392 protein-coding genes and 14 pseudogenes (2 of these 406 running past the window's edge) are annotated in these 461,373 nt (G+C 69.9%); 209 read left to right on the top strand and 197 right to left on the bottom strand.

The window, feature by feature from the left end; translation table 11 throughout:
• Nucleotides 1-901, bottom strand: partial view of a DNA polymerase/3'-5' exonuclease PolX gene (polX, locus tag FBY35_RS20620; protein ID WP_142215483.1) — the 5' portion only. 833 nt of this gene lie to the left of the window's left edge; 901 of the gene's 1,734 nt are visible here — the first part of the coding sequence; its start codon is at nt 899-901; its stop codon lies off the left edge, out of view.
• Between the two features lie 220 nt (nt 902-1,121).
• Here polX and FBY35_RS20625 point away from each other — a divergent pair, with 220 nt between their 5' ends.
• From FBY35_RS20625 to FBY35_RS20645, 5 genes are all read left to right on the top strand, one after another.
• Nucleotides 1,122-3,146 (top strand): PQQ-binding-like beta-propeller repeat protein, encoded by a 2,025-nt coding sequence (locus FBY35_RS20625; RefSeq protein WP_222123159.1) that lies wholly within the window; start codon nt 1,122-1,124, stop codon nt 3,144-3,146.
• Nucleotides 3,147-3,244: 98 nt separating this feature from the next.
• Complete coding sequence (locus tag FBY35_RS20630; RefSeq protein ID WP_142215485.1) at nt 3,245-4,993, top strand: glycosyltransferase family 2 protein; 1,749 nt, start codon at nt 3,245-3,247, stop codon at nt 4,991-4,993.
• Nucleotides 4,990-6,111 (top strand): glycoside hydrolase family 26 protein, encoded by a 1,122-nt coding sequence (locus FBY35_RS20635; RefSeq protein ID WP_142215486.1) that lies wholly within the window; start codon nt 4,990-4,992, stop codon nt 6,109-6,111. Before FBY35_RS20630 ends, FBY35_RS20635 begins: the two co-directional genes overlap by 4 nt.
• 242 nt (nt 6,112-6,353) lie before the next feature.
• On the top strand, nt 6,354-6,716 hold the full coding sequence (locus FBY35_RS20640; RefSeq protein ID WP_142215487.1) for a hypothetical protein: 363 nt from the start codon (nt 6,354-6,356) through the stop codon (nt 6,714-6,716).
• 403 nt (nt 6,717-7,119) lie between these two features.
• Nucleotides 7,120-7,863, top strand: a complete 744-nt coding sequence (locus FBY35_RS20645) for a C40 family peptidase (protein ID WP_260848763.1) — start codon at nt 7,120-7,122, stop codon at nt 7,861-7,863.
• 66 nt (nt 7,864-7,929) lie between these two features.
• Here FBY35_RS20645 and FBY35_RS20650 read toward each other — a convergent pair whose 3' ends face one another.
• Nucleotides 7,930-8,109 carry a hypothetical protein gene (locus FBY35_RS20650; protein ID WP_142215489.1) on the bottom strand — a complete coding sequence of 60 codons (180 nt, stop codon included), beginning with the start codon at nt 8,107-8,109 and terminating at the stop codon, nt 7,930-7,932.
• A gap of 160 nt (nt 8,110-8,269) precedes the next feature.
• On the opposite strand from FBY35_RS20650, the gene FBY35_RS20655 reads away from it, so the two are divergent.
• Complete coding sequence (locus tag FBY35_RS20655) at nt 8,270-8,878, top strand: GPP34 family phosphoprotein (RefSeq protein ID WP_142215490.1); 609 nt, start codon at nt 8,270-8,272, stop codon at nt 8,876-8,878.
• Between the two features lie 35 nt (nt 8,879-8,913).
• Here the strand turns inward: FBY35_RS20655 and FBY35_RS20660 are convergent, their stop codons facing one another.
• Nucleotides 8,914-9,732, bottom strand: a complete 819-nt coding sequence (locus FBY35_RS20660; protein ID WP_142215491.1) for a DUF2785 domain-containing protein — start codon at nt 9,730-9,732, stop codon at nt 8,914-8,916.
• A 134-nt stretch (nt 9,733-9,866) separates the two neighbouring features.
• Here FBY35_RS20660 and FBY35_RS20665 point away from each other — a divergent pair, with 134 nt between their 5' ends.
• The gene (locus tag FBY35_RS20665; protein ID WP_142215492.1) at nt 9,867-10,790 is read left to right on the top strand and encodes a RimK family alpha-L-glutamate ligase; all 924 of its coding nucleotides are present in this window, start codon (nt 9,867-9,869) and stop codon (nt 10,788-10,790) included.
• A 33-nt stretch (nt 10,791-10,823) separates the two neighbouring features.
• On the opposite strand, the gene FBY35_RS20670 is transcribed toward FBY35_RS20665, so the two are convergent.
• Entirely contained in the window at nt 10,824-11,519 is a 696-nt protein-coding gene (locus FBY35_RS20670; RefSeq protein WP_142215493.1) for a L,D-transpeptidase, read from the bottom strand.
• Between the two features lie 384 nt (nt 11,520-11,903).
• Nucleotides 11,904-13,223, bottom strand: a pseudogene (locus FBY35_RS20675) (SpoIIE family protein phosphatase); the annotation flags it as partial.
• 107 nt (nt 13,224-13,330) lie between these two features.
• On the opposite strand from FBY35_RS20675, the gene FBY35_RS20680 reads away from it, so the two are divergent.
• The 4 genes from FBY35_RS20680 (at nt 13,331) to paaN (ending at nt 19,708) form a co-directional block, all read left to right on the top strand.
• A complete protein-coding gene (locus FBY35_RS20680) occupies nt 13,331-15,220 on the top strand; it encodes an ABC transporter ATP-binding protein (RefSeq protein ID WP_142215494.1) in 1,890 nt (629 codons plus the stop codon).
• A gap of 271 nt (nt 15,221-15,491) precedes the next feature.
• A complete protein-coding gene (locus FBY35_RS20685) occupies nt 15,492-16,985 on the top strand; it encodes an APC family permease (protein WP_142215495.1) in 1,494 nt (497 codons plus the stop codon).
• Between the two features lie 49 nt (nt 16,986-17,034).
• Nucleotides 17,035-18,009: a hypothetical protein gene (locus tag FBY35_RS20690; RefSeq protein ID WP_260848764.1), complete on the top strand. Its 975-nt coding sequence runs from the start codon at nt 17,035-17,037 to the stop codon at nt 18,007-18,009.
• Nucleotides 18,010-18,013: 4 nt separating this feature from the next.
• Nucleotides 18,014-19,708: a phenylacetic acid degradation protein PaaN gene (gene paaN / locus FBY35_RS20695; protein WP_142215496.1), complete on the top strand. Its 1,695-nt coding sequence runs from the start codon at nt 18,014-18,016 to the stop codon at nt 19,706-19,708.
• A 28-nt stretch (nt 19,709-19,736) separates the two neighbouring features.
• Here the strand turns inward: paaN and FBY35_RS20700 are convergent, their stop codons facing one another.
• Entirely contained in the window at nt 19,737-20,177 is a 441-nt protein-coding gene (locus FBY35_RS20700) for a GNAT family N-acetyltransferase (RefSeq protein WP_142215497.1), read from the bottom strand.
• Between the two features lie 61 nt (nt 20,178-20,238).
• Nucleotides 20,239-21,195, bottom strand: a complete 957-nt coding sequence (locus FBY35_RS20705; RefSeq protein WP_260848765.1) for an aldo/keto reductase family oxidoreductase — start codon at nt 21,193-21,195, stop codon at nt 20,239-20,241.
• Nucleotides 21,196-21,570: 375 nt separating this feature from the next.
• On the opposite strand from FBY35_RS20705, the gene FBY35_RS20710 reads away from it, so the two are divergent.
• Nucleotides 21,571-22,833 (top strand): sodium:proton antiporter, encoded by a 1,263-nt coding sequence (locus FBY35_RS20710; RefSeq protein ID WP_260848766.1) that lies wholly within the window; start codon nt 21,571-21,573, stop codon nt 22,831-22,833.
• 46 nt (nt 22,834-22,879) lie between these two features.
• Here FBY35_RS20710 and FBY35_RS20715 read toward each other — a convergent pair whose 3' ends face one another.
• Nucleotides 22,880-23,500: an HdeD family acid-resistance protein gene (locus FBY35_RS20715; RefSeq protein ID WP_142215498.1), complete on the bottom strand. Its 621-nt coding sequence runs from the start codon at nt 23,498-23,500 to the stop codon at nt 22,880-22,882.
• Between the two features lie 238 nt (nt 23,501-23,738).
• On the opposite strand from FBY35_RS20715, the gene FBY35_RS20720 reads away from it, so the two are divergent.
• Nucleotides 23,739-24,143, top strand: a complete 405-nt coding sequence (locus FBY35_RS20720) for an antibiotic biosynthesis monooxygenase (protein ID WP_142215499.1) — start codon at nt 23,739-23,741, stop codon at nt 24,141-24,143.
• A 62-nt stretch (nt 24,144-24,205) separates the two neighbouring features.
• On the opposite strand, the gene FBY35_RS20725 is transcribed toward FBY35_RS20720, so the two are convergent.
• The gene (locus tag FBY35_RS20725) at nt 24,206-25,141 is read right to left on the bottom strand and encodes a Ku protein (RefSeq protein ID WP_142215500.1); all 936 of its coding nucleotides are present in this window, start codon (nt 25,139-25,141) and stop codon (nt 24,206-24,208) included.
• A 182-nt stretch (nt 25,142-25,323) separates the two neighbouring features.
• Between FBY35_RS20725 and FBY35_RS20730 the strand changes: the two genes are divergently transcribed.
• Nucleotides 25,324-27,057: a phospholipid carrier-dependent glycosyltransferase gene (locus FBY35_RS20730; RefSeq protein WP_142215501.1), complete on the top strand. Its 1,734-nt coding sequence runs from the start codon at nt 25,324-25,326 to the stop codon at nt 27,055-27,057.
• A 99-nt stretch (nt 27,058-27,156) separates the two neighbouring features.
• Here the strand turns inward: FBY35_RS20730 and FBY35_RS20735 are convergent, their stop codons facing one another.
• From FBY35_RS20735 to hypA, 10 genes are all read right to left on the bottom strand, one after another.
• On the bottom strand, nt 27,157-29,520 hold the full coding sequence (locus FBY35_RS20735) for a collagenase (RefSeq protein ID WP_142215502.1): 2,364 nt from the start codon (nt 29,518-29,520) through the stop codon (nt 27,157-27,159).
• A gap of 396 nt (nt 29,521-29,916) precedes the next feature.
• Nucleotides 29,917-30,285, bottom strand: a complete 369-nt coding sequence (locus FBY35_RS37785; protein WP_313904693.1) for a PP2C family protein-serine/threonine phosphatase — start codon at nt 30,283-30,285, stop codon at nt 29,917-29,919.
• 1 nt (nt 30,286) lies between these two features.
• Nucleotides 30,287-30,646, bottom strand: coding sequence for a SpoIIE family protein phosphatase (locus tag FBY35_RS37790; protein ID WP_313904694.1), 360 nt, complete (start codon nt 30,644-30,646; stop codon nt 30,287-30,289).
• Nucleotides 30,647-30,768: 122 nt separating this feature from the next.
• The gene (locus FBY35_RS20745) at nt 30,769-31,263 is read right to left on the bottom strand and encodes a peptidylprolyl isomerase (protein WP_142215503.1); all 495 of its coding nucleotides are present in this window, start codon (nt 31,261-31,263) and stop codon (nt 30,769-30,771) included.
• A gap of 144 nt (nt 31,264-31,407) precedes the next feature.
• A complete protein-coding gene (gene hypE / locus FBY35_RS20750) occupies nt 31,408-32,484 on the bottom strand; it encodes a hydrogenase expression/formation protein HypE (RefSeq protein ID WP_313904726.1) in 1,077 nt (358 codons plus the stop codon).
• A gap of 31 nt (nt 32,485-32,515) precedes the next feature.
• On the bottom strand, nt 32,516-33,640 hold the full coding sequence (gene hypD / locus FBY35_RS20755; protein WP_142215504.1) for a hydrogenase formation protein HypD: 1,125 nt from the start codon (nt 33,638-33,640) through the stop codon (nt 32,516-32,518).
• A complete protein-coding gene (locus FBY35_RS20760; protein ID WP_142215505.1) occupies nt 33,637-33,960 on the bottom strand; it encodes a HypC/HybG/HupF family hydrogenase formation chaperone in 324 nt (107 codons plus the stop codon). Before FBY35_RS20760 ends, hypD begins: the two co-directional genes overlap by 4 nt.
• Before the next feature lie 52 nt (nt 33,961-34,012).
• Entirely contained in the window at nt 34,013-36,418 is a 2,406-nt protein-coding gene (gene hypF / locus FBY35_RS20765; protein ID WP_142215506.1) for a carbamoyltransferase HypF, read from the bottom strand.
• Nucleotides 36,415-37,179 (bottom strand): hydrogenase nickel incorporation protein HypB, encoded by a 765-nt coding sequence (gene hypB, locus FBY35_RS20770; protein ID WP_142215507.1) that lies wholly within the window; start codon nt 37,177-37,179, stop codon nt 36,415-36,417. The genes hypF and hypB overlap by 4 nt, the downstream gene beginning before the upstream one ends.
• Before the next feature lie 3 nt (nt 37,180-37,182).
• Entirely contained in the window at nt 37,183-37,578 is a 396-nt protein-coding gene (hypA, locus tag FBY35_RS20775) for a hydrogenase maturation nickel metallochaperone HypA (protein WP_142215508.1), read from the bottom strand.
• A gap of 289 nt (nt 37,579-37,867) precedes the next feature.
• On the opposite strand from hypA, the gene FBY35_RS20780 reads away from it, so the two are divergent.
• Nucleotides 37,868-38,284, top strand: coding sequence for a VOC family protein (locus FBY35_RS20780; protein ID WP_142215509.1), 417 nt, complete (start codon nt 37,868-37,870; stop codon nt 38,282-38,284).
• A gap of 107 nt (nt 38,285-38,391) precedes the next feature.
• Here the strand turns inward: FBY35_RS20780 and FBY35_RS20785 are convergent, their stop codons facing one another.
• Nucleotides 38,392-38,985, bottom strand: coding sequence for a TetR/AcrR family transcriptional regulator (locus FBY35_RS20785; RefSeq protein WP_142215510.1), 594 nt, complete (start codon nt 38,983-38,985; stop codon nt 38,392-38,394).
• 68 nt (nt 38,986-39,053) lie between these two features.
• Here FBY35_RS20785 and FBY35_RS20790 point away from each other — a divergent pair.
• The 3 genes and pseudogenes from FBY35_RS20790 (at nt 39,054) to FBY35_RS20805 (ending at nt 44,388) form a co-directional block, all read left to right on the top strand.
• Nucleotides 39,054-39,884 (top strand): annotated as a pseudogene (locus FBY35_RS20790) (class I SAM-dependent methyltransferase).
• A gap of 2,067 nt (nt 39,885-41,951) precedes the next feature.
• Entirely contained in the window at nt 41,952-42,524 is a 573-nt protein-coding gene (locus tag FBY35_RS20800; RefSeq protein WP_142215511.1) for an ATP-binding protein, read from the top strand.
• A 322-nt stretch (nt 42,525-42,846) separates the two neighbouring features.
• Nucleotides 42,847-44,388, top strand: coding sequence for a SpoIIE family protein phosphatase (locus FBY35_RS20805; RefSeq protein WP_142215512.1), 1,542 nt, complete (start codon nt 42,847-42,849; stop codon nt 44,386-44,388).
• A gap of 530 nt (nt 44,389-44,918) precedes the next feature.
• Here the strand turns inward: FBY35_RS20805 and FBY35_RS20810 are convergent.
• Nucleotides 44,919-45,128, bottom strand: coding sequence for a hypothetical protein (locus tag FBY35_RS20810; RefSeq protein WP_142215513.1), 210 nt, complete (start codon nt 45,126-45,128; stop codon nt 44,919-44,921).
• Between the two features lie 160 nt (nt 45,129-45,288).
• Between FBY35_RS20810 and FBY35_RS36165 the strand changes: the two genes are divergently transcribed.
• The gene (locus tag FBY35_RS36165; protein WP_160159307.1) at nt 45,289-45,441 is read left to right on the top strand and encodes a hypothetical protein; all 153 of its coding nucleotides are present in this window, start codon (nt 45,289-45,291) and stop codon (nt 45,439-45,441) included.
• On the opposite strand, the pseudogene FBY35_RS20815 reads toward FBY35_RS36165, so the two are convergent.
• The 5 genes and pseudogenes from FBY35_RS20815 to FBY35_RS20835 form a co-directional block, all read right to left on the bottom strand.
• Nucleotides 45,410-45,902, bottom strand: a pseudogene (locus FBY35_RS20815) (gluconokinase). The gene FBY35_RS36165 and the pseudogene FBY35_RS20815 overlap by 32 nt on opposite strands.
• A 43-nt stretch (nt 45,903-45,945) precedes the next feature.
• Entirely contained in the window at nt 45,946-47,337 is a 1,392-nt protein-coding gene (locus FBY35_RS20820) for an amidohydrolase family protein (protein ID WP_142215514.1), read from the bottom strand.
• A gap of 193 nt (nt 47,338-47,530) precedes the next feature.
• Nucleotides 47,531-48,406: a helix-turn-helix transcriptional regulator gene (locus tag FBY35_RS20825; RefSeq protein ID WP_142215515.1), complete on the bottom strand. Its 876-nt coding sequence runs from the start codon at nt 48,404-48,406 to the stop codon at nt 47,531-47,533.
• 184 nt (nt 48,407-48,590) lie between these two features.
• A complete protein-coding gene (locus tag FBY35_RS20830) occupies nt 48,591-50,234 on the bottom strand; it encodes a lysyl oxidase family protein (RefSeq protein ID WP_142215516.1) in 1,644 nt (547 codons plus the stop codon).
• A 254-nt stretch (nt 50,235-50,488) separates the two neighbouring features.
• Complete coding sequence (locus FBY35_RS20835) at nt 50,489-51,094, bottom strand: TetR/AcrR family transcriptional regulator (protein ID WP_142215517.1); 606 nt, start codon at nt 51,092-51,094, stop codon at nt 50,489-50,491.
• A 109-nt stretch (nt 51,095-51,203) separates the two neighbouring features.
• Here FBY35_RS20835 and FBY35_RS20845 point away from each other — a divergent pair, with 109 nt between their 5' ends.
• The 7 genes and pseudogenes from FBY35_RS20845 to FBY35_RS20875 all read left to right on the top strand — a co-directional run bounded on the left by FBY35_RS20845 (nt 51,204) and on the right by FBY35_RS20875 (nt 60,792).
• Nucleotides 51,204-53,174, top strand: coding sequence for an ABC transporter substrate-binding protein (locus FBY35_RS20845; protein WP_313904695.1), 1,971 nt, complete (start codon nt 51,204-51,206; stop codon nt 53,172-53,174).
• A gap of 74 nt (nt 53,175-53,248) precedes the next feature.
• Nucleotides 53,249-53,907 (top strand): annotated as a pseudogene (locus FBY35_RS37345) (serine/threonine-protein kinase); the annotation flags it as partial.
• 147 nt (nt 53,908-54,054) lie between these two features.
• Nucleotides 54,055-55,377: a branched-chain amino acid ABC transporter substrate-binding protein gene (locus FBY35_RS20855; protein WP_260848941.1), complete on the top strand. Its 1,323-nt coding sequence runs from the start codon at nt 54,055-54,057 to the stop codon at nt 55,375-55,377.
• A 287-nt stretch (nt 55,378-55,664) separates the two neighbouring features.
• A complete protein-coding gene (locus tag FBY35_RS20860) occupies nt 55,665-58,280 on the top strand; it encodes a glycosyltransferase (RefSeq protein WP_142215520.1) in 2,616 nt (871 codons plus the stop codon).
• A complete protein-coding gene (locus FBY35_RS20865; protein ID WP_142215521.1) occupies nt 58,280-59,731 on the top strand; it encodes a radical SAM protein in 1,452 nt (483 codons plus the stop codon). The genes FBY35_RS20860 and FBY35_RS20865 overlap by 1 nt, the downstream gene beginning before the upstream one ends.
• Nucleotides 59,732-59,911: 180 nt before the next feature.
• On the top strand, nt 59,912-60,334 hold the full coding sequence (locus tag FBY35_RS20870; protein ID WP_142215522.1) for a cupredoxin domain-containing protein: 423 nt from the start codon (nt 59,912-59,914) through the stop codon (nt 60,332-60,334).
• A 176-nt stretch (nt 60,335-60,510) separates the two neighbouring features.
• Nucleotides 60,511-60,792, top strand: coding sequence for a hypothetical protein (locus tag FBY35_RS20875; protein ID WP_142215523.1), 282 nt, complete (start codon nt 60,511-60,513; stop codon nt 60,790-60,792).
• A gap of 225 nt (nt 60,793-61,017) precedes the next feature.
• Here the strand turns inward: FBY35_RS20875 and FBY35_RS38095 are convergent, their stop codons facing one another.
• The 9 genes from FBY35_RS38095 to FBY35_RS20915 form a co-directional block, all read right to left on the bottom strand.
• Nucleotides 61,018-61,125, bottom strand: coding sequence for a DUF6893 family small protein (locus tag FBY35_RS38095; RefSeq protein ID WP_399208564.1), 108 nt, complete (start codon nt 61,123-61,125; stop codon nt 61,018-61,020).
• 10 nt (nt 61,126-61,135) lie between these two features.
• Complete coding sequence (locus FBY35_RS20880) at nt 61,136-61,684, bottom strand: hydrogenase maturation protease (RefSeq protein WP_142215524.1); 549 nt, start codon at nt 61,682-61,684, stop codon at nt 61,136-61,138.
• Entirely contained in the window at nt 61,681-63,105 is a 1,425-nt protein-coding gene (locus tag FBY35_RS20885; protein ID WP_142215525.1) for a hypothetical protein, read from the bottom strand. Before FBY35_RS20885 ends, FBY35_RS20880 begins: the two co-directional genes overlap by 4 nt.
• Nucleotides 63,102-63,800: a DUF6084 family protein gene (locus FBY35_RS20890; protein WP_142215526.1), complete on the bottom strand. Its 699-nt coding sequence runs from the start codon at nt 63,798-63,800 to the stop codon at nt 63,102-63,104. Before FBY35_RS20890 ends, FBY35_RS20885 begins: the two co-directional genes overlap by 4 nt.
• Nucleotides 63,797-64,387, bottom strand: a complete 591-nt coding sequence (locus FBY35_RS20895) for a DUF5947 family protein (RefSeq protein WP_260848767.1) — start codon at nt 64,385-64,387, stop codon at nt 63,797-63,799. Before FBY35_RS20895 ends, FBY35_RS20890 begins: the two co-directional genes overlap by 4 nt.
• 83 nt (nt 64,388-64,470) lie before the next feature.
• Nucleotides 64,471-65,067, bottom strand: coding sequence for a hypothetical protein (locus FBY35_RS20900; RefSeq protein ID WP_142215528.1), 597 nt, complete (start codon nt 65,065-65,067; stop codon nt 64,471-64,473).
• A complete protein-coding gene (locus FBY35_RS20905; RefSeq protein ID WP_142215529.1) occupies nt 65,064-66,848 on the bottom strand; it encodes a nickel-dependent hydrogenase large subunit in 1,785 nt (594 codons plus the stop codon). Before FBY35_RS20905 ends, FBY35_RS20900 begins: the two co-directional genes overlap by 4 nt.
• A gap of 98 nt (nt 66,849-66,946) precedes the next feature.
• Nucleotides 66,947-68,035 carry a hydrogenase expression protein HypE gene (locus FBY35_RS20910; RefSeq protein ID WP_142215530.1) on the bottom strand — a complete coding sequence of 363 codons (1,089 nt, stop codon included), beginning with the start codon at nt 68,033-68,035 and terminating at the stop codon, nt 66,947-66,949.
• Nucleotides 68,035-69,867 carry an enoyl-CoA hydratase-related protein gene (locus FBY35_RS20915; protein WP_142215531.1) on the bottom strand — a complete coding sequence of 611 codons (1,833 nt, stop codon included), beginning with the start codon at nt 69,865-69,867 and terminating at the stop codon, nt 68,035-68,037. The genes FBY35_RS20910 and FBY35_RS20915 overlap by 1 nt, the downstream gene beginning before the upstream one ends.
• A 365-nt stretch (nt 69,868-70,232) precedes the next feature.
• On the opposite strand from FBY35_RS20915, the gene FBY35_RS20920 reads away from it, so the two are divergent.
• The gene (locus FBY35_RS20920; protein ID WP_260848942.1) at nt 70,233-71,606 is read left to right on the top strand and encodes a M1 family metallopeptidase; all 1,374 of its coding nucleotides are present in this window, start codon (nt 70,233-70,235) and stop codon (nt 71,604-71,606) included.
• A 216-nt stretch (nt 71,607-71,822) separates the two neighbouring features.
• A complete protein-coding gene (locus tag FBY35_RS20925) occupies nt 71,823-72,272 on the top strand; it encodes an SRPBCC domain-containing protein (RefSeq protein WP_142215533.1) in 450 nt (149 codons plus the stop codon).
• Nucleotides 72,273-72,305: 33 nt separating this feature from the next.
• On the opposite strand, the gene FBY35_RS20930 is transcribed toward FBY35_RS20925, so the two are convergent.
• From FBY35_RS20930 to FBY35_RS20945, 4 genes are read right to left on the bottom strand one after another with little or no spacing between them, the layout of a single operon-like run.
• Nucleotides 72,306-73,001: an alpha/beta fold hydrolase gene (locus tag FBY35_RS20930; protein ID WP_142215534.1), complete on the bottom strand. Its 696-nt coding sequence runs from the start codon at nt 72,999-73,001 to the stop codon at nt 72,306-72,308.
• Between the two features lie 42 nt (nt 73,002-73,043).
• Nucleotides 73,044-73,358: a DUF1232 domain-containing protein gene (locus FBY35_RS20935; RefSeq protein WP_142215535.1), complete on the bottom strand. Its 315-nt coding sequence runs from the start codon at nt 73,356-73,358 to the stop codon at nt 73,044-73,046.
• A gap of 49 nt (nt 73,359-73,407) precedes the next feature.
• Nucleotides 73,408-73,683, bottom strand: coding sequence for an SHOCT domain-containing protein (locus FBY35_RS20940; RefSeq protein WP_142215536.1), 276 nt, complete (start codon nt 73,681-73,683; stop codon nt 73,408-73,410).
• Nucleotides 73,684-73,710: 27 nt separating this feature from the next.
• Nucleotides 73,711-74,148: a DUF6325 family protein gene (locus FBY35_RS20945; RefSeq protein ID WP_186357026.1), complete on the bottom strand. Its 438-nt coding sequence runs from the start codon at nt 74,146-74,148 to the stop codon at nt 73,711-73,713.
• Between the two features lie 225 nt (nt 74,149-74,373).
• On the opposite strand from FBY35_RS20945, the gene FBY35_RS36170 reads away from it, so the two are divergent.
• The 3 genes from FBY35_RS36170 (at nt 74,374) to FBY35_RS20960 (ending at nt 77,003) form a co-directional block, all read left to right on the top strand.
• Nucleotides 74,374-74,682 (top strand): hypothetical protein, encoded by a 309-nt coding sequence (locus FBY35_RS36170; RefSeq protein ID WP_160159308.1) that lies wholly within the window; start codon nt 74,374-74,376, stop codon nt 74,680-74,682.
• 111 nt (nt 74,683-74,793) lie between these two features.
• On the top strand, nt 74,794-76,125 hold the full coding sequence (locus FBY35_RS20955; protein WP_142215537.1) for a diacylglycerol kinase family protein: 1,332 nt from the start codon (nt 74,794-74,796) through the stop codon (nt 76,123-76,125).
• Nucleotides 76,126-76,193: 68 nt separating this feature from the next.
• Nucleotides 76,194-77,003, top strand: coding sequence for an HAD hydrolase family protein (locus FBY35_RS20960; RefSeq protein WP_186357027.1), 810 nt, complete (start codon nt 76,194-76,196; stop codon nt 77,001-77,003).
• Nucleotides 77,004-77,180: 177 nt separating this feature from the next.
• On the opposite strand, the gene FBY35_RS20965 is transcribed toward FBY35_RS20960, so the two are convergent.
• The 4 genes from FBY35_RS20965 to FBY35_RS37795 form a co-directional block, all read right to left on the bottom strand.
• A complete protein-coding gene (locus FBY35_RS20965) occupies nt 77,181-77,417 on the bottom strand; it encodes a three-helix bundle dimerization domain-containing protein (RefSeq protein WP_142215538.1) in 237 nt (78 codons plus the stop codon).
• A gap of 386 nt (nt 77,418-77,803) precedes the next feature.
• Nucleotides 77,804-78,163 carry a UBP-type zinc finger domain-containing protein gene (locus FBY35_RS20970; protein ID WP_142215539.1) on the bottom strand — a complete coding sequence of 120 codons (360 nt, stop codon included), beginning with the start codon at nt 78,161-78,163 and terminating at the stop codon, nt 77,804-77,806.
• Between the two features lie 15 nt (nt 78,164-78,178).
• Nucleotides 78,179-79,681 carry an ATP-binding protein gene (locus tag FBY35_RS20975; RefSeq protein WP_142215540.1) on the bottom strand — a complete coding sequence of 501 codons (1,503 nt, stop codon included), beginning with the start codon at nt 79,679-79,681 and terminating at the stop codon, nt 78,179-78,181.
• The gene (locus tag FBY35_RS37795) at nt 79,678-81,336 is read right to left on the bottom strand and encodes an FAD-dependent oxidoreductase (protein WP_142215541.1); all 1,659 of its coding nucleotides are present in this window, start codon (nt 81,334-81,336) and stop codon (nt 79,678-79,680) included. Before FBY35_RS37795 ends, FBY35_RS20975 begins: the two co-directional genes overlap by 4 nt.
• Before the next feature lie 127 nt (nt 81,337-81,463).
• On the opposite strand from FBY35_RS37795, the gene FBY35_RS37360 reads away from it, so the two are divergent.
• Nucleotides 81,464-81,598: a hypothetical protein gene (locus FBY35_RS37360; RefSeq protein ID WP_260848768.1), complete on the top strand. Its 135-nt coding sequence runs from the start codon at nt 81,464-81,466 to the stop codon at nt 81,596-81,598.
• A 69-nt stretch (nt 81,599-81,667) separates the two neighbouring features.
• Here FBY35_RS37360 and FBY35_RS20985 read toward each other — a convergent pair whose 3' ends face one another.
• Together FBY35_RS20985 and FBY35_RS38100 are read right to left on the bottom strand one after the other, a co-directional pair.
• Nucleotides 81,668-82,756 carry a sugar ABC transporter substrate-binding protein gene (locus FBY35_RS20985; protein WP_186357028.1) on the bottom strand — a complete coding sequence of 363 codons (1,089 nt, stop codon included), beginning with the start codon at nt 82,754-82,756 and terminating at the stop codon, nt 81,668-81,670.
• Nucleotides 82,757-82,951: 195 nt separating this feature from the next.
• Nucleotides 82,952-83,196 (bottom strand): annotated as a pseudogene (locus tag FBY35_RS38100) (serine hydrolase); the annotation flags it as partial.
• A gap of 95 nt (nt 83,197-83,291) precedes the next feature.
• Here FBY35_RS38100 and FBY35_RS20995 point away from each other — a divergent pair.
• Complete coding sequence (locus FBY35_RS20995; RefSeq protein ID WP_142215543.1) at nt 83,292-84,809, top strand: glutamate synthase subunit beta; 1,518 nt, start codon at nt 83,292-83,294, stop codon at nt 84,807-84,809.
• A 29-nt stretch (nt 84,810-84,838) separates the two neighbouring features.
• Here the strand turns inward: FBY35_RS20995 and FBY35_RS21000 are convergent, their stop codons facing one another.
• Together FBY35_RS21000 and FBY35_RS21005 are read right to left on the bottom strand one after the other, a co-directional pair.
• On the bottom strand, nt 84,839-86,674 hold the full coding sequence (locus FBY35_RS21000) for a sulfatase-like hydrolase/transferase (protein ID WP_260848769.1): 1,836 nt from the start codon (nt 86,672-86,674) through the stop codon (nt 84,839-84,841).
• 202 nt (nt 86,675-86,876) lie between these two features.
• Nucleotides 86,877-88,556 (bottom strand): RICIN domain-containing protein, encoded by a 1,680-nt coding sequence (locus tag FBY35_RS21005; RefSeq protein WP_142215544.1) that lies wholly within the window; start codon nt 88,554-88,556, stop codon nt 86,877-86,879.
• Between the two features lie 300 nt (nt 88,557-88,856).
• On the opposite strand from FBY35_RS21005, the gene FBY35_RS21010 reads away from it, so the two are divergent.
• The 11 genes from FBY35_RS21010 (at nt 88,857) to phzG (ending at nt 98,972) form a co-directional block, all read left to right on the top strand.
• The gene (locus FBY35_RS21010; RefSeq protein ID WP_142215545.1) at nt 88,857-89,519 is read left to right on the top strand and encodes a class I SAM-dependent methyltransferase; all 663 of its coding nucleotides are present in this window, start codon (nt 88,857-88,859) and stop codon (nt 89,517-89,519) included.
• Between the two features lie 370 nt (nt 89,520-89,889).
• Nucleotides 89,890-90,237 carry a MerR family transcriptional regulator gene (locus FBY35_RS21015; protein WP_142215546.1) on the top strand — a complete coding sequence of 116 codons (348 nt, stop codon included), beginning with the start codon at nt 89,890-89,892 and terminating at the stop codon, nt 90,235-90,237.
• A 319-nt stretch (nt 90,238-90,556) separates the two neighbouring features.
• The gene (locus tag FBY35_RS21020) at nt 90,557-90,760 is read left to right on the top strand and encodes a cold-shock protein (RefSeq protein ID WP_142215547.1); all 204 of its coding nucleotides are present in this window, start codon (nt 90,557-90,559) and stop codon (nt 90,758-90,760) included.
• Between the two features lie 359 nt (nt 90,761-91,119).
• The gene (locus FBY35_RS21025) at nt 91,120-92,664 is read left to right on the top strand and encodes a DEAD/DEAH box helicase (protein WP_142215548.1); all 1,545 of its coding nucleotides are present in this window, start codon (nt 91,120-91,122) and stop codon (nt 92,662-92,664) included.
• Between the two features lie 62 nt (nt 92,665-92,726).
• Nucleotides 92,727-93,125 carry a CBS domain-containing protein gene (locus tag FBY35_RS21030; RefSeq protein WP_142215549.1) on the top strand — a complete coding sequence of 133 codons (399 nt, stop codon included), beginning with the start codon at nt 92,727-92,729 and terminating at the stop codon, nt 93,123-93,125.
• Between the two features lie 55 nt (nt 93,126-93,180).
• Nucleotides 93,181-93,489, top strand: coding sequence for an SCO5918 family protein (locus FBY35_RS21035; protein ID WP_142215550.1), 309 nt, complete (start codon nt 93,181-93,183; stop codon nt 93,487-93,489).
• Nucleotides 93,490-93,737: 248 nt separating this feature from the next.
• Complete coding sequence (locus FBY35_RS21040; RefSeq protein ID WP_142215551.1) at nt 93,738-94,226, top strand: PhzA/PhzB family protein; 489 nt, start codon at nt 93,738-93,740, stop codon at nt 94,224-94,226.
• Nucleotides 94,227-94,254: 28 nt separating this feature from the next.
• A complete protein-coding gene (locus FBY35_RS21045) occupies nt 94,255-95,469 on the top strand; it encodes a 3-deoxy-7-phosphoheptulonate synthase (protein WP_142215552.1) in 1,215 nt (404 codons plus the stop codon).
• Between the two features lie 34 nt (nt 95,470-95,503).
• Entirely contained in the window at nt 95,504-97,435 is a 1,932-nt protein-coding gene (locus FBY35_RS21050) for an anthranilate synthase family protein (RefSeq protein ID WP_142215553.1), read from the top strand.
• A gap of 42 nt (nt 97,436-97,477) precedes the next feature.
• On the top strand, nt 97,478-98,314 hold the full coding sequence (locus FBY35_RS21055; protein ID WP_142215554.1) for a PhzF family phenazine biosynthesis protein: 837 nt from the start codon (nt 97,478-97,480) through the stop codon (nt 98,312-98,314).
• Nucleotides 98,307-98,972 carry a phenazine biosynthesis FMN-dependent oxidase PhzG gene (gene phzG, locus FBY35_RS21060; protein WP_142215555.1) on the top strand — a complete coding sequence of 222 codons (666 nt, stop codon included), beginning with the start codon at nt 98,307-98,309 and terminating at the stop codon, nt 98,970-98,972. The genes FBY35_RS21055 and phzG overlap by 8 nt, the downstream gene beginning before the upstream one ends.
• An 86-nt stretch (nt 98,973-99,058) precedes the next feature.
• Here phzG and FBY35_RS21065 read toward each other — a convergent pair whose 3' ends face one another.
• A complete protein-coding gene (locus FBY35_RS21065) occupies nt 99,059-99,607 on the bottom strand; it encodes a hypothetical protein (protein WP_260848770.1) in 549 nt (182 codons plus the stop codon).
• A 180-nt stretch (nt 99,608-99,787) separates the two neighbouring features.
• Nucleotides 99,788-101,266 carry a glutamate-cysteine ligase family protein gene (locus FBY35_RS21070; protein WP_142215556.1) on the bottom strand — a complete coding sequence of 493 codons (1,479 nt, stop codon included), beginning with the start codon at nt 101,264-101,266 and terminating at the stop codon, nt 99,788-99,790.
• Between the two features lie 116 nt (nt 101,267-101,382).
• Between FBY35_RS21070 and FBY35_RS21075 the strand changes: the two genes are divergently transcribed.
• Together FBY35_RS21075 and FBY35_RS37365 are read left to right on the top strand one after the other, a co-directional pair.
• Complete coding sequence (locus FBY35_RS21075; protein WP_142215557.1) at nt 101,383-102,219, top strand: hypothetical protein; 837 nt, start codon at nt 101,383-101,385, stop codon at nt 102,217-102,219.
• A 175-nt stretch (nt 102,220-102,394) separates the two neighbouring features.
• A pseudogene (locus FBY35_RS37365) lies at nt 102,395-102,577 on the top strand (DUF5996 family protein); the annotation flags it as partial.
• Nucleotides 102,578-102,599: 22 nt separating this feature from the next.
• Here FBY35_RS37365 and FBY35_RS21085 read toward each other — a convergent pair.
• Both FBY35_RS21085 and FBY35_RS21090 read right to left on the bottom strand, forming a co-directional pair.
• Nucleotides 102,600-104,024 carry a DUF1996 domain-containing protein gene (locus tag FBY35_RS21085; protein ID WP_142215559.1) on the bottom strand — a complete coding sequence of 475 codons (1,425 nt, stop codon included), beginning with the start codon at nt 104,022-104,024 and terminating at the stop codon, nt 102,600-102,602.
• Nucleotides 104,025-104,219: 195 nt separating this feature from the next.
• On the bottom strand, nt 104,220-105,443 hold the full coding sequence (locus FBY35_RS21090; protein ID WP_142215560.1) for a saccharopine dehydrogenase family protein: 1,224 nt from the start codon (nt 105,441-105,443) through the stop codon (nt 104,220-104,222).
• Nucleotides 105,444-105,621: 178 nt separating this feature from the next.
• On the opposite strand from FBY35_RS21090, the gene FBY35_RS21095 reads away from it, so the two are divergent.
• Nucleotides 105,622-106,353, top strand: a complete 732-nt coding sequence (locus FBY35_RS21095; RefSeq protein ID WP_142215561.1) for a TetR/AcrR family transcriptional regulator — start codon at nt 105,622-105,624, stop codon at nt 106,351-106,353.
• 58 nt (nt 106,354-106,411) lie between these two features.
• Here the strand turns inward: FBY35_RS21095 and FBY35_RS21100 are convergent, their stop codons facing one another.
• Nucleotides 106,412-108,631, bottom strand: a complete 2,220-nt coding sequence (locus FBY35_RS21100) for an NADP-dependent isocitrate dehydrogenase (protein ID WP_142215562.1) — start codon at nt 108,629-108,631, stop codon at nt 106,412-106,414.
• A 238-nt stretch (nt 108,632-108,869) separates the two neighbouring features.
• Here FBY35_RS21100 and FBY35_RS21105 point away from each other — a divergent pair, with 238 nt between their 5' ends.
• Nucleotides 108,870-110,084 carry an AI-2E family transporter gene (locus tag FBY35_RS21105; protein WP_399208579.1) on the top strand — a complete coding sequence of 405 codons (1,215 nt, stop codon included), beginning with the start codon at nt 108,870-108,872 and terminating at the stop codon, nt 110,082-110,084.
• 192 nt (nt 110,085-110,276) lie between these two features.
• Here the strand turns inward: FBY35_RS21105 and FBY35_RS21110 are convergent, their stop codons facing one another.
• The 6 genes from FBY35_RS21110 to FBY35_RS21135 form a co-directional block, all read right to left on the bottom strand.
• Nucleotides 110,277-110,786, bottom strand: coding sequence for a mycothiol transferase (locus FBY35_RS21110; RefSeq protein WP_142215564.1), 510 nt, complete (start codon nt 110,784-110,786; stop codon nt 110,277-110,279).
• A gap of 94 nt (nt 110,787-110,880) precedes the next feature.
• Nucleotides 110,881-111,087, bottom strand: a complete 207-nt coding sequence (locus FBY35_RS21115; protein ID WP_142215565.1) for a cold-shock protein — start codon at nt 111,085-111,087, stop codon at nt 110,881-110,883.
• A 136-nt stretch (nt 111,088-111,223) separates the two neighbouring features.
• Nucleotides 111,224-112,411, bottom strand: a complete 1,188-nt coding sequence (locus tag FBY35_RS21120; RefSeq protein ID WP_142215566.1) for an ABC transporter ATP-binding protein — start codon at nt 112,409-112,411, stop codon at nt 111,224-111,226.
• Nucleotides 112,412-112,449: 38 nt separating this feature from the next.
• The gene (locus FBY35_RS21125) at nt 112,450-113,283 is read right to left on the bottom strand and encodes a carbohydrate ABC transporter permease (protein WP_142215567.1); all 834 of its coding nucleotides are present in this window, start codon (nt 113,281-113,283) and stop codon (nt 112,450-112,452) included.
• A complete protein-coding gene (locus FBY35_RS21130; protein WP_142215568.1) occupies nt 113,283-114,221 on the bottom strand; it encodes a carbohydrate ABC transporter permease in 939 nt (312 codons plus the stop codon). The genes FBY35_RS21125 and FBY35_RS21130 overlap by 1 nt, the downstream gene beginning before the upstream one ends.
• Complete coding sequence (locus FBY35_RS21135) at nt 114,218-115,552, bottom strand: ABC transporter substrate-binding protein (RefSeq protein ID WP_186357029.1); 1,335 nt, start codon at nt 115,550-115,552, stop codon at nt 114,218-114,220. Before FBY35_RS21135 ends, FBY35_RS21130 begins: the two co-directional genes overlap by 4 nt.
• 226 nt (nt 115,553-115,778) lie before the next feature.
• Between FBY35_RS21135 and FBY35_RS21140 the strand changes: the two genes are divergently transcribed.
• Together FBY35_RS21140 and FBY35_RS21145 are read left to right on the top strand one after the other, a co-directional pair.
• The gene (locus tag FBY35_RS21140) at nt 115,779-116,084 is read left to right on the top strand and encodes a DUF1876 domain-containing protein (protein WP_142215569.1); all 306 of its coding nucleotides are present in this window, start codon (nt 115,779-115,781) and stop codon (nt 116,082-116,084) included.
• 54 nt (nt 116,085-116,138) lie between these two features.
• A complete protein-coding gene (locus FBY35_RS21145; RefSeq protein ID WP_142215570.1) occupies nt 116,139-117,008 on the top strand; it encodes an endonuclease/exonuclease/phosphatase family protein in 870 nt (289 codons plus the stop codon).
• 52 nt (nt 117,009-117,060) lie between these two features.
• Here FBY35_RS21145 and FBY35_RS21150 read toward each other — a convergent pair whose 3' ends face one another.
• The 3 genes from FBY35_RS21150 to FBY35_RS21160 all read right to left on the bottom strand — a co-directional run bounded on the left by FBY35_RS21150 (nt 117,061) and on the right by FBY35_RS21160 (nt 121,048).
• Nucleotides 117,061-119,475: a SpoIIE family protein phosphatase gene (locus FBY35_RS21150; protein ID WP_142215571.1), complete on the bottom strand. Its 2,415-nt coding sequence runs from the start codon at nt 119,473-119,475 to the stop codon at nt 117,061-117,063.
• 96 nt (nt 119,476-119,571) lie between these two features.
• Complete coding sequence (locus FBY35_RS21155) at nt 119,572-120,468, bottom strand: DMT family transporter (protein WP_142215572.1); 897 nt, start codon at nt 120,466-120,468, stop codon at nt 119,572-119,574.
• Nucleotides 120,469-120,487: 19 nt separating this feature from the next.
• Entirely contained in the window at nt 120,488-121,048 is a 561-nt protein-coding gene (locus FBY35_RS21160; RefSeq protein WP_142215573.1) for a hypothetical protein, read from the bottom strand.
• Nucleotides 121,049-121,463: 415 nt separating this feature from the next.
• Here FBY35_RS21160 and FBY35_RS21165 point away from each other — a divergent pair, with 415 nt between their 5' ends.
• Complete coding sequence (locus FBY35_RS21165) at nt 121,464-123,572, top strand: FUSC family protein (RefSeq protein WP_399209463.1); 2,109 nt, start codon at nt 121,464-121,466, stop codon at nt 123,570-123,572.
• Nucleotides 123,573-123,631: 59 nt separating this feature from the next.
• On the opposite strand, the gene FBY35_RS21170 is transcribed toward FBY35_RS21165, so the two are convergent.
• A complete protein-coding gene (locus FBY35_RS21170) occupies nt 123,632-124,291 on the bottom strand; it encodes a TetR/AcrR family transcriptional regulator (RefSeq protein WP_142215574.1) in 660 nt (219 codons plus the stop codon).
• A gap of 250 nt (nt 124,292-124,541) precedes the next feature.
• On the opposite strand from FBY35_RS21170, the gene FBY35_RS21175 reads away from it, so the two are divergent.
• Nucleotides 124,542-125,771 carry a YncE family protein gene (locus FBY35_RS21175; protein WP_260848946.1) on the top strand — a complete coding sequence of 410 codons (1,230 nt, stop codon included), beginning with the start codon at nt 124,542-124,544 and terminating at the stop codon, nt 125,769-125,771.
• A gap of 3 nt (nt 125,772-125,774) precedes the next feature.
• Here FBY35_RS21175 and FBY35_RS21180 read toward each other — a convergent pair whose 3' ends face one another.
• The 8 genes from FBY35_RS21180 to FBY35_RS21215 all read right to left on the bottom strand — a co-directional run bounded on the left by FBY35_RS21180 (nt 125,775) and on the right by FBY35_RS21215 (nt 135,502).
• A complete protein-coding gene (locus FBY35_RS21180) occupies nt 125,775-126,050 on the bottom strand; it encodes a DUF2087 domain-containing protein (RefSeq protein ID WP_142215576.1) in 276 nt (91 codons plus the stop codon).
• An 86-nt stretch (nt 126,051-126,136) separates the two neighbouring features.
• Nucleotides 126,137-127,168 carry an aldo/keto reductase gene (locus FBY35_RS21185; RefSeq protein WP_142215577.1) on the bottom strand — a complete coding sequence of 344 codons (1,032 nt, stop codon included), beginning with the start codon at nt 127,166-127,168 and terminating at the stop codon, nt 126,137-126,139.
• 39 nt (nt 127,169-127,207) lie between these two features.
• Nucleotides 127,208-127,702, bottom strand: coding sequence for a zinc-binding dehydrogenase (locus tag FBY35_RS21190; RefSeq protein ID WP_160159309.1), 495 nt, complete (start codon nt 127,700-127,702; stop codon nt 127,208-127,210).
• Nucleotides 127,699-128,142 carry an alcohol dehydrogenase catalytic domain-containing protein gene (locus tag FBY35_RS21195; protein WP_142215579.1) on the bottom strand — a complete coding sequence of 148 codons (444 nt, stop codon included), beginning with the start codon at nt 128,140-128,142 and terminating at the stop codon, nt 127,699-127,701. The genes FBY35_RS21190 and FBY35_RS21195 overlap by 4 nt, the downstream gene beginning before the upstream one ends.
• 138 nt (nt 128,143-128,280) lie before the next feature.
• Nucleotides 128,281-131,658, bottom strand: coding sequence for a pyruvate carboxylase (locus FBY35_RS21200; protein WP_142215580.1), 3,378 nt, complete (start codon nt 131,656-131,658; stop codon nt 128,281-128,283).
• 237 nt (nt 131,659-131,895) lie between these two features.
• A complete protein-coding gene (locus FBY35_RS21205; protein WP_142215581.1) occupies nt 131,896-134,205 on the bottom strand; it encodes an FtsX-like permease family protein in 2,310 nt (769 codons plus the stop codon).
• Nucleotides 134,206-134,207: 2 nt separating this feature from the next.
• Nucleotides 134,208-134,999, bottom strand: coding sequence for an ABC transporter ATP-binding protein (locus FBY35_RS21210; protein ID WP_142215582.1), 792 nt, complete (start codon nt 134,997-134,999; stop codon nt 134,208-134,210).
• A complete protein-coding gene (locus FBY35_RS21215) occupies nt 134,996-135,502 on the bottom strand; it encodes a PadR family transcriptional regulator (RefSeq protein WP_142215583.1) in 507 nt (168 codons plus the stop codon). The genes FBY35_RS21210 and FBY35_RS21215 overlap by 4 nt, the downstream gene beginning before the upstream one ends.
• Nucleotides 135,503-135,668: 166 nt before the next feature.
• Between FBY35_RS21215 and FBY35_RS21220 the strand changes: the two genes are divergently transcribed.
• The 5 genes from FBY35_RS21220 (at nt 135,669) to FBY35_RS21240 (ending at nt 142,460) form a co-directional block, all read left to right on the top strand.
• Nucleotides 135,669-136,940, top strand: coding sequence for an ABC transporter substrate-binding protein (locus FBY35_RS21220; RefSeq protein ID WP_142215584.1), 1,272 nt, complete (start codon nt 135,669-135,671; stop codon nt 136,938-136,940).
• Nucleotides 136,941-137,143: 203 nt separating this feature from the next.
• Nucleotides 137,144-138,817 (top strand): glycoside hydrolase family 13 protein, encoded by a 1,674-nt coding sequence (locus FBY35_RS21225; RefSeq protein WP_142215585.1) that lies wholly within the window; start codon nt 137,144-137,146, stop codon nt 138,815-138,817.
• A 32-nt stretch (nt 138,818-138,849) separates the two neighbouring features.
• Nucleotides 138,850-140,178 (top strand): ABC transporter substrate-binding protein, encoded by a 1,329-nt coding sequence (locus FBY35_RS21230; RefSeq protein ID WP_142215586.1) that lies wholly within the window; start codon nt 138,850-138,852, stop codon nt 140,176-140,178.
• Nucleotides 140,179-140,190: 12 nt separating this feature from the next.
• Nucleotides 140,191-141,531 (top strand): ABC transporter permease subunit, encoded by a 1,341-nt coding sequence (locus tag FBY35_RS21235; protein ID WP_142215587.1) that lies wholly within the window; start codon nt 140,191-140,193, stop codon nt 141,529-141,531.
• The gene (locus FBY35_RS21240) at nt 141,528-142,460 is read left to right on the top strand and encodes a carbohydrate ABC transporter permease (protein ID WP_142215588.1); all 933 of its coding nucleotides are present in this window, start codon (nt 141,528-141,530) and stop codon (nt 142,458-142,460) included. Before FBY35_RS21235 ends, FBY35_RS21240 begins: the two co-directional genes overlap by 4 nt.
• Nucleotides 142,461-142,496: 36 nt before the next feature.
• On the opposite strand, the gene FBY35_RS21245 is transcribed toward FBY35_RS21240, so the two are convergent.
• The 6 genes and pseudogenes from FBY35_RS21245 to FBY35_RS21270 form a co-directional block, all read right to left on the bottom strand.
• Complete coding sequence (locus FBY35_RS21245) at nt 142,497-142,730, bottom strand: hypothetical protein (protein ID WP_142215589.1); 234 nt, start codon at nt 142,728-142,730, stop codon at nt 142,497-142,499.
• Nucleotides 142,731-142,753: 23 nt separating this feature from the next.
• Nucleotides 142,754-143,725 (bottom strand): ATP-grasp ribosomal peptide maturase, encoded by a 972-nt coding sequence (gene tgmB / locus FBY35_RS21250; RefSeq protein ID WP_142215590.1) that lies wholly within the window; start codon nt 143,723-143,725, stop codon nt 142,754-142,756.
• Between the two features lie 17 nt (nt 143,726-143,742).
• Nucleotides 143,743-143,934 carry a putative ATP-grasp-modified RiPP gene (tgmA, locus tag FBY35_RS21255; protein WP_142215591.1) on the bottom strand — a complete coding sequence of 64 codons (192 nt, stop codon included), beginning with the start codon at nt 143,932-143,934 and terminating at the stop codon, nt 143,743-143,745.
• A 266-nt stretch (nt 143,935-144,200) separates the two neighbouring features.
• Nucleotides 144,201-144,308 (bottom strand): annotated as a pseudogene (locus tag FBY35_RS21260) (lamin tail domain-containing protein); the annotation flags it as partial.
• A gap of 75 nt (nt 144,309-144,383) precedes the next feature.
• Nucleotides 144,384-145,946 (bottom strand): adenosine deaminase, encoded by a 1,563-nt coding sequence (locus FBY35_RS21265; protein WP_260848771.1) that lies wholly within the window; start codon nt 145,944-145,946, stop codon nt 144,384-144,386.
• Nucleotides 145,947-146,118: 172 nt separating this feature from the next.
• A complete protein-coding gene (locus FBY35_RS21270; protein ID WP_142215593.1) occupies nt 146,119-146,736 on the bottom strand; it encodes a hypothetical protein in 618 nt (205 codons plus the stop codon).
• 226 nt (nt 146,737-146,962) lie between these two features.
• Between FBY35_RS21270 and FBY35_RS21275 the strand changes: the two genes are divergently transcribed.
• The 4 genes from FBY35_RS21275 to FBY35_RS21290 all read left to right on the top strand — a co-directional run bounded on the left by FBY35_RS21275 (nt 146,963) and on the right by FBY35_RS21290 (nt 150,269).
• Nucleotides 146,963-147,259: a DUF1876 domain-containing protein gene (locus FBY35_RS21275; protein WP_142215594.1), complete on the top strand. Its 297-nt coding sequence runs from the start codon at nt 146,963-146,965 to the stop codon at nt 147,257-147,259.
• 539 nt (nt 147,260-147,798) lie between these two features.
• Entirely contained in the window at nt 147,799-148,098 is a 300-nt protein-coding gene (locus FBY35_RS21280; protein ID WP_142215595.1) for a hypothetical protein, read from the top strand.
• A gap of 264 nt (nt 148,099-148,362) precedes the next feature.
• Nucleotides 148,363-149,373, top strand: coding sequence for an SPFH domain-containing protein (locus FBY35_RS21285; RefSeq protein WP_142215596.1), 1,011 nt, complete (start codon nt 148,363-148,365; stop codon nt 149,371-149,373).
• On the top strand, nt 149,370-150,269 hold the full coding sequence (locus FBY35_RS21290) for a hypothetical protein (protein ID WP_142215597.1): 900 nt from the start codon (nt 149,370-149,372) through the stop codon (nt 150,267-150,269). The genes FBY35_RS21285 and FBY35_RS21290 overlap by 4 nt, the downstream gene beginning before the upstream one ends.
• A 60-nt stretch (nt 150,270-150,329) precedes the next feature.
• On the opposite strand, the gene FBY35_RS21295 is transcribed toward FBY35_RS21290, so the two are convergent.
• The 6 genes from FBY35_RS21295 to FBY35_RS21320 all read right to left on the bottom strand — a co-directional run bounded on the left by FBY35_RS21295 (nt 150,330) and on the right by FBY35_RS21320 (nt 155,193).
• Entirely contained in the window at nt 150,330-151,112 is a 783-nt protein-coding gene (locus tag FBY35_RS21295) for a uracil-DNA glycosylase (RefSeq protein ID WP_142215598.1), read from the bottom strand.
• 92 nt (nt 151,113-151,204) lie between these two features.
• A complete protein-coding gene (locus FBY35_RS21300) occupies nt 151,205-152,053 on the bottom strand; it encodes an amino acid ABC transporter ATP-binding protein (protein ID WP_313904697.1) in 849 nt (282 codons plus the stop codon).
• An 8-nt stretch (nt 152,054-152,061) separates the two neighbouring features.
• Nucleotides 152,062-152,892, bottom strand: a complete 831-nt coding sequence (locus tag FBY35_RS21305) for an amino acid ABC transporter permease (RefSeq protein WP_186357030.1) — start codon at nt 152,890-152,892, stop codon at nt 152,062-152,064.
• Complete coding sequence (locus tag FBY35_RS21310; RefSeq protein ID WP_142218090.1) at nt 152,859-153,626, bottom strand: ABC transporter substrate-binding protein; 768 nt, start codon at nt 153,624-153,626, stop codon at nt 152,859-152,861. Before FBY35_RS21310 ends, FBY35_RS21305 begins: the two co-directional genes overlap by 34 nt.
• 248 nt (nt 153,627-153,874) lie before the next feature.
• A complete protein-coding gene (locus FBY35_RS21315) occupies nt 153,875-154,363 on the bottom strand; it encodes a GNAT family N-acetyltransferase (RefSeq protein ID WP_260848772.1) in 489 nt (162 codons plus the stop codon).
• 104 nt (nt 154,364-154,467) lie between these two features.
• Nucleotides 154,468-155,193 (bottom strand): siderophore-interacting protein, encoded by a 726-nt coding sequence (locus tag FBY35_RS21320; RefSeq protein ID WP_142215600.1) that lies wholly within the window; start codon nt 155,191-155,193, stop codon nt 154,468-154,470.
• 86 nt (nt 155,194-155,279) lie between these two features.
• Here FBY35_RS21320 and FBY35_RS21325 point away from each other — a divergent pair, with 86 nt between their 5' ends.
• Nucleotides 155,280-157,355, top strand: a complete 2,076-nt coding sequence (locus FBY35_RS21325; RefSeq protein WP_142215601.1) for a penicillin acylase family protein — start codon at nt 155,280-155,282, stop codon at nt 157,353-157,355.
• Nucleotides 157,345-157,956: a GNAT family N-acetyltransferase gene (locus tag FBY35_RS37370; protein WP_142215602.1), complete on the top strand. Its 612-nt coding sequence runs from the start codon at nt 157,345-157,347 to the stop codon at nt 157,954-157,956. Before FBY35_RS21325 ends, FBY35_RS37370 begins: the two co-directional genes overlap by 11 nt.
• 145 nt (nt 157,957-158,101) lie before the next feature.
• On the opposite strand, the gene FBY35_RS21340 is transcribed toward FBY35_RS37370, so the two are convergent.
• The gene (locus tag FBY35_RS21340) at nt 158,102-158,473 is read right to left on the bottom strand and encodes a DUF4440 domain-containing protein (protein ID WP_142215603.1); all 372 of its coding nucleotides are present in this window, start codon (nt 158,471-158,473) and stop codon (nt 158,102-158,104) included.
• Nucleotides 158,474-158,715: 242 nt separating this feature from the next.
• On the opposite strand from FBY35_RS21340, the gene FBY35_RS21345 reads away from it, so the two are divergent.
• On the top strand, nt 158,716-160,158 hold the full coding sequence (locus FBY35_RS21345; RefSeq protein WP_142215604.1) for a PP2C family protein-serine/threonine phosphatase: 1,443 nt from the start codon (nt 158,716-158,718) through the stop codon (nt 160,156-160,158).
• A gap of 83 nt (nt 160,159-160,241) precedes the next feature.
• Here the strand turns inward: FBY35_RS21345 and FBY35_RS21350 are convergent, their stop codons facing one another.
• Entirely contained in the window at nt 160,242-161,735 is a 1,494-nt protein-coding gene (locus tag FBY35_RS21350; RefSeq protein ID WP_142215605.1) for a hypothetical protein, read from the bottom strand.
• 232 nt (nt 161,736-161,967) lie between these two features.
• Between FBY35_RS21350 and FBY35_RS21355 the strand changes: the two genes are divergently transcribed.
• Nucleotides 161,968-163,092 carry an aminoglycoside phosphotransferase family protein gene (locus FBY35_RS21355; protein WP_142215606.1) on the top strand — a complete coding sequence of 375 codons (1,125 nt, stop codon included), beginning with the start codon at nt 161,968-161,970 and terminating at the stop codon, nt 163,090-163,092.
• A gap of 307 nt (nt 163,093-163,399) precedes the next feature.
• A complete protein-coding gene (locus FBY35_RS21360; RefSeq protein WP_142215607.1) occupies nt 163,400-165,373 on the top strand; it encodes an N-acetylmuramoyl-L-alanine amidase in 1,974 nt (657 codons plus the stop codon).
• 64 nt (nt 165,374-165,437) lie between these two features.
• On the opposite strand, the gene FBY35_RS21365 is transcribed toward FBY35_RS21360, so the two are convergent.
• From FBY35_RS21365 to FBY35_RS21375, 3 genes are all read right to left on the bottom strand, one after another.
• Nucleotides 165,438-165,938 carry a hypothetical protein gene (locus tag FBY35_RS21365; protein ID WP_142215608.1) on the bottom strand — a complete coding sequence of 167 codons (501 nt, stop codon included), beginning with the start codon at nt 165,936-165,938 and terminating at the stop codon, nt 165,438-165,440.
• Between the two features lie 67 nt (nt 165,939-166,005).
• On the bottom strand, nt 166,006-168,933 hold the full coding sequence (locus FBY35_RS21370) for an AAA family ATPase (protein WP_142215609.1): 2,928 nt from the start codon (nt 168,931-168,933) through the stop codon (nt 166,006-166,008).
• A gap of 146 nt (nt 168,934-169,079) precedes the next feature.
• Nucleotides 169,080-169,424: a hypothetical protein gene (locus tag FBY35_RS21375; protein ID WP_142215610.1), complete on the bottom strand. Its 345-nt coding sequence runs from the start codon at nt 169,422-169,424 to the stop codon at nt 169,080-169,082.
• Nucleotides 169,425-169,712: 288 nt separating this feature from the next.
• Between FBY35_RS21375 and FBY35_RS21380 the strand changes: the two genes are divergently transcribed.
• Nucleotides 169,713-170,954: an IS701 family transposase gene (locus FBY35_RS21380; protein WP_399208371.1), complete on the top strand. Its 1,242-nt coding sequence runs from the start codon at nt 169,713-169,715 to the stop codon at nt 170,952-170,954.
• Nucleotides 170,955-171,089: 135 nt separating this feature from the next.
• Here FBY35_RS21380 and FBY35_RS21390 read toward each other — a convergent pair whose 3' ends face one another.
• From FBY35_RS21390 to FBY35_RS21410, 5 genes are all read right to left on the bottom strand, one after another.
• Entirely contained in the window at nt 171,090-171,332 is a 243-nt protein-coding gene (locus FBY35_RS21390; RefSeq protein ID WP_142215611.1) for a DUF397 domain-containing protein, read from the bottom strand.
• 130 nt (nt 171,333-171,462) lie between these two features.
• A complete protein-coding gene (locus FBY35_RS21395) occupies nt 171,463-172,629 on the bottom strand; it encodes a thiolase domain-containing protein (RefSeq protein WP_142215612.1) in 1,167 nt (388 codons plus the stop codon).
• Nucleotides 172,622-173,683 (bottom strand): thiolase domain-containing protein, encoded by a 1,062-nt coding sequence (locus FBY35_RS21400; protein WP_142215613.1) that lies wholly within the window; start codon nt 173,681-173,683, stop codon nt 172,622-172,624. The genes FBY35_RS21395 and FBY35_RS21400 overlap by 8 nt, the downstream gene beginning before the upstream one ends.
• Nucleotides 173,683-174,645 (bottom strand): Zn-ribbon domain-containing OB-fold protein, encoded by a 963-nt coding sequence (locus FBY35_RS21405; RefSeq protein WP_142215614.1) that lies wholly within the window; start codon nt 174,643-174,645, stop codon nt 173,683-173,685. Before FBY35_RS21405 ends, FBY35_RS21400 begins: the two co-directional genes overlap by 1 nt.
• 115 nt (nt 174,646-174,760) lie before the next feature.
• Complete coding sequence (locus FBY35_RS21410; protein ID WP_142215615.1) at nt 174,761-175,570, bottom strand: crotonase/enoyl-CoA hydratase family protein; 810 nt, start codon at nt 175,568-175,570, stop codon at nt 174,761-174,763.
• Between the two features lie 166 nt (nt 175,571-175,736).
• On the opposite strand from FBY35_RS21410, the gene FBY35_RS21415 reads away from it, so the two are divergent.
• Nucleotides 175,737-177,359 (top strand): acyl-CoA synthetase, encoded by a 1,623-nt coding sequence (locus FBY35_RS21415; RefSeq protein WP_142215616.1) that lies wholly within the window; start codon nt 175,737-175,739, stop codon nt 177,357-177,359.
• Nucleotides 177,360-177,406: 47 nt separating this feature from the next.
• On the opposite strand, the gene FBY35_RS21420 is transcribed toward FBY35_RS21415, so the two are convergent.
• Nucleotides 177,407-177,943: a VOC family protein gene (locus tag FBY35_RS21420; RefSeq protein WP_142215617.1), complete on the bottom strand. Its 537-nt coding sequence runs from the start codon at nt 177,941-177,943 to the stop codon at nt 177,407-177,409.
• A 224-nt stretch (nt 177,944-178,167) separates the two neighbouring features.
• Between FBY35_RS21420 and paaK the strand changes: the two genes are divergently transcribed.
• Nucleotides 178,168-179,460: a phenylacetate--CoA ligase PaaK gene (gene paaK, locus FBY35_RS21425; protein ID WP_142215618.1), complete on the top strand. Its 1,293-nt coding sequence runs from the start codon at nt 178,168-178,170 to the stop codon at nt 179,458-179,460.
• A gap of 46 nt (nt 179,461-179,506) precedes the next feature.
• Here paaK and FBY35_RS21430 read toward each other — a convergent pair whose 3' ends face one another.
• Nucleotides 179,507-181,009 carry an acyl-CoA synthetase gene (locus FBY35_RS21430; RefSeq protein WP_142215619.1) on the bottom strand — a complete coding sequence of 501 codons (1,503 nt, stop codon included), beginning with the start codon at nt 181,007-181,009 and terminating at the stop codon, nt 179,507-179,509.
• An 85-nt stretch (nt 181,010-181,094) separates the two neighbouring features.
• Here FBY35_RS21430 and FBY35_RS21435 point away from each other — a divergent pair.
• A pseudogene (locus tag FBY35_RS21435) lies at nt 181,095-181,460 on the top strand (penicillin acylase family protein); the annotation flags it as partial.
• Nucleotides 181,461-181,503: 43 nt separating this feature from the next.
• Here FBY35_RS21435 and FBY35_RS21440 read toward each other — a convergent pair.
• Nucleotides 181,504-183,072: an acyl-CoA synthetase gene (locus tag FBY35_RS21440; RefSeq protein WP_142215620.1), complete on the bottom strand. Its 1,569-nt coding sequence runs from the start codon at nt 183,070-183,072 to the stop codon at nt 181,504-181,506.
• Entirely contained in the window at nt 183,069-184,178 is a 1,110-nt protein-coding gene (locus FBY35_RS21445) for a nitronate monooxygenase family protein (protein ID WP_142215621.1), read from the bottom strand. Before FBY35_RS21445 ends, FBY35_RS21440 begins: the two co-directional genes overlap by 4 nt.
• A gap of 149 nt (nt 184,179-184,327) precedes the next feature.
• Between FBY35_RS21445 and FBY35_RS21450 the strand changes: the two genes are divergently transcribed.
• A complete protein-coding gene (locus FBY35_RS21450; RefSeq protein ID WP_142215622.1) occupies nt 184,328-186,181 on the top strand; it encodes a serine hydrolase domain-containing protein in 1,854 nt (617 codons plus the stop codon).
• A 26-nt stretch (nt 186,182-186,207) separates the two neighbouring features.
• Here FBY35_RS21450 and FBY35_RS21455 read toward each other — a convergent pair whose 3' ends face one another.
• From FBY35_RS21455 to FBY35_RS21465, 3 genes are read right to left on the bottom strand one after another with little or no spacing between them, the layout of a single operon-like run.
• Nucleotides 186,208-187,749: an NAD(P)/FAD-dependent oxidoreductase gene (locus FBY35_RS21455; protein ID WP_142215623.1), complete on the bottom strand. Its 1,542-nt coding sequence runs from the start codon at nt 187,747-187,749 to the stop codon at nt 186,208-186,210.
• Between the two features lie 16 nt (nt 187,750-187,765).
• Nucleotides 187,766-190,006, bottom strand: a complete 2,241-nt coding sequence (locus FBY35_RS21460) for a serine/threonine-protein kinase (protein ID WP_142215624.1) — start codon at nt 190,004-190,006, stop codon at nt 187,766-187,768.
• Complete coding sequence (locus tag FBY35_RS21465) at nt 189,988-190,920, bottom strand: oxygenase MpaB family protein (protein WP_142215625.1); 933 nt, start codon at nt 190,918-190,920, stop codon at nt 189,988-189,990. The genes FBY35_RS21460 and FBY35_RS21465 overlap by 19 nt, the downstream gene beginning before the upstream one ends.
• A gap of 246 nt (nt 190,921-191,166) precedes the next feature.
• Between FBY35_RS21465 and FBY35_RS21470 the strand changes: the two genes are divergently transcribed.
• From FBY35_RS21470 to FBY35_RS21575, 22 genes are all read left to right on the top strand, one after another.
• On the top strand, nt 191,167-192,996 hold the full coding sequence (locus FBY35_RS21470) for a glycoside hydrolase family 15 protein (RefSeq protein WP_142215626.1): 1,830 nt from the start codon (nt 191,167-191,169) through the stop codon (nt 192,994-192,996).
• Nucleotides 192,997-193,570: 574 nt separating this feature from the next.
• Nucleotides 193,571-195,049 carry a sugar transferase gene (locus tag FBY35_RS21475; RefSeq protein WP_142215627.1) on the top strand — a complete coding sequence of 493 codons (1,479 nt, stop codon included), beginning with the start codon at nt 193,571-193,573 and terminating at the stop codon, nt 195,047-195,049.
• 82 nt (nt 195,050-195,131) lie between these two features.
• Nucleotides 195,132-196,448, top strand: coding sequence for a nucleotide sugar dehydrogenase (locus FBY35_RS21480; RefSeq protein ID WP_142215628.1), 1,317 nt, complete (start codon nt 195,132-195,134; stop codon nt 196,446-196,448).
• The gene (locus FBY35_RS21485) at nt 196,438-197,718 is read left to right on the top strand and encodes a glycosyltransferase family 4 protein (RefSeq protein WP_142215629.1); all 1,281 of its coding nucleotides are present in this window, start codon (nt 196,438-196,440) and stop codon (nt 197,716-197,718) included. The genes FBY35_RS21480 and FBY35_RS21485 overlap by 11 nt, the downstream gene beginning before the upstream one ends.
• Nucleotides 197,715-199,082, top strand: a complete 1,368-nt coding sequence (locus FBY35_RS21490; RefSeq protein WP_142215630.1) for a Wzz/FepE/Etk N-terminal domain-containing protein — start codon at nt 197,715-197,717, stop codon at nt 199,080-199,082. Before FBY35_RS21485 ends, FBY35_RS21490 begins: the two co-directional genes overlap by 4 nt.
• Nucleotides 199,079-200,602, top strand: a complete 1,524-nt coding sequence (locus FBY35_RS21495; protein WP_142215631.1) for a Wzz/FepE/Etk N-terminal domain-containing protein — start codon at nt 199,079-199,081, stop codon at nt 200,600-200,602. The genes FBY35_RS21490 and FBY35_RS21495 overlap by 4 nt, the downstream gene beginning before the upstream one ends.
• Before the next feature lie 3 nt (nt 200,603-200,605).
• Nucleotides 200,606-202,531, top strand: a complete 1,926-nt coding sequence (asnB, locus tag FBY35_RS21500; RefSeq protein WP_142215632.1) for an asparagine synthase (glutamine-hydrolyzing) — start codon at nt 200,606-200,608, stop codon at nt 202,529-202,531.
• A 26-nt stretch (nt 202,532-202,557) separates the two neighbouring features.
• Entirely contained in the window at nt 202,558-204,738 is a 2,181-nt protein-coding gene (locus tag FBY35_RS21505) for a bi-domain-containing oxidoreductase (RefSeq protein ID WP_142215633.1), read from the top strand.
• A 5-nt stretch (nt 204,739-204,743) separates the two neighbouring features.
• Nucleotides 204,744-206,705, top strand: a complete 1,962-nt coding sequence (locus FBY35_RS21510; protein WP_142218092.1) for an alginate lyase family protein — start codon at nt 204,744-204,746, stop codon at nt 206,703-206,705.
• An 8-nt stretch (nt 206,706-206,713) separates the two neighbouring features.
• Nucleotides 206,714-208,237, top strand: coding sequence for a right-handed parallel beta-helix repeat-containing protein (locus FBY35_RS21515; protein ID WP_142215634.1), 1,524 nt, complete (start codon nt 206,714-206,716; stop codon nt 208,235-208,237).
• 1 nt (nt 208,238) lies between these two features.
• Nucleotides 208,239-209,480, top strand: coding sequence for an O-antigen ligase domain-containing protein (locus FBY35_RS21520; protein WP_142215635.1), 1,242 nt, complete (start codon nt 208,239-208,241; stop codon nt 209,478-209,480).
• Nucleotides 209,481-209,482: 2 nt separating this feature from the next.
• Nucleotides 209,483-210,754: a glycosyltransferase gene (locus FBY35_RS21525; protein WP_142215636.1), complete on the top strand. Its 1,272-nt coding sequence runs from the start codon at nt 209,483-209,485 to the stop codon at nt 210,752-210,754.
• On the top strand, nt 210,755-211,990 hold the full coding sequence (locus FBY35_RS21530) for a class I SAM-dependent methyltransferase (protein WP_142215637.1): 1,236 nt from the start codon (nt 210,755-210,757) through the stop codon (nt 211,988-211,990). It begins immediately after the preceding gene.
• On the top strand, nt 211,987-212,796 hold the full coding sequence (locus FBY35_RS21535) for a glucose-1-phosphate cytidylyltransferase (protein WP_142215638.1): 810 nt from the start codon (nt 211,987-211,989) through the stop codon (nt 212,794-212,796). The genes FBY35_RS21530 and FBY35_RS21535 overlap by 4 nt, the downstream gene beginning before the upstream one ends.
• Complete coding sequence (locus tag FBY35_RS21540; RefSeq protein ID WP_142215639.1) at nt 212,793-213,440, top strand: PIG-L deacetylase family protein; 648 nt, start codon at nt 212,793-212,795, stop codon at nt 213,438-213,440. The genes FBY35_RS21535 and FBY35_RS21540 overlap by 4 nt, the downstream gene beginning before the upstream one ends.
• A gap of 3 nt (nt 213,441-213,443) precedes the next feature.
• Nucleotides 213,444-214,508, top strand: a complete 1,065-nt coding sequence (locus FBY35_RS21545) for an NAD(P)-dependent oxidoreductase (RefSeq protein WP_142215640.1) — start codon at nt 213,444-213,446, stop codon at nt 214,506-214,508.
• Entirely contained in the window at nt 214,496-215,779 is a 1,284-nt protein-coding gene (locus FBY35_RS21550) for a DUF4910 domain-containing protein (RefSeq protein ID WP_142215641.1), read from the top strand. Before FBY35_RS21545 ends, FBY35_RS21550 begins: the two co-directional genes overlap by 13 nt.
• A complete protein-coding gene (locus FBY35_RS21555; RefSeq protein WP_142215642.1) occupies nt 215,776-217,083 on the top strand; it encodes a hypothetical protein in 1,308 nt (435 codons plus the stop codon). The genes FBY35_RS21550 and FBY35_RS21555 overlap by 4 nt, the downstream gene beginning before the upstream one ends.
• Nucleotides 217,080-218,027 carry a glycosyltransferase family 2 protein gene (locus FBY35_RS21560; protein ID WP_142215643.1) on the top strand — a complete coding sequence of 316 codons (948 nt, stop codon included), beginning with the start codon at nt 217,080-217,082 and terminating at the stop codon, nt 218,025-218,027. The genes FBY35_RS21555 and FBY35_RS21560 overlap by 4 nt, the downstream gene beginning before the upstream one ends.
• On the top strand, nt 218,024-219,256 hold the full coding sequence (locus FBY35_RS21565) for a polysaccharide pyruvyl transferase family protein (RefSeq protein ID WP_142215644.1): 1,233 nt from the start codon (nt 218,024-218,026) through the stop codon (nt 219,254-219,256). Before FBY35_RS21560 ends, FBY35_RS21565 begins: the two co-directional genes overlap by 4 nt.
• Nucleotides 219,253-219,804: a dTDP-4-dehydrorhamnose 3,5-epimerase gene (gene rfbC / locus FBY35_RS21570; RefSeq protein WP_142215645.1), complete on the top strand. Its 552-nt coding sequence runs from the start codon at nt 219,253-219,255 to the stop codon at nt 219,802-219,804. The genes FBY35_RS21565 and rfbC overlap by 4 nt, the downstream gene beginning before the upstream one ends.
• Nucleotides 219,805-219,811: 7 nt before the next feature.
• Nucleotides 219,812-221,146: a glutamate-1-semialdehyde 2,1-aminomutase gene (locus FBY35_RS21575; protein ID WP_142215646.1), complete on the top strand. Its 1,335-nt coding sequence runs from the start codon at nt 219,812-219,814 to the stop codon at nt 221,144-221,146.
• Between the two features lie 12 nt (nt 221,147-221,158).
• Here the strand turns inward: FBY35_RS21575 and FBY35_RS21580 are convergent, their stop codons facing one another.
• From FBY35_RS21580 to FBY35_RS21595, 4 genes and pseudogenes are all read right to left on the bottom strand, one after another.
• Entirely contained in the window at nt 221,159-221,821 is a 663-nt protein-coding gene (locus tag FBY35_RS21580; protein WP_142215647.1) for a phosphatase PAP2 family protein, read from the bottom strand.
• A 313-nt stretch (nt 221,822-222,134) separates the two neighbouring features.
• Entirely contained in the window at nt 222,135-223,325 is a 1,191-nt protein-coding gene (locus FBY35_RS21585; protein WP_142215648.1) for an acyl-CoA dehydrogenase family protein, read from the bottom strand.
• Between the two features lie 98 nt (nt 223,326-223,423).
• Nucleotides 223,424-223,798, bottom strand: a pseudogene (locus FBY35_RS21590) (serine hydrolase); the annotation flags it as partial.
• A gap of 28 nt (nt 223,799-223,826) precedes the next feature.
• A complete protein-coding gene (locus FBY35_RS21595) occupies nt 223,827-227,240 on the bottom strand; it encodes a phosphodiester glycosidase family protein (protein WP_260848773.1) in 3,414 nt (1,137 codons plus the stop codon).
• A 230-nt stretch (nt 227,241-227,470) separates the two neighbouring features.
• Between FBY35_RS21595 and FBY35_RS21600 the strand changes: the two genes are divergently transcribed.
• Entirely contained in the window at nt 227,471-227,605 is a 135-nt protein-coding gene (locus tag FBY35_RS21600; protein ID WP_260848774.1) for a hypothetical protein, read from the top strand.
• Between the two features lie 105 nt (nt 227,606-227,710).
• Here the strand turns inward: FBY35_RS21600 and FBY35_RS21605 are convergent, their stop codons facing one another.
• Complete coding sequence (locus FBY35_RS21605) at nt 227,711-228,322, bottom strand: LAETG motif-containing sortase-dependent surface protein (RefSeq protein WP_142215650.1); 612 nt, start codon at nt 228,320-228,322, stop codon at nt 227,711-227,713.
• Nucleotides 228,323-228,502: 180 nt separating this feature from the next.
• Here FBY35_RS21605 and FBY35_RS21610 point away from each other — a divergent pair, with 180 nt between their 5' ends.
• The gene (locus FBY35_RS21610; RefSeq protein ID WP_142215651.1) at nt 228,503-229,405 is read left to right on the top strand and encodes a cation diffusion facilitator family transporter; all 903 of its coding nucleotides are present in this window, start codon (nt 228,503-228,505) and stop codon (nt 229,403-229,405) included.
• Nucleotides 229,406-229,436: 31 nt separating this feature from the next.
• On the opposite strand, the gene FBY35_RS21615 is transcribed toward FBY35_RS21610, so the two are convergent.
• Complete coding sequence (locus FBY35_RS21615) at nt 229,437-229,937, bottom strand: DUF6328 family protein (RefSeq protein ID WP_142215652.1); 501 nt, start codon at nt 229,935-229,937, stop codon at nt 229,437-229,439.
• A gap of 63 nt (nt 229,938-230,000) precedes the next feature.
• On the opposite strand from FBY35_RS21615, the gene FBY35_RS21620 reads away from it, so the two are divergent.
• Nucleotides 230,001-230,171, top strand: coding sequence for a hydrophobic protein (locus tag FBY35_RS21620; protein ID WP_142215653.1), 171 nt, complete (start codon nt 230,001-230,003; stop codon nt 230,169-230,171).
• 169 nt (nt 230,172-230,340) lie between these two features.
• Here FBY35_RS21620 and FBY35_RS21625 read toward each other — a convergent pair whose 3' ends face one another.
• The 3 genes from FBY35_RS21625 to FBY35_RS21635 all read right to left on the bottom strand — a co-directional run bounded on the left by FBY35_RS21625 (nt 230,341) and on the right by FBY35_RS21635 (nt 233,819).
• Nucleotides 230,341-232,185 carry a transketolase gene (locus FBY35_RS21625; protein WP_142215654.1) on the bottom strand — a complete coding sequence of 615 codons (1,845 nt, stop codon included), beginning with the start codon at nt 232,183-232,185 and terminating at the stop codon, nt 230,341-230,343.
• Nucleotide 232,186: 1 nt separating this feature from the next.
• Entirely contained in the window at nt 232,187-233,512 is a 1,326-nt protein-coding gene (locus FBY35_RS21630; protein ID WP_142215655.1) for an NAD(P)/FAD-dependent oxidoreductase, read from the bottom strand.
• Nucleotides 233,513-233,591: 79 nt separating this feature from the next.
• Nucleotides 233,592-233,819 (bottom strand): DUF6458 family protein, encoded by a 228-nt coding sequence (locus tag FBY35_RS21635; protein WP_142215656.1) that lies wholly within the window; start codon nt 233,817-233,819, stop codon nt 233,592-233,594.
• 273 nt (nt 233,820-234,092) lie between these two features.
• On the opposite strand from FBY35_RS21635, the gene FBY35_RS21640 reads away from it, so the two are divergent.
• Both FBY35_RS21640 and FBY35_RS21645 read left to right on the top strand, forming a co-directional pair.
• Complete coding sequence (locus FBY35_RS21640) at nt 234,093-234,902, top strand: VOC family protein (RefSeq protein ID WP_142215657.1); 810 nt, start codon at nt 234,093-234,095, stop codon at nt 234,900-234,902.
• Nucleotides 234,903-235,050: 148 nt separating this feature from the next.
• Complete coding sequence (locus FBY35_RS21645; protein ID WP_142215658.1) at nt 235,051-237,312, top strand: SpoIIE family protein phosphatase; 2,262 nt, start codon at nt 235,051-235,053, stop codon at nt 237,310-237,312.
• Nucleotides 237,313-237,335: 23 nt separating this feature from the next.
• Here FBY35_RS21645 and FBY35_RS21650 read toward each other — a convergent pair whose 3' ends face one another.
• Together FBY35_RS21650 and FBY35_RS21655 are read right to left on the bottom strand one after the other, a co-directional pair.
• Nucleotides 237,336-240,278 (bottom strand): HAMP domain-containing protein, encoded by a 2,943-nt coding sequence (locus tag FBY35_RS21650; RefSeq protein ID WP_142218093.1) that lies wholly within the window; start codon nt 240,276-240,278, stop codon nt 237,336-237,338.
• Nucleotides 240,279-240,407: 129 nt separating this feature from the next.
• The gene (locus FBY35_RS21655) at nt 240,408-240,899 is read right to left on the bottom strand and encodes an ATP-binding protein (RefSeq protein WP_260848775.1); all 492 of its coding nucleotides are present in this window, start codon (nt 240,897-240,899) and stop codon (nt 240,408-240,410) included.
• Nucleotides 240,900-241,003: 104 nt separating this feature from the next.
• Here FBY35_RS21655 and FBY35_RS21660 point away from each other — a divergent pair, with 104 nt between their 5' ends.
• Nucleotides 241,004-241,879 carry a SigB/SigF/SigG family RNA polymerase sigma factor gene (locus tag FBY35_RS21660; protein ID WP_142215660.1) on the top strand — a complete coding sequence of 292 codons (876 nt, stop codon included), beginning with the start codon at nt 241,004-241,006 and terminating at the stop codon, nt 241,877-241,879.
• Between the two features lie 12 nt (nt 241,880-241,891).
• Here the strand turns inward: FBY35_RS21660 and FBY35_RS21665 are convergent, their stop codons facing one another.
• From FBY35_RS21665 to FBY35_RS21675, 3 genes are all read right to left on the bottom strand, one after another.
• The gene (locus tag FBY35_RS21665; protein WP_142215661.1) at nt 241,892-242,344 is read right to left on the bottom strand and encodes an ATP-binding protein; all 453 of its coding nucleotides are present in this window, start codon (nt 242,342-242,344) and stop codon (nt 241,892-241,894) included.
• 11 nt (nt 242,345-242,355) lie between these two features.
• A complete protein-coding gene (locus FBY35_RS21670) occupies nt 242,356-242,769 on the bottom strand; it encodes an STAS domain-containing protein (protein WP_142215662.1) in 414 nt (137 codons plus the stop codon).
• Between the two features lie 162 nt (nt 242,770-242,931).
• On the bottom strand, nt 242,932-243,309 hold the full coding sequence (locus FBY35_RS21675; protein ID WP_142215663.1) for a DUF2795 domain-containing protein: 378 nt from the start codon (nt 243,307-243,309) through the stop codon (nt 242,932-242,934).
• Nucleotides 243,310-243,717: 408 nt separating this feature from the next.
• Between FBY35_RS21675 and FBY35_RS21680 the strand changes: the two genes are divergently transcribed.
• Nucleotides 243,718-244,509, top strand: coding sequence for a SigB/SigF/SigG family RNA polymerase sigma factor (locus FBY35_RS21680; RefSeq protein ID WP_142215664.1), 792 nt, complete (start codon nt 243,718-243,720; stop codon nt 244,507-244,509).
• A 5-nt stretch (nt 244,510-244,514) separates the two neighbouring features.
• On the opposite strand, the gene FBY35_RS21685 is transcribed toward FBY35_RS21680, so the two are convergent.
• Nucleotides 244,515-245,750 (bottom strand): aromatic acid exporter family protein, encoded by a 1,236-nt coding sequence (locus FBY35_RS21685; RefSeq protein WP_260848776.1) that lies wholly within the window; start codon nt 245,748-245,750, stop codon nt 244,515-244,517.
• A 60-nt stretch (nt 245,751-245,810) separates the two neighbouring features.
• Complete coding sequence (locus tag FBY35_RS21690) at nt 245,811-246,059, bottom strand: DUF5133 domain-containing protein (protein ID WP_142215665.1); 249 nt, start codon at nt 246,057-246,059, stop codon at nt 245,811-245,813.
• Between the two features lie 280 nt (nt 246,060-246,339).
• Between FBY35_RS21690 and FBY35_RS21695 the strand changes: the two genes are divergently transcribed.
• The 3 genes from FBY35_RS21695 (at nt 246,340) to FBY35_RS21705 (ending at nt 251,058) form a co-directional block, all read left to right on the top strand.
• Nucleotides 246,340-247,365, top strand: coding sequence for a PHP domain-containing protein (locus FBY35_RS21695; RefSeq protein ID WP_142215666.1), 1,026 nt, complete (start codon nt 246,340-246,342; stop codon nt 247,363-247,365).
• A gap of 174 nt (nt 247,366-247,539) precedes the next feature.
• Nucleotides 247,540-249,597: a phosphocholine-specific phospholipase C gene (locus tag FBY35_RS21700; protein ID WP_142215667.1), complete on the top strand. Its 2,058-nt coding sequence runs from the start codon at nt 247,540-247,542 to the stop codon at nt 249,595-249,597.
• 156 nt (nt 249,598-249,753) lie between these two features.
• Nucleotides 249,754-251,058, top strand: coding sequence for an LCP family protein (locus FBY35_RS21705; protein ID WP_260848777.1), 1,305 nt, complete (start codon nt 249,754-249,756; stop codon nt 251,056-251,058).
• 13 nt (nt 251,059-251,071) lie between these two features.
• Here FBY35_RS21705 and FBY35_RS21710 read toward each other — a convergent pair whose 3' ends face one another.
• A complete protein-coding gene (locus tag FBY35_RS21710) occupies nt 251,072-253,123 on the bottom strand; it encodes a SpoIIE family protein phosphatase (RefSeq protein WP_142215669.1) in 2,052 nt (683 codons plus the stop codon).
• Nucleotides 253,124-253,207: 84 nt separating this feature from the next.
• Nucleotides 253,208-254,383: a DUF2254 family protein gene (locus FBY35_RS21715; protein WP_160159310.1), complete on the bottom strand. Its 1,176-nt coding sequence runs from the start codon at nt 254,381-254,383 to the stop codon at nt 253,208-253,210.
• Nucleotides 254,384-254,735: 352 nt separating this feature from the next.
• On the opposite strand from FBY35_RS21715, the gene FBY35_RS36175 reads away from it, so the two are divergent.
• Complete coding sequence (locus FBY35_RS36175; RefSeq protein ID WP_160159311.1) at nt 254,736-254,972, top strand: hypothetical protein; 237 nt, start codon at nt 254,736-254,738, stop codon at nt 254,970-254,972.
• Between the two features lie 136 nt (nt 254,973-255,108).
• Here the strand turns inward: FBY35_RS36175 and FBY35_RS21720 are convergent, their stop codons facing one another.
• Nucleotides 255,109-257,493, bottom strand: a complete 2,385-nt coding sequence (locus FBY35_RS21720) for a phosphoketolase (protein WP_186357146.1) — start codon at nt 257,491-257,493, stop codon at nt 255,109-255,111.
• A gap of 23 nt (nt 257,494-257,516) precedes the next feature.
• On the opposite strand from FBY35_RS21720, the gene ppk2 reads away from it, so the two are divergent.
• On the top strand, nt 257,517-258,338 hold the full coding sequence (gene ppk2 / locus FBY35_RS21725; protein WP_142215671.1) for a polyphosphate kinase 2: 822 nt from the start codon (nt 257,517-257,519) through the stop codon (nt 258,336-258,338).
• A 245-nt stretch (nt 258,339-258,583) separates the two neighbouring features.
• Here ppk2 and FBY35_RS21730 read toward each other — a convergent pair whose 3' ends face one another.
• On the bottom strand, nt 258,584-259,048 hold the full coding sequence (locus FBY35_RS21730) for a cyclic nucleotide-binding domain-containing protein (RefSeq protein ID WP_142218096.1): 465 nt from the start codon (nt 259,046-259,048) through the stop codon (nt 258,584-258,586).
• Nucleotides 259,049-259,263: 215 nt separating this feature from the next.
• On the opposite strand from FBY35_RS21730, the gene FBY35_RS21735 reads away from it, so the two are divergent.
• The 34 genes from FBY35_RS21735 (at nt 259,264) to FBY35_RS21905 (ending at nt 301,597) form a co-directional block, all read left to right on the top strand.
• Entirely contained in the window at nt 259,264-260,331 is a 1,068-nt protein-coding gene (locus tag FBY35_RS21735; RefSeq protein WP_142215672.1) for a zinc-dependent alcohol dehydrogenase family protein, read from the top strand.
• Nucleotides 260,332-260,511: 180 nt separating this feature from the next.
• The gene (locus FBY35_RS21740; protein ID WP_142215673.1) at nt 260,512-261,165 is read left to right on the top strand and encodes a DUF4389 domain-containing protein; all 654 of its coding nucleotides are present in this window, start codon (nt 260,512-260,514) and stop codon (nt 261,163-261,165) included.
• Nucleotides 261,166-261,298: 133 nt separating this feature from the next.
• Entirely contained in the window at nt 261,299-261,967 is a 669-nt protein-coding gene (locus FBY35_RS21745) for a hypothetical protein (RefSeq protein WP_142215674.1), read from the top strand.
• The gene (locus tag FBY35_RS21750; RefSeq protein ID WP_142215675.1) at nt 261,957-262,139 is read left to right on the top strand and encodes a hypothetical protein; all 183 of its coding nucleotides are present in this window, start codon (nt 261,957-261,959) and stop codon (nt 262,137-262,139) included. Before FBY35_RS21745 ends, FBY35_RS21750 begins: the two co-directional genes overlap by 11 nt.
• A gap of 92 nt (nt 262,140-262,231) precedes the next feature.
• On the top strand, nt 262,232-263,224 hold the full coding sequence (gene dhaK, locus FBY35_RS21755) for a dihydroxyacetone kinase subunit DhaK (RefSeq protein WP_142215676.1): 993 nt from the start codon (nt 262,232-262,234) through the stop codon (nt 263,222-263,224).
• Nucleotides 263,225-263,262: 38 nt separating this feature from the next.
• Nucleotides 263,263-263,868: a dihydroxyacetone kinase subunit DhaL gene (gene dhaL, locus FBY35_RS21760; RefSeq protein WP_142215677.1), complete on the top strand. Its 606-nt coding sequence runs from the start codon at nt 263,263-263,265 to the stop codon at nt 263,866-263,868.
• Nucleotides 263,865-264,275 carry a PTS-dependent dihydroxyacetone kinase phosphotransferase subunit DhaM gene (locus FBY35_RS21765; RefSeq protein ID WP_142215678.1) on the top strand — a complete coding sequence of 137 codons (411 nt, stop codon included), beginning with the start codon at nt 263,865-263,867 and terminating at the stop codon, nt 264,273-264,275. The genes dhaL and FBY35_RS21765 overlap by 4 nt, the downstream gene beginning before the upstream one ends.
• A 395-nt stretch (nt 264,276-264,670) precedes the next feature.
• Entirely contained in the window at nt 264,671-265,219 is a 549-nt protein-coding gene (locus tag FBY35_RS36495) for a hypothetical protein (RefSeq protein WP_186357031.1), read from the top strand.
• Nucleotides 265,220-265,234: 15 nt separating this feature from the next.
• Nucleotides 265,235-265,867, top strand: a complete 633-nt coding sequence (locus tag FBY35_RS21780; protein ID WP_142215679.1) for a class F sortase — start codon at nt 265,235-265,237, stop codon at nt 265,865-265,867.
• Between the two features lie 83 nt (nt 265,868-265,950).
• Nucleotides 265,951-266,166, top strand: coding sequence for a hypothetical protein (locus FBY35_RS21785; RefSeq protein ID WP_142215680.1), 216 nt, complete (start codon nt 265,951-265,953; stop codon nt 266,164-266,166).
• Between the two features lie 208 nt (nt 266,167-266,374).
• Nucleotides 266,375-267,157 carry a glucosamine-6-phosphate deaminase gene (gene nagB / locus FBY35_RS21790; RefSeq protein WP_142215681.1) on the top strand — a complete coding sequence of 261 codons (783 nt, stop codon included), beginning with the start codon at nt 266,375-266,377 and terminating at the stop codon, nt 267,155-267,157.
• 199 nt (nt 267,158-267,356) lie between these two features.
• A complete protein-coding gene (locus FBY35_RS21795; protein WP_142215682.1) occupies nt 267,357-268,673 on the top strand; it encodes a globin domain-containing protein in 1,317 nt (438 codons plus the stop codon).
• A gap of 176 nt (nt 268,674-268,849) precedes the next feature.
• Nucleotides 268,850-270,412, top strand: coding sequence for an APC family permease (locus FBY35_RS21800; RefSeq protein ID WP_142215683.1), 1,563 nt, complete (start codon nt 268,850-268,852; stop codon nt 270,410-270,412).
• Nucleotides 270,413-270,831: 419 nt separating this feature from the next.
• Nucleotides 270,832-272,682, top strand: coding sequence for a phage tail sheath C-terminal domain-containing protein (locus FBY35_RS21805; protein WP_142215684.1), 1,851 nt, complete (start codon nt 270,832-270,834; stop codon nt 272,680-272,682).
• A 29-nt stretch (nt 272,683-272,711) separates the two neighbouring features.
• A complete protein-coding gene (locus FBY35_RS21810; RefSeq protein ID WP_030352235.1) occupies nt 272,712-273,236 on the top strand; it encodes a phage tail protein in 525 nt (174 codons plus the stop codon).
• Nucleotides 273,237-273,265: 29 nt separating this feature from the next.
• Complete coding sequence (locus FBY35_RS21815; protein WP_142215685.1) at nt 273,266-274,012, top strand: hypothetical protein; 747 nt, start codon at nt 273,266-273,268, stop codon at nt 274,010-274,012.
• Nucleotides 274,005-274,724, top strand: a complete 720-nt coding sequence (locus FBY35_RS21820) for a hypothetical protein (RefSeq protein ID WP_142215686.1) — start codon at nt 274,005-274,007, stop codon at nt 274,722-274,724. The genes FBY35_RS21815 and FBY35_RS21820 overlap by 8 nt, the downstream gene beginning before the upstream one ends.
• 4 nt (nt 274,725-274,728) lie before the next feature.
• Entirely contained in the window at nt 274,729-275,583 is an 855-nt protein-coding gene (locus tag FBY35_RS21825; protein WP_142215687.1) for a DUF4255 domain-containing protein, read from the top strand.
• Between the two features lie 6 nt (nt 275,584-275,589).
• A complete protein-coding gene (locus tag FBY35_RS21830) occupies nt 275,590-277,743 on the top strand; it encodes an ATP-binding protein (RefSeq protein WP_399208619.1) in 2,154 nt (717 codons plus the stop codon).
• Nucleotides 277,734-278,030, top strand: coding sequence for a hypothetical protein (locus FBY35_RS21835; protein WP_142215688.1), 297 nt, complete (start codon nt 277,734-277,736; stop codon nt 278,028-278,030). Before FBY35_RS21830 ends, FBY35_RS21835 begins: the two co-directional genes overlap by 10 nt.
• Nucleotides 278,027-284,524 carry a DUF4157 domain-containing protein gene (locus FBY35_RS21840; RefSeq protein WP_142215689.1) on the top strand — a complete coding sequence of 2,166 codons (6,498 nt, stop codon included), beginning with the start codon at nt 278,027-278,029 and terminating at the stop codon, nt 284,522-284,524. The genes FBY35_RS21835 and FBY35_RS21840 overlap by 4 nt, the downstream gene beginning before the upstream one ends.
• Nucleotides 284,525-284,536: 12 nt before the next feature.
• Nucleotides 284,537-285,310, top strand: a complete 774-nt coding sequence (locus tag FBY35_RS21845) for a hypothetical protein (protein ID WP_142215690.1) — start codon at nt 284,537-284,539, stop codon at nt 285,308-285,310.
• Between the two features lie 48 nt (nt 285,311-285,358).
• Nucleotides 285,359-286,024, top strand: coding sequence for a hypothetical protein (locus FBY35_RS21850; RefSeq protein ID WP_142215691.1), 666 nt, complete (start codon nt 285,359-285,361; stop codon nt 286,022-286,024).
• A 3-nt stretch (nt 286,025-286,027) separates the two neighbouring features.
• Nucleotides 286,028-286,378 carry a hypothetical protein gene (locus FBY35_RS21855; RefSeq protein ID WP_142215692.1) on the top strand — a complete coding sequence of 117 codons (351 nt, stop codon included), beginning with the start codon at nt 286,028-286,030 and terminating at the stop codon, nt 286,376-286,378.
• Nucleotides 286,371-287,510, top strand: coding sequence for a hypothetical protein (locus FBY35_RS21860; protein WP_142215693.1), 1,140 nt, complete (start codon nt 286,371-286,373; stop codon nt 287,508-287,510). Before FBY35_RS21855 ends, FBY35_RS21860 begins: the two co-directional genes overlap by 8 nt.
• 40 nt (nt 287,511-287,550) lie before the next feature.
• Nucleotides 287,551-288,078 (top strand): phage baseplate assembly protein V, encoded by a 528-nt coding sequence (locus FBY35_RS21865; protein ID WP_142215694.1) that lies wholly within the window; start codon nt 287,551-287,553, stop codon nt 288,076-288,078.
• Nucleotides 288,075-288,446, top strand: coding sequence for a hypothetical protein (locus tag FBY35_RS21870; RefSeq protein WP_260848779.1), 372 nt, complete (start codon nt 288,075-288,077; stop codon nt 288,444-288,446). The genes FBY35_RS21865 and FBY35_RS21870 overlap by 4 nt, the downstream gene beginning before the upstream one ends.
• Nucleotides 288,443-288,811: a GPW/gp25 family protein gene (locus tag FBY35_RS21875; RefSeq protein ID WP_142215695.1), complete on the top strand. Its 369-nt coding sequence runs from the start codon at nt 288,443-288,445 to the stop codon at nt 288,809-288,811. Before FBY35_RS21870 ends, FBY35_RS21875 begins: the two co-directional genes overlap by 4 nt.
• Nucleotides 288,808-291,975 carry a putative baseplate assembly protein gene (locus tag FBY35_RS21880; RefSeq protein WP_142215696.1) on the top strand — a complete coding sequence of 1,056 codons (3,168 nt, stop codon included), beginning with the start codon at nt 288,808-288,810 and terminating at the stop codon, nt 291,973-291,975. The genes FBY35_RS21875 and FBY35_RS21880 overlap by 4 nt, the downstream gene beginning before the upstream one ends.
• Nucleotides 291,972-295,724: a putative baseplate assembly protein gene (locus FBY35_RS21885; RefSeq protein WP_142215697.1), complete on the top strand. Its 3,753-nt coding sequence runs from the start codon at nt 291,972-291,974 to the stop codon at nt 295,722-295,724. The genes FBY35_RS21880 and FBY35_RS21885 overlap by 4 nt, the downstream gene beginning before the upstream one ends.
• Entirely contained in the window at nt 295,721-297,880 is a 2,160-nt protein-coding gene (locus FBY35_RS21890) for a hypothetical protein (RefSeq protein ID WP_142215698.1), read from the top strand. Before FBY35_RS21885 ends, FBY35_RS21890 begins: the two co-directional genes overlap by 4 nt.
• Before the next feature lie 41 nt (nt 297,881-297,921).
• Entirely contained in the window at nt 297,922-299,514 is a 1,593-nt protein-coding gene (locus tag FBY35_RS21895) for a DUF6519 domain-containing protein (RefSeq protein WP_142215699.1), read from the top strand.
• A gap of 26 nt (nt 299,515-299,540) precedes the next feature.
• Nucleotides 299,541-300,425 (top strand): peptidoglycan-binding protein, encoded by an 885-nt coding sequence (locus tag FBY35_RS21900; RefSeq protein ID WP_142215700.1) that lies wholly within the window; start codon nt 299,541-299,543, stop codon nt 300,423-300,425.
• A 239-nt stretch (nt 300,426-300,664) separates the two neighbouring features.
• Nucleotides 300,665-301,597: an ornithine cyclodeaminase family protein gene (locus tag FBY35_RS21905; protein ID WP_142215701.1), complete on the top strand. Its 933-nt coding sequence runs from the start codon at nt 300,665-300,667 to the stop codon at nt 301,595-301,597.
• A 31-nt stretch (nt 301,598-301,628) separates the two neighbouring features.
• Here the strand turns inward: FBY35_RS21905 and FBY35_RS21910 are convergent, their stop codons facing one another.
• The 5 genes and pseudogenes from FBY35_RS21910 to FBY35_RS21930 form a co-directional block, all read right to left on the bottom strand.
• Nucleotides 301,629-303,038 carry an NADP-dependent succinic semialdehyde dehydrogenase gene (locus tag FBY35_RS21910; protein ID WP_142215702.1) on the bottom strand — a complete coding sequence of 470 codons (1,410 nt, stop codon included), beginning with the start codon at nt 303,036-303,038 and terminating at the stop codon, nt 301,629-301,631.
• A gap of 17 nt (nt 303,039-303,055) precedes the next feature.
• Nucleotides 303,056-303,442, bottom strand: a complete 387-nt coding sequence (locus FBY35_RS21915; RefSeq protein ID WP_142215703.1) for a hypothetical protein — start codon at nt 303,440-303,442, stop codon at nt 303,056-303,058.
• Nucleotides 303,443-303,558: 116 nt separating this feature from the next.
• Nucleotides 303,559-303,810 (bottom strand): hypothetical protein, encoded by a 252-nt coding sequence (locus tag FBY35_RS21920; protein ID WP_142215704.1) that lies wholly within the window; start codon nt 303,808-303,810, stop codon nt 303,559-303,561.
• A 224-nt stretch (nt 303,811-304,034) separates the two neighbouring features.
• A complete protein-coding gene (locus FBY35_RS21925; protein ID WP_142215705.1) occupies nt 304,035-304,400 on the bottom strand; it encodes a VOC family protein in 366 nt (121 codons plus the stop codon).
• Nucleotides 304,401-304,500: 100 nt separating this feature from the next.
• Nucleotides 304,501-304,872, bottom strand: a pseudogene (locus tag FBY35_RS21930) (MerR family transcriptional regulator); the annotation flags it as partial.
• 52 nt (nt 304,873-304,924) lie between these two features.
• On the opposite strand from FBY35_RS21930, the gene FBY35_RS21935 reads away from it, so the two are divergent.
• The 4 genes from FBY35_RS21935 to meaB are packed head-to-tail and all read left to right on the top strand — an operon-like array spanning nt 304,925 to nt 311,291.
• Nucleotides 304,925-306,214, top strand: a complete 1,290-nt coding sequence (locus FBY35_RS21935) for an MFS transporter (protein ID WP_142215707.1) — start codon at nt 304,925-304,927, stop codon at nt 306,212-306,214.
• Entirely contained in the window at nt 306,195-308,087 is a 1,893-nt protein-coding gene (locus FBY35_RS21940) for a methylmalonyl-CoA mutase family protein (protein ID WP_142215708.1), read from the top strand. Before FBY35_RS21935 ends, FBY35_RS21940 begins: the two co-directional genes overlap by 20 nt.
• Nucleotides 308,087-310,288 (top strand): methylmalonyl-CoA mutase, encoded by a 2,202-nt coding sequence (gene scpA, locus FBY35_RS21945; protein ID WP_142215709.1) that lies wholly within the window; start codon nt 308,087-308,089, stop codon nt 310,286-310,288. Before FBY35_RS21940 ends, scpA begins: the two co-directional genes overlap by 1 nt.
• Nucleotides 310,289-310,301: 13 nt before the next feature.
• Nucleotides 310,302-311,291 carry a methylmalonyl Co-A mutase-associated GTPase MeaB gene (gene meaB, locus FBY35_RS21950; protein WP_142215710.1) on the top strand — a complete coding sequence of 330 codons (990 nt, stop codon included), beginning with the start codon at nt 310,302-310,304 and terminating at the stop codon, nt 311,289-311,291.
• Between the two features lie 142 nt (nt 311,292-311,433).
• Here meaB and FBY35_RS21960 read toward each other — a convergent pair.
• Nucleotides 311,434-311,658: pseudogene (locus FBY35_RS21960) on the bottom strand (hypothetical protein); the annotation flags it as partial.
• A gap of 158 nt (nt 311,659-311,816) precedes the next feature.
• On the opposite strand from FBY35_RS21960, the gene FBY35_RS21965 reads away from it, so the two are divergent.
• A complete protein-coding gene (locus FBY35_RS21965; protein WP_142215711.1) occupies nt 311,817-312,569 on the top strand; it encodes a metalloregulator ArsR/SmtB family transcription factor in 753 nt (250 codons plus the stop codon).
• 70 nt (nt 312,570-312,639) lie between these two features.
• Here the strand turns inward: FBY35_RS21965 and FBY35_RS21970 are convergent, their stop codons facing one another.
• On the bottom strand, nt 312,640-313,851 hold the full coding sequence (locus tag FBY35_RS21970; RefSeq protein ID WP_142215712.1) for a DUF2993 domain-containing protein: 1,212 nt from the start codon (nt 313,849-313,851) through the stop codon (nt 312,640-312,642).
• 149 nt (nt 313,852-314,000) lie between these two features.
• Between FBY35_RS21970 and FBY35_RS21975 the strand changes: the two genes are divergently transcribed.
• The 3 genes from FBY35_RS21975 to FBY35_RS21985 are packed head-to-tail and all read left to right on the top strand — an operon-like array spanning nt 314,001 to nt 319,024.
• Nucleotides 314,001-314,612 carry a putative glycolipid-binding domain-containing protein gene (locus FBY35_RS21975; RefSeq protein ID WP_142215713.1) on the top strand — a complete coding sequence of 204 codons (612 nt, stop codon included), beginning with the start codon at nt 314,001-314,003 and terminating at the stop codon, nt 314,610-314,612.
• Between the two features lie 13 nt (nt 314,613-314,625).
• A complete protein-coding gene (locus tag FBY35_RS21980) occupies nt 314,626-315,966 on the top strand; it encodes a 6-phospho-beta-glucosidase (protein WP_142215714.1) in 1,341 nt (446 codons plus the stop codon).
• Nucleotides 315,967-315,976: 10 nt separating this feature from the next.
• The gene (locus tag FBY35_RS21985; protein WP_142215715.1) at nt 315,977-319,024 is read left to right on the top strand and encodes a glycoside hydrolase family 38 C-terminal domain-containing protein; all 3,048 of its coding nucleotides are present in this window, start codon (nt 315,977-315,979) and stop codon (nt 319,022-319,024) included.
• On the opposite strand, the gene FBY35_RS21990 is transcribed toward FBY35_RS21985, so the two are convergent.
• Nucleotides 319,021-319,959 (bottom strand): lytic polysaccharide monooxygenase, encoded by a 939-nt coding sequence (locus FBY35_RS21990; protein WP_142215716.1) that lies wholly within the window; start codon nt 319,957-319,959, stop codon nt 319,021-319,023. The two genes, FBY35_RS21985 and FBY35_RS21990, sit on opposite strands and share 4 nt — an antisense overlap.
• A gap of 217 nt (nt 319,960-320,176) precedes the next feature.
• On the opposite strand from FBY35_RS21990, the gene FBY35_RS21995 reads away from it, so the two are divergent.
• From FBY35_RS21995 to FBY35_RS22010, 4 genes are all read left to right on the top strand, one after another.
• Nucleotides 320,177-321,004, top strand: coding sequence for a hypothetical protein (locus FBY35_RS21995; RefSeq protein ID WP_142215717.1), 828 nt, complete (start codon nt 320,177-320,179; stop codon nt 321,002-321,004).
• Nucleotides 321,005-321,072: 68 nt separating this feature from the next.
• Nucleotides 321,073-323,430, top strand: coding sequence for an FHA domain-containing protein (locus tag FBY35_RS22000; protein ID WP_142215718.1), 2,358 nt, complete (start codon nt 321,073-321,075; stop codon nt 323,428-323,430).
• A gap of 14 nt (nt 323,431-323,444) precedes the next feature.
• On the top strand, nt 323,445-324,077 hold the full coding sequence (locus FBY35_RS22005) for a hypothetical protein (protein WP_260848780.1): 633 nt from the start codon (nt 323,445-323,447) through the stop codon (nt 324,075-324,077).
• A complete protein-coding gene (locus FBY35_RS22010; RefSeq protein ID WP_142215719.1) occupies nt 324,077-325,096 on the top strand; it encodes a serine/threonine-protein kinase in 1,020 nt (339 codons plus the stop codon). The genes FBY35_RS22005 and FBY35_RS22010 overlap by 1 nt, the downstream gene beginning before the upstream one ends.
• A gap of 19 nt (nt 325,097-325,115) precedes the next feature.
• On the opposite strand, the gene FBY35_RS22015 is transcribed toward FBY35_RS22010, so the two are convergent.
• Nucleotides 325,116-326,384 carry a streptophobe family protein gene (locus FBY35_RS22015; protein ID WP_142215720.1) on the bottom strand — a complete coding sequence of 423 codons (1,269 nt, stop codon included), beginning with the start codon at nt 326,382-326,384 and terminating at the stop codon, nt 325,116-325,118.
• A 213-nt stretch (nt 326,385-326,597) separates the two neighbouring features.
• Between FBY35_RS22015 and FBY35_RS22025 the strand changes: the two genes are divergently transcribed.
• Complete coding sequence (locus FBY35_RS22025) at nt 326,598-327,806, top strand: DUF6777 domain-containing protein (RefSeq protein WP_186357032.1); 1,209 nt, start codon at nt 326,598-326,600, stop codon at nt 327,804-327,806.
• A gap of 99 nt (nt 327,807-327,905) precedes the next feature.
• Here FBY35_RS22025 and FBY35_RS22030 read toward each other — a convergent pair whose 3' ends face one another.
• The 6 genes from FBY35_RS22030 to FBY35_RS22055 all read right to left on the bottom strand — a co-directional run bounded on the left by FBY35_RS22030 (nt 327,906) and on the right by FBY35_RS22055 (nt 335,729).
• Nucleotides 327,906-328,823 (bottom strand): GNAT family N-acetyltransferase, encoded by a 918-nt coding sequence (locus tag FBY35_RS22030; RefSeq protein WP_160159312.1) that lies wholly within the window; start codon nt 328,821-328,823, stop codon nt 327,906-327,908.
• 74 nt (nt 328,824-328,897) lie between these two features.
• Nucleotides 328,898-330,436: an amino acid permease gene (locus FBY35_RS22035; protein WP_142215721.1), complete on the bottom strand. Its 1,539-nt coding sequence runs from the start codon at nt 330,434-330,436 to the stop codon at nt 328,898-328,900.
• Between the two features lie 71 nt (nt 330,437-330,507).
• Nucleotides 330,508-331,464, bottom strand: a complete 957-nt coding sequence (locus FBY35_RS22040) for a hypothetical protein (RefSeq protein ID WP_142215722.1) — start codon at nt 331,462-331,464, stop codon at nt 330,508-330,510.
• A 432-nt stretch (nt 331,465-331,896) separates the two neighbouring features.
• Nucleotides 331,897-333,264 carry a carboxyl transferase domain-containing protein gene (locus tag FBY35_RS22045; protein WP_142215723.1) on the bottom strand — a complete coding sequence of 456 codons (1,368 nt, stop codon included), beginning with the start codon at nt 333,262-333,264 and terminating at the stop codon, nt 331,897-331,899.
• Nucleotides 333,257-334,666 (bottom strand): acyl-CoA synthetase, encoded by a 1,410-nt coding sequence (locus FBY35_RS22050; RefSeq protein ID WP_142215724.1) that lies wholly within the window; start codon nt 334,664-334,666, stop codon nt 333,257-333,259. Before FBY35_RS22050 ends, FBY35_RS22045 begins: the two co-directional genes overlap by 8 nt.
• Before the next feature lie 91 nt (nt 334,667-334,757).
• A complete protein-coding gene (locus FBY35_RS22055) occupies nt 334,758-335,729 on the bottom strand; it encodes a LysR family transcriptional regulator (protein WP_142215725.1) in 972 nt (323 codons plus the stop codon).
• Nucleotides 335,730-335,809: 80 nt separating this feature from the next.
• Between FBY35_RS22055 and FBY35_RS22060 the strand changes: the two genes are divergently transcribed.
• Nucleotides 335,810-336,505 (top strand): type 1 glutamine amidotransferase domain-containing protein, encoded by a 696-nt coding sequence (locus tag FBY35_RS22060; protein ID WP_142215726.1) that lies wholly within the window; start codon nt 335,810-335,812, stop codon nt 336,503-336,505.
• A 294-nt stretch (nt 336,506-336,799) separates the two neighbouring features.
• Here FBY35_RS22060 and FBY35_RS22065 read toward each other — a convergent pair whose 3' ends face one another.
• Nucleotides 336,800-337,252, bottom strand: coding sequence for an SPW repeat protein (locus tag FBY35_RS22065; RefSeq protein ID WP_142215727.1), 453 nt, complete (start codon nt 337,250-337,252; stop codon nt 336,800-336,802).
• A gap of 161 nt (nt 337,253-337,413) precedes the next feature.
• Between FBY35_RS22065 and FBY35_RS22070 the strand changes: the two genes are divergently transcribed.
• Entirely contained in the window at nt 337,414-338,532 is a 1,119-nt protein-coding gene (locus FBY35_RS22070; protein WP_142215728.1) for a sulfite oxidase, read from the top strand.
• Between the two features lie 9 nt (nt 338,533-338,541).
• Here FBY35_RS22070 and FBY35_RS22075 read toward each other — a convergent pair whose 3' ends face one another.
• The 3 genes from FBY35_RS22075 to FBY35_RS22085 are packed head-to-tail and all read right to left on the bottom strand — an operon-like array spanning nt 338,542 to nt 344,399.
• Complete coding sequence (locus tag FBY35_RS22075; protein WP_142215729.1) at nt 338,542-340,959, bottom strand: SpoIIE family protein phosphatase; 2,418 nt, start codon at nt 340,957-340,959, stop codon at nt 338,542-338,544.
• Complete coding sequence (locus FBY35_RS22080) at nt 340,956-343,517, bottom strand: SpoIIE family protein phosphatase (protein ID WP_142215730.1); 2,562 nt, start codon at nt 343,515-343,517, stop codon at nt 340,956-340,958. Before FBY35_RS22080 ends, FBY35_RS22075 begins: the two co-directional genes overlap by 4 nt.
• Before the next feature lie 57 nt (nt 343,518-343,574).
• On the bottom strand, nt 343,575-344,399 hold the full coding sequence (locus FBY35_RS22085; protein ID WP_142215731.1) for a maleylpyruvate isomerase family mycothiol-dependent enzyme: 825 nt from the start codon (nt 344,397-344,399) through the stop codon (nt 343,575-343,577).
• 277 nt (nt 344,400-344,676) lie between these two features.
• Here FBY35_RS22085 and FBY35_RS22095 point away from each other — a divergent pair, with 277 nt between their 5' ends.
• The 5 genes from FBY35_RS22095 (at nt 344,677) to FBY35_RS22115 (ending at nt 347,779) form a co-directional block, all read left to right on the top strand.
• Nucleotides 344,677-344,964 carry a hypothetical protein gene (locus tag FBY35_RS22095; RefSeq protein ID WP_142215732.1) on the top strand — a complete coding sequence of 96 codons (288 nt, stop codon included), beginning with the start codon at nt 344,677-344,679 and terminating at the stop codon, nt 344,962-344,964.
• A gap of 203 nt (nt 344,965-345,167) precedes the next feature.
• Nucleotides 345,168-345,767, top strand: a complete 600-nt coding sequence (locus FBY35_RS38105; protein WP_399208636.1) for a hypothetical protein — start codon at nt 345,168-345,170, stop codon at nt 345,765-345,767.
• Entirely contained in the window at nt 345,767-345,946 is a 180-nt protein-coding gene (locus tag FBY35_RS38110; protein WP_399208638.1) for a hypothetical protein, read from the top strand. The genes FBY35_RS38105 and FBY35_RS38110 overlap by 1 nt, the downstream gene beginning before the upstream one ends.
• A 107-nt stretch (nt 345,947-346,053) precedes the next feature.
• The gene (locus tag FBY35_RS22110) at nt 346,054-346,977 is read left to right on the top strand and encodes a MurR/RpiR family transcriptional regulator (protein ID WP_260848781.1); all 924 of its coding nucleotides are present in this window, start codon (nt 346,054-346,056) and stop codon (nt 346,975-346,977) included.
• A gap of 409 nt (nt 346,978-347,386) precedes the next feature.
• A complete protein-coding gene (locus FBY35_RS22115; protein ID WP_142215734.1) occupies nt 347,387-347,779 on the top strand; it encodes a hypothetical protein in 393 nt (130 codons plus the stop codon).
• A gap of 43 nt (nt 347,780-347,822) precedes the next feature.
• Here the strand turns inward: FBY35_RS22115 and FBY35_RS22120 are convergent, their stop codons facing one another.
• The 3 genes from FBY35_RS22120 to FBY35_RS22130 all read right to left on the bottom strand — a co-directional run bounded on the left by FBY35_RS22120 (nt 347,823) and on the right by FBY35_RS22130 (nt 350,818).
• Nucleotides 347,823-349,208 (bottom strand): FAD-binding oxidoreductase, encoded by a 1,386-nt coding sequence (locus FBY35_RS22120; RefSeq protein ID WP_142215735.1) that lies wholly within the window; start codon nt 349,206-349,208, stop codon nt 347,823-347,825.
• Between the two features lie 384 nt (nt 349,209-349,592).
• Nucleotides 349,593-350,375 (bottom strand): amino acid ABC transporter ATP-binding protein, encoded by a 783-nt coding sequence (locus FBY35_RS22125; RefSeq protein WP_142215736.1) that lies wholly within the window; start codon nt 350,373-350,375, stop codon nt 349,593-349,595.
• A gap of 89 nt (nt 350,376-350,464) precedes the next feature.
• Nucleotides 350,465-350,818, bottom strand: coding sequence for a cupin domain-containing protein (locus FBY35_RS22130; RefSeq protein WP_142215737.1), 354 nt, complete (start codon nt 350,816-350,818; stop codon nt 350,465-350,467).
• A 191-nt stretch (nt 350,819-351,009) separates the two neighbouring features.
• On the opposite strand from FBY35_RS22130, the gene FBY35_RS22135 reads away from it, so the two are divergent.
• From FBY35_RS22135 to FBY35_RS22150, 4 genes are all read left to right on the top strand, one after another.
• Entirely contained in the window at nt 351,010-351,981 is a 972-nt protein-coding gene (locus tag FBY35_RS22135; protein WP_260848782.1) for a DUF3048 domain-containing protein, read from the top strand.
• Nucleotides 351,982-352,248: 267 nt separating this feature from the next.
• Nucleotides 352,249-353,172 (top strand): glutamate ABC transporter substrate-binding protein, encoded by a 924-nt coding sequence (locus FBY35_RS22140; protein WP_142215738.1) that lies wholly within the window; start codon nt 352,249-352,251, stop codon nt 353,170-353,172.
• Nucleotides 353,173-353,317: 145 nt separating this feature from the next.
• The gene (locus FBY35_RS22145) at nt 353,318-353,941 is read left to right on the top strand and encodes an NAD(P)-dependent oxidoreductase (protein WP_142215739.1); all 624 of its coding nucleotides are present in this window, start codon (nt 353,318-353,320) and stop codon (nt 353,939-353,941) included.
• 165 nt (nt 353,942-354,106) lie between these two features.
• Nucleotides 354,107-354,490: a hypothetical protein gene (locus FBY35_RS22150; protein WP_186357034.1), complete on the top strand. Its 384-nt coding sequence runs from the start codon at nt 354,107-354,109 to the stop codon at nt 354,488-354,490.
• Between the two features lie 363 nt (nt 354,491-354,853).
• On the opposite strand, the gene FBY35_RS22155 is transcribed toward FBY35_RS22150, so the two are convergent.
• Nucleotides 354,854-355,873, bottom strand: a complete 1,020-nt coding sequence (locus tag FBY35_RS22155) for a zinc-dependent alcohol dehydrogenase family protein (protein WP_142215740.1) — start codon at nt 355,871-355,873, stop codon at nt 354,854-354,856.
• A gap of 273 nt (nt 355,874-356,146) precedes the next feature.
• Here FBY35_RS22155 and FBY35_RS22160 point away from each other — a divergent pair, with 273 nt between their 5' ends.
• Both FBY35_RS22160 and FBY35_RS22165 read left to right on the top strand, forming a co-directional pair.
• Nucleotides 356,147-358,594: a SpoIIE family protein phosphatase gene (locus tag FBY35_RS22160; RefSeq protein ID WP_142215741.1), complete on the top strand. Its 2,448-nt coding sequence runs from the start codon at nt 356,147-356,149 to the stop codon at nt 358,592-358,594.
• 191 nt (nt 358,595-358,785) lie between these two features.
• Nucleotides 358,786-360,174: an MFS transporter gene (locus FBY35_RS22165; protein ID WP_142215742.1), complete on the top strand. Its 1,389-nt coding sequence runs from the start codon at nt 358,786-358,788 to the stop codon at nt 360,172-360,174.
• A gap of 75 nt (nt 360,175-360,249) precedes the next feature.
• Here FBY35_RS22165 and FBY35_RS22170 read toward each other — a convergent pair whose 3' ends face one another.
• The 4 genes from FBY35_RS22170 to lnt form a co-directional block, all read right to left on the bottom strand.
• Nucleotides 360,250-362,172, bottom strand: coding sequence for a GAF domain-containing protein (locus FBY35_RS22170; RefSeq protein ID WP_142215743.1), 1,923 nt, complete (start codon nt 362,170-362,172; stop codon nt 360,250-360,252).
• Between the two features lie 78 nt (nt 362,173-362,250).
• A complete protein-coding gene (locus tag FBY35_RS22175; protein ID WP_142215744.1) occupies nt 362,251-363,066 on the bottom strand; it encodes a 3-hydroxybutyrate dehydrogenase in 816 nt (271 codons plus the stop codon).
• A gap of 55 nt (nt 363,067-363,121) precedes the next feature.
• Complete coding sequence (locus FBY35_RS22180; protein WP_142215745.1) at nt 363,122-363,604, bottom strand: NUDIX domain-containing protein; 483 nt, start codon at nt 363,602-363,604, stop codon at nt 363,122-363,124.
• Between the two features lie 67 nt (nt 363,605-363,671).
• Nucleotides 363,672-365,291, bottom strand: a complete 1,620-nt coding sequence (lnt, locus tag FBY35_RS22185; protein ID WP_142215746.1) for an apolipoprotein N-acyltransferase — start codon at nt 365,289-365,291, stop codon at nt 363,672-363,674.
• Nucleotides 365,292-365,560: 269 nt separating this feature from the next.
• Here lnt and FBY35_RS22190 point away from each other — a divergent pair, with 269 nt between their 5' ends.
• Nucleotides 365,561-366,640 carry an O-antigen ligase gene (locus FBY35_RS22190; protein WP_142215747.1) on the top strand — a complete coding sequence of 360 codons (1,080 nt, stop codon included), beginning with the start codon at nt 365,561-365,563 and terminating at the stop codon, nt 366,638-366,640.
• A 44-nt stretch (nt 366,641-366,684) separates the two neighbouring features.
• Here the strand turns inward: FBY35_RS22190 and FBY35_RS22195 are convergent, their stop codons facing one another.
• Together FBY35_RS22195 and FBY35_RS22200 are read right to left on the bottom strand one after the other, a co-directional pair.
• Entirely contained in the window at nt 366,685-367,251 is a 567-nt protein-coding gene (locus FBY35_RS22195; RefSeq protein ID WP_142215748.1) for a hypothetical protein, read from the bottom strand.
• 88 nt (nt 367,252-367,339) lie between these two features.
• Nucleotides 367,340-368,113 (bottom strand): glutamate racemase, encoded by a 774-nt coding sequence (locus FBY35_RS22200; protein WP_142215749.1) that lies wholly within the window; start codon nt 368,111-368,113, stop codon nt 367,340-367,342.
• Nucleotides 368,114-368,171: 58 nt separating this feature from the next.
• Between FBY35_RS22200 and FBY35_RS22205 the strand changes: the two genes are divergently transcribed.
• Nucleotides 368,172-369,347 (top strand): glycosyltransferase, encoded by a 1,176-nt coding sequence (locus tag FBY35_RS22205; protein ID WP_142215750.1) that lies wholly within the window; start codon nt 368,172-368,174, stop codon nt 369,345-369,347.
• Between the two features lie 16 nt (nt 369,348-369,363).
• On the opposite strand, the gene FBY35_RS22210 is transcribed toward FBY35_RS22205, so the two are convergent.
• A complete protein-coding gene (locus FBY35_RS22210) occupies nt 369,364-370,623 on the bottom strand; it encodes a TerD family protein (protein ID WP_142215751.1) in 1,260 nt (419 codons plus the stop codon).
• A gap of 241 nt (nt 370,624-370,864) precedes the next feature.
• Between FBY35_RS22210 and FBY35_RS22215 the strand changes: the two genes are divergently transcribed.
• The 3 genes from FBY35_RS22215 (at nt 370,865) to FBY35_RS22225 (ending at nt 374,834) form a co-directional block, all read left to right on the top strand.
• The gene (locus tag FBY35_RS22215) at nt 370,865-371,320 is read left to right on the top strand and encodes a DUF6643 family protein (protein WP_142215752.1); all 456 of its coding nucleotides are present in this window, start codon (nt 370,865-370,867) and stop codon (nt 371,318-371,320) included.
• A gap of 386 nt (nt 371,321-371,706) precedes the next feature.
• Complete coding sequence (locus FBY35_RS22220; protein WP_260848783.1) at nt 371,707-372,315, top strand: hypothetical protein; 609 nt, start codon at nt 371,707-371,709, stop codon at nt 372,313-372,315.
• Between the two features lie 125 nt (nt 372,316-372,440).
• Complete coding sequence (locus FBY35_RS22225; protein WP_142215754.1) at nt 372,441-374,834, top strand: right-handed parallel beta-helix repeat-containing protein; 2,394 nt, start codon at nt 372,441-372,443, stop codon at nt 374,832-374,834.
• Here the strand turns inward: FBY35_RS22225 and FBY35_RS22230 are convergent.
• Entirely contained in the window at nt 374,804-377,167 is a 2,364-nt protein-coding gene (locus tag FBY35_RS22230; RefSeq protein ID WP_142215755.1) for a hypothetical protein, read from the bottom strand. The genes FBY35_RS22225 and FBY35_RS22230 overlap by 31 nt on opposite strands.
• 226 nt (nt 377,168-377,393) lie before the next feature.
• Here FBY35_RS22230 and FBY35_RS22235 point away from each other — a divergent pair, with 226 nt between their 5' ends.
• The 3 genes from FBY35_RS22235 to FBY35_RS22245 all read left to right on the top strand — a co-directional run bounded on the left by FBY35_RS22235 (nt 377,394) and on the right by FBY35_RS22245 (nt 379,293).
• A complete protein-coding gene (locus FBY35_RS22235) occupies nt 377,394-378,275 on the top strand; it encodes a DeoR/GlpR family DNA-binding transcription regulator (protein WP_142215756.1) in 882 nt (293 codons plus the stop codon).
• 7 nt (nt 378,276-378,282) lie between these two features.
• Nucleotides 378,283-378,732: an SRPBCC family protein gene (locus FBY35_RS22240; protein WP_142215757.1), complete on the top strand. Its 450-nt coding sequence runs from the start codon at nt 378,283-378,285 to the stop codon at nt 378,730-378,732.
• 78 nt (nt 378,733-378,810) lie between these two features.
• Entirely contained in the window at nt 378,811-379,293 is a 483-nt protein-coding gene (locus tag FBY35_RS22245) for an SRPBCC family protein (protein ID WP_142215758.1), read from the top strand.
• A 4-nt stretch (nt 379,294-379,297) separates the two neighbouring features.
• Here FBY35_RS22245 and FBY35_RS22250 read toward each other — a convergent pair whose 3' ends face one another.
• Entirely contained in the window at nt 379,298-380,431 is a 1,134-nt protein-coding gene (locus FBY35_RS22250; RefSeq protein WP_142215759.1) for a PLP-dependent cysteine synthase family protein, read from the bottom strand.
• Between the two features lie 199 nt (nt 380,432-380,630).
• On the opposite strand from FBY35_RS22250, the gene FBY35_RS22255 reads away from it, so the two are divergent.
• Complete coding sequence (locus FBY35_RS22255) at nt 380,631-380,954, top strand: hypothetical protein (protein WP_142215760.1); 324 nt, start codon at nt 380,631-380,633, stop codon at nt 380,952-380,954.
• 178 nt (nt 380,955-381,132) lie between these two features.
• Entirely contained in the window at nt 381,133-381,648 is a 516-nt protein-coding gene (locus tag FBY35_RS22260; RefSeq protein ID WP_142215761.1) for an ATP-binding protein, read from the top strand.
• A 65-nt stretch (nt 381,649-381,713) separates the two neighbouring features.
• Here the strand turns inward: FBY35_RS22260 and FBY35_RS22265 are convergent, their stop codons facing one another.
• The 5 genes from FBY35_RS22265 to FBY35_RS22285 all read right to left on the bottom strand — a co-directional run bounded on the left by FBY35_RS22265 (nt 381,714) and on the right by FBY35_RS22285 (nt 387,993).
• Nucleotides 381,714-384,284: an ABC transporter permease gene (locus tag FBY35_RS22265; protein ID WP_142215762.1), complete on the bottom strand. Its 2,571-nt coding sequence runs from the start codon at nt 384,282-384,284 to the stop codon at nt 381,714-381,716.
• Entirely contained in the window at nt 384,281-385,042 is a 762-nt protein-coding gene (locus FBY35_RS22270; RefSeq protein WP_142215763.1) for an ABC transporter ATP-binding protein, read from the bottom strand. The genes FBY35_RS22265 and FBY35_RS22270 overlap by 4 nt, the downstream gene beginning before the upstream one ends.
• Nucleotides 385,039-385,326 carry an SHOCT domain-containing protein gene (locus FBY35_RS22275; RefSeq protein ID WP_142215764.1) on the bottom strand — a complete coding sequence of 96 codons (288 nt, stop codon included), beginning with the start codon at nt 385,324-385,326 and terminating at the stop codon, nt 385,039-385,041. The genes FBY35_RS22270 and FBY35_RS22275 overlap by 4 nt, the downstream gene beginning before the upstream one ends.
• A gap of 239 nt (nt 385,327-385,565) precedes the next feature.
• Nucleotides 385,566-386,417 carry a YhjD/YihY/BrkB family envelope integrity protein gene (locus FBY35_RS22280; protein WP_399208651.1) on the bottom strand — a complete coding sequence of 284 codons (852 nt, stop codon included), beginning with the start codon at nt 386,415-386,417 and terminating at the stop codon, nt 385,566-385,568.
• 361 nt (nt 386,418-386,778) lie between these two features.
• Nucleotides 386,779-387,993 carry an ROK family protein gene (locus FBY35_RS22285; protein WP_142215765.1) on the bottom strand — a complete coding sequence of 405 codons (1,215 nt, stop codon included), beginning with the start codon at nt 387,991-387,993 and terminating at the stop codon, nt 386,779-386,781.
• Nucleotides 387,994-388,069: 76 nt separating this feature from the next.
• Between FBY35_RS22285 and FBY35_RS22290 the strand changes: the two genes are divergently transcribed.
• Both FBY35_RS22290 and FBY35_RS22295 read left to right on the top strand, forming a co-directional pair.
• Complete coding sequence (locus FBY35_RS22290) at nt 388,070-389,314, top strand: MFS transporter (protein ID WP_142215766.1); 1,245 nt, start codon at nt 388,070-388,072, stop codon at nt 389,312-389,314.
• A gap of 131 nt (nt 389,315-389,445) precedes the next feature.
• Entirely contained in the window at nt 389,446-390,183 is a 738-nt protein-coding gene (locus FBY35_RS22295; protein ID WP_142215767.1) for a maleylpyruvate isomerase family mycothiol-dependent enzyme, read from the top strand.
• 12 nt (nt 390,184-390,195) lie between these two features.
• Here FBY35_RS22295 and FBY35_RS22300 read toward each other — a convergent pair whose 3' ends face one another.
• Entirely contained in the window at nt 390,196-390,597 is a 402-nt protein-coding gene (locus FBY35_RS22300; RefSeq protein ID WP_142215768.1) for a MarR family winged helix-turn-helix transcriptional regulator, read from the bottom strand.
• A 207-nt stretch (nt 390,598-390,804) separates the two neighbouring features.
• Between FBY35_RS22300 and FBY35_RS22305 the strand changes: the two genes are divergently transcribed.
• Nucleotides 390,805-391,089: a DUF6332 family protein gene (locus FBY35_RS22305; RefSeq protein ID WP_142215769.1), complete on the top strand. Its 285-nt coding sequence runs from the start codon at nt 390,805-390,807 to the stop codon at nt 391,087-391,089.
• On the opposite strand, the gene FBY35_RS22310 is transcribed toward FBY35_RS22305, so the two are convergent.
• The 3 genes from FBY35_RS22310 to FBY35_RS22320 form a co-directional block, all read right to left on the bottom strand.
• On the bottom strand, nt 391,050-391,715 hold the full coding sequence (locus FBY35_RS22310; RefSeq protein ID WP_142215770.1) for a response regulator transcription factor: 666 nt from the start codon (nt 391,713-391,715) through the stop codon (nt 391,050-391,052). The two genes, FBY35_RS22305 and FBY35_RS22310, sit on opposite strands and share 40 nt — an antisense overlap.
• Complete coding sequence (locus tag FBY35_RS22315; RefSeq protein ID WP_142215771.1) at nt 391,712-392,944, bottom strand: sensor histidine kinase; 1,233 nt, start codon at nt 392,942-392,944, stop codon at nt 391,712-391,714. The genes FBY35_RS22310 and FBY35_RS22315 overlap by 4 nt, the downstream gene beginning before the upstream one ends.
• A 112-nt stretch (nt 392,945-393,056) precedes the next feature.
• On the bottom strand, nt 393,057-393,758 hold the full coding sequence (locus FBY35_RS22320) for a TetR/AcrR family transcriptional regulator (RefSeq protein WP_142215772.1): 702 nt from the start codon (nt 393,756-393,758) through the stop codon (nt 393,057-393,059).
• Nucleotides 393,759-393,885: 127 nt separating this feature from the next.
• Here FBY35_RS22320 and FBY35_RS22325 point away from each other — a divergent pair, with 127 nt between their 5' ends.
• Nucleotides 393,886-394,335, top strand: coding sequence for a nitroreductase family deazaflavin-dependent oxidoreductase (locus tag FBY35_RS22325; RefSeq protein WP_142215773.1), 450 nt, complete (start codon nt 393,886-393,888; stop codon nt 394,333-394,335).
• Between the two features lie 192 nt (nt 394,336-394,527).
• On the opposite strand, the gene FBY35_RS22330 is transcribed toward FBY35_RS22325, so the two are convergent.
• Entirely contained in the window at nt 394,528-395,781 is a 1,254-nt protein-coding gene (locus tag FBY35_RS22330) for a geranylgeranyl reductase family protein (protein ID WP_186357035.1), read from the bottom strand.
• Between the two features lie 143 nt (nt 395,782-395,924).
• On the opposite strand from FBY35_RS22330, the gene FBY35_RS22335 reads away from it, so the two are divergent.
• On the top strand, nt 395,925-397,280 hold the full coding sequence (locus FBY35_RS22335; RefSeq protein ID WP_142215775.1) for a dipeptidase: 1,356 nt from the start codon (nt 395,925-395,927) through the stop codon (nt 397,278-397,280).
• Nucleotides 397,281-397,445: 165 nt separating this feature from the next.
• Here FBY35_RS22335 and FBY35_RS22340 read toward each other — a convergent pair whose 3' ends face one another.
• A complete protein-coding gene (locus FBY35_RS22340) occupies nt 397,446-398,477 on the bottom strand; it encodes an NUDIX hydrolase (RefSeq protein WP_142215776.1) in 1,032 nt (343 codons plus the stop codon).
• A gap of 242 nt (nt 398,478-398,719) precedes the next feature.
• Between FBY35_RS22340 and FBY35_RS22345 the strand changes: the two genes are divergently transcribed.
• Nucleotides 398,720-398,890, top strand: coding sequence for a hypothetical protein (locus FBY35_RS22345; RefSeq protein WP_142215777.1), 171 nt, complete (start codon nt 398,720-398,722; stop codon nt 398,888-398,890).
• Between the two features lie 89 nt (nt 398,891-398,979).
• On the opposite strand, the gene FBY35_RS22350 is transcribed toward FBY35_RS22345, so the two are convergent.
• Genes FBY35_RS22350 through FBY35_RS22365 form a run of 4 tightly spaced genes read right to left on the bottom strand, consistent with a single transcriptional unit; the run spans nt 398,980 to nt 402,135 of the window.
• The gene (locus FBY35_RS22350) at nt 398,980-399,858 is read right to left on the bottom strand and encodes a biotin-dependent carboxyltransferase family protein (RefSeq protein WP_142215778.1); all 879 of its coding nucleotides are present in this window, start codon (nt 399,856-399,858) and stop codon (nt 398,980-398,982) included.
• Entirely contained in the window at nt 399,855-400,529 is a 675-nt protein-coding gene (locus FBY35_RS22355; protein WP_142215779.1) for an allophanate hydrolase subunit 1, read from the bottom strand. Before FBY35_RS22355 ends, FBY35_RS22350 begins: the two co-directional genes overlap by 4 nt.
• A complete protein-coding gene (locus tag FBY35_RS22360) occupies nt 400,526-401,290 on the bottom strand; it encodes a LamB/YcsF family protein (RefSeq protein WP_142215780.1) in 765 nt (254 codons plus the stop codon). Before FBY35_RS22360 ends, FBY35_RS22355 begins: the two co-directional genes overlap by 4 nt.
• 53 nt (nt 401,291-401,343) lie before the next feature.
• Complete coding sequence (locus tag FBY35_RS22365) at nt 401,344-402,135, bottom strand: putative hydro-lyase (RefSeq protein ID WP_142215781.1); 792 nt, start codon at nt 402,133-402,135, stop codon at nt 401,344-401,346.
• A 220-nt stretch (nt 402,136-402,355) separates the two neighbouring features.
• Here FBY35_RS22365 and FBY35_RS22370 point away from each other — a divergent pair, with 220 nt between their 5' ends.
• Complete coding sequence (locus FBY35_RS22370) at nt 402,356-403,051, top strand: GntR family transcriptional regulator (protein WP_142215782.1); 696 nt, start codon at nt 402,356-402,358, stop codon at nt 403,049-403,051.
• Nucleotides 403,052-403,087: 36 nt separating this feature from the next.
• Here the strand turns inward: FBY35_RS22370 and FBY35_RS22375 are convergent, their stop codons facing one another.
• The 4 genes from FBY35_RS22375 to FBY35_RS22390 form a co-directional block, all read right to left on the bottom strand.
• Nucleotides 403,088-404,359 carry an ABC transporter substrate-binding protein gene (locus FBY35_RS22375; RefSeq protein WP_160159313.1) on the bottom strand — a complete coding sequence of 424 codons (1,272 nt, stop codon included), beginning with the start codon at nt 404,357-404,359 and terminating at the stop codon, nt 403,088-403,090.
• Nucleotides 404,359-406,587: a sensor histidine kinase gene (locus FBY35_RS22380; protein ID WP_160159314.1), complete on the bottom strand. Its 2,229-nt coding sequence runs from the start codon at nt 406,585-406,587 to the stop codon at nt 404,359-404,361. The genes FBY35_RS22375 and FBY35_RS22380 overlap by 1 nt, the downstream gene beginning before the upstream one ends.
• A 172-nt stretch (nt 406,588-406,759) precedes the next feature.
• Nucleotides 406,760-408,076: an MFS transporter gene (locus FBY35_RS22385; RefSeq protein WP_142215785.1), complete on the bottom strand. Its 1,317-nt coding sequence runs from the start codon at nt 408,074-408,076 to the stop codon at nt 406,760-406,762.
• A 123-nt stretch (nt 408,077-408,199) separates the two neighbouring features.
• Nucleotides 408,200-408,733: an ATP-binding protein gene (locus FBY35_RS22390; RefSeq protein WP_142215786.1), complete on the bottom strand. Its 534-nt coding sequence runs from the start codon at nt 408,731-408,733 to the stop codon at nt 408,200-408,202.
• Between the two features lie 453 nt (nt 408,734-409,186).
• Here FBY35_RS22390 and FBY35_RS22395 point away from each other — a divergent pair, with 453 nt between their 5' ends.
• Together FBY35_RS22395 and FBY35_RS22400 are read left to right on the top strand one after the other, a co-directional pair.
• A complete protein-coding gene (locus FBY35_RS22395) occupies nt 409,187-410,776 on the top strand; it encodes an acyl-CoA carboxylase subunit beta (RefSeq protein ID WP_142215787.1) in 1,590 nt (529 codons plus the stop codon).
• Nucleotides 410,777-410,796: 20 nt separating this feature from the next.
• Nucleotides 410,797-411,024 carry an acyl-CoA carboxylase subunit epsilon gene (locus tag FBY35_RS22400; protein ID WP_260848785.1) on the top strand — a complete coding sequence of 76 codons (228 nt, stop codon included), beginning with the start codon at nt 410,797-410,799 and terminating at the stop codon, nt 411,022-411,024.
• Nucleotides 411,025-411,087: 63 nt separating this feature from the next.
• Here the strand turns inward: FBY35_RS22400 and FBY35_RS22405 are convergent, their stop codons facing one another.
• From FBY35_RS22405 to FBY35_RS22430, 6 genes are all read right to left on the bottom strand, one after another.
• The gene (locus FBY35_RS22405; RefSeq protein ID WP_260848786.1) at nt 411,088-412,209 is read right to left on the bottom strand and encodes a cytochrome P450; all 1,122 of its coding nucleotides are present in this window, start codon (nt 412,207-412,209) and stop codon (nt 411,088-411,090) included.
• 287 nt (nt 412,210-412,496) lie between these two features.
• A complete protein-coding gene (locus FBY35_RS22410; RefSeq protein ID WP_142215788.1) occupies nt 412,497-413,771 on the bottom strand; it encodes an MFS transporter in 1,275 nt (424 codons plus the stop codon).
• Between the two features lie 185 nt (nt 413,772-413,956).
• A complete protein-coding gene (locus FBY35_RS22415) occupies nt 413,957-414,874 on the bottom strand; it encodes a carbohydrate ABC transporter permease (protein WP_142215789.1) in 918 nt (305 codons plus the stop codon).
• The gene (locus tag FBY35_RS22420; protein WP_142218105.1) at nt 414,871-415,806 is read right to left on the bottom strand and encodes a carbohydrate ABC transporter permease; all 936 of its coding nucleotides are present in this window, start codon (nt 415,804-415,806) and stop codon (nt 414,871-414,873) included. The genes FBY35_RS22415 and FBY35_RS22420 overlap by 4 nt, the downstream gene beginning before the upstream one ends.
• Before the next feature lie 100 nt (nt 415,807-415,906).
• Nucleotides 415,907-417,202, bottom strand: a complete 1,296-nt coding sequence (locus tag FBY35_RS22425; RefSeq protein ID WP_142218106.1) for an ABC transporter substrate-binding protein — start codon at nt 417,200-417,202, stop codon at nt 415,907-415,909.
• A gap of 470 nt (nt 417,203-417,672) precedes the next feature.
• Nucleotides 417,673-418,638 carry an ROK family protein gene (locus FBY35_RS22430; RefSeq protein ID WP_142215790.1) on the bottom strand — a complete coding sequence of 322 codons (966 nt, stop codon included), beginning with the start codon at nt 418,636-418,638 and terminating at the stop codon, nt 417,673-417,675.
• A gap of 210 nt (nt 418,639-418,848) precedes the next feature.
• Here FBY35_RS22430 and FBY35_RS22435 point away from each other — a divergent pair, with 210 nt between their 5' ends.
• Entirely contained in the window at nt 418,849-419,823 is a 975-nt protein-coding gene (locus FBY35_RS22435; RefSeq protein WP_142218107.1) for a LacI family DNA-binding transcriptional regulator, read from the top strand.
• Here the strand turns inward: FBY35_RS22435 and FBY35_RS37380 are convergent.
• The 6 genes and pseudogenes from FBY35_RS37380 to FBY35_RS22470 all read right to left on the bottom strand — a co-directional run.
• Nucleotides 419,824-420,287: pseudogene (locus tag FBY35_RS37380) on the bottom strand (serine/threonine protein kinase); the annotation flags it as partial. It lies immediately after the preceding gene.
• A 288-nt stretch (nt 420,288-420,575) separates the two neighbouring features.
• A complete protein-coding gene (locus tag FBY35_RS22450; RefSeq protein WP_142215791.1) occupies nt 420,576-421,874 on the bottom strand; it encodes a DUF6986 family protein in 1,299 nt (432 codons plus the stop codon).
• Nucleotides 421,875-422,028: 154 nt separating this feature from the next.
• Complete coding sequence (locus FBY35_RS22455; protein ID WP_142215792.1) at nt 422,029-422,991, bottom strand: electron transfer flavoprotein subunit alpha/FixB family protein; 963 nt, start codon at nt 422,989-422,991, stop codon at nt 422,029-422,031.
• Between the two features lie 224 nt (nt 422,992-423,215).
• Entirely contained in the window at nt 423,216-424,001 is a 786-nt protein-coding gene (locus tag FBY35_RS22460) for an electron transfer flavoprotein subunit beta/FixA family protein (RefSeq protein WP_142215793.1), read from the bottom strand.
• Nucleotides 424,002-424,213: 212 nt separating this feature from the next.
• Nucleotides 424,214-424,720, bottom strand: coding sequence for a flavin reductase family protein (locus tag FBY35_RS22465; protein ID WP_142215794.1), 507 nt, complete (start codon nt 424,718-424,720; stop codon nt 424,214-424,216).
• Between the two features lie 197 nt (nt 424,721-424,917).
• Complete coding sequence (locus FBY35_RS22470; RefSeq protein ID WP_142215795.1) at nt 424,918-425,250, bottom strand: thioredoxin family protein; 333 nt, start codon at nt 425,248-425,250, stop codon at nt 424,918-424,920.
• 417 nt (nt 425,251-425,667) lie between these two features.
• On the opposite strand from FBY35_RS22470, the gene FBY35_RS22475 reads away from it, so the two are divergent.
• Nucleotides 425,668-426,390, top strand: a complete 723-nt coding sequence (locus FBY35_RS22475) for a 1-acyl-sn-glycerol-3-phosphate acyltransferase (RefSeq protein ID WP_142215796.1) — start codon at nt 425,668-425,670, stop codon at nt 426,388-426,390.
• Nucleotides 426,391-426,394: 4 nt separating this feature from the next.
• Here the strand turns inward: FBY35_RS22475 and FBY35_RS22480 are convergent, their stop codons facing one another.
• The 4 genes from FBY35_RS22480 to FBY35_RS22495 form a co-directional block, all read right to left on the bottom strand.
• Nucleotides 426,395-427,096, bottom strand: a complete 702-nt coding sequence (locus FBY35_RS22480) for a B3/4 domain-containing protein (protein WP_142215797.1) — start codon at nt 427,094-427,096, stop codon at nt 426,395-426,397.
• Between the two features lie 198 nt (nt 427,097-427,294).
• Complete coding sequence (locus FBY35_RS22485) at nt 427,295-428,365, bottom strand: low specificity L-threonine aldolase (RefSeq protein WP_142218108.1); 1,071 nt, start codon at nt 428,363-428,365, stop codon at nt 427,295-427,297.
• A complete protein-coding gene (locus FBY35_RS22490) occupies nt 428,362-429,117 on the bottom strand; it encodes an SDR family NAD(P)-dependent oxidoreductase (RefSeq protein WP_142215798.1) in 756 nt (251 codons plus the stop codon). The genes FBY35_RS22485 and FBY35_RS22490 overlap by 4 nt, the downstream gene beginning before the upstream one ends.
• Before the next feature lie 26 nt (nt 429,118-429,143).
• On the bottom strand, nt 429,144-430,541 hold the full coding sequence (locus FBY35_RS22495) for a DUF6421 family protein (RefSeq protein ID WP_142215799.1): 1,398 nt from the start codon (nt 430,539-430,541) through the stop codon (nt 429,144-429,146).
• A gap of 356 nt (nt 430,542-430,897) precedes the next feature.
• Between FBY35_RS22495 and FBY35_RS22500 the strand changes: the two genes are divergently transcribed.
• The gene (locus FBY35_RS22500; protein WP_142215800.1) at nt 430,898-431,581 is read left to right on the top strand and encodes a glycerophosphodiester phosphodiesterase family protein; all 684 of its coding nucleotides are present in this window, start codon (nt 430,898-430,900) and stop codon (nt 431,579-431,581) included.
• Nucleotides 431,582-431,606: 25 nt separating this feature from the next.
• Here the strand turns inward: FBY35_RS22500 and FBY35_RS22505 are convergent, their stop codons facing one another.
• On the bottom strand, nt 431,607-432,158 hold the full coding sequence (locus FBY35_RS22505) for a GNAT family N-acetyltransferase (RefSeq protein WP_142215801.1): 552 nt from the start codon (nt 432,156-432,158) through the stop codon (nt 431,607-431,609).
• A 170-nt stretch (nt 432,159-432,328) separates the two neighbouring features.
• Between FBY35_RS22505 and FBY35_RS22510 the strand changes: the two genes are divergently transcribed.
• The 6 genes and pseudogenes from FBY35_RS22510 to FBY35_RS22535 all read left to right on the top strand — a co-directional run bounded on the left by FBY35_RS22510 (nt 432,329) and on the right by FBY35_RS22535 (nt 436,261).
• Complete coding sequence (locus FBY35_RS22510; RefSeq protein ID WP_142215802.1) at nt 432,329-432,715, top strand: VOC family protein; 387 nt, start codon at nt 432,329-432,331, stop codon at nt 432,713-432,715.
• Between the two features lie 128 nt (nt 432,716-432,843).
• Nucleotides 432,844-433,389: a DUF5134 domain-containing protein gene (locus FBY35_RS22515; RefSeq protein ID WP_142215803.1), complete on the top strand. Its 546-nt coding sequence runs from the start codon at nt 432,844-432,846 to the stop codon at nt 433,387-433,389.
• 109 nt (nt 433,390-433,498) lie between these two features.
• A complete protein-coding gene (locus FBY35_RS22520) occupies nt 433,499-434,434 on the top strand; it encodes a M56 family metallopeptidase (RefSeq protein ID WP_142215804.1) in 936 nt (311 codons plus the stop codon).
• Between the two features lie 53 nt (nt 434,435-434,487).
• Nucleotides 434,488-435,174, top strand: a complete 687-nt coding sequence (locus FBY35_RS22525) for a phosphatase PAP2 family protein (protein ID WP_142215805.1) — start codon at nt 434,488-434,490, stop codon at nt 435,172-435,174.
• 18 nt (nt 435,175-435,192) lie between these two features.
• A pseudogene (locus tag FBY35_RS22530) lies at nt 435,193-435,399 on the top strand (HAD family hydrolase); the annotation flags it as partial.
• A gap of 193 nt (nt 435,400-435,592) precedes the next feature.
• Complete coding sequence (locus FBY35_RS22535) at nt 435,593-436,261, top strand: TetR/AcrR family transcriptional regulator (RefSeq protein WP_142215806.1); 669 nt, start codon at nt 435,593-435,595, stop codon at nt 436,259-436,261.
• Here FBY35_RS22535 and FBY35_RS22540 read toward each other — a convergent pair.
• Entirely contained in the window at nt 436,234-437,748 is a 1,515-nt protein-coding gene (locus FBY35_RS22540; protein ID WP_142215807.1) for an LVIVD repeat-containing protein, read from the bottom strand. The genes FBY35_RS22535 and FBY35_RS22540 overlap by 28 nt on opposite strands.
• Nucleotides 437,749-437,924: 176 nt before the next feature.
• Here FBY35_RS22540 and FBY35_RS22545 point away from each other — a divergent pair, with 176 nt between their 5' ends.
• Nucleotides 437,925-438,605: a DUF305 domain-containing protein gene (locus FBY35_RS22545; protein ID WP_260848787.1), complete on the top strand. Its 681-nt coding sequence runs from the start codon at nt 437,925-437,927 to the stop codon at nt 438,603-438,605.
• On the opposite strand, the gene FBY35_RS22550 is transcribed toward FBY35_RS22545, so the two are convergent.
• A complete protein-coding gene (locus FBY35_RS22550) occupies nt 438,583-439,095 on the bottom strand; it encodes a DUF6214 family protein (RefSeq protein ID WP_222123161.1) in 513 nt (170 codons plus the stop codon). The genes FBY35_RS22545 and FBY35_RS22550 overlap by 23 nt on opposite strands.
• A gap of 260 nt (nt 439,096-439,355) precedes the next feature.
• Here FBY35_RS22550 and FBY35_RS22555 point away from each other — a divergent pair, with 260 nt between their 5' ends.
• The 8 genes from FBY35_RS22555 to FBY35_RS22590 all read left to right on the top strand — a co-directional run bounded on the left by FBY35_RS22555 (nt 439,356) and on the right by FBY35_RS22590 (nt 447,248).
• A complete protein-coding gene (locus FBY35_RS22555; RefSeq protein ID WP_142215809.1) occupies nt 439,356-440,714 on the top strand; it encodes an FAD-dependent oxidoreductase in 1,359 nt (452 codons plus the stop codon).
• A 155-nt stretch (nt 440,715-440,869) separates the two neighbouring features.
• A complete protein-coding gene (locus FBY35_RS22560; protein ID WP_142215810.1) occupies nt 440,870-441,361 on the top strand; it encodes an Lrp/AsnC family transcriptional regulator in 492 nt (163 codons plus the stop codon).
• 127 nt (nt 441,362-441,488) lie between these two features.
• Nucleotides 441,489-442,301, top strand: coding sequence for a dimethylargininase (gene ddaH / locus FBY35_RS22565; RefSeq protein WP_142215811.1), 813 nt, complete (start codon nt 441,489-441,491; stop codon nt 442,299-442,301).
• A gap of 262 nt (nt 442,302-442,563) precedes the next feature.
• Nucleotides 442,564-443,319 carry an SDR family NAD(P)-dependent oxidoreductase gene (locus tag FBY35_RS22570; protein WP_142215812.1) on the top strand — a complete coding sequence of 252 codons (756 nt, stop codon included), beginning with the start codon at nt 442,564-442,566 and terminating at the stop codon, nt 443,317-443,319.
• Between the two features lie 123 nt (nt 443,320-443,442).
• On the top strand, nt 443,443-444,528 hold the full coding sequence (locus tag FBY35_RS22575) for an exo-alpha-sialidase (protein ID WP_142215813.1): 1,086 nt from the start codon (nt 443,443-443,445) through the stop codon (nt 444,526-444,528).
• A 46-nt stretch (nt 444,529-444,574) separates the two neighbouring features.
• Nucleotides 444,575-445,237 carry a uracil-DNA glycosylase gene (locus FBY35_RS22580; protein WP_142218109.1) on the top strand — a complete coding sequence of 221 codons (663 nt, stop codon included), beginning with the start codon at nt 444,575-444,577 and terminating at the stop codon, nt 445,235-445,237.
• Nucleotides 445,234-446,235: an N-acetylglucosamine kinase gene (locus tag FBY35_RS22585; protein WP_142215814.1), complete on the top strand. Its 1,002-nt coding sequence runs from the start codon at nt 445,234-445,236 to the stop codon at nt 446,233-446,235. Before FBY35_RS22580 ends, FBY35_RS22585 begins: the two co-directional genes overlap by 4 nt.
• 95 nt (nt 446,236-446,330) lie before the next feature.
• Nucleotides 446,331-447,248, top strand: coding sequence for a sirohydrochlorin chelatase (locus FBY35_RS22590; RefSeq protein WP_142215815.1), 918 nt, complete (start codon nt 446,331-446,333; stop codon nt 447,246-447,248).
• A gap of 103 nt (nt 447,249-447,351) precedes the next feature.
• On the opposite strand, the gene FBY35_RS22595 is transcribed toward FBY35_RS22590, so the two are convergent.
• The 3 genes from FBY35_RS22595 to FBY35_RS22605 all read right to left on the bottom strand — a co-directional run bounded on the left by FBY35_RS22595 (nt 447,352) and on the right by FBY35_RS22605 (nt 451,335).
• Nucleotides 447,352-448,401, bottom strand: coding sequence for a lactonase family protein (locus tag FBY35_RS22595; RefSeq protein WP_142215816.1), 1,050 nt, complete (start codon nt 448,399-448,401; stop codon nt 447,352-447,354).
• Between the two features lie 57 nt (nt 448,402-448,458).
• Nucleotides 448,459-449,613 (bottom strand): nitric oxide synthase oxygenase, encoded by a 1,155-nt coding sequence (locus FBY35_RS22600; RefSeq protein WP_142215817.1) that lies wholly within the window; start codon nt 449,611-449,613, stop codon nt 448,459-448,461.
• A gap of 219 nt (nt 449,614-449,832) precedes the next feature.
• A complete protein-coding gene (locus tag FBY35_RS22605; RefSeq protein ID WP_142218110.1) occupies nt 449,833-451,335 on the bottom strand; it encodes an FUSC family protein in 1,503 nt (500 codons plus the stop codon).
• Nucleotides 451,336-451,592: 257 nt separating this feature from the next.
• Here FBY35_RS22605 and FBY35_RS22610 point away from each other — a divergent pair, with 257 nt between their 5' ends.
• Nucleotides 451,593-452,075 carry an Lrp/AsnC family transcriptional regulator gene (locus FBY35_RS22610; protein ID WP_142215818.1) on the top strand — a complete coding sequence of 161 codons (483 nt, stop codon included), beginning with the start codon at nt 451,593-451,595 and terminating at the stop codon, nt 452,073-452,075.
• A gap of 26 nt (nt 452,076-452,101) precedes the next feature.
• Nucleotides 452,102-452,827 carry an HAD family phosphatase gene (locus FBY35_RS22615; protein WP_142215819.1) on the top strand — a complete coding sequence of 242 codons (726 nt, stop codon included), beginning with the start codon at nt 452,102-452,104 and terminating at the stop codon, nt 452,825-452,827.
• Here FBY35_RS22615 and FBY35_RS22620 read toward each other — a convergent pair.
• The gene (locus FBY35_RS22620; protein ID WP_142215820.1) at nt 452,805-453,644 is read right to left on the bottom strand and encodes an SDR family oxidoreductase; all 840 of its coding nucleotides are present in this window, start codon (nt 453,642-453,644) and stop codon (nt 452,805-452,807) included. The two genes, FBY35_RS22615 and FBY35_RS22620, sit on opposite strands and share 23 nt — an antisense overlap.
• A 96-nt stretch (nt 453,645-453,740) precedes the next feature.
• Between FBY35_RS22620 and FBY35_RS22625 the strand changes: the two genes are divergently transcribed.
• The gene (locus FBY35_RS22625) at nt 453,741-454,202 is read left to right on the top strand and encodes a MarR family winged helix-turn-helix transcriptional regulator (RefSeq protein ID WP_142215821.1); all 462 of its coding nucleotides are present in this window, start codon (nt 453,741-453,743) and stop codon (nt 454,200-454,202) included.
• A 27-nt stretch (nt 454,203-454,229) separates the two neighbouring features.
• Here the strand turns inward: FBY35_RS22625 and FBY35_RS22630 are convergent, their stop codons facing one another.
• Nucleotides 454,230-454,652, bottom strand: a complete 423-nt coding sequence (locus tag FBY35_RS22630; RefSeq protein ID WP_142215822.1) for a secondary thiamine-phosphate synthase enzyme YjbQ — start codon at nt 454,650-454,652, stop codon at nt 454,230-454,232.
• On the opposite strand from FBY35_RS22630, the gene FBY35_RS22635 reads away from it, so the two are divergent.
• The 4 genes and pseudogenes from FBY35_RS22635 to FBY35_RS22650 all read left to right on the top strand — a co-directional run bounded on the left by FBY35_RS22635 (nt 454,651) and on the right by FBY35_RS22650 (nt 459,238).
• Nucleotides 454,651-455,202, top strand: a complete 552-nt coding sequence (locus FBY35_RS22635; protein WP_142215823.1) for an FAD-binding oxidoreductase — start codon at nt 454,651-454,653, stop codon at nt 455,200-455,202. The two genes, FBY35_RS22630 and FBY35_RS22635, sit on opposite strands and share 2 nt — an antisense overlap.
• Before the next feature lie 37 nt (nt 455,203-455,239).
• The gene (locus FBY35_RS22640) at nt 455,240-456,580 is read left to right on the top strand and encodes a VOC family protein (protein ID WP_142215824.1); all 1,341 of its coding nucleotides are present in this window, start codon (nt 455,240-455,242) and stop codon (nt 456,578-456,580) included.
• Nucleotides 456,577-458,115, top strand: a complete 1,539-nt coding sequence (locus FBY35_RS22645; protein ID WP_142215825.1) for an aldehyde dehydrogenase family protein — start codon at nt 456,577-456,579, stop codon at nt 458,113-458,115. Before FBY35_RS22640 ends, FBY35_RS22645 begins: the two co-directional genes overlap by 4 nt.
• Nucleotides 458,116-458,168: 53 nt before the next feature.
• Nucleotides 458,169-459,238 (top strand): annotated as a pseudogene (locus FBY35_RS22650) (NAD(P)-binding domain-containing protein).
• Nucleotides 459,239-459,244: 6 nt separating this feature from the next.
• Here the strand turns inward: FBY35_RS22650 and mltG are convergent.
• The 3 genes from mltG to FBY35_RS22665 form a co-directional block, all read right to left on the bottom strand.
• Entirely contained in the window at nt 459,245-460,087 is an 843-nt protein-coding gene (gene mltG, locus FBY35_RS22655; RefSeq protein ID WP_142215826.1) for an endolytic transglycosylase MltG, read from the bottom strand.
• 74 nt (nt 460,088-460,161) lie between these two features.
• A complete protein-coding gene (locus tag FBY35_RS22660; RefSeq protein ID WP_142215827.1) occupies nt 460,162-460,755 on the bottom strand; it encodes a hypothetical protein in 594 nt (197 codons plus the stop codon).
• A 39-nt stretch (nt 460,756-460,794) separates the two neighbouring features.
• On the bottom strand, nt 460,795-461,373 hold the end of the coding sequence (locus FBY35_RS22665) for an ABC transporter ATP-binding protein (protein ID WP_142215828.1). The gene runs 1,233 nt beyond the window's last position; only the last 579 of its 1,812 coding nucleotides appear in the window; its start codon lies beyond the right edge, outside the window — the gene reads right to left on this strand; its stop codon occupies nt 460,795-460,797.

Genomic DNA, 461,373 nt, shown 5'->3' on the forward strand with positions numbered 1-461,373 from the left:
CCTCCTCCGTGTCCGAGGTGATCAGCTTGCCGCTCTTGGCGTGGAAGAGCCCGTACTCGGAGAGCTTGAGCTTGTGGCGCACGGCGATCTCGCGGGTGCGGATGTTGTGCGCCTTGGATCCGGTGAAGTACTGCAGTCCCGCTCCCCAGGACTCCGGTGGGAGGACCCGCAGATCCACCTGGAGGCCCTTGGTGGTACGGATGGACGTCTTCTTCTCGCCGTGCGCGATGACCTCGGCCGTGTGGGGAAGGCCGCTCAGAGCCTCCATGAAGGGTGCCGACCGCTCCGCGGCAACCAGGACGTCGATGTCACCGATCGTCTCCCTCATCCGGCGCAGTGATCCCGCGTACGTGCACCGTTCGCATCCGGGGATCCGTGACAGGTCGGAGACGATCTGCTCCGCAATGTCCATGGCGGCGCCGATGAGGATGCGGCCGCCGCCGGCCTTCTGCATCAGGGAGATGCCGTGGAGGATGTTCTCCTCGGTCTTCTCGCCGAAGCCCTTCAGGTCGCGCAGTTTCTCCGCATGGATGGCGTCCAGCAGCTGGTCCACGGAGGAGATGCCCAGCTCCTCGTAAAGGACCATGGCCTTCTTGGGCCCGAGCATGGGGATGGTGATCAGCTCGCGGACGCCGGCGGGAATCGACGTCCGGGTCTCCTCGATGGTGGCGACTTGGCCGGATTGCAGATACTCGGCGATCTTGTCGGCGATCGACTTGCCGACGCTGGGGATGTCCCGCAGGGCCTTGGCGTCGAGCTTCGAGACGTCCGCGTGGTAGCCGCCGACGGCGCGGGCGGCCTTTTCGTAGGCGCGTGCCTTGAAGGCGTCGCCGCCACTGATCGCGATGAGGTCGGCGTACTCCTGGAGGAGTGACTCGACCTCCTCGTTGGCTCGGACCATACCTTCATGGTGCTCCGGTACGGCCGGGGAGGCACTCCTGGGAGCGGCTGCATCGGCTCACCTGCCCGTACCCGAGGGATCGAACACAAGATCCGTTCATCTCATCTTACTTCTCGAGATGATCGCCTTGGATATCTGATGTCCATGAATACCCGATACACTGCCGCCGCAAGTGACACGGTTTTTCCAGGATGTGACCCGGGGGGGCGCCTTGGAGCCATTGGGACCTGACGACCCCGCCGTCGTGGGGCCGTACCGGCTGGTCGCCCAACTGGGCAGTGGCGGAATGGGCCGGGTGTACCTCGGGTACTCGCCGAGCGGTCGGCGGGTAGCGATCAAGGTCATCCGTCCGGACTACGTACAAGAGCCTGCCTTCCGCGAGCGCTTCGCCCGCGAGGTGATCGCCTCGCGCGCCGTGAGCGGGTTCTTCACGGCCGGTGTGGTCGACGCGGACCCCGAAGGAAGCCACCCGTGGCTCGCGACCGCGTATATTCCCGGCCCCTCGCTCCAACAAGCGGTGCAGAAAGGCGGCCCCTTCCCGGAGCGGCAGGTACGGGCGCTGGGTGCGGCGCTGGCGGAAGCTCTGACGGCGATTCACGGCGCGGCTCTGATCCACCGGGATCTCAAGCCGGCCAATGTGCTGCTGGCCGAGGACGGGCCGCGCGTGATCGACTTCGGGATCTCCCGGCTCGCCGAGCAGAGCGGACTGACGCTCACCGGCACCACGATCGGGTCTCCGGGCTACATGTCGCCCGAGCAGATCCAGGGGCTTCCGATCGGACCCTCGTCCGACGTGTTCTCGCTCGGCTCGGTTCTGGCTTTCGCCGCGACCGGTGCCGGTCCCTTCGGTGAGGCGTCCGTACCGGCCCTGCTGTTCCGCGTGGTGCACGAAGAGCCCAAACTCCAGGCGGTCCCGCCGGGGTTGCGCGAGCTGATCAGCTGGTGCCTGGCCAAACGGCCCTCAGACCGCCCGGCCCTGACCGACCTGGTGCCAGCTCTGACCGGCGGCAGCTCCCCGGTGGATCTGCTCGGCGCGGGCTGGCTTCCCAAGCCCTGGCAGGACGACGACACCTCGGGGACGCTCGCTTTCCCGGAGATGCCGACGTCGACGTCGGCGGGCCACTCCCCGGTGCCCGAGCAGCAGCAGGGCCTGCCGGAGCCTTCCCCCGAACATCCCCCGCAGCCGTCGCCGGAGCGGCCGGTCAGCCGTCGCCGACTGCTGTACGCCGCGGCCGGTGCGCTGGGGGCCGGCGGGCTGGCAGTGGCCACCTGGGGCATCACACGGGACCGCGAGCCGACCGCCGCGGGATCTCTGCGCTGGCGGTTCACCACCACCGGCACGGTGCTGTCCTACCCGAGGGTGGCCGGGGACCTGGTCTACGCGGCCAGCAACGACGGCACGCTGTACGCGCTGACCACCGCCGACGGGCGGCGACGATGGCAGCACACCACCGCCGCGGCCATCGGCTCCGCACCCACCGTGCTGGGCGGCAGTGTGTACCTCGGCAGCGACGACCGCACGCTGTACTCCTTCGACGCCCGTTCGGGCAAGGTCCGTTGGCGGTTCACCACCGGGGGCATTGTCCATACGCCGGTCGTGACCGGGGGCGTCGCCTACGTCGGCAGCGCGGACCACCGGCTGTACGCCGTCGATGCGGCCGGCGGAAAGCGCCGGTGGGCCTTCGCCACGGACAACGACACCCACTCCCCCGCCGTGTCCGGCGAGACGGTGTACGTGGGCAGCAGCGATACCAGCCTCTACGCGGTGAACGCGAACACCGGCGAGAAGCGGTGGGCCTTCACCACGCGCGGGGCGGTGTCCGGCATCCCGACGGTAGCGGGTGGGCTTGTCTACTTCGGCAGCACCGACGGCGCTCTCTACGCGGTCGACGCGGGCGCAGGCAAGCTCGTCTGGCGGTTCGAGGGCGCCTCGGTCGGATCGAACCCGGCGGTCGCCAAGGGAGTGGTGTACGTGGGAGGCGGCAGAACACTGCACGCGCTGCACGCCAACACCGGCAAACCCCTGTGGGAGTTCACAGCCGCAGGAGATGTCCATGCGCCGGCCACAGCGGGCGCAGTCGTCTACGTGGGCAGCGACGACACCAAGCTCTACGCGGTGAACGCCGCTACAGGAGAGCAGTTGTGGGCGTACTCCGCCTCCGCTCCGGTACACGCACCGGCCGTCACTCAGGACACGGTGTATTTCGGCAGCGACGACAACACGCTCTACGCCGTTCGCATCTGAGCCGGCCGGGAACCGGCCGGGCGACGCGAGCAGTCCTACTCAGCGCAGCTAGCGGCCTATTCACGTCTGAGTGATGCTGTTGGTCATCAAGGGGGGAAATGTCCAGATATTCACGCCGCTTGGACCGGCGTGCCGAGAACAGGAATCGCCGCAACGCCTCGGCCGTCGCAGCCTACGCCCGTGCCTCCCGCGCATGCGGCCCGCTCGCCAACCCGGGCCGCCAGGTGAGGTACTGCTCGTTGCTGCGACCGGGCCACCGGGTGTCGCTCACGGCTCTCACACTCGCCACAGCCCTGGCCGACATCGTCTTCATAGGCTGGCTGCTGCTGCCCGAACATGTGCCGGGCCCCGGGGTCACCGGCGTCGGCAACGGCTGGCTGTTCCTCGCCCGGACCGGGTTCTGCCTGGTCATCGTGGTCGAGACGATCAAAATCGTGCAGGCGGTGGCGATCTGGGTGTTCGCCTTCCGGGCGAAGGACCCCATCCCCATGGTGCCGCCGCAGGGGCTCCGGGTCGCCATGCTGACCACCATCGTGCCGTCCAAGGAGCCGATAGCCGTCGTACAGCGGACGCTGCGGGCCATGCTGGAGGTGGCGCGCTGGGACTGCACCGTGGACGTCTGGATCCTGGACGAGGGCAATGACCCGGCCGTACGTCAGATGGCGGCCCGCCTGGGCGTCCACCACTTCAGCCGCAAGGACCGGCCGGAGTACAACCAGCCGTCCGGCCCTTTCCGCGCACGTACCAAGTCCGGAAACCACAACGCCTGGCGCGCGGAGCACGAGAACGCCTACGACGTGGTCGCCCAGATGGACCCCGACCATGTGCCGCTGCCGTGCTTCCTGGAGCGGACCCTGGGCTACTTCCACGACCCGGACACCGCGTTCGTGGTGGCCCCCCAGGTGTACGGCAACGCCTACGACAACTGGGTCGCCCACGGCGCGTCGGTACAGCAGTACCTGTTCAGCAGCATCGTCGAGCGGGGCGGCAACGGTCTGGACGCTCCCTTGCTGATCGGCACCAATCACCTCTACCGGGTCGCCGCGTGGCAGCAGATCGGCGGCTACCAGGACTCGATCATCGAGGACCATCTGACCAGCATGAGGATCCACGGCACGGTCAATCCCTCGACCGGAAACGGCTGGAAGGGCGTGTACACCCCCGACGTCGTGGCCGTGGGCGAGGGCCCGACCACCTGGACCGATTACTTCAACCAGCAGCGGCGCTGGGCCTATGGCATCTGGGAGATCAAACTCAACCCCCGGCTGAGGCAGGGCATCCGGCTCCGCACCCGCCAGCGGCTGCTGTACGACCTGGTTCAGTTCTACTACCCGAGCGTCGCCATGAGCCTGACGCTCGGCACCCTCGCCACCGCCCTGTACATGCTGCTCGGAGTCTCCTCCATCCAACTGCCAGGGCTCCCCTGGTTCCTGCTGTGGTCCGCGGGCATGGGGGGCTCATTCGCCCTCTGGCTGTGGCTGCGCCGGTTCAACCTCGCCGAGCACGAGAGGCGGGAGATCGGTATGGCGGGCATCCTGCTGTCGCTCTTCGCCGGGCCTGTCTACATCGCCGCCGCGGCGAACGCCCTGCTGCGCCGGCCGCTGGCGTACGTGGTTACTGCCAAGGGCGAGCTGCGCAGCTCGGAGTCCCTGCGCACCTTCCGACTGCACCTGATGTGGGCTCTGCTGGCCGGGTGTCTGCTGATCGTCAGCTTCCGCAACCACCATGACTACACGGCCCTGCGGATCTGGACGCTGCTGGCTCTTGCGGCCGGCTCGGCCCCGCCGCTGCTCGCTCTGGCGGAGGACGTCTCCACCCGCTTGCGCACCGCGAGGGCAGAGCGGTGAGGATCACCACGCCACGGGTGCTCGCGGTGCTGTGTGCCGCTCTCCTGTCCTGGTACACCTTCCAGGTGGCACCGGGCCTGGCGGACCGCGAACGCCGAGCGGCAGCCGCACGCGCCGACGCCGTGCTGCCCCCGACGACCGTCCTGCCCGACGAGAAGCCTGCGCCGCACCGCCCCTCCCAGCGGCCCGCGGTCGCTTTCCCCGCCGTGGGAAAGGCGTTCATCGGCGTCTTCACGTCGGCGGGCGCCCATGACTTCACCGAAGGGGCCGGCTTCGCCCGGCAGACCGGGCATCGCCCGCAGGTGTACGAGTTCTCGGCCGACTGGGAGAGCGATCGGTTCGACGCCGAGGCCATCAACCGTGTCGCCAGGCGAGGCATGCTTCCCCTGGTCGCCTGGGAGCCCTGGGACCACAAGGCCGAGGCCGACGAACCCACGCTGCGTGGCGAGCAGTCCGAGTACCGGCTGTCGAGAATCATTCACGGCTCCTTCGACCGGTACATCAGGTCATGGGCGCGGGGCATCAAGTCGCTCCGCTACCCGGTGGCCATCCGCCTCGCCCACGAGATGAACGGCTACTGGTACCCCTGGTGCGAGCAGTCCAACGGCAACCGCCGCGGGGAGTACGTGCGGGCGTGGCGTCACGTCCACAAGATCTTTGACGCGGTGGGAGCACATAACGCCCTGTGGGTGTGGAGCCCCAACGTCAGCTACACCAACTCGACGCCGCTCAACCGGCTCTATCCGGGAGACGAGTACGTGGACTGGGTGGGCCTGTCCGGCTACTACGGCACGGTGGGCAAGGAGAACTACCAGTCGTTCGACCGCCTCTTCATGCCGACGAGGACCGAGATACGGCGCTTCACCCGCAGACCGCTCGTCATCACCGAACTCGGCGCCACGGACGCCGCCGGACGCAAAGCAGAGTGGATCACCGAGATGTTCCGTTCACTGCCTCGCCACGGCGACATCATCGGCATCATCTGGTACCAGGCGGTCAAGGAGATCGACTGGCGCGTGGGCACGAACCGCGCATCCTCGGCCGCCTTCACCGCCGGGGCGTCGGCGAGCCGGTACCAGCAGCCGTGGCAGCCGTATATGACGCCGCGCGTGCGATGAACCCTGGCGCGACGGTGGGTGGGGGCGTGAGCTCCCACCCGTTTCTCCCCCACCGGGCCCTCCCGTGGCACCCAGAGGTCCGGGCCGGACGACGGATGTTGACCTCGATCCGGTGACCGGCCTGGTCACCGGCGGTTTCCCGGCCGCTCCCCCGACAGGCAACAGGAAACCCGTCGACCTTGGTGCGCACCGACGACAGGCTGAAGTCGTCAGCACGTACCAAGACCTACCAAGGGGGAATCGTGCGCAAGATCAAGATGATGAGGACCGTCGCGGCGCTCGCGCTCGCTGTCGGCACGATGACGACCGTCACCGCAACCCAGGCCCAGGCGGCGAGCAGCCACGGGTGCCCGTCCGGGTACGTCTGCATGTACCCGGGTGCGGGCTGGAACAACGACCGTCCGACCCACACGTACTACACCTACGGGGCCCACAACCTCAGCAACATGTACGGGACATACCGCATCTACAACAACCAGACCGGCGGTGCGACCATGCGGACGTGCACCGGGTACAACGGCACGGGCTGTCAGGGCTACCTGCCGGCCGGCTGGTACATCGACAAGGACATGACGCCGATCAACTCGATCACGCTCCAGCCTTAGTTCTTCCCCGCGTGGACACCTTCCGGAGCTGCCCATGGCGGCTCCGGAAGTTCGCGCGTTCCCCCCCGGGACCGACTCGCGTGGCGAAGTGCCTGCTCGGCCAGGGTTTCCCAAGTGTTTCCCGTTGCCCATCCAGTTGGGGCGACGCCGAAGCCCTCGACGAGCGGGGCCGCGGCCCCGCAGGCTGCTTTCATCGACGTGCGGCTCATCGAGGAGTCGACGCCCATCGGTGCTTCACCCACGGCAACACAGAAACGAGGGTCCCTGCATGCTCCGCCGATCCGGTCTCATCGGCACACTCATCGGATTACTGGTCTTCCTCCTCTGGGCACCCACATCAGCGTTCGCCTCAACCGCGCCCGCAGCCACTGCCATTCGCAAAGCCGCAGCCGAGGAGTGTGCCGTGCTGGCGCCGGGAGCCTCCGCGGCGGCCGAGCGCGCCGTCGCCGCCGCGTGCGCGCAGGTCGCGGCGGATGTCTGGTACACGTGGGGCGGCGGCCACGGCCCGCACCCCGGCGCGACGTACGGGCAGGTGGATCCCACCGACCCGGCCAGCGAGCACGATCCCGAGCGGCTCGGCTTCGACTGCTCCGGTCTCGTGCGCTTCGCCTACGCCCAGGCCACCGGGTCCGACATCCTCAACGGCGTCGCCGGCGCCCAGTACTACACACATCGCGCGGCCGATCGCTTCACCGCCGCCCAGGGCCTCGCCCCGCTGCTCCCCGGCGACCTGCTGGCCTGGGGCAACTCCCGTCAACTGCACCACATCGCCATCTATCTCGGCGCGGGCAAGATGGTGGAGGCCAAGCAGTCCGGCACCAAACTCATGGTCAGCGACGTGCGGCTGAACGGCGACTACTACGGAGCGGTCCGCGTCAACACCGGACCGGTGAGCGGGCGCATCTTCCAGACCTGGGGCACCGGCGTCTGGACCAAGGCCCAGCCGTCGGTCAAGGCCGCGCGCGTCTACGCCTTCCCGCAGGCAACGACGATCCGCGTCGAGTGCCAGAAGCACGCCGAACTGGTCACCTCGGACGGCTACACCAACGACGCCTGGTCCTACCTGCCCGACTACAAGGCGTGGGTCACGAACATCTACATCCAAGGTCCCGCGTGGCTGGAGGGGGTCCCCACCTGTACCTTCTGACGCCGCGCGCCGTTCGCACCAGTGACCGCCAACGGGGGGCGGCCACTGGTGCGAATCACGTTGCGGCTACAGAGCGTAGCGGATGAGCCACTCGTTGGCGTCGTACGTGTCCTTCGCCGGGTCCGGTGCTGTGGCCGGGAGCTCCTGAATCGTGTCCTCAAGACGGGTTCGCTCCGGCAGACTGCCGAACCGAGCACGACGCGCCGTCTCCGCGGCATCCTGAACGTTCTTCTCCGACGCTGTCATCCTGCCCCTTCCCTCATTCCCCCAACGCCCGGCCGAGGGCGGGTGTTCCGCGTCGCCCGGAAGACAGGCACGTCCTGCTGTGCGACGTTGAGGGATAGACGGAAATATGGACGAACAGAGGCAGGCCGGTGGCTGATGCCCCTGACCTGGGGAGCCGTTCATGACCACACCACGGGACTTGTTGATCATTGCCATCGACAGGGCGTCCGGCCACCCTGTGGAGCAAGGCGACCTCTCGCTTGCGCTCGCAGGGGCCGAGGTGATCGATCTCCTGGGTGCCGAAGCCATCAGGCTGGACGACGATCGCATTGTGCCGGGCCTCCGGCCGGCCCTTCCCGATCGCCTGTTGGACGAGGCCGCCTCTTCCCTCGCCGTCGAAGCGCCGTACGAGTCGGTCGACGACTGGCTGTGGCGCCGAGGGCGCGGGCTGTCCGCGGCCTACCTGGCCGCCCTCGAGGCGGAAGGGCAGCTCTTTCGGCCACGCCGCCACCGCTGGTTGCCTTCCGGGAACAGCCGGACGGAGCTTGTCGATTCGCCCACCCGCCGCCGGGCTGCGGAACGCTGGACATCGGGTGAGCCCGTCCTCGGCGCGCTGGCAGCGGCCGTCGGGGTCCGCGACGAGCGGACCGCTGACGCCCCGGGCCTGTCCGACGACGCGGTGGCGAGAGTGCTCGGCGCCGTTCACGACGCGGTGAGCGAATTGGCAGGCGAACGGCAACGGCGAGCCATCGAGGACGCGGCTTTCGACAACGTCTGGCGAGGCGATTGACGACGGCGTCACCGGGTCGCGCCGCAGGTCGGATGTCAGGCCAGCCAGCTGTACGGCAGGCGGAGGATGGCGGCCACGCGTTCGGCAACGATCGGAGCGTGCGGTGGAACGCCTCCGTCGGCAAGGCCCCGGGTCAGGTGGAGATGAAGGGCCTGAAGCGTGGCGAAGGTGTTGAAGGCCCACGGTGGGACGGGACCGGGACCTCCACCGTCGAGGGCGTCGGCCACCACGCTCAGCCATCCGGTGGCCTGCTCGGCCGACAGGTCAGGGGCGAGCAGGATGAGGCTGAGCGCGCGGGCAAGACGCGCATCCTCCAACTGCTCGTAGCGGTAGTCGGTGTGCGGGGCCGTCATCCTCCGGGCACACAGCTCCAGCAGTTGGGTACGGCGGCCGGGCAGGGCTTCTGCGAACGCGGAAGCCGCGTCGGCGCCGTGGGCGACGGCGTGCAGCCACCCCAGGGATTCGTCCCAGCCGCGCGTGTCGCGCTCGGAGGGGTACCAGGCAGAGAATCCGGCGTACCAGCGTTCCGCGGCCGCCTCCGGCAGGGTGCCGGGGACGGCGTGTCCGCGCGTCAGTACGCACCGGAGAACGAGCGGAGCGAAGGTTCGGGCCTGTATCTCAGGGTGGGTGAAACGGTCCGCGGCAGTGTTCCCGAGGTCTTCCAGGACGTCGTCGAGGTGTCCTTCGCGGATCCAGCGTGCGGCGGCTGTGTAGGCATGCTCGTCGCGGACCTCGGGGTCGGGCGACACGAGCATGGCCGACAGCTCGTCGCCGAGCCGGGAAGCCGATACGTCGTCGGGGAAGGCAAATCCGTCGGCGGCGATCGACTCCCAGTGAACAAGATCCGTACTCACAGGGGAAGCCTTCCACGCGCCACGAAGTACCGGCACTCCGGGGTCTTGAGCGTGCGCCCATAAATGGGTGACCGGGCAGGAACCGCGTGTGGAAGAGTGCCTGCCCGGAGCCGGTGTATCGAGTGGAGAGTTGCATGAGCGCTGCCAGGATCGCGGTCGTGACGAGCGACGCAGGCGTCAAGTATGACGTCGATCTCCCGCTGATCGTGGACGCACTGCACACCCAGGGCCTGGCGGCACAAGCCGTGGCCTGGGATGCCGACGATGTGGCGTGGGACAGATTCGATCTGGCGGTCATCCGGTCCACCTGGGACTACGCGGAACGACTCGACGAGTTCCTGGCATGGGCCGACGCGACAGCACGCGTCACAGGGCTGTGGAATCCAGCACCAGTGGTGCGCTGGAACAGCGACAAGCACTATCTGCTCGAACTCGCTGAGCGTGATGTCTCCGTCGTGCCGACGCAATTCATCGAACCGGGCGGACGGTTCAGCGAGGGGGACTTCGACCAGGCGGACGGAGTGGTGGTCAAGCCCGCGGTTTCCGCGGGTGCCCGGGACACCGCACGCTACGAGCCCGGTCGGCACGCGGATGCCGCGCGGCATGCCCGAATACTGCTCGACCAGGGCCGCACCGTGATGATCCAGCCCTATCTGCGACTCGTGGAAGAGGGAGAACGCGCGCTGGTCTTCTTCGGCGATACCTTCAGCCACGCGATCCGCAAAGGGCCCGTGCTGACCACGCCAGGGGTGATCGACAACTTCAGGGACGCACACCCCGGTGCCGCCCCCTACCGGCCGACCGAGGCCGAGATCCAGACGGCGCTGGCGGCGCTGGACGCGGTTCCGTCAGCGGCGGCCCCGCTGTTCACCCGCGTGGATCTGGCGCTGAACGAGACGCGGGATCCGGTGGTCATGGAGCTGGAACTCATCGAGCCGAATCTGTTCCTCGCGAGCACCCCGCACGGGCTGGTGCGTTTCGTCGAAGCCGTGGCGGCCGAGAGCCGAACGACCCCGGCCCAGGGTCTGGCTCGACCATCGGATGACCGGTGGCGGTGACCGTCACACGGTCGCCGCCACCGGAAAGTCGGCTCAGGTTCCGGGCTTGCGGCCGTAGACGAAGACGTCGTCGCCGTTGCGGAGCATGCTCCAGTACTTGGCGGCGTCACTCTTGGTCATGTTCACGCAGCCGTGCGAGCCGGGCGGTGCCCAGACGCTGATGCCGACGGAGTGGAAGGCCTGGCCCCCGTCGAAGAACTGGCTGTACGGCATCGGCACGTTGTACAGGTTCGACACGTGGTCGATGTCCCGCAGGTAGATCTTCTTCACGCCGGTGCGGGTCTCGTAACCGTCGCGGCCGGTACGCACCGGCACCGGTCCGTACACCAGCTTGCTGCCGTCCTGGATCCAACTGAGCTGGAGCGTGAGGTCGACGCAGGCGATGCGCCCCTTGTTCACCGGGCACTTGCCTGCCTTGTTCGGCGTCTTCCCGACGGCCTTCTGCCGGTTCATCAGATCCATGACGCCCCAGGTGACGGGACCCGCGAAACCGGCGTTCGGACTGATCGAATGCTTCGTCTGGAAGGCCTGGATCGCCTTGCAGTCGGCGGCGGACTGCTTTCCGTCGACCGGGCGACCGAGGAACTTCTCGACCTGCTTCTGGTACGGCCCTGTCTGCGTCGTGCATGACGCCGCCTGAGCGGTCGTGCTCCCCAGGGCCAGAGTGAGCGGGGTCACCAGTGCGGTGATCCCGAGTGCGACGACTCCTCGTCGGCGTATGTCCCCCACGTCAGTCGGCTCCTTGTCCGTACGTAGTCCGAGTTCCGCCTGGTAGACGGTCGTGGGGACCCGGTAGTTGCACGCGACAGCAAGACGGTTTCGTAACGCCCGCCCAGACATGAGTCCGTGGGGGACGCGGCCGCCGACGGCTCCGGTCGGCCTCGGCTTGACGGCCCGAGGCCTCCGGCGTAGTCCGGGATTAGGGGGCGGATCGGGAGTTCGCTCGCCGGGACCGTAGGCGTGTTCGAGTTCGACACGACCGAGGACGGAAAGGTGACGGGCAGGGTCTTCCAGTGGAAGTAGCCCGCGGCTCCCGCCGTGGGCGCGGGTCACGACGGCGGCAAGCCTGCCCCAACCCCGCGGCGGCCGCGACGCGTGGCGGTCGTCGATGCGTCACCAGGGCACATCGTCCAGAAGCAGCCCCGTCTCGGGCCGCCGGCCGTCGACCAGCGACTGTTCGGTCCACATGACCTTCCCGGTGGGCGTGTATCTGGTGCCCCACCGTGCGGCGAACTGGGAGACAAGGAACAGGCCGCGCCCGCCCTCGTCCGTGGTGGCCGCCCGGCGCAGGTGCGGAGAGGTGCTGCTGCCGTCGGACACCTCGCAGATCAGACGGCGCTCGTGCAGCAGCCGCACATGGATCGGTTCGGACCCGTAGCGGATCGCGTTGGTGATCAGTTCGCTCAGCATCAGCTCGGTCGTGAAGCCGATCCCCGCCAGACCCCATGTCTCCAGCTGACGTCCGCACGCGGCACGGAGGGGAGCGACCGCCGCGGGGTCGAAGGGGACGTCCCAGTCGGCGACCCTGGCGGAGTCCAGCAGGCGGGTCCGGGCCACGAGCAGCGCGATGTCGTCCCTGCGGTGCGGGGGCTCCATGGCGGTGAACACGGCCTGGTACGTCTCCTCCGGCGTACGGTTCGCGTCCTGGGCCAGGGTCGCGCCGAGAAGGCTGAGTCCGGTTTCGATGTCGCGGCCGGGGTGTTCGATGAGTCCGTCGGTGTAGAGAACGAGCCGGCTGCCCTCGGTCAGCTGCAGTTCGGCGGTCTCGACGGGCAGTGCGCCGAGGCCAAGCGGTGGGCTGATGGGCACCTCGGGGAAGTCCACCGTGCCGTCGGGGTGGACCAGCGCGGGGGCCAGATGCCCCGCCGTGGCTACGCTGCACATGCCGGAAACCGGATCGTAGATGGCGTACAGGCAGGTGGCTCCGGTGATGCCTTCGCCGTCGCTGTCCTCGTCCTGGTCGATACGGGAGACGAGTTCGTCGATGTGTCCAAGGATCTCGTCCGGTGGCAGGTCGAGGGCGGAGAAGTTGTGGACCGCGGTACGCAGACGGCCCATGGTGGCCGCGGCGTGCAGACCATGGCCGACCACGTCACCGACGACCAGGGCGACCCGGGCTCCGGGCAGCGGGATGACGTCGAACCAGTCGCCCCCCACCCCGGCCTGCGCGGGCAGATAGCGGTAGGCGACCTCCAGGGCGTTCTGCTCGGGCAGGACGCGAGGCAGCAGGCTGCGCTGGAGGGTGACCGCCATGGCGTGTTCGCGCGTGAACCGGCGAGCGTTGTCGATGGCTACGGCGGCACGGGCGGCCAGCTCCTCGGCGAAGGAAAGATCCTCCTCCTCGAAGCGTTCCGGACGCTCCGCGCGCCAGAAGTTGGCCATGCCCAGGACGACGCCACGAGCCTGCAACGGCACTGTGACGAGCGAGTGGACGCATCCATTGACCTCAAGTCTGGTTCAGGTCATAGCGTTCTGGGTGCGCCCCGGGCCACGCCGGCCGACGGGTACCGCGTCGGCCCACCTGAATCCGGAGGCACCGCATGGACATGGAAGTCACCGCGTGGACATCGCTCCACAGTGCGATGAACGCGCAACAGGAGCGAAGGCCCTTCTCCCGGGCCACTCTGCGCCGCATCGCCTCCTTCGCCCGCCCGCACCGTCGGCAGCTCTACCGCTTTCTGCTGCTCAGCGTGGTCACCGCCCTGCTCGCCGTGGCCACACCCGTTCTTGCCGGCCGCGTCGTCGACGCGATCGTCGAAGGCCACGACACCGGAACGGTCACCCGGCTTGCGCTGCTGATCGCTGTCATCGCCGTCGCGGAGGCGGGGCTCGGCCTGCTCACCCGCTGGCTGTCGGCGAACCTCGGCGAGGGGCTGATCCTCGATCTGCGCACGGCGGTCTTCGACCACGTCCAGCGGATGCCGGTCGCCTTCTTCACCCGCACCCGCACCGGCGCCCTCGTCAGCCGGCTCAACAACGACGTCATAGGGGCCCAACGGGCGTTCAGCAACACCCTGTCCGGTGTTGTGTCCAACCTCGTCACCCTGCTGCTGACGCTTGCCGTCATGCTCAGCATCTCGTGGCAGATCACCCTGCTCGCCCTCGTCCTGCTACCGGTGTTCGTCGTCCCCGCCCGCCGGATGGGCTCCCGTATGGCCAAGTTGCAGCGCGAGGCCGCCAACCACAACGCCGCCATGGGCACCCAGATGACCGAGCGGTTCTCCGCGCCCGGCGCGACCCTCGTCAAACTCTTCGGACGCCCCGCCGACGAATCCGCCGAATTCGCCGCCCGCGCCCGCCGGGTGCGTGACATCGGCATCCGTACCGCCATGGCCCAGTCGGTCTTCATCACGGCGCTCACCCTGGTGTCCGCCCTGGCGCTCGCCCTGGTCTACGGACTCGGCGGCTACTACGCACTGCGCGGCAGCCTGGACCCGGGCGCCGTCGTCGCGCTCGCGCTGCTCCTCGCCCGCCTCTACGCCCCGCTGACCGCACTGGCCGGCGCCCGTGTCGAGGTGATGAGCGCCCTGGTCAGTTTCGAGCGGGTCTTTGAGATCCTCGACCTCAAGCCGCTGATCGCCGAGAAGCCGGACGCCCGCCGGGTGCCGGACGGGCCCGTGTCCGTGGAGTTCGACTCGGTCCGCTTCGGCTACCCTTCCGCCGACAAGGTCTCCCTCGCCTCCCTCGAAGAGGTCGCCACCCTCGACTCCCGCGGCGGCACGGAGGTCCTGCGCGACATCTCCTTCCGCGCCGAACCCGGCCGGATGGTCGCGCTGGTCGGCTCATCGGGCGCGGGCAAGTCCACGATCGCCCAGCTCATGCCGAGGCTGTACGACGCCGACGCCGGGTTCGTACGGCTGAACGGCATCGACGTGCGCGACCTGACATCCGACTCGATCCGCGAGACGATCGGCATGGTCACCCAGGACGGCCACCTCTTCCACGAATCCGTCCGGGCCAACCTGCTCCTCGCCCGGCCCGACGCCTCCGAGGACGACATCTGGGACGCTCTGCGCCGATCCCGGCTGGCGGACCTGGTGGCCTCGCTGCCCGATGGCCTGGACACCGTCGTCGGCGAGCGCGGCTACCGGCTCTCCGGCGGCGAGCGGCAACGGCTGACCATCGCCCGGCTGCTGCTGGCCCGCCAGCGGGTCGTCATTCTCGACGAGGCGACCGCCCATCTCGACTCCACCTCCGAGGCGGCCGTGCAGGAAGCCCTGGGCGAGGCGCTGGAGGGCCGGACCGCCGTGGTGATCGCCCACCGGCTCTCGACCGTGCAGGCCGCCGACCTGATCCTGGTCGTCGAGGACGGCCGGGTCGTCCAGCGCGGAACCCACGGCGAACTCATGGCGGCCGGCGGCCGCTACGAGGAGCTGTACCGCACCCAGTTCGAGCGGCCGGGTACCGAGGAGGCATTCCCCGTCCGCTGATCTCGGCCCCCCGTGCCGGTGCCGGCCCGGGTCCGCCCATGCCGCATGAATGTGGATATTCCTCTGCTCGAACTCTTGCAAATTCACATTCACTTCGGCAGGATCTGCCGAGTCCACGCCGGTCAGCCGCAGATTCTGGCAGTCCGTGGGCCCCGCGTCGTTGAATCGACACACTCTGGCCTCACCGTCAGCCCCTGTCGGGACTGCTCTCCCCTGGGGGCACCGTGGGCTGCGCCGTTGTGGTTTCTCTTGAAAGGCACGTCCGTTGAGCATGAGATCCGGCACCGGAGGCGGTCTGCGGGCGGACGCCCTCAGCACCTACGACATGGTGGTCATGGCCGTCGCGGGATGCGGCCCGGCGTACACGGTCGCCGGAACGATTCCCGCGCTCATCGTCGCCGTCGGTGTGGCGAGCCCCGCCGCCCTGCTCTACTGCGCGATACCCGTGATCGGCATCGCCCTGGCCTACCGGCAACTCGGCCGTGTGGACCCCAATGCGGGAGCCGCGTACAGCTGGGTCGCCCGGTCGCTGCACCCCTTCCTCGGGTTCCTGTGCGGCTGGTCGCTCGTGGTCGCCTGCACCGTCTTCATGGCATCCAGCACGGTGCCCGCCGGCAATGCGACGTTGTCCCTCTTCGCGCCGAGCCTGGTCGGTGACCCGGTCCTGGCCGCGCTCGTCGGCTCGAGCTGGTTCCTCCTGATGGCAGGGGTGGTGGCGTTCGGAGTCCGGATCGGAGCCCGCGCGCTGGCCGTCATCACAGCCGTGCAGGTGGTCCTGCTGATCGGCTTCGCGGTTTCGGCGCTGCTCTCCGACGGCGGCGGGAGCGAATTCTCCTTCTCGTGGTTCGGCTTCAGCCACTTCGAGGGACAGGAGTCCTTCGTGACCGGCGCGCTGATCGCCACCTTCGCGTTCTGGGGCTGGGACGTGACCAGCAATCTCGGCGAGGAGACCCGGCGCGGCTCGCGCGGCTCGGGCTTCGGCGGCGTCATCGGTGTGGTCCTGGCGTTCCTGCTGTTCGCGCTGATCACCGTCGCGGTCAATGTCCTCATGACGCCGGACGCCGTGTCCCACACCCCGGACGGCATTCTGAACGAGCTCGGCCAGCAGGTCTGGCCGGGTGTGGGCGGCACCCTGCTGGTGCTCGCGCTGCTGCTGTCGACGGTCGCCATGCTGGAGACCGCGCTCATCCAGGCCGGGCGCACCCTGTTCGCCATGGGCCGGGACAAAACGCTTCCCCCCGTCCTCGGCCGTATCCACGCCAAGCGGCACACGCCGTGGCTGGCCACCGTCGTCATCGCCGTGGCCTCGGGCACACTCGCCATCGTCGAGGCCGTGCGTCTCAAGCCGGGCGAGTCGATGCTCTCGGACGCCGTGAGCGGAGTCTGCCTGCTCGTCACCTTCTACTACGGCCTCGCCGGACTGGGCGCCGTCGTCGTCCACCGCAAACTGCTGCGGGCCTCCGTGGCCAACTTCCTCCTCATGGGGCTGTGGCCGCTGACCGGCGCGCTGTTCATGATGTGGATCATGATCGAGTCCGTGAAGTCCTTGACCACCTCCGCGCTGATCATCGGATTCGGCACGCTTGCCCTGGGGCTCGTGCCGATGCTCGTGGCGTGGATGAGGCAGCGGCCGTACTTCGAGCCGGGGCGTCTGGACGCCGACCGGGCCCGCGTCATGGACGACTCCTTCGGTGGCGCGGACTTCGGCGAGACCCAAGCCGTCAATCTGGCCCGGAATCAGGACGAGATCCTCACCGACTTCTGACCCCTGACTCCCGACACCAGTTCCGCCTTCTGATCAAAGGACGCCTGCCATGGCCATGGCCTGGACCCGAAGACGCTCCGCGGCACCTCATTACGACCAGACCTTCGGAGACAAGGCCCTGTCCGCCGCGTGCGAGGACATGGTCATGGGCCGCTGGGAAGGCGCACACGAGCTGCTGTCCACCGGCTCCCACAAGGACTGGGACCGCCGCAGTCACCGCATCCGGTTGCTCGCCCACACCGCGGCGGACAAGAGGGTCGCCGAGGCCTGGCAGACCGCGCAGCCATACAGCGCGGATGCCCTCGTTCTGCGGGCGGACACCGAGGTGATGCGGCACTTCGCGGCCGCCCGCACGGGCACCATCCCGGGCCCGGACATCCTGGACCGCACGGCCCACATGTGTCTCAACGCCTCCGAGGCCTTCCCTCAAGACCCTCATCCCTGGGTGTCACTGATCACGCTCGGCAGGCTGTACGAGAACGGCGCCCAGGCGATGAACCGGTGGTGGCCGGAACTGCTGGCCCGCGATCCGTACCACCGCGAGGCCCACCACCAGGCTCTGCGCTACATGACGGCACGCTGGCACGGCTCGCACGGCCAGGCCTACGCCTTCGCCCGGGACTGCGCGGTCTACGCTCCGGCCGGCTCCCCGCTGCTGGTCATGCCGCAGGTCGCCCGAGCGGAGGAGTTCCGTCACCGCACCCAGAACGAGGGCGTCAACCCGCACGCGATGGTCGGCTACTGGGCCGGGGAGCGCTGGGACCTCATGGAGACCATGGAGCGCTGGATAGCGGTCCGCTCCCCCGTCGAGGCGGCACAGGACGTCGCCGACCTCAACCATCTCGCTCATGCTCTCGCTCAGGCAGGACTGCTCGTCGAGGCCGCGACGGTCTTCGACCTGCTCAAGGGACGTGCCACCCGGGCGCCGTGGTCGTACACGGGCGAGGCGGTAACGGAGTACGTGCGCTGGCGCGAGCGGTCGTCCCGCGCGGCCGCGGAGCACACGGATCCCCGGAAAGGCTGACCTGATGCGTACCGGCTCCTTCGACGAGAGCAGCCTGCTGGAGCGGGCGGTCGAGGCCGCGGCGAGCGGTGCGGGTTTCGCACCGTTCACCGAGGGGCCCGGGGGTGTCGACCGTCGCAGGGGGGCGGCGCACAGCGGCGGAGCGGTGTTCCGGTCGATGCTCGGAAAGGACTTCGGCCTGGGGCAGCCCGGTCCTCGTGAACGGGTCGGGACCGAGTCGTCTCCGTACGGCCTCATCCTGGGCGTGCGCTATGTCCGTTCCGAGCCGGGCGAGTTGGTGGCCGCCGCGGTGCAGGCGACGGCCGGCTGGCGTGCGGCGGGACCGCGGCGCCGGGCCGGGCTGGCCGTGGAAGTGCTCTGCCGGCTCCACGACCGCAGCCATGAGATCGCGCACGCGCTGCACCACACCACGGGGCAGGCGTACACGACGGCCTACCGCTCGGGCGGTCCGCAGGCGCAGGACCGGGGACTCGAAGCCGTGGCCCGTGCGCTCACCGAGTCCGTACGCAATCCGGCCGAGCTGTCCTGGCAGCGTCCCGGCAAGCTGGGCGACCCGGTGGATGTGGACGGCACGTGCACCGTCGTCCCGCGCGGCGTCTCCCTGCTCATCGGCTGCCCCGACTTCCCCACCTGGAACGGCTACCCGGGCCTCTTCGCCAGCCTGGTGACCGGAAATCCGGTGATCGTCAAGCCGCACCCGCGCGCGGTCCTGCCGCTCGCGCTCACCGTCCAAGTCGCCAGGGACGTTCTGGCGGGGGCGGGGCACGATCCCAACGTGGTGACCCTCGCCGCGGAACAGCCCGGCGAGAAACTGGCGTCCCGTCTCGCGACCGACCCCGCGGTCCGGCTCATCGACTTCACGGGCTCGGCCCGCTTCGGCGACTGGCTGCGGCGCAACGCCCGCCAGGCCGACGTGTTCGCCACACCGATCGGAGCCAACAGCGTACTGGTGGACTCCACCGACGACTACCGCACCATGCTGCGGGAGCTCGCGCTGTCGCTGTCGCTGTGCAGCGGCCAGACCTGCACGGCGCCGCAGAACATCCTGGTCCCCTCCCGGGGAATTGCGACCAACGAAGGCCTCAAGCCCATAGGGCGGTTCAGCGTCGACCTGAGCCGCGCCGTGAAGCGCCTGTTGGCGGAACCGCGGCGTGCGGCGGGGATTCTCGGGGCGATCGGCAGCGACCGCATCCGCAGCTCCCTCGCGCACGCGGCCGGATGCGGGGTGGTGGTGCACGCATCCCTGCCGGTGACGCACCCCGACCATCCGGCGGCGGACATCCGTACACCGCTGATCGTCCGGCTGGAGGCACACGACGAGAGCGTGTACTCCCGCGAGTGGGCCGGTCCCGTCTCCTTCGTGATCGCGACCGAATCGACCTCGCAGAGCCTGGACATCTTCCGCCGCACGGCCCGCGCCCACGGCGGCCAGTACGCCTCCGTCCACTCGACGGACCCGCTGGTCCTGGCGGCCGCCGAGGCGGCAGCCCTCGACGCCGGAGTGCATCTGTCGGAGAACCTCGCCGGGAATGTCTACGTGGACCAGTCCGCTGTGTACGGCGACTTCTGCGAGGCGGGCGCACCGGCGGGTGCTCACACCGCCCTCGCGGACCCCTCGTTCATCACCGGCCGCTTCCGGCTCGTGCAGGCCCGGCGCCCTGCGGCCCGGGTACGGGACATGAGTTCCGTCGGGGCGTGAGCAGAGAAATGCCCCAGATGGGCACGGCTCAGACCAGCCGCAAATCGACCCACGGGATGGTGTCACCCGGCAGCAAGTACCGCTCCACTTCGATGAACCCGTGCTTCTGCGCGAACCGCAGTCCGTCCACGTTGGATGCCAGGACAACTGTCTCGATCACCTCGGCACCGAGCTCTCGCGCCCGCTTCAGCCCGCGCGCATAGAGCTCTTCGCCGAACCCCTGCCCACGGTGGGGGGCGAGGATTCGGGCGATCACCGTGGCCGTGGGTTCTTCGGTGGTCGGCGGACGCAGTGTCGAGCAGCCCACGAGCACATCCCCGAGATACGCAAGCTCCAGGTGGTTGCGCCGGACGCGCTCACGCACATCGTCGAGGGACAGGATGTGGGTGGGGATGATCGTGTTGTGGACGCGCTGCCAGTCCCTGAGCATGGCGTCGCTGTCCGGCTGCTCGATACGAAGATCAGTCACCGGCACAGAAAACCGGCTCGGACGGCGCGACGTCAACTGCAATCCGCGGCATCAACCGCCATCAGGGAAGAGGCGCGCCGCGGGCGGTGAGCCACAGTTCGTACCATTCCTCTCGGCTGAGGTCCGGTTCCCGCTGCGCGGCGTCACGGCAGGCGCGGATGCGTCTCGGACGCACGCTGCCGACCACCGGCGCGATCGCGGCCGGATGCCGCTGCAACCACCACAGCAGAATCGTCTCCGGCGTCGTGCCCTTCTTGTCGGCCAGAGACGAGACGAGCTGTGCGGTCGCGTGCTCCTCCGGCGTTTCCTGACGGCCCGTGAAGCGACCCTGCGCAAGTGCTCCCCACGCCTGCAGTGAAATCCCGTTCGCCTGGCAGAACTCGACCGTCCCGAACGGGAAGCCGTTGGCGGCTGCTTGCGGCGTGTTCACGAGGACACCGGCTTCGAGCCAGTCACGCCGTTGCAGGCTCATCTCCAGCTGATTGGCGACCAGCGGGACATCGAGACGTGCCTGAAGGGGAGCCATCTGCAGGGCGCTCATGTTCGACACACCGAACCGCCGCACAAGACCCTGCCGGTGCAGCGACGTCAGCGCCGAGGCGATGTCGTCGGGGTCCGCCAAGGGGTCCGGCCGGTGCAGGAGCAGCACATCGACGACGTCGGTCCGAAGACGAGCCAGGCTCTCCTCGACCCGCCGGGCGATGGTCTGCCCACTGAGGTCGTAGATACCGGGCCGCTCTCCGTCAGCGAGACGGATACCGCACTTGGTCTGTACGACGATGCGCTCGCGCAGCCCGGGGGTACGGTCGAGAACCTCGCCGAAGACGGCTTCGGCCTTCCCGTGCCGGTAGATGTCCGCATGGTCGAACGTGCTGATCCCACTGTCCAGCGCCGCCTCGATCGCCGCCTCGGCGTCCGCGATGTCGCGCACACCGTAGGGCTCGGTGTCCCAACTGCCACCGAGCCCCATACACCCGTAGAGCAACCACCCACCGCTCGACCCCGTCTTCGTCGTCACCGGGTCACCTTACGACGCGGCATCGACAGCACCGGCCGCGCGACGGCAAAGCAGCGCACCGCCGACGATTCTGGCCGGCAGGCACAGGGTCGGGCCGTGGACGGCGAAGAACTCGTCGCGCGAGGAGAAGCGCCCCTGCCGCGTTCTGCGCAGAAGGTCAGCGCGGCACGGCCGTCGCCGAACGGGCCTGGGGCGTTTGTGTCGATGCCGGCTACGGACATGGGGATGCCCGACCATGGGCGAACTGGCTTGCTTGAGAACTGATGGGCGGCACATGTCGGAAGCTGGATCACGCGCAGGGTGCTGCACTCGCTGCGTGCGGAACGACGCCGCGGCGAGGATGCGGTGAGTGGCGGCGCGTGGGCGGGAGCGGCCGTGGCCGCTGTTACGGCGGGCTACGCACTCGTGTCGAGGCGGCTTTCCTCGACCGCCCTGTCGGCCCCGATGGTGTTCGCCGGCTTCGGGGTTGCCATCGGACCGATCGGGCTCGACCTCATCGCCCTGGACCACGACTCGGGAGCGGTACTCACGCTGGTCGAGTCCACCTTGGCACTGGTCCTGGTCACAGACGCCGTAGCCGTACAACGACGAGATCTACGCAGCGGCGGATTCCTCCCCGGCCGTCTGCTGGCCGTCGGGCTGCCGTTGACCATCGGTGCCGGCTGGCTCCTGGCATGGCCCCTGTTACCCGGCCTGACCGCCTGGGAACTGGCGCTGGTGGGGGCGATTCTCGCGCCGACGGACGCCGCTCTGGGCAAGACCGCGGTGTCCAGCCCGCGTGTCCCGCCGCTCGTGCGGACGGGCGTCAAGGTCGAAAGCGGCCTCAACGACGGCATGGTGCTGCCCTTCTTCGTCCTCTTTCTCGCCGCTGTGCCCGGGACCATGGCCTCGGAAGAGGGGATCGCCGGGATCTTCTGGCGCGCACTGGTACTCAGCACCGCGCTGGGCCTCGCCGTCGGAGGGCTCGGTGGGTGGCTGTTGTACTGGTCTCGCAAGAGGGGCTGGATCGGCGACGACTGGCGGCAGACGTACGTCCTTGCGGTGGCCGCGGGCTCCTACACCCTGGCAGTCGTCACCGAGGGCAGCGGGTTCATCGCTGCCTGGGTGGCAGGCTTCGCCTTCGGCGTCTCGTTACGCCGCAGCACGCCGACGGGCGAACAGGACCCTCACCAGACCGTCCGCACCGCCGACAACACCACCGAACTCGCGGAGGACTTGGCGGGGCTTCTCGCGGCGTTGAGCTTCCTGGTCTTCGGCGCGGTCCTGCTCGGCCCGGCTCTGGAGCACCTCGACTGGCGGATCGTCACTTATGCGGTGCTGAGCCTCACCGTCGTGCGGATGCTGCCCGTGGCCGTCTCACTGGCCGGAAGCGGACTTGGGCTTCCCACGGTCGCCTATGTCGGGTGGTTCGGTCCGCGCGGACTGGCCTCCGTCGTCTTCGGGCTCCTTGTGGTCGAGGAACATGTCCCGGGCGTCCAGCTCCTTGGCCGGGTCGTCGCGGTGACAGTCGCGCTGAGCATCCTTCTGCACGGTGTGTCGGCCGACTTCCTCGCGCAGCGGTACGGCGCGTGGCACAGGAAGGCTGCTGCCCGGCAACCGCATCTGCGCGAGGGGATGCCCGACGGGGAAGACGCATGAACAACCATCCCGGCATGCGCAGCGGCTCGCACCGCGCGCCCCACGGTTATGCGGTCGTCCCGGTGCCGGAGGCGCTCTTGCCGCGGGTCGCCGCGCGGAGCGCGAAAGCCGAAGCCAGTTCCACGACGCCGAGCAGGACGAGCCACAGGCCGAGCAGCCGGGCCAGCGCGACTGCGGATTCCACCGGGAGGGCGAGGACCACGATCCCGGCGACGATCCCGAGAGCGCCGATCGCGAAGGCGAGACCCCGGCGCGAGAGCTCGCGGTCGGCTATCGCGATGAACATGGTCAGGAGCCCCGACACCAGCCAGAAGACCCCAACTATCAACGACAGCGCGGCAATCGTCTGGAGCGGATGCCGCAGCACCAGCACACCTGCCAGCACGGCCACCACCGCGATGAGTACGCCAGACAGCCGGCTTGCGTCCTGCGCCCGCCCCCCGGAGAACGTGGTCACAAAACGGAACACCCCGGTGGCCAGCAGTTGCAGACCGACGATGACCGCCAGGACATGCAATGTCTCGTCCGGCCACACGAGCACGATGATGCCCGGTATGAGCGTCGCCAGCGCAAGGCCCAGGGCCCAGCCCCAGGAGCCTCCGACGTCCCCGAGTACGTCCTGAGGATCGGTGGGGCGTCCCGGCTGGAAATCGGACGATGCCGTCATGGATCCTCCCTCATCGATCGCGAGTATCCGCCAGGCCGTAGGGCTGAGGGATCACCCGGACAGGGTGACTCGCGTGAACGACATCCGGAGCAGCCGCGATCCGACGAAGCGGGACTCCGGGGCGCGTGTGCCACCGGTTCGGCTCACACGCCAGGCGGTGGGTCCGGCGAAGAGTCACGCTGGAACGGCCGCGATCAGAAGAGGACAGCCGGACAACGGAATCCGAGGAGGAACCGGGATGCCGACGACCCCCTGGACCGCCACGGCGACCGCCTGCGGCGCAGCAGGTCCGCTGCCCGACGAGGTGCTGGTCATCGGATCCCGGTTGGTCCTGCGCAGGGCCCGGGAAATTCTCCGCTTCTTCGTGGCAGCCCGGCGCATTCGGCGGCAGGTCCTGGCGGCTCGCGGGTGTCTTGGCATGTCAATGAGGGCGCAGCCGTTTGCCAAGACCTTCTGGACGCTCTCCGCCTGGCGTGACCAGGATGCGCTGGACGCGTTCGTGGAAGCCCAGCCGCACGAAGGGGCCATGCGGGACTTCCACCCACGCCTGCGTGATCCGGTCATCATCGGCTGGACCGTGCCCCGCAGTGCACTGCCGGTCGACTGGTCCGACGCCGTCCACCGGATCGCGGGGCACACGTAGGGGGCGAGCTGCCGTACCAGACCCGTCGCTGCTGACGGCGTCCAGGACCGGCCACGCCGTGGCTATGCGCTCTTCGGCTTCCGGCCCGCGGCCTTCTTCGCCGGTTTCCGGGCCGCGGTCTTCTTGGCGGTCGCGGTGCTTTTCTTGGCGGTGGCCGCCGTCTTCTTCGCCGCGCCCTTCTTCGGCATTTCGTGCACGGTGGCGTGCTCGCCGCTCTCCCCGCGTGATTCCTTCGCCGCCTGTACCGAGGCGTTCAGCGCGGCCATCAGGTCCACGACCTGACCGGCCGGCTCCGGCTCGCCCTCCGGCTTGGGCGGCTGCTTCCCGGCCGCCTTGGCGGCGATGACTTCTTCGAGGGCTTCCCGGTAGTGGTCGGTGTACCCGGAGATGTCGTCGGTCGCCATCGTCTCCATCAGCTGGATCGCGGCGTCGATCTCGGAGTCCTCGAGGTCGACCGGTTTCGGCGTCAGCTCGGCCGGGTCGCGGATCTCGTCGGGCCACCGCATCGCGTGCAGGACGATCGCGCCCTCCTTGACCCGCAGCAGACCGAGGCGCTCCCGGTTGTGCCAGGCGAACTTGGCGATCGCGACCTTCGCGCTGCGCTCCAAGGCCTGGCGCAGCAGCACGTAGGGCTTGGCGGCGACGGCCCCGTCCGCGGCCAGGTAGTACGAGTCGCCGATGCGCACCGGGTCGATGCTGTCGGCGGGCACGAACGCGACGATCTCGATCGCCTTTGCCGTCGGCAGCGGCATGCTGTCCAGGTCCTCGTCGGTGACCTGGATGATGGTGTCCTTCGCGACCTCGTAACCCCGGCCGATCTCGTCGCCGCGCAGCTGCTTCCCGTCGATCTCGCACACCTTGCGGGTGCGGATCCGGCCGCCGTCCTCCAGGTGGAACTGGTGGAAGCTGATGGAGCGGTTCTCGGTGGCGGGCAGCACCTTGATAGGGATCGTGACCAGGCCAAACGAGATAGCGCCGCTCCATACGGGCCTCGGCATGAGCCACCTCCTCCACCACCGGAACACCAGCCTAAGACGCCCCAACAGCATCAGCACGCCCAAGAGCGCCGGGCGGATCGTCCGGCCCCGCGGGGCATGCGCCACTGGCCCGTTGCGTCACGGTGACGGACGTTGATGGGAGAAGGTATGGCCATGACATCGCTCTCCGGAATACACGGCCGATGACACAAGATCACCCATCGGCCCTCGATCTCGACGATGACCAGGCGCAGCCCGAAGCGGCTCACTCGCGAACGCCACCGGCCACGGGGAAACCGCCGCGCCGATTCGACGGGCTGCGCCGCCACCGGCGGTGGCTGAGGGCGCTCGTCGTGGTCGCGCTCCTCGGGCAGATGGCCCTCGCCATGGTCACGAGCGCGGTGGAGCAGACACCGACCATCGACGAGCCCGTGTATGTGGGCACGGCGGTGGTCTACGTTCAGCAGCACAGCCTGCGGTACAACCCTGAGCATCCGCCACTGGGGAAGCTGATCATCGCCACCGGGCCGGCGTTGGCCCACCCCCACCTCGACCCTGCCTTCGTCGGCAACCAAGGGGCGGTGGGGCGGCATCTCTTGTACGAATCGGGCAACGATCCGTGGCGCGTGATGCTGTGGGCACGTCTGCCGGTGATCGTGCTGACGCTGCTGTTCGGGCTGGTCGTCTTCGCGTTCGCCCGCGATCTCACGAGCTCCGTGGGCGGGTTGGCGGCGCTCGCGCTGTACGCGTTCTCGCCCGACATCATCGCGCACGGGTCGCTGGCCACGCTCGATGTACCGATGGCCGGCTTCCTTCTGACGTCGGTCTGGCTGCTGTGGCGGGCGCGGCTGCGGCCGCGCCTGTATCTCCCGCTCGCCGGGGTGGCACTCGGCGCGGCCGTGTCCACGAAGATGAGCGCGCTGCCCGCAGTCCCGGTACTGCTGCTCCTGGTCGTCCTGTCGGTCTGGTACTCCCGCCGCACGCGCGGCGCCGGCACGCGCGGGAGGTTGCGGCTGCTCGGGCTCGGCATGGCGGCGGCGGTCGTGGTGGCGCTGGTTGTGGTCGCGGTGGTGTGGGCGAGCTATGTGGCCGTCGATCCGCGGTTGCGCTGGGCGGCGCCGGAGGGCGTGCCGGCCGCCCACGGGCTGCGGGGGTTTGCCGCCGACTGGCTGCCGTTCCCCCAGCCCTACCGGGACGGGATGCGCGTCCAGTTCGCCTTCGAGGATACGAAGTGGAGCGGCTTCCTACTGGGCAGGCACTACCGCGGTTCGCTGTGGTATTACCTGCCGACCGCGCTGCTGATCAAGACACCGCTGGGCATGCTGGCGCTCTGGCTCGCCGGTGCCGTCACCGTTGTGACGGTTCCCCGGCTGCGGCCCGCGGCACCATATGTGCTCGTCCCCCCGGCCGTACTGCTGGTGGCGGCGCTCAGCGGGTCCCGTGACTTCGGTGTCCGGTACGCCATCTTCCTGCCGATGTTCCTGGCCGTCGCGGCGGCCTGCCTGGTCGTCTTCCGAAGGCGGTGGGCACACGCACTGACAGCTGCGCTCGTTCTGTTCGTCGCGGTCAGCTCACTGCTGACGTATCCGTACTACATGCCGTACTCCAACGAGGCGTTCGGCGGGCCCTCGAAGACCCACCTGCGCCTGCACGACTCCAATGTCGACTGGGGACAGGACCTGGGGAGACTCGCCGACCGCATCCGGCAGCGGTACCCGGGCGAGAAAGTCTGGCTCGTCTACAAGGGCAGCGGCGTACCTGCCTTCTACGGCATCGACGCCTCCGACCCGCGCACGGTGCCCCCGGACAGGGTTCACGGGCTGCTGGTCGTATCGGACTCCTCGATCGCCAAGGCGGACGCCCGACTCACGGCGCTGATCGAAGGCAGCAGGCCGATCGAGGAGATCGGCCACTCGATCACGATCTTCCGCCGGTGACAGCCGCGACCGCGTCATTGCCGGTCACAGGCTTCGCAGCGGCTGCTCGGGCGGTCCCGTCGTGCGCACCACGACGGGACCGCCCCTGAACTGAGCCCGTCAGCTGCGCAGCGGCCCCTCGCAGCTGTATGTCGCGGAGCCTGCCGTCCGGTTGCTCCAGATCTCGACGGGTCCGAACGAGCAGTTCATGTCGGCGAGGTTGTTGGACGCAGGCCGGGCGCGGTCGAGGATGAAGTAGTCGACCGTCTCGGACATGTCCTTGAAGACACTGTCAGCGCTGCTCGCGTCAGAGAGATTTGCGGTGATCCTCCCGGTGCACGTGAAGCGCCGTTTGCCGGGTTCGCCGCCCTCGGAGCACACCGGATCCGCGTACGTGGCGGTGGCGAAGGCCTGGCGTACGGCCTCCGAAGTGGCGTCCCTGAGCTGGTCGTTGGGCGTGAAGCTCGTCTGGGGCACGAACAGGTCGTCGAGCTTGGCGATCTGTGCGTCGAGGAAGCTGTCGTACGAGCGCTGCAGGGCCGCGTCGCCGCCGAGGCGGGTGCGCCAGGCATCGAATCCCGCTGGATCGTCCGCCCGCAGGTATCCGTACATCTCGCGGAGCAGGGCGGGGCGTTCGGTCCACAGGTACTCGAAGAAGGTGCCCGCGTAGTTGTAGAAGCGGAAGCCGTCCCCGTCGTACGTGGCGTGCAGCAGCTGGTTCACGGTCATCCGGGGGCCGCCGCCCGCGGTGTCGTTGATGATTCCGCGGACCAGGGACTTGCGCACCCTGATCCCGTCGTCGCGGGTGGCTCCGTCGAAGAACTCGGCCGTCCCCTCGTCCATCGCGGTGGTCCGGTCGCCGCTGTACCAGGGTCCTTCGCCGAAGTAACCGGGCACGGCCCAGCGGCCGTTGAGGTAGTGCACGTACTCGTGCCGGAAGAGCTCTTCGAGGGTGAGGGAGGAGTCCTGCGGCACCCGGCGCTGGTAGGTGTAGAAGGTGGCACCGCGCTCGATGTAGATGCCGCCGTTCTGGGTCCCCATCCCGGTCAGGATCGGGTGGTAGACCTCGTAGTCGGCGCGCGATCCGTAGAGCACGATCGTCAGCGAGGTGTTGGTGTCGCCGACCAGTGGCTGCTCGGTGCCGAGGACCCGGTGGAAGTGTGCCCTGACCTGCTTGCTCGCATAGTAGAGCTGGTCGACGGTGGCGCGGTCCAGCCCGGTGCGCACCTTGATGGCGCCGTTGTCGTAGGTGTACGTGTACGGGAAGATCTTCCGCTCGATGTCCTCCTTGCACACGGCGTAGGGCTTGCACGCCTCGTAGAAGTTGAGCCACGACACGAGTGAGGCCCAGGGGCGGCTGCCGTCGCCGAAGTTGGCGCGCGCGACGGGCAGCAGGGCCCCGAGGTCGGGAACGATCCGTGCCTTCAGGGCGTCGACCTGGCCGAAGCGGCCGTATTCGCCGAGGGCGTCGCGCACGACCCACTCGTTGACGGTGCCCTTGAGGTGCGTGTAGTCGGCGAAGGCCCGGAAGGACGCACGGTAGGAGGCGTTCTGGGTGACCACGTTGTGGAAGGCCGAGTCCCGGTTGCCCGGGTAGATGCCGAGGTAGTTCACGGAGAGGGCGGCAAGGGCAGCGCCGCCCCAGGAGGCGTTGTCGTACTGACCCTTGTGGAAGCGGTCCATCGTGGCGAGGACTTTTCTGATCAGGCCGAGCTGGCTGTGCCGCAGGCCGGGGGCGCTACCGGTGTACAGCGCCTCGCGCAGGGTCTCGGCGTTGGTCTGCGTTACCTGGAAGGTGCGGGCCGCGGTGCCGAAGTCGTAGATGGCACGACGCAGGATCTCGGTGGTCGGGGCATCGGTGATGTCTATCTCGGGGCGCGAGAAGTCGTGGTACACCACGGCGTGGAGATACGTGAACATCTCCAGCAGATGGGTGCCGTTGCGGCCGTTGTGGGCGGCGGCGAGCGAGGAGATCCGGCGGCCGACGGCCTGGACGTGGGCGTCGGACATCACCGGGACGAGCCGGGCGTCCCAGGTCCAGATGAGGCCTCTGAGGCAGCCGTCGGCGGTGACGGCAGGGTCGGCGAGGAAGTCGGCGAACTGCTCCGGCGTGAGGCGGGTGATGCCGTCGAGGGTGCACGGGACCCCTGCGGCGCTGACCCGGGCGATCGAGGAAGCCCTGCTCTTGCCCGGGCCCTGGCGGCCGGGTGTGCGGCCGCCTTGTGCCAGCCCTCCCGGCGCGGAGGCCGGCTCGGCGGCGGGCTTGGGTGCCTTGGCGAGGTGTTCGACCTCGTCGAAGGGGTTGCCCCCGGGTGCGGAGGCGGGCTTCGCGGCCGGGCCCGGCCGGGCGGCGAAGGTGGCAGGCGCCTTGAGGGCCGCAGACTCCCTGTCCACGGCTTGGGCGGTCTGGCCGAACGGTGCAAGCAGCGCGACGGATATGGCTCCGGCGAGCAGGGGCTTGCGCACGGATCTGAGCTGGGACACCGGTGACTCCTGATGTGGGAGGTGGGAGGTGGCAGTGGCGGCGTGACAGCGGTGCGTTCATCGCGAACGGACCGAGCACTCAAGGGAGTTGCTCCTCGGCTGGAAATCCACGATGTGCGACCCGTAACATAGTAATGTGAAATTGCACTGACAAGCCCTCAAAGCCTGTTCATCTTCGTGGAGTTCCTGTGAGCGCCGCCCAAAAGGTCACACATCCCGCCAAGCGCCCCGGGGCGGGGCAGCCATGACCTGCCCGTTTCACCGGAGTTGGCGTCGTTCATCCGCCGCTACACCCTGTGCAGCAGCGGCCGTGTGCTCGGCCTGGACCTCCACGACTGCGCGCGGCCGCGCACCCCGGAGTCGATCGAGGACTGGATGGGTACGCTCACCGCGGGCTTATGCCGGTCTGACCCGTGCGCGGCAGGCGCTCGATCGCCGCATCGTCGCATCGTCGCCCAGGCTTTCCCCGACGTGACCGAGGAGGTCCCTGCACAGGCGACGCAGCAGGGTCTCAGGATGTTCTCCGGTCCACCGCGCCACTCGCTCCCCGAGGGGGTAGAAGGCGCCGGACCGGTCCCGGGCCTCGATGACTCCGTCCGTGTAGAGCAGGATGATGTCGCCCGGCTCGAAGGCGAAGGTTTCGGGGGCGACGTCGAAGTCCACGATTTCGGTGAGGCCCAGGGGCGGTGCCGGGCGGCGCACGTCCAGGGCGGTGACCCGCCCACCGCGCAGCAGCAGAGGCGAGGGGTGCCCACAATTGATCACGTCAAGCGTCGACTCGTTGTCCGGGACGTCGAGGACCGCCGGGTGATGAATGCCTCGCCGTGGTCGTCGGAGTCGTCGGGATCATCCAGGGGTTGGAGGAGACGGTTCCCTCCAGATAGGCCACCAGCGCGGGCAGATCGGCCTGCCGGTGGGCAGCGGCCCTGAAGGCGCCGAGCCGGAGAGCGGCGTCCCCGATCGCCTCCAGCCCCTTGCCCCGGACATCCCCGATGATGAGCCGGGTCCCCTGCGCCGTGCGGGCGGCGGCGTACAGGTCGCCGCCGATCTGCGCCTCCGCTTCGGCTGCGAGATAGACGGAGGCGATACGCAGCGGGCCGATCCGCTGCGGCAGGGGCCGTAGCACGACCTGCTGTGCGGCCTCGGGAACGACAGGCCCTGGGAGTGGTTCGGTCGGGGCCGGGCGGCCACCGCGGAAGCGGCATGCCCGGCCCCGGACCTCACGCGGCTCACGCCGCGCGGACGGGATCAGCCCTCGACGACGCCCGACTTGGCGATCGTGATCTTCGCCTTGGGGGCGCCGCTGCGGGAGCCGAGGCCCTCGATGCGCTTCACGAGGTCCATGCCCTCGACGACCTCGCCGAAGACGACGTGCTTGTTGTCCAGCCAGTCGGTGACGATGGTCGTGATGAAGAACTGCGAGCCGTTGGTGTTGGGGCCCGCGTTGGCCATGGAGAGCTGACCCGGCTTGGTGTGCTTGAGCTGGAAGTTCTCGTCGGCGAACTTCTGACCGTAGATGCTCTTGCCGCCCGTGCCGTTACCGGCGGTGAAGTCACCGCCCTGGAGCATGAAGTCCGGGATGACACGGTGGAAGGAAGAGCCCTCGTAGCCGTAGCCGTGCTCGCCCGTGGCGAGTTCGCGGAAGTTCCTGGCGGTCTTGGGGACCACGTCGTCGAACAGCGCGAAGACGATCCGGCCGGCGGGCTCGTCGTTGATGGTGATGTCGAAAAAGACGTTACTCATGGCTTCATCCTGACACCCCCAGTCACCGGAGCGCACACCAGACCCGCCTTCCACGGACAAACACCTGTGTCTGCCGCCCCGCCGGGCCAGTCGCACGGGTTGTGAACCGCCGTGTGCACAGGGACCTGGGCAACGGCCGCGGCGTCAGCAGATTCGCGGCAGTTGCTCCCCGATCGGCAGGTCCACCACCCGTGTGCCGCCGAGTCCGGTGCGCGCCACCACCATGCCGGGGTGGGCCTCAACCGCCTCGCCGATCACCGCTGCCTCGGCGCCCAGGGGGTGCGTACGCATGGCTTCCAGGACCGGCTCGGCGTGCTCGCGCGGGACGAACGCCACGAGCTTGCCTTCGTTGGCGACGTACATCGGGTCCAGCCCCAGGACGGCACAGGCGCCCGCCACGGGTGGCGGGACAGGGATGCTGCGCTCCTGGATGACGACTCCGACACCGGAGGCCGCCGCGATCTCGTTCAGCGTGGCCGCCAGACCTCCGCGTGTGGGATCGCGCAGCACATGCAGGTCCGGGGTGACAGCGAGCATCTCGCCCACCAGGCCGCCGAGCGCCGCGCAGTCGCTCTCGATCTCGACGCCGAACTCAAGGCCCTCGCGGACGCTCATGATCGCGACGCCGTGGACGCCGATCGCACCGCTGACGATCACCACATCACCCGGGACGACGCGCTGCGGCCGCAGATCGACGCCCGCCGGGATGATGCCGATCCCCGCGGTGTTGATGTAGATCCCGTCGCCGTGGCCGGCCTCGACGACCTTGGTGTCGCCTGTCACCACGTCGACCCCCGCGATGCGGGCGGCCCTGCCCAGCGCGTCCGCCACGCGGGAGACCACCGAGAGCTCCACGCCCTCCTCCAGGATGAACCCGCAGGAGAGATAGGCGGCTTGGGCGCCGCTCATGGCAAGGTCGTTGACGGTGCCGTTGACTGCCAGGTCGCCGATACTGCCGCCGGGGAAGAACAGCGGCCGCACGACGAAGGAGTCCGTGGAGAAGGCCAGCCGGACTCCGCCGAGCGAGAGCGCCGCGGAATCGCCCAGTTGCCCGAGCACCTCTCCCCCGAAGGCGGGTGCGAAAATGTGCTGGACGAGCTCGGCGGACAGCGCGCCGCCACCGCCGTGGCCCATCACCACCCGGCTCTGGTCCCGCAGTGGTGCCGGGCAGGTCCACGCCGTCGGGTCCGGCAGCTCGGTGGTCCGCGGCGAGCCGTTCACCGGCGTGTCCGTCGAGGGCGCTTGTGTGATCTCAGACAACGGAGTTCGCCTCCAGCGATGCGGTCGTGATGTCCAGCCGCCGGTAGAGGTAGTACGCGGCACACGCGCCCTCACTGGAGACCATGGTGGCGCCGAGCGGGGTCCGGGGCGTGCACAGCGTGCCGAAGGCCTCGCACTCATGGGGTTTCAGCAGGCCCTGCAGGACCTCCCCGCTGCGGCACTCCGCCGGCTCCCTGGTCCGGATGCCGGTGACCGAGAAGCGGTACTCGGCGTCGTATTCCCGGTATCGCTGCGACAACCGCCAGCCGCTGCCCGGGATGGTTCCGATACCGCGCCAGGCGCGGTCGGTGACCTCGAAGACATCCGCCAGCATGGCCTGGGCGGCGGGGTTTCCCTCGGGGCGGACCGCACGGGGGTAGGCATTGTCGACGGTGTGCTCGCCGCGTTCCAGCTGCCGTACGGTTCTGCGCACCCCCTCAAGGATGTCCAGCGGCTCGAATCCGGTCACCACGATGGGGACTCCGAAGCGTTCGGCGAGCCCGGGATACTCCGACACTCCCATCACGCTGCACACATGCCCGGCCGCGAGAAAGGCCTGCACCCGACAGCTCGGGGACTGCATGATCGCCTCGATCGCGGGCGGCACCCTCACATGGGACACCAGGAGGCTGAAGTTCTGGATTCCGAGCCTGCGCGCCTGATACACCGTCATGGCATTGGGCGGCGCGGTCGTCTCGAATCCGATGCCGAAGAACACCACTTCCCGGTCCGGGTTCTGCTGAGCGATCCTCAGGGCGTCGAGCGGCGAGTAGACGACCCGTACATCGCCGCCTTCACTGCGGACCTGGAACAGGTCACGGCCGGTGCCCGGCACACGGAGCATGTCGCCGAAGGAGCAGAAGATCACCTCGGGGCGGGAGGCGATCTCCAGCGCCTTGTCGATCACCTCCAGCGGGGTGACACACACGGGACAGCCCGGCCCGTGGATCAACTCCACCTGGTCGGGGAGCAATTGGTCGATGCCGTGCCGGATGATCGTATGCGTCTGTCCCCCGCAGACCTCCATCAGCGCCCACGGTCTGGTCACCGTGGAGTGGATGTCGTCCAGCAGACGCCGCGCCAGATCCGGGTCCTGGAACTCGTCGATGTACTTCACTTCTGAGCCTCCTGCGCTGTGTCGATGCCGGCGGCAGGCAACGGGGATCCACCCGCCTGTGCCGCGAGCTCCCACGGATCGCCGAACTCCTCCTGGAGCATCCCGAGCGTGGAGAAGAGCTCGAGCGTCTGCTTGGCCGACTCCTCGTCCAGGCGTTGCAGGGCAAATCCGACGTGGACGATGGCGTACTCGCCGATCTGGAGGTCCGGCAGATACTCCAGGCACACCTCCTTGACGACGCCGCCGAAATCGACGCTGGCCATACGGGTGCCGTCGCGTTCCTCGATGTCCAGGACTCTCCCGGGTACCGCCAGGCACATGCGCTTCTCCTCGCTGTGGATGTTTCGTAGCCCGCTTTTCCCGGGCGCGTCGTCAGTCGCTGCCTGACCGCCCGGCCACGGCTGTGTGTGCGGCCACCATGAGCTGGCCGAGCGCCAGTCCCCCGTCGTTCGGAGGGACCTGGCGGTGGCGCAGGACCGTGAAGCCCTCCTCGCTGAGCAACCGTGTGCACGCCGAGGAGAGCAGAGTGTTGGCGAAGACACCGCCGGTCAGCGCCACGGTGTCCAGCCCGTGCTCCGCGCGCGCCATGACGCACATCGTGTGGACGAGACCGGCGACGGCCCGGTGGAAGCGCGCAGCGACGAGAGCCGGCGATGTGCCGGCCCGTACGTCGTCGACGACTGCTGCCAGAACGGGAGCGGGATCAGCGGCTGCCGCCCCCTGGCCCTCGCCCGGCCGCACGGCAAACCCATAGGTCGCGGTGTCCCCGGCCGTCGCCGTCAGTGCGGCCGCTTCCAGCTCGATGGCTGCCTGAGCTTCGTATCCGGACCGATGGCAGACGCCCGCGAGCGAGGACACGGCATCGAACAGCCGCCCCATGCTGGACGTGGGCACGCAGTTCAGACTTCGCTCCAACTGCTGTTTCAGCACCCGGAGTTCGTCGGGAGGACAGGCGGCGGTGCAGGGAAGGTCGTGGGACCAGGCGATGCCCGCCGCGCGCAGATGGGCGAGTGCCATGCGGTACGGCCGGTGCACGGCGGCGTCGCCACCGGGCTGGGGGACGTAGGCGAGGTGTCCCAGGCGGCTGAACCCGTCGTAGGCCGCCAGCAGGAACTCCCCGCCCCACACCGCGCCGTCGTCACCGTAGCCGGTGCCGTCGAACGCGACCCCGACGACCGGGCGGCTCCCGTCCAGGCCATGCTCCGCCATCGCGGAGGCAATGTGCGCGTGGTGGTGCTGGACCCGTACGACCGGTCGCCCGGCGGCATGCCGGGTGGCCCATTGTCCGGAGCGATAGCCGGGATGCCTGTCGGCCGCCAGCAGCTCAGGGCCCACTCCGGTAATCGACTCCAGCTGTGTTTCGGCGCGCTCGAAGGCCTGTTGTGTGGCGAGGTCGTCCATGTCCCCGATGTGCGCCGACAGCCAGCCCCGGCGCCCTTCCGCGAGGCAGAACGCGTTCTTGAGGTCGCCCCCGACAGCGAGAGCCGGGGGCACGGACACGGGCAGTGAGACCGGCAGCGGGGCGTAGCCGCGGGCGCGGCGTACGATCAGCGGCTCCCCGTCGCACACCCGCACCACGGAGTCGTCGCACGGCACATGGATCCCGCGGTCGTGCATGAGCCAGGCGTCTGCCAGGTGCCCCAGCCGGGTCAGCGCATCGGTGTCTTCGGTGACGATCGGCTCGCCCGCCACATTCCCGCTGGTCATCACCAGCAGGCGTGGCCCGTCGGCATCACCGGGCAGGCCCAGAAGGAGATGGTGCAAGGGTGTGTAGGGAAGCATCACGCCCAGGTCGGGACTACCCGGGGCGACCTCCTGCGAGGGCCTGGGCAATCCCGCGCCGGCGCGCCGCCGCAGCAGGACGACGGGCCTGACGCCGCCCGTGAGCAGGCTTCGCTCCTCGGGGCCCAGGTGCACAAGGTGCTCGATGTCGGCGATGCTCCCGGCCATCAGGGCGAACGGTTTGTTCCCGCGGGCCTTGCGGCGGCGCAGGGCGGCCACGGCCCGGGAGTCGGAGGCGTCGCATGCGAGGTGATAGCCGCCCAGGCCCTTCACTGCGAGGATCGCGCCCTGGGAAAGGAGCTTGCGGGCCTCGGCGACGGGGTCTGCGGCGGAAGCGGGCAGGGGTGGGCCTTCCCTGCCCGCCTGCGCCAGCAGCAGACGCAGGCGGGGGCCGCAGGCGTGGCAGGCGACCGGCTGCGCGTGAAAGCGGCGGTCGGCCGGATCGGCGTACTCCCGGGCGCAGTCGGGGCACATCGGGAAGTCGGCCATCGTCGTGTGGTCCCGGTCGTACGGGAGCCCGCGGACGATCGTGAAGCGGGGGCCGCAGTGCGTGCAGGTGATGAAGGGGTGGCGGTGACGCCGGTCGGCCGGATCGACCAGTTCCGCGAGACAGGCCACGCAGGTCGCCATGTCTGGCGAGACCAGGGTGCACGCGGGGCCCCCGGTCGTGGAGGGAGCGATGACGAACCCGTCACCTCCGGTGGCGGGGAGCTCCTGGTGGTCGACGGACTCCACCCGGGCGAGGGGCGGCGCCTGCGCACCGATGCGGTCGCAGAACAGAGCGACGTGAGCGGGCAGCCCCTCGACTTCCGCGACAACGCCCTCGCCGGTGTTGGTCACATGGCCGACCAGGTCGAGCCCGTTGGCGAGCGTGTACAGAAACGGCCGGAAGCCGACGCCTTGCACCACGCCCCGGACGGTGACCCGACGGCGCTCCACCGGCTCCCCGACGGCGACGACGGTGGCAGTGGCAGCGGACCGCTGCGGTCCGCTCACGAGCCGGACTGCGCCATGGCGCCGGGGGACGCCTCATGGGTATGCCTGCCGTGATCCTGGTGAGCATGCGGGCCCTGACGGGCCATCACGGGCGCGTGCACGAGGCCGCCGTCGGCCGCCGCCGTCGCCCGGTCCAGCAACGCGCCGACGCCCTCGCCCCGCCGCGCGGACGTCAGCAGGACGTCCACCCCCGGGTTGACCTGAGCGACGTTCGCCCGGAACGCCACCTCGTCGAACGCGACCGCCTCCGCGATGTCGGTCTTGGTCACCACGACAAGATGCGCCAGGCCGAAGGCGGTGGGGTACTTCAGCGGCTTGTCCTCCCCCTCCGTCACGGAGGCGAGCACGACCCGCAGGGTCTCTCCGAGGTCGTACGAGGCCGGACAGACCAGGTTGCCGACGTTCTCCACGAAGAGCAGCCGGACGTCGTCGGGCAGCCAGCCCTCCAGGTGCCGGCCCAGCATCCCGGCCTCCAGGTGGCACAGACCGTCCGTCAGCACCTGCTTGACCGGGACGCCTGAACGGGCCAGCCGCACGGCGTCGTTCTCGGTGGCGAGGTCGGCGGTCAGCGCCGCGACCCGTACGCCCCGCTCCCGCGCCAACAGCAGTTCGCCCTCCAGGAGGGCGGTCTTCCCGCTGCCGGGGCTGGACAGCAGATTGACAACCGTGGTGCCGCGGGCGGCCAGACCCGCGCGCAGCGCGTGCGCGGTCGCGTCGTTCTTGGCGAGGACCGCCTGTTGCAGATCGACCACACGGCACATGCTTCAGCACTCCTCGGAAATGGGTTCACGGGTGCGTTGGTGCCCCTCGCCGTCCTCCACGTGCACGCCGGCGATCTGCAGTTCCCGGCCCGAGAGCAGTTCGTCGGTCGCCTTTCCGCACAGCGGACAGCACAGCTGCGGCGGCATGCCGACCGCCCACTCGTCCGCGCAGGCCTCGCAGCGGGCACGACCCGGGACGGACTCCGTGACCAGCTCGGCACCTTCCAGCACGGTTCCGGCACAGGCCAGTTCGAAGCAGAAGGAGAGGGCGTCGGGGACCACTCCGGCCAGCTCGCCGACGAGGAGCCGTACGGACGTCACGGCGGCGACATCGCCTGCCTCGGCGGCCGCCCGCTCCACCTGGTCGACGACAGCCACCGCGATGGACATCTCGTGCATCGCTCTCCGTCCTGGCGCAGGCCGACCGCTGTGCTGAGGGCTGGGGCCGTTCGGCACCCATTACAGGCCGGGACCCGGCGGCCGGGAGCCCGGCACGCCGTCGCGGCCGGGCCGCGTACACCGTTCGGGGGCAGCGGCGGCACGACACTCGGGCCCCCGGACCGGCATGCGCACCCGGCCTCACTGATCACTTCAGGACGACGTTCACCTGCCGGGGAGTCGCCCCGATCACCCGTGACGCGCGGCCTACCCTGCCTGAACTGACGTCCCATCACGAAAGGACCATGTCGTGCCCTCTCGACTCAACCCGTACATCGCCTTCGACGGCACCGCCCGGCAAGCCATGGAGTTCTACAAGGGGATCTTCGGCGGCACCCTGACGATGAACACCTTCGGCGACTTCGGCCAGAAGGAAGCCGGAGAGGCCGCCGACAAGATCATGCACAGCATGCTCGAGACCGACAGTGGCTTCACGCTCATGGCCGCCGACACCCCGCCGGGGATGGAGTACCAGCACGGCAACAACATCTCCGTGAGCCTGAGCGGAGACGACGCCGCCGAACTGCGCGGCTACTGGGACAAGCTTTCCGGCGACGGCACGGTATCGGTCCCCATGGAGAAGCAGATGTGGGGCGACGTCTTCGGCATGTGTACGGATCGCTTCGGCATCACCTGGCTGGTCAACATCAGCGAGCAGCAGGCCTGAACGGCAGCGACGCACCGGCCCCTCCCCCGAGGCGGCCGGCGCGTCGGTCGCGGCGGAGCACACCCGGCGCGGGCGTGCGGGCGCTGCGGACTGGAGAGGTCCGCCGCTTACTTGTGGCCCTCGGCGCCGGCGATGACCGCGCTCACGACCTTGTGCACGGCTCCTGCTTCCGGCGGGGCACCCTTCCGGTCGGCGAAGACCATGTGCACCGCCCCGATCAGCGTGGGAGCGAGGGTGTCGACGTCGGCATCGGCCACGAGGCGCCCCTGTTCACGCTCAGTCGTCAAGTACGAGGCGATCACGGCCGCGGCTTCCGTCAGCACCGGAATGCCTGTCGGCGTGGTCCGGCGCAGACGCGCGCGCAGGTCATCCCGGGAGGTGACGAGGCCGACGATCGCCACAGCGACCGACCCGAACAGGTTCGTCAGGGCGCCGGCGAGGTTGCCGGCGACGGTGCCGGTCCCCGCCAAGGCGCCCAGGGCGGTGGCCTGCTCGCCGATCCGGGCGATGCGGTCGAGCACGAACTCGGCGAGGAAGGCGTCGAAGTCGGCGAAGTGCCGGTGCAGGACGCCCTTGGCGCAGCCTGCCTCAGTGGTGACCGACCGGCTGGTCAGCGCGCTCGGCCCGCCCCGGAGCAGGACACGCTCCGCGGCGTCGAACAGCTGATCCCGCACGTCGCGGATGACCACCCCTGTCGGCACGTGCATCCCTCCTCACTGACTGGGCCACCCCGTTGACGAGTGGGCATACGCCCACTACTAATGGGCACATGCCCACTTTACCTCCGGAGCGATCGCCTCTCTCGGAACACAAGCCTCATGAACACCGACAGGTGGCGCAGTCGTTCGGCTCGGATGCCGAACGCTACGACAGGACTCGGCCCCACTATCCCGAAGACATGGTGGACCGGATCGTCGCCGGCAGTCCCGGCCCCGATGTCCTCGACGTCGGCTGCGGTACCGGAATCGCCGCCCGGTAGTTTCAGGTGGCCGGTTGCAGGGTGCTCGGGGTCGAGCCCGACGCGCGGATGGCCGACCTGGCGCGGCGGCTCGGAGTCGATGTTGACGTAGCGGCGTTCGAAGCCTGGGACCCGGCAGGCCGGGATTTCGACGCGGTCGTCGCCGGTCAGGCCTGGCACTGGATCGACCCGATTGCGGAAGCGGCCAAGGCCGCGCAGGCACTGCGGCCCGGCGGCCGACTGGCAGCGTTCTGGAACGTGTTCCAGCTTCCGCCCGACGTGGCGGAGGCCTTCGCCACGGTCTACCGCCAGGTGAGGCCCGACGCCCCAATCAATCTCCAGACGATGACGAAGCAAGCCCTGGACGGGTACCAGGTGATGCTCACCAAGACGGCCGACGGGATCCGAGAGGCGGTCGGGTTCAGCGACCCGGAGCACTGGCGATTCAACTGGGAGTGGCCTTACACCCGGGACGCGTGGCTGGAACAGATGCCCACGCTTGGCGCCCTCACCCAACTCCCGTCGGAAAAGCAGGCGGAGATACTGACCGGCGTCGGGGCCGCCATCGACGCGATGGGTGGCAGCTTCACGATGCGATACGCGACGGTGGCGGTCACAGCGACCCGAACCGTCGCCGCCTGACTCGGCGAGCGCGTACCGCGTTGCTGGGGGACGGCGACCAGCACGCGGCCTCGGCCACCGGCGTCGACACGGTCGTGGGGTCTTGGCGATCTCGTCCAGCGGGTAGCGATCGCCGCTGTCCACTGTGAGAGCCCCCACGGCGGCTGCGGCGGTGAGGTCACGGGCGGCTTGCTGTTTCGCCCGCTTGGCCAACACAGCCTCGAGCCCGGTCATCCGGTGGTATCCGGAGACTGCCCGGAGACGGTCGACAAAGACCTCGCGGATGTCGTCGATGACGGCCAGCGCGGGACTGTGCGCGCTGATGTTGGGCGCTGTGCTGACGCACCTGCGGGCCGGTCGAACGGTCGGCCGGGCTTGCCGAGCCCGCCGAAGCCTACTGGGCGCACAGATCGCGGCTGGCCTGGGAGTGAGAGCTCCGGACCGGCAACCTGCCCCCGCACTCGCTCACATGCCAGAGCTGCCGTATCCCAGGGTGGACGCGCACACAGGGGCGCAGGTCTCGTCACACCCGACGGCAAGGGGCGGAGTACATCACAGGGGCGAAGAGAATCACCGCGCCGAACAGGACGCTCGGCCCCTGAAGCTGAACCCAGTTGACTCCCTGTGAGCCGTGGTTGTGGGCTCGGACGCCAAAGCGGGGGTGCTGATGTGACCAGCCACGACCTTCAACTGAGTTGCGTAGCCCACGTTTCAGCCGCTCGTTGAACACTGCCTCTCTTCGGCCCGTTGACCTCGGTAACCGGTGCCCGACCACAGACCGGCGAGTGAGTGAGGTTCGCACATGCCAAGGATCCTTCCGAAAGACACCGAACGGCGCCTTCCGACCGCCTGTTGCTGCCCAACCTGGTCGACGGGCCACCGCAGCTCCTTCCAGCGAATCACGCTCTGAGCGGTCGAACCATGGACTACTGCTCTCCTTGCCGCCGCCCCCTCAACGGCGCCGTGACGTGTCCGGAATGCGGTGCATACGACTCGGACATGGCAACACCGGGCGATCGGAGCGGCGATGGCCCGCCAGCCGGTCCGGCAGCCGGTCCGGCAGTGCCGGATGCCCTCCTCATCGAGGGACCGAACTCCCTTGGGTCTCATGATGTTTCCTGGTCCCCTGCTCCCTCGGCCGATGTGCCCGCGGCCCAACGCCGGTGTCCACCGCGACTGAAGAAGTACGGCGGCCGGACTCTTGCCGCGGCCACCTTTGCCATGCTTGGCGGCCTTGCCGCTGCATCGCTGCTGCCCCCGCAGTCCGTCGGCGACCCACGCGCAGCGGTCAGCCCGGACCAGGCGTCCCCCGATGAGCCCGATGTCGCTGTCACCGCATCACCTGGCGTGTCACGTTTGCCGGAACGTCCGGCCACACACCCAGCCAGAGGGAGCGTCCGGGACCGGAACAGTGGCACGACTCGGCGCCCTCGCGCGAGGGCCACTGACCGGGAATCACCGGCTTCTCGAACTCCCGCAGCCCCCACCAGTCCGCCGGCAAGAGCAACGCCGACGCCCCGCCCCTCACCTGGGCGCCCCAGCCACTCGGCGGCGCCGACAGCTACCCCTTCGGCAAGCCCCACCGGCAGTGCCAGCGCCCCGCCCACGAGCAGCCCTGCGCCGAGCACCACCGGTACACCAGAGACCGGTGTTCGGGGGTAATGACGGAGTCGTTGCTGCCGCCGCGGCACGCAGGTGCGTGACGCGGCGGCAGCACGCCTGGGCCCTGGCTGCCCTGCCCCTCCAGCATTTAGATCTCCAGGGGTACACGCACGCCCCGTCAGGGCCCGTCCCCGGTCAGCGGGTGAAAACAGGGGCAGGCCGTCGTTCGTGCCCGGTGCCTGGGCAGCCCATCGGAGACAAATGCCTTGAACCGACCCTTGTCCCATCACCGAAACCCGATTAGGGTTCGGCAATGTCGAACATCGGTCGGCAGGCACTTCCCTCCGCTTCCGCGGAACCGACCGTGCACAGCGGTCGACTCAGTGTTACCGGCCGCTGGTCAGAGAGTCAGAGAGAGCGCCCTTCAGGAGGGCGTACGTCAGCAGCCGCCGGTAACCCTGCCGGGCAAATCCACCGGGAATCGCCATGCTAACCACCGTCTCGAATCCGTACGCGGCACGGCGCGGCACGCATACCCACCGCGTCCCGGCCGCTCGCCCAGATCCGCGCAATGCGGTGCGCGTCTACGCCTTCACCGTGCGTGCGGTTCCCGCGGAGGTCTCGGTCGCCAGAAAAAGGGCGGCCCGCGTCCTATGGGACTGGGGGCTGCACGAGGACGGATTGCACACGGCCTCGCTCGTGATTTCCGAGCTGGTCGGCAATGCCGCACGGCACGCCGCCCCGCATTCTGTCAGGACCACGGTGGCCCTCACCAGAACCGGGACAATGCTGGCGCTGGCCGTGCACGACGACCACCCCTTCCTGCCGCTGCCACGGCTCCAGGCCGACCCCGGACAGGACTGCGGGCGAGGCTTGCTGATCGTCGAGAGCCTCGCCCGCGAGGCCGGCGGCGCATTGCAGGTGCGTCCGATGGCCGAGCGCGGCAAGGAAATCCAGGCGGTCTTCCCCGCCGCCGACTCCGCGGACAGCGCGGACCTCGCAGCATGTCTGGCCGCCGCCTGCCCGGTGATGCACTTTCAGCGGCAGAGAATCAGCTGACCCGGGCCACGCTGAGCTGCGCCACCTGCGTGCAGCGCAGCACCTCCCCGAAGAAAGCGGTCCCGCCCTCATAGCCCCAGAGTGGAGTCACGCGGCATCTTCCCAGGTCAGCCGCTGATGGCAGTGTATCCAGCCCGCGCCTCCACGGGCTCGGGACCCACCATCCGCTCGCCGTCGCGTAGCCGGCACAGCGGAGACTGGGGGGTGCGTGGTCGGCGGGTGGCAGGAGACGATGGAGTAGCTCGAAAGCGACGGGCGACGGGGCGCGGCCCCAGCCGTGGCAGGCAGCACCACGCGGCGGCGGGCGGAAGGAGTGCCGGGGATGGGTCCAACCGGGTCCTTCGGGGACGACCGAGGACAGACTGCGACTGCCTCCGCCTCGTCAGGTGGTCTGCTGGACGTGCTGGGCGTCGCCGCCGTCCTGCTCGACGCCGAGGGCAGAATCGTTCTCTGGAGCCCACAGGCCGAGGATCTCTTCGGCCACAGCGCCGAGGAGGCAGTCGGCCAGTACGCGGGCCGCTTGCTGGTCCGCAAGGATCAGGTGGAGGTCGTACTGGACACCTTCGCCCGGGTCATGGCCGGAGGCGGCAGCTGGGCCGGCGTCTTTCCCGTCCGGCACAAGGACGGCAGCACTCTTCTGGTGGAGTTCCGCAACATGCGGCTTCAGGACGACCAGGGGGACTACTACGCCCTCGGCCTGGCCACGGATCAGGCAACGGTACGGCAGGTCGAAAGGGATCTGGCGCTGTCCGCCCGTCTGGTCACCCAGACGCCGATCGGACTGGGCGTACTGGACACCGACCTGCGGTACGTCTCGGTCAACCCGGCGGAGGAGCGGATGAACGGCGTGCCTGCCGCCGAACATGTGGGCCGGCACGTCCACGAGGTACTGCCCTTCCTGGACCCGTCTTTCGAAGGGACGATGCGCAAGGTATTGGCTACCGGCACCCCGGTCTCGGATCAGTACACCGTCGGCCGCACCCCCGCTGACCCGGACAACGAGCACGCCTGGTCGATCTCTTTCCACCGGCTCGAAGCGCCCAACGGGGAAGTGCTGGGGGTGGTGACCTCCAGCGTGGACGTCACCGAGCGGCACCGTGCCGTCGAGGAACAACGCCGCACCGTTCTCACCCTCCAGCGCAGCCTGCTGCCCCACCCGCCACCACAACGGCCTGGGCTGGCTGTCGCGTCCCGCTACCAGCCCGCCCAGGCAGCCAGCGAGATCGGCGGCGACTGGTTCGACGTCATTGCGCTCGGCGGCGACAAGACCGCCCTCGTCGTGGGAGACGTCATGGGCAGCGGCGTCAGCGCGGCCGCCACCATGGGCCAGCTCCGCACCGCCACCCGCACCCTGGCCGGCCTCGACCTCGACCCCGCCCAGGTCTTCCAGCACCTCGACCACATCACCGAGGACCTGCAGCAGGAAACGATCGCCACCTGCGTCTACGCCGTCTACGACCCGCACAGCGCGCAGTGCCACGTCTCCCTCGCCGGGCACCTGCCTCCCGTACTCCTCCATCCCGACGGCAAGCGCGAACTTCTGGACCTGCCCACCGGCGCACCGCTCGGCGGCTGCGGCGTGGCCTTCGACACGACCCGCCTCGACTTCGCGCCGGGCGACCAACTCGTCCTCTACACCGATGGGCTGGTCGAGACCCGCGACCAGCCCATCGACGCTCGCCTGGACACCCTCCTCGAATTCCTCGACGACCCCACTCGCTCGCTGGACGACACCTGCGACCTGCTGCTGGACTCGCTGCGCCACCCGGGAGTCCACGACGATGTGGCCCTGCTCATCGCCCGGGCCGGGCCCTGGCCGGCGGGCGCACCCCGCGGCCCACGAGACTGGCCGGCTCGGCCTTGAGAAGGCGGGCCCTGGGCCCTGCTCCTCCCTCATGCCGCGATCAGGGTCCGACTGAAATGGGCCGACTTACTTACGATTTCGACTGAAGCTTGCCTTTCTGGCACAACTTGTTGTCAACCGCTGCGCTAGGCGAGTTCGGCCAGAATGATGCGTTCCAGGACAGAGCCGGATCCCGGCCCGGCGGTTGATGCTGACGCCGGACGCGCGGACTCCCGGAGTTCTGTGCTGGGCGACGAACCACGTGGACTGATCTCACGCCCCCTGCGGAACCTGTGTGATCTTGTGGACGCGCTGGGCTTATGCGTGCGGCGAGCAGGCCCCGAACTCGATTGAAGGAGTCCCTTTGGACACGGATCCCTTGGCGACCCTCGCGATGAGCGGCGCACACACCATCGTCGCTGCGATGGCCACGAGTGCGTGGGAGTCCGCCCAAGCCGCCACGGCCCGGCTGTTTCATCGCCGGCCACGCCTTGGAGACAGTCGAAGCGCAGTTGTGCGGTGATGCCGCCCTCGTGGAGGATGACGAAGACTCAGACGACGTCCGCCGGGACTTGGTCGGGCCCTGGAAGCGTCGGCTGGCGGCGCTCCTGCGCGAGCACCCCGAGGCCGCAGACGAGCTGCGAGCAATGGTGGAGAACGTGTGCCGTGAGCTCCCCCAGAGCGGGCAGAGTTGGGCGCAGCGCAATACCGCCCATGACGGCGGTCAGCTCTTCGCTGTCCAGGGCGGCGGCAGCATCCACGTGAGTCACCTGTCACCCTCGCCGGCGCGGGGACGTGCCCCCGGCGACGGAGCGGACCGCGGCGGTGACCGTTGAACCAAGAGGCAACTCCCGTTGAGGGGAACTACGTCACTGCGGACGCCGGCCGGCAGCCCTCCCGTCCTCGGTGCGGTGGTCTGCTGTGAACGCGTCCCCAGGGACGGCAAACGGCGGCCCGGATCCGAGCATCGTGCCCGGTTCGTACTACTCACAGACGAACAAGGCCGACACGTCGTTCCTCGTGCAGCACGGCGACCTGCATGTCAACTACTCCGTCGCCGAAACGCCCCGGTAAATGGGTCACTTCCAGAGCACGGAAGCTGCGGGCACCGACTCCCGGCACCTTGCGAGTCCAGGAGGGAGACCGGCATGAAGTGGTCGCTGCGCGCGGCAACCCGCTCGGCCACGAGAGCGCGCTCGACGCTCAGATGCAGGAACCACACCTGCGGCCCTGCCTCGCACAGCATGTCCCGGTAGCGGCGCTTCAGCGCCGAACACGAGACGACCCCACCCTCCCCTGCCCGGCTGCGGTCGCGGATCCAGCCCGCGATGGCCGTCAGCCAAGGGAGGCGGTCATCATCGTCGAGAGGCTGTTTCCGAGGCCATCTTCACGATGTTGGCGGGCGGATGGAAGTCGTCCGCCTCCGCGTAGGAGACACCCAGCTCCTCGGCCGGCAGCCGACCGATCGTGCTCTTCCCGCAACCGGCCACCCCCATGACCACCACGACGCCTCGCGAACGACCGTCGCTGCCCATGTACCACCCCTCGTAGCCGGTCGGGCACAAGGGTAGCCGGTGCTCAGGCGGCGGGGGTGTTCAGCACATACTCACGTGAGGCGTGCACCTCGCTGCGCAAGGCGGGCAGGTCGACGTCAAGCACCTGGCCGCACCACTTGCGCGGCTCGCCGTTCACGATCACGGCGCTGATGTTGCGGGCGTCTGAGCCCAGCACGACGGTGCCGATCGGGTCGTTGAGCGGCATGTTGTTCAGGTCCTCGGCCTGAATGACCAGCAGGTCGGCCTTCTTGCCCGGACTGAGTGAGCCGGTGACGCCGGCCAGGCCGTTGGTTTTTGCGCCCTGGAGGGTGGCGAAGTCCAGGACGTCGTACGTGGTGATGCGGGAGGGCTGCTGATCGGTGCCGTAGGCGGCGTTGACCGCCCGCATCCGCTGGATGGCGTGCAGGGCTCGCATCTGCGTGAACATGTCGCTGGCCAGGGCGACCTCGACGTCGATGCTCAGTCCGGGTCGGATACCGACGGACAGCGCCTCGTCGACGGCGGGGATCGCGGTCTCGAGGCCGATCTGGGAGTCGGAGGTGGGGGCGAGCGCCACGGTGGTGCCGGTCTCGCCCATCGCCTTCCATGCCTCGCACGTCAGTCCGGTGGAGTGGATGAGGGTGACGTCGGGGCTGAGGATGCCGGCCTCGGCCCAGCGCAGCACCGCCTTGGATGAGGACATGCCGAAGACTGCGTCCACACTTACTCCGATGCCCAGCTCGCGGGCCACCGCGGCAAGTTCGTTCCCGTACGCAAAATCAGGGCCTGAGATCTCGTCGGTGGCGAGCGCGGCGAGACGCAGTGTCAGCAGTTGGTCTTCGGTGCTGAAGTACTGGTCCTTGATGCGGGTCAGATCGCCGGGCCATTGCCGGTCCCACTCGCCGAAGTGCGGGCCCATGGAGGCGTGGACGCCTCGGATGCCGGTGTCGAGCAGAGCCTGGATGGCGGCGTGAGAGTGCTCGCGTGTGCGGGAGTTGTGGGAGAAGTCGAGCATGGTCGTGATGCCGCTGTCGATCGCTGTCAGGGCGGCCAGTCTGGTGCCGATGTACATGTCCTCGGGCCGGTAGACGGTGGCGTAGCCGGCCAGGGTGGCCGTGATGTAGCCGCCGAGGTCGTCGACGTCCGGCATGATCCGGCGAAGCTGAGCCTCCCAGGCGTGCCGGTGGGTGTCGACGAAGCCGGGGGTGAGGATCGCGCCGGTGGCGTCGACGACCACGGCGTCACCGGCACTCAGGTCGGGGCCGACCGCCGTGATCGTGTCGCCCTCGACGAGGAGGTCGCCGCGGTCGATGACGCCGAGGCCGGGGTCCATGGTGACGATGGTCGCGCCGGTGAACAGGATGCGCCGCCTGTCGGCGGGCTGACGCCGGAGCTGTTCGAGTACGGCATGGCTGGTGGTGTCGTTGGGACTCAAAGGGACTTCTTCCGTATGCCGGTGAAGGCTGGGATCATGGTCCGCCCGGGGGCCGACCGAGGCTGCTGGACCACAAGCCTTGTCCGCCCGCGCCTTGGCAACCAGGTCGCCGTTTCCCCAGGTATGGCGCACCCAGGATCGACATCACGCCATCACCCCCGGCCTGAGCTCTACGACACCCGAACCCCCGACGTCAGGTGTCGCTGAGAGCGCGGCCGGATCCCTCCCGCTCCGTCCGTGCAAATTCCCCTCGGTCGGCTCCGGAACGCAGTTCGACGAAGGCAGCCGCGGTGGCACTGGCGGGCTCGGCCTGGTAGACGACCAACTGCTGGTGCGGGGCACCGTTGACTGTGAAGGCCGAGACCTGGATCTCCAGAGCACCGACCTCGGGGTGTTTGAGGTACTTCGCCTGCTGGGTCTTGCGCTTCACCTCGTGCCGTGCCCACAATGCGGCGAATTCAGAGCTCTTCATACAGAGCGCGTCGACGACTTCGGTGATCCGCGGGGAGTCGGGGTCGCGTCCGTAGGCGGTGCGGATCTCAGCGACGCAGGAGTTCGCCACCTTCTCCCAGTCCCGGTAGAAGGTGCCCCCGGCGGGGTCGAGGAAAACCATGCAGGCCAGGTTCTCGAACCGCTGGAACCCGCTGTGCAGGGCCGCGGCGAGGGTGTTGTGCGCCAGGACGTCAAGGGCCGGCCCAAGGACGAAGGCGGGGGTGTCGGGCCAGCTGTCGAGCAGTTGGAGGAGCTGAGGGCTGATCCGGTCGTGCCCGGCGGGAAGGCGGCGGCGTTCCCGCGGCGCCCGGGTGAGTCTGCGCAAGTGGTCACGTGCCTCGTCCTCGAGGTGGAGCGCGGCGGCGACCGCGTCGATCACCTGGGGCGACGGGCTGGTCTCCCGGCCCTGTTCCAGGCGCATGTAGTAGTCGGAGCTCACGCCTGCGAGCATGGCAACTTCCTCGCGGCGCAGCCCGGGTACCCGCCTGCGGCCGTGTCCCGGAAGGCCTACGTCCTGCGGCTTGAGGGCTCCGCGTCGTGCTCTGAGGAACTCTCCCATAGGAGTGCTGTCGCTCATGACCCCAACCTAGTAGGCCTGGTCAGGTTCAGATGCCGCCCGAACCTGTCGCCGGACGCCCTCCCGGTCGGCTCGACGCGCGGGTCCCTCCTGGTCCAGTGGCAACACCGCAGGCCGGTCAGAAGCGAGTGCCTGGCCCCCGCGTCCACGGATGGCCAGACACTCGCTCTCACCTTGAGGTCACTCAGGGGGCGTTGACGAGGTCATGGGGAGGAACGGTCACCTTGCGGGCTCCGGGCGTGCCGCTCAGGATCACCTTGCGCAGCGCCACGTTGTTGTTCAGGTTGCTTTCGTGGAGCCGCTTCTCGGGATTGGCGATCACCTGGATGTAGTACGTGCCGTTCGGCAGGTTGGTGACGTCGAAGGACTGGCCGGGGCGGTACTGGGTGTACGTGTCGCCGGAGCCGACATCGAGCACTTCCCGTACGGAAATGGAGTTCTGCTGGCCACAGGCAGTGGACAGGTCGGTGTTGTACGGGTGCCAGTTGGCTCCCTTCACGGTGTAGTCGATCGCGTCCGTGTTGGCCAGGCAGAAGGCCTCCTTGCCGCTGCGCACGATCTCCCTCTGGTCGGCGCCGAGCAGGCGGTAGCTGGCGAAGTCGGTGAAGTGCCAGTGCTCGTGGCCCACCCGGGCATCCCACTCCATGGTGCCCGAAGGGGCGTAGCCGACCTGCTTGCCGTTGGTGTCGTAGAAGTACTGAAAGGCGTCCATCAGGCCCTTGCCCGGCTTGCGAAAGCCGTCCACGACCAGCGGAGCCGGGCCCGCGTTCCAGACGTTGGCGCTGAAGACCATGTAGTCCTTGCCCGGGACGTCTCCGTCCTCCCCGTCGGAGATACTGATGTCCCAGGCCGGCAGCGAGCGGAGGTCGGGCTTGGGCACATTGGGCACAGCGGCCTTGCCGACCGGGCGCTTCGCGTTGGGCCCGAGCGCTGGGGCGATCCGGGAACCGTCCGTCTGTCCGGGCCCGTCGCCCAAGTGCGCCGCAGCCTGGGCCGCCTTGAACGCATAGGGCAGTGCGGGCGGAGCGGGGGCGTCCGCGCCCCGGCCCTGGTGGAGAGCGTGTCCGGCACTCGGGGCCGAAATGGATCCGTGCGTGCTGTGCACGGCTGAGTGTGCTGCTCCGCCGGGTTCGGTTTCGCGGACCGTCACCTTCAGCGTCCGGGTCTCGTTCGGCAGGCCGAGCAGATCGCGATAGGGCTTCGTGACGGACAGTTTGGCGGTGTACTGACCAGCAGGCAGGTCCACCGGCTCGGAGTAGGAGCCGGCGTAGGTGTTGGAGGCCCAGCCGTTCTCCACGCCCCACACCGAGCCGAGAGTGAAGGGGTTCGTCGGACAGCTCTCCGGATATTTCGACTTGGGCGGAGCGTCGGGCCGGATCCGTCCGGACGCGTTGTTCGGGCAGAAGGTTTCCTTCCTGTTCGCGACCGTCCTTCCCTTCGCGTCGACGATGGTGACCTGCAGGAAGGCAGTCAGGCCGGAGAAGTCCTTCACAAGACCGTTCGGCAGCTTTCGGGTCCGGGTCTTGTTTCCTTCGCGGATGACCTGCTGGACGACGACAGGGTGTTTGTACGACGTGCGTGTCGCCTTGAATTCGAGGGGACCGCCCTCTGTGGTGACATACGTGCCGAGGTCCAGGTAGACGCCGCCGGGTTCGCCTTTCTCCCGGTCGAGCGTCACAGAAGTGGACGCGGCTATCAGACGGAGCTTCGGTGAGGACGCGGTCGTTCGGGTGTCGGGCGCGGCAGCGGCCACGGCCGCGATGACGGCGAACGCGGCGGTTGCGGCGAGTGCTGAACGCCAGAGGCGATTGCAGTGGTGTCTGATCATCGGTTCCTCGTCTGCGAGGGCCAGTGGAGCAGTGGGATGAACCGGGGCGCACGGACGTCGAGTTGTGGTCAAACCGTGGCCGACATGTGAGAACGGTGGAACGCGCCGCTGGTTGTCTGCCGATGCTCACATCACTGATCGTTGTCCGGAAATGGCTCTCGCACGGCGGATCAAGCCTCCCGGTACCGCCTTTTGAGTGGTGTGGTGGGGCGATGGCCATGTCCGCGCTGCGCCATGACGCGCCGGCCGCAGGCTCAAGGCGCCCGTCGTGCCCGCCGGTTCAGGCGAGGGATCCGGTCGAAGACCGCGGCGAGCCTGGCGGCCTGGTCGAAGTGGGTCGCCGGACGGGACCGGTCGCCGCCGAGATGGGTGAGGGTTTCCATGCCGAGGTAGAACGCCACGGCCGCGCTCGCCAGTACGGATACGCGTATGACGGAAGCGAGTGGCTTGCCGCGCAGCATCGCGGTCAGCAGTTCCTCGGCCAGCTCCTCCCAGTTCCGGGTTTCGAGGGCCAGCTGGGCGGCCAGCCCCGACCCGGGCCTGGCACCGGCGTACAGCTCCTGAACGGCGGCGATGTGCCCGGTCTCGGTGTCCTCGTCGTAGAGCTCGCGGAGCCGTGCGACCGCGGGCACGGCCCGGTCGGTCCCGGACAACTCGGCGCGGTAGCGCCGTATCCGGGACGCGCTGGTCCGTGCCAGCGCCGCCACCAGCAGATCGTCCAGGTCCGAGAAGTGGTAGTAGATGACGCCGGGCGCGAACCCGCCGGTCTGGGCGATCGCCCGCGCGGTGGTACCTCCGTGGCCGTTGCGCACCAGGCAGGCGAGGGTGGCGTCGAGAACGCGGTCACGAGTGTCAGACAACGCGCACCGGCCGAACCCCGTGAGCGGCGAAATGGCCTTCGAGCCGGCGCGCGAGCTCCGGCAGGTGATGGCTGGGCACGCGCGGGTAGAGATGGTGTCCAAGTGGTAGGTGAGCTCGACTGCGGATCCTCAGCGGCCGGCTGGCGCAGGCCCTGGGCGAGGTCCACCGGGCGGGGCTGGTCCACCGGGACCTCAAACCGGGCAACGTGCTGATTGCCTCGACGGGCCGCGGCTCATCGACTTCGGTATCGCGCGGGCTCCCGAGGACACGGCGCTCACCGCGACGGGGCTGGTGGTCGGCACACCCGGCTATCTGTCACCGGAGCAGGCCGAGGGGCGCGGCGGGCAGGCGATCGGTCCAGCCAGTGATGTGTTCTCCCTCGGTTGCGTCCTGGCGTTCGCGGCGACCGGTCGGCCGCCGTTCGGTACCGGGGCGCTCGACGCCCTGCTGTACCGGGCCGTGCACGACCCTGCCGACCTCGATGGTGTCCCGCCCGCGCTGGGCGAGGTGGTGTCGCGCTGCCTGGAGAAGGACCCGGCGCAGCGGCCCGGTGTCGAGGAACTGGTGCGGGAACTGCTTCCCGGTCACCCGGCCGGTGAACCGGCTGATGCGCCTGCCCGCGGCCTGACCCAGAACGGGCCCAACCGTGGCCCGGCGGACGGCGCTGCGAAGGCGGTCAGCGGCGCCGCCTCGTGGCTGCCGGAAGGAGTCACGAGGCTGATCGCCCGGCGCTCGGCCGCCGCACTCGCGCTGCCGGACATCGACAGCACCGAGATCTCGGCCGGCACCTCGCGAACGGAGAGCTCCCCGGGGAAAACTCCCGGGGCAGGAACGGACCTCAGGATGCCGACACCGAACCGGCATCGGAGCGCCCCGACAACGACGACGCGGTGCCGGCGGTCACGGACGGCACCCGGACTCCCGGACGGCGCCGCTTCCTTCTGCTCACCGGTGGGGGCGCGGTGCTCGCGGCGTCGGCGGGCGCGGGCTGGTGGAGCCTGGGCAGGGACGGCGGCCCTGGCGAAAGGAAGCCCGCCGCTTCCCGGCGCCCCGCCTACACCCTCGCGGTGCACGGCGACCTCAGCGGCACCCGGCGCGAGACGGGGCAGGCTCAGGAGCGCGGACTGGGGCTGGCATGTCGCGGAGTTCAACGCCCGAGGCGACGCGCCCTTCGACGTGAAGGTGCGGGCCGTCGACGACTCCGGCGACCCGGCCGTCGCGGCACGGCTGGCCAAGCAGCTCGCGGACGACCCGTCGGTGCTCGCCGCGTACGACGCCGGCCTCCTGCCGGTGGTCGCCGTGTCCCCTGTAGCCATCAACCTCAGCGTCCAGGGCTTCCGTTCGTTCCTGCACGCACGGCTCCCCGACTCCCTGCTCCCCTTCTTCATGAGCGCCTATCTGCGCGGGACCGCGCACTCGCGCAGGATCGGTGTCGTTGTCGACCGCGCGGCCGACAATTACGGCTGGGAGCTCAGCAGCAACCTGAGCAGGGTGCTGCGGGACGAGCGACAGCCGTACCTGCCCCGGGTGGTGGGCGCGATGCGGTCCGGCTTCGGTGACGCGGTGGACGATCTGCTGGCCGCCGATGCCGACTCCATCGCCTTCGCCGGACTGCACGACCGGGCCGCCTCGCTCGCCCGGACGCTGCGGCAGCGCGAGTTCTCCGGTGCCCGCGCCTCCGGCCCGGACCTGCTCGATTCTCGTTTCCTCAACTTGGCGAAGGAGGCCGCCGACGGATGGACGATCGTCGCACCGGTCGTCGACGCGACGCTCAAGCCCGAGGCCAAGGCGTTCGCCGATGTCTACCGGAAACGCTGGAACGAGGCGCCGCCTCGGTACGCGGCGGAGGCCTATGACGTGACGGGCATGGTGCTCAAGGCCCTGGCGAACCTGCCGGCGAAGAGCCGCACCCGCAAAGAACTGCTCGCCGCCGTGCGGGCCATCAAGTACCAGGGCGTCACAAAGCCGTTCGCGTTCGACAAGATCGGCCACATGGTCATCGACGGCACCGGGGTCTTCCTCTGGCGGGTCGAAAAGGGTCGCTTCGTGTACGGCGGCCCCGCGCCGCACACGGCCTGATGGAACCGCTCCGTACGGCCGATCCGTCCCGGCTCGGCCGCTACCGGATGCTTCGGCGGCTCGGCGCCGGCGGCATGGGCGTCGTCTTCCTGGCCCGCGCGCCGGGAGGGGCGTTCGCCGCGGTCAAGGTCGTGCGGGCGGTCCACGCCGACAGCGAGGATTTCCGGGTCCGGTTCCGCCGGGAGATCGCCGTGGCACGGCAGGTGGACAGCCCCTGGGTGGTTCCGCTGCTGGACGCGGACGCCGAAACGGAGGATCCGTGGCTGGCGACCGCGTTCGTACCGGGGCCTTCCCTCTCCGAGGTGTGGCGTCGCAAGGGCCGTTGTCCTCCGCCACGGTGTGTGTCCTGGGGCTGCGGCTCGCCGAGGCGCTGGAGGCGGTCCACCGGGCGGGGCTGGTGCACCGCGATGTGAAGCCGGGCAACGTGCTGCTGGCCCCGGACGGGCCCCGGCTGATCGACTTCGGCATCGCACGGACACCAGAGGGTACGGCGCTCACGTCCAGCGGCGTGATCGTCGGCTCCCCCGGATTCCTGTCGCCCGAGCAGGCGCGGGCACGCGCCGACGAGATCGGTCCGCCCAGCGATGTCTTCTCGCTGGGCTGTCTGCTGGCCTTCGCCGCCACGGGCGTACGGCCGTTCGGCGGCGGTGCGGCCGCCGGCATGCTGCTCCGCACGGTCTACGAGGAGCCGGACCTGCCCGGGCTGCCGGAGGCGCTGGAGCCGCTCGTACGAGCGTGCCTGGACAAGCATCCGGCACGGCGGCCGACCGCCGCCCAGGTCCGCGAGACGCTGGAAGAGATCGCGCCCGACGACCGGGAGCGGTGGCTGCCCGAGCCGGTCACGGGGCTGATTGCCGACCGGTCCGCGGCCGTGCTCGGCATGGAGGCGATCGAGCCGACCCGGGTGTCCGCACCTGCCGACACGGCGTCCTCGGAAGCCGCTACGGTGACGTCGCTGGTGGATCCGGAGTCCCGCACACCCGTCGTGGGCCGCCGTGGTTTCCTGCGCATCGGTGGGGCGGCCGGAGCACTGGTGGTCGGCGGCGGAGCCTGGTGGTGGAGCACCCGTGCCGGCCGGAAGACAGGCGGCGGCGCCTCGCCCGCCTCCGCCTCACGGCCCGAACTCGTCGTGGCCTTCCAGGGTGACCTGTCCGGCACTACGAAGGACACCGGGCACGCACAGCTCAACGGCGCCCAGCTGGCCGTCGAGCGTGTCAACGCCGAGAGCAGTCGCCCGTTGCGGCTGAAGCTGCGAGCGTACGACGACGGGGGCGAGCCCGAACGGGCCCGGGACCTGGCAGGGCGACTGACGGCGGACAAGGGTGTGCTCGCCGTGCTGGGCCCCACCACCGACAGATGCTTCGTCGCCGTGGAGGACACCTACACCAAGGCTGTGATGCCGGTCCTCTCGGTTTCAGTGGGGGTCGCGCCGCAGGTCAAAGGGGCCAACACGTCCACCCTCCGCTCGCATGCGGCGCTGCGGCCAGCCGATCAGCTGCTCGCGGCCCCCTGCTACGCCTATCTCACCGGCCCCGCCCACGCGCGCAAGGTGTTCCTCGTGGACGACCGGGCCGAGGGCGACTTCGCCTGGACCTTGTGCGACGACCTCCAACGGGTGCTGCGTCGGGAGGGGAGGGACGCGACCGTCACCAGCGTCGCTGCCGGGACGTTCGACTCCGCCGCGCTCGCAGGGAAGGTCATGGCGGATCGTGCGGACGCGGTTGTGTTCAGCGGAAGCCACGAACGTGCGGGCGCCTTCGCGTCGGCGCTGCGGAAGGCGCGGTTCACCGGGGCCCGGGTCGCGACCCAACGGGCCTTCGGCACACGGTTCCTGAAGTCCGCGGGTGCCGGCGCCGAGGGCTGGGTGTTCGCCACCACCTTCATCGATCCGACGTCCGCGCCGAGGACCCGCTCCTTCACGGCGGCCTACCGCGCACGGTTCGGCGAGCGCCCTGGCTGGTACGCGGCGGAGGCATACGACGCCGTGCTGTTCCTGGCCGAGGTCTGTGCGAGGAAGGGCTCTGCTCTGGGGGAACGGGGCGCGATCGTGCGTCACATGTCCGAGGTCGACCACCGCGGCATCAGCCGGACGATCGAGTACACCGCGGACAAGGGCTACACCAACGACGCGCTGTTGTTCCTGTTCCGTACCGTCGGCGGAGAGTTCGACTTTCTCGGGCAGTACAAGGAAGTGGTCTCGTGAGCCGGGCGCGGCAGCGGGCGAATCCGAGTTCCCGGAGGCCGACGCGGAGCGCCGCCGCGGTCGTCCTGGCTCGGCCAGAGCTACCCGGGGCAGAGCACGTCCGTGACTGTGCGAACTTTCCTGCTGCGCCTTAGAGTGAATTTGAAACGGCTCTCATGCCGCTTCCACTCTCCGGCGTCCATGGCCGGGTTCACGATCGCCGCTATAATCCGGGAAACGGCGCGGGCTGGGGGCCAATGGTTTTCGCAGATCACTGACGTGCTACAGCGGGCAGGGGAGCCGATTCCATGACCGTTCTGTGGGGAGTATCCTTCGACGCCACTCCGATTTCCGGCCTGGTGGTGGAATTCGTGAAGGCCGCGCGAGTGTTCCGGGACCAGGGCTGTCGCGTACATCTCGACCTCGGTTACGACATCAAGGCCGACAAGGGTCTCTTCTTCAAGCCCTACCGCGACGAAGCCGCACTGCTCCCCGACTGGGTCCGGCTCGGCCGGATCAACGGTATTGACGAGATCCCCGGCTACGACCAGTCGTTTGTTTCCACTGTCATGCGGGAGTACATCCAGGACGGAGCGGGCGAGCAACTGCTGCCCCGGATAGATGCTGTTGCCGAGGCTCTGGGCCGGCGGATCGAGGAGCACTGGCAGCGGCTCGACGTGTCCTTCGTGATAGTCGAAAACGGCACCCTTCCGGAGAACGTCGTGTACACGAAGGCGCTCTACCGGGCCATCGAGCGCTACGGGCGCCGAAACGGGCTGGGCCGATTCGTTCTGTGGCGCGACCACGACCTCATGTGGCAGAGCGAACCGGGCATCAAGAAGTACGGTGACTTTCCCTATTCACACACCGTGGCTCCAGTGAACTCACCCCACATCCACTACGTTGTGCTGCACGACCAGGCCCGGCGCAAGACTCTTGAGTGGGTGCCGGGTCTGGAGAACATCGGTGTCCTGCCCAACAGCTTCACGCACGTACCAGCGGTCATTGACCAGCACAACGCCGATTTCCGTCGTGAGCACCAAATCCCCGAGGATGCCCTGCTCATTGCCCGTTGTACCAGGATCATTCCGCAGAAACGGATCGACCGGGACATACACCTGGTGGCCGGCCTCGCGGACCGCGCGGAGGTGTATCTCTTCGTCGCCGGCGACCCCACGGAATCACCGGGTGAGCACGCGAGGCTCATATGTCTCGCCGAGTCGCTCGGCGTCCGTGACCGGGTGGTCTTCGGTGGTTGGCTCGCGCCGCACGAGGCCCAGGTCGGATGTCCGTCCGGGCGTGGATACTCGGTACAGGACGTGCTCGCCCATGCCGACGTAGCTTCCTTCCTCACCTCGTACGACTACGAAAGCTATGGGAATCCGATCGGGGAAGCGATTGCGTCGCGCGTCCCTTACATCGCCAGTCGCTACGCACTGTATGACACGGTGTATGGCGACAAGGGTTTCCGCGCCCCCGTCCTGGAGCTCGCCACCAGCGATCTGCCCACCCCATCGTTTGTCGACAGTGTGGCCGACCTGCTGCTGGACGAGCGGAAGCGCGACGAGACGGCGGAGTTCAACTACCGGCTGGGCATGGAGCACTTCGGTGTGGCCCATGTCGGCGAGGTGCTGGCCGAGCTGCTGTTGCCCCCGATGGGCGAGCGGACACGGCTGAGCGTCGTACTACCGGTGTACAACGAGGCGGACAACCTGCCTGCTGTGCTGAGCTCGCTCCACGAACAGCGTTGTGGAGATGGCCCCCTGGACAAGTCGCTGTACGAGGTTGTGCTGGTGGACAACAACTCCACCGACGACACGGTGAGGATCGCGCGCCGATTCGCCGTCGACCACCCCGATCTCGCGATTCATGTCGTTCCCGAACCCGAGCAGGGCGTCGCCTGCGCGCGGAAGAAGGGCATGGACTTCGCGTCAGTGCGCAGCAGGAGACGCGCGCGATCCGCCGCCGAGGAGAGGTTCTACCTCGTCTCGGCCGACGCCGACTGCACAGTGGACCAGGATTGGTTGTGGGAGCTGTACACCGCGATGGAGTCCAGTAAAGCCGCCATCGGTGTCTGCAACTACTACTACGCCAAGGAGCACTTCACCCGTCGACCGAGGTTGTGGACCGCCATCCAGCGCACGCTGCGCTGCCGAGCCGAAACGTTCGGACTGTTCGGCGGTTTCCCGGACGGCAAGGGATTCGCTGTCGACAGGGATGCCTACGAGAAGGTCGGTGGTATCGAGATCTTCTACCAGCTACGGGACGGTCATTTCGTCAGCCACCTCTCCGACGACTGGGATTTTGGAATTCGAGTCTCCAGTGCGGGAGAGGAGATCACGTACGTGCCCGGCTCCCGGGTGGAAATCAATCCGCGGCGGGTCAACCACGCCATCGATGAGGTGATCACCGGCCGCGCCTACGGATCCGACGGGATCATCGTCATGCGGGACATCCGGGTGCAGGATACGGCAGCGGACCGCGAAGGAGACCTCACTGCGGAGGAGGCTCAACAGGCATGGGAGTTCTCCATCAAGGACTTCGTGCCGAAAAACACTCTCCTACCGGTCCTGTTGACCCCCTCCCTGCTCGACGACGACGCAGTCGTGCAGTTCTTCGGATCCGCACTCGCGAAACAACTCGGGCGGCGCATAGCGGAGATCAGGGACGAAATGCGGGTACTTGACTTCACCGCCATCCACTCCTACAAGACCCCGTCCTACCGGTTGTACTTCGAATTCGCCGACGAGCTGTTCGCCAGACTGCGCGCCGCCGTGGGCGAGGACATCGGCTCTCCGCCACCGCTGCCGGCTTGCCTGCGAGACGTCCCGCCCGAGCGATTCCACGAGTTCGTCAAGTACTTCTGCGAGGACAGGGAATCCGGCGAGGCACACAACTACTTCGGGAATGGAGGGGTCTTCTGATGAATCTCAGCTATGAGCAGGCGGTGGCCTCTCTGCATCAGCTTGATCCCGGATACCCGGTTCCTTCAGTACTGGCTGCGCTGGACGACCCAGCGAACCGGCACCTGCTCGAATATGTGACCGCGGACCCGTTCGGCGCGCATGTGTTCCCCGGCGACATCACGGACTACCCGCCGTCCGAATTCCTCATCGATCTCAACCGGCAGCTTGCCTCGACTGCCCCGATACACCTGTGGTCCTACATCCCCACCTGCGCGTACCGGTGCCGCTTCTGCCAGTACCCGGTGGTCCTGGTCAAAGGACAACCGGAAGTCACCGACAGCAAAGCAACCCAGTGGGTCGACTGGAACATCCGCGAAGCCGAAATGTGGCTGCGCGAGGTGCCAAACCTGGCGTCAGCGCCGATCGGCGAGTTCAACGTCTTCGGCGGCACACCGTCGCTGCTTCCACCGGTCGCCATCCGCCGGTTGCTCCGCTTCTACCAAGAGAACTTCAACTTCACCCCGGACACAGCCATCCGCTTCGAAGGCGATCCCAGCACGTTCACCGTCGAGAAGCTGGAGCTGCTGGCCGAGCTGGGCTGCAGCAAACTGTCCAGCGGAGTGCAGTCGTTCGACGACTCGGTGCTCGAGCAGTGCGGCCGCGAGCACACCGCACAGATGTGTGTGGACTTCATCGGCAACGCACGGCGCGTCGGCTTCGAGTGGATCAGCATCGACCTGATGTACGGACTCCTTGACCAGAGCGTCGACAGCGTCCGCAGGGACCTCGACATGGTCGTCGAGCACGATCTGACGGCGGTGGTGTGCGCCAAGCTGCATCTGAAGTCCTTCAGCGACACCAGAACCGGAGTGTCCGGGGAGAAACCTGCGGCCTGGCAACTGCCCGCCTACAGAAACAAGCTGGTCGAAGACGGCCATCGCTGGCCGACGCTCGGCGAGCAGTACCAAATGCGTGAGATCCTCACCGAGGGTCTGACCCGCGCCGGTTTCCGTGAGCAGCCCACCATGTACTTCGCGCGCGAAGGCCTTGGCCCGGAGACGTGGAAGTCCATCATGGTCGACCAGGACAAGCAGGAAGCCGAGGTCGCAATCGGACTGGGTGGCAGTTCCAGTTGCCGCGCATCGGAGGCGATCGCCCATGTGGACTGGAGGACGTACTCCGCAGCCGTAGAGGCCGGCCGGCTTCCGCTCGGCTCAGCGACCCGTTTCTCCGAAGATGCTCAGGAGGCCAGGTCCATCAAGATGGCGCTGTCGACTCTGCAGCCGCTGCGCGACACGTTCCATCAGCAGCGTTTCGCCGGACGATCCCTGCTGGACGAGCCGTGGCGGCACATTTTTCAGTCACTGGAGAAACGCGGCCTGACCGTCGTGGACGACTGCGCCGAACAGATCAGTATGACGTCGGAGGGCAAAGTCCTGGTCGAGGCGATCATCAACAGCGAGTTCTGACGTTCTGGCCGACGTCATCGGCATCGAGCGGCGCCCCCGTGCTCGGCATTCAGGTGAGCCGGCGCCGCGGCTGGCGGTACCGCTCTGGCGAGCGCCACCGAGGACGGTGAATCTGGATGCGGCGACCGATCACCGGCCGCGCCCAGACCACAGCATCCATCGTCGGAAGGTCCGCCCGGCATGTCACTCACCTATCCCCACCGGGCCCACACCGCCCTCAGAGTGGGCGGAGTCTGCATCCTGCTCGCCCTGGCCGGCTGCTCGAACGGCGGCAACGGCAGCGGCAACAACACCACCACCCCAGCGACCACCACCAGCGCCGCGTCCGCCCCGAGCACCTCCAACACTGGCGCGGCGCACCTCTCGATCAAGAACTTCGCCTTCACGCCGGCGAGTCTTCAGGTGCGGCCCGGGACGAAGGTCATCGTCGAGAACCTGGACTCGGTCACGCACACCGTGACCGCCACCGGGGACAAGGCATTCGACACCGGCGACATCGATGCCGGCGAAACAGCCACCTTCATCGCTCCAGCCACATCCGGCAGCTTTCCCTACATCTGCACCATCCACCCGAACATGAAGGGCACCCTCACCGTGAGCTGATGCCCGAGCTCGGTGCCCACGCGTCGGCTCCCAGCCGTGCCGCCCGTTCCCTCACAGCTGCGGCCACCGCAGTGGCTGACCCGGCGACCGGCCATACGTACCGCCACTCGGGTTGTCCGGTGTCCTGATGCGCTGGTCGGGATGCGATGTGGTTCCCCCCATTGGATGGTGGAGACATGAACCATCCCCACCAGTCCCAGCGGACGATCGAGATCGACACCCGGCTCGTCACGGCCGGTGCTGTGCTCACCGCGGCCGGTGCCGCGGTGGCGTGCGTCGGCATGGCCACCGTGGCCTTCGCTGTGTTCAAAGAAGGTCGGCGCATGATCCGTGACATGGATGTGCCCCCGGCCCAGCAAGCGGCCATGAAGTGGCGCCAGGCCAAGGAGGCGTCCCGAGCGGGCATGGAGGCGTGGCAGTCCGCGTCCGGCGCCCAGAACGGGGCGCTCGCCCGCTAGGTCGGCCAGGCCACTCTCTCCACCGGAGCCCGTGCCGGTCCCGGTGGAACGATGCCGTGTGCCGCGACGCCGACTGCGCGCAGCACGCTTCGCCGAGCAGATACCGGGTCTGACCAGTGCGTACGGCCCGTGGCATGCCGGGCGTGCGCCCCGGTGGCCGGCGCGTCCAGGTCGCTGTCGGTGGGTTCAGGGAACCGCCCGCCGCTCACATCCTGCGGATACGCATCACATCCTGCGGATACGCAGGTACCGCACGAGATCCGGCAGCATCTGTTTGACAGCCGCCGCAAGAACGACCGCAGCGGCCGCGCCGCCGATGATTGTCTTCTTCATGGTTGTCTCCTCACTTCGCGGTCTCGCCGACCGCAGCCGACGGCACGGGCGATTCCTGCTCGCCGCCCCGTAGTAGACCCAGGATCAGTCGTACGGCCTCCGGCACCGCGGCAGCCACCGGTGGACTGAGGCCGATGCCTTCCTCCACGTCGGCGGGTTCGCAGCCCACGACCAGGGTGCGCCGCGGTGGATGTGCGCCGGTGCCCGCGCAGAGGGTGCCCAGGAGGGCCAGGACCGCGTCGGGGGACATCCGGTGGCCGTCCAGCAGGGCGCCCTGGGGCTCTATGTCGCCCGGGCGGTCGGCCTCGATCAGGTACACCGTGCCGGGGGCGCCGCCCCGTGTCGTGGCATCGACCAGGACGAGCATGTCGTAGCCGTCGAGGAGCTGATACGCCAGGTGGACTCCCCGTACGCCGATGTCCACGACCTCGGCGTGCTCCGGAAGTTGCTCCACCGAAAGTCCGCGCACCGTCTCGACGCCGAAGCCGTCGTCGCCGAGGAAGATGTTTCCGACACCGGCGACCAGGGTCCGGCCGCTGTTGCCCTCCGGGCGTTTCATCCGTCCTCCAGGGGGACGACCTCGTCGGGCTGGAAGTACAGGAAGCGGCCCTGCTCGCGGCGGATGTCGGCTCCCGGATCGCCTTCGACGGTCACCGCAAGGTGCACTGCCCCGTCCACGTCGTGCAGCACCGCCTCGACCCTGGCGCTGCGGCCGTTCAGGAACAGGTCCTGTGCGTCGGTGCGCCGCAGACCCGGGCGCAGTTGTACGCGGCTCCCGGCGCCGAGCGAGTGGCCGTCGACGAGGGCGCGGTCGTGTGCCGGGTCGAAGCCGGAGTCGCTTGCCGGGTCCCACCAGGGCGTGTCCGGCCGCTGCACCCCGTCCGGCACGTCCGGCGTGGCTGGGGCGGCTGGTGCGGCTGGGGCGGTCACCTCGCGCAGCGAACGCACCGCGCCGTGCAGGCGCTCGAGGACCTCGGGGGGCATCGAGTCGGCCAGGTCGATCACTGCGGCGGCCCGTTCGTCGGTGCCACGGGCCTCGCGCTTCTCCTCGTCGGTGAGGGCGGCGGTGCGCAGCGCGAGGATCTCGTCGATCTCGGTGGCGTCGTAGAGGGTCCCTGGACTCTCCGGTGCGATGGCCGGGTGGTCCTCCAGGATGATGGGAGAGGACAGCACCAGGTCCGCGCGGCCGGGTTCCCCGGCGAGGACAGGCCAGGTGTGCAGGTTGCGGCAGTTGGCGACTGCGCCCTTGGCCCACTCGGGCGGATCCGTCATCGACAGGAACGATCCGGCGCTGAGGCCCATCAGGAGGTGCGCGGCCACCAGCGAGCGCGCCAGTGCCGCGTCACGGTCGCCCGAGCCGTCGGGCGGGCTCCAGGAGCTGGTGTTCTCCACGACAGCGGTCAGGCACATCACCCGGTAGGGCCCTTCGAGTTCACGCGCTGTCAGCCGCACGACGCCGCTGATCTCCTCGCACCGGCGAATCAGCCGGCCGACCGTCCGCCCGGCCGCGTCCAGGACGGGCTCGGTCTGCTCGCGGGCGGGGCGGGTGAAGGGGACGGTGACGCCGTCTCCTGTCAGCCTTTCCACAGGTTCGAGCACTTCGACACGCTCTTCGACGCCCTCGTCCCAGGGCACCAGGACGCGGTCCTCCAGGGGGAGTTCGGGCACCGTCTCGAACCCACCGTCCTGCCGGACCTGTTGCACGGTCCGGCGCTGGGCGTGCAGGAAGCGCACCTCGACCGCGAGGCGTGCGCCCGCCTTCGGTTCCATCAGGCATTCGGTGTGCTGGAAGTCGTGCTCCTCGCATTCGGCGGCCCAGGCCGGTGGCACGAGCACCCCGAACTGCCAGCGCAACCGGTTCTTGGCGGCCGAGGCACGGTACGGGTAGAGCACATAGCCCTCAAAGAGCACCGCGTCCGCCACCTGCCGGGCAACGGCGAGCCGGGCTTCCGTATCCGGTGAAAAGGCGGTTGTCGTCACCGTGCCGTCCCTCCGGTCGCGTGGGGCAGCAGCGTCCGGTCCGGGTTGTGGCCCGGCGGGGGCTCCGGCCTGTCGGCCTCGGCCAGCAGGGCGCGGACGGCCGCCTCCCAGGAGGGCAGCGCCCGCTGTGACCGGAAGGCGAGCAGTGCGTCCACGGTGTCGCGCGGCAGCCGGATCCAGCCGCAGCCGGGGAAGTGCTGCTCGACCATCTCCCGCCACACCTCGACCGGCATGCGGAAGGTCGCTTCCCGGTCCCACGGCACAGGCTCGACGCGGAAGCCGCCGGCTCCCGTGAAGGCCGTTCCGGAGAACAGCATGAGCAGCGGCACCTCGCCCGCTTCCAGGGCGTTGAAGTACCGGCCGGCGGCGACGTCCATGTCGTAGGTGCAGGGGACGACGAGGTCGGTCTCCGTCTCCCCCGTGAAGCCGGGAACCATGTGCGAGACCTGGGCGAACTGAACCGGCTGGAGCGTGCTGCCCCAGCGCGAGCGCTCACCGAAGAGGACGTTCAGCGCATCGGCCTCCGCGGGCTCGTAGCCGCGCCGCGCGGGCTCGATGCGGATCTGGCAGCGCAGGGCCAGGGCGTGCACACGGGCGTTGTCGGACGGGGTGATGCGCAGCCTGAAGACGAGCGTCGGACCGGCCGCGTACGGGTCGGCCCGTACGCCGGTACACGTGAAGGCGAGCTCGGTCATGGCCGGTCCACCCCCTGCACCGCTCTGGCGCGGCACCGTACCTGCTCGAAGAACGACTCCAGATCGGCCCGGGCTTCGGCTCCGCCGTCGAAGCCCTGCCACAACAGGCGCATGCGGCCCACCAGTTCGTAACAGATGTCGATCGGGACGAGGTAGCACTCGGTCCGGCTGCCGCCCTGCTCACGGCGCAACAACAGTGCTTCCACGTCGGGTTCGAGGAGCGCAGCCAGCCGGCTGTTGCCGAGCACGCTCTGCCAGGCCGACGGTTCGAGTTCACTCTCGGTCGCACCCGCGGGACTCGGGTAGAGGGCGACCAGGCGATCGAGCGCGGCGTTGCGGAAGAAGAAGGCGACGCCGACCGGGATCTGCAGAACCTCCCAGGCACTGTCGTCCAGGCGATGGTCCGCGTCCGCCAGATAGCGGTCCGGGACGGCGCGGAAGCGGCCGCCCGCAGCACCCGGCCGATCGAACAGGAGGGCACACGGGACGCAGGCGCAGGCTAGTGCGCGCTTGTCCGTGTCCACCAGGTGGCGGTGGCTGTCCTCGGCCACCGCCACTCCGCACAGTTCGCATCGCTCCTGCTGCACTGGGCGGTCCGTCAGAAACCGCCGCAGGCCGCGTACTTCACCGGCCGGAGGCCCAGAGGGCTGCCGCCGGAGGTGAGCCGCGCTCACCGCGTCTTCGCCACGGCCGGTCCGGGCCCGGTGCGGGCGGCGGAACGGGTGCCGATCTGGAGCAGCGCAGGCTCCCCGGCGGCGACGCCCGTCTCCACTTCCACGGCCCTCACCTCGGGCGCGAAGCAGGCCAGAGCGTCCTCGACGGCCTGTTGAGCCCCCGCCGTCGTTGCGGCACAGCCGCAACCCGCACCGCCCAAGGACCGCAGACGCAGCGTCCCGGAGGCGTCGTCGAAACCGGCCACCTCCCAGGCGCGGTCCCCGGCCGCGTCCAGAGCACGGGTGATACGCGTGGCGGTGTCCTCGGGGTGCAGGTCGTGCAGGAGGAGCAGGCTCGAGACCAGTTCGTCTCCGAGCAGGCCGGTCAGGCGGCTGCCGGGGGCGTCGAGCAGCCGGACGATACGGGCCAGTCCGGCGCCGTAGAAGTCCATCAGGACCCGTACCAGTTCCTCGGCCCCCGCGCGTACCGATTCGTCACCGGCGGCGGCCAGCCGGTCGAGAACCTCTTCCACGCGCCGTCCGGCCTGCTCCGCGTTCATGCCTCCGGCGGCCCCGTCTGCGGGCGGGGCCGCGGTGCGAGCTGCCGCGCTCATCCGGCAAGACCGCTCAGGCCGGTGGGCACGTGCATCGACTTCACGGTCTTGCCGCCTCCGACGTACATGTGGACGCCGCAGGGAAGGCAGGGGTCGAAGCTGCGCACGGCGCGCATGATGTCGATGCCCTTGAAGTTCTCCGGGGAGTTCTCCTCGAAGATGGGCGTGTTCTGCACGGCGTCCTCGTACGGGCCTGGTGTGCCGTAGGTGTCGCGCGTGCTGGCGTTCCACGGAGTGGGCGGGTACGGGTGGTAGTTGGCGATCTTCCCGTCCCGGATGACCATGTGGTGGGAGAGGACCCCTCGCACGGCCTCGGTGAATCCGCAGCCGATGGACTCGTCCGGCACCTCGAACTTCTCCCAGGTCTGGCTGCGGCCCGCCCGTACTTCCTCCAGGCCCTTCTCGGCGCAGTGCAGGGCGATGGCCGCGGCGTAGGCCTGGAAGTAGGTGCGGGCGCGGTTGCGTTCCAGCGCATTGCTCCAGCGCGGGATCTTCCATTCGAAGGTGGTCTCGGGCTTGGTCATCGTGCGCGGCAGGTTGATGACGACGCTGTTGCCGGTGGCCTTGACATAGCCGACGTCGACGAGTCCGGACAGCGCCGTCGACCACAGGCGTGCGATGGGTCCGCCACCGGTGTCCAGCGGCAGATGGTCCTTGCCGTCGAACCAGCGCGGGGACATCACCCAGCTGTACTTGTCGTTGAAGTCCCGCTTCTGCGGGGCCGGGATGGTGTGCTGGTTCCACGGGTGGCGCGGGTCGACGGGATTGCCGAGCGGGTCGTGGGTGACGAACTGCTCCTGGCCCTGCCAGTCGTCGTAGTACGAGCTGCCCAGCAGGATGCGGATGCCGAGGTTGATCTCGGTGAGGTCGTTGGTGACGAGCTTGCCGTCGACGACGATGCCGGGGGTGACGAACATCCGCCGCCCCCAGTCGCTCATGTTGGCGTAGGTGAAGTCGCAGTACTCTGGGTCGTTGAGGGCTCCCCAGCAGCCGAGCAGCACGCGCCGGCGGCCGACTTCCTCGTACCCGGGCAGCGCCTCGTAGAAGAAGTCGAACAAGTCGTCGTGCAGGGGGACGACACGCTTCATGAACTCGACGTACCGCATGAGGCGGGTGAGGTAGTCCGTGAACAGCTGTACGGAGGCGACGGTGCCGACGCCGCCCGGGTAGAGCGTGGAGGGGTGCACATGGCGGCCCTCCATCAGACAGAACATCTCCCGTGTGTAGCGGCTCACCTGGAGGGCTTCGCGGTAGAACTCGCCTTCGATCGGGTTGAGCGAGCGCATGATGTCGGCGATGGTGCGGTAGCCGTGCTCCCCCGCGTGCGGCGCCTCGGTGCGCTCGGCGAGTTCGAGGACGCCGGGGTTGGTCTCGCGGACCATTTTTTCGCAGTAGTCGACCCCGACCAGGTTCTCCTGGAAGATGTTGTGGTCGAACATGTACTCCGCGGACTCACCGAGGTTGATGATCCACTCACCGAGATGCGGGGGCTTGACGCCGTACGCCATGTTCTGCGTGTACACCGAACACGTCGCGTGGTTGTCGCCGCAGATTCCGCAGATCCGGCTGGTGATGAAGTGCGCGTCCCGCGGGTCCTTGCCGCGCATGAAGACGCTGTAGCCGCGGAAGACGGACGAGGTGCTGTAGCACTCCGCGACCCGCTTCTGCTTGAAGTCGATCTTTGTGTGGATACCGAGACTGCCCACGATCCGGGTGATCGGATCCCAGGACATTTCCATCAGGCCACTGCCGTCGCCGGCCGCCTTGGTCTTCGGTGCCATCGTGAGTGCCGTGCCCTTCTTCAAGCGGGAGTTGGGTCGTGCGGAGAGGTCTCATTCGGATGCGGCGCGGGGAAATCTGATGCGGATGGGGCAGGGGATCACCACGGCCGCCGGTAACCGGTGGTCAGCTTCTCCCCCGTGTGGCGCCACTTCGGCTCCTTGTCCACCGTCCTGGCCGTGATGGACCGCAGCCTGCGGATCACGGTGCCGTACACTCCGCTGGCGCCGCTCGAGACCCTCGCGCCGGGCGGTTCGTCCATGAACGGCATGAACTTGTCCGGGAATCCCGGCATCGTGCAGGCGATGCAGATGCCGCCGACGTTCGGGCAGCCCCCGATCCCGTTCATCCAGCCCCGCTTGGGCACGTTGCACTTGACGACGGGTCCCCAGCAGCCGATCTTGACGAGGCACTTGGGTGAGTCGTACGTCTCGGCGAACTGGCCCTGTTCGTAGTAGCCGGCGCGATCGCAGCCCTCGTGCACGGTGGCACCGAAGAGCCAGGTCGGCCGGAGCTTGTCGTCCAGCGGGATCATCGGAGCGGCACCCGCCGCCTGGTAGAGCAGGTAGGTCAGGGTCTCGGAGAAGTTGTCGGGCTGGATCGGGCAGCCGGGCACACACACGATCGGAATGCCGGCCTTGGACTTCCAGTCCCAGCCCAGATAGTCGGGCACTCCCATCGCGCCGGTCGGGTTGCCCTCCATGGCGTGGATGCCGCCGTAGGTGGCACACGTTCCGATCGCGACGACAGCCAGCGCCTTGGGCGCGAGCCGGTCGATCCACTCGCTGGTGGTGATCGGCTGGCCGGTTTCGGGGTTGTCGCCGAAGCCGCACCAGTAGCCTTCCGGCTTGATCGACTCGTTGGGGACCGACCCTTCGATCACCAGGACGAACGGGTCGATCTCGCCGCGCTCGCCTTTGAAGAACCATTCGATGAACGTGTCCGCTCCCCCGACCGGACCGCACTCGAAGTCGATCAGGGGCCAGTGGACAGCGATCTTGGGCAGGCCCGGCAGCGCGCCCGTGACGATCTCCTCGATACTCGGCTGCATGGCCGCCGTCAGGGCCACCGAGTCGCCGTCGCAGCTCAGCCCGGCATTGATCCAGAGGATATGGATGGGGCCGGCTTCGTCGGCGGGTCCTGCGGCGGCGTCCGCGTCCTGGGCCGCGGTCGGCGTGGCTGCATTCATCAGGGTGCCCCCTCGGGGAGGTATGGCGTGACAGTCGGCATGTGGTACCCGCCTTCTTCGTAACAGGCATCCGGTGCCGGGGCCTTGTTTTCGGGGGCCGGTCCAGTGACACGGGGCTCGGAGAGCCGGTCCGTCACACGCGCTCCCGGCACCGCGACGCTCAGATGCGGCGGCGTTCGCAGCGGCTTCTCCTTGCGTACGAATGCGTGTCGCAGCGCGTGGTAGGGGGCGGACGGGTCGGAGAAGGTCCGGCGCATGAGGGCCAGTTCCTCCTCCCGGAAGGCTGCGAGCGGCCTCAGACTCTCCTGGTGGTCCCGTTCGGCTTTCTTCGCGGCGATCCGTTGCTGCAGGGAGGGCAGGGAAGCGAGGTGTCCGGCGAGCCGGGCTGCCTCTGCCGTGAACGCCTGTGGGGTGCACTCGACCAGGCGGTCGACGAGGCCCAGCCGCTGCGCTGCCGTCCCGCTGACGGGCAGTGCCTGGCGCATGAGGCGCTCGGCGACTGCCGGACCGACCCGGCGCGGCAGGGTGTACGTCCAGAACTCGGAGCCGTACAGCCCCATCAGCCGGTAGTGCGGGTTCAGCACGGTGCCCGATCTGCACCACACCTCGTCCGCGGCCAGGGCGAGCATCACCCCGCCCGCAGCGGCGTACCCGCCGACGGCGGCGACCACCAGCCGGTCGGTGGTCCTCAGCACGGCCTCGACCAGATCGTCGATCGCGTTGATGTTCGCCCAGGATTCCGCACCGGGATCGTCGGCGGCCTCGATCACATTGAGGTGGATGCCGTTGGAGAAGACCTGGCCGCCGCCGAGGACCAGCACCGACGTGGGGCGCGAGCAGGCCTCGTGATAGGCCGCCAGCAGGCGCCGGCACTGCGTCGTACTCATGGCGCCGCCGGGGAAGGAGAAGGAAAGGAAGCCGACGGTGCTCTCCTCGCGGTAGCTGATGTCGCTCCAGGCACGCCACTGACCGTCCGGACGCGACGGCGCAGGGCTCTCCGGCAAGGAGGGCAGCCGGCCGCCGAGCGCGGTGACGGCAGGGAGTTTGAAGGTGGGGGGCTGCCCCGGCCCGCGCCGGGCCCGCAATTCGGGAATCCACACGGCGCCGTCCGTCGTCGCCCGGCAGACGGCTCCGGCCCGGGTCGCCAGAAGGTCGCCGGGGTGCCCTCGCAGCTCGTATTCGCGGTGGCCACCGTGCATGTACCACTCGCTGCCCAGCAGTTCGTCCAGTACGCCGGGCTGCGAGTCCGCGGCCCGCAGCTTGCGGACGATCGTCTCGGTGGACTCCGAAGCCCAGTCGATCTGCCGGACGCTCTGATCGAGATACGGCCGGGTTCTTCCCCCACCGCCTTCGGTCTGCGGCTGCGGTGAATACGTCCCGGTCGCGAAACGCTCCACCGCCAGCATCACCGCGGCAGCCGCCGCGTCGGACACCTCGCCGCGGTACAGCTCGCTCTTGGCCACCCGGGGCACCGGGCAGGCGACCGAGGCCCAGACGTCGCCCGCGTCCATCTCCGCGTCGGCCTGCAGGACCGTCACGCCCCACTCGCCGACGTCCTCGTGAATCGCCCAGTCGAGGGACGAGGGCCCGCGGTCTCCGACGGGCCCGGGATGGACGACGAGACATGTGTATGCGGACCACACCTCGCGCGGGATCGGCGTCTTCAGCATCGGCGCGACGACGAGCTGCGGTTCATGGCGGCGTACGGCGTCCGCCAAGGACTCACCGTGCACCGCGAGTTCCACCGCCACGCTGTGACCGTGATCCCTGAGCTCGGCATGGAGGCGCTGCGTGAGGCTGTTGAACGCGGTGGCGACAAGCAGAATGCGCAAGGCGGGCCTCCCTACGGTCAACGAGTCCGGCGGGGGTCTCCCCGGCCGCCTGTGATCGTCGAGTACGCGGGAGAGGCCATGGCGACGCCGAGCCACGAGGTCACCCGAAAGCGGACATGGCGACGGCCACCCGGCGGTTCGGTCCGGCGGTACGCAGCGGCCCCCGCTCCCGCGCCCGACGCTGTCGGGCAGACACGTCGCACGACTGCGAGTCTGGATGTGACTTGACTTGTTCGAGGGAGTTTTGGGGCGGAGGGGACCCATAGGCTGGGCCCGAATGATCACTGTCGAGCCCAGAGGAGTCCCCTGTGACGCACCCCCCGCACCAGCCCGCCGGGCGCCCAACTGACCATCGGCGAGGCGCCATTGTCGCGGCCGGCCTCCCCGCCGCCGTCGTGGCGCTGCTTGCCGCCACCGCCGGGCCCGCGGCCGCCGCCACGGCGGGATCGTCCGGTGCGGGAGACCCGTATTTTCCCCTCGCGGGCAACGGTGGCTACAACGTCCACCACTACGACCTGACACTCGGATACGACCCGAAGACCCGTCACCTCGAAGGACGCGCTGTCATCACGGCCCGGGCCACCGAACGGCTGACCCGCTTCGACCTCGACCTGAAGGGGCTGAAGGTCACGAGCGTCACGGTCAATCACGCCAAGGCGGCCTTCCGCCGCGACGGCCAGGAACTCGTGGTCTCCCCCAGCAGGCCCCTTCGCAAGAACCAGGAGTTCCGCACCACGGTGACCTACGCGGGCACTCCCCGGCCGGTCACCGATCCGGACGGGTCCCTGGACGGGTGGATCCCCACCGATGACGGGGCGTTCGTGGCCGGTGAGCCCCAAGGCGCCATGACATGGTTCCCCGCCAACAACCACCCCAAGGACAAGGCGTCCTACGACTTCGCGATCACCGTACCCGCGGGGCGCACCGCCGTGTCCAACGGTGTATTCCGCGGGCAGAAGACCGCCAACGGGCGCACCACCTTCCGCTGGCGGCAGTCCGAGCCGATGGCGGCCTACCTCGCCACGGCGACCGTGGGCACATTCAAGGTCGAGCAGTACACCGCGCCCGGCGGTCTCAAGGTCTTCAACGCCGTCGACCCCCGTGAGGCGGCCGCCTCGGCGCCCGTGCTCAAGAAGCTGCCGTCGGTCCTGGCCTGGGAGAGCAAGCTCTTCGGCCCGTACCCCTTCAAGGGCGCCGGAGCCATCGTGGACCGTGCGCCGCAGGCCGGATACGCGCTGGAGACCCAGGCACGGCCGTTGTACGACCGGGCACCGGACCTGAGCACCCTTGTCCACGAAAGCGCGCACCAGTGGTTCGGAGACTCCGTCTCCATCACCACCTGGAAGGACATCTGGCTCAACGAGGGCTTCGCGACCTACGCCGAGTGGCTCTACGACGAACAGCACGGCGGCCAGAGCGCGCAGAAGGCCTTCGACGCGCTGTACGCCAGCCCGGCGAGCAGCGACCTGTGGGCATTCCCGCCCGCCGACCCGGGCAGCGGGGCGCACATCTTCGATACGCCCGTCTACGCACGGGGGGCCATGGCCCTGCACAAGCTGCGCACCGCCGTCGGCGACAGAACGTTTCTTCGAATCCTGCGCACATGGGCAGCCGACCGCCGCGACGGTCACGGAACCACAGCGCAGTTCATCCGCCTGTCGGAGCGGCAGTCCGGAAAGGACCTGGACCAGCTGTTCCGCACGTGGATCGGCACGAAGGGCAAGCCGTCCAAGCCCTAAGGCTGTGTGACGGGCCGCGGACCCACGGGGAGGGGACAGTACGTCCCCTCCCTCCAGGCTTGAACGGGAGGTACCCACCGGCCCGTATGTAGCCTTGAGACATGCCAGAAGGCCCCCGACGTGCCCCGACGGGCAACGCCCTCTCCCGGCCGCGGATCCCCCCGCCCTCGAACCCCGGCCAGCACCGCAGATCCGCCTGACACGAGGAGGTCGGTGATGAAGAACAGAGCACGTGCGACCCTGCACCTCCAGCGCATCCTGCTCGCACCGCGGGCTGCCGTGTTCCGGGCCCTGACCGAACCGCAGGAGCTGGCGAAGTGGTTCGGCCCGGACGGATTCTCGATCCCCCACGTGGAAAGCGACCTGCGGACCGGCGGCGACTACCGCATCGCCATGCAGCCCCCTGAAGGAGACCTCTTCCACCTGGCGGGTCAGTTCCTCAAGGTCGACCCGCCAGTCCACCTGTCCTACACCTTCCGGTGGGAGCCCCCCGCCCCCGACGACCGGGAGACAGTGGTGTCCCTCTCCCTCCACGATCTCGGATGGACGGCCACGGAGCTGGTGTTCACGCAGGGCGACTTCGCCACGGAGGAGCGCTACGCCCTTCACGAGGCAGGCTGGACTCAGAGTCTCGACAAGCTGGAGCGACTGATGTCGGCAGCCTGATGGGCACGCGTTCAGGTCCGAAACGCGAACGCCCTACCCAGCCGCCTCCAGAAGGACCCGCGCCAGCTCGCGCGGCTGGGAGAACATGGGCCAGTGGCCGGTGTCCATCGTGACCAGACGCCAGTGCTCGCTGCTCAGCAGCTCGGCTACGTCGGGGCTCGGCTCGGGTCCGTCGAGCAGGCACTTGATGTACGTCACCGGAAGCTCGCCGAGCGGCCGTGCCAGCACGGCCGGCTCGGCCAGCGAGGAACCCGGGTGCGGTGTCGAACCGTCCACGATCCGTGCGATCTGCTCATCGGTGAGCCCCTGGCCTTCATAGTCGGCCTGGGTCATCGGTGCCCAGAAGCCGCCGTTCGCGGCGATTGAAGCCTCCAGCTTCGCGGGGCCCTCCCACCAGCCGGACACAAACGACTCGCCGTCCGCCGGGACATTGGAGTCGACGAAGACGACGCCGGCCAGCCGGTCGCCGATCCGCTCGGCGGCCTGACCGACCGGGATGCCCGAGTAGCTGTGTCCGACCAGGACGACATCGCGCAGATCGAGGCGTTCGACCTCGTCGACGATGTCCTGGACGTGGGCCTGCTGCCCTGCCGGAACGCCCTGCTTGTCGGCGAGGCCGGAGAGCGTCAACGGGTGGGTGCCGTGGCCGGCGGCGCGCAGGTGCGGCACCACGTCGTCCCACGCCCACGCTCCGAGCCACGCGCCCGCAGCGAGTACGAAAATTGTCATGCCGGCAACTAGCGGAGGGGTCTGACATCCCGGTCCCGGGCGCTACGCCCGAGGTGGCCGCGGCTTCAGCGCCGGTGGCCGGGCGCCGGCGCTGTCCACCGCGGACTGCAAAGAACGCAGCGCGAGCAGCAGAACGCCGATGTCGTCCAGGAGGACCGGGTCGGGCAGCAGGTCGACGGGGCACGCCAGGTAGATCAGGGCACCCCAGAAGACCACCTTGTTCTCCACCGGAATTCCGGCGTGCCGCAGCAGCCGCCGAGCCCTGACGAGTCTGACCAGGAGCACCCCGGCCATAACCAGAGTGGCGGCGATCAGGACCGCGAGGACCGCCACCACCATCCACATCTCAGTGCGCATGACTTCTCCCGTCTCCTGGGAGGAGGCATGGCCCACTCCATGTCCGGTGTCAGCCGGCGAGAATCTTGCTCTTCTGCGCGGCGAACTCTTCTTCGGTCAGTACCCCTTGAGCCTTCAGGTCACCCAATTGCTTGAGCTGGTCCATCTTGGCGGTCATGTCGTCGCCCGGGGGAGGCGGCGGTGCGGCCGGAGGGGGCGCGGCCTGCTGCTCGGCGTCCTGCTCCGCCCATCGGCCGGCCTGGCGCCGCGACACGCGGTTGGACACCGCCGTGGCCGTTCCGGCGACGACGGCGGTGCGGGCGACTCCACGAAGAAGTCCGGGCATATTCACTCATCTCCCACGGTGTGCGGCTCACGCAGTCGCTTCGGTCGCGTCCAGCGAGGCGAGCAGGGCTTGTACGGGAATGCGCCCGCTCGCCACCAACTGCGCACCGCTGCGCCGCATGGCCCGCGCGAAGGGTGCGGCCCAGAGGTTCTCGTAGATCAGGATGCCTGCGGAGCTGTTCGGCTCCAGCGCCTTGGCGGCCTCCTCGATGTCGTCCTGGCCGAGCAGCCCGGACGAAGCGCCGTCGAAGACGGTCAGATCCACCTCGTCCCCGAAATCCTTCACGTCCAGTGCCGCGACAGACCCATCACTGTCCTTACGGATGAAAAGGAGGTCGAGGATGCGGATGATGCCGCGCTCGACCAGGTCGAGGAGGATCGGGAAGCCCTCGCCCGTCATGCGGTTGCCGGGGAACTCGACGACCAAGTAGTCGACGGGGCCCATCTGTTCCACGTCATCGCTCATGGCCACTCCTCACGAGCGGTTCGGGGTCCGGGCCTCGCCCGCGGCTCATGTCTGGCGGCGCTCGCCGCCTCAGACGCGACGAACGGGCCCTTTCAACCATTGCAGCACCGTGCGCACGGCTTCGCACTTCCGAGATTGCCGCACGTCAAGCGGTCAGCTGGTAGATCTGTTCCCGGTCAGCCACAGGCCGAGCAGGGGACAGATGACCACGATCGCCCGGTCCTGGTGTCCTGCCAGCCAGGCGCGGAGTTTCACCAGCCGCGCCTGCGCCGCCTCGGGGGCGACGGTGCCCTCCTCACGGCGATCGCCGTGACCGGCCTGTCGATCGGGGCGCGGTTCTACATGCCGCGGGCACTCAATCGCGCGCTGTCCGAGTACGGGTCGGTCGGCGCGGTCTTCGTCATATTCTCGTGGCTCATCGTGATCTGCGTGGCGAGCTCCATCGGCATCACCGCGGGAGCCGTGGCGGCCCAGCAGCCGCTTCTGGCCCCTCACCTGGGCACTGCGCCTTCCGCCTGGCAGAAGGGGACATGACGCGCGCACCATGAGGGCCATCCGTAGGAGGCGACGAGCCCACCCGTGAAGGGTGATGCGTGAACCGCCTCGCGGCGGTGCAATGACCCACAGGCAGCGGCGGGAGGGTCCATGGGCATCGTGGCCGGAGCGCGCAGCGCCCGGGCGAGACGCTGGCTCGCCCGTTCGGCGATCGTCGCGGGGGTCGCGGCCGTACTCGTACTGCTGATGTTCGCGGAGCTCGAGAGCATCGCCCTGGTGGGCCTGGGAATTGCCGCACTGGCCCTGAGTGCGGCCTGCGCGTGGTGGGCACTGAGCCGCCGCGGGCTCGGCCGCATCCTCGCTTTCCTGGTGGGGGTGGCGGCACCGGTGGGCGTGCTCGTGCTCTACGCGCTGTCCGGGCTGCTGTGGGTGGTCTTGGTCTCCCTCGCGCTGTGTGGGGCGGCGGGTTCAGCGGGGCGCGCCGCCCTCAGGGAGCCGAGGCATGCGCCCACGCCGGAATTCCGGGTACCGCCCCCGAAGCGGCCGTTCTTGATCATGAACCCCTGGTCCGGCGGGGGAAAGGTGGCGAAGTTCCGGCTGAAGGAAAAGGCCGAGGCGCTGGACGCGGATGTCCTGGTGCTGGAGCCGGGCCCTCAGCAAGACGTCGCCGAGCTCGCGCGCCGGGCCGTCAGCGACGGCGTCGACCTGCTCGGCGTCGCGGCCGGCGACGGCACACAGGCCCAAGTGGCAGCGGTCGCCGCGGAAAAGGGCATTCCCTTCCTGGTCGTCCCGGCCGGAACGCGCAACCACTTCGCGCTGGACCTGGGTCTCGACCGCGAGGACCCGTCGACCTCCCTCGACGCACTCACCGACGGCGTCGAACTCCGCGTCGACCTGGGTTACATCGGTGAACTCGCCTTCGTCAACAACGCGTCCTTCGGCGCATACGCGGCAGTGGTGCAGAGCCCCGCCTACCGCAACGACAAGGTGGGCACCATCCTCAAGATGCTTCCGGACCTGCTGACCTACCGGAGCGGCCCCCGCCTGGTCCTGCGTGCCCTGGACGGGAAGACCGGCGAACAGCAATCCGTACTCGAGCCACAGGCCGTACTGGTGAGCAACAACCCGTACCGGGTGGGCGATCATGCGGGACTGGGGCGCCGGGACCGGCTGGACTCCGGCATGCTCGGCATCCTGGGCATCAAGGTCGACAGTGCGGCGCAGGCGGCAGGCATGCTACGCGGCAAACATGCGTCCGGACTCACGGTGCTGACCGGCCGTGACGTCGTCGTCGACGCGAACGAGCCCGAGGTCCAGGTCGGCGTCGACGGTGAGTCGCTCACCCTGCCTGCGCCCGTACACTGCCGGATCCAGCCGCAGGCCCTGCGCGTACGGGTTCCCCGTAACCGGCCCGGTGTGCCGCCGACGAGACCGCCGATGGACTGGCGGCGGTTGGGGAAGCTCGCCCTGGGCGACGGCTGAGCTCTCAGCACGGGCCTCCAGATGCCTCAAGGCAGGGCGTGCGCCCGGCAGTTCAGTAGCATCGGGCGATGCATCCTCCTCGGCTGATCGCCACCGATCTCGACGGCACCCTCCTGCGCAGCGGCGGCGTTCTCTCGGAGCGCACCGTGCGCGCCCTGCGCGGCGCGGTCGACGCCGGAGCGGAGGTCGTCCTCGTCACCGCCCGGCCACCCCGCTTCGTCGACATGCTCACCACCGCGAGCGGGCTGGTCGGAACGGCGGTGTGCAGCAACGGTGCCCTCGTCTACGACACCGCGGCCCGCACCGTCCTCGAAACACGAGCCCTGCCCGTGGCCGCCGCCCGCCGGGTGGCCACCGCACTGTCGCAAGCCGCACCCGGACTGGGCTTCGCCGTGGAAACCGGCCACCAGGTCCTGTACGAACCGGGGTTCGGCCTTCGGTTCCCCGGAGCCGCCGACACGGAGATCGCCGTGGCGTCCCTGCCGGACCTGTGGCTGTCCGATGTGCCGATCACCAAGCTGCTCGCCTGGTCCGCGCAGCTCGACGCGGACTTCCTGCTCGCAGCCGCGGAAGCCTCGGCGGGCGGGGTGGCACAGTTCACCCACTCCGGCGGGGCGGGCCTGCTGGAAATCAGCGCCACGGGCGTCAGCAAGGCAAGCACCCTTGCCGCGTTGTGCGCCGCGCGCGGAATCGGCGCCACGGAGGTGGTCGCCTTCGGCGACATGCCGAATGACCTGACCATCCTTCAATGGGCAGGCACCGGCTACGCCATGGCCAACGCTCACCCGGCCCTCCTGGCGGCTGTGCCGCGGCACACCGCGTCGAACGAGGAGGACGGGGTGGCCGTCGTCCTTGAACAACTCTTCGGCAACGCTTGATCCTAGGTCCTGTCGGCCGGGCTGCCGCCGTTCTCGGTCTCCCCGCGCCAGGCACCGTAGGCGGCCGGCGGCGTGGGCAGCGTGGGAAAGATCCGGTCCTCGCCCACCGACCGGATCACCGACCAGCCCCTCTTTCCCTTCAGGGGAGCCCGGCGCGTCCCGGGCCCCCGGCCACGGTCACGGCCCGCTCGTGCCACCGTCGGGGGCGGGAGCGTCCTCGGCCTCCACCGCTGCCGCACGGGCAGCAGCGTGGAGCACCTTCCGGGCTCGGCGTTCGACCAGGATCGGGATGAAAGCTCTCACCCTGGCTTGGTGGAATGAGCCGTACACGGAACTGACCGTGGCCTCGACGGTGGCCGCGTCGGCCAGGGGGTAGGCGGCGCTCAGCCGCGCCGCCACGTTCTGAATGGCCACGAGTTCTTCCTTCGAGGAGGGTGGCACGATCCTCGGTTGCGTTGCCGGATGCCCGTCCTCCGCCAGGCCGGGATATCCAGCGGCCTGAGGTATCTGCTCGTCGGCGGTCATGGTCGCGCCCCGGGATCCGGGGGCGAGAGCGGCCCGGCCGCTCCTTGTTCCCCCTGCGTTTTGGGGACGCGCACGGTCGGGCCCCGTGCTCCGTTCCGGACTGTCACAGACTGCATGGCCCACGACCTCCAGACCCCAAAACCTCGGAGCACGAAATCGCCTGACAGCGAATTCGCCACGCCCATTCTCCGGCCGAACGGTCAAGATCGCCTCCCCGGCCGCCAACGAGGCTGACGACGCCGGTTCGGTCTTGGTCACCCAGTCCGTACCCCATGTCAGTGCAGGTGCCGCTCCCAGTCCGCAGGCACAGCGCCCTTGGGCCCCGGGGTCGGCTGTCTCGTCGGATGCGAGGTGGGGGAAGCCAACTGGGGCCCCTCGTAGTACTCCTGTGTGTTCACGTTCCAGAACCAGGTTTCCCCGGGCTCGAAGCTCGTGATGAAGGGGTGCCCCGTCTCCTTGGCGTGTCTCGTTCCGTGCTGCGAGGGCGACGAGTCGCAGCAGCCGATGTGGCCGCACTCGGCGCAGCGCCGTAGGTGGAGCCACCAGCCCGGACCGTCACCTGCCAGGCACTCCACGCACCCGTCGCCGCTCGGCGTGGCTGCGAGGTCGATGCCCGGAATCTGGTCGTCTGCCATCGCTTCTCTCCTCGCTCATCCGGAGGCAGTTTCGGTTCGAGGGGTTCGGGTCGCCTCGGCAGCGGCGGGCTGCGGCTCCCCGGCGCCAGTGAGCGGCGTGACAGGCAGGCAGACACGGAACCTCGTGTCGCCCGGCTGCGAGTCCACTCTGATGTCGCCGTGGTGCTTGTTGACCACGATGCGGTACGAGATGTCGAGACCCAGGCCGGTGCCCTCGCCGACCGGTTTCGTGGTGAAGAAGGGCTCGAAGATGCGCGGACGGATGTCGGCCGGGATGCCGTGACCGGTGTCGCGGACCTCGACGAACAGGCGGTCGCCCTCGCGCCAGGTGGTGATCGTGAGGGTGCCGCTGCCGTTCATCGCGCCGAGCGCGTTGTCGATGAGGTTCGTCCAGACCTGGTTGAGTTCCGCGCCGTACGCCGGGACGGCGGGCACGTCACGGCCGTACCCCTTCACGACCCGCACGCCCGAGGGGATCTTGGCCTGCAGCATCACCAGGGTGGCGTCGAGGAGTTCGTGGACGTCGACGGGCTGCTGAGAGGCGCGGTCGAGCTGGGAGTACTGGCGTGCCGCGTCGACGAGGCCGGAGATCCGGTTGACGGCGTCCTCGATCTCCCCCATCAGCAGCTCGGTGTCGATCGTGTACGTGAGCCAGCCCACCGCGGCCTGAAGGTTCTCCTCTCCCAGGCTGCCGGTGGCCTCGGACAGCCAGGCGGAGTCGATGCCGCCGGCGACCAGGACGGGGGCGATGTCCCAGGACCGTTCGATCTCGTGGTCCTCGAGCCAGTCGGTGACCTCGTCCTCGGCATCGGCGGCCTCGATCGCCGACAGCTTGGGGGCGCTGTAGGCGCGCTTGACGGCCTCGTCCTGCATCTCGACCAGATGGTGCAGACGGGTGCCGTCGACCCGGCCGTCGGCGATCCGGGCGAGCTTGTGGCGCATCTTGGTGACCCGGTCGCGCAGGGTGTCGGTGGCTCGTACGGCCGCGGCCGCGGGGTTGTTGAGCTCGTGGGTGAGTCCTGCGGTGAGTGAGCCGAGCGCCTCCAGTCGTTCGCGTTCGCCGATGATGGTGTTGCTGGCACGGGTGCCGAAGAAGAGGCCTTCGAGCAGATGCAGGGCCATGGGGAACCAGGTGCGGATCGCGTGGGCGAACTCTTCGGCGGGCAGCACGAAGAGTTCGACGTCGGTGATGGCCTTCAGGGTGTTGGGGTAGACCTGGTCCACCCGGTCCCCGAGGTAGGCCTGCGTGGCTCCGCTGTAGACGCCCACCTGGTCGGTGCGGCCGAACTCGATGTCGTCGCCGTGGACGCGGCGGAAGACGGCGACCGTGCCGCTGAGGAGGACGAAGAAGCAGGTGGCGGGCTCGCCCTGGGAGTAGACGGGCTTTCCGCCCTGCCGAACTTCGACGCTTCCACGCTCGGCGAGCCAGGCCAGCTGCCCCTCGTCGAGGGCCTCGAAGAGGAAGAGGGCCTGCAGTTCGGCCGGGCTGAGTTTGTCGCGCGGGCTCGGGGCATTCATTGCGCCTCCAGGTAGCGGTGCACCAGGGAGACGGCCATGGCGCCTTCCCCCACCGCGGATGCGACCCGTTTGACCGAGTCGGCCCGTACGTCGCCTGCGGCAAAGACACCGGGCACGCTGGTCTCGAGGTGGTACGGGTCCCGTGACAGCGGCCATCCCGCAGGGCGCGCTCCCCCGGACAGCAGGTCGGGACCGGTCAGCACGAAGCCCCGCTCATCACGGGAGACGACTCCTTCGAGCCAGTGCGTGGGCGGTTCGGCGCCGATGAAGACGAAGAGCCAGGAGGCGTCGGCCGTCGTGACGTCACCGGTGAGGTTGTCGCGCAGTGTCAGGCGCTGCAGATGCAACTCGCCCTCGCCCCCCGCCACTTCCGTGTGCGGGTGCACCTGGATGTTGGGGATGCTCTCGATCTGCTGGATCAGGTAGTGCGACATCCCCCGGGTCAGGTCGGGGCCCCGCACAAGGAGATGGACGCGGTCGGCATAGCGGGAGAAGTAGACGGCGGCCTGGCCCGCCGAGTTGGCTCCTCCGACGATGTACACGTCCTCCCCCGTGCAGTGGGTCGCTTCGAAGGACGCCGAGCCGTAGAAGACGCCCGCGCCCGTGAACTCGTCCAGGCCCGGCCCCTCCAGCCGCCGGTAGGACACCCCCGTGGCCAGGACGACGGTGTGCGCCCCGATCGAGGTGCCGTCACTGAAGCGCAGCACCCGGCCCGCGCCGGCCGCCTCGAGCGACACCACCTCCCGCGCACTGAGGATTTCGGCACCGAAACGGGTGGCCTGCCGACGTGCCCGGTCCGTCAGCTGGGCGCCGGACACTCCGTCGGGGAAGCCCAGATAATTCTCGATACGGCTGCTCTGACCGGCCTGCCCGCCGGTCGCACGACGCTCCACCAGCACCGTGCGCAGACCTTCGGAGGCCGCGTAGACCGCGGCGCCGAGACCTGCGGGGCCCGCGCCGATGACGACCACGTCGTAGAAGTCGGAGGCGGGGGTCGTGCTCAGCCCCACCTGGGCGGCGAGTTCGGCCTCGGTCGGCGCCTGCAGGGTCTTGCCGTCGGCCGTGATCACGAGGGGCACGTCATCGGCACCGAGCCCGGCCGCGTCCAGAAGCCGCCCGCCCTCGGGGTCGTCTGCGGCGATCCAGCGATAGGGCACGAGATTGCGGGCGAGGAATTCCCGTACGGCGAACGACGGCGCGGACCAGCGGTGGCCGACGATCCTTGTCTCTCCCACCTCCGGGTCGGGCGCGCTCGCCCACACGTCCAGCAGTGCGTCCAGCACCGGATAGAGGTTCTCCTCCGGGGGACTCCACGGCTTGAGCAGGTAGTGATCGAGATCGACGATGTTGATCGCGTCGATGGCCGCGCCCGTGTCGGCGTACGCCGTCAGGAGCACCCGCCTGGCCAGCGGGAAGAGGTCCATGGCCGCTTCGAGGAACTGCACGCCGTTCATCGTGGGCATGCGGTAGTCGGCGATCATGACGGCAAGCGGCTCGCCTCGCAGCTTGACCTCGCGGAGGGCGTCCAATGCCTCTTCACCCGAAGGCGCCCGAATGACCCGGTACCGGTCGCCGTACCGGCGCCGGAGGTCTCGGGCGATGGCTCGGGAGACCCCCGGATCGTCATCGACGGTCAGGATGGTCGGCTTCGCCATGCACCCCATGATGCGCCGCCTCGATCACGAAAGCGATGGGAATGGCCAAGGTGACGGGTGGGAGTTCGGGCGACGGGAGGTGCCGCGGGCGGTGACGATCCCGTCTGCCGTTTCAGCGTCCCTTCAGGTGGGTCGGAGCATCGAGGTCACGCTCGCCGACGGCCAGCAGACGGATGTCCACCTGGACAAGAACTTCACGGTGCTGAGCAGCGCGACCGACAGCGACAGCGGGGACCAGGACTGGTCCGGCAACCAGGGCTGAGAGCTCACGCCAGGGGATCCGGCCGGCGGCACCGCCGCTGTCGCGATGCCGCCGCTGCCGGGTGAGGCCCTACTTCAGACCGAGTTCGCCGCAGGCCGCCTTGTACTTCGGGGTGCAGATCTCAGCGGCCGTGTAGACGCCGTCCTTGATGACCGTCTCCTGGATGTTCTCCTTGGTCAGCGAGATGACCGGGACCAGCACCGAGGGGATGGACTTGGTGGTCGGGCTGTCGACGTCCGTCTGAGCCATGCCGAGCTCCATACCCCTGGCCAGGAGGATGGCCATCTCGGCGGCGGCCGCCGCCTCCGGCGCGTACGGCTTGTAGACGCTGGCGTACTGCTCCCCCGCGACGATCCGCTGCACGGCGGCGAGCTCGGCGTCCTGGCCGGTGACCGGCGGGACCGGGAAGATACCGGCCGACTTCAGTGCGGTGATGATGCCGCCCGCCATGCCGTCGTTGGCGGAGTAGACACCGATGATCTTGTCGTTGCCGATCGACTCGATCGCCGCCACCATGTTCGCGGTGGCGTTCTCCGGCTTCCAGTCCTTGGTGTCGTACTCCTCGCCGATGTTGACCTTGCCGTCGAGCTCTGTGTGTGCGCCCTTCTTGAACATGGCGGCGTTCGGGTCGGTGACGGCGCCGTTCATCATCACTATCTGGCCGTCCTTGGCCCTGGAGCCGAGGGCCGTGAGCAGCGCCTTGCCCTGGACGTGGCCGACCTCTTCGTTGTCGAACGACGTGTAGGCGTCGATCGGGCCCTCGGCCAGGCGGTCGAAGGCGACGACCGGGATACCCGCCTCGTCGGCCTTCTTGATCGAGCCCGCGATGGCCTTGGAGTCCACCGCGTCCACGATCAGCACATCGACCTTGTCGGCGATCATCGTTTCGACCTGCCGGCTCTGCAGCGTCGCGTCCTGCTTCGCGTTGACGTAGACGACCTTGCCCTTGTCGTTCGTCAGCTGCCCGATCTTCTCCTTGATGACCGGCAGGTCGAACTTCTCGTAGCGAGCAGCCTCGTTCTCCGGAAGGAGCAGACCGACGGTGATGTCGTCGCTTATCCTCACGCCCGAGCCCTCATCGCCGCCGCAGGCAGCGAGCGAAACACTCATGGTGGAAGCGGCGACAACAACGGCGGAACGACGCAGTAGTGCGTTCATCTGTGGAACTCAACCTCCCTGGCCGACCGCGTTGCTGCGGCCGAGGTGGCTGGAAGTCAACTGCACCCCCATAAAAGCGTCAAGAAGTACAATCCTAACGAGATAGCAACGGCGCTCATTCGTTAGCTAAGTGAAGGCATGCACACACGTCGACCAGCAGCGACACCTTCGGAAACACATCGCCCCCGCCCGGCCTCAGGCGTCGGCAGCGTAGCGCCAGAAGTCCCGCATCAGATCCGGTGGAGTCGGTCCGGCCATCTCCAGCTGGCTGAGCAGGACGGTGACGGCCCCGGTGGATGAGGTGATCTGCGCTGCCGTTCCGGTGCCGCCGATCCAGCCGTAGCGACCGGCGGTTCCAGGGGTCGATGGCCTCGACGTCGACCGAGCCGCCGAAGCCCCAGCCCTGGCCTTTCCAGGAACAGCGTGCTCGCAGCGCGCTGGGGGAGGGCGACTGATCAATGAGCCGCGACAAAGCAGGCGTAGGCTGACCATTACGCCGCATTGCACCGCGAAATGAACGATGGAGGCGCGGCGCATGACCGACCCCTTCGGCTTCCTCAAAGTCCCCCGCCGGCCCGTCCCTGCGCGCCCCGTCGAAGAGCGGCTGAGCGACTGGAACGAGGTCTACGCGGGACAGGTCCTGCTGCCCCTTGTGTCGGAGCAGGCGGGGCGCTGCATGGACTGCGGCATACCGTTCTGTCACAGCGGCTGCCCGCTGGGCAATCTCATCCCCGAGTGGAACGCGTACGCGAAGCACGGCGACTGGCGGGCAGCGGCCGAGCGGCTGCACGCGACGAACAACTTCCCCGAGTTCACCGGACGGCTGTGCCCCGCGCCCTGCGAGGACGCCTGCGTGCTGGCCATCAACGCCGATCCGGTGACGATCAAGAACGTCGAACAGGCCATCGCCGACCAGATCTGGGAGCACGGGTACGCCTCCCCCCAGCCACCGGAGCGCCTCAGCGGTAAGTCCGTCGCCGTCATCGGGTCCGGACCCGCCGGACTGGCCGCCGCGCAACAGCTCACCCGGACCGGTCACACCGTCGCCGTCTACGAGCGGGCCGACCGCATAGGCGGGCTGCTGCGTTACGGCATCCCCGCTTTCAAGATGGAGAAGCGGCACCTGGACCGCCGCATCGAGCAGATGCGGGCGGAGGGCACCAAGTTCCGCACCGGTGTGGACGTCGGCCACGATCTCGACGCCACCGAGCTCAGAAGGCGGCATGACGCCGTGGTCGTCGCCGTCGGAGCCACCCTGCAGCGGGAGCTCCCCGTTCCCGGCCGCGAGCTGTGCGGCATCCATCAGGCCATGGACTACCTGACCCTCGCCAACCGGGTCGGGGAGGGAGACTACGCCTCGCCTCCCGTCACCGCCGAGGGCAAACACGTGGTGATCGTCGGTGGCGGGGACACCGGCTCGGACTGTCTGGGCACCGCCCTGCGCCAGGGCGCGGTCTCCGTGATGCAGCTGGACATCAATCCGGAGCCGGGCGGCTCCCGGCCGGACGCCGAGCCCTGGCCCACCTATCCGAAGGTCTACCGGATCTCCCATGCCCATGAAGAGGCCCGGGGCCGGGAGGGCACGGATCCAAGGGTCTTCGCCTCCGCCACGTTCCGCTTCGAAGGGGACCCGGCCGGACATGTGCGCGCACTGCACCTGTCGGAAGTGGAACCCGGACGCAGAAGGCCGCGGCCCGGCACCGAGCGGATCATTCCGGCGGAGCTGGTACTGCTCGCCCTCGGCTTCTCCGGTCCCGAAGGGGGCTCCGGTCTGATGGAGCAGCTGAGGCTCACGCTGGACGAGCGGCAGAACTTCGCGCGGGACGCCGCCTTCGCGGCCGAGACCGCCGAATCGACGGAGCGCGCCGGGACGACGGGCCGCCCCGCGGTCGACGGGGTCTTCGTGGCGGGCGACGCGGGACGAGGCCAGTCCCTGGTGGTGTGGGCCATCGCGGAGGGGCGCTCCGCGGCGGCGGCCGCGGACCGCTATCTGACCGGCTCCACCGTGCTCCCGGCCCCCGTTGCCGCAACGGACCGGCCCCTGGTGGCATGACGCCTGTGCGCGTGCCCGCGCGAGCCCTGTCACGGGGCCGACGGGGAAGGCGTGGCACCGGGCGCCGGGCCGTACGCCTTCAGGAAGCGGTCGCGGAACGTGTCCATCTTCCAGACCGGGCCCTTGGGGGCGGGCTTCAGGCCGTCCTGCCAGCCCCAGCCGGATATCCGGTCCAGCACGGCGGGGTCGTGGGCAACGATCGCGATCGGTATGTCCCGGCTGGCGTGCTTGCCGGAGACCTTCGCCACTGGCTGGTGGTCGCCGAGGAAGACGAGCACGGTGTTCTTGTTGCCGTACTTCTCCACGTAGGAGGTGAGGCTGTTCAGCGAGTACTCGATGGACTTGGCGTACTCACCGCGCAATTCGCCGGTGTCCTTCCACACGTCCACGGGGTCCTTGCCCGCCTTCTCGATGGCGTCGTATTCGGAGCCGTCACCGACCGCGTCCCAGTCCAGGGTCTTGGGGAGGGGTGCCCAGGGGTTGTGGCTGGAGGTCAGGATGATCTCCGACATGAGCGGCTTGTCGTGCTTCTTGCCGTGCTCGAGGCGTTCGAATGCCTTCAGGGCGTACTGGTCCGGCATGGTCGACCAGCTGAACTCCGGGCCCTCGTACCCGAGATGCCGCGAATCGTAGACCTTGTCGAAGCCGTAGAACTTTCCCTCCGGCCAGTTCTTGGTGACGCCCGGCATGATGCCGACCGTCCGCCAGGCGCCCGTCTTGCGGAAGGCGCTCGGGAGGGTCAGGTGATCCCCGGCGGTGATGGTGCGGTAACGCTGCTGATTATCGATCCACAGGCCCGACGCGAAGGTGGAGTGGGCCAGCCAGCTGCCGCCGCCGTACGTCGGCGAGGTGAGCCAGCCGCTCCTGGCCGAGTACCCGGCCGCGCGCAGCCGCTTGGTCCCGTCCGCGAGCGCCGCGTCGACCCGCGGCGCCATCTCCGGGTCCTCGACCGCGCTGCGGCCGTAGCTCTCGATGAAGGTGAAGATGACGTCCTTGCCGCGCAGTCCGGTCAGCAACTGGTCGGGCGGGGTGTCACCGAAGGCGTCGACCGCGGCCTCCTTGGCGAACGCCTTCTCATCCCTCAGGGTCGCGTTCACCAGGTCCACACGGTTGCGCGCGAGCGCAGTGGTGTTCCTGGAGGCAACCGGCGCACCGGCGAGCTGGAGGCCGAGCGCCGCGCAGGTTATCCAGGCGGTCCCGAGTACCAGAGTCGTAGGGATCGCCACGGCGCTGTGCCGGGCCATGAGGTTGCTGAGCCGGACGACCGCCAGCGTCATGAGGACGAGCAGGGCGAGCACGAGGATCACGACCACGACGACGACACCGATCGCGCCCGACCTGCCTATCGAGTCCTGGAGGAACGACTCGCCGTCGTCGAGCAGAATCCAGTCGAGCACGAGGTTGAATCCCCGGCCGAAGACCTCGTGGAAGCCCATGTCAAGGAAGTTGAGGAGGGTCAGCACGCCGAGGACCGCCCCGGCAACCGCCGCCGCCGCACGCCTTGCCCTCGGCGGCAGGACAAGCAGTACGGCGGCGCCGAATATCCCCTCCACCGGTATGCGTACGAACGTGCTCGGCGTGAGGCGTGCGGCGTCCTGCGGCATGAGGAGAGCGAAGAACACGAGCACGGCGGCCAGGGCGGTGGTCGTCCACGCCACCGCACGCACCGCGGCCGGATGCCTGTCGCGCCAGCCGATGGCGGCAGCGGCGTCAGGGTCGTCACCGGTGGCGTCACCCGCGGTGCTGTCCCGGCCTGCGGCGGTGTCGTCCGGCGTGCCCTCCCAGGGGCCGTCCGGCGCCGGGCCCTCTTCCGTGGGTGCCTGGTCCGAGTGCGGCAGCTGAACAGAGCGCGTGAAGAGCGACACGCGGGGGTCCTTCCGTACGAAGCCGGGTGGTGGCGGTCCCGGCAAGAGAGGCCGGGGGCCGCGCACATGTGTACGGCCTGCCTGCGGCTTCCGTTCAATCACCGCGGTCGCCCGCGCGGGAAGGGTACGCGGCGAGGGTGAACCAGTTGACGCCGTCCCCTTGTTACTGGATCTTGTGACTGGATCTTGTTACTGGAGGTTGCTAGTTCCTCGGGGCGGATCCGGCGGTCCACCGCTGGTCGCTGTCGCCGTCCGCGGGGTCGAAGTCGAGAAAACCGCCCTCCCAGTTGCCCAGGGGTTCAAGGGCGAAGTCCGGCGCGATCTGCGGGCGTACGGCGCCCGATCCATCGACGGTGAAGAGCAGATTCAGGCCGTTCCTGCCCTCGACCGAGGAGCAGGTCCAAATACCGACGCCCCGGTCGGTGCTGCCGCGCGAGTCCAGGCAGTAGTCGGGGTCCTCGTAACTGTGCAGGAGCCCGATGGAGTCCAGACTCCACTTCTGGGTCCGGGCGCCGTCGCAGCGGGCGGTGAAGACGTCGGTACGGTTCTCCATCACCCCGTCCACGATGTCCAGGCACAGCCCGGAATCCGCGTTCACGACCTGCGTATAGCCGCCGCCGGCCACGATCGGCGACGGCGGGCGCCGGAGTTTCTTCGAGACAGTGGGCGACGGGGTGTTGGGGACGGTGGCCGAGGGGGTGGGGCTCGGCGAGGGTGAGGGCTTCTTCGACGGCTGCTGGGTGGGACTCTTCGGAGCGGGGGCGGGCGGGGCAACGGCGGGCCAGCTCTCCCTGAGCGGGGGCTCCTTCGCACGGACGCGTGCCGGACCGGAATCCTCGGAGGCGTGCAGTGTGCCGGCGACGACGGCGCCCGCGACGGCCACAGCGATGATGACGACGGTCCGGGACGGCCACCTCGCGTCCGTCCGAGATGTCCCGCCGCGCTGGTGGGGCCTCGCAGAAACGGCGAAGGCCGACGTGGTGGCCATGGCCTTCGACCGGTCGGCCTGCGCCGGTACGGCATCGAGCAGGGCGCGCACCGGACCGCGGGCCGCGTAGGCCGATCCGCCCCAGCCGAGCAGTCCTTCGGCGAACACGGCACGGGGATCGTTCCCCATCCGCGCCAGCTCCGCGAGCAACCGGGTGCAGCTGGGGCATTCCGCCAGGTGGAGCGTCAGATCATCGCTGTGACGCCGGTCGCCGGGCCGCGCCGCCGCCTCGATGATGCGGCGGAAGCCCAGGCACTTCTTGTCCCCGCCACGCTCCAGATACGCCAGCAGATAAGCCTGACGCATGGCGTCCTGCGCCCTCTCCCGCAGCTCTGGAACGAGAGCGGCCCGGATGTTGAGGAAGGTGGCGACGGTGGCGTCCTGTTCCCCGTCCACCACCGCGTACCACAGGACGCCCCGTGTCAGCTCCGGCAGCCGGTAGAAACCGGTGAGCATCGCGGACGACGCCTCGAACCGGAGCCGGGACAGCGGCACACCGGGCGCGGTGAAGTCGGCCGACTCGTCGATCCATACGGCGAAACCGGATTCGAGCCGGTCCCGGCGGCTGCCGGCGGCCCAGTTGAGACCCACCCGCTGAACGAGCATCAGGACATGGTGCCGCCAGTTCCCCCGGGGTTCGATGCCCCGGCACGCCTCCTGAACTGCCAGGTCGAAGGCCTGCACCGCCAGTTGGTGCCCGGCGGCCGGGTTGCGTCCGCAGACCCGGGCGTAGGTGAGGGCGGCGGGCAGGTGGCGACGCTTGAGCTCCTGCGCGGCAGGATGGGCGGCCGGAGCGCCGGCGCGGACGCGTTCGGTGAGTTCCGCGTCCGACAGGGCGGCGTAGACCGGCGTCTCGTCCCCGGGACCGGGACCGATCTGGTGGAGCTCTGGCACCCTCTTGACTCCTCGTTCACGGCGCGACCGAACTGCTGCTCAGGGGCAACACGCCGGTGTTACCAGCAAGAAACAAGAGCCCATAGTGAAGCAGTGAGCCCTGCGGGGATAGATGTTTCCGCGGGTAAGTCGCCGCTCGCGGCGAGACCCGCCAGCGGCGCTCAACTCGCCCGCCACAGCGGGAGCAGTCGCCCCCGCTCGTTCGTGGCTCGGCACCGCCGCGAGGCAGGCCAACAGCCCGTCCGCCACTGCGTCCGAGCCGCTCCGGTGCGATGCTGGTCGGGAGACGCGGAGGTCGCCATGGGGTTCTACGCCGAGCGAGTCCTGCCGCGGGTCGTCGACGTCGCCTGCGGTGCCAAGACAGCCCGCCCGCTGCGACGCCGAGTCTGCGCGGGCCTCAAGGGCGAAGTCGTCGAGATCGGGTTCGGGACGGGGCACAACGTTCCCTTCTACCCCCCGGCAGTCACCGGCGTGGCCGCGGTGGAGCCCTCCGATGCCGGATGGAGGCTTGCCGGCGAGCGTGTCAGGGCGTCCCGGGTCCCGGTGCGGCGCGCCGGGCTGGACGGACAGTCGTTGCCCTTCGAAGACGCCAGTTTTGACGCCGCGTTGTCCACGTGGACGCTGTGCACCATTCCCGATGCCGACGCCGCCCTGCGCGAGGTGCGCCGCGTCCTCAGACCGGGTGGTGCCCTGCACTTCGTCGAGCACGGGCTGGCCCCCGAAGGGGACGAGAACGTCCGCCGCTGGCAACGACGCCTGGAGCCGGTGAACAAGCGGCTGTTCGGCGGGTGTCATCTCACCCGGCCGATCGTCGACATGCTGACCAGCGCGGGGTTCACCCTCTCGGAACTGGATGTCTTCTACGAGAAGGGTGCGCCGAAGCCCATGGGAGCCGACTCCCTCGGCGTCGCGCTGCGGGAAGCGCCTCTCCCGGGCCGGGAAAATCTATGGCCGCCAAGGTAGAAATTGAGCGACCGTCCGGCTAGAGTTTTTCGTAGCCGATCAAGTCGGCGATACGCAACGGACTGGTGCGAGCAGTGCAGGCACGGCCACGCCGTGCGACACCAGACGCCCGAAGCAGTACACCCCGAAGAAGGAGAGGAGCAGACGCCATCAGGATCGCCCGGGCGAGGCTTGTCCGCCCGGGTGCCACAGGCCCCGGATTGGAAGGTGGTCCCCGGTCACGCATCAGCGATCCCCGCACGTCCGGTCTCAAGGACGGACCTGCGGAATACGAAAGCCAGCGCACAGCGCCGGCAGATGGTGTTGATACCCCTCGGGGCCCCGGTGTGTACGCATCGGGGCCCCTCGACGCGTTCCAGAAGAGGTGCGAATGCCCCCAGAAACCCCCTCGCCCGCCGCCGACCGGTTCGACGATGACGACTACCCCGCCTACACGATGGGGCGCGCCGCCGAAATGATCGGCGCCACGCCCGGCTTCCTGCGATCCCTCGGGGAAGCCCGGCTGATCACCCCGCTGCGGTCCGAGGGCGGCCATCGACGCTACTCCCGCTACCAGCTACGCATCGCCGCCCGGGCACGCGAGCTCGTCGACGGCGGAACGCCGATCGACGCAGCCTGCCGCATCGTGATCCTGGAAGACCAGCTCGAGGAAGCCCTGCGACTCAACGAGGAACTGCGGCGGACCACGGCCGACTCCAGCGGGGCGGCCGAATCCTGACAGCGGCCCGAGCCCGGCCGACGCACACAAGCAGCCGATACCTGTCACGGCAGACATAGATATTCGAGCAACGAGCGATGAGGGTTTATGGTGCGACGGGCGGAGTGATATTACTGGCCGCGCCCGACTGCTTGCGCCGTGCTACCTTTGATCTCAGTTGCAGTTGTGGTTCCCAAAGACTTCAAGTGCCCGCTCCGGCATCAATGGCCGGAGCGTGCGCTTACGTATTGCCGGATGAATTTCCGGACGGGGCAATCATCAAGGCGACACGGAGCTCGCACAGTGCGAGCACCAAGCACTGCCCCGAAGGAGAAATGACATGGCTACTGGCACCGTCAAGTGGTTCAACGCAGAAAAGGGCTTCGGCTTCATCGAGCAGGAGGGTGGCGGCCCCGACGTCTTCGCCCACTACTCGAACATCGCCACCTCCGGCTTCCGTGAGCTTCAGGAAGGCCAGAAGGTGAACTTCGATGTCACGCAGGGCCAGAAGGGCCCGCAGGCCGAGAACATCGTTCCCGCCTGACGCTGACACGCACAACGCAGCTGGGGCCCGCACCTTGGGGTGCGGGCCCCAGCTCGTTGCTTTTCCGAGTTTCGGCCAGGCCGCAGTGACGTCAAACGCGGCGAGACGTCATACGTTTTCACGCCTCAGGGCGGTCGATCCGCCCCCCTGCCCCTGCCTGACACAGGTCCGCCCGATCACCCATGATTCGGCATCGCAGCCGCTCCGGCGCATGTCAGTCATCTGACGTAACGGCCCCGCCGCTTTTCCGGCGGCCGTACTTCGTCTTCGTTTTCACTCCGGCTCGTTCTTGCGATTCCCTTGGCTGCTCATGTTTGCCGGGAACCCCTCGATACGTGCCGCATCGAGGAAGGTTCTGCATGAACCGCACAGCCCGTACGAACGACCGCTATTCACGCGCCCGCAAGGGAAACGCCGCTTCCGGCAGGAGCGGCGGCTTCCGTGCGCAGTCGCAGGGACGCCAGGGTGCTCCGGGCCGCTCGGCCGCCCCCAGCCGCTCCGGCGGCTACGGGCGCCGCCCCGCGGCACGCCAGGGAGAGTTCGCCCTGCCCGTCACCATCACCCCGGCGCTGCCCGGCGTCGAGGCCTTCGAGGACCTGGAGATGCCCGCACCCCTGCTGGCGGCGCTCCGCTCCGAGGGAGTGACCGTGCCGTTCCCGATCCAGGCGGCCACCCTGCCGAACACCCTGGCCGGCCGGGACGTGCTGGGCCGTGGACGCACCGGGTCCGGCAAGACCCTCGCGTTCGGCCTTGCGCTGCTGGCGCGGACCGAGGGAAGGCGCGCCGAGCCCCGGCAGCCGCTTGCCCTGGTCCTCGTTCCCACCCGCGAGCTGGCTCAGCAGGTCACCGACGCGCTCACCCCGTACGCCAGGTCGCTGAAGCTGCGACTGGCCACCGTGGTCGGCGGTATGTCGATCGGCCGCCAGGCCGGTGCGCTGCGCGGCGGGGCCGAGGTCGTCGTGGCAACCCCCGGTCGGCTCAAGGACCTCATCGAGCGCGGCGACTGCCGCCTGGACCGCGTCGGCATCACCGTGCTGGACGAGGCCGACCAGATGGCCGACATGGGCTTTATGCCGCAGGTCACCGAACTGCTCGACCAGGTACGCCCCGAGGGCCAGCGGATGCTCTTCTCCGCCACCCTCGACCGCAACGTCGACCTTCTGGTCCGCCGCTATCTGCACGACCCGGTGGTCCACTCCGTCGACCCGTCGGCAGGCGCGGTCACCACCATGGAGCACCACGTACTGCATGTCCACGGCGCCGACAAGCACGCCACCACCACCGAGATCGCTGCCCGCGACGGGCGAGTGATCATGTTCCTGGACACCAAGCACGCTGTGGACCAGCTCACCAAGCACCTCCTCAGCAGCGGCGTACGCGCCGCGGCCCTGCACGGCGGCAAGTCGCAGCCCCAGCGCAACCGGACCCTGGCCCAGTTCAAGACCGGTCATGTCACGGCACTGGTGGCCACCAATGTCGCGGCCCGCGGCATCCATGTCGACAACCTCGACCTCGTGGTCAATGTCGATCCCCCCAGCGACCACAAGGACTACCTGCACCGGGGCGGCCGCACCGCCCGCGCCGGTGAGTCGGGCAGCGTGGTCACGCTGGTCCTTCCCCATCAGCGCCGCGACATGACCCGCCTGATGGCGGACGCCGGCATCACCCCGCACATCGCCCAGGTGCGCTCCGGCGAGGCCGAACTGAGCCGTATCACCGGCGCCCAGGCGCCCTCGGGTGTTCCCGTCACCGTCAGCGCACCGGTGGCGGAGCGTGCGAAGAGCGGCTCCTCGTCCTCCCGCGGCAAGCGCAGCCGTCCCTCCCAGGCTCGCCGCACCCGCGCTGCGTCCCAGGGGCGGACAGGTACCTCGCAGCGCCCGTCCTCGTTCAAGAACGCCGCATGACATCGCAGCCCGGCGCACGCCCGGCCGACTGATCCACGGAACACGACACGAAAGGTGTCCCTTTGACGCTGATTCTCACGCAGCCACGGCAGACGGACCGCACCAGACTGACCGCCGCCGACGCCATGACCTCACCGGGACCGCAGGTCGGCGACGACATGATCGTCGACGACGCACTCTCCGTTCTCATCGGCGCCGGCGTGGGGCACCTGATCGTCCGCGGTGAGGACGATCGCTGTGCCGGTCTCGTCTCACGCACCCAGCTCACCGCGTACCGGGGCGGGTCCTGGTACACCGAGGACACGCGTTTGCGGGACATCGTCCACGACCGCGGACCCTTCACCCTGTCAGAGACCTCGCTGCCCGAGGCGGAGAACGCCATGCGGGCCCGAGCCCTCGGCACATCGCCCGTGGTGGACGAAGAGGGGTACATCCTCGGCGTCCTCGCCCTCGGAAGCTGATCTCCCCCTGGCCGGCATCCGTGTCCGCCCATCCCTCCAACCCTGTTGAGGCACTATGCGCTGCGTCATTGCCCGCTTCCCCTTCGACCTGGTCAAGAGTGACGTGCAGGAATCGATGAAGGGCATCAAGCCCGAACCCGTCACGGCCGAGTCAGTGACCATCGGCCGCCGCACGTTCCCCGTCAAGCAGGTAGGCGAGGTGATCACTGGTCAGGACCGCCGTGACTTCACCGCCGGCGAAGTCACCAGGGCCCTCACCCGGCTCGGCTTCACCTGCCATGCCGCCCCCGCACCCGTCCGGCCCCCCGTGCTCTCCGCGCTCGAATCGGCGTCCGCGCAGCTCGGAACAGCGCCGCACATGTGACGGACAGCCGCCCGGCCAGAACCTTGACCGGGCTGCACAGCGGGCCCCGACCGGCAACAGGTCGGGGCCCGCTGCTGTCTGCGCTCGACCGGGGCGGGGAGCCCGGTGTCACGGCGTGGAGCGGCCCGCGGTCCACCGCGCCTCAGGCAGGCCCCGAGCAGGCGCCGAGCCGATCCCGAGTGCGCACCTGGACGATCGCGCTGACCGCCCGCTCACTGCGCCTGTCCACGTACCAAGGGGGAAGAGCCATGTCCGACGCCGTCAGGACGCACGGTTTCACCGATGCGGCCGAACTGCGCCGCACCAACCGTTCCACCGTCGAGAAGTACATGCACACCACCGGCCCCGACCGGCTGCGCCGGCACGAACTGTTCACCCCGGACGGCAGCGGCGGACTGTGGACCACCGACAGCGGGGAACCGATCGTCATCGCCGGCCAGGACAGGCTGGCCGAGCATGCCGTCTGGTCGCTGGCCTGTTTCCCGGACTGGGAGTGGTACAACATCCAGATTTTCGAAACACAGGACCCGAACCGTTTCTGGGTCGAGTGCGAAGGCCGCGGAAAGATCCTCTTCCCCGGCTATCCGGAGGGCTACTACCACAACCACTTCCTGCACTCCTTCCTGCTCGACAACGGAAAGATCAAGCAGAACCGCGAGTTCATGAACCCCTGCGAGCAACTGCGCGCGCTCGGCGTCCCGGTGCCCCGGATCAAGCGCGAAGGAATTCCCACCTGAAGGCCGGCCGGGAACGAGGGGCGATGTGATGGAAGACCTGCTGAGCGAGACCCGGTTCGGCAACGCGCTGCACCAGCCGCAGTGGAGCGACCCCGTACAAGCAAGACGACTGCGCCACGCCCTCGCCGCCCGCCCCGCGCTCGTGCGGCCCCAGGACCTGCGTACGCTCTCCGGTCTGCTGGCCCAGGTCGCGGCCGAACGGTGCCTGGTCGTGCAGTGCGGCGACTGCTCCGAGGACCCCGCAGAGTGCACGCCCGCCCACGTCAGCCGTAAAATCGCCGTACTGGAACTGCTCGCCGGGACCCTGCGCATGGCCACCGCCCGGCCGGTTGTGCGTGTCGGCAGGATCGCGGGACAGTTCGCCAAGCCCCGTACCCACCGGACCGAGCAGGTCGGCGACCTCGAACTCCCCTCCTACCAGGGGCACATGGTCAACGGGCCGCAGCCGACGCCGGACAGCCGCAGGCCCGACCCCCTGCGCATCCTCACGGGCTACATGGCCGCGAGCGACATCATGTCCCACCTGGGCTGGGCGGCACCGCCCGGCAGCGCGCGCATCGATGCGCCCGTCTGGACCAGCCATGAAGCACTGCTCCTCGACTACGAAGTGCCCATGCTCCGCCGGGACGAAGCGGGCCGGCTGTATCTCGGCTCCACGCACTGGCCCTGGATCGGCGAGCGCACCCGTCAGGTGGACGGCGCGCATGTCGCGCTCCTCGCCGCCATCGCCAACCCGGTCGCCTGCAAAGTCGGCCCGACCATCAGCCCGGGCGAGCTACTCGGCCTGTGCGAACGCCTCGACCCTGAGCGACAGCCGGGCCGGCTCACCCTGATCGCCCGGATGGGCGCCGACACCGTGGCCGATCGTCTGCCCGGTCTCGTCGCCGCGGTACGCGCCGCCGGCCACCCCGTCAGCTGGCTGACCGACCCGCTTCACGGCAACACCGTGCAGAGGACCGACGGCACCAAGACTCGCGTCGTCCAGCACGCGATCCGCGAAGTCGTCGCGTTCCGGCAGGCCGTCCGGGCCGGCGGAGGCATCGCCGGAGGACTGCACCTGGAGACGACTCCGGACGCCGTCCTGGAGTGCGTCGGCGACGAAACCGACCTGGCCCGGACGGGCGAGCAGCACTCCACGAGCCTGTGCGACCCCCGCCTCAACCTCGACCAGGCCCTGTCCGTCGTCTCCGCCTTCTCCGCCCGCACGGAGTACGGCTCGCACCCGTTCGAGGAGGCTGCATGAGGACATCCGTGACCGGAACCAAGGAGGCCCTGGCATGAGCACTTTGCTGGACCGGATCCTCCGCGATCCCCCACCCGCTTACGCCATCCTCCACCGCCCGCACACCACGGACCCCGGCCAACTGGACATCCTCACCGGCAACGTGACGCACCCGGTGACGCTGGCCCGGATCCCGCTCCCGCGCAGCGCACCCGCCGGCAGGGGCCGCCACGAAACACTCGTACTCGTCCCCTACCGGCAGATCACCGAACGCGGATTCTCCTGCCACGACGACCACTCCCCGCTGATCTCGATGGCGGTGACCGAGCAGCAGACCATGCCGCTCGGAGCAGCGCTCGCCCGGCTGCCGGACGTCGCGACCTCCCTGTCGGGCGGGCACTTCGACAGCGAAGACGCCACCTACGCACAGACCGTCAAACAGGTGATCACGGATGAGATCGGGACCGGCGCGGGGGCCAATTTCGTCATCCAGCGGTCGTTCGTGGCCGACATCACCGACTACGGGCCCCACGGCGCCCTGGCCTTCTTCCGCCGACTGCTGGAGGGCGAGGAGGGTGCGTACTGGACCTTTGTCGTCCACACCGGCTCACGCACGTTCGTCGGGGCATCGCCGGAGCGGCACATCAGCGTACGAGGCGCGACAGCGGTGATGAACCCGATCAGCGGCACATACCGCTACCCGGCCGCAGGCCCCACCCTGGCCGGCGTCATGGACTTCCTCGCCGACGCCAAGGAGAGCGACGAACTGTGCATGGTCGTCGACGAAGAACTCAAGATGATGGCCGGGATCTGCGAGCCGGGCATCAGCGTCCTGGGCCCGTATCTCAAGGAAATGGCGCGGCTCGCACACTCCGAGTACTACATCCGGGGGCGCACCGCGCGCGATGTGCGCACCATCCTGCGTGAGACGCTGCTCGCGCCGACGGTGACAGGCGGCCCGCTGGAGAGCGCCTGCCGCGTCATCGCCCGATACGAGAAGCGGGGCCGCGGCTACTACAGCGGAATCGCCGCCCTCATCGGCCGCGACGAGCAGGGTGGCCGCATCCTGGACTCGGCGATCCTCATCCGCAGCGCCGACATCAGCGCGGCCGGGCGCGTGCGGATCGGGGTCGGATCGACGCTCGTACGCCATTCCGACCCGGGCACGGAGGCGGCCGAGACACGGGCCAAGGCGGCCGGGCTGATCGCCGCCCTGGAATCCGGACCCGCCACATCCCGCCCCACGCGCACCGGCGCCGCCACACAGTCCGGCACAGTCGTCTCCTACGCTGCGCATCCCAGCGTCCGCGCCGCACTTGAGCGCCGTAACGACACCCTGGCATCCTTCTGGCTGCACCCGGGCGCCCCCGGGGACCAGTCGCCATCCGACCTGGCGGGACGCACCGCTCTGGTCATCGACATGGAGGACACCTTCACCTCCATGATCGCCCATCAACTCCGTTCCCTCGGGCTGGTGGTGACCGTCCGCCGGTTCGATGAGGCACACACCTTCGACGGCTGCGACCTGGTGGTGCTGGGACCCGGACCCGGCGACCCCGCCGAGCGGGGCCACCCGCGCATGGAGGCCCTGCGCTCGGCGGTGCATTCGCTGCTGGCGCAGCGGCGGCCGTTCCTCGCCGTCTGCCTGAGCCATCAGGTCCTCAGTCTCCGGCTCGGCTTTTCTCTTCAGCGCCGCGATCATCCCAGCCAGGGCGCGCAGCACGAGATCGACTTCTTCGGAGACCGGGTCCGGGCCGGTTTCTACAACACGTACGCCGCACACAGTCGCCATGACACCACGCACGTCGACGGTGTCGGCAGGGTGGACGTCTCTCGCGACCGGGCGAGCGGCGAGGTCCACGCGCTGCGCGGCCCGCACTTCACGTCGATGCAGTTCCACCCCGAGTCCGTACTCACCGAGCACGGAGTCCGCATCGTCGCACAGGCAGTTCGCCGGGCGATGCGCCCGGCCGCTGTGCCCGCCTGACCCCCGAAGCCGCTGTTCCCGGCGGTGAATTGGAGACATCGGATGCACCCCTACGTCGTGGTGGACGTCTTCGCCCGAGAACGCCTGCTCGGCAACCCCGTGGCAGTCTTCTTCGACAGTGACGACCTCGGCCCGGAGGTCATGCAGCGCATCGCACGCGAAATGAACCTGTCCGAGACCACCTTCGTCCTGCGTCCGCGTCAGGGCGGCGACGCCCGGATCCGTATCTTCACGCCGGTCAACGAGCTGCCGTTCGCCGGGCATCCGCTGCTGGGAACGGCGCTCGCGCTGGCCCGCCGGATCCCGGGCGACCGGCTCCGGCTTGAGACCGCGGTGAGCGTCATCCCGTTCGAACTGGACCGCACGGACGGGCCGGTGGTCACGGCCCGGATGCAACAGCCGCTGCCCACCTGGGAACCCTTCGACCGGACCGGGGAACTTCTCGAAGCGCTGGGTGTACCCGCCTCGACGCTTCCCGTGGAGATCTACCGCAACGGGCCCCGCCACGTGTTCGTCGGCCTGGACAGCGTGAGCGCACTGTCCGCGCTGGATCCCGACCACCGCGCGCTGGCAGCCTTCGAGGACATGGCGACCAACTGCTTCGCCGGTCACGGCGCACACTGGCGCAGCCGTATGTTCTCTCCTGCCTACGGAGTGACCGAGGACGCCGCCACGGGCTCCGCCGCGGGCCCGCTGGTCGTCCACCTCCTGCGGCACGGCGCCCTCACCCGCGGTCGCTGCATCGAGATCCTGCAGGGCGTCGAGATGGGCCGCCCGTCCCGCATGCTCGCCCGCGCCGAAGGCGTCGGAGCCCACATCGAGTCCGTCGAGGTCGGCGGCGAAGGCGTGATCACAGCCCAGGGGACCCTCCATGTCTGAGCTGCCCATGAACGCGAGTCCCGGCATCCGGACCGGCTCGGAATCTCTTACGGCGACCGTCGACATCGCCTTTCCTGAGTATGCGGCGCCGCCGTCCGACCCGATCGCTCTGCTGCACAGCTGGCTCGATGATGCGCACGTCCACGGTGTACGTGAACCGAGAGCCCTGGCTCTGGCCACCGCCGACACCCAGCGCCGGACTTCCCTGCGCACCGTGGTCGTGGGCCGGCTCACCGAGTGCGGCCTGGTCTTCACCACCCACCGCACCAGCCGCAAGGCCCGCGAACTGCGGGCGAATCCCTGGGCCTCCGGCCTGCTCTACTGGCGCGAGACCAGCCGGCAGGTCAGCCTGAGCGGCCCGGTGCGGCAGCTGTCCGACGCCGATACCGAAGCCCTGTGGGCGGGGAGGCCGGTGTTCACCCACGCGATGACGACGGCATCACGCCAGAGCGAACCGCTGGACGACGTGCCCGCCCTGCGCGCCCGCGCCCACGCCCTCGCCCAAGCGGGACCCCACCCACGCCCACTGACCTATGTCGCCCTCGAACTCGTCCCGCACGCCGTCGAGTTCTGGGCCAATGGCACCGACCGCCTCCACGAAAGACTCCGCTACGACCGCACACCGAACGGCTGGAACACCACTCGCCTTCAGCCCTGACGGGTCCGCCCTCCCCCACACCGCTGCGGGCGCAGCCGTAGGTCCGAAACCCGGGCCTGGTGCCCATGGGGCGACCGCAGCCCGGCTCAATGACCCGCGAGGAGCTTCACGCTCACAACCCCGACGCCGATCACAGTGTCCAGCAGGCCCGACACGAGTGCGCTCAGGGGCCCGTTGCCCATCCGCAGGCCGGTTCGCCAACCCCACAGGAAGAGGGTCGCCACTTCAACCCCGGCGCTGATCATCAGCGCGGTGCCCAGATCCATCGCGCCCAGCGCCGACAAGCCGATCAGTACCAGCGGCCCCACCGCGCCCAGCAACAACGGAGCAGAGACATACAAAGCCGTCCGGATCTCCGCCCGGCTCGCGCCACGCTTGCTCACGGCACGGTGCGCCTGCTCGTCGGCGACCAGCGTTGCCAGCCAGACGCCGAGAGCTGCCCCGGCCACGGTGAGCGCCGCCTCCTCGGGGTCAGACGTTTCTCCCTCGGCGAGAGTCACCACCACGGCGGCCAAGGTGATGGTCGCGTAGATCCGTTCCTTGAGCCGTGCGGCCGCTGTGTCGCCGACGCGGGCGGCGGTGGCGGTGTTCTGCTCGACGGGGCCGGTTCGCAGTTCCGGTTCCGGTGTCGTCATGCCGGCACAGAACCGGGCGCGCCGACCACGGCGTCGGCCAGGATCGGGATCATGCGTACGCCCTTCGCCGTGAAGTCACCATGCCCCAAATGCGGCTTTCAGTGACAAACGGTAGCCGACGTGACATGGCGCAGCTACCCGGCCACGCCCACCGGCGCAGCCGGCCCGCGGGGCCACAGCTCACTCGACGGGCCAGGTATGAGCGGGCGCGTTGAGATGCATGTACTCCATGTACTGCCGTGTCATCCGCCGCAGCGCCTCATGGTGACTGACATGGGCCGCGCCATCGATGTGATGGAACATCTCCTTCTGCCAGACCGCGCCGTTGCGGCCGGTGACGCACCGCTGTTCGATGATCCCCAGCAGCGGCTCCCGCCACGCCGCGTCCATTCCGGTCTGCTCCAGGCCCCGGTGCGCCAGCGGCAGGAGGCGTCTCAGTACGAGTTCCGAGGCGGGCACCTCGCCCATGCCGGGCCAGTACAGCCGCGCGTCGATCCCGTTGCGGGCCGCGGCGTGCAGGTTGTCCTCGGCCGCCGAGAACGACATCCGCGACCAGACCGGCCGTTCCTCGTCCACCAGCGCGCGCGTCAGCCCGTAGTAGAAGGCGCCGTTCGCGAGAACGTCGGCGACCGTGGGGCCGGCGGGGAGCACGCGGTTCTCGACCCGCAGATGCGGTTTGTCGTGAGACACGGCATAGACCGGGCGGTTCCAGCGGTAGATCGTGCCGTTGTGCAGCGTGAGTTCGGCCAGCTCGGGGGTGTCGCCACGGTCCAGGATCTCCCGCGGTTCCTGCTCGTCGCACAGGGGCAGCAGCGCGGGGAAATAGCGCACGTTCTCCTCGAAGAGGTCGAATACACTGTTGATCCAGCGCTCTCCGAACCACACCCGTGGTCGCACCCCCTGCACCTTGATCTCTTCCGAACGGGTGTCCGTGGCCTGCTCGAAGAGCGGGATGCGCGTCTCGTGCCAGAGCTCCTTGCCGAACAGGAACGGCGAGTTCGCGGCGAGAGCCACCTGCACCCCCGCGATCGCCTGTGCCGCGTTCCAGTAGGGCGCGAACTCATCCGGCGAGACCTGCAGGTGGAACTGGGTGCTGGTGCACGCCGCCTCCGGCGTGATGGTGTCCGCGTACGTCCGCAGCCGGTCCACGCCGTCCACTTCGATCCGCAGATCCTCACCGCGGGCCGCGAACACCTGCTCGTTCAGCAGGCGGTACCGCGGGTTCTCCGACAGCGCCGACTCACTCACATCGGGCTGGCGCAGTGTCGGCAGGATTCCCACCATGATCAGATGCGCGCCGACCTCCGCGGCGCGGCCTTCGGCGTGATTGAGCGCGTCCCGGATCTCCTGCTCCCACGCGTCGGGACCACCGGCTGTCAGGCGGCGGGGCGGAATGTTGATCTCCAGGTTGAATCTGCCCAGCTCGGTCGCCCAGGCCGGGTCCGCGATCGCCTCCAGAACGTCGGTATTGCGCATCGTGGGCTCGCCGCGCGTGTCCACCAGATTGAGTTCGATCTCCAGACCCACCTGGGGCCGCTCGAACTCGAATCGCGACTCACGCAGCATCTGGGCGAACGCGTCGAGGCATTCCTGCATCTTGATCCGGTACCGGCGGCGGTCGTCACGGGTGAATACCAGCGCCGGGACATCTCGTCCCATCGGCCCTCCCGAGTCCCCTCGGCAGACACCCCACTACACAGGGTCCCACTCCCCCGCTGCACGGACCAGCCAAGAGGTTCCCCGCCCCGGCGTGCTCCCGCTCGTAGGCTCGGCATGTGAGTCACAACGAAGAGCGCGCCGAGGGCGCCGGACCGTTCACCACGCGCCTCACCTGGCGCTTCGCGGGGGGCGGCACAGCGGTCTGGGAATCGCGCGCCGCGCGCAAACGCGGAAAGCTCACGGTCAGGCCAAAGGGAGCCGAGGCCGTCACTCAGTACGCGGACGAGGAAGCCCTCCACCGCCTGCGCGTCCTCAACGCGACCGCCGCGGTGTCGTTCACGTTCGGTGGAGCGCTGTTCGTCCTCGGCGCCGCACTCGCCCAGTTCGGGTCCGGCGATCCGACCCAGAGCGCCACGGTCTACTTCGTCGGCGGCCTTTTCTTCACCACCGGCGCGTACACCTCCCTGCTGCAGACGGTCAACGCCCCCAGGCGCCGCAGCGACGCCGGCACCCTGATCACCCATCGATGGCGGTGGTGGAGCTACGAGCCCCTGCGGATCGACTGGCTGAGCACGTTCGTCCTGTTCGTGGGCACGCTGGTGTTCGGCGTCAACCTGCTGGACTCCTTCCTCCAGGGGCTGTCCACCCAGCAGGTGAACCGGCTGATCTGGACGCCGGACCTCATCGGCTGCCTGCTCTTCCTCGTCTCCGGGCACCTGGCCCTCGTCGAGGTCAGCCACGGCCCTCCCCGCCTGCGCGTACGAGACCTCGGCTGGTGGATCGTCGCCGTCAACCAGCTCGGCTCGGTGCTTTTCCTGGTTGCGGCACTGGCCGACTTCACCGACCCGGGTACCGGGGACGTCATCAACGCCGACGTCGCCAATTGGGGGACCATCACCGGCGCTGCGTGCTTCTCGGTCGGCGGCGTAATGCAGCTCTTCGAGCACCCCTAGGCATGCGGCCGGATGCCGGACGTGTCGGGCGTGGTCATCATGGAAGGGCCCGGCCCGCGCTCGCGCCGTGCAGGAAGGGTGCCACGATGGAGCCGTTCCCGGCGATGCCGCTCAGTCTGTGGCAGGACACCCACTGGACGGCGAAGCGAGGTCGTTCCCGCTCGCGGGCCAGTCGGTCGCGTACACCCGGTTCTCGGGGCGTCACACCGATCAGCCGCCGGACGTCGACCCGGTGACGCGGGAGGCGCACTCCCGTGAGTTGATCAGCTTTGGATTCTGGTTCGGGGACGAGATATTTCCCGAGCCGGCTTTCTCCTCCTACGCGGAAGGAGCGCGGTGGACCCGGCAGCGCGGCGCTCCACGGCTGCCGGGTCCCGGCGTCAGCCGCACCTGCGGCCGCTGTTGATGCAGTTCACCGCCTTCCGCATGAGCGACGCGGACATCACGTTGATGAAGTCACCGTGGTCCGTACCGGGCTTGTGCAACTGCTCGGGGAAGCTGTCGACGGCGAAGACCGAGCCGGGCGCAATCTTGTAGGTGATCCGCTGGACAAGCTGGGGGATGGCCCTGAAACCGTTGGGACACGTGCCGTTGGCGCGGGCGAAGGCCACATGCGTGCGGTGGTTCGCACTGTCGGTGTTGCTGCCGTCCCAGCAGCTCTGGAACTTGAACGTACGCACCACATTGCTGCCCTGCGGACACAGCGGGTACTTGTCCTTCAGCTGCCGGTTCTCGAAGCCGGTGCAGCTCCAGGAGGCGTTGGCGTTGGCCGTTCCGTTGGTGAACGCCTTGGCGTCGCCGGTGATGATGCGCAGGAACGTGGGCATCGCCGTCACCTTGCTGACAGGGCTGCCACGGAAGGTGAGTTGTACGGAAGCGGGCTGGAGAATGCGTCCCACGTTGCCGTCCTGGCCTCCGCCGGGCAGGTTCGCGTCGGCCTCGATCTTTCCGTTGCGCAGGCGCAGAACCGGCCAGTAATGGGTGGAGCGGTCGCCGTTGGTGCAGGTCGTCCCGGCAGCGGCGAGGTCGTCGTTGGTGGCGAAGGCGTCGGTCTCCAGATTGCCGACGTAGTCGTGCATGTGATGGGCGCCGTTGCTCACGCCGGGGGCGACGATCACGTTGTCGGGGTTGAAGTGCTTGTTCTCGTTGCGCCCGCAGCGGGACTGGAAGGTGCCGCGCGAGGCGCCTGCCTGGAGGCGCGGCCCCGCGGCATTGGGCCGCACTCTGCGGATGTCGACGAAGTCCGACCTGCGGGGGCCGGTCTGCGCCTTGCCGCCATTGGCCGCAGCGGACGCGCCCGGTGCGGGGGCGTTCGGAGCCGCGGAGCCGGACGCGGGTGCGGCGGCCGTGGCCACATCGTCCTTCTTGACGGTGCAGGAGGCCATCGATTCCAGACCCTCGGGTCGGTTCGAGACACGCTCGATCTCGGTGGCGATAAGGTTCAGGGTGCCGCGGCGCTGGGACGAGAGCGGGTCCAGCACACGGGTTCGCACCCAGTTCCGGTCGGCCTGCATGCCGCCCGCGGCGAGCTGCCCGTAGGCATCCGCCACCTGACTGTCCAGCTGCGCCAGTTGATTGTCCACGGCTGGCCTGGCCTGCTCCGGCACATTCGACAGACGGACTGCGACGTCAGGGCAGTTGATGGTCATCGGCGCCTGTGCGGCCTGCCCGCCCCAGGAGTCACGCGCGGCCTGGGCGTTGTTGTCGGTCATCAGCAGCGCCCCGCCCCCGACGGCCAGCGCTGTCACTCCGACGACGGTGATGCCGATCCACCTGGACCGCTTGTGTCTCTGCCTGTACCTCACTGGTCCGCCCCTCTGTGGTCGTCGCGCCGGGACTTCGTGTCCTCGGCCGAGTCGGGCCGTGCCCCACCCGCTCAGGCTTGGGACACAGCACGACGCACAGGGATACGGAGACGGCGACTGTTCTGCTCAGAGGGATTCAAAACTTGTTGATGGGGGTCGGGCCCAACAGGGCCTGGAGTACGCCCGCGTGTGCTCTCACTGCTCGCGCATGCCCCATGGGGAGCCGTACTCGGTCAGCAGGTCCAGGAAGGGCCGGGCGGGAAACGCCTCGGGGCCGAGGACGCCGCTGCCGGTCCAGGTGCCCGCGGCGATCAGTTCCAGGGCGACGACGGGGTTGATCGCGGTCTGCCATACGACGGCCTGGGAGCCGTACTCACGCATCGACCACTGGTTGTCGACCACGTGGTACAGGTAGACCTCGCGCGGGCGGCCGTCCTTGGTGCCCTTCACCCAGGTGCCCGCGCAGGTCTTGCCGTGCATCCGCTGCCCGAGAGCTGCCGGGTCGGGGAGGCAGGCGGCAACCACGTCGCGCGGGGAGACGTGGACCGTACCCGATCCGTCCGCCGCGGGCACCGGCACCGGATCGGTACGGTCCAGGCCCAGCAGGTGCAGCGTCTGCAACGTACGGATGAAGTCCTCACCGAGGCCGTACTTGAAGGTGACACGTCCCGCGTCCACCCAGCGCGGCACCAGCAGAACCTCCTCGTGCTCGACATTGACGCACTCGACGGGGCCGATCCCTTCGGGGAAGTCGAAGACCTCGGGCTCGCTGAAGGGCGGGGTGGTGAACCAGCCGCGGCCCGCCTCGTAGACAACGGGTGCATTGAGGCATTCCTCGATGGTGGTCCAGATGCTGAACGAGGGCGCGAAGTCGTAACCGTCGACCGTGAGGTCGGCCCCGTCGCGGATGCCGATCTCCTCGATCTCGTCGAAGAGTTCGTCGGCGGCGTGCCGCGCGAAGACGTCAGACAGGCCGGGTTCGACACCCATGCCGACCAGGGCGAGCGATCCGGCCTCCTCCCAGTCCCCTGCCCGCTCGAACTGGGCGTCGCCGAGCTTGACTCCGCACTGTTCGTACGGGCGCTCCGGGTGCGGGCGGGACAGCGACATCGCCATGTCCAGGTAGTGCGCTCCGGCGGCCAGGGCGGCCTGGAACAGCGGCATCACGAAGCGGGGGTCGGTCGCGTTCAGCAGCACGTCGCATCGCTGCTCCGCCAGCAGGAAGGTGACGGCCCCCTCGTCACTCGCGTCGATCCGTACGGCGCTGAAGCGGCCGTCCGGCTCCAGGGCCGCGACGGCGGACCGGGCGCGGGAGAGGTCGTAGTCGGCGACGACCATGTGGTCGAAGAAGGATCGGCGGGCTGCGATCCGGGTGATGGCAGTACCGACGCCGCCGGCTCCCACGAGCAGAACACGCATGACAGAACTCCGTTCCAGGGCATATCTGGGCACAGCGGGCATGTCAGAGGTAACAGACAGTGCGCCGCTTCCGGTCGCGGCGCCCGCTGTCATCGATCCAACGCTCGCGGCCCTTTTCACGTCAATGGTGTTGGCATAAGATCGCCGGACCGGAAGGTCCCCGTGGAAGGAGCGTGCCGTGGCCAAGCCCGTCGTGCCGGAAGAGGCCCGGCGACGCCGTCGTCCCACCAAGAACGGGGCGGTGCTCTCCGAGCAGCTGATCATCGAGACCGCCCTGCGCATGCTGCGGGAGCACGGCGGCGCGGGCCTGACCGTGCGCCGCCTCGGCACCGCCCTGGGCGCCGACCCGAGCACCCTGTACCGGTACTTCAGCGGTATCGACGACCTGACGCTCGCCATCGGGGACGTACTCGTCGGGCGGGCCGTGGCGGGCTGGAAAGGCAGCGGTGACTGGCGGGCCGACCTGCGCGACCTGGGCCTGCGCATCCATGCCGCGTACCTCGGGCACCCGCAGGCCGCCGTCCTCACCGCGAGCCGGGTGTCCGGCCGTGCGCACGAGGTCGCGGCCGACGAGACGATCCTGGGGGTGCTGCGTGCGGCGGGCTTCGCGGACGCCGACGCCGTACGGATCTATCAGGCGTTCATCGACCAGACCCTGGCGTTCGCAGCGCTGGACGCGGCCTCGCTCGCGCTGCCGGCTGCCGCGCGCGAGGCGGACGAGGAGGTATGGCGGGCCACCTACGCCCGGCTGCCCGCGACGACGCATCCCCACATCGAGGCCACGGCGCACCTGCTCGTCGCCCGTATGAATCACAGCGCGTATCCCACAGCCCTGGACATGCTGCTGGACAGCGCATCCGCCCAGCTCGGCCGCACGGCCCCGAAAACGCGGCCGCCCCGGCCGGCATGAGTGCCGACCGGGGCGGAACAGGTGCGCAACGGACGGCGTCGATGCCGCCGTTCTCGCGTCAGCCGAGCGTCGCGATGGCCTGGTTGAAGGTCGCCGACGGACGCATGACCTTCGCGGCCTTGGCCGCGTCGGGCTGGTAGTAGCCGCCGATGTCGGCCGGGGAGCCCTGCACCGCGAGGAGTTCGCCGACGATGGTCTGCTCCTGCTCGGAGAGCGTCTTGGCGAGAGCGGCGAACGCCTCCGCGAGCTGCGCGTCGTCGCTCTGCCTCGCCAGCTCCTGGGCCCAGTACAGGGCCAGGTAGAAGTGGCTGCCGCGGTTGTCGATGCCGCCCACGCGGCGGGTCGGCGACTTGTCCTCGTTGAGGAACGTGGCCGTCGCCCGGTCGAGGGTGTCGGCGAGCACCTGGGCGCGCGCGTTGCCCGTCGTCTGCGCGAGGTGCTCGAAGCTGGCCGCGAGCGCGAAGAACTCACCCAGGCTGTCCCAGCGCAGGTAGTTCTCCTTGACGAGCTGCTGGACGTGCTTGGGCGCGGAGCCGCCGGCACCCGTCTCGAACAGTCCGCCACCGTTCATCAGCGGGACGACCGACAGCATCTTGGCGCTCGTGCCGAGCTCCAGAATGGGGAACAGGTCGGTCAGGTAGTCGCGCAGCACGTTGCCGGTGACCGAGATGGTGTCCTCGCCGCGGCGGATGCGCTCCAGCGAGAACGCGGTTGCCTTGACGGGCGCCATGATCTCGATCTGCAGACCGTCGGTGTCGTGGTCGGCGAGGTAGGTCCTGACCTTCTTGATCAGCTGCGCGTCGTGCGCGCGGGTCTCGTCGAGCCAGAACACCGCCGGGGTGCCGGTCGCGCGGGCGCGGGTGACGGCGAGCTTGACCCAGTCCTGGATCGGCAGGTCCTTGGCCTGGCACATGCGGAAGATGTCGCCGGCTCCGACCGTCTGCTCCAGGACGACATTGCCGTTGCCGTCGAGGAGGCGCACAGTGCCCGTGGCGGGGATCTCGAAGGTCTTGTCGTGGCTGCCGTACTCCTCGGCCTTCTGCGCCATCAGACCGACGTTGGGTACGGAGCCCATCGTCGACGGGTCGAAGGCGCCGTTGGCACGGCAGTCGTCGATGACGACCTGGTACACGCCGGAGTAGCTGCTGTCGGGCAGCACCGCGAGGGTGTCGGCCTCCTGGCCGTCCGGGCCCCACATGTGACCGGAAGTGCGGATCATGGCCGGCATGGAGGCGTCGACGATGACATCGCTCGGTACGTGCAGGTTGGTGATGCCGTGGTCGGAGTCGACCATGGCCAGCTCGGGACCTGCGGCGAGCTCGGCCTCGAAGGACTCCTTGATCGTCGCGCCCTCGGGCAGCGACTCCAGGCCCTGGTAGATGGCGCCGAGGCCGTCGTTGGGGCTGAGACCGGCCGCGGCCAGCGTCTCGCCGTACTCGGCGAACGTCTTCGGGAAGAACGCGCGCAGCACATGGCCGAAGACGATCGGGTCGGAGACCTTCATCATCGTGGCCTTGAGGTGGACGGAGAACAGCACACCCTCGGCCTTGGCACGGGCGATCTGCTCGGTGAGGAACTCACGCAGCTCGGCGACGCGCATGACGGACGCGTCCACGACCTCGCCCGCGAGGACGGGCACCGAGTCGCGCAGGACGGTGGTGGCGCCGTCGTCACCTGCGAACTCGATACGCAGCGAGCCGGCGTCGGCGACAGTCGCGGACTTCTCGGTCGAGCGGAAGTCGCCGGCGCCCATGGTCGCGACGTTCGTCTTCGAGTCGGCGGTCCAGGCGCCCATCCGGTGCGGGTGCGTCTTGGCGTAGTTCTTCACCGATGCGGGGGCACGGCGGTCGGAGTTGCCCTCGCGCAGCACCGGGTTCACAGCACTGCCCTTGACCTTGTCGTACCGCGCGCGGACGTCCTTGTCCTCGTCGGTCTTGGGGTCGTCCGGGTAGTCCGGCAGGGCATAGCCATGCTGCTGGAGCTCGGCGATCGCGGCCTTCAGCTGCGGAATCGAAGCGGAGATGTTCGGCAGCTTGATGATGTTCGCGCCGGGAGTCTTGGCAAGCTCGCCCAGCTCATGGAGGGCGTCCTCGATGCGCTGGCCCTCTTCGAGACGCTCGGGGAAGCCGGCGATGATCCGGCCGGCCAGGGAGATGTCACGGCTCTCCACCGTGACACCGGCCGTCGCGGCGTACGCCTCGACCACAGGCAGGAACGAATAGGTCGCCAGGGCGGGGGCCTCGTCAGTGTGCGTATAGATGATGGTCGAGTCAGTCACCGGATACTCCACTCCACGTCTGCAACATTGCTCGACATCAAGATATCCCGTGACCCGCCCCCTCCCGGCAGGGCCCTGCCCCACGGGAAGCGGAACCGGGTACCGCTACCTGTGCCAGGCCGGGATACGGGTGCCCGTGGACCGGGTGCCTTCGGGCTAATAACGCACCGGTGGCGTGGCACGCGGCGCCCGTGGTGGTACGTGCTTGTGGATGTGGCCACCATCGGATCCGCAGCCCGTGAATCCGGACCCCGGCCCGCCCCCCACCGGGCGCCGGGACCGGATCCGCGCTGCGACGCGGCAAGCCCTGCACGGCATCAGCCGCCCCGCAGCCGGAAACCCGGGCGCCGGGCTGCTGTCCCGCTCCCGGCCCGGCGACGGTCTGCCGGTGCATCCCGCCCTGCAGACGGCAGCCTCGTACGCCTGGCGGATCCTCGTGGTGGGCGGGCTCGTCTACGCCGTCTTCTCGGTGCTGGGGCGGTTCCACGAGGTCGCCGTGGCCGTCTTTCTCGGCATGGTCATCACCGCGATGCTGCGGCCGTTGGCCGACCTGCTGGAGCGGGTGATGCCGCGGCCGCTCGCCGTGGCCGTATCCCTGGTCGGCAGCATCGTCATCGTCCTCGGGGTGCTGGCCCTGATCGGCGAGTCGGTGGCGGGAGAGCGGGCCGGACTGCAAAGGGAGTTCGAGGCAGGTGTCGCAAGGATCGAGCGCTGGCTCGAGAAGCCGCCCTTCCGGCTCAACCCCGACGCACTCGACGACCTCCAGTCCCGGATCGGGGAGTACCTGTCGAGCCACCGCTCGACCCTCATCAGTACGGCGGTGAGCGGCGCACACCGGCTGGTCGAGGTGCTGACCGTGCTCGTCCTGTCGCTGTTCTGCTCGGTCTTCTTCATTCACTCCGGCGACCGGCAGTGGGGCTGGTTCTGCGAGCAGCTTCCGGTGGCCGCCCGGGAGCGGGCATCGGTCGCGGGCCGTGCGGCCTGGCGGACCTTCACCGGCTACACGCACGGCATCGTGCTGGTGGCCGCGACCAATGCCGTCCTGGTCGGCGTGGCCCTGTTCATCCTCGGCGTGCCGCTCGCGCTCCCGCTGGCTCTGCTGGAGTTCTTCGCCGCCTTCATTCCGCTCATCGGCTCGCCCATCGCCCTGGCCGTCGCCGCCGTGGTGGCCCTGGCGGCGAAAGGCCCCCTCATCGCGGGGCTGGTCATCGCGCTCATCGTGATCATCGGGCAGATCGAGGGCCACCTTCTGCACCCGATCGTGATGAGCTGGGCGGTTCGGCTGCACCCGGTGGTGGTCGCACTCACGGTCGTCGGCGGCGCCATCGCGGCCGGGATCCTGGGCGCGGTGGTGGCCGTACCGCTGGTGTCCGTCTTGTGGTCGGCCCGTCAGGCACTGCGCCAGGCGTCCGAACCCGAATCGCCCAGGACGGCGGCCTCTCCCGGCCCGTGACGCCCTGCGGAGTCCGAGAGCGCCCCGGCCCTCAGCGGGACCGGGGCGCCGGTCCTGCGCGCATCGCATCACCAACGGCGGCAGCTCCCCGCTGACCGGCTGGACCGAGTGCACGCCATCGTGTCAAGGGCAACGACTCCACCCAGATGGCCCGCGCGTTCTGCTGCAGCCCCGCGGTTCGCGCGCTCGCGCCTACCGGCGTTCCAGAGAGCCCCGGACGAACGCGGCCTGGCCGGCGTGCTGCAGATCGTCGGCAATGACACTGACCAGCCGCACGCCCAGGGTGACCGGCGGGGACCAGGACTCGTCGACGACACTGTCGAGCGCCGCGTCATCGAGCCCCTCGACGAATCGCATGGTCTCCTCGTGGACGGCGTCGAAGTAGCCGAGCAGCAGTTCGGCGGATTCGACCCGTACCGCGGCAACCTGCTTGCTGGTGTGGCCGAAGCCGGTCGCGCCCCTGGCGAAAGGCAGCTGGAAACGGTCCGCCCACTTCTGTGCGAACCACACCTGCTCCACCGCGGCCGCATCGGCCACGTGGTCGTCCTGGATGCGCGACAGATGCCACACGAGCCAGGCGATCGAGTTCGCGTCGGGGTCCAGCCGGGCATGGAGATCGTCCGGCGCAAGCCCCTCGACGGCTCCGTGTACCACCTCCCGGATCCGCTCGAAGGCGTCTGCCAGCAAATCTGAGCTGTTCATTGCACTGATCCTCGGTCGCTGATGCAGACACGCTCTGCCCTGGGGGTCACCCGGTGGGCAGAGCGTGCTCAGTCGTGTGGGACGGCCTTGCGACCTAGGTCAGCCGGACAACGTTTTCCGCCTGGGGGCCCTTGGGGCCCTGCGTGACCTCGTACTCGACCTTGTCTCCCTCATCCAGCTGCTTGAAGCCGGTGGTCTGGATGGCCGAGAAGTGGACGAAGACATCGGGGCCGCCGTCGTCCTGCTCGATGAAACCGAAGCCCTTGTCCGCGTTGAACCACTTCACGCTGCCAGTTGCCATTGGTCACATTCCTTGTTCGCTTGCCACGGCATGTCCTTGACGTGCCGACCGCAGCCCCATGGCGACTGTGGTCCTCAAATGTTCTCCACCCGGCCGCTGCCTGGCGCGCCATGACACGCTGGCATTTGGGAAAGGCTCAACCCCTGTTCTCCGGGTGGGTGAGGTTGACACCGGAGCGCGGGTCGAAGACATGCATGCGTGAGGTGTCCACCCACAGTTCGGCCCCGCCTCCCTCGGTGATGCGCGTGGACGCGTCGAGCCGGGTGACGATCTTGTTGGCTGCGGCTCCGGTCTCCTTCTGGCCCGAGTCGGCTGCCAGCTCCTCGAGTTCCGAGGTCAGGGTCGCCTGCCAGCCTTCCTGGGTGAAGTAGGCGTAGACATCCGAGCCGACGGACTCGATCACGTCCACGGTCGCGGTGAACCGCGTCCCTTCCCGGTCCGGATCGACCAGCGAGGCGTCCTCGAACGCTTCGGGGCGCAGCCCGACGATGAGGTCGCGCGGTGCGTTCTGCCGCTCCAGGCTGCGACGGATCTCGTCGTTCACCGGAAAGTCACCGATGGCGGTCTGCAGCCTGTTCTCCTCCAGCGTGGCGTCGATGAAGTTCATGGCGGGTGAGCCGATGAACCCGGCGACGAACAGGTTGCGCGGGGCGTCGTAGAGGTGCTGCGGGGTGCCGACCTGCTGGACGACGCCGCTGCGCATGACGACCACACGGTCCCCCAGCGTCATGGCCTCGGTCTGGTCGTGGGTGACGTAGACGGTGGTGGTGGCCAGCCGCTGCTGGAGGCGCGAGATCTGGGTGCGCATCTGCACCCGGAGCTTCGCATCGAGGTTGGACAGCGGCTCGTCCATCAAGAACGCCTTGGGACTGCGGACGATGGCGCGGCCCATGGCGACACGCTGTCGCTGCCCACCCGAGAGGTTCGCCGGCTTACGGTCCAGATGTTCCGTCAGGTCGAGGATCTGGGCGGCCTCCTCCACCTTGCTCTTGATGGTGGCCTTGTCCACCTTGGCCAGGCGCAGGGCGAAGCCCATGTTGTCGCGCACGGTCATGTGCGGATAGAGGGCGTAACTCTGGAAGACCATCGCGATGTCGCGGTCCTTGGGCGCCTTGTCGTTGACGACCTGGTCGCCGATGCGCAGGGTGCCGTCGGTGATGTCCTCCAGCCCGGCGATCATGTTGAGGGTCGTGGACTTGCCGCAACCGGAGGGGCCGACCAGGATGACGAATTCCCCGTCTCCCACGGTGAGGTTGACGTCCTGAACGGCCAGGGCGCCGTCGGGATACCTCTTGGTGATGCCCTCGAGAACAATCTCGGCCACGGTCGGTCCTCCTTGTCGTGACGGTCGGCTGCTGCCGGTCAGCCCTTGACGGCCCCGGATGTCAGTCCGGCGACGATCCGCCGCTGGAACAGCAGCACGAAGGCGATGATCGGAATGGTGATCACCACCGCGGCGGCGGCGATCGAACCGGTGGGCTGCTGGAACTGGCTGCTCCCGGTGAAGAAGGCGATCGCCGCCGGCACGGTGCGGGCCGCGGTCGTCGAGGTCAGTGAGATGGCGAACAGGAAGTCGTTCCAGCAGAAGATGAAGACGAGGATCGCGGTGGTGAACACGCCCGGCGCGGCCAGCGGCGCGATCACCAGGCGGAAGGCCTGGGCGGGAGTTGCCCCGTCGACCTTGGCCGCCTTCTCCAGATCCCACGGGATCTCCCGGAAGAACGCGGAGAGGGTGTAGATCGCGAGGGGGAGGGAGAAGGTCATGTACGGGATGATCAGCCCCAGCCAGGTGTCGAAGATCCCGATGATGCGCTCGATGTTGAACAGCGGGGACACCAGGGAGATCGGCGGGAACATCGCAATCAGCAGGGACATGCCGATCAGCAGTCTCTTGCCCGGGAAGCGCAGCCTCGCCACGGCGTAGGCGGCCATGGTGCCGAGCACCACGGCGATCACCGTGGAGATCAGGGCGATACCGATCGAGTTGACCAGGGCTCGGGTGAACTCCGAGGTGTCGAAGATGCCGCGGTAGTTCTCCCACGTCCACTTGCTGGGGACGAAGTTGCCGTCGGTGAGGGTCGTGGGGTCCTTGAACGACAGAGCCGCGATCCACCAGACCGGAAACAGTGCGTAGGCGATCACCACCGTGTTGGCGATGGCCCAGCCGGTGATGTGCCTCTTGCCCGCGCTCGCCATCAGCGTCCCGCCTCCTCTGAGCCGGGGGCGGCAGCCCCGAAGAGTTTGATGAAGGCGAAGGCGATCAGGCCGACGCAGATGAAGATGAGCACGGAGATTGCCGATCCGATGCCGAGGTTGAGTGCCGTGAACAGGTTGTCGTAGCCGAGAATCGACACCGATCCCGTGCCATGAGCACCCGAGGTCAGGATGTAGATGTTGTCGAAGATCCGGAAGGCGTCCAGGGTGCGGAACAACAGGGCGACCAGGATGGCCGGCTTCATCAGCGGCACCGTAACCAAGATAAAGCGCTGCCAGGCGGACGCACCGTCGACCATGGCGGCGCGCAGTGTCTCCTCGGGTACCAGCGCGAGTCCGGCCAGCAGGAGAAGGGCCATGAAGGGGGTGGTCTTCCAGACCTCAGCGAGGATGATCAGCCCGATGGCGGGCCACTGCTCGGTGAGCGGGGCGTCACCCGAGGGCAGGAGCGCGGCGAGATAGCCGGTGTCAGGAGTCCACGCGTACTGCCAGGAGTAAGCGGCGACGACGGTGACGATGCCGTACGGGACCAGGATCGCCGTACGCACGGTCCCCCGGCCGAAGATGGCTCGGTGCATGACCAGGGCCAGCGCGAAGCCGAGGACGAGTTCCACGGCCACCGACACGGCGGTGATGAACAGCGTGACCCAGAAGGCCTCCCACCAGAAGTCGGAGGAGAGCACGGCCCCGTAGTTGCTCAGGCCCACCCACTTCGCCTGGTTCGGGAAGCGCAGGTCATAGCGCTGCAGGGACAGATAGATCGCGTAGCCGATGGGGTAGGCCGTGACGGCGAGCATAACGACCACCGCGGGCGCGCACAGCAGCCAGCCCAGCCGTCGTTCCTGCCGTGCGCCCTCGGACAGTGCCTCGGCCGTACCGGGGGCCGGAGCCGTCGCCGCAGCGGGGGTCGGGGTGTTCACGGGATCAGCCCCTTGGACTCGAGGGCGTCCTCGATCTGGCTGCCGATTTCATCGACATCACGTCGGGGATTGATCGCCGAGGGCGGGGAGAGCGTGTGCGAGATCGCGATGGACACGTTCTGGTAGGCAGGCGTCTGGGGGCGGGTGCTCGCGTTCTCCAGGGCCGAGAGGACGTCGGCGGCGAACGGGTAGCTCTTGATCAGCGTCTTGTCGAAGTAGAGCGAACGCAGGGTGGGCGGAAGTCCGCCCTCGATCGCCGCGGTCGTCTGGTTCTGGCGATTGCGCAGGCACAGGGCGGCTTCGAACGCGAGGTCCTTGTGCTTCGAAAAGGCCCCGATGGCGAGGTCGATACCGCCGATGGTCGGTCTGGCGGGCCGACCGGGGTCAACTGCGGGGTACGGCGCCCAGCGGAAGTTCTTGAACAGCTTGGCGTTGTTCATCTTCATCGAGGGATAGACGAACGGATAGTTGAGCTCGAAGGCCGCGCTTCCCGACTCCATGGCGAGGCGGTTCTGGTCCTCCATCTGGTTGGACAGGGAGGGGTCGGCGGCGGGCGAGGTGGCCAGGTCGTGCATGATCGTCGCCGCCCGGACCGCGGGCGGGCCGAGCGAGGGTGCGGTGGCCGTCCGGTTGAGGATGGAGCCGCCCGCGCTCTCCACGAGCGTGTTGAACCACACCGTCAGACCCTCGTACTGGGCGCCCTGGATCTCCACGAAGTGGGGCTTGCCCTGCTTGGCCAGGACGCGCGCCATCGCCATCATCTCCGCCCAGGTCTTGGGCGGCTTGGGCACGAGATCGTTTCGGTACCACAGCAGCTGCGTGTTGGTGTTGTACGGGACGGCGTACAGCTTGCCCTTCCACGTCGCCGTCTGCAGTGGCACTGCGAGGGTGCCCGCGGTGGCCCTGAGTCGATTGGCGCCCGTCCACGGCAGGATCCACTTGGCCTCGGCGAACTCCGCGGCCCAGGTGACATCGAGGCCGAGGATGTCCATGCTGCTGTCCTCGGCGGCAAGCCGGCGGACGAGTTGCTGACGCTGGCCGTCCGCGGCGCGGGGGAGTTTGTTGTACGCGATGCTGTACCGCCCGCCCGAGGCGCGGCTGCAGTTGCTTGCCGCAGTGGCCAGGGCTCCCGAGTCGTCGGGGAAGTTGTACCAGTTCAGGCGGACCGGGCCGCCGGATTCCTCTGACCCGCAGGACGTCAGCAGCCCGGCCAGCAGCGACAGCGCGGTGAGGCACCGCAGCCGTCGCGCGGCACGACGTCCGGCGGTTCGCGGCGATGCCTTGCCGCGCACCCGTAGCGGACGGGCCTGTCGGTTCGTGCGCCCCACCATTCACCTCCCGGACCCGGCGGTCACCGGGTGCCTGGTCATCCCGCGCCGCGCCTTCGTCGGGCGAAGGTAGCCGCTCACGTGCCGTTGCCAGACGCGATGGCGCGTGTCGTGGACAGAGATCCCTCGTATGGCCAGGGCGCGGCGCGCGACCGGGGACAGGTGGGTGGATCCTGAAGGCAGGACTGCGTCGCGGCGGCTCCCACGGCCGCGGGCGAGGAGGTGCGCGATGACTCATCGGACACTGGAGTGGCAGGTCAGCGTCCATCTGTCCGAGGAGGACGGCAAGACGAAGGCCCGCGCGGTACTGGACACGGGCAGCACAACGCTCACCGGCCATGGGGTGGCGCACTGCAACCCCCAGGACGTGGACGTCCCCGCGATCGGCGACGAACTCGCGGCCAGCAGGGCCATGAGGGACATCGCCGGGAAGCTGATGCGGGCGGCGGACCGGGACCTGGAGGCCGTGGGCGCGGGGCCGGGGACGGGGCGGCGCACCGGTCCGCCGTACGGCTGGTCGGACGCGGTGAGGTAGATCAACAGTGTTGCCCCCAGACTGGGACCTCACGTATCCGAGCGAGGTGGGCAGATGCGCGTACTGACCTGGAACCTGTGGTGGCGGTTCGGGCCGTGGGAGCAGCGGCAGAAGGCAATTCTCAGTGTGCTGCGCGATCTGCGGCCCGATGTCGTCGGGCTGCAGGAGGTGTGGGCCGGCGGCGGGGAGAACATGGCGCGGTGGCTCGCGCAGGAACTCGGCATGCAGTGGACCTGGGCCCCTTCTGAAGCGCCCGAGCGGTGGCGGCAGCGGCTCGGGGACCCGACCGTCGACATAGGCAACGCCGTACTGAGCCGCTGGCCGATCGTGGACCGGGCGGTGCTGCGGCTGCCCGCCCCCGAGACGCACGACGACGGGCGGCTGGCGCTGTACGCGCGGCTGGACGCACCCGGCCACCCCATACCCTTCTTCACCGCGCATTTGAACTCAGCGGTTCATGCCTCGGCCGTGCGCTGCGAACAGGTCGCGGCGCTGGGCGGGTTCATTGCCGCTCACCGCGGCGGGACCGGCTTTCCTCCGGTGGTGACCGGGGATTTCAACGCGTTTCCCGACTCCGACGAGATCCGTTTGTTCGGCGGCTACAAGACGGCACCTGTCGTTGCCGGACAAGTTCTCTTCGACGCCTGGGAGTACGCCGCACCGGAGGCACCGTCGGCCACCTGGGACGCGGCAAATCCCTTCGTCGCGGCGACGTTCAGCCCCAGTGTCCGGATCGACTACATCCACGTCGGCCCGCCCGGCCCCGGCGGCCTCGGCGCAGTCCGCTCCGTCCGGCGCGCGGGCGACGGCCCGGTCGACGGGGTGTGGCCGTCGGATCATGCCGCGGTCGTCGCCGAGTTGGCAGACGCCCGGACCGACGGTCCTCGGGCCGCCGGGGGCAGCGCGGGTCGGGCTCGTCCGTAACCCGGCACCCTCTACGGGCCTCGTACTCCGGAGCGACCCGCGCCCCGGTTCGTCAGTCCGTCGAGGGGAACAGCTGTTCCGTCCAGATCGTCTTCCCGGACTCCGAGTAGCGGGTGCCCCATCGGTGAACCAGCTGCGCCACGATGAACAGACCACGCCCGCCTTCGTCCTCCTCCTCGCTGTGGCGCAGGTGTGGTGAGGTGTGGCCGGCGTCCGCGACCTCGCACAGCAGCGTTCGGTCACGTATCAGACGCAGGTGCAACGGCCCCGCGGCATGCATGATGGCGTTGGTGACCAGCTCGCTCACGACCAGCTCGGTCGAGAACGTCAGCTCCTCCAGGTCCCATTCGCGCAGCTGACCGATGGCCAGTTCCCTGGCATGGCCCACCGCGACCGGTTCGGCGGGCAGTTCCCAGTGGGCGACCTGTCCGGAGTCGAGCTCACGGGTGCGTACGAGCAGCAGTGCCGTGTCGTCGGCGGTCGTGCCGTCCGGCAGGAGCTGCGACACGGCACTGTCGCACAGGTCGTCCAGCGACCTGTCGCGGTCGCTGAGCACCCGTCCCAGGATGTCGAGTCCCTCGTCGATGTCACGGTCGCGGGTCTCGACCAGGCCGTCGGTGAACAGGGCCACGAGACTGCCCACGGGCAGCTCGACCTCCAACGACTCGAACGGCAGTCCACCCAACCCCAGCGGCGGACCGGCCGGGAGGTCCGGGAAGGACAGACGGCCCTGCGGGTCCACGACCGCCGGAGGCAGATGCCCCGCCCGGGCCATGGTGCAGCGGCGCGAGACCGGATCGTAGACGGCGTAGACACACGTCGCGCCGGTGGCGTCGTCCTCGCCCGGCTCGACGGGCGGACCCACCGCGTCCATCAGATCCTCCGCCGACTGGCCCACCAGATCGTCGAGCCGGGTGAGCAACTCGTCCGGAGACAAGTCGAGTTGGGCAAGCGCCCGCACCGTCGTGCGCAGCCGGCCCATGGTGGCCGCCGCCTGCAGGCCATGGCCGACCACGTCGCCCACGACGAGCCCGACCCGGCTTCCGGACAGGGCGATGACGTCGAACCAGTCGCCGCCCACACCGGTCACATCGTCAGTGGGCAGATAGCGGTAGGCCAGGTCGACCGCTGTCTGCTGCGGAAGGTGGCGCGGCAGCAGTTGACGCTGAAGGGCGAGTGAGGCCGCACGCTCACGGGCGTAGCGTCGCGCGTTGTCGATGGACACCGCAGTTCGGGCCGCCAGTTCGTCGGCGAGAGCTATCTCGACGTTCTCGAAGGTGGCCGACGGCGGACGACGGAACGTGACCAGCCCCAGTGTGCTGCCCCCGGCCCGCAACGGAACGACCAAGGTGTCGTCCGCGAGTACGAGCCCTCCCGAGGCGAGGCTGCGCAGCTGCGGGGACCCCGGCGGATAGTCGACAGGGGCGGACGGATTCGGCAGCTCCGGCTCGCCCGGCTCGTCGCCCGTTCCGGTCGCCGCGGCCGATCGCGAAGCGACCCGCACGAGAGCGCCCCCTGCCGGGCCACCGGCGCCCAGCACCTGGCCCTCCACCACTTCCTCGGCGAGGTCGACCGTCACGGCATCAGCGAATTCCGGGACCGCCACCTCGGCGATCTCCTCCGCGGTGACCATCACATCGAGGACGGTGCCGATGCCCCGGCCGGCCTCCACGAGGAGCGCCAGCCGTTTCTGCGCCTCGTAGCGATCGGTGATGTCGAATGCGTCCTCGCAGACCCCGAAGACATGCCCGTCCGCGTCCTGCAGCCGGTAGTAGGAGCACGACCAGAGGTGCTCGACGTCTGGATCGCTGGGCGGCCGGCCACGGAAGTGCAGGTCGACGATCGGCTCTCCGGTGTCGAGTACCTGGTTCATGACCGAGTCGAGGGTGTTCGGGTAGCTCTCGGTGACAAAGCTTCCCTCGGAGTACAGCTCGTCGGCCCGCAGACCGCGGAACTCGGCGAACGGCAGCCCGATCTCCAGCTCGTACGCCGCGTTGCACCACGTGAGGCGCAGGTCGGTGTCATAAATGCCCAGGCCGACGGGCGACTGGGTGGCCAGCCCGTGCAGCAGCGCCAGCCGGGACTCCCACAGCCGCAGACTCTCCAGTGCCGTCGCGACGAGGACATGAGCCGCCGTGCCGGTGCCGGGCAGGGAACTCACCGCTGTGGCCACGAGCAGCGAGCGGCCGTCACTGTGCTGAGCGACGCGGATCTCGCCACCGCTCAGCGGGACGCCCAGGGCCGAGCCCGGCTCGTCGGCCGCAGTGAGCCCGGAGGACGGCCGGGGCGGCAGGAAGGTGTCCAGAGGCTTTCCGATGATCTCGTCCTGGGCGTATCCGAAGAGTTCCTCGGCCGTGCGGCTCCATCCGATGACCGTGTCCTGGGCATCAAGAACCACCGTGGCAGCCCTGGCGACATCGAGCGGACCACGGAAATCGGCACTCTTCGCCGCGCCCCATGCGCTCACAGCGCAACACCAGCCCGGTTCATTGCCTCCAGAATCCGCCTTGCCCGCGACGGGCACAACCGGTGGACACCCCGGTACGCATTGATATGCGGATGCTCACGGCGCGTCGCCGACTCGCTGTGGCTCGTCGGGCGCGACCACCGACCGGGTCAGCGGCATCCGGGCGAGCGCGAACACTCCCGTGGCGATCATGACGACACCGAGAAGTTGCGGGAGGAGCCACCAGCCGGAGCGGACATGTTCCTCGTACAGGATGATGCCGAGGGCCAGGCTCACCGACGCGTCGCCGAGGGTCAGTGCGGGCTGGGAGGCGACCAGGGGACCCGCCTGCATCGCGTTCTCCAGCAGGAAGAGCGCTCCCCCGCCGACCGCCGCGAAGGCGTAGGTCTGCCATGCGGTGAAGAACGCCACGATCCCCTCGTCGTCGAGGATGTGCACCGCCGCCTTCATCAGCCCGGCGGTCAGCGCGTAACTGATGGCGGTCGCCGCGCCGAAACAGGCGGCGCGGGCCCGGCCTTCGGGGCGTTTGAGTGCCGCCAGGGCGAGCGCGACGACCAGGCCCAGGCACACGGCGAGCGCAGGGACCCAGCGGTCCAGCGGCACATGCGTGCGGTTGCCCATCGGGGACGCGGCGGCGAGGGCGACACCCAGACCCGCCACCACAGCGGTCACGGCCACCCAGCCCACGCGCGGTAGGTGCCGCCGCATCAGCAGCGAGGCGACGATCAGGGTGAGCGGAAGTTCCAGGACGAACAGCGGCTGAACGATCGTCAGTGGCCCGGTTCCCAGGGCCACCGCCTGGCACACGCCGGCCGCGATGACGGCAAGGATTCCGGCCAGCCAGATGCGGCGCTTGAGCAGATCGAGCATCAGACCCGCGCGCAGGCCCTCGGAACGCGGCACGCTGAGCGCCGCCTTGCGCTGGAGCACGGTGGCGACCGCGTTGCTGAGTGCCGCGCAGACGGCGAAGATGACCGGCAGCAGGGTGTGCACGGTGGTCGGCCTCCCGCTCTCAGGGCTCGTCGAGGTTCATTCCGGCGGAGGGCTGCGAGAAGAGGCGCCGGGCGTTCTCGTCGAGGGCGGCGAAGCCCTCGATCAGTTGCGCCGCAACCCGCCAGCCGCCGTCCGACGGCTCGTCACCCGGTGGCTCGTCACCCGGTCGGGCGCCTCCCGTTGGGGCGCCTCCCGGTGGGTCGACGAGCGTGGGCATCGGGGCGAACTCCCAGACGTGGAACGCCTTGCCGGTGAATGTCTCGCTCACGGGCGATCCTTCGAGCCGCTGCCTCAGAAAGAACTCCAGCCTCGTATGTGCGCGCCAGCGGCCGCTGGGCATTCGCTCGGGCCGCGACAGCTGCTCCACGACGTGGGATTCGTCGAAGAACTCCGCGCGGGCCTGGAGAAAGTCCCGCAGCCCCTGATCGCCCTGCCACATCAGCCCGTTCACAAAGCCCGTTCGGAAGTCGTCCGTGAGGATTTCGTCCCGCATCCGCTCCGCCGGGACATGGGCCTGGAGCAGTGCGAAGTAACGCTCGATCGTGTCCCAGATCAGCGGAGCAGCGCGCTCGGCAGACATTCGACCTCCCGGCTTCCGCAGGGTTCCGGCGCGGCCGGATCCGTGCACTCACTGCCATGGTGGCCTCCGCCGACGCTCCCCCGCGATCCGGCCGGTCCTCCACCGCGCGGCACCGGCAGCCGTACGGGCCCGGGCTGCGGACCCGCGGCACCCAGCCGACAATGGCTGAGGGGCCGGACACCCCAAGGGCGCATGCCCCAACGACTCGCGACGCTGCGACAGCGTCGCCCGAGAGGAACGTGCCCATGCTCGTCGTCCACGGCACGGTGCCGCCGCTGTCCGTACGCGCGCCCCGGCCGCCCGCGGACGTCGGCGCCGGCAACCGTGAGATCCGGCCGTGAGCCGGCCGCCCCCCGCCAAGGCGGATCCGGGGCGCCACCGCGCGGCCGCGCCGAAGCCGGACCGTACGCCAATCGTGCACCGGGCGATCCGGGTGACCACGGCCTCGTGCGCCGGGTTCTATCCCTTCGTGTACGGGGTGGATCGGACCGCGACAGCCCTGTACGCCCTGTTCGGGCCGGTGGCACTCGGGATCCTGTCCCCGATCCCCGGCTCCGGGCGGCAGCGGGCCGCCGTCATGCTGCGCGCCCTGCCGGTCGGCCTCGTGCTCGTGACTCTGGGCACGGCGCTGGCGGTCACCACCTGGGCGGCGGTACTCGGGATGCTGGTGGTCGGTTTCGCCCTCGCCTTTGCGGCGGTCGGGGGGCCCCGCCCGGCCGGAGCGGCGCCCGGGCTCCAGCTCTTCTACATCCTGGCCTGCTTTCCGCCCTACGCACCGGACGCACTGGGGTCGCGGCTGGCCGGGCTCACACTGGGCGTACTGCTGCTTGCCGCGTGCGAGGTCTTCCTGCTGCCCGCCGCGCCGACCGTCTCCTACCGGGAGAGGCTGACGGAAGCCGTCGCGATCGCAGGTCGCGCGGCAGCGGCGGCGGCCACCGGAGTAACGGCGGCAGCAGCAACGGCCGGAGAGACCGGCGACTCCGCGGACCGCTTGCGGGCGACCGGACGGCGGCTGCGGCTCTCCCTCCTTCCACCCGCCGAACGGCCCGCCGGGGCCGGGCGCTCGGCCCGCGCCATGGCCCAGGCCGGGTCCGCGGCGCGCAGACTCCTCGACCAATTGGCGCATCTGGGTGAAACCCCGGCCGGCCGGGACAAAGAGGCTGACGCGGCCTCGGCCGGCCTGCTCGGCCAGGTCGCCGCGCACTGCGACTCCACGGCCCAGGCCCTGCGCACCGGCCGCCCGCCCCCGCGGTCGGCGGGCCCCGCACTGGACACCGCGATCAAGCGCTTCCAGGCGCTGCGTATCGCACGGGCGACCCGGACGCCGGGGACCGCGCCGCCGGTCCCCGCACTGCGCCGCCAGGCGTCGGTGCTGGCCATGGCCGAATCGGCGCGGATCCTGCAGACCGCCGTACGCGTCGGGCTGGACCGCAGGCGCGCCGGGCCGATCCAGCCGCAGGCACTCTTCTGGTACGCGCACGCTCGCACCCCGTACCTGTGGTGGCGTCGCCTGGTCGGTCATACGACGCTGCGTTCGGTTCTGTTCCAGAACGCCACCCGTACCGCGCTGGGGCTGGGCGCCGCCCGCCTGATCGCCGGGTCTCTGGACCTGGCCCACGGTTTCTGGGTGCTGCTCGCCGTGCTCACGCTCGGCCGCACGACCGCCGGGGCCACCTGGACGGCCGTGCGTTCGACGCTGATCGGCACGCTGGTCGGCGCGGTCGCCGCGGGCACGCTTCTGTTCGTCTTCGGGCGGCACACCGATGCGTACGCGGCGATGCTGGCGCCCGCCATGCTGGCCGCCTTCGCACTCGGACCGCTCTTCGGGATCGCCTGGGCGCAGGCCCTGTTCACACTGGTCGTGTCGGCCGCGTTCGCCCAGATCGCCCCCGCCTCCTGGCAGTTGGCCGAGGACAGGATCGTGGACGTGGTCACGGGCAGCGCGATCGGACTGCTGTGCGGGCTGCTCGCCTGGCCGGCCGGTGCGCGGCGCGAAGTACGAAGAACGGTGTCCGAGCTGCTGAGCTCCTGCGGCCCGCTGATCACCGGGACGGTGCGGGTGCTGCTGGCCGCGCCTGCGGGGACCACGCCGCTGCCGGCCACTTACCCCGTCCTTCACCGACTCCGCCTCGCCGAAGCCGCGTACGTCCAACTCCGGAGCGAACCGGGCGATTCGTCGGCCGATCTCATGGACTGGCACGCCGCACTGCTCACGGCGAACCACGTCCTGCTCGGCTCCCACTGGCTGCCCCGCTTCGACCTGCCCCCGGCAGGCATTCCTCCGGACGCCGCCGCATGGGCCCGTACCACAGCCGAACAACTCGTCGGGGCCACCGACCAGATCGCCGCGCTCTGCGCCGCCGAGAACCGGGCACCGGCGCCGCCCGCCCTGGCTACGTACCACGCACCGCCTGAGATACAGGGCGTCGCTCCCCTGCCGACGCTGATCGACCTGGAACAGTGGCTGAGCAGCCTGGCGGCCCAACTCACCCATATCGAGAGCTCAGTGCCGCCGGGAAGGTGAGCGGTGCGGGAGCGACAAGCACTCAGGGCCGCGCCGCCTTCGGCATGCGTCCCCTTGCGCTATGTGCCCTGCGCCCGCTCCACCGGGCGCAGGATTCCCAGCAGCAACTGCACCAGTTCGTCCACGACCTGATCGAGCGTCGCATCCACCCAGCCCGACTTCCAGTCGTGCAACAGGCCGTTCACGCTTCCGATGAAGGCCGCCGCAGCGATGCGATAGTCGCGCGGCGCCGCCTCTCCGCGCTCGACCGCCGATGCCGCCTCGGCACGGATCAGGTCCACCCAGCGCGAGCGCCGGGCGAGCCGCTGTTCCTCAAGCCGCGGGCTGACACCGATGATCTCGACGAAAGTGATGCGCATACGACGCGCGTCGCCGGTGACGTTGGCGGCGTACGCGCGGAACGCCGCCGCGGCGCGCTCGGCGATCGGTAGGCCCTCGGCTTCGGCGAGCGCGGCCAGCGCGGCCTCCTCCGCCCAGTCGTTGACCTGGAGGTGCAGTGCGGCGAGTACGTCTTCGAGGGTGCGGAACTCCTCGTAGAACTGGCGGGTGGACAGTCCTGCCGTCTCGCTCAGCGCCGCCACCGTCGTGGCCCGGTAGCCCGGGCTGTCGCCGAAGAGCTGGAGTGCGGCGTCGAGGAACCGGCGGCGCCGTTCGGCCTGTCGTTCCTCGGCGGACCTGCCTCCGTAGCGGCCCGTGGGTTGTCTGAGCCTGCCGGCCACGCGTCCCTCCCTCGTCGGTCCGGCCATTTTCTCGTGCCGCGAGTCTTGTGGACCGCACCGCCTCTCGTTACTTTCCAGTAGCCCAGTCTGAACCGGACCGTATTCAGACTCCCCCCTGCCGCAGCTCCCCGCACAAGCCCGCCCCCTCGCGCCCCCCACGGAAGGAACGACGACGATGTCTCTGCCCGCAAGCCGGCGTCCACAGCGGACCACCCGGCGCGCGTTCGGCGCACTCGCCACGGCCGTCGCCATGGCCGTCGCAGGTTCGCATACGGCTCTCGCCGAACCCACCGCACCCGTCGCATCCGCCGCGACCGCCGACACCGCCGCCGGTCTCAAGGAGGTGATGTTCGTGGGCAACAACTGGGACGGCACCGCCGACGTCATCAACTCCCGCGGCGACTTCGCAAAGATCGGCCGCATCAACGTCATACCGGACAAGAACGAGCGGCTCACCGAGATCTATCTCAACCCGATCAAGCTCATCTACTTCCTCGGCATCCGCAACGGTCCCGGCGAAGGACACGACCAGTTCGTCGACGACATGTACTCAACGCCCGACGGCACCGCCATGGTCGTCTCCCGCCCGAGCTTCGCCGACGTCGTCTCGATCGATCTCGCCTCGGGCCGGATCAACTGGCGCTTCCCGGTGTCCGGTTACCGCTCCGACCACATGATGGTCTCGCCCGACGGCACGCGCGTCGCCGTGTCGGCATCGACCTCCAACACCGTGCATGTGCTCGACATCCGGACCGGCAAACAGCTCGGCTCGTTCAAGACCGGCGACAAGCCGCACGAGAACATCTTCACGGGCGGCGGCCGTCATCTGTGGAACATGTCGATCGGCGAGGTCAACACCGCTCTCGACGATCCCGCGTGGGACTGGACGAAGGGCGACCGCCGCATCACCGTCGTCGATGCCACCACCTTCAAGGAGGTCAGGGTCATCGACATGCGCGCGCGGCTCGACGCCTTCGGCCGCAAGGACCTGTCCGACGCGGTGCGACCCGTCGCCTTCACCCCGGACGAGTCGAAGCTCTACTTCCAGGTCTCGTTCTTCAACGGCTTCCTCGAGTACGACGTCGCCTCCGACAAGATCACCCGGGCGAAGACGCTGCCGAAGAATCCCGCGACCAGCGAGGACCGCACCACCTGGGTCAACGACTCGCGCCACCATGGAATGTCGATGAACGCCGCGGGCGACAAACTGTGCATCGCGGGGACGATGGACGACTACACGACGATCGTCGACCGGGCATCACTCCAGGAGGGGCCCCTGGTTGCCGCCTCCAAGCCGTACTGGGCGACCGTCAGCGGCGACGGCGGCTCCTGCGTCATCTCCGAGAGCGGCGCCGACCGCGTCACCGCGATCGACTTCGCCACCAGCAGGAAGGTCGCATCCGTCGCGGTCGGCGACCACCCGCAGCGCGTACGGCTCGCCCATGTGGCGGCCGACTGGACCGGGCCTGCCGCGTCCTGACCGCTACCGGACCCGCCGATAGCTGCTGCCGTCCTTCGTCCGGTCCAGCAGGCTCGCCACGACCATGTAGCGGCGCAACGCCGAACAGTCCTCGTGCACCGTGAGCAGGGCCTCGTTGACCTCACGCTCGCTGTAGGCCCGGTCCCGTTCGAACAGCGTCTCCGTGAGGTGGACGAGCAACTGCTCGCGGCGGGCCGCCTTGCGTGGAATCGCCGTCAGCCGCCCTTGCGAGAAGAGGGTGGCAACGCCGGGTGAACTGCTGGACAGATTCTCAGACATGGCGGGAAGCCTCCCAGTGGGCCGATCACCGACAACGCATTTTCGCGGCCACGCCACGCAAGGACGGGGAAGGCGGCCTCGCAGCGTCAGCGGCGTCGCAGGGATGCGTCGGAAAGCGCGGGCGGCGTGTAGTAGAAGTCGTTCCGGTTCAAGTCCGTGCCCGGAGGCACGATCTCGTCGATCCGGTCGAGGACGTCCGCGCTCAACTCGACGTCCACGCCGTCCAGCAGGTCCTCCAGGTGCTCGCTCGTCCTCGGGCCGACGATCACCGCGGTGACGGCCGGGTGGGCGCGTACGAAGGCGATCGCCAGGTGCGGGAGCTTCAGGCCCGCCTCGTCGGCCAGTTTCGTCAGTTCGCCGAGGGCCTCCAGCTTGCGCGCGTTGCCGGGCACCGACGGGTCGAACTTGTGCCGCTCGAGGGCCGCGCGGCCGCTCCCCTCCGTGAGGTTGATGTCCGTCGGCCTGGCGTACTTGCCGGAGAGCCAGCCCGCGCTGAGCGGGCCCCAGGTCAGCACACCCAGGCCGTAGCGCTGGGCGGTCGGCAGCACGGCGGCCTCGACCCCGCGGGCCAGGATGGAGTACGGAGGCTGCTCGGTGCGGAATCGGATGTGGCCGCGCCGCTCGGCCGTCCACTGGGCCTCGACAATCTGTTCCGCAGGGAAGGTGGAGTGGCCGATCGCGCGCACCTTGCCCGCCCGTACGAGATCGGACAGGACGGACAGGGTCTCGTCGATGTCGGTGTCCGCGTCGGGCCGGTGCACCTGGTAGAGGTCGATGTGGTCGGTGCCCAGGCGGCGAAGGCTGTTCTCCACGGCGCGGGTGAGCCAACGCCGTGAGTTTCCGCTGTTGTTGGGATCGCCGCCCATCGAGCTGCTGCCCTTGGTGGCGACCACGACCTCGTCGCGGCGGCCCTTGAGCGCCCTGCCGACAATCTCCTCGGACTCGCCCATGCTGTAGACGTCGGCCGTGTCCACGACGTTGATCCCCGCGTCCAGCGCCCGGTGGATCATACGGACCGACGCGTGCGGGTCGGCGTTGCCCCAGGCGCCGAACATCATGGCGCCCAGCGCGTACTCACTGACGGAGATTCCCGTGCCGCCGAGGATTCCGCGCTTCATGAGAGCCACCCCTTTCGTGTGTCTCGTGCACGCCGTCCGTCATGCGGTGGTGATGACAATTTTGCCGCGGATGTGCTTCCCGGCGAAGTCGACGACAGCCTGTACGGCGTTGTCCAAGAGGTAGCGCGCGCCGATCTCCACCTGCAGCCTGCCGTCCGCCGCCCGGGCTGCCAGGTCCTCCAGGTCGCCCGGCAGCGCCTGGAACGATCCGATGTAGACCGGTGAGACGTCACGCTCCAGTTCGGCGGGCCCGAAGAGCGGCGAGACCAGCCGGCCGCGCGGGCGAGCGGCACGCGCGGTGTCGGTGAGCCCCTCGCCCCTGTTGACCAGGTCCACGACCACGTCGACGCCGCCGGGGACCAGGCGCAAGGTCTCCTCCACCACGTCGGCTCTCCTGTAGTCGACGGTGTCGGTGGCGCCGAGGCCGCGCAGATAGCCCTCGTCCTCCTCGGTCGCAGTGGCGACCACCCGGGCTCCGAGAGCCGCGGCCAGCTGCACGGCAAACAGCCCGATGCCGCCGGTGGCCCCGATCACCAGAACGCTCTCCCCCTCGGCGAGCGCGACGGCGCGCAGCAGGCAGACGGCGGTGAGCCCCGATTCGGGGATGGCGGCCGCGTGCGCCCTGTCCAGCCCGCGGGCCGCCGGGCGAGCAGGGGGCCGGGGGACGCGACCGTGTACTCGGCCACGGCGCCTGCCTGTCCGGTGAAGGCGAGCACCGGATCACCCGGCGCGTATCCGGACACGCCCTCGCCCACCTCGGCAACGGTGCCCGCGGCGTCCATTCCGACGACCATCGGATGGTGGGCCGGGTAGCTCTCCTTCGCCGCGCCCGTGATCAGCATGAGGTCGAGCGGATTGAGTGCCGCGGCCTCGACCTTGATCAATACCTGCCCGGGTTCCGCGGCGGGAGCGGGGTGGTCGGTGACGCCGATCCGCTCCAGCGGCGTGTAGTCGGAGGCGACGAGGGCTTTCACGGGCGGCTCCCTGACGAGGTGTTGGGTGCCTCCCTTCTACGGGGTCGAAGCTGCCCGCGCGAGGAGCCCGACCGTACGAGCCGCCGAACGAGGGGCCTCGGTGGGCCCCCCGAACGGCGACGTCGTCAGCGCGGAGCGTCAGCCGATCTCGATGAGCAGGTCGCCCGCCTCGACCTGCTGGATCTTGCCGATGGCGAGCCGGCCCACGGTTCCGGCGCACTGCGCCGTGATGGATGCCTCCATCTTCATCGCCTCGATCGTGGCGACCGTCTGGCCGGCGGACACCGCATCGCCCTCTTCCACCTGCAGCGTGACCACTCCGGCGAACGGTGCGGCGACATGGCGCTCATTGCCGCGTTCGGCCTTCTCCGCCGCCTTGACCTCCGTCGCGATGGACTTGTCGCGCACGGACACCGGACGCAGCTGCCCGTTCAGCGTGGCCAGGACCGTACGGAAGCCGCGCTCGTCGGCCTCGGAAATGGCCTCCAGTTCGATCAGCAGCGTGACGCCGGGTTCGAGGGTGACCGTGTGCTCCGTCTCCGGCTCAAGGCCGTAGAAGAAGTCCTGCGTGGGCAGTACGGAGGTGTCTCCAAAGGCTTCGCGGTGCGTGTCGAAGTCCTTGGTCGGACCGGGGAACAGCAGCCGGTTCAGGGTGGCCCGGCGCGTGTCGTTCAGACCTCGCAGGTCCTCGTCGGACAGCGTGGGCGCCTCCGCCTTCGACGGGCGGCCCTTGAGAGCCCGGGTACGGAACGGCTCGGGCCAGCCACCGGGCGGGTCGCCCAACTCACCGCGCAGGAAGCCGATCACCGAGTCCGGGACGTCGAACTTGCCCGGGTCGGACTCGAAGTCGGCGGCCTCCACCCCGGCTCCGACCAGATGCAGCGCGAGGTCGCCCACCACCTTCGACGAGGGAGTGACCTTCACCAGGCGGCCCAGCATCCGGTCCGCCGCCGCATAGCAGTCCTCGATCAGCTCGAAGCGGTCGCCGAGGCCGAGCGCGATCGCCTGCTGGCGCAGGTTCGACAGCTGACCGCCGGGGATCTCGTGGTGGTAGATCCGCCCGGTGGGCGAGGCGAGACCGGACTCGAACGGCGCGTACACCTTCCGCATGGCCTCCCAGTACGGCTCGAGATCGCCCACGGCCTGCAGCGAGAGACCCGTTGCACGCTCGGTGTGGTCGGTGGCCGCCACCAGGGCCGACAGCGGCGGCTGGCTGGTGGTCCCCGCCATCGAGGCGACGGCGGCGTCGACGGCGTCGACACCGGCGTCGATCGCGGCCATCAGCGTCGCGAGCTGTCCGCCCGCCGTGTCGTGGGTGTGCAGGTGCACCGGAAGGTCGAAGCGTTCGCGCAGCGCGGTCACCAGAGTGCGGGCGGCCGGCGGGCGCAGCAGCCCGGCCATGTCCTTGATCGCGAGCACATGCGCGCCCGCTTCGACGATCTGCTCGGCCAGGCGCAGGTAGTAGTCCAGCGTGTACAGCTTCTCGCCGGGGTCGGACAGGTCCGCGGTGTAGCAGAGGGCGACCTCGGCCAGTGCCGTGCCCGTGGAGCGCACCGCGTCGATCGCCGGGCGCATCTGGGAGACGTCGTTGAGCGCGTCGAAGATCCGGAAGATGTCCATCCCGGTGGCCGCCGCCTCGGCGACGAAGGCTTCCGTCACCTCGGTCGGATAGGGCGTGTAGCCAACGGTGTTGCGCCCGCGCAGCAGCATCTGCGTGCAGATGTTGGGGACCGCCTCGCGCAGCGCCGCCAGACGCTCCCAGGGGTCCTCGGCCAGGAAGCGCAGCGCCACGTCGTAGGTCGCTCCGCCCCAGCATTCCAGGCTCAGCAGTTGCGGCGCCGAATGCGCGACGTGCGGTGCCACGGCAAGCAGATCGCGGGTGCGTACGCGGGTGGCGAGCAGGGACTGGTGCGCGTCGCGGAACGTGGTGTCCGTGACGGCTACGGCCGACTGGCGGCGCAGCTGGGCGGCGAAGGCGTCGGGTCCCAGCGCTGCGAGGAGCTGACGCGAGCCCTCGGGCGGCGCCGCGGCGAGCGATGTGGCAGGCAGCTTGTGACTGGGCTCAATGACGCGCGGGCGCGGACCGTGCGGCCGGTTGACGGTCGTCTCGGCGAGATAGGTGAGCATGCGGCTACCGCGGTCGGCGGACGGGCGGGCCCGCATGAGCTCCGGATGCTCGTCGATGAAGCTTGTCGTGATGCGGCCGTCCCGGAATTCGGGATGGTCGAGGACGGCACCGAGGAAGGGCAGGTTGGTGGCCACGCCGCGGATACGGAACTCGGCGATGGCCCGGCGCGCGCGGCGGGAGGCGTTGGCGAAGTCGTGCCCGTGGCAGGTGAGCTTGACCAGCATCGAGTCGAAGTGCGCCGACACCTCGGCGCCGGTGTGCACCGTGCCGCCGTCGAGCCGGACGCCCGGCCCGCCCGGTGAGCGGTAGGCGGAGATGGTGCCCACGTCGGGGCGGAAGCCGTTGGCGGGGTCCTCGGTGGTGATACGGCACTGCAGGGCGGCGCCGTTCAGAACGATGTCGTCCTGGGTCAGGCGCAGTTCGGGCAGGGACTTACCGGCGGCGATACGCAGTTGCCCGATGACCAGGTCGCGTCCGGTGACCTGCTCGGTGACCGTGTGCTCGACCTGGATGCGGGGGTTCATCTCGATGAAGACGTGGTTGCCGCGCTCGTCGACGAGGAACTCCACGGTGCCCGCGTTGACGTATCCGATGTGGCGGGCGAAGGCGACGGCGTCGGCGCAGATCCGCGCGCGCAGATCCGGGTCCAGGTTGGGTGCGGGTGCGATCTCGACGACCTTCTGGTGGCGCCGCTGCATCGAGCAGTCCCGCTCGTAGAGGTGCACGACATTGCCCTGGGCGTCGGCGAGGATCTGCACTTCGATATGGCGGGGGTTGACGACGGCCTGCTCCAGAAAGACCGTCGCGTCGCCGAATGCGGACTGCGCCTCGCGCATCGCCGCGTCGGCCGCCTCCCGCAGTTCGCCGGGTTCGGCCACCCGGCGCATGCCCCGGCCGCCACCACCCGCAACGGCCTTGACGAACAGGGGGAAACCGATGTCGTCCGCGGCCGCGAGCAGCGCGTCGACATCGGTGGACGGCTCCGAGGACTTGAGGACCGGAACTCCGGCCTCCCGTGCCGCCGCGACCGCCCGGGACTTGTTGCCCGTCAGAAGAAGGACCGAGGAGGGCGGTCCCACGAAAGTGATCCCCGCCTCGGCACAGGCCGCGGCGAGGTCCGGGTTCTCCGACAGGAATCCGTATCCGGGGTAGATCGCGTCGGCACCCGCCTTGCGCGCGGCCTTGATCACCTCGTCGACGGAAAGATACGCCCGTACGGGATGGCCGGGTTCACCGATTTGGTACGCCTCGTCCGCCTTGGCGCGGTGCAGTGAATTGCGGTCCTCGTAAGGGAACACCGCCACCGTGGAGATGCCGAGTTCGAACGCTGCGCGAAATGCGCGGATCGCGATCTCACCTCGGTTGGCGACCAATACCTTGCGGAACATCAAACTCCCCTGTCGTGTCGCGGGCCGGCGGCCCAAGGGTCTAGGGATGTCGCAACCGGCCCCGGAACATGGGCATCCGGTGTCCTCGTGAACGGTGTCGATGAGTGTGCTGGTCAGTACGGAGCGTTGGTCACCGTACCCGAGGATTTCAAGCCGATCCCGCGAGGGGACGATGAGTTACGTCACGCCCGGCAGTCGGCCGTGAAGCCGCATAACGGCAGTTCACGGCCGTAGCGCTCAGAGCGTCTCGGCCAGTGAATCCGCCAGCCGGCGGCGGGCCGTCCGGGCCGCGGGCAGCGCCGCGGCCGCGACGGCGCCCAGGACGGCTCCAACGACGACCGAAGCCAGCAGCAGCGTGGGCGGGACATGGGCGATGCCCGCGCCCATTCCGCTGGAGCGCCCCTGGGTGTCCACCAGCCAGCTGCCGGAGAGCACCCCGAGTCCCGTGCCGATAGCGGCGGCGAGCAGCGCTGTGAAGCCCGCGGCCGCGACGATCGCCGAGCTGATTTGGCGAGGGGTCAGGCCGATCGCCTTGAGTGCGAGCAGATCGCGGCCGCGGTCGCGGACGGACGTGCCGATGAGGGTCAGCAGTTCGGTGAGCCCGATCAGGGCCAGCACCCCGATCAGGGCCGCGATCACACCCCGCGCCGGTTCCAGCCGGTCCCCCGGGTTGGTGGTCTCGCGGATCTCCAGGGCTCCTCCGGCCTCGTGGGCGAGCTCGCTGCTCACGGCCCGGGGATCCGCGCCCGGCCGCAGGACCAGGTGGTAGAAGTCCGGCCGCACCGCGGGGTCGCGCTCCTGGAGCGTGTCGACGGTCGTCGAGATCACCCGGCCGCCGGCTTCGGGTTCGATACTGCGGCCGACGATGTGCAGGATCTGCGGGCGTCCCTCCACCGTCATCCGCACCCAGTCCCCGACCCGCACGTCCAGCAGGTCGAGCAGTCCTTGGCCGGCGACCGCCTCGTCGGGTCCGTCGGCGGGGCGCCCCTCGACCACGGTGAACGGGTAGGGGGCGTCTGCCGTGCCGAGCCCGCGCAGGGTGATGGTGCCGGTCTGGCCGGGCACCAGCGCCGCGACCTCCACGCCCGGGTGGACGGCGGAGACGTCCGGGGGCGCGGCAAGAGCGCGCTCGAGGTCACGGCCGCTGAGGCTCCCGGGCTGCTCGGCACGTACGGACAGCGCCGCGGGCACACCCATGTCGGCGGGGCGGCTGCGGAACATGTCCAGCGTCGACCAGGCGACGAGCGCGACCGTGATCATGAGGAGGGGCAGTGCCAGCCGGGCCACGGTGATCAGCGTGCGCGGCCGCCGGGGAAACGCCGCCCGCCAGCCGAGGACCAGTGCGGGCGGGACCCGCATGCCGAGCGCCCGGCGGCCGAGGCCGGTCATGCGGGACGCCAAGGGAAGCGCGGCCCGGGCGACGGGCACGGGAGGAACCCTGCCGGCCCGCCAGGCGGCGAGTCCGGTGGCGGTTGCGATCAGCAGCACCGCGCCGCTCGGGACGCCGATCATCAGGGCGGTGTGCCCGGGCAGGTCCTGCCAGACCCCGGCCGCCTCGCCGATCCTGCCGGGTATCCGCGCGCCGAGCAGCGCGATCGCGGCGCTGCCCAGGGTGACCCCGAGCAGCGCGAAGGCGAGGTGCTGGGCGAGGAAGCCGCGTACCACCTGGCCGGGGGTGAACCCGATCGCCTTGAGGATGGAGATGTCCCTCAGCTGCCCGCGGATGCGGGCACTGATGGCCCCGGACGCGGCGAGCGCGGCGGCCAGCAGGGCTCCGAGGCCGAACACGGCGAAGAGCTGCCCGAGCAGCCGGTCGTCGCTGCCCGCCTCGGCGCGCGCCTGCTGCCATTTGGTCACCCGGGCGACCCGGTCGGCGCCGAGCTGGGTGACGGCCTGCTGGATGGTGAAGTCGAGGTCGGCCGGATCCGTCAGACGCAGCCCGACGCTCTGTCCCGTGCTTCCCGCCGCGACGCGGTTGAGTGTGCGGGGCAGGACCCAGCCGATGCCGGGCTCACCGCCCGGCCGGTAGCGGGGTTCGGCGGCTTCGGCGACACCGGCGACAAAGAGGGTGCGTGCGGTGCCGTCCGGTCCCGCCACGGTCAGTGTGTCGCCCGGTTCCGCCCACAGGACGCGGGCGAGGGAACTCTCCAGTACGACTCCCCCGGGCTGCTGATCGAGCCAGTCGCCTGCGGTGACGAGCGGCCGGGCGATCTCCGGGGGCCGGGTGTCGGCCGCACGCAGTGACACGCTCGCCCTCGCCCCGCGGGACTCAAGGGTGACCTGCCCGGTGCGGAAGGGCCCCGAGACTCCGGCGATGCCGTCGAGCTCGGACAGCGCTGCCGTGTCCGCGGCGGACCGGGTGTGGAGCCAGACATGGGCGCCCTGGGACTGGCTGAAGATCCGCTGCCAGGGGTTGGCGGCATAGCTGAACAGGGCCACGGCCAGCAGCAGCGAGGCGATGATGCCGGCGCTGGCCAGGACAACGAAGAGCGACTGTCCGCGGTGTGCCCGCAGGTCGGCGTGCGCCCAGCGCAGAGTGGCCCGCACGCTCACTCCTTCAGTTCGAGTACGCCGGAGACGCCGCGGCCCGTGGTGCGCTGCCCCGCGTCGAGTGCCGCGTCGTCGGCTATTCGCCCGTCGAAGAAGCTGATGACCCGGTCGGCCGCGCTGGCCATCCGTGCGTCATGGGTGACCAGCAGGATCGTCTGGCCGCGCTGGTGGAAGCGGGAGAGCAGCCGGAGCACTTCCCTGGTGCCCTTGCTGTCCAGGCTTCCGGCCGGCTCGTCGGCGAGCAGCAGCGCGGGATGGTTCACCAGGGCCCTGGCCAGGGCGACACGCTGCTGCTCGCCGCCGGAGAGTTCGCCGGGCATCGAGCGCTCGCGGCCTTCGAGGCCGAGTTCGGCGAGGAGTTCGGCACGGCTGTCGCGGGCGGCCTTGGGCGAGGCGCCGGCGAGCAGCGCGGGCAGTTCGACGTTGTCGGCGACGGTGAGGTCGGAGACCAGGTTGAAGAACTGGAAGACGATGCCGATGCTCCGGCGGCGGAGTACCGCCCACCGGGCCTCGCGATAGGCGTCCACGCGGCGGCCGTCCAGCCACAGCGAGCCGCTGTCGGGCCGCTGGAGCCCGCCGATGAGGTGGAGGAGGGTGGATTTTCCGGCGCCGGAGGGGCCGGTGACGGCAACGAACTCCCCGGGCTGAACGGTCAGATCCACTCCGCGTACGGCCTGAACCGGCGCGCCTTCGCCGTGATGGGTCTTGGTCAGACCCTCGGCGCGCACGATCGGCTCGCAGCCCTGCGGGCCGGGGGCGTCCAGCGCGACGGGAGCGGTGTCGTCGCTCATTCCAGCTCCTCCTGACAGCGTTCCAGCCAGTCGAGGTCGGCCTGCAGATGCAGCATCGCGCCCTCGATCAACAGCTGGGAGACCTTGTTGTCCCGGTCTTCGGCCGCGGCCAGCTTCGACAGGTCGCGCATGGTGTTCAGGTACTGCCGCCGCTGCTTGTTGATCAGCGTGATCGGGTCGGCGAGACCGGAATGGGGTGCGAGTGCGACCTTCATGAAGAACTCGTCCCGCACCCGAGGTTCGTCCGCGGTCTCGTCGAACCAGGCGAGTACCGCCTCGCGCCCCGCGTCGGTGAGACTGTACGTCCGCTTATTGGGTCTGCCGGACTGCTCGACATCCTCGCCGGCGATCAGGCCGGCCTTCTCCAGCCGCCCGAGAGTGACGTAGATCTGGCCGACATTCGGCTGAGGGTACGCGGCGCCCAGGAGCTTCTCAAGGTCCTGCTTGAGCTCGTAACCGTGCGCCGGGCCACGGGTGAGGAGTGCCAGGAGCGGCAGCCGCACGCGCCCCCTCCCTCCCGGACCGTACTTGACTGTTGACTCGGATCAGGGCTGTGGCTCGCGCCACCCGCCTTCTCCGCATGGACGTCTAGTATCGCCCATGCCTAACAGGTATACATAGGCCGCATGAGACGGCGGCGCGGCCGGCTCGGTGGACTGGGAGGAACCTATGCGGTGGATACGGGCCGCGGGTAGGGGGCTCCTAGTTGCTGCCGTGCTCCTCGCGGGGTACGCGGGCTTCGGAAGCGAGCCGGGTGCGCAGGCCCCCAAGGACCGCGGTCCCATGACCCTGGTGACGGCCGGCGATCTCACCCACTATCTCGGCCCACTGCTGGACGACTGGAATCGCGGTCACCCGGAGGAGAAGGTCACGCTCGTCGAGCTGCCCGACTCCGCGGACGAGACCCGGGCCCAGATGATCAGTGAGCTGCGCTCGGGCAGCGACCGGTTCGACGTCCTCAACATCGACGTGGCCTGGACCTCCGAGTTCGCGGCGGCGGGCTGGATCTCCCCACTGGATCGGGACGCGTTTCCGCTGCACACCTTCCTGGCGCCCGTGGTCGACACAGCCACCTTCGACGGCCGCTTGTATGCCGTCCCGTATGTCACCAATGCCGGGTTGCTGTACTACCGTAAGGACATTCTGGAGCGGGCAGGCGAGCGGCCGCCGCGCACCTGGGACGAGCTGGCCCGGCAGGCGAAGACCCTCGCACCCAAATACCGACTGGACGGCTATGCAGGTCAGTTCCTGCCGTACGAGGGACTGACCGTCAACGCCACCGAGGCCGTCCATTCGTCGGGCGGGTCGATCCTGCGGGACGACGGGGCCCGGGTCACGGTGGACTCGGTCTCGGCCCGCAAGGGGCTCGAGTTCCTCGCGGGAGGGATACGGGACGGGTGGATCTCCCCCCGCGCCCGTGACTACAAGGAGGAAGAGTCCCGGCAGGCCTTCCAGGACGGCCGGCTGCTCTTCCTGCGCAACTGGCCCTATGTGTACGCGCTGGCCAATGCGCCGGGATCGAAGGTCGCCGGCAGGTTCGGCGCGGTGCCGCTGCCCGGGCCGGACGGGCCGGGCACGAGCGTGCTGGGCGGCTCCAATCTCGCGGTCAGCAGCCGCTCCCGGCATCCGCAGTCGGCGGCCGATCTGATCGCCTATCTCACCAGCGAGCGCGTCCAGCGCAAGGTGCTCACCGAGGGCTCACTGCCTCCCGTGCGCGCCGCGCTGTACGAGGATCCCGCGCTGGTGCGCGCCTATCCGTATCTGCCCACCCTGCGGCAGAGCGTGCTGGCGGCCGAGCCGCGCCCCAAGAGCCCTCGCTACGACCAGGTGAGCCTTGCCGTGCAGGCGGTCGTCCAGGACGTCATGGCGCTGCGGCAGACACCGCAGCAGGCCGTCGGGCGCCTGTCCCGCGAGCTGGGATCGATCTCCCGCAAGGGCTGAGCCCACCCTCGCCATCCTCACGAGCTTGCTACTTACGCGTTAAGTAGCAAGCTCGTCTATCATACCCCCAAAAATCCGGGCATAACCGGGCCAGTTTGCGCCGCATCGTTGACACCCTCCCGTCACCGCTACTTAACATGCATGCATAACAGCGCACCCGCTCTGGGGCGCTCTCGCATCCAGCAGGAACGGGTAAACGCGAGATGCTCACTGCTCTCCCGGCCGCCACAGGCCACTCCTCCCGCACCGCCACCTCCTGGTGGCGCGACGCGGTGATCTACCAGGTGTACGTGCGCAGCTTCCTCGACAGCACGGGGGACGGCATCGGTGACCTGGCCGGCGTACGGGCCGGACTGCCGTATCTGAGGAAGCTCGGTGTCGACGGCATCTGGCTCAGCCCGTTCTTTCCCTCGCCGCAGCACGACCACGGATACGACGTCGCCGACTACTGCGACGTCGACCCCGTCTACGGCGACCTGGCCGAGTTCGACCTGCTGATGGCCGACGCCCGCAGGCTCGGACTCAAGCTGCTGCTCGACATCGTCCCCAACCACTGCTCCAGCGAGCACCCCTGGTTCCGCGAGGCACTCGCCGCCGCACCCGGCAGCGCGGCCCGCGCCCGGTTCCACTTCGCCGACGGCCGCGGCCCCGACGGCTCCCAGCCCCCGAACAACTGGCGGGCGATGTTCGGCGGGCCCGCATGGAGCCGGATCACCGAGTCCGACGGCACCCCGGGCCAGTGGTACCTCCACCTGTTCACCCCGCAGCAGCCCGACCTGAACTGGCGCAACCCCGAAGTCGGCGACTCCTTCGAGCGCGTGCTCCGCTTCTGGCTCGACCGGGGCGTCGACGGCTTCCGCATCGATGTGGCGGCCGGACTCTTCAAGCACCCCGAACTGCCCGACTCGGCCGACCCGGCCGCCGACGAGCGCGCCCGGGACTCGGTGAACCCGCTGGCCTGGAACCAGCCGGAAGTCCACCAGGTGTGGCGCCGCTGGCGATCGGTGTGCGAGGAGTACGCGTCCCTGGACGGCACCGAAAGGCTCCTGGTCGGCGAGGTCTCCGTGCCGACGGCCCGCGAGCACGCCAAGTACGTACGGCGGGACGAACTGCATCAGGCCTTCTTCTTCGACCTGCTCAGCGCCCCCTGGGACGCCGACGCCTTCCAGGCGACCATCACGGAGGCGATACGCGACATCGCCGGAACGGGCTCCACCGTCACCTGGGTGCTCAACAACCACGACCAGGTGCGCACGGTCACCCGGTACGCGGGCGAGCCCGGCGTGGAGGCCAGCGGTCTCGGCGCCGCCCGTGCCCGCGCAGCCGCCCTGCTGATGCTGGCGCTGCCCGGCGCCGCGTATGTCTACCAGGGCGAGGAGCTCGGCCTCCCCGAAGTCCTGGATCTGCCCGACGAGGTACTCACCGACCCGATCTTCCGCCGCACCGGCAGCCGTGCGCGCATCCGCGACGGCTGCCGAGTGCCGCTGCCCTGGTCCGGCCATGCCTCACCGTTCGGCTTCAGCCAGGGCGCGGCCGGCGCTCGGCCCTGGCTTCCGCAGCCCGAGTGGTTCGCCGAACACGCCACCGACCGGGCACTGGCCGACACCCGCTCCTTCTGGCACCTCTACCGCGAAGGCCTTCAACTGCGGCGCAGTCTCCCCCAGTTGGGCGAAGGCAGCCTGCGCTGGCTGGAGGCACCCCCGCAGGTCCTCGCCATGGCCCGCGGTGACGGGCTGATCTGCGCGGTCAACTTCGGCACCGAGCCCGTACCGGCCCCGGTCGCGGGCACCCCGCTCCTGTCCAGCGGGCCCTGCCCCGACGGCATGCTCCCCGGAGCGACCGCCGCTTGGTGGACGGGCGACTGCCCCACCACCTGAAGCACACCCTCATTTTCGAAAGGACCATCATCATGAGAATCACCACCAGCATTCGGACGGCAGCGGCCGCATCCACCGTGCTCGCCCTCGCCCTCGGCGCGAGCGCCTGCGGCGGGTCGACGGAGCCGGCCAGCGGCGGCAAGGACCTGAAGGGTCAGACCGTGACCGTGGCCGGAGTCTGGACCGGCAGCGAGCAGAAGAACTTCCGCAAGGTGCTGGACGCCTTCACCGAGCGGACCGGCGCCAAGACGGTCTTCGTGCCCACCGGTGACAACGTCTCCACCTTCGTCGGCAGCAAGATCGAGGGCGGCAACGCCCCGGACGTGGCGCTGGTCCCCCAGGTCGGCGTGCTCCAGCAGTTCGCCAAGGAGGGCTGGCTCGAGCCGCTGTCCGAGAAGGCCGCCTCGACCGCCGGGGCCAACCTCGCCGAGGTGTGGAAGAACTACGGCACCGTCGACAAGACCTTCTACGGCCTGTACTTCAAGGCGGCCCACAAGTCGACCGTCTGGTACAGCCCGAGCGCGTTCCAGCAGGCCGGAGTGGCCGAGCCCAAGACCTTCGCGGACATGCTCAAGTCCGGCCGCACCATCGCGGACTCCGGACTCCCGGCCTTCTCCGTCGCCGGTGAGGACGGCTGGACGCTGACCGACTGGTTCGAGAACATCTACCTCTCCCAGGCCGGACCCGAGAAGTACGACCAGCTGGCTTCCCACAGCATGCCCTGGACCGACGCCAGCGTGGTCAAGGCGCTGACCACCCTGGGCGAGGTCTTCAAGGACAAGCAGCTGCTCGCCGGAGGCTCGAGCGCGGCACTGAACACCGACTTCCCGGGCTCGGTCGAGCAGGTCTTCGGCCCCAAGCCCAAGGCCGGCATGGTCTACGAGGGCGACTTCGTCGGCGGCATGGCGAAGGACGACTTCGGCAAGAAGCTCGGCGAGGACGCCAAGTTCTTCCCGTTCCCCGCCGTCGACAGCGGCAAGGCTCCGGTGGTCAGCGGCGGTGACGCGGCCGTGGTCCTCAAGGACGGCAAGAACAAGAAGGCCGCACAGCGGCTGCTCGAGTTCCTGGCCACGCCCGAAGCGGCGGCCGTGTGGGCGAGCGCGGGAGGATTCATCTCCCCCAACAAGGACGTCGACCTCGCCTCGTACGCCGACGACACCACCCGAGCGACTGCCGAGTCGCTGGTGGACGCCGGAGACTCGGTCCGCTTCGACATGTCCGACCAGGCGCCGGCCGCGTTCGGCGGAACCAAGGGCGCGGGCGAGTGGAAGCTCCTCCAGGACTTCCTGCGCGACCCCTCGAACCCCAAGGCCACCGCGGCCAAGCTCGAGGCCGCGGCCGCCAAGGCGTACAAGAGCTGAGGCCCTCCACCCATGGCTGCACTCACCACATCCGCCCCCGCCGCGAATCCGCGGCGGCGGGCGCAGCGCAGGAGGCGCAACATCGCGGTGGTGTTCGTCCTCCCCGCGCTGCTGCTCCTCGGCGCCCTGGTCGTCTATCCCGTGCTGTTCTCCGCCGGTCGGAGCCTCTTCGACGCGAGCGGTGACCGCTTCGTAGGCGGCGAGAACTACGCCGAGATATTCAGCGATCCGGCGACGCTCAAAGCGATCCGCAACAGCACCATCTGGGTGGTCGTGGCTCCGGCGCTGCTGACCGGTATCGGCCTCGTGCTGGCCGTACTGACCGAGAAGGTGCGCTGGGCGACCGCGTTCAAGCTGGTGCTCTTCCTGCCCATGGCGGTCTCGTTCCTGGCCGCAGGCATCATCTTCCGGCTCGCGTACGAGGAGGACCCGAACCGCGGCGTGCTCAACGCCGTCGCTGTCGGCGTCCACGACGCCTTCGACGACAGGTCCGCCTACCCCACCGCACGAGCCCGGCAGGGCCAGAACCTGACCGGGAATCCGGGCGGCGACTACCGTACGACCGAGGCGGTCAGCCCCGGCACGTCCATCAGCCTCGGCTTCGTCGGAGTGGCACCCGACAAGATGCCGTCCGACGCCCGGCCCGCCCGGACCGTCTCCTCCGCCACGCCCGGCGCCGACGAGGTCAGCGGCGTCGTCTACCTCGACTTCACCCCGGGTGGCGGGGGCAGGCCGGGCAAGGTCGACCCGGCCGAGAAGGGTCTGCCGGGGATGTCGGTCGAGGTGGTACGGGACGGAAAGGTGGCAGGGAAAGCCACCACCGCCGCGGACGGCTCGTTCAACTTCCGCGGCCTGGAGGCGGGTTCGTACACCGTCCGGCTCCCGGCTGAGAACTTCGCCGCCCCCTACCAGGGCATTTCCTGGCTGGGTCCCGCCCTGGTCACCCCGGCGATCATCGGTGCCTATCTGTGGATCTGGACCGGCTTCTCGATGGTGCTGATCGGCGCGGGACTCGCGGCCATCCCGCGGGACGCCCTTGAGGCGGCCCGGATGGACGGCGCCAACGAGTGGCAGATCTTCCGGAAGATCACAGTGCCGCTGCTCGCACCGGTGCTGACCGTGGTCTTCGTGACGCTCGTGATCAATGTGATGAAGGTCTTCGACCTCGTGTACATCATCGCGCCAGGGCCTGTGCAGGAAGAGGCCAACGTGCTGGCGACCCGGATGTGGCTGGTGTCCTTCGGCGGCGGGAACAACCAGGGGCTCGGAAGCGCCCTGAGCGTGCTGCTGCTGCTTCTGGTCGTGCCCGCCATGATCTTCAACGTCCGGCGCTTCCGAAGGAGCGGAGCATGAGCGGCCACAGCACCATCGAGCGCGGTCCGTCCCTGCCGGTCGACAGGAACGCCGGCCCCGCCCACGCCCTGCCCCCGCGCCGGGGTCCCGTGAGCCGGCTGACCACATGGCTCGGCAACGGAGTGGTCCAGGCCGTCCTGCTCGTCGTCGCACTCGTCTGGATCACTCCGCTGGCCGGTCTGTTCCTGTCCTCGATGCGCTCCGAGCAGGACAACGCGGCCAAGGGGTGGTGGACGGCGCTGACCGATCCGGGGCAGCTGTCCATGGACAACTACACCGCCCTGTTCAAGGACACCGGCATCACCCAGTCCTTCTGGAACACCGTCCTGATCTCGGTGCCCGCCACCGCGCTGGTCGTCGGCATCGCGGCCTTGGCCGGATACGCCTTCGCCTGGCTGGAGTTCCCCGGCCGCAACGCGATCTTCCTTGTGGTGGTGGGTCTGTTGGTGGTGCCCGTCCAGATCGGGCTGCTGCCGGTGGCCAAACTCTTCGGCGCCATCGGCCTGTTCGGCACGATCCCGGGCGTGATCCTCTTCCATGTCGCCTACGGGCTGCCTTTCGCGATCTTCCTGCTCCGTAACTACTTCGCCGAGATCCCGCGCGAAATGCTCGAAGCAGCGCGGATGGACGGCGGCGGGGAGTGGCGGATCTTCTCCCGGCTGATCCTGCCCCTGGGGCGGCCGGCACTGGCCAGCCTGGCGATCTTCCAGTTCCTCTGGGTCTGGAACGACATGCTCGTCGCGCTGCTCTTCGCCGACAGCGAGTCCCAGCCGCTCACCGTCGCGCTCCAGTCCGAGATGCGGCAGTTCGGCAGCAACATCGGAGTCCTGGCGCCGGGGGCCTTCCTCTCGCTGGTGGTGCCGCTGGTGGTCTTCTTCGCCTTCCAGCGACACTTCGTCCAGGGGGTGATGGCGGGCTCCGTCAAGTAGCGGATGCGCTCCCCATGCGCAGCTGGCGGTGCCGGACTACCGACTGTCCGGCACCGCCGGCTGCTTTCGGGTCGCGGGAGTGTCTTCGTGGACACGCCACCCGGAGACCTGGTCGCCGCGGATCATGGCGGTCCAGAGCGCCGGTCCGGCGAGTGAGGGATCCGAGCGCTCCGAATGCCCGAAGACGGTGACGAGGTCGTCCCGCGCGGCGAGCGAGTCGAAGACGTTGCGGTAGTGGGGGAACGACGCGAAGAAGCCCCTCCCGGGCAAACTGGCACCGTGGCTGAGGGACGCTACGGACCGCCGTCATAGCCCGCCCAGGGAGCTCGCGCGCTCGGCGCCGGCGTGGCGGCCAGCCAGGTCGCGACCGCCTCGGCGATGGGCTCACCGGTTTCCAGCTCGATGAAGCCGAACTGGCCTCCCTGGTTGCACTCCAGGAACCACCAGACGTCTTCGCCGTCCACGGCGAAGTCGAAGGCGCCGTAAGCGATTCCGGAGAGATCGGCATACTCACGCACCGACCGCGCCACCCGGTCGGGTACGTCCGTCGGCTCCCAGGAGTGTCCGGTGGTGCCGTAGCGCCCGTCGACCTGTCCGGACACGGAATCCTTCCGCGCGGCGAACATGCGTCCGCCGACGAATGTCAGCCGGATGTCCGCGCGTTTGGGGACGTACTGCTGAAGCAGGGTGGGGGCCGCCGCGACGCCGGAGAAGTCGGCATCCGGTCCGATGCGGGTCGTCGGCAGGGCGACGGGAGGATCGGTGGACGGCGGGCCGGATGCGGTCTTCACCACGATTTCCTTGTACTGCTCCGCGAACTGCCGGGCCACACGCGGGAAGGTGGTGATGAGCGTGGGCGGCACCGCGAAACCGCTGCGGTGCGCGACACGCAACTGCCATGGCTTGCACCGGGCCTGCGCCGCGACGCACGGATGGTTCATCCAGCGCGCCGTGGTGGAGTACAGCATCCCGTACAACGCCTGCCGGGACTCTGCGCTCAGCCACTCCGACGGCTCCTCGGCATGCGCCGCGGGCTCACCCGGCCTGCGCACCCAGATCGAGCGCAGCCCGCTCATGCTGAGCAGCCGCCCGTCGGACGACAGGTAGCCCTCGAAGTCGCCGCGGACGTACTCGGCCGACATGTCGGCCTCACCGGGCAGGTCGGCCGGATCGAAGCGCACCAACGGGACACCCCGCTCATGCAGCTTGGCCACCACCATGTCCGTCGTCACGTCCTGCTGGCAGGTCAGGATCAGCACAGTCATTGGTCGCGCCGGGCCGGTCAGTCGTCGAAGTGCGTCTGTGAGCCGGCCGTTGACGTCGTCGTACCGGTTGCGAGGAGGAGCGCCCGGTCGGAAATGGCGGGGCGGCCGTCGGGCAGGACGTTCAGTTGCAGGTTGGGGTCATACGAGTACGGGATGCTGACCGCTGAATTCTCAGCGGGAAACGCGTAGTTCAGCGCGAACGGTCGCATGAGTCTCCTTGGATGCTCACGATCTGGCGGTGCCACAGGTAACAGTACGTGTAGATGATGTAGGGGTATCACTACGTTCCGTCACATCACCTTCATAATGAAGTGAAAGACGTCACACAGAGGCTGGCCGCGGCCGGCTCGTACTGTCTGACGTACTTGCGGGCAGGGAGCGTTCCACCGACTGTCCTTTCTCACATCCGGAGCCGTGACACGGACGAGCGCCCACCCCGGGAGGGGTGGGCGCTCGTCACGTTGCGATCAGACACTCAGCACATCTTGTAGTCGACCCTGGTCGAGTTGTAGGAGCAGGTGTCGACCCTGCTGCCCGTGGACGTCTTGAGCGTCGCGGTGTCCTTGTCGTTGTTCCACACGTACCAGGGCGTGCCAATAGGACCAACCGCACAGCCCGGGGCAGGAGTTGAAGGATCCTGAACAAACACCGCAACACCTCAGTTGCGGGCGGCCCCCAGAATGCGTCGTTCGAAGGCCGTGAACGCGGCCTCCTGGCGCCACTCGATCGCCGCCTTCGGACTGGACGCGAGCAACTCCGCACAGGCGGTACCCGGTTCGTGCTCCCCCGGAAGTGCGGCGCGGCACTCGCGGACCGGGCGGTAGCGTCCCGGGCTCTGCCACAGACTGCGGCCCGGCAGGAAGGCGTGGTCGAGCGAGGCGCGGGCCAGATCCTTGAGGTCGCGATAGGAGAGGTCGTACGACTCTGCCGCGCGCCGGTACTCCTCACTGATGGTGATCCGGGAGACCCCCGCGTCATCGGTGGCGAGCACGACCGGAACACCGCTCCGGCGGTAGAGGGGGAACGGGTGCTCCGGTCCAAAGACGCCGAGGATCTGGGCATTGCTGCTGAGCGGAACCTCCACGGCGATACGGCGCTGGGCCATCGTCCGCAGCAGTGCGTCCGCCCCGTCCTCGTGCCGCACATCGACGCCGTGGCCGATGCGCTCGGCCCGCCCGACGTTCACCGCCTCCCGGATGTGGAAGCGCAGCTCTTCGGGCTTGACCAGGCCGGGGGCCAACTCGCCCGCGTGCAGGGTGATGTGCGCGCGGGGGTAGACACGGTGGAGATGGTCCAGCATCCGCATGTGCAGGCGGTAGTCTCGCAAGGACACCTCCCCGTCCTCGGGCTGGACCAGATTCACCGCGGCGAACCGCGGGTCTCGTTCGGCCAGTTCCATGGCCAGCACCATCTGGGTGAAGACCCGCTCGGGGGCCGAGTTCCGCGACACCTGCGAGATGAACCGGAACGGCACGGCGCAGCCGGGGTCCGGCCGCGTGGTGCCGCAATGGGCCACGGCGCGGAACTCTTCGAGTCCGAGGTCGGCTTCGGCCTGTGCCTGCCGTACGACCTGGTCCGTCGCGCCGTCGGCGAGCAGATTGCGGTGCATCCGGGACAGGTCCGCGTCGTAACCCACCTTGTCCGCGAGCACCCTCGCCCCCTGGCTGTTGGGCGTGATCATCAGCTCTTGGTAGAACTGGTTCTGCCGTGCCACCGTATTGGACACCTCGGCCATCAGCCTGCCGGGATGTCGCCACGACGCCTCGCCGAACTTTCCGAACGTGGCGAAGAAGTGGTCGTGCCCGGACTCCGCGCCGGGTGTGAAGTCCTGCATCGACCAGGCGCGCAGCACCATCAACCGGAAGGCGGCATCGGTGCTCAGCTGCGCTGCGGGCCGGCTGTCGGCCGGGCACGGCGGCGCAACGGCTCGCAGGGTGCCGTTCTCGATGCACAGGCCGTCCTCGGCGGCGAGTTCCATCAGCAGTTCGGTCGATGCCGCACCCGAGAGGTGGCTGTGCAGGTCGCCGCCCTTGGGCAGCTGCCGGAAGAAGGAGACCAGTGCCTCCGGCCGGTCGTGGATGCGGTCCAGGTACGCCTCGACGCGGCGCTCGGCGGTTTGCGGCGGGACCGCACCGGCATCGGCTGCGGCGGGCTGAACGGCCAGCGGCGTCAGCGCCAGGGCGAGCACCACCGACCGCCGGCTCCGCCCGGTACTGCGCATTTTGTTGATCATGGAGGCATGGTGGCCGCTCCCCCGCCGAACCACCTCGCCGACAGGCCGGACTCACCTGAAGACGACCACCGCTACGGCTGAATCCCGACCGGGCGGTCACGGCCGTGACTGCTCCGGCATGCTCCGGGACCTTCGGCTCACAGGCTCCGGGACCTTCGTCTCACAGGTCCTGGGTCCGGCCGGACATACCGGGTTCCGCTTCCTCCCACTCCCGCTCCCACTGCGCGTACCTTCGGCGGTCCAGGAAGTAGACGAAACCCTTCCACGACACGTAGCAGGCTCCGCTCACTCCGGCGCCGGTGACAATCGCCGTCAGCCAGCCCGCGAGAACTGCCTCCGAGGAGGTCGTCGGCGGCACCCTGGTCGCGGTGCCGTCCGGCCGCACCCAGATCTGTATCGCGGAGCCGGCGGGGGTGCCCGGGTCGACCCTGACCTTCGCCGTGCGCACGACGCCGTCAAGCTGCTTCCACTGGACCTGTGCCGCCATGGGATCGTCCCCCCGGGCCGCCGCCTTGCGCGTACCCGCGTCGGCGGCCAGACGTGCCTCGACCATGTACGAGGCCGCAGCCTCCTGGACCTTGTGCATCTCGGACTGGTGAACGGCGAGCCCCACCACGGTTGCCACCCCCGGCACCGCGCCGAGGGACAGCACCACCGCGGAGGCGCCGACCCACCGCTGCACGCGGTCCGACCTGCGGCGCAGAGGATTTCCGCGCGGTGTCCCGCGCTCCGGCTCCGAATGCGTGCCCCGCCCCCGGCCGGGCAGATCTGCAGTCATGGCCTGACCTCGCTCACTCGAAGGACCGAGCCGGCGTCCGCTCGCCCGGTGCCCACGGTGACTGATTCGTCCCACCTCCAGCATGAGCCCAGCGGGCCTCGTTCGACAGCCGGTCGGCCCCTGCTTCCAACAGAAATTCACGGCAGGCCCCGGATGGGTGGACCCTGAAGACAGGACATCCGCAGCGGCGGCCCACTGCGGCCGGCTGCCGTCGAGGAGGAAGGCCATGACGACACGGACCCTGGAGTGGAAGGTCAGCCTGTACCTGTTCGAGGAGGACGGGACGACGAAGGCGCGGGTGGTGCTGGACACCGGCACCTCGACGATCACGGGCCACGGGACCGCCCGATGCAGCACCGAGGACCCGGATGTCCCCGAGATCGGCGACGAGCTTGCCGCAGGCAGGGCGTTCAAGGACCTCGCTGCGCAGCTGACGCGGATCGCGGACCGCGATCTGGAGAGCGTGGGCGCCGGTGGCGGTGAGCACCTCGCGCCTCCGTACGCCTGGACAACGGCTCTTTAGGTGAGGAGCCGCATGCCCCCTGGCCATGGAGCAGCCCCTGGTGATTCCATGGAGTGGCCGGGAAGGACCCGCACGAGACGCGGAGGAGCGGCCGGCAGCCGAGCCGCGCACCGCGCAATCAGGATCCGCGAGAAGCGGATAGGGCCCTTCCCGACGTCATGCCCGGTACGGAACGCCCGTGGGGCCTGGTCAGGCGGTGTGCAGGGTCAGTCCGTACCGGCCGAGGATTTCGTTGACCGGCTGGTACCAGGTCTCGCCTCCGCCGCTTCAGTTGCCCCAGCCGCCGGAGGTCACGCCCTGCGTCACCACGACGCGCAGTCGTCGCCTTGGCCCCCTCCGCCGTGGGACGGTGGACCTCTCGGTGGCGGGTCGGAGCCCGACCCTTGCCAGGCCGAACGTGCCCGCAATGAATTGGGCCCCGACACCACCGCGCGCACCCGTGGCGCAAGTGTCAGACTCGAAGAACGGCGTTCCGCAGAGCTGCGCTCGGAGGCAGCCGTGTTCTTTCACCTTCTCCCACCGTCAGTAAGGCATGCGCCATGACCTGGGCATCGTGGACCACCACCGGAATCTACGCGGGACCCGGCGGCGTCCTCACCGAGGAAGTCGGCGTGATCAAAGGAGACGTGACCGTCCACACCACCTGGTCGGCGGACGGCCAGGCTCAGATCGCCGTTCAGTACAGCGGGGCGACGGACTGGTTCACCATGGCCGGAAGCCCGGTGCCCTGCCCGTCCGAACAGGCCAGCCGCACCCTCCACCAGGCCATTGTCGACGCCGTGCGCGAGGGAACCGAGGCCCCCGCCACCGCCGCCCACGGAACGGCTCCGCCACCCTGAACGCATACACCTGGCACCCTTGGCGCGGCCCTGTCACGATGACAGTCCGGCCAAGTCCCAGTCTCAGGACCGAGCCAGGCCATACCGATCCCCCGCCGAGCGCCACTACGCGGCGGGCTCGGACCATGGATCCGGCTGCGGTCGTGAAGCGGCCCCTGAGTTGCCCCTACGCCTCGCCGGTCGAGCCGCCGCCCCACATTTCGTCGCATTGACGATAAGCAGCTTCACCTTATATCGTCGGTACGACGAAAAGGGGAGGTTGTCATGGCCGACATCATCAGGCGCTTCGGCTGGCGTCATCTTCGCTCCGCACCCACCGCCCATGTCCGCCATCACCGTCGGGGCCGCCTCGTCCACGACGAGCCCGGGCTGAGCTTCTGGTACCGCCCGCTCACGGCCGCCCTGTGCGAAGTGCCGGTCGACGACCGGGAACTGGCCATGGCCTTCCACGCCCGTACCTCCGACTTCCAGGACGTCACGGTTCAGGCGACTGTGACGTACCGGATCGGCGATCCGGCCACCGCGGCCGCTCGGCTGGACTTCTCCATCGACCCGGACACCGGCGTCTGGCGCAGCGCCCCGCTGGAGCAGATCTCCACCCTGCTCACCGAGACGGCGCAGCAGCACGCACTCGATGTGCTGGCCCGTACACCGCTGGCCGCGGCGCTGGCCGACGGCGTCGCGTCCGTACGGGGGCGGATCGCCGAGGGACTGGCGGCGGAGCCCCGGCTGGAGGCCACCGGCATCGCGGTGGTCGCCGTGCGCGTCGTCGCACTGCGTCCCGAGCCCGAGGTCGAGCGCGCACTGCGCACTCCGGCGCGGGAGCAGATCCAGCAGGAGGCCGACCGCGCAACGTACGAACGACGGGCCGTCGCGGTCGAGCGGGAGCGCACCATCGCGGAGAACGAGCTCGCCAGCAAGATCGAACTGGCCCGCCGCGAGGAGCAGTTGGTAGAGCAGCGCGGCACCAACGCCCGCCGCGAGGCCGAGGAGAGCGCCGCGGCCGACGGCGTACGGGCCGAGGCAGAGGCCGCCCGCACGATACGGCTGGCCAAGGCCGAGGCCGTGGCGGCACGCGAGGTCGGCGAGGCACGGGCCCAGGCGCAGGCCGCCTGGCTGCGGGTGCACGCCGACGTCGACGCCGCCACACTGCACGCGCTGACCGGCACCCGGCTCGCCGAGAACCTGCCCCGGATCGAAAGCCTCACCGTGTCGCCCGACGTCCTGACCGGCCTGCTGGCCAGGCTCGGCCGCCCCGACGGGGACCGGGGATGAGCCTCGCACCTCGGGCGGTTCTCGTGCACCGGACCACCGAGTACGAGGAGTTGCTCGCCCGCCACGGCACGCACGGCCAGGCCGGGTTCTTCCTCTCCTCGCGGGGCCGCGGCATCGAGGAGGTGGCCGAGCGCCACCACCGTGCGCGGCGCACCCTCGCCCAGGTGGCGGCGGCGGTTCCGCTTCAGTGGCGGCAGGCACGGGTTGAGCGGATGGACCTCGACCGCTTTCTGTTCGCACCCGAAGACGTGGTGGTCGTGGTCGGACAGGACGGGCTGGTCGCCAACGCGGCCAAGTATCTGTCCGGCCAGCCCGTGATCGGGATCGACGCCGATCCGGGCCGCAACCCGGGCGTCCTGGTCCGCCACCGGGCCGGCGACGCGTCCAGACTGCTCACCGCCGCCGCTTCCCCCAGGTGCGCGGCGGACGAGCTCACCATGGTGGAGGCGGTGGCCGACGACACCCAGCGCCTTCTGGCCCTCAACGAGATCTATCTCGGCCCGCGGGGCCACCAGACGGCTCGCTACCGCATCGGGCACAACGACGAGGCGGCACCCGGCGAGGCGCAGGCGTCCTCGGGCGTCCTGGTCGGCACCGGCACGGGTGCGACCGGGTGGCTGCGGTCGCTGTGGCAGGAGCGGGCCAGCACGCTGACACTTCCCGGTCCCGCCGATCCGGGGCTCATCTGGTTCGTACGCGAGGCGTGGCCCTCCCCCACCACCGGCACCTCCTTCGTGGAGGGAACACTTCAACGCGCCGAGCAGCTCAGGCTCGTTGTCGAATCCGACCGGCTGGTCGCCTTCGGCGACGGAATCGAGACCGACGCGCTGGAGGTGACCTGGGGTCAGACTGTCCGGCTCGGTGTCGCGGACACCACGCTGCGTCTGCTGCTCTGACCGCGACGCTCGCGCGGATCCGCGGCTCCCGCAGGGAAACACGCGAGCGGTCCTGTCCTCCTACGGACTCAGGCCCGCGAGGTCGGCGGCGTGCCGGAAGACGTCGACGAGCATGGGCTGGGTCAGCCGCCCCGTGAAGGTGTTCTGCTGGCTCGGGTGGTAACAGCCGAGCAGGTGCAGCTCCCGCCCGGCGCCGGAGCTCGGCAGCATCACCTGGACGCCGTGTCCGAACACGGGGCGGGGCCGCGGCAGTTGCCATCCCGCCTGGTCCAGCACCGGCAACACCGCCTGCCAGCCGAAGGCTCCCAGGACGACCACCGCGCGCAGGGTAGGCCTCAGCAGCTCCAGCTCCCTCGCCAGCCACGGCCGGCAGGTGTCCCGTTCACCGGGCGTGGGCCTGTTCTGCGGCGGAGCGCAATGGACGGGTGCGGCGAGCCGCACGCCGTGCAGTTCCAGGCCGTCGCCACGGTGTGTGGAGGTCGGCTGGGACGCCAGCCCCACGGCATGGAGGGCCTTGAAGAGGAAGTCGCCGGAGGCGTCCCCGGTGAAGATCCGGCCCGTGCGGTTGCCGCCGTGCGCCGCGGGCGCCAGACCGACCACCGCAAGTGCCGCGTCCGGCGGGCCGAAGCCCGGGACCGGCCTGCCCCAGTACTCCCACTCCTGGAACGCCCGGCGCTTGGTGACGGCGATGTCCTCGCGCCAGGCCACGAGCCTCGGGCACGCACGGCACTGAGTGACGACGGCGTCCAGCTCGGCGATTCCGCGGCAGCCCGGGGCGCCGCGCGCGGGAAAGTCGCGGTCGTCGGGCAGGGGCGGCGGACCTGCCGCGTCATGCGTGTCCATGAGGTCACGCTAGTGCGGGCACGGGCACGGGCACGGCACGGGTGCCGGACGGGCGAAACGCGCGGCCCGTCCGAACACCCGGCCCCGCGGGGTCATCCGTGGGACGAGCCCTCATCCGTCTTGCCGACATCGGGCCCCGTGCCCTCCACCGGCGCCTGCGCCGCGGCCGGATCCAGGATGCGCATCAGGAAGTTCTTGGTCCGCTCGTGCTGCGGATCGCCCACGACCTGCTCGGCCGGACCCTGTTCGACGATCACTCCGCCGTCCATGAACACGACCCGGTCGGCGACCTCGCGGGCGAAGCTCATCTCGTGCGTGACGACCATCATCGTCATGCCCTCGGCGGCCAGCAGCCGCATGACCGAGAGCACATCGCCGACCAGTTCGGGGTCGAGCGCCGAGGTCGGCTCGTCGAAGAGCATCACCTCGGGGCCCATCGACAGTGCCCGTGCGATCGCCACCCGCTGCTGCTGCCCGCCCGACAGCTGCGCCGGAAAGGCCTCGGCCTTGTCGGCCAGCCCCACCCGGTCGAGGTTCTCCCTTGCCACGGCCTCGGCCTTCGCTTTGTCCCGGCCCAGCACGCGGCGCTGCGGCAGCGTGAGGTTCTCCGTCACATTCACGTGCGGGAACAGGTTGAACTGCTGAAAGACCATGCCGATACGGCGGCGTACCGCGTCGATGTCCACATCGAGGTCGGTGACTTCCGTGCCACCGACGAAGACCTGGCCCGACGTGGGCTCCTCCAGGAGGTTCACACAGCGCAGCAGCGTCGACTTGCCTGATCCCGAAGGACCGATGACACAGACCACCTCACCCCGGGCGACGTCCAGGTCGATGCCGCGGAGCACCTCGTTGTCCCCGAACGACTTGTGCAGGCCCCGGATCTCGATCTCCGCGCGGCCTTCGCGCATGCTCTCCACCGTCTCCGTCTTCTGTGACATCGGATTGGTCACCTGGCCTTCTCGGCGCCGGCCTCCAGGCGGCGCACCACGATGCTCAGCGGCACGGTCACAAGGAGGTAGCAGAGCCCGGCGACCAGGATGGGGGTGGAGTTGGCGGTCTGGCTGGCCAGGTCCCTGCCGAACTTGGTCAGCTCCCGCTCCTCCAGTGTGACGCCGAGGAACAGCACCAGTGAGGAGTCCTTGAACAGCAGGACGAGCTCGTTCGTCAGCGGTGGGATGACGATACGGAAGGCCTGCGGGATGATCACCGACACCATGGCCCTGGCATGCGAGAAACCCAGCGAACGCGCGGCCTCCATCTGCCCCTTGGGCACCGCCTGGATGCCCGCGCGAATCGTTTCTGCCATATAGGCGGCGGCGACCAGTCCAAGACCGAGGGCGACCTTGCCGTACGTACCGCCGGGAATCTGTGTCCCGGGGAAGGCCAGCGGCACCGCCACGCCCACGAAGATGAAGATCAGCAGGGCGGGCAGGCCCCGGAAGAACTCGATGTAGACCGTGGCGACCCAGCGGTAGGGCGCGACCGACGAGAGCCGCATCAGCGCCACGATCAGGCCGAGCACCAGGCCGAAGGCGAACCCGGAGAGCGTGTAGACCACCGTGTTGCGCAGCGCGGTGGTGATGATGTCCGGGAAGAGCTCCTTGGCCAGGTCCTTCTGCGCGAACTGGTTCTGCAGCCGGTCCCAGTCGGCCAGGAAGCCGATCACCACGATCACCGCGACGAACACGGCGTACTGGATGCCCTGCGACACCCGGCGCCGCTGGCGCCTGGTCAGCCGAGACGTCACGACGCGGCCTGGGGCAGCGGGCCGATCCACTGCTGGTAGAGCTTCTTGTACGTGCCGTCGGCGCGGGCGTCCGTGATCGCCTTGTTGATGGCGTCGAGGAGCTTCTTGTTGCCCTTCTTCACCGAGATGCCGTATTGCTCGCCGGTGTTGATGTTCTCACCGAGGGCGAATTCGGCGGCGTTCTTCTTGTCCTTGAGCCAGCCCTGGACGACGGGGTAGTCGATGACGACGGCGTCGACCTGGCCGGTGCGCAGTCCGTTGAGGACCGCGTCGGAGCTCTCGAAGGCGACCGGGTTGAAGCCCTGGTCCTTGGCATAGCTCTCGCCGGTGGTCTCCGCCTGCGCGCCCAGCTTCTTGTTCTTGGCCTTGATGTCCGCCAGGGACTTCACGCCGCTTTTCTTGGTCGCGAGCAGCGCCTGCGTGGCGTCGAAGTACGGGACGGAGAAGTCCACGTTCTTCTTGCGCTCGGCGGTGATCGTCATGCCCGCGGCGGCCAGGTCGCACTCGCCGGAGTTGAGGAAGGCACCGGTCTTGAAGTTCTCGAACGGCGTGTCCAGGATCTTCTGCTCGACCTTGAGGTTCTTCGCGACCAGGTCGATCAGGGACACGTCGAAGCCGACGACCTTGCCGTTCTGTTCGAACTGGAACGGCGGGTACGGCAGGTGGGTGCAGGTGGTCAGCTGACCCTTGTGGACGACGGGGACGCCGCCCGCCGCCTCACCCGCTCCGTCGCCACCCGAGGAACAACCCACGGCGAGGAACATCCCTGCCGCAACGGCTCCGGCGGTGGCGCGGGCACGTATACCAGTGCGGTGACTGCGGGGTGCGCTGGCCGTCCAGAACACGGGTTGACCTCCATGGGTTTGCGTGGCGGACGACCGCGGGGCGCGACCGTCCGACGGGGATCGTAAGGCACCGGAGGCGTGGGGCGAGGATACTGTCCACGAAGCGTTCCACTATGCGAGACGGCGCGGCGCGGCAGCCTCTGGCGGGCACGGTCGGCCGGAAGGATCTAAGTGACCTGGATGATCAGCTCGGGACGGTCCCACATCACGACGGGCGGATTCGCGGGCACGGTGCCGGTCCGCCGCCCGCCCACGCTGAGGTAGAAGCCTTCGGCGGGCGGGTGCGAGACGACGCGCACGGCAAGGATCCCGGCGTCGCGCGCCTTGCCGATCATGTGCTCGACGAGCAGGCGGCCGACGCCGAGCCCCTGGACGGCGTCGGCGACGAATATCAGGTCCAGCTCCGCGGGTGCGAGGAGGAGGGCGTAGAAGCCGAGCACCCTGTCGTCGGCGCCGAGCGCGACGAAGACCTCGTGGGTCTCGATGTAGTCAGGACCCACCCGGTATCCGGCGATCATCGGGGCGTACGGGCCCTCATAGGCGCGGGAGCCGCGTACGAGCTTGGTGAGCCGCTTGGCGTCGCGGACGGTGGCTCGTCTGATCCGTACAGCCTCCGCGCGGGCCGCGCGGCCGGCACCGGTCATATGCCGACTCATGGAGGGAGTATTGCCCACCCGCCTCCGGGATGGCGCCCGGGCGGGCGCGCAGCAGCAGATCGGGGGTGGTCACCGCGTCAGGGTACTGAGGCGCGCCAGTACCCTCAGGCCGCGCGCCAGTACCCCAAGGCGTTGACGCGGTCCTTGGCCAGGCCAAGGTCCTTGCGTACGTAGGTGGTCAGCGCCCGGGTCGTCGCGGTGTCACAGGCGATCCACACGTACGCGCCCGCCGGGTCGTCGAGCAGGCCGGGCAGTGCCGTCTTCACCTCGTCGACGAGGTGGACGCCCGCGTCCTGGCGCTGGACCCGGTGGAGATCGTGGTGCGCCGGGTCCAGGCGCAGCGGCAGATCCTTGTCCGAGCCGTGCGTCGTCTCGAACCAGATCGTCGCCGGCACTCGCGGCAGCGCGTCGAGAAGCGAGTTGATGGCCGGAAGCGAGGCGGGGTCGCCGATGACGAAGAGCCGGGCCGGCAGCGGGTCGGGGGCTGTGAAGCCGGTGCCCTGGAGGGTGGCTTCGACGGTGTCGCCCGGTTGGGCCTTGCGCGCCCAGTCGCTGGCGCAGCCGTCGTGCAGTGCGAACTCCAGACTGAAGGTCCCGGCGGCGGGGTCCGCGTCGACCAGGGTGTAGGCGCGCTGATGAGGCTTGCCGCCGTTGTCGAACCAGATACGGACCCACATCGTGGGGTGAACGCCGGTCAGCGCGAGCATGCCGCCGTCGGCGAAGTGCACTCTGCGGAAGTGGTCGGTGACCTCCTCGGAGCCGGTCACGGTGAACTCGAAGTCCTTTCCGCGCATCAGTTTGAGGACGACGCCCTCCCAGCCATGCCCCACCGCGGTCTCCTCCTCTGGGCCCGGGATTGTCACCCGAACAACCATGCCTTAAGTTAGGCCAGCCTAACCTAAAGAGTCGGGGAACAGTGAGCACAAGGATCTACCGGGACGCCTGGGGAATCCCGCATCTGCGGGCCGACAGCGCGGACGAACTCGCCTTTGTTCAGGGGCGCAATGCCGCTCTGGACCGGGCGTGGCAGATCGAGGTCGACCGGCACCGGTCACAGGGAACCACGGCAGCGTTCCTGGGCCCGGACGCCGTCGCCTGGGACCTCTTCGCCCGCCGGGCCCGGCTCGACGACACCGCCCGGCGCTGCTTCGGCAGGCTCGACGAGGACACCGCTTCGTGGATCACGCGGCACGTCGACGGGGTCAATGCCGGTCTCGGTGAAGGCGCCCGCCGTGCCCCGCAGTTCGCGGCCACAGGACTGGCCCCCGGACGCTGGCGGCCCTGGACGCCGCTGGGGATCTGGCTCGCCGCCCACATTCTCTTCGCGGGCTTCCCCACCAAGCTGTGGCGCGAGGAGGTCGCCCGCGCGCTCGGCGACGAGGCGATCGAGCTGTTCGCCACCGACGGGAACGGCACATCGGGAAGCAATGGCTGGCTCGTCACCGGCGAGCACACGGCCGGAGGAGCACCGTTGATCGCGGGCGACCCGCACCGGTTCATCGAGGACCCGGGGATCTATCAGCAGATCCGTCTGGCCTGCCCGGAGTTCGACGTGGTGGGACTGGCCGTGCCCGGCGTCCCCGGCATCGCGCACTTCGGGCACACCGGGAGCGTGGCGTGGGCGATCACCAATGCCATGGCCGACTACCAGGACCTCTACCGGGAGCGGCTGCGAAGGCGCGGCGGCGACGTGGAGGCGCTCGGCCCCGACGGCTGGCGTCCTGCCTCCGCGCACCGGGAGACCGTCGAAGTGGCGGGCGGTGACCCGCTCGCGATCGAGGTGATCGAGACCGCGCGCGGGCCGGTCGTGATCGGCGGCCCGGACGAGGATGTGGCGATCAGCCTGCGCGTTCCCCCTCGGGTGAGCCGCGACCTCGGCTTCGGCGCGCTCCCGGCGCTGCTGCGGGCGCGAACGGTCGCCGATGTCGACCGGGCTTTCGATCATTGGTCGGAGCCCGTCAATGTGGTGCAGGCGGCGGACACCGCGGGTGGACTGCTGCACCGAGTCGCCGGCGAGGTGCCCGTGCGGCACCGGGACAACCGGCTGCGCGTCGTACCCGCCTGGGATGCCGCGTACGCGTGGACCGGCCGGAGCGCACCGCTGCCCCGCGAGGCCGTGCACGACGTCGCGGTGATGGCGAACCAGCGCGGCCTGGCCGCGCCGCTCGGAGTCGAATTCGCGCCCCCGCACCGAGCCGAACGCATACGGGCGCTGCTCGACCAGTCGGACAACTGGTCCGCCAAGGGCATCGCCACCGTCCATATGGACACTCGACTCCCTTCCGCCAAGCCCCTGTTGGAGCTGATCGCGACACTCGGCGGGCTGAGCGCCGACGCCGTGGCGCTGCGGGACCAGTTGCTGGGCTGGGACCTGCGGATGGACGCGGACAGCACGGACGCGACGGCGTACGCGGAGGTGCGCTCCGCTCTGGTGCGGCGCATCGCGGAGCACCCGGCCCTGAAAGAACTGGCCGCACGGGTCGAGTCCGCGCCGTATCCGCACATCTTCCGGCCCTGGCTGGCGCTCGTCCCCCGGGTCGCCTTCGCGCTGGAGGGGCTGCTGACGACCGCTGCGCTGCCCGGCCTGAACCGCTCGGATGTCGTACGCGCCGCGCTGGAGGAGGTCGCGGGCGCGGACCGTACGCCCGTGCCCTGGGGCGAGCGGCACCGGCTCGCACCCTGGCAGGCGCTGCCCGACGCGGAGGCGGGCGCCGAGTCCGAGGCGTGGCCGGGGCTGGCCGGGGACCACGACTGCGTGCTGTCCACGTCGAGCGTGCCGGGCGTCACCCACCACAGCATGCGAGGACCGGCGGCACGCTATGTGTGGGATCTGGGGCGCCGCGACGACAGCCTCTGGGTGGTCCCGTTCGGAGCATCCGGAGTGCCCGGCGACGCCCACCACCGCGACCAGCTGCCGCTGTGGCTGCGCGGCGAACTCGCCCCCGTCGTCACCGACTGGAACCGACTGACCGAGGAGAGCCGTGACATCTGAATCCACCGCGCAGGACCCCGCCCATGCGGACGGCGTCCGGCCCCGCGAGGCCGTGTTCGAGCAGGTCGTCGAGGGCTTCGGGACCGTACGCGTCGTGCCGGTGGATCCCGCCGCCGATGCCGGTCTGATCCACAGCTGGGTCACCGAGGAACGCGCCCGCTACTGGGGCATGACCGACCACAGCCGCGAGCAGGTGCTGGAGACATACGAGTATCTCGACTCGCTCACAACCCACCACGCCTTTCTCGTCCACAGGGACGGCGAGCCGGTCGCCCTTTTCCAGTCGTACGAGCCGGACGCCGACCCCGTGGGTGAGTGCTACGACGTGCAGCCCGGCGACTTCGGCATCCACCTCCTGATCGGCCCGGCGAACGGCGCCACGGAGCGAGGCTTCACCGGCAATCTGCTCGCCGCGTTCACCGCCTACGTCCTCGCAGACCCGGCACACCGGCGGATCGTCGTCGAGCCGGACGCGCGCAACACGAAGGCCATCGAGCGCATGGTCCGGGCCGGTTTTGTGCTCGGACCCGAGATCGACAAGCCGGAGAAGCGGGCCCGGCTCGCCTTTCTCAGCCGCGACGCGACAAGGATTCCCGGCTGAACGTCCAGGCTGCGGGCCGCCTCGCTGGAGCGCCGGATCGGCCGGCCCGTCGAGCAGTGGAGCGTCGAGCCCAAGCTGGACGGCCTGGCGATCGCCGCCCGCTACGAGCAGGGGCGGCTCGTCCGGCTCATCACCCGGCGGCCCGCTACTCCGAGCCGATCGGCGTCCCCTGGTGGAAATACAGCCGCCAGCCCTCAGGGTTCCTGCGCCACAGGGAGCTGCGGCGGGCCCGGCGACCGCTCTCGTCGGACACATACGTCACCTGAACGAGCCCGGGAGCCAGCAGCCGGCCATGAAGGTCACTGACAGCGACGGGGTTCACCGGTTCGCCCGGAACGGGTGTGGTCGTGCTCAGAATGGTCGTACGGTCCCAGCGCTGCCCCGATGCCCCGAATTCGAAGAACTCCGGATCGAGCAGCTCCAGGACGTCGTCCGGCGAAGCCCGCACCATCGGATCGAGCAGGTGGAGTTCCCCCTCGACCGCCGCGTCGACCGATTGTTCCGCCTCGTCGTACATGGCGCGAGCCTTGTCCGGTCAGCGGTGTCCGTCAAGCGGAAACAGGGGGTGGCGGGCAGTGTCCCCTCGAAGGCGTACACAACGCCCTCGCCGACTCGCCCGGGCGGCCATGGGCATATGGCAGAGGCACCACCGTATCGAGTGTTGCCAAATCCCTTACGGGCCATCGCTCCCTGTGCAACAGTCGTAACCGGTCCATTTGTTGAGACCTGACTGTGGCCGCGCCTGTATCGGAGTACGACATGCCGTCTCATGTGTTCGCGGACCGTCCCGCCCCGCAGCCGCCCGAGCGCGGCACCGTCGACGCCCTCATCACTCGGACGCGCCGGCTGCGTGGCGACGTGGACGCCGTCCGCCGGGACGCCGTGACGGACGAGGACGACCCTCAGGGGCGCTGGCAGCGGGCACTGTGTGACCTGGCCGTTCACCATCTCGACGATCTCAGCGCGCACCTCGGGCAGCTCAAGGAAGGCCTGCCGCAGGAACCACGCGACGCCTTCGAGGACGAGTTCGCCGAGTACGAGGCGGACCACGCCCAGAGCACCGGATCGCTCCTGAGCCGGGTCGGCAGCGCAGAATGGAATCTTCTCACCGACGAGGTGAGCTGGTCCGACGAGCTGTACCAGATCCTCGGGCGCTCTCCGGGCAGCGGCCCCATGACCCTGGACGAGCTGCCGTCCATTGTGTTCGCGGAGGACCAGGGACTGCTCACCGCGCTGGTGACGGACTGTCTGGTGGACGGTCGGCCCATCGACGGAGAGTTCCGCATGGTGCGCACCGACGGCCGGGTCCGCACCGTCCATATGATGGGCGAGCCCGTGCTCGACGCCGACGGATCGACCGCCGCCATGTGGGCGGTGCTGCGGGACGTCAGCGAGCTGCGCCGCAGCCAGCGCGCGGTCCGTGAGACCCGCGATTCACTGCAGCGCCGGCAGCACTTCGCGCAGACGGAGCACCGGCTCGCGGTCGAGCTCCAGGAGGCCGTGCTTCCGCCCTGGCGGGGATCCTTGCAGTTCCCGCTCGACGGCGAGGGGCCCACCGCGCTCGATGTCGCGGCGCGCTATCTGCCGTCCGCCAACAGCGCGTTGATCGGCGGCGACTGGTACGACGCGCTCCAACTGCCCGGTGGCGAGTCACTGTTGAGCGTCGGCGACCTGACCGGCCACGGCGTGAGTGCGACATCGGCGATGGCGATGCTGCTGGGCGCGCTGCGGGGAATGGCCGTTGCGGGGATCAGGCCCGGACAGCTCATGGCCCATCTCAACCAGCTTCTGGAGACCTCGGTGCAGCCCGCCCTGGGCAGTGCGGTGTGCTGCCGCTACGACCCGGCGAGCCAGACCCTGTCCTGGGCGCAGGCGGGGCACCCCGCCCCGCTGCTGTTCCGCAACGGGACGGGGCGAGCCCTGACGCCGCCCGACGGGGTGCTCCTCGGCGCGAGGTCCGGTGCCGAGTACGAGCAGGCCGAAGTGCGGCTGCTCCCCGGCGATCTGCTCGTCCTGCACACCGACTGCCTGACACGCAGGAACGCCGCCGAGGAGGGCGAAACGGACCGGCTGCTCGCGCTGGCACCGCGGTTCGCCGGGGCCCGCGACGCTCAGGAGTGCGTGCGGACGGTCGTCGAGACATTCGGTGAGGACGGCCGTGAGCACGACGCCTGCGTGATGGTCGCGAGGATCGGCGCGTAGCAGGCCCGGCGTTTGCAGGCCCGCATGGTGGATTGTTGGGTCGCAGTGGGTCGGTCCCGGAGCGCGTACCGCGCTGGACTGGACTAGATTTCCGCGCTTCTCGGCTTCTTCGAGGGGCTGTTGGGCAGGGCGAGCTGGATCTCCTCGCGCAGATCCTGGATCTTCGGATAGCCGGAGTAGTGTCCGGTCAGCCGGTACATCTCCCGCAGCCTGTCCCACGTCCGGTGCGAGGAGGTCTCCCCCATCGAGACGAGTGCCAGCCTGGCGTAGCGATCGGCCTGTTCGGGGTCGTCGGCGATGAAGCACGCCGAGGCCAGTGAGATGTAGTCGAAGATTTTCGAGCGCTGACGGCCGCCCTCTCGCAGCTCCAGCGCCAGTTTGGCGTGGTTCTGCGCGGTGGCCGCGGCGGACGAGTCGTGTTCGGCGAGGGTGCGGTAGGCCAGTGCCTGCATGCCGTGCAGATCCGCCTCGTCGAACATCTGCATCCAGCTCGGCGGCGGCACATCGCCCTTGTCGGAGACGAAGAGGTCCTCCGCCTCACCGAGGGTGCGGCGCATGGCCTGACCGCGGCCCATGGACGCCTGCGCCCAGGCCTCGATGGTGTGCAGCATCGCCTGGGTGCGCGGCAGGGTCTGTTCACCCGAGCCGGACTTGGCGAGCTTCATCAGGTCCAGGGCGTCGTCCGGACGGCCCAGATGGACCATCTGCCGGGCGGCTCTGGAGAGCGCTTCGCCGGCGCGCGGGCGGTCGCCGCCCTCGCGTGCCGCGTGGGCGGCGATGACGAAGTACTTCTGGGCGGTGGGTTCGAGGCCGACGTCGTGCGACATCCAGCCGGCGAGTACGGCGAGGTTGGCCGCGACGCCCCACAGGCGCCGCTGGAGATGATCGGGGTGGCGGTAGGCGAGCATGCCGCCCACTTCGTTGAGCTGCCCCACAACGGCCTTGCGCTGGAGCCCGCCGCCGCGGGCGGCGTCCCAGGCGCGGAACACTTCGACGGAACGCTCGAGTGCGTCGATCTCCTGCGACCCGATGGGGGCGGCCTCATAGCGGTCGAACCCAGCGGGGTCGGCGTGCAGGGGATGGCCGGAACGGGGAGCGTCCTGAACGAGTGCGGGGTCGGTGTGCAGCCAGTCGTGCATGGCGCTGCTGAGTGCTGAGCCTGCGGCGAGCGCGGCGCCCGCACCCACCAAGCCGCGTCGGTTGAGCATGAGGTCCATTCCCGTGAATTCGGTGAGGACCGCCGCCGTCCGTTCGGGCGCCCACGGAAGGCCGTCAGGGTTGCCTGCTCCCTGGACGTCCCGACGTTTACCCGCTCGCCCGACTCGTACGAACCCGAGGTCCTCGATGGTCACGACACGACCGAGTCGCTCGGTGAACAAAGCTGCCAGCACCCGTGGCACGGGATCGCGCGGGGTCTCCCCCATGTCGATCCAACGCCGTACCCGTGAGGTGTCGGTCGCCAGCTGGGGGTGGCCCATGGCCGCCGCCTGCCGGTTCACGAGTCTCGCGAGTTCGCCCTTGGACCAGCCGGCCAGGCCGAACAGGTCGCAGAGGCGGGTGTTGGGTTCTCCGGTCACGTCAAGCCCCCAGGTTCTCGGCTGAGTTGACACTAACCCTCTGTCATAGGGCTGGCGACTATTCGCCAGGGTTCGCCAGGGTGCGCCAGATGGTGTGCCACCCGCGACGGGGTGTGACGTAGGAACGCGCTACCCCGGCCCGGCAGCCGGAGGCATTCCCCAGGGTGTTGCCCGGCTGCCGGGGCGGGGCCGCGCTTGCAACGTGTCGGCACACGAAGGGATCTGTCACCCCATGTACACAGCATCGTCCTCCGTGTCCGCTCCTCACCGGCCGCAGCGGACCGCTGTCCCGGCCGTCGGCACCGGGCCGTTCCTCGACCCCACTCACGCCGGCCGGGCTCGACGTCCCGCGGGGACGGTCGGCCAACCCCTCAGCGGGAGAATCGACTTGTCCGGCCCTCAGGGCGCACAGCTGCGTATGGCTGTCGCGTCGGTGCACCGCATCTGCCCGGAGTTCCATCCGGTGCAGGTGCTGCGCCGCAGCGGACGTTCCGTACTGATTGTCGGCACCACCGGGCGGACGACGGCGGTCGCCAAGTGCTTACTGGACCACTCGCCCGCCTGGGCCGAGCGGCTCCGCCACGAAATAGCTGCATATCGCGCCTTCGTCCGGCACCGCCCACCAGTGCGGGTCCCACGGCTCATCGCCGCGGATCCCGACAACTGCACACTGGTGATCGAGCGGATGCCGGGCCGGGCGGCGGCCCTTGCACGGCACCCGGCCGAGGCTCCGCCCCGTGCCGATGTACGGGCCGCCCTCGGCGCGATCGCGCGACTGAACTCCTGGCGCCCGCCCGCCGGGATGTTCGACACCCCGCTCGACTATCCGTCGCGCATCGCGCGCTACCACGAGCTGGGGCTGTTCACCGACCGCGACCTCGGGGATCTGCAGAAGCTGCTGCACGGTCTGGCGCACGCCGGCGGGCGGCAGGGCATGGGCCAGTTCTGTCACGGCGACGCACTGCTCTCCAACATCCTGCTGTCGCCCACGGGTCCGGTACTGGTCGACTGGGAGCACGCCGGCTGGTATCTGCCCGGCTACGACCTGGCGACGCTGTGGTCCGTGCTGGGGGACACGCCGGTGGCGCGCCGTCAGATCAGTCAGCTGGCACAGCAGGCGGGACCGGCGGCGCGTGACGCGTTCCTGGTGAATCTGATGCTGGTACTGACCCGGGAGATCCGTACGTACGAGACGGCCGTGCAGCGGACGATGCGGGACGCGCCGCCCGCGGGCGCGGGCCAGGTTCCGTCCGGCGGACTGTCGGCCGGTGAGGAGCAGCGGCTGCTGCTGCGGCGGCTGCACGACGACTGCGCGATGGCCCGTCGGGCTGTGCGCGCGGCGGTCGGCACTCGCTGACCGACCACCGCAGAGGGGGAAGCGCGCTGCGCGCCCAGTGCCGACACGCCGGGCGCGTAGCGCGCTGTGCTGACCGCTCCCCACTCGCGCGTGACACCCGAACATACATTCCACATACGGTAATTGGTCCACTCCACTGACGCGCCGCAGGCCCGGGCCCCGTCTCGCCGAAACTCCATGACACGCGCTCTGACATGCGAAATCCTTGCAGCGAGCCAAGATTGACGGATGGTCTGGGAGCCGATACCCCTGTAGACGAACCCGCTCCCGCAGGCCCGTCTGGCACCATCCGTCCCTGGAGGCCGTCTTGCAAGGATCCGCCCCCACAGAAGTCAGAAGCGTCCGCCGGCGCAGGCTGAGGGCAGGGGGCGCGGTGGCGTCCGCCGCCCTGCTGCTGCCACTGGTCTCGGCCGGTCCTTCGGCCACCGCGGAACGGCGCACCGGCGACGCGCTGCAGAGCGACTTCGCCGCAGCCGCCGTGAAGTACCGGGTGCCGCAGAGCGTGCTGCTCGGGGTCTCGTATCTCCAGTCCCGCTGGGACACGCACGGCGGCGCCGCGAGCGTCACGGGCGGCTACGGGCCGATGCATCTCACGGACGCCAGGACCGCGCTGGCCGAGGCGCCGCACCATTCGCACGGCGGCGAGGACGCGCGCGGCGACGATGCCCGGCGGGCGCCGAGGACCGCCGAGGCGGGGCTTTTACGGGCGTCCGAACTCCCGGGCCGTCTGCGGACCCTGGACCGGGCCGCGCAGTTGTCGGGGTACTCCGCCGAGCAGCTTCGGGAGAATCCTGCCGCCAATGTGAGCGGTGGAGCGGCCCTGCTCGCCGACGCGCAGAAGAAGCTCGGCCGCCCGCTGAGTGAGGACCCGGCGGACTGGTACGGCGCGGTGGCACGTTTCTCCGGCGCCGACGACATCGCGACCGCCACGACGTACGCCAACGACGTCTTCGACGTGATCCGCACCGGCGAGTCGCGGATCACGGACAGCGGTCAGCGGGTCGCGCTCGCGGCCGACCCGGCCGTGGCCGCCGATCCCGCGCAGGCGGCAGACCTCGGGCTGCGGACGGCCAACGCCCAGAAGACGGAGTGCCCGCTGACGGTGGCCTGCGAGTGGATTCCCGCGCCCTACGAGGAGTTCGGCGACAACGACTACGGCAATCACGATCTGGCGGACCGGCCCGCGTCCCAGTCGGTGAAGTACATCATCATCCACGACACCGAAGGCTCCTGGGACACCACTGTCAAGCTGGTCCAGGACCCGACGTATGTCTCCTGGCAGTACACGCTGCGCTCCTCGGACGGGCACATCGCCCAGCACGTGCCGCTCAAGGACGTGGCCTGGCACGCAGGCAACTGGTACGTCAACGCCAAGTCGGTTGGGCTGGAGCACGAGGGCTTCCTTGTCTCGCCCGACGCCTGGTACACCGAGGCGATGTACCGCTCGTCGGCCCGGCTGGTGAGGTATCTCGCGAAGAGGTACGCCGTGCCGCTGGACCGCCAGCACATTCTGGGGCACGACAATGTGCCGGGCACGACGGCCGCGACGATCCGCGGGATGCACACCGATCCGGGGCCCTACTGGGACTGGTCGCACTACTTCCGGCTGCTGGGCCGCCCGTTCACGCCGACCGCGGGACCGAGCAGTGATGTGGTGACGATCCGCCCGGACTACGCGAGGAACCAGCCGGTGTACACGGGCTGTGTGAAGCCCGCCGACGCCTGTGTACCGCACGGCTCGGGCGCGGTACGGCTGCACACCGCCCCCGCCGAGGATGCGCCGCTGGTCAGGGACATCGGTCTGCGCCCCGACGGCGGGGACTCCACGACCGGCGTCAACGACACGGGAGCGCGGGCCTCGACGGGCCAGCAGTACGCGGTTGCCGGTCGTGAGGGCGACTGGACGGCGATCTGGTACCTCGGGCAGAAGGCGTGGTTCCACAACCCGCGCACACAACCGACGGCGGTGAGCGCCCTGGGCCTGATGCTCACGCCGAAGCCGGGTGCGACCGAGATCCCGGTGTACGGGCGCGCGTACCCCGAGGCGGCGGCGTACCCCGCCGGTGTCCCGGTGCAGGCGATCTCACCGCTGCCGTACAAGCTCCTCGCCGGCCAGCGGTATGTGGTGGGTGACCGGACACCCGGTGAGTATCTGTACGCGACGACGTTCGACACCGCCGGACACACGGTGGTGCGCGGCAAGGAGCCTTACTACGAGATCCAGTTCGGGCACCGGGTCGCCTTCGTGAAGGCCTCCGACGTGACCCTGGTGCTGCGGTAGCACATGAGCCGCGGTGCGTCACCGTTCGTGGGGTCCGGTGGCGCACCGCATGAGGTTGTGTGGGTCAGCCCTGCTGGAAGAGCTCCGCGGGCAGCGGCTTGAGCAGCGCGTACAGGTCGTCGGTGATCGGCCGGTCCCAGCTGGCGATCGTGACGAGGACATTGTCGCTGCGGTCGAACTGCACGCAGGAGATACGGCTTTCGGAGAGCTTGAGGCGGCGCACGATCAGGAGGTTGTCGCCCTGCATCACCGGCGTGTCCTCGACATCCACGACATTGACGGGCTCGTCGTTCTCCAGCGCCAGCAGCAGCTGGGCCACCTCGAACGGAATCTGCCCCTCTTCGAGGTCACGGGCCGGCGAGCCCTCCGGCAGATTGCCGATGATCATCGCGGGGCCGCGGCCGCCGAACAGGTCGTACCGCAGAAAGACGCCCTGGCAGGTGCCGTCGGGGGCGGGCAGCAGACCGGCGCCGAGATTGCCCGGCCAGTCGCCCGGATCCATGGCCAGGACGTCGAAATCCGGGCCCGCGGGGGTGGCGGCGCTGCGGCGGCGGAGGAAGGACATACCGCCATGGTACGTGTCCGGGCGGCCCCGGCCGAGCCGGGGCCGAAAGCCCCTCGGACGCCGCCGGTCACTGTCCACGGCCGCCCTCCCGCCCCTCGGACCGGCCGCTGCCGATGGCGTCCGCCAGGCCCGCCTCGTCGGTGCCGGCCTTGCGGTACACGGCCGAAAGCAGCCTGGTCACGGTCTGCTCGTCGACATGGAGAGCGGCGGCGACGAATGACCGGTCGCGGCCCTGGGCGGTGAGGACGGCGGCGGTCCGCTCGCGCGTGGTCAGCGCGTCGGTTTCGATGGCACGCAACCTGCGCGGGCGCAATCCGGCCGCCGCCAGCTCGTCACGGGCGGCGTCGGCGAGCCCGTCGGCGCCGCACTGTCCGGCCGCCTCCAGGCCGCGGTAGAGATGCTCGGCGGCGTCCTTCGAGCGGCCGGTGCGGCGCAGGTGGGTACCGAGGTTGACGAGGGCCCGGGCGAGTTCGTAAGCGGCCGGTGAGCGCTCCAGATGGGTGACCGCCTCTTCGAGCAGGGCGGTCCTTTCGGTGCCGCCGGAGACTTCGGCGGCCACGCGCAGGGCCTGGCCGACGGCGGAGGCGGTGGCGAAGCGGCGGGCTCGCCGCACCGCCTCCAGGGCGGTGGCGCGGGCCCGCTCCGGATCGTCCTGCGCCTCGGCGAGGGCGAGATGGAGCTGCCAGGGGCACCAGGCGGGGTTGCGCATGCCGCGCGGGTCGAGCCGCCTGCCCGCGGCGGCCAGTTCGACGGCTGCCTCTTTGGCACGGCCGCGGGCCAGCAGGAGCTCGCCGTACACGGTCTGGGAGTCCGGGAAGGTCACGGCCGCGGGGAACGGTTCGCCGAAGTCATGGTCCTCGGCGACCTGCACCGCCTCGTCGGTACGCCCTCTGGCCAGCAGCACCTCGACGAGGGTGCCCAGCGCATACCACTCGACGGGGGTGCGCGGCCCGACTCGTTCGGCGAGCCGCAGCCCGGCGCGTACGAAGTCCTCCGCCTCGGCCAGACGTCCTCGCCGGAAGCGGATGTACGCGAGCAGGGTGTACGCGAAGGAGAGGTGGGCGCCACGCCAGCCCTGGCGCTCGAACTCCGCGGTCCCGGCGGCGAAGAGCTCCTCGGCGCGGCCCGGCCGGTCGCCGTACATGAAGGTGAGCGCGACCAGCACGGGGACCTCGAAGCCGCGGTCCTCTACGGCCCAGCTGAGGCCGCCCTGCAGGGCCCGTTCGGCGTGGCCGAGGGCGACGGCCGCCGGTTCGGCGCGCAGCATGGCGTCCCATGCGCGCAGCCCGATGATGTACCGCTCGGTGAGATCGCGTCCGGTGAGGCGGTCGGCGAGCCTGGCCAGGTGGCGGGAGCGGGCGGGCGAGTCGGGCTCGTCGGCGCGGAAGGCGTCCCACATGAACTTCTCGGACTGCATCCGCAGCCGGGTGCGTGGATCGCTGGTGAGGCGCGCCTCACGGGCGAGGGTGTCGGAGGCTTCGCCGAGCCGGTCGGAGTGGGCCAGTACCTGGGAGAGCCGGTAGACGATGCCCTGGCGCAGGGCCGGGTCGGCGATGGGCTCTTCGAGGGCCGCGCGCAGGTGGTTGACGGTGGTGGCGGGCTCGGTGAGCAGCGATGCGCAGCCCAGTTCGTACAGGACGGCGGCCCGGTCCTCATGGGCCGGAGGTTCGCGCAGGGCGCGGGCGAGGTGGCGGCGGGCGGCGTCGGGGGCTCCGGCGCGCAGCGTCTCGCGCGCGGCCCGGCGCAGCTGGTGGACCACCCACGGGTCTGACTCGGGGTGGGTCTCCATGAGGTGGCGGGCGGCGGACGTGGAGCCCAGTCCGGCGTCGAGGACGGACCAGGCGGCCTGGCCGTGCAGGGCGACGCGTGCGGCGTCGGGGATGGCCCGGTAGACGGCGGTGGCGATCAGCGGGTGGACGAATTCGAGAGTGCCGTCGGCGGTCGCGGGACCGGTGAGGATACGGGCGTCACGCAGGCGGTCGGCCGCGTCGGCGGCCTCTTCTGTGCCCAGGCCCGCGACGCTCGCGGCGAGGGCCGGCTGGATCTCGGTGCCGAGTACGGCTCCGGCCCAGGCGAGACGCACGGTGGAGGTTCCGAGGCGTTCGATGCGTTCGATGAGTCCGCTGCCCTTGACGGCGGCGGCGAGGTCGCGCAGGAGGTGGGCGCCCGCTTCGTTGGGTTCGAGTCCGCGGTCGCTGACCTTGGCCGTGAGTTCGACGGCCTCGAAGGGGTTGCCCGCGGTGACGGCCCAGCATTCGCGGCAGAACGCGTCGTCGGCGTGTGCACCCAGCTGTTCGCGCACCAGTCGGCCCACGGCGGGCGCCGTGAGCGGTTCGAGGTCGATGGGGCGCTGCCCGGCCCGGCCCGGGAGATCACGGAACTGCCGTGCGTAGTGCGGGAGTTCCTCGGGGCGGTAGGCCACGACGAGCAGCATCGGCAGCTGTTCGGCCCTGGGCGCGAAGGCGGCGAGCCAGCTCAGCGACTCCGGGTCCGCCCAGTGGGCGTCGTCGAGTACGAGGACGAGCGGGGCACGCCGGGCGGCCAGGTGGGCAAGGACCCAGTCGAGGCCGTCCCGCAGGCCCTGGGGGTCGGGCGGGGCGCCCGCCCCGGCCGTGCACAGGCCGAGTGCGGGTCCCACGATCGCGTACCAACTCCCCAGCTGCAGCTTGAGGGCGGCATCGGACGAACCGGCGAGCTGGGGCTGGATCAGCTGGCGTGCGACATGGAAGGCGACCTGCTGCTCCTGGTCGCCGCCGCGCGCGGAGAGCACGGTGCAGCCCTTCGCCGCGGCACGGCGGCGTACCTCGGCGAGCAGGGTCGTCTTGCCGAGACCGGCGTGACCGGCGAAGGCGAGCAGGGCACCGCCCGGCCGCTCGGGAGGGTCCAGGTCGTCCGCGCCGAGACCTGTCAGCTCGCTCAACGCCTCGTCCACGGCAGCCAGTTCGGCTTCACGCTCGAAGAGCCGACGCCTGGTTCTGCCCGCGCGTCGCGTCATGGTGCACCCCCACGGCCGGGGCGTACGCCCGGCGCGGTGAAGGAGCTGCCGGACGGACGTCCTCAAGGCACCTCAGGGTACGCCCGTGAGGCCGCGCGGGAACCGGCCTTGCCAAACGCGTTTGTACGAATGCCGAGTGGGGTATGTCAGGCCGACGTCTGCGTGGGGCCGATCCCGGGTGCCGCCGCTCCGTTGATCTTTTCTATCGCCTGGCGTGCATGCTCACCGGGGCTGCGGCCGGTCAGCGACGACACGGAGGAAGGCGCGGCGACCTGGCTCCGGTCCGCGGGCCTGGCATGGCCTGCCGACCGCGTACGCAACTTATGACTTGCCGCCTCGTCCAGGCTCACGGGGCGCTGCATCTGGGCGGCCAGTCGGCTCGCCTCCTGCCCGAGTGCCGCGAGGTCTTCCCACTGCAGGCGGACCACCAGGCGGAGTTCGGCCTCCCCGTCCGGGAGGGCTTGGAGGGGAGGAGTGACGGAGTCGTTCATGGGCTGTCCTCACGGTCTCGGAACGGAATCCTCGCGGGAACGCTGCACACGCCGGGTTCCGGGGTGCGCAGAGTGATACGGGAAAGGGCCGCCGTGTGTTCAGCCCGGGGCTCAGTCGCCCGCTGAATCCCCCAACGCTCCTGCGTGGGGTGGCGCCGGGGAGTGTCGTCGAAGTGGCGTCGTCCGCCCGAAGGGCCGCCGAGCAGACGGGACTTTGACGACACGACCTAGTAGTGCATCGTTAGGTTGGTTTGATCGGGTGGCGTGTGGTGGTGCATGCTGCTGGTCGTGGATCTTGGGGAGATCGAGGAACTGCGGGAGAACCTTGGCGAGTTCGTTGCCGAGGCGTTCGCGTCGTTGAAGCGAAAGGATCAGCGCGGGTGGGGGGACTGTTACTTGCGTGGGCTGATGCTGGACGGGCGGCGCAAGTCGATCCAGCCGATGGCCGAGCGGCTGCCGGACGGCAACATGCAGGCGTTGCAGCAGTTCGTCAGCCAGTCGACGTGGGACCACGTTCCGGTGCTGCGGTCCGTTGCGACGAAGGTGGCCTCGGAGATCTCTCCGGAGGCGTGGGTGATCGACGACACCTCCTTCCCCAAGGCGGGAGACCAGTCGGCGGGGGCGGCCCGCCAGTGGTGCGGGGCTTTGGGCAAGAAGTCGCTGTGCCAGGTGGGAGTGAGCCTGCACGCGGTCACCGACGCCGCCTCCGTGCCGCTGAACTGGCGGCTGTTCCTGCCCGCCGAGTGGGCTGATCCGGCCGATGGGCGTCGCGCGAAGGCAGGGGTGCCCGCGGAGGTTGGGCACCGGGAGAAGTGGCGTCTGGCCCTGGACGCGATTGATGAGGCGCTCGGGTGGGGGCTGCCCGGCCGGGTCGTGGTGGCTGATGCCGGATACGGCCAGATGCATGCCTTCCGTGCCGGGCTGGCCGATCGCGGCCTGGACTACGCCGTGGCGGTTCGCGGTGACATCAGCGCTCACCCCGGGCAGGCCGTGCCCATCGCGCCGGAACGAGAAGGGCGGATGGGCGCCCCACGGCTGCCCCGTTACCGCGAGCCGGCCCGCTCCCTGAAAGACCTGGTCACGACCGCCGGGCGGCGTCGGCTGCGGCGTTGCACCTGGCGCCAGGGCAGCAGAGGCGCGATGACCAGCCGGTTCATCGTGCTGGAGGTCCGCCCGGCCGGTGTCGCGGCGACGAAGGCAGCGCGGGAGGAAGCCGGTGGCCGTGCCGGGTGGGACGGCGTTCTGCCCGCCGAGACCCTGATCGCCGAATGGCCGCCGCACCAGGATGAGCCCACTGACTACTGGCTGACCAGCCTCCCCGCCGACACCGCGCTGCGACACCTGGTCCGCATGGCGAAGATCCGCTGGCGGATCGAACACGACTACCGCGAACTCAAGCACGGGCTGGGCCTGGACCACTTCGAAGGCCGCACCTGGCGCGGCTGGCACCACCACGTCACCCTCGTCACCGCCGCCCACGCCTTCCTCACCCTCCGGCGCCTGGACCCAAAAGCCCAAGCGCCGGCCTGACCTTCTACCAAGTCCTCCAGACCCTGCAGGACCTCCTGCTGTGCTGGACCGGCGCATGCCCCACCTGCCACCGAGACTTACCGACCCCGGCCCAGACAGACGGTCACCCACCAGGCGCAACCTAACGAAGCACTACTAGGTGAGGTCGAACTCCCCCTCGCGGGCGTTCAGGACGAAGGCCCGCCATTCGGCAGGACTGAAGATGAGCGACGGGCTCTCCGGCCGGCCGCCGTTGCGCATCGCGATGAAGCCCTCGACGAAGGCGATCTGGACGTCTCCCGTTCCCTGACTGCTGGACTGCCAGTCGGCATTGCTGAGATCCAGTTCCGGCTTGTCCCAGCCCGAAAACCTCTGCGTGGTAGTCGTGCTCTCGGCCACGTCCGTGCTCCTCCCGGGTCGTCTCCGCGCCTCAGACTAGCGATCGTCTCCGGCCCGGGACAGGCCACGGGACAGGCCACGGAACGCAGGACCGCGGCCTGTCCCCGGTGACGCGCCGGGCGCCCGGCGGTCAGGTGGCGGGCGGCTCGGCGCCGACCAGCCACATGGCGAAGAACTGTGCCCCGCCGCCGTAGGCGTGGCCCAGTGCCCTGCGCGCCCGTTCCACCTGATGCTCACCCGCCAGACCGCGCACCTGGAGGGCCGCCTCGGCGAAGCGGATCATGCCCGAGGCCCCGATGGGGTTGGTGGACAGCACCCCGCCCGACGGGTTGACGGGCAGATCGCCGTCCAGTTCGGTGACCCCGGATTCGGTGAGCTTCCAGCCCTCGCCCTCGGCGGCGAAGCCCAGGTTCTCCAGCCACATCGGCTCGTACCAGGAGAACGGGACGTACATCTCCACCGCGTCGATCTCACGGCGCGGATCGGCTATGCCCGCCTGCCGGTAGACATCGGCGGCGCAGTCCTTGCCCGCCTGGGGGGACACGAAGTCCTTGCCCGCGAACATGGTGGGCTCGCTGCGCATCGCACCGCCGTGCATCCAGGCGGGCGGCCGCGGTGCACGGGCGGCGCCCGCGCGGTCGGTGAGGATCATCGCGCACGCGCCGTCGGACGAGGGGCAGGTCTCCGAGTACCGGATCGGGTCCCACAACATCGGGGACGCCTGGACCTTCTCCAGGGTGATGCCGTGCTCGTGGAGATGGGCGTACGGATTCTTCAGGGCGTTGCGGCGGTCCTTGTAGGCGACGAGGGAGCCGACCGTGTCGGGGGCGCCGGTGCGGCGCATGTACGCCCGCACGTGCGGGGCGAAGAAGCCGCCCGCGCCCGCCAGCAGGGGCTGCTGGAACGGGATCGGAAGGGAAAGGCCCCACATGGCGTTGGACTCGGACTGCTTCTCGAAGGCAAGCGTGAGGACGGTTCCGTGCACGCGCGATGCCACCAGGTTCGAGGCGACCAGCGCGGTGGAGCCGCCGACCGAGCCCGCCGTGTGGACGCGCAGCATCGGCTTGCCGACCGCGCCGAGCGCGTCGGCGAGATAGAGCTCCGGCATCATCAGGCCCTCGAAGAAGTCGGGAGCCTTGCCGATGACCACGGCGTCGATGTCCGCCCAGGTCAACTCGGCGTCGTCCAGGGCTCGGGCCGCCGCTTCCCGGACAAGGCCCGCGATGGAGACGTCCCGGCGGGCGGCGACATGCTTGGTCTGGCCGATGCCGACGACGGCCACGGGCTCCTTAGGCATCGTAGGCCTCTCCTTCGAGTACGGCGACGAGGTTCTGCTGAAGGCAGGGTCCTGAGGTCGCGTGGGCCAGTGCCCGGTCCGACTCGCCGCGGTGGATACGGGCGGCGGCCTCGCCGAGCCGGATGAGGCCCGCGGCCATGACCGGGTTGGCTGCGAGGGCTCCGCCGGAGGGGTTGACCCTCACCCTGTCGTCGAGGTTGAGGGCCCGGCGCAGGACGACTTCCTGGGAGCTGAAGGGGGCGTGCAGTTCGGCGGTGTCGACGGGTCGCTCGAAGGCACCGGCCCGTTCGGCAGCCAGTCGCGTGGAGGGCGAGTCGGTGAGGTCGCGGACGCCGAGGCTGTGGGCCTCGATGCTGTGGTCGATGCCGCGGATCCAGGCGGGGCGGTCGCACAGCTCGCGGGCCCGGTCACCGGCGGCAAGGATCACGGCGGCCGCGCCGTCTCCGACCGGTGGGCAGTCCCCGGTCCGCAGCGGTTGGACGACGTACTGTCCGGACGGAATCGAACCCTTCAGCTGGGCATGCGGGTTGTCCGCAGCGGAGGAACGGCTACGGGCGGCGATCCCCGCCAGGGCCGGTTCGTCAGCGATTCCCGCGTCGATCAGGGCCTGCGCCTGGAGCGCGGCGAGCGCCACCGAGTCGGGCCACAGCGGGGCGAGGTAGTACGGGTCGAGCTGGCGCGTCAGCACATCGCGCACCTGACCGGGCGACGATTTGCCGTAGGCGTAGACGAGCGCGGTGTCGGCCTCGCCGGTGAGCAGTTTCACCCAGGCCTCGTAGAGCGCCCAGGCTCCGTCCATCTCCACATGGGACTCGGAGATCGGCGGCCATGCGCCGACGCCGTCGAGGGTCATGGTGAAGGAGAAGGCCCGGCCCGCGAGATAGTCGCTGGAGCCCGAACACGTGAAGCCGATGTCGCCGGTCCCCAGACCCGTCCGCCGCAGCACCTCGTGCAGGACCGGCATCACCATCTCGACCTCGGAGAACTCGTCGCTTCGCCGCAGATGGTCGCTCTGCGCGAAGGCGACGACGGCCACATCCCTGGCGTCTGGCATCACAGGAGCTCCTTGTAGGCGTCGTAGTCGGCGTCGGGCTCACCGGTGGGCCGGTAGTGGTCGGGGTGACGGCTGCCGTCCCGCCACACGGGTTCGACGCGCAGGCCCATGCGCACCTGGTCGTACGGGATTTGGCCGATACGGCCGTGGAGTGCGAGGTCGGCTCCGTCGAGGGCGATGTGCGCGTAGACGTACGGCACGTCGATGTCGAGGTTCTTCGCCTTGATGTTGACGATGCAGAACGTGGTGACGGTGCCGCGCGGGCCGACCTCGACCTGTTCGTCGGTGGCGACCCCGCAGGTGGGGCAGGCGCCGCGGGGCGGGACGTACACCTTGCGGCAGAGGGGGCAGCGCTCACCGACGGTCTTTCGTCCGGCGAGGGCGTTGATGTACGCGGTCTGGGCGCGGCCGGGAGAGTAGGTGTAGTCCAGCCGGGCAGGCGCGACGATGCCCGTCACCAGGTTGGCGAACTCACCGCTGTGCGCTGCCGCTCTGCCGTCGGCCGGCTCGCTCTCGTACTGCTCGAAGCAGGCGATGTCGGTGATCGCCCCGGTGCGCTCCTCGGCCCAGCGGATACGGACACGCATGCCGGTGCGTACCGCCTCGGGGCCGGGCGCGTCGAGCACGTGGAGGAGCGCGGTGTCGGCTCCGTCGAGCCTGACCAGCACCCAGGCGAAGGGTTGTGCCGGCGGCTGGTCGCGTCGCGGGACGGGATTCCAGGCCCAGGTGGTGACCGTGCCGGTGTCCCCGACTTCGACGAGGTCACGTATCTCCTCGGCGGTCACGGGGTCGTATTCGACGGGGGGCACGAGCACGGTGCCGTCGGCGGCCTTCACGCCGAGGACGGTGCGCTCGCGCAGCCCGGTGAGGAAGGCGGACTGGACGGGGCCGAGGGAACGGGTGAAGGGGAACTCGACGACGAGGGGGGCGATGAGCAGGTCGGGAGATGGGGCGGTGGACATGGGGCTCCTTGTGTGGCCGAAGGTCGCATGCGGGGCCTGGGGGGCTTGCCCTCAGGTCGGGATGGGGGTGCCTCCCACGGCCGCCAGCCGTGGGAGGAGGACGGGATGGGGAAACTCACCCCCGCCGATACACCGGCGCCCTCTTCTCCGCGAACGCCCGCGCCCCCTCCTTCGCGTCCGCCGTGTCGAACACCGGCCACCCCCGCACCAGTTCTGCCGCCAGCCCCTCCGTCTCCGTCATCTCCGCCGTCTCATAGACCGACGCCTTCACCGCCTCCACGGCGAGCGGCCCGCACGCGTTGATCTGTTCGGCGATGGCGAGTGCCTTGTCCAGCGCGGTCGTGTCGGGGACGACATGCCCGACGAGGCCGATGTCCCTGGCCTCGGCAGCGCTGTAGGGGCGGCCGGTGAGCAGCATTTCCAGTGCGTGCGTGCGCGGGATCTGGCGCTGGAGCCGTACCGTCGACCCGCCGATCGGGAAGAGGCCGCGCTTGACCTCGAAGAGGCCGAATGTGGCGCCCTCCCCGGCGACGCGGATGTCCGTGCCCTGGAGGATCTCGGTGCCGCCGGCCACACAGTGGCCCTCCACAGCGGCTATCACGGGTTTGCGCGGGCGGTGATGGCGCAGCATCGCCTTCCAGTGAAGATCGGGGTCGGCCTTGAGCCGGTCCCGGTACTGCTGTCCTTCCATGCCGTTGCCCGCAAGGGCCTTCAGATCCATTCCGGCACAGAAGGAACCTCCGGCTCCGGTCAGCACGACGGAGCGGATCTCGTCGTCCTCGTCCGCCTCCAGCCAGCCGTCGTAGAGACCGACCAGCATCGGCAGCGAGAGCGCGTTCTTGGCCGCGGGCCTGTTCAGGGTGAGCACCAGCGTGGCGCCTTCGCGCTCCACGGTGAGGTGTTCGGTACCACCACGTCGTTCCATGCGCGGACCTCCCTCTCAAGACCTAGAACAGGTTGCAGTAGGCCGGGGTCCAGTTCAATAGTTTTCTGACAGACAGTCAGATTTCTTCTGCGGCAGCCCTTCCCAGTTCTCCCCACCGGCGCTCTAATGACCGCCGGGCCGAAGTTCGCCGGTGTCAGGAGGAACGGTGGAGTACAACCTTGCCGACCTGTTCGAGTCGGTCGTCGACGCGGTCCCCGACCGCGAGGCGCTTGTGTACATCGACCATCCCGGCACGGGCGCGGAACGCCGGCTCAGCTATGCGGAACTGGACGCGGCGGCCAACCGTGTCGCGCACCACCTCATGGACGCCGGTCTCAAGCCCGGCGAACATCTCGGCCTGCACCTCTACAACGGCATCGAATATCTCCAGACCGTACTCGGCTGCCTCAAGGCCCGGGTCGTACCGGTCAATGTCAACTACCGGTACGTCGAAGAGGAGTTGGTCTATCTCTACCGGGACGCGGATCTCGCGGCGCTCGTCTTCGACGCGGAGTTCACGCATAGGGTCGCGACCGCCGTGCCGCAGACGGACAAGCTCCGGCATCTGGTGCGGGTGGGCACACCCCCCGACGGAGCGCCGCAGCTGGGCGCCGCCCCCTTCGCCGAGGCCGAGGCGGCCGCCTCACCGGAGCGCGGCTTCGCACCGCGCTCCGCCGACGACCTGTTCATCATCTACACCGGTGGCACCACGGGGATGCCCAAGGGCGTGATGTGGCGGCAGGAGGACCTGTTCTTCTCCGGCCTCGGCGGCGGCGCGCCGACCGGAGAGCCGGTCTCCTCGCCCGAGGAGCTCGCCGAGCGGGTGGCGGCGGGCGGTGAGGGCATCACCTTCTTCCCGACTCCCCCGCTGATGCACGGCACGTCGACGCTGACCGCGTTCATCGGGTTCAACTTCGGCCAGCGGATCGTCACCCACCGCAAGTTCGTGCCGGTGGAGGTGCTGCGTACGATCGCGAAGGAGAAGGTCACCAGCGTGTCGCTGGTCGGCGACGCGATGCTGCGGCCACTGATCGACGCGCTGAACGGCTCGATGAAGGGCACCGACCTCTCCTCACTGTTCAGCGTGTCCTCGTCCGGTGCGATCATGTCCGAGACGGTGCGCGCCCAGTTCACGGCGCTTGCGCCGAAGGTGATGCTGCTGAACAACTTCGGCTCGTCGGAGTCCGGCTTCAACGGCACCGCCACCGAGGACTCCGGCCCCGAGAAGGGCTTCAGGCTGCGGGTCAACGCCCGTACGGCGGTGGTCGACCCGGCGACGTACGAGCCGGTGAAGCCTGGCGAGCCAGGCCGCATCGCCCAGCGCGGGCACGTCCCGCTCGGCTACTACAACGACCCGAAGAAGACCGCCGAGACCTTCTTCCGCCGGGGCGACGAGCGATGGGTGCTGCTCGGCGACATGGCCACGGTCGACGAGGAGGGAATCGTCACCGTCCTCGGCCGGGGCTCGCAGTGCATCAACACCGGTGGCGAGAAGGTCTATCCGGAAGAGGTCGAGCAGGCGCTCAAGTCCCATCCGGATGTGTACGACGCGCTGGTCGCAGGTGTGCCGGACAGCAGGTGGGGCAGCCATGTCGCGGCCGTGGTGCAGGTGCGCAGCGGCGCGACCGCACCGACCCTCGACGACATCCAGTCGCACTGCCGCACCCGGCTGGCCGGCTACAAGATCCCACGGCAGCTGGTGATCGCGCCCGAGATCCAGCGCTCACCGAGCGGCAAGGCGGACTACCGCTGGGCGCGCACGATCGCGACGGAGGCGGTCGGCGGCTGAGAGCCTCCCGACCACCCGGGCGGCGCGCGGGTGTCTTGGTGTGGGGTTCAGTCCCCTGCCCCAGCGGATGCGAGGATGCGCTCACCGTTGAAGATTCCGAGCCGCTCCCGGTAGAGCTCCAGCGGCAGGCCGTTGGGGTCGCGGATGTAGAGGCTGTCCTCGACCCCGCGGTCGGGCCCGAGATACTCGATCTCTGCCTGGTCCAGTGCCTTGCGGGCCGCGTCGAACTCCGCCGCACCCACCGACAGGGCGAGATGCTGCACGCCGCCGATCGTCTCCTTGACCGGCGGGTGCTCGTGGCCGGGGAAGTCGAAGAAGCCGAGTAGATTGCCGTGGCCGATGTCGAAGAAGAAGTGCGTGGAGCCGCGGTAGTCGCGGTTCTCCACGATCTCGACCAGCGGGAAGCCCAGGAATTCCTGGTAGAAGCGGATGGTCTCCTCGACGTCGCGGCAGATGAAGGCCACATGGTGGATACCGCGGGCCGTGGTGGGGGGCCGCTCCTCTATGGGGCGCAGATAGAGCTGCCGCAGCTCTTCCCGGCGGGCAAGGACGGCGTCGAGCTCGGCACCCTCGGGCTGGGGCATCACGGACTCCTTCTCGGAGGTTGTTTGCGGTTTTCAACTTCTATCCAGCATCTTCCCCCCTCACGCGCCACTCAGCGCGCCGGGATGGTCACCCGGGGGGCCGGTCGGCGCGAATGCGTCGGTGGGGATCACCCCCTTGCCAGGAGTCCGGGAGTGGTGGATTACTGATCCAGAGCAGCACGACCGAATGATCGGTCGTCCAGTTTGGGACGGGAGAATTCCTCATGACGGAAACGGACCTGCTGGACTCGGCGGAACGGATGGGGCGCGAGGAGCTCGAAGCGCTGCAGCTGGAACGGCTGCGGGCCGCCTTGCACCATGCGTACGAGAACGTCGGCTTCTACCGGCAGTCCTTCGACAAGGCCGGCCTGCGCCCCGAGGACTGCCGCACGCTCGCCGATCTCGGCCGATTCCCGTTCACCACCAAGGCCGACCTGCGGGACAACTACCCCTTCGGGATGTTCGCGGTGGACCAGTCGCAGGTGCGCCGCATCCATGCCTCCAGCGGGACGACCGGCCGTCCGGCCGTCGTCGGCTACACGGAGCGCGATCTGGACACCTGGGCGGACGTGGTGGCCCGCTCGATCCGCGCGGCCGGCGGCCGCCCGGGCCACAAGGTCCATGTGGCGTACGGATACGGGCTGTTCACGGGCGGTCTCGGTGCCCACTACGGCGCGGAGCGGCTCGGCTGCACGGTGATTCCGGCCTCCGGAGGCATGACCGCCCGCCAGGTGCAGCTCATCACGGACTTCCGCCCCGAGATCATCATGGTGACGCCGTCGTACATGCTCACGCTCCTGGACGAATTCGAGCGGCAGGGCGTCGATCCCCGTACGACATCGCTCAGGGTCGGCATTTTCGGCGCCGAACCGTGGACCGAGGAGATGCGCCGCGAGATCGAGGAGCGGTTCGCGATCGACGCCGTCGACATATACGGACTGTCCGAGGTCATCGGCCCGGGCGTGGCCCAGGAGTGCGTGGAGACCAAGGACGGGCTGCACATCTGGGAGGACCACTTCTATCCGGAGGTGGTCGACCCGCTCACCGGTGAAGTGCTGCCGGACGGGGAGCACGGCGAGCTGGTCTTCACCTCGCTCACCAAGGAGGCCATGCCCGTGATCCGCTACCGGACCCGGGACCTGACACGGCTGCTGCCCGGCACGGCCCGGGTCTTCCGACGTATGGAGAAGGTGACCGGGCGCTGCGACGACATGGTGATCCTTCGCGGGGTGAACCTCTTCCCGACCCAGATCGAGGAGATCGTGCTGCGTACGCCGCATGTCGCGCCGCACTTCCAGCTGCGGCTGACCCGCGAGGGCCGCCTCGACGCGCTCACGGTGCGGGCGGAGGCGCGCGCCGGGGCCACGTCCGAGCAGCGGGAGGCCGCCGGGCGGGCGATCGCGGCGGCCGTGAAGGACGGGGTCGGGGTGTCGGTCGCGGTCGAGGTGGTGGACCCCGAGACGCTGGAGCGGTCCGTGGGCAAGATCAAGCGGATCGTGGACCTGAGGCAGAAGTGACCCGAAGAGCCATCGGGCGAGCGACGTCAGGCGACGTCAGGCGACGTCAGGCGGCAGCGAAGCGGTCCCGCAGCTCACGCTTGAGGATCTTCCCGCTGGCGTTGCGCGGCAGCTCGTCCACGAACACGACCTTCTTCGGGGCCTTGAAGTGGGCGAGCTTCTCCCGTGCGTGGTCGATCAGTTCGTCCTCGGTGACCTCGCCGCGCGCGACGACGACGGCGGTGACCGCTTCGATCCAGCGCTCGTCGGGCAGGCCGATGACGGCGGTCTCGGCGACGGCGGGATGGGTGTAGAGGGCGTCCTCGACCTGACGTGAAGCCACGAGCACTCCCCCGGAGTTGATGACGTCCTTCACGCGGTCGACGACGGTGAAGTAGCCCTTGGCATCCCGGACGGCCAGGTCGCCGGAGCGGAACCAGCCGTCGCGGAAAGCCTCTTCGGTCTCCTCGGGCTTGTCCCAGTACCCCTCGCACAGCTGCGGCGAGCGGTAGACGACCTCACCCGCAGTGCCGTCGGCGACTTCCTTGCCGTCCTCGTCGACGACCTTCGCCTCGACGAACAGGACCGGACGGCCGCAGGAGTCCATCCGGCCCTCGTGTTCGTCCGGGCGCAGGACGGTCGCGAGCGGGCCGATCTCGCTCTGGCCGAAGCAGTTGTAGAAGCCCAGCTCCGGCAGGCGCTCGCGGAGCTTTTCGAGCACGGGCACCGGCATGACCGAAGCGCCGTAGTAGGCCTTGCGCAGTGCGCCGAGGTCGCGCGCCGCGAAGTCCGGATGGTTGGAGAGGCCGATCCAGACCGTGGGCGGCGCGAAGAGGCTGTCGGCGCGGCCCGCTTCGACGAGGCCGAAGATCTGCTCCGCGTCCGGCCCGTCCAGGATGGTGTTGTCGGCGCCGACCGCGAGATACGGCAGCAGGAACACATGCATCTGGGCGGAGTGGTAGAGCGGCAGGGAGTGCAGCGGCCGGTCGCTCTCGCTCAGATCGAGGGCGGTGATCGCGCTGACGTACTCGTGGACGAGCGCCCGGTGGGTCATCATCGCGCCCTTGGGCTGGGCGGTGGTGCCCGAGGTGTAGAGCAGCTGGACCAGGTCCTCGGTCCCCGGCTCCCGCTCCGGGGTGAAGGGGCGGGGCGTACGCAGCTCCGCCAGCAGCGAGTCGTCCGCGTCGCGCAGGGGCCTGACGGGCAGACCGCCCGGCAGCCGGGGCGCGAGATCCGGGTCGGCGAGCACGAGGGCGCTGCCCGACTGCTCGATGATGTATGTGAGATCGTCGCCGGTGAGGTTCTGGTTGACGGGGACATGGACGAGTCCCGCCCGTGCACAGCCGAGGAAGCCGATGAGATACGCGTCGGAGTTGTGGCCGTAGGAGGCGACCCGGTCCCCCGTACGCAGGCCGTGGCCGGTGAGGACGGCCGCCGCCGTGGTGACGGCGGCGTCCAGTTCCGCGTAGCTCCAGGTCCGGTCCGCGTAGCGAAGAGCGGTGCGGTCGGGGGTGCGCTTCGCGGTGCTCCGCACGACGGAGTCGACTGTGTTGCTGCGTACGGCTGTCATGGCGCGATCCTCGGCGGCGGCGCCGCGAGGGTCAAGGCCTCGGATACCGAACGGGATGTTGACAGCGCATCCTCCGGCTGACTGCATGGACCAACCCGCTTTCACCGCAGTTCTGTTGGGAGGCACGTTGCTCTTCCGCACCCGCCTGAGACGGCTCGGGCTCGCTTGCATCGCCCTGGTTGACCGCAGCCGCCGTACTGCCGACGGCCGCGTCTGCCGATTCCGGTGGCCGGCACGACCGGCATCCTTCCGGCGGCGGTCTGTCCGCCGTCATCCGCTATACCGAGCACGGCATCCCGCACATCGTCGCCAGGGACTACGCGAGTCTCGGCTTCGCCACCGGATGGGCGCAGGCCGCGGACCACGCGACGCGGGCACGGTGGAGAAGCTGCTCGCCACACCCGCGCCCGCAGGGCCGGGACGGCAGGCCAAGGAGCTGATGCGGGGCTGGGGCTGACGCACTGAGGGACCCGGACAGCGGGCGCGGTCCGGGCTCACAGCGCGCGCTCGTGGCCCTCCCAGTACGGCGCGCGCAGCCGGCGCTTGTAGAGCTTGCCGTTCGGGTCGCGCGGCATGACCTCGATGAAGTCCACCGTCTTGGGGCGTTTGTAGCCTGCCAGTTGCCGCTCGCAGTGGGTCAGGATGTCGGCGGCGAGCGCGGCGCCGGGCTCATGTCCCTCAGCCGGTTCGACGACCGCCTTGACCTCTTCTCCCCAGTCGGCGTGCGGGATCCCGAACGCGGCGGCGTCCGCGACGGCGGGGTGGGTCAGCAGCGCCGACTCGATCTCGGCGGGGTAGATGTTGACGCCACCCGAGATGATCATGTCGATCTTGCGGTCGCGGAGGAACAGATAGCCGTCCTCGTCGAGGATGCCCAGGTCGCCGACGGTGAAGAAGTCGCCGATGCGGGCCTTCCTGGTCTTGGCCTCGTCCTTGTGGTAGCTGAAACCGCCGGTGCTCATCTTCATGTAGACGGTGCCCAGTTCACCGGGCGGAAGCCGTTTGCCGTCGTCGTCGAAGACGGCGAGTTCGCTGATGGGCCAGGCCTTGCCGACCGTGCCCGGCTTCTTCAGCCACTCCTCGGCCGTCGCGAAGGCACCGCCGCCCTCGCTTGCCGCGTAGTACTCCTCGACGCAGGTGCCCCACCAGTCGATCATCGCCCGCTTCACATGGTCGGGGCAGGGTGCGGCACCGTGGATGGCGTGCCGCATCGACGACACGTCGTAGCGCTCCTTCACCTCGTCGGGCAGTGCGAGGAGCCGGTGGAACTGCGTCGGCACCATGTGCGTGTGGGTGCAGTCGTACGCGTCGATGAGGCGCAGCATCTCCTCGGGCGTCCACGTGTCCATCAGGACCAGGGGGTGCCCGATGTGCAGGGCGGCGCCCGCGAATTGGAGCACGGCGGTGTGGTAGAGCGGCGAGCAGACCAGATGGACGTTGTCGTCGAAGGGCCTGATGCCGAAGATGCCGAGGAAGCCGCCGAGATACGCCTCCTCGGGGAGTTTGCCGGGCAGCGGGCGGCGGATACCGCGCGGCCGTCCGGTGGTGCCCGAGGTGTAGTTCATGACCCAGCCGAGCGTCCGGTCCCCGGGCACGGATTCCGGCTGCCCGTCGAGGAGTTCGGCGTACGGGCGGAAGCCTTCCACCGTGCCCACGGCGTAGCGATGGCTCGAGGGGAGATTCGCCTCGTCCGCGGCGGCCGTCGCGGCGTCCGCGAAACGCTCGTGCGCGATGAGCACCTTGGCACCGGAGTCGGCCACGATCCAGGCGATCTCGGGGCCGACGAGATGGTGATTGACGGGGACGAGATAGAGCCCTGCCTGGGAGGCCGCGAGGTAGGCGGTGAAGAACTCGACGCCGTTGGGCAGGACGACCGCGAAGGAGTCGCCCTTCTTGAGACCGGCTGCGCGCAGACCGTGGACGAGCCGGTTCACGGCCGCGTGCAGTTGCCCGGCGCTCCATGCCTCGCCGTCAGGTGCGATCAGGATGGTACGGCCGGGGTCGGCGGCGGCCTGGGCCCAGAAGCCTCCCCCGGATGCCGTCCGGGCGGCTGGCTCACTCACGACTGGCTCCTTCCGGCGATGCGGTTGATGCGGTCGACGGCCTGCTCGAAGCCCCGGGTCAGCTCGTCGACGACTTGCTGCACACTGCGTTCGGAGTTCATCCGGCCGACGATCTGGCCGACGGGGGTGCCGAGCAGCGGGCCCACTTCGTACTTCTGGATCCGCGATACGGCGTCTGCGACGAGGAGGCCCTGCAGCGGCATGGGCAGGCTGCCTGGGCCGTTGGGGTCGTCCCAGGCGTCGGTCCACTCGGTCCGCAGCTGGCGGGCGGGTTTGCCCGTCAGGGCGCGGGAGCGGACGGTGTCGCCGGAGCCGGCGGCAAGGAGTTTCGCGGTGAGCGCCCGGGAGTGGAGGTCGGCCTCGGTGGTGGTGAGCCAGAGCGAGCCGAGCCAGGCGCCCTGTGCACCCAGAGCGAGAGCGGCGGCGATCTGCCCGCCGCTGCCGATGCCACCGGCGGCGAGTACGGGGAGGGGGTTCACGGCGTCGACGACCTCGGGCGTGAGCACCATGGAGGCGATCTCGCCGGTGTGGCCGCCCGCTTCGTAGCCCTGGGCGACGACGATGTCGATGCCGGCGTCGGCGTGGTGGCGTGCGTGCCTGGCGCTTCCGGCGAGTGCCGCGACGAGGATGCCGTGGTCGTGGGCGCGCTGGACGACATCGGCGGGCGGCGGGCCGAGGGCGTTGGCGAGCAGCTTGATCGGATAGTCGAAGGCGACGTCGAGCTGGCTGCGGGCGACCTGCTCCATCCATCCGGTGATCCGCCAGCCCGAGGCCTCGCCCTCGGGGAGTTCGGGGACACCGTGCTTGGCGAGTGTTTCCCTGACGAACTGCCGGTGGCCCTCCGGGATCATCGCCTCGACATCGGCCTCGGTCACTCCCTCGACCTTCTTGGCCGGCATGACGACATCGAGGCCGTAGGGCTTTGTTCCGGTGTGCTGCTCCATCCAGTCGAGGTCGCGCTGGAGATCGTCGGGGGCGGTGTAGCGCACGGCGCCCAGGACGCCGAGTCCACCGGCACGGCTGATGGCGGCGGCCACCGCGGGGAACGGCGTGAAGCCGAAGATGGCGTGCTCGATTCCCAGTCTCTTGCTCAGCTCCGTCTCCATGGGGCGCAGGATGCCGCAGCCCGCCGGACGAGGGAAGAGATTTTCTGATGCCGTGTCAGATTCTTTGGGGTGGTTGACACCACCTCACCCCGGCAAGAAAGTTTCACTGCCGTGTCGGTTCCCGAAAGATACTTTCAGGAGGGTGCTGGATGACTGAGGACGCAGCGGGCAGAGGGATCAGCCGGCGCAGGCTCGGCAGCGGGGTACTGGCCCTGGGCGGGGCGCTCGCGCTGGCACCGATTCCCTTCGCCGAGGCGGCTTCGGCCTCAGGAGGCGGGCCGGGAGGCGGCCCAGGAGCGGGCTCCGCCGACGGGCCGGGAGGCGGCTCGGGCGGCGTGTCCGGTGCCGGGCAGCCCACTTTGCGGCACGGCTCCGCCGAGCTGGCCGGGCTGATCTCCTCCCATCTGGACCGACTTGTCACCGACGCCGAGAAGTTCCTCGGACCGTCCCCCAAGCACCCCTGGTACGCGGGTGCGGTACTGCTCGCGGGACGCGGCGGCACGGTGGCGCTGCACCGCCCGATCGGCAAGGCGGTGCGCTATGCGGCGTACGACGAGAAGACCGACTCGGGCGTGGAGTTCCCGGCGGACCAGCAGATCGCCATGGCCAAGGACACCGTCTTCGATCTGGCGTCCGTCTCGAAGCTGTTCACCTCGATTCTGGCGGTACAGCAGATCGAACGCGGCACCCTGGCGCTGGAGGCCACGGTCGCCTCGTATCTCCCGGACTTCGGGGGCGCGGGCAAGCAGGACATCACCGTGCGTCAATTGCTCACCCATACCTCGGGGTTCCGCGCCTGGATTCCGCTGTACAAGGAGCCGACGAGGGAGGGCAGGCTCCGGCTGCTCTGGAACGAGGCCCCCGCCAGTCCTCCAGGCACCAAGTACCTCTACTCCGACCTCAATCTGATCTCGCTGCAGCTGATCCTGGAGAAGATCACCGGTCACCCTCTGGATGCGCTGCTCCACAACGAGATCACTGCTCCACTCGGGATGCACCGCACTCGCTTCAACCCGCCCGCATCGTGGAGGCCGAAGATCGCCGCCACCGAGGACGCCCGGCCGCCCTGGTCGGGCCTGGAGCGCGGTCTGGTCTGGGGCGAGGTCCACGACGAGAACGCGTTCGGCTTCGGCGGCGTCGCCGGTCACGCCGGAGTCTTCTCCTGCGCGTGGGACCTCGCGATCCTCGCCCGCACCCTCCTCAACGGCGGCGTCTACGGGCAGTGCCGCATTCTGCGCCGCGCGTCCGTGGAGCTGATGTTCACCGACTTCAACACCGCCTTCCCGGGCGACGAACACGGCCTCGGCTTCGAGCTCTACCAGCACTGGTACATGGGCGCCATGGCCACGCCCCGCACCGCGGGTCACACCGGCTTCACCGGCACCAGTCTGGTGCTCGACCCGAGCACCGACTCGTTCCTGATCGTGCTCGGCAACTCCGTTCATCCGGTGCGCAGTTGGCGTTCCGGAAGCGCACCACGGGTCGCCGCAGCCAACAACATGGCCCGCGCGGTCGCCGTGCACCCCGAGCACGGCCGTACCGCCTGGTTCTCCGGGATGGCCGGTGCCACGAACGCCGTTCTCGGCCTGCCCGCGATCCCTCTTGCCTCGCAGCGGGCCCGACTGTGCTGTTCGCTGTGGTGGGACACCGAGCCCGGGTCGGACGCGCTGTTCCTGGAAGGGTCGGCGGACGACGGGGTGTCCTGGCGGGCGGTGCCGTTCACGACCGTACGCGAGGGGGCCGAACCGCAGCCGCACCCCACCGGGTCGGCGAGCGGCTGGTCCGGGCGGGTCTGGCACCGGCTCACCGCGGATCTCTCGGCGTGGCGCGGCGGCACGGTACGGCTGCGCTGGCGGTATGCGACCGATCAGCTGTATGTCGGCCGCGGGGTGTACGTGGACGGGCTGCGCATCGAGGACGGCGGCCGTCGGGTCTTCGACGACTCACGGCCCGCGGACGCCGCCCGGATCGAGGCCAATGGCTGGGCGGCGTCGCGGGACTGAACGAATCGTCGCGGGACGGAGCGGATCTACCGGCCGAGCACCGCCATCGCGGCGTTGTGCCCCGGCACGCCGCTGACCCCGCCGCCCCGCACGGCTCCCGCGCCGCACAGCAGCACATTGGCGTGTGCCGTCTCGACGCCCCAGCGCCCCGTCGACTCGGTCGCGTAGGGGAAGGCGAGATCGCGGTGGAAGATGTGGCCGCCGGGCAGCCGCAGTTCCTGTTCGAGGTCGAGCGGGGTCTTCGCCTCGATACAGGGCTCGCCGTTCTCGTCGAGCGCGAGACAGTCGGCGATCGGCTCAGCCAGATACGAGTCCAGCTCGGCGAGCGTCGCCGCGAGCAGTTCGGAGCGCGCCGCGTCGTTGTCGGCGGCGAAGAGGCTCGCCGGGGTGTGCAGCCCGAACAGCGTCAGCGTCTGATACCCCTGGGCAGCGAGCTCGGGACCGAGGATCGAGGGGTCGGTCAGGGAGTGGCAGTAGATCTCGGACGGCGGCGCGCTCGGCAGCCGCCCCTCCGCGGCCTCACGGTACGCGGTGGCCAACTGCCCGTACCCCTCGGAAACATGGAAGGTCCCGGAGAACGCATCGCGCGGGTCCACCGAGCGGTCGCGCAGCCGCGGCAGCCGGCGCAGCAGCATGTTGACCTTGAGCTGGGCGCCTTCGGCGGGCGCGGGAGGTTCGTCGCCGAGGAGCGCGGCCAGCGCCTGCGGCGAGGCGTTCACCAGGACATGGCCCGCCGCAACCGTGCCCTCGGCCCCGTCGGCCCCGTCGGCACGGAAGGCCACCTCGGCCCGCTTGCCGTCGGTCTCGATCCCGGTCACCTCGTGCAGTACGGCGATCTCGGCTCCCGCCGCCCGGGCGGCGTCCGCGAGCGCGTCGGTCAGCGCTCCCATGCCGCCCACCGGAACGTCCCAGTCCCCGGTCCCCCCGCCGATCACGTGGTAGAGGAAGCAGCGGTTCTGGAGCAGCGAGGTGTCATGGGCGTCGGCGAAGGTGCCGATCAGGGCGTCGGTCAGCACGACACCCCGTACGAGATCGTCGGCGAACCGCTTCTCGATCGCCACGCCGATGGGCTCCTCGAAGAGGGTCCGCCACACGGTCTCGTCGCCGATGCGCTCCCGCAGGGCCTCGCGGGTCGGCAGTGGCTCGGTGAGGGTCGGGAAGACGCGCTCGCCGACGCGCCCCGTCATCGCGTAGAAGTCCTGCCAGGACTCATACTCACGGTCCCCGCCGGTGAGACGGGCGAAGGACTCCCGGGTGCCGTCGCCGCCGACGAGGAGACCGCCGGTGCCCTTGGGGGTGTAGGAGGAAACGGTCCGTTTGCGGACGGCGAACTTCAGCCCCAGGTCGCGCACGATCTTGTCCGGGAGCAGCGACACGAGATACGAGTAGCGGGAGAGCCGGGCATCGACCCCGTCGAAGGGGCGGGTGGAGACGGCCGCTCCCCCGGTGTTTCCGCGGCGCTCCATGACGAGGACGGAGCGTCCGGCACGGGCGAGGTAGGCGGCGGCGACCAGGCCGTTGTGGCCGCCGCCCACGATCACGACATCGTACGAAGTGTGTGCGGGCATGGCCGGACCCTAACCGCTATCGGGCCTGTGTGCCTCGCTGCTGGCGCAGCGCCGCCACGCGGCGGTACAGGTCGACCGCCTCCGCGTGTCTGCCGAGCTGCTCCAGGCAGTGCGCCTCGTCGTTGCGGCTGGCCAGCGCCTCGGGATGGTCGATGCCGAGGACCCGTTCCCGCGCCGCGGCGACCTGGCCGTATACCGCCAGGGCGTCCGCCCAGCGGCCCAGCCAGCCGAGGCCCACGGCCACCTCGCGGCGGCTGACGAGGGTGTCGGGGTGGTCAGCGCCGAGGACGCGCTCGCGCAGGGCACACACGTCGCGGGCCTCGGCGAGGGCCTGCTCCCAGCGGGCGAGGCGGCCGAGGTTCACGCCGAGGCCGTGCCGGGCGCGCAGTGTCTCGGGATCGGCGGGCCCGTGCACCCGGGTACGGTCGTCGACGAGCTCGCGGTAGAGCTCCAGGGCCTCCGCACTGCGGCCGAGCCGCCCGAGGCTTATCCCCACCTCGTAGCGTGCGGCGAGCGTGTCGGGGTGGTCGGCGCCCAGCGCCCTCGCCCGGGAGACCGCCACCTCGCGATACGTCTGCAGCGCCTCGGTCCAGCGCCCCAACTGGCCCAGTGCGTAAGCGACTTCGTACCGCGTGACAAGCGTGTCGGGATGTTCGGCGCCGAGTACCCGGGCCCGCGCCGCGGCGACGTCGTGCGCCATCCGGCAGGAGTCCTCGAGGCGCCCCAGTCTGCTGAGGTTGAAGGCGAGGTTGTGGCGGCAACGCAGCGTGTCGGGGTGTTCGGGCCCCATCGTGCGCTCACGGGACGCGAGCACCGCCGCGTACACCTCGTGGGCCTCGAAGTGCCTCCCGAGCTGGCCGAGGACGTACGCCGTCTCCTGGCGTGCGGCAAGTGTCTCGGGATGGTCGGCGCCCATGGTCCGTTCGCGGCCTTCCGCGACCCGGACGAACTCCCGCAGGGCGTCGGCGGCGCGCCCGGTGCGGCTCAGGGTGAAGCCGACCTCGTAGCGGCTGGCCAGGGTGTCCGGGTGGTCGGGCCCCAGGGCGTGCTCACGCTCCGCGGCGACGGCGCGATGCACCTCGCCCGCCTCCTCCCAGCGGCCGAGCCGGCCGAGGCTGAGGCCCGCGTTGTGGCGGCCGGCGAGGACGCCGAGCAGTTCGGGCGGCGGCGTGGGGCGCTCGGGCCTGGCGCGCGGCGGCAGCAGCGGGCCGCCGCGCGGATCGGTGTACGTCGTCCACTCGCCGGTCAGCCCCGCGGTGTGGTCGGGCAGCGCCGGCCGCAGGGCCGAGGTCCCGGTCGCCTTGTGGCCGGTCGTCATGCCGCGGGTCCAGGACGGGAGCCGCGGCTCACGGGACGGCGGTTGCTCGGGGCGCGGCCCCGGCACGACCGGATGCGGCTGCCCCTGGCCCGCGGCCGAGCCGATCCGCCCTCGCAGGTCCTTCGCGTCGTCGGGCCGTTCCTCGGGAGTCTTGGCGAGGAGGTCCAGCACGATCCGCTGGAAGTACTCGGGAATCTCGGCGCGGTGGGTGCGCAGCGGCTGGGGCGGGGTGTCGCGGTGCCCGACGAGGACCGCCCAGGTGTCCTCGTGGTCGAAGGGCGGCACGCCGGTGGCGATCTCGTAGAGCACGCAGCCCAGGGAGTACAGATCGCTGCGGTGGTCGACGTGGTCGCCGCCGATCTGCTCGGGGGACATGTAGTGCGGGGTCCCCATGGCGATGCCCGTGCCGGTCAGCTTGGAGGTGAAGCCGATGTCCGCGCCGAGGCGGGCGATGCCGAAGTCGCAGATCTTCACGGTGCCGTCGGTGAGCCGCATGATGTTGGCGGGCTTCAAGTCGCGGTGGACGATGCCCTGTTCATGGGTGTAGGCGAGCGCGTCCGCGACTTGTTCCGCGATGTCGACGACATCGGCCACGGGCAGGGGATACTGCTCGTTGTCCTCGAGCAGCTGGCTGAGGTTTCGGCCCTGAAGCAGCTCCATGACCAGGTAGAGCACGCCGTCGTGCTCGCCGAAGTCATGGACGACGGTGACCCCGCGGTGCTGGAGCGCGGCGGCGACGCGCGCCTCGCGCCGGAAGCGCTCACGCAGGACGCGCGTGAAGGACTGGTCGTCGCGCTGCGGTCCCAGTGGCTTGAGGCACTTGACGGCGACATTGCGCCCGAGCGACTCGTCGCGGGCCCGCCACACCTCGCCCATGCCGCCGCGCCCGATGAGATCGAGCAGTCGGTACCGGCCTTGGATCAGCCTGGTTTCCGCCATCGCGTGCTGTCGCCCCCGTCGCTGAGCTGCGCCCTCCCCGGTCCGTCCAGTATGGCCTCCCGTCCGGGCAGTCTGTACGGGGCCGGGCGGCTGCCGGGGCCGAGTCGCGCCATCGCTTTCAAGATGTGACCTGGCGGGAGTCGCCAACGCAGTCGGGAGGGAATGCAGCGCAGCAGGTTGCCGGTGGCGATGAGCTGATGCGTGACGCGTTCGGGGTCGGGGGCGGGCCTGCCGTAGAGCCGATGGGCGTAGGGGGGCAGTGCGTTGTAGGCGAGTGCGGCAACCCGCCGCCACAACAGGTCACGCGCCGGGACGAGCAGGGGACTGATGGGCGGCCGCTGCAGAAAGTCGTCCACGTCGTGGGCCTCGGGTCCGGCGGCGAGTTCGGGGCGCACCCGCTCGAAGTAGGCGTCGAGTTCCGTGGTGGACGCCGGCACGCCGGCCGGGTCGAGTCCGACGAGGCGGGCCGCCTCGCGCTGTTCGTCGAGGTAGCGGTCGGCCTGTGCGTCGCTGAGGGGCAGGCCCGAGCGGCGTCCGACGTCGAGGTACGAGCCGACCTCGGCGCAGTGCACCCACAGCAGGAGCTCGGGCTCGTCGACGCGGTAGCGCTCGCCCGTGGCGGGGTCGGTGGCCCGCAGGTGGGTGTGAATACGGCGGACGCGGGCGGCGGCGCGCTCGGCGGCCGGGGCGGTGCCGTAGGTGATGGTGCCGACGAAGTTCGCCGTGCGGATGAGGCGTCCCCAGGCGTCGCGGCGGAAGTCCGAGTTCTGCATGACGCCTCGCACGGCGCGGGGGTGCAGCGCCTGGAGGTAGAGGGCGCGTACCCCGGCGACCCACATCATCGGGTCGCCGTGCATCTGCCAGGTGATCGATTCGGGTCCGAAGAGCCCGCGGTCCGCGTCGCCGTCGCTCATGTCAGCTCAGTGTGGTCCATCGACGACCCGGCGCACCCTCGTTTTCCTGCCGGAGCTCGACCGCCGCCTTGGCGATCTCCTCGCTGGTGCTCTTTCTGCCCACGGGAGTGGCCCCCTTGAAGGAATACGACCAATCGTCTTAAGCTACAAGAAATCGTATTTCTGCACTGTCCATGGCAGCCGTGGTCGTGGAGATCTACCATTACGCGTACGTGCTAAGCGGCCTGCGGTCTTACGGAGGCCGGTATGGCGAATACCGGATTCGGACAAGAGGGCCTCTCACCCTATCTGCCCATAGCCGAGCACGGCCTTATCGGTGATCTTCACAGTGCGGCACTCGTGGGCACCAACGGCACCATCGATTGGTACTGCTGCCCGCGCTTCGACTCACCCAGCGTGTTCGGCTCCATTCTGGACGCGAACCGGGGCGGGTCGTTCGAGCTGGCCGCCGACGTACCGACGCGGACCCGGCAGTTCTACTTCCCCGACACGAACGTTCTCATCACGCGGTTCTTCGCCTCCGACGGGGTGGCCGAGATCCAGGACTTCATGCCGATCACCGACGACTCGGGCACGGCAGCCCGGCACCGTCTGATCCGACGGGTGATCTGTGTCCGGGGATCGCTGCCGTTCACGGCGCGAGTGGCTCCCCGCTTCGGCTACGGGGCCGAACCGCATTCCGCGCAACTCCAGGGCAACACCGCACTGTTCCGGTCCCGGAGCCTGTCGTTGGCGCTGAGCGCCACGGCGCCGCTGGAGTGCGACGACCTGGACGCGCGGTCGCGCTTCAAGCTCCTCGAAGGCGAGTCCGCGGTGTTCGCCCTCGACCCGGTCATCGACGACGTCATGCCGCGGGCCTGCCCGCAGGCCGAGGCGGAGTACCAGTTCGAGACCACCGTCAGGTTCTGGCGCGACTGGCTGGCCCGCTCGCGCTACCACGGACGGTGGCGGGAGATGGTGCACCGCTCCGCGCTCGTGCTGAAGCTGCTCACCTACGCGCCGACGGGCGCCATCGTGGCTGCCCCGACGACCAGCCTGCCCGAGCAGATCGGCGGCGAGCGCAACTGGGACTACCGCTTCGTATGGGTGCGGGACGCCGCCTTCTGTGTCTACGCCATGCTCAGGCTGGGCTTCACCACAGAGGCCGAGGCGTTCATGGGCTTCCTGTCCGAGCGGGACATCATGCGGGGCGGCGGCCCCTCCGGTCCGCTGCAGATCATGTACGGAATCGACGGGCGCAGCGAGCTGCCCGAGCGTGAACTGCCCCACCTCGAGGGCTACCTGGGGTCCGCCCCGGTGCGAGTGGGAAATGCCGCCACCGGCCAGCTCCAGCTGGACATCTACGGAGCGCTCATCGACTCCGTGTATCTGTACGACAAGTGGGGACAGCCCATCAGCAGCGACCGGTGGGACGAGCTCGGTGTTCTGGTGGACTGGCTCTGCGCCAACTGGGACCAACCCGACGACGGCGTCTGGGAAACGCGCGGGGGACGCAAGAACTTTGTGTACTCGCGGCTGATGTGCTGGGTGGCGATAGAGCGGGCCATCCGGATGGCGAACCGGCGCGGCCTGCCCGCGGACCTCCCCCGGTGGCGGCAGAGCCGTGATGCGATCTACCGCCAGATCATGCAACGCGGCTGGTGCCCCGAGCGAGGGGCGTTCGTCCAGAACCTCGGCGACCGCGTACTCGACGCCTCGGTGCTGATGATGCCGATGGCCAAATTCATCTCACCCACCGACCCCAAGTGGCTCGCGACCCTGGACGCGCTCACCGCGGACCTGGTTTCCGACTCCTTGGTCTACCGCTACGACCCCGAGGCGAGCCCGGACGGCCTCCGCGGGGCCGAGGGCACCTTCTCGATCTGCTCCTTCTGGTACGTCGAGGCGCTCACCCGCGCCGGACGGCTGGAGGAGGCCAGGCTGGCCTTCGAGAAGATGCTCACCTACGCCAACCACGTCGGCCTGTACGCCGAGGAAATCGGACGGACCGGCGAGCAACTCGGCAACTTCCCGCAGGCGTTCACCCATCTCTCGCTGATCAGCGCCGCGTTCAACCTTGACCGCGCTCTTGGCTGACGGGGCCGTCAACGGCAGTCCGCAAGGCGCGTCATCGTCGCCAGGGCACCCGCCCGGTGGTCCGGGCTTCAAATGTTGAGCACAAATTATTCACATCCCCTCTTCAGACCGGGTCCCGATGGTCTAGATTGACCGTGCTTCGCCTGTTCGGATACGAGGCGACCAGTAATGATCTATAGGTCCGGCGCTGTGGAAAGCCAGCAGTCGCGTCCCCGGCGCCGCACGTGGGGGTGATCAATTCTTGGAGCCCGCGAGGGGCCTTGGGTGCGGGGAGCACCCGATGTTTCGACCGGTTCCCGCACACCTCGAAACCCTGGCAGGACATGCGAGTCCGCTGCCGCCGGGGTGGGTTGTTCAAGTAGCCCCGAAATAGCCGGATGTCATACACGGGGGGGCGGGGGCCTCCCACGGTGAGGAACAGCGCGGCGCGGGGGGCGGGGGCCTCCCGCGGAGGGGAACAGTACGGGGGGCGGGGGCCTCCCGCGGAGGGGAACAGTACGGGGGGCGGGGGCCTCCCGGGGGGAGGGGCAGTGTTAGGCGAGCACGTCGAACCACTGGGAACCTGGGGGGTTCTGTGCAGCAAGGTGGCATAGTCAGCACGTTTCCGCCGGCGGGCGGGCGTCTGGCGAACGAGGCAATCAGCCGGCCCGCCAGTGACTGGGAGCAGCGGTACCGCCGTACCGTGATCACCAGCGACACCGTGACCACCGCCTTTGTGGTGGCGGCGATCGGCAACTTCTTCGGGTCCCGCGACGCGGCCAACTGGCACGAGAAATGGGGAATCCTCGCATTCGGCACCGAGCTGCTGGTGCTGGGGGCGCTTGCGGTGAGCCGGGCGTGGGCTCCGGCCGTGCTCGGCCAGGGCGCCGAGGAATTCCGCCGGCTCGGACGCTCAATGTTCACGGCGACCGTCGTCCTGGCGCTCGGCGGGATCGCGCTCACCTCGCGCAACATCAAGCTCTGGATCTTCGTCGCGATCCCCGCGCTCGCGCTCATCACCATGACCTCGCGGTATCTGCTGCGCCTCGGGCTGCACAAACAGCGGAAGGAAGGACGGTGCCTGAGACCCGTGCTCGCTGCCGGGAGCCCTGCCACCGTGCGCGACCTGATCACCCGAACCCGCAAGTTCCCGCACCTCGGCTGGCGAGTGGAGGCGGTGTGCACGCCTGACGGTCTCGGACTCGACGGTGACCAACTGGACGGAGTGCCGGTCGTCGGCCGACTGACCGACGTCGCGGGCCACATCCGCCGCGACGGCTACCGCGTCGTCGCGGTCACACCGGACCCGCACTGGTCACCGGACCGGCTGCAGCGGCTGGCTTGGAACCTCGAAGGCAGCGATGCCGAGATGGTCGTGGCCCCCGTGCTGATGGAGGTGGCCGGCCCGCGGCTGCACGTCGACGCGGTGCTCGGGATCCCGCTGCTGCGGGTCAGCATGCCGATCTTCACCGGGGGCCGCCGGGCGGTCAAAGAGGTCGTCGACCGGATGGGCGCAGCGATCCTGCTGATGCTGTTCGCGCCGCTGATGGTGCTCGTCGCGCTGCTTGTGCTGGTGGACAGTCGCGGTGGAGCGTTCTTCCGCCAGCGCAGGGTCGGCAAGGACGGCCGCGAGTTCACCATTCTCAAGTTCCGCACCATGGTCGCCGGGGCTCATGGAGCACGTGCAGAGCTGGCCGGCCTCAACGAGGGCGCCGGCCTGCTGTTCAAGGTCCGCCGGGATCCGCGGCTGACCCGGGTGGGAGCAGTGCTGCGCCGGTACTCGATCGACGAACTCCCGCAGCTTTTCAACGTACTCACCGGATCGATGTCGCTCGTCGGTCCGCGGCCTCCACTACCGGAGGAGTCCGCTGCGTACGGCCCGGACATCCGGCGACGGCTGCTGGTCAAGCCCGGACTCACCGGCCTGTGGCAGATCAGCGGACGCAGCGACCTGCCGTGGGAGGAGGCGGTCCGGCTGGACCTGCGGTACGTGGAGGACTGGTCGCTCGCCCTGGACACAGTGATCTTGTGGAAGACGCTGCGTGCGGTGCTCCAGGGGCAGGGGGCCTACTGATGCGCGGGGAACTGCAACTGGACCGTCCCGGCGGCGCACGGACTGCAGGCCGGGAGGGCCTGCCTGGGGGGAGGAACGGGCAATGAGAGTCAGCGTTTTCGGGCTCGGCTACGTGGGTTGTGTGTCGGCCGCGTGTCTGGCCAGCATGGGTCACGAGGTCATCGGGGTGGACGTGAACCAGGTGAAGGTCGACCTGGTCAACGACGGCAAGGCCCCGGTGGTCGAGGAGGGGATCGGCGAGCTCATCGCCGACGTCGTGCGGACCGGAGCATTGCGGGCCACCGGCGACGTCCGCGAGGCGATCATGGGCAGCGAGGTGTCGCTCATCTGCGTGGGCACGCCGTCGGAGCCCAACGGCAGCCTGTGCACCACGTACTTGGAGCGGGTCACCGAGCAGATCGGCGCCGCGCTTGCCGAGCGCGGTGGGCGGCACACCGTCGTGTTCCGCAGCACCATGCTCCCGGGCACCTGCCTGAACCTGCTGGTACCGATCCTGGAGAAGTCCGTCGGCGCCACGGCCGGGGTGGACCTCGGGGTCGCGGTCAACCCGGAGTTCCTGCGCGAGGGCACGAGCGTGCGGGACTTCTTCGACCCGCCCAAGACCGTCATCGGCGAGCTCGACCCGGCAAGCGGCGATGTGGTGATGTCGCTGTACGACGGCTTGCCCGGCGAGGTGTTCCGGGTGCCGGTCCCGACGGCCGAGGCGATCAAATACGCGGACAACGCGTTCCACGGCCTCAAGATCGGCTTCGCGAACGAGCTGGGCGCGGTGTGCCAGGCGCTCGGGGTGGACTCGCACCAGGTGATGGACGTGTTCCTGGCCGACCGCAAGCTGAACATCAGCCCCGCCTACCTGCGGCCCGGCTTCGCCTTCGGTGGCTCCTGCCTGCCCAAGGACCTGCGCAGCCTGGTCCACGCGGCCCAGCGGGCCGATGTCTCGGTGCCCATCCTCGCCCACGTGCTGCCCTCCAACTCCGACCATCTGCAGCGCGCGGTGGAGCTGGTCGAGCGCACCGGCAAGCGCCGGGTGGGCCTGTTCGGGCTGTCCTTCAAACCCGGCACCGACGACCTCCGCGAGAGCCCGCTCGTCGAGCTGGCGGAGCGGCTCTTCGGCAAGGGTTACGACCTGCGAATCCACGACGCCAACGTGAGCCTCTCGCGGCTGCTCGGCGCGAACCGCGAGTACATCGAGAACCGGCTGCCGCACCTCGCACAGTTGCTTGCGGATTCCGTCGACGAGGTGCTCGAGCACGCCGAGGTGTGTCTGGTCGGGACCAGGGATCCGGCCGTGCTGTCGGCGCTGCCCCATGGCGACGGCCCGGTGATTGTCGACCTCATCCACCTTCCCGACGCCGAGGCGCGCCGGGCCGAACCGGGGTACGTGGGCCTTGCTTGGTGACACATCGTTCGGTGACACGGCCGGCCGCGACCGGCCCAACCGGCGCGCGCTGATCCTGGTGGAGAACCTGTCGGTGCCGTTCGACCGGCGGGTGTGGCAGGAGTGCACGACGCTGCGCGACGCGGGCTGGGAGGTGCACGTCATCTGCCCCCGGGGGGAGAAGCGGGACACGGAGCCGGAGGCGGAGATCGACGGGGTGCGGATCCACCGCTACCCGTTGCGCGCGGCCACCGGAGGGCCGGCCGGCTACCTACGGGAGTACGGATCGGCGTTGTGGCACACGGTCCGGCTGGCCCGCAAGGTCGGCCCGGTCGACGTGGTCCACGCCTGCAACCCGCCCGACCTGCTGTTCCTGCCGGCCCTGTGGCTGAAGCGGCGCGGCGCGCGGTTCGTCTTCGACCAGCACGACCTGGTACCCGAGCTGTACCTGTCCCGGTTCGACCGCGGCAAGGACCTGCTCTACCGCGCCGTGTGCGCGCTGGAACGGCGGACCTACCGGGCCGCGGACATCGTGCTCGCCACGAACGAGAGCTACCGGGACGTCGCGATACGCCGCGGTGGCCAGCGGCCGGAGGACGTGTTCGTGGTGCGCAGCGCGCCCCAGATCGACCGGTTCCAACCGGTGCCGCCCGAGCCGGAGTTGAAGCGCGGCAAGCCTCATCTGCTGTGCTACCTCGGCGTCATGGGCCCGCAGGACGGCGTCGACTACGCCTTGCGGGCCCTCGCGAAGCTGCGCGACGGGCTCGGGCGGACCGACTGGCATGCGGTGTTCGTCGGCGCCGGCGACACGTTCGACGCGATGGTGGAGCTGTCCCGGCGGCTCGGGCTCTCGGAGCAGGTGGAGTTCACCGGGCGCATTCCGGACGCCGATCTGGTGCGCCACCTGTCCACCGCGGACGTGTGCCTCTCCCCCGACCCGCACAATCCGCTCAACGACGTGTCGACCATGAACAAGGTCCTGGAGTACATGGTGATGGGCCGGCCGGTCGTCTCGTTCGACCTCCGGGAGGCGCGAGTCTCCGCCGGTGACGCCGCCATCTACGCCCACGCCAACGACGAGGCCGAGTTCGCCGAACTCATCGCGCTACTCCTGGACGATCCGGAGAAGCGGGCCCAGATGGGCAAGATCGGCCAGGAGCGGATCAGTGGGCCGCTCTCCTGGCGGAACTCCCAGCGATCGCTGCTCGCTGCCTACGCCGCCGCCTGCCATGACCACGCTCCGGCGTCGGCGGGCGACCCTGACCATGCAGGGCGGAGGCCGCGCCGTTGAGCGATGACACGATACGCCTGGTCACGATCGGGCGGATTGTCCGTCGGCGTTGGCGGATTCTCACCATCCTCGCCATGGTGGGTGCGCTCGTCGGATACGGCACCTCTTTGCTGATTCCGCCGCGCTACACGACGTCGGCATCGGTACTGCTGCCGGGGGCGTGGGAGGAGCGCGAGCTGCGGACTCAGCAGGAGATCGCGACCAGTTCGGTGGTGGTCGACCGCGCGGCTGCCACACTCCACTGGACCGGGGTCAGCGGCAGCGAGCTGCGGGAGCAGGTGAGCGCCAAGGCCGCCGACGGGAACATCATCAAGATCTCGGGCACGGCCGATACCCCGAAGCGCGCGCAGCAACTCTCCGACCAAGTGGCCCAACAGTTCGTCGCATTCGCCGCCCGGATCGTGGACGACAGCACCGACCCCGAAGCGGCGGCGCAGCTCGAGGCACTGCGGCAGATGGTGGTGAAGACCAGCCGCCGTATCACCGAGCTGGCCGATGCGGCCGATCCGGGGCAGACCGTGGAGAGCGTGCAGTCCCGCACCGAGCTCGAGAAGCTGCGCACCTCGCTGCAGGAGGCCATCAAAAAGCTGGACCAGGCCGACCCGGCTGCCAGCAAGGCCAGCATGGTCGTCATGGGCCCGGCGGCCCGGCCGGCCGGAGAGGCACCGCCGACGAGGATGCAGCTCATCATCGCCGGGGCGCTGCTGTTCTTCCTCCTCGCGGTCATCGGCCATCTCACCGCCGCACGGATGAGTCGCCGACTGCGCACCCAACCGGAGATCGCCGCGGCGCTGGGCTCGGCGCTGCTGGGTACCGTCGAGGTACCTGATGAACGGCCCGCGCACCGGACGGAAGGCCGTGGCCCGCGCGCCGTAATCCGCCGGCTGCTGGGCATCGACGTCCGGTGGGACATACCGACCCCGCAGGCGTCCGGCGACGAGGCCGACAGGCAGATCCGCTACCGGCGGGTGTGCGCCCGCCTCCGGGACCAACTGCCGGCCCCCCGGAGGCTGCTGGTTGTCGTCCCGGAAGGCGACGAGGTCGCCCGCCGGGCCGCCGGGCAGCTCGTCGCCGAGGCCGCGGGCGATCCTCTGCTGCGCGTGGTGGGGGTTTCGGTGTCCCAGCCGCTGGTGCCGGACCGCGACAACGAGTCCGGTGCCCTGGTCGTGCTCAGCGCGGGCATCTGGACCGCAGCGGAGCTCGCCGGCATCGCCGAGGCGTGTGCGGACGCCAAGCACGAGGTCGTCGGCATCGTCCTCGCCGGCACGGTCCGGGCCCGTCCGACGCGGTCTGCCGGTCGTCCTCGTGATGCCGCCACGCCGGTGCTCTCGGTTGGCGACGACGCGAAGGGAAGTTCAGGGTGACGACGAGTACGACTTCGGAGTCGTCGGCCGCAGCTCCGCTACTGGACCTGCAGGCTCTGGTGGTGGCGGTGCGCAGGCGGCGCCGCTTCTGGTGCTCCGTGGCGCTGTTGGGGCTGCTCGTCGGCGCGGCGGTGGCGGTCCTGCTGCCGCCGGCGCCGACCGCGGTGACCAAGGTGTTGGTCGCGCATCAGGAGGACCAGCCGAACGACCCCGGAACGCTGATCCGCACCGACGTCGCCCTGCTGCAAACCACGCGGATCGCCGACAAGGCCCTGAAGTCCCTCAAGTCCCCTGAAAAACCAGAGGACTTCATGCGGGACTACGGGGGTATCGGCTTGACCAACAACCTGCTGCAGATCACTGTGGAAGGTGACAGCGACGCGGAAGCGGTGACCCGCGCCAAGGCGCTGGCCGATGCGTTCGTCGCGGACCATGTGAGGCGAATTCAGGAAGCCGCGAACGCCGAGTCCAAGGCCCTGCTGACCCAGCGTGACCGGATGCAGGGCGAACTCGCCCAGGTCAACAAGGCGATCGGGGAGGCATCGCCGGAGAGCGGGCCCAAGGCGTCGGCGAACCTGGAGTCGCTCTTCGCCCGCCGGGCCGAACTCACCTCGCGGATCACCGATTTCGGCCAGCGCGCCGCGGAGGCGCGCATCGGCACGCCCAAGCTCGTCGCCGGCACACAGATCGTGGACGCACCGCGCGCCGTGCGGAACTCCCTGCCCAGGACCGCTGCCACCAACGCCGCGATCGGGCTCGTCCTCGGGCTCGTCCTCGGACTCGCGGTGGCCGCGGTCGGCGCGGTGGTCGCGGACCGCCCGGTGCTGCGCAGGGAGATCGCGGCGAACCTCGGCGCCTCGGTCATCGCGGAGCTGCCCCTCCGGTCGGGCAGGCTGTGGCAGCGCCGACGGATCCGGGCGGCACGGACAAGGCTCACCGCGTCCCTGGCCCGCACCGTGCGCGGCTGCGCGGAACCGGTGTCACTGCTGGAACTGGGCTGTGCGCGCACCACGAGCGTGATCGCCCTGGACCTCGCCAGGGCACTGGCGGCGGACGGGCGGCCAGTGGTGATCACCGATGGTCTGCCCGGCCCGCAGCTCGCGGACCGCCGCCCGAAGCCAGGAGACCCGACCGTGGTCAGCGGCGAGCGTGCCGCGGCCGTGTCGCATCAGGAACTCCGGATCGGCGTCGGCTCGGTGGCGCCCGGCGCGGCGTGGACCGACCTCCAGTACCTCGGCACTCAGACCGTGCTCGTCGTGCGTGCCGGGCACCGCAGCGCCGCGTGGCTGCACACCGTGGCGCGGCAGCTCGCGGACCAGCGCATTGCGGTGATCGGTGTGGTGCTGATCGACCCCGATCCGCGTGACCGGACCGACGGCACGCTGTGGGACGGGCTGCACACCGCGCTGCGCGGCCAGAGCGAGCGGCCGGTCCGACAGAACGGGCCGGGCCGGCGGCGTGCCGAGCGGCTGCCGATGTGGGCGGCACGCGTCCCGGACAGCGACCAGGAGGTGCGGTAGGACATGTGTGGCATCGCAGGCACTTACCGGTGGCCGGACGGGAAGGTCGTGACCGACCGGCTCACCGAAACCCTCGCCCACCGCGGTCCGGACGGGGCGGGCCGGTACAGCCACCCCGCCGGTGACGGCGAGGTGCACCTCGGGCACCGCCGGCTGGCCATCATCGACCTGTCCGAGACCGGCGCCCAGCCGATGGTCTCGGGCGGCCTCGTCCTGACGTACAACGGCGAGCTGTACAACGCACCCGAGCTCCGTGCCGAGCTGGCAGCCGCCGGGGTGCGCTTCCGCGGTACCTCCGACACCGAGGTGCTGCTGGAGGCCTGGCGGCGCTGGGGCACGGACTGCCTGCCCCGGCTGCGCGGCATGTTCGCGTTCGGGATCTTCGACGAGCGAACCGGTGAACTGGTGCTCGCCCGCGACCAGCTCGGCATCAAGCCGCTGTTCCTGCTCCGGCGTGGCGAGGGTCTGGTGTTCGCCTCCGAGCTCAAGGCGCTCGCCGCCGTGACCGGCGGGTCGCTGGAGGTGGACCATGCGGCGCTGGTGGCCTCCCTGCTGTACTACTGGGTGCCGGACTCACGGTGCGCGTTCCGCGAAGCGGAGAAGCTGCCGCCGGGGAGCTGGCTGAGGTGCCGGCCCGACGGCCGGGTGGAGCGCGGCCGGTACTGGCACCTCCGGGAGGTCGCCGCCGAGGGCCGGGAGCGGGCCCGGAGCGGCGAGCAGCCGGACCTTGCTGCCGTCGTCGAGGAGTCGACTCGGCAGCACCTGCTCTCCGACGTGCCCGTGGCGACCTTCCTCTCCGGCGGGCTGGACTCCAGCTATCTGACCGCGCTGGCGGCCCGCGACCGACCCGGGATCTCCGCTTACACGATCGGGTTCCGCGCCGAGGACGCCAGGTTCGAGGCGATGCCGGACGACCTGCGCTATGCCCGGCAGGTGGCCGAGCGGTTCGGCGTCGACCTGCATGAGATCGAGATCGCTCCCAATGTGCTCGATCTGCTGCCGCAGATGACGTACCACCTGGACGAGCCGATCGGCGACCCCGCCGCGATCAACACGTTCCTGATCTGCTCGGCCGCCCGGGAGGCCGGGGTCAAGGTGATGCTCTCGGGGATGGGTGCCGACGAGCTGTTCGCCGGTTACCGCAAGCACCTGGCCAACCTGATCGCGCTGCGCTACCAGCGCGTCCCGCGGCCCCTGCGGCGCGGCCTGGCCAGAGCCGTGGACCGGCTGCCGGTCGCCACGGCCCGTCGTGGGTACCGGTCGGTGCGCTTCGCGAAGCGGTTCCTCTCCTTCGCCGATCTGCCGGAGGAGACCGCGTTCCGGCGCAGCTACACCATGTACGACCAGGACGAGTTGCTCGCCCTGGTCGATCCGGACCTGGCCGGGACGGTCGAGGACGTGCTGACCGAGCATGCGGACATCTACCAGGACAACGACCTCGACGACTTCGTCAACCGCATGTGCCTGGGCGACGCCCGGATGTTCCTGCCGGGCCTGAACCTCACTTACACGGACCGGTCGAGCATGGCCGCGTCGACCGAGGTGCGGGTGCCGTATGTGGATGTCGAGGTGGTCAAGGCGGCGTTCGCCGTGCCCGGTGATCGCAAGATCGTCGGACGGCAGGGCAAGGCCGTGCTCAAGGAGGCGGCCACCTCGGTCCTGCCCCGGGAGATCGTGTACCGGCCCAAGGGCCTGTTCAGCGCCCCGCTGCGCGCCTGGATGAGCCGGGATCTGGCACCGCTGGTGCGCGAGGTGGTGCACGACGGCGTGCTTGTCAGTTCCGGGCTCCTGCGCCGCGATGCGCTGGCGCGGATGGTCGCCGAGGACGCCGCCGGGCAGCGGGACTTCTCCAAGCATCTGTGGCATGTGCTGACCCTCGAGTACTGGTATCGCGGCGCGACCTCTGGGTCCGGCCAGAGCACTCGGTAAACGGCTTAGGAATCAGAGGAGTTCGGGTGAAGCAGGTTGTGCAGAACTACAAGAGTGGCGAGCTGGCGCTGCTCGACGTGCCGGTTCCGGGGTGCAAGCCGGACGGTGCGCTGGTCAGGAGCGCCTACTCGCTCATCTCCACCGGGACCGAGCTCATGAAGGTGTCCGAGGCCGGCATGTCGATGGTGGGCAAGGCCCGCTCCCGGCCGGACCAGGTGGCCAAGGTCATGCAGAGCGTGGCCACCAACGGGGTGGGCGCCACGTACCGCAAGGTGATGGGCAAGCTGGACTCCTACACGCCGCTGGGCTACTCGCTGTGCGGGGTGGTCGAGCAGGTCGGTACCGGGATCGACGATGTGGCGGTGGGCGACATCGTGGCCTGCGCCGGCAACGAGCACGCGTTGCATGCCGAGTTGAACTGGGTGCCGAAGAACCTCTACGCCCGGGTGCCGGACGGCCTCGCGCCGCGGCATGCGGCCTTCGGCACCGTCGGGTCGATCGCGCTGCAGGGCGTCCGCCGCGGCGAGCCACAGCTCGGCGACGTGGCGCTGGTCATCGGCCTCGGGCTGATCGGGCAGCTGGTGGTGCAGTTGCTGGCGGCTTCGGGAGTCCGCGTCGTCGGGGTCGACCCCGACCCGGTGCGCTGCGAGCTCGCCGAGCGCCTGGGCGCTGCGGCCTGCGGCGATCCCGCCTCCACGGCCGTGGAGAACTCCGTCGCCGAACTCACCGGCGGTCACGGCGTGGACCAGGTGTACCTGGCCGCCGGCGGCGGCAGCAACCAGCCCGTCGAGCTGGCCGCCCGGCTGAGCCGGGACCGCGGCCGGGTCGTCGACATCGGCAAGTGCCGCCTGGACCTGCCGTGGAACGCGTACTACGAGAAAGAACTCGACGTCCGGTTCTCCCGCAGTTACGGCCCCGGGCGCTACGACCCGGAGTACGAGCTCGAGGGGCGGGACTACCCGATCGGCTACGTGCGCTGGACCGAGCGCCGCAACCTGGCGTGCTTCCTCGACCTCGTCGCCCGCGGCAGTGTCGACGTGGAGCCCCTGGTCTCCCACATCGCCGACTTCGACGACGCAGTCGAGACGTACCAGAGCCTGAAGGACGGCGGCCTGAAGGCGGTGGCCGTGCTGTTCCGGTACACCGAACACGCGACCGATGCGGAGGCCCCTTCGGTGGCCGTGCCCTCGGTGAAGACAGACGGTGGGACGTCCACCTCGGCCCGGTCCGCCAAGTCACCGGTGCGGCTGGCGTTCGTCGGCGCGGGAAACTACGCGACGTCGATGCTGCTGCCGCACCTGGCACAGCGCGACGGCGTCGAGCTGTCGACCGTCGTCACCACGACGGCGCTGTCCGCGGCCAACGCGCAGCGGAAGTTCGGCTTCGACGAGGCGACCACCGATCTCGACGCCGTGCTCGGCGACAAGTCCATCGACGCGGTGTTCGTGGTCACCCGGCACAGCTCGCACGCCGAACTGACCCGAAGGGCACTGCTGGCCGGCAAGACGGTGTTCGTGGAGAAGCCCCTGGCCCTCACCGAGGACGAGCTGGCCGACGTGTTCGCGGCGGTGGAGGAGTCCGGCAACGACCGGCTGCAGGTGGGCTTCAACCGCCGGTTCGCGCCACTGCTGCGGGAGGCCAGGACGCGGTTCGGCGCCAGGACCGGTCCGGCGAGCCTGCGCTACCTCGTCAACGCGGGCCGGCTGACGCACGGCAGCTGGTATCTCCAACAGGGCACCGAGGGCTCGCGGTTCGCCGGCGAGGGCGGACACTTCATCGACACGGCGAGCTGGCTGCTCGATGCCGATCCGGTCTCGGTGTACGCGGTCGCCCCGTCCGGCAACGAGGACCTCCAGGTCGTGCTGCGCTACCCCGACGGATCCACCGCCACCATCAGCTACGTCACCACCGGCGCGCCCGGCTTCCCCAAGGAGACGCTGGACCTTGTCGCGGACGGCAAGGTGCTGCGGCTCGACGACTTCGTCCGGGCTTCGGTATACGGCCGCAAGCGGTGGGTCAGTTCGCGACTGCCCAAGGCCCGGGACAAGGGCCAGAACGCCGAACTGGCCGCGTTCATCAAGGCTGTGCGGACCGGCGGGCCGATGCCGGTGCCGCTGGACTCGCTGGTCGCCACCACGGCGGCCACCCTCGCCGTGCAGGCCGGCCTGGCCGCCGGCGTGCCCGTGACGTTGGCGAGCGCGCGATGACTGTGATGTCGGGGAGTCCGGGCTGGTACCTGCGGCGGCTGTCCCGTATGCGACCGCGCGAGGTCGGCGGCCGGGTGGGCGACGCGGTGCGCAGGCGGCGGTGGCGGTCGGCGCCGCCGGACTGCCCGAGCGTGCCCGGCGCCCGGTTCACCGCGGTACTGCCCTCGGGGACGGTCGCCGCGGTGCCGCCGGACGCCGCGAAACGCCTCGCCGCCGAGGCGGACCGGCTGATGGACGGGCACGCCGAGTTCTTCGGGGTGGACCGCGACGACCTGGCCGCCCCGGACTGGTGCTACGACCCGAAGACCGGGCGCCGGGCTCCGCAGGTCTACGCCTTCGACGTGCCCTACCGCGACGAGGAAGCAGTCGGGGACATCAAGCAGATCTGGGAGCCGTCCCGGCATCAGTACCTCACCGTGCTCGCCGCCGCGTACGCGGTCACCGGCGACGAGCGGTACGCCGAGCGGGTGGCCGAGCACCTGCGGTCCTGGTGGGCCGCCAACCCGCCGCTGCGCGGGGTGCACTGGACCAGCGGCATCGAGCTGGGGATCCGGCTGCTGTCCTGGGTGTGGATCCGCCGGCTGCTCGACGGCTGGCCGGGCGCGGCCGGGCTGTTCGAGGACAACCCGGTGGCGCTGACCCAGATCTGGCACCACCAGCGCTGGCTCGCCGCCTTCCCCAGCCGGGGGTCCTCGGCCAACAACCACATCATCGCCGAGGCCGCCGGGCAGTTCGCCGCGGCCTGCGCATTCGGATGGTTTCCCTCCTCGGCGCGCTGGCGAGCCGACGCGCTGCGGTCCCTGGAGCGGCATCTGCGGAGCAACACCTTCGTCTCCGGCCTCAACCGCGAGCTGGCCACCGAGTATCACGGACTGGTTCTGGAGCTCGGCCTGGCCGCGGTGGCCGAGGCGGATGCCGCGGGCGTGCCGGTCCCCGCGTCGATCCGGCTGGTGCTGCTGCGGATGACCGACGCGCTCGCGGCCGTCGTGGACAACCGGCTGCGGCCGCCGCGTCAGGGCGACGCGGACGACGGGCACGGTCTGGTCGTGGACGGCGCGGGCACCGACCGCTGGGGCTCGCTGCTGGCCACGGGGGAGGCCGTGTTCGGCCGGCTCGCCTGGTGGCCGGCGGTGCCCGGTACCGATGTGCGCACTCCGCTGCTGGCCGCGCTCATCCGGTCCCCCGCACCGGCCGTGACCCGCCCGGCGAACCGACCGGCCCATTTCGCCGACGCCGGCATGACCATCCTGCGCGGTCCGGCTGAGATCTGGTGCCGCTGCGACGCTGGTCCGCACGGCTTCCTGTCCATCGCCGCGCACGCCCACGCGGACGCGCTGTCCGTGGAGGTGCGGCACGACGGGGTCGACGTGCTCGCCGACCCGGGGACGTTCTGCTACCACGGTCAGCCCGAGTGGCGACAGTACTTCCGGTCGACGCTCGGCCACAACACCCTGCAACTGGACGGAGGTGACCAGTCCGTCTCCGGCGGCCCGTTCATGTGGACCCGGCATGCCCGCAGCCGCGTGCTGGTCGCGGAGACGTCCGGCGCCTCTGACGGAGGGACGACCCGCTGGTGTGCCGAGCACGACGGCTACCGGCCCTCCGTACACCGCCGCCGGGTGGAACTCACGGCCGCAGCAAAGGAGCTGAAGGTGGTCGACGAGGTACGCGGCCCGCGCCGGGCCGTGCGCCTGGCGTTCCACCTCGGCCCGGCGATCGCCGCGGAACTGGAGGGCGACCGGGCGGTGCTCACCTGGACCCGGGACGGCGAGGACCGCTCCGCGGTGCTCGACCTGCCCGGGCAGCTCAACTGGCGGGCTCATCGCGGCGAGACTGATCCGCCGCTGGGCTGGTACTCCGCCGGCTTCGGGCGCAAGGAACCCACCACAACGCTGGTCGGCACCGGCTTCGCCGACGGCACTGCGCTGTTGGGGGAGTTCACCACCGTACTCAGCTTCCGGGCGTAGGGGGACGCGTGGTGATCAAGTGGCGGAACTGGGCGTTGCCGGTGGCGGCGCCGGCGCTCGTCCTGCTGGCGGCGACCGGCTGTGTGAGCGCGCCGGGCGCCCCGGCGGCGGAGCCGACCGCCCAGCCATCCACGTCCGTGGCCCGGGTGTGTGCCAAGCCCGCGGCCGGGCCGGCGAAGGCGCCGGCGGGCGCGGTGACGGTCGACCCCGCGGTGGCCGGTGACCTGGCTGCGAAGACCGAGAGCAGCCCCCCGAACACCACGTTCTGGCTTCGACCGGGCAAGCACAGGCTCGAGTCGGACCGCTACTCCCAGGTCTTCCCCAAGGAGGGGGACAGCTACCTCGGCGCGCCAGGCGCGGTGCTCGACGGCCGGAAGACCAACCAGTACGCGTTCGGCGGCACCGCCCGCAACGTCACCATCCGCTACCTGACCGTGCAGGGTTTCGTCGCGCCGCTCAACGAGGGCGTGGTCAACCATGATTCGGCCGACGGGTGGGTGATCGAGCACGCGACGATCCAGAACAACTCCGGCGCCGGGCTGATGGCGGGTGCCCGCCAGCGGATCCGCGCGAGCTGCCTGCGCGGCAACGGTCAGTACGGCATGAACGCGTACAAGGCCACCGGCCGTATCAGCGGCCTGGTGGTCGAGGGCAACGAGATCGTGGGCAACAACAGGGACGACTTGGAGCGGCGGCGGCCGGGCTGCGGCTGCACCGGAGGCGTCAAGTTCTGGGCCGTCAACGGCGCCGACGTACGCGGCAACTGGGTGCACGACAACCGCGGAGCCGGGTTGTGGGCGGACACCAACAACAACGACTTCCGCATCGAGGACAACGTGCTCGAGGCCAACGACGGCGCCGCGCTGATCTACGAGATCAGCTACAACGCGGTCATCCGGAAGAACACGATCCGGCGGAACAACTGGGTCGAGGGCCGCAAGTACGCCGACGGCGGCGACAATTTCCCGTTCGCGACCGTCTACCTGTCCGAGTCCGGCGGCGAACCACGGATCCCAGCCCGCACGGACAAGATCGAGATCTACCGGAACGTGATGGAGAACAACTGGTCCGGGATCACCCTGTGGGAAAACGCGGACCGGTTCTGCAACAGCCCGGCCAACACCTCGTCCGGTGACTGCACGTTGCTGGTGCGGGACACCCATCGCTGCGCGAAGCCGGCGATCGCCACCGCGCCGCTCTACGCCGACTGCCGTTGGAAGACCCAGCGGGTGGACATCCACCACAACCGCTTCGTGCTGGACAAGTCCGTCGTCGAGTGCACGGTGAAGTGCGACCGAATGGCGGTGCTGGCCAACTACGGCACCTATCCTGACTGGTCGCCCTACCAGGGCGAGCTGGTGGCGGAGGCGATCACCCGCAAGCAGCACAACCGCTGGCACGACAACGTCTACATCGGGGCATGGAAATTCGTCGTCCACGACCCGAGCCGGATACTCGACTCCGGGCAGTGGCAGGGCACGCCGTACCAGCAGGACGCGGGAAGCACCTTCCGCGCACAGGACGGTGGTTGAGATGAGCCCAGACCACACAGACCACACGTCGAAGATCGTCGGGACAGCCTGGGGGCTGCTGGTCCTCAACACGCTGGGCTCCGCCGGGGCGCAGACCATCGTCCCGCTGCCGCGCTCCCTCATCCAGATGGTCACCATGGGCTCCCTGGTCGCCGCGTTCGCGCTGGCGCTCGTCGTCAATCTCCGGCTGCGCATCCGAGCCAGCGCCTTCTTGCTCCTGCTCACCCTGCTGCTGGTGCTGAGCGTGATCTCCAGCGCGAACCTGGAGTCGGGGTTCGGCGCGCTGTTCCGCTGCGCCCGGCTGGCTCTCTTCGTCGGCACGCTGTGGCTGCTCAGCCGCTGGTGGGACGGCAGTCCGACATTCGTCCGGCACCACATCCGGATGTACTTCGCGGTGCTCGGGTCGGTGGCCGCCGGTGCGATCATCTCCCCGGGCGCCGCCATGCCCGAACTCTACGGCGGGCGGCTGGTCGGCGCGTTGTGGCCGCTCACCCCGCCGCAGATCGGACAGTACGCCGCGGTGATCATCGGGCTCACCGTGCTGCTCGTACTGGGCCGCCGGATCGACAGGACCAGCGCGGCGGTGGTCATCGTGCCGTCACTCGTCCTGCTCGCGCTGACCCATACCCGGACGGCCACGCTCGGCCTGCTCATGGGGCTGGCGTTGGCGATCAGCTCGCTCATCCTGACCAGCGCCGCCGCGCGCAGGTTCTTCACCTGGGCGGTGCTGTGCGCAGCGGTGGCCGCGGTGGCGTTCAGCTCCGCGCTGCAGGCGTGGTTCCTGCGCGGCCAGAGCCAGGAGAACTTCACCAGCCTCACCGGTCGGGCCAAGGTCTGGGACGCCCTGCTGGCAGCACCCCGGACGACCTCGGAGTACCTGTTCGGCTTCGGCCTGGGCGACAAGTCGTTCGGCGGGCTGCCGATCGACAACAGCTGGCTGGCCGTTTACAACGAGCAGGGTATGACCGGCGTCGCCTTGGTGGCGGCGATCGTCATCGTGTTGGGCGGCGTCGCCTTGCTGCGGCCACCGTCGCTGTCGAGGGCCTGCGCGATCTTCCTGATCAGCTACTGCGCGATCGCGTCGTACACCGAGGCCGGGCTGGGCGACGCCTCGCCGTATCTGCTGCATCTGACCGTGGCCGCCTCGCTGCTGGCGGCACCCGCCGCGGCCACCGACCTCTCGACACCCGAAGTCCCCCGACGACGTGTCCCGCGATGGGCCTTGAGATCGGAGGTGATCTGAGCATGCACGTGCTCGTAGTGCACAACCGCTACGCCTCGGCGCAGCCGAGCGGGGAGAACAAGGTCGTCGACCAGGAGGTGGCGCTGCTGCGCGGGGCCGGCCACCGGGTCGAGGTGTTCGAGCGGCGCAGCGACGACATCGCCTCCCGGTCTCTGCTGGCCAAGGCCGCACTGCCGCTGCTTGTGCCGTGGAACCCGGCGGTCCGCGCGGAGCTCGCCACCCGGCTTCGCACCGAGCGGCCGGACGTGGTGCACGTCCACAACGTCTTCCCGCTCCTGTCGCCGGCGGTGCTGGCCGCCTGCGCCGACGCCGGCGTGCCCGCCGTCGCCACGCTGCACAACTACACCCAGGTCTGCCCGCCCGGCACGCTGCAGCGGGACGGCCGGCCGTGCACCGAGTGCGTCGGGGCCGCGCCCCTGCCCGCCGTCCGGCACGGCTGCTACCGGAACTCCCGGCTGGCGACGGTGCCGCTCGCGGTCAGCATGTCGGTCAACCGGCGGCGGTGGTGGTCCGGCGTGGAGCGGTTCTTCTGCATCTCGGCGGCGCAGCGCGACGTCCTGGTGGGGGCCGGCATGCCACCCGGGCGACTGGCTGTGAAGCACAACTTCGTGCCCGAACCGGGCGCGTGCCGAGATGGCGATGGCGAGCATCTGCTCTATCTCGGCCGGCTCGCGGAGGCCAAGGGCGTACGGCTGCTCATGGCCGCGTGGGACGAGATCGCCGCCGACGGCGGTGTGGGCGTGCCGCTCGTGGTCGCCGGCGCGGGGCCTCTGGAGCCGGAGGTGACCGCCTGGGCGGCGGGCCGGGACGACGTGCGGTACGTCGGCCTGTACGACCAGGCGGAGTGCCGGCAGGCCATCGCGCGGTCGGTCGCCGTGGTGGCTCCCTCGACCTGGCTGGAGGCGTTCGGCCTGGTGGTCGTGGAGGCGATGGCGGCGGGCGTCCCGGCCGTCGCCGCCGGTCACGGCGCCTTTGTCGAACTCGTCGAGGACGGGGTGACAGGGCTGCTTCACCGGCCGGGCGAGCCCGCCTCGCTCGCGTCCTGCCTGCGCAGGATCGCGGCCGAGCCGGCCCGCAACCGGGAGATGGGCCAGGCGGCCCGGCGCCGTTACGAGCAGGACTTCAGCCCGTCCGTCGGGCTGGAGCGCCTGGTGGATGGGTACCGCACCGCGATCGCGGGTCGGTCCGGCGGAGGGGACAGCCCGCCGCCGGTAGGGGACAAAGGAACTGGCTCGCGGCGGGGACACCTGCGCGAGCGGGATGGGGGGCAATAAATGACACGATGCCGACTCTGCGGCTCGGCGGCGCTGGAAAGCGTCGTCGATCTTGGGGCGACCCCGCCGTGTGAGAGCTTTCTCGCCGCCGACCAACTGGACCAGCCGGAGCCTGCGTACCCGCTGCACCTTCGGGTCTGCACCGACTGCTGGCTCGCGCAGATCCCTCCGCTGATCACGCCGGAGGAGACGTTCACGCAGTACGCGTACTTCTCCTCCTACTCGACCTCCTGGGTGGAGCACGCGCGCGCTTTCGTCACCGGCGCCGCAGCGCGGCTGGGTCTGGGCACCGACGCTTTCGTGGTCGAGGTCGCGAGCAACGACGGGTACCTGCTGAGGCACGTGATGGACCGGGGGATCCGCTGCCTCGGCATCGAGCCGTCGGTGAACGTCGGTGCCGCGGCGCGGGACACGGGTGTGCCCACGCTCACGGAGTTCCTGGACCCTGCCACCGGGGCGGGCGTCCGCGCCGAACACGGCCCGGCTGACCTGGTCGTGGCCAACAATGTGTACGCGCACATCCCCGACGTGGTCGGGTTCACCCAGGGGCTGCGCGCCCTGGTCGCCGACGACGGCTGGGTCTCCATCGAGGTGCAGCACCTGCTGACCCTGATCGAGGAGAACCAGTACGACACGATCTACCACGAGCACTTCCAGTACTACACGGTCGCGTCCGCGACCCGGGCGCTGGCGAGCGGCGGACTCGCGCTCGTGGACGTCGAGTTGCTGCCCACGCACGGCGGCTCCATCCGGCTGTGGGCCCGGCCGGCCGAGGTGGCCGCCGAGCCGACGCAGCGGGTGGCCGACGTGCTGGCCCGGGAGAAGGCCGCCGGGCTGCAGGAGCTGTCCGGGTACACCGAGTTCTCCGCCCGGGTGGCCAAGGTGCGCCGGGATCTGCTGCGGTTCCTCATCGAGGCGGCCGAGCGCGGCGAGACGGTCGTCGGCTACGGCGCCCCGGGCAAGGGCAACACCCTGCTCAACCACTGCGGCATCCGGCCCGACCTGCTCCCGTACACGGTCGACCGCAACCCCTACAAGCACGGCAGGTTCACCCCGGGAACCCGCATCCCGATCCTGCCGCCCGAGCAGATAGCCGCCGACAGACCGGACTACGTCCTCGTCCTCCCGTGGAACCTGCGGGCCGAACTGGTCGAGCAGCTGTCCTTCGTGCACGACTGGGGCGGCCGGCTGGTCTTTCCCATCCCGGAACTGAGCATTGTCGAGGTCAAGCGATGAAGGTCGTTCTGTTCTGTGGCGGTTACGGGATGCGGATGCGGAGCGGTGCCGCAGACGACGTCCCCAAGCCCATGGCGATGGTCGGCCCCAGGCCGCTGATCTGGCATGTCATGCGCTACTACGCGCACTTCGGGCACACGGAGTTCATCCTGTGTCTCGGGTACGGGGCCCATCACATCAAGAACTTCTTCCTCAACTACGAGGAGACGACGTCCAACGACTTCGTGCTGCGGGGCGGGCGGACCGAGCTGCTGTCCACCGACATCTCGGACTGGACGATCACGTTCGCGCAGACCGGCGTCGAGTCGCCGATCGGGGAGCGGCTGCGCCGGGTGCGGCACCACCTGGACGGCGACGAGATGTTCCTCGCCAACTACGCCGACGTGCTCACCGACGCCCCACTGCCGGAGATGATCGACACCTTCGCCCGGCGCGACGCCGGTGCGTCGATGATGGTGGTGCCGCCGCAGTCCTCGTTCCACTGCGTGGACCTGGGCGAGGACGGCCTGGTGGGTGGCATCACCGCGGTGAGCGAACTGCCCCTGTGGGAGAACGGCGGCTACTTCGTGCTCCGGCAGGAGATCTTCGACCACATCCCGGAGAACGGGGACCTGGTCGCCGACGGATGTGCCCAACTGGCCAAGCGCGGACGGCTGGTGGCGCACCAGCACCGCGGCTTCTGGAAGCCGACCGACACTGTGAAGGAGCGGGCCGCGCTCGACGACTCCTACGCCCGGGGCGACCGCCCGTGGGCCGTATGGGAACGGGACGGCGCGGGGGCGAGCGCCGGAACGAGGACCTCGTGATCCGGCTCGGGGCCGGGCGCCTGGACCGGATCGTCGCGGTGGGCGCGCACTGCGACGACATCGCCATCGGCGCGGGCGGCACGCTGCTGACGATGTGCCTCGCGCGGCCGGGTATCCGTGTCGACGCGCTGGTGCTCTCCGGCGGCGGCAGCGAGCGGGAGCAGGAGGAGCAGGCCGCGCTCGCCGCCTTCTGCCCGGACGCAGACCTGCGGCTGACCGTGCACAAGCTGCCGGACGGCCGGCTGCCCGCGCACTGGGAAGAGGCCAAGGCCGCGGTCGAGGAACTGCGCGCGGGGACCGAGCCGGATCTCGTGCTGGCCCCGCGCACCGATGACGCGCACCAGGATCACCGCGGTCTGGCGAAGCTGATGACCACCGCGTTCCGCGACCACTTGTTGCTCGGCTACGAGATCGTCAAGTGGGACGGCGATCTCGGCCGTCCATCGGCGTACCAGCCGCTGTCACCGGAGATCGCCGAACGGAAGGTGCGGCTGCTGCAGGAGCACTACCCCTCGCAGCGGCACCGGCCCTGGTACGACCGGGAAGCCTTCCTCGGGCTGGCCCGGATCCGCGGCATCGAATGCCACGCGCGCTACGCCGAGGCGTTCGCCGTCACCAAACTCACTCTCAACCTGGGGGAATGAACCTTGCGCGTACTGCTGACCGGGCACCAGGGCTACCTGGGCACCGTGATGGCCCCGATCCTCGCGGCCGCCGGGCACGAGGTCGTCGGTCTTGACGCCGGACTGTTCGCCGACTGCGTGCTGGGCCCGACGCCCGCCGACCCTCCCCCAGTCGGCGCTGGCGCGCCTGTGGGCGGTGCCCCCACGGGCCACCGGATGGACCTGCGGGACATCACGGCCGAACATGTGGCCGGGGTGGACGCCGTGATCCACCTGGCCGCGCTGTCCAACGACCCGCTGGGATCGCTGGCGCCGCAGCTCACCTACGACATCAACCACCACGCGTCCGTGCGGCTGGCCCAACTGGCCCGCGACGCCGGAGTGCGGCGCTTCCTGTACGCGTCGACCTGCTCTGTCTACGGCGCCGCCGGCGGCGACGAACTGGTGACTGAGGACGCCCCCCTGCGCCCGGTGACGCCCTACGCGGAGTCCAAGGTGCGGGTGGAGGACGACCTGCACGCCCTGTCCGACGGCGACTTCAGCCCGGTGTACATGCGCAACGCCACCGCGTTCGGCTACTCACCCCGGCTGCGCGCCGACATCGTGCTGAACAACCTGGTGGGCCACGCGCTCCTGTCCGGCGAGGTGCTCGTGCTCTCCGACGGCACCCCCTGGCGCCCGCTGGTGCACGCCGCCGACATCGCACGGGCCTTCACGGCCGCGCTCACCGCGCCGCGGGACGCGGTGCACGACCGGGCCTTCAACATCGGCAGCGAGACCAACAACGTCACGGTCGCCGAGATCGCCGAGCAGGTCGCCGAGGCGGTGTCCGGCTCCAAGGTGGTGATCACCGGGGAGACCGGTGCCGATCCGCGGTCGTACCGGGTGGACTTCTCCCGTTTCCGCGCCGCAGTGCCCGGCTTCGACTGCGAGTGGACCGTGAAGCAGGGCGCGCTCGAACTCGCCGACGCCTACCGCAAACACGGGATGACCCGGGAGGACTTCGAGCGACGCTTCACCCGGCTGGCCGTGCTGCGCGCGGCGTCCGACGCCGGCACCGTCGACGACACCCTGCGGTGGCGCCGATGACCACGGCCGGCGACGAGATGTACGAGCTGGTGGAGCGGCTGTACCCGCTGTGCCGGAGCATCACCGGCGACGGTGTGCGCGCCACCCTGGACATCGTCGGCGAGTATGTCCCGCTGCAGGTGCACGAGGTACCGACCGGGACCCAGGTGCTCGACTGGACGGTGCCGCAGGAGTGGAACATCCGGGACGCGTACATCGCCGACACCGCCGGCAGGCGGGTCGTCGACTTCGCAGCGTCCAGCCTGCACGTGCTCGGCTACAGCGTGCCGGTGTCGGCGACCATACCGCTGGCCGAGCTGCGTGGTCACCTGCACACCCTGCCGGACCACCCGGCCTGGGTGCCGTACCGCACCAGCTACTACAAGCCGGAGTGGGGGTTCTGCCTGGCCCAGGAGACCCTGGACGCGATGCCGGACGGCGAGTACGAGGTGCGCATCGACTCCACGCTCGCCGACGGCCATCTCACCTACGCCGAGCACGTGGTCCCCGGGCAGGTCGCCGACGAGGTGATCGTCTCCTGCCACGTCTGCCACCCGTCGCTGGCCAACGACAACCTGGCCGGCATCGCGGTGGCCACGTTCCTGGCCCGGGCGCTGGCCGAGCAGACGCCGTACTACACCTACCGGTTCATCTTCGCGCCCGGCACCATCGGGGCGATCACCTGGCTGGCCCGCAACGCGGAGCGGGTGGAACGGGTCAAGCACGGGCTTGTGCTGGCCTGCGCCGGCGACTTGGGCCAACTGACGTACAAGCAGAGCAGGCGCGGTGACGCGGAGATCGACCGGGTGATGCGGCATGTGCTGGACGCCTCCGAACGCGCGCACCGCATAGCCGAGTTCACTCCGTACGGCTACGACGAGCGGCAGTTCTGCTCGCCCGGGTTCGATCTCGGCGTGGGCTCGCTCAGCCGGACCCCGTACGCCGGGTACCCCGAGTACCACACCTCGGCGGACAACCTGGACTTCGTCTCCCCGGAGGCGATGGCGGACACTCTCGCCGTCTGCCGCGAGGCATTCGCCGTGCTCGACCGCAACCGGCGGTACGTCAATCTCAGCCCCTACGGCGAACCACAGCTGGGCCGACGCGGGTTGTACGACTCGCTCGGCGGCCGCAGCGACGCGAAGCAGGCCCAGATGGCCATGCTCTGGGTGCTCAGCCTCTCCGACGGCGAGCACAGTCTGCTGGACGTGGCCGAGCGGTCCGGGCTGCCCTTCGACACCGTCGCCGCCGCGGCCGGCGCCCTGTGCGGCGCCGAATTGATCAAGGCATGACGCCGGTGACCACCGAGGGGGAGAATCCGCAGACAACGGCGACACCGGCCGGGTCCGCCAAGCGGGCTCTCGTCGGCCGGCTGTCCTGGGGGGTGGCCGACCAGGCGGCCTCCAGCGTGAGCAACTTCGCGGTGGGCATCTATGTGGCCCGCTCGCTGGGGGTGACCGCGTTCGGCGTGTTCAGCCTCGCCTGGGTGACGTACGGCGTGGTGCTCAACGTCTCCCGCGGGCTGGCGACCGATCCGCTCACGGTGCGCTTCAGCGGCGTGCCGGACGCGGCCCGGCGCGGGGCAGTGGGCCGGTCGACGGGCACCGCACTCGGCGTCGGCGCCGCCCTCGGCGCGGTGTGTCTGCTGGCCGGGCTCGGCCTCGGCGGCCGGCTGGGGCCCGCGTTCGCCGCCCTCGGTATCATGTTGCCGGGGCTGCTGCTCCAGGACGCCTGGCGGTACTCGTTCTTCGCCGCCGGCACCGGGCGGAAGGCGTTTTTCAACGACGTCATGTGGGGTGTCGCGCTCGTCCCGGCCATGGTGGTGGCCGCCCGTGTGGGCAGTGTGGCCGCCTTCGTGCTCGCCTGGGGCGCGTCAGCCACGGTGGCCGCGGGCTACGGCTACATCCAGTCCGGCATCCGGCCCCGGATGGCCGGGGCGCGCGGGTGGCTGCGCGAGCAGCGCGATCTCGGCTACCGGTACCTGGTCGAGAACGTCAGCCTCAGTGGCGCGAGCCAGTTGCGGGCGTACGGGCTCGGCGCGATCGTCGGGGTCGGCGCGGTGGGCGCGGTTCGGGGCGCCGAGCTACTGCTCGGCCCCTTCCTGGCCGTGCTCATGGGGCTTTCGCTTGTCACCGTCCCGGAGGCGGCACGGGTACTGCGGCAGGCCCCGCATCAACTGGGCAGGTTCTGCCTGCTCCTCGGCGGGGGGCAGGCCGTCGGCGCGCTGCTGTGGGGCGGGGCGCTGCTGCTGATGCCCGGCCGGCTCGGCGAGATGGTGCTCGGCGACGTCTGGCACTCCGCCTCGCAGCTCATCGTGCCGATCAGCCTCGGTGTCGCCGGCGCGGGCCTCGGCACCGGCGCGGCGGCCGGGCTGCGCGCGCTCGGCGCGGCCCGGCGCAGCCTGCGCTGCCAGTTGTTCGCCTCCGCGTGCTACGTCGGCGGCGGCCTCGGCGGTGCGGCCGCAGCCGGCGCGGTCGGCTCGGCCTGGGGCGTCGCCGCCGCGACCGTCAGCGGCTCGGCCCTCTGGTGGCTGCAACTGCGGTCCGCCCTGCGCGAGCACGCTCAAGAACCGATCCGCGAAGTGAGGACGTCATGACTGCGCAACCCAGGCTGAGCATCGGCCTGCCCGTGTACAACGGCGAGGAATACCTGGCCGAGTCGCTCGACGCCCTGCTCGGCCAGACCTACGAGGACTTCGAGCTCGTCATCTCCGACAACGCCTCGGCCGACGGGACCCAGGACATCTGCCGGAAGTACGCCGCGAAGGACTCCCGCATCCGCTACCTCCGGCTGTCCCGGAACATCGGTGCCACGCCGAACCACAACCATGTGTTCGCCGAGTCCCGCGGCGAGCTGTTCAAGTGGGCCTCGCACGACGACCTGTACGGCCGGGAGCTGCTGCGGGTCTGCGTGGAGGCGCTGGACGAGCGGCCGGAGATGATCCTCGCGCACACCGGCCAGGCGGTCATCGACGGCGACGGCAAGGTGAAGGTCCCGTACGAGTACGGGCTCGCCACCGACTCGCCGCACGCGCCGGAGCGCTTCCGCAGTCTGCTGTTCGAGACCGGTGGCGACGACTTCTACGGGGTGTTCCGGGCCGACAGACTGCGCCGGGTGAAGCCGATGGACAGCTACCACCACGCGGACCGCACCTACGTCGCCGAGATCACCCTGCACGGCCCCTTCCACCAGGTCCCCGAACTCCTGTACTTCCGCCGCGACCACCCCACCCGCGCCGAGCGGGCGAACCCGTCCAAGCGTTCCCGGTGCGTCAACCTGGACCCGCGCCGGGCGGGGCTGCTGCACCCGACGCCGCGGCTGCTCGCCGAGTACGTCTGGGGCTTCGCCTCCGCGATCCGGCGGGCCCCGCTGTCCCCGGCCGACCGGCGCGCGTGCTACCGCCACCTGGCCGCGTGGATGACCAGCCGGGTCCGGCCGGGCGCCGGTGAGCGGGTCGAGGACCGTGCCCCCGTCGACCCGGCCAAGCCGACCGTCTCCGTCGACGCCCTGGTCGCCGGACGCGAGGGGAGGCGGCCATGACGCCCGCGAAGGAGACTGAGCTGCGCGTAGGGGTGTTCGGGCTGCTCGGCTCCGGCAACCTCGGCAACGACGGGTCACTCGAGGCCGTGCTCGGCTACCTCCGGGACAGGCACCCGGAGGCGGCCGTGGACGCGCTGTGCGGCGGAGCCGAGGCCGTTACGGCCCGGTTCCGGATCCCTGCGACGCGGCTGCACTGGTACCGCGGGGAGTACCGGACCGCCTCGCGTGCGGGCGCGATCGCGGGGAAGGGTCTGGGCAAACTCGTCGACGTCTTCCGCACCGCTGCCTGGGTGCGCCGGCACGACGTGGTGATCGTGCCGGGCATGGGCGTCCTGGAGGCCACGCTGCCGCTGCGGCCGTGGGGCTTCCCGTACTCGCTGTTCCTGCTCTGCGCATCCGGCCGGCTGCTTCGCACCCGAGTCGCGCTGGTCAGCGTCGGTGCCGCCGAGATCGGCAACCGGCCGACCCGGACCCTGGTGCGCTGGTCGGCGAGGCTGGCCGCGTACCGCTCGTACCGGGACACCCAGTCCCGTGACGCGATGCGGGCGATGGGCGTGAACACCGCGCGCGACGAGGTCTACCCCGACCTCGCGTTCGCCCTGCCGACGCCGCCTGCGGGCGCGCCCTCGGGACCGCCCGGCCCGGTGTGCGTCGGCGTCATGGACTTCCACGGTGGCAACGACGACCGCGATCGGGCCGAGGAGATATTCCGGCGCTACCTCGACGGGACGATCCGGTTCGTCCGCACGCTGGTCGAGGAGGGCAGGCCGGTCCGGCTGCTCACCGGCGACAGGTGCGACGAGTCGGTGGTCGCCGCGATCCTCGACGCGGTGGGCTCGCCGCTGGTCACCGCCGCCGAACCGGCCGCGCTGGCCGACCTGATGAAGGAGATGGCGGCTGCCGACACCGTGGTGGCGGTCCGGTACCACAACCTGATCTGCGCGCTGAAGACCGGCACGCCGGTGCTCGCCCTCAGCTATGCGGCGAAGAGTGACGCGCTCATGGCGCAGATGGGGCTCGGCGCGTACTGCCACCCGGCGCGCGAGGTCGACGCCGGCAAACTCCTCGAACAGTTCAGGTCGCTGGAGAAGCGATCGGCTGAGCTGCGGCAGACCCTCATCGAGCGGAACCTGGCCGCCGCCCGGCGCCTGGAGCACCAGTTCACCGCCTTGACCGCGGCCGTGTTCCCGGCGGCCGACCACGCCCACGCCCTGCGGGAGGCTCCATGAAAGCGACCGAAGTCCCGGCGATCGCGGGCGCGTACCTCTTCGAGCCGACGCCGTACGCCGACGAGCGCGGCTTCTTCTGCCGCACCTTCGACGCCGACGTGGTCCGCTCGGTGGGCCTCGACCCGGACGCCTTCGTTCAGGACAGCCTGTCCCGCTCGGTCCGGGGCGTGCTGCGCGGCCTGCACCTGCGCTCCGGCGCCGGCGAGGCCAAGCTGGTGCGGTGCTCGTACGGGGGGATCTTCGACGTCGTCGTGGACCTGCGGAAGGACTCGCCGACCTACCGCAACCTGGCCTTCTTCGAGCTGTCCGGCGAGAGGCAGGTGACCCTTTACATCCCGGCGGGGTGCGCGCACGGCTTCCAGGCGCTGACCGAAACCGCCGACATCTCGTACCGGATCGACCGCCCGCACGATCCGGCCGAGGACGTGACGATCGCGTTCGACGACCCGGACCTCGCCATTGACTGGCCGCTGCCGGTCACGTCGATGTCCCAGCGGGACCGGGAGGCGCCGAGCCTCGCCGAGGTCCTGAAGCAAATAGAGAGTTGAGGTTGGCGTGGACACCGAGAACACCGAAGAACTCCTCCTCCCCCGGTCGCGGAGGGCGAACGAGCGGCTGCACGCCATGATCCCCGGGGGCGCGCACACCTACGCCAAGGGCGACGACCAGTACCCCGACAACCTGGCCCCGGTCATCAGCCACGGCCGCGGTGCCCACGTGTGGGACATCGACGGCAACCGCTACATCGAGTACGGGTCCGGCCTGCGATCGGTCAGCCTCGGCCACGCCCACGCGCGCGTGATCGAGGCGGTGCGGCGGGAACTCGACCGCGGCAGCAACTTCGTCCGGCCGTCCATCATGGAGGTCGAGGCCGCGGAACGCTTCCTGGCCACGGTGCCCACCGCCGAGATGGTGAAGTTCGCGAAGAACGGCTCCGATGCCACCACCGCCGCGGTGCGCCTTGCCCGCGCCGTCACCGGGCGGCCGCGGGTGGCCATCTGCGGCGGCCATCCGTTCTTCTCCGTCGACGACTGGTTCATCGGCACCACGCCGATGTCCGCCGGCATTCCGGCGGCGACCAACGAGCTCACGGTGGCATTCCCATACGGGGACCTGGCCGCCACGGAGGAACTGCTGACCCGGTACCAGGACGAGGTCGCCTGCCTGATCCTCGAACCCGCCACCCACACCGAGCCGCCGGCCGGGTACCTCGCCGACCTGCGCGAGCTGGCCGACCGGCACGGATGCGTACTGATCTTCGACGAGATGATCACCGGCTTCCGCTGGTCCGAGGCGGGCGCCCAGGGCTTGTACGGCGTCGTCCCCGACCTCTCCACGTTCGGCAAGGCGCTGGGCAACGGGTTCGCCGTCTCCGCGCTGGCCGGGCGCCGCGACCTGATGGAGCGGGGCGGGCTGCGTCACTCGGACGACCGGGTGTTCCTGCTGTCCACCACGCACGGTGCGGAAACGCACTCCCTGGCCGCCGCGATGGCCGTGCAAGCCACCTACGTCGAGGAGGGCGTCACCGCGCAGTTGCACGGACTCGGCGAGCGGTTGGCCGCCGGTGTCCGCGACGCCGCGGCCGGCATGGGCGTCGGCGACCATCTCGTTGTTCGGGGCCGGGCCAGCAACCTGGTCTTCGCCACCCTCGACGAGAACGGGCAGCCGTCGCAGCAGTACCGCACCCTGTTCCTGCGGCGGCTCCTCGCGGGCGGGGTGCTGGCCCCGTCGTTCGTGGTGAGCAGCGCGCTCAGCGACGCCGACGTCGACCGCACCGTCGATGTGGTGGCCCAGGCATGTGCCGTGTACCGGAAGGCACTGGACGCCGCCGACCCCACCCCCTGGCTGGCCGGGCGACCGGTGAAGCCCGTATTCCGCCGCTTGGCGTGACGTGACGTGGCGTCAGCGGCGCACCCGCCGACCGGCGTCGACCAGCCGGTCGGCCAGCCACGCGGTCGCCGGAATCACCGCCAGCGCGGTGCACCAGCCGCCGAGGACGTCGGTCGGGTAGTGCGCGCCCAGGGCGACCTGCGCCCAGCCCATGGCGGCGCCGGCAACCAGCGCCGCGGCGAGCACGAGTGACGTGCCGGCCGTCCTGCCGAGGCCGAGCCGGCCGGTCGCGAGCAGCGCCACCACGAGAGCGAGCGCGGTGAGGAAGGCGGTGTGCCCGCTCGGATAGGACAGGTTGTCGTCGCCGTGGATGGTGCGTCCCACCAGGGACTTGAGCAGCGTGGCCGATCCCACGGTGATGCCGACCCCGGCAACGACGAACATCGCCGCGCGAGGACGCCGAAGCAGCAGGCAGCCGGTCACGGTGGCCACGACCAGCGTCGCCGATCCGGCGGGCTCCCCCAGGAAGTCCATGGCCAGAGCGACGCGCCGCCACGGCGGCCCCACGCTGTCCGCCGTCGGCCGGATGATCCACCTGTCCGCCATGCCGGGCTCGTCGTGGCCGGCGTACAGGACCCCGAGCACGACGACCACCAGCGCGGCGAGGGCCGCGATCAGCCCGAGCCACGCGCGCAGCGACGAGGGCAGCACCGCGGGCACCGGCCGACCGGTCACACGCCCACCGCGGTCCGGCGGACCTGCGGTATTGACCTCCAGGTCTGCTCCATTCAGGCCATCCAACGCGCCCCCCGTTGTGTCCGACCCACCCTCCGCGACCACAACTGCCCCGCGGGCACCCGCTCCTGGCTTGTACGACTCCGCGGGAGCCGTAACCCTGTGCGGCACCGAACCCGTCAGCCTGGTCATCGCCCTGGCCGAGGGCATCGGGATCAGTTTCTACTTGTCACCCTAACCAACAATGCGCCCTGTTTCGTAGCGTTCCTGAAGCCAGATCCACCTGACAACGAAGATGCCTGCTCAGACACGTTCACCGCCGTACCCGCGGCATCCCCAGTCCGATCCAGGAGATGATCTCGCGCTGGATCTCGTTGTTGCCGCCGCCGAAGGTGAAGATCACGGCGGATCGGTAGCCGCGCTCCAGTTCGCCGTGCAGGACGGCTCCCGCCGAGCCTTCCTTGAGCGGGCCCGCCGCGCCGGTGACCTCCATCAGCCAGGCATACGCCTCGCGGCGCGCCTCGGAGCCGTAGACCTTGACCGCGGAGGCGTCCTGCGGGGTCAGGGTGCCCTCCTGGACGGCGCCCACCATCTGCCAGTTGAGCAGTTTCATCGCGTCGAGCCTGGTGTGGGTCTGCGCCAGGCGCCTGCGTACCCAGCCGAGGTCGATGACCCGCCGTCCGTCGGCGAGTTTGGCGTCGGCGGCCCAACGCTGGACGTTGTGGAGGGCGCGGATGGCCATGGTGCCGTGGGCGGCGAGGGTGACGCGCTCGTGGTTGAGCTGGTTGGTGATCAGCCGCCAGCCCTTGTTCTCCTGGCCGACCCGGCGGGATGCGGGAACCTGGATGTTCTCGTAGTAGCTGGCGGTGGTGTCGTGCGAGGCGAGGGTGTTGATGAGGGTGCAGGAGTAGCCGGGATCGGACGTCGGCACCAGCAGCATGGTGATGCCCTTGTGGGGTGGGGCGTCGGGGTCGGTGCGCACGGCCAGCCAGACCCAGTCCGCGGTGTCGCCGTTGGTGGTCCAGATCTTCTGCCCGTTGACGGTGTACGTGCCGGTGTCCTCATCGCCCTCGCGTACCGCGCGGGTCTTGAGCGCCGCGAGGTCGGTACCCGCGTCGGGTTCGCTGTAACCGATCGCGAAGTCGATCTCGCCGGAGAGGATCTTCGGCAGGAAGTGGGCCTTCTGCTCCTCGGTGCCGAACTGCATGATCGTCGGACCGACGGTGTTGAGGGCCATCAGCGGCAGCGGTACGCCCGCCTGGGCGGCCTCGTCGAAGAAGATGAACTGCTCCATGGGGCTGAGACCGCGACCGCCGTACTCCTTGGGCCACCCGACGCCCAGCCATCCGTCGGTGCCGAGACGGCGCACGGTCTCGCGGTAGAAGCGCTTCTGTTCGCCCGGGTCGCCGTAGCGGGCGTACACGTTGTCCGGCACGAGTTCGGCGAAGTACGTACGCAGCTCGGCGCGCAACTGCTGCTGCTCAGGCGTGTATTCGAGGTGCACGGCCCCTCCAGGAGTCTCGCGATCCGTCGCGTGCGCGGCGCACACAGTAGAACGTGTTGCAAGAATCCGGAAGGGCCGTCGTCCGATTCGGGATCGGGCTACAGCGGCGGCCGGACCGCCTCGTACAGGGCGTCCACGAGGGCCGTCTTCCGTGGATCGTCGGCAATGCTGGGGCCCATGCGGTTCATGACGTAGCCGAGGCTGATGCCGGCCTCCGGGTCGGCCAGTCCGCAGGAGCCGCCGAAGCCGTCGTGCCCGAAAGCCCGGGGATTGGGTCCGTACGAACCGTTCTCGCCACTCAGCCAGAGGCCGAGCCCGACCTCCGTCTCATGCTCGAATCCGGCTCCGAGCACCAGGTCCCGGCAGCTGCCCTGGCCCTCCCGGACGCATTCGGCCGCTTCGGCGGACAGCAGGCGTCGGCCGGCGAACTCGCCGCGGCCCGCGAAGATCCCGTACAGCGCGGCGCCCGGGCGCCCAGCCTCACCTTCACACAGGCGCCCCCTACGCCGCAGCACCCACCCCCTGCGCAGCCACGCGGATCTCCCCGCGTCGCGTCACGCCCCCGGCCGTCACCGCCAGCGTCACCGTCCCCGGCCGCAGCCCCGTCACCCGCCCTGTCCTCGGGTCGAACACCGCCACATGCCGATGGCGCGCATCCTCCGGCGCGCCGATGAACAGGTTCGGCGAGCCCGTCCAGTCCGCGCTCAGCGGGAACGCGACCGGGATCCGGCGCACTCCCTGGGTGACCGTCGCCCCCGCGGGCTCGCTGCTGCCCGGCCGCAGTACCGTGGGCGCGTCGAGCGTCAGCCCGTCGACATGGGCGCGGGTCTGGACGGACACCCAGTCGGGCAGTCCCTCCCACGGACGGAGCCGGCCGGTCAGCTGCTCCAGCCGGGACACCGTGTCGACGCCGACCAGCGACCAGCCCGTGAAACCGCCTTCGTTCACCGGTCCCGCCGGCGCCTTGCCCGAGTTGCCGTTGATCAGATACGGCACACCGTCCACGTGGTCCGCGTGGAAGACGCCGACATGGCTGCCGATGAGCCCCGCCCCCTTCCCCGTCGTACGGCGGAACTCCGCGAGCCACTGCTCGATCAGCGCCGCCTCCTTGCGGTCGCCGAGCTGGCTGGCTTTCTGGACGGTCGGGTCACGCGGCGGCACATGCTCGACGAGCATCACCGAGCTGACGCCCGGGTCGTTCGCCGCCGCTTCCAGCTGCGCCCGCACCTCCTTGATCTGGGCGAAGCCCCCGCCCCGCAGGCTCAGGCTCGACGTGTCCAGGGTGAGAAAGCGTGTACCGCGATGGTCGAACACACGGTGCGGGGGCCCGAATTCGGCGATGAAGTTGGCGATCGTTCCGCCCATCACCTCGTGGTTGCCCGGCACGTAGTACCAGGGCAGCTCGTCGCCCAGCTCCTCGGTCAGCACGCGACGAGCGAAGGCGAGGTCCGCCGGCGAGCCCTCGTCGACCAGGTCGCCGTTGACGATGAGGAAGTCGGGCCGCGCGGCCTTGATCTCGCGCAGGGTCCGCCGTGCCTGGGCGACGATCGCGCTGTCGGGGTCGCGGGCCACGAACTGTGCGTCGGACATGACCGCGAACTGCCAGTCCCTGGCCTCGGTTTCGGCCGCCGGGTCGATCAGCGGATCGGCCGTACGCGGCTGCACGGGCAGGTCGACCGCCGGCGGCACCTGCGCGTTCAGACTGTCGACGACGACCTTCCCCGTGTACTGCTTCGTGGCCGCGGTCTCGGCCAGATAGAAGCGGACGACGGACAGCGGCGTCGCGGCCCCCGGCGGCACCGCGAAGGTCACCTGCCGCCAGCCGGTCCAGGTGACGTACGGCCCGCGCAGAAGCTGGTCAGACCCGGCGGCGTCCTTGAGGTGCAGAGTGGGCCAGGCGCCCTTCCCGTCGCCCTTGATCCAGAGCATGAAGGACTGCGGCCTGCCGGGGACGGGAATCGGCCCCGGCGGGTTGGCGTATGCGGCGCGGGTGGCCGTCGACTGCGTGAAGTCGTAGGTGAGCTCAAGGCCGGTGCCGCTCTGTCCGTCGGGCGTCGCCGCGACCGAACCGCTCGCTCGCGCCTGGCTGAAGGTCCAGGCCGCCGCGTCGTCGAACCCCGAGACGGCCTGTTCGGTGAGGCCCACGCCGGCAGCCAGAACGGTGGTGAGGCCGTCGACAGTCACCGTGATCCGCCCGGCGCCGCTGCCCGTGAGGGATCTGACGGTGAAGGAGCCCCGTCCGTCGTCGCGGATGTCGAAGAGGGTGTGGTCGTAGGCGAGTTCGGCGTCGGCCGGTTCGACGGGCGCGCTGTTGCCCTGCGCGTCGAGGCCCAGGACGCCGAATGTGCCGGTGGCGCTCGCGTCGGCGAAGCCGACGCGCTGGGTGGTCGGTTCGATCCGGGCAAGGTCGTCGAGGACCGTCAGCCGGGTGCTGCCGCGGGCGCCCGCGCGTTCCGCGCGTACCTCGGTGGTGCCGCTGTCCCGGGCCCGGAAGACACCCTGGTCGTCGACCCGGCCCACCGAGGGCCTGGCGGTACGCCAGTGCGGGGTTCCGGCCGCCGGTCCGTACGTCTCGTCGTAACCGGCGGCGGTGAGGCGGCGGGTCAGCCCGGGGAAGACCCGCTCGGGGTGGCCGCCCTTGACCGGGTCGGCGGTGGGTGACACCCCGGCGGGCGTACGCGTCTCGACCCAGAAGCCGCGCAGCCGCCCGCTGCCGTCGGGCGCGGTGAGTGCGAGCCCGTTGGGGACTGTGCGCTCGCTGCCGTCCGAGGGGCTGTTCTCCACCTGGAGCGCGTCACTGCCGGGTTCGCGGGCGACAAGTGTCGAGGATCCGCCCCCGTCGAGATTCAGGGCGCTGTGCGCACCGGCCTGCTTCATCATCAGGCCGAGTTCGGTGAGGGTGACGCCGCCGCTGTCGGCCTGCCGGCCGTCGACGGTGATGACCTGCATCGCGCGGCCGTCCCTGGAGAAACCCACGGCGGTGCGGGGAGCGGCGGTGTTGTTGCCCTCGCCGTCGTGGTTCTGGGGCACCCCGTCGACGACGAGGAGTTCACGGCCGCCGACCGCGGTGCGCGGAACGGGGCCGCTGTCGGTGCGCGGCCGGTACTCCAGGGCGACGGGGTCGCCCGGCCTCAGCGCGGCGAGCAGCCCTGCCCCGGCTTCGCGGCCGACCAGGACGGTGGCGTCCGGAGCGATCGGCCCACTGCCGGGCCGGCCCGCGACCTCGGCCACCGTGCCGTCGCGAACGAGGACTTCTGCGACGGGAGTTGCGGCGTCGACGGTCAGCGCCCGGTCGGCCGTCCCCCAGGCCGCGGTGTACGCGCCGATGCCGCCCGCCGGGACGTTGGCGGCGTTGTACGCGGTCAGCGGGTGCGTGCCCGAGGGCAGTGTCAGGGTGCCGTCGAAGTACAGCTTCAGGACGCGTCCCGCGTTCCCGGGTCCGATCCCGACGGCCCGGTTGGCACCCGCAGCCGGTGAGTGGGTGACCTTGCCGTCCTTGATGCCGGGGCCCAGCGGCGCACCGGTCTGGTTGATGTCGAAGAAGTCGGCGTTGATGGCCGCGACCGTGCGCCGGCCGGGGCCCGGGTCGTGCCGGGCGGCAAGTTCGGAGACGGCGCGGCGGTCTGCGACCTTGCCCGAGGAGAGATAGTCCGCCTCTACGCCGCTGCCTCCGAGGTCGACCGAAAGCGCGTCGACCCGCAGCCACTTGTCCGATTCCAGCCGGTCGTACGAGGTGAGGCTGATGCCCGGAGCAATCGGCCGGGCGCTGCGCGCGGTCTCGATTCCGTCACCGTCGGCCACGGCCCGTGGGCTTCCGGCCGCGGTGCTCGCGGGCGGCGCCGTGAGCGGGCGTAACACTTCCGACGCATCGCGGGGACGGGGGTCGGGTGTGGAGTCGGCGACGGCTGGGGACATCGCCCCCACCACGAGGGCGGACACCGTCGTGACCAGCACAATGGAGCGTCTTGCTCTCCCAAGGCCCACAACTGCTCCCGGAATACGGTGAGTTGAGTCGCAGCAAGCGCTGTCATCGCCCAGCATCGCGGGGCCGGGACAACCGCACCAGGGGGCCGTGAGAACCGAGGGAGAACAGAGGCTGACGACATGCCGACACGTCGGAGGACCGGGCGGTCACGCTCACGGGAGTGCGCCGGGCGTGCGCCGGAACCGGCCCGCAACTCTGCCTGCGCCTGCTGCACCGAGTGACGGTTGCGGGCGATGTCCCGGCCGGCGTCGACGGCACCCCCGGGCGGGTCGTCGAGGGCGACGCCACGGCCTGACAACAACGCGGAAAGGGCGGGCCGTCGGCTGACGGCCCGCCCTTTCGGTGTGCGCAGCTGCGGCGGCGCTTCGCGGCTCGTTCCCCGCGGCAGCGCGCGCCGGGGTCAGTGCTGCGCGCTGCGCCGCTTGCGCGCGGCCCACATGATGCCGCCACCCGCGACTATGACCACGGCGGCAGCGCCGGCGATCAGCGGAGTGGAGCTGGAGGAGCCCGTCTCGGCCAGGTCACCCGCGGGGCTCGGCTTGGTCGAAGCCGGGGGCACCTCGGCGGAGCTGGTGGCGGTGCTCGGGGTGTCGCTCGGAGTCTCGCTCGGCGCCGGAGTGGTCTGCGACGGGGTCGGCGTCGGGCTCGGCTTGTCGTCGCACACGGGCGCCGTCTTGGTCTCGTCGCGCGAGAACTTGTCGTCGTCGCCTGCCTTCACGACGAGACGGACGGTGAGCTCCTTGTCGTGCTTGGGGAGCTCGAGCTTCTTGTGGAAGTTTCCCTTGAACGTCTCGGTGGGCAGCAGGTCCTTGCCGTCCACCGTGACGGTCACGGTGTTGTCTTCCTTCGGGCTGTAGGCGGTGAGGTCGACGCCGACCTCGGTGCAGGAAACCTCCCACACGGGAGTGTGCGCCTGCGCGGTGCCGGCGGCCAGGCCGACGCCGAGTGCACTGACCGTCGCGATCGTCGCGAAGGCTCCTGCACGCCGCCACGATCTGTTGTTTGTTGTCACTCATTCCTCCACGGTTGCCGCGCCACCCATCTGGCGGTGCGCGCACAGTACCGCCAAGCTCCCGGACGTTTACACCCACCCCACCCTTTTCTCTGACTGACTCGCGTCACCCAATCTGTCGCCCACTCGGCGCAGTTGACGGGCTCGCCCGAAACGGTAGGAACCCATACGGTGACCGAAATGAAGCGCAACCATTCCGACGCAAAGACGCGCGTCACCGTCCTGGTGGCGCTCGCCGCGAATCTGGTGATCGCCGTGGCGAAGGCCGTCGGGGGTCTCGCGGCGGGCTCCCCCGCGCTGCTCTCCGAGGCCGCCCACTCGGTCGCCGACAGCACGAACGAGGTTTTCCTGCTCATCGCGCTGCGCCGGAGCCACCTCCCACCGGATACCCGCCACCCCTTTGGCTACGGCAAGGAGCGCTATTTCTGGGCTCTGCTGGCGGCCGTGGGAATTTTCGTCATGGGTGGCTGCTTCTCGTTCTATCAGGGCCTCCACGCATTGGCCACAAACCCGCAGGAATCCCACAAGGGTTATGTGGCCGGCCTGGCCGTCCTGTTCGTGGCGCTGCTCGCCGAGGGCGGATCACTGCTGCGCGCCCTGCACCAGATGCGCAAAGAGAAGGGGGCGCGAGACCCCGCGCTGCGGACCGTCATTGCCGAGGACAGCACCGCGGTGCTCGGAGTCGTGCTCGCGATGGCCGGAATGGCGCTTCATCTGATCACCGGTCAGGTGGTCTGGGAGGCGTCCGCGTCTCTCGCCATCGGCGCGCTTCTCGTGTACATCGCCTACCGGCTGGGCAGGGAGGCGCGCGACCGGCTGATCGGCGAGGCGGTCGATCCGGAGCTCAGCGGGGGCATCCGCGAACTTCTCGACGACCAGGAGGAGATCCACAGGGTCGCCGCGCTGCTCACCATGCGGCTCGGCCTGGATTCGACGCTCGTGGCGGCACGGGTCGATCTGACGCCGGGCTTCGACAGCGAGGAGGTCGAGCTCATCTGCGTACGCATCAAGCGGCAGATCCGGGAAACGTGGCCGGAAGCGGACCATGTCTTCCTCGACATCACGGAGGCGCCCGGCGACTGACGCCTGTCGCCCACAGCGCCGCCCGCGTGGGTCATTCGTCGGTTCGGCGGCTGATGGCGCGGGCCCAGAAGGGCAGGACGAACCAGCAGACGATGAACCATGCGACCATCCCGATCACAAGCCACAGCGCGACCTCATCGGCGACGACGATCCGCAGGATGAGCAGCAGCGCGGACGCCATCGTGCACAACAGCAGAACCAGGCCCACGACTGTGAGGCGGGAAGCCCAGTCGACCGTCTGCGGCTTGAGCCGCTGGCCGGTCAGGAGGCGATGGAAGGAGACCGGCCCGACGAGAGCGCCGGTCGTCGCCGCCCCCAGCAGCACGGTGACCAGATAAATGTGGCGATCGGTGTCGGAAAGCTGGGCGAACCGGGGCTGGAAGGCCACCGCGAGCAGAAATCCGAACAGGATTTGAACGCCGGTCTGAGCGACCCTCAATTCCTGCAGCAGGTCGGTCCATCTCCGGTCTGCCCTCTCCTCCGGCGTCTCGTCCCTGCCGCGCTCCGGGCTGTCTTGCGCTTCCTGTGTCATGTGGCACGTCCTCGATGTGTACGCCGGAGAAGAGGGGGCACCCGCTGATTGGAGGTACAGACTATGGTTCCCATCCTGCTCGTTCTGCTTCTCGCACTGATTCTCTTCGGTGTCGGTTTCGCCGTGAAGGCGCTCTGGTGGATTGCCATCATTGTCCTCGTCGTATGGCTGCTCGGATTCCTGATGCGGACGACATCGGCGGGCGGCACACGTTCTCGCTGGTACCGGTGGTAGCGAGAAAGGAATGGAGAGCGGCGGCCCTCAGGGCCGCCGTTTTCCTGTTTCTTCCCCTTTCCTGTCCGCCTGCCGGCGAAAGGCGTCGAGGCGGCGCGGGGCGGGACCGCGGACCCGGCCGAGTGCGCCGGCAGTGCCGGCACCCGGCCGAGTGCGCAGGTGCTCATGCTCAGCGCACCACCGCTTCTTCCACGAGCAGCCGTGCGGCGACCGCGATCGAATCGGCGTCGATACCCGAGACACGCAACTGCTCCTCGGGCGTGGCCGATGCGGGCATGTTCCGGACTCCGAGCCGCACCAGCCGGGGAGCCGGGCGCCCGTCCGAGAAGACTTCCGCGACCGCGTCCCCCAGGCCGCCCTGCGGGCGATGGTCCTCGACGGTCACCAGGCATCGTGTCTCGTCGGCCGCCTCCTGAAGCGTCCGCGCGTCGACCGGCTTGACCGAGTAGAGGTCGACGACCCGCACGGCAATGCCTTCGCGCTCCAGCAGTTCGGCCGCCGCCAGCGCTTCATGGACTGTCACTCCCGCGGCGACCACGGTCAACCGGTCCCGATCGCTCGACCGCAGCACCTTGCACCCGCCGACGGCGAACTTCTCGCCGGGGCCGTAGAGGACCGGCATGTCCCCCCTGCTGGTGCGCAGATAGCTGACACCGGGCGTAGCCGCCATGGCGTCGACCAGGCGGGCCGTCTGGTTGCCGTCACAGGGATAGAGCACGGTGCTGGCGGGCACCGCACGGAACATCGCAAGATCCTCGAGTCCCATCTGGGACGGTCCGTCCTGGCCTATGGCGACTCCCGCGTGCGAGCCGACGAGCCTGATGTTCGCCCGGCTGACGGCTGCCATCCGTATGAAGTCGTGGGCACGGGTCAGGAAGGCCGCGAACGTGGCGGCGTAGGGCACATATCCCCGCGCCTGCATCCCCACGGCTGCCGCGACGAGTTGCTGCTCGGCGATGTAGCACTCGAAGTAGCGGCTGGGGTGCGCCTTGGCGAAGTATTCGGTACGGGTCGAGTCGCCGACCTCGCCGTCGAGGGCCACGACGTCGGCGCGCTCCGAGCCGAGTGCCGCCAGGGCCTGTCCGTAGGCGGTACGGGTCGCGACCGACTCACCGATCTCAAAGCGCGGCGGCTCGGCGGGCGCGCCGCGGGTGCCGTGCAGCACGCGTGCCGCGGGCGGCGGCTGGACATCGACATGGATGTGGCGCGGTCCACCGAGTTCCTCGATGGCTTCGTCGGCGTCGGGCAGCGGTTTGCCGTGCATGCCCTCCCGGTCCTCGACGGATGAGACGCCTCGGCCTTTGCGGGTCCGGGCGATGACCGCGGTGGGCCGGCGGAAAGTGGTGCGGGCCTCGGCCAGTGCCTCGTCGACCGCGCCGACGTCGTGGCCGTCGATCTCCACGGTGTGCCAGCCGAAGGCCTGCAGCCTGCGGGCGTAGGCGCCGAGGTTCCACTCGTGGCGCGTCGGGCCGCGCTGGCCGAGGCGGTTCACATCGATGATCAGCGTCAGATTGTCGAGGTGTTCGTCCGCTGCGTGCTCGACGGCTTCCCATACGGACCCCTCGGCCATTTCGCTGTCGCCCGACAACACCCACACCCGATAGGGGATCTGGTCGAGCTTCTTGCCCGCGAGCGCCATGCCGACACCGACCGGCAGGCCCTGCCCGAGCGACCCGGTGGCCACGTCCACCCACGCCAGGCGGGGGGTGGGGTGTCCTTCGAGACGGCTGCCGAGTTGGCGGAAGGTGAGGAGTTCCTTCTCGTCGACGGCGCCGGCGGCCCGGTAGAGGGCGTACAGCAGCGGTGAGGCATGTCCCTTCGAGAAGATCAGCCGGTCGTTGCCGGGATGGCCGGGCCGGTCGAAGTCGTAGCGCAGATGGTTGGCCAGCAGCACGGCGGCAAGGTCCGCCGCCGACATGGAGGACGTCGGGTGCCCGGAGCCCGCCGCATCGGCGGCCCGAACGGAGTCCACACGCAACTGCTGGCCCAGTTCTGCCAGTTGTTCGGTTCGCATCTCACTCCTCCTTGGCGGTGGCCGGGCCGGGGACATGGGCGAGTTCCGGTGAAGCGGTGTCCAGCGGAACTGCCCAGGAACGGACGAGACCCAGCTGGACGGCCTGACGCGGCAGCACAGCGTCCAGCAGCCAGTCCGCGGCGACACGCACCCGGTTGCCGGGCATGGCTGCCAGGTGATAGCCGCGGGTCACGGCGCCCGCGAGCGGCCCGGACAGCGCAATGCCCAGCGGGTTCGCGGCGGCCTGGACGCCTCCGAGGTCCACGGCGAAGCCCAGATCATGATGTTCGTACGGGCGCTGGTCGCCGTCGCCGAGTGAGGCCGCGACATTGAGTCCGGCCAGCTTGCCCTGGCGCGAGGCGTGCTGGGCGGTCATCGGCGTGTACTCGCCGGGCCGGGTCAGGTCCGGCACGGCGGCCGCGTCGCCGCAGGCGAAGACCTCGGGATGCCCGGGAACGCCAAGCCGGGGCTCGACCACGAGACGCCCTCGTTCGACGGGGAGTCCGATCTCGGACACCAGCGGGTCGGGACGTACGCCCACGCACCAGATCAATGTCCTCGTCTCGATGAACTCCCCGTCGTCCAGCAGTACTCCGTCCTCCGTGACCTCCTTGACCGACGACCCGGTACGTACGTCGACACCGCGCCGGCGCAGCACCCGGTCGGCCGTCGAGGACAGCCGGCGGTCCAGCTCGGGCAGGACGCGGTCGGCGATGTCGACCAGCACCCAGCGTGCCCGGCCGCCGGACCCGGCGCGCCGTTTGCGTGTCAGCGCGTCCGTGAACAGCCCGCCCTGAGCGGCGACTTCCGTTCCGGTGTACCCGGCGCCGACGACCACGAAGGTACGGCGCGAGGCGCTTTCCCCCGCACTCGCGGCGACGTCGGCGAGCTCGATCTGACGGGTGATGTGGTCGCGCAGGTAGAGGGCCTCGGGAATGCCGCGGAACCCATGGGCGTGATCGGCGACCCCCGGCACGGGGAGGAGCTTGTTCACACTTCCGACGGCCAGCACCAGACGGTCGTACTCCAATGTGCCGGAGCGGCCCTCGGGATCGGTGAAGCGGACGCGCCGCGCGTCCAGATCGACTTCCCTGGCCTCGCCCAGCTGCAGGCGTACCCGCGGCAGAGCGCCGGGGAGCGAGACGGTCACTCGCCTGGGCTCCAGGATTCCCGCCGCGACCTGCGGCAGCAGCGGCAGATAGAGGAAGTAGTCGGTGGGATTGAGCAGGATGATCTCGGCCTCGTCCCGGGCGGTCCTGGAGAGCGCGCGGGCGGCCTGGAAGCCGGCGAATCCGGCTCCGACGACAACGACACGGGAACGATTCACAATCGACTCCGGCGCGAGTGGGGACTGGGCATGACGAGCCCGGCGGGTGCCCCTGAGCCGCTGCGCCAAACCGGCGCCGTCACTCGTAGTGGCGGCGGTCGCGCTCTGCGTCGACCACCGGCGTCGTCGGCGGCACGATGACGCGCCGGCGCCTGGCGATGCTGGTGAACGTGGCGACGCCGATGATGCCCACGGCCATAAGGATCAGGCCCACCACGTCGAGATTGGCGCCTTCCACCTTCCAGTCGGTGGCGAACGTCAGTATCGCTCCGGCGGCGATCAGAATGATGCACCCGCCAAGACCCATGTGACTCACCTTCCCTGGACGTATCCCTGCTGGAGAACCTTCTGCTGTACGAATCGCTGCGCAGGGTGCTCACGGCCGGGTACCCGTGCCAGGAGGCGGAAAACAGTGGACGGCGGGCAGAAAGCGCGGGGGCAGCGGGTTCGGCGGTGACGCGGGGGCGACTTCGCGGGCGCGCCGCTCGCGAGGACGCCTCCTCGGCGAGAGGATGGGCTCCGTCAGCCGACTCCTGTCACCCCCTCCGCCCACGCGCTTTCGATCAGGACACCGAGTGTTATGGACAATGAACCGAGAGCAGTCAGATCCGGGACCGCCCCGTCGAGCGCGTCCGTGTTCGGTGCGCCCTGCTGGGTCAGCCTGATGGCCCGGGACCTGCAGGCCGCACAGGACTTCTACGGAGCCGTACTGGGCTGGCGCTTCCGCAAGGGCCGCATGGGTGAGGAATTCAGCGTCGCCTTCTACGACGGCGCGCCGGTCGCGGGCATCGGGGCGCTTGCGCCCCGGCTGGCGGTCGCGGTCGACTGGACTCCGTACTTCGCCGTGACCGACACCGATGAGGCGGCGGCACGCATCCGGGAGCGCAGCGGCACGGTCGCGGTCGGCCCGCTGTCGTTCTCCATGGGGCGCGGCGCCCTGGCGGCAGACCGTGACGGAGCCGTCTTCGGCATCTGGGAGGGGCTGCTCATCCCCAACTGGCACCGGTGGCGCAAGAGCGCTCCCGCCTGGCTGCGCCTGCGCACCCGCAACGCCTTCGATGCCGCCATCTTCTACGGGGAGGTCCTCGAGTGGGCGACGGAGCGCCCCGGCTGCTGCCAGGTCAGCTACGAGGGGGACGAGGTCGTGCTCCGCAGCGAGGGGCACGTTCTGGCGCGTATCAGCTCCGGAGCGTCGGGGGAGGCGCCCGATCCGATGATCAGGCCGCGGTGGCACGTCCACTTCCCGGTCGAGGACGTAGGGGCCACGGTCGACGCGGCACTGGACAACGGCGGTGTCGTCCTGGACCGGCAGTCCACGCCGCAGGGCCTCCAGGCGGCATTGCGCGATCCCGACGGAGCCCTCTTCACCGTCACTTCTGCGCAGCCGTAGAGCGGCGCCGACGCTCCTCGGACGGATCTCACATCCCTTTGCGGCAGTCCGCCTGCAGCCGCCAATCCGCCTCGGTGCCGCGTAAACTCCAGATCGGGCGCGATTACCTGCATCGCGCCGTCTGCCCGGGATGGGGGTAGTCGTGATCATGCCTGCGCAGGAGCCTTCGGGCCTGAGCGGTGGGCACGACGAACGGTCCGCCGCGCTCACCCGCCTCGCCGCCGACAACGCCGGTCTGCGCGACAAACTCACGCGGCGGCATCTGATCGATCTGGCCACCGGAATCCTGGTGGCGCAGCTGCAGGCATCGCCCGCCGAGGCCGCCGAGCACCTCGGTCGGCTCGCCGAGGCGACGGGCGTGAGCACGGAAGACCTGGCCGCGGACATCGTCAACGGCGTGGCGGGAACCATCGCCGTCGCGCCCCCCACCGGGGGCGAGGACGCCCTCCTGGAAGCCCGCCGGATCCGCCGGGTCGTCACCGCGGCCGAGGCGAACGAGGCGGTGAACGAGGCGGCGGCAACCTTGCTGGAGGGCGGCCTTCGCCCCCTCGGCGTCCAGAGTCTGTGGCTGTGGCGGCGCATGGAGTCCGACTGTCTGCGCCTGGCCGGACACGCCGGAGTGAGCGCCACCGACGCAGCACGATGGCAGTGGATCCCGCCGGGCGCCCCGGCGCCCTTCGCATCGGTCCTCACCGAGGGCTCGCCGCTGTGGCTGGCATCGGGGCCGCCCATGGACGTCGTCCTGCCCGGCCCGGGCCCCGAAGCCGCCCGCGCCCTGCTGCCGCTGCGGCTCCAGGGCGCGACCGTGGGGCTGGCCCTCGCCGTCTGGCCGGGCCCGGCCGATCTCGACGAGAACCTGCGCCGGGCGCTCACCGATCTCATCGACGTGGCGGCGCGGGTACTCAACGCCACGGAGGCCGAAACGTCCCTCTCGCCGCCGCTCGACGACCTGGTCGACGCCCTCGCCCATCCGGCGGTGACGGTGCGCCGCGGGCCGGACGCCTCCGCACTGTCGGTCGAGCACCTCAACGAACCGGCGTCGGAAGCGCTCGGTGGGACCTACCAGGCTGTCGGGCAGCCTCTCGAAGCGGCCCTCCCCCGGCACCATGCCGACCTCGCGCCGCTCATCCGGCGCGCCTGTGAGGCCAGTTCCCTCCAGCGGGCGGCCCGCGTCCCCGTGGAGCACCGCGAAGGGGCCCCCGCCCCTCTTCTCGATGTGCGTGTCCTGCCGGTCGGCGACGAACGGGCGGTCGTCCTGTGGCACACCGGCAGCGACCTGCGGACGGCCGCAACACGCGCGGTGAGCCATCTTCAGGGCGTCGCACCGTTCGAGGACGATCTGACCGCCGGTACATCGCGCTGGAGTGAGCAGGCGTACGGAGTGCTCGGCGTCGATCCGCAGTCGCGGCCGATCCCCCTCTCGAAGCTGCTGGTACGTGTGCATCCGGAGGACCGCGACGATCTGACCGAGCTGCTGTCCACGCTCACCGGGCGGCACAAGGGAGCGGTCGCGGTCGTGCGCGTCATCCGCGAGGACGGTGGGCTGCGGCATGTACGGATCGCCGCGGAGCCACTGCTCGACAAGGGAGTCCTCACCGGGCTCACCGGCGTTTACCAGGACGTGTCGGCCGGGTTCCACGCCGAGGTGGCCCTCACCGCGACCTTCGACCAACTCACCGCAGTGCAGGCGCAGGCAGCCCTGCGACACCGGCTGGCGCTCCAGCTCCAGCAGGCGATCGTCCCCGAGATGCCCGCCCTGCGACGACTGCCCGGGCTTCAGGCGACGGCCCGTTACCGGCCCGCGGTCCAGGAGTACCGCGTGGGCGGGGACTGGTACGACGTACTCCCGCTGCCCAGTGGCAAGGTGCTGGTCGCGGTCGGAGACATCGCCGGGCACGGAATCGACTCCGCCACCGGCATGGTGGCCCTGCGCAACGCCCTGCGGGGGCTGGCCTTCACCGGGAACACCCCAGGACGGCTCATGCAGTGGCTGAACGAGGTCACGCTGCACACGCAGGGACACCCGACAGCCACCGCGGTCTGCGCACTTTACGATCCGGGCGACCGGACACTGCGCTGGGCGAGCGCCGGCCACCTGCCGCCACTCCTGCTGCGCGACGGCACCGCGCAGCTGATCGAACCGCCGCACGACATCCTGCTGGGAGCCCTGCCCTCCTTCGCCTACCAGGACACGATCACCCAACTGAAGCCCGGTGACACACTCCTGCTGTACACCGATGGGCTCATCGAACGCCGTCACGACGGACTGGACCAGGGCCTGGAGACGCTGCGGCGGGCGGCCGAGGAGCTGAGCTCCTGCGAGGTCGAGGAACAGGCCGACCGGCTGCTGGGCCAGGCCACCGGCGACACGGACGACGACACCAGCCTCATCGCGATCCGCGTCGTCTGACGTCCGCCGACGTCCGCGCTCATTCAGCGCCCGCGCGTCAGCCAGGTGCGGATGCGCGCCATCAGGTCGTCCGCGTCGACGGGTTTGGCCACATAGTCGTTGGCGCCGGCCGCCAGGGCCTTGGCACGGTCGCCGGGCATCGCCTTGGCGGTGACCGCGATGATGGGAACCTCCGCAAAACGCGGCAGTTCTCTGATCGCCGCCATGGTGGCATTGCCGTCCATACCGGCCATCATCACGTCCATCACGATGAGATCCACCTCGCCGTGCTCCGTGAGCAGGTCGATCCCGGCCCTGCCGTTGTCCGCCTGGAGCACCCGCATGCCCTCGCGCTCGAGGACCTGGGTCAGCGCGAAGATGTTGCGGGTGTCGTCGTCCACCACCAGGACCGTGCGTCCCGCGGCCGGTTCCTCCTCGCCGGGCGCTCCGGCCGGATGCTCCGGCCGGTCCGCGCGGTCCTGCGGTCCACCGTGCTGGGCCCGGACAGGCAGACAGAGCGTGAAAGTGCTGCCACGGCCCACGGTGCTCTCCACGACGATGGTGCCGCCGAGGAGTTGTGCCACCTCACGGCTGATGGACAGGCCGAGTCCGGTTCCGCCGTAGCGGCGGGACGTGGTGCCGTCGCCCTGCTGAAAGGCTCCGAACACACTCCGCAGGCGGTCGGCCGGGATGCCGATTCCGGTGTCGGTGACTCGGAAGGCGATCACCGGCCCGGCATCGCTCAGAGCGGGCGGCAGCTGCGCCTCGGTGGCGGTGTGGACGCGGAGTTCGACACTGCCTTCCTCCGTGAACTTCAGCGCATTGGAGACGAGGTTGCGCAGCACCTGTCGCAGCCGTGCCTCGTCGGTGGTGAGTTCGCCGGGGATGCCCGGCTCGGCCACCACCCGGAACGCCAGCCCGCGATCGCTCGCGACCGGCCGGAAGGTCGCCTCGACGTACTCGAGAAGCTGATGCAGGGAAACCGGCTCGGGATGGATGTCCATCTTTCCGGCTTCGACCTTCGACAGATCCAGGATGTCGTTGATCAGCTGGAGCAGATCGGAACCCGCGGAGTGGATCACCTCGGCGTAGTCGACCTGCTTCTGCGTCAGGTTGCCTTCGAGGTTCTGGGCGAGCAACTGGGCAAGGATGAGAAGGCTGTTGAGGGGCGTCCGCAGCTCATGGCTCATATTGGCCAGGAATTCCGACTTGTACATCGAGGTGCGCGACAGCTGCTGGGCGCGGGCCTCCAGTTCCTGGCGGGCCTGCTCGATCTCCAGGTTCTTTCGCTCGATGTCGCGGTTGCGGTCGGCCAGCAGCGCCGCCTTCTCCTTCAGTTCGGCGTTGGAACGCTGGAGCTCTTCCTGCCGTGCCTGCAACTCTCCTGAACGGGTGCTCAGTTCGGCCGTGAGGCGCTGCGACTGGTCGAGGAGTTCATCGGTACGCACATTGGCGATCAGCGAGCTGAGGTTCACGCCGACGGTCTCGATGAACTGGTCGAGGAAGTCACGGTGGATGACGGTCAGAGGCCGCAGCGCGGCCAGTTCGATGACGCCGAGAACCTGCTCCTCGACGACGATGGGCAGGACGATGAGGTTTCCGGGATCCATGCGGCCGGTGCCGGAGACGACGGTCGCGTAGCCGGGCGGCAGATCGTCGACCGTGATGGTGTGGCGGCTGTGCGCGGCCTGCCCGACGAGGGACTGGCCGAGCCGGAAGCGCCGGGGACCGGCCGCCGGGTCGTCGGGCACCCCGTACCCGGCGGTCATCACCAACTCCAGCCCCTCGCCCTTGTCCTGGGCCAGGAAGAAGCCGCCGTACTGCGCGGAGACGAGCGGGGGCACCTCCGTCATGATCAGTTCGGCGACCGCGGAGAGGCTTCTGGTGCCCTGCATCAGGCCGGCGATACGGGCCAGATGTGTCTTGAGCCAGTCCTGTTCCTCATTGGCCCGTGTCGTCGCGCGCAGCGACTCCACCATGGCGTTGATGTTGTCCTTGAGGTCACCGACCTCTCCGGGGGCCTCGACCGCGATGGACCGGGTGAGGTCGCCCTCGGCGACCGCGCTGGTCACCTCCGCGATGGCGCGCACCTGCCGGGTCAGATTGCCGGCCAGTTCGTTGACGTTCTCGGTGAGCCTCTTCCACGTACCGGAAACGCCCTCCACCTCGGCCTGGCCGCCCAGGCGGCCCTCGCTGCCCACCTCGCGGGCCACGCGCGTGACCTCGGCGGCGAAGGACGACAACTGGTCGACCATGGTGTTGATGGTGGTCTTGAGTTCCAGGATCTCGCCACGCGCGTCGACATCGATCTTGCGCCTCAGGTCGCCCAGCGCCACGGCGGTGGTCACCTGGGCGATGTTGCGTACCTGGTTGGTCAGGTTGTTCGCCATGGAGTTGACGTTGTCGGTCAGGTCCTTCCACGTGCCCGATACGCCCTGGACAGTGGCCTGCCCGCCGAGCTTTCCCTCCGTGCCCACCTCGCGGGCGACCCTGCTGACCTCCTCGGCGAACGAGGAGAGCCGGTCCACCATCGTGTTGATGGTCTCCTTGAGCTCCAGGATCTCCCCGCGGGCGTCGACTCTGATCTTCTGAGTGAGGTCGCCGCCCGCCACAGCCGTCACGACCTGCGCGGTGGAACGCACCTGAGAGGTCAGATTGTCGGCCATCGTGTTGACGCCCGTGGTGAGCTCCCACCAGACGCCACGCACATGCGGTTCCCGTGCATGACCGCCGAGCAGCCCCTGGCCGCCCACCTCCCTGGCGACCCGGGTGACCTCGGAGGTGACCAGCATCAGCTGCTCCACCATGGCGTTGTAGATGGTGGCGATCTCGCCGAGCAGCCCGCCGGCGTCGTCGGGCAGCCGCGTGGAGAGGTCTCCGTCCCGCACGGCCGTGAGTCCGGCCAGCAGCTTCCTCAGCCCGTCCTCACCCAGTTCGGCGGGGGGCCGGGCCCGGTGTGGATCGGGCGTGTGGGCGGGCACATCCATCGCTGACCTCGCGCTGTCGTGACTCACGGCGCCGTGCTGTCCGAACCGGCGGACAGGCGGTCGAGCCGACTCTCCCCACTCTTGCACGCCGTAGGGGCACGGACACCCCGGGCGCCGGAAAACCGCAGCTCACCCCCTTGCTCGGTCCTCTTCGGCACCGCTCGCTCCATCAGGAACGCCGACCACGAACCAGACGGTCTTGCCCGTTCCGCGTGGCAGCCATCCCCAGCCGTCGGAGAGCTGCTGCAGCAGATACAGGCCATGCCCCGACGACCTGGCCGCCCGGTGCGGGAGGTGCGGCCGGGGGCCCACACGGCTGGTGTCGGTGACCTGGACCCGCAGCCGCCCGGGGGCTCTGTCGAGCCCCAGTTCGACGGGCGTCCCGCCGTGCAGGCACGCATTGGTCACTACCTCGGAGACCAGCAGCAGTATGTCCGCCTTGAGGACGCTTCCGGACGGGCCGGAGAGGCTGTACCAATCGTCGAGCACGTGTCGCGTCAGGTCGCGACATCGGCCCACCACGCCCAGCCCGCCGACCAGCGGAAATCGGCGGCTTTCGGTTGCCGCCCATTGCTGCTGTGCCTGTTTCTGTGCCCGGTCCATACGGTCCGGGTGCCCCATTGGTCGGCATCAAAGCGCCACAAATGGGCATCTTCAAGGCAGAAGCCCATACGACGGTCCCGCTGCGTCGGCAGCGTCGGCCTCCGCCCCGTCGAGGAAGCCTCATGTCCACCAGGACTCGAACCGTGCCGACCGATACCTACCAGGCGCCCGTCACACACCGTGGCGCGCTGGAGGGCATACCGGAGATCCCGAACCCGCTGTCCGTCAGCACCATGGACGCGCGGACTCTGTCGACCTCGCTGTTCGAGCGTCTTGCCACCCTCGAAGAGGGCACCGCCGAGTACTCGTACGTCCGCAATACCCTGGTCGAGCTCAACCTCAGCCTTGTGAAGTTCGCCGCCCAGCGCTTCCGCAGCCGGTCCGAGCCCACCGAGGACATCATCCAGGTCGGGACGATTGGCCTCATCAAGGCGATCAACCGCTTCGACGTGGAGCGCGGCATCGAATTCACCAGCTTCGCCCTGCCGACCATCGTCGGCGAGATCAAGCGCTTCTTCCGCGACACCAGCTGGGCCGTCCAGGTGCCGCGCCGGCTCCAGGAGCTGCGTATCGACCTGGCACGGGCCCGCGACCAGATGGAGCAGCACCTGGGCCGCTGCCCGACGGCCGCCGAGCTGGCCGACAATCTCGGGATCACCGAGGCAGAGGTGGTCGAGGGCGAGCAGGCTGCGAACGGTTACGTGGCCCGCTCCCTGGATTCCCCGGTCAACGAGGACGAGGCCCTGAGCGCGGTCACCCGCAGCCTGGGCGACGAGGACCCGGCCTTCGACATCGTGGAAGCCGTCGCGTCCCTCAAGCCGGTGATCGCCTCGCTCGGCGAGCGGGACCGGCTGATCCTGTCGCTGCGCTTCGGCGAGGACATGACGCAGTCCGAGATCGGCGCCCGGCTCGGCCTGTCCCAGATGCATGTCTCGCGGCTGCTGGCCGCCATCTACGCGACGCTGCGGGCAGCGCTCCTCGACGACGCCCGGCCCTGAACCGCCGGGACCCTACGGGGGCTGCCGCTTCCCCGCCGCGTGTGCGGGAGTGCCGACCTCCAGCCAGACGACCTTGCCGTCGCCCACGGGTGCCCAGCCCCAGCTCCGCGCGAGCCGCTCGATCACGATCAGGCCGTGCCCCCCGGGCTGCGAGACCACCTGCGGCACCCGCGGCCTCGGATGCTGGGGGCTGGCGTCGGCGACCTCGATCCGCAGCCGGTCGGCGGTGTGGTGGAGCATGAACTCGGTGGGACCACCGGCGTGCAGACACGCATTGGTGACCAGTTCCGAAACCAACAGCAGCACGTCCTCGGCGAACTCCGCGTCCCGCCGGCTCCGGGCGGGCGTCCAACCCCAGTCGGCCAGAGCCTGTTGGGTGAAGTCACGGCAGCGGCTCACCACCCCCTTGGTCCCGAACAGCGCCAGTCGCCGGGTCTGCCCCTGCCCGCGGACGCTCGCGCCCATCCGTTCCTCGCCTACCGTTCCTCGCCTGCTTCGGGCCGCTCGTTCGCCAGCGCTTCGTCGAGGCGGGCGTACACCGGGAACACCGCCTGAGCACCGGTGATGTCGAACATGCGGGCCACCGACGGCCGCAGTGCCGACAGCGCCAGTCGACTGTCCGCCTCACGCGCGGCCAGCCGCGCCCGCAACAGCAGATTCAGGCCGGTGGAATCGCAGAAGCTCAGATCCGCGCAGTCGATCACGATCCGCTCGGGTGCGGCCTGCACGGCCTCGGCCAGCGCCTCACGCAGTGGCTCGGCCGTGTCGTGATCGAGTTCGCCCGACAGTACGAGGACGACGGCGCCTGCGGCCGGCCTCACCTCGACGCCGAAGCGTCCTGTCCGGGCGGCACCATCCCCCTGTGGCTGTCCGGCGAATCCCGACACCATGGGGTCTCCCGCTCCTCGACGTCCATCCGGTCGATGAATTCGACGTTGGCAGGCCGAGACCGCCTCCGCCACTGGGCCCGTCCCGCGCCGCTCCCCGGACGCAGGAGACGTACCCGCTGCCCGGGTCTCCACACCCGGAGGAAGGTTGCTTCGACGAAACCGTCAGGACCTGCGCGCGAGGGCGCTGACGATTTCGTGTGCGGTGCGGTAGGTGTGGTGGCTCGGCAGCCGGTTCACCATCTCGACCAGCCTGTCGGGAGCGTGCCGCGCGGTCAGGGCGTGCACCAGTTCGCGACGCGTGGCCGGGAAGGCCGTACGGCCCAGGTGTCGCGCCAGTTCGATCCGCAACAGTTCGTCGGGGCCGAGCGAGCCCATCGTGGGCACGAAGCCCCACGCGATCTCCGGGTCGTCGTCGGCGCTCGGCTCCGGATCGTGCCACTCCTCCACCCGCGTGGGGTGTCCGGAACGGAGCATGCCCTGCAATTCATGCTTCATCTCATCGTCCTTGTGGACGCTGAGGCGATCACTGCCTCGCTGCATGGGCTCCTCCTAGATCGTGGGGAGACTGTCCGCCTACCCGTTCGGCGCCCTCTGACACAGGCCGACATTGCACGTTTCCGGGTGGTTCGACCGGGCACCTGCGTCATGTGCTCCCGGACAGGAGGCCCGTCCCGGAGGAGCCATCAGCATCAGCTCAGCCCGCGCCGATCCAACACCGGCGGATCCCCCCGGTGATCCCACTAGTCCTGTCGGGCCGACAAGGCCGGATCAGTATGCGGGGTCTGGCGTGGTGCATCGCAAGCGGAGGAAGGAGCCGACGCGGAGCGTCGGCGACTGACGACAACGCAGCGAGGTGCCGTGCCAGGGCACGCGAGCCCGGCAAGTCCGGCTGGACAGGACCTGAGCCCGCCGAATGAGGAACACGACTCTCAGGGAGCTGCGAGCACCATGCGTACCAACGCGAACGGCAAACATCCGCACGACGACGCCCCCGACACCACGGACGCGTTCCGGAGGATGGCAGCACTGCCGGAGGGAGCCGAACGACGGCTCGTGCGCCAGGAGATCGTGTACGCCTGGCTGCCCATGTCGGAACGACTGGCCGGCCGCTTCCGCAACCGCGGGGAGACCATCGAGGATCTGCGGCAGGTCGCCGCCCTCGGCCTGGTCAAGGCTGTCGACCACTACGACCCCTCCCGCGGCCACGCATTCGAGAGCTACGCCGTACCGACCGTGGTCGGCGAGGTCAAGCGCCACTTCCGCGACCACATGTGGGCCCTGCATGTACCGCGCAGGGTTCAGGACCTGCGCAACCGTGTCCGGGTCGCCCGCCAGGAACTGGCACAGTCCATACCCGGCCGCGACCCTTCCGCAGCCGAAATCGCGCAGCACACCGGAATGACAGAGCAGGAGGTGCTGGAGGGCCTCGACGCGCTCGAGAGCTTCACCGCGCTCTCCCTCGACGCCGAAAATCCCGGTTCCGAGGACGGATACGCACTGCGCGACACCCTCGGCTCATCCGACCCGGCGATCGACGTGCTGGTGGACCGCGAGGCGGTCAAACCGGAGCTGAGCAAGCTCCCCGAGCGCGAGCAGCGCATCCTCTACCTGCGCTTCTTCCGGGACATGACCCAGAGCAGCATCGCAAAGGACATGGGCATCTCCCAGATGCACGTGTCCCGGCTGATCAGCCGCTGCTGCGAGCATCTGCGCGGACAGGTGATGCAGGATGCTGCGTAGCCCGGTCAGCGAGGCGTACTGCGCCGTGGCCGTTTGCCGCGCACCCATCGGCGTACGGCCGAGATCCGCGGATAGCGCTCGCGCTCTTCCCTGGCCACCCTGTCCAGTTCCTCCATCAGGCGCTGCGAGCGGTGGTCCATGTCGAGCTCGTCCAGGATCCGGTCGATCTCGGTGAGCAGCGCACCCTGCAGCTGCCAGTGACGCGGATGCCGCTGTACGCCGGTCAGGAGCAGCGCAGCGGTCGTCTCCCGGGCGGCGGCGGCCGCGGCGAGTTCGCCGGCCAGCCGTGACTCCGCCGCGTTGGCGCTGCGACTCACCTGTGTGGTCACCAGCACGGCGAAGCTGACCAGCGCGTCGGCTACGTGGCCCAGCAGTTCCTTGAGGGCGACGCCCACCTCCGGCGTGAGCGTGTCCTGATCGCCGCGCTTCTTGGCGAGGTCGGTCATCGTGCGGGCCAGCACACGCAGCACCACCGCGCAGATTTCGAGGGTGTCGAGCCCGGTACGCAGCACGACCCGGTGCAGCAGCCCTTCCTTGACCCGCGGATTGAACCGGAGGCTGTCCTCGGCCTGGCGCAGGGCGCCGTCGACGTCCGCGATGTCGTTGTCCAGACGGCGTGCCTCATGAAGGCGGGCGGCGGCGCGCTCGACGGGGGTGGGACCGGTGAGTTCCTCGCCGATGTGCAGGAGCAGGTGGCGCATGCGCCGGGCGAGGTCCTCGATGGAGTCACCGGCGGGACCCACCCATACCGGGGGCACGAACACGATGTTGAACAAGAGCCCCACGACCGCGCCGATCAGTGTCTCCAGGACCCGGTCCCAGGCCGCGCCGCCGACCTGGGTGACACCGAGCACGAGCATCGCGCTGATCGCGACCTCGGGCACGAACTCGTCGACGCGGACCAGTCGTCCGACCACGAGCGAAGCCAGGATGATCAGCCCCAGACTCCACCACGTCAGGCCGACGAGCGCACTGAAGCCGATGGCGATCAGTACGCCCGCGACGACGGAGTTCACCCGGCGGATACCGGTGGTGAGGGTGGAGTAGAGGGTCACCTGGACAACGAGGAGCGCCGTGAGGGGAGCGGTGAGCGGCGCGGGTTCACTGCTGAGCTGCAGGGCCACGACGTACGAAATGGTCGCGGCCGCCGTCGAACGCACCGTCTGGACGACGGCGGGCTCGCGGTGCCGGCGGACCAGTTCGGTCACCGGCGCCGTCACCGTCTTGGTTACCTCACGCACTCCTCGATCCTTCCCGCTGTTCAGCGGGCGGACCCGGGCAGTCGTCGAGCGGCGCCCCGGTCAGCTGGCCGTGGGTGACGAGCGCTTCCCGGCGGCCCCTTTCGCGGCCCGGGTCCGGGCGATGTAGCGCTCCGCAGCGAGCACGGCCTCTCTGGCCGTGCGCTCACCCATCAGCACGCACAGCGTGTATGCCGTGTCCTCGAAGCGCATCCGCGCGCCGTGGTCATGGGGTGCGCGCAGAAAGTGGTGTTCGTGTGCCCGGTACAGAGCCATCAAGCGGGCGATCACAGCGGTGTCCGGCATCAACATCAGTGCCCTCCTTGAGTGAAAAGCACCAGCGGGCGGTCCGTTCCGGGCCACCAGGGCACGGACGGCCGCAGCGGGCCTGCCGTACGTCCGGAAGAAGTCATCCGGCCGTTCATTTTCGCCCGCCGTCGGCACACCCGCCAATCGCGTGACTACCGTCAGCGACGACCGGTGGCCGAAGCGGCAGCCATCCGTCCGGAGTGCCGCGGTTTCCGGCCCGGGCGACAGTGGGAGGTACGGCCGGCGACGGGCGGCTCAGCCGGGACGCTGCGAAGGAGGCGAGATGCACCCCGTGGAGGCGCTGGAACGGATCGCGTTTCTGCTGGAGCGCAGCGGCGCGGAGAGCTACCGGGTCCGTGCCTTTCGCACCGCGTCCGCCGTCCTTGGGCAGATGTCCGACGACGAGATCCGCCGGCGTGCGGATGCGGGGTCCCTGGAAGCGGTCAAGGGCATCGGCCCGAAGACCGCCGGTGTCGTGCGCGGCGCCCTGGCCGGGGAGGTACCCGCGTATCTCCGGCGGCTGGAGGACGAGGCGGCCGGGCCGCTGGCCGACGGCGGCACGCACCTGCGTGCCCTGTTGCGGGGCGACTGTCATCTGCATTCGGACTGGTCGGACGGCGGCAGCCCGATCGAGGCGATGGGGCGGACCGCGATCGCGCTGGGGCACGAGTGGGCCGTGCTGAGCGATCACTCTCCGCGGCTGACGGTCGCCAGTGGCCTGTCCGCCGAGCGGCTGCGCGAGCAGTTGGAGGTCGTGGCGGAGCTGAACGATCGCTGGGCCCCGTTCCGGCTGCTGACCGGCATCGAGTGCGACATCCTGTCGGACGGCTCGCTCGACCAGGAGCCGGAACTGCTCGACGAGTTGGATCTCGTGGTCGTCTCGGTCCACTCCGAACTGCGGATGGATTCCGCGGCGATGACGCGGCGCCTGGTCAAAGCCGTCAAGAACCCCCTGGCCGATGTGCTGGGCCACTGCACGGGCCGGCTGGTCTCCGGAAGGCGAAGGCCGGAGTCGCAGTTCGACGCCGAAGAGGTCTTCGCCGCCTGTGCCGCTCACGGCACGGCCGTTGAGATCAACAGCAGGCCCGAGCGGATCGATCCGCCGAGGCGCCTGCTACGGCAGGCGGTGGCCGCCGGGGCCTTGTTCTCCGTCGACAGCGACGCGCATGCCCCCGGACAGCTCGACTGGCAGATCATCGGCTGCGCCCGGGCAGAGGAGTGCGAGGTGCCCGCGGAGCGAGTGATCAACACCTGGAGGGCCGGGGACCTCCTCGACTGGACCGTGTCCCGGGCGGCCCCGCCATCCTGACGTGGAACCGGCTTCGCCGATACATGCGGGCTGGCTCCATCTCCCGGGCCACGCCGCGCTGTTCGCGGTGAGTACCTCGGTCTTTCACGCGTAGGACACCACCTCTTCCCTTCCGGTCGTTCCTCTTGGAAACTCCGCTCGCTCCTGTTTCCTCACACCCAAGAGGCCAGACTCATGCCTGAACTCAATCGGCGGCGCTTCCTGCAGATCGCCGGCGCGACCGCCGGATTCTCCGCCCTGTCGAGCAGCATCGACCGTGCCGCCGCCATCCCCGCGGCACGCCGCTCCGGAACGATCAACGACATCGAACACGTTGTCGTGCTGATGCAGGAGAACCGTTCCTTCGACCACTACTTCGGCGCGATGAAGGGCGTACGCGGCTTCGGAGACCCGCGCCCCGTCTCCACGGGCCCCGGCAAGTCGGTCTGGTACCAGGCGGACGGCAACAAGGAGGTGCTGCCGTACCACCCGGACGCCGAGGACCTCGGCATGCAGTTCATCGCGGGTCTCGACCATGACTGGGCGGGCGGTCACAAGGCCTTCAACAACGGCAAGTACGACCAGTGGATCCCGGCCAAGTCCGCGGGCACGATGGCGTATCTGAAGCGCGAGGACATTCCGTTCCACTACGCCCTCGCGGACGCGTTCACCGTCTGCGACGCGTACCACTGTTCGTTCATCGGAGCCACCGACCCCAACCGCTACTACATGTGGACGGGTCACACGGGCAACGACGGCAAGGGCGGCGGTCCGGTCCTCGGCAACCAGGAGGCCGGCTACGACTGGACGACATACCCCGAGCGGCTCCAACAGGCCGGTATCTCCTGGAAGATCTACCAGGACATCGGCGACGGCCTGGACGCGGCCGGCTCCTGGGGCTGGATCGAGGACGCTTACCGCGGCAACTACGGCGACAACTCCCTTCTCTATTTCAACCAGTACCGGGGCGCCAAGCCCGGCGACCCGCTGTACGACAAGGCCCGCACCGGCACCAACGCCAAGGGCGGAGACGGCTATTTCGATCTCCTCAAGGCCGATGTGCAGGCCGGCACGCTGCCCAAGGTCTCCTGGATCACCGCCCCCGAGGCCTTCTCCGAGCACCCCAACTGGCCCGCGAACTACGGCGCCTGGTACATCGCACAGGTGCTGGACGCGCTCACCTCCAACCCCGAGGTGTGGAGCAGGACCGCCCTGTTCATCACGTACGACGAGAACGACGGGTACTTCGACCACGTGCCGCCGCCCTACGCGCCGGCCTCTCCCGCGCAGGGCCTGTCGACGGTGGACACCGCGCTCGACAACTTCGGCGGCAACGCCTCCTACGCCGCGGGCCCGTACGGCCTCGGCCAGCGCGTGCCCATGCTCGTCGTCTCCCCCTGGAGCACCGGCGGATTCGTCTGCTCCGAGGTCTTCGACCACACCTCGATCATCCGGTTCATGGAGCGCCGCTTCGGTGTGAGCGAGCCGAACATCTCACCGTGGCGACGCGCCATCTGCGGCGACCTGACCTCGGCCTTCGACTTCGGCCTCAAGGACACCGAGCCCGCCGAGCTCCCCGACACCGACGGGTACCAGCCGAAGGACAACTCGCGGCACCCGAGCTATGTCCCGAAGCCTCCGGCCAAGCCCGCGCTGCCCAAGCAGGAAGCCGGTTCCAGGCCCGCGCGTCCGCTGCCGTACGCGCCGAAGGTGAACGGAGCGTCGACGCTGTCGACAGGCCGCTTCACGCTCACCTTCAGCGCGGGCGCCTCGGCGGGTGCCCAGTTCCTGGTGGCCTCCGGGAATCGTACGGACGGACCGTGGACATACACCGCCTCCGCCGGGAAGCAGCTCTCCGCCACCTGGACCACGGCCTACTCCAACGGCGTGTACGACCTGACGGTGTACGGCCCGAACGGTTTCCTGCGTTCCTTCAAGGGGCCCGGCAAGACGGCGGGACCCGAGGTGACGGCCCGCCACGTCGCCTCCAGCGGCAGCGTCGAGCTGACCATGACGAATGCGGGCAGCGGCACCTGCCGGCTCACGGTGACGCAGGCGTACGGCGGGACGAAGAAGACGTTCACCGTGCGCCCGGGCACACGCGTCATGCACACCGTGGACCTGTGCCACAGCAAGCGCTGGTACGACCTGAGCGTGGTGTCCGACACCGACGCGACGTTCCTGCGCCGGTTCGCCGGACACGTCGAGAACGGCAGGCCGGGTGTGAGTGACCCGGCGATCATCACGGTCTGACCCGGACTCCGCCTCGAAGGGCCGCCGCACCCGCTGGGCGGCCCTTTCCCTCGAATGGCGCGCGCGTCGGCCGAAACTCCGGCACCCTCCCGTGCTTTTGTCGAATGCCGGTCGCCGGTTGAGATCCGATGGGATCCGATGTCGGAGGAGTTCACTGTGCGCAGCTTTGCCCTCTCCGCTGTTCTGGTCGTCACGCTTGCCTCGGGCGGCTCCCTGTGGACAGCCGATCAGGTGGCCTCCCAGCCCTCCCGCGCGGATGAGTCCAAGGGAACGAATGTCCTTGTCGTCGGAATCGACCGGCGCGCGGGGATGTCCGCCGAGGAGATCAAACGCCTGCACGTCGGCGGCAAGGGCTGCGACTGCACGGACGTCATGATGCTGGTGCACATTGCCGAGGACGGCGGCCGGATGACGGCGGTCTCCATTCCCCGTGACTCCTACGTGGAGTTCGCGGACCACGCGCATCCGCGGCACTCCGGAAAAATCAACGCCGCCTTTGCGCACGGTGGCGGAGATCTCACCGTCCGGACCGTGGAGAAGGTGACCGGCCTCAAGATCGATCACTATCTCGAGACGGACTTCACCGGCTTCGTGAACGCCGTCGACCGTCTCGGCGGCGCGAAGGTGTGTACGGACAAGCCCCTGGTGGACCTCGGCTCGGGACTGAACCTGCCGGTGGGAACAAGCGTGCTGGACGGGCGCCGCGCCCTTCGCTACGTCCGCGCCCGCCACCTCTCCCCACCCGGCGATCTCGGCCGGGTCCGGCGACAGCAGCGCCTGCTCATCGACATGCTCTCCCGGCTGAGGGAGGAAGGCGCGTTCGCCAGTGCGACCGCCACGGCACGGACGGCGCTGGCGCTGCACGAGTTCGTACGCACCGATGGGGACACGAGCCTCGCGGATCTCGCGCATCTCGGCTCAATGCTGGGCAGGCTGAACGCAAATCAGACGGAATTCGCGACCGTCCCGATCTCGGACTTCGATTTCCGGACGCCGCACTGGGGCTCCGCACTGCTGTGGGACACCGAGCGCTCCGCGGCGCTCTGGGAGTTGCTGCGCGAAGACCGGTCGATCCTCGACGACACCCGGATCCGCCCGAGCAAGGACGTTCCCGTGGAGATTCCGCCGGAATGGATTCATGTGCGGGTGACGGACCCTGAGGTCGCGGATGCGCTGCAGGCAGGCGGTTTTGTGATCGAGGGTGGCTCGGGGCAGGCCGGGGCGCCACGCCCCGAGGGGCCGACCGTCATCACCTACGACCCGTACTGGGAGCGGTACGCGGCGACCGTCAAGGCCGCGATCCCCGGCGCCGAGCTGCGACCGGTCGCCGGGCACGGCTCGGTCTTCGACGTCGCCGTGGGATCCAAGGCCGCCTCGGTGGTCAAGGTGGTCTACGACCGGAGCAGCGTGGAGGGGGCGCCGGTCACCGGGGACCGGCTCCGGTGCGGAATCACCGAGTGACCCCCGGGTGCGTTCAGCTGTCCTGACCGACCGGTTCGAACTCGCACCAGACCGCTTTGCCTTCGCCCCTGGGCTCCACGCCCCAGCGTGCGGCGACCGCGTCGATCATCATCAGTCCCCTGCCCGAGGTCGCGGCTTCGCCCGGCGTCCTGCGGCGCGGCCAGACGCTGGAGCGGTCCTTGACCCACAGGCGCACGCGCCGTACCGGTTCGGGCAGGACTTCGAGGGTGAGGACGGCGCCGCCCTCCGTGTGGAGGAGTACGTTCACCAGCAGTTCCCCGGCGGCCAGTTCCACGTCGTCCGCGAGGCCGGACAGTCCCCAGTCCTCCAGGGCATGACGCAGCGCGGTGCGGGCCTCGGCAAGGCCTTCGGGGTCGGCCTGGTGGATGTACAGGTGGATGCGGGGGGCCCGGTGGGTGCCGGGATCCGGTGCCCGGCGCAGCACGAGCAGCGCGACATCGTCGCCGCTTCCCCAGCGCTGCCACAGCCGGTCCGACAGATGGTCGGCCAGCGCTCCTGCCTGCTGGGGACCCGTGCGCACGGCGTCGGCGAGCGCGTCCATCCCGGCCGCGATGTCGAGGCCCGGTTCCTCCACCAGGCCGTCGGTGCACAGGACAAGGGTCTCGCCGGGTACCAGGTCCAGCCGGGACTCGGGGTACTCCTCCTCCCGGAAGGTGGTGGCCAGGCCGAGCGGAAGTCCACCGCGCAGGTTGGGCCGGCCGACCCGTCCGTCGGTGTGCCGGATCATTGGCCCCAAGTGGCCCGCGCGGACGGCTCGAACACCTCCCGAGATCAGGTCGACCTGGGCGTACGTACAGGTGGCGAAGCGTTCGGTGTCGAGTTCGGCGAGGAAGCGCGACGACCGTGCCAGCACGGTCGAGGGGTCGTGCCCCTCCCCCGCGAACGCCCGTAGCGCAATGCGCAGTTGGCCCATGATGGCGGCCGCGTGCGTGTCATGGCCCTGGACGTCACCGACGACGATCCCGACCCGGCCACGGGGCAGCGCGATGACGTCGTACCAGTCGCCCCCCACCTCCCGGCCGCTCCATGCCGCGTGGTAGCGCACCGCGATCTCGGCACCGGCGAACTGCGGGATGTGGCGCGGCAGCATGGACGACTGGAGGCCGGTCGCGAACTCCCGCTCCTTGTCGAAGAGAACGGCTCGCTGCAGTGACTGGGCGACGATTCCCGCAAGGCCCAGGCACAGCGTGCGGTCTTCGGAGGAGAACCTGGTCCGGCCCCGGTAGAAGAGCGCCAGCCCGCCGATGGGACGGGCCTGGGCGACCAGCGGGAGGAAGGCCGCCGCGTCGACTCCCAGCCCGCGGATATAGGGCTTGAGCTTCGGGAACTTGTCGACGAGCTCGTCCAGCGAGGTCACGAACCGTGGCTGCTGGGTGAGGACGGCCTCGGCGAGCGGGAGCGATCCGTCCAGACGATTGAGGGTGAGGTCGGCCAGGACCTCCGTCCCCATCCCGGACATGGCGATGATCTTGAGCGTGGAGCCCTCGACCAGTCCCAGGGCCAGCCCGTCCGCACCGAAGCGCTCCAGGCCTCCGCTGCCCGTCAGGGCGGCGGTGACATCGTCCACGGTCACCGCTCTCGACAGCACTTCCGTGGTGCCCTGGACCATGGCGGTCATCCGCTGCCGGTCCGCCTCCAGCGGGCTGATCACCGTGAATTCGGTGAGTTCGGTGGTCGCGTTGCGCACGATCCCGACGACCCGGTAGGCCTCGCCGTGCACATCGCGCAGGATGCGCCCCCGCGCGTGGGACCACTGCCGGATGCCATTGCGGCGTCTGACCTGGAAATACGCGCCGTACGATGAGCGTCCGCGCTCGATGGCCCCCTCGAAGGCCGCGTCCAGGCGCAGCTGCTCCTCGGGAGGCACCCGGGATTCGAGGGACTCGGGCGTCCCGCCGTACTCCCCGGGGCCCAGGTCGAAGACGGCCTGTGCGGCCTCGTCGAGGTCGAGGGTCCCGTTCCGCAGATCCCAGTCGAAGCTGCCCATGCGGTTCAGGGCCAGCCTCTCGCCCGGACCAATCGCGGGCCAGTGCCGTCCTGCCATGCGCTTGCTCCGGAGGAGGGACCGGGAGTTCCGGTCAGGCGGCCAGGATCGTGGACAGCATAGCTTTGCGAAATTTGCCCCGCACTATGGCGTTTTCTCGCTGTACCGCTCCCAGTGCAGCGGGTAGTCCTCGGCCCCGGCGTCCTCCACCCAGCGCAGCCGGTCTCTCACCAGGGGGCGCCGCTCGGCCGGGCACGCCTCCATCAGCCGCCGCAGCATCGTGCGGATCCTGAGCAGCGCCATGGGTGAGTCGACGGCGGCGACGGTGATGTCGTCGACCGAGATGGTCACATACCGCTCCCATGCGGGCACCGGGACGATCAGCCGCACGGTCCCATCGGCGTCGGGGATACGGCCGATGTCCAGGTCACGGTCCGCGAGACGGATCAGCAGGTCCTCGATGTGGTCCAGCGCCTGGACGGCGGTCGCGGGGTCGTTGATGGCCGGCGAGAGCGCCTTGAGTGCGATGTCGGCCAGGAGCCGGAAGGGGAATTCAGGGTCCTGGGAGAAGCTGCGCTCCTCGCCGGTCAGCAGCGCCGCGCGCAGCGCTTCCCCGGGCAGCTCTCCGCCCCGCACCTCGGCGAGCGCCATGCCGCGCGCCATCATGGCGCCCACGGACTGACGAAGGGTGATCACGCAGCCGTGCTGCCTCGCCGCGGCGACCAGTGCGGGCACATCGATCTGCTCAAGGACCGCCGCTCGCCCGGTCCACCGCACGATGAGGACCCCTGCGGGGCCGGGCGGTGCACCGGCGGCGGGCGCGGCACCGCCGTACGGCTTCGCGTAGAGCACATCGAATACGTGGTACGCCCGTGAGGTGATCGCGGCCAGCGTCGGGGCCAGCTGGAGCGAGTGGAACGCCCTGGTCTGAAGGGTGCGCATCAGGAGCAGTGCCACCAGCGCGAGGACCACGGCCACCCACGGCACAAAGGCGGACACTCTCTGCTCGGTCCCGATCGCCAGCCCCGCGGTCATCGAGAAGACGAAGACCCCGATGGAGAAGGCGAAGGTCCGCCACACGATGGGATCGTCACGGAACAGGCGCAGACGGGGGCTGAAGGTGGTGGCGTTGAACTGCACCACCAGGAAAAGTACCGAATAGATGATGCTCACCAGGCTGACGACGCCGAACCCGACGGTGAAGAGCAGGTTCACCACACGGCCGGCGTCGACCTGCGGCCCGGCCGACACCTCCGGGACCGCGAGTCCGAGACCGAAGCCCCCGACCGCGCAGAGCAGCTGGCTCAGCTCCGCGCGCATCGCGCGCCGGGGCCGCCGGAAGAGCCCGGGGGACCGCCTCCTCCGCCATGGCCATGCCCGGGCGCCCCGGGGTCCTGCACCGCGGTCCGCTCCGGACATCCGGCCTCCTACCGGTCTCGGACGACGCATCGAAAGCCCGGGTGAGGGGGCATCACACCGCCCGTTCACGTATCGGAAGGCTGAGTTCACCGTACGAAAGGGCGGTCCGCGCCGCGCGCCGGACACCCGATCGGAGCAATAACGGACGCCCCTGTCAGGACATTTCCCGTGCGAACCCGCAGGCTGATGCCTGAGAGTCCCCGACGAGGCGCCGGGAGCACCCGGCCCGGCGCCCATCCCCAGGAGGCCGCTCATGACCGCAGCCGGCGGACTGGCCCTCATAGCCCTCGGAGCGCTCCTCAGGTTCTTCGTCCCCTGGCAGCTCAGCTGGGTCGATGTCGATCTCATCGGCTCGGTCTTCATGATCGCGGGCGCTGCGGCGCTCGCCTTCGGCACGGTGTGCGCCTTCAGCACAGAGCGCCGCATCGCGCGCCGCGTCCGGTCCCATGTCTACGAGCGGCGCTGGTACGACGAGCCGCCCCAGTCGTGACGTGACTTCCCCGATGCCCGGGCGCCGGGCTCAGGCAGCCGCGACCGTCCCCGAGTTCGGCGAGGAGCGCGTCCGCGCGGCGATAAAGGCGCTGGCGGAGCGTTCGTAGGGGCGAAGCGCGCCGCGCGCAGCGCGATCAGCCGGTCCAGGTCCAGTCGGCGACCTCCGGCAGGTCGGTGCCGTGCTCGCGGATCCAGGCGTGGTGGCGGGTGCGCGTGTCCGCCATCGCCTGGCGTACTGCCGCCGCCCGTACGCCGAGCCCGGGGACCCGGTCGATGACGTCCATGACGAGCCGGTACCGGTCGAGGTCGTTGCGTACGACCATGTCGAAGGGCGTCGTCGTCGTGCCCATCTCCTTGTAGCCGCGGACATGGAGGTTGGGGTGGCCGGCCCGGCGGTAGGCGAGGCGGTGAACCAGCCAGGGGTACCCGTGGTACGCGAAGATCACCGGCTTGTCCCGGGTGAACAGCGCGTCGTACTCGAAGTCCGGCATGCCGTGCGGGTGTTCCTCCATGGGCATCAGCCTGGTCATGTCGACGACGTTGACGACGCGCACCGCGAGGTCGGGCACATGCCGGCGCAGCAACTGCGCGGCAGCCAGCACCTCCTGGGTGGGCACGTCACCTGCGCAGGCGAGGACGACGTCCGGTTCACGTTCGTGGTTCGTGCCCGCCCACTCCCAGAACCCGGCTCCGCGCGCGCAGTGGACGCGTGCTTCGTCCAGCGACAGCCAGTCGAAGCAGGGCTGCTTCCCGGCGACGATCACATTGACGTAGTCACGACTGTGCAGGACATGGTCGGCCACGGACAGCAGGGTGTTGGCGTCCGGCGGCAGATAGACCCGTACGACCTCGGGGCTCTTGTTGAGGACGTGGTCGACGAAGCCGGGATCCTGGTGCGAGAAGCCGTTGTGGTCCTGCCGCCAGACGTGCGAGGTGAGCAGGTAGTTGAGGGAGGCGACAGGCGCCCGCCACGGCAGCGACCGGGCGGTCCTGAGCCACTTGATGTGCTGGTTGACCATCGAGTCGACGATATGGACGAACGCCTCGTAGCAGGAGAACAGTCCGTGCCGGCCGGTGAGCAGATAGCCCTCCAGCCAGCCCTGGCACAGATGCTCGGACAGCACCTCCATGACCCGGCCGTCGTGGGTGAGGTGTTCGTCGGTCGGCTTGGTCTGTGCCTGCCACGCCTTGCCGGTGACGTCGAAGAGGGCATCGAGCCGGTTGGATGCCGTCTCGTCCGGTCCCACGACGCGGAAGTCCCTCCGTCCGGCAGTGTCCGCCATCAGCCGGGCCACGAGACCACCCAGGACGCGGGTCGGTTCGTGCAGGGTCGCGCCGGGTTTGTCGACGGGCACGGCGAAGTGTTCCAGCGGGCGTACGGGCAGGTCCCGGACGAGAAGCCCGCCATTGGCGTGAGGCGTGGAGCCGAGTCGCCGCTCGCCCTCGGGGACGCAGGCCAGCACCTGCGGGCTCGGCCTGCCCGAGGCGTCGAACAGCTCCTCGGGACGGTACGACCGCAGCCATGCCTGCAGCTGGGCGAGGTGCGCCGGGTTGTCCCGTACGCCGGAGAGGGGGACTTGATGGGAGCGCCACGTCCCTTCGACAAGGACGCCGTCGACCTCGTGGGGTCCCGTCCAGCCCTTCGGCGTACGGAGCACGATCATCGGCCAGCGTGGCCGTTGCCGCTCTCCCCCGCCGCGGGCTTCCTGCTGGATCGCGTCGATGCTGTCCAGCGCCTCGTCCATCGCCGCGGCCATGGCCCGGTGCACCTGCTCCGGTTCGTCGCCGGTGACATGCAGCGGCTCATGGCCGTATCCACGCAGCAGATCGTCGAGTTCCGCCTCGGGCAGCCGGGAGAGGACGGTCGGGTTGGCGATCTTGTAGCCGTTGAGGTGGAGGATCGGCAGCACCGCGCCGTCGCCCGCCGGGTCGAGGAATTTGTTGGAGTGCCAGGAGGCGGCGAGCGGTCCGGTCTCCGCCTCGCCGTCGCCGATCACACAGGCGACCAGGAGATCCGGGTTGTCGAGCGCGGCCCCATAGGCATGAGCGAGGGAGTAGCCGAGCTCCCCTCCCTCGTGGATGGAGCCGGGCGTCTCCGGTGCGACATGGCTCGGCACTCCGCCGGGGAACGAGAACTGCCGGAAGAGCCGTTCCATACCGGCAGCGTCCCGGCTGACATCCGGATAGACGGCGCTGTAACTGCCTTCCAGCCAGGCGTTCGCAAGGACCGCGGGTCCCCCGTGTCCCGGCCCCCAGATGCACAGGGCGGACAGATCACGGGCCTTGACAACCCGGTTGAGGTGGGTGTGGACGAGATTGAGACCGGGTGAGGTACCCCAATGGCCGAGCAGCCGCGGCTTGATGTGCGCGGGGCTAAGCGGCTCGGTCAGCAGGGGGTTGCCCATCAGATAGATCTGTCCGACCGCGAGGTAGTTGGCGGCCCGCCAGTGCGCGTCGAGCGCCTTCAGCTCCTCGGCGTCCAGCACGGTGCGGTCCTGACGCTTGCCCTTGCGGATCATCATTTCCTCCATAGGGTCGTTGCATGGCAGGCAAGAAGGCGACGAAGCAGCCCGCGAAGGTGCCGCGTGAGCTGTACGAACGTGAGCTGTACCGGTTGCAGACGGAACTGGTGAAACTCCAGGAGTGGGTGCGCGTCGAGGGCGCCCGCCTCGTCGTGGTCTTCGAAGGGCGCGACGCGGCCGGCAAGGGCGGCACCATCAAACGGGTCGCGGACCTTCTCAATCCGCGCGTGGCGCGCATCGTCGCGCTCCCCAAGCCGACCGAGCGCGAGCGCACCCAGTGGTACTTCCAGCGCTACACCGAACATCTTCCGGCCGCCGGGGAAATGGTCCTCTTCGACCGGAGTTGGTACAACCGGGCCGGTGTCGAGCGCGTCATGGGCTTCTGCACCAAGGAGGAGCACCAGCGGTTCCTCCATCAGTGCCCGATCTTCGAGCGCATGCTGGTGGAGGACGGGATCCTGCTGCGCAAGTACTGGTTCTCGGTGAGCGACGCCGTGCAGGAGCAGCGGTTCCGCCGGCGGCTGGAGGATCCCACGCGGCGCTGGAAGCTCTCGGCGATGGACCTGGAGTCGATCACCCATTGGGAGGCGTACTCCCGGGCGAAGGACGACATGCTCGTCCATACCGACATCCCGGAGGCGCCGTGGTTCGTCGTCGAGAGCGACGACAAGCGCCGGGCACGGCTCAACATGATCGCCCACCTGCTGTCCACCGTGCCCTACCACGATGTGCCGCTCCCGGCGCTGACGCTCCCGCCGCGGCCGCCTTCCTCCGGCTATGAGCGGCCGCCGCGGGATCTGCAGACCTACGTGCCCGATCATGCCGCGGGGCTCATGGGCTAAGCCCGGCCAGGGCTGGTCCACGATCTCCACCGCCCTCCTCCCGGCATCCGGCTGAGGTCTCTGTCCGCACAGTCGCACCGAGGCGGACCGCGGTGGAGGGGCGGTTCGGCCCTTGTCGGGGACCTTTGGCCCCTCGTGGCGGCCGACGGGACGGCGGCCGGCTACGGCTGGTGGCTCGATGGCGCCAGGGCATCGCAGTGGCGTGCGACCGGCCCTGTGCCGGGGTGCTCGTGCGTGTCCGGCTCTCAGCATTCCTGGTCCTGGTCCGGGTCCATGCCGGCCGAGGGTCCGTACAGGTCGAGCAGTCGGCCACGGGCGGACTTCAGCCGGTGCGCGATCACTTCGGCGATGCGGTGGGTCAGGGCCAGGCCGAACTCCGGATCGTCGTCGCACAGAGCTCGTACTTTCACGGCGTCGAATTCCATCGTCCGGACCGGAGTGACCGCCTGGGCGCCGAGATGCCAGCTGCGCGGCGAGAAGAGCCAGGACCAGCCCAGCAGATCTCCCGGGCCCAGCCGTTCGACGACGGCGGCGCGCCGGCCCGGCACATGCAGGTCGAGGTCGACGGCCCCGGTACGGATGATCCAGAAACGGTCCGCCCGGCCGCCTTCCTCGAAGATGCGCGTACCGGCAGGGAACGTCCTCTCCTCGGCAAGTTCCATCAGCCTGTCCCGGCCCTCCGGTGGCAGGACGTTCAGCAGCGCGGGCATCGTGGTCATTGCCGTATCCGTCCTTCGGGGCCGGGTCCGGGGACCGGGCTGGGGTGGTCGTCTTCAACCTTGCCCCCAGCTCGGCCGGGCGGCGAGGCAACCGGCGCGGGCCCGTAGGTCCCTGGTCTCGGGCCGGACGGCCCCTGCTTTCCCGCAGCACCGGGAACACGCTGGTCGGGAAGGCACCAGGCACAGCACACGAGGAGAGGAACACCATGAAGGCTCTCGTTTTCCACGGCCCGGGCCAGGCCTCATGGGACACGGTGGCGGATCCGGGCATCCAAGAGCCCACTGACATCGTCGTCCGGGTCGACACCACCACCATCTGCGGAACGGACCTGCACATCCTCAAGGGCGACGTACCCGAGGTAACCCCCGGTACGGTCCTCGGACACGAGGCCGTCGGCGAGGTCGTCGAGGCGGGCAGTGACGTCCGCACGGTCCGCCCCGGGGACCGGGTGCTCGTCTCCTGTATCTCCCCCTGTGGCCGCTGCCGTTACTGCCGCGAGCAGATGTACGGGCAGTGCCGCGGCAACGGCGGATGGGTGCTGGGCCACCTGATCGACGGCACGCAGGCCGAGTACGTACGCGTTCCCTTCGCCGACTTCTCCGTCCACCCGCTTCCGGCAGCGGTGCACAGCAGCGACGCCGTACTGCTGTCCGACATCTTCCCCACCGCGTACGAGGTGGGGGTCCTCAACGGAGGTGTGCTGCCGGGCGACACCGTCGTGGTCGTCGGGGCCGGGCCGATCGGACTCGCGACCATCGCGACGGCGCGGCTGTTCTCCCCCGGCAGGATCATCGCCGTGGATCTGGTCACGTCCCGGCTGGACGCCGCTCGTGAACTCGGCGCCGATGCGGTCGTCAACGCGGCGGAAGGGCCCGAGTCGCTGGTCTCGGACCTGACCGAGGGGCTCGGGGCGGATGTGGCCGTCGAGGCCGTCGGTGTCCCCGAGACCTTCGAACTCTGCACCCGGGTGGTCCGGCCGGGAGGCCGCGTGGCGAATGTGGGCGTGCACGGGAAGCCCGCGACGCTTCATCTGGAGGACCTCTGGATCAAGAACGTGACCATCAGGACCGGGCTCGTGGACACGTACTCCACGCCGGTGCTGCTGGCCATGCTCGCGGCCGGCCGACTGCCGGCGTCCGCTCTCGCGACCCACCGCTTCGAGCTCGCTCAGATCGAGGAGGCGTACGAGGTCTTCGCCAAGACAGCCGACACGGGCGCGCTGAAGGTCGTCCTGGGCGGCCCGGAGCACAAGGACGTGGAGCGCACCGGCTGAGACACGACACGGCAGGTCAGAAAGGATCACAACATCCTGGAGCCTGCCCTCCGGGACCGGTCGGCCCCTTCTGCGCGGCTGCGCGCGACCCGCGGCTCGGAATGACCGGGGCGCCCGGCGCGCGCAAGCTGGAATTAGCCCTCGATCTACGAGGGCACGTGTACGAAGGAGCTGACAGCCATGACGACGACTCCGGCGGCGTACGACCCGGTGAGAGTGGACGCGGTGCTCGACGCACCGCTGTCACGCTGGCTCTGGCTGCTGAAATGGCTGATGCTGATCCCGCACTACATCGTGCTGTGCTTCCTCTGGATCGGTTTCTTCCTGGTCAGTGTGGTCGCCTTCTTCGCCATTCTGTTCACGGAGCGCTACCCACGGCCGCTGTTCGACTTCAGCGTCGGAGTGCTCCGCTGGACCTGGCGGGTCTCGTACTACGGATACGGGGCGCTGGCCACCGACCGTTACCCACCGTTCAGCCTGGGCGAGGAACCCGGCTATCCGGCCCGCCTGGACATCGCCTACCCGGAGCGGCTGTCCCGCGGCCTGGTGCTGGTGAAATGGTGGCTGCTCGCCATCCCGCACTACATCGTGATCGCCTTCTTCGTGGGCGGCTTCCACGCGGGCTGGTGGGACGGCGGCCTGGTCGGCGTGCTCGCCATCATCGCGGCCGTCATCGTCGCCTTCAGGGAGAAGTACCCGCGGGACCTGTTCGATCTCGTCATGGGTCTCGACCGGTGGGTTCTGCGGGTCGCCGCGTACGCGACCCTGCTGACCGACGTGTACCCGCCCTTCAGGCTCGACATGGGCGGTACCGACCCGGCACCCGTGCGCTGAGCGTGCGCGGGGTGGACCTTGACCTCCGCCTGGCAGGTCTCCGGCCGAAACCCGGGCCGTTCGGCCCCTGCGCCGTGTGAGGTACCGCCTCACACTGGAGGCATCGGGCACGTATCGGACCTGGGAGGTTGTGATGAACGCCGACACGACCATGGATACGGTCACCGCGCCCCTGTTGCTCGACCAGGCGCTGCCGGACTTCCGGTTCACCCGCCTCGAGTGCGTGATGATCACCGCCCCGCCCTCTGCGGTGTACGAAGCCACGCGCGAGCTGGACCTGCTCACCATTCACGCACCGCTGTTCGACGCGGTCATGTGGGTGCGCGGGATGCCGTACCGGCTTCGCAGCCGCCCCATGCCCACGCCGCCGACGATGCGGGTGGCCGATCTCTTCGACGTCGCCGGCAAGCGTGACCAGGACCAGCCCTGGGTGGCGCTCGGCGAGAGTCCACGACGGGAACTCGTCTTCGGAGCCGTCGGCAAGGTATGGAAGCCCGCCATCGAATGGCACCGGATCGAGCCGGAGGCGTTCGCCGCCTTCGACGAGCCCGGCTGGGCGAAGATGGCGGCCGCTTTCACCATTCATCCGTACGGCACGCAGCGCTCCCTGCTGGTCTACGAGGCGCGCACCGTCTGCACCGACCCGGCGTCCACGGCCCGCTTCGGCCGCTACTGGACGCTCGTCTCACCGGGTGTCGGCATCGTTCTGCGCACCGCGCTGCGGTCGGTCAGGACGGCCGTGGAACACCGGGACAAGCCAGGACCCGTCCGAGTGGAAAGCGCGGAAAGGGATGAGACGTGATGCGTGTCGTCGTTGTGCGGGCGGTGCCGCCCCCGCCATCGCCCGCAGGCTGAAGGGCCACGGCTGTCAACTCGCCGCGGAACCCGAGGCTTTCATCATCGAGGACACCGAGGGCTCGCTGCGCGAGGACGAGTTCGACCGGGCGAGGGCCCGGGGCGCTGCGCTCGACTGAGGCGACCCCTGCGCAGTCCGTGCCTCACGGGCGCCTTGCGCCGATACTGGGCTGGGCCGGCAGGCAGCCGCTCCACTCACCAGGAGGTACCCGTGAGGATGCTCATCAATGTGCCGGAGACCGTCGTCGCCGACGCCCTCCGCGGTATGGCGGCCGCACATCCCGAGTTGTCCGTCGATGTGGAGAACCGGGTGATCGTGCGGCGTGACGCTCCCGTCGCAGGAAAGGTCGGGCTGGTCTCCGGGGGCGGTTCGGGGCACGAGCCGCTGCACGGCGGCTTCGTCGGGCCCGGAATGCTCGCGGCGGCGTGCCCGGGAGAGGTCTTCACGAGTCCGGTGCCCGATCAGATGGTGCGGGCGGCCGCCGCCGTCGACAGCGGCGAGGGTGTGCTGTTCGTCGTCAAGAACTACACGGGCGACGTCCTCAACTTCGACATGGCCGCCGAGCTCGCAGAGGACGAGGGGGTACGCCTGGCCAAGGTGCTGGTGAACGACGATGTAGCGGTGACCGACAGCCTCTACACGGCCGGCCGGCGCGGTACCGGCGCCACTCTGTTCGTCGAGAAGATCGCCGGTGCGGCCGCCGAGGAGGGCGCGCCGCTGGAGCGCGTCGAGTCGATCGCCCGGCAGGTCAACGAGAACTCCCGAAGCTTCGGCGTCGCGCTCAGCGCCAGTACGACGCCCGCGAAAGGCAGCCCGACCTTCGATCTCCCGCCGGGCGAGCTGGAGTTGGGCATCGGCATTCACGGCGAGCCGGGCCGCGAGCGGCGCCCGATGATGACCTCGCGCGAGATCGCGGACTTCGCCGTCAACGCGGTGCTCGAGGATCTGCCTCCCACCTCTCCGGTGATCGTGCTCGTCAATGGCATGGGCGCCACTCCGCTGCTGGAGCTGTACGGCTTCAACGCCGAGGTGCAGCGGGTGCTGAGCGAGCGCCGGGTGCCCGTCGTCCGTACCCTCGTCGGGAACTATGTGACGTCACTCGACATGGCGGGTTGTTCGGTGACGCTCTGTCAGGTCGACGAGGAGCTGCTGCGGTTGTGGGACGCGCCGGTTGAGACGCCGGCCCTGCGCTGGGGCCGCTGAACCACCAGCCCCCGTTCGACTCACCCCAGGGAGTTCATGTGCTCGACGCCGAATTCTTCCGTCGCTGGCTGACGGCAGCCGCGGCCCGTGTGGACCGTGAGGCGGACCGGCTGACCGAGCTGGACTCGGCGATCGGCGACGCCGACCACGGCACCAACATGCAGCGCGGATTCACCGCGGTGACGGCGGCCCTGGACAAGGAGTCGCCGCAGACGCCGGGAGCCGCACTGACCCTGGCGGGGCGGCAGTTGATCTCCACGGTGGGCGGAGCATCGGGCCCGTTGTACGGCACACTGCTGCGGCGTACGGGCAAGGCGCTCGGCGACGATGCCGAGGTGACGCCCTGTCAGCTCGCCGACGCCCTGCGCACGGGAGTGGCGGCGGTCGCGCAGCTCGGCGGGGCCAAGGCCGGGGACAAGACGATGCTGGACGCACTGGAGCCCGCTGTCGCAGCCCTCGGCGACAGCACCGAGTCGTTCGCAGCAGCACGCGAGGCGGCCGAGGCGGGCGCGCTCGCGACCGTACCGCTGCAGGCACGCAAGGGCAGGGCCAGCTATCTGGGCGAGCGCAGCATCGGGCACCAGGACCCGGGCGCGACCTCCTCGGCCCTGCTGATCGCGGCGCTCGCGGAGGTGGCGGGATGAGCCAGGGCAAACGGGTCGGGATCGTCCTGGTCTCGCACAGCAATGAGGTGGCGGCGGCCGTCGCCGAACTGGCCAAGGGGCTCGCGGGCGGCGGCCCGACCGCGCCCGTGGCCCCGGCGGGCGGAACCCCCGACGGCGGACTCGGCACCAGCTCGGAGCTGATCTCGGCGGCCGCGGCTTCGGTGGACGGTGGCGCGGGGGTGGCCGTACTCGTCGATCTGGGCAGTGCCGTACTGACGGTGAAGGCACTGCTGGCCGAGGGCGATGAACTCCCCAACGGGACACGGCTGGTGGACGCGCCGTTCGTGGAGGGCGCGGTGGCGGCGCTGGTGACCGCGTCGACGGGCGGGGATCTCGATGCCGTCGTGGCCGCGGCCTCGGAGGCGTACGGCTACCGGAAGGTGTGAGCCCAAAGCCCGGGCGCAGACAGCCGGCCCTCGTCACGATCGACAGGTCCGTGCGCCCATTGCCACAGCGGCTCGCGAAGGCGTACGAGTGCGGTGTCCTGCGCCCGGAAGGCTGACGGCACCGGGGAACACCTTCCAAAAGGGTGACGCCGTCACCCCGGTGGCCCCGGTCGTCGCTGCGCAGGCACCGGTTCGGCCGGGGCACCCTGGCATACCGCGTGACCTGGCACGACCGTGACAGCCGCGACGCCCGACGGGGCGACACACAGCCCCCGCGCACCCCGCGCCGCATGCGCCACCCCCGTCGGCCCACCTAGCGTCAGTCCCTACGAGGGGCATTTATCCCATTTCGCCGAACTTCCGCCATTGCTCCTCGGGAACTTGGAGAACTGACCATGCGTGCGATACATGTCCCCTCCCTCGTGCTGATCGGCACCGCCGCGCTGGCTCTCGGCACCCCGGCCGCCCTCGCCGACGACGGGGGCAGCATCACCTCGTTCGGCTCCACCATCACGCCCACGACTCAGTCGCCGGGCGACCCCGCACCCCTCAGCGGCACCGAGTGCGAGGCCGAGCCCGGCAACGCGGACTGCCTGGGCGAGGCGAGCACGAGCGTCGCCGACGGGTCGGACCTGTACGGCGGGCAGACCGGGAAGACTGGGCAGGCCGAGATGACGGACCCGACGGACGGGACCGACATGACAGGGAAGGCCGAGCCCTCCAAGCCCATGGAGCCCGTCGAGCCCGCATGGCCCGTCGAGCCCACCAAACCGGTCAAGCCCGTCAAGCCCGCCAAGCCCATCGGCGGCGTGAAGGGAGGCACCGGCGGCAGCTTCGCCGACCTGAGCCCCACACAGATCGGCGTCGGATCCGCTCTCATCGCGGGCGCGCTCGCCGGTGGAGGTGTCCTGATGCTGCGCCGCCCCAACGAGAACGGCAGCTGACACAAGGGGACGCCCATGCCCACATCCAGCAGACGCGGCACCTGGTTCACGCTCGCCTGCGTCCTGCTGCTCGGGCTCTTTCTCGTACGCAACGGAGCAGGTGAGGCGACCGGCGGCCCACCCCAGCCCCGCGCCGCCGCAGCCGCACACAAGAGCGCGGCCGAACCTCTGCCGGCCGCGCCCGGTCCACTCCCCCACTCCCTGCCGCGGCGGATCGTCGTTCCGTCGCTCCGGGTCGACGCCCCGCTGACCGCGGTCGGCCTCGACGCCGACGGCTGGGTCGATGCGCCACCGCTGCACAACGGCAATCTCGCCGGCTGGTACCGGGGCGGGGTCAGCCCCGGCGAACGGGGCACGTCCGTCGTCGTCGGCCATGTCGACAACCCGGCGGGCCCGGCCGTCTTCTACTCGCTCGGCTCGCTCCAGCGGGGCAGCCGTATCGAGATCCTGCGCGGCGACGGACGCATTGCGGTGTTCGCCGTCTACGCCGTCCAGGTGTTCGCCAAGAAGAACTTCCCCGCCGCCCAGATCTACCGGGACGCGCCTCGGCCGGAGCTGCGGGTCCTCACCTGCGGCGGCGGGTATGCGAAGAAGACCGGTTACGACGGGAACATCGTGGCGTTCGCCCGGCTGACCGAGGTGCGCTGAGGCCCTGCGGGGGGGGCCGCCCTGGCGCGGGCGTGCGACCGCGCCACCGCTGCCCTGTCAGTCCGGGCTGCCAGACTGCGGCCATGTCCGCTCCCCGTCGCCGCTGCCCCGTGTGCCGCCGTGAAATCGCCGTCGTAGCCGGGCGGTTCGCCCGCCATGACCCCGCGGGCGCGCGGACTGCGGCCGAGCTCGTCTCCTGTCCCGGGTCCCGGCGTCAGGCGCCGCTCGATCCGGCGCTGCAGCCGGATCTCGACGGCGCCGTCGTGCCGGATTTCCCGGGCCAGCTGCCCCTGTTCTGAGCCGCGTCGCTCGGCCGAGCTGCGCCCGCCCGCCATCCACAGGTCACTCTCCCCTCACCCGCGCGCCGAGCCCGCGGCGCCGTTGGCGCGCCGTCGCAGCGGGGATTTCCGTCAGGTTTCACCCCGGGTACGCCTGCCAGGCGCGACAGAAGCCCACCCACCAGGTACATTGGTCTACACCACTCGCGCTTCAGGGACAGGGATCTTCGTGGAAGTTGTCATCGTTCCGGACTCCGCCGCCGGCGGCGAGCTCATTGCCGACGCCATGGCCGACCTGCTGCGACGCAAGCCCGACGCTCTTCTGGGCGTTGCCACGGGATCAACTCCGCTGCCCGTCTACCAAGCCCTCGCGGCCAAGGTGCACGGCGGGGAGGTGGACGCCTCCCGGGCCAGGATCTGCCAGCTCGACGAGTACGTGGGACTGCCGTCCGGGCACCCCGAGTCCTACCGTTCGGTCGTGCTGCGCGAGGTCGTCGAACCCCTCGGCCTGACCGATGCCTCCTTCATGGGCCCCGACGGCACCGCCGAGGACGTCGCGGCCGCCTGCCTCGCCTATGACCGTGCGCTCGCCGGAGCCGGCGGCGTCGACCTCCAGCTGCTGGGGATAGGCACCGACGGCCACATCGGCTTCAACGAGCCCTGCTCCTCGCTCGCCTCCCGCACCCGGATCAAGACGCTGACCCAGCAGACCCGGCAGGACAACGCGCGGTTCTTCAACGGCCTCGACGAGGTCCCCCACCATGTGATCACCCAGGGCATCGGCACCATCCTGGAAGCCCGCCATGCGGTCCTGCTGGCCACCGGCGAGTCCAAGGCCGACGCCGTGGCGCTCGCCGTCGAGGGCCCGCTCTCCGCTCTGGTACCGGCATCGGCGCTGCAGCTCCACCCGCACGCCACGGTCGTCGTGGACGAGGCCGCGGCCTCCAGCCTCAAGCTCGCCGACTACTTCCGCGCCACGTATGCCGCCAAGCCCGACTGGCAGGGCATCTAGATTCTCTGGCCGGCCCCGGCCGGAAGAGGAATGTTTCGGTCGAGACATAATTTACGACTCAACGGCTCTACGCCGCCCATGAGTTGATACGGTGCGCTGGCTCAGCACTTTTTGACGCGCGTTCAGACGGCGCGCAACGAAGCCGCCCCCTGACCCCGCGCAGTCGGCCGGTGCTTCACAAGGGCGGCGGGGGATACCCATGAACGACGACATCGATGTGGTCAGAGCCAGCCTGGAGAGAGTCAGACGACGGGCCTCCCACGTGGTCCGCTACTTCTACGCGCACCTCTTCAACCGCCATCCGGAGCTGCGCCCGCTGTTTCCGGCCGTGATGGACGATCAGTACGAGCGTCTTTTCACGGCCCTGGTGCATGTCGTGGACCATCTCGACCACCCTGGTCTCCCCGCCCATCTCGAACGGCTCGGCCGGGATCACCGCAAGTTCGGGATAGTCGACGACGACTACGCGGCAGTGGGCGAGAGCCTGGTCGCCGCCGTCCGGTACCACAGCACGTTTTTCTGGGACGGCCGGACCGAAGCGGCCTGGAATCGGGTCTACAGGAGTGCCGCCGAGGCCATGACCGGCGGCGCCCGTCTGTCTCTCGCCGCGGGCGAGCCCGCCTCGTGGGAGGCCACGGTCGTCTCGCACCGGCTTCACGGCGGGCACACGGCTGTCATCCGTGCCGCTCCGTCGGCCCGCTACCCGTGGCTCCCCGGCCAGTACGCCACCATCGAACACCCCGATCTGCCGGGCGTGTGGCGGCCCTATTCCCTGGCGGGCCACCCCGACCGCGACCGTGTGCTCGAATTCCATGTCGGCCGGGTCGACGTAGGCCTGATGAGCAATGTGCTGTGCGACCGCACCGAGCCGGGCCAGATACTCCGGCTGGGCGGCGCCTCGGGATCCGCGCTGGCCCCGCCGCCCGGCACCCCGGCCGTCACCCTGATCGCCGCAGGTACGGGCTGGGCCCCGGTCAAGTCGGTCCTGGAGGAGTTACTTGCCCGCAAACCGGCGCCCCGTGTCCGTGTCGACGTCGTGGCGCGCGGCGAAGCCGACTTCTACGACGGCGGCGCACTGGTCGACCTGCTGCGCGCCCACCCCTGTCTCAGCGCCTACTGGTGGTACCAGGAGCGCGGCGAGGACATGACGCGGGCAGCGGAACGGCTGCACAGCAATCTGAGCGCGCGCCGGGAGCTGCGGGGCGAGACCGTCTATCTGTGCGGACCGGTGATGTTCGTCCAGGAGACGGCCGAGTTGCTGTACGAGTGCGGCTTACCTGCAGAATCGCTCATTCGCGATCCGCTGCCCACCTCCGTGCAGCAGCGCGGATACGTCTCCCACTCGGAACAGTTCCTCGATCCCCGCCCCGTCACCTGGATCGATCCCGAAGCCCGTACCCGCCCGCTCTCCCTCCCGGCGCCCTGGGCGTCGCCGGAGCCGGGGGCAGAGCCCGCGCCGGACGACGGCGACTGGTTCGAACCGCTCAGGAAACCGGCCAGAGCTCCGGGGTGTTAGGTCCTGTCCGGCCTGCAGTCTCGGGCTCCCGCCGGGCATGTTGGCACCGCCCCCACCGATAAGGCCGCCCGGGCACCGGGAAAGGTTCCCGACTTTCGATCAGCCGCCCAAGGGTGTATTCCGGAACGTAGCGGTGCCTCTGCGAGCCCACGTGGCTGACGGCGAAAGGCCGCCCCATGGAAAGACCTACCGGCGAGCCTTCCGGCTCCCCGCCCACGCACACATCCGCGGTGGGCGAGAAGGGACTCAAGCGCGGCGCCCTGAGCCTCGTGTCCTCCGTGGCCATCGGCCTCGCCTCGACAGCCCCCGCGTACAGTCTGGCCGCCACGCTGGGATTCATCGTCCTGGCCGTCGGGCTCCAGTCCCCGGTCGTGGTGATCCTGGGATTCGTCCCGATGCTCTTCATCGCGTACGCCTACAAGGCGATGAACCACGTGGACGCCGACTGCGGGACCACGTTCACCTGGTCGGCGCGGGCCTTCGGGCCGCACACGGCCTGGCTGGGCGGCTGGGGCATCATCATCGCCGACATCATCGTGATGGCGAACCTGGCACAGATCGCGGGCCAGTACGGATTCCAGCTGGTCGGAGCCGACGGCGCGGCCGAGAGCCGCTGGTGGACGATGCTCGCGGGCGTGACCTGGATCGCCGTGATGACGTTCATCTGCTACATCGGCATCGAGATCTCCGCGTTCCTGCAGAAGTGGCTTCTCAGCATCGAGCTCGTCCTCCTCGCCATCCTCTCCATCACGGCCCTGGTGAAGGTGTACGGCGACAACCCGCACCCGGAGTCGCTGCATGTGGCCGCCTCGTGGTTCAACCCCTTCGAGATCGATTCGGCCAGCGCCCTGACCCAGGGTGTTTTGCTGGCAGTCTTCATCTACTGGGGCTGGGACACCGCCGTCTCCGTCAACGAGGAGACCACCGACCGCGAGCGCACCCCTGGCCGGGCCGCCGTCATCTCCACCGTGCTGCTGCTGCTCATCTACCTCCTTGTCACCACGTCGGCGCAGGCCTTCGCCGGTATCGGCGAGAAGGGCATCGGCCTGGCCAACCCCGACAACTCGGGCGACGTCCTGGGCAGTTTCGGTGACGAAGTGTTCGGCACGGAGGGATTCGGCGGGTTCCTGTCGAAGCTGCTGGTCCTCATGGTGCTCACATCGGCCGCCGCCTCCACGCAAACGACGATTCTCCCCACCGCCCGCACCAGCTTCTCGATGGCGACGCACAAGGCCCTCCCCGAGGTCTTCGCGCGGGTCCACCCGCGCTTCCTGACCCCGACCTGGTCGACGGTCGCCATGGGGCTGGCATCGATCGCCTTCTACGCCGGGCTGACGGCCATCAGCGGCAATGTCCTGGAGGACTCGATCGCCTCGGTCGGCCTGGGCATCGCGTTCTACTACGGACTGACCGGCTTCGCCTGCGTCTGGTACTTCCGCAAGGTCCTCACCCGCAGCGCGGCCGACTTCTGGCTCAAGGGCGTGCTCCCCGGCCTCGGCGCCGTGATGCTGCTCTACTTCTTCTGCTACGCGGCCTTCAGCGTCTACGCCGACCCCGAGTACGGCACCACCGTCATCGACCTGCCGTGGATCGGCGACACCGGCGGGGTCTCCGTCATCGGCATCGGCGCCCTGGTGATGGGCGCCATCCTGATGCTCATTCAGCGGGCGGTGCAGGGCTCCTGGTTCCGCAACCCCGACGTGCCCGTCAGCCACGCGTCCAAGTACCCGATTCAATAGGCCTTATTTGGCCACTAAAGGGACACAAGGCGGCGCGCCGGAGCCAGTTGCATTCGGCTTGATTCCCACCCTGGATCGAGTTTTCCTGTGAAGTGCTCGTGAATTCCTCTTCATATTCGGCTGTCGATATCGCTGCGACCACGTCAAATCACCCCCACCGGAGCCGCCGCCCGTGATCGCCGCATGACTGAATCGGTCTCTTGACCCGCCCTCAACGCGCAAACGAGACTTTCCAGAGGCACTCATGCATCAGGAGCCACAAGCACAGGCACATGCCGACGGCCCTGCGAGACCGATATCGCACGGGGTGTGTGACGGGGGAATGCAGTGAAAAACGCGCATGTATGCTCGACGTATATGTGCGGCACCTTCACCTCCCCTCCTCATCTCCTGTTGCGCGCGAAGGGAATGGAGGGGGAATGCCGACGCACATGGGCTATCCCGGCGTATACATCGAAGAACTTCCCAGCAGCATCCGTACCATCGCCTCCGTCACCACCTCGGTGACCGCGTTCGTGGGGCACACCCGCCGGGGTCCGCTCAATCAACCCGTGCGGATCACCAGCTTCGCCGACTTCGAGCGCCGCTTCGGTGGCCTCACCTCGCAGAGCGCTGTCAGCTACGCCGTGCACCAGTTCTTCGGGAACGGCGGCACGGTCGCGGTGATCGTCCGCGTGGCCAAGGCCGGCACCGGCGAGGAAGCCTGCGTCACGCTCAACTCCACCGAGGGGCACAGTGAGTGCCCCGTGCTCGAGGTGCACGCCAAGGAGCCCGGCGTCTGGGGCTCGGGCCTGCGGGTTGCCGTCGACCACGACACCCCGACCCCGGACAAGACCTTCAATCTGCACATCCTCGACGCGCGTGGCGGTGCCCGCGAGTCCTTCACCGGACTGTCGATGCAGGCCGGTCACGGCCGCTTCGTGGAGACGGTCGTGGGCGCCGGGTCCTCGCTGGTCCGGGTGAAGGCACTGGATGAGGACCGGCCCGACCCCTCCGGCACGGTCTCCAAGCCGTTCGCGGCCGAACTGCCCGACCTGAACGTCGAGTTGAAGGTCAAGATCGGCGATGTGGAGCGCGAGTTCACGCTCTACGAGCCCGACCACGACGGCGAGCCCCCGGCCGGTGTCACCGAGCTCGCCCTGCTCCTCGAGCGCAAGCTGCGCGCCCTGCCCGACGCCCCCGGCCGGCACACCTTCGCCGGAGCCGAGGTCACCGCCTTCGGCCGGCGTCTCCAGGTCGTCGCCGGGTCCGTCGACCCGGACGATGTGGTGCGCTTCGTCGGCGAGTGCGCCAACGACCTCGGTCTCGAAGCCTCGGTCAACCCACCGGTCTTCCCGCTCGATGGCGGCAAGGACGGAGACGCGCCCGGGCCCCGCGACCTCATCGGCAGCGAAGCCCGCAAGACCGGCGTACAGGCGCTGCGCGACGTGGACGACGTCAACCTCCTGGCTCTGCCGGAGCTTTCGGCGTACGAGTCCACCGACGACATGGTCACCGTGCTCTCCGCGGCCGAGCAGCTGTGCCGGGAGCGGCGGATCTTCCTGCTCGTCGACTCGCCGTCCACCTGGGGCAGCGTGGACGGCGCACGGGCCGGAATCAGCGCGTTCGACCCCGTACGCAGCAACCACGCCGGGCTGTACTTCCCGCATCTGCAGCTCAACGACCCGCTGACCGGGCGGCTGCGGTCCTTCCCGCCCTCGGGTGCCATCGCCGGTGTCATCGCCAGGACCGACGGCGAGCGCGGGGTGTGGAAGGCACCGGCCGGGACCGAGGCGCGGCTCGCCGGTGTGCGGTCCCTGTCGGTCAAGCTCACCGACCGGGAGAACGGGCTGCTCAATCCGCTGGGCATCAACTGCCTGCGCACCTTCCCCGTGGTGGGCCCGCTGGTGTGGGGCGCGCGCACGCTGGAGGGCGCCGACGCGCTCGACAGCGAGTGGAAGTACGTGCCGGTGCGCCGGCTCGCGCTGCATGTCGAGGAGAGCCTCCACCGCGGTCTGCAGTGGGTGGTCTTCGAGCCGAACAACGAGCAGCTGTGGCAGCAGATCCGGCTCAAGGCCTCCGCGTATCTCAACGACCTCTTCCGGCAGGGGGCGTTCAAGGGCGGCACGCCGCGCGAGGCGTACTTCGTCAAGTGCGACAAGGACACCACCACCGACGCCGACATCGACGCCGGAGTGGTCAATGTCGTGATCGGCATCGCGCCGGTCAAGCCCGCGGAGTTCGTGATCGTCAAGATCCAGCAGATGGCCGGGCAGTTCGACCTCTCGTAACCCAAGGAAACGGAACACGAAGGAAACCGATGGCTGAGTTCCAGATCAACGCCCATCGCTTCGACCCCTACAAGAATTTCAAGTTCCTGGTCCTTTGGGACGGTCGAACGGTCGCGGGCATCAGCAAGATCAGTCCCCTCAAGCGCACCACCGAGGTGGTCAAGCACCGCCACGGCGGTGACCCGAGCTCGCCGCGCAAGTCGCCCGGCCGCTCCGAGTTCGAGGGCGTCACGCTCGAGCGGGGGGTCACCCACGACCCGGAGTTCGACCGCTGGGCCAACAAGGTCTGGCAGGTCGGCGCCGGGCTCGGCTCCGAGGTCTCGCTGCGCGACTTCCGCAAGGACATCATCATCCAGGTCCTCAACGAGGCCGGGCAGGTGGCCGTCTCGCACAAGCTCTATCGGGCCTGGGTCAGTGAGTACCAGGTGCTCGGCGAGCTGGACGCCAACGCCAACGCCGTCGCCATCCAGAGCGTCAAGCTCGAGTGTGAGGGCTGGGAGCGGGACTACGAGGTGGAGGAGCCGGTCGAGCCTTCGTTCACCCATCCCGCCTGAACGACGTCTGTGCACCGGAGGACTGAGGGATGACGCCGACGGGGCCGGCCGAGCTGCTCGCCACCTGGGAGGCCGGGCTCGCGCAGCACGACTCGGGAAGGTCACTGCTGCTGCACCGGGCGGCCCGCCCGGGGACCGGCACCGAAGTGTTGCTGTCGATGCCGGTCGGCGAGCGGGAGGCGGATCTGTTCGCGCTGCGCCGGGCGTTGTTCGGGGAGCGCATGCAGGTGCGGGTCGAGTGTGCGGCCTGCGGCGAGGCCATGGAGTTCGACCTCGACGCGACCCTGTTCGGCGCCCGGACCAGGACACCGGACGGGCCGCTGCGGGTGGAGGACGGCGAGTGGGCGATCGAGTTCCGGCTGCCCACCGTCGCCGACCTCGCGGCGGCCGGCACAGCGCCGGATCAGGACGGTGCCCGTCGGCTGCTCATGGCACGCTGCACGGTTTCCGCCGTACGGGGCGGGGATGCGGTTGCGCCCGACCGGCTGGCCGCACTGCTGCCCGAGCGGGTGCAGCGACGCCTGGCGGAGCTGGCCGAGCAAGCCGACCCGCAGGCCGACGTGACGCTGAACGTCGCCTGCCCCGAGTGCGGTGAGGCCACACCTGCCGAGCTGGACATCACCTCCTATCTGTGGACCGAACTGGACACCTGGGCACGGGACTTGATGCTCGACGTCCATTTGCTCGCCACCGCCTACGGCTGGAGCGAGCCGGAGATTCTGGCGCTCAGCCCGCTGCGGCGTCGTTACTACCTGGAGCTGTGCGCAGATGCCTGACTACTTCGACCGGCTGCTCGCCCGGTACACACCGGTGCCCGCCGGCGGTGGGGCGCCACGGGTCCGGCCGCGGCTGCCCGGCCCGTTCGAACGGGTCGAGGCGCTGCGGAGCGGGCCACCGGACCCCGGCCAGCCGGCGGCGCTGATCCCGTCGGCGCCCCATCCTGCCTTCGGACCGGCTGAGTTGGTACGGCACGAGCGCGAGATTCGGACGGATCGCGAGACCGTCGTACGGACCGAGACCGCGGCCGTGCCGGGCGAGAGCGAGCGGCGGGCCGAGCAGGCCGTGCAGGCGCCGGGGCCGCTGCTGCGGCCTGCCGCGCCCGCGCCTGTGGCGCCGCGCCCGGCCACCGCGGATGTTCCGCGTGCGGGACGGCGCGGGGCGGCTTCACCCGTGGCCGACACGCCACGGACACCGACCGCTTCCGTGCCGCGGGCCACGGAAGCAGCCCCCCGGGCCGACGGTGCACCGGCCCGTCCGCGCGGCGCCGATACGGCCACGGCCCGTGGTGCGGCGCTCGCCGGAGTGGGGCGGCGCGCGCCGCGGCCCGCCGAACGCGTCGTCCACGTACAGATCGGCCGGCTGGAGGTGAGCGCGTCCCCGCCGCCCGGCGCGAGCCGCCCCTCCGGCGGCCGCCCCGAGCACACCGGACGGCGCGCGCCCGCGCTGACGCTGGACGACTATCTGTCACGCGGCGAGAAGAGGGACTGAGGTCATGAGCAACGCACTCGCCATCGCGACGGTCACCCAGGCACTGGCCCTGCTGATCGAGAGCAATCTGAGCCCCGAGATGGACATCGCGGTCAAGGTCGAGACCCGTAAACCGCCGGCCGAGCCGCCGACCGAGCCGACCATCAACGTCTTCCTGTACCAGGTCACACCGAACGCCTCGATGCGCCACACCGACCTGCCGACGCGCGCCTCGGACGGCACGCTTCTCAAGCGGCCCGCCGCCGCGCTGGATCTGCACTTTCTGATCAGTGCGTACGGGGAGGAGGCGGAGCTGGTCGGGCAGCGGCTGATCGGCTGCGTGGTGCGGACGCTGCATGAAATCCCGGTGCTGCCGCAGGAGTTGATCGACTTGGCGGCGGATCGGCCGTATCTGGCGGGCAGCGATCTGGCCGAGTCGCCGCAGAGGGTGCGGTTCACGCCCACGGTGATGGACATCGACGAGACGTCGAAGCTGTGGGGGATGCTCCACCAGACCCCGTACACGCTGTCGGTGGCCTACCAGGCTTCTCTGGTCCTGATCGAGGGCCGCGAGAGGCCGGTCCCGGCGAAGCCGGTTGAGCGGCGGACGGTCAAGGTGCTGCCCTTCGGGGCGCCGGGCGCGCCGGTGCCGCCGGGGCTGCCGGAGGCGGCGGGCGAGGTGGGCGTTCCCGAGCCGTCGCCGGACCCGCATCCGGAGCATGCGCCGGGTCCTGACACGGATCCCAAGGCGGCGGTGCCGGTGAGGAAGCGGACCGCGGCGAAGACGACGAAGGCTGCCGCGAGGCCCGTCGCGAAACGGACCGCGCCCGCTCGTGCCCGTAAAGGCAATGAAGCGGGCACGGACGGCAGGGAGAGCTGAGGCACGGTGCGCGACACGGGGGCGGGTGAGGACATGGGCACGATCGACGGGACGGCTGGGTCCACCACGGCGGACGGCCGTGCGCTGTTCGCGGCGGTACGGTCCGTGCTCACCCGTATCGACGCCCATGCCGCCCGGGCAACGGGACGGACCGGCGGCGGACAGGCCGCCGCAGCCAACGGCCCCGCAGGCGCCGACGTTCCGGGCACCGGTGACCACCGCGCACCCGCGGCGGATGAGCCCGGACGGCGGGGCAGCGACCCGGGCGCCGCAGCTCGTGTGCCGCGGAGCGAACTCGCAGCCGGAGGCACCAGTCCCACCGCCGCAGCCGGAGGCGAACCGGCCGCCCCCCGCGTGGCCGGGCCCGCCACGCTCGACTCGCTCGTCGCCTGTTTCGGGCTCAGCCCCTTCGAGCGCGATGTCGTGCTGCTTGCCGCCGCCGCGGAGCTCGACCCCACGACCGGTGGCAGGTGTGCCGCCGCCAGTTCGGACCCCGAGCGCCCCCACCCCACCTTTTCGCTCGCCCTCGCAGCGCTCGACGGCGCCCACTGGAGCGCCCTCACCCCCGTCGCCCCGCTGCGCCGCTGGCGGCTCGTCGAGCTGGACGACGAGACCCGGCTGACCACCTCCCGGCTGCGGCTCGACGAGCGCATCCTGCACTTCCTCGTCGGCTCGCCCTATCTGGACTCCCGGCTGCACGGACTGCTGCGGCGTGCGCCCGTACCGGATTCCCTGCCCGCCTCGTACGATCTGGCGGCGAGTCAGGTCGCCGCGGGCTGGGCGGGAGCGGGACCGCATGCGCCGCTGCGGGTCGAACTGGTCGGCGGCGATCTGCGGACCCGTGCCGACATCGCCGCGGCGGCGGCCCGCCGTTCGGGGCTCGGGCTGTACGGCATGGCCGCCGACGACATACCCACCGATCCGGCCGAGCGCGACCGGCTCGCGCGGCTGTGGCAGCGCGAGGCGATCATGCTGCCCGCCGCCCTGCTCGTCGAGGTCGGTGAGCTCGACCGCGACCAGGCCGCGGCGACGGACGCGTTCATCGAGAGCGCGGCTGTTCCGCTCGTCGTCTCCAGCCCCGATCCCCGGCAGACCGCGAGGCCGCGTGGTGAGCGCGTGACCGTGCCCCCGCTGGACACCGAGGAGCAACTGGGCGTGTGGGCCGACGCGTTCGCCGATGTGCCGGAGGTGAGCGAGGAGGATCTGCGGGACCTCGTCGAGCAGTTCTCGCTGCCGCCGCACCTGATCCGGTCCGCCGGCGCGGCCGTCGTACGGGATCTGCCCGGCGCCGACGAGCTGGACGCCACGGCTCTGGCCTGGCGGGCCGGGCTCACCGAGGCCCGGATGGGCATGGACGAGCTGGGCCGGCGGATCGAGCCGCAGGCCGCATGGGGCGATCTGGTGCTGGCCGAGCGGCAGTTGCGGATTCTGCGCGAGATCGTCGCGCATGTGCGTCAGCGCTCGACCGTGTACCAGGAGTGGGGTTTCGCCGAGACGCTGCGCCGCGGACTGGGCGTCACCGCGCTCTTCGCGGGCGGTTCGGGCACCGGAAAGACCCTGGCCGCCGAGGTCATGGCCAAGGAGCTGGGCCTGGACCTGTTCATCATCGACCTCTCGCAGGTCGTCAGCAAATACATCGGCGAGACGGAGAAGAACCTCCGCAGAGTCTTCGACGCGGCCGAACGCGGTGGCGCGCTGCTGCTGTTCGACGAGGCCGACGCCCTCTTCGGCAAGCGCAGCGAGGTCAAGGACAGCCATGACCGGTACGCCAACCTCGAAGTCAGCTATCTGCTGATGCGGATGGAGGCGTACCGGGGACTCGCGATCCTGACCACGAACATGAAGCAGGCCCTGGACACGGCGTTCATGCGCCGAATCCGCTTCGTCGTCGACTTCCCCTTCCCCGGTGAGAGCGAGCGCGCAGAGATCTGGCGGCGGGTTCTGCCGGCGCGGGCCCCGATGAAGGGCATCGATCCCGGGCAGCTCGCCCGGCTGACCGTTGCGGGCGGCTCGATCCGCAATATCGCGCTGTCGGGCGCTTTCCTCGCGGCGGAGGAGGGTGACCGGCTCCAGATGCGTCACATGCTGGAGGCGGCGCGTACCGAATACCTCAAGCTGGACCGCTCCTTGACACCCTCGGAGGTCCACGGATGGGTCTGAACGAGGCGCCGCGCCGTGCGGAGCGCGCGATCCGCGTGGACATCGGCGAGCTGGTGCTCGACGGATTCGAGCGGCTGGACCCCGACCGGGTGTCGTCCGCCTTCCAGGCGGAGCTGGCCCGGCTCGTACGGGAGCGGGGCGTGCCGCTGGCCGCCGACGGGGGCCGGGCCCTCGACGCCCTGTCCGGGCTGCCGCCACTGCCCGCGACCACTTCGCCGGCGCGGCTGGGCGAGGCGCTGGCGCGTGCCGTGCATGCGGGACTCTCGGGGCGGGGTGAGCCGCGATGAGTACGTCACACGCCCAGGACACGCAGTCGGCCCAGGCCGAACGGCGGCGCAAGCGCAAGGAGCGCGCCAAGTCCCGTACTCCGGAGCCGAAGAACATCGTCAGCGGCGCCGGGCAGCCGCTCGACCTGAGCGTACGGCGGGAGCTGGAGGAGCAGCTCGGCCACGACTTCAGCCGGGTGCGCCTGCACACCGACCGGGACGCGGGCACGCTCACCGAACTGCTGGGCGCGGATGCCGTCGCGGTCGGCCAGGACATCTTCTTCCGGGAAGGCACCTACCGCCCAGGCACGGCGGAAGGGCAGCGGCTGCTCGCCCATGAGCTGCTGCACACGGTGCAGAACCCGGACGGTCTGGGGGCGCTGCGCGCGGGCCGCGACCTGGGTGCGGTGAGTCTGCCGCACCAGTCGATGGAGCGCGAGGCCGAGTCGGCGGCCCAGACTGTCGTACGGGGCGAGGAGCAGGCCCCCGAGGTGGAGCCGGAGCAGTCGACGCCCGGCTGGCTGCGGTACGCCACGGTCGACGCCGACCGGTCCCGGATGGAACAGCTGGATCCCGCCACGCTGGTGGACCGTCTCGCGAACGGCGTGCTGCGCTCCCTGCGCGGCGACCCGGCGGATCTCTCGGGACGCGTACGCCTCCAACTCGCCCGCATGTCACCGCAGTTGCAGGACTCGGTGCTGGACCGGCTGGAAGTGCGGCTGCTCTCCAACGAGTACGACCGGCTCCTCGGCCTCGCCGAGGAGTCCGAGACCGGGCCCGTCGACCTCCAGCCCGCCGAGGTGCCCCAGCCGGAGACCGACCTCTTCGAGCTCCTGGGTGTTGAGCGCACCCAGTGGAAGCGCCAGGAAGAAGGCGGCCGGGGCGCGAAGGACAAGCAGGCCGAGGACTCCCGCGAGGAGCAGAAGGACGCCAGGGCGCGTGACGAGAAGCGCGGCAGCGACCGGAGCAGGGCGCAGTCGGACGCCGCGACCGAGAAGGACGAGGCCGCCCGGCGCACGGAGCAGGAGGACGAGCGCGCCCAGTCCCGGCAGCAGGCGGCGCAAGAACAGCAGCAGGAAGAGGAGAAGCAGGGCCAGGACCGTCAGCGGGTCGACGAGGCCGCGGACGAGCGCGCCCAGGGCCAGGCGGTCGGCGCCGAACAGGCCAAGGAGAAGCGCAAGGAACAGCGGGACCGGGAGGAGCAGGACCCGGAGCAGGCGAACGCGCCGGGCGCCGACAAGCGCAAGCGCAAGGACGACGCGAAGAAGCCCGCGGACGGCTCGAAGCAGGAGAACCTCGACCCGAAGGCGAAGGGGCAGCCCGGTCCCGTACGCCCGGAGAAGGTGGACGAGCGGGCGGAGCAACGGGACAGCGCGCTGTCCGAGCACGGCCTGCACGAGAAGGACGAGGACGAAGGCGAGCCGCGCGAGGAGGAGAAGCCGCTCGGTCTTGAGGCGGGCGCGGACGGGGAGATCGGCGGCGACGAGGGCGGCCGGGCCAAGGGCGGCGGCGCGGCCGAGCCCGAGCTCAAGCCGGAGGACTATCTGCCGGACACCGATCTCGATGTCTCGTCGGTTCCCACCGCCGACAACCCCACGGCCACGATCCCCACCTTTCCCACTCCCCCGCCGACGAAGGCCGAACAGGTCCAGCAGCAGCGGGAGAACGACGCGGAGGAGGAAGAGGACGAGGACGCCCCGGAGACGGAAGCCAAGCCGCCGGGTGCCGAGATGGGTCCCGTCGAGGGCGAGGCTCCGCAGCCGGAGGGCGGACCCGCGGCCGAGGCCGGGGACCGGAGCGAGAAGGACCTCCAGCCGGAGAAGCCGGTGGACCAGGAGGTCGGACCCGATCCGGAGACCGAGGGCAGGCAGGAACCCGAACCCGAGGCGGAGAAGCAGGACCCGGAACAGCAGCAGAACGAGCAGCAGGCGGAGGGCGGCGACGGCGAACGCGACGGCGAGGAACAGCCCGACGCCAAGAGCGCCGAGGACCAGCGCGAGGAGCGCAAGGAACAGGAGCAGCAGTCCGCCACGGCCCGTCGAGGGGGGACCGGCGCATCCTCCGCCGAGCCGGACGTGAGCAGTGCTGCCAGTACGGCGGCCGCCGCGACCCCGCCCGCAGGTGCGCACACCGAGCGGACGTCCCCCGAGGACCGCAGGCCGTCCCCTGCCGCTCGCAGGGTCGCGGACTCGGCCAAGGGCGACCACGAGGCGTCGGCCCCCAAGAGCGCGGTATCGAAGGAAAGCGGACCGGGAGCGGCGCCGAGCGGTGTGGTCGGCGGAAGCAGCACGGCGGGCCCGAGCGCGGCCACCGGACCCGGCGGGGCACCGTCGGCGGCGCAGGCCGCTGTCAGTCCGGCGGCCGAACAGGCGGAAAGCCCCGGGAAGTTCGGTGCTCCCGCGCCGGAGGGCACCAAGGCCCAGCCCGAGGCGTCGCTGGAGAAGGACGGCGGCGGCTGCGCCCCGCCGGAGCCCGCGGCGGAGAAGGAAGAGGGCGGCGGCAGTTGCGGTGGTGGCGGCGGTGGGGCCGCTCCCGAGGAGAAGCAGGAGGAGCCGCCGGACGTCTCGGGCCAGGACCCGAAGGCCGCCATCGGTACGGTCAGCAAGCTCGCGCCGGACCAGGCCGCGGCCGCCATGCCCGGAGTGGACGCCGCCGCGGACAAGAAGATCGGCGAAGAGCAGCAGCGGCTCGACGTCAACCCGCCGAAGCGGGAGCGACCTTCGGGTGCCCCGCGCACCCAGTCCGGCCCGCCCGAGGCGGCCCCACCCGCCGCCCAGGTGACCGGCAAGGTCGAGAAGCTCGGGCCCGAGGACCGGGTCGAGAAGCAGAAGGCCAAGGGCAGCGAGAAGGCGGAGGGCGCGAAGCCCACCGACAACACGCCACCGCCGCCGGCCCCCGTGGCGGACAAGCTGACCGCCGAAGAGGCGAAGAACGTCGATGCCGCGGCCGACGCGGTCCCGACCGTCGACCCGGAACTGCAGAACAAGACGGTTGGCCCCGCCCCCAAGATCAGGCTTGAGGGCGAGAGCGACCCCAAGCGCACGGACGACCAGGCCAAGGCGCTCAAGGAGAAGCAGTCCGACATCCAGAGCACCGGCCGCGAGGACGCGGCCAAGCCGATGGGTGAGGACCAGATCTTCCCCGACGCGCCCCAGGAGCAGTTGGTCGGCCAGGCCACGGGCGGTCGGCGACGGGGCGGCGGAGGCGGCCTGAAGGCCGGGTCCGCGCCCAAGCCCGGCGTCGGAGCGGTCGCCAAGCAGGAGCGCGGCAGCGAGATCCAGGGGGCCGCGGGCCAGGCCCAGGGCGACCTGGTCGCCAAGGAGAAGGAACAGCAGCAGGGCGAACAGCAGGCCAAGCAGGAGAAGCAGACCGAGATCGACCGCGAGGTCGCCCAGAACGCGGAGAAGCAGACGGCCGAGCGCGGCCGTGCGGCAGACGATGCCCAGCGCGAGCGCGAGAGCTGGCGCACCGAGCAGGACCGGAAGATCGAGGACGCGGACAAGAAGTCCGAGAAGGAACACACCGAGAAGAACAAGGAAATCGTCAAGGCCCGCGACGACAAGGACAAGGAGGTCAGCGACCGCAAGGACAAGGACAACGCGCAGATCGACACGGAGCGCGAGAAGGCGGAGAAGGAGGCCGAGAAGAAAAAGGAGGAGGAGAAGCCTTCCGGAGGCTTCTTCGGCTGGGTCGCCGACAAGGTCAAGAGCGCCTTCAACGCCATTCTCGACGCGGTCACCAAAGTCTTCGACGCGGCGCGCAAGCTCGTCAACGGCATCATCGACACGTTCAAGGAATGGGCCAACAAGGCCATCGACTTCGTACGTGACCTCGCCATCAAGGCGATCAATGTCCTGGCGGACGCGCTGATCGCCATCGGGGACGTGCTGCTCGCGGCCTTCCCGGAGCTACGGGACAAGTTCCGCAAGGCGATCGAGGGCCTGCGCGACAAGGCGATCGCGGCGGTCAACGCGCTGGCGGACGGCCTGAAGAAGGCGGTCAACGCGCTGCTCGACGCGCTGGCGGCGGGCCTGAACGCGCTTCTCGACGTACTTGAGGCAGGCATCAAGGCCGTCATCAAGATCTACCAGGCGGTCATCCTCGGCGCGATCAAGTTCGCCCAGGCAGCGATCGAGGCGCTCGGCAAGTTCGCGGCGCTGGTGGCGGACATCGCCCCGGACCCGGGCGGCTGGATCAGCAAGGCGGGCAGCTCAGCGAAGGCGGGCATCACCGATCACCTCTGGGGCGCCATCAAGACAGGCGTCAAGCGGTGGTTCGACACCAAGGTCGAAGGCATCCTCGGCCTGGGCAAGGCCGTGATCAACGTCCTGGTGAAGGGCTGCGTCTCGATCAAGCAGATCGGGAAGATGGCGTGGGACGCGATCATCGCATCGCTGCCGATGATGATCGCTTCGCTCGTGATCGAGAAGGTCGTCTCGATGATCGTCCCCGCGGCGGGCGCGATCCTCACGATCGTCCAGGGCCTGATGGCGGCCTGGCAGAGCATCAGCTCGATCCTGAGCGCCTTCAGCAAGTTCTGGGCGTACTTGAAGGCCGTCAAGGCGGGTCCAGCGGCGTGCCTGTTCGCGGAGGCGGTCGCAGCAGGGATCGTCGCCCTGCTCGACTTCATCGCCAACTTCCTGATGATCCGCCTGTCCTCGGCGACGAAGGGCGTCGGCAAGCGTCTCAAGGCGATGGCCGAGAAGATCATGAAGGGCCTGAAGAAGACGGGCAAGGGCGCGAAGGAGGCGGCGGGCAACGCGGTGAACAAGGCGCGGGGCGCGGTGCGCAACGCGGTGGAGTCCTTGAAGAAGCCGGCGGGCCCGAGCAAACCGAAGGGACCGCGGGTCCCGAAGAACCGCTCGACGCCGACGGACCGCGGTCCGGGACGCGGTACCCCGAAGGACACTGCGCACGACCGACCGACGAGCAAGACCCCGGACAAGGAGCGGGAGCACCGGCGGGAGGAGGCGGAGGCGAAACGCGACCAACAGAAGCCGGACGCGACGCCGAGCAAGGCGTCGGACCAGAGGCCCGACGTCAGGAAGGACAAGTCTCCTGACACCGCGCCCAAAAAGAGGAAAGAAACCGAGGCCCCCAAGCGTCAGAAGCCGCGCAAGCCGAAGTCGCCGCTGGGCAAAGCTCTGCAGAAGATCAAGGGCAAGGTCAAGTCCGCCCTCAAGAAGATCCGCAACGCCGGTAAGACCCTCGGCAAGAAGCTCAGCAAGAGCAAAGTGGGTAAGTCGCTCAAGAACAGCGGCAAGAAGATGCGCGACTTCTTCAAGAAGAAGCGCGACCGCATGCGCGACGACAAGAAGCAGCGCATTGACCAGAAGAAGCAACGGCTCGACAACCGGAAGAAGAAGGAGAATTCAAAGGACCTCAAGTACGCCCGCCTTCAGAAGATCGTGGCCCGCATACGGCCCCAAATCAACGCCATGCTCAGCAAGGGCATACCGGAAAGGGTACTCAACGCCGCACTCCGCGCCCTCAAGACTTGGCACCGCTTGTCGGGACTTACCGCCGCAGGGAACGACAACTTCGATGTCATCGCCTCCCTGAACCCGCAGGCCGAGGTAACAGAGGGCGAATTTGACCTATTCGAACTGGGCCCCGAGGACGAAGTGACAAATGAAATCAAGAGGAGGATCACAGCGGCCTTCAGGGCGAAGGAGCCATCGACTCTCGGGCATGTGATGGACGTATGCGACGACATCGCAGAAGACATCCTCGGCAAGCGGATCACGGAACGAAACAGCAGCAATAGCTCTTCCCGTGTCGCACAGAACAAAAATAGCAGCAAGGGTAATTCGGGAGCAAACAAGACCGACAAGGGGAAGCTCGAGTGGGAGCCGAGCGAACCCATCCTGAGAAGGACCCCAGCCAGGCTCTTCCCAGACCGCGTAGCCCTGTTCTTCGAGCGTCCCACACGCAGCAAGCAAGACATCCCACGTATCGCGCTCGCAGAATTCCGCCAGTTCAAGCAATATCACAAGGTAGGTGAGCGCGGCGATCAGGAAGAATTCATGGACGACTACGGCAATCGGTACGTGAAGGCCCAAGGGGGCGGCTACGTTCCGCGCTTCGTGGAGCGGAACCTCAACAAGGATGACAATCCGAAGGAGAAGAGCCGAGGCATCCGGGCATCCGATCCAAGCGCCCCCTCCGGACCGGAGCAAATCGCCGAACACGTCCAAGGACCTAAGGGTGGGAAGAAGAAGGGAGCAAAGCGGCGCTCGCCATTCATTTCCACCACAAAGAACGCAGCCCAGGATCTCACAAATGCTAAGGGCGAAAACCTGGGCGGAGAACACGGGCGGGCAGAAATCGATCTCCTTGAAGTCTCGCCCAGTCAAATCTTCGACTTGACCCGTGCGAGCAATCACAAGGCGTATGGCCTGTCCGAACCGAGTACACCCAGGCAGAAGCAGGCACTTCAGGACGTGATACGCACTCAAGAAGTGTTGGTGCTGGACCCCATCCCGGCAGCTGCCATAGTCAAGGTGCACCGATAAGGAGGATGACTGATGATGTTTGACTCCTACCACTGGCAAGAGGCTCTGATCGATGATGCCGAACTTGCCAGTGCCCGTTCCCGGCTGGCGTCCGGTGAGGGAGAAGGGACCGACTTCCTTGCACTTCTCCGGAGTGACTGCTCCGTCGCTGTCGGAGTGGCGCTCGACCACTACCACCACGCCGAGACCATGACGCGATTCGGCGACAACAACCCCTTCGATCCATATAGCGATGAAGTCCTGGAAAGGGCTCGATCCATCCTCAAGAGTCCCACCGTCCTGAAAAGCGAAACGGGAGCATACGAAGACGGAGCAAACCATTCCAGCGCCCTGCTCGTCATGACGATCCTGGTGGATCCCGATGCCCCTGAAGACCGCCAGGCCATCACGTCAGCCCTCCAAAAGGCATCCACTCGTGTCTCACTCGAGGCCGCGGCCGAAGCCGCAGGCGTGATTCTCTCCGATGCAAGCTCGCTCGATCAGGATCTTCTGAATGCTCTTGCCGATATCATCCTTGATGAATCCAGGGATGTGTGGGACCGCGTGCGCGGCATTGTCGCGCTCGGAAATGTGACGGACCGACGGGCCGGGGATGTGCTCGCCAAAGCCGCGCGACAGAAGAACCCAAAGATCCAGCTTGAGGCGGCGATCATCCTCTCCAGCCGCCATATGTCCACTCACCGCACGGCAATCGAGGAGATCACCTCTTCCTGGCCGGAGGATGCGGATTACCCGCAATCCCTCGTCCTTGATGCTCTACGGGCCGCGAACACTGACGGGCCGTGAGAAACACAGAGTCATGACCTGGTTGGCACTGAGCAACAGAGGAATCCTGTGACCCGCTACGCAGACATACCCAAGCCCATCCGCTCCGGCATCGTCGTCGTCGACCCCGAGCGCGGAACCCCTCAGCGCATCATCGTCCTCCAGTTCAACCCCGACACCCTCGAACGCTCCCTCGCCCCCCAGGCCGCCGGCGGCTCCGGTGACGCCGGTGGAGGAGGGAGCGGAGGGGATCGCAACGAGGCCCTCCGGCTCAAGGGGCCCGCCGAGGAGAGTTGGAAGTTCACCGCGGAGATCGATGCCACCGATCAGTTCGAGGTCGCCGCGCCCGACGGGATCCATCCGCAGCTCGCGACGCTGGAGATGCTCGTGCATCCCACCAGCGCACAGCTGCGCGAAGCCTCCCGCCGGACCCAGAAGGGCACCATCGAGATCAGCCCGATCGAGATGCCGCTGACCCTCTTCACCTGGGGGAGCAAGCGCGTCATGCCGGTGCGGCTCACCGAACTGTCCATCAATGAGTCGGCGTTCGACGTCAATCTCAATCCGATCAGGGCGAGCCTCGGCATCGGCTTGAAGGTGCTCAGCGTGAGCGATCTGCCCGCCGGGCACCGCGGGGCCGACCTGTATCTCGCACATCTGGCGCAGAAGGAACGGCTTGCCGCCGCCGCGCGCGGCGGACGGCTGGCCGAACTCGGTCTGGGACGGGGGCTGTAGCACGTGATCGATCCATATGAGAGTGCGCTGGACGCGATCCCCGGGGCACATCCGTACCCGCGCACCAGCCGGTACCACGATGCCGAGATCGGCGTACACCGCCTCCCCGACGGGACCGAAGTGCGCTACACGAAGCGGCGGTTGCTGCCCCCGCTCAGCCAGGCCGCCGACGAGACCGCCCCGCACACCGTCAGCAGCGGCGAGCGCCCCGATCATCTCGGGCAGCGCTACTTCGGCGACCCCGGGCAGTGGTGGCAGATCGCGGACGCCAATCCCGTACTGGACCCGCAGGAGCTGACCGCCGAGCCGGGCCGGACGATCGAGATTCCTCTGCCGGGTGGGTTCCATGGCTGACGAGCCCATCGGGGCCGGGCCCGTCCATCTCACCCTGCACATGGGGCCCAAGCTCACCCGCCCGGTGCCTGCCGAGGTGGCCGAGGCTCTGCTGTCCGCGCAGATCACCATGACCGCCGGGGAACGGAGCGGGTTCCAGCTCGCCTTCGATATGACCAAGCGGGGGCTGATCACACAGCGGCTGCTGCCCGAGGGGTACTTCGATCCGAAGACCAGGGTGATCGTCACGACGTCCGTGAAGGGGACGCCGACGGTGATCCTGGACGGGCTGATCGTGCGGCAGGAAGTGGGCGCCAGCAATCAGCCGGGACAGACCACGCTCACCGTCACGGGTGAGGATCTGACCCTGCTGATGGATCTGGAGGAACGGACGGACCGGTATCCGAACCTCGGCCCGGCCCAGCGCGTCGAGCGGATTCTGCGGCGGTACGCGGACTACGGAATCGATCCCTGGATCATCCGCGAGCAGATCCATCAGCCGCCTCGCGAGCAGCTGCGGGTCGACTACCAGACGGGCACGGATCTGCACTATCTGAACGAGCTGGCCCGCGCCAACGGGTACACCTTCTATCTGGAGCCGGGGCCGGGCATCGGCCGGTCCATCGCCTTCTGGGGTCCCGAGCAGCGGGTGGGGCAGCGCCAGCACGCGCTGAACGTGAACATGGACAACAACTCCACCGTCGACCAGCTGACGTTCGCCTACGACGGCACGGCCAGGGAGGAGCCCCAGGCCCGCGTCCAGGACCCGCGCACCCGCGATGTCCGGCTGCTCGCGCAGCCCGACATCAGCCCGCTGCGGCCGCCTCTCGGCCTCCGCGCCTCCCCCGCCCTCAAGCGCAAGACCCTGTCCGGTACGGCGAAGAAGGAGCCCGGGCAGGCGGAGGCCGAGACCCTCGCCAGGGCCGCGACGTCCGCGGACGCGATTTCCGGGTCCGGGTCGCTGGATGTCAACCGGCACGGATATGTCCTGCGGCCACGGGAGTTGGTGGGCGTTCGCGGCTCGGGCGTGACGTACGACGGCGACTACTACGTCAAGAGCGTGACGCACAACCTCAGGCCCGGCTCGTACCAGCAGAACTTCACGCTCTCCCGCGAGGGCCTCATCGCCCGCAGCAGGACAGTGCGCCCGTAAAGACGCGTCCCAAAAGACGTGAGGACCAGGAGAACTTCGCATGGCTGCAGGACCGAACAACCGGTTTCTCGGCAAGTTCCGGGGGCGGGTGATTGACAACAGGGATCCGCTCAAGCTCGGCCGGATCACGGCCCAGGTGCCGGATGTGCTCGGCGAGGAGGCCTCCACCTGGGCGCTGCCCTGTCTGCCCTTCACCGGACGGCACGCGGGTCAGTACGTCGTGCCGCAGATCGGCGCCGGTGTGTGGATGGAGTTCGAGCAGGGGGATCCCAGCTTCCCCATCTGGACGGGGAGTTGGTACGGGGACGCCTCCGAGCTGCCGCCGAGGGCGAGTGCCGAGCTGCCCGGTTCGCAGCCGGTGGTCATCCAGACGCCGGGCGATCACAAGCTGGTGATGTCGGACGTTCCCGGTGGCACGGGGATTCTGCTTGAGGCCAGGGGCGGGGCCTACGTCCAGATCGACGAGAAGGGCGTGACGATCGGCAACGGCAAGGGGGCGTCGATCGTGCTGATCGGCAACGAGGTCAACATCAACGAGGGCCGGCTGATCGTGCCGAAGAAGCGATGAGCACCAGGACCAAGGGAACGGGGAGTTACGTGTTGTCGGGGAATCTCGTGAACGGCGGCAGCGTGATCAGCTGCCCGCACGGCGGCCGCGTCGTGCCCGCCTCAGCCCCGTCGTCCGGAGTGCGGATCGACGGCCATCCGGTGCCCACAGCAGAGGACGTCTTCACGGTGAGCGGCTGCCGCCACACGGTCGGCGGCGTACCGGTGCCGTGCACCACGGTCCGCTGGACGCCGGACCGCAATGGTGTGCTCGTCGACGGCAGGGCGGTGCTGCTGGAGAGCACGTCCGCGCTCTGTTTCAGCGCCGCGCTGGTGCCGCAGGGCCCGCCGGTGGTCGCCGCGTCGGCGCGGGGGGTGTCGTCGCGATGAGGAGCGACATCGCCTTCCCCTTCCGCACGGACCGGCGGGGACGCACCGCGCACGCCGCGTTCGACGAGCATGTGCGCGATCTGATCGAGCAGTTGCTGTTCACCAGCCCCGGCGAGCGCGTGATGCGCCCCGACTTCGGCTGTGGGCTGCTGGATCTGGTCTTCACGCCCAACAGCCCGGAGCTGGCCTCCGCACTGGAGCTGTCGGTGCAGGCGTCCCTGCAGCGCTGGCTGGGTGAGCTGATCGAGGTGGAGTCCCTGGACGTGGTGAGCGAGGAGAACGTGGTCCGGGTGTATCTGCGCTACGTGGTGCGCTCCACCGCGAGCCGGCGCGACGACGTGTTCGAGGGGAGCGGCCCGGCATGAGCGGTACGAGCAAGGAGTTGGTCTGCCGTGCGGACGGCAGGCGCGCCAAGGTACGGGCCGCGCAGCTCGGCGGTGTGGATGCCGTCGAGGTCGGTGACGACGGGCTGACGCTCACCGTCACCTTCCTCGGCAAGGCGCCCCGCGGGCTGTGCCCGGAGAACGTACGTATCGACGGCGGGCGCCGGATCACAGGCATCGGGGCCGTCGAGGTGTCGGTCGAGCGCGAGGAGGACCCGGAGCTCGACGACCGGCTGTTCGTCACGCTGGACCGCACCGGCGACACGTCCCGCTACACGCTCTCCGTCGTGGACACCGATCCGTACGGGCGGCCGGGCACCGAGCCCTTCCCCGGCTTCGACCAGCGGTATTTCTCCGCCGGATTCGACTTCCGGCCCGACTGCCCGACGCCCTTCGACTGCAAGGACGAGCAGCCCGACTGCCCGCCGTCGTTCCCGGCCGCGCCGGTCATCGACTACACCGCGCGCGACTACGACTCGATCCGCCGCCTCATCCTGGACCGGCTGGCGCTCACCACACCGGACTGGGTGGAGCGCAATGCGGCCGACCTGGGCACGACGCTGGTCGAACTGCTCGCCCACACCGCCGACCGGATCAGCTATCAGCAGGACGCGGTGGCGACGGAGGCATATCTCGACACGGCCCGCCGCCGCGTCTCCGTACGCCGTCATGTGCGGCTCATCGACTACCCGATGCACGACGGCGTCAACGCGCGCGCTTTCGTCGCGGTCGAGACGGTACGGGCGCTGACGCTGCAACCCGGCACGTACCGCTTCGCGGCCGTTGACGTGCGCAGCCTCGGGCCGCGCGACAGGCCGGCGATCGGCACCGTCATCGACGACCGGGATCTGGCTGTGCTCGACGAGCGTGGATCGGTCGAGGTGTTCGAGCCGCTCGTCGCCGGCGAGCCGCTGGCGCTGCGCCCCGAGCACAACACGATCCGCTTCTGGACCTGGGGCGACGAGGTGTGCTCGCTGCCCAAGGGGGCCACATCCGCAACGCTCAGGGACGCGTGGGCGGATGAGGAGTGCTCGGTCAGGTCGCTGGAGCTGGCTCCGGGCGATCTGCTGCTGATCGAGGAGGTACGGGGGGCACGCTCGGGTACACCGGGCGACGCCGACCCCTCCCACCGCCAGGCCGTCCGCCTCACCTCGGTCACTCCGGTCGTGGACCGGCTTGCCGACCAGCCGGTGCTCGAGGTCACCTGGGCGCAGGAGGACGCGCTGAACTTCGCCGTCTGTCTGTCGACGCAGGGCGGCACGGACTGCGAGCCGGTCGAGGATGTGAGCGTGGCGCGCGGGAATGTGGTGCTCGTCGACCACGGACGCTCACTGACGTGTCGCGGCGGGACCCCGGAGACGGTCACCGTGCCTCCCGCGCCCTCCGTCCTCGGTTCTTGCGAACCGTCCGGCTTCGGCTGCTGGGACCGCAAGGAGGGCAACGCCACGGCGGATCTGATCAACGCCCGTCTGGAGCAGACCCGCTGCGGTGGGCTACTGACGGCAGGTCAGGTACGCGAGCTGTTCACCGTTGTCGGCGAGGACGAGACCGTGCGTGCGGGCCTTGGCCTGGAACTCGCGGGCCGCCGACGGGAGAAGGTCGTCCCCGGCACCGCCTATGAGCAGGCCGAGGCGCTGTCGACCTTGCTGGCTCAGGTCGTCTACCCGGGTATCCCGGCACGTTTCAGGCCGGTGTTGCAGCGCTCCCCCGTCGTCCAGGCGGTGCCGTTCCCCGACCCGCGTCATGTCTCGGTCGGACAGTCCACACGGCTGGCCGCCATCCCCGGACGGGTCCGCCGGCGTCTTGTGGAGCTGTGGCGCAGCGCCCGCGACTGCGACGGACTCACCGAGCCCGAAATCGCCGAACTGACCGTGCTGTTCGGAATCCGGGTGCTGGAGCGTCTCGAACTGCGCCGTTATCCGGTGCGCGCGCTGCGGGAGTTGCTGCACCGCAGTGAGCGGCTGCTCGCCGCGAAGCTTCGACGTCTCGAGGTGCTGACGGCCCGTGCGCGGGCCGGTGCGGTCCTGGACGACTCCATCGCCTGGGAGATCACGCACACATGGGGCGCCGAATACGCGGCGGGGACCGGTCCGGACGAGCCGGTGCTGCGGGGTCCCGCGGCCGCGCTCGTACAGGATCCGCGGGCCGCGCTTCCCGCCGTGACGGTGGGGGACGGCGAGGAATGGTGGAGCGCGAGGCGGGATCTTCTCGAATCGGGTGCGCGCGAGCGGCATTTCGTCGGTGAGCTGGAGGACGACGGCCGGATCGCGCTGCGGTTCGGGGACGGGCGCCACGGCGCCCGCCCGCGGCCGGGAGCGCGGCTGGAACTGCACTACCGGCTAGGCGGCGGCGTCGCCGGCAACGTCGGCGCTGAGGCCATCAACCATCTGGTGCTGTGCCGCGATCCAAAGGACGCCGACGCCGGGGATGCGATGCCCGTCGCGGGCGTACGCAATCCGCTGCCCGCCGTCGGTGGCACGGAGCCCGAGCCGGTCGAGCAGGTGCGCCAGCTCGCCCCGCTCGACCTGAAGCGCACCCGGTTGCGGGCCGTCACCGCCGAGGACTATGCGGCACTGGCGTCGAAGCTGCCCGGAGTCCAGCGCGCGGCTGCCGAGATCCGGTGGACCGGCAGTGTGCAGGAGGCACATGTCGCCGTCGACCCTCTGGGCAGCGGGGACGCGTCCGCGGAGCTGCTCGACTCGGTGGCGTACGCGCTGGAGAGCTACCGCCGCATCGGGCATGACCTCGTGGTGGGGCCCGCGAGGTCAGTGCCGCTGGACATCGCGCTGGCGGTGTGCGCGACGCCCGGTCATCAGCACGGCCAGATCCTCGCCGAGCTGTACCGGCTCCTCGGCAGCCGCCCGCTGACCGGGGGACGGCTCGGCTTCTTCCATCCCGACGCGCTGACGTTCGGTGAACCGGTGCGGCTCAGCCGTCTGGTGGCCACAGCTGCGGCCGTCCCGGGCGTGGAGAGCGTACGGGTGACCCGGCTGCGCCGGCTGTTCCATGAAGATCCACTCGATGACACGGCACTGGAGGCAGGCGTGCTGCGGCTCGGCCCGCTGGAGATCGCGCGTTGCGACAACGACCCGGACCGGCCGGAGCTCGGCCGGCTGTCCATCGAGCTCGGCGGAGGTGCGCGATGAGCGGCTCCTGCGGATGCGGGTGCGGCGGGCACGACGAGCGCCACGCGCCGAAGGCTCTGTACAACCCGCCGGGGCGCGCGGCCCTGAACTACCGGGTCGGCGAGTACGGTTCGTTCCTCGCGGGCATGCTGGACCGGCTTGCTTCCCCCGCCTATCCGGCACTGCGCGGGCTGACCGTCCGCACCCCGGACGATCCGTCGATCGGGCTGCTCGACGCCTGGGCGGTCGTGGGCGATCTGCTCACCTTCCACTCCGAGCGCATCGCCGACGAGGGATATCTGCGCACGGCCGACGAACACCGTTCCCTGGCTCTGCTGGGGCGTCTTGTGGGGCACCGGCCGCGGCCGGGCATCGCCGCGGACACGCATCTGGCGTACACGCTGGACCGCGATCCGCGGGCCGAGGACGTGCCGGTGCTGATCCCGCGCGGCGCGCGCGCCAACAGCGTGCCCAGCACCTCCGACGAGGAGTCGCAGGCCTTCGAGACCAGCGAGGACCTCGTCGCCCGCTGGGAGTGGAACGAGCCGGCGGTGCGCCGGCGCCGGCCGGCGCTGCTCACCCCGGACGACCTGCGGGGGCGCCCGGAGATCTTCGTCTCCGGGACCGACGCCTCGCTGCAGACCGGGGACAAGCTGCTCTTCGTCTTCGGCGGGGACAAGGACGCCCCGGGGCAGCGGCTGCTGCTCCCCGTGGCACGCGTCCGCATCGACCGGGACGACGACGTCACGGCGATCGGGCTGCCGCAGTCCGCCCCGCCCTCGCTGTCCGAGCTGGTGGCCGAGCTGCGCGAGTGGATCACCGAGGACGAGCGGGAGGCCGAGGAGGGTGAGCCGACTCCCGACAACCCCAACCCGCGCCCCGTCAGCCGGATCATCGAGGACTTCGATGCTCAGGTGCTCGCCCCGCTCCGCGCCGACCTGGCCGGGATCACGACCCCCGCGCAGTTCGCGGCGCGGCTCGTCGAGCCGCACGACCGGCTCGCCGAGGCGCAGGCGCTAGCGGCGCCGTACGAGGAAGTCGCGGGCTGGTTCGAGCAGTTGGAGGCCATGGTCGGTGAGCTGATGGAGCGGGCGGCCGATCTGGAGCCCTCCCGCCCTCAGAGCCCTGCGGCGGCTTCGGACTCGGCGGCCATGCGGGCGCTCGGCGCCGTACTGCCCGCGCTGCGCACCCGCGTGGTGCGGCCCCCGTCGGGGGCGCACACGCTGTCCCACGATCCGGGCCGGTACGTCGCGCCGGGCTCCGACCTCGGGGCACAGCTGCTGTCGGCGCTCGATCCTCGGGTCGCGGACGGTTTGTACGCGGCGTGGCGGCGGGCGGCTCCTGCTGCGCCCGCGCTGCTGCGGGAGCTTCAGGCGATGCGGGTGACCGCCGCGCCGTTCGGGGCGACGGCGCCGCTCAAGCCCGTGCAGGACGAGCACGGACGGGTGATCCGGCAGACGGACTGGCCCGTGAGCGGCGGAGAACTCACTACGATGCGGATCGTGTACGACACGGCCGGACGGGTTCCGGTGCGGGCCGAGTTCCAGCACATCGAGACCGGGTCCTCGTGGCAGCGTTCGGAGAATCTGCCCGCGGAGACGAGCTTCGGTCTGGGGCCCGGCAGGGTCTCACTGCAGACCCGGGTGGGCCAGGACCACGATCTGAGCTGGCTGACCAGGCGCCCCGCGGACTCCCAGGAACCCGGCGTGACGGCCGAGTACTCCCAAGGGCTTCCGGAGCGGACGCTGTTCGTGTCGAGGCCCGCCGAGGACGGGCGGGTGCACGTGGCCGTCCACAACGGCGAACCTCTCAACTGGCTGCTGTCGCCCGGTGACCACAAGCAGGTCACGCACGGCGGTGTGGAGGTGACCGCGCGGTACACGGTCGGCAGCGAGCCCCCGCAGGTCGAGATCGGCATCGCGACCGTGCCGGAGCGGGCGAACCGTCATGTCCTGCCGCTCGACTCCGTGCAGGACGGGATCACGGTCGGCAGCTGGGTCGCGATCGAGCGTCCCCGCAAGGGGTCCGGGGAACCCGATGGCATCCCCGGCGACAAGAAGCTCGCGCTCGTGACCACTCGGGTCACCGCCGTGCGCACCGCCGCGTACACCAACTACGGGATCACCGGCCGCGGCACCGAGCTGACGCTCGCCGATCCGTGGCTGGACGAGCACGACGTCCTGCTCTCGGCGATCCGGGACGCGACCGTGCATGCGGGCGGCGAGGCGCTACGGCCCGCAGACGAGCCACTGGGCGAGGACGTGCACGGCAATGAGCTCGAACTGGCGGAGCTGTACGACGGGTTGCGGCCCGGCCGCCATCTGGTGGTCTCGGGCGAACGCACCGACATCCCCGGCACGGCGGGGGTACGCGGCACCGAACTGGTGGTGATCGCGGCGGTGGAGCAGCAGCTCGACCCGCACCTGCCGGGCGACCATGTCCACACGAAGCTGACGCTGACGACGGACCTGGCCCACCGCTACCGCCGTGACACGGTGCGCGTGCAGGGCAATGTGGTGCCGGCGACGCACGGCGAGAGCCGTGACGAGCCGATCGGCAGCGGGGACGCCGACCGGGCCAACCAGACGTTCACGCTGTGGCAGTCTCCGCTGACCTGGCTGCCGGCCGCCAATCCCCTCGGCGCGACGCCCACGCTCGAAGTGCGCGTCGACGGGCTGCTGTGGCACGAGGTGGACAGCCTGGCAGGGCGTGGTCCGCGCGAGCGCGTTTACGTCTCGGGGACGGCCGGCGACGGGCGTACGACGGTGACCTTCGGCGACGGGGTGCACGGAGCGCGGCTGTCCACCGGGCACGAGAACGTCCGGGCCCGGTACCGCTTCGGCACCGGCAAGGCCGCCAACGTGCGGGCGGACCGCATCACTCAGGCGGTCTCCCGGCCGCTCGGCGTGAGTGCCGTCACCAACCCGCAGCCCGCCACGGGCGGCGCGGACGCCGACGGCCCGGGGCTGACCCGGCGCACGATCCCGCTGGCGGTCTCGGCGCTCGACCGGCTCGTGTCAGCCCGGGACTACGAGGACTTCGCGCGCTCGCGTGCGGGCATCGGGCGGGCCTCGGCCCGGGAGATCTTCGACGGCCGGCGCCGGGTGCTCCATGTGACGGTCGCCGGTGTCGACGACATCGCGATCGCCGAGGACTCGGAGGTTCTGCGCGCGTTGCGGTCCTCGCTGGCCGAGTACGGTGACTCGCGCCTGCCGGTGAGGGTGGATGTGCGCGAGCTGGTGCTCCTGCTGCTCGCGGCGAAGGTGAAGGTCGCGCCCGACCACACCTGGAGCGTGGTCGAGCCGCGGCTGCGTCGGGCGCTGCTGACCCAATTCGGCAGCGGGCGGCGCGAGTTGGGCCGTCCCGCTCGCCTGTCCGAGGTGCTGGCGACGGCGCATGCGGTGCCCGGTGTCGACTATGTCGACGTGGATGTGTTCACCGGTGTGCCCGCGTCAGTGACGCCCGACGGGCTGACCGGGCTGGCGAGTTCGCTCGGCCGGCCGCGCACCGCGGTCGGAGCCCGGCTCGCCGAGTACGACGAAGCAGTGCACCGCGTCACCGCCGACGACGGCGAAACGCTCAAACAGATCGCCGCACGGCACGGCATCGCGCTCGCCGAACTGCTGCGGCTGAACCCGGACATCACCGACACCCGGCGGCTGGAGAAGGGCCGGGCCGTGTTCGTCTTCCGCGGCATCCGGCCCGCTCAGCTCGCCCTGCTCTCCCCGCATGTCGCGGACACGCTGATTCTGACGGAGGTCACCTCATGACCAGGGAACCGGACGGCCTCGCCGATCTGCTTCCGCAGTGGCACCGCCTGCGGGACGCCGAGGGCGGGGAGCCGCTGCGCGCCTTGCTCGCGGTGATCGCCGAGCAGGTCGACCGGGTGCGGGACGGAGTCGAGCAGGGGTACGAGGACTGGTTCGTGGAGACGGCGGCGCCCTGGGTGCTGCCGTATCTCGGCGATCTAATCGGCTACTCCCCGCTGCCGGGCTACGAACGTGTGCAGGCGCAGGGTCTTCAGGGCGAGGGCGGGGACGATTCGCGCCTGCGGCTCGCCGAGGCCCTGGCGCCGCGCCGCGATGTGGCCGCCACACTCGCCAACCGGCGCCGCAAGGGCACCCTCGCCCTCCTTGAGGAGCTGGCCGGGGACGTCGCCGGATGGCCTTCGCGGGCCGTGGAATTCTCCCGGCTCGTCTCCCACCAGCAGCCGGTGAAGCTGTACGGATCAGGCACCGCGGCCGCCAACGCGCGCCGCCTGGAGCGCGGCAGGCTCGTGGACGTACGCGACGGTGCGACCCTCGATCTGGCGGGCGGGCCGTTCGGGGCGGTGGCCCAGTCGGTGAATGTGCGGCGGGCCGACTCGGCACGCAGGCAAGGAGGCTACTCGCCCGCCGGGGTCGGTCTCTTTGTCTGGCGGCTGAAGCCGTACCACGTGACCGGTGCGCCCGCGTACTGCATCGACCGGGCCCGCAACCTGTACACCTTCTCGATTCTTGGCAATGACACTCCCCTGGTGACCAAGCCGGTCCCAGAGTCTTCGGCCACGCATGTCGCGACGATCGACAATGTGCCCGCATACATCCGGCGCCGGCAGCTCGCCGACCGGCTCGCGGACTACTACGGGCCGGGCAAGAGCTTCACGATCTGGCGCGACGGTCAGGACGAGCCGGTGCCGCTGTCGGACATCGTGGTGGCGGACCTGACCCACTGGCGCTACCGCCCCAAGCGCGGCCAGGTGGCGGTCGATCCGGCGCTCGGCAGGATCGCCTTCGGTTCGCGGTCCGCTCCGCGACAGGGCGTCTGGGTCACCTACCACCACGCGTTCGCGGACGACACTGGCGGCGGCGAGTACCCGCGCGAGCGTGAGACGCCGACGGCGGCGAAGGTCTACCGGGTCGGCCCGGACCAGAGTTATCAGCGGATCATGGACGCGTACAACGACTGGCAGCGCGAGCGGCGTTCGGGGCTGTGCGGCCCCGAAGGCGTCATCGAGATCGCGCACAGCGGCGCCTACCAGGAACAGCTCGACTTCGATCTGGATCCGGGCGACCGTCTCGAGGTGCGCGCCGCCGAGGGCACCAGGCCCGTCATCCGGCTTCTCGACTGGTACAGCAACCGGCCCGACGCGCTCAACATCCGCGCCCGGGAGGACCGTGAGGGTGAGCCGCCTCGCATAGTGCTCGACGGTCTGCTGATCACCGGTCGCGGGCTGAATGTCACCGGTCCGGTGGGCGCGGTATCACTGCGGCACTGCACGCTCGTACCGGGCTGGTCGCTGGAGCCGGAGTGCCATCCGCACTCCCCCGACGAACCCACCCTGGTCCTGGACCGCACAACGGCGTGCGTGTCGATCGAGCGCAGCATCCTCGGCACCATCGAGGTCATCGGCGACGAGGTGAACCACGAGCCACTGCCCATCCACATCCGCGACAGCATCCTGGACGCCACAGGCCACGACCGGGCGGCGCTGTCCGCCCCGGACTGCCGCCACGCGCACGCCGTGCTGCACGCGCACCGCACCACCGTCATCGGGGAAGTCCACACCCATGCCGTGGAGATCGCCGAAAACAGCATCTTCACCGGCCGGATGCAGGTGGCGCGGCGAGGCATCGGCTGTATGCGCTTCTCGTACGTGCCGCCGCTCTCGCGCACCCCGCGCCGCCACCGCTGCCAGCCTGACCTGGCGGGCCGTCAGAATGCCCAGCTGGTCCGCCCGCTGTTCACCAGTGAGCGCTACGGCACGCCCGCTTACGGGCAACTCGCGGCGGCCTGTGCGCAGGAGATCAAGCGGGGCGCCGAAGACGGTTCCGAGATGGGCGCGTTCCACGACCTGTACCAGCCGCAACGCGAGGACAGCCTGCGGGCCCGGCTCGCCGAGTACACCCCGGCCGGTACCGACGCCGGGATCATCCCCGTCACCTGACACGACATCTACTGCCCAATCTTTGAGGGGGACCCCTTCCCATGCACGCAGACATCTCCCGCAGCACCTACCGGCCGGACCAGCACTACTCGGCGGTGATCGCCCAGCAGGGCCGTGTTCAGCTGGACGCCGATGCCAATGAGCAGACCGCGATCCAGCTGGCGCAGGCCCGTACGACTGCCGCCGATCTGATCGGACAGCACGGCGGGCCGCTCGGCGCAACCGGCTTCGAGCTCCATTTCGTGGGCGGGAGCCGGGAGTTGGACGACCTGTCCATCGGCGGCGGGCGCTATTACGTGGACGGCATCCTGCTGGACGCGACCCGCCCGCAGCCGGGCGTCCCGGTCGTGGACGACGCGCACGGCGCCGAGGAGGGCGAGAAGGAGGAGCCCGCCGACGCGCCCGCACCGGCCGCGCCGCCTGCCGCCTGGACGTACTGGGACCAGCCCGACGGACACCGGGACCCCGAGCGTCCCGGTGACCGGCTGCCCTCCCAGTTCCCGTATCTCGCCTACCTGAAGGTGTGGGAGCGCTCGGTCACGGCGGCCGAGGACCCGTTGCTGCGTGAGGTCGCGCTCGGGTCCGCGATGCCCGACACCGCGGCCCGGCTGAAGGTCGTGTGGCAGGTCCTTCCGCTGCCCGGCTCGCAGCTGGAACTGGAAGACGGGGCGACGAAGGACCAGGTACGGGCGGCCTTCACGAAGTGGGCTGCCGCCCAGGCGCCCGGCGCCCGGATGGCGGCGCGCAGCGAGCGTCCCGAGCACGCGGCCGAGGACCCGTGCCTGGTGAAGCCTGACGCCCGCTACCGGGGCCAGGAGAACCAGATGTACCGCGTGGAGATCCACGAGGGCGGCGTGGCCAAGGACGCGACCTTCAAGTGGTCGCGGGAGAACGGCTCGGTGACCTTCCCGGTCGACCAACTCGACGGCACCTGGGTGGAGCTGGCCTCCCTCGGCAGCGACGACAAGCTCGATCTGAACGTCGGTGACTGGGTCGAGTTCGCGGACACCGCCTACCTCAGCCGCAACGAGCCGCTGCCGCTCCTGAGGGTCGAGGAGCTCGACCTGCCAGGGCGCCGGGTGCGGCTCTCGGCCGAGCCGGACCCGTCGGTGGGGCGCCGACCGGAACTCCACCCCTTCCTGCGGCGCTGGGACCACCGTTCGGGCTCCGGGCGCGCCGGCGGCTCCGGCCGTACGAAGCAGGGCGCGGCAAAGCTGCGTCATGGAGCCCTGCGGATCGAGGAGGGCGGCTGGCTCCCGCTGGAGGACGGTGTGTTCGTCTACTTCGAGCCCGGCAAGGCCTATAGGACGGGCGACTACTGGACCGTCGCGGCGCGCACCGCGACGGGTAATGTCGAGTGGCCGACGGACGCGGCTCGCCGGCCGCTCCTCCAGGCCCCGGCGGGCAACCACGTCCACTGTGCGCCGCTCGCCTGGGTGCTCGGCGAGGGCTCGGTGGCCGACCTGCGCCAGACGTTCGCCCCGCTGGCGGCGCCCATCCCGGCGGCCGACGCCGAGGCGCTGGCGGCAGAGGCCGAGTACGAGGCGGAGGCAGCGGCTGCTGAGAGCACGGCGGCGGGCGGTTCGGGCCCCGGCACTGCGGGGCAGGACCTCGAAGGACAGCCCGACCACTGACGTAGCACCTGGAAAGGAACATCACGATGGCAACGCCTCTGACCGCCTCCCAACTGGTCAAGGTTCTGCGTGACGAAGGGCTTCAGGTCGTCGAGGAGCGCAGCTGGCGCACACACAACCGCAACCACAAGGGGCCCTGGGGCCCCATGCGCGGCGTGATGATCCATCACACCGTCACCTCGGGCACCCAGAACTCCGTGAACATCTGCTATGACGGCTACCCCAGCCTGCCGGGGCCGCTGTGCCACGGGGTGATAGCCAAGGACGGCACGGTCCACCTGGTCGGCAACGGCCGGGCCAACCACGCCGGACTCGGCGACGACGACGTCCTGCGCGCGGTGATCAACGAGACCGCCCTGCCCTCCGACAACGAGGCCAACACCGACGGCAACCGCTATTTCTACGGCTTCGAGTGCGTCAACATGGGCACCGGCTCTGACCCTTGGCCCGCGGTGCAGCTGGAGGCGATCGAGAAGGCGGCGGCGGCGATCTGCCGGGCACACGGCTGGACCCACCGCTCGGTGATCGGCCACAAGGAGTGGCAGCCGGGGAAGGTCGACCCGCGCGGGTTCACGATGGACTCGATGCGAGCCCGGATCAAGGCGCGTCTGGGCGGCAGCCCGGACGGCCCGCCGAAGCCGCCCGCGCCGAAGCCGCCGGCGACGTTCGAGCCGTTCCCCGGCGCCGCCTTCTTCGCGCCGGGGCGGCGCAGCCCGATCATCACGGCGATGGGCAAGCGGCTGGTGGCGGAGGGCTGCGGGCGCTACGAGGAGGGGCCGAGCCCGCACTGGTCGGAGGCCGACCGGAAGTCGTACGCGGCATGGCAGCGGAAGCTGGGGTTCTCGGGGAGCGATGCGGACGGGATCCCGGGCAAGTCGAGCTGGGACAGACTGAAGGTGCCGAACGTCTGACGGCGCTTTGGACCTTGCCGGGGCTCCGCCCCCGAACCCTCGCGCCTCAAGCGCCGGCTGGGCTGAAGTGTTCGGCCCAGCCGGCGTTTGAGGACACGCGCGAAGCGCACGGGGGTCTGAGGGCTTGCCCCAATTACGGGAGGGCCGGGTGGGGGGTAAACGGCCCGGACGGTGCCACGGGCCGCCCACGCGGGCCGGTAACGTTCCGCCCCGCAAGGGCCCCGCACCGGAGGACCGCCATGAGCCAGCCCACCGTCATCGACGCCGACGGCCTCCGCGCCGCCCTCCCCATGCCCTCCGCCATCACGGCGATTCAGCACGCCCTGTACGACGGGCTCGACCCGGAGGCCGACCCGGCCAGGTGCGTCGTGCCGGTCGAACACGGGCAACTGCTGCTGATGCCCTCGCACTCCCGCCGCTATGCGGGCGTCAAGATCGCCACCGTCGCCCCGGGCAACCCCGCGCTCGGACTCCCCCGGATCCAGGGCAACTACCTGCTGCTGGATGCCGGAACACTGAGCCCGCTGGCGGTGCTCGACGGTGTCGCGCTGACATCGATCCGTACCGCCGCGGTATCGGCGGCAGCCGCCGATCTGCTGGCCGTGGCGGAGCCCGAGCACCTCGTCGTCTTCGGCACCGGCCCGCAGGCACACAGCCATGTCGAGGCGCTGCGCGCGATTCGCCCGACGCTGCGGCACATCACGGTCGTCGGCCGCGACGAGGTCCGGCTCGCTGCTTTCCTCACCCAGTACGACGGCGATGCGGACCTGATCGTGGAGGCGGGGACTCCCGGCGCCGTGGCACGGGCCGACCTGGTCGCCTGCTGCACCACGGCCCGTACTCCCCTCTTCGACGGCTCGATCCTGCCCGCGCAGGCGACGGTCGTCGCCGTCGGCTCGCACGAGCCCGACGCGCGCGAGGTCGACGACGAGACCGTGCGGCGGTCGACGGTCGTGGTCGAGGCGCACGGGGCCGCGCTGCGCGAGGCCGGTGACGTCATCCTCGCCGTCGGCTCGGGTGCGCTGGACGCCGGTTCCCTGGTGGGCCTGGCGGACCTGGCGCGCGGCACGGTGCAGGCCGACACCTCCCGGCCGCGGCTCTTCAAGAGCGTCGGCATGGCCTGGGAGGATCTGGTGGTCGCCGGGGTCGCGTACGAGTCCCGCCAGGGATAGACCTCGGGGTCGGTTCCGGCGGTCCGTGGCTTCAGCGGCTCGCCGAGGGCTCCGCCCCGTGCCACACCGTGGTGATGTTGCAGAACTCACGGATTCCGTGACCCGACAACTCCCTGCCGTAGCCGGAGCGTTTGACGCCGCCGAAGGGCAGCGCGGGATGGGAGGCGGTCATGCCGTTGAAGAAGACTCCACCAGCCTCCAGGTCGCGGGTGAAGCGGGCCACCTCCCCGTCGTCGCGTGTCCACACATTGGAACTCAGCCCGAAGGGCGTGTCGTTGGCCAGATTCACCGCCTCGTCGACATCGGCCACCCGGTACACGGTGGCCACCGGGCCGAATGCCTCCTCGTGGTGGATGCGCATCTGGGGCTTCACATCGACGAGGACCGTGGGCTCGTAGTACCAGCCGTGGTCGAACTTCTCGGGGCGCTGTGCCCCGCAGCGGGCCGTGGCCCCCAGGCGCAGGGCGTCGTCGACGAGCTCCTCCAGGTCGGCGCGGCCCTGTTCGGTGGAGAGCGGACCGATGTCGGTGGAGTCCTGCATCGGATCGCCGACGGTCAGCTTCCGCATTCCCGCGGTGAAGCGCTCGCAGAAGTCCTCGTAGACATCGGCATGGACGATGAAGCGCTTGGCCGCGATGCAGGACTGGCCGTTGTTCTGCACGCGGGCGGTCACCGCGGTCTGCGCCGCGCGATCGATGTCGGCCGAGGGCATCACGACGAAGGGATCGCTGCCGCCGAGTTCCAGCACCGTCTTCTTCACCTCGTCACCGGCGATCGCCGCCACGGACCGGCCGGCCGGCTCACTGCCCGTCAGTGTCGCGGCGGCAACCCTCCGGTCGCGCAGCACTCCCTCGACCGCGCCGGATCCGATCAGCAGCGTCTGGAAGCACCCCTCCGGGTATCCGGCGCGCCTGAACAGCTCCTCCAGGTAGAGGGCGGTCTGGGGCACGTTCGACGCGTGCTTGAGCAGTCCGACATTGCCCGCCATGAGGGCGGGGGCGGCGAAGCGCACGACCTGCCAGAGGGGGAAGTTCCAGGGCATGACGGCCAGCACGACGCCCAGCGGACGGTAGTGGACGCTCGCCCGAGTGGCCCCGGAGTCCTTCACATCGACGGTCGAGGGGTTCTCGTCGGCCAGGAGCTGCTCGGCGTGGGCCGCGTACCACCGCATGGCCTTCGCGCACTTGGCCGCCTCTGCACGGGCGGCCGTGACCGGCTTGCCCATCTCGGTGGTCATCGTTCGGGCGATGGACTGCTGATCCTCTTCCAGCAGGCTTGCGGCGCGGTCGAGCAGTTGGGCCCGCTCACCGAAATCCGTGGTGCGGTGCTTGTGGAAGGCGATCACGGCGAGCGCGAGACGACGCTCGATCTCGTCAGGCCCGAGCGCGTCGAACGTCCTCAGCGTCTCACCGGTCGCGGGATTCACGGTGGCGATGGGCATGGCAGGTCCTCCTCGAACTATCCGCTGCCGCTCTCCAGAAGAATCTGGACGTCCTTCTCCTGGTCACCCGCAGCCATGCCCTGCGGCTTGACGGCGAAGGCGTCGGCCAGCGTCTCGGTCATCCGGTCCACTCCCCAGTAGGTTCCCTGGAGATCCACTCTGACGGGCGCCGTCAACCGCACCGGTCCGGGCTTGGCGTGCGAGGGCGACACCTCGAAGGTCGAGGTCCACACGCTCGTGTGGACGTCCGAGGTGTCGTGGGAGGTGTAGTCGGGTACGTCGTTGTCCGCGCGGTCCGAGGCGAACGACTGCCTCAGCAGCCGGAAGACGCTGTGTGCGTCCTCCTTGGCGCAACTGCTGAGCGTCACGACGACAGGTGTCGTGTACTCCTGGGTGCTGTTCACGGTGATTCCTGCCTCTCGGGATCCAGTGCTGTGCCCTCCGTCGCGGGGCGGGCTCGCTCCACCGAAGGGTGCGCCTCCTCCAGACTCACCCGGTCAGGCACCGTCTGCGACCGGACTCAGCCGGAAGGCTCGTCCGGCACGGGCTGCTCAGGGTGCACTGCGCCACTGCGCGGCTCTCCGCTGCGGCCGGCGCCCGACTCGTCCATGTCCGGAAGGCTCGCGTCGGGATTCTGTGTGTCCTCGTCCGCGTCCTGGCCGCCGACTGTCTCCAGCGGGTCGCCGTCCTCCTGCGCCTGCTGGTCGGGCGGATCACGGGGCACCTGAGTGTCAGGGTCCTCTTCGGCGCTGTGAGGCCGTCGGTCGGTCATGGGTCCTCCTTCTTGCAGGCTTCTTGCAGGACGCGCCACTGGCCTGGAATGCATCCTCGGACGCCGGGCGGGTACCCGCACCGCGTGCGGCCAACCGGACGTACCGATGCCGCTTTGCGGCTCTTCCCGCGCTGCGCCGAACGACTGAGCGAGGGCGGCTCATCGAGACCCAGGTCTTCTTCGGCGGCCGCGTTCACGGCCCGTAACCGGAGCGGCCGACGGGATCAGGTGTTCTTGGGCGGCTCGTGCAGGCCGAAGGGTGAGCCCTGGTCGTCGCGGCAGAGAGTGAACCGGCCGAAGCGGAGGACGCTCTCGTCGTCGCTTTCCGCGTCGAAGTCGTCGACCGTGCCGCCCAGTTCACGGACGCGGTCGAGAGCGGCCTTCATGTCGTCGACCCTGAAGAAGAGATACGGGCTCGCGCCCGCGTCGCCGCCGTGCACTCCGCCGGGGACGTTGGGCGTGCCGATCGCATAACCCCCGCCCTCGTTCGGGCCCGGTTCGAAGGTCCAGCCGAACAGTCCGCCGTAGAACGCGCGGGCTGCCTCGAAGTCGCCCACGCCCAGTTCGAAGAAGGAGATCTCACCGGCCATCGCGGGTCCGCCTTCCGTACGCAGACTGTCGGTCCCACCGTGTGCATCCACGGTACGGCCGCCCCCGCACACGTGCACCCGGCCCGCCCACCCCGTCAGGGGGGGAGGTGTCCGGCCGGACCGCCGCGAGATAGGCCAGGATCGCGTCGCGGTTGCGCGCCAGACACTCGATGCGCTGCTGGATCCGGTCCGCCTCGCCCCGCAGCAGCGCCGCGGTCTCCTCCGTCAGGCACTCGGGATGGACATGGATCTCGTCCGGCTCGGTGAGGAAGGGCAGGATCCTGCGGATGATCTCCGTGGTCAGGCCGGAGTCGAGCAGCCCGCGGATCTGCTGGACCCGGTAGACGGCAGACGCCTCGTAGGCGCGGTAGCCGTTCTCGGCCCGCTCCGGGTGCAGCAGGTCCTGTTCCTCGTAGTAGCGCAGCATCCTGGTCGGGACGCAGGTGCGCCGGGACAGTTCGCCGATCTTCATGGCTCTGCTTCTCCTTGCCTTCACACTGATGTGAAGGTCTCACGATGGTCGCATGTCGACCGCAACCGTGCCGCCCACGCCCGAGCCGCCCGCGCCCAGGCTGCCCCTGTCGGGGCTGCTCGCCCTGTTCACCGCGGCCTTCACCGCAGTGATGACCGAACTGCTCCCGGCCGGTCTGCTGCCCCGGATGAGCGAGGACCTACAGGTGACGCAGGGCCGCGTCGGGTTCCTGGTCACCGGGTACGCAGCCGCCTCGTGCCTCGCCGCGATTCCCCTGACCGCCTCGCTGCGCTCGCTGCCCCGGCGGCCGGTGCTCGTCGGCGCGCTGCTCGGGTTCGCGCTCTGCAACACGGTCACCGCCCTCTCGTCCTCGTACGCCCTGACCTTCGGGGCCCGGCTGCTGGCGGGTGCGACGGGCGGGCTGCTGTGGGCGATGCTGGCCGGTTATGCGGCCCGGATGGTCCCCACCGCGCGCCGCGGCCGGGCCATGGCGATCGTCCTCGCCGGGATCACCGTCGCGCTCTGCGCCGGAATCCCAGCCGGAACCGCGCTGGCCGCTGCGCTCGGCTGGCGCGTCGCGTTCGCCTCGCTCGCCGTCCTCTGTGTGGTCCTCGTGACCTGGGTACTGCGAAAGGTCCCCGGCTTTCCGGGCGAGGCGGCCGCCGGGAGCATGTCGCTGCGCCGCATCGCCACACTGCCCGGGATCCGCTCCGTACTTCTCGTCACCCTCTTCCTGCTGCTTGGCCACCAGACGATGTATACGTACATGTCGCCGCTCGCCGAGCGTGCGGGACTCGGCAACGCGGGTCCGGCCCTCCTCGTCTTCGGCCTCGCCACGGTCGCCGGAATCGGGACCGTCGGCGTTCTCGTCGACCGCCACCTCCGTTCGGCCCTGCTGACCGCGCTGGCGCTGATCGCGGCCGCGACGCTCGTCCTCGGTCTTCTCGGACAGGCTCCCGCCGCCCTGCTCATCGCGGCGGCCGTGTGGGGCGGGGCCTTCGGCGGGGCGCCCACGCTGTTGCAGACCGCGCTGGCCGACTTCTCGGGACCCGCACACGCGGACGTGGCCACCTCCCTGCAGGCCACCGTCTACAACATCGGCATCGCCGCCGGTTCCCTCACCGGGGGAATCGTCCTGGAAGGCTCCGGCGTGGGCGACTTGCCCTGGACCGCGCTCCCGCTGATCCTGACCGCACTGGCCACCACCTGCGCGGCCCGCCGGATAGGCCATCGCGGCCGAAGGATCAAGGGCGGTCCTGAGAGTGCAAGGTCACAGCCTTCTCCCCTGCTGCACCTTTGCGCCCTTGACCTAGCATCTGAGCATGACGGTCCTCCCCGATGACGGGTTCTCACTGGCCGCCGAATTCCCGGATGCGACCCACGAGCAGTGGCAGCTGCTGGTGGCTGGCGTGCTGCGCAAGGCAGGCAAGGACGCCCCGGACACGGCGGCCGATGAAGTGCTGTCCACGGCCTTGGAGGACGGGCTCGCCACCCGCCCTCTGTACACCGCGGACTCGGCACGCGACGGCGCGGACGGCGCCGGCTATCCGGGCTTCGCCCCCTTCACCCGGGGCGGCAGGCCCGAAGGCGGCGCGGTCTCCGGCTGGGACGTACGCCAGCGCCACGACCGGCCCGATCCGCTGCGGACGAACGAGGCGGTGCTCGCGGACCTCGAGAACGGGGTCACCTCGCTCTGGCTGTCCGTCGGCGCCGCCGGAATTCCGGTCCCGGCGCTCGCCGCCGCCCTGGAGGGCGTCTATCTCGACCTCGCCCCGGTCGCACTCGACGCGGGGGCCGAATTCGACGCCGCGGCACGGGAGTTGCTGCGCCTCTACGAGGAGCGGGGCGTCGCCCCCGAGGCCGCGCTCGGCAATCTCGGCGCCGACCCGCTCGGGCACGCCGCCCGCACCGGCCGGCACGAGGACATCACGGAGCTCATGGCCGCGGCGGCCGAACTCGCCCGGCTGTGCCACACGACGTACCCCGGCCTGCGGGCACTGACCGCCGACGCGCTGCCGTACCACGAGGCCGGCGCCTCGGCCGCCCAGGAGCTGGGCTGTTCGCTGGCCACCGGAGTCGCGCTGCTGCGCGAGCTGACCGCCGCGGGAATGAGCGTCGAAGCGGCCTGCGGCCAGCTGGAGTTCCGCTACGCGGCGACGGCCGACCAGTTCCTCACCATCGCCAAGCTGCGTGCCGCGCGGCGCGTGTGGGCCAGGGTCGCCGAAGCCTGCGGCGCTGACCCCGCCGCGGGCGCCCAGCGCCAGCACGCGGTGACGTCCCCGGTGATGATGAGCCGGCGCGACCCCTGGGTGAACATGCTGCGCACCACGGTCGCCTCCCTCGCCGCGGGCGTCGGCGGGGCCGATGCGGTGACCGTGCTCCCCTTCGACCACGCGCTCGGACTGCCCGACGGCTTCGCCCGCCGTATCGCCCGCAACACCTCGACGATCCTGGTCGAGGAGTCGCATGTGGGCCGCGTCATCGATCCGGCAGGCGGCTCCTGGTACGTGGAGCAGCTGACGGACGAGCTGGCGCAGGCCGCCTGGGCCTGGTTCCAGGAGATCGAGCGTGCCGGGGGCCAACAGGCCGCTCTGCGCGACGGTCTGGTGTCGACGCGCATCGCCGCCACCTGGGAGAACCGTAAGAAGAACCTCGCCAAGCGGCGCGAACCGGTCACCGGGGTCAGCGAATTCCCGATCCTGACCCAGCCGCCGGTCGAGCGCGAACCCGCGCCCGCGGCCCCCTGTGGCGGACTGCCGACAGTGCGCCGCGACGAGGCCTTCGAAACGCTGCGGGCCCGCTCCGACGCGCATCTGGCGGCGACCGGTGCCCGGCCGCGCGTCTTTCTGGCGGCGCTCGGCCCGGCGGCCGCGCACACCGCACGCGCATCCTTCGCCGCCAACCTCTTCCAGGCGGGCGGCATCGAACCGGTCCATGACCCGGTGTCCGTCGACGCGGCCTCGGTCGCCGAGGCGTTCACCGCCAGTGGAGCGAGCGTGGCGTGCCTCTGCTCCAGCGACACGCTCTACGCCGAGCAGGCCGCGCCGGTGGCCGAGGCGCTGAAGGCGGCCGGAGCTCTGCGGGTGTTCCTCGCGGGCCGTCCCGGCGAGCAGCGTGAGACGTATGTACGGGCCGGAGTCGACGAGTTCGTCGTCGCGGGCGGCGACGCTGTCGCCGTCCTGACCTCCGCGCTGGACCGGATGGGAGTGGCGTGATGAGGATCCCCGACTTCTCAGGTATCGAGCTCGGGCCCGGCAGCGCGCCTCGTGTGTCCGAGGACCAGTGGCGCAGCGCCGTCAAGGAGTCCACCGGCAAGGGCGCGGGCGATCTGGTGTGGGAGACACCCGAGGGCATTCCCCTCAAGCCGCTGTACACGGACGAGGACCTGGCCGGGCTGGACTTTCTCGGCACGTATCCGGGCATCGCGCCCTACCTGCGCGGGCCCTACCCGACGATGTACGTCAATCAGCCGTGGACGATCCGTCAGTACGCCGGGTTCTCCACCGCCGAGGAGTCCAACGCCTTCTACCGGCGTAATCTCGCCGCCGGGCAGAAGGGTCTGTCGGTCGCCTTCGACCTGCCGACCCACCGCGGCTACGACAGTGACCATCCCCGAGTGACGGGCGATGTCGGTATGGCCGGTGTGGCCATCGACTCGATCTACGACATGCGGCAGCTCTTCGACGGTATTCCGCTGGACCGCATGAGCGTGTCGATGACGATGAACGGCGCGGTCCTTCCGGTGCTGGCGCTGTACATCGTGGCAGCCGAGGAGCAGGGCGTACCGCCCGAGAAGCTGGCCGGGACCATTCAGAACGACATCCTCAAGGAGTTCATGGTCCGCAACACCTATATCTATCCGCCCCGGCCCTCGATGCGGATCATCTCGGACATCTTCTCGTACACCTCGCAGAAGATGCCCCGCTACAACTCCATCTCCATCTCCGGCTATCACATCCAGGAGGCCGGTGCGACGGCCGATCTGGAGCTGGCGTACACGCTCGCCGACGGCATGGAGTACCTGCGGGCCGGCATCGGCGCGGGACTGGACGTGGACGCCTTCGCGCCACGGCTCTCGTTCTTCTGGGCGATCGGCATGAACTTCTTCATGGAGATCGCCAAGCTGCGTGCCGCGCGGCTGCTGTGGGCCAAGCTGGTGAAGACGTTCGACCCGCAGAACCCCAAGTCGCTCTCGCTGCGCACCCACTGCCAGACATCGGGCTGGTCGCTGACGGCGCAGGACGTGTTCAACAACGTCACCCGCACCTGCGTGGAGGCGATGGCCGCGACCCAGGGGCACACCCAGTCCCTGCACACCAACGCCCTCGATGAGGCCCTGGCCCTGCCGACCGACTTCTCCGCGCGCATCGCCCGCAACACCCAGCTTCTGCTTCAGCAGGAGTCGGGCACCTGCCGGGTCATCGATCCCTGGGGCGGCAGCGCCTACGTCGAGAAGCTCACCCACGATCTCGCGCGCCGCGCCTGGCAGCACATCGAGGAGGTCGAGGCCGCCGGCGGCATGGCACAGGCCATCGACGCGGGCATCCCCAAGCTGCGCGTGGAGGAGGCCGCGGCCCGTACGCAGGCCCGTATCGACTCCGGACGCCAGCCCGTGATCGGCGTGAACAAGTACCGCGTCGAGACCGACGAGCAGATCGATGTGCTCAAGGTCGACAACTCCTCTGTGCGCACCCAGCAGATCGAGAAGCTGCGCCGGCTGCGCGCGGAGCGGGACGAGAACGCCTGCCAGGACGCGCTGCGCGCGCTGACCGCGGCCGCCGAGTCGGGCCCGGGCTCGGGCCTTGAGGGCAATCTGCTGGCGCTCGCGGTGAACGCGGCCCGTGCGATGGCGACCGTCGGTGAGATCTCCGACGCCCTGGAGAAGGTGTACGGGCGGCACTCGGGACAGATCCGTACGATCTCCGGTGTGTACCGGAACGAGGCAGGGACGTCACCCGCTGTGGAGCAGACCCGCACGCTGGTCGAGGAGTTCGAGCAGGCCGAGGGCCGCCGTCCGCGCATCCTGGTCGCCAAGATGGGCCAGGACGGTCACGACCGCGGCCAGAAGGTGATCGCCACGGCCTTTGCCGACCTGGGCTTCGACGTGGATGTCGGCCCGCTGTTCCAGACGCCGGAGGAGGTGGCCCGCCAGGCGGTCGAGGCGGACGTCCACATCGTCGGCGTGTCGTCGCTGGCCGCGGGACATCTGACCCTCGTACCGGCGCTGAAGGAGCAACTGGCCGCCGAGGGACGGGAGGACATCATGATCGTGGTCGGCGGGGTGATTCCGCCCCAGGACGTCCAGACGCTGCACGAGGCCGGAGCCGCCGCGGTCTTCCCGCCCGGCACCGTGATCCCCGATGCGGCGCAGGACCTGGTGAAGACGCTGGGCGCCTCGCTCGGCCACGAGTTGTAGGACTGTGCCCCGGATGCGTCCCACGCTCGACATCGACACCTATGTCAAGGGAGTACGTGAGGGGTCGCGGGCGTACATCGCCCGCGCCATCACGCTCGTCGAGTCCACGCGCGCCGATCACCGTGTGCTGGCCCAGCGGCTGCTGACCGAGCTGCTGCCGTACTCCGGTACGGCGCGGCGGGTGGGCGTCAGCGGTGTGCCCGGCGTCGGCAAGTCCACGTTCATCGACGCCCTCGGCACCATGCTCACCGGCCTCGGCCACCGGGTCGCGGTCCTCGCCGTGGACCCGTCGTCGACCCGTACGGGAGGCTCCATCCTGGGCGACAAGACCCGGATGGAACGGCTCGCGGTGGATCCGGCCGCCTTTGTGCGGCCGTCTCCCACCGCGGGCACGCTCGGCGGAGTGGCCAAGGCGACCCGCGAGACCATCATCGTGATGGAGGCCGCGGGCTATGACGTGGTGCTCGTCGAGACGGTCGGGGTCGGCCAGTCGGAAACCGCCGTGGCCAACATGGTGGACACCTTCCTGCTGCTGAGCCTGGCCAGGACCGGTGACCAGCTTCAGGGCATCAAGAAGGGCGTTCTGGAGCTGGCGGACGTCATCGCCGTCAACAAGGCGGACGGCCCGCACGAGCGCGACGCGCGCTCCGCGGCCCGTGAACTGGCGGGTGCGCTGCGGCTGATGCACCCCGCCGACGCCGCCTGGACTCCCCCGGTGCTGTCCTGCAGCGCGCGGGAGGGCACCGGGCTCGACACGCTCTGGGAGCGCATCGAACAGCACCGGGCACTGCTGAACTCCACGGGCAGGCTGGCCGCGAAGCGCCGTGACCAGCAGATCGACTGGACCTGGACGATGGTCCACGACGAGCTGCGGGACCGGCTGCGCAGCCATCCCGGGGTGCGCGCGCTCGCGCCCGGCCTCGAACAGCAGGTGCGGGAGGGTGAGTTGACGGCGACGCTGGCGGCGGAGCGGATCCTCCAGGCGTTTCAGGGACCGCGCTAGCGGTTCCGGGGCGGGCGCGCCCGCCCCGGAACCAGGGGCTCAGGACGACGTCATGAGCCCGGCCCTGACCTCGCGGGCCGCGGTGACCACGTGCTCCAGTGACGCACGCACCTGCGGCCGGCCGCGCGTCTTCAGACCGCTGGTCGTCGTACGAGAAGTCTCCGGTGGGGACCTCGTGGACACCGGCCGCGGCGAGCTGCTTCCAGTTGGCCCGGCGCAGCCCTGCGGCCGTCTCCTTCAGGGCGTCGGCGTCGACGCGGCCCATCCAGTAGCCCTCGACGACTCTTTTCAGTTCCCGGTTCGGGCCCTGGCGGGGTAAGCCGTGGGCGGTGGCCCTGGATCCTGCGGCCGTGGATGTGCTGGTCACGGAACTCTCCTTCGCGAGTACTCGTCCGTGACCCCGGAAAGCTCGCGGGACGCGAAGGAGGGCAGCCACCGCCTGCCCGACCGCCGACCCGCCCACGAGGTCACCGAGCCTAGGAGCCGCATTGACAGGTGACCAAATGGTCACCTATTTTGGAATGCATGGACGAAGTGTTCAAGGCGCTGGCCGACCCGACGCGCCGCAGCCTCCTCGACGAGCTGTTCCGTCAGGACGGACAGACGCTCAGCGCACTCGAGGCACGCTTCGACATCAGCCGCTTTGGCGTGATGAAGCACCTCAAGCAGCTCGAGGAAGCGGGCCTGATCGTCACCAGGCGCCGCGGCCGGGAGAAGCTCCACTTCCTGAACCCCGTCCCTATCCGGCTCGTCCACGACCGGTGGGTGAGCAAGTACGCGGAACCCTGGGCGGCCGCACTCAGCGGCCTCAAGAGCCGACTGGAGAGCCCCATGGAAAAGGTCTTCGAGATTTACATCCGCACCACCCCCGAGCGCCTCTGGGAGGCGATCACCGACCCCGAGATCCGGAGCAAGTACAACTTCGGCATGCGGGTCACATCCGACTGGAAGCCCGGCGGGCGCCTGGAGATGAGCTCCCCCAAGGCCGAGGGCCTGCTCGGCGAGGGCGAGATCCTCGAGATCGATCCACCGCGCAAGCTCGTCCAGAGCATGGTCGCGCTCTGGAGCGACGAGGTGAAGGCCGAGGGGACCTCGAGGGTCACCTGGGACATCGAGCCCGTCGGCGACTCCTGCCGGCTCACCGTCACGCACGACCAGCTGCGCGAGGGTGCGAACGCTGAGCTGTACGGCGGCTGGCCGATGATCCTCTCCGGCCTCAAGACCTGGCTGGAGACGGGCGAGCTGCTGACCACGCCGGGCTCACTGATGTACACCTGAGCCCGGGCGACCCGCTCTTCCGGTACGGCTGTGCGCGGTGGGCTCCGTACCGGAAAAGCGGCCGATCGCCTCAGGAACCGCCGGACTGCCCGACGCGCAGGCCGGATCCCACCACGCGCGCCGTGATGCCGTCGCGCTCCACGGTGATGTCCTGGAGCCGCAACTCCTTGAGTGAGTGAGGCAGTTCGAAGGAGAGCGAGAGCCGCTCCGACAGCTCCGGCGGCTTGAGGGCGAGCAGCGCCTCGACCAGACCCGGATCGATGCCCACCTTCCGCAGCAGTTGCGGATGCTCCAGCACGACATCGACGAGATTGACCTTCATCAGCCGCTCGATGAACTTCGGGGCATTGGTGAGCCGGTGGAACTCCTCCTCGCTCCGCAGTGCCCGGCGCACATACTCCTTGGGCACTCCGAGCCGGTCCACGATCGCGGGCACCGCAAGCAGTGCCTTCAGCCGGGCGCCCTCGCTGCTGATCCGCTCGGCAGCCTCGCGGTGCAGCCGCAGGCCGGAGTGATCCGGGTCGCTGCCGGGCCGGTAGGTGGCCACCCCGGGAAGGTCGAGCTGCATACCGTCCAGAGTGGTGGTGAGGGAGCGCTCGTTGTCGCGCTGGATGTGCGCCTGCGCCCGGACTCGCAGGTCCTGGCCCGCGACGGCGAGTTCGCCGTTCACCAGGACCGCGTCCGCGCCACTGCCGGTGAACTTCACCTGTGAGGCGCCCAGTTCACGGTTCAGATCGTCGAAGGACAGCAGCACCTCGCCGTCCAGATCGCCGATGACGGCGCCCTTGATCGAGGTCGGGGCGTCTTTGACTATGCGTACGTCCTTGGCGGTGGCCCGCACCTCGGCCAGCGAGACACGATCGGCCGAGACGTCCGGCACGGTGACATCGACCCGGTCGATTCGCCCGTCGAGCAGCTGGGTGAGGAACGGAAATCCGTGAATGTCCACGTCGGGCCTGGTGGCGAGCCCGAGGGACTGCTGGATCTTGTCCGCAGCCCTGCTCTGCGCGTAGTACTCCGCGAGCCGGTCGGCGAGCAGCAGACACAAGGTGCACAGCACGGCCGCGGCGGCCAGCTTCACCACCGCGGGCAGGGCCCCGAACCGGCTCCTGCCACGGTGGTTGGGCGGTGTCCAGTCGTCGTCGTCCGGGTCGCAGGTGAGCCCGAGCTCCAGTGGGTCCTTCGGGTCGTAGACGCTGAAGTCGGGCTCGGGATCATCCAGTTGAGCGAGTTCTTCGTACGGATTGCGTGGATGCGCTGATATGCGTGTGGGGGGTCGCATCGCCTCATCCCACCACGCGGGCCACCCTCGAACGCAAGTCCTACTACCGATGGGTAAAGATTTGAGCCAAAGATCGGCGACTCTGCGGCGGTGACGTCGTGGCGCGCGTCACCCCGCCTGCCGCGCCGCGGGCTCATTAGGCTGAGGAAATGGTCACGTCGCACGTCCTCACATGGGAAGTCACCGCGAGTCAGGGTTACGAGACCTCATGGATCGAGTTCCGTGGCTCAGCACTCCAGGCCCGCGGACGCGCGGTCGGAACTCGGCCGGATGTCTACTGGATCTCGTACGACCTCGACACCGGCGAGGATTTCGTGACCCGAGAGCTTCATGTTCGCGCCGCGACCGCCCACGGTTCGCACGAACTGCGGCTGCTGCACGACGGCTCCGGGCGGTGGACCGCCGGCGGAAAGCACCTTCCCGAGGTCGACGGCGCGCTCGACTGCGATCTGGGACTGTGTCCCCTCACCAACACCATGCCTGTGCTGCGGCACGGGCTCCACCGGACGCCGGGCGAGCGGACGTTCTTGACGGCCTGGGTATCGGTGCCCGATCTGAGCGTGCGCGCCTCCCGGCAGACCTACACCCATCTCGGGCGCAGCGAGACCGGTGCGCTCGTCCGCTTTGCGTCGGGCGACTTCCGCAGCAATGTGGAGTTCGACGCGGAAGGGCTCGTGATCGACTATCCGGGTCTGGCCCACCGCATGTCGGCAAGCGCCGGGGCACGACCGCGTGACCCGCGGCACGACGAGGCGGAGTGAAGGTGGCTGAGGTATGAGGCTCACGATCCTCGGCGGCGGGGGCTTCCGGCAGCCGCTCGTGTACGGCGCCCTGCTCGCCGACCACGCTGAGGGCCGGATCACCCGGGTCGTCCTGCACGACGTGGACGCCGCTCGGCTGACCGCGATCGCACGGGTCCTCGCCGACCAGGCAGAAGGAGTGGCGGACGCGCCGCGGGTCACCGTCACCACCGACCTCGACGACGCGCTGCGCGGCGCGGACTTCGTCTTCTCCGCCATCCGCGTCGGCGGCCTGGCGGGCCGCGCCGCGGACGAGCGGATCGCCCTGGCCGAGGACGTCCTCGGCCAGGAGACGGTCGGCGCGGGCGGCATCGCGTACGGACTGCGCACCGTCCCGGTCGCCGTCGACATCGCACGGCGGGTTGCCCGGCTCGCCCCCGACGCATGGGTCATCAACTTCACCAACCCGGCCGGTCTTGTCACCGAGGCCATGGCCCGCCACCTCGGCGACCGCGTCATCGGTATCTGCGACTCGCCGGTGGGACTCGGCCGCCGGGTCGCCCATGCCCTGGGCGCGGATCCCGCAACGGTCTCCCTCGACTACGCCGGCCTCAACCATCTGGGCTGGCTGCGCGGCCTGCGCGTGGACGGACGCGACGAGCTCCCCCGGCTGCTCGCCGACCCGGAGCTGCTCGGCTCCTTCGAGGAGGGCAGGCTCTTCGGCGCGGACTGGCTCCAGTCGCTGGGCGCGATCCCCAACGAATATCTGCACTACTACTACTTCAACCGCGAGGCGGTACGCGCCTGTCAACAGGCCGATCAGACCCGGGGCGCCTTCCTCCAGGAGCAACAGGCCACGTTCTACGCCAAGATGGAGCGGCCCGACACCCCGGCCCTCGCCGCCTGGGACCGCACCCGCGCCGAGCGCGAAGCCACCTATATGGCACACAACCGCGAGGCCGCGGGTGCGGGTGAGCGCGACGCAGCCGACCTGGAGTCCGGCGGTTACGAAAAGGTCGCCCTCGCCCTGATGCGGGCCATCGCCCACGACCAGCGGACCACGCTCATTCTCAATGTCCGCAACCGCACCACCCTTGCGGTGCTGGACGAGTCGGCGGTGGTCGAGGTGCCGTGCTCCGTCGACGCGCACGGCGCGCATCCCCTCCCCGTCTCCCCGCTGCCGCTCCACGCAACCGGTCTGGTCTGCGCCGTCAAGGCCGTCGAACGCGAAGTGCTGGCCGCGGCCGACAGCGGTTCGCGCGCGACCGCGGTGAAGGCGTTCGCCCTGCATCCCCTGGTCGATTCCGTGGCCGTGGCCCGCCGGCTCGTCGACGGCTACACCAGCGTCCACCCCGCGCTCTCGTATCTGAGATAGGAGCCCGCCCATGCACGACGAACGCCGCCGCATCGAGGAGCGCGTCGCACGCATCCTGGAGCAGCGCATTCAGCCCGCCGTCCACGCCGCGACGCTCCCCCTCTCCGTCGCGGCCTGGGAAGCGCCGGACGAGCCGGTGTCGTTCGCCGAGGCGGCGTCCCGGACGTACGAGCCCTTCGCCATGGGCACCCGGTGGGGGCCGCCGTGGGGCACGACCTGGTTCCGGGTCCGCGGCGAGGTCCCCGCCGAGTGGGCGGGGCGCCGCGTCGAGACCGTCTTCGACCTCGGCTTCGTCGACGACCGGCCCGGTACCCAGGCCGAGGCCCTGGTGCACACCCTGGACGGCAGCCCGCTCAAGGCCGTCAACCCGCAGAACCAGTACGTACCCCTCGCCCGTCCGGCGGCGGGCGGCGAGCGGGTGGACTATCTCATCGAGGCCGCGTCCAACCCCGACATCCTCGCCGACGGCTTCGTCCCGACTCCTCTCGGCGACAGGGCGACGGCGGGCCGCGAGCCGCTGTACACCTTCTCCCGCGCCGATCTCGCCGTACTGGACGAGGAGGTGTGGCACCTCGGTCTCGACATCTCGGTACTGCGCGAACTGATGCTGGAGCTCGGTGAGCACGAGCCGCGACGGCACGAGATCATGCACGCACTCGATCATGCGCTCGACGCCCTCGACCTGGACGACATCTCCGGCACCGCGTCGGGTGTGCGGAGGCTTCTGCGGCCTGTGCTCGCCCGCCCCGCGCACGCGAGTGCGCACCTCGTGTCGGCGGTCGGCCACGCCCATATCGACACCGCCTGGCTCTGGCCGATCCGCGAGACCAAGCGCAAGACCGCGCGCACGTTCTCGAACGTGACTGCGCTCGCCGAGGAGTACGAGGAGTTCGTCTTCGCCTGCTCGCAGGCACAGCAGTACGCGTGGGTCCGCGACACGTACCCCAAGGTGTGGGAGCGCATCAAGAAGGCCGTCGCGGACGGTCAGTGGGCCCCGGTCGGCGGTATGTGGGTGGAGTCCGACGGCAACCTGCCCGGCGGCGAGGCCGTGGCCCGCCAGCTCATCCACGGCAAGCGCTTCTTCATCGAGCAGTTCGGCATCGAGACGAAGGGCATCTGGCTGCCGGACTCCTTCGGCTACAACGCGGCCTATCCGCAGCTGGCGAAACTGGCGGGCAACGAGTGGTTCCTCACCCAGAAGCTGTCCTGGAACCAGACCAACAAGCTGCCCCACCACTCCTTCTGGTGGGAGGGCATCGACGGCTCGAGGATCTTCACCCACTTCCCGCCGGTGGACACGTACAACGCGGTCTTCTCCGGCAGGGAAATGGCCCACGCGGTCCGCAACTACCAGGACAAGGGCCGCGGTACGCGCTCGCTCGCGCCGTTCGGGCACGGCGACGGCGGTGGCGGACCCACCCGCGAGATGATGGAGCGCGCCCGCCGGCTGGCCGACCTCGAAGGCTCCGCCAAGGTCAGGGTCGAGCACCCGGACGCGTTCTTCGCCGCGGCCCGGGAGGAGATCCCGGCCGACCAGGTCTGGTCGGGCGAGCTCTATCTGGAACTGCACCGCGCCACGTACACCTCGCAGGCCCGCACCAAGCAGGGCAACCGCCGCAGCGAACACCGGCTGCGGGAGGCCGAGTTGTGGGCGACTGCGGCAACGTTGCACGCCCCGGGCCACGCCTATCCGTACGAGCAGCTGGACCGGCTGTGGAAGACGGTGCTGCTGCACCAGTTCCACGACATCCTGCCGGGTTCGTCGATCGCCTGGGTGCACCGGGAGGCGGAGGCGGAGTACGGGCGGGTGGCGCGGGAGGTGGAGGCGCTGACGTCCCGGGCGCTGGCCGCCCTCGGAGGGGCCACCCCGTATGTCTTCAACACCAGTCCGCGCGCCCGGGCCGAGGTGGTCACGGGTCCGGACGGAGCCGCCGTCTACACCGAGGTCCCCGCCGGCGGCAGCGCCCCGCTCGGCACCGGGACCGCCCCTCAGCCCGTCTCGGTGGCGGACGGTGTCCTCGACAACGGCCTGGTACGCGTGGAGTTCGCCGAAGACGGCACCCTCGCCTCCGTACGCGATCTCGTCGCCGGCCGCGAAGTCCTCGCCGCGCCCGGCAATCTGCTGCGGCTGCACAGTGACCTGCCCAACTACTGGGACGCCTGGGACATCGACAAGCACTACAAGAACCGCTGTACCGATCTGCTCGATGCCGAGTCGGTCACGGTCGTCGAGAGCGGCCCGCTCGTCGGCGCGGTACGGATCGAGCGGGCCTTCGGCAAGGGCTCACGCATCGTCCAGAGGGTCACGGTCAGGGCCGGCAGCCGCCGTATCGACGTGGAGACCGAGATCGACTGGCACGAGACCGAGAAGATCGTCAAGGCCGCCTTTCCGGTCGATGTCCGCGCCGAACGGTCCACGGCGGAGATCCAGTTCGGCCATGTCCACCGGCCCACCCACACCAACACCAGCTGGGAAGCGGCCCGTTTCGAGGTGTACGGGCACCGCTGGGTGCATGTCGGCGAGCCGGGCTACGGCGTCGCGGTCATCAATGACTCCACGTACGGACACGACGTCGCCCGCACCACCCGCGAGGACGGCGGGACGACCACCACGGTCAGCCTCAGTCTGGTCCGGGCGCCCCGCGTCCCGGACCCCGAGGCCGACCGGGGCATGCACCGCTTCACCTACGCACTTCTGCCGGGCGCCACGGTGGAGGACGCGATCGCGGAGGGGTACGCCCTCAATCTGCCGCTGCGCGTGGCGGACGCGGACCGGAGCATCGAGCCGCTGGTGAGCAGCGACAACCCGGCCGTGACGGTCGAGGCGGTGAAACTCGCGGACGACCGCTCTGGCGATGTGGTCGTGCGGCTCTACGAGTCCCACGGCGGCCGGGCGCACGCGACCCTGCGGGCCGGCTTCCCGCTGACCGGGGCGCGGATCACGGATCTGCTGGAACGTCCGCTGCCGGACGAGCCGTTGACCGTCGGGGACGACGGCGGGGTGGCGCTGACGCTGCGGCCCTTCCAGATCCTGACGTTGCGGCTGAAGCGGGGCTAGCGCGCGGCTCGGCGCCTGAGGACCACGGACAGGACCACGGCGAACAGCGCCAGCACGGACGCCGCCCCGCCGACGATCACGGCCGAGTCGTTCTCCCGTTCCGCCGCGGCCGTCGCGGAACGGCCCACGGGCTCGGCGGGCGGCTGGACGGCCTGCTGCCCGCCCACGGGGACGCCGGTCGGTGATGCCTCGCCGGTCGGGGGCCGGCTCGGCGGCAGCGTGGCCGGTGATGTGTCGGCGGGCGGGGCCACGCTCGGCTCCGGACCGCCCTGCGCGCTGTCGTCCGGCTCCTCCGGGTCGGCCATCACCACGTCCGAGCACGAGTAGTACGTGTCCGGAGTGCTGGAGTTCCGCCAGATCGTGTACAGAACGTGACGGCCGGTGAGCCCGTCCGGGAGCCTGCCGGAAATCCGGTAGGAACCGCCCCGAAGCTCCGGGTCGGTGGCCTTCGCGAATGGCACGGACTGCAGGTCGTCCCAGGTCAGCGGCTGGGCGGGATCGTAGCTCTGCTTGGTGAGATACAGGCTGAAGGTTCCCTCGTGCGGAATGGTCGACCGATAGGTGAGCGTGAACGCCGATCCGGCCGTCAGGGGCGTCGCCGGCCAGTCCGTACGAGGGAGGTCCAGGCCTTTGAACGCGTCAAGGCCCGCGCTGCACAGCTGTCCGTCCGGAATGAACTGCCGGTCTCTGCCGCGGACACCGGCGACGCGGAGGTTGTCCCAGTCCTCGAACGCCGATCCGCCATTGACGGCGATGGCGGCACGGCAGGCCGCCGACGCCCGCTGCACGCCCTGGGAGCTGCATGCGGCGACCCGGCTGACGGGATCGGTCGGCGCACCGTGCGCCTGGGCGGCGCCTGCGGTCGCGACGGTGAGGACGAATGGCACGACGCCGACGAGCGCGGCGGCAGCGGCAGTGCGACGATGGTCAATCATCCGCGGCATACCTCCTGGGTGGGCGGGGTGGCCTGCCGTGTAGTACGACGTCGCCCGGCGTAGCGTTCACTACGAGCCACAAACCGAGTGGAACGGCAGAAGATCCGTAGAACCGCGCAGGTGGCCGGTTCCAGCCCCGCGCCCTACCAGCCCACACCGGACGTCGGATAGACGTTCCTGGGCGCAGGGCTGATCCACAACAGCGGAGGTTTGCCGCATGAACCGAGGACGGACGAGCACCACCACACCCGGCAAGAGCCGCTTCGACGACATCTACAACCAGCCGGATCCGCGCGCCTACTTCGGCCGGCTCGCGCCGCTGGAGTACGAGATACCTCACCATGGCCAGAACGTGTTCCGCAGGGCCCGGGCCGACCGGGCCGCGGCGGGGGACACCGGCCCCGTCACGGTCCTCGATCTGTGCTGCTCGTACGGCATCAACGCGGCGCTCCTCAACCACGACCTCACGCTCACCGAGCTGTACGCGCACTACACGAACCCCGAGGCGCAATCCCTCACCACCGCGGAACTCATCGATCTGGACAAGGAGTTCTACGCCTCGCGACGCCGCGAGGACGCAACTCCTGCGATCGGTCTCGACTCCGCGGACCAGGCAGTGCGCTATGCCCTGGCCGTCGGCCTGCTCGACGAGGGCTACGCCGAGAACCTGGAGCAGCAGGCACCCAGTTCCCGGCTGAGGCGTGCCGTCGCGGGCACCGGACTGATCACGGTCACCGGAGGCATCGGGTACATTACCCGTCGCACCTTCGAAGCGCTCCTGGAGTGTGCCGAGGTCCCGCTCTGGGTCACCGCATTCGTCCTGCGGACGGTCGACTACGAGCCGGTGATCGCCGCTCTGGCCGATTTCGGCCTGGTCAGCGAGACCGACCCGGCGCAGACCTATCCGCAGCGGCTGTTCACCGGTCCGGCGGAACAGCGCAATGCCGTCGAGCAGACCCGGCTGGCGGGTTACGACCCGGCCGGTCTGGAGACCGAAGGCCGCTACTACACGCGGCTGTACCAGTCCCGCCCCCGCGCTGCCTGACCGGGCGCAGATCGGGGGCGAGGGATCCCGGGCGGGCGCATATGTGGACCAATCGTTAGAATTCGACCATGGGAGATCGGCCTGTCGCGCCGACTGCGCCCGAACTCGTCCTCGAAACCGACGCGGGCTCCACGGTGATGAGTCCGAGCCGGGACTACCACGTCGGGCGCGACCCCTCGAGCGACATCGTCATCGACGATGCCCGGGTGTCCTGGCACCACGCGGTGCTGCGGGCCGACGACGGGCACTGGACGATCGAGGACGAGGACAGCACCAACGGTACGTACACCGACGGCCGCCGGATCCACCAATGGGGCGTCGGCCCAGGCAGCGTCATCCGGTTCGGCAATCCCTCGGACGGGCCGCGTGCCCTGCTGATCGGCCGGGAGCCCCCGGCCGCCGTAGTGCGGGAGCCCGACCGCCCGTCCCAGGTGTCCATGCCGTTCGCTACCGGCACGTTCCGGCAGCCGACCACCGTACGGCCGCTGCCGGTACGCACGGTCCGCATCGGGCGTGGTCCCGACAACGAGCTGGTCATCGACGATCTGATCGTCTCGCGCCGGCACGCGGAGCTGCAGGCGCATCCGGACGGAACGTACGAGATCGTCGACCTCGGCTCGCACAACGGCACCTACCTCAACGGCCAGCCGGTCGACCGCGCGGCGGTTCTGCCCGGGGACATCGTCGGCATCGGCCACTCGGCCTTCTGTCTCGTCGGCGACGAGCTGCAGGAGTACGTCGACACCGGCGAGGTCTCGCTCGACGTGCAGGACCTGGCGGTGTCGGTGGACCGGGGCCGCAAGACACTCCTGGACCACGTGTCGTTTCCGGTGGGCGAGAAGTGCCTGCTCGCCGTGGTGGGCCCCAGCGGAGCCGGCAAGTCCACGCTGCTCAACGCGCTCACCGGGCTCCGGCCCGCCGACCGGGGCACCGTCCTGTACGACGGACGCGACCTGTACCGCGACTACGCGGAGTTGCGCCAGCGCATCGGACTCGTACCGCAGGACGACATCCTGCACGCGCAGCTCGCTGTGCGCCGGGCCCTGGCTTACGCGGCCGAACTGCGCTTTCCGCAGGACACCGCGAAGGCCGAACGACAGGCCAGGGTGGCCGAGGTGGTGCGTGAGCTGGGGCTGGAGCAACGCGTCGGCCAGCCGATCCACAGTCTGTCCGGCGGCCAGCGCAAGCGGGTCAGTGTGGCTCTCGAGCTGCTGACCAAGCCCTCGCTCCTCTTCCTCGACGAGCCGACGTCCGGACTCGACCCCGGCATGGACCGCTCGGTCATGCGGATGCTCCGCGGCCTCGCGGACGACGGCCGCACCGTCATCGTCGTCACGCACAGTGTCCTCAGCCTGGACGTCTGCGACCGGCTACTGGTGCTCGCGCCCGGCGGCCGGATCGCCTACTACGGGCCACCGGACGACGCACTCGCCTTCTTCGGCTTCGAGGCGTGGCCGGAGGCGTTCGAGGCCTTCGAGAACGACCGGGACCGGGACTGGGCGGGTACGTACCGCGAGTCGCCCTTCCACCGGCAGTACATCACCAACTCCATGGCACAGCCGGTGCTGCCGCCGGGCGAGGCGGCCGCCCATGTCTCGCCGCCGCCGAAGGCACAGAGCTGGGGGGCGCAGCTGCGGACCCTGGTGCGCCGGTACGCGGCCGCGCTCGGCGCCGACCGGACCTTCCTGATCATCATGATCGCGCTGCCCTTCGTGATGGGCGCGATGACCCGTGCCCTGGCCGGCAGCACGCTGACCCGCGAGACGGCGATGAACGCGCTGCTGCTCCTGTGCGTGGGCGGGGTACTGACCGGCGCGGCCAATGCCGTACGGGAGCTGGTCAAGGAACGCGTGATCTACCAGCGGGAACGCGCCGTCGGGCTGTCCAGATCCGCGTATCTGATGTCCAAGGTCGTCGTGCTCGGCACGATCACCGTGCTGCAGGCCGTCGTCCTGACGCTGGTCGGGCTGGTCGGCGTCGATCTCTCCGCCCCGGGCGGTGAAGGGGTACTGATGCCACCGCTGGTGGAGATCACCCTGGCCGTGGCAATGCTGTCCTTCACCGCGATGATGCTCGGCCTGCTGGTCTCCGCCCTGGTGCGCAAGGAGGAGGTCACCATGCCGCTCCTGGTGCTCCTCGCCATCGTCCAGGTCGTGTTCTGTGGCGCGCTGTTGAAGCTGGACGGGGTTCCCGGGATCGAGCAGCTGGCGTGGCTGGTGCCCTCCCGGTGGGCGCTGGGGGCGATGGCGGGAACGATCGGGTTGTCCCGGATCGTCCCGGGCGAGCTGACGGCCGATCCGCTCTTCAAGCACGACACCGCGGTGTGGCTGCTCAACATGGGCATGATGGTGGTGCTCTCGGTCGTCTTCGGATACGCGGTCGCGAAGCTGCTGCGCCGCCATGAACCCGCCATCATGCGGAAGTAGGGGCGGGATCAGAGATGACGATCGAGGACTTCCGACCGACACATGTCGTCCCCCAGGACGGGCTGCCCGCCTGGGAGGCTCCCGACGTGTCCCGGCCGACCGAGCCACTGGACCCGCTGCTGCCGGTGCAACTGCTGGAGCGGCGCGGGGACTGGGGGCAGATTCTGTGCGCGAACGGCTGGTCGGCGTGGGTGGACGGCCGTCTGCTGGTCTCCGTACCGCAGGAACCCCCGGCGGCCGGACGGCCGATGGCCCGTACGGCGGATCCGCGGCCGTTGATGGCGCGTGTCGAGGAGACCCTGGGCCAGTACCGCAGCGCGGCGGAGGACCTGGCGGCCGGGCGGACGGACGGCGGGACATTCCACCGCCGGACGCGGGGGCTGCGGGTGGGGATGGTCGTGGACGGCGAGTCGGTCTGGCTGTACGACGCCGAGCACGAGCGGTGGGTCTACTGCGACGGGACGCGGCTTCGGACCTACGCGACGCCCTCGGGGCCCGCGGCCGGGGCATCGCCGTCGGGGACCGGTACCGCGGCGCCTGCGGAACCGACGCGGGTGGTCGGCCGGGACGAGGTGGACCAGACCCGTGAGGTGCCGCCCGCCGGGGGCTCTCCCGGCCATCCGCCCACGCGGCCCGGTGAGCCCTGATGGCCGGTGCCCCGCGTGACACCGGCCTGCCCACGGGAAGGCCCTCGGAGCTGATCGGAAAGCAGATCGCGGGCTATCTCGTCGAGAGCGAGATCGGCCGCGGTGGCATGGCGGTCGTCTACCGCGCCAAGGACCTGCGGCTCGACCGCACGGTCGCGCTGAAACTGCTCGCCCCCGAACTCGCCCGCAACGACACCTTCCGCAAGCGCTTCACGCACGAGTCACGGGTCGCCGCCGCCATCGACCACCCGCACATCGTGCCGGTCTTCGAGGCCGGTGAGACCGACGGCATTCTCTACATCGCCATGCGCTATGTCGCCGGACAGGATCTGCGCGCTCTCCTGGATCGCAAGGGTCCGCTCTCGGTGCATGCGGCCGGCCGGATAGCCGCACAGGTGGCGTCCGCGCTCGACGCCGCCCACGACCACGATCTGGTGCACCGTGACGTCAAACCGGGCAACATCCTGGTCGCGGCGGGCACGGACAGCGACCACCCCGAGCATGTCTACCTCACCGACTTCGGGCTGACGAAGAAGTCGCTGTCGCTGACCGGGTTCACGACGGTCGGCCAGTTCGTCGGGACCCTCGACTATGTGGCCCCGGAGCAGATCTCGGGCCGTCCGGTGGACGGCCGGTGCGATGTCTACAGCCTGGCCTGTGTCGTCCACGAGATGATGGCGGGCGCCCCGCCCTTCCAGCGCGACGACGACATGGCGCTGCTGTGGGCCCACCAGTACGACCCGCCGCCGCCGCTGACCGAACAGCGCCCCGATCTCCCGGCCGCCGTCGACGCCGTACTGGCGCGGGCTCTCGCCAAGTCGCCCGACGAGCGGTACGACAGCTGCCTGGCGTTCGTGTCCGCGCTGCGCCTCGCCGGCACCGTGGCGCAGGCGGGCGGTGGCCACCCGCCGACGAAGGTGGATGTGGGCGCGGCCAAAGGAGTTCAGGAACCCGGTCCGCCGCCTCTGCCGCCGCAATGGGCGAGGCCGGCGTTCCCCGGGCTCGGGCCCGACGGGTGACGGCCGCCCGGCCGGCGGATCAGATCTCGCCCCTGCGATGCACGCGGGAGGCGAGCAGACTGCCGAGAAAGCCGGTGACCAGCCCCCACACGACGGCCAGGCCGAGCGCGGTCCACAACTGCGGCTCCAGCCTCACCACTCCGGCCAGTCCGCCGCCGAGGTCGCCGATGCCGAGCAGGGACAGGCCGTAGCGAGCGTCGACCGGGACGACCAGGCAGATGGTCAGCACCGTGAGGGTGAGCCCCACGGCCATGTGCACGGCGTGCTGCCAGGCCCGCATCCGGGCCGGTGAACGCACGGCCATCACGAACGCAGCGCCCAGCAGCATGACCGCGGCCACGACGACGAGCCACCACGCCCGCCCGTCGTAGTCGGAGAGCGAGTCGACATTGAGCGTGGAGTTCTCGGGCGTACGGAGAACCGAGTCGAGCACCTGCGGCATGGGCAGCCCGAAGGGGCCCTCGACCCTTCCCTCCCACGAGGCGCCGAGACCCAGGGTGAGGGCGAGCCAGACGAGGTTGGGCAGTCCGAGCAGGATCACGGCGAAGGTCTCGGCGGCGTGGCCGCGAGTGGCGGCGACGACGAGGCCGATGACCACGCCGACGACGACGTAGGCGAGGAGCAGCACGACCATGGCGAAGGCGGCCGGGCGCACCGACTCCTGGAAACGCACCAGCCGGGCGGGGAGCGGGGCCTTGCGTGACACGAGCAGGGCGAGGACGAGGAGGCCCGCGAGCCAGACCAGTCCGAGGACGAGCGTGAGCGGGATGTCGGCGCGGAACCCGACCTGGGGCGAGGCGTCCAGCAGATCGCCGATGTCACCGATGGTTCCTTCGCCGAGCGGGATGTCGAACGTGTGGCGGGCCAGGACCGCGAGGCCGATGAGCGCCAGGGCCCACAGCACCGCCAAACGGGCGGCCCAGCCCACGAGTTCACGGGTACCGGCGACGGCACGGTTGCGCAGGGGACGCAGAAAGCCGGCGGCGATGACCAGAGCCCCGGCGAGGGTGACCGACAGTGGCAGAACGTTGAGGTCGGCCTTGGTTTCGGCGATGAATCCGGCGTCTCCCGAGAGATCCACGGTGCCGCCGACGGCCATGACGGCGACGGCAGCGACGACGCTCGCGAAGGCGTTTCCGGGAAGGTCGGCGGCGCCGGCGGCCCACAGGCCGAGCGCGGCGGTTGCGAAGAGGGCGATCACCCCTGCGAGCACCGCAACCAGGGCGTCGCCCCAGCCCGGGGAGGCACGCGTCGTACGGCTGCGACAGCCCGTTTCCTGGAAGCTCACGCTGCCACGCTAAGCAGGGCCGCGGGGCGGCGCCCGCTGTGCTGGGCCGACCGCGTCGGCTTGCGGGCCGTGCCGGTGTTGAGCACACAATGGGCTCGGTATGCATGAGAGTGGGCGTTTTGTCCATGCCCGCATTCGCTGGCATTCCTGTGTCGAGTTTCCGGCGCCGAAGCACTCCCCCGCCGGATATTCCTACGCTGGAAGGAAGGGCCCGTGAGCGCCCAGCCGCCGTCGTCCGACCGCCCCACAGGACCCCCGTCCGGCCCCCTCTCGGGCCCGACGCAGCAAACTCCCACGCCACCGCCCGGAACTCCCCCGGGACCCCCGACCGGTGGTGGTGGCGGTGGACCGGGCGGACCCGGAGGAGGCGGCGGGCAGGCGCAGGGGCCGGGCCCGGAGCCCGAGCGCCCCTGGTGGCGGTCCGTTCCGCGCATCGCGACGGTCGCAGCCGTACTGGTCGCCGTCGTGGCGCTGACCCTTGTCCTGACGCGCCCCGGAGGAGGCGGCACCGCCGCCGCCGGGGAGATCGTCAGGGACCCCGTCAACGCGGCGGGCGAGGACCCGTACACGCCGTCGTCGGCGGACAAGGAGCCCCCTCCCAAGGATCCGCTCGCCCCGCCGGAGGGAAAGGTGACCGGCTCGGACGCAGGCGTCTACGGCGGGACACGGAAGACGGCCAGCTGCAACGTGGAGAAACAGATCAGCTATCTCGCCGCGGCTCCGGCCAAGAACAGTGCGTTCGCCTCGGTCCTGGGCATCAGCCCCGACCAGGTGCCCCGCTATCTGCGCTCGCTGACCCCACTCCGGCTGAGCTATGACACCCGGGTCACCAACCACGGTTACAAGGACGGCGGCCCCACCAGCTATCAGTCGGTACTGCAGGCGGGGACGGCCGTCCTCGTCGACGACCACGGCGTTCCGCGAGTGCGCTGCGCATGCGGCAATCCGCTCCAGGAGCCGAAAAAGGTGCAGGGCGACGCCCGGCTGACGGGCCCCACGTGGTCCGGCTTCCGGACCACGAAGGTGGTGCAGGTGCAGCCCTCCGTCACGGTGATCAATGTCTTTGTCGTCTACGACCCGCGCCGGGGGGACTGGTTCGAGCGGAAGTCCGGTGACCACGGACGCCACGACAAGAAGGTCCCGGCGCCGGTGACACTGCCGCCCACCTCGCCGTCGCCCTGCCCGCCCACGGGACACCCCTCCCCCGGGTCGAGCAGCCCCTGCCCCCCGACCTCGCCTTCCTCGAAGCCCCCGTCGCCCGAGTCCCCGTCCTCGGAGCCGCCGTCGTCGGAGCCGCCTTCCTCGGAGCCGCCGTCGTCGGAACAACCGGAGTCGGGCGCGTCGTCCCCTGAGTCGCCCAGCGGCTCATCGGCCTCGCAGCCCGACGCGGCCTCCTCTTCCACGCTCGCACCAGGGCTCTGACCTCGCGGCCCCGCAGGGTTCAACCACCCTGCGCGGCTCGGGCGTGTCTTAGAAGTCTCGCCTGCCCGCGGGCGGACGGCGCTACTTCTAAAACACGCCCTACCCGAGTTCGAGCGTCGTGACGCCGAAGGTGCGCTCCGCCCGGATCTCGGGGACCGGCCCCGTGTACATGCGCACCGTGTGAGAGCGCGCTTCCAGGCCGCGCGCCGTGGCCAGGGCGGCCGCAGCGTGCTGAGGTTCGGGGATGTCGATCGAGACCTCGTCCTCGGGCCCGAGATGCGCGGTGAGGGTGTCGAAGAGCGCCTCGGCGTCCTCGGGCGTGTCGGCGAAGAGCGGCCCGATACGGTGGCCGTCCCGGGCCGGCCGGATCACTCCGTAACCACTGATGCGTCCCTCGCGCAGACGGGCGTAGGCGACATGCCCCGCCGCGGTGATCCAGCGTGCGACGAAGGCGCGGCGGTCGGCGGGGAAGCACTGCCGGTCGTACGCCGCGATCGCGTCGAGATGCGCCGCGCCGACGGGCACGACGTCCTGCGCCGGGGCTGCGGCCCGCTCGGGGCGGCCTCCGTAGCGGAGGGTGTCGTTGGCGGACTTGAACCCGGCGCGCATGTAGGTGGGTTGCTGCTCCGGGACGGCGTCCAGCCCGACCGTGCGGGTCCCGGCGTGCGGGAAGGCGGCCCGCCAGGTCGCGAGGCCCAGACCCTGCCGGCGGTGGTCGGGGTGGACGAGGTAGTAGCCGAGGAAGGCGTACTCCTCCGAGTAGTTGACGATCGAGACGGCGGAAAGCGTGCGGTCGCCCAGGCGGCCGACGAAGAAGCCCGCGGGATCGGTGGGGTGGAAACAGGCCACGTCGCCGCGGCCCGGATTCCACCCCTCCTCGGCGGCCCACCCCGCCACCTGGTGCCATTCCTCCAACGAGGCTGCGGTGACGGTGAGTCCGCCGAAGCCGCCGGGAGTCGTCCCGGCGGTGTGCTCGACGGCGGCAGATGGCTGGGGGGCTTCGCCGAGGGGGTTCATACGGTCTGTCCGTCCCTTCAGATGGTGGCGGGTGCGGCCGCGGTGCGCGGCCTCGGGGGTGGTCGTGCTTGCGGTCAGATCAGGTCCATGGCGGCCACTTCGTCCGGGCTGCCGTAGCTGACCGGCCCGTGGAAGCGGCGGCGGGCAGTGGCGAACCACCACACCGTGGCGATGAGCAGCACCACTCCCAGTGCGATCGGCGCGTAGTTGAACGTCGTTCCGGTGATCGGAGAGACCTGGGGAAGCATGAACAGCGCACTGCTGAAGACGATCCAGGTCACGGCGATCACGCCCACCGGCTTGCCCCAACGCCCCAGGTTCCACGGTCCCGGCTCGAAGTCGTCGAGCCGCAGTCGCAGGAAGATCGGCACGCCGTAGGCGAGATAGAGCCCGACGACATTGACGCTCACAATGGCAGTGAAGGCCGTGTGGGACCACCAGGCGGGAATGATCAGCGCCATGGAGCATGCCGCTGCGAGCCACACCGCATTGACCGGTGTGCGGGTCCGCAGGGACACCGAATGCCACCAGCGGGAGCCGGGCATCGCCCCGTCGCGGGAGAAGGCGAAGATCTGGCGCGTATTGCTGGTCATGTTGGCGAGCCCGCAGAAGAGCATGGCGCCGATCACGATCAGCAGAAGCAGCTTCGCCGTCCCCATGCCCAGCGCGTCGACGAGAATCTGAACCGGGGGCGCGGCGGCGCTCGCCTCGGCGGCGTAATCGTGGATCGCGTACACCAGGGCGAGCATGAGGATCAGCCCGGCGCCCGCGGAGTAGGAGATCGCCCGCATGATGCCCTTGGGCGTGTTGACCGTCGCCCTGACGGTCTCTTCCGACATGTGGAAACTGCCGTCGAAGCCGGTGAACGTCCAGCTGGTCACGAGCAGACCCAGCATTGCGGCGTAGATGCCATTGGTGAAACCAGTGTTGTTCGCGAAATGAGTGACGAACGAGGCCGACTGATGGTGCGACGGTTTCACGGTCAGGGCGACGACGATCACCACCATGCCGATCAGCAGCCACCACACGGAGATCCGGTTGAGCGCGGCGACCAGTTGCACCGTGTACGTGTTGGCCAGCGCCTGGAGGACCAGGATCACCGCCGTGAAGAGCACCGTGCGCTGCGACGTCACCTCGTAGCCCGGCCACTGCATGACTATGAAGGCCTGGACGAAGGTGGCCGCCGCGTAACCGGTCGCGGCGGTGCCGCCCACCTGGCCGACGAAGTTCAGCCAGCCCGTGTACCAGGACCAGGCTCCGCGGTGCCGCTTGGCCAGCTTGCCCGCGGAGAAGTACAACGCGCCGCTGGTCGGGTAGGCGGAGGCGATTTCACCCATCGCCGCTCCGACGAAAAGCACCATGACGGACACGCCGATCCAGCCGAACACAAGGATCCGCGGCCCGCCTGCGCCCATGCCGAAGCCGAACGCCGAGAAAATCCCCGAAAGGATATTGATGATGGTGAAGGAGATGGCGAAATTGTCGAACGCCCGGAATCTGCGGGTGAGTTTCCGGGGATAGCCCATGGCGTGCAGTGTCGCGTCGTCGTCGAGGGCGACCGACTCCGCGTCGTGACGGTTTTTCGAGCGAAGGACAGACGTACGCTCGGACACAATCGCAGCCTTTCTCATTGGGGGTGAGAGAACTGATCGGCTTCATTTGAGGGACATTTCAGGCAGCTATGTCAGGCCGCATTGGGCACGGGGAGTCCGCAGGAGCGTCTCGCTCGGGTCAGCTGCTCGGCCGGGGCACCGAAAGCACTCCAGGGCATGCGAGAGGCATAGGGCCCCATCGCCGTGAAGACCTCCCGCGCCTCGAATTCGCGCTTGGACATGTAGAGCGCGTGGGCCAGGTACGAGAGGTCGAGTACGGGAGTGAAGCGGTAGTCGGCCACCGTGGGGAACCAGTTGTTGTAACTACCCCTCGCGGCGGTCAGCCACTGGGGCTGTTCCCAGGTGCGGTCGGCCAGCAGGGCCGAGGCGTCGTAGTCCTCGACGAGGGCGACCAGCGGCAGCAGCCTCAACGCGGAGGAGGCGGGGGCCCGGTGACTGAGGAAGGAGGCAACGTCCCAGCGCGCACTTGCCGTTCCGCCGTGGCGGGTGAAGAAGAAGGCCAGAAATCGATGGTGCGCCTCGCGGTGCCAGGGGTCGAGCCGGAGGATGTGGGCGAACAGCTGCCAGGGTCCGGGCGGTGCGGTCAGCAAGCCGTTGGGGGCGGGATCCCGGGGGCGTTTGAGGCGGGCCAGGGCCAGTTGTGCCACCCATGGAGTGGGGTCTTCCGGCAGCAGCATCGCCGCCCGTTCGCAGGCCGCCTGCGCTATCCCCACGAGCGTTCCGGCGCGGCGGTCGTGGGCATCGGCCATCCGTAAGGCCCGGAGCATCGCCACGCGTGCCCACAGCAGTGCCGACTCCGGGCCCGGCTCCTCGTCCAGCCACCGCTCGGCAAGATCGGAGTCCGCCGCCTCGGACGCCAGCACCAGGGAGCGATGGGCCCGCACTTCGAAATCGTGGCGCGCGTCCAGGAGGGCTTCGTGCGCGCTCAGGTACCGGCCCGCCTTCACGTCGATGCAGGCCTGGGCCAACTGGCGGTCGTCGGCAGCCGGATGCCAGACATACTGCCCCTCGAACGAGCCAGCAGTCATGAACCCCTCCCCGCTCCTGCAGACGGCACCACCCATGCACAGATTCCGGCCACGCAGAATTTAGCCGGATCCCTTCCATTGATCCACGGCAGCGAGCACACCCTACTCACCAACAAGTCATATCGAAAACAGCAGTCCGGTTGATCCACCGTCAACTAATTCAGGATTGCACTAACCTGGCCGCGACCTATTCCGCACCCCTCAACTCGGGGACATCCGTATGGCATATGCGCTTTTCCGTGACATCCCAGGGGGCGCTATCCGGGTGTCCCGCGCCGGTCCGGCTGCGCACGCGCCGCCAATACACCGCCAGTCGCACATATAGGCATGCGCAACCCTCTTGACAACGATGCCAGGCAGTGGTCCAGTCCTCCGCCCTCGGGGTATGCGCAAGGAGGCGGCACTGCGATGGCGAGCGGATCAACCTCCCCGTCAGCCGGTGGATACGACACCCCGGGCGATGCCCAGGTCCACCAGGTCCTGCGGGCGCAACCGGAGCTGTTCGGCGGTTGCGCGCGCCTGGTCCGGCCCGCGTTTGAGGATCGCCGCGGCGAGCTCCGGGGCGATGACGGAGAAGTAGCTGTCCGGTGTGGCCCAGGTGTTGCCGGGTGAGGCCAGCGCGAGCGCCCCGCCCGATCCGCCCTCGCCGATCACGAGGGTGGTGACCGGCACACGGGCGGCGGCCACCGCCGCGAAGGCGTCCGCGATCGCGGGTCCCGCTCCCGCGTGTTCCGCCGCGGCGTCATTGGCGGCGCCGGGAGTGTCGATCAGGGTGAGCACCGGTACGCCGAGACGGTCGGCGAGCCGGATGAGGCGGGCCGCGGTCCGGTAACCGGCCGGGAGTGTCGCGGTGCCGCACTGGGCCGCGTAGGCGATGGCCCGTCCCTCGCGCAGTCCGAAGCCGCACAACATGCCCGGGTCGACGCCTCCGGAGCGGTCGCCGCTGATGGCCTCGCGTGTCTCGAAGTAGTCGTCGAGATAGGCGGCCGCCCGCGGGCGGTCGGCGGAGCGGGCATGCTGGACGGCTTCCCAGCCGGTGGCCGGGAGTTCGGCGCGGCCGAGGGCGTGCGGCGGCGGGGCAGGGGCGTCGGACGGGGCGGTGAGCAGCGTCAGCCAGCGCCCGAGCGTCTGACGCAGCTCCTCCTGGGTTACGACCGCGTCGACATGGCCCGCAGCAAGCTGAGCCTCCGCCGTGTACGCAGCCGGATCCGCGTCCGCGGGGCGGACCCGCGAGCCCGCGAAGCCGATCTGGGCCCCGGGCAGCGCCAGGACGACATCCGCGCCTGCGCCCAGGGTGGCCCAGCCGCCGCCCGTCGACGGGTCGCGCACCACCGCGATCTGGGGCAGTCCCGCGGCGCGGGTGAGCGTGGACTGCCGTGCCACCCGCTGGAGTTGGACCAGTGCGCGCATGCCCTCCTGCATGCGGCTGCCGCCGGTGGCGATCAGCGAGACGAGGGGCAGCCGCCGCTCGCGCGCATGGGTGTACGCCGCCTCCAACCGGTCGCCGGTGCGCTCCCCCAGCGATCCGCCGAGGAAGCCGAACTCGAAGGAGATCAGCACCACTTCGATGCCGTCGACCGTGCCGGTGCCACAGATGGCCGACTCCCGCTCACCGGTGCGCAGCTCGGCGCGGGAGTGCTGCTCGTCGTAGCCCTGCCAGGCGATCGGCCCGTCGGCCACAGACCTGCCTTCGGACGCAGACCGGCCTTCGGGTGCGAACCTGCCTTCCGGCGCGGGCAGTTCGGTGAAGGCGGAGGACACCCGGGCGATGGCCTCCCGTGCCGTGAGCCGCTCAGACATGGAGAGCCCGCTTGATGATCTTGCCCATGTCGTTGCGTGGCAGGGTGTCGAGGAAGCGGACCTCGCGCGGGCGCTTGTGCGGGGCGAGTTGGGCCGCGACATGCGCGGACAGCTCTTCCGGGACGGGTGGCTCGGCCGGATCCGCCGGCACGATCCAGGCGACGATCCGCTCGCCCAGATCCGCGTCGGGCTCGCCGGTCACGGCCGCCTCGCGGACGCCGGGATGGTCGAGCAGCGCGTTCTCGATCTCGCCCGCGCCGATCTTGTAGCCGCCGCTCTTGATGAGGTCGGTGGCCTTGCGGCCGACGATCCGGACATAGCCGTCGGCATCGACGCTCGCCATGTCTCCCGTACGGAACCAGCCGTCGTCGAAGGCGGCCTCGGTCGCGTTGGGCCGGTTCAGATATTCCGTGAAGAGGCTGGGCCCGCGCACCTGGATCTCGCCGATTCCGTCACTCTCGTCGACCAGCCTGAACTCAACTCCCTTGAGGGGCAGACCGACTGTCCCCGGACGGGGTTCACCGTCGGCGCGTACGGAAGTGCTCATCAGAGTCTCCGTCATTCCGTAGCGCTCGATGACCCGCCGACCGGTCGCCGCGGCGATCCGTTCATGGTCGTGCACGGGCATCGGGGCCGATCCCGAGACCAGCAGCCTGGCACCGGCCAGGGCCTTCGCGAGCTGTGGATCGCCCGGCAGGGCTTCGGCGATGCGGTGATACATCGTCGGTACACCGAAGAGCATCGTGGCGCCCGACGCCAGTTCGCGTGCCACGCCCTGCGTGCTGAACCGGCCCAGGTGCCTCACCTCGCCACCGCGGCGCAGCGGCCCCAGGATGCCGAGGATCAGTCCGTGGACATGGAACAGCGGCAAGCCGTGCACCAGCACGTCATCGGCGGTCCACTGCCAGGCGTCCTCCAGTGCGTCCAGTGTCGAGGTGATCGCCCGGCGCGGCAGGACGGCGCCCTTGGGCGGTCCGGTGGTGCCCGAGGTGTAGACGATCAGGGCAGGCGCCTGCGGGGACGGCTCGGGCGGCAGAGGTGTTTCCGGTCCGGTGAGTTCCACGTCCGTACGCGGCAAGGCCGCGAGCGCCACAGGCAGTTCGGCCCCCGGCTCGGCCAGCACCAGTGAGGGCTCGCTGTCGGCGACGATGTGCGCCAGTTCGCGCTCGCCGGTCTTCGGATTGAGCGGTACGGCGGGCACGCCCGCGAGCAGCGCCGCGACCACACCCACCGCGGTCTGCGGTGCGGGCGTCGCCCACACCGCGACTCTCCGCGCGCCGGCCAGCCGTGCGGCAAGTGAGCCCCCGGCCGCGGCCAGTTCGGCATGGGTCAGCGTCCGGTCGCCGAAGCGGAGAGCCGGCAGCGCAGACCTCTCGGAGAGTGCGGGGAAGAGAGGGGACACGCGTCGTACTCCTTGCTGTCGTCGGACCGCTGTCACGATGATCCCTCCATCCGCAGTCGGCTGCTGCGGAAATCGCTGACCGGCACCTCACTCACCAGCCGCGCGCCTCCCGCAGCAGCCGGTCGCGCACCAGCGTGAGGTGCGGGTTGTCCATGGCGCCCGGGCGCTGGACGAGATAGCCGGTGTTGATGGGCGGATCCTCGGGCGCCAGCAGCGGCACCACCACGCCGGCGGTGAGTTCGCCCTGGCAGAGGTAGCGCGGCAGCACGCTCATCCCGGCCCCCGCGGCGACGGCCGAGAGCACCCCGCGCAGATCGGGGACAGTCAGCGCGGCCTGCGCGTTCAGGCGGGTCTCGAACACATGGCGCCAGTAACGGCGGGCGATGGGGAGATCCTCCGCGTAGGTGACCAGCGGGACGCCGCGCAGGGCGGCGGGCCCCTCGTCCGCCACCCGGTCCTGCCAGTCCCCGTCCGGGCCGATGCGCTCGGCCCACAGCGGCGATGCGACCAGCACGAACTCCTCGTCCGCCAGCGGTACGGAGGTGAGCGTGCGGCCACGCGGGCGGTGGGTGGAGATCACCAGGTCGTAGTGGCCCTGGCGCAGACCGTCGAGCAGGTCGTCGGTCAGCCCGGTCGTGACCCTGAGCCGTACGCCCTGCTCGACCAGCGTCGCGAGGGCGGGCAGGGCGCGTACGCACAGGAGCTCGGCCGGACCCGCGAGGTGCACCGGATCGGCGGTGACGGTCTCGTCGAGGTGGCCGCGGTCGGCGACGGCGGCCAGGGCGTCCAGGGGCGCCGCGATCCGTGCGGCGAGCCCGTCGGCGACCGGCGTCGGAGTGACACCGCGGGGCAGCCGGGCGAACAGCTCCCGTCCCAACTGCCGTTCCAGGGACCGGATCTGGGTGGTCACGGTGGGCTGGGACAGACCGAGAAAGCGTGCGGCCGCGGTGAATGAGCCCGCCCGGTGGACGGCGAGGAAGGTCCGCAGCAGGGTCAGATCGAGCGGTGCGTTCGACGCGGCCTCCCGCATTCCCGCCGATCCATTGGATTCTCTATGGCTCATGGTGGTGAGCCTATTGGATCCGAATGGCCCGGCGATTTAGGTTCGAGGACGTCAGCTAGAGCGAAGCGGAGAGATGTGAGATGGCGAAGATCCTGTTCGTACTGACCGGCTCGGACCACTGGACGCTGGCGGACGGAACCCGGCACCCGTCCGGCTACTGGGCCGAGGAGGCCGTGGCCCCCTACCGGGCCCTCACCGCCGCGGGTCACGAGGTCACGGTCGCCACCCCCGGCGGCGTCGTCCCCACTGCGGACGCTGCGAGCCTGGCCCCCGAGGTGAACGGCGGGCCGGAAGGCGCCGCCGCCGTCTCGGCCGCGCTCGCCGACATGTCCGTCCTGGAGCACCCCGTCAAGCTGGACGAGGTCGACCTCGCCGACTACGCGGCGGTCTTCTACCCCGGTGGGCACGGCCCGATGGAGGACCTGGCCGTCAACGCCGACTCGGGCGCCCTCCTCACCGCCGTGCTGGACTCCGGCAAGCCGCTCGGCGTGGTGTGCCACGGCCCGGCCGCGCTGCTCGCCGCGCGGCGCGAGGACGGCACATCGCCGTTCGCGGGCTACCGGCTGACCGGCTTCACCAACGCCGAGGAGACCCAGGCCGGCCTCGCGGACAAGGCGAAGTGGCTGCTCCAGAACCGGCTCGTGGAGCTCGGCGCGGACTTCCAGGAGGGCGAGCCGTGGGCCCCGCACGTGGTCACCGACCGCAATCTCATCACCGGCCAGAACCCGTCGTCGTCCGCCCCGCTGGCCGTCGAGCTCCTCAAGGCGCTGGGCTGACCGGCCTGCGCCGCGCCGTCGTCCACGGACCTCGGCGACGGAGAGCTGCAGCACGTCGCGCACAATGAGCACCGCGCGCCGGATGCCCGGCAGACGCTGCAGTGCCGCGACGAACGCGGGCTCCGCGCTCTCCCGACTCTCCTGCCGGAGAAGGCACAACTCCGGTTCGCCGTTGGCGCCTTGGGCGGCGGGAACTCGCGCCGGTGTCCGGCCCGCCGCAGGCAGCACGGTGGGGTGCGGCAGCCGCGCCCCACCGTGTCCCTCCGTGTCGGAATGTGCGCTTCAGCGCGTGGATCACATGGCCGCGTCCCCACGGGCACGGAGGCGGCTTGGACGGCGGACGTCCATGGCGGCCATGGCCAGGCCGAGCAGTAGGGCCACGGCTCCGACAATGACGTTGCTGACGATCGTTCGGGTCGTGTCGACGCTGCCTGCCACGACCCACGGAGCGATGATCGTCCATGCTCCGATGGCGATGGCACACCATGCCATGGCGTGAGTCCGCTCGTAGGCCGAGCCGAAACCTCCCATGCACAGGCAGTAGGCGGCGCCGGTGATCAGGTTGCAGACGGCCAGAGTGCTCAGGTCGTTGAACCCGACTATCCAGGGCGAGGCGGCCAGGTACAGACCCGTCAGGAGGGCCAGTGCCTCGATCGCCTGCGCACGCGGGGTCGTGGTCACCCGTTCGAACCGGGACCGCATCTCGGCCAGATCGGGGTGTTGCTCGATGCTCGGGTGGGTGGTCATTGCGGGCTGCCTCCTACTCAGAAGCCTTTATGTGCCCTTTATCTCCGCTATACGCTTGCTGGGGCATTCCCGTCAACAGGCAGCCCATGAGCACCTCGGAGCGATGTGCTCACGGTTCCCCGCAAGGTGCCCGGGACCGTCCCGGAGAGCACCATGAAGTCATGGACGGACGCATCGCCGACCTCAGCACACCCGGGCGTCTCGCCGAGTCCGGCGAGGGCATCGGCCTGGACGAACTCGCCCTCGCGACGCGCAATCACGGGCTTCTGCTGGAGGCCCTGCGCTATGACCTCACCCCCGCGGGACTGCACTATGTGCTCGTCCACTACGACATCCCCGCCGCCGACGCCGACGAGTGGAAACTGACCGTGAGCGGCCGGGTGCGCACGCCTCTGACCCTGGACATGCCGAGGCTGAGATCGTTTCCGTCCGCCACCCACCGCGTGACGATGGAATGCGCCGGAAACGGCAGGGCCCGCCTCGATCCACGGCCCGTGAGCCAGCCCTGGCTGGTCGAGGCCGTCGGAACCGCCGAGTGGACCGGGGTGCCACTGCGTACGCTGCTCGCCGAGGCCGGAGTGGAACCCGATGCCGTCGAGGCGGTCTTCACCGGGGCCGACCACGGTGTCGAGCGCGGCGTCGAGCAGGACTACCGGCGCAGCCTGCCGCTGGCACTGGCCCTGGGCGAGGATCGCGAGGTGCTGGTCGCGTACGAGATGAACGGCCTTCCCCTGCCGCCGCAGTACGGCAGTCCCCTGCGGCTGATCGTCCCCGGGTGGTACGGCATGGCGCATGTGAAGTGGCTGCGCGACATCGAGCTGACCGACACCCCGTTCACCGGATTCCAGCAGGCGGTGGCGTACCGCCTGCGGCAGTCTTCCGACGAGCCCGGCGAACCCGTCGACAAGATCGCCCCGCGTGCGCTGATGATCCCGCCGGGCTTCCCCGACTTCATGTCCCGGGCCCGTGTCGTACGCCCCGGCGAAGTGCCGCTGGAGGGTCGCGCCTGGTCCGGTCACGCCCCGGTGACCCGGGTGGAGGTCAGCACCGACGACGGCGGCTCCTGGAGCAGGGCCGCGCTGGACCCGGCGGACGGACACGACTGGGCATGGCGGCACTGGCATACGGCCTGGACCGCGACGCCGGGCAGCCATGTGCTGAGCGTGCGCGCAACCGACGCCGACGGACGTACGCAGCCCCTCACCCAGCCCTGGAACCGCGGCGGGTTCGCCAACAATCTGGTGCAGCGGATCCCGGTCCTGTGTCTGGACGGCGACTGACGCCTGCCGCTACGGCAGTGCCTGCTCGGCCCAGATGGTCTTGCCGCTGGACGCATGGCGGGTCCCCCACCGCTGGGTCATCTGGGCGACGAGGAACAGACCCCGGCCGCCTTCGTCGTCGTAGGCCGCACGGCGCAGATGAGGTGAGGTGTGGCCGTTGTCCGAGACCTCGCAGATCAGCATCCGGTCGCGGATGAGCCTCAGGCGGATCGGTCCGGAGGCATAGCGCAGGGCGTTGGTGACCAGCTCGCTCACCACCAGTTCGGTGGTGAAAACGAGGTCGTCCAGTCCCCATACGTGAACCTGACGGGCGGCCTCGGCACGGGCTCTGGCGACCTCCTCCGGATCGGGTGCCAGCTCCCAGGTGGCCACCTGCCGGCTGTCGAGTTTCCGGGTGCGGACGAGGAGCAGCGCGACGTCGTCGTCGACGGGACCGGACAGGAGCGACGCCACCGCCCGGTCGGCGAGCTCGTCCAGCGGGTTCGCGTGCTCCGCGAGGACGGCCCGGAGCCCCTCGAGACCGGCCTCGACATCCCGGTCGCGGGCCAGAACCAGGCCATCGGTGAACAGGGCGAGGAGGCTGCCCTCCGGCAGTGTCATTTCGCCGGTCTCGAAGGGGAGGCCGCCCAGACCGAGGGGCGGTCCCGCCGGGATGTCGGGGAAGGTGACGGAGCCGTCCGCGGGGTCAACGACGGCGGGCAGCAGATGGCCAGCCCGCGCCATGCGGCACAGCCCGGACACCGGGTCGTAGACGGCGTACAGACACGTCACCCCGAGCGCCGCGTCGTCCGGCACTTCGTCGCCCTCCATACGCGCGGCCTCCTGCTCGTCGGCCCCCTCCCCGAGCAGGTCGTCCAGGCGGGCAAGGAGGTCGTCGGGCGCGAGGTCCAGCCGCGCGAGCACCCGTACGCTCGTGCGCAGCCGGCCCATGGTGGCGGCGGCCCGCAGCCCGTGCCCGACCACATCTCCCACGACCAGACCGACCCGCGCGCCGGACAGGGCGATGGCGTCGAACCAGTCGCCACCGACTCCGGCGCTGCTGTCCGCGGGCAGATAGCGGTGGGCCAGCTCGACGCCGGTCAGCCGGGGCAGTTTCTGCGGGAGCAGGCTGCGCTGAAGCATCAGGGCGGCGGCATGCTCCCGGGTGTAGTGATGGGCGTTGTCGATGCAGACGGCGACCCGGGCCGCGAGTTCCTCGGCGACCGCCTGTTCGGCGGGGTCGAACGGGGCGGGCGTACGGTTCCGCGTGAAGGTGACCACGCCCAGCGTCGCGCTTTCGACACGCAGGGGCACGGCCAGGCTCGAGCGCTGGGGCGGTGACTCGTCACCGCCCTCCGGGCCCGGCGGGCCGGCCTGCACGGGCTTGTCGGCGGCGAGGCTGCGGGCCTGGGGCGAGTCGGGGGCGTAATGGACCCGCTTCCCCGGTACGGGCATCTCACCCGCAGCGCCCGCGGCTCCCTCCGCCTCCCCCAGCACCCGGACCACGGTGCCGGCCCGCCGCGCGCCGGGCGTGGAGTGTTCGCCTTCGAGGACGTCCTCCAGGAGGTCGACCGTGACCGCGTCGGCGAAGTCCGGGACGGCGACGGCAAAGAGCTCCCGAGCCGTGCGGGGGATGTCCAGGCTCGTTCCGAGATGAGCCCCGGCACGTACGAGCAGATCCAGCCGCTGCTGCGCGAGATAGCGATCGGTGATGTCCACCGTCTCCTCGCACACACCCAGCGAGGCGGACTCGGAGTCCTGCAGCCGGTAGTAGGAGCACGACCAGACGTGGTCGCGCTCCGGGTCCGAGGGCGGACGGCCGCGGTAGTGCAGGTCGATGACGGGCTCGCCGGTGGCGAGCACCTGCCGCATCATCTCTTCGAGAGTCTTCGGATACTCCACGGAGAGGACCTCGGCGTGGGTCACCATCTCGTCGGGGCCGAGGCCCACATACTGCGAGGTGCCCATCTCCTCGTACAGGGCGGCGTTCGTCCACACGACCCGCAGATCCGTGCCGTAGATGGCCAGACCGACGGGCGACTGCGTGGCCAGCCCCCGGAGCATCGACTGGAGGGCCTCCCACTGCTCGGTCTCCTCGGCGTCGGCCAGGGCCAGGAGCCGTGCCGGTCCGGTGCCGGCGTGGGCCAGGGGCAGTTCCGTCGTGGTCACGCGCACAGCGCGGCCGTCCTGGTGGCGCATACGGAGCGTGCGGGCGACGCGTCCCACATCCGTCGCCCGCGGGGCCGGGTGCCCCCATTCCATATGGTCCATCAGGAGGCTGTCGATCGGGCGCCCGAGCACGTCCTGCGGCACGTACCCCAGCAGTCCCTCAGCCGTCGGGCTCCAGCCGACGACCATGCCGTCGGCGTCCAGGACGGCCGTGGCGGCCCTGGTGGCGTTGAGGGGCCCGCGCACGCTGTCGTCCTTGACGCCGTTCGCACTGCTCATGGCGGGCTCCCGGTGCCGGATTCCGTCCATCGCGCGGCCAGCAGCAGCGCGATGTCGTCGGGCCGGTCGGTGGCCTGGCGTGCCTCGTTCATGAGGCGGTCCGCCGTTCCCGCGAGCGAGGACGAGCCCGCCCCGGCGAGCGAGCCCCGCAGCCTCTCGACGCCGAGGTCGATGTCGACTCCCGCCTGTTCGACGAGTCCGTCCGTGTAGAGGGCGAGGACATCGCCGGGCTCGAGCCGCAGCTCGGTCACGGGATACGAGGCCTCCTTGTCGACGCCGAGCACGACACCGCCGGGAAGGTCCAGGACCTCGGTCCTGCCGTTGGCGTGGCGCACCAGGGGCTGCGGATGACCGGCCCGCACTGCCTTTACGGAGCCGGTCGCCGGGTCGAGGACGACGAAGCAGCAGCTGGCGAACTGGCCGGGATCGAGGTCGATGAGCAGCCGGTTGGTGCCGGTCATCACCGCCTGCGGGTCGTGGCCGCTCAGCGCGAAGGCGCGTACGGCGCTGCGCAGTTGGCCCATGGTGGCCGCGGCGGCGACACCGTGTCCCTGTACGTCGCCGATGACCAGGGCCAGCCCTCGGTCGGTCTCGACGACGTCGTACCAGTCGCCTCCCACTTCCATGCTCTGGGTGCCGGGCAGATACCTGCCCACGGTGTCGACCTGGTCGAGCACGGGAAGCCGGTGCGGCAGCAGTGCGTCCTGCAGTCCGCGGGCGAGGGCCGCCTCGGTGTCGTAGCGCTGTGCTCGCTGGAGGGCCTGCGCGATGAGTCCGGCGAGCGCGGTCAGCACCGTACGTTCCTCGGGGCTGAAGCCGCGTGGCCGGTCGAAGCCGAGGATGCAGGAGCCGACGGGCCTGCCGGAGGCGATCAGCGGCAGGAAGGCCCGGGCGCCGACGTTGGCGTCCATGGGAATGCCGGGGTAGGCCTCGGCCAGGTGCTCCATGGACTCGAAGAAGATGGGACGGCCGGAGGTGAGCGTCTCGACGCCGGGAAGCCGGGCATCGAGCGCGACACCGTCGAAGCGGTTCAGGAAGCCCTGCGGGAATCCTGTCTCCCAGGCCAGATAGAGATGGCGCTCGCTGAGCAGGTAGATGGCCAGCTGACGGCCGCCGAAGGCGGGCAGCAGTTCCTCCGTGACCACGGCGGACACCTGGCGGGCCGTGACGGCCTCCGTCAGCGCGATCGCGAGAGCCACCGGGCGGTACAGGGCTGCCGCCCGGTCGGCCGCGGAGCCGAGTCCGGCGCCTGGTACGGCGACGGACCCCGACGCGTAGGCGGGCTGGTCCGACGGGGAGACGGTCACGGTCAAACCGTCCTGACCCGGATAGAGCGTGACCGACATCCAGTCCTCGGGCGAGCGGCGGGCCATGAAGTGAACAGGGTCGCGGGAGAGCAGCGCGGCCCTGTAGTGGTCCTCGTAGGCGAGATTCCCGAACCACGGGAGGACATCCCACAGGACACGTCCGGACAGCTCCGAGCGCGGCCGGCCGAGCAGGGTCTCCGCACTCTGGTTGACGTAGGTGATCCGTCCGAGCCGGTCGAGCGAGAAGATCCCGCGCGGGAGACGGTCGGTCGCCTCGGCCTCCATCGGGCCGGTGCCGAGGTCCATCAGGAATCCGGTCAGACGGCGGCCCTGACCGTCGCCGGGTGGTTGCGCGTGGGCCGAGAGTTCGAGCAGGTGAGGGCGTCCGTCAGGGCCGAGGAGCCGCATTCTGCGGGAGACGGGCCGTCCCGTCGTCTCCATGGCCTGGCGGGCGACGGCCCACAGCCCGTAGGCGTCCTCCGGTGCCAGCCGCGCCGCCAGTGCGTCGACGGTGTCGCCGAAGTCCGCACGACTGGTGCCGAGCATGGCGCACAGGTCCTCGTCGGCGGATATGGCGCCGGTGCTCAGGTCCCAGTCGAAGCGGCCGACGTGCACAGGCGGCGTGGTGACCGCGGGCAACTGGACGGAGACGGGTTCGCCGTCCCACACGGCCTTCACCGCCCGCGCGTCCAGCATGACAAGGGCGGTACCGAGCCGTGCCGCGGCGTTGTGCATCCGCAGCCGGTCGGCGTGCGACACCGGCTGTCCGGGCGTGGACGGACGCAGCACGACCAGCACCCCGAATTTCTGGCGACCGCTGACCACGGGCGCGTACAACGAGCCGAAGGGGTAGGGCAGACCCGCCATGAGCTGCGGGTACCTCCGCATGGCTTCCTCGGCGTCGCCGAGGTGGATGGCCTGGCCCGAGCGGTGCGCGTCGGCCACCGGGAACGGCCGGTTCACATGCATGCGCCACCACGGTCGGAACAGCCGGTTGGGCAGCCCTGCCAGCACGGCCAGCCGGAGCAGCCCCGGCGTGCTGGAGGGCACATAGACGCCGCCCGCGTACCCGCCGACAGCCTCGATCGCCCCTACGGCGGCCTGCGCGAGCACCAGGGCCAGTTCGTCCGGAACGCGGTCGGTGCCGTTCGGTTTCCCGGGTGGCGCCCCGCCCTCGCTCACCGCGGCGCGCCCGGCCGCGCGGTACCAGGTCACACAGCCAGCATGCTCCCCGGCGGGCTCCCCGCGCATCTCCTTGCCGCCCGCCGCCCCACCCGCGGCGTGCCCCGAGCGGCGGGTCGGCGTTCCTCAGAACGCGGAGTTGGCGAACCAGCGGGTCAGCAGATCCTCGTCCCCGGTGATCTCGAAGGCATCCGCGCTGCGGTCGAGGCGTCCGTACAGGAGCAGCAGCAGATCGGCCGCGGCGGCCCGGATCGTGGCGTCGGCCGATGTGTCCGCGGAGTCCTGGTCGACGCCGAAACCGTCGGGCCGCAGTCGGACCAGCCCGTCGCCCTCCACGTCGGTGCAGCGGAACCGCAGGGTTTCGCCGCTTCCCCGCAGCTTGGCCACATCGGGCGCGAAGGGAGTGGCGAAGGGCAGGTTGACCAGGAACTCGTCCACGCCGTCGGCCGCGAGGCCGCGGTCGATCACGGGCCGCAGTCCCAGCGCGAGTTCGGCGTCGACACGGTGCACCAGGGTCTCGAACAACATCCGCCGCACCCAGAACCTGGCGTGGTGATCGGCGCCCCACGCCCACATCGGGGCGTCCGGGTCAGTGATGGCGAACGCACCGGCCGCCTCGGCCGCGCTCGCGGTCAGCCAGTCGGCGAACCCGTCCTCGTCCGCCGGAAGTCGCAGCTCGACCTCACGGCTGCGTGGGGGTGCCTGGACGAGCTGACGCAGCATTACGGAGAACCAGCGCTGCACACTCCCGGTGTGGCGTACGAGATCGAGCAGTGACCAGCCCGGACAACTGGGTACCGCCGTCGCCAGGGGGGCTCCCCCGACGACCGCCACGAATCTGGCGGTCTCCGCCGCGACGGCGTCACGATGAGCCGCGGCCGTCACGGCGGAGCTCGACGGCGTCTCCTTCTCGGACTCCGACTCCGGTGCGGAATGATCCACTGTGGCCATGGGCTGTGTTTCCCGATCCGTCCGGCCCGGCGACCTGTCAGGCCGGGCGCTCGCAGGCAGCCTGTCACAGCCCTCAATGGCGCCAGAACCTCACCCGGTCCCCGCTCAGGACGCCTCGACCGCCGCCTTGATCCGCTGTCCGAACGCGTCCGCGTCCTTGCGGGCCGCGCTCAGGGCGAGCGGAGTGCTGTCAGCGCCTCGCGGATCGGCGCTACCGCCCGCGGGTGAGTGGGGCGCTTCGGCCGTGTCCGCCCGTCAGGTCAGCCGTTGCCAGGGCATGAACAAAACACGACGCGTTCTCGCCGCCGTAGCTCTTGCCACCGGCGCCACGGCGCTGGCTGCCCCCGCCGCGAGCGCCGATGTCGCCACCGACCACAAGATCCCCGTCATGAGCCAGGTCGACTCTTTCGCCGAGAGCAGCATCCCTTCGGAGCACCGGGCCGAAGTGCCGTCGGTGTCCGGTCAGTTCGGGGGGCTCGACAAGGGACTCGGTGAAATGAACCAGCTGCACCAGCTCACCGACCTGGTCGCGCCCGTCACCGGGCTGCTTCCCTCGGTTCAGTAGCAGGCCGGGGCGGGCAGCCGGGTCCCGGTGGCGCACGAACGCCGGGCGGGAGTCCAGACCCGCCGGGCCCCGGCCGCCCACCCCCACCCCCGAACGGATTGCGTCATCCGCGGGCGACGATCCGCCGGTTCATTGGCATGTCCAACTCAGATCTCTAGCGTCGGAATCAGTCTAAAGGTTCCTAAACTTGACCGCGCCGAGGCGTGACGTTCCGAACAGCCCACTGGGAGATCACCGCGGCCCACCGCCCCGCCCTGTCCCGGCGCCTGACCGCTGCGGCCGCCGTCCTCGGCCTGCTCCTCGCGCTCCATACGAGTACGACATCCGCCACACCCGCCGAACCCACCGGACACGGCCCGGCGTTGACCGAGGTGGCCGCCGCGCCGGGCAGCGAAACCGCACTGTCCGGCTATGCCATCCAGTCGACGGCCAAGGTCTCCGAGTCGGCGGCCGAAGTCTCCAGCCCCGGCTGTCCGACCGCCGGCTGGTATCCGGCCGGGCCGCGGTCCACGGCCCTCGCCGCGCTGCTCGCGCACGGCACGCACGCCGATCCGTTCTACTCCACCAACCTGAAGAAGATCCCGGCAGCGGACTTCGGCGTCCTCTGCTGGTACCGCTCGGACTTCACCGTCACACCCACCACCGCCTACGCCGACCTCAAGGGCCTGAGCTCCATGGCGAAGACGACCGTGTCCGCGACCGCGAGCACCACGGCGGCCGGCGACGGGGCCTCCACGACCACCGTCACGGTACGCAACGCGGCCACGGCAGGACCCCGGCTCTGCTCACGGATGTCCATCTGATGGACAGCGCGGGCGCTCCCGTGCTGCCGGTCCGGTGGTCCGACAACCAGGTCAGCCTCTGGCCCGGCGAATCGGCGACGCTCACCGCGGCCTTCCGAACGAGCGACCTGCATGGTTCAGTACCCCGTCTGAGGATCTCCGGCTGGAACACTCCGACGACCACGGTGGGCGCACACTGATCCGAGAACGGGCAGCCACCGCGGGCTGCCCGTTCTCGTTCTCACCCCTTGTGACCACGGTGAGTGAGCTATGTTGAGCGGAAATGGGACGAGAAGGAGTGACACCGGTGCCATCAGATCAGCAGGCACGCGCACAGGCGTCTGCGATCACGCCGGGAGGGCAGTCTCCCGAGACGGAGACCGCCCCCACGGACAGGGTTCTCGCCCTGTTCGGCGGTCACCGGCTGTCGCCCGCGCAGCGGCGGATCGCCCAGTACCTGGTGGACCATCTCACCGAGGCCGCTTTCCTTTCGATCACTGAGCTCGCGGAACGCGTGGGGGTGAGCCAGCCGTCGGTCACCCGCTTCGCGTCCTCGCTGGGTTTCAGCGGATACCCCGCGCTGCGGGAGGCACTTCAGCCCATCGCCCTCAGCGCGGTCGCCGGTTCGCCGGACACGCGGGAGGAAATCCGCCGCAACGAACTGCAGGCCGCCGTCGACGCCGAGATCGAGAACCTGGAGAGCCTGCGCCGCCTGCTCGCGGACACCAACCAGGTCCTGGACGTCGGCCGGGAGCTGGCACGGTCGGTTCCGTTGACGATTCTGGGCCTGCGGATCTCGGTGTCCCTGGCGGAGTACTTCGCCTATGCCGCGAGACGGATCCATCCCGATGTGCGCACGGTGACCCGCGGCGGCAGCGTCGCCTATGACGCGCTGCTGCAGTCGCACGAGGCCGGCGGGACCTGGGTGCTGGCCTTCGCCATGCCGCGGCACGCCAACGAGACGCTCGCGACGATGCGTACGGCCCGCCGCATCGGGCTTCGTGTCGCGCTGATCACCGACCTCGCCTTCGGACCGCTGGTGGACGAGGCCGACGTGGCGCTGATCGCGGGCACCGGCTCACGTCTGGTCTTCGACTCGTACGCGGCACCGGGCGTGCTGTCCGCGGCCCTCCTCCAGGCCATGGCGGATGCCGACCCCCAGCGCACACAGGTCCGGCTCGAGGGCTACGAGCAGGTCGCCGATCAGCACGACTTCTTCATCGAGGAGTGAATCCGAGGGCTGGGCCCGAGGTCGGGCCCAGGCTTCGCCCACCGTTGGTCCGCTTCGCGCACGCCTCTGCGCCGCCGTCGCGGAAGCTCGCAGACCAGGCGTTTTCACCATCATTCATGCATGAAATTTTTCATACCCTTGCGTACTCGACGGTATATATATTTACTTCTCCGGTGGCCCCGGTTTTCCGGAGCCGCATGCCGGAACCACGGCCCTCACGGGCCACAGAACTGGACACCATAGGACGACGCCTCCTCTCGTCGGCCCGGGGTGATCCAACAGGGCGCTCCGCTTCCCCTCGGACGCCCGCCATCGGCGGCCCCGGTCAACCCCTGGGCCGGGGCCGCCGGAAATCCCCTCGATCAGAGCCACGCGTACGACATCCGCACGACATCCCAAAAGGACGACGATGTCCCAGACCTACTCGCCGATCAACGCGGACTGGCCGTACCAGGTCAAGGCTCCCGGCAGCCACGACTGGGAACGAACCGCCGCCCGCTGGCTGCGAGACCTCCTGCCGGCCCGCTACGCCGGCTACTCGCCGCTCACCCGCAACACGATCCTGCTCGCCCGCCACGCACACTTCCAGGTGCAGAACGAGATGCGGGCCGTGCGGACCGCGCTGCAGACCTCCAGGGCCGAACTGCCGACCCTCGGAGTGGCCGAGACGATCATCGAGAGCACGATCCGGATGTACGCGATCGAGCTGGAGCAGCTGAGCCGCCTGGCCCGCGGCATCCGGCTGATCTCCGAAGCCCTCCAAGCGGAAGGCGCGGTACCGCGCAGACGGTCGCACGTCTAGGTTCCAGGTCGTGTCCGGCCGGCAGCCTGCTGGGCGTTGGCCGTCAGCCCTGCTTGCCCGGCTCGATGTTCTGGTTCGCGTGGAACAGGTTGTGCGGATCGTAGGTCCGCTTGATCTCCGCCAGCCTGTCGTAGTGGCCGCGGTAGGTGGCCCTGACCCGCTCGTGGCCCTCGTCGGCGCCGATGAAGTTCACGTACGAGCCGCCCATGGAGTACGGGTGCAGCTCTTCCCAGTAGTCCACGGCCCACTGCCTGATCACCTCGGCGTTGTCCGGTTCGGGGTCGATGCCGCCGATCACGCCGGACCAGACGGCATCCCGGTACGCCCACGCGGTGTCGTCTTCGGCTACCCGGCCCGCGGCGCCGTCGACCGGGTAGAGGTGCATGGTCGACAGGTCGGTGGGGAGGTTTTCGCCGTACTTGAGGTGGACGTCCATCGCTTCGTCCGTGATCCGGTCGAAGAGGTCACCGCGCCAATACCACTGCAGTCCGGTGGGAATCAGCTCGTCGAACATGCCCTGGAGCGCGGGGTAGGGCATCGGCGTCGTGAAGTGGAAGGCCGGCCGGCCGGGCTCGTTCACGGCGGTGAGGGCCTCGTCCAGCTCGGCCAGGTCCCCCGTCCAGCACCACACCACGCCACACATCTTGTGTCCGTGGAGCTCTTCCGGGAACGGCGGGCCGGGCGGCACGACCAGCAGCGCGAAGAAGCCGTTGAGGTCATCGGGTGCCTGCGGCAGGAACTCGCGGTACCAGCGCAGCACTTCGCGTGTCTGGTCCACCGGCCAGACGGTGACCCCCACACCCACGGTATGCACCGGGTGCAGCCCGAAGGTGAAGGAGGTGACGATGCCGAAGTTCCCGCCACCGCCGCGCAGCGCCCAGAACAGGTCCGGGTGCTCGTCCTTGTTCGCGGTGACGAAGCTGCCGTCCGCGAGCACGACGTCGGCGGAGAGCAGATTGTCCACCGACAGGCCGTACTTGCGGGTGAGATGGCCGTGACCGCCGCCGAGGGTGAGGCCGCCGACGCCCGTCGTCGACATGATGCCGGCGGGGGTGGCAAGACCGAAGCCATGGCCGGCGTGGTCGAGGTCGCCGAGCTGTGAGCCACCGCCGACCGTGGCGGTCTTGGTGGCGGGATCGACGCGCACCCAGCGCATGGGCGACAGGTCGACCGTGACAGCGTCGTCAGCGAGGCTCAGGCCCGATCCGCTGTGTCCGCCGCACTTGACGGTGAGTTCGAGACCGTGGTCGCGGATGAAGTCGACCGCGTTCATGACGTCTGCCGCGTCCGAGCAGCCCACGAAGGCGGCCGGGCGCCGGTCGATCATCGCGTTGTAGATCTTGCGAGCCTCGTTGTAGTCCGGGTCCTTCGGGCCGATCACCGGACCGCGCAGGGCGGACCGCATCGCTTCCAGGGTTGTGCCGTCCATGGCCGTCTCCCACGCGGGGTGCGGACCGCAGCCCACCCGGCCTCCCGGCCGTCCGGCCGCAGCGTCCAGCGCCTCGCCGCCGCGGTGTCCCCCGTCGGCGGAGTCTTGGCCCGGGGCACCTCACGGGCCGCAGGCACAATCGTGCGCCGCGGGGCTGATACTTCCAGCCTCGCGCCGGAAGAGGGGCTGCGCAAACGCGGAGGCGCGCCGCGGTTCGACACCATCCGGATCGGCGATGCGATGGGCGACCCCCATGCCCGAACCGAGGAGACACCCCAGCAGGCCTCCCAGCAGGGGTACTTCGCTCCGCCGGCACCGGAAACGGTCGTGGTTCCCTGCCGCACTGCGACGGGCTGAACACCCTTCGCCCGGGGCCGGCTGGGCTCAGTGGTGAAGGATCTTCGACAGGAAGTCCTTCGCGCGGTCACTCCTCGGATGGGTGAAGAACTCCTCGGGCGTCGTCTCCTCGACGATGCGGCCGTCGGCCATGAACACCACACGGTTGGCGGCCGAGCGGGCGAAGCCCATCTCGTGAGTGACGACGACCATCGTCATACCGTCACGGGCGAGCTGCTGCATGACCTCCAGCACCTCGTTGATCATCTCGGGGTCGAGGGCCGACGTCGGCTCGTCGAAGAGCATGACCTTCGGATCCATGGCCAGCGCCCGCGCGATCGCGACCCGCTGCTGCTGACCACCGGAGAGCTGCGCCGGGTACTTGTCCGCCTGGGTGGCGACCCCCACCCGGTCGAGAAGTGAACGCGCCCGCTCCGCGGCGGTCTTCTTGTCCTTCTTGCGGACCTTGATCTGGCCCAGCATCACATTCTCCAGAACCGTCTTGTGCGCGAAGAGGTTGAAGGACTGGAAGACCATGCCGACATCGGCCCGCAGCCGGGCGAGTTCCTTGCCCTCCGCGGGCAGCGGCTTGCCGTCGATGGCGATCTCGCCGGAGTCGATGGTCTCGAGGCGGTTGATGGCCCGGCAGAGCGTCGACTTCCCGCCCCCGGAGGGCCCGATGACGACCACGACCTCGCCTCGTGCAATGGTCAGGTCGATGTTCTGGAGCACATGCAGCGCGCCGAAGTGCTTGTTGACGTTGCTCAGCGCGATAAGGGCGTCGCTCCTGGGCTGCGTGGCGTTCCCCTTGCTCACTGTTGCTCCGCTCATCGGCTTCATACTCCGTCCGTCGCGGAACGGCCGCATGCCGAGCGCCTCATGGCGTACGCAGCGTCGTACCTGCTGCCCAAGTTACGCCTTCAGGCCGTCGTGATCTGGTACGCCTTCCGCAGTGTCTCGTGGACGGTCCAGGTCGTGCGCTCCCCTTCCCGCAGGACGCATGCGTCTCCCGGGCCGACGTCGAAGGTGGGGCCTTCTTCAACCGCGATGGTTGCGCGGCCGCTGATGACGACGAAGAGCTCGTTCGCCTCGGTGTCGGTCACCACGCCGGGGGTGATCTGCCAGATTCCCCGGATGTTCTTGCCGTCCTCCGACTCCCAGAGCACGGTGCCCGAGACCTCTGGGGCGCCCTGGACGATCTGTGCCGGGTCAAGCGGGTCCGGCTCGAGGTCGGCGTCGGGGACGTGTACCGCGAAACTGTTGTGCGTCGTCATGATCGCGACGCTAGGCCATGCCGGGTGGCGCGGGACATGGACACAGTGACGCGCTCCCCGTCCGCCGAGTGGACAGTACGTTCGTCGCTTATGCGCCGTAGTCTCGGACTACTGAGAGTGGGATGTGCACCATGACGCCGCTGCCGACGGTTCGCCCGGGCTCCGGCGGGTGACTCGAAGGGGCGTCCGCCATGTCCGCGAAGTCTGAGAAGAGACCGGCCACCGCGGCCGTCGTGATGCTGTTCGTGACGCTCGCCCTCGCCGCCTCCGGGTGCGAGGGCGGCGACGGCAGTGCCCCGCCGACCGGTACCCGCACGCCATCACCGAGCACGCCGTCGGTTCCTCCAGCCCATGTACTGGCAGTGAAGATCGACAACGTGGCTCCGGCCCGGCCCCCCACAGGGCTCGAGAACGCGGACATCGTTTACGTCGAGCGGGTAGAGGCGGGCCTGAGCCGGATCCTCGCCGCCTACTCCTCCCAACTCCCGCCCGTCGTCGGCCCGGTGCGCAGCGCCCGTGAATCCGATCTGGAACTGCTGCGCCAGTTCGGCCGGCCGACCCTCGCCTTCTCCGGAGCGCAGAGCAAGCTTCTGCCGGTCATCGCTGCGGCCCCGGTGAAGGCGCTTCCGCCGGGAAAGGCACCGAAGGGCGCCTACTTCCGCGGGGGAGACCGCGCCGCCCCGCACAATCTCTATCTGCGGCCGAAGCGCGCCGTGCCCGACGTCCCGGGTGTGAACGCGGCCACGTACGCCGGCTTCTCGTTCGGTCCCGAGCCTGCGGGAGGGAAGCCGACCGCCACGTACGGGGTTCGCTATCCGGCCGCACGCTTCGCCTTCACATGGTCGGCACAAAGGCGTCAGTGGCTGGTGACCATGGACGGCACCCCCTCCCGCACATCGGCGGGGCGGCCACTGGGGGCCCCCACCGTCGTCGTGCAGTACGTGAGGGTGCGCCCGTCGAAGTTCCGCGACCGCGGGGGCAACACCACTCCGTACACCGAGACCGTGGGCTCCGGCACGGCGATCGTCCTGCGTGACAGCAAGGCGTACAAGGCCGCCTGGAAGCGCCCGACCGCCACATCGGGGACGACGTTCACGACTGCTGGCGGCACGAGGTTGGCGTTCGCCCCGGGCCAGGTCTGGATCGTGTACGCGGCTCGCTGATCCGGGCCTCGCGACCGGTTCGAGCCCCCCGACGGCGTGTTCCGTGGCCGGACCGTGATGCTCAATTTCAGCTCAGATGTGGTGACGGTGCGATGGCCTTGTCCTATCGTCCTCCCAGCTGTCTTCCCATCGAGAAGCCATTGAGAAGGCCGGAGCAATGCGCCGATGACGGACATTTCGACGACCTGAGGGCGCCGGGCGCCGTCCCGTCATTCAGCCTCCTCACGCACTCCGCTCCATCTGTTGATCTTTTGAGGATGTTCCACCATGAAGTCGTACAAGTCCGCCGCCCTCGCGGCGATCACTGTGGTGTCGGTCACCCTCACCGCAACCGCCTGCAGCGGAGAGTCCGGGAATGCCTCCGGTGACGAGCCCACCAGCAGCTCGAACGGAAACCACCCGCGGCTGCCCACGTACACGGTCGCCAAGAACGTCAAGCTCGACTCCCCGACGCTGAAGAAGGCCCAGAAGGCCGGCAAGCTCGTCATCGGCGCGAAGAACGACCAGCCCTTCCTCGGCTTCGAGGAGAAGGACGGCACGCGCTCCGGCTTCGACATCGAGGTCGCCAAGATGGTCGCCGCCGATCTCGGGTTCTCGCCCGACAAGATCGAGTTCAAGACGGTCGACACGAAGAACCGTGAGGCCGCCATCTCCAGCGGCGAGGTCGACCTGTACGTCGGCACGTACACGATCAACAACGAGCGCAAGAAGAAGGTGGGCTTCGCCGGCCCGTACTACATGGCCGGTGCCGACCTTCTGGTCCGCGAGAACGACAACACAATCGGGGGACCGTACTCCCTGGAGGAAAAGAAGGTCTGCTCGGTCAAGGGATCGACAGCGCTTCGGGAGATCAAGAAGCCCGACTACAACACCTCGACGGTCGAGATGTCCAAGTACTTCGAGTGCGTCCAGCTCCTGCTCGACAAGAAGGTCGACGCCGTCACCACGGACGACGCCATCCTCATGGGCTACGCCGCCCAGCGTCCGGACAAGCTGAAGGTCGTCGGCAACCCGTTCACCGACGAGCCCTACGGCGTCGGCATGAACAAGGACGACGCGGTGCTGCGCGAAGCGGTGACGACCGCGCTCGAGGCCCACGACGAGAACGGCGACCACAAGAGGGCGTACGCCGCGACGCTGGGTCTTTCCGGCTCGAAGTACGGCGGCGCGCCGGTGGTCGAGCGCTACTGACGCGGCTGCCGAACCGGCTTCCGGACCCGGGAGCCGGTTCGGCATGCCCTTCTCCTGGGCGCGGTAGCGCACCGCGCCCAGGGGGTCGAGGCTGGATGAGAGGGAGTTTTTCCGGATCCGGCAGCAGACTGGAGGGCCGTCCGACATGAAACTCCTGCTTCTCGGCGCGACCGGCCCCACCGGTCTCCAATTGGTCGGTCAGGCCCTTGACCTGGGCCATCACGTCACCGCGCTCGTGCGTAGTCCGGAAAAGCTGCCGTGGGTCAACGACCGGCTGACCGTACTGGTCGGTGATGTCGCCGACGAGCGGGAACTCGCGAGTGCCGCCCTGGGCCAGGACGCCGTGCTGAGCACGATGGGGACGGGGAGGAGCCTCACGTCCGACATCGTCAGCCGCACCGTGGACGCACTCATCCTCGCCATGCACGATGCCGGAGTCGATCGTCTGATCTTCCTCTCGGCCTTCGGCGTCAACGAAACCTACGCCCAGGCTTCGCTGCCGCAACGGTTCTTCTACCGCACGATGCTGAGAAAGGTCTACCCCGACAAGGGGAAGGCGGACCGCAAGCTCCTCGCCAGCGACCTGGACGTGACCCTCGTCTATCCGGTTGCACTGACCAACCGGCCTTTCACCGGCACCTACCGCGTCGGTGAGCATTTCGAATTCAGAGGCATGCCCAGGATCAGCCGTGCGGACGTCGCCCACTTCATGCTCACCCAAGTCACGGACGCGGCCTGGTCCCGCCGTACGGCCATCCTCACCAACTGACTGGAAATGCCCTCGGCCCTTCTCCACCTCTGCGCGCAAGCGAGCAGGCGACACCCCTGGAGCGCACGTCACGCCGGGAGCGCCGACAACAGGCGTGAGTTAGGAGGGGACAAATCGGGGCACACGCCCTACGCCAGCGCGGACCATCTGAAGGGAATTCGCGCCATGATCCTTCTCGGGCTTCTGCTACTTCTGGCGACCGGAGCCTTCATAGGGCTGCTGATCGCGTACAACACCTCCGGCGGCCCGGAGTACACGGTGACGATGTTCGACAACCACCTGGCCACCATGAACAGCCTGTCGATCTTCCTCTCCGGAGTCGCCCTTGCCCTGCTCTTCTGCATCGGGTGCGCCCTGGCCGTGGGCGCCGCGCGACGCCGGCGCCGGTACACCACCGTGCGGGAGCCGCGAACGGGGGCCGTCAGGACTTCGGCCGAGCGCGGCGACGCGCTGGGCGAGTCGGCAACCCCCGCCGACGAGGCACCGCCCGCCGGCCCGGCACGGGGCCCGTCCCCCCGCCACAAATACCGTCACCACTTGGGGCACTAGACGCGCGTAGGAGCCGATTCAGGTGACCGGATCGGGGTTCGGGACCGGGCCCGGAAGCGGGCCCGGGTGGGGCTGAGGCTCCGGGGGCGAGGTCGGCGGCGGAGGGTCCGGCTCGGGCTGGGGCGGAGCCGGGGGCACCGGATCGGGCCCACCCGGGCCCGGCACCGGACCGGGCAACGGTCCCGGCTGGGGTCCGGGCCCCGGCGCGGGCGTCGGGTTGGGAGGTACCGGATCGTTGGGAAGCCTACCCACTGTCCTGCTCCATTCTTCGCGCGTCCAAGCCGGGCACACTGACCGGACGCGCCGCTCCATGTCCGGCTGGGCGGGTGCCCGGGCCGGTGTTCGGCAAACGACGGTGGTGGATCAGTCCATCACAAGTACGGCCACGCCCGCGATCCGTCCGGCCGCCAGGTCCTCCAGCGCCCGGCCGGCCCGTCGCATCGGGTAGCGGGTGACCCGCACCGTCGGTTGCAGCCGGGCCGCCTCGGCCAGGAAGGCGCGGCCGTCCTCACGGGTGTTGGCGGTGACGCTGCGCACGGTCCGTTCCTGGAACAGGTGCCGCTCGTAGTCGAGCGGCGGGATCGTACTCAGATGAATCCCGGCGATCGCGAGGGTGCCGCCGCGGTCCAGCGCAGCCAGCGCAACCGGCACCAGAGTCCCGGCCGGGGCGAACAGGATCGCCGCATCCAGCGGCTTCGGGGGCGCGCCCTCGCTGGCCGAAGTCGCCCCCAGCTCCAGCGCCAGCCTCCGCGCAGCCTGCGAGCGGGTGACGACATGGACCTCGGCGCCGCGGGCGATGGCCAGCTGGGCGGTCAGATGCGCGGAGGCGCCGAATCCGTAGATGCCGAGCCGGCCGCCGGGCGGCAGGTCTGCCCGCTCAAGCGCCCGGTAGCCGATGATGCCCGCGCACAGCAGGGGCGCGGCGTCCTCGTCGCTCCACCCTTCGGGCAGGCGGTAGGCGAAGCGCGCGTCCACGAGCAGGTGGTCGGCATAGCCGCCGTGGATGTCCCAGCCGGTGTAGCGGGAGCAGGGGCACAGATTCTCCCGCCCGCTCAGGCAGTAGCCGCACTGCCCGCAGGTCTCCGCCAGCCAGGCCGCGCCCGCCCGGTCGCCGACCCGGAAGTCCGCGGCGTGCGGCCCGGCGGCGATGACCTGGCCCACGACCTCGTGACCCGGCGTACATCGTGGCGCGTGGGGTGCCAGGTCGCCCTCGGCAAGGTGCAGGTCGGTCCGGCAGACCCCGCAGGCGCGGACGCGCAGCAACAGCTTGCCCGGGCCCGGCGCGGGCGTCTCGCGCTCGACCAGCCGCAGCGGGGCGGACGTGATCGGTCCGGGGTGCTCGACCACCCACGCGGATGTGGCCGCGGGGCTCGGGGATCCCATGATCGCCCTCCTGTCCGCGCACCGTTGCTTCCGGAGGCCTCACGCGACGCAGTGTCCTTCGCCTGCTCGATCGCCGGGGCGGCGGCCTGATCTCTGCCGGTGATCTGCTCAGCCACGGCGGCTCGTCGCTACTCGCTCTGCGCGAGCCGGAGCACCCCTCACCAGCATAGGAGCGGGCAGCCGGAGCCCACCACGACTCACAGCCGCCCTCCAGTGCGGAAATATAGACTTGATCCTGACATTTTGCTCTTTGATCACTCTTTGGTGCTCTCCATGGCGACACACAAGCCCGGCCCGTCGTCCGCCGAGCGGCCGAACGATGCCCACTCCCTTCAGCAGGCACTCGATGCGGTCCGGGTCGGGGCCTGGAGTTGGGACATCCGCACCGGCGACCTGATCTGGGACAAGGAGATGCCACAGGTCCTCGACATCGCCCCGGACTTCTTCGACGGGCGGATCGAGACCTGGCGGAACCTGATCCACCCCGAAGACCTTCCCGTTGTGCTGGCGCAGGCCGAGCATGCCCTGCGGGAAGGCGCCGAATACAACGTCAAACACCGGGTGCGCCGACCGGACGGCACCGTCGTCTGGGTTGCGGTCCGCGGCCGGATTGTCGTCGGCGAGGACGGCGCACCGGCCCGTATGGTCGGGCGGCTCTGGGAGACCAACGAGAGCCTGGTCGCCCTGGACTCGGTCGGCCGCGCCCTGCGGCACATGAGCGACGGATTCCTCGCGGTCGACACCGCCTGGAGGGTCCTCTACGTCAACGTCCTGGCCGAGCGACTCCTCGGCCCCTCGCGGGAACTCGTCGGGCGGACGCTGTGGGACATCCGGGAGGTCAATACGCCCGGCCTCGAATCGGCGTGCCGCCGGGCCGTTGCCGACCGCAGGCCGACCGGGCTGGATCTGCGGCTGCCCGTCGACGGCCGCTGGTATCACCTGCGGCTGATCCCCGTGCCCGACGGACTGACGGTCTATCTGACCGACGTCACCGAGCGACGCCGGGCGGAGGAGCAGCGTCTGGCGGCGGAACATGCGGCCGCCGAACGAGCCGCACGCATCGGGGAGCTGACAGCGGCGCTCGCCGAGGCACTCACCGCGGAGGATGTGGTGGCCGCGGCGGCCGAGCGGGTACTGCCGCTGTTCGGCGCGACCGGGCTGATCGTGCAAGCGCGTCAAAGTGGCCGGGTACAACCGGTCGGGTCAGTCGGATACCCGCGCGCATTCCTCGACGAGCTGGCCAAGGGCGGCATCCCGGCCGCCTCCCCCATCGAACTCGCACTGCACGACGGTATCCCGAGGTTCATCGACTCGATGGAGGAGATGAAGGCCGACTATCCGGAGATGGGCGTCCTGCCGGGCCTGAGCGGGAAGCAAGCCTGGGCCTTCCTGCCGCTGGTGGTCTCCGGCCGCGCGGTCGGCGGCTGTGTGGTCTCGTTCGACCGGCCCCGCCATCTCACCGGAGAGGAGCGCACCCTGCTCGTCGCGCTCAGCGGACTGGTCGCCCAGGCCCTGGAACGGGCCCGGCAGTACGACGCGGAGCACGGCCGGGCGCAGGCGTTGCAGCGCGGCCTGCTCCCCCGCGCGCTTCCGGCCCTCCCGGCCGTCACCGCCGCCGCCCGCTATCTGCCGGCCAGCGAGGGCACGCTCGGCGGCGACTGGTACGACGTCATTCCGCTCTCCGCCGACCGCGTCGCGCTGGTCATCGGCGACGTGATGGGCCACGGCCTCCACGAGGCCGCCACCATGGGCCGACTCCGCACCGCCGTACACACTCTGGCCGGTCTCGAACTGCCTCCCGACGAGTTGTTCTCCCACCTCAACGACCTGGTCAGCGAGCTGGGCGACGACTTCTACGCCACGTGCCTCTACGCCCTCTACGATCCCGCCTCCGGCGTCTGCACATTCGCCGGTGCCGGACACCCGCCACCGGCGGTCGTCCACCCCGACGGCACGCTGCACTTCGCCGACGTCGCCGCCAACCCGCCGCTCGGAGCTGCCACGCCGCCCTTCGAAACCACGGAGCTGAAGCTCCCCGAGGGAAGCCTCCTGGTGCTCTACACCGACGGTTTCGTGGAATCCGCCCGGCGCGACATCGACAGCGGAATCGAGCAGTTGGCCAAGGCACTCACCGTCGGCCTCGACGGCGCGCGGGGCGCGGACAGGTCCCCAGTCCGCGAGGCCCCACCACGTCCCCGGCCAGGAACCCCCCACCGCCACTCCGAAGCCGGGCATCTCGAACGGCTCTGCGAATCGCTCGTCTCCGCTCTCCTGCCCGCCCAGGAGGAGACCAGCGACGATGCCGCTCTGCTCATTGCCCGCACCCATATCCTCCCGGCCGACGACATGGCGTCCTGGCCCCTGCCCGAGGACCCCGCTGCGGCCGGAGTGGCCCGCGGCCATGTCCGGCATCAGCTGGGCCAATGGCAGCTCGACGATCTTGTCGCGACCACCGAGCTGATCGCCAGCGAACTGGTGGGCAATGTGGTGCGGCACGCGAAAGGCCCCGTCCGGCTGCGCCTGCTCCGGAGCCGGACGCTCATCTGCGAGGTCTCGGACGGCAGTCTCACCACACCCCGCATCCGCCGTGCTCTGGACACCGACGAGGGCGGCCGCGGACTCCAACTGGTGGCCGCACTCAGTCATCGCTGGGGCACGCGTTACACCTCCGAGGGCAAGTGCATCTGGACCGAGCAGCCATTGCCCGAGCCCGTGCGGTGACCCACCGGGCCGACCCCCCGCGCAAAGGTCGACGGCCTGTCACGGTCGAGAGGGCAGCGAGGCCCCTCATAGGGGCTGCACGCACTCCGGGCGACGTAAGTATGGTGTCCCACCACATGTGCCCGTAACCTGCGCGTTTCTACGGTGTGGCGACACAACGACATCCTCGCCCCCGCCCGGAAGTGGTGACCATGGCCGCCTCGGCATCCGCCCCACCAGCCCCCGCCCCCAGCTCACTCAAGCGCATCGTCGCCGCGAGCCTCATCGGGACCACCATCGAGTGGTACGACTTCTTCCTCTATGGATCGGCCGCCGCGCTCGTCTTCAACAAGCTGTTCTTCCCGGGCTCCGATCCGCTCGTCGGAACCCTGCTTTCCTTCCTCACCTACGCCGTCGGGTTCGCCGCCCGCCCGCTCGGCGCGCTGGTCTTCGGGCACTTCGGCGACCGGCTCGGCCGTAAGAAGCTGCTGGTGCTGAGCCTGCTGCTGATGGGCGGGGCGACCTTCGCAATCGGACTGCTGCCGACGCATGCCACCGTCGGGACCGCCGCGCCCGTCCTGCTCACCACGTTGCGGCTGGTGCAGGGATTCGCGCTCGGCGGCGAGTGGGGCGGTGCCGTGCTGCTCGTGTCCGAACACGGGGACGCCAAGCGGCGCGGTTTCTGGGCTTCATGGCCTCAAACCGGCGCTCCCGCCGGGCAGTTGCTCGCCACCGGAGTGCTCTCCGCGCTGACCGCTCTGCTGTCGGACGCGGCCTTCACCTCATGGGGCTGGCGCATACCCTTCCTCCTCTCCGGTGTGCTGGTGATCGTCGGCTTGTGGATTCGTCTCTCTGTCGATGAATCACCGGTCTTCAAGGCCGCGCTGGCACAGGCAGAGGTACGCCAGGCCGCGGCCGGGCAGGCCGAGAAGATGCCGCTCGTCGCCGTGCTGCGGCACCACTGGCGCGATGTGCTGGTCGCGATGGGCGCACGCATGGCGGAGAACATCAGCTACTACGTCATCACCGCTTTCATCCTCGTGTACGCGACGACTGCCGTGGAGATGAGCAAGCAGACCGCGCTCAATGCCGTACTCATCGCCTCCGCCGTGCACTTCGCGGTCATCCCGGCGTGGGGCGCGCTCTCGGACCGGATCGGGCGCAGGCCGGTGTATCTCATCGGCGCGATCGGCGTCGGCGCCTGGATGTTCCCGTTCTTCTCGCTCATCGACACCGGCAGCTTCGGCAGTCTGCTGCTCGCCGTCACGGTCGGGCTGGTGTTCCACGGAGCGATGTACGCACCGCAGGCCGCCTTCTTCTCCGAGATGTTCGCGACGCGCATGCGCTATTCCGGTGCCTCCATCGGCGCGCAGTTCTCCTCGGTCGCGGCCGGTGCCCCGGCGCCGCTGATCGCCACCGCGCTGCTCGCCGACTACGACTCGTCGACCCCGATCGCCCTGTATGTCATCGCCGCGGCGCTGATCACGGTGGTGGCCATCGGGTGTGCGCGAGAGACCCGGCAGCGAGACCTGAACGCCGTCGAGGCGGAGCCGGTGGAGGAAGCGCCCGCCGCCCGCTCGGCGGATATGCGCACCGCCTGACGGACGCAGGACGAACAACTCCCGTCTGCCGCGCGAACTCCCGAGAAGGGGGTCCGGCGCGGCGGCACGTTCGGCTCAGCGAGCGACCGAGGCGGACATCGCGTGCAGACGAAGCGCCAGCTGGATCTCGAGCGCACGGCCCGGTGACTGCCAGTCCGGGCCGAGCAGCCGGCCTATTCGCTCCAGGCGCTGGGCCACGGTGTTCACATGAACGTGCAGATCCTCCTTCGTACGGGCAGGGCTCATGCCGCTCGCGAAGTACGCGTCGAGCGTGCGCACCAGGTCCGTGCCGCGCTTGCGGTCGTAGTCGACGACCTCGCCCATCGTCCGCTGGACGAAACCGTCGATGTCACCGGGGTCGGCGAGCAACAGGCCGAGGAAACCCAGGTCCTGTGCCGCGGCCCCCTGCCCTGAGCGGCCGAGCAGACGCAGGGCGTCGAGGCAGCGGCGCGCCTGCTCGTACGCCCCCGCTATCGGGCCGGGATCGCCGGCGGGCGCTGCCACCGGCGAGGAAGCGCCGACGGTGACCAACTCCCTGAGCGTGCCGCCCAGTTGTCTGGCTGTCTGGCGGGCGAGGTCGGAGGCGCTGTCGCGAGGGCCGAGCGGCAGCAGCAGGACGGCGCCGCCGTCGCGGGCGGCCGACAGACCCGAGCGGGTCGCGGCCAGATGCGAGGCGGCCGACCACAGCCGCTGGCGGTCCGCGGTCTCCCGTTGCGCGGTGGCCGCGGCCGCATCGCTGCCGCGTGCCCCGGCGTCCCGGCCTGGGCAGTCCGTGCCCGGTGCGTCGATCCGGGCGGCCAGCACCACATGCGGCACGTCGAGATCGGCGTGCAGCCGGGCCGCCCGTTCGCGCAGCAGCCGCGGGTCCCGGTCCGCCGCATCGAGAAGGTCGTCGAGCAGTTCGCCCCGGACCCGCTGTTCCGCCTCGTGGGCGGAGCGCCGGGCGAGGAGCAACAGTGAGGTGACCATGGCGGCGCGCTCCAGGGTGCGCTGGTCGACGGGGTCGAGGTCGCGGTGGCCGCGGAGCATCAGGGCTCCCAGCAGCTCACCGCCCGCTGACACCGCTGCCACCCAGTCGTCCCCGTGCCGTATCGCGCGCCCGTCGGCGCCGGTCACTTCGAGGTCTTCATCCGTGAACTCGACTGTGCCGTCGAGGACTTCGGAGAGCGCGGCAGCCACATCATGGACCCCGCCACCGCGCAGGACGACCTCGGTCAGCCGGTCGTGGACCTCCGACGCGCGCTCGATGACGCCACTGTGGTCCCGGATGATCTGGTTGGCCCGCTCCAGCTCGGCGAGCGCGGAACGGGTCTCGGCCAGCAGGTTGGCGGTGTCGATGGCGACGGCGGCATGTGCGGCGAACGAGGCCAGCAGGGCTACCTGTTCCCGTTCGAACACTCTCGCGCGGCGGTCCGCCGCGAAAAGCACGCCGATGACCTGGCTGCCGAGCATCAGCGGCACTCCGAGAATCGCGACCAGGCCTTCGTCACTGACGGCCGTGTCGATCGCCCTGGTGTGCTCGAAGCGGGCGTCGTCGAAATAGCTGTCGGTGACATACGGCCGTGCGGTCTGGGCGACAAGCCCGCCGAGCCCCTCCCCCATGCCCAGCCGCAGCTGCTGGAAGCGCGCCGAGACCGAGCCTTCGGTGACGCGCATATAGGTGTCGCCCGCAGAAGGGTCGTTCAGGCTCAAGTAGGCGACCTCGGTGCCCAGGAGTGAGCGGGCGCGCTGCACTATTGCGCGCAGCACGGCATCGAGATCGCGCAGTCCCGCCAGGTCGTGCGCGGTCTCGAAGAGCGCGGACAGCTCGGCCTCACGCCGTCGCCGTCCCTCCAACTCGGCTCGCACCCGCAGCGCGAGCTGCTTGGCCTGGTCGAGTGCGGCGAGCTCGTCCGGTCCGGCGCCGCTCGCGCGGGCGAGCAGCAGCGGCCGGTCGTACGCCTCGGCGGCGGCGCCGCGAGCGAGGAGCTCCAGGTAGGAGGCTTGATCGTGGGACATGGACACAGGATTACCTGCCGTACGGGTGGTCGCACCAGACCTGTGGACGACGAAGCCGTTGTGGACAACCTCGTCACGCTAGTGAGCGGTCCAGCCGCCGTCGAGGGTGAGTGAGGTGCCGGTGATGAAGGACGCCTGCGGGGTGCACAGATAGAGCACCGCTTCGGCGACCTCCTCCGGCTCGATCAGCCTCTTGATCGCGGAGTCCTTGAGCAGTACGTCGGCGAGCACACGCTCCGCGGCCATGGAGTGGGCAACCGCCTGGTCGGCGATCTGCCGCTCGACCAGGGGCGTGCGCACATAGCCGGGATTGACACAGACCGATGTCACTCCGTGCGGGGCGCCTTCGAGGGCCGCGGTCTTGGAGAGCCCCTCCAGACCGTGTTTGGCAGCCACATACGCGGACTTGAAGGCAGAGGCGCGCAGCCCGTGAACGGAGGAGATATTGACGATGCGGCCCCACCCCTGCGCGTACATGTGCGGCAGTGCGCCCCTGATCAGGCGGAACGGTGCCTCCAGCATCACCGTGAGCACGGTGTGGAAGACGTCCGGCGGGAACTGCTCGATGGGCCGGACCAGTTGCAGCCCGGCGTTGTTCACCAGGATGTCGGCGCCGGCCGCGGCCGCCTCGGCCGCGTCGAGATCGGTGAGATCCAGGACGTCCGGTTCGACGGCGCCCGCCAGCCCGTCGCAGTGCGCGGCAAGGGCCTCGAGCCCGTGGGCATCCCGGTCGACCGCCCTGACCTTGGCTCCGGCGGCCGCCAGCCGCAGCGCACACGCGCGGCCGATACCGCCGGCCGCGCCGGTGACGAGTGCCGTACGGCCGCCGAGATCGAGGTCGACCGAAGGCGCGGGGAGGTGGGGTGCGGGACCTGGTGTGGTGGGGGCGGTCATGCTTCGCACCCTAGGCAGTGATGATCCGCCGACCGATGTGGTCAGCGCCCATACTTCACTGCTCGGTGGTGGGTTGGAACCATGCAGGACCCTCGGTCAGGGCCTGCTTGATCCGGAAGCGGGCGAAATCCTTGAGTTCGGGCAGCATGTCCACAGAGAACCATCCCACCTCCAGCGACTCGTCGTCGTTGACACGCGCCTGTCCGCCCACCGCGCGACAGCGGAAGGTGATGTCCATGAACTGGCACCGGTCGCCGTTGGGGTAGGTGATCGGCTTGGGCAGCCCATGGACGAGCACGACCCGTTCGGCGACACAGCGCACCGCGGTCTCCTCGTACACCTCGCGCACCGCCGTCACGGCCGGCTGCTCCCCCGGCTCCGGAATTCCGCCGATGATTGCCCACTTGCCGGTGTCGGCACGTCTGCCGAGCAGCACGCGGCCCTTGTCGTCGAAGACGACCGCGCTGACGCCAGGCAGCAGGAGCAGCTGATGGCCTGCACCGGCCCGGATCTGGCGGATGAAATCAGGGGTTGCCATGTACTCGACCCTAATGGGCGTCGGCCGTCCTCACCGGCGGAGACATCCTCGCGGGCGTCACCGTGTCCTACCCGGCCTGGAGCGTGTCCTGCTCGGCCTTCCGCAGCCTGCGGTCCCCGGCCGAACGCGCGACGGCCCACCCGAGTCCACCGGCCGCGACCAGCACCAGAATCCCCTCGGGCCAGGTGGCGAGCCGGGTCGCGGGAGTCAGCGAGGAACGCAGCGGCACCGCGGCGACCAGCGCGTCCGGCGTGAACATCCGGGTCTTCTGGACGATCTTCCCATCCGGCAGGATCACCGCGCTGACGCCACTGGTGACGGGCACGACGACGGAGCGCCCGTGCTCGACGGCCCGCACCCGTGACATCGCCAGCTGCTGATAGGTCATCTCGCTTCGACCGAACGTGGCGTTGTTGCTGGGTACGGAGATCAGCTGCGCGCCGTGGGTGACGGTGTCCCGCGCGGCGTCGTCGAACGCCGCCTCGAAGCAGGTGACGAGCCCGACCTTGGTACCCGCCAGATCGAAGACACCCACGGTGTGACCCGGGCCGAAGTCACGCCGTACCCGGTCGACGTCGGCGCTGAAGAGCCGCACGAAGGAGCGCATCGGGATGTACTCGCCGAACGGCTGCACATGACGCTTGTCGTAGGTGTTGACGGGCCCGCGCGCGGGGTCCCATTCGATCAGGGTGTTGCGGAGCTTGCCGGTGTCGGGAGTGACCACGGCGCCCACGACGGTCGGCACCCCGATCGCCTTCACCGCGTCGTCGATGACGACCTTGGCGTCGGCATTGCGGTACGGGTCGAGATCCGAGGAGTTCTCGGGCCACAGCACGAAGTCCGGCTTCGCCGCCTTGCCCGCCTTCACCTCGGCGGCCAGCTGCTGGGTGCGGCGGGCGTGGTTGTCGAGGACGGCGCGGCGCTGGGAGTTGAAGTCGAGCCCGAGGCGCGGCACATTGCCCTGGATCGCGGCGACGGTCGCGGTGCCGTCCTCGGCGGTGTCGTCGACGAGCGGCAGGGCGGCGAGGCTCCCGGCCACCGGGACGAGCACGGTGAGGACGGCTGCGAGAGCCGCACCGCGCGGCAGTTCACCACTGCGCCGGTAGGCGAGAACACGGCGCACCGTCTCGTACAGACCGAAGCCACACAGGACGACCGCGAAGCTGAGCAGCGGCGTCCCTCCCACGGCGGCCAGCGGCAGAAAGACGCTGTCCGCCTGGCCGAAGGCGATCTTGCCCCAGGGAAAACCACCGAACGGCATCCGCGCGCGGGCCGCCTCGCCCACGATCCACACGCCGGCAGCCCACACCGGCCACAGGGGCAGTCGGGACACCGCGGCAATGCCCATGCAGGCAAGTGCGACGAAGACCGCCTCCGCCGCGGTCAGGGCGAGCCACGGCAGGGCGCCGACCTCCTCGCCCGTCCACACGAGCAGGGGCAGCAGAAAGCCGAGGCCGGTGAGGTAACCCAGACCGAAGGCGGGCCGCAGCCTGCGCCCGTACAAGGTCCACCCGAGCAGGGCGAACGCGGGCAGGGCCAGCCACCACAGGGGCCGCGGCGGGAAGCTCAGGTAGAGCATCACCCCGGACAGCGCGGCGGCTCCCGGCCGTACGGACCGGCGCAGCAGCGGTCGGCCTGCGGCGGTGGCGGGCTGTGGGGTCTCGACGGAGGTGATGGTGACGCTCACCCAGCGGAGTCTACGGTGGTTGGCTGTACTCCCGGCAGTCCGGCCCGATCACCGGCCGCGAATGCCCTCCGGATCACCCGCCCCTGCAGCGGGCCGGATCGCCTGACGCGTCGGCTGGCCGAGCGTCCTGCCGCCAGCGCTGCCGCAACGTTCCTGCGCAACCCATCCACAAACCCCCGCATCTGCCGTTACCGTGTGCGCCAGTCCCTGCCAGCCGATCCGGTTCGGCTGCTGCGGCAGGGCCCGTCACAGGTCGGGGGGTCGACGGGATGGCTCCACCGGACAGCCGGTCGGCTGCGCGCGAGCGCGGCAGCGCGACCGACGTCGCCGGCGTCGTCGTCCTCAGTGGATGCGTCGTGTGGTCGCTCGTGAGCGCGGCCGGGCGCGAGGCACGGCCTGAGGGCGTGCTGCTCGCCGTGTTCGCCGTCGCTGCGGGCTACGCCTGCGGGCGTATCTGCGGCACGCTCCTGCCGGTCGCCGCCCCCGGCGCGGCAGCGCTCGCGGCCCTCGGCCTGGCGATCGCCTCACGGCAGGGCGTTCCCGGTGCGAACCCGGGCGCGCCCACCCAGCCAGGTCACACCGGGGCTGCCGCCGCCCTGCTGGTACTCGCCGCGGGCGCTGCCTGCTGCGCAGCCGCGGCGGCTCGCCCGCCTGTGCTGCGTCTCGCCCTGCGGCTGCTTGCTCTCGCCGTCGCCTCCACAGCGCTGGCGCTTGGCTGGGTGACCGGGTTCGCCGCTGCGATCGGCGTGCTGCTCTGTTCGCTCGCGGCGGCCCGGATGCGCTGGCGGACCCTGGCGCTCGCGGGCCTCGCCGTCGCCACCGGCCTCGTCGTCGCCATCTCGTGGGGCGTGGCCGAGGACTCCCTGCCGCAGGGGCTCACGGTCTCGCTGGAGGGTCAGCTGACCCAGAACCGCGTGGCGCTGTGGCAGGACGCGGTCGCCCTCGCCAAGGAGAATCCGGTACGGGGCGTGGGCCCCGACCGCTTCGGCACGCTCAGCACCACAGCCCAGCAGTCGCTGGGTTCCGACGGCAAGCCGCACTCGGCGTCGCTGCAGCAGGCGGCCGAGCAGGGTGTGGTGGGGGTGGCTCTGCTGGGGGCGGTGTTCGGCTGGTTGTTGTACAGCTTGTGGCGCTCGCCCCGGTCCACGCCGGTGGTGCTGAGCGCGGGCGCCACGTTGACGGCACTGGCGTTCCTGGCGAGCGTCGGCAACGCGCTGAGCTTCACACCGGTGACGGCGGGCGCGGGGCTGCTCGCTGGTCTGGCGACTGCGCGCATGGCGGGCGAGGGCAGCACCCGAGCGCAGGGGCATCCGGCACGGCAGAGGCACGCGGACAGCCGGGTGCGCTAAGTCGTACGGGGAGGTCGAGGGGGAGCCTCGCTCCCACCGCAGGCTCAGGCCTGGCCGGTGCGGGCCGGCCCCGCGCCGGCCAGACCGAGGCAGTGACGGATCGCCCTGACTGCCTCTTCCGCGTCGTCGACGGTCACCGTGAAGATCCTTCCGTCGCCCAGCGTGACGACGATGCCCTCACCACGGCGTACGACCACGGCCGTGCCCTTCTCGGGGCGCCAGCGATACCCCCAGCCTCCCCAGTGCCGCGGATTGACCTTCGGGTCGAACTCCGCGCACACGACATGGGAGAGCGGGATCCGTCGCCGTGGCAGGCCCATGTAGCCGCAGCGCACCTCGACAGCATCGCGGTCCACCTTTACCGCCACATGGACGAAGGCGAGGGTCCCGAACAGGATGAACAGCCCTGCCGCGACACAGCCGATCACGGACATCAGCAGGGCGACGATGCCCGAGGTCCAGGTGGAGTCGACGGCGAGCTCGACACCCAGCGCCATGCAGGCCGCACCCGCCGCGGCGAGCAGCCACTGAAAGCGGTTCGTCGCGCGCCCGGTCCAGACCGCCGGCCGCGGCTCCACGGTGGGCGATGAGTCGTGGGGGTGCTCCGTCATGGACGCAGAGTACCGGGCTTCCGGCGGCTCAGCAGGAACTCGGGAGTCGAGAACGGGCCAACGCTGAGCGCCACTGTGGCGGTCACCGTCAGTGTGCGGGCGTCACTGCCTGGAGCAGACGGCCTTCGGCATAGCTCATCGACTGTCCCGGAAGAGCGGACTCACGGCCGCTGAGCAGCACGGTGAGCCGGCTTCCCGGGGTTGCGTCAGGGGCGGGCAGTTCGCCGATACGGCGCAGCGCCTGCGCGGCCACGGCCTCGGCCGAACCATGCAGGACCACCTGTCCGCCGACGGCGGCACTGATGCGGTCGGCGACCAGCTCGTAATGGGTGCAGCCCAGGACGACGGCCCTTACATCGGCGGGTGTCAGGGCAGCTGCTGCCGCCACCGCCGCGTCGATGGCCGTCTCGTCCGCGTGCTGTACGGCATCGGCCAGCCCGGGGCACGGCACCTCGGTCACGGTGACCGAGTCGGCGAAGTCCCGGATGAGGGCTCGCTGGTACGGGCTGCCGGTCGTGGCGGGCGTGGCCCAGATCGCGACGGGGCCGCCGCCCGCGGACGCCGGTTTGATCGCGGGAACCGTCCCGATGACCGGGATCGCGGGCTCCAGCTCCGCGCGCAGCGTGGGCAGGGCGTGCACGGAGGCCGTGTTGCAGGCGACGATCAGAGCGTCGGGGCCGTACGCGGCCGCCGCACGGGCCACGGCGAGCGCACGCCCGGTCACATCGTCCGCCGTACGCGGCCCCCAGGGCATGCCGTCGGGGTCGGACGAGAGGACCAGATCCGCGTCCGGCCGCAGCCGGCGCACCGCGGCGGCCGCCGCGAGCAGGCCGATTCCGGAGTCCATGAGCGCGATCTTCACCCGGTCACCTTAATCGACTGCCCTTGCGGTACCGGCATGGTGGGGCAGACTGCGGCGAATGAGCGCCATTGCCTGGACCGCCGCCGGATCGCTCGCCGCCTGGGGGTGGCTGCTGCTCGGGCAGGGCTTCTTCTGGCGTACGGACCAGCGGCTCCCCCGGCGCGGGGCCCCCGCCGACTGGCCGGATGTGGCCGTTGTCGTGCCCGCGCGGGACGAGGCGAGGGTGCTCCCGGCCGGCCTACCCTCGCTCCTGGCCCAGGACTATCCCGGCCGCGCGGAGATCGTGCTGGTCGACGACGGCAGTACGGACGGGACCGGGGAGGTGGCCCGCGCGCTGTCCCGTCAGCACGGCGGGCTGCCGCTGCGGGTGGTCTCCCCCGGTGAGCCGGAGCCCGGCTGGACCGGGAAGCTCTGGGCGCTGCGGCACGGCATCGCAGTGGCCCGGGCCGCGCGCGAGCCCGAGTATCTGCTGCTGACCGACGCGGACATCGCCCATGGTCCGGACAGCCTGCGCGAGTTGGTGGCCGCCGCCCGCATCCAGGGTCTCGACCTGGTCTCCCAGATGGCCAGGCTGCGGGTCGCGAGCGGGTGGGAGCGACTGGTGGTGCCCGCCTTCGTCTACTTCTTCTCGCAGCTCTACCCCTTCCGTTGGGTCAACCGCCCGGGCGCCCGGACAGCGGCCGCCGCGGGCGGCTGCGTCCTGCTGCGCACCGAGGCCGCCGAGCGGGCGGGCGTACCGGAGTCGATCCGGCAGGCGGTGATCGACGATGTTTCGCTGGCCCGGGCGGTGCAGCGGACGGGCGGCCGGATCTGGCTGGGACTTGCGGAGGGCGTGGACAGCGTGCGGCCGTATCCGCGGCTGGCGGACCTGTGGCGGATGGTGTCGCGCTGCGCGTACGCGCAACTGCTGCACAGCCCCCTGCTCCTGGCCGGAACAGTGGTGGGGCTCGCTCTCGTCTATCTCGTGCCGCCCGTCGCGCTGTGCGCCGGCGTGCTCGGCAACGACGCGGCCGCGGGCTGGGCCGGGGCTCTGGCGTGGGCGGTGATGACGGGCACGTATCTCCCGATGCTGCGCTACTACCGCCAACCGCTGCTGCTCGCGCCCCTGCTGCCCTTCACCGCGCTGCTGTACCTGCTGATGACCGTCGATTCGGCCGTACAGCACTACCGCGGCCGGGGAGCCGCCTGGAAGGGACGGACGTACTCACGCCCCGAGACGGCTCCCGACCGGTGAGGCGTTCTGGCCGGGTTCACTTTCTGCCGGGCGTCCAGTTCATGCCCCAGCCGTACGCGTAGTCGATGGTGCGCTGCGGGCTCACGCCGCGCTCCGGGACCAGGAAGCGCGCCTCGCGCTGGACGACGAGATCCGAGCCGGTGTTGGTGATCAGCGCGAGCGCGCAGACCGTCGACGGCACGGTGCACTCACCCAGCGAGAAGTCGATCGCCGCGCCGTTCTGCGGCTGGAGGGTGACCGTCGCGTCCAGATCGGCGAAGCTGCGTGCTCCTTCGTAGATGGTGACGAAGATGACCACGCGGCGCAGCCGGTCCTTGTGATCGAGGTTGATGGTGAGGTTCTCGCCGGAGGTGCCGCCGGTGCGGTCGTCCCCGTCGAGATGGATGTACGGGGGTTGGTGCAGCGCGCCGAAGGCGTTGCCGAGGGCCTGGACCACGCCCTTGCGGCCGTCGGTGAGTTCGTAGAGCGCGCACAGGTCGAGGTCGAGGTCGCCGTGCATGGCGACGGCTCTGCCGAGTTTGGCGCCCCAGCCCTGGAACTGCTTGCGCACCTGCCAGCTGAGGTTGACGCGCATGGCTCCCGATGTGCCTCCCTGTTTGGTGAGGGAGACGGAGGGGGTGTCCTTGGTGAGCGTCACTTTGCTCAGGCGCACAGGAGTGGAGGGCGCGGCCACGGGAGGAGGCGGTGGTGCCGGAGGCATGACGGGCGCGGCGGGAACCGGGGCGGGTGCCGCCTGCTGCGGCTCGTCGACCGTGATGCCGAAGTCCGTCGCCAGGCCCTCGAGTCCGGTGCTGTAGCCCTGCCCCACCGCGCGGAATTTCCACGCGCCCTGGCGCCGGTACAGCTCACCCAGGACGAAGGCCGTCTCCACGGTCGCGTCCTGGCTGTCGTAGCGCGCGATCTCGGCGCCGGAGCCCGCGTCGAGCACCTTGATGTAGAGGCCGGGCACCTGCCCGAAGCTGCCGCGGTCCGCCGAGGCGGCCAGCACGATCTTCTCGATCGTGGGCTCCACGCGCGCGAGGTCGACCCACACCTGGTCCCTCACCCCGTCCGGCGCGGTCTGCTTTCCCTCGTGGCGTACGGCCCCCGAGGTGTGCGTCGGCTGGTTGTAGAAGACGAAGTCGGCGTCGGAACGGACCTTCCCCGATACCAGGAGGAGCGCCGAGGCATCGACGTCGGGCACGCCGGGGCCTGTATGCCAGCCCAATTCGACGCGCACCTGCGGCGCCGGAACCGGCGTATTCGCTCCTTTAAGCATGGCCATGCTCGCCCCCATCGCGAGTCTGGGTGCCCGGAAAGTTCACCTGCCGACCACCTAATCATCCGAGCGGCCCGAACACCCCGGCCGACCCGTGGGTAACCCGCTCTCAGCTTGCGCTTTACACGATCTAAGCACTTGTCGGCGACCGATTTCCCCAGGTTCGCTCGCATTGGGGATCCACGGTCACTCGCATCTCCCGAAACAACCCTCTTATCGGACTCCCCAACCGGCACATCGTGGGCTTAACTTATGTGCCATGACGTCCCCCCGCGCCACGTACGGCGGCGGTTACTACTCCGCTCCGTCGTTCCCCGACACCCCCATCTACGACTCCCTGGTCGCGGAGCGGGGCACACCTCAGATCGCACCGATCCGGGTGCCTTCCGCGTACGACACCGGCAACAGCTATCTGCCGGCGCTCCCCGCGGCCCTGCCCGCCCTCCCGGCGGCTCCCTCGCCTGTTCCCTCCTACGGCTATCCGCAGCAGATGCAGCAGCCCATGCCACTGCAGCACGCACCTGCTCCTTACATCCCGCAGCAGCCCCAGGTGCCGCGCGGGTACCCCGGACCCCAGGGTTACGCCCAGCAGCAGCCGCGTCCGGTCGCCACCGGGTACGAAGCGATGCGGCCGGCGGCAACCCGCCCGGCTCCGGCGCCCGCCCCCTACGACGACCCGTACAACCGCCCGTACCAGGGCGGCCGGGGGTACTGACCGACCGACTGTTTACCCGGTCCGACGGGGATGCGGGGTGCACACCCGGCGAACGGCTGAGCAGCCGCGGGGATTCGCCGGGGGGACCGTCGGTGGGCACTGATCGACCCTTCGGCCACAGTGGCCGACCAACGCCGGCAGCGACTGCCGGCGTTGGTGCTTGTCCGGGGCCTTCCGCCGGGCGGCGGATTCCGGCCGTTCCGCGCCGATCCGGCCGATCCGCGCCATTGCACTCCCGTGGGAACCCTCCGTGGTGCCAGGCGCGTTGAACCGGTGGCGGGGGGCCGGAGCGCGGCGAGGGGCAGGGGTGACGTTGTTTTCTCCTGGCGCCGCCCGCCTGTGCCGTGCCGTACCGGGCTATGACGGACGGAAGGGGGTGCAGGATCGTGCGAGCAGCCACAGGAATCTGGCGCTGGCGCCACAATCCCCTGCGCCGTGCGACCGATCTCTTCGAGGCATGGCTGGCTCTCGTCGCCGCCGCGCTTCTCGTCACGGCCGCTCCGGCCGTCGGCTGGCTCGGCGGGAGTCTCACCGACGACTTACTGCGTCAATCGGTGCGGATCCAGCGCCAGCAGCGTCATCCGGTCACCGCGACGGTATTGAGACCGGCCGGGGAGTCCAAGCCCTCGGCGTACGACCCCGAGGGCGCGGCGGCCCGTGAGAAGCGCCGGCCCGTCGTGGCGAAATGGACGGCGGTGGACGGCAGCCGGCACACCGGCACGCTGTCCGCGGTGCTGCGAACCGCACGGGCCGGTGACACGTTCACCATCTGGACCGACCGCACCGGCCGGCTCGTCAATCGTCCGCTCGACGCGGCGACCGCCCGGGTGCATGCCGTTGCCGCGGGCATCGGCGCCGCTGTGACCACCGGGGGGCTCGTCGAAGGCGCCAGACGGCTGGTCATGTGGCGGCTCATACGACGCAGATACGCGCGCCTGGACTCGGCCTGGGCCGCGGCGGGCCCCGACTGGGGTCGCACCGGCGCGGGCAACTGACCGGTCGCATCTCGTCAACTCCCGCTCGTCGCGCGCGCTACGGTGGTGCGACCCTTCGGGGGTCAGGGGGCGTCCCCTCAGAGGCGCGGCGGAGCAGTTTCACACGGTGGGGGCAGAGCAGCACGATGGCACAGGGCACGGTCCAGGTGACGCACACCGGCACATCGCGGTGGCGGCGCCGCACGGGCGAGTACCCCTCACTGGCCGCAGCCCTGGAGGCCGCAGGCGACGGCGACATCCTCACCGTCGCGCCGGGGACGTACCGCGAAAACCTCGTCGTCCAGCGGGCGGTGACCCTGCGCGGTGCCGAGGGCGCCGTCGGTTCGGTGCGCATCGCGCCCGCCGACGGGGTGGCGCTGACCGTGCGTGCCTCGGCAACCGTCCAGGACCTCCATGTGGAGGGGCAGGACTCGGCGGCCCCCGCGCTGCTCGTCGAGGACGGCACTCCCGAACTGATCGATCTGCGGATCGTGACCCGTTCCGCGGCCGGTCTCGAGGTGCGTGGGGCGGCCCGGCCCACCGTCCGCCGCTGCACCGTCGACAATCCTGCGGGCGTCGGAATCGGCGTCCTGGACGGCGCGGGCGGGGTGTTCGAGGAGTGCGAGGTCGTCTCGGCCGGCCAGTCGGGCATCTCCGTGCGCGGCGGCGCGCATCCGCGTTTCGAGCGCTGCCGGGTGCATCACGCCTCGGGAGCCGGCCTGTCCGTGACCGGCGAGGGCAGCGGCCTGGAGGCAATCGGCTGCGAGGTGTACGAGATCAAGGGCACCGGCGTCCAGATCGCCTCGCGCGCCTCGGCCCATCTCACGGACTCGACCGTGCACCGCACGTCGGCGGACGGCGTCACGCTGGACACCGACGCCGTGCTCACACTCTCCGACTGCGATATTCACGATATTCCGGAGAACGCGATCGATCTGCGCTCCCGGTCGGTGCTCACTCTCACCCGCTCCACGGTGCGCCGCTTCGGGCGCAACGGCCTGTCGGTGTGGGATCCGGGCACCCGGGTCGATGCCAACCAGTGCGAGATCCACGACAGTACGGGCGACTATCCCGCGGTCTGGGTCAGCGACGGCGCGAGTGCCGTCCTCGACTCGTGCCGGGTCCACGACGTCCCGGACGCGCTGTTCGTCCTCGATCGCGGATCGCGCGTCGATGTCGTCGACAGCGATCTCTCCCAGATCCGCAACACCGCGGTGTCGGTCAGCGACGGCGCGACCGCTCAGCTCGACGACTGCCGGATCAGGGAAGCCTCCACCGGCGCCTGGTTCCGTGACCACGGCAGCGGCGGCACCCTGAACGGCTGCACCATCGACGCGGCGCAGACCGGCGTGATCGTCACCAAGGGCGCGGATCCGGTGATCGAACGCTGCACGGTCACCTCGCCCGCCGAGGCCGGTTTCTATGTCTCGGCAGAAGGCCGCGGCACCTTCCGCGGCTGCCGGGTCACCGGCAGTGGCGGCTACGGGTTCCATGTGATGGACGGCTGCCGTACGACGCTGAGCCGCTGCCGCACCGAGCGCTGTGCGCGCGGCGGTTACGAGTTCGCCGAGTCCGACGGCGTGGTCGCAGAGGACTGCACGAGCGACGAGAGCGGCGTACGGACAGCGGCCGAGCCGACGACGGCCGTGCTCACGGCGACCCAGTCCCCCGGGCTGCTCACCACCGTCCCCGCGCAGCCGGCCCCCGAGGCCGTGCCCCCCGAGCCCGTACGGGCCTCCGGTGCCGTGCTCGGCGAACTGGACGCGCTGGTGGGCCTGGAGAGCGTCAAGCGCGAAGTCCGCACGCTCACCAACATGATCGAGGTCGGAAGGCGCCGCCAGGAGGCGGGTCTCAAGGCCGCCTCCGTCCGCCGCCATCTGGTCTTCACCGGCTCTCCCGGGACCGGGAAGACGACCGTGGCGCGGTTGTACGGCGAGATCCTGGCCTCGCTCGGAGTGCTGGAGCGCGGCCATCTCGTCGAGGTCTCCCGCGTGGACCTGGTCGGCGAGCACATCGGCTCCACCGCGATCCGTACGCAGGAGGCATTCGACCGGGCGCGCGGCGGTGTCCTGTTCATCGACGAGGCCTATGCCCTCTCTCCCGAGGACTCGGGGCGGGACTTCGGCAAAGAGGCCATCGACACCCTGGTGAAGCTGATGGAGGACCACCGCGACGCCGTGGTGGTGATCGTCGCCGGGTACACGGCGGAGATGGAGCGGTTCCTGTCCGTCAACCCCGGTGTGGCTTCCCGGTTCTCGCGGACCATCACCTTCCACGACTACGCGCCCGAAGAGCTGCTGCGGATCGTGGAGCAGCAGGCCGAGGAGCATGAGTACCGGCTGGGCACGGGCACGGGTGAAGCACTGCTGAAGTACTTCACCGCGCTGCCCAAGGGGCCCGCCTTCGGCAACGGCCGCACCGCCCGCCAGACCTTCGAGTCGATGGTGGAGCGGCACGCGGGCCGGGTCGCCGAGCTCACCGAGGTGAACACCGACGACCTGACCCTGCTCTACCCGGACGATCTGCCCGAACTGCCCTGAGCCTGACGGGGCACGACGGGTGTGAGCCGGTCGAGCAGCTCGCGCCGTTCCTTCTCGAACTCCGGGTCGGCCTGGTACTCGGAGTGCCCGAGGATCGGCTCGGGCAGTGGATGCACCTCCGAACGCCCGTACACCAGCGGGTCCTTGAACACCGGGCAGTCCACTCCGGGGCGCGTGCCGTCGGCGGGGACCCGAACGGGCCCGCCGATCGGGTCGGTGAGCCGCCACAGATTGCGCCAGGTGTGCACCTGGCCGCTCAGCTCGGCGAGCGCGGCGGGCCCGAAGTAGGCGGGGAACCAACGGCCGTAGAGGCGTTCCAGCGGTGATCCGTACGTCAGCAGCGCGACCCGGCGCCGGGTGGCCTCCGGCAGCTGCCAGACGGCGGCCGCCGCCAGCACGCTGCCCTGGGAGTGGCCGGAGATGACGAGCCGCCCCCCGCTGCGTGCGGTCCAGGTGCACATCCGCCAGGTGAGGTCGGGCACGGCGCGCTCGGCGTAGCAGGGCGGCGCGAAGGGGTGGGCCGCGCGCGGCCAGAAGGTGCCGACGTCCCACAGGATGCCGATGGTGCGCCGCGCGGAGGCGTCACGGTAGGCGCGGCGGCCCCAGGTGACGAACAGTATGAATCCGAAGCCGATCAGCCAGGAGCCCGCGGACTGCGCGGCCTCGGCAACGGACTGGGCAACGCCGTCGCCGAAAGCTTCGCCGGGCACGTCCCCGCTCGCCCACGCGCCGGCTACCGCGCCGGCGCCGAGGAGCAGGGTGGCGCCGGAGACGATGCCGACGATCCAGGGTGCCGCGTCGGTGAGGGCGGCCCGCGCCCGCGTGCCCGCAATGCGCCGGGTGCGGACTTCGTCGGGACGGCCGACCTCGTACTCGGCCTCCACGTCTTCGCCGAGACCGCGCGCCGTCCGCCAGGTGCGTACGGCCAGGACCGCGCCGGGGACGAGCAGGACGATCAGCAGGACGGGGATGACCGAGGCCTGCCAGCTCAGCAGCACCGGGGGCCCCACAATGGAGCCGTCCGCGTCCATGCCGGGCGTGCCGGGGCCGTCCAGCCAGTCGGCGACGCGCTGGGCGACGCCGCCGGTCATCACCCCGCCGAGGGCGCAGGCGAGCATCGCGACGGCCGGCCCGCCCAGTCCGTACAGGGCGGTGCGGGCATGACGCGCGCGGCGGTGCAGGATCCGGGCGACGACACCCAGGGCGATGACCAGCGCGCCCTGGGCGAGGGCGATGACACGGAAGGTGACATCGCCGGGGAGGGTGGCGGTGGAGACCCAGTCGGGCCGCGACCAGGACGCGTACAGCAGCGAGAGGCCTAACGCCCCGAGTGCGGCACCCGGCAGCCAGCGCACGGCGGCGCGGTCGATGCGGACATCGATCTTCCTTTCGCTGCGGCCCCTGCGCACCACGACCCACAGCACGCCGAGCAGCCCGATGACGAGGGCCGTTTCCAGCAGCCATCCGCAGACTTCGAGCAGTGTGTCCTCGCCGCCCCGGTCGTGGCGGGCTGCGGCTCCGGCGACTGCGGCTGCGACGGTGAGGAAGCCCGCGGCGGTGTGCGCGGCGCGGAGCCTGGCGACGAGGCGTCGGCCGTACCAGAATCCGGGGCGGCCGAGCGCGGGCCGTACGACGGGGCCCTTCGGCCCGGCGGCGTCCTCCTCGGTCTCCTCCGGGCCCTCCTCCTCGCCCATGCCCTCGCCGGTCGGCGGCCGCTGTGATTCGTACGCGCTCCAGGTGCGGTTGGAGAGGTACCAGAGCAGACCGACCAGCGCGGCCGGTACGACCGAGGCGAGCGCGAGGCGCCTGCCGGGCTGTGACCACCAGCCGCCCTGAGCTGCGGACACGAATCCCAGCCAGGACCTTTCCCCCGTGCATTCGGGAGAGCCGGCGCACTGCCAGGCCAGCAGGTCGAGCGCGACCTCGCAGGCGGCGGCCGTCAGCAGCACGGTGAGGCTGAGGGCGACGAGGCGCACGAGCACGCCGTACAGCCGTGTCGTGGTCCTGCGGCCCTTCGCGCGCGGGCGCATCCAGTGTGCGAGGTTGGCCACCATGAAGGGGAGCAGCAGCAGCCACAGCGCCCGTGCGCTGTTGCCGGAGGTGAGGTTGGACCAGCAGTACGCCTCGGGGACGGGCCGGTCCTCGTACCGTTCGGGGTGGTTCTCCGCTTTCTCGTCGTCGGTGCGCCGGAACACGGCGGCTTTCTCGTCACCGGAGATCCGGATCGTACGGGGGTCGCCGAGCATGTCCTGCGGAGTGGCTCCGCCGACGCCGTGGACCAGCAGCTCGAGCGCGGGCCCTCCGTTCTGCGGGACCGGAGTGGCAGAGGACACTTCTGTGACTCGCTCTCTCGTTGGAAGGCTCCCGATGGGAGAATTGATCAGTGCGCAGTGGCGCGGAGGTTCATGACCACGATCCCGGATCACGGCAGTTCACCGCACGGCACTTACGGAATCTCCCCGAGGCCCGGCCGCACCGGCCGTGCGAGGATGAGCAGCCTTGGCCACATGCGGTGCACGACACCCGGTGTACGACGACATGGAAGGACCGGCCCCGGCAGTGACCGACAACCAGAACCTGCTCGCGGAGCAGCGTCGCGCTCTGATCCTCGACGAGGTGCGCAGGCGCGGCGGGGTACGGGTCAACGAGCTCACCCGCAAGCTCAATGTCTCCGACATGACAGTGCGCCGGGACCTGGACGCCCTGGCCCGCCAGGGGGTCGTCGAGAAGGTCCACGGCGGGGCGGTGCCGGTGGTCGAGGCGAGTACGCACGAGCCGGGGTTCGAGGCCAAGTCGGCGCTGGAGCTGAGCGCCAAGGAGGACATCGCGCGGGCGGCGGCCCGGATGGCGGTGCCCGGCACCGCGATCGCGCTGTCCGGCGGCACCACGACCTTTGCCCTGGCGCACCACCTCCTCGACGTGCCCGACCTGACGGTGGTCACCAACTCCGTGCGGGTCGCCGACGTGTTCCACGCGGCTCAGCGCGCGGGTGCCGCGGGCGGCCAGCGGCCGGGCGCGGCCACGGTGGTCCTCACCGGAGGGGTGCGGACGCCCTCCGACTCGCTGGTGGGACCGGTCGCCGACCAGGCGATCCGTTCCCTGCATTTCGATGTGCTCTTTCTCGGGGTGCACGGGATCTCGGTCGAGGCCGGGCTGTCCACGCCGAATCTCGCGGAGGCGGAGACGAACCGCCGTTTCGTCCAGGCTGCGCGGCGGGTCGTCGTGGTCGCCGACCACACCAAGTGGGGGACGGTGGGCCTGAGTTCCTTCGCCGGGCTGGCCGAGGTCAACACGCTGGTGACGGATTCGGGGCTGTCGCAGGAGGCGCGCCAGGAGATCGCCGAGCACCTGCCCGGCCTGGTGGTTGCGGGCGGTCCCGAAAGTTCTGTGGCTCCCGCGAGTGCCGACGGTCCAAAGAGCGCCGACGGACAGGAAGGCTGACGCACGGGTGGGCGAATTCCGGCTCACACGGGCCGTCGCGCTGCCGGCCGACGAGGCCTGGTCGCGCGTCACCGACTGGCGCGGGCACGCGGCTCAGGTGCCGTTGACGGCCGTGCGGGTGATGACGCCGCCGCCCACCGGGGTGGGCACCCGATTCGTCGCGCGCTCCGGAGTGGGCCGCGCATGCTTCGACGATCCGATGGAGGTCGTCGGCTGGGAGCCGCCAGCAGGCGGGAGGCCGGGACGCTGCCGTCTGGAGAAGCGCGGCTCCGTCATCACGGGCTGGGCCGAGATCGAGGTGCTTCCGCAGGGCCCCGGCGCCGTGGTGGTCTGGGTGGAGCAGCTTCATATCCGTTTTCTGCCCAGGCTGCTGGATCCGCTGGTCGCCCGGGCGGGGCGGCTGGTGTTCGGCCGCGCCCTGGACGGACTCCTGCTGGGATCCTCGTCTCATGTCTGAAGCGCCTGCGGACAATTGACGAGCTGTCAGCTATGGTGTGCGATCCCACACCCCTTGCCCCGCCGGAGGTACGGACCCATGGCACGCCGACTGAGCCCCGTGGAACTCGACTTCGTCGAGGCCGCCCCGCTGCGCCTGGTTTTCTCGGCCGAGGTGTCTGCGACGCCGAAGGCGGTGTACGAGGCGCTCGCCGACGATGTCGCGGGCCTGCCCACCTGGTTCGACGCGGTCGCCTCCGCCACGCCGACACACGCGGGCGCGGGCCGCGAGGTCAGGCTCAGGGGCGGGATCTTCTTCGCCGAGACGATCCTGGCCACCGACCTCGGCGAGCGCTACGCCTACCGCGTCGACCGGACCAACGCCCCTGGCCTGCGTGCCCTGTTGGAGGAGTGGCTGCTCACGCCCAGCGCCTCCGGGACGCGTGTGCAGTGGACGTTCGCGGTGGACGCCCCCGCGGCGGTGCGCGGCGTGCTGAAGCTGAGCCGGGCGGCTCTGGCCTCGTCCTTCCGGGGCGCGGTGCGCAATCTCGACCGGAAACTCGCCCGCTCCGCCGCACAGTGAGAGATCAGCGGGGCCACTCCCCCGTGGCCAGGAACTGCTCGATCGTCGCCGTGTAGGGGGCGATGTCCAGGCCTTGTTCCGCCAGCCACGCATCGGAGTAGTACTTGTCGAGGTAGCGGTCGCCCGGGTCGCAGAGCAGCGTGACGACGCTGCCTCTTCGGCCCCCGGCCACCATCTCGGCGATGATCTTCAGCGAGCTCCACAGCCCGGTACCGGTGGAGCCTCCCGCCTTGCGCCCGATGGCCTTCTCCAGAGCCCGCACGGCGGCGACGCTCGCCGCGTCCGGCACCTTCATCATCCGGTCGATGGCGCCGGGCACGAAGCTGGGCTCCATACGCGGCCGCCCGATGCCCTCGATCCTTGAGCCGTGGTCGGTGCAGGCGCCCGGGTCACCCTTGGTCCAGCCTTCGAAGAAACAGGAGTTCTCCGGATCGGGGACGCAGACCCGGGTGTCGTGCTGCAGGTAGTGCACATAGCGGGCGATGGTCGCCGAGGTTCCGCCGGTGCCCGCCGTCGCCACGATCCACGTCGGCTCGGGATAGCGCTCCAACCGCAGCTGCTGGTAGATCGATTCGGCGATGTTGTTGTTGCCGCGCCAGTCGGTGGCACGCTCCGCGTAGGTGAACTGGTCCATGTAGTGGCCGCCGGTGCGCTCGGCGAGGGACGCGGACTCCTCGTACATCTTGCGCGAGTCGTCCACGAAGTGGCACTGCCCGCCGTGGAACTCGATCAGCCGGATTTTCTCGGGGCTGGTCGTGCGTGGCATCACGGCGATGAAGGGGACTCCGATGAGCTTGGCGAAGTAGGCCTCGGAGACCGCGGTGGAGCCGCTGGATGCCTCGATGACCGGTTTGCCCGGCCGGATCCAGCCATTGCACAGGCCGTAGAGGAACAGCGACCGGGCGAGGCGGTGCTTGAGGCTGCCGGTCGGATGGGTGGACTCGTCCTTGAGGTAAAGGTCGATTCCCCACTCCTCGGGCAGCGGGAAACGCAGCAGATGCGTGTCGGCAGAGCGGTTCGCGTCGGCCTGGACCTTGCGTACCGCTTCCTTCAGCCATGCCCGGTAATGCGGATCACTGCGGTCCACATCGACGGTCACCATCGCCCCGTTCGCCACTGACTTCCCACTCGTCTTCATGCGTCCAGTTCCTCGCCCTCTCGACTCCGGTCCCCACTCGCCACAGTAAGCCCCTCACCTGCGCAAACGTTCACTTTGGGGATCCATAGGAGTCACTTGCAGGCCAGGAGATGCCCCTGCCTTTGCTCACGTACTGGTGAACTCGCCCCGGGTTGTGCAGACTTGCCACCAGGAAACGTGCGAAGGGGGCGGAGACTCGATGTCGATGGCAGAGCCCGAATTCAGCGCTACGGGCGTGCGGATCGAGCGATGGCCGCGATCACTGACGAAGGCCGGACAAGTGCAGATCAAGGACGGCAGGCTGGCACTGCTCACCAGCTACGGCCGGGTGATCGAGAGCGCACCGGTGCGCGCGGTCAGGGCCGGCAAGCCCTGGTTCGCCGATGACGCGAGCACCATTGCGACGCTGAACGGGAAGAGGTACCGGCTCACGATGGGGCAGCGCGGCCGCAGGCCGGAGGGCCAGGCGCTGGCCGGGCGTTTCCTCGAGGCCGTGCGGGGCGCGGGTGGCACCAGGACCTGAGAGACCCGCCCGGGTGCTGTGAGTTGCGGGACCGTCGTGAGTGCTTCACGCTTTTATCACGTCACTCAGGGTATACCGGCGGTCACGCTGTGATCCAGGGCCGCCGGACACATCAGCAGCCAGCCAACTGCTGGATCCGATCCTTCGTCTTCCGGACCTCATTCGGGGAGTCGCAGCCGTGATCAGCCAGCCAAGCAGGCACTGCACGGTGGAGCTCCAGGCCCTGCCGTCGCGGATCGGTCAGGTCCGCAGAATCATCTCGGCGCAGCTGCGCTACTGGCATCTCGATCCCTTGATCGACCAGGCTGCGCTCGGCGTCACCGAACTGCTGACCAATGTCCACCGCCATGCCGAGCCCGACAAAGTGTGCACGGTCGAGATCGAGTTGCTGCTCGACCGGCTCACGGTCTCCGTCCATGACCACGATCCACGTCTTCCGACCGTGGGAGACTCCGATGCCCTGGACACCTCCGGTCGCGGGCTCGCGCTGATAGCGGCGGTGAGCGAGAGCTGGGGCGTGCGGCCCAAGGGCGACACCGGGAAGATCGTGTGGTTCACCCTTTCGGCGCCATCGCCCGCGGTGGCTCTGCCGACCTACCCGATGGTGTACGGCGCGACGCCGGACGGCCCGTTCGCCGAGACGCAGGACGGTGCACGCAAACGCGCCACGGCGCGCTCGACCGTCGCGGGCTGACCCACAGGCCGCACAAGACGCCGGACGAGCGAGTCGGCCCGTCCGGCGCCGCGGACACCACCGGACTACTCCGTGGCGATGGCGCGCAGCACGTCGAGGCGTGCCGCGCGGCGCGCCGGCCGCCAGCCCGCGACCGCCCCGGCCACCAGGCCGACCAGCGCGACCACCAGGAGCTGGAGGGGGGGTACGGCGAACGCGAAGGCCGTGTCGCCCGCGCCCTCCGACGCCTTGACGAGCACCCAGCCGAGCAGTCCGCCCAGTGCCAGGCCGCCTGTCGTGCCGAACGCGGCGACCAGCACGGACTCGTAGCGCACCATCGAGCGCAGCTGCCTTCTGGTCTGTCCGACCGCCCGCAACAGGCCCAGTTCCCTGGTGCGTTCGTGGATCGCGAGGGTGAGCGTGTTGGCGATACCGAGCAGCGCGATCACCACGGCGAGAGCGAGCAGGGCGTAGACCAGGGTGAGCATCATGTGTATGGCTCCGGCCGCACTCTGCGCGTACTCGTCCCTGGTCTGCACCTCGGGGTTGCCGTAGGCGGCCGCTGTCTTCCCGACCGCCGCCGCGCCGTCCGCGGCGGACACTCCGTCCTTGAAGCTGACGGCGATCAGCGTGTCGGAGTCCTGGCCCCGGTGCGGGGCCCAGGCCTCGCGGGTGATGACATAGTCGCCCGCCAGTTCCGACTGCTCGAAGACGGCGCGGACCGTGAAGGTCTGCTTCCGGCCGTCGGTGAAGGCGAGTTCGGCTGTGGATCCGGGCTTCCAGCCCTTCTTGTCGGCCTCGGTGTCCGCGACGGCCATTCCGGTGGTGCCGAGGCCGTCGAGCGAGCCGTGCACGGTGCCGAGGTCGAAGGACCTGCCGAGGGCCACCGGATCGGTGACGGTCAGCCGGCGTCCCGCGCCGTCGACGTCCGCGACGCCCTTGCCGAGGCCGACCGCGTTCTCCACCTCGGGCTGTGCGGCGATGGCCGGGGCGAGTTTCGGGCTGAGCCCGCTGCCGCCCGCGCCGAAGGCCGGCGCGCTGACGGCCACATCACCGGCAAAGGACCGGGAGACCGTCTGGTCCATGGTCGCCTTCAGCGAGGCGCCGAATACGGTGAACAGGGAGACGACGGCGACACCGATCATCAGCGCGGTCGCGGTGGCCGCGGTGCGCTTGGGGCTGCGCAGGGCGTTGCGCTTGGCCAGGCCGCCGGACACACCGCGCAGCCGGTCGAGCGGCCCGCCGAGGACCCGTACCGCATACGAGGACGCGACGGGGCCGAGCACCACAAAGGCGGCCAGCGCCAGCACGGCGCCCGCGGCCGCGAGCCAGATCGACGGCGCGGCCACGACGCCGGCCAGGATGATGCCGATGCCGGACAGGGCGACGCCCGCTCCGATGTACGCACGCTTCCTGGAGGCCGCCGACTGGTCCACGGCCGTCTCGCGCAGCGCGGCGAGCGGAGCGGTCCGCCCGGCGCGCAGAGCGGGCATCAGCGCGGAGCCGAGTCCGACGATCACGCCGACGGCGAGCGGCAGCAGCAGCGAGAGAGCACTGATCACCAGGCCGCCCTCCGGGAAGGGGAATCCGATCACGGGGAACAGCGCCCGCAGTCCTGCGGCGATCCCGATGCCGCCGAGCAGCCCCACGGCGGACGCGGTCAGCGCGACGAGGGCCGCCTCGACGAGGGTCGAGCCGACGACCTGGCGCCTCGACGCGCCGAGCGCGCGCAGCAGCGCGTTCTCGCGGGTGCGCTGGGCGATGACGATCGCGAAGGTGTTGTAGATGGAGAAGGTCGCGACCAGCAGCACGATGCCGGAGAAGACCAGCAGCAGGATGGTGAAAAGATTCAGGAACTGACCGGAGATCATGTCCTGGTTCTCTTCGGTGGACTCCTGTCCGGTGATCGCCTCGACTCCCTGCGGGAGTACGGGCGTCAGCGCGTCGACGAGCTCCTGCTGACTGGTGCCGGGACCGGCCCGCACCTGGATGGACGCCGCCTGACCGGGCTTCGGGGTGAGGTACTTCTCGGCGTCGGCGAGGGTCATCGCGGTGAAAGTGACCTGGCCCATGCCGTCCTCGCCGCCGAAGGTGGCCAGTCCGACGATCGTGACCCGCACCGGGTCGGGCGTGCGCAGCACGGTACGGTCGCCGATCTTCAGTCCGCCCTTCTCGGCGGTGCCGCGGTTGACCACCACCTCGCCGCTCCTGACGGGGACCCGTCCCTCGGCGAGCTGGTACGGGTTGAGCTCGGGGTCGGTGATCCAGTTGCCCGCGAGCGTCGGCGGGCCCTGTCCGCCGATGGGCTTGCCGCCCGATCCGACGAGCTGTGCCGCGCCCTGGATGTTGGGCTCGGCGGCGGCGACACCGGGCGTCTTCGCGATCACCGACACGAGGTCCGTCTGTACGGGCTGTCGGGTGCCCTGGCCCTCGCCGGAGACCGTGACGACGTTGGAGCTGCGGACGACGGCGTCGGTGCCGCCGTTGGCGTCGGCGAACATGGTGTCGAAGCTGCCGCGGAGGGTGTCGCCCATGATGAGCGTGCCCGCGAGAAAGGCGACGCCGAGCAGAACGGCGGTGAGGGTGCCGGCGAAGCGCCGTTTGTGGGCGCGCAGGGAGTTGAGGCTGATGCGCAGCGCAGCGCGGCTCTCGCTCATGTCGTCGCCCCCTTGGCGTCGAAGGCCTTGAGACGGTCCAGGACGCGCTCGGCGGTCGGGGCCTCCATCCGGTCGACGAGCCGTCCGTCGGCGAGGAAGACGACCTCGTCGGCATGGGCCGCGGCGACCGGGTCATGGGTGACCATGACGACCGTACGGTCCGTCTGGCGCACTGCCCGGCCGAGCAGCCTCAGCACCTCTTCGCCCGAGCGGGAGTCGAGATTGCCCGTGGGCTCGTCGGCGAAGACCACATCGGGCCGGCCGGCGAAGGCGCGGGCCACGGCGACGCGCTGCTGCTGACCGCCGGACAGCTCGCTCGGCCGGTGGTGCAGCCGGTCGCGCAGGCCGACGGTGTCGATGAGGGCATCGAGCCACTCACCGTCGGCCCGCTCCCCCGCCAGGTCCATGGGAAGGGTGATGTTCTCGGCGACGGTGAGCGTGGGGATGAGATTGAAGGCCTGGAAGACGAAGCCGATGCGCTCGCGCCGCAGCAGGGTGAGCCTGCGGTCGTCGAGTGCGCTCAGCTCGGTGTCGCCGATGAGGGCGGAACCCGCGGTGAGGGTGTCGAGCCCGGCGGCACAGTGCATCAGCGTCGACTTGCCGGAGCCCGAGGGCCCCATGATCGCGGTGAAACGGCCGACCGGGAAGTCGACGCTCACCCCGTCCAGGGCCCTCACTTCGGTGTCGCCCTTGCCGTAGACCTTCACGGCGTCGACGACACGGGCGGCGATCCGGGTCAGGGTGGCGGTCGTGGTCACACCGCACCGCCCTTGCCCGCCGTGCGGCCGAACTCCTCGTCCAGGACGGACAGTCGGCGCCAGTACTCGTCCTCGTCGATCTCACCGGCGGCGAAGCGGCGTCCGATGATCGCGATTGGCGAGTTCTCGCCGTACATCACACGGGAGCCCTGCCACGGGCCGCGGCGGCCGCGCCAGATGCCGGTGCGGCGCAGGACGGTGACGACGCCGACGACGAGGGCCGCCCAGACCAGCGGGAAGAACAGAATCCACGGGCCGGGCCCGTCGTACGCCAGGGTGTTCATCTCGGTTCAGCTCCTCGGTGGCGATGGTGGTTCGTTGTCGCTTCCGAGGCTCCCGCCGGGAGGGGCCGAAGTCGTCGTACGGCCAGCGGCACTGCGCATACCACCCAGGGAGTACGCAGGGCTTTCGCGACTGCTCCCGAGCGCCCTGCTGCACGAGCGGGAGTGCTGCGCGCTCCGGGCCGAGGACACCCGGAATCGCGGCATCGCGGAGGGGACGGGTGAGTCTGTCCGTACGGCCTCTAGACCGGGCCCACGGCTTCGCGTTCCAGCCGCCGCCGTACACGCTCCTCGTGGTAGAGGCGTCCCACGAGCGCTCCCCCGTAGACGACGAATCCGACGCCGACGAGCCAGGACTGGATGACGAGCACGGTCCCGAACGGGCCGTAGGTCACGGCGTTCGACGCGATCAGCGGCGAGAAGACGAGCTGTGAGAAGACCCGCAGCCCCAGCATGCCCACGGCCGTGGCCACCGACCCCGGGAGCAGGGCGCGCCAGCGGACCCGGCCCCCGAGCAGCACCCGCTGCGACAGCCAGAAGAACAGGATGGTGCCGATCAGGTCACCCACGGCGCCGAATATCGTGACCGGGACCGGTTGGTCCGACAGGGGTGTGCTGACGAAGGCCAGGAGGGCAAAGATCAGCAGGGCGAGCCAGACGACATGCCGCCACATGGTGTGCCAGCGGGCGGTCGGCAGGCCCCAGACCTTCTCGTAACCCGTCTGTACGACCGAGCCGAAGGTCAGACCGAAGACGGTGAGCGCCGCGAGACCGAACGCGGTCGTGCGCTGCAGTGTCGCGCCCGGCAGGCCGAACAGCCGCTGGACCTCGTCCTGGGAGGCTTCGGAGACCCCCAGTGCCTGGCCCAGCCAGCGGGCGAAGCCCTGTCCACTCGCCGGATCGGCTGCCGCCACGACGACGAGCAGCGGAACGAGTGTCAGAAAGCCCAGTGCGGCAAAGCCCATGGCACGGTGCATCAGCTCCAGCTCGCGGCCGCGGCGCCACGCCACCCCGACGGGTGACGCAAGAATCCTGCGGCCCATTTCGTGGAGCCGGTGCGCGTGGGAAGCCGCGCCGGTGGGCTTGTCGGTCATAGGTCGTCGACTACCCGGAAGTGCACCGCCACGCTTCCATCGTGCCCCCGGACGGGTGTTCCCGCCTGTGCCGCCGACGGGCTGGTGATCCGGCGCGGGGGCCTGGCCCCGGCCATAGTGATCCGGCCCGGGGTCCGGGCCCAGGCCGTGCGGGCCGGAGCCCGCCGGATGCTGCTCGCCCCCGCTCATGGCAGCGTCGTGAGCGATCCGGTTTCGCCAAAGCACTGTCCGCATGGCCATCTCCGCTGATCCGTGGCCGGCCGCCGAAGTCTCCTGCGTGCGGCCACCCTACGACCCGGCGGCTGCCGCGGACCCGGGCGTCCGCCGCACCGGGCACGCCTCGGTCAAGCCCGCGCGGCGATCAGCCGAGCGCGGCCAGCGGGTCGTCGAGAACCGGCTGCCAGGCCAACTCGGCGGCTCCGACCAGGCTGTTGTGATCCAGCGTGCAGGCCAGGATCGGCACGCCGCCGCTGCGTCCCCACAGACTGCGGTCGGCGACCACGGCGCGCAGCCGCTCGGGGTCGGCGTCGAGCAGTTCGCGGTGCAGCCCGCCGAGGATGATGCGGTCGGGGTTGAGGATGTTGACCAGTCCGGCGAGCCCGAGGCCGAGTCGGTCGATGAGTTCCTCGCGGGCGTTGCGTACGGCCGGGTCGTCGTACTCCGTGCGGAGCAGTTCCCGGCACTGCTCGAGCAGTGGGACTTCGGGACCGGGGTCGCGACCTGCGGCCATGAGGAAGGCGAGCGGGTCGGCTTCGACGTCGAGGCAGCCGCGGCTGCCGCAGTGGCAGGGGCGTCCCTCCGGATTGACGGTGAGGTGACCGACTTCGAGGGCGAGGCCCGAACTGCCGGTGTGCAGACGGCCTTCGAGGACCAGAGCCCCGCCGACGCCGCGGTGACCGGTGGCGACGCAGAGCAGGTGCTCGGCGCCCCGGCCCGCACCGTGCCGGTGTTCGGCGAGCGCCGCGAGGTTGACATCGTTGCCGGTGAACGCGGGTCCCTGGATGCCCGCTGCGCGGACCCGCTCGGCGAAGATGTCGCGGACGCGAGCCCCGGCGGGCCAGGCCAGGTGGAGCGGGTTGAGCGCGGTACCTTCCGGTTCGGCGACCGCGGAGGGCACGGCGAGGCCGGCGCCCACGCATCTGCGGCCGCTCGCGCGGAGCAGCTGCGCGCCCGCGTCGACGACCTCGCCGAGCACTTGGGCGGGGTCTTCGGACACGGTGACGCAGCCGGGCGCGGTGGCGACGGTGCTGCCGCCGAGTCCGACGAGCGCGGCGCGGAATCCGTCGGCGTGCACCTGGGCGGCCAGGACGACAGGGCCCGCGTCGTTGACGGCGAGCCGGTGCGATGGGCGGCCCTGGGAGCCGGCGGCGGCGCCGGGCCGGGAGTCGACCCGGATCAGCCCGAGGGCTTCGAGTTCGGCAGCGACGGCGCCGGCGGTGGCGCGGGTGACGCCGAGTTCGGCGGTGAGGACGGCGCGGGTGGGGGCGCGGCCCGTGTGAACCAGTTCCAGCGCGGGGCCGAGGGCGCCGCGGCCCCTCTCCAGCCTCGCTTTGATGGTTGTCGCCTTGCCGTTCATGGAGGCGAGTCTCCCATGATCCGGAGGCTGAGCAGCCGCCTTGTACGGATCGGCCTCCGGCCTCTATCCTGACTTTGTGCCGCTACTAAACAAAACAAGGACGGCCGTTCTCCAGGGACCCGGCGGAAACACCGCCCCACCCTCCCTGTCCCGCCTCCGTACCGCGCTCACCGTGTTCTTCGCCCTCGACGGCTTCCTCTTCGCCGGCTGGGTGGTCCGCATCCCCGCGATCAAGGAACAGACCGGGTCGTCGGCGAGTGATCTGGGGCTCGCCCTGCTCGGCGTCTCGGCGGGAGCGGTGGTGACGATGACGCTGACCGGCCGGCTCTGCCGCCGCTACGGCAGCCATCCGGTGACCGTCGTCAGCGGCGCCCTGATGTCGCTGAGCATCGCCCTCCCGCCGCTGACGCATTCGGCGCTCGTACTCGGCCTGGTTCTGCTGGCCTTCGGGGCCGCATACGGCGGGATCAATGTCGCGATGAACAGCGCGGCGGTCGATCTGGTCGCGGTCATGCGCAGGCCGGTGATGCCGAGCTTCCACGCGGCATTCAGCCTCGGCGGCATGATCGGCGCCGGTCTCGGCGGACTGGTCGCGGGCGGCCTCTCCCCCAGCGCCCATCTCATCAGCCTCACGGCGATCGGCCTGCTGGTCACCGCCGCCGCGGGACCCTTTCTGCTGCGCCACCCGGCGCCGGTCGCCGCACACGCGGCGAAGGACCCGGCGAGGGACCCGGCGCCCCGCGGGCTCGGGGGACGCAGCCGCCGGATCGTCATCCTCTTCGGCGTGATCGCTCTCTGCACGGCCTACGGAGAAGGCGCGATGGCCGACTGGGGCGCACTCCATCTCGAACAGGACCTGCATGCACACGCGGGCGTCGCCGCCGCCGGATACTCGCTCTTCGCGCTCGCCATGACCGCCGGCCGGCTCACCGGAACGGCGCTGCTGGAGCGGTTCGGCCAGACCCGCACGCTGGTCGCGGGCGGCAGCACGGCGGCTGCCGGAATGCTGCTCGGCTCGCTCGCCCCCACCGCCTGGCTCGCGCTGCTCGGCTTCGCGGTGACCGGCCTGGGTCTCGCGAACATCTTCCCGGTGGCGGTGGCCAGGGCGGGTGCACTCGCGGGACCCGGTGGGGTCGCGGCCGCGTCGACGCTGGGCTACGGCGGGATGCTGCTCGGCCCGCCCGCGATCGGCTTCCTCGCCGACTGGTTCTCGCTGCCGGTGGCGCTGACGACCGTGGCCGTCCTCGCAGGTGGCGCGGCCCTGATCGGATACACGGCACGAAAGGCATCCGTACCCGCATCCGTGTCCAAGGGCGGCTGAGCACGCCTGCTCAAGGCCGGTCGCCGCCCGCGCGGACGGTCGCTCGCGCTCGGACTGTTCGTAGGGCTGCTCTGCGGGCGCCTGCGTCCGCGCACCCCCGAGGGCGTGAGCGGGATGGCACAATCTGCGGCATGGAGACCGCCAGACTGATCGAGTCCCTGTTCCACGAGGGCCAGTTGCTGGCGGCAGCCGCCGCCGAGGCGGGCCCCGACGCCATGGTGCCGACCTGTCCCGACTGGCAGGTGCGGGACCTGCTGCGGCACACCGGAACGGTCCACCGCTGGGCGACCGGCTTCATCGCCGAGGGCCATACCGAGTACCGCCCTTTCGGCGAACACTCCGAGCTCGACGGCGACGAACTGGTGGAGTGGTTCCGGGAGGGACACGGGCTGCTGGTGGCGGCGCTCAGCGAGGCGCCCGCGGACCTCCAGTGCTGGACCTTCATGCCCGCCCCTTCGCCGCTCGCCTTCTGGGCCCGGCGGCAGGCGCACGAGACGGCGATCCACCGCGCGGACGCCGAGTCGGCACGGGGCGGCAAACCAAGTCCCGTGACCGCCGAGTTCGCCGCCGACGGCATCGCCGAGCTGTTGACCGGCTTCCACGGCCGCTCCCGCAGCCGGGTGCGCTCCGAGGCGCCCCGCTCACTGCGCGTACGTCCCCTCGACACGGATGATGTGTGGACCGTATGGGTCTCCACCGACGTACCGCGTACGGAGCCGAGCGAAGAAGGGCCCGCGGACTGCGAGTTGAGCGGTACTGCCGAGCAGCTCTACCTGACGCTCTGGAACCGGCTGCCGCTGTCCGCCGTGTCCGTCGCGGGAGAGGCGGACCTCGCACAGCTGTGGCGCGAGATGTCCGCGATCGGCTGATCGGGGACCGGATCAGACTGCCGGGTCGGCCAGCATCCGGGAGAGCACCGCACGCTGCAGCGGCTGCACCTCGGCGTGACGGGCCCGGCCCGCCCCGGTGAGCGCGACCCGCACACCGCGCCGGTCCTCGCTGCACATCCCGCGGGTGACAAGACCGTCCTTCTCCAGCCGCGCGACCAGCCGCGACAGGGCGCTCTGGCTCAGATGGACCCGGGACGCGAGCTCCTGTACCCGGAGCGAACAGTCGACGCCGTCCCCGGTCTCTTCGGCGAGCACATCGAGAACCTCGAAGTCACTGGCGCCGAGCCCGTGCCGGTGCAGCTGGCGGTCGAGTTCGCAGATCGTACGGGCATGCAGCGCGAGGACCTCCCGCCATTCCTCGACGAGCGCTCGCTCGGACTTCTTCGCCGCCATGACGGCACGGTAGCAGAGCAGAGGGACTTCATTGCATCGGAATTAAATGTGTCTGCATTCAATGCATGCGCATGCGCCATCCCCGTCCATGACCTCTCCGCACACCGCTTCCGGGCGGGCCTGGTGGTGGTACCGGAAGCGTGCTCAAGGGGGCGGCCGACGACGGGAGTTCTTGCCCGCCGGCCGCCCGCCTGTGACACTTCGTTCATGGGCCGACGAACTCAGGCGGAGCGGGACGCCATCACGGTCGAGATCGGCTACGCCGTCGTCACCGGGTTCCTGGTGGGCGGACTGACGTTTCTGGCGATCGCAGGACCGGTGATGGTGACCCCGATGCCCGCCGCCGCCGAGCGCGGACTGGTCCTTGCGGGCACAGTGGCCGGACTGGCCGTCTTCGTCGTGCGCGTCGTGCACGTCCTGTGGCGCTTTCCCGGTGGGCCGGGCAGGAACCCTCAGCCCAGCCAGCCCGGGCGTACCAAGCCCGACTCGTAGGCCAGCACGACCAGTTGGGCCCGGTCGCGGGCACCGAGCTTGACCATCGTGCGGCTCACATGCGTCTTGGCCGTGAGCGGGCTGACCACGAGCCTGCAGGCGATTTCCTCGTTCGAGAGGCCGATGCCGACAAGGGCCATCACCTCCCGCTCCCGTTCCGTGAGTTCGCCCAGCACCTCGGCGTCCGTGGGTACCTTGGAGCGGGCCGCGAACTCCGCGATCAGACGGCGCGTCACACCCGGGGAGAGCAGGGCGTCGCCCTGCACAACCGCCCGCACCGCACGCAGCAGCTCCTGCGGCTCGGTGTCCTTCACCAGGAAGCCCGACGCTCCGGAGCGGATCGCCTCGAAGACGTACTCGTCGAGCTCGAAGGTGGTCAGCATCACCACCTTCACCTCCCCGAGCCGCTTGTCCCCGGTGATCCTGCGGGTGGCGGCGAGACCGTCGAGCGTGGGCATCCGGATGTCCATCAGCACGACGTCGGGGCGTAGTTCGCTCACCAGCCGCACCGCCTCCTCGCCGTCGGCCGCCTCACCCGCCACCTCGATGTCGGGCTGCGCATCGAGCAGCGCCCGGAAGCCCGCCCTCACCAGCAACTGGTCGTCGGCGAGCAGTACACGGATCACATCGTCTCCTTCGGCTGCACAGGGAGGTCGGCCCGCACCCGGAAGCCGCCGTCCGGCCGTGGTCCGGCCTCGATCGTGCCACCCAGTGCGGCGGCTCGCTCCCGCATTCCGACGAGGCCGTTGCCGCTGCCCCCGGCGTCCGAACGGGTAGCCGGGCCGTCGTCGTCGATCCGCAGACCGAGGCGGCCCGGTGCGTACGCGATCCGCACGCGCGCGGTGCGCGAGCCCGAGTGGCGTACGACATTGGTCAGGGCCTCCTGGACGATGCGGAAGGCGGCGAGATCGGTTCCGGGCGAGAGGGCGGTGCGTTCCCCTTCCGTCGCGATCTCCACGTTCAGTCCGGCGCCGGCGGCCTGTTCGACGAGTTCGGGGAGCCGGTCGAGTCCGGGGGCGGGCGCTCGCGGTGCGTCGCCCGGCGTACGGAGGGTGTCGAGGACCTGGCGTACCTCGCCCAGTGCCTCCTTGCTCGCCGCCTTGATGGTGGTGAGCGCTGCGCGAGCCTGCTCCGGGTTGGTGTCGAGCAGCGCGAGGCCGACGCCGGCCTGCACATTGATGACCGAGATGGAGTGGGCGAGGACGTCGTGGAGTTCACGGGCGATCCGCAGCCGCTCCTCGTCGGCCCGGCGCTTCTCGGCGGCGGCGCGTTCGGCGCCCTCGCGGGCCCACGCCTCCCGCCGTACACGTACGAGCTCCGAGGCCGCAAGGACCGCCACCACCCAGGCGAGGACGACCAGTTCCTGCCCCCAGGGCGCCGCGTCGTCCTTGCCCGGTGGCAGATACTCGTAGAGCCAGTGCGCGATCAGCAGGTGGCCGGCCCAGAGCCCGCCCAGGGCCCACCAGGCGGCACGCCGGTGCCCGGAGATGACGGCGGCGAAAGCGCCGACGGCGACGGTGAAGAAGACGGGACCGTAGGGATAGCCCGCGCCGACGTAGACGAGCGCTGTCGCGCAGACGCCGAATACGCAGGCGACGGGCCGGCGGTTGCGCAGCAGCAGAATCGCCGGACCGGTCAGCAGCAGCACGCGCGCAAAGGCGTCGATCGGTTCACGGTCCGGCTGGCCGTGCGCGGCAAAGCTCGACCCCACCATCACGAGCACGGCCAGGGCGATCGTCGAGAGCCAGGGCACCCTGCCGGTGCTGCGGCGGGCGTCCCAGCGACGCAGCGGCGGCGGTGGTCCACCACCCCGCGCCCAGGGGGGACCGCAGAAGCGGGTGTGCTGCTCATCCATACGGCCACGCTAGACCTGGCGGGGCCGCCCGGACGTCAGCCCGGCGTGGCGATCACGCGTACTCCCCGTGCAGTACGTGACCTGCTTCAGGGCGGGCAGTACGTGACCTGCCTCAGGGCCGCACACTCCGCAGGCCGACCTCGTGCGCGAGGCGGGCGGCGGCATGGACGAAGAACGCGTCCCGGTCCTCGACCACCCGGTTGAACTGCCCGAAGAGCTCGAAAGAGATCAGCCCGAACAGCTGCGGCCACGCGCTCACCAGGGCCACTACCACGGCCGGCGGCAGATCGGGCACGAGGGTCGCGGTGAGCCGGTGGGCCTCGGGGCGCAGTTCCTCGGCGAGCGGGGGCGGCGCGATTCCGTTCGCGCGGTGGGCGTCACGAGCGATCGAGATCATCGCGAGTCCGACACGGGAGGCGGGTCCGACGGTGTCCATCGGGGCGGAGTAGCCGGGTACCGGGGAGCCGTGGATCAGCGCGTACTCATGGGGGTGCGCGAGCGCCCAGGCGCGGACGGCCGAGCAGAGCGCGACCCAGCGCGCCGGGTGGTCCTGAGGGTCGGGGGCGAGGGTCAGTGTGTTCTCGGCAGCGGCGCCTACGGCGTCGTAGGCGTCGACGATGAGGGCTGTCAGCAGGTCGTCGCGGCTGGGGAAGTAGCGGTAGAGCGCGGAGGAGACCATGCCCAGTTCGCGGGCGACGGCGCGCAGGGAGAGCTTGGCGGCACCTTCGGCCGCGAGCTGTCTGCGAGCCTCGTCCTTGATCGCTGCGGTGACTTCGACTCGGGCCCGTTCCCTGGCCCCTCGGATCGTGGTCATGGGGCGCAGTCTTTCACGTTTCGGAGCAGTGCCCAACAATGAGAGCAGTGCTCTTGCTTCAGATCGGCGTTCCGGTGCACACTGCTCTTAAGCGAGAGCACTGCTCTCTCAATCACAGGAGTCCACGATGTCGCAGGTGCACTACATCAAGCCCGGCCGCTTCGACACCATGCTCAACGGCGCCGCCGCCTGGCTCGCCCGCCACGGCATCAGCCTCATGGGCACCGCAGAGCTCTCGGTACGCGGCCGCACCAGCGGTGAGTGGCGGCGTATCCCGGTCAACCCGCTCCCCTACGAGGGCGGCCCATATCTGATCTCCGCCCGCGGCCACTCCCAGTGGGTCCGCAATCTGCGGGCGGCCGGCGGCGGACAGCTCCAAGTCGGCCGCAAGACACAGCAGTTCACCGCGGTCGAGCTGGCCGACGAGGAGAAGCCCGCGCTGCTGCGCACCTACCTGGAGCGCTGGGGCTGGGAGGTCGGACGCTTCTTCGGCGACGTCAACGCCAAGTCGACGGACGAGGAACTCCTCGCCGCGGCGCACAAGCACCCCGTCTTCCGGATCACCGTGACCACGTGACCGACCAGGCGCCCGGCGCCCAGGCCCGCGCCCACGCGGCTGGTGCGGCCGAGACGGCCGTCCTGGCCGGTCCGATGCCCCGGCCGCCCAGTCCGCTCAAAGCCAGCCCGCTCAAGCCAACACCCGGCCGGAGCGAGCCAGGTCCCCGCCCGCCCACCGACGCCCGGCCGGAGCGAGCCAGGCCCCCGCGGCTCAGGCCGACTGCTCGTTCGGCTCCGCCCGGCGGTCGAGCGCTTCCAGTGCCCGCCGCGCCATGCCGTGCGTACGTACCAGACCCGCCAGCGTCGTCGAGCCACGTGTGATGTCGGCGAACGCCCGCCACGCGGGTCGCAGACCGGTGATCGCCGCATGGAGAAGCCCCGGACGGCGCTCGAAGATCGCGAGCATCCGCCGTCCGACGCCCATCTCCACACCAAGACCGGCCTTGATCGCGAACGCGTAGTTCAGCGCCTGACGCCTGGCGTCCACAGCGTCGTGGGCCTCCGAGATCCGTACCGCCCACTCCCCCGCGAGCCGCCCCGACCGCAGCGCGAACGAGATTCCCTCGCGGGTCCACGGTTCGAGGAGACCGGCCGCGTCCCCGCACACCAGCACCCGTCCGCGCGACAGCGGCGAGTCGTCGCTGCGGCACCGCGTCAGATGCCCGGAGGAGATGGCGGGCTCGAACCCGGCGAGTCCCAGCCGTGCGATGAAGTCCTCCAGGTAGCGCTTGGTCGCCGCGCCCTCTCCCCGGGCGGAGATCACACCGACCGTCAGGGTCTGCCCCTTGGGGAACACCCAGCCGTAACTGCCCGGCATCGGCCCCCAGTCGATGAGCACGCGCCCCGCCCAGTCCTCGGCCACCGTCGCCGGTACCGGGATCTCGGCCTCAAGGCCCAGGTCGACCTGGTCGAGCTTCACTCCTACATGCGCGCCTATGCGGCTGGCGCTGCCGTCGGCGCCGACGACGGCTCGGGCCAGCACCGTCTCGCCGTCGGCCAGCACCACGGCGACCGTGCGTCGGTCGGGCACCGCGGGTCCGTGCTGCTCGACACGGGAGACGGTCGCGCCCGTACGCAGGACGGCTCCCGCCTTCTGCGCCTGCTCGACAAGACCGGCGTCGAACTCCGGCCGGTTGATGAGCCCGAAGAGCATCCGCTTGGAGCGGCGGGTACGCGCCAGCCTGCCGTTCAGCGAGAAGGTGACGGCGTACACCCGGTCCCGCAGCGGCAGTTCGAAGCCCGGCGGCAGGCTGTCCCGCGAGGGGCCGATGATCCCTCCGCCACAGGTCTTGTAGCGGGGCAGTTCGGACTTCTCCAGCAGGAGCACCTGGCGGCCGGCCACCGCGGCGGCGTAGGCCGCCGAGGCGCCTGCCGGCCCCCCGCCGACCACGACGACGTCCCACACCGGCTGGTCGTGCCCCGGCTCGTCGTGCTCACCCACGGCGTCTGCGTTCTCGCTGCTCACGATGTGCTTCTGCTCCCGATCCGAGCTGTGATCAATGCTCTCGACGGCATCCTACGGCGCGGTCACTTCCTGCCCGTGGGAGGATCAACCACACATTCGCCGTACACATATCTCACAACGTCGCACCCACAAGGAGCGTGCCCATGACCGCCCATCCGATCGCCGAGACCATTGCGTCCCTGATGCCCCGCGCCAAGGCGGAGCTGACGGAACTCGTGGCTTTCCCGTCGGTGGCGGACGAGGCCGTGGCGCCGAGAAGCGCGTGCGAGGCCGCCGCGAACTGGGTCGCCGATGCGCTGCGCACCGAGGGCTTCCAGGACGTCGCGCTGCTCGACACCCCTGATGGCTCGCAGTCGGTGTACGGACTGCTGCCCGGCCCGGAGGGTGCGCGGACCGTTCTGCTCTACGCCCACTACGACGTGCAGCCGCAGCTGGACGAGGCCGCCTGGATGAGCCCGCCCTTCGAGCTGACCGAGCGGGACGGCCGCTGGTACGGACGCGGCGCCGCCGACTGCAAGGGCGGCTTCATCATGCATCTGCTCGCGCTGCGCGCCCTGAAGGCGAACGGCGGCGTCCCGGTCAATGTGAAGGTGATCGTCGAGGGCTCGGAGGAGCAGGGCACGGGCGGCCTCGAGCAGTACGCCGATGCGCACCCGGATCTGCTGACGGCCGACGCGATCGTAATCGGCGACACCGGGAACTTCCGGGTGGGTCTGCCTACGGTGACGGCCACACTGCGCGGGATGACGATGATCCGCGTCCAGATCGACACCCTTGAGGGCAATCTGCACTCGGGCCAGTTCGGCGGCGCCGCGCCCGACGCGCTGGCCGCGCTCATCCGCGTACTGGACTCGCTGCGTGCCGCGGACGGTTCGACGGTGATCGACGGGCTGCCCGCGCAGGCCCAGTGGGACGGACTGCAGTACCCAAAGGAGCAGTTCCGCAAGGACGCCAGGGTCCTCACCGGTGTCGGTCTGACCGGCAGCGGCACGGTCGCCGACCGTATCTGGGCGCGCCCCGCAGTCACGGTGATCGGCATCGACTGCCACCCGGTGGCAGGGGCGACCCCCTCCATTCCGGCGAGCGCCCGGGCTCAGATCAGCCTGCGGGTGCCGCCCGGCCAGGACGCGGCCGAGGCGACCAAGCTGCTGTTCGCCCATATCGAGAAGCACACGCCCTGGAACGCCCGGGTCTCGCTGGAGCAGGTGGGCCAGGGGCAGCCTTTCCAGGCGGACGTCACGAGCCCCGCGTACACCTCGATGGCCGACGCGATGCGTGTCGCCTACCCGGGCGAGGAGATGCAGACCTCCGGGATGGGCGGCTCGATCCCGCTGTGCAACACGCTCGCCGCGCTCTACCCCGAGGCGGAGATCCTCCTGATCGGTCTGAGCGAGCCGGAGGCGCAGATCCACGCGGTGAACGAGTCGGTCTCGCCCGAGGAACTGGAGCGGCTGTCCGTGGCGGAGGCGCTGTTCCTGCAGAACTACGCCGCGAGCTGACCGTCGAGCGCGCGCCCGCGCGAAGCTGGAGCCGTAGGCCGCCCGTGAAGGACCCGCGCCGTGTCGCGTGGGCCCTTCACGGGCGGCATTCGAGGGTGACCGCTTGGAGCCCGGGCGGCGTTCGAGGGTGACCGCTCGGAGTCCGGGCCGCCCCGACGCAGGCTGTCAGACCGGGACGCCCGCCTCCAGGTAGAGCGCGGCGCCCCGCTCCCGCGCCCTCAGTGCCCAGCGCAGCCGCTCGTAACGCGTCGGCGGCAGTAGCTCGGCAGCCTCCTCCTCGGCAACGAACCGCCAGCCGCGCAGCTCCGATCCGGGCAGCAGCACCCGACCGGCCTGGCCGCTGTCCAGTCGGCCGCCGTCGTACAGGAGCCGGAGCCCGCCGAAGCCCGGCGGCCGCGGCGCCTCCCAGTCGACCACCAACAACCGGGGAACCTCGGCGAGTTCGATACCCAGCTCCTCGGTCACCTCGCGCATCCCGGCACGCGCGGGTGGCTCGCCGCGCTCCACCACTCCGCCCGGGAACTCCCAGCCGGGCTTGTAGGTGGGGTCGACCAGCAGCACCCGGTCCTCCTCGTCGAAGAGCAGTACGCCGGCGGCCAGTGTTTCGGCGGTCGGCTCGGGGGTCTGCACGATCTCGCAGACCGGGGCGTCCCCGTTGCGTACCGCCGTGGCTATGCGCCGCGCCGTCTGAAGGGGGTCGAGCCTGCTGTTGTCGATGACGTATGCGTCGCCCCCGATCCAGTCGAGGGCGGCGAGGTACGGCTCGATGTGGTCGTATGCCCATTGCCTCACGGGCTGGTCGGCGTCCGGGAGATCCGGCTCCTCGATGGTGGCTGCCCGTTCGCGCAGGATCGTTTCATCCGGTCGAAGCAGCACATGCCGCACCGGAATCCGGCGGGAGGCCAGACCGCCGAAGATCTCGTCGCGGTACTCCTGTCGCAGCAGGGTCATCGGCACGACCAGCACTCCGCCGAGCTCGTTCAGCAGCGCCGCAGCGGTGTCCACCACGAGGCGCCGCCAGATCGGCAGATCCTGGTAGTCGCTCACCTCGGCCAGGCGCTTCTGCGGCAGCAGCCGGCGCAGCTGTCCGCCGATGAGTTCGGGGTCGTACAGCGTGCTGTTCGGGATCAGATCGATCAGTTCGCGCGCGGTACTGCTCTTGCCCGCTCCGAACGCACCGTTGATCCAGACAATCACGGTTCCCCCTCTTCCGTAGCCCACAGTGGATTGCCCGCAACACCCTGCCACGGAAACCCGTGTCGGGAACCTGCCCGTTGATCGTGGGCGGCGTCGTGGGTCCAACTGTGTCCGTCCTGTTGCCGGTTCACCACCACCGTGCGGGAACCAGCCGCGTCTCACCCTGCGAACAGGCGGCTTCGCCGGACCGTGACACCGGGGTGCGGAGCGTCGTTGGAGCGAGAGAGACAAGGGGGTGCGGGATGCGCCGTACGGTGTTGGAGAGGTTTCCCGCCGGGGGCCCGCGCGGAAGCTGGCCGGCCGAGGAGTTCGCACGGGCCCGCCAGGACGAGGGCATGGCCGCGGAGGTCGTGATGGACCTGGAGACTGATGCGTTCTTGGTGATCGTGCAGCAGCATACCGCCGACGTCTGAGGCCAATGCCGGCGCCGGAGCCTTTGCGGGTGACATCCGAGGCCACAGCCGCAACTGGTTCTGGCCGACCTCGAGTTCCTCGGTGTCCGTCAGGACCGTTTCCGACGGCGGACCGGCGCGAATCTGACGCCGAGGCCGGGGCCGGCCTGGGCAGCGGCCGACAGCCGGTTCTCTGGCACAACGCCGATCACGGGATAGCCGCCGGTGGTGGGGCTGTCGGCAAGGAAGACCACGGGTTTGCCGTCGGGCGGTACCTGGATGGCTCCCAAAACCATGCCTTCGCTGGGCATTTCACGGTGCACGGCACGCTCGAGAGTGGGCCCGTCCATCCGCAGCGCGATGCGGTTGCTCTGGGGAGAGACCGAGAAACGGGCTGATGCGAGGGTCTTCACGGCTGTGGCGGTGAACCAGTCGTCCCGTGGGCCGAGCAGTACGGGCAGGACCAGCTCCTGAGGAGGCGCTTGCCAGACCACTGTGTCGGCGTGGAGCGGTCGGCCGAGTTTCCCGCCCAGGGGCAGGATGTCCCCGTCCCTGAGAGGGGCCGGGCCGAGGCCGGAGAGCAGGTCGGTGGAGCGGCTGCCGAGGACAGGGGGGACCGCGACGCCTCCGCTGACGGCGACATAGCTGCGCACGCCGGTGGTGGGGACGCCGACATCGAGCACGGCGCCGGCGGGAAGGTGTATGGCCTCGGCCCAGGCCGCCGGCCGTCCGTCGACCCGCACCGGTGCGGGCGCCCCGGTCACGGCGACGATCACGGCCTGTGCGGCGCGCACGGCCGCTCCGGTCAGTGTGGTCTCCAGCGTTGCGGCCTCGGCGTGGTTGCCCACCAGCCGGTTCGCGAGTCGGTGAGCCGGCTGGTCCAGTGCCCCGGAGCGCGGTACGCCAAGGTAGGCGTGACCGAACCGGCCCAGGTCCTGCAGGGTGGTGAGCGCACCGGCCCGTACGACTTCCAGCTTGCCGCCGCTCATGTGATGCGCCTTTCGGCCCTTGTGGGCTGTGCAGGTGTGTCAGGGCTCCCGCAAACGGGTTCTTCAGGGACGAACCGCACCCGAGCGCCGGGAGTCAGCAAAGCCTCGGGTTCGCGCTCCATGTCCCACAGGCGCACATGGGTCGTACCGATCAGTTGCCAGCCGCCGGGCGAGGCACGCGGGTAAATGCCGGTGTAGGAACCCGCAACCGCAACGGAGCCGACGGGTACGGAAGTGCGTGGTGCAGCGTGGCGCGGCACGGCGTACGTCTCGCCGAGTCCGATCATGTACGCGAACCCCGGGGAGAACCCGCAGAAGGCCACACGGTGTTCGATACTGCTGTGGATCCGCGCCACCTCGTCTTCGGTGACACCCCACATCTCAGCCACCGCACGGAGATCGGCTCCGTTGTAATGCACCGGGATCTCCAACAGGGGCCCACTGTCGGCTGCCAGAGCGGGCACGGACCACCGGTGCAGCTCCGTCTGCAAGGCGTCTGCGTCGTGGACCCCGTAGAGAAGAACGGTTTTCTCACCGGGCACGATCTCGCGCACCGGCGAGAGCGTCCCGGCGATATGGCGGCTCAGGAGCTCGGCATGCCAGGCCTGTGCCTCTTCCGGCGTGTCCAGATCAACAAGGAGGGAATCGACTCCTACCGGCCTCAGCATCATGCGAACGCCTCCACCGTGACTCCGGCCGCCTCCAGAGCCGTACGCACCTGCTTGGCCAGCTCGACTGCCCCCGGAGTATCGCCATGCAGGCACAGAGAGCGCGCACGCATGGACACTGAGGCCCCGTCCAGCGAAGTGACGCGGCCGTCCAGCGCCATGGCAACGGCTCTGGCGGCGACCTGCTGGGGATCGGTGATCACCGCATCCGGCGTGGATCGCGGGACGAGCGCCCCGTCCGCCGTGTATGCACGGTCGACGAACGCCTCGTCGACCACCTGGAGGCCGACCCGCTCGGCTTCCTCGTGCATGGCCGAATCGGGCAGGCACAGCACCTGAAGTGCCGGATCGGCGAGTCTGACGCCTGCTGCCACGGCAGCCGCCTGTGCCTGATCGAACACCACACGGTTGTACAGCGCTCCATGAGGCTTGACGTAGGTCACTTTCGTTCCGGCCGCCCGAGCGAACACCTGAAGGGAACCGATCTGGTACGTGATCTCGTCGGCGAGTTCGTCCGCAGGCACGTCCATGGCCCGTCGGCCGAAGCCGGCCAGGTCCCGGTAGGAAACCTGGGCGCCGATCCTCACACCGCGTTCGGCCGCCATGTCGCAGACGCGGCGCATGATGCTGGGATCTCCGGCGTGGAAGCCGCACGCAACGTTGGCGCTGGTGACGACCGACAGCATGGCCTCGTCGTCGGTGAGGACCCACCGTCCGTAGCCTTCCGCGAGGTCTGCGTTGAGGTCGATCACGATGCCTGTCATCGCTGGGTTGTCTCCTTGGAACAGTCCGATCGGCACGAGATACCACTGCGACATCATGCGATGCGGTAATCCGTGTCTCGGCGGTCGGTGATCAGCATGTATCCGGGGGCGTGAGTGATGGCGAACGGGGGTCGTGAGGCCATCAGCGCGGCCTGCGGTGTGACGCCGCAGGCCCAGAACACCGGCACATCGCCCGGCTCCTCCTGCACCGGGTCGCCGAAGTCGGGGTGCGCAAGGTCCTCGATACCCAGGGCTGCCGGGTCGCCGGTGTGCACCGGGCCTCCGTGCACCGCGGGCATGAGGGCGCTGACGCGGACCGCGGTGTCGACGAGGTCAGCCGGAATCTGCCGCATGGACACCACCATGGGGCCCTTGAGCCGGCCGGCCGGCCGGCAGTCACGATTTGTCTTGTACATCGCGACATTGCGTCCCTGGTCGACGTGGCGCAGGGGCACTCCTGCCTGGGCGAGCGCGGTCTCGAAGGAGAAGCTGCACCCGATGAGGAAGGTGACAAGGTCGTCACGCCAGGCATCAGTGGCGTCGGAGGGTTCGTCGATCAGTCGGCCGTTCTCCCAGACACGGTAGCGAGGGACGTCGGTGCGCAGGTCGGCGCCGGGAGCCAGCGGTGTCGACCAGTGTCCCGGGTCCGTGACATCGAGCACCGGACACGGCTTGGGGTTGCGCTGGCAGAACAGGAGAACGTCATAGGCCCAGTCGGCCGGGACAGCGACGAGATTGACCTGGGTGTACGCCGCGCACCATCCCGTGGTCGGCACACTTGCACCGTCGCGGAACATCGCCCGCGCGTCGGCGGGGGTGAGGGCCCCGGCATCCGCTGTCGTCATCGCTCTCCCCATCGTCACCGGCAGCATCAAGGCCGCCTCGAGTATCACCGCGCTGTGTGCAGCACGGCCGCTCATCATTCATTCAATAGTAGAGGATCGTTGAACGATCCGACAGTGCCTCTGTTGTTTCGTTCACGAGTTTCCTGTTCACTTGGATACAGAGAAACCGAGTGTGGAAGACCGTCGGACGCACCGTCGGCCGTGGGAAAGGGCAGAGACCATGACAGCCGAGGTGGACCCGTCCGTGCTCGTTGGTGACCGTGCGCTTCTGGGGCGCTCCAGCACCGCCGACCGCGTCGCCGACATCTTGCGGGCACGCATTGCCGAGGGCTACCTCCCGCCTGGGAGCAAGCTCTCCGAAGACACCATCGGGGGCGCTCTGGGAGTTTCGCGCAACACGCTGCGAGAGGCGTTCCGACTCCTCACCCACGAGAGGCTGCTGGTCCACGAGCTCAACCGCGGCGTGTTCGTCCGCGTCCTCACCATGCAGGATGTCACCGACATCTACCGGGTCCGCAGACTCATCGAGTGTGCGGCGGTGCGTAATCTCGGGGCACCGCCCTACGACCTTGCCCAAGCTGAAGCCGCAGTCGCCGAAGGCGAGAAGGCGGCCGAGGAAGGCGCATGGCGTGAACTGGGCACCGCGAACATCCACTTCCACCATGCCGTGGTGGCCCTCACCCACAGCAAGCGCTTGGACGACCTCATGCGCGGTGTGCTGGCTGAACTGCGCTTGGTCTTCCATGCCATGGACAATCCGCGCAGCTTCCACGAGCCGTACCTGGGGCGCAACCGGGAGATCCTCTCCGCCCTCAAGGCGGCAGACAGGGTGAGAGCCGAGCTGCTGCTGGCCGACTATCTTGACGGCGCGGAAAAGCAGCTGCTCGAGAAGTACTCCGAGTTCATGGCTCCGTGAGGCCTGACGGAGACCAAGGACGCATGCTCCATGCCGTCATCCCTCGTCGGCCATGGGCCACCGCAGGCGTGCACGGGCCACGTCGAAGGGATAGACGAGGTGGTACCGGCCGTTGTGGACCTGCTCCACGATGCCTCGGGCTCCGATGTTCTGGTGGTTGTCGTCGAACTTCACGCCGTCCCACGGCATGATCGTGTCGCGGCCCGGCACATCGATGTTCACCAGTGCTGAGCGGATATCGGCCGGTGTGGGGGATCCGGCCTCGTTGATCGCCTGTGCGAGCGTCATCACGGCTGTGAACGCACGGGCAGCGTCATCGTTCATGGGGGCGTCGTACGTTTCCCTGTAGAGGTACCCGACGGCCCTGGCCGTGGGGTTGCGCTCGGCCAGGTCGGAAGACCAGGCGAAGCGGCTGCAGACTCCCTCGGCGGCGCTCGGGTCCCTCCGGATGAATGCGGGATCTGCATGCCCGCCTCCGAAGGCTATGAGCGCCGGAGGCTGGTATCCGAGGCGGTCGAAGGCGTCCCTCAGCGCCAGCGCTTGGGATGTGTACAGGAAGGTCAGTACGACATCGGGGTCGGAGGCTGTCACCGCGTGCGCGTGGGAGGACAGATCGCTGGACCGGGCCCCGACTTTGATGTCCGCCACGACGTTGCCGTCGATGTGGGAGACAAGACGCTCGATCATGGCGGATCCGTCGTTGCCGTATTGATCGTCGGTGTGGAGCACTGCGATGCGCTTGACCGACGTTCCCTCGCTCTGGCGTTCTTTCAGCAGGGAGAACACCACTCGGCCGTAGCTCAGGTCGGAGGGTCCGGTGCGGAAGAACCAGTCAAGGCCGCGCTCGGTCAATGACGATGCGGAGGAACCTCCGTTCACGAACGGGATCCTCAGATCCTCGGAGCGTGCGCTGGCAGCTTCGGTGACGGCTGATTCGTAGCCCCCGGCCATGGCGACCACGTGCTGGGTCCTGACCAGATGCGCCACCTGGGTCGCCCCGCGCGAAACGGAGCCACTGGTGTCGGCGGCTATGAGCCTGATCTTCGCGTTGTCCAAGCGAGGAAGACCCGCCCCCGGCCCCAGCGGCAGCGCCACCGAGGGATATTGGCCGTTGACAATCTGCACGGCCAGTTCGGCGCCTCGCTTGGTGTCGGTTCCCACTGAGGCGCCAGGACCCGACAGCGGCGCGAGGAAGCCGATATTCACGGGGGCGCGGGACGGCGGAACAGCCGGCTCACCTGTGCAGGCGGAGGCCAGGAACAGGGCGGCGCTGAGAAGCACAGCGGTACCAATGACTGGTCTGGGCATCACGTTTGTCCTTCTACGGTCGGCAGATCGTCCAGCGTGTCGCTGCCGGTGTGAGGTACCGGGGGCGAGCCGGGCGATGGTCTGTCGCTGATGTGCATGCCATCGGTGTAGCGGCGGTGCGCCAGCCATTCCTGCGGCGAGCCGAAGATGGGTTCGACGCCGGTGGTCGGATATGAGCCGACGGCAGGAGCAGGCTGGTCCTCAGGTGGCGATGCGGACACAGGGGCCGAAGACGCCGTCCAGGCCGGGACAGGGTGGGTGGAGGGCTGGTCGGCCGATCCGGAGTCGCTCCACTCCTGCGCCACCGGGCCGTATGGGTGGAGGCCGGCCAGAAGGTTCCGGGGGATTCGTACCAGGGCCGTGCTGCCCCGTCGGGGGGTCGAAACAAGACGCACGTCGATGCCGTGTCTGGCTGCGAGGCGGCCTACGACAAACAGCCCCATGCTCTGCCCCGCATCGGGGTCGAGCGACAACGCCGAGGCCAGCCGCTGGTTCACCGTGGCCAGTTTCTCGGCTGTCATTCCAGTGCCCTCGTCATCAATGGAGATCGTGAGGTCAGTGGGACGGTCGGAATCCGTCCGGCAGGTCACGGTGACGCGGGAGCGGGCGCTGGAAAAGACCGTCGCATTTTCCATCAGCTCGGCCAACAGGTGCACCAGGTCGGTAACGGCGTCAGCCGCGATGTCGGCTCCTTGCGACGGACGAAAGTCGATGCGGGTGTACTGCTCCACCTCGGCACTGGCAGCCAGCACAATCTCCGACACCGGCATCGGCTGCTCCCATCCGCGACCCGTGTCGGAGCCGGCCAGCACCAGGAGGCTTTCGTCCGTGCGGAGCATCTGTGTGGCCAGGTGATCCAGACGGAAAAGGCGAGCCAGGTGGTTGGGGTTGTCCTCGTGCTGCTCCAAGTCGCTGATCTCGGAGAGGAGTTTGCTGACCAGATGCTGGTTGCGGCGGGAGAGGTGGATGAACATGCCGTTGATGTGCTTGCGGAGTGCGGCCTGGTCCCTCACGAGAGCGACGGCGGCACTCTGTACGGCATCGAATGCTTGGGCGACCTCGCCGATCTCGTCGTTGGCCGCGACTGCGGTCGGGGTGGCCCGGTAGTCGCGCAGGTCATCAATGTCCGCCTGCCGAAGCCGTGTGAGTGCCTGCGGCAGGTGCTCGTTTGCGACCTTCAGCGCGGAGATGCGCAGGGTCTTCAGGGGCCGGGTCATGGACCGTACGACGACGGTGACCACGGAGCCTGTCACCAGGAATACGGCGAGCAGCCCAGCCGCTCCCCACAGCGCTGCGCTCTGGCGGGAGCTGTGCACCTGGCCGCTGCGGGTGATGAGATCGGCGAGAATCCGTGATTCCACCTCGCGCATGAGCGCGATCCTGCGGCTGGAAACCTTGTTCCATGTCGCCGCGTCCGCTTCGACGCGCGGGGACTGTGCCTGCTCGCCGGCGCGTTCCTGGATGGCCTGGGTGGTGCTGACGGATGCGCCCTTGACGGTGTTGGCGTACAGGCTCTGCTGGGCTTCGCTGGCTGTGGCCATGAAATCGTCCACCGACTCCTGCTGGCGTGCGACCGCGCCGGCGAACTCCGGGAACTGGCCCACGAGAAAGGTACCGGTGGTCAGGACGCAGTTGAGGTCGGCTCGCACCCGGCTGGTGTTTTCCACTGCGGATGACAGGGAGTTGAGGGCCCGCACCTGACCGGCGGTCGTGTCGCCGCCGTTGTGCGCGGCCAGGACCGGCCCGAGACGCATGAGTTTGCCGATGGCGGCTGTGTAGTTGGCGAGGATCGAGCCCTGCGTCAGGTTGGCTTCATCCACTGACCTGCGGAGCGCTGGGAGGCTTCCCAGTTCCTGCGTGACGGCGCTCAGGACCTCCTGCAGCTGGGGATCGTCGGAGGCGTCCATGTCATCGGCTGCCTGACGGTAGAGGGCAGCAGCGGCGTCGACTTCGGTGCGCTGGCGACGGGGGTTGCTGTTCGCGGCCTTGCGCCGGCCGGCGATAAATCCGGCTGTGGTGTCGCGTTCCTCCTGGAGCGCGTGGACCAGGGCCAAGGCCGGTTGCTGGAGGCGGGCGAGGACGGAGAACTGCCCGTAGTCCTCGGCGTCGGCGACAGTGCGGGAAAGGCTGACGACCGCCAGAACGCCGGCCAGGAGCCCGGGGATCAGCACGACGGCTGTCAGTTTGTTGCGTACGCGCCAGTTCTTCGGCTTGATGAGGTGGCGCACGGCTTTGAGGTCCGTCCCGTACCGGTGCCTGGGTTTTGTTCTGGGGGCTCGGCCGACCTTCTCGCGCAAAGGATGGAACCTCTCATGATGTGGTGCCGACCGGCAGTGGTGAGGTGGCCGGCGGGTTTGTCGCCGGCCACCGTCACCAATGGTCAGTGGGTGTGGGACAGGTTCAGGTGAGTTCGGCGCCGCGGGTCTCCGGGAGGCCGAGAAGAGCGACGAGTGCGAGCCCGTAGCCGATGGCACCGTAGATCAGCGCACCGCCGACACCCGCCGACGAGAAGCCGACAGCCGTCGGGAAGATGGCGCCGAGCGCTCGTCCCACGTTGTAGGTGAAGCTCTGGCCGGTTCCGCGGACCGTGCTGGGGTAGAGCTCGGCCAGGTAGGAGCCGAAGCCGGAGAAGATGGCGGAGGCGCTGAAGCCGAGGGGGAAACCGAGGATCAGCAGAAGGGAGTTGGAGCCCTGTGGGATGTTGACGTACGAGATCAGAAGGCCGGCGCTCAGGAGCGCGAAGATGACGAAGGTGCCTTTGCGGCCCAGGCGGTCGACGAGCTGGCCGGCCGTGATGTAGCCGCAGAAGGCTCCGGTGATGAGGACGAACAGGTAGCCGCCGGTGCCGACGACCGTCAGGCCGCGTTCGGTCTTGAGGTAGGTCGGCAGCCACGTGGCGAAGGTGTAGTACCCGCCCATCACGCCGGTGGACAGCAGGGTCGCGCAGATGGTCCGGCGAGCCATGCCGCCCTTGAAGACGGAGGACAGCGGAGGGCGGGCTTCCTTCCTGGCCAGCCGCTCGGTCACCTCGGGTGCGTCCTCGACGTTGCGCCGCACGTACACCAGCAGCAGCGCGGGCAGGGCTCCTGTCCAGAACAGCACACGCCAGGCCAGGTCCGGATCGACGTTGTTCGTGAGGGTCGTGCCCACGACGACGGCCAGGGCCCAGCCGACCGCCCACGCGCTCTGGACCCAGGCCAGGACCCGGCCGCGGTAGAGCGGCTTGGCGTACTCGGCGACCAGGATGGCGCCGGCCGCCCACTCGCCACCGAAACCGACACCCTGAAGTGTCCGGAATCCCAGCAGCATCGGGTAGCTCGTGGCGAAGCCACACAGCACGGTGAACACGGCGTAGGTGCCCACCGTGACCATGAGGGTCTTGACCCTGCCGATTCTGTCGATCAGGAGACCGGCGACGACTCCGCCGACTGCGGAGGACAACAGTGTGACGGTGGTCAGTAGCCCGGTCTGCGCCGTGGTCAGGCTGAAGTAGGCGGTGATGGCAACCATCGCCATCGGGAGCACGAGGAAGTCGTAGGAGTCGAGGGCGTACCCGCCGAATGCGCCCTTGAAGGCCCTGCGGCCCTGCGGGGACATCGACCGGAACCAGGCGAAGGGGCCGGTCACCTCGCTCTCGACTGTGGTCGGGGGGCTGGTGGGGATGGATGTCACGGTGACCTCACGGAGATGGAGAGGGACGGGAGTCAAAGCCCTCATCAGCGGTGGGCTGTCATCCGTACTGCCGCCTTCGAGATTCGGACGACGCGCATGCCCTGCGGCTTGACGTGGGTACAAGCTAGGGATCGTTGAACGATCCTTCAAGAGGGGATGAAGCTTTTTCTACAACTCAGTTTCATCACGACGCGCCTCGGCCGGCCGTGGAGCCGGTAGCGCCGCAGAGTCGGCAAGACCGCCATCAATCGGCAGCGCGGCCCACACCGCATGGCCGTGCGGCAGGTTCCAGGTGCCCCAGCCCGAGGACAGGGCCTCGACCAGGTACAGCCCTCGCCCACTGCACGGGATGTCGTCGTCGGACTGCGGGGGAGACAGAGCACCGCTCCACCCTCGGCCGTAGTCGCCGACCTCGAGGCGGATCACGGCCCCGGTGGCCATGTGGATGCGCCGCACCGTGTGCCAGATCGGATCACGGTCCGAGCCGTGGCAGATCGCATTGGTGACGAGTTCAGAAACGATCAGCTCTGCATCCTCGACCAGATGCCGCAGATCCCACGCCTGCAGCAGGTCGCCGACTTGCCGGCGGGCGGATTGAGCAGATTCAGCCACCGCAGGCAGGACCCAGGTCACGGAGACCCGTTGCCCGGTCTCGGTATCCGAGTGAACCGACGGCACCTGAGTGGAGGTGAAGGGAGGCATTGCGTCCTCACTGGGGGATGCGCGGCCATGTTGCCGGAACTACGCCGCGCGGTGGTCCGCCTGCGAGAGGGCTCGAAGCGGCTGGATGATGGCTGAGGCTGTGGCATTGGCCGGAAACGCGACACCGGGAGGGAAGCCGATCCAGATCCCGCGAGTGCAGACCTCCGCCTTACCGATGCGTAGGATTGTTCTACAATCCCCTTTCTGGATTACTGGATTATCATGCGATCCGGCCCATGTCAACCGTCACCCAGCCGCCCTCATCCGGCGCGAGGCGCGGACGACGCACCTCGGCCGCGCTCCGCAGCGAGAAGGCGATGCTCTATTGAAGAATCGTTCTACAATCCCTAAGGTGACATCGCGGTCGTCTTGGTCTCGTTGAACGGCCGCCCGCGGTGCGAGGACCTGCCCCCTCGCACCGCGGACACTCCCCCGGACACGGAGACCCACGCGATGGCCACATCCCAGAGCAGCATCCTCACCGCTCGAAGGCATGCCGAGAATCTGCATCACCCGATCGAGCAAGCCGTGCACACCTTGGAAGCGCAACACGCCCAAGCCGAGGTGGCCCAGGTGACCGCCCGTGCACGCGTGGAGCAACTGCTCGACCAGGACTCCCTGGTGGAACTGGACGCGGCCGCAGGGCACCGCCTGAACCATGCAGAGCTGGATGGCGAACGACCGTATGGAGACGGCGTGGTCACCGGCTACGGCACCGTCGACGGCCGCCCCGTGGCTGTCTTCGCACAGGACTCCACCGTTTTCGGCGAGGCCATGGGTGAGGCGGTCTGCAGGAAGATCGCAAAGGTGATGGACTTTGCCCTGAAGACCGGCTGTCCAGTTATCGGCATCAGCGACTCCCGACGGGCCGGCGTCCAGGCCGGGGGCAGCGCCCTGGGCACGAGCGGCGAGACGTTCCGCCGCCACGTGCATGCTTCCGGAGTCGTCCCCCAGATCTCACTCGTTCTGGGATCGTGCGACGGCCCTGCGGTCTTCTCCCCCGCTCTGACCGACTTCACCGTGATTGCCGAGCGCACCTCGCACATGCTCACCAGCGGGCCCGAAGTGATCAGGACCGTGACCGGCGAAGACATCGACATCGAGGAATTGGGCGGAGCTCGCACGCACAGCACCGTCTCCGGTGTCGCTCACTGCTTGGCGGGTGATGCAAAGGAGGCCATGGAATACGTCAGGGCACTGCTGTCCCACCTGCCTTCGAACAACCTCCAGGAACCTCCGGCCCACCCGGACCAGGCCGACCTGGAGACCTGCGCCGAAGACCTGGAGCTGGACACGGTCGTACCAGATTCCACCAACCAGCCCTACGACATGCACCACGTCATCGAGCACGTCATCGACGACTACGAATTCCTTGAGACACAGCCTCTGTTCGCGCCGAACCTCATCACCGGCTTCTGCCGCATCGAGGGACACCCTGTGGGCATCGTCGCCAACCAGCCGTTGCAGTTGGCCGGCTGCCTGGACATCGACGCCTGCGAAAAGGCCGCCCGGTTCGTTCGGACCTGCGACGCCTTCAACGTCCCGGTGGTGACCTTCGTGGATGTACCCGGCTTCGTGCCGGCCACTGACCAGGAACACCAAGGCATCATCCGCCGCGGCGCCAAACTGATCTACGCCTATGCCGAGGCCACCGTCCCGCTCATCACCGTCATTACCCGGAAGGCTTTCGCCGGCGCCTATGACCTCATGGGTTCCAAGCACCTCGGCGCCGACCTCAACCTGGCCTGGCCCACCGCACAGATCGCGGTGATGGGTCCCCAGAGCGCCGTCGGCATCCTCCACGGCGTGTCGCAGACGGGGGCTGACCTCCAAGGCCCAGTCCACCGGGAGGAGAAGCGCGCCGAGCTGATGAGCGAGTACGGGGACGCTCTCCTCACTCCCTTCATCGCTGCCGAGCGCGGTTACATCGACGCGGTGGTCAAACCCTCTGAGACGCGGCAGCACGTCATCCGCGGCCTGCGGGCGCTGCGCACCAAGCGAGAGACACTGCCCCCGAAGAAGCACGGCAACATACCGCTCTAGACGTAGGGGCGCGTACCGACGTGGCTGACACGGACTTCCCCATCCAGGAGCACACGATCCCTCCCATCAAGGTGCTGTACGGGCAGCCCACTCCCGAAGAACTGGCCGCTGTGGTCCTCGTGGTCCACACCCGTGCCACCACCACGGCAGCAGACCCCGAACCACCTCGCAGGCCCCCGGTCTCCGCGTGGACCGACCGTGGCACGGCCATCGCGCTCCGCCGTCTGCCTGTCCCCCGACCCGCGTAGCCGGTACAGCGGGCGGCGGCTGCCGCGGAACCGGCGGGCAACTCGATCTGCCGGGGTTGACGATCAGTGCACCTGGCCAAGAACGATGGGCAGGGACAGCGGCGCCCGGAAGGACAGCAGGCCCAGCATCGGCGAGCGAGCGCTGTCCTTGACTGTGACGGCGTCTGGCAGCGAGCGAGCCGCCGCGTGAAGTGCGATCGCGGCTTCGGTCCGGGCCAGGGAAGCGCCGGGGCAGCGGTGGCGCCCGGCGCCGAAAGCCAGGTGATGGCGGACGTTGTTCCGATGAGCGTCCAGCAGCTGCGGCTGCTGGAACACATCCGGGTCGGCCCCCGTGCTCATCAGCATCAGCAGCAGCTGGGAGCCCGGCGCGAGCTGTACTCCGCCGAGTTCCACCTCATATGCCGTTGTCCGGCGCCAGCTCGTCACCGGTGACTCACTCCGCAGGATCTCTTCCACCCAGGCTTGTGCGAACCCCGGCTCCGCGCCGGCCATGGCCCATCGACCCGGCTCTTCCAGGGCCCGACGCAGCACGGTGGCGATCAGCTGTCCGGTCGTGGACTGACCGGCGATGAGGACAAAGAAGCACACGGCTACGGCTGTCGCGCTGTCCAGCTGCGTGCCGTCTGGCAGCAGGTACTGCGACAGGGCTCCCACCAGGCTGTCCGTGTCCACCGAGCCGCCCGAAACCTCCTCGGACAGCCACTGGTGGAACGCCGCCACCGATTCGGCCAGTTCCACCTGGCGTTCCACCGTTGCCCGGCCCCAGAACAACTCCAGCGCATCGTCACTCCAGCGCACCAGCGTCAGCGGATCCTCTCCGTGCACACCCAGCATCCGCATCAGAACGCGGCAGGGGAGAATACGCGCGAAATCAGACACCAAGTCGCCGGGTTGCCCGGCCTCCAGCCGTCCGCGCAGTTCTGTCAGCAACTCCAGCGCGACATTGTCGACCACAGGTACTGCGGCAGCCACACGCTCGGCGTTGAAGAATCGGGTGACAAGCCGACGCAGGCCGCCATGGCTCACGCCGCCGTTGTTGGCCAGGGCCGGAGGCAGGGAGAAGCCGGACCGCGCGAGCACACGCAGCGCGGCCACCGACAGCGGCGTGACCGCATTCTGAGCGTTGTCAGGACGGAATGCGACGCTGTCGAGCAGCACGCGACGCACGTCCTGGTAGCGGCTCACCACCCACAGGCCCGTCGCCGAATCGAAGTGCACGGGTGCTTCCTGTCGCAGCCGAGCGAGCAGGGGATGGGGGTCCTGTACGAACGATTCGTCGAAGAGATCCAATTCGGCGATCACCAGGTCCCGCTCCCAACGTACCGAAGGCCGACGACGGTGACGCTGCCACAGCCTCGCGACCAGCGCAGTAAGCAACGACACTGAAGCTCATGCCAGAGACGTGAGCATGATCACTATTCGCTGCCCGCGTCCGGGACGACATCTGCGACGGATGAAACCTTGCCGGTGCTTCAGGTGAATTCGGTGCCCCGGGTCTCGGGCAGGCCGAGGAGGGCGACGAGGGCGACGGCGTATCCCACGACGCCGTAGACGAGGGCGTTGCCGACGCCGGCGCTGCCTGCGGTGAAGCCCACTGCGGTGGGGAAAAATGCTCCGATACCGCGGCCGAGGTTGTAGGTGAGGCTCTGACCGGTGCCACGGACCGCGCTGGGGTAGAGCTCGGCCAGGAAGGAGCCGAAGCCGGAGAAGATGGCGGAGGCGCAGAACCCCAGGGGGAAGCCGAGGACCAGCAGAAGGCTGTTGGCGCCGTCGGGGATGTTGATGTAGGCCAACAGCAGGCTCCCGCTCATGACCGCGAACAGGGCGAAGGACTTCTTTCGTCCCAGGAGGTCGATGACGTACCCGGCGGTCACGTAGCCGCAGAAGGCGCCTGTGATGAGCACGAACAGGTAGCCGCCCGTACCGACAACGGTCAGACCTCGCTCGGTCTTGAGGTACGTGGGCAGCCACGTCGCAATGGTGTAGTAGCCGCCCTGGGCTCCGGTCGCCAGCAGCGTCGCGAAAAACGTCCTGCGCGCCAGGGTGCCCCGGAAGACCGATGTCAGCGGGACACGCTCGCCCTTCTCGGCGAGCCGGTTGATCACCTCGGGGGCGTCCTGGACGTTGCGGCGCACGTAGAACAGCAGCGCTGCCGGCAGAGCACCGGTCCAGAACATCACCCGCCAGGCGATGTCGGGCGCAAGATTGTCCATCACCACCGTGCTCACGATGACCGCCAGTCCCCAGCCGATGGCCCAGGAGCTCTGGATGAAGGCCAGGGTCCGGCCGCGGTAACGGCTCCTGGCGTACTCGGCGACCAGGACGGCGCCTGCCGCCCACTCACCGCCGAAGCCAAGGCCCTGAAGAGCGCGGCTCGCCAGCAGCATCGGATAGGTCACGGCAAAACCGCACAGCACGGTGAACAGGGCGTAGGTACCCACGGTGATCATGAGGGTCCTGACCCGGCCGACCCGGTCGATCAGCCCCCCGGCGAGGATCCCGCCGAGCGCGGACATCACCAGTGTGACGGTGGTCAGAAGCCCTGCTTCCGCCTTGGTGAGGTGGAAGTAGGCCGTGATGGCGACCATGCTCAGCGGCAGCACCTGGAAATCGTAGGAATCAAGTGCGAATCCGCCGAATGCGCCCTTGAAGGCCCGGCGCCCCTGCGGGGTGAACGACCGGTACCAGGAGAACGGACCAGTAACCTCCTCACCGACTGTCCGGGGGCCGGTTGGAGTAGATGCCACGGTGCACCTCACAACGCAGATTGAGGAGGGCGTCAGCGAACTCTCCGAGCCGCCGGCGCGGACCTTGCCGGTGCATCCCGGGCTTCCACCCTCCACGAGAACCACCGTAGATCGCATCTCCTCCGGCACCCGGAGCGTCGCACCGGCGGGCCGTCGGTCTGACGAATTCCGCCTACCGCGCAGTGTCAGCCCTTGGTGGAGCCGAGTGTGAGCCCGGCGATGAAGTGCCGCTGCAGCAGCAGGAAGACCAGCAGCGTCGGCAGCGCGACGATCACCGAGCCCGCGGCGAGCAGGTTGTAGTCGGTGAAGAACTGGCCCCGGAGATTGTTCAGCGCCGAGGTGACGGGGAGCTTGTCGCCGTCGGAGATGAAGACGAGTGCCCACAGGAAGTCGTTGTACATCCAGGTGAACTGAAGCGTGCCCAGGGCCGCGAGGGCCGGCCGGCACAGCGGGAGCGTGATGCGCCAGTACTGCGTCCACACACCCGCGCCGTCCACGATCGCCGCCTCCAGGATCTCCTGCGGCAGCGTGCGCATGAAGTTGGCGAGCACGAAGACGCAGAAACCGATCTGGAACCCGACCTGGACAAGGATGACGGCCCAGTACGAGTCGAACATCGTCATCGAGTCGGACATCCAGTACGGCAGCGGGATGCGGTTGAACATGACGTACAGCGGCGTGACGATCACCTGCTGGGGCAGCAGATTGCCCGCGGTGAACAGCATCAGAAGCAGGATCGAGCCGCGCATCTTCAGCCGTGCGACGGCGAAGGCGACGAATGAGGCGAAGAACAGCGTGAGCAGCACTCCCGGCACGGCGATGAGCAGGGTGTTGACGAAGTACTTCGTCATCCCCGAGTCGCTGAAGGCCTGCCGGTAGTAGTCGAAGGAGAGCTTCCGGGGCAGCGAGAAGTACCCGTGCTCGGATGTTTCGTCGTACGGCCTGAGCGAGGCGTACACGGCGAGCAGCAGCGGTGCCAGGAACGCCAGCGAGACGGTCATCAGGAAGGCGTGCACGCCGAGCCGACCGGGCAGGCGGCGCTTGCGGGGCGCCGTGGCCGGGGCCGTGGTGGTGGCCGGCGCCGGGGCGGTGTCGAGCGTCATCGGTTCTTCTCCCCACGGATCTCCTGGACCAGGTACGTGACGACGAATCCCAGGGAGACCAGGAGCAGCACCACGGCGATCGCGGAGCCGAATCCGATCCGGCTGGCCTCGCCGATGATGTTGTCGGTGACCAGGACCGAGAGCAGCTCCAGGCCGTTTCTGCCCTTGTTGACGGCGTAGACGATGTCGAAGGCGCGCAGCGCCTCGATGACCGTGATGACGCCGACGATGACATTGACGGGCCGCAGGGTCGGGAAGACGACACGGAAGAAGGTCTGCGCCTCACTGGCCCCGTCGATGGCAGCGGCTTCCTTCAGCGAGGGATCGACGGCCTTGAGTCCGGCCAGGTAGAGGATCATCACATAGCCGGTGTGCCGCCAGGCCGCGGCCAGCATGATCATCCAGAGGTTGAGGTCGGGATCGCCGAGCCAGTCGGTGGGATTCTCGGTGTCCCCGAGGATCGCGTTGAGCGCGCCCTGGTCGCGGGAGAAGACCAGTTGGGCGATAAAGCCGACGACGGCGAGGGAAAGCACCACCGGCATGTACAGCGTGGACTGGTAGAAGCGGCTGAACCGCACGCCCCTGTCGATCAGGACGGCCAGCAGCAGCCCGAAGGGCGTGGCGATCAGTCCGAGGAAGGCCAGCCAGAGCAGGTTGTGGCGGGCCGCCGGCCAGAACTGCGGATAGTCGGTGAAAAGGGTCTCGTAGTTCTTCGTACCGACCCAGGAGATGTCTCCTATGCCGTCCCAGCTGGTGAAGGAGAGGACGACGGAGGCGAGGGTCGGTCCCCACACGATGGCCAGGTCGAGCAGGATCGGTATGCCGAGCAGCACGCCGAGGACGGCGAGGTCGCGGCGGGTGAAGCGCCGAGGACCCCGCCGTGCGGCGCGCCTCGGGACGCTCCCCCCCGATCGCCCCCCGGCGTGCTTCAGGGTGCCCCCGGCGGTCTGGGGCGGGCCGGGGGCGTCTTCCCCGGAAGATTGCAGCAGCGGCACGGCTGGTGGCTCCAAGTCGGTTGCGGCCGGTGTCGGTTCAGCCCTCGGCGGCGAAGATGGTCTTCTTCTGCCTCTCGATACTGTTGACCAACCCGTCAACATCCTTTGGCTTGTTGATGAAGGTCTGGATGGCCGGAATCATCACCGTCGACGAGAAGTCGGGCCTCGTGTCGCGGTCCAGGAACTGCGAGATCTGCTTGGCGCCCGAGACGAGTTCGACGGCCTTCTTCTGCAGCGGCGAGTACTTCGAGGTGTCGGCCCGGTCGCTCACCGCGATGTTGTTGGGGTCACTGGCGAGGTAGATGTCCTCCGCCTTGCCACTGGCCAGCCACGTGAGCAGGTCCTTGGCGCTCTGCATGCTCTTGCTGTTCTTGAGTTCCTTCGCCTTCTTCGCCAGCAGGAAGCCGTCGATGGGCGCCTCGACCGCGTCCTGGCCGTGCTCCGGATTGATCTCCGGGAAGGGAAAGAAGTCGATGTCGGCCTGCTCGCCCTTGGGGAACTGGGCGCCGGGGTGCGGCAGTCCGAAGACGGCCATGCCCGCTTCCTTCTTCTGCAGGCTGGTCGCGGCCTCCTGCCAGGTACGGCCGTTCGCTCCGGGCTGGCAGTACGGAAGGAGGCTGCGCCAGGTGTCGAAGACGTCCTTGACGCGCTTGTCGGTCCACGCCTCCTTGCCCGCCATCAGGTTCTTGTGGAACTCGTATCCGTTGGTACGCATGTTGATGTAGTCGAAGGTGCCCATCGCGGGCCAGCCGTCCTTGTCGCAGAACGCGATGGGGACGAGCTTGTCCTTCTGCATCTGCCTGGCGAGGGCTATGTACTCGTCGAGGGTCTTGGGGGCCTGGTAGCCGTGCTGCTCGAAGACGCTCTTCCGGTGGAAGACGGCCCAGGGGTAGTAGTAGTACGGCGTCAGGTACTGCTTGCCGTCCTCACCTGTCGACTGCGCCTTCAGCGCGGGCGAGAAGCCCTGGTAGCCCGCCCAGTTGTCGCTGATGTCGTGCAGCAGGCCCTTCTTGGCGAAGAACTGCATGCGGTAGCCCGCGAACCACATGAACACGGAGTCCGGCTTGCCCTGCAGATAGCGGTTGATGTTCTCCTGGAAGGTGTTGTGGTCAACGGTGTTGACCTTTACCTTCCGCCCTTCCTTCGACTGCTCCGCGTACGCGGCGAAGGCGTCGGCGAACGCCTTCTTCGGCACCGGGTCGGACGAGTTGGACCCCATGGTGATGGTCTTGCCGTCCCCGCCGGGGCCACTGCCGCAGGCGGCGAGCAACGAGGGCAGCGTGATGGCTCCCGCACCCGCTGCCGCACCACGCAGCAGATTCCGCCGGGACATCCGATGTCCTGCCACGCTCCCGAGCGCTGCAGGACCGTTGAACGATGACTGCGCCATGTCCCCTCCTCCGGGATGAAACCCAACACAACCGAACGCGAGGATTGGATCTCACTCCCAGAAAGTGGCGTCGTCAAGGGTTTTGGCGAGAAATCAAACAACCGTTACCCCATCTCTTCCAACAGACTCCAACATGCCCTACCGGAAACGCTCGCGACCGACAAGCGTCACCAGCCATCCCAAAATGCGCGAATGCGTAGGAACGTGACGAGGGGACATCTTCCCACCCGCAGTACCCGCCACAGAGTCGTCGGAGCGCTGGCCGCCGCGTGGCTCTGCGCGGCAGGCGTGGGCTTCGGGCTGGGGTTCGCCCTGCCCAGTGGTCACCGACGGCAGAGGGGCGCGCCGAACTCGGACCACACCGGCTGGTCCGGTCTCAGGACCGGCTGCTGACAACCTGCACCGGGCCGGTCTCAGGACCCGCTGCTGACCACGGCTGCAGTATCGTCCCGCCTGCCGAGCATGGCGGCGGCGGCCGCACCCACCAGACCGGCGTCCGTACCCGTCATGGCCGGCGCCACCGTGAGGCGCTGGACGAAGGAGAGCGTGGCGTAGTCGCGCAGCGAGTGGCGCAGTGGAGCGAACAGCACCTCGCCCGCGCCCGCCACTCCCCCGCCGATCACGGCGATCTCGATCTCCACGAGGGTCGCGGTGGCTGCGATTCCGGCGGCGAGCGCCTGGGCAGCGCGCTCGAAGGAGGCGATGGCGACCGGGTTTCCGGCGCGGGCGGCGGCGGCCACCGCGGCGGCCGAGGTGTCGCCTTCGGGACCTGGCCGCCAGCCGTCCTCCAGGGCCCGGCGTGCGATGTTCGGACCGCTGGCGATGCGCTCGACGCACCCGCGCGCGCCGCAGGGGCACAGGTCGCCGTCGAGGTCCACGCTGATGTGGCCGATGTGTCCGGCGTTGCCGGTGGGTCCGGGGTGGAGCCTGCCGCCGAGGACGAGTCCACCGCCGACGCCGGTCGAGACGACCATGCACAGGGCATTGTCGTAGCCGCGGGCCGCGCCCTGCCAGTGCTCGGCCGCCGTCATCGCGACACCGTCCCCGACAAGTGTGACGGGGAGCCCGCCCACGGCCCGGCGCACCCGCGCCACCAGGGGAAAGTCGCGCCAGCCGGGGACATTGACCGGGCTGACCGTGCCTGCGGTTGCGTCCACAGGTCCGGCGCTGCCGATGCCGACGGCGCAGGTGCGCACCCAGAGCGGGGATGCGGCAAGCTCACGAAGCACCGCCTCGACGGTGCGCATCACCGTCTCGCCGTCCTCCTTGGCCGGCGTCGGACACTGGGCTCGCACCAGAATCGTGCCGCTGTCGTCCACCAACGCGCCGGCGATCTTGGTGCCGCCGATGTCGAGCGCGGCGACGAGGTCGGTATGCATCGGTGTGGGATCCCCCATGGGAGCTGTCGGACCTGCGGGTTCGGTAACAGTCTCCATTCCCCTGACAACGTTGTCCAGGGCCTATGCTCGACGCCACACCCTTGCACACCCGACAACGACAGGACAGCGCACGTGGCCGAGACCGACCATCCCCTGGCGTCGCCCGGGCGCCCCAGAGGCCCCGAGCCCCGCTACGGCAATCGGCCCACCATGAAGGATGTCGCGGCCCGGGCGGGCGTAGGCCTCAAAACGGTCTCCCGGGTGGTCAACGGCGAACCGGGTGTCACGCCAGACACCGAGCGCCGGGTGCAGGAGGCCATCGAGTCCCTGGGCTTTCGCCGCAACGACAGCGCGCGCGTCCTGCGCAAGGGCCGCACCGCCTCCATCGGGCTCGTCCTCGAAGATCTCGCCGACCCCTTCTACGGCCCCCTCAGCCGCGCCGTCGAAGAGGTCGCCCGCGCGCACGGCGCACTGCTGATCAACGGTTCCAGCGCCGAGGACCCGGACCGCGAGCAGGAGCTGGTGCTCGCCCTGTGCGCCCGCCGGGTCGACGGGCTGATCGTGATCCCCGCAGGTCATGACCACCGCTATCTGGAGCCCGAGATCAAGGCGGGCATAGCCACGGTGTTCGTGGACCGGCCGCCCGGGAAGATCGACGCCGACGTGGTGCTCTCGGACAGCTTCGGCGGCGCCCGCGCGGGCGTGGCCCATCTGATCGCGCACGGCCACCGCCGTATCGGCTTCATCGGCGACCAGCCCCGCATCCAGACGGCCGTCGAGCGGCTGCGCGGCTATCGCGCCGCCATGGAGGACGCCGAGCTCACGGTCGACGAGTCCTGGGTATCGCTGGGCTCCACCGCCCCGGAGCGGGTGCGGGACGCCGTGACTGCGATGCTGACGGGTCCCGACCCGGTCACCGCGATCTTCGCGGGCAACAACCGGGTGACGGTGACGGCCGTACGAGCTCTGGCCGAGCGCGAGCGGCCCATCGCCCTCGTTGGCTTCGACGACATCGAGCTGGCCGATCTGCTGGGCATCACGGTCATTGCCCAGGACGCCGCGACGCTGGGGCGTACGGCGGCGGATCGGCTGTTCCGGCGTCTCGACGGCGCGGACGATCCGCCCTCCTCGGTGGCGCTGGAGACGGTGCTGATCCCCCGCGGTTCGGGCGAGATCCCGCCGTGAGCAGACGAGTAGGCCGGGCACCGGCTCGTCGTTGTCACCGCCCTTGAGGTAGACGTCCCTGACGAAGACATCGGTGTTTCCGCTGTCGTCGTCGGTCTTGGCCCACCAGACGTTCCTCCACTGGCCGTAGGTCTCACGGCGGCCCAGATTCTGCTGGCAGTAGAAGTTGTTCGTGCCCGCGTTCAGTGTGCCCACCCGGACGCCGGACGCGGTGTACGAGTTCGCCGTGCGCCAGACCTCGCAGTTGTACTTCCCGCCGCCGATCGCGTGGCAGGCGGCTGCCGGTGTCGGGGCCGGCCGGTCGCCGCACCGCCGCCCGTGGCAGTTGAGCCGCTGGTCGACCCGCCGCCGGTGGCGCTCGAGGAACCACCGGTCGCTGAACTGCCGCCCGTGGTACCGGAGTCGGAACCCGCGGGGCCCGCGCCCGGCGCATGCGGCTTCGCGGGCGGCGATGACCCCGGGGTGGCGTACACGTGCGGCGGCGCGGGCCTCGCGCTGCATGCGCACCATGAGGTCGGCCAGTTCGGGCCGAGGAGTCGGTGTAGGTGCGCAGTTCCTTGACGGCGCCTCACGGCCGAGTACCTCGTCGAAGGCTCGCCACACGACGCCCATGCCGCCGCGGCCCAGCTGCTCGATCACCCGGTACCGGGCCGGCGAGCCGCTCGTTCTCCCCCGAAGTCACCGCTGCCCCGATCCTGTTGCGACCTTGGTCGCGTACCGAGTACGGGGCAGCAACGACAGCTAGGCGGCTGTTACGTGGCTGTGGGCGTGAGGTCCCCGCGGCGCGGCGCGGCGAATCCCTCCAGATCGGCACGGGTCAGGCCGGTGAGCCGGGCCACCTCGGCGGTGTCGAGGGCGCCGCAGTCGATGCCTCGCAGCAGATAGCTGCTCAGCGCCTTGGCGGTCGCGGGCTCGTCCATGACATCGCCGCCCGCGTGGTTGGCGTAGGCGGAAAGGCGTTCCGCGGCCTGCTCGAAACCCTCGCGGTAGAAGGCGAACACGGCGGCGTAGCGGGTCGGCAGATGGCCGGGGTGCATGTCCCAGCCCTGGTAGTAGGCGCGGGCCAGCGCGCGGCGGCTCAGGCCGTAGTGCAGCCGCCAGGCGTCGTGCACCTTCTCGGTGGTACCGACCGGGAGGACGTTGGTGGAGCCGTCGGACACACGTACGCCGGTGCCCGCGGCGGCGACCTGCATGACGGCCTTCGCGTGGTCGGCGGCCGGGTGGTCGCTGGCCTGGTAGGCGGCGCTGACACCGAGGCAGGCACTGTAGTCGAAAGTGCCGTAGTGCAGTCCGGTGGCCCGGCCCTCGGCGGCGTCGATCATCCGGGCCACGGCGGCGGTCCCGTCGGACGCGAGGATGGACTGGCTGGTCTCGATCTGGATCTCGAAGCCGATGCGGCCCGCGTCCAGACCGCGGGCCTTCTCGAAGGCTTCGAGCAGCCGGACGAAGGCGGACACCTGCTCGGGGTAGGTGACCTTGGGCAGCGTGAGCACGAGGCCTTCGGGCAGGCCGGCGGCCTGGGTCAGCCCCGTGAGGAAGATGTCGAGGGTGCGGATGCCGCGGTCGCGTACGGCGGCCTCCATGCACTTCATACGGATGCCCATGTACGGGGCGGCGGTGCCGTCGCGATACGCCTCGGTGATCAGCCGGGCGGCACGGGCGGCGTGCGCGTCCTCCTCTGCGTCGCCGCGGCCGCCGTAGCCGTCCTCGAAGTCGATGCGAAGGTCCTCGATGGGCTCGCGCTCCAGCTTGGCGCGCACGCGGTCGTGGACGGGGGCGGCGAGTTCGTCGGAGAGACCGAGGACCGCGGCGAAGGACGCGGCGTCCGGGGCGTGCTCGTCGAGTGCGGCCAGTGCCTGGTCGCCCCAGGAGCGGATGCTGTCGGCGGCGAAGGCGTCACCGGGGATGTAGACCGTGTGAACGGGCTGGCGCGTGCCCGGGTCTCCCGGGTAGCGGCGTGCGAGCTCCGCGTCCACCGGTGCGAGGGAGGCGCTGATGTCCTCGCTGACCGCGCCCGCGAGGCTCGTGGCCACCTTCTCCTGCTGACCCATCCCTGCACCCTCCTGTTTTCCGCTCCACGGAATCAACAATCCGTATAGCGAAGTTAATAGGCGGTGACGACCTGCGTCAATGGTCGCCCGAATGACGGCGGGGCCGCGCGGTGACCAACACCGCGCGGCCCCGGCCGCTCAGGACATGCCCAGGTCAGCCCTTGCGGCTGTTGACCTCTTCGGTCAGCTGCGGGACGACCTCGAACAGGTCGCCGACCACGCCGTAGTCGACCAGGTCGAAGATCGGGGCCTCGTTGTCCTTGTTGATGGCCACGATGGTCTTCGAGGTCTGCATACCGGCCCGGTGCTGGATCGCGCCGGAGATGCCGGAGGCGATGTACAGCTGCGGGGAGACCGACTTGCCGGTCTGGCCCACCTGGTTGGAGTGCGGGTACCAGCCGGCGTCCACCGCGGCACGCGAGGCGCCGACGGCAGCACCGAGCGAGTCGGCCAGCGCCTCGATGATGTGGAAGTTCTCGGCGCCGTTGACGCCACGGCCACCGGAGACCACGATCGCGGCCTCGGTCAGCTCGGGGCGGCCGGTCGACTCGCGCGGAGTGCGGGAGACGACCTTGGTGCCGGTGGCCCTCTCGGAGAAGGAGACCGCGAGGGCCTCGACGGCGCCCGCGGCCGGGGCGGCCTCCACGGCGGCCGAGTTCGGCTTGACCGTGATGACCGGAGTGCCCTTGGAGACACGGGACTTGGTGGTGAAGGAGGCGGCGAACGCGGACTGCGTGGCCACCGGACCCTCGTCGCCGGCCTCGAGGTCGACGGCGTCGGTGATGATGCCGGAGCCGATGCGGACCGCGAGGCGGGCCGCGATCTCCTTGCCCTCGGCGGAGGATGGGACGAGCACGGCGGCCGGGGAGACGGCCTCGTACGCGGCCTGCAGCGCGTCCACCTTCGGCACGACGAGGTAGTCGGCGAACTCGGGGGCGTCGGCGGTCAGCACCTTGACCGCGCCGTGCTCGGCGAGGGCGGGGGCGGTGGCCTCGGCTCCGGAGCCGAGGGCGACGGCGACCGGCTCACCGATGCGACGGGCCAGGGTCAGCAGCTCAAGGGTGGGCTTGCGGACGGCGCCGTCCACGTGGTCGACATAGACGAGAACTTCAGCCATTACTACTCCTGGGCGAGAACCCCGAACTTCGGCCGGGGGAAGACTTGTTGACTGCTACGCTCACGCCCGTGCCTTGCGGCACTGGGCAGGGCTTGTCCGTCATGAGGCCGTCTCGACAGTCGAGTGAGAAGCCCCTTCGGGGGAGGAGTCACGGGATTGCTCTCCTGCGAGCAGGCAATCCGAGGGGCGCGGGTCGTGTTGCAACCGGCCCGCGCCGCCGCTCCCTAGATGAACTTCTGGCTCGCGAGGAACTCTGCGAGCTGCTTGCCGCCCTCGCCCTCGTCCTTGACGATGGTGCCCGCGGTACGGGCCGGACGCTCGGCCGCGGCGTCCACCGCGGTCCAGGCACCCTCCAGACCGACCTCTTCCGCCTCGATGTCGAGGTCGGACAGGTCCAGGGACTCCACCGGCTTCTTCTTTGCGGCCATGATGCCCTTGAAGGACGGGTAGCGAGCCTCGCCCGACTGGTCCGTCACGGACACGACGGCCGGCAGGGACGCCTCCAGCTGCTCGGACGCGGTGTCGCCGTCACGGCGGCCCTTGACCGTGCCGTCCTCGACAGAGACCTCGGAGAGCAGGGTGACCTGCGGAACGCCCAGACGCTCGGCCAGGATCGCCGGGAGGACACCCATGGTGCCGTCGGTCGAGGCCATACCGCAGATGACCAGGTCGTAGCCGGTCTTCTCGATCGCCTTGGCGAGCACCAGCGAGGTGCCCATGACGTCGGAGCCGTGCAGGTCGTCGTCCTCCACGTGGACGGCCTTGTCGGCACCCATGGACAGCGCCTTGCGCAGGGCGTCCTTGGCGTCCTCGGGACCGACGGTCAGCACGGTGATCTCCGCGTCGTCCGCCTCGTCGGCGATCTGCAGCGCCTGCTCGACCGCGTACTCATCCAGTTCCGACAGCAGGCCGTCGACGTCGTCGCGGTCGACGGTCAGGTCATCGGCGAAGTGCCGGTCGCCGGTGGCGTCGGGCACGTACTTCACACAGACAACGATCCTCAAGCTCACGCCGGCTCTCCTACTGCATCGTCTCTACTGGGCTGCCTTGTGCACGCAGCATAGGCGTCTGGTGGGGCGGATTCCGGCCGGGCCGGGCCGCGCTCCGAACGAAATATTACTCGTCAGTACATCGATCGCATTCCCAGTAAGCAAGCGCTTTGCACTGTGACCTTGCCAACGCCGCGACTGTGCCTTTTCCTGCACCGGCTTCCCGGGAACTCTCAGTCTCTCAGGGCGTTGAAGCGTCCCTGGTGATACAGCAGCGGACGGCCCGCTCCCGCGGGATCGCCGACGACGGCCTCGGCGATCACGATGCGATGGTCCCCGGCCGGGACACGGTTGATGATCCGGCACACCAGCCACGCCAGTACGCCGTCGAGAAGGGGCACGCCTTCCGGTCCGGTGCGCCAGGCGGTCGGAGGTGCGAATCGGTCGGCGCCGCTGCGGGCGAAGGTGGCGGCCAGGTCGCGCTGATGCTCGCCGAGTATGTGTACGCCTATGTGCTCGGCCCGGGCGATGACCGGCCAGCTGGAGGACGAGGCCCCCACACCGAAGGAGACCAACGGGGGCTCGGCGGCCACCGAGTTGAGGGAGGTGGCGGTGAATCCGACGGGCTTCTCACCCTGGGCGGTGATCACCGCGACGCCGGCGGCGTGCTGCCGGAAGACGGAGCGCAGCAGATCTGGAGAAGCAAGGTGAGGAGTGCCGAGTTCGGGCGAAGCCGTCATGGAGTTGTCCTTCTGTAGGGATGCGAGCGGGGCGGCGGGGCTGTTCACACAGCCGGACAGCGCGCGCTCGCGTTCCGGGCGAGGTCCACATGAGGCCGCCCGTAGAGAAGGAGTTCTGAAGGCACTGCGTCAGCGTGACGATGCATGGCGGGTGCAGTCAAGTGACTTCCACGATGTGCGACACGTGTCACGCGGCGTCACACGGCCTGCCCGAGGGCGGCGATGACATCCGCCCTGCGGGGCTGCCCGGACGCGCGGGTGACGATGCGTCCGTCCGCGTCGAGCACCAGCACGGTCGGTGTCTTGAGAATGCCGAGCTCGCGGACCAGCGCGAGCCGCTCCTCCGCGTCGATCTCGACATGAGTGACTCCGTCGACCATGCCGGCGACTTCGGCAAGAGTGCGCCGGGTGGCCCTGCACGGCTGGCAGAAGGCACTGGAGAACTGCACGAGCGTCGCCCGCTCGCCGAGCCCCGCGCCCAGCTCGTCCGCACCGAGCCGCCTTCTCGCGTCCTGTCGCCGCACCTTCAGCCTCCCGCCGTCGTGTCACTGCCGCCCGCCGAACGCGCTCGCCACCGCGAGCACCACCGGTCCGGTGTCATCCAAGACCCCAGCGTTCAGGAGACCGCAAAGATTCCCGCGCCGCATACGTGTCGGCTGCGCGATGCCGTGGCACGGACATCGACCTCAGAACCGCTCGCCGCAGCGTTCCTCGACGCCGTTTTCGGGTACTGCCCGGGTGTGAGCTGTTTCCGCCGCTCCACCGCGCGGCGCCTGTCCGCTCATGATGTGACAAGAAGGACGTGAGAAGAATCTCGCCCGCCGGAGCCTCCAGGGCTGGTCAGCACGCCCCACATGGGGCACGATCTGCCCAATGCCGAAAACCTACGGCTGCGTAACTTCCGCCGGGAGAACCCTCCCCGGGCACAACAGAAGGGTGTTCTCCAGATGACAGAGCTCGTCTATCGGCCGGTCATCGGCGCCGCACGAACGATGTTCAAGGCGCTCGACCTGAAGATCGACACTCAGGGTTCGGAGAACATCCCGCGCTCGGGCGGCGCGGTGCTCGTGAGCAACCACATCAGCTACCTGGACTTCATCTTCACCGGGCTCGCGGCGCTCCCCCAGAAGCGCCTGGTGCGCTTCATGGCGAAGGAGTCGGTCTTCCGGCACAAGATCTCCGGCCCGCTGATGCGCGGAATGAAGCACATCCCGGTGGACCGCAAGCAGGGCGAGCTGGCCTATGCGCACGCTCTGGACTCGCTGCGTGCCGGCGAGATCATCGGCGTGTTCCCCGAGGCCACCATCTCGCAGTCGTTCACCCTCAAGTCCTTCAAGTCGGGTGCGGCACGTCTCGCCCAGGAGGCCGGCGTACCGCTGATCCCGATGGCGCTGTGGGGCACCCAGCGGATCTGGACCAAGGGCCGCCCGCGCAATTTCCGGCGCAGCCACATCCCCGTGACGATCCGGGTCGGCGAGCCCGTGGAGGCTCCCGCCGACCAGTACGCGGGCGCGATCACGCGCCGGCTGGGCGAGCGGGTACAGGAGCTTCTGGAGGCCGCGCAGCGCGCCTATCCCGTACGCCCCAAGGACGCGAGCGACACCTGGTGGGTGCCCGCGCACCTCGGGGGTACGGCGCCGACGCCCGCCGAGGTGCGCGAGGCCGGCTGAGACGTCAGGCCCGGGGCTGGGGCGGGTGGACGGTGATCCGCGCCCCGGGGCTCAGTTTCTCCAGCGACTCGGCGAGTTCGGCGGCTGCGGCCCCGAGCTCGCCGATCGTCATGGGGGTCATTGATTCGAGCAGGAAGAGCGCGTTCACGGACTCTTCGGTGAGCCGGGTCCGTACGCCCTGACGCCAGTTCCAGCGCCGGCAGGTGACGCCCTCGTCGTCGCACCAGACGACCTCGCCCGCCTCCGGATGCTCCACGGCCTGTGCGCCGCCCGCGACCGTGACGAACGGCTCCTCGCCCGTGGCACGCAGCAGTCTCATCGCGCCCCTGATGTGATCGGTGTCCTCTCCGCCGACCGGGATCAGATGGGCCACGCTGACAGCGTTGTAGGCGTCGACCAGCCGGTTGATCCGCGGCAGACCGCCGTCCGCGAGCGCGCGCCTGGCGAGCGCCTCGGCGGAGTTCCGGGTGCGCGACGGCTTGGCGCCGAAGGCGGTGTACGCCTCGCGCCAGGCGGCGATGTGCGGGTCCTCGTGTGGGGCGCGTGAACCCAGGCGCCCGGCGAGGCGACGGCCGGCGTCGTCGAGCAGCGCCGAACTCTCGGCGCTGCTGGGCCCGTTGACCAGACCGCGGGCCTCGATGGCGACGTGGGTGAAGCCGGGCGCGATCGCCCGGACCTCGTCGGACACGGTGAGCGTGAGCGTCATGGTTCTTCGTGCCTCACAGTTCGGCTGGGTACAAAATCCACACGTGCGGTACATCATAGAGTACCGGATAGTCCATCTCATTGGACGCAGACCTGTGGGCGACATTCAGCCGCCGGCAGCAGAAGGCGGGGAAAAAGAAGCAGCCGACCGGAAGTCGATGACTTTCCGATCGGCCACACATTTGTACAGAGCCGGGAGCTAGCCCGCCATCTCTTCCTTCAGCGCCTGGACGAAGGAGTCGACATCGTCCTCGGTCGTGTCGAAGGAACACATCCAGCGGACATCACCGGCCGCCTCGTCCCAGAAGTAGAAGCGGAACCGCTGCTGCAGCCGCTCGCTCACATCGTGCGGCAGACGCGCGAAAACGGCGTTGGCCTGGACGGGATGAAGGATCTCCACACCGTGCACGGTGCGTACGCCGTCGGCCAGCCGCTGGGCCATGGCGTTGGCGTGCCGGGCATTGCGCAGCCACAGATCGCGCGCGAGGAGCGCCTCCAACTGCACCGACACGAAGCGCATCTTGGAGGCCAGCTGCATCGACAGCTTCCGCAGATGCTTCATATGACTCACGGCGTCCGGGTTGAGGACGACCACGGCCTCGCCGAACAGCATGCCGTTCTTGGTGCCGCCGTAGGACAGGACGTCCACGCCGACGGCGTTGGTGAAGGCGCGCATCGGCACATCCAGCGACGCGGCCGCGTTGGCTATCCGGGCCCCGTCGAGGTGGACCTTCATGCCGTGCCCGTGGGCGTGGTCGACGATCGCCCTGATCTCCTCGACCGTGTAGACCGTGCCCAGTTCGGTGTTCTGGGTGATCGACACGACCTGCGGCATCGCCCGGTGCTCGTCGTCCCAGCCCCACGCCTGCCGGTCGATGAGTTCGGGCGTGAGCTTGCCGTCCGGCGTCGGTACGGTCAGCAGCTTCAGCCCGCCCATCCGCTCCGGCGCCCCGCCCTCGTCGACGTTGATGTGCGCCGACTCGGCGCAGATCACCGCGCCCCAGCGGTCCGTGAGCGCCTGGAGCGCCGTGACGTTCGCGCCGGTGCCGTTGAAGACCGGGAAGGCCTCGGCCGTCGGGCCGAAATGGCTGTGCATGACCCGCTGGAGGTGCTCGGTGTACACGTCCTCGCCGTACGCGACCTGATGGCCGCCGTTGGCGAGCGCGAGCGCAGCCAGGATCTCGGGGTGGGCGCCGGCGTAGTTGTCGCTGGCGAAGCCCCGTACCGTCGGGTCGTGATGGCGTCGGGCGTCGGTCTTCGGCGGTATCACGGCTTGGGGGTCAGCCACAGGCGCTGTCCATTCGCTTCCCGGGCGGGCCGGTCCCAGACTCCGGCGATGGCCTCGGCCAGTTCAGCCACGTCGGTGAAGCCCGCGAATTTCGCGTTCGGGCGCTCGGCGCGCATGGCGTCGTGCACGAGTGCCTTGACGATCAGGATGACAGCAGCGGTATTCGGGCCCGCTTCGCCCCCCGTCTTGCGGAAGGCGTCGGCGAGGGCGAGCGTCCACGCCTCGGCGGCGGCCTTGGCGGCGGCGTAGGCGGCGTTGCCCTCGGTGGGCTTGGTCGCCCCGGACTGGCTGACCAGCACGAAGCGGCCCCTGTCGCTGCGCTGCAGCGGCTCCTGGAAGGCGAGGGAAGTGTGCTGGACGGTACGGATCAGCAGCTTCTCAAGGAAGGTCCAGTCGGCCAGTTCGGTCTCCGCGAAGGTGGCGCTGCCGCGCCAGCCGCCGACGAGGTGGACCAGCCCGTCGATGCGGCCGAACTCCTTCTCGGTCTGGTTCACCCACTCGCGCGTGGCGCCCAGGTCGAGCAGATCGACCGTGTCGCCGGTGACGGTCGCTCCGCCGTGGGCGTAGCGGGCGGCGTCGACCGCATCGGCGAGGCGGGCGGTGTCCGCGTCGGAGGCCACGACGATCGCCCCGGCGTCGGCGAGCTTCATCAGGGTGGCGCGGCCCGCAGGGCCGGCCGCTCCGGCCACCGCGATCACGGCACCGTCCAGCGCCCCGTTGCCGTTCCTGTTCATAGACCTGGCCTCCTGGGTACGAGTGCTCACGCGGCTGCCTGCTCGACGCCCGCCGCGGTGATCCCCTTGGTTGAGGCGATCACGTTCTTCAGCTTCTTGGAGAGCGCCTCAAAGAACATGCTGAGCGGAAACTCGTCAGGAAGCACGTCGTCAACGAGTTTGCGCGGCGGCTGCGACAGATCAAGAGCATCGGGACCCTTGGCCCAGCGGGAGCCGGGGTGCGGCGCCAGGTACGTCGAGACCAGGTCGTACGCGGCGAACCAGTGCACGAGCTTGGGACGGTCGATTCCGTCGCGGTAGAGCTTCTCGATCTCCGCGCACAGGTCGTTGGTCACCTGCGGGGCACGGTCCCAGTCGATCTTCAGCGTGTTGTCGGTCCAGCGCACCACGTCGTGCTTGTGGAGGTACGCGAAGAGCAGCTGGCCGCCGAGACCGTCGTAGTTGCGCACCCGGTCGCCGGAGACGGGGAAGCGGAACATCCGGTCGAAGAGCACCGCGTACTGCACGTCGCGACCGTGCCGGTTGCCCTCGGCCTCCAGTTTCACGGCCTCCTTGAAGGCGGTCAGGTCACAGCGCAGCTCCTCCAGGCCGTACATCCAGAACGGCTGGCGCTGCTTGATCATGAAGGGGTCGAAGGGCAGGTCACCATGGCTGTGGGTACGGTCGTGGACCATGTCCCAGAGCACGAAGGCCTGCTCGCAGCGCGACTGGTCGGCGATCATCTCGCTGATGTCGTCAGGGAGTTCGAGACCGAGGACGCGCACGGCCTCATCGGTGACGGCGCGGAAGCGGGCAGCCTCCCGGTCGCAGAAGATGCCGCCCCAGGTGAAGCGCTCGGGGGCCTCGCGCACGGCGATCGTCTCGGGGAAGAGCACCGCGGAGTTGGTGTCGTAGCCCGCGGTGAAGTCCTCGAAGGTGATGCCGCAGAAGAGGGGGTTGTCGTAACGGGTGCGCTCGAGCTCGGCAAGCCAGTCCGGCCAGACCATGCGCAGCACGACCGCCTCGAAGTTGCGGTCCGGGTTGCCGTTCTGCGTGTACATGGGGAAGAGGACCAGGTGCTGCAGTCCGTCGGCACGGCCTGAGGCCGGCTGGAAGGCGAGCAGCGAGTCCAGGAAATCGGGGACGGCGAAGGAGCTGTCGGCCCACTTGTGCAGGTCGGCGACGAGCGCGCGGTGGTATTCGACATCGTGCGGCAGCAGCGGTGAGAGCTCTTCGAGTGCGTCGATCACGCGGTCGAGCACGGCTTCCACGGTGACACGGTCGGGGGCGCCCTCGGCGTCCAAGTCGATGGAGCCGTCCTTGGACTGCCAGGGCCGGATCTCCTCGACGGCAGTCTTGAGCTTCGGCCAGGCCGGGTGCTCAATCACCGGGGCAGCATTCGGTATGCCCCCTACGGCTTGATCCTGCACAAGAATTTCCGTCATGTCACTTCCTCCACAGGAGAACCTCGCGTCAAGACACCGTATCCGTGCATGGTTCTCCCGTACAAGTGAAGCCTTGGGAAATTATCCTGCCTCACCACATGATCACCGGATGTTTTGCGGTCGACGCCCGTCAACTCGGGCGGGACGCGCCCACGGGCGGGTGACACAGTTCACGCCGGCAAGCCCGGCGGCGGCGCCGTGGCGGCCCGGCGACGGCGCGGTGGCCAGAGCGGAGCGCTCCACTCCCCCGCGCACGAGCAGTCCCATCGCGCAGGCGGGCCACTAGGCTGCGAGCTTGCCGTGCGGGTGCCGGGATGCGCCGCGCGGGAGCCGCCGTCGACGGAAGCGAGAGAATCTTGACTTTCCTCACCATCGGTCATCGCGGGGTCATGGGCGTCGAGCCGGAGAACACCCTGCGCTCCTTCGTCCGTGCCGAACAGTCCGGCATGGACGCCATCGAACTGGATCTGCATCTCAGCAAGGACGGCGCCCTCGTCGTCATGCACGACGCCGACGTGGACCGTACGACCGACGGAAACGGCCCGATCGCCGACAAGACCCTCGCCGAGCTGCGGGAGCTCGACGCGGGCGAGGGCGAGCGGGTGCCGGTCTTCGAGGAGGTCCTCGACGCCGTCCGAGCCCCGCTCCAGGTGGAGATCAAGGACGTGGCCGCCGCGCGGACGCTCGCCGCGGTGATGCTCCGCCGCGATCTCGTCCACCGCGTCGAGGTTTCGTCCTTCCACGACGACGCGATCGCCGAGATCGCGAGCCTGGTCCCGGGGGTACGGACCCTCCTGATCGCCAGCCGCTGGGGCGCCGACATCGCGGACCGCGCGAAGACCGTGGGCGCCGCCGCGCTCGCACTGAACATCCGCAGGCTGACCCTGGAGACCGTCGAGCACGCGCACGGCGAAGGACTTCAGGTCATCGGCTGGGTCGTGAACACCCAGGACCATCTGCGGCTGGTGCGCGCACTCGAACTCGACGGCGCGACCACCGACTTCCCCGAGATCCGGCGCACCGGCCGCTTCACGGCCTAGTACCGCGTCGCGGCCTGGGACCGCTTCAGGGCAGGTCCTTCACCAGGAGCTCGAAGGCGAGATCGTCGCGCTGCGGGATGCCGAAGCGCTCGTCGCCGTACGGGAAGGGACTCAGCTTTCCCGTACGGCGGTAGCCGCGCCGCTCGTACCAGGCGATCAGCTCGTCCCGTACCGAGATCACGGTCATGTGCATCTCGCTCACGCCCCACCGCTCGCGGGCACTGCGCTCCGCCTCGGCGATGATCCGGCGGCCGAGGCCCCCGCCCTGAAGCTCGGGACGGACGGCGAACATACCGAAGTAGGCGGCCTCACCGCGGTGTTCGAGCTGGCAGCAGGCGATCAGCACACCGTCGCGCTCCACGACGAGCAGGGTGCTGCCGGGGGCGGTGATGACCTCGCGGACGCCGTCCGGGTCGGTGCGCTGGCCATCGAGTATGTCCGCCTCGGTGGTCCAGCCGGTCCGGCTCGCGTCGCCTCGGTACGCGGACTCGATCAGCGGGACGAGCGCCGGCACATCGGCCTCGACCGCGTCACGGTAGGTGAGCTCGCCGGATTCCCGGAGCGGTGCGGTGTCCATGAGGTGGACCCCCCTCTCGACTGTCTACAGGAGTCCCGAGACTAACCCGGGCCTCGCGATCCAGGGCCCGTCGTTTGCATCAGGCCGGATCAGTGAGCGGCCGCCGCGGAGCGGCTGATGTCACCGCGGCGCGTGCAGCTGCAAGGCGGAGGAAACCATAGGGTTCGGCCATGGTTCATGTGCTCAGCAGCCGGATCCTCCTGCGCCCCGCGGACCCCGAGCGGTCCCGCCGTTTCTACGGGCAGACGCTCGGCCTCTCCGTCTATCGCGAGTTCGGCACCGGCCCCGAGCGGGGCACGGTCTACTTCCTCGGCGGCGGTTTTCTCGAGGTGTCGGGGCGCTCGGCGGACGCGCCGTCGCCGACCGTCCAGTTGTGGCTCCAGGTCGAGGACGCTGCCGCCGTGCACGCCGAGCTCTCCGGGCTCGGCGTCGAGGTACTGCGGCCGCCGCTCCGTGAGCCGTGGGGGCTGATCGAGATGTGGATCGCCGACCCGGACGGGCACCGGATCGCGATCGTCGAGGTCCCCGCCGATCATCCGCTGCGCCATCGCCCCTGACGGGAAGACGGGAAAAGGTGCGCCCGTTCGCACCACGGTTTGTGCTCCCTCGCACCCCCGTGCGCTCGCGTATGCCCCACGAACGCCGGGCATCGACCCTTCGATGCCGTCTGAGGGGGAGGTACGCCATGCACGGACCCGCCGTGTCCGGCTGGCTGCTCGTGACCCTGTGCGGGGCGACCGGCGCGTACTGCCTGGTGCGGATGCGCAGTTGTGCCGGCCGCGCGCGCGAGACGGCCGGCGGCGAGGCCCTGATGGGGCTGGGGATGGCGGCGATGGCGGTGCCGAGTGCCATGTCCGCGCTGCCGCGGTGGGTGTGGGTGATGTACGCGACGGTCTTCGGCGCCGCCGCGGCGCGCGCCCTGTGGCCCGCCCCACGCGGCATCCGCCATCTGCACCACCTCGTCGGATCCCTCGCGATGGTCTATGTGGCGGTGGTCATGCGGTCCGGCGCCGGAGCCCAAGCCGGGCATCCGGCCGCGGGAGTCCCGCTGCTCACCGGCGGGCTGCTGGCCTACTACGCCGTGTACGTGCTGCGCTCGGGTGTCCGGCTGATCCCCGCAGTGGCCCCCGCGGGTGGCGCGGCGGAAGTCTCGGGCTCCCGTCCGGAACTGGCGCCGGCCTGCAGGCTGGCGATGGGCCTTGCCATGCTGGCGATGCTGCTCACGCTCTGAGTCCCGCCTTTGTGAGGCCTCGCGGGCGCACGGCACCGAAACCGTGTCGTACGTCACTTGGCAGCCGCGGCCATACCCGTTGGTAGCCCCACGCTCATAGGCTGGAACCATGTTGGTCTCCCTCGTGCTGCTGGCTCTCGGCGCACTGGCCGCGGTCGTGGCCCCGCGGCTCGTGTCGCGCGCCGACTGGCCGGAGCGGGAGCCCGTGGTGGCACTGTGGGTCTGGCAGTGCGTGGTGGCGGCCGTGCTGCTCTGTTTCGCCCTCTCCATGACCTTCAGCGCGGCAGCGGCCTGGCAGCTCGTACGCGGCCAGGTCTTCGCGTCCGCGCCGCACGGTGTGATGGAGGCCTACGCCCTCGGCGCGGGCGAACCGTGGTCGGCCCCTCTCGCCGTGATCCTCGCCGCCTGCGGGCTGTGGACCGGCGCGATGCTCACCCGGGAGATCTACCGGTCCCGTGTCCGGCGCAAGCGGCGGCGCACTGAACTGCTCGTGCGCTCCCCCCTGATGCCGGGCGAGGAGCCGGGCAGCGAACCGCTCGTCGTCCTGGAGGGCGAGCGGCCGGACGCCTGGTGGCTGCCGGGCGCCGCGCCTCAACTGGTCGTCACCACGTCCGCGTTGCGTCGACTGAAGGGCCGTCAGCTCGATGCCGTGCTGGCACACGAGCAGGGGCACGCGCGAGCCAGGCACGACTGGCTGCTGCACTGTTCCGCCGCGCTCGCAGCCGGCTTTCCGCAGATCCCGGTGTTCGCGGCGTTCCGCGACGAGATGCACCGCCTGGTCGAGCTGGCCGCCGACGATGTCGCCTCCCGGCGCTTCGGCCGGCTGACGATCGCGCTTGCGCTGGTCGAACTCAACGAGGACCGCGGGGTGTTCGGGCCCTGTCCGACTCCGGACGCCCAGCTTCCACAGCGCGTGAACCGGCTGCTCACACCGGTGCCGCGACTGACCCCGGCCCGGCGGCTTCGGCTGACCGCAGCCGCGGCACTGGTCCCGGTGGTCCCGCTCCTGGTGGCATTCGTTCCCGGATTGCGCGCGCTGGGTTAGGGCCGTCGTTCGGATCTTGCCGGATGCAGCCGTCGGCGGCGAAGATCTTCCCCATGCACCTCCCGCGCCCAGCACACCCCGCCCCGCCGGCGCCCGTCCCGATCTCGGCGGCCGTCCGGGCGGCCGCTGTGCTGGGCGCCCTCTCGGCGCTGCTGCTGACCCTGGTCACGGTCTCCTGGGCGCCCCTGTTCTCCTTCGACCTGACGATCGCGGACCGACTGCACAGCTCGGCGGTGTCCGAGCCGGGGCTGACCCGGGTCAACCGGGTGCTCACGGACTGGGTGTGGGACCCGTGGACCATGCGCGCGCTGATCGCTGTCGCGGTCCTCTGGCTGCTGTGGCGCGGGCAGTGGCTGCTCGCCGGGTGGATCGCGCTGACGAGTGCGACGGGCACCTATGTCCAGCAGGGGCTGAAGGCCGCTGTCGGCCGCGAGCGGCCGCGGTGGCCCGATCCGGTTGACGCGGCGCACTACGCGGCCTTCCCCTCCGGCCATGCGATGACGGCCATGGTCAGCTGCGGCCTGCTGCTGTGGCTGCTCGCGCGGTACGCAGGCCGGGGCACGCTCTGGAAGGTGAGTGTCGTGGCCGCGGCCGTCTCCGTCGCCGGAGTGGGTCTCACACGCGTCTACCTCGGCGTGCACTGGCCCTCCGACGTACTCGGTGGCTGGCTGCTCGGTGCCTGCTGGGTGGCCCTGTCGATCGCGGCGTACGAGCGGGTGGTCTTGTCCCGGGACCACTGATCCCGAAAGGATCGCGGTCATGGAGTTCAGAAGCCGGACCCACGGCTCTTCCGCGCGGCCTGCGAGGCGCTGGGCCAGGACCCGGGCGATGTCCTGATGGTCGGCGACCACCGGCCCGCGGACGGCGGGGCCGCGGATCTGGGATGCGCCGTCCACTTCGTGGATCATCTGCCCGTCGAGGACCGCCCGGCGGGCCTGCGCCCGGTGCTCGGGCTCGCCGAATGACGGCGCACGGACCGCGACAGGCGGGGAATCGCCCCGCAGGAGCACACTGAAGGCATGACAAAGCCGCCCGAACCGGACGATCCCCCGCGTCGCCCGGTTCGGGCAGCAACCTCCCGCCGACCTGGCCCTGAGGGCCTCGCAGCGGGACACCCTGAGTATATTGGCTCGGAGCCAGTCAACGCAGGAGTTAAGCATGTCCCCGCGGAGCGCATCGGTCAATGAAGAGCTTCGTCGGCGTTCCCGGGAGCGGCTTCTGCAGGCAACCGTGGAGCTGGTCGACGAGCGCGGATACGAAGCCACGACGCTCGCCGACATTGCCGACAGAGCGGGTTCGGCGCGCGGTCTCGTCTCGTACTACTTCCCGGGCAAGCGGCAGCTCCTGCAGTCGGCCGTGCATCGCCTGATGTACCTCACACTCGAGGCGGCCGTGGAACGCGAGCCCCGAAGCGACGACGGACGGGAGCGGCTGGCGCGGGCGATCGACGCGGTTCTCGGCCTGGCGGTCGACTATCCGATCCTGATGCGCACGCACATGTCCGGAGTGCTGCAGGCCGACGGGTTCAGGCAGTGCCCGGAACAGCAGCGTCTGGCCGGCCTGCTGCGCGACACAGTGGAGCGGTACGGATCGCAGGACGTCGAGGCCGAGTATCCGCTGCTGCGAGCGCAGCTGATGGGAGCGGTCTTCGCGATCCTGCTGCCCGGCGTACCGATGCCGCTGTCGCTGCTGCGCGGGGAGCTGTTCCAGCGCTACGGGCTGGAGTGGGAACTCGGCGTTCCGCCGGACGAAGAGCCGCCCGGCGGAACACTTGGTGACACCGATATCGAGCCGCCTGCTCAGTCGCGGTCGAAGTCGTCGAAGTAGTCGGGCTGGGTCTGGACATTGAGCTCGTCCATCCGCACCCGCCTCGCCGGATCGGTCCGCCGGTCGTTCAGCTTCAGCACGTCGAAGCCCTTGGCGATGTCGTTGGAGTAGATGTAGCCGTTGTAGTAGTACGCCGACCAGGAGCCGCCGGTCGTCATCGTGTCCGCGCTGAGCGGGCCACGCTCGAAGTAGGCGATCTCCGTGGGCTTGGCGGAGTTGGTGAAGTCCCAGACGGAGACGCCACCCTGGTACCAGGCCTGGACCATGATGTCGCGGCCCTTGACCGGGATCAGTGAGCCGTTGTGGGCGACGCAGTTCTCGGTGTCCGCCTGGTGCCGGGGGATCTTGTAGTAACTGCGGAAGACGAGCTTGCGGTTCTCGCCCCTGCCGACGATGTCGTAGATGCCGTCGGCGCCGCGGTTCGGACCGATCGCGGCGTTGCAGGTGGCCGCGCCGCCGCCGCCGAGTTCGTCGGTGAAGATGACCTTGTTGGCCTTCTGGTTGAAGGTCGCCGAGTGCCAGAACGCGAAGTTCACATTGTCCTGGACCTGGTCGATGACCTTCGGGTGCTCGGGATCCTCGATGTCGAACAGGATGCCGTCACCCATGCAGGCGCCGGCGGCCAGGTCCTTGGAGGGGAGCACCGTGATGTCGTGGCAGCCGGTGGTCTTGGAGACGCCGGGGTTGGTGGGCGAGCCGGGGTTTCCGCCGCCGTCGGGACCCTCGCCCGGGAAGAGCACCGGGAAGTTGACGACGGCCGCCTTCTCGGGGGCCTTGCGCGGCACCTTGATGACGGAGATTCCGTCGTGCGGCGGCTGGCAGTCCGGGAAGGTCGCGTTCGGCGAGTACGAGGCCACGTAAATGTAGACGTTGCGGCGCTTCGGCACCAGGGTGTGCGTGTGGGAGCCGCACGCGGTCTCGACGGCGGCGACGTACTTCGGGTTGCGTTTGTCGCTGATGTCGAAGATCTTCATGCCCTCCCAGGACGACTTCTCCGTGGCGGGCTGCGAGGTGCTGTTGCAGGAGTTGTCGCTGCGCGAGGAGTCGGTGGACAGGAAGAGCAGGTCACCGGAGACGGTGACATCGTTCTGCGATCCCGGGCACAGGACCTGCGCGACGGTCTTGGGGGCTTTCGGGTTGCTGATGTCGAAGATCCGGAAGCCGTCGTAGTTGCCCGCGAAGGCGTAGCGGCCCTGGAAGGCCAGGTCCGAGTTGAGTCCCTTGAGAGCGTCCTTGGGGATGTTGCTGAGGTGTTCGACGTTGTCGCTGTGGACGATCGCGTCCACCGGGGGTATCTCGCCGCTCCGGATGGCCGCTCGGGTGTCGGCAGCCTGGCCGGACGAGACCTTTCCCTGCGCTGGGGTGTCCCCGGGGTCCGGTGTGGCTGCCGCGGGTCCGGCCGTCAGCAGAGTGGCCAGAAGCCCGGCTGCGGCTGCCGCCACGCCCAGCCGTCTGCGCCGCACTCGGGTGGTGTGCAACAGGATCACTGCGTCCTCCCTTGTATCCGTTCGTGGTTGAACGGCCTACGGACCTCGGCAGTATCTTCCTTTCCATGTACATCTCAACAGATGGCAACAGAGACGTAATGAGAGTTTTTGATCAACCACGTGCGGAAGAGCGCCAAGACGGTCCCCGAATACCCCAAGTGCCCCAGGAGGTCGCCGTGTTGAACCGTCACAGAGCCCCGCGTGTCCGCAGACCGGTCGTCGCCGCCGCGGTCGCTGTCGCCGTACTCGCCCTGGCCGCCTGCGAGTCGGACTCCGACGCTCCGGCCAGGGCCAAGGGGGATGCCGGACCATCAGTACTGGCACCGGGCAAGCCGGGTGAGCCCGCAAGGACACTCTCCGCCGACGAGGCCGCGAAGGCTGCCCCTGGCGACTCCCCCAACTCGGCGGACTTCTCCTACGCGCAGATGATGATCACGCACCACGGTCAGGCACTGCAGATGACCGCCCTCGCACCGGAGCGGGCGAAATCCTCGCAGGTCAAGCGTCTGGCGGAGCGCATTGCGGCCGCACAGAAGCCGGAGATGGCCACGATGGAGGGCTGGCTGAAAACCAACGGAGCGGACAAGGGCAAGGAGGGATCGGGCGGCCACGACCACGGTCACGGTCACGCCGCGATGCCGGGGATGGCCACCGCCGCCCAACTCGCCCAACTGGGAGCCGCGAAGGGCACGGCCTTCGACGAACTCTTCCTGAAGCTGATGATCACTCACCATCAGGGCGCGCTCACCATGGCCACCGAAGTCCTCTCGGAAGGCAACAGCGTCCTGATCGAGGAGATGGCCAACGATGTGATCGCCCAGCAGACGAGCGAGATCAACCGGATGCGCTCGATGTGACGGACCGGTGCGAGGGGGCGCGGGCCCCGACGGGCGTCCGGCGGCGGTTGTGGCGGGGCGGGAGAAAACCCTCGTCCCGGGCGCCTGCGATGAGCCGGAGCGATTTGCGGCGGCTGCGCCCGGTCACGGCCATCACCGCGAGCACGGGGTCGCGGCCCTCCAGCTGCGCCGCCCGGTAGGCACCGGCCGCGAGCCGCCGGCCGGCGATGCCCCGCACCACGACGCGCCGGGCCCGGCGACGGCCGGTCAGGGAACCGCCCGGGGGCACTGCCCCGGCCGGCGGTTCGGGCGGCCGCCCACTGACCCCGCAGGCGGCTTCGAGCGGGTTCTCGATCACATCGGCGAGCAGCGGGAATGCCTCCAGCGGCAGCGGTGGGTCGGCCCGCAGGTCCTCGATGGCGATCCGCCCGTCGTCGACGACGGCGAGTACATCGATGCGGGCGCCGTCGGCGAAGGTCAGCCGGACGTTGAACCAGGGCGGCCGGATCATGTGGCCGCCGGGCTCCGAGGTGACCCTTCCGGCGCCTTGCAGCTCCCAGGCGGGCGGATTGAGCAGGACGCCAATCGAGTCATACTGATCATTACTGGTAAGAAACGTAGTTTCTTGCACAATTAACACGTAACCAGCCAAATCGTCGGCCTTGCCGGCGGCACGCACGCCGCGCCGCACCAAGGCACCCCGTCAGCGCATCTCCCCAGCCCCGCACCTCGGTGCGATGCTGGAGTCCCCCTGCGGGAAGGAGCGCAGCTGTGCTTCGCGTCGCCGTTGTCGGATCGGGACCCAGCGGGGTCTACGCCGCGCAGGATCTCGTCCAGCAGAGCCGTGTGCCCGGTGTACGGGTCCATGTGCTCGACCGGCTCCCCTGTCCCTACGGACTCGTGCGCTACGGGGTGGCGCCCGACCACGAGAAGATCAAGTCGCTGCAGAACAATCTCCGCACCGTGCTGGAGGACGACCGGATCGACTTCATCGGCAATGTGGAGGTCGGGTCGCACGGGCTCGGCCCGGAGCAGCTCCTGGAGCTCTATCACGCGGTCGTGTACTGCGTGGGGGCCGCGAGGGACCGCCGGCTCGGCATTCCAGGCGAGGAACTGCCGGGCAGTCACTCGGCCACGGACTTCGTGTCCTGGTACAGCGCCCATCCCGACGCGGCGGGCAACGGCTTTGCGCTCGGCGCCCGTTCGGCCGTGGTGATCGGCGTCGGGAACGTGGCCGTCGACGTGGCCCGCATTCTCGCGCGGGGCGCGGACGAGCTGCGCCCCACCGACGTTCCGCAGACGGCGCTCGGAGCGCTCGCGCTCAGCCAGGTGCGCGAGGTGCACATGGTGGGCAGGCGCGGACCCTCGCAGGCGAAGTTCACCACCAAGGAGCTGCGGGAACTGGGCACGCTGCCCTCGGCGCAGGTGCTGGTCGAGCCCGCCGACCTCGCCCTGGACCCGGCGTACGGGGACACCGGGGCCGCCGCCGCGCTGCCCGCGGTCAACCGGCGCAACCTCGACGTCGTACGCGGCTGGGCAGCCCAGCCCTCCCAGGGCCGGGAGCGGCGCATCCATCTGCGGTTCTTCCTGCGCCCGGTGGAGCTGCTGGAGCGCATGGGGCGGGTCGGCGGCGTACGGTTCGAGCGCACCGTTCCGGACGGCGAGGGCGGCGTGCGGGGCACTGGGTCCTACGAGGAGATCGAAGCGCATCTGGTGCTGCGGGCTGTCGGCTACCGCGGTGTGCCGCTGCCCGGGCTGCCCTTCGACGAGCGGCACGGCACGGTGCCGCATGCGGCCGGGCGGGTGCTGCGGGACGGGGCTGCCTCGCCCGGCGAGTATGTGGCGGGCTGGATCAAGCGGGGTCCGACCGGGGTGATCGGCACGAACAGGCCGTGCGCCAAGGAGACGGTGAACTCGCTGCTCGACGACGCGGCGGCGCTGGCACTGCGCACGGTCGCGGCGGATCCGCTCGCCGTCCTGCGGGAATCGGGGCACCGTCCCGTCCAGTGGCCGGGCTGGATGGCGATCGAGGTGGCCGAGGCGGAGCTGGGGCAGACGCTGGGCCGACGGTCAGTCAAGATTCCTGACTGGTCAGGGCTGTTGACGGCGGCGGGCGTGCGGGGCGGGTGACGCCTGCGGCGAACGTCTCGCCGCCGCGAGCCCGCTCCAGCAGCCCGGGGAACAGCGCGTGCAGGTCCTCGCGCCACAGCCCGCTGGAACGGGGCCGGACAGGCGCCCCTCGGCGCCGGGTGAAAGGATCACCGCGAACGGAAGGGAGCTGCCTGATGTCCCGGCGCGGAGCTGAGCTCGACGAACTGGACCGTAAGATCATCGCGGCGCTGATGGCCGATGCGCGCGCCAGCCTGCGGGAGATCGGCGTGTCCATCGGCCTTTCGGCACCGGCCGTGAAACGCCGGGTCGACCGGCTGCGGGAACAAGAGGTGATCGCCGGTTTCACGACCGTGGTGAAGCCCTCGGCGCTGGGCTGGCACACCGAGGCGTACGTGGAAGTGTTCTGCGACGACGCCGCTCCGCCGCGAAGGCTGGCGGAAGTGGTCCGCAACCACCCCGAGATCCAGTCGGCCGTGACGGTCACGGGCCGGGCCGACGCGATCCTGCACATCAGGGCACTGGATGTGGCGCACTTCGAGGACGTTCTGGAACGCATCCGGTCGGAGTCCTTCGTGAAGGCCACCAACAGCTTCATCGTGCTCACCCACCTGCTGCCGGGCAGCCCCGAGGCCGGATCCGGACGCATCGCGCCGGAGATGACGTAACAAGTGATGGCTGCGGGCCCCGAAAACGCAACATTGTTGCGAGTGCACGCAACTCATTCGTCTTGTCGCTGTGCGTCACCTTTCTCTAGCCTGGGCAGCATCCCCGCCCGATGAAAGGAAGCCGAGGATGCCGCCCATCCGAACTGCGAAGCAGCGCCGGTATCTTGTCTGTCCTCCGGAGCACTTCGACGTGCGGTACGCCATCAACCCCTGGATGACTTCACTGGAACGGGTCGATGTCGCGCTGGCCAACAAACAGTGGGACGCGCTCGTCTCCCTCTTTCGCGAGCTGGGGCATACCGTCGAGACGGTGGAGCCTGTCGCGGATCTTCCCGACATGGTGTTCGCGGCAAACTCGGCGCTCGTCCTGGACGGCAGGGCATTCGGCGCACAATTCCACGCACCGGAGCGGCAGCCCGAGGCCGCCTACTACCGGACCTGGTTCGAAGACGCCGGCTTCGAGACGCTCGTTCCGTCCCACACCTGCGAAGGGGAGGGGGACTTCACCCCGGTCGGCGGGTTCATTCTCGCAGGTACGGGCTTTCGTACCCTCCCGGCGGCTCACCACGAGGCACAGGAATTCTTCGGCACACCGACCGTGAGCCTGCATCTGGTGGATCCGCATTTCTACCATCTGGACACGGCGCTCTTCGCGCTCGACGACAGCAACATCGCCTACTATCCGGGTGCTTTCTCGGACGGCAGCCAGAAGGTTCTTCAGAAACTGTTCCCCGACGCCGTCATATCCAGCAAGAAGGACGCGCTGGCCTTTGGGCTCAACTCCATCTCTGACGGCCGCCATGTGATGATGGCACAGGACGCGACGGGCCTTATTGAAAACGTCGCTGCGCACGGCTACGAGCCCATTCCGGTGGATCTCTCGGAGTTCCGCAAGGCGGGCGGCGGGGCAAAATGCTGCACCCAGGAGCTCCGCGGATAGCGGGCTGCTCCTCCACGTCCGTATGCATGCCCTGCACGGGCTCGAAGCCGTGCTGGGCCGGACGGGCGCTCACCGGCGCTGCCCCTGGCATTCGGAACGATGATGACGTACGCCTTCGACATGGACACCGTCTCCGGCTCCCGGGCTCGGCCCGCGCCGCCGCGCGGGCCGAACCGCCCGGCGGGTTCACCCGCGCGGCACCGATGAGTTCCGGCCCCGGGGAACGTCTCCACTGAGGACGTCCGCATCAAGGAGGCACATCGTGCTGCTGGAGAACAGGAACGCCGTCATCTACGGAGGGGGCGGCGCGATCGGCGGGGCGGTCGCGCGCGCCTTCGCCCGCGAGGGAGCCCGGGTCCATCTCGCCGGGCGTACCCGCAAGAGCCTGGAGGAGGTGGCCGAGTCCATCCGCTCCACCGGCGGCCGGGCCGATACGGATCAGGTCGACGCCCTCGACGAGGCGGCAGTCGACCGGTTCACCGCCGCGGTGGTCGAACGGGCCGGAAGCCTGGATGTCTCCTTCAGCCTCATCTCGTTCGGGGAGGTCCAGGGGGTCGCGCTCACCGAGATCTCTCTCGCGGACTTCGAGCGTCCTGTGCACAACGCCGTACGCGCGATGTTCCTGACCGCCAGGTCCGCGGCGCGGCACATGGTCCTTCAGAAGTCCGGCGTGATCCTTGCCTTCGGCGGCTACGGCGACCCGCCCCGCCGGCACAAGATGGGCGGGTTCCAGGTGGCGTTCGGAGCCATGGAGTCCCTTCGCCGCAATCTCGCCATGGAACTGGGGCCCCACGGCATCCGCGTTCTCACGCTCCAGACCGGCGGCGTGCCCGAGACGATCCCCGAGGGCCTGGACTACCGCGATGCCATCACCGATGAGATCGCCGGGCACACGATGCTGGGGCGGGCGGCCTCTCTGGAGGACGTGGGCAGTGCGGCGGTGTTCGCCGCCTCGGACATGGCCCGCTCGATGACGGCCACGGCTCTCAACATCACCGGTGGCTCGGTCGTCGACTGAAGTCCTCACTCACCCCTTCCTCACCTGGCTGACCTGCACAAACCCCCGCCCACGAGCCACTGTCAGCGGGCGGGTGCAGACTGGCCCGTATCCGCGACAGAGTCGTCCTGGAGGCAGCAGGCCATGACCGATGTACTTCTGACCGTAGGCACACGAAAAGGGCTCTTCATCGGCCGCAGGCGCGGCGGCACATGGGAGTTCGACGGCCCGCACTTCAACGCGCAGGCCGTGTACTCGATCGGGATCGACACGCGCCGCTCGGTGCCCCGGCTGCTGGTCGGGGGCGACAGCGCGCACTGGGGCCCTTCGGTGTTCCACTCCGACGATCTCGGCGCGACATGGATCGAGCCGCCGAAACCGGCCGTGAAGTTCCCCAAGGACACGGGGGCCTCGCTCGAGCGGGTCTGGCAACTGCATCCGGCCGGTCCTGCCACCCCGGATGTGGTGTACGCGGGGACGGAGCCCGCCGCGCTCTTCCGCTCGGACGACGGCGGCGAGACCTTCGAACTCGTACGGCCGCTGTGGGAGCACCCGACCCGCTCCCAGTGGGTGCCGGGCGGCGGCGGTGAGGCGGTGCACACGGTGGTGACCGACCGCAGGGATCCGGATTCGGTCACGGTCGCGGTGTCGACGGCCGGGGTGTTCCGCTCCAAGGACGGCGGCGCAAGCTGGGCGCCGTCCAATCAAGGGGTGTCGGCAGTCTTCCTGCCCGATCCCAACCCGGAGTTCGGCCAGTGCGTCCACAAGATCGCGCAGGATGCGGGCGATCTGGACCGGCTGTATCTGCAGAACCACTGGGGCGTGTACCGAAGCGACGACGGGGGCACCCAGTGGACGGACATCGGCGAGGGCCTGCCGTCCGACTTCGGATTCGCGGTGGCCGCCCATCCGCACCGCCCCGACACGGCCTATGTCTTCCCGATCACGGCCGACGCGGACCGTGTGCCCGCCGGGCGCCGTTGCCGCGTCTACCGTACGGGCGACGCGGGCAGCAGCTGGGAGGCGCTGTCGGCCGGGCTGCCCGAGGGCGACCATTTCGGCACCGTGCTGCGGGATGCCCTGTCTACGGACGACGCGGATCCGGCGGGGGTGTACTTCGGCAATCGCAATGGCGAGGTGTACGCCAGCGCCGACGACGGTGACAGCTGGCAGCTACTCGCCTCCCATCTGCCCGATGTGCTCTGTGTACGGGCGGTGGCCATGGCGTGAGACGGGCGTCGTCGCACCAGTAGAGTGACGCCCCGTGGCACGACCGTTGAAAGAAATTGTCGAACCGGGCTGGGCCGGCGCCCTCGCGCCGGTGGCCGAACGCATCGCCGCGATGGGCGACTTCCTGCGGGCGGAGATCGCCGCGGGACGCACCTATCTGCCGGCCGGACCGAATGTGCTGCGGGCCTTCCAGCAGCCCTTCGAGGACGTGCGGGTCCTGATCGTCGGTCAGGATCCCTACCCGACGCCCGGGCATGCCGTGGGGCTGAGCTTCTCGGTGGCACCCGAGGTGCGGCCGGTGCCCGGCAGCCTGGACAACATCTTCCGGGAGATGCACGCGGATCTGGGGCACCCGCGACCTGCCAGCGGTGACCTCACGCCCTGGACCCGGCAAGGTGTGCTGCTGCTCAACAGGGCGCTCACCACCGCGCCCCGCAAGCCTGCCGCACATCGCGGCAAGGGCTGGGAAGAGGTGACCGAGCAGGCCATCCGGGCGCTTGCCGCACGCGGAAAGCCGCTGGTGTCGGTGCTGTGGGGACGCGACGCCCGCAATCTGCGTCCGCTGCTCGGCGACCTGCCCGCGATCGAGTCCTCTCACCCTTCCCCCATGTCCGCCGACCGCGGCTTCTTCGGCTCCCGCCCCTTCAGCCGCGCCAACGAACTCCTCCAACGCCAGGGGGCGCAGCCGGTCGACTGGCGGCTTCCGTGACCGAGCGCCGCGGCGGCTGGGTGCTCGGGGTGGACTCCGGCGGTTCCGGGCTGCGCGCGGCGCTCGCCGACATCGCCGATCCGCGGCGCGTGGAGACCGCCGAGTCACGCGAACCCGTGCGCACGGGCAGCGACGGGATCGACGCACGGCATCTGCTGGACCAGCTGCTGCCGATGGCGCGTGGGCTGCTGGAGCGGACCGGCGGTACATCCCTGTCGGCTGTCGCGATCGGCGCCGCGGGGATGGCGACGCTCGGCGGCGCCTTGCGCAGCGAACTCCCCGCGGCACTGGACCGGTTGCTGGGTGTACGCCGGGTGGCGCTCGCGGCCGACGCGGTCACCGCGTACGCGGGGGCGCTCGGCCAGCGCCCGGGAGCCGTGGTCGCCGCGGGCACCGGCATGATCGCGATGGGCACGGATCTCCGGGCGTGGCACCGGGCGGACGGCTGGGGCCACCTGCTGGGCGACAGCGGCGGCGGCGCCTGGATCGGCCGGGCCGGTCTGGAGGCAGCCCTGCGCGCCCACGACGGGCGGCGTGGCGGTTCGCCCGCGCTGCTGACCAGGGTGGAGTCGGTGTTCGGTCCGGCAGAGGACCTGCCGGGCATGCTGTATCCGCGCTCCGACCGGCCCGCGGTGCTCGCCTCCTTCGCACCGGAGGTCGCCGGGTGCGCCGCGGCAGGTGACGAGGTGTCGGCACAGATCCTCGCGGCCGCCGCCCGGCATGTCGCGGAGGCGGCCGCGGCCGTGTGCCCGTCCGTATCGGAGGATCCGGAAGGATCCCACGTCGCCCTTACCGGCGGGCTGTTGAAGCTGGGCGAACCGCTTCTCTCGCCGCTGAGGGCGGAACTGGCCGGTCAACTGCCACATGCGCGGCTGGTGCCCGCGGCCGGTGATCCCCTCAGCGGCGCGGTGCTTCTCGCGGCCGCGCTCGCCACCGATTCGCTGCTGCTACCACGCCAACCCACGCTGCTGCACGTACCGACACAGCCGCACAGGTGAGGCGTACTCCATTCATCGGATAAATGTGGACAGATTGCGCTTGACTGCCCCCTCCCCGAACAGAGGAGCACACAAAACCAGTAGCATGCGGCGCCATGAGCTCCCCCACTGGGCCGGCATCCGGCCTGCCTGTACGAATGCCGCGACCCCGCCAGTCCGGGCGGCACCGCCGACCGGAACCCGTGGCGGCTCCCGAGGGTGCGCCCGCGCTGGTTCTCGCCGTGCCCGGCGCTCCCGCGCCCGCCACGCGCAGCCTGGCCGAAGAGGTCATAAGCATTGCCCGCTCCGAACTGCCCGGCCTCGATGTCGGCATCGGCTACCTGGACGGCGACGACGCCGAGTACCCCACACTCGAGACCGTCCTCGCCCAGAACGCCGCCCGGCGCACCGAGCGGTACGAGATCGCGAAGGCCGCCGGCCGTGACGTGGCCGCGCCCGAAGGGCCCGCCGCCGTGGTGGTGCCGCTCCTCGCCGGTCCCGACAACGCCCTGATGCGCCGGATCCGCCAGGCCGTGATGGACAGCCGTTCCGCCGCCGAGCTGACCGATGTCCTCGGCCCGCACCCGCTGCTCGCGGAGGCCCTGCACGTGCGGCTCTCGGAGGCCGGACTGGCACGCGCCGACCGTGCGCGGCTGTTCACCGTGGCCACCGCCGCCGACGGCATCATCCTGGCGACGGTCGGCGGTGAGGAGGCCGTCCAGGCCGCCGGGATCACCGGCATGCTGCTGGCTGCCCGCCTCGCGGTGCCGGTGATGGCCGCCGCGCTCGACCAGGCGGGCGCGGTCGGTGCGATCGCCGAGCAGCTGCGCGGCTCCGGCTCGGTGCAGCTCGCGCTGGCCCCGTATCTCGTCGGTCCCGAGCTGCCCGAGGGCGTGCTGGACGCCGCCGCGAAGGAAGCAGGCTGTGCCGCCGCCGAGGCGCTGGGCGCCTACCCGGCGATCGGCAAGCTGGTGCTGTCGCAGTACACGACCACGCTGGGCATCGCCCAGCCGCAGGGCTCGCCCTCGCTCTGACCGCCCGGCGGTCTGCCGCAGGCACGCCGAAGGGCCCGCACCACTCGAACGGTGCGGGCCGTTCAGCATGACGCGCCCGGTGCGGGGGAAAGTGCCCGCACAGTCAGGCGAAGACCACGCAGGAAGCCGCGGGGGCGGCCAGGGAGCCCGCCCTGTGCGGCACGCCGGTGTCCGGGTCGATGTCGAACCAGGTGACGTCGCCGGAGCGCTCATTGGCGGCGTACAGCCTGCGTCCCGTGGGGTCCAGGGCCAGATCGCGGGGCCAGTGCCCGCCGCACGGCACGGTGGTGACCAGCTCCGCCTTCTCGCGCGTCTCGTCGAGCGTGAGGACGGCGATGCTGTCGGGGCCGCGGTTGGCGGTCCACAGGTGGCGTCCGTCGTGCGAGACGACGACCTCGGACGGGTGGACGGGCCCTGCGACGCCGGGCGGCACCACGGGCTGATCGTCCAGTGGTTCCAGCACACCGGTTTCCGCGTGCCAGCGGCAGACGGCGAGCGTCGGCTCCAGTTCGTTCAGCACATAGGCGTGGCTGCCCTCCGGGTGGAAGGCGAGATGGCGCGGCCCGCTCCCCGGACGCAGCGCGGTCTCACCGTGGAGCGTCAGCTCGCCCGCCCCTGGGTCGAGTGCGCAGGTCCGTATGCGGTCGGTGCCGAGGTCGACCGCGAGCACCCATCGCCCGCTCGGGTCGGGCAGCACCTGGTGGGCGTGCGGGCCGCGTTGGCGCTCCGGGTGGGGTCCCGTGCCCTCGTGCTGGAGGACACCGGTTGCCGCGCACGGCTCCCCGGTGGTCCCGAGAGGGAGCACGCTGACGCTGCCCGAGCCGTAGTTGGCGGTCACCAGGTGGCCCGCGGCGAACGCGAGATGCGTCGGCCCCTCGCCCCGCACCGGGACCCTGGAGCCGACGAGCCTCGGAGAGGGCCCGCTGATGTCGAAGGCGGCGACCGCGCCCTCCTGCGCCTCGGAGACGGCGTAGAGGAGCGGGCCGCGGGGCCCGATCGCGATGGCGAGACAGGAGGGATCCGCGAGCGCGTCGCTCACTCCCGTCTCCGTCAGCCGGCCGGTCTCCCCGTCGACGGCGGTCGCGATGATGCCTCGGCCCCCGGCCGAGGTGAACGACCCGATGAATGCCCGACCGCCGCCTGCGTGGCCCACAGCATGTCCCCTCTCCGCCTCTGATCGCTTGCTGCCGGGGCGACGGTAGCAGTCGGTCTAGACCAACTCGGTCCAGCTGCCCCCTTCGCCGCGGGCGCGCGCCTGCGCCTCGGGGTGGTGCACATAGGCGGGACGCCACTGCGTCGGGTCGTAGGTCCGGTGGAAAACGGGCGTGGCGGAGCCTGAGATCGGCGGCACGATCCACGACCAGTCGGCGCCCACGCCGCGGCCCCGGCTCTCCTCGCGTTCCATATGGGTCAGGAAGCGGCGCGATTCGGTGTGGTGGTCGGTGACGGTGACACCCGCACGGTCGAAGGAGTGCAGCACAGCGCGGTTCAGCTCGACCAGCGCCCGGTCCTTCCACAGGGAACGGTCGCTGCCGGTGTCCAGGCCCAGTCCTTCGGCGATACGCGGCAGCAGGTCGTAGCGGTCGGTGTCGGCGAGATTGCGCGCGCCGATCTCGGTGCCCATGTACCAGCCGTTGAAGGGCGCCGCCGGGTAGCAGATCCCGCCGATCTCCAGGCACATGTTCGCGATGGCAGGCACTGCGTGCCAGCGCAGCCCCAGGTCCGTGCACCAGCTCTCCTCCGGGTGATGCAGCTCCACTTCGAGCACGGCATCCCGCGGCAGCTCGAAGAAGCGCGGCTTGCCGTCGCCGTCCTCGATGACGAGGGGCAGCAGGTCGAACGGCGTGCCGGGCCCGCCCGGCCAGCCGAGCCGGAGAGCGAAGTCGGTGAGCCCGGCATTGCGCGGATCGCCGACGGCGGGCCCCTGTGCGGAGCCGTAGCCCGCGTACCGTACGAGCTGCTCGTTCCAGATCCGCGGTCCCGGTCTGCCGGGCGCGTCCGGGGCGAAGACGGTGATCAGGGGGCGTATGCGGCCGCCGTTGGTGGCCTGGCGCAGATGTTCCGCGGACTCGCGCGCCACGGAGTCGGCGTCGTCGATGTGCCGGCGATCGCGTATGCGCAGGGAGTTCCAGTAGAGGCGGCCTATGCAGCGGTTGCTGTTGCGCCAGGCCACACGCGCGCCGTAGACGAGTTCGGCCCGCGTGTGACGGTAGGTGCCGGTCTCGTCGATCTCCGTGCGTACGGCGGCGATTCGGGCTTCCGGATCCCCTGCTGCCTCCTCCTGGTGGAAGAGCCGGATGAAGTCCTCGGCCTCCTTGCGCAGTTCGCGGTCGGTGACTGAGGCGGGCGGCTCGGTGTGGCCCATCGGGCAGTGCGCCCCAGCAGATGGCGGCGGCTCCGGTTTTTCACGATGTGCTCCGTTCCGGCGCAGGTATCTGATCAGAGACTTCCGCATGGTGCGCACCCCCTGGGTTCCACAAGACGTACGTGGATGCCGCTCTGGTTACCCCTCGAACACGCTGATCTACCCTGTGTGTGCCCGTGGAATGTGCCCCGCTGGGGGGCTGGGTCGCTGTTCCCCAGGTCAGGCAGGCACGAGGGGAGCACGCGGAGAGGTACGAAGAGGCGCGTCCAGTTCACCGAGCGCCTCCTCGAGTGCCTGGAGGTGCGTGAGCGCGGCCTCGGCCCCAGGGTGGTGCGGCGGTGCCGGTACGGGGTGGATGTCAACCTTCGTCTGCCGGATGGCGGGTGGCACCAAGGCGTGTACGGCGGCCTGGACCCGGCTGCACGCGGCGGCGAGCCGTGCGTCGTGGGACGCGTCGGGGTCGGCGGCCACGGCGGTGAGGCCGCGCACCTCGCGAGCGCAGTCGTCCAGCAGCACGATCACCTGGCGGGCGCGCGCCTTGCGGGCCCGCAGCGGGCTGAGCGGGTGGACGAGCGGCGCGAGAGAGAGCCGTACGCGGCCCAGCAGAAGCTCGAGTTCGGCGGCGAGCGGCGCGGGGTCGGCCTGCTCGTCCCCCGCCAGCCTGCGCGCGGCCTCGGTGGTGCAGCCGTGGACGCAACTCAGCGCCCGCCGGATCCAGGCGTCGGTCGCGGCGTGTGTGGTCACGGGCAGGATCAGCGCGACACCGAGTGCCGCGCCGAGTGCGCCGACGGCCGTCTCCTGGAGGCGGAGCAGCAGCAGGCCCGGATGCAGGACACCGAGCAGTCCGTACAGCAGACCGGCCATGACCGTGACGAAGAACATCATCCAGCTGTACGAGGGCGCGGCCGTGTAGAAGATCCCGAAGACGCAGACCGCGACCAGGGCGGCCGTGGGCGCGGGTGCGCCCGCGACCGGGATGGCGATCAGCAGACCGGCGGCGATGCCCGTGACCGTGCCGACGACGCGGCGGAAGCCCCGTACGAGGGTCTCGCCGCGCGAGGCGGTGTTGACGAAGATCCACCAGGCGGTGCCGACCGCCCAGTACCAGCGGTCCGGCGAGAGCAGCTGCCCGGCGGCCAGCGCGACGGCGCAGGCGAAGGTCGCCTGGAGGGCCTGGCGGGTGGTGGGACGGGCGAGTCCGCTGCCGGGGAGCGGCGCGGGCGCGGCGGGCACAGGCGTTCGCCGCTCGATGCACCACAGACCGAAGCGGACGGCCGACGAGGCGGTGACGGCCAGCGCGACCGCTCCGTACAGCTCCGGCAACTGGGCCGGGAGCGCGTGCAGGAACTGGGTGACGAAGAACATCATGAAGGCGAAGATCCCCAGCGCGTGTCCGCGCGGGCCCCATCGCCTGGCGTAGACGCCGCAGAAGACCACCGCGAGCCAGGCGGCGGCGCGCGGCAGCGGCTGACCGTGCAGGACCGTCGCGAGCGCCAGCACCGGGAAACCGGCGGCGGGCAGAAGGGCGGTCGTGACCACCTGGCCGCGCACGCTGGTGTCGGCGACGGTGAACAGCGCGAGCATCGCTGCCAGACCGCCGGTGATGGAGGCAACGAGGGAGAGACCGGCGAACTGCGCGGCGGCGACCGCAAGGCCCACGCCGAGCACGGCGCGCGTCGAGACCCGCAGCCGTACGCACCCCGGATCGGGGGCGACGAACATCCTCTTCACACCGGTCAGGCTCTTCACGACGGCCGCCCCGCCCCCTTGCTGTTCGACTTCCTGCGCGGACACGTTCCGCGGACATGGCAAAGGCGCCGCGGGTCCGGTCCGGCTCCGTCGCCGTTCCGGCGCTGCGCGGCGCCATCTCTCCAAGAGGAAAGCACCACGGTGGACGTCGGCTCAACTCGATCGCAGCCTGGTGGGCCATTGGTACAGTCGAAGCGGGAAACACGGTACCGGAGGGAGGCCAACGGACCATGACGGTGGACACCCTCGACACCCGGATCCTGCGGCTGCTGATCGAGCAGCCTCGCACCAGCGTGCGTGAGTACGCCCGGATTCTGGGCATCGCTCGCGGAACCGTCCAGGCCAGGATCGACCGGATGGAGCGGGAGGGCGTGATCACAGGCAGCGGCCCCCACCTCTCCCCCGCCGCCCTCGGGCACCCGGTGCTCGCGTTCGTCCATATCGAGGTCACTCAGGGGCACCTGGACGAGGTCGGCGACGCGCTCGCCGCCGTACCCGAGATCATCGAGGCTTTCTCGATCACCGGCGGCGGGGATCTGCTCACCCGGGTTGCCGCGCGGGACAACGGTCATCTCGAAGACGTCATCCAGCGGCTCATCCAGCTGCCGGGCGTGGTGCGCACGCGCACCGAGGTGGCCCTGCGCGAGCGGGTGCCGCACCGGCTGCTGCCGCTGGTCGAGTCGGTGGGCCGGGCGGCCGGCACCTCACGGTAGAGCCGAGCCTTGGCATGCTGGAGGGCATGAGCATCGCGCGCACCCCTTCGGTCATCTTCGATCTCGACGGAACGCTCGTGGACAGCGAGCCGAACTACTACGAGGCGGGGCGCAGGCTCCTGGCGCAGCACGGCGTGAGGGACTTCGGCTGGGAGCACCACACACGGTTCATCGGCATCGGTACGCGGGACACCCTGGAGATCCTGCGCGGGGAGTACGGGATCGAGGATCCGGTCGACGAGCTGCTCGCCGGGCTGAACCGGATCTATCTGGAGCTGGCCCGGGCCTCGACGGACGTCTACCCCGAGATGCGGAAGTTCGTGGAGCTCCTGCATACGGACGGCGTGCCGATGGCGGTTGCCTCGGGCTCCTCACGCGCGGCCGTCGGGGCGGTCCTGGCGGGCACCGGTCTTGACGCGTTCATCGCCGCGACCGTCTCCGCCGAGGAGGTCGCGCGGGGCAAGCCGGAGCCCGACGCCTTTTTGGAGGCCGCGCGCCGTCTGGGTGCGGCTCCCTCCGACTGCGTGGTCCTGGAGGACGCGGCTCCGGGCGCAGCGGCGGCGCATGCGGCGGGCATGCGCTGCATCGCCGTTCCCTACGTCCCCGAGACGGCGGGAGACCCGGCGTTCGGGGCGGCGGAGCTGCTTTTCGCGGGCGGGCAGGGAGATTTCACGGCGCGGGCGGCCTACGACTGGCTTCGTTCGCCGCAGGCCCGAGACGCCCGGGGCGTCATCCGATCCAGCCGCCGGTGAGGCTCTGCACCGCCGAGCCGTCCAGGTCGGCGAGCTTCGTGCCGGTGAAAGCGCGGGCCCACTCGGAGGTCTGGACACGGAATGCGGGCCGGTCCGCCACAAGCGTCTCCAGGACGGTTTCCGCGACCTCGGCAGGGGTCTGCGCGCCGCTGAGGAACTGCGAGACGGTGCGGTCAACGTACGCCCGCAGCGCGTCGGTGTACGGGCCCGCTGCGGCGACGGCCGCCTCCGGGTCGACACCGATGTTGTTGACGAACTCGGTGGCCACGGCCCCCGGTTCGACGACGGAGACAGTCACGCCCAGCTTGGCGGCCACCGGCGCGAGGCTTTCCATGTAGCCCTCGACGGCGAACTTCGCAGCGCAGTACGCCTCGTTGAACGGCTGCCCGACGACCCCGCCCACGCTGGTGACGGTGATCAGCCGGCCACCGGACGCACGCAGGTGGGGCAGAGCGGCCTTGGAGACGTGCAGCACGCCGAAGAAGTTGACCTCCATGACCTGGCGTACATCGGCCACGGTCTCGTTCTCGAGCGTGCCGAGGTGTCCGGCGCCCGCGTTGTTGATCACTGCGTCGAGGCGGCCGTGGTCGTCGATGACGCCCTCGACCGCGGCGGCGACGGAAGCCTCGTCGGTGACGTCCAGCTGCCGGATGTCGAGCTCGACGCCCGCCTCCGCGGCCGTCTTGCGCAGCTCGTCGGCACGGCCGGTGTCGCGGAGGGTCGCCACGGTCCGCCAGCCGGCCTTGGCCGTGGCGACGGCGGCGGCGAGGCCGATGCCGGAGGAGGTGCCGGTGATCAGAACAACCTTGGAGGACATGGTGGGCCCTTTCGTCGGTGACACCGAGATTTTCAGTGCGTGTACACACACTATATCCATTCCGTGTGTGCACACGCAATAGGTAGGATCGGACCCATGGCACAAAGGAAGCTCACCCCGGCAGAGATGCCCGTGGCCGACCACGCCTTCTACGGCCTCGTCTGGGCCGGGACCGTCCTCACCGAACGTGTGGACCGCGCCCTGACCAAGGCCCACGATCTGCCGGTCTCCTGGTTCGAGGTCATGCTCTGGCTCGCCTCGAGCCCCGACCCGGTTCCGGCGTCCGTGCTGGGCAACAGCACCATGCTGAGCCGCAGCCAGGTGTCCCGCGTGGTCGATGCCCTCCAAAGCCGCGGTCTCGTCACCCGCACCCCGTCGCCGCGGGACGCGCGCTCCGTCGAGGTGGCGCTCACGCAGGAAGGACGGCGGCTCTTCGAAGAGGCCGACGCGACGCGACGCGCCTGCCTGGCGCCGGTCTTCACCGACCTCCTCGACGCAGAGGATCTCGCAGCGCTCAGCACGGTGTGGCAGAAGCTCAAGGCCAACAAGGACGCCTGAGGAAGACAGCCGGACCGGGTCGGCCGATCAGCCGAGGAACGAGAGGCGTACGTGGCGCTCCGGGTTGTCCTTGTTCGTGTCGACGAGGCACACGGACTGCCAGGTGCCGAGCTCCAGCCGTCCGCCGACGACGGGCAGGGTGGCGTGCGGCGGGACGAAGGCGGGCAGCAGGTGGTCCCTGCCGTGGCCCTGGCTGCCGTGGCGGTGCTGCCACCGGTCGTCGGCGGGCAGCACCGTGTGCAGCGCGGCGAGCAGATCGGCGTCGCTGCCCGCGCCGGTCTCGATGAGGGCGATACCGGCCGTCGCATGCGGGACGAAGACATTGAGCAGACCGTCCCTGCCGCCCGCCGCCTCCCGAAGGAACTGCTCGCAGGCGTGGGTCAGGTCGGTCACCGTCTCGGCCGAGCCGGTGGAGAGGGTCAGGGTCCTGGTGGTGAAGGGTCCGGGCATGGGTCCATCTTCTCGTCCGCACCGCAGGATCGCGCGCCCGTGCCCGCGCCGCACCCCGCCTGTTCAGCCCCCGCCGTCGCTCCCTGCGCAGCGCTTCGATGAGCACCTCCACGGACGGCCGCCCCCGCGCGGCGGCCCGCACAGCCACCACCACAACGACCGAGCGGACGGGCTGGTCCTCGGGCTGTCCGACCAGCTCCAGGAGCCGGGATTCGGGCGGGAGTTCAGCCGGGAGTGGCTGGAGCCGTTCCGTGAGGCGGCCGCGCGGCGGGCTCCGGCGCTCGCCGGTCTCCGGGCCAGAAGCGGCTGGGCGGGGTTGTACGAGATGACGCCCGACCGCAATGCGCTGATCGGCCGGTCGGGCGATGTGGACGGCGTCCTGTATGCCACCGGATTCTCCGGGCACGGGTTTCTGCAGGCGCCCGCGGTCGGCGAGGTCGTGCGTGATCTGTATCTGGACCGGACCCCGTTCCTCGATGTGGGCCCGCTGTCCGCGGCCCGCTTCGAGGGGCGGGCCGCGGACGTCCGCCCCGAGGCCCACATCATCTGACCCTCGCACGACCGGTAAGGGAGGGAAGGAGGACGCAATGCTCCCCACCTGGTGGCTGCGGGCCGCGTTCGCCCGTCGGCTCTCCGACATGTACGGGGCGGAAGTCCCGGCCTACACGACGCTTCTCCAGGTGTCGGTGCAGGTCAACGACGAGGTCATTGGCAGGGACGGTGACGCGGGACGGCTCGGCGGCATCGAGCGGGTCACGGCCGAGCGGCACGGCGCCATCCGTGTGGGTACGCCGCGCGAGATGCGCCAGGTCGCCCAGATCTTCGCCGCTCTCGGTATGCGGCCGGTGGGCTTCTACGATCTGCGCGAGGCGGCGGCGAGCTCGGTACCGGTCGTGTCCACCGCGTTCCGGCCGATCGACGCCGAAGAGCTGGAGCGCAACCCCTTCCGCGTCTTCACCTCGATGCTCACCACCGCCGACCGACGGTTCTTCGACGCGGATCTTCAGGCGCGCCTCGAATCGTTCCTGGGCAGGCGTGAGCTCTTCCCGCCCGAGCTCCTGGACCTCGCGGCGCGCGCGGAGCGGGAGCAGGGACTCGACGAACGGTCCGCCGAGCGCTTCCTCACCTTGGCGGTTGCCGCCTTCGAGCTCTCACCGGAGCCGGTGGACCGCGCCTGGTACACCGAACTGGAGCGGATCTCCGCCGTCGCCGCCGACATCGGAGGCGTGGCGAGCACCCACATCAATCACCTCACACCGCGGGTTCTCGACATCGACGAGCTCTACCGGCGCATGGGCGAGCGCGGTATCACGATGATCGACCGGATCCAGGGCCCGCCTCGCTGGAATGGTCCGGATGTGCTGCTGCGTCAGACGTCGTTCCGGGCGCTGGCCGAAGGGCGTCGTTTCCGCGAGCCGGACGGCAGCATCACACAGGGGGCGCTGCGGGTGCGCTTCGGCGAGGTCGAGGCGCGCGGCATCGCGCTGACCCGGGCGGGCCGTGCTCTCTACGACGAGCTGACCGGTGAGCCGGCCGAGGTGTGGGAGGAGCGGTTCCCCCGTACGGAAGGTCAACTGGCCGTCCAGCAGCGAGCGTTCTTCCGCTACGAACAGCGCGGCGACCGGCCCCGCGACGGCCGCACCCCGCCGGACGATCTCGCGGGGCTCCTCGACGGGCACTGGGTGAACGCCCGTCCCATCGTCTACGAGGACTTCCTCCCCAAGTCGGCCGCCGGGATCTTCCAGTCGAACCTCTCCGACGAGGGCACCAGAAACGCAGCCGCCCTGGGCACCCACTACGACCAGCAGTGGCTCTCCGGCGTACTGGAGCGCCCCGTCCACGACCCCTTCGACCTCTACGCCGCTCAGCAGGACAGCTCACTTCGCCAGGCCCGCGAGGCCCTCGGACTCCCCAAGGACAGACCGTGACCAGCACCGGCACCACACTTCCCGACAACGACTCGCTGCGCGCCCGGGCTCGCGAGAGCCTGCTCGGCTGCGGCGCCGAACTGCCCACCGGCGGCGGCGATGTCATCGCCCGTACGCCGCTGACGGGCACCACTTTGTTCACCCTGCCCGCGACAACGCCCGAACAGGCAGACGCGGCGATCGGCGCGGCGGACGCGGCGTTCCGCGAGTGGCGCACGATCCCGGCGCCACAGCGCGGGGCGCTGGTCAAGCGTCTTGGTGAGCTGCTCGGCGAGCACAAGGAGCAGCTGGCCGACCTCGTCACCATCGACGCGGGCAAGATCCGTTCCGAGGCGCTCGGCGAAGTGCAGGAAATGATCGACATCTGTGAGTTCGCGGTCGGCCTCTCCCGGCAGCTGTACGGGCGCACCATGGCATCCGAGCGTCCCGGTCACCGCCTTTCGGAGAGCTGGCACCCGCTCGGCGTAGTGGGCGTGATCTCCGCGTTCAACTTCCCGGTGGCGGTGTGGGCGTGGAACACCGCGATCGCTCTGGTCTGCGGTGACACGGTGGTCTGGAAGCCGTCGGAGCTCACCCCGCTGACCGCCGTGGCCTGCGACGCCCTGCTGGCGCGCGCCGCCGCCGATGCCGGTGCGCCGGCCGGTGTGCACGGGCTGCTGCTGGGTGGCCGCGAGACGGGCGAGCGGCTGGTCGACGACGAGCGGGTCGCGCTGGTCAGCGCGACGGGTTCGGTACGGATGGGCCGCGAGGTCGGCCCGCGTGTGGCCTCGCGCTTCGGCCGCTGTCTGCTCGAACTGGGAGGCAACAACGCGGCGATCGTCACGCCCTCCGCCGATCTCGACCTCTCGGTGCGCGGGATCGTGTTCTCCGCGGCGGGCACAGCGGGCCAGCGCTGCACCACCCTGCGCCGGCTGATCATCCACGAGGACATCGCGGACCAGTTGGTGGAAAGGATCGTCCACGCGTACGGCCGGCTGCCGGTCGGCGACCCGTTCCAGGAGGGCACCCTTGTGGGACCGCTGATCTCGGGCACGGCCCACCGGGCGATGACGGAGGCGCTGGCGGCGGCCGAGGCGGACGGCGGGAAGATCCTGACCGGCGGTGACCGGCAGCTGGGCGAGCAGGCGCCCGATGCCGTATACGTCCGGCCCGCCGTGGTGCGGATGCCCGCGCAGACGGATGTCGTACGCCGGGAGACGTTTGCGCCGATCCTCTATGTGCTTACGTACCGGACCTTTCAGGAGGCTGTGGCGCTGCAGAACGGGGTCCCGCAGGGCCTGTCCTCCAGCATCTTCACGCAGGACCAGCGGGAGGCGGAGCGCTTCCTCGCGGCGGACGGCTCCGACTGCGGTATCGCCAACGTCAACATCGGCACATCCGGCGCCGAGATCGGCGGGGCGTTCGGCGGCGAGAAGGAGACCGGCGGCGGGCGCGAGTCGGGTTCCGACGCGTGGCGGGCGTACATGAGGCGGACGACGAACACGGTGAACTACTCCGACAGCCTGCCGCTCGCCCAGGGGGTGAACTTCCTGTAGGGCCCCGGTCAGAGATCGGGAAGATCCACACACCCCGCAAGGTTGGTAGAAAGGTGAACAACTTCGGGGTACGTGACGTGGACGTGGTCGTCATAGGCGCCGGACAGGCAGGACTGTCCGGCGCCTACCACCTGCAGCGCGCCGGGCTCCTGCCGGACCGCGATTTCGTGGTGCTGGACCATGCCCCGCGGGCCGGGGGTGCCTGGCAGTTCCGCTGGCCGTCCCTCACCTACGGCAAGGTGCACGGCATGCACGCGCTGCCGGGCATGGAACTGACCGGTGCGGATGAGGGGCGCCCCTCCTCCGAAGTGATCGGCGCGTACTTCACCGCGTACGAGAAGCGCTTCGATCTGCGCGTACACCGCCCGGTCGCGGTGACGGCCGTACGCGACGGCGGAGGCGAGGGCGGGCGGCTGCTCGTCGAGACCTCGGAGGGGACCTGGGCGGCGCGGGCACTGATCAACGCGACGGGCACCTGGGACCGTCCGTTCTGGCCGCGCTACCCGGGTCAGGAGACCTTCCGGGGGCGCCAGTTGCACACGGTGGACTATCCGGGACCCGAGGAGTTCGCCGGGAAGCGCGTGATCGTGGTGGGCGGCGGGGCGTCGGGCACCCAGCATCTGATGGAGATCGCGGAGTTCGCGGCGGACACCACCTGGGTCACACGGCGGCAGCCCGTCTTCCGCGAGGGCCCCTTCGACGAGGACGCCGGGCGCGCGGCCGTCGCCATGGTCGAGCAGCGGGTACGCCGCGGACTGCCGCCGCAGAGCGCGGTCTCGGTGACCGGGCTGCCCCTCAACGACTCCGTACACCGCGCCCGCGAGTCGGGCGTCCTGGACCGGCTGCCGATGTTCGACCGGATCACGCCGACGGGCGCACCGTGGAGGCGGACGTGATCCTCTGGGCGACAGGATTCCGCGCGGCGATCGACCATCTCGCGCCGCTGAAACTGCGCGAGCGGGGTGGCGGCATCCGGGTGGACGGCACCCGCGCGGTACGGGACGCCCGCGTCCATCTCGTCGGATACGGGCCTTCCGCCTCGACGATCGGCGCCAACCGCGCGGGACGGGCGGCGGTCCGCGAGATCAAGCAACTGCTGGAGCGCGAACCCGCCCTGGCCTGATGCCCGTCAATTGCCGGCGCTCGCGCTGCTGCGCCTGACGTTGAACTCCGCGACGTTGCGTCGATGCTCCTGGTAACTCGCCGTGAAGCGCGTGTCCCCCGGCCCCACGGTGACGAAGTAGAGCCAGTCGCCGGGCGGCGGGTTGATCGCCGCGTGCATGGCCTGCTCCCCCGGGTTGTCGATGGGGGTCGGCGGCAGCCCGCGGCGCTGGTAGCTGTTGTACGGGCTGTTGATGCGGGTGTCGGCGGCCGTGGTGTCCAGCGTGCTGCGGTTCAGGGCGTAGTTGAGGGTCGAGTCCATCTGCAGCGGCATCCCCTTCGCAAGCCGGTTGTAGATGACGCGGGCGACCTTCCCCATGTCCCCGGGGGTGTCGGCCTCGGCCTGCACGATGCTGGCGATGCTCACTGTCTGATAGACCGTCATCCCGCTGCGCTGGGCCCCCTTGCTGATCCGATCGGCCCCGAACCGCTGATGAGCCGTGTTGACCATGTAGCTGAGCAGGCTCTGCGGAGTGGACCTGGAGTCGACGGGATACGTGGCCGGGAAGAGGTAGCCCTCGGGATTGCCCCGGGCGTCGGCCGGGAGCTTCAGCCGCGCCGTGCCGACCACCTTCGCCGTGGCGCCCGGCGCCTGGTCCAGGGCCTTGTCGATCGCCGTGTAGACCTGGGTGGCGCGCCAGCCCTCGGGGACCAGAAGCGCCTTCTCCTCCTTCTGGCCCCCGTTCAGCAGCAGCGGCACCAGCACTGCGACCGCCGCGACGACAACGGCGGTCACCGTGAGCACGAGTCGGCCCCGGCGGGTCAGCCGGAACCTGCGTCCGGGCCGCGCCGACGACGGTTCGTTCTTCATACAGGCACGCTAACCCGGGGCTCGCCCCGTTCCCGGCACCAGGCGCCGGCCGACACTTGGCTGTGCCGCGCCGCTCAGGGAGCGAAAGGCGGCAGCGCGGCGAACTCGGGCACCACCTTGACCGCCCCGGCGAGCGCGTCGAGCGTGCGTCGCACTCGGCTCAGCGGGTGGTCGGGGAACTGCGCGTCCCACTGCGCGTGGTCGGCGGCATGGAAGGGCAGACCACCCTGCACCTCCGGCGCGTAGGGGTGCGGCCGGAAGTACTTGTCATGGCCGACCTGCGCCATCACCATGGCCTCCCGCATCCCCGTCATGCCCCGCTCCGGTGCCTGGATCTTCACCACGGTGCTGCACGTCGCGCGAGGCACGGTGAAGCTGCCGATGAACGCCTGGCCGCTGGGCTGTCCGGGCAGCGGCAGCTTCAGTATCTGCTTCAGCGCGGGCAGCGGGCCGAGCGGCTTCACCGACGCCTCGATCAGGCCACCACCCGCCTGGGCGGTCAGGCGGGTGAGCCCGGCGCGCAGCGAGGGACCGTCGTCGAGCGAGGCCGGCAGGTCCGGCGGCAGTCCCAAGAAGTGCAGGGACAGCACATCGCCTTCGTCGTTGACCCAGACGTCCTGATCGACGGGCCGGTATCCGGGCAGTTCCACGCCGAGGAGAGCTCTCATGGGCGGTGATCATGCCGCACCCGGACGGGCGACGGTCCGTCAGGGTCCGACCGGGGCCAACCGGGCGTCCCTGCGGACCAGTTCGGCATAGCGGCCGTCCCGGTCGAGCAGTTCCTCGTGGCTGCCACGCTCGGCTATGCGCCCCGAGTCGAGGACCACGATCTGGTCGGCGTCCCTGACCGTGGAGAGCCGGTGGGCGATGGTGATCGTGGTCCGGCCGGCCGAGAGCGCGTCGATCGCCTGCTGCACGGCATGCTCCGTACGGGTGTCGAGCGCGCTGGTCGCCTCGTCGAGGATGAGGACGGGCGGGTCGCGCAGAATCGTCCTGGCGATGGCGAGGCGCTGTTTCTCGCCGCCGGAGAAGCGGTAGCCACGCTCCCCGACCAGGGTGTCGTAACCGTCGGGCAGTGATGCGATGTGGTCGTGGATCTGCGCGGCGCGGGCTGCCGCCTCCATCTCTGCCTGGGTCGCGTCCGGCTTGGCGAAGCGCAGATTCTCGGCGACGGAGGCGTGGAAGAGATACGTCTCCTGGGAGACGACTCCCACGGCCCGGGCGAGACTGTCGAAGTCGAGCTCCCGGACATCGACACCGTCTATCGTGACGCTGCCACCCGTGAC

The sequence above is a fragment of the Streptomyces sp. SLBN-118 genome (assembly GCF_006715635.1).
Lineage (GTDB): Bacteria > Actinomycetota > Actinomycetes > Streptomycetales > Streptomycetaceae > Streptomyces.

Bases quoted from the DNA above. Each gene is read 5' to 3' on its own strand.
- FBY35_RS20630 (WP_142215485.1), top strand. From the start codon at position 3,245: ATGTCCAGATATTCACGCCGCTTGGACCGGCGTGCCGAGAACAGGAAT.
- FBY35_RS20650 (WP_142215489.1), bottom strand. From the start codon at position 8,109: ATGACAGCGTCGGAGAAGAACGTTCAGGATGCCGCGGAGACGGCGCGT.
- FBY35_RS20655 (WP_142215490.1), top strand. From the start codon at position 8,270: ATGACCACACCACGGGACTTGTTGATCATTGCCATCGACAGGGCGTCC.
- FBY35_RS20665 (WP_142215492.1), top strand. From the start codon at position 9,867: ATGAGCGCTGCCAGGATCGCGGTCGTGACGAGCGACGCAGGCGTCAAG.
- FBY35_RS20680 (WP_142215494.1), top strand. From the start codon at position 13,331: ATGGACATGGAAGTCACCGCGTGGACATCGCTCCACAGTGCGATGAAC.
- FBY35_RS20685 (WP_142215495.1), top strand. From the start codon at position 15,492: ATGAGATCCGGCACCGGAGGCGGTCTGCGGGCGGACGCCCTCAGCACC.
- FBY35_RS20690 (WP_260848764.1), top strand. From the start codon at position 17,035: ATGGCCATGGCCTGGACCCGAAGACGCTCCGCGGCACCTCATTACGAC.
- paaN (WP_142215496.1), top strand. From the start codon at position 18,014: ATGCGTACCGGCTCCTTCGACGAGAGCAGCCTGCTGGAGCGGGCGGTC.
- FBY35_RS20715 (WP_142215498.1), bottom strand. From the start codon at position 23,500: ATGACGGCATCGTCCGATTTCCAGCCGGGACGCCCCACCGATCCTCAG.
- FBY35_RS20720 (WP_142215499.1), top strand. From the start codon at position 23,739: ATGCCGACGACCCCCTGGACCGCCACGGCGACCGCCTGCGGCGCAGCA.
- FBY35_RS20725 (WP_142215500.1), bottom strand. From the start codon at position 25,141: ATGCCGAGGCCCGTATGGAGCGGCGCTATCTCGTTTGGCCTGGTCACG.
- FBY35_RS20730 (WP_142215501.1), top strand. From the start codon at position 25,324: ATGACACAAGATCACCCATCGGCCCTCGATCTCGACGATGACCAGGCG.
- FBY35_RS20745 (WP_142215503.1), bottom strand. From the start codon at position 31,263: ATGAGTAACGTCTTTTTCGACATCACCATCAACGACGAGCCCGCCGGC.
- FBY35_RS20760 (WP_142215505.1), bottom strand. From the start codon at position 33,960: ATGTGCCTGGCGGTACCCGGGAGAGTCCTGGACATCGAGGAACGCGAC.
- hypB (WP_142215507.1), bottom strand. From the start codon at position 37,179: ATGTGCCGTGTGGTCGATCTGCAACAGGCGGTCCTCGCCAAGAACGAC.
- hypA (WP_142215508.1), bottom strand. From the start codon at position 37,578: ATGCACGAGATGTCCATCGCGGTGGCTGTCGTCGACCAGGTGGAGCGG.
- FBY35_RS20800 (WP_142215511.1), top strand. From the start codon at position 41,952: ATGCTAACCACCGTCTCGAATCCGTACGCGGCACGGCGCGGCACGCAT.
- FBY35_RS20805 (WP_142215512.1), top strand. From the start codon at position 42,847: ATGGGTCCAACCGGGTCCTTCGGGGACGACCGAGGACAGACTGCGACT.
- FBY35_RS20825 (WP_142215515.1), bottom strand. From the start codon at position 48,406: ATGAGCGACAGCACTCCTATGGGAGAGTTCCTCAGAGCACGACGCGGA.
- FBY35_RS20830 (WP_142215516.1), bottom strand. From the start codon at position 50,234: ATGATCAGACACCACTGCAATCGCCTCTGGCGTTCAGCACTCGCCGCA.
- FBY35_RS20855 (WP_260848941.1), top strand. From the start codon at position 54,055: ATGGAGGCGATCGAGCCGACCCGGGTGTCCGCACCTGCCGACACGGCG.
- FBY35_RS20860 (WP_142215520.1), top strand. From the start codon at position 55,665: ATGACCGTTCTGTGGGGAGTATCCTTCGACGCCACTCCGATTTCCGGC.
- FBY35_RS20865 (WP_142215521.1), top strand. From the start codon at position 58,280: ATGAATCTCAGCTATGAGCAGGCGGTGGCCTCTCTGCATCAGCTTGAT.
- FBY35_RS20870 (WP_142215522.1), top strand. From the start codon at position 59,912: ATGTCACTCACCTATCCCCACCGGGCCCACACCGCCCTCAGAGTGGGC.
- FBY35_RS20875 (WP_142215523.1), top strand. From the start codon at position 60,511: ATGAACCATCCCCACCAGTCCCAGCGGACGATCGAGATCGACACCCGG.
- FBY35_RS38095 (WP_399208564.1), bottom strand. From the start codon at position 61,125: ATGAAGAAGACAATCATCGGCGGCGCGGCCGCTGCGGTCGTTCTTGCG.
- FBY35_RS20880 (WP_142215524.1), bottom strand. From the start codon at position 61,684: ATGAAACGCCCGGAGGGCAACAGCGGCCGGACCCTGGTCGCCGGTGTC.
- FBY35_RS20890 (WP_142215526.1), bottom strand. From the start codon at position 63,800: ATGACCGAGCTCGCCTTCACGTGTACCGGCGTACGGGCCGACCCGTAC.
- FBY35_RS20900 (WP_142215528.1), bottom strand. From the start codon at position 65,067: ATGAGCGCGGCAGCTCGCACCGCGGCCCCGCCCGCAGACGGGGCCGCC.
- FBY35_RS20905 (WP_142215529.1), bottom strand. From the start codon at position 66,848: ATGGCACCGAAGACCAAGGCGGCCGGCGACGGCAGTGGCCTGATGGAA.
- FBY35_RS20910 (WP_142215530.1), bottom strand. From the start codon at position 68,035: ATGAATGCAGCCACGCCGACCGCGGCCCAGGACGCGGACGCCGCCGCA.
- FBY35_RS20925 (WP_142215533.1), top strand. From the start codon at position 71,823: ATGAAGAACAGAGCACGTGCGACCCTGCACCTCCAGCGCATCCTGCTC.
- FBY35_RS20930 (WP_142215534.1), bottom strand. From the start codon at position 73,001: ATGACAATTTTCGTACTCGCTGCGGGCGCGTGGCTCGGAGCGTGGGCG.
- FBY35_RS20935 (WP_142215535.1), bottom strand. From the start codon at position 73,358: ATGCGCACTGAGATGTGGATGGTGGTGGCGGTCCTCGCGGTCCTGATC.
- FBY35_RS20940 (WP_142215536.1), bottom strand. From the start codon at position 73,683: ATGCCCGGACTTCTTCGTGGAGTCGCCCGCACCGCCGTCGTCGCCGGA.
- FBY35_RS20945 (WP_186357026.1), bottom strand. From the start codon at position 74,148: ATGAGCGATGACGTGGAACAGATGGGCCCCGTCGACTACTTGGTCGTC.
- FBY35_RS20955 (WP_142215537.1), top strand. From the start codon at position 74,794: ATGGGCATCGTGGCCGGAGCGCGCAGCGCCCGGGCGAGACGCTGGCTC.
- FBY35_RS20960 (WP_186357027.1), top strand. From the start codon at position 76,194: ATGCATCCTCCTCGGCTGATCGCCACCGATCTCGACGGCACCCTCCTG.
- FBY35_RS20970 (WP_142215539.1), bottom strand. From the start codon at position 78,163: ATGGCAGACGACCAGATTCCGGGCATCGACCTCGCAGCCACGCCGAGC.
- FBY35_RS20975 (WP_142215540.1), bottom strand. From the start codon at position 79,681: ATGAATGCCCCGAGCCCGCGCGACAAACTCAGCCCGGCCGAACTGCAG.
- FBY35_RS37795 (WP_142215541.1), bottom strand. From the start codon at position 81,336: ATGGCGAAGCCGACCATCCTGACCGTCGATGACGATCCGGGGGTCTCC.
- FBY35_RS20985 (WP_186357028.1), bottom strand. From the start codon at position 82,756: ATGAACGCACTACTGCGTCGTTCCGCCGTTGTTGTCGCCGCTTCCACC.
- FBY35_RS20995 (WP_142215543.1), top strand. From the start codon at position 83,292: ATGACCGACCCCTTCGGCTTCCTCAAAGTCCCCCGCCGGCCCGTCCCT.
- FBY35_RS21010 (WP_142215545.1), top strand. From the start codon at position 88,857: ATGGGGTTCTACGCCGAGCGAGTCCTGCCGCGGGTCGTCGACGTCGCC.
- FBY35_RS21015 (WP_142215546.1), top strand. From the start codon at position 89,890: ATGCCCCCAGAAACCCCCTCGCCCGCCGCCGACCGGTTCGACGATGAC.
- FBY35_RS21020 (WP_142215547.1), top strand. From the start codon at position 90,557: ATGGCTACTGGCACCGTCAAGTGGTTCAACGCAGAAAAGGGCTTCGGC.
- FBY35_RS21025 (WP_142215548.1), top strand. From the start codon at position 91,120: ATGAACCGCACAGCCCGTACGAACGACCGCTATTCACGCGCCCGCAAG.
- FBY35_RS21035 (WP_142215550.1), top strand. From the start codon at position 93,181: ATGCGCTGCGTCATTGCCCGCTTCCCCTTCGACCTGGTCAAGAGTGAC.
- FBY35_RS21040 (WP_142215551.1), top strand. From the start codon at position 93,738: ATGTCCGACGCCGTCAGGACGCACGGTTTCACCGATGCGGCCGAACTG.
- FBY35_RS21045 (WP_142215552.1), top strand. From the start codon at position 94,255: ATGGAAGACCTGCTGAGCGAGACCCGGTTCGGCAACGCGCTGCACCAG.
- FBY35_RS21050 (WP_142215553.1), top strand. From the start codon at position 95,504: ATGAGCACTTTGCTGGACCGGATCCTCCGCGATCCCCCACCCGCTTAC.
- FBY35_RS21055 (WP_142215554.1), top strand. From the start codon at position 97,478: ATGCACCCCTACGTCGTGGTGGACGTCTTCGCCCGAGAACGCCTGCTC.
- phzG (WP_142215555.1), top strand. From the start codon at position 98,307: ATGTCTGAGCTGCCCATGAACGCGAGTCCCGGCATCCGGACCGGCTCG.
- FBY35_RS21065 (WP_260848770.1), bottom strand. From the start codon at position 99,607: ATGACGACACCGGAACCGGAACTGCGAACCGGCCCCGTCGAGCAGAAC.
- FBY35_RS21070 (WP_142215556.1), bottom strand. From the start codon at position 101,266: ATGGGACGAGATGTCCCGGCGCTGGTATTCACCCGTGACGACCGCCGC.
- FBY35_RS21090 (WP_142215560.1), bottom strand. From the start codon at position 105,443: ATGCGTGTTCTGCTCGTGGGAGCCGGCGGCGTCGGTACTGCCATCACC.
- FBY35_RS21110 (WP_142215564.1), bottom strand. From the start codon at position 110,786: ATGAACAGCTCAGATTTGCTGGCAGACGCCTTCGAGCGGATCCGGGAG.
- FBY35_RS21115 (WP_142215565.1), bottom strand. From the start codon at position 111,087: ATGGCAACTGGCAGCGTGAAGTGGTTCAACGCGGACAAGGGCTTCGGT.
- FBY35_RS21125 (WP_142215567.1), bottom strand. From the start codon at position 113,283: ATGGCGAGCGCGGGCAAGAGGCACATCACCGGCTGGGCCATCGCCAAC.
- FBY35_RS21135 (WP_186357029.1), bottom strand. From the start codon at position 115,552: ATGGTGGGGCGCACGAACCGACAGGCCCGTCCGCTACGGGTGCGCGGC.
- FBY35_RS21140 (WP_142215569.1), top strand. From the start codon at position 115,779: ATGACTCATCGGACACTGGAGTGGCAGGTCAGCGTCCATCTGTCCGAG.
- FBY35_RS21145 (WP_142215570.1), top strand. From the start codon at position 116,139: ATGCGCGTACTGACCTGGAACCTGTGGTGGCGGTTCGGGCCGTGGGAG.
- FBY35_RS21160 (WP_142215573.1), bottom strand. From the start codon at position 121,048: ATGTCTGCCGAGCGCGCTGCTCCGCTGATCTGGGACACGATCGAGCGT.
- FBY35_RS21175 (WP_260848946.1), top strand. From the start codon at position 124,542: ATGGCCGTCGCAGGTTCGCATACGGCTCTCGCCGAACCCACCGCACCC.
- FBY35_RS21180 (WP_142215576.1), bottom strand. From the start codon at position 126,050: ATGTCTGAGAATCTGTCCAGCAGTTCACCCGGCGTTGCCACCCTCTTC.
- FBY35_RS21185 (WP_142215577.1), bottom strand. From the start codon at position 127,168: ATGAAGCGCGGAATCCTCGGCGGCACGGGAATCTCCGTCAGTGAGTAC.
- FBY35_RS21200 (WP_142215580.1), bottom strand. From the start codon at position 131,658: ATGTTCCGCAAGGTATTGGTCGCCAACCGAGGTGAGATCGCGATCCGC.
- FBY35_RS21210 (WP_142215582.1), bottom strand. From the start codon at position 134,999: ATGAGCGACGACACCGCTCCCGTCGCGCTGGACGCCCCCGGCCCGCAG.
- FBY35_RS21220 (WP_142215584.1), top strand. From the start codon at position 135,669: ATGCGGTGGATACGGGCCGCGGGTAGGGGGCTCCTAGTTGCTGCCGTG.
- FBY35_RS21225 (WP_142215585.1), top strand. From the start codon at position 137,144: ATGCTCACTGCTCTCCCGGCCGCCACAGGCCACTCCTCCCGCACCGCC.
- FBY35_RS21230 (WP_142215586.1), top strand. From the start codon at position 138,850: ATGAGAATCACCACCAGCATTCGGACGGCAGCGGCCGCATCCACCGTG.
- FBY35_RS21235 (WP_142215587.1), top strand. From the start codon at position 140,191: ATGGCTGCACTCACCACATCCGCCCCCGCCGCGAATCCGCGGCGGCGG.
- FBY35_RS21240 (WP_142215588.1), top strand. From the start codon at position 141,528: ATGAGCGGCCACAGCACCATCGAGCGCGGTCCGTCCCTGCCGGTCGAC.
- tgmB (WP_142215590.1), bottom strand. From the start codon at position 143,725: ATGACTGTGCTGATCCTGACCTGCCAGCAGGACGTGACGACGGACATG.
- tgmA (WP_142215591.1), bottom strand. From the start codon at position 143,934: ATGCGACCGTTCGCGCTGAACTACGCGTTTCCCGCTGAGAATTCAGCG.
- FBY35_RS21265 (WP_260848771.1), bottom strand. From the start codon at position 145,946: ATGCGCAGTACCGGGCGGAGCCGGCGGTCGGTGGTGCTCGCCCTGGCG.
- FBY35_RS21270 (WP_142215593.1), bottom strand. From the start codon at position 146,736: ATGACTGCAGATCTGCCCGGCCGGGGGCGGGGCACGCATTCGGAGCCG.
- FBY35_RS21275 (WP_142215594.1), top strand. From the start codon at position 146,963: ATGACGACACGGACCCTGGAGTGGAAGGTCAGCCTGTACCTGTTCGAG.
- FBY35_RS21280 (WP_142215595.1), top strand. From the start codon at position 147,799: ATGACCTGGGCATCGTGGACCACCACCGGAATCTACGCGGGACCCGGC.
- FBY35_RS21285 (WP_142215596.1), top strand. From the start codon at position 148,363: ATGGCCGACATCATCAGGCGCTTCGGCTGGCGTCATCTTCGCTCCGCA.
- FBY35_RS21290 (WP_142215597.1), top strand. From the start codon at position 149,370: ATGAGCCTCGCACCTCGGGCGGTTCTCGTGCACCGGACCACCGAGTAC.
- FBY35_RS21295 (WP_142215598.1), bottom strand. From the start codon at position 151,112: ATGGACACGCATGACGCGGCAGGTCCGCCGCCCCTGCCCGACGACCGC.
- FBY35_RS21300 (WP_313904697.1), bottom strand. From the start codon at position 152,053: ATGTCACAGAAGACGGAGACGGTGGAGAGCATGCGCGAAGGCCGCGCG.
- FBY35_RS21310 (WP_142218090.1), bottom strand. From the start codon at position 153,626: ATGTTCCTCGCCGTGGGTTGTTCCTCGGGTGGCGACGGAGCGGGTGAG.
- FBY35_RS21315 (WP_260848772.1), bottom strand. From the start codon at position 154,363: ATGAGTCGGCATATGACCGGTGCCGGCCGCGCGGCCCGCGCGGAGGCT.
- FBY35_RS21340 (WP_142215603.1), bottom strand. From the start codon at position 158,473: ATGTACGACGAGGCGGAACAATCGGTCGACGCGGCGGTCGAGGGGGAA.
- FBY35_RS21345 (WP_142215604.1), top strand. From the start codon at position 158,716: ATGCCGTCTCATGTGTTCGCGGACCGTCCCGCCCCGCAGCCGCCCGAG.
- FBY35_RS21355 (WP_142215606.1), top strand. From the start codon at position 161,968: ATGTACACAGCATCGTCCTCCGTGTCCGCTCCTCACCGGCCGCAGCGG.
- FBY35_RS21365 (WP_142215608.1), bottom strand. From the start codon at position 165,938: ATGTCCTTCCTCCGCCGCCGCAGCGCCGCCACCCCCGCGGGCCCGGAT.
- FBY35_RS21370 (WP_142215609.1), bottom strand. From the start codon at position 168,933: ATGACGCGACGCGCGGGCAGAACCAGGCGTCGGCTCTTCGAGCGTGAA.
- FBY35_RS21375 (WP_142215610.1), bottom strand. From the start codon at position 169,424: ATGAACGACTCCGTCACTCCTCCCCTCCAAGCCCTCCCGGACGGGGAG.
- FBY35_RS21395 (WP_142215612.1), bottom strand. From the start codon at position 172,629: ATGCCTAAGGAGCCCGTGGCCGTCGTCGGCATCGGCCAGACCAAGCAT.
- FBY35_RS21400 (WP_142215613.1), bottom strand. From the start codon at position 173,683: ATGCCAGACGCCAGGGATGTGGCCGTCGTCGCCTTCGCGCAGAGCGAC.
- FBY35_RS21405 (WP_142215614.1), bottom strand. From the start codon at position 174,645: ATGTCCACCGCCCCATCTCCCGACCTGCTCATCGCCCCCCTCGTCGTC.
- FBY35_RS21410 (WP_142215615.1), bottom strand. From the start codon at position 175,570: ATGGAACGACGTGGTGGTACCGAACACCTCACCGTGGAGCGCGAAGGC.
- FBY35_RS21420 (WP_142215617.1), bottom strand. From the start codon at position 177,943: ATGCCCCAGCCCGAGGGTGCCGAGCTCGACGCCGTCCTTGCCCGCCGG.
- paaK (WP_142215618.1), top strand. From the start codon at position 178,168: ATGACGGAAACGGACCTGCTGGACTCGGCGGAACGGATGGGGCGCGAG.
- FBY35_RS21430 (WP_142215619.1), bottom strand. From the start codon at position 181,009: ATGACAGCCGTACGCAGCAACACAGTCGACTCCGTCGTGCGGAGCACC.
- FBY35_RS21445 (WP_142215621.1), bottom strand. From the start codon at position 184,178: ATGGAGACGGAGCTGAGCAAGAGACTGGGAATCGAGCACGCCATCTTC.
- FBY35_RS21450 (WP_142215622.1), top strand. From the start codon at position 184,328: ATGACTGAGGACGCAGCGGGCAGAGGGATCAGCCGGCGCAGGCTCGGC.
- FBY35_RS21455 (WP_142215623.1), bottom strand. From the start codon at position 187,749: ATGCCCGCACACACTTCGTACGATGTCGTGATCGTGGGCGGCGGCCAC.
- FBY35_RS21460 (WP_142215624.1), bottom strand. From the start codon at position 190,006: ATGGCGGAAACCAGGCTGATCCAAGGCCGGTACCGACTGCTCGATCTC.
- FBY35_RS21465 (WP_142215625.1), bottom strand. From the start codon at position 190,920: ATGAGCGACGGCGACGCGGACCGCGGGCTCTTCGGACCCGAATCGATC.
- FBY35_RS21470 (WP_142215626.1), top strand. From the start codon at position 191,167: ATGGCGAATACCGGATTCGGACAAGAGGGCCTCTCACCCTATCTGCCC.
- FBY35_RS21480 (WP_142215628.1), top strand. From the start codon at position 195,132: ATGAGAGTCAGCGTTTTCGGGCTCGGCTACGTGGGTTGTGTGTCGGCC.
- asnB (WP_142215632.1), top strand. From the start codon at position 200,606: ATGTGTGGCATCGCAGGCACTTACCGGTGGCCGGACGGGAAGGTCGTG.
- FBY35_RS21510 (WP_142218092.1), top strand. From the start codon at position 204,744: ATGTCGGGGAGTCCGGGCTGGTACCTGCGGCGGCTGTCCCGTATGCGA.
- FBY35_RS21520 (WP_142215635.1), top strand. From the start codon at position 208,239: ATGAGCCCAGACCACACAGACCACACGTCGAAGATCGTCGGGACAGCC.
- FBY35_RS21525 (WP_142215636.1), top strand. From the start codon at position 209,483: ATGCACGTGCTCGTAGTGCACAACCGCTACGCCTCGGCGCAGCCGAGC.
- FBY35_RS21530 (WP_142215637.1), top strand. From the start codon at position 210,755: ATGACACGATGCCGACTCTGCGGCTCGGCGGCGCTGGAAAGCGTCGTC.
- FBY35_RS21535 (WP_142215638.1), top strand. From the start codon at position 211,987: ATGAAGGTCGTTCTGTTCTGTGGCGGTTACGGGATGCGGATGCGGAGC.
- FBY35_RS21555 (WP_142215642.1), top strand. From the start codon at position 215,776: ATGACGCCGGTGACCACCGAGGGGGAGAATCCGCAGACAACGGCGACA.
- FBY35_RS21560 (WP_142215643.1), top strand. From the start codon at position 217,080: ATGACTGCGCAACCCAGGCTGAGCATCGGCCTGCCCGTGTACAACGGC.
- FBY35_RS21565 (WP_142215644.1), top strand. From the start codon at position 218,024: ATGACGCCCGCGAAGGAGACTGAGCTGCGCGTAGGGGTGTTCGGGCTG.
- rfbC (WP_142215645.1), top strand. From the start codon at position 219,253: ATGAAAGCGACCGAAGTCCCGGCGATCGCGGGCGCGTACCTCTTCGAG.
- FBY35_RS21595 (WP_260848773.1), bottom strand. From the start codon at position 227,240: ATGTCCCCAGCCGTCGCCGACTCCACACCCGACCCCCGTCCCCGCGAT.
- FBY35_RS21610 (WP_142215651.1), top strand. From the start codon at position 228,503: ATGAAGCGCAACCATTCCGACGCAAAGACGCGCGTCACCGTCCTGGTG.
- FBY35_RS21615 (WP_142215652.1), bottom strand. From the start codon at position 229,937: ATGACACAGGAAGCGCAAGACAGCCCGGAGCGCGGCAGGGACGAGACG.
- FBY35_RS21620 (WP_142215653.1), top strand. From the start codon at position 230,001: ATGGTTCCCATCCTGCTCGTTCTGCTTCTCGCACTGATTCTCTTCGGT.
- FBY35_RS21625 (WP_142215654.1), bottom strand. From the start codon at position 232,185: ATGCGAACCGAACAACTGGCAGAACTGGGCCAGCAGTTGCGTGTGGAC.
- FBY35_RS21635 (WP_142215656.1), bottom strand. From the start codon at position 233,819: ATGGGTCTTGGCGGGTGCATCATTCTGATCGCCGCCGGAGCGATACTG.
- FBY35_RS21640 (WP_142215657.1), top strand. From the start codon at position 234,093: ATGGACAATGAACCGAGAGCAGTCAGATCCGGGACCGCCCCGTCGAGC.
- FBY35_RS21645 (WP_142215658.1), top strand. From the start codon at position 235,051: ATGCCTGCGCAGGAGCCTTCGGGCCTGAGCGGTGGGCACGACGAACGG.
- FBY35_RS21650 (WP_142218093.1), bottom strand. From the start codon at position 240,278: ATGGATGTGCCCGCCCACACGCCCGATCCACACCGGGCCCGGCCCCCC.
- FBY35_RS21655 (WP_260848775.1), bottom strand. From the start codon at position 240,899: ATGGGGCACCCGGACCGTATGGACCGGGCACAGAAACAGGCACAGCAG.
- FBY35_RS21660 (WP_142215660.1), top strand. From the start codon at position 241,004: ATGTCCACCAGGACTCGAACCGTGCCGACCGATACCTACCAGGCGCCC.
- FBY35_RS21665 (WP_142215661.1), bottom strand. From the start codon at position 242,344: ATGGGCGCGAGCGTCCGCGGGCAGGGGCAGACCCGGCGACTGGCGCTG.
- FBY35_RS21670 (WP_142215662.1), bottom strand. From the start codon at position 242,769: ATGGTGTCGGGATTCGCCGGACAGCCACAGGGGGATGGTGCCGCCCGG.
- FBY35_RS21675 (WP_142215663.1), bottom strand. From the start codon at position 243,309: ATGCAGCGAGGCAGTGATCGCCTCAGCGTCCACAAGGACGATGAGATG.
- FBY35_RS21680 (WP_142215664.1), top strand. From the start codon at position 243,718: ATGCGTACCAACGCGAACGGCAAACATCCGCACGACGACGCCCCCGAC.
- FBY35_RS21690 (WP_142215665.1), bottom strand. From the start codon at position 246,059: ATGTTGATGCCGGACACCGCTGTGATCGCCCGCTTGATGGCTCTGTAC.
- FBY35_RS21695 (WP_142215666.1), top strand. From the start codon at position 246,340: ATGCACCCCGTGGAGGCGCTGGAACGGATCGCGTTTCTGCTGGAGCGC.
- FBY35_RS21700 (WP_142215667.1), top strand. From the start codon at position 247,540: ATGCCTGAACTCAATCGGCGGCGCTTCCTGCAGATCGCCGGCGCGACC.
- FBY35_RS21710 (WP_142215669.1), bottom strand. From the start codon at position 253,123: ATGGCAGGACGGCACTGGCCCGCGATTGGTCCGGGCGAGAGGCTGGCC.
- FBY35_RS21715 (WP_160159310.1), bottom strand. From the start codon at position 254,383: ATGCGCGCGGAGCTGAGCCAGCTGCTCTGCGCGGTCGGGGGCTTCGGT.
- FBY35_RS36175 (WP_160159311.1), top strand. From the start codon at position 254,736: ATGACCGCAGCCGGCGGACTGGCCCTCATAGCCCTCGGAGCGCTCCTC.
- FBY35_RS21720 (WP_186357146.1), bottom strand. From the start codon at position 257,493: ATGATCCGCAAGGGCAAGCGTCAGGACCGCACCGTGCTGGACGCCGAG.
- ppk2 (WP_142215671.1), top strand. From the start codon at position 257,517: ATGGCAGGCAAGAAGGCGACGAAGCAGCCCGCGAAGGTGCCGCGTGAG.
- FBY35_RS21730 (WP_142218096.1), bottom strand. From the start codon at position 259,048: ATGCCCGCGCTGCTGAACGTCCTGCCACCGGAGGGCCGGGACAGGCTG.
- FBY35_RS21735 (WP_142215672.1), top strand. From the start codon at position 259,264: ATGAAGGCTCTCGTTTTCCACGGCCCGGGCCAGGCCTCATGGGACACG.
- FBY35_RS21740 (WP_142215673.1), top strand. From the start codon at position 260,512: ATGACGACGACTCCGGCGGCGTACGACCCGGTGAGAGTGGACGCGGTG.
- FBY35_RS21745 (WP_142215674.1), top strand. From the start codon at position 261,299: ATGAACGCCGACACGACCATGGATACGGTCACCGCGCCCCTGTTGCTC.
- FBY35_RS21750 (WP_142215675.1), top strand. From the start codon at position 261,957: ATGAGACGTGATGCGTGTCGTCGTTGTGCGGGCGGTGCCGCCCCCGCC.
- FBY35_RS21765 (WP_142215678.1), top strand. From the start codon at position 263,865: ATGAGCCAGGGCAAACGGGTCGGGATCGTCCTGGTCTCGCACAGCAAT.
- FBY35_RS36495 (WP_186357031.1), top strand. From the start codon at position 264,671: ATGCGTGCGATACATGTCCCCTCCCTCGTGCTGATCGGCACCGCCGCG.
- FBY35_RS21780 (WP_142215679.1), top strand. From the start codon at position 265,235: ATGCCCACATCCAGCAGACGCGGCACCTGGTTCACGCTCGCCTGCGTC.
- FBY35_RS21785 (WP_142215680.1), top strand. From the start codon at position 265,951: ATGTCCGCTCCCCGTCGCCGCTGCCCCGTGTGCCGCCGTGAAATCGCC.
- FBY35_RS21795 (WP_142215682.1), top strand. From the start codon at position 267,357: ATGAACGACGACATCGATGTGGTCAGAGCCAGCCTGGAGAGAGTCAGA.
- FBY35_RS21800 (WP_142215683.1), top strand. From the start codon at position 268,850: ATGGAAAGACCTACCGGCGAGCCTTCCGGCTCCCCGCCCACGCACACA.
- FBY35_RS21805 (WP_142215684.1), top strand. From the start codon at position 270,832: ATGCCGACGCACATGGGCTATCCCGGCGTATACATCGAAGAACTTCCC.
- FBY35_RS21810 (WP_030352235.1), top strand. From the start codon at position 272,712: ATGGCTGAGTTCCAGATCAACGCCCATCGCTTCGACCCCTACAAGAAT.
- FBY35_RS21815 (WP_142215685.1), top strand. From the start codon at position 273,266: ATGACGCCGACGGGGCCGGCCGAGCTGCTCGCCACCTGGGAGGCCGGG.
- FBY35_RS21820 (WP_142215686.1), top strand. From the start codon at position 274,005: ATGCCTGACTACTTCGACCGGCTGCTCGCCCGGTACACACCGGTGCCC.
- FBY35_RS21825 (WP_142215687.1), top strand. From the start codon at position 274,729: ATGAGCAACGCACTCGCCATCGCGACGGTCACCCAGGCACTGGCCCTG.
- FBY35_RS21835 (WP_142215688.1), top strand. From the start codon at position 277,734: ATGGGTCTGAACGAGGCGCCGCGCCGTGCGGAGCGCGCGATCCGCGTG.
- FBY35_RS21840 (WP_142215689.1), top strand. From the start codon at position 278,027: ATGAGTACGTCACACGCCCAGGACACGCAGTCGGCCCAGGCCGAACGG.
- FBY35_RS21845 (WP_142215690.1), top strand. From the start codon at position 284,537: ATGATGTTTGACTCCTACCACTGGCAAGAGGCTCTGATCGATGATGCC.
- FBY35_RS21860 (WP_142215693.1), top strand. From the start codon at position 286,371: ATGGCTGACGAGCCCATCGGGGCCGGGCCCGTCCATCTCACCCTGCAC.
- FBY35_RS21865 (WP_142215694.1), top strand. From the start codon at position 287,551: ATGGCTGCAGGACCGAACAACCGGTTTCTCGGCAAGTTCCGGGGGCGG.
- FBY35_RS21870 (WP_260848779.1), top strand. From the start codon at position 288,075: ATGAGCACCAGGACCAAGGGAACGGGGAGTTACGTGTTGTCGGGGAAT.
- FBY35_RS21875 (WP_142215695.1), top strand. From the start codon at position 288,443: ATGAGGAGCGACATCGCCTTCCCCTTCCGCACGGACCGGCGGGGACGC.
- FBY35_RS21880 (WP_142215696.1), top strand. From the start codon at position 288,808: ATGAGCGGTACGAGCAAGGAGTTGGTCTGCCGTGCGGACGGCAGGCGC.
- FBY35_RS21885 (WP_142215697.1), top strand. From the start codon at position 291,972: ATGAGCGGCTCCTGCGGATGCGGGTGCGGCGGGCACGACGAGCGCCAC.
- FBY35_RS21890 (WP_142215698.1), top strand. From the start codon at position 295,721: ATGACCAGGGAACCGGACGGCCTCGCCGATCTGCTTCCGCAGTGGCAC.
- FBY35_RS21895 (WP_142215699.1), top strand. From the start codon at position 297,922: ATGCACGCAGACATCTCCCGCAGCACCTACCGGCCGGACCAGCACTAC.
- FBY35_RS21900 (WP_142215700.1), top strand. From the start codon at position 299,541: ATGGCAACGCCTCTGACCGCCTCCCAACTGGTCAAGGTTCTGCGTGAC.
- FBY35_RS21905 (WP_142215701.1), top strand. From the start codon at position 300,665: ATGAGCCAGCCCACCGTCATCGACGCCGACGGCCTCCGCGCCGCCCTC.
- FBY35_RS21910 (WP_142215702.1), bottom strand. From the start codon at position 303,038: ATGCCCATCGCCACCGTGAATCCCGCGACCGGTGAGACGCTGAGGACG.
- FBY35_RS21920 (WP_142215704.1), bottom strand. From the start codon at position 303,810: ATGACCGACCGACGGCCTCACAGCGCCGAAGAGGACCCTGACACTCAG.
- FBY35_RS21925 (WP_142215705.1), bottom strand. From the start codon at position 304,400: ATGGCCGGTGAGATCTCCTTCTTCGAACTGGGCGTGGGCGACTTCGAG.
- FBY35_RS21935 (WP_142215707.1), top strand. From the start codon at position 304,925: ATGTCGACCGCAACCGTGCCGCCCACGCCCGAGCCGCCCGCGCCCAGG.
- FBY35_RS21940 (WP_142215708.1), top strand. From the start codon at position 306,195: ATGACGGTCCTCCCCGATGACGGGTTCTCACTGGCCGCCGAATTCCCG.
- scpA (WP_142215709.1), top strand. From the start codon at position 308,087: ATGAGGATCCCCGACTTCTCAGGTATCGAGCTCGGGCCCGGCAGCGCG.
- meaB (WP_142215710.1), top strand. From the start codon at position 310,302: ATGCGTCCCACGCTCGACATCGACACCTATGTCAAGGGAGTACGTGAG.
- FBY35_RS21965 (WP_142215711.1), top strand. From the start codon at position 311,817: ATGGACGAAGTGTTCAAGGCGCTGGCCGACCCGACGCGCCGCAGCCTC.
- FBY35_RS21970 (WP_142215712.1), bottom strand. From the start codon at position 313,851: ATGCGACCCCCCACACGCATATCAGCGCATCCACGCAATCCGTACGAA.
- FBY35_RS21975 (WP_142215713.1), top strand. From the start codon at position 314,001: ATGGTCACGTCGCACGTCCTCACATGGGAAGTCACCGCGAGTCAGGGT.
- FBY35_RS21980 (WP_142215714.1), top strand. From the start codon at position 314,626: ATGAGGCTCACGATCCTCGGCGGCGGGGGCTTCCGGCAGCCGCTCGTG.
- FBY35_RS21985 (WP_142215715.1), top strand. From the start codon at position 315,977: ATGCACGACGAACGCCGCCGCATCGAGGAGCGCGTCGCACGCATCCTG.
- FBY35_RS21990 (WP_142215716.1), bottom strand. From the start codon at position 319,959: ATGATTGACCATCGTCGCACTGCCGCTGCCGCCGCGCTCGTCGGCGTC.
- FBY35_RS21995 (WP_142215717.1), top strand. From the start codon at position 320,177: ATGAACCGAGGACGGACGAGCACCACCACACCCGGCAAGAGCCGCTTC.
- FBY35_RS22000 (WP_142215718.1), top strand. From the start codon at position 321,073: ATGGGAGATCGGCCTGTCGCGCCGACTGCGCCCGAACTCGTCCTCGAA.
- FBY35_RS22005 (WP_260848780.1), top strand. From the start codon at position 323,445: ATGACGATCGAGGACTTCCGACCGACACATGTCGTCCCCCAGGACGGG.
- FBY35_RS22010 (WP_142215719.1), top strand. From the start codon at position 324,077: ATGGCCGGTGCCCCGCGTGACACCGGCCTGCCCACGGGAAGGCCCTCG.
- FBY35_RS22030 (WP_160159312.1), bottom strand. From the start codon at position 328,823: ATGAACCCCCTCGGCGAAGCCCCCCAGCCATCTGCCGCCGTCGAGCAC.
- FBY35_RS22040 (WP_142215722.1), bottom strand. From the start codon at position 331,464: ATGACTGCTGGCTCGTTCGAGGGGCAGTATGTCTGGCATCCGGCTGCC.
- FBY35_RS22045 (WP_142215723.1), bottom strand. From the start codon at position 333,264: ATGTCTGAGCGGCTCACGGCACGGGAGGCCATCGCCCGGGTGTCCTCC.
- FBY35_RS22055 (WP_142215725.1), bottom strand. From the start codon at position 335,729: ATGAGCCATAGAGAATCCAATGGATCGGCGGGAATGCGGGAGGCCGCG.
- FBY35_RS22060 (WP_142215726.1), top strand. From the start codon at position 335,810: ATGGCGAAGATCCTGTTCGTACTGACCGGCTCGGACCACTGGACGCTG.
- FBY35_RS22065 (WP_142215727.1), bottom strand. From the start codon at position 337,252: ATGACCACCCACCCGAGCATCGAGCAACACCCCGATCTGGCCGAGATG.
- FBY35_RS22070 (WP_142215728.1), top strand. From the start codon at position 337,414: ATGGACGGACGCATCGCCGACCTCAGCACACCCGGGCGTCTCGCCGAG.
- FBY35_RS22075 (WP_142215729.1), bottom strand. From the start codon at position 340,959: ATGAGCAGTGCGAACGGCGTCAAGGACGACAGCGTGCGCGGGCCCCTC.
- FBY35_RS22080 (WP_142215730.1), bottom strand. From the start codon at position 343,517: ATGCGCGGGGAGCCCGCCGGGGAGCATGCTGGCTGTGTGACCTGGTAC.
- FBY35_RS22085 (WP_142215731.1), bottom strand. From the start codon at position 344,399: ATGGCCACAGTGGATCATTCCGCACCGGAGTCGGAGTCCGAGAAGGAG.
- FBY35_RS22095 (WP_142215732.1), top strand. From the start codon at position 344,677: ATGAACAAAACACGACGCGTTCTCGCCGCCGTAGCTCTTGCCACCGGC.
- FBY35_RS38110 (WP_399208638.1), top strand. From the start codon at position 345,767: ATGGACAGCGCGGGCGCTCCCGTGCTGCCGGTCCGGTGGTCCGACAAC.
- FBY35_RS22115 (WP_142215734.1), top strand. From the start codon at position 347,387: ATGTCCCAGACCTACTCGCCGATCAACGCGGACTGGCCGTACCAGGTC.
- FBY35_RS22120 (WP_142215735.1), bottom strand. From the start codon at position 349,208: ATGGACGGCACAACCCTGGAAGCGATGCGGTCCGCCCTGCGCGGTCCG.
- FBY35_RS22125 (WP_142215736.1), bottom strand. From the start codon at position 350,375: ATGAGCGGAGCAACAGTGAGCAAGGGGAACGCCACGCAGCCCAGGAGC.
- FBY35_RS22130 (WP_142215737.1), bottom strand. From the start codon at position 350,818: ATGACGACGCACAACAGTTTCGCGGTACACGTCCCCGACGCCGACCTC.
- FBY35_RS22135 (WP_260848782.1), top strand. From the start codon at position 351,010: ATGTCCGCGAAGTCTGAGAAGAGACCGGCCACCGCGGCCGTCGTGATG.
- FBY35_RS22140 (WP_142215738.1), top strand. From the start codon at position 352,249: ATGAAGTCGTACAAGTCCGCCGCCCTCGCGGCGATCACTGTGGTGTCG.
- FBY35_RS22145 (WP_142215739.1), top strand. From the start codon at position 353,318: ATGAAACTCCTGCTTCTCGGCGCGACCGGCCCCACCGGTCTCCAATTG.
- FBY35_RS22150 (WP_186357034.1), top strand. From the start codon at position 354,107: ATGATCCTTCTCGGGCTTCTGCTACTTCTGGCGACCGGAGCCTTCATA.
- FBY35_RS22155 (WP_142215740.1), bottom strand. From the start codon at position 355,873: ATGGGATCCCCGAGCCCCGCGGCCACATCCGCGTGGGTGGTCGAGCAC.
- FBY35_RS22160 (WP_142215741.1), top strand. From the start codon at position 356,147: ATGGCGACACACAAGCCCGGCCCGTCGTCCGCCGAGCGGCCGAACGAT.
- FBY35_RS22165 (WP_142215742.1), top strand. From the start codon at position 358,786: ATGGCCGCCTCGGCATCCGCCCCACCAGCCCCCGCCCCCAGCTCACTC.
- FBY35_RS22170 (WP_142215743.1), bottom strand. From the start codon at position 362,172: ATGTCCCACGATCAAGCCTCCTACCTGGAGCTCCTCGCTCGCGGCGCC.
- FBY35_RS22175 (WP_142215744.1), bottom strand. From the start codon at position 363,066: ATGACCGCCCCCACCACACCAGGTCCCGCACCCCACCTCCCCGCGCCT.
- FBY35_RS22180 (WP_142215745.1), bottom strand. From the start codon at position 363,604: ATGGCAACCCCTGATTTCATCCGCCAGATCCGGGCCGGTGCAGGCCAT.
- FBY35_RS22190 (WP_142215747.1), top strand. From the start codon at position 365,561: ATGGCTCCACCGGACAGCCGGTCGGCTGCGCGCGAGCGCGGCAGCGCG.
- FBY35_RS22195 (WP_142215748.1), bottom strand. From the start codon at position 367,251: ATGACGGAGCACCCCCACGACTCATCGCCCACCGTGGAGCCGCGGCCG.
- FBY35_RS22205 (WP_142215750.1), top strand. From the start codon at position 368,172: ATGAGCGCCATTGCCTGGACCGCCGCCGGATCGCTCGCCGCCTGGGGG.
- FBY35_RS22210 (WP_142215751.1), bottom strand. From the start codon at position 370,623: ATGGGGGCGAGCATGGCCATGCTTAAAGGAGCGAATACGCCGGTTCCG.
- FBY35_RS22215 (WP_142215752.1), top strand. From the start codon at position 370,865: ATGACGTCCCCCCGCGCCACGTACGGCGGCGGTTACTACTCCGCTCCG.
- FBY35_RS22225 (WP_142215754.1), top strand. From the start codon at position 372,441: ATGGCACAGGGCACGGTCCAGGTGACGCACACCGGCACATCGCGGTGG.
- FBY35_RS22245 (WP_142215758.1), top strand. From the start codon at position 378,811: ATGGCACGCCGACTGAGCCCCGTGGAACTCGACTTCGTCGAGGCCGCC.
- FBY35_RS22250 (WP_142215759.1), bottom strand. From the start codon at position 380,431: ATGAAGACGAGTGGGAAGTCAGTGGCGAACGGGGCGATGGTGACCGTC.
- FBY35_RS22255 (WP_142215760.1), top strand. From the start codon at position 380,631: ATGTCGATGGCAGAGCCCGAATTCAGCGCTACGGGCGTGCGGATCGAG.
- FBY35_RS22265 (WP_142215762.1), bottom strand. From the start codon at position 384,284: ATGAGCGAGAGCCGCGCTGCGCTGCGCATCAGCCTCAACTCCCTGCGC.
- FBY35_RS22275 (WP_142215764.1), bottom strand. From the start codon at position 385,326: ATGAACACCCTGGCGTACGACGGGCCCGGCCCGTGGATTCTGTTCTTC.
- FBY35_RS22280 (WP_399208651.1), bottom strand. From the start codon at position 386,417: ATGACCGACAAGCCCACCGGCGCGGCTTCCCACGCGCACCGGCTCCAC.
- FBY35_RS22285 (WP_142215765.1), bottom strand. From the start codon at position 387,993: ATGAACGGCAAGGCGACAACCATCAAAGCGAGGCTGGAGAGGGGCCGC.
- FBY35_RS22295 (WP_142215767.1), top strand. From the start codon at position 389,446: ATGGAGACCGCCAGACTGATCGAGTCCCTGTTCCACGAGGGCCAGTTG.
- FBY35_RS22300 (WP_142215768.1), bottom strand. From the start codon at position 390,597: ATGGCGGCGAAGAAGTCCGAGCGAGCGCTCGTCGAGGAATGGCGGGAG.
- FBY35_RS22305 (WP_142215769.1), top strand. From the start codon at position 390,805: ATGGGCCGACGAACTCAGGCGGAGCGGGACGCCATCACGGTCGAGATC.
- FBY35_RS22315 (WP_142215771.1), bottom strand. From the start codon at position 392,944: ATGGATGAGCAGCACACCCGCTTCTGCGGTCCCCCCTGGGCGCGGGGT.
- FBY35_RS22320 (WP_142215772.1), bottom strand. From the start codon at position 393,758: ATGACCACGATCCGAGGGGCCAGGGAACGGGCCCGAGTCGAAGTCACC.
- FBY35_RS22325 (WP_142215773.1), top strand. From the start codon at position 393,886: ATGTCGCAGGTGCACTACATCAAGCCCGGCCGCTTCGACACCATGCTC.
- FBY35_RS22335 (WP_142215775.1), top strand. From the start codon at position 395,925: ATGACCGCCCATCCGATCGCCGAGACCATTGCGTCCCTGATGCCCCGC.
- FBY35_RS22345 (WP_142215777.1), top strand. From the start codon at position 398,720: ATGCGCCGTACGGTGTTGGAGAGGTTTCCCGCCGGGGGCCCGCGCGGA.
- FBY35_RS22350 (WP_142215778.1), bottom strand. From the start codon at position 399,858: ATGAGCGGCGGCAAGCTGGAAGTCGTACGGGCCGGTGCGCTCACCACC.
- FBY35_RS22355 (WP_142215779.1), bottom strand. From the start codon at position 400,529: ATGATGCTGAGGCCGGTAGGAGTCGATTCCCTCCTTGTTGATCTGGAC.
- FBY35_RS22360 (WP_142215780.1), bottom strand. From the start codon at position 401,290: ATGACAGGCATCGTGATCGACCTCAACGCAGACCTCGCGGAAGGCTAC.
- FBY35_RS22365 (WP_142215781.1), bottom strand. From the start codon at position 402,135: ATGACGACAGCGGATGCCGGGGCCCTCACCCCCGCCGACGCGCGGGCG.
- FBY35_RS22370 (WP_142215782.1), top strand. From the start codon at position 402,356: ATGACAGCCGAGGTGGACCCGTCCGTGCTCGTTGGTGACCGTGCGCTT.
- FBY35_RS22375 (WP_160159313.1), bottom strand. From the start codon at position 404,359: ATGCCCAGACCAGTCATTGGTACCGCTGTGCTTCTCAGCGCCGCCCTG.
- FBY35_RS22385 (WP_142215785.1), bottom strand. From the start codon at position 408,076: ATGAGGGCTTTGACTCCCGTCCCTCTCCATCTCCGTGAGGTCACCGTG.
- FBY35_RS22390 (WP_142215786.1), bottom strand. From the start codon at position 408,733: ATGCCTCCCTTCACCTCCACTCAGGTGCCGTCGGTTCACTCGGATACC.
- FBY35_RS22395 (WP_142215787.1), top strand. From the start codon at position 409,187: ATGGCCACATCCCAGAGCAGCATCCTCACCGCTCGAAGGCATGCCGAG.
- FBY35_RS22415 (WP_142215789.1), bottom strand. From the start codon at position 414,874: ATGACGCTCGACACCGCCCCGGCGCCGGCCACCACCACGGCCCCGGCC.
- FBY35_RS22425 (WP_142218106.1), bottom strand. From the start codon at position 417,202: ATGTCCCGGCGGAATCTGCTGCGTGGTGCGGCAGCGGGTGCGGGAGCC.
- FBY35_RS22430 (WP_142215790.1), bottom strand. From the start codon at position 418,638: ATGCATACCGACCTCGTCGCCGCGCTCGACATCGGCGGCACCAAGATC.
- FBY35_RS22435 (WP_142218107.1), top strand. From the start codon at position 418,849: ATGAAGGATGTCGCGGCCCGGGCGGGCGTAGGCCTCAAAACGGTCTCC.
- FBY35_RS22450 (WP_142215791.1), bottom strand. From the start codon at position 421,874: ATGGGTCAGCAGGAGAAGGTGGCCACGAGCCTCGCGGGCGCGGTCAGC.
- FBY35_RS22455 (WP_142215792.1), bottom strand. From the start codon at position 422,991: ATGGCTGAAGTTCTCGTCTATGTCGACCACGTGGACGGCGCCGTCCGC.
- FBY35_RS22465 (WP_142215794.1), bottom strand. From the start codon at position 424,720: ATGACGGCTTCGCCCGAACTCGGCACTCCTCACCTTGCTTCTCCAGAT.
- FBY35_RS22475 (WP_142215796.1), top strand. From the start codon at position 425,668: ATGACAGAGCTCGTCTATCGGCCGGTCATCGGCGCCGCACGAACGATG.
- FBY35_RS22480 (WP_142215797.1), bottom strand. From the start codon at position 427,096: ATGACGCTCACGCTCACCGTGTCCGACGAGGTCCGGGCGATCGCGCCC.
- FBY35_RS22490 (WP_142215798.1), bottom strand. From the start codon at position 429,117: ATGAACAGGAACGGCAACGGGGCGCTGGACGGTGCCGTGATCGCGGTG.
- FBY35_RS22495 (WP_142215799.1), bottom strand. From the start codon at position 430,541: ATGACGGAAATTCTTGTGCAGGATCAAGCCGTAGGGGGCATACCGAAT.
- FBY35_RS22505 (WP_142215801.1), bottom strand. From the start codon at position 432,158: ATGGACACCGCACCGCTCCGGGAATCCGGCGAGCTCACCTACCGTGAC.
- FBY35_RS22510 (WP_142215802.1), top strand. From the start codon at position 432,329: ATGGTTCATGTGCTCAGCAGCCGGATCCTCCTGCGCCCCGCGGACCCC.
- FBY35_RS22515 (WP_142215803.1), top strand. From the start codon at position 432,844: ATGCACGGACCCGCCGTGTCCGGCTGGCTGCTCGTGACCCTGTGCGGG.
- FBY35_RS22520 (WP_142215804.1), top strand. From the start codon at position 433,499: ATGTTGGTCTCCCTCGTGCTGCTGGCTCTCGGCGCACTGGCCGCGGTC.
- FBY35_RS22525 (WP_142215805.1), top strand. From the start codon at position 434,488: ATGCACCTCCCGCGCCCAGCACACCCCGCCCCGCCGGCGCCCGTCCCG.
- FBY35_RS22535 (WP_142215806.1), top strand. From the start codon at position 435,593: ATGTCCCCGCGGAGCGCATCGGTCAATGAAGAGCTTCGTCGGCGTTCC.
- FBY35_RS22550 (WP_222123161.1), bottom strand. From the start codon at position 439,095: ATGATCCGGCCGCCCTGGTTCAACGTCCGGCTGACCTTCGCCGACGGC.
- FBY35_RS22560 (WP_142215810.1), top strand. From the start codon at position 440,870: ATGTCCCGGCGCGGAGCTGAGCTCGACGAACTGGACCGTAAGATCATC.
- ddaH (WP_142215811.1), top strand. From the start codon at position 441,489: ATGCCGCCCATCCGAACTGCGAAGCAGCGCCGGTATCTTGTCTGTCCT.
- FBY35_RS22575 (WP_142215813.1), top strand. From the start codon at position 443,443: ATGACCGATGTACTTCTGACCGTAGGCACACGAAAAGGGCTCTTCATC.
- FBY35_RS22590 (WP_142215815.1), top strand. From the start codon at position 446,331: ATGAGCTCCCCCACTGGGCCGGCATCCGGCCTGCCTGTACGAATGCCG.
- FBY35_RS22600 (WP_142215817.1), bottom strand. From the start codon at position 449,613: ATGGGCCACACCGAGCCGCCCGCCTCAGTCACCGACCGCGAACTGCGC.
- FBY35_RS22605 (WP_142218110.1), bottom strand. From the start codon at position 451,335: ATGTTCGTCGCCCCCGATCCGGGGTGCGTACGGCTGCGGGTCTCGACG.
- FBY35_RS22610 (WP_142215818.1), top strand. From the start codon at position 451,593: ATGACGGTGGACACCCTCGACACCCGGATCCTGCGGCTGCTGATCGAG.
- FBY35_RS22615 (WP_142215819.1), top strand. From the start codon at position 452,102: ATGAGCATCGCGCGCACCCCTTCGGTCATCTTCGATCTCGACGGAACG.
- FBY35_RS22620 (WP_142215820.1), bottom strand. From the start codon at position 453,644: ATGTCCTCCAAGGTTGTTCTGATCACCGGCACCTCCTCCGGCATCGGC.
- FBY35_RS22625 (WP_142215821.1), top strand. From the start codon at position 453,741: ATGGCACAAAGGAAGCTCACCCCGGCAGAGATGCCCGTGGCCGACCAC.
- FBY35_RS22635 (WP_142215823.1), top strand. From the start codon at position 454,651: ATGGGTCCATCTTCTCGTCCGCACCGCAGGATCGCGCGCCCGTGCCCG.
- FBY35_RS22630 (WP_142215822.1), bottom strand. From the start codon at position 454,652: ATGCCCGGACCCTTCACCACCAGGACCCTGACCCTCTCCACCGGCTCG.
- FBY35_RS22640 (WP_142215824.1), top strand. From the start codon at position 455,240: ATGCTCCCCACCTGGTGGCTGCGGGCCGCGTTCGCCCGTCGGCTCTCC.
- mltG (WP_142215826.1), bottom strand. From the start codon at position 460,087: ATGAAGAACGAACCGTCGTCGGCGCGGCCCGGACGCAGGTTCCGGCTG.
- FBY35_RS22660 (WP_142215827.1), bottom strand. From the start codon at position 460,755: ATGAGAGCTCTCCTCGGCGTGGAACTGCCCGGATACCGGCCCGTCGAT.